A 413,662-nucleotide genomic window follows, 5' to 3' on the forward strand; every position below is an offset into this window, starting at 1 on the left:
ACTGTCTGTCCTTGCCATCAGCGGTTTACTGCCTCTGCTATCTGGCTGCGTACAGTGGCCAGATGAGGGGCAGGGCGGCATGGCTCATGAAGACACGCCGTGGGACAGCTACCTAATGTCACAGGCGTTTCTTGCTGAGCATCAAGCGCTGCGCCAACGGGTGGCGGAATCCCAGCAACAGATTGAACTGCTTCGCCTTCGTGGTGCCATCGCTTGTCTGCCTGAGCGCCACTATCAAGCTTCGATGTTACTGGATCAGGTTCGAGGTGAACTGGCTGAAGGTCTGTATGCCGATGCCAACGAGTGCCTGTTGCTGCTTGAAGAGCAGTTGTATCGTCTGGGTGTTCGTTTAAATCATCTGATCCAGCATCAGGCTTGTGGCGCCGTAAAGTACTGGTCGGTGGCGCAGCAAGCGCAGCCGAGTCAGCCTCAGGCCGACACCTTTCCATCACCATTGCTGCTGGAAGGGTTGCTGGAATCGGAGCAGTTTGCCACCGACAAGGCAGAGTTGCTGCCGGAGTTTCAGCATCGTTTGATGCGACTGGCCAAGGCGTTAGCAGATCAGCCTCAACTGCAGCTAACCATCATGGGTCATACCGACAGCCGCGGAAGCGATGCGTATAACCTGTCACTGGCACAAAGCCGAGCGGTGGCGGTAAAAACCGCTTTGATCGCATTTGGGGCGTCGCCGGAACAGCTGATAGTTAGCAGCCTTGGTGAAGCCATGCCTATTGGTGATAACGCCAGTGCCACTGGTCAACTGGCAAACCGACGGGTCAGCTTTAAGGTTGTGTCCATTGATGCCGGTTCCGAGACGACTGCTGCGGTAACGCCGTTGCCACAGCCCAGTCGCGAAGATACTCAGATGTTTCTTCCAGCACTGCCGCTGAAACAGTGGCCCAATGAGCTAAGGAGATAATCATGCCGGTTTTGTTGCTCCTCGTATCGCTATTGTTCTCTGGATTTGCTCTAGCTGAAGAGGAGCGTCGGCTGCAACCCGGTGACGCCATCACCATCGTTATGCCTGGTGAGCGCGCGTTTGATAAACCCTTTACCTTAGATACCGAGGGTAAGATCCGTTTGCCTGAATTGGGCCGAGTCAGTTTAAAAGGCAAAACTCTGCCCGAGGCCAAAACCGCACTGAAACTGGCGCTGTCTACGGTATATCTGTCGCTGGAGCAGTTCGACCTTGAACTGGCCGAGCGGCAGCTGCTGATTCGAGTGTTGGGCTACGTTAATGCGCCTGGGGAGGTGTTGCTGCCAGCCGATGCCAATGTGCAGATGGCCATTGAGGCTGCCGGAGGCTTGCGCCCTGGGGCTCAATTAGACCGGTTGCAGGTGCAGCGCCGTCAAGGGATAGAGTTTTTTGACTATAAGGCTTATCTGGACAGCGGTGATGAATCGAGCCTGCCGCGTTTGCAGAGTGAAGATCAGCTGTTTGTGCCGGCGTCTCCCTTGACAGGCAATGTCGAAGTGAATTTTGATGCCCGGTCTCTGATATCCGGAGGGGACGCTGGCGATGAAGAGCAGGCGATCACTCTGTTCGGTGAAGTGAGAAATCCCGGCAGCTTTAGCCTTAAAGAGCCGCTTTCGGTGGTAGATGCCCTCATGCGCGCCGATGGTGTAACCCGTTATGCGGATGTTAGCCACATTCGAGTGATCACCGATAATGTGCCTTACTTATTTGATCTCAAAGCCTATTTGGACAGCGGTGACACCAACACTTTACCTGCGGTAAAGGCGGGTACCCTTATCTATGTGCCGATTCAGGTAGAGGTGGTGTCGAAAACCAAGCGTACCGTTTACGTAATGGGTGAGGTTCAAGCGCCGGGAGCTTATGAAACCGGCGACCAAGTGACGTTCTTGGATCTGCTGGCCAACGCTGGCGGCCCAACTCGATTTGCGGAAACCCGTAATATTCGATTGCTACGTCAAGATCAGGAGGTGGTGGAGGTCAATCTAAGCGCCTACACCGAAAGTCAGAATGCGGCACCGTTGCCTGATATTTTGCCCGGCGATGTGATCTTCGTGCCGGAGAAAACCGACGTGAATGAGAAATCCTGGCTTAAGATCCCCAACGACCGGGCAGTTAAGATCATCGGTGCCATGAAAAAGCCGGGCCGTTATGAGTGGGATGATGGCATGTCATTTCTGGATCTGTTCGCTCACGCTGGTGGGCCAGAGCAGCATGCCAATTTGGCGGAGATTGAGATAGTCAAAGAGGACGGCAGCAAAACCGTTTTCGACCTCGATAAATTCATCAAACAGGGGGGCGCATTTGCTAGCCTGCCAGTGTTGGTAGCGGGTGATACCGTGGTGGTTAATGAGCTGCCTTGGGATCCTACGGACAACAAATCCTCTTGGGTTCGCCAAAGCCCTGAGAGTTCCATCTATATCTTTGGTCAGGTGGGCGCGCCGGGGCGCTATGCCTTTAACAATCAGTTGGGCTTCTTAGACATTCTCGCCGCGGCAGATGGCCCAACGGATAAAGCCGATCTGGGCCAGATCCGCATCACCCATCGTGATGGTGAGCAGGCCCGAGTGACTCAGCTTAATTTAGCCCGTTACTTTGAAACTGGCGATGAGAGCGTACTGCCTGTGGTGAAACCTGGCGATACCATCTTTCTGCCTCAGCGGGAGCGCCAATGGCTAGAAAAGCCGTCGAATCAGGTCGTTCGCATCATGGGCGCGGTACAAAAGCCGGGACGTTATAGCTTCGATGGCTCGATGAATCTGCTGGATCTGCTGGCGGAGGCGGGCGGGCCAACGGACAACGCCTACATTGAAAAGATCATTGTGGTTCAGCACAGCTGCTGCTCTGCTCAGGCGCGGGTGTTTGATCTGCAAGCGTTTGTCACTGACCCCAATTACGCCTCCATTCCTCTGGTTCGCCCAGGAGATACCGTATACCTGCCTAATGAAGATCAGTCTAACTGGCATGTGTTCATCAATGGCGTTCGCGACGCGCTGAGCATCGTCGCTCTGTTTGCCTTGGGAGCGGCCATATGAGTAAGCGTGGGTTGACCAAAACGGACGATAAAGTGTTAGCGGCCATCAGCCTTGCCATGGAGCAAAACCAATTGGCGCAAGTGGCGGTGGTTGCCTTGTCCGATGCTAAGGCGTCTTCCAATTTGTGCCGCCGACTGGCAAGCCGATTTCAGCGGGCTAACCGTGAAGCCTTATTGGTAGAAACCCTAGTGGACTGTCACGGAGGGCAGCAGTGGCACTTTGATGACATCTCTTGTCACCAAGCCATTGAGGAACATAGTAGTTTTGATCGTCTGCCCAGTTGCAGCCATCAGCAGCACCCCGTTACTCGTGAAGATCTGGAGCACGCATTGCTGCGGCTTCATCAAGAATACCCAGTTATTGTTGGGGATGTGGGCACCTTGCAATCGCCAGACGCAGAAGCCTTTATCGCTGGTTTTGGCGCCGTGGTACTGGTGGTTTCCGCAGGCGTCGATGAGGAGCACAGCGTTAATGAGGCGATGCAGATGTTCCGCTGTTTCGAGCTGCCGGTGTTGGCGGTGGTGATGGAGCACGGCAGCAACCCCCGTCTTGGAAAACAGTTGGCGGGCTCCCTTCGGCGTCGTAGCTGGGCAAAAAAATTGGCGGATTGGTGTGAAAATTGTAATTGGATGAATGGATTACGTAGCAGTCTTGGATAAATTTTCTATACTAGGGTAAGTGGAAAATTTTGGGGGAGACGCGCATGGATGCGAAAGCCACTCAGGTGCTTCTGGTTGAAGACACCGAATCGATCGCTCGGGTTTATCAGGGCTACCTAGCCAGCCAAGGACTTAATTTTACCCACGTTTCAACCCTTGCTGCGGCTCAAGAAGCGCTGCAGCGAAAGCTGCCTTCTCTTATTCTCCTTGATCTCAACTTACCGGATTCCAACGGTCTCGAGTTGCTCAGGCAGCTTCATGACAGCGGCTGCTCCGTGCCCGTAATCGTGATCACCGGCCATGGCTCTGTGGATACCGCCGTGGAAGCGATGCGCCTTGGCGCTTATGACTTTGTTTCTAAGCCCGTTGAAGCAAGACGATTACAGGTGTCGGTGGCCAATGCCCTTAAGTATTACGCGTTGAACCTTAGGGTCAACGCCATTGAGACTGAGCAAAACCGCAACCATTTTCATGGTTTTATTGGCGCATCGAGTGGCATGCAAGCGGTGTATCAGATGATTGAACGCAGTGCCGACAGTCGCGCCACGGTGTTTATTCTTGGGGAGAGTGGCACCGGTAAAGAGGTGTGTGCCGAAGCCCTTCATCGTGCCAGTAAGCGGGCGGAGCAGCCGTTTGTGCCGCTAAATTGCGCTGCCATTCCCAAAGAGCTGATTGAAAGCGAGCTGTTTGGCCACAAAAAAGGCGCGTTTACTGGTGCACAAAAAGATCGGACCGGCGCGGTGATGGCCGCCGATGGTGGTACGTTATTTTTGGATGAGATCTGTGAGATGGAGATCGATCTGCAGGCGAAATTACTGCGATTTTTGCAATCGGGAACCATTCAGCCTGTGGGCAGTGACCAACTGGTGGGTGTGAATGTTCGCGTGGTGTGCGCCAGTAATAAGGAGCCATGGAAGCAGGTGGAGGCGGGGCTACTCCGAGAAGATCTGTACTACCGATTACACGTGGTGCCCATTAATTTGCCACCCCTTCGTCAGCGAGGTAATGACGTCTTGCTGCTGGCGAAACGCTTCCTGCAAGAGTATGGCCTAGAGGAGGGCAAAGCCTTTGCGGGCTTTAGTCGTCAGTCGGAGTGGGCGTTAACCACCTACGCTTGGCCGGGAAATGTGCGTCAATTGCAAAACGTGATCCGCCAAATAGCGGTGATGCATCCAGGGGGAAAAGTGGCCTTGGAAGATCTGCCAGCTCCGGTCAATCAGGTAGCTGACGTGGCACAAAAAGAATCAGAAGACGGCGCACCAAAACAGTTTGATTGGAGCAAGGACACCATCGAAGTAGGCCAGGTGGCAACGATTGAGTCGCCCTCGCTGACCTCTCTGGCGGATATTGAGCGTCACGCCATTGAGCAGGCCATTGAGCAGTGTGATGGCAATATCACTCAAGCGGCAGGTATGTTGGAAGTGAGCCCCTCTACCATCTATAGAAAGATGCAGGCTTGGCAGCAGATAGACTGATCTGATAGGCCTGCTGGCATAGGGCAGTGGTTTCCTGCCCTAGCCAGTGGGTTTCGATTCGCGCCCGGGCGTTGTGTGACAGTTTAACTCGATGCTGATAAGGTTGAGCGCAGTAATGTGCTATTGCGCTGGCCAACAGATCCTCCTCTTGCTCATCAACCAGAGCCCCAACTTGGTCATCGATAAGTCGGCTAAGATCCCCCACATTAAATGCCACTACGGCAACACCGGCGGCCATCGCTTCTAAGGCGACCAGAGGCAGTCCCTCGTATCGGGAGGGAATAACTAAAAGATCCAGAGCGGCGAGGCGTTCACGTAAGTTGGTTACATGACCGTGATCGTTGATGTTACTGCCAGTCAGGCAGTGTTTGAGCTCACCATCACCAAAGCTGTGCCAGCGGTGCATGGGAAGCGTCGAGCTCAAGCGGCAGAAGCGGTCAAAGCCTTTGTCGTAACAATATCGCCCGGCAAAGCCTATGTGTAATTGGTTGCGATTGGGCGTGTTGTGAACTTGGGCCGGATTGACAAAGTTCTTGATGATACGGCAGCGCTGCTTCAGCCTCGCCGCAATGGGGCGCGATACCGCGAGGTTAATACTTAGGGGGCTTAACAGCGTATCGAGCTGATTGTATGCCCAAATTCGCCCCTTGCCGGTTTCGCCTGCATGATGGGTGCTGATGACGGGCTTGTGACCAAGGGCAGCCAGTCGGCACAATATTCCCGCTTTGTAGCCGTGGCTATGGAGCAGATGCGTTTGGTTTAGAGATTTTAGACGCTGCCATTTATGCAAAATGCTTCCAGAGAGTTCAAAAAAGGGAATTTTTTGCAACTTGAGTTGAATTTTGAAACTAGACTTGGGGTAACAGCCTAAAATCATGACAGAAACTTGCCAGCTTTCGGCGACGAGTTTGTGGTAAAGCTGGCAGATGTGAGCCTCAATGCCACCAAAGTCTTTGCCATCAACCACAAGTACTAGGGGGATTTTAGTCATGAAGCTTCTCCTATTGGCGACGTCGTCTCAAAGGGGGTTAGGCTGCGAACCCTATTTAGAAACAATGCAAACCAGATGCCAGATCAACGGATTTGAGAAGGAGTCGAGATGGCCGTAATACTGAACGAAACCTGTATCGATAATTTGGCTGCCGATGCGGGTGAAGATCTGTTGGGTGAACTGATCACCGTGTTCATCGATGAGATGGAGCATCGTCAAGAGCAGGTTCGAGAAGCGAATGTGATGGGGCAATATCAGGAATTGGCGCACAGCATCAAAGGCTCTGCGCTTACCTTTGGTGCCGATGCCTTAGCGGAAATTGCCAAAGAGATTGAGCATCGCTCTAAAGATCAGGATCAAGAGGTTACGGCCAAATTGCCGGAGCTGGAACTGTGCCTGAAACAGACTCGTGAGCAGTACCAAAATTATCTGAATAAACTTCCCTAGGCGGTCTAAAACCTCATCTCCTGGCGGCTCCACGGTGAGCCGCTTTTTGCGTTACCTACAATGACAATTATCCCAAATTGACCCGGGCCATGGCCTTATGGCGTTACATGCGCTTTCGATTGCTTAACCTTTGGGCAAACGGGTAAACTGGATTGGACATTACTTAATTAGATAGCTGATTAAATTCAAAAAATTCGCGAGCATCTTCAAATATCAAGGATAGATAAATGAGCTTGTTTAACCAAAGCGTTCCCAGTCGTTATGGCAACGTGGGGGTAGAGCACCTTGCTGGCCTAGTCAGGCGGCAATTGTGGATACAGATCTTGATTGCTCTGGTGCTTGGGGTCAGTTTTGGCAGCTGGCTGTCACCGGAGGGCGGTCAAGGGGTCAGCAGCGAGGTGGCCTACACCGTTGCTGAGTGGGTAAAGCTACCGGGCACGGTGTTTTTGAATATGATCCAGATGGTGGTGATTCCTTTGGTGATCAGCTCCATCATGTTGGGCGTGGGCGGCGGAGAGGATCGCACCAAAGTTCGCTCCATTGGATTGAGAATCGTTCCCTATTTTGTGTTGACCACCACCCTTGCGGTCAGCATTGGCATTGGTTTGGCACTGTTGGTACAGCCTGGCGGCTATGTGGATATCGACAGTCTGATGGCCCATTCTGATTTAGCTAAGCCGGTTACCGTTGCGGTGGCCAGCGACATCTCGATTCCTCAACAGATCTCAAGCCTCATCCCGACCAATGTGACCCGTGCCATATATGAACAGAGTATGTTGCAACTGGTGATCTTTTCTATTTTCATGGGGCTGGCGATGGCCAGTGTTGACGCCAAGCAGGTGGGAGCACTGCGCTCCATGGTTGAAGGGGTTCAAGAGATCTCCATGAAGGTGGTGGGCTGGGCGATGTTGTTGGCACCCTATGCGGTGTTTGGTCTGCTGACCGACATCAGCATTCGTGTCGGCCTTAAGGTGTTGCTGGGGATGTCTGTCTACGTGGGAACGGTGCTGTTGGGTTTATTCTGCCTTTATTTAACATACTTGGTTCTTGTTAGTCTGTTGGCGCGCCGACCGGTAGGACCGTTTGCCAAGGCCGCGCGCTCAGCGCAGCTACTGGCGTTTTCCACCTCAAGCTCGGCTGCGGTGATGCCGCTGTCACTGCAGACGGTGCAAAATGAGTTGAAGGTGGATGAGGAAACGGCCAAGTTTGTGATTCCCTTAGGTGCCACCGTGAATATGGATGGCACCGCTCTGTACCAAGTCATTGCTGCGCTGTTCTTAGCGCAGATCTTCGCCATTGATCTCAGCTTTACTCAGATTATCCTACTGGCCGTCACCACAGTCGGGGCTTCCATCGGTTCGCCATCCACTCCCGGTGTGGGCATTGTCATTCTGGCGACGGTATTAAATAGCGTCGGCATCCCCGCAGAGGGGATCGCATTGATTCTTGGGGTTGATAGAATTTTGGACATGTGTCGCACCTCAGTAAATGTCACCGGCGATCTGGTGGCCTGCACTGTGATGCAGAGATGGACCGCAGGCAGTGATAATTAAGTTCTTGTGACGTTGTTGGCCCAGTGAATAATGGTGCGACTTAAGTTATCCAAATGATGGTATGGGGTCTGTGGTTCGGTTAGAGGGGTGAGAATCTGAGAGCTTGAGATGCGCTCATGGTCGCCGTGAGCGAGCACGGTGGTGATGGTGACACCGGTTTGACTTTCGATGAACTGCTTTTGCTGCTCAAGTGTTAGGGCGCCAATTGGACTGGACTCCTTGGCAAGGTTAGCTATCCATAACACCGGAATTTTACATTCCACGATGGTACTGGCGATCTCTGGTACCAACAGCGATGGCATTACGCTGGTCATAATGCTTCCAGGACCAATCAGCACACAATCGGCCTCGCTGAGTTCCTTTAAGGCACTTTCGCAGGCGGGAACCTGCGGCGTCAGGCTAAGTTTTAATGGCAATTTTGGCGCGCTATCAATGGCGGTTTCTCCGGTGATGGTGTCACCGGAAGCATAATGAGCCTTTAGATGCACCGCTTGATCGGACATCGGCAGCAACGACTGTTCCACGCCAAGTAATCTAGACAATAGCTCAATGGCGTCACTTGGAGTGACACACAGGTTATCGAGTGCCAACAGCATGAGATTGCCAAGGTTGTGGCCGGCCATGGGGGAGTTCTCTTCAAATCGATAATCTAAAAGCAATTTCCCAAGATGATTGTCATCCACTAAGTGGCTTAAGCAGTTCCTGATGTCGCCAAATGCGATGCCGCCAAACTCCTGTCGTAGCTTTCCTGTCGAGCCACCGTTATCGGTGGTGGCAACAATGGCACTCACCTGTTGTGTGGATTCACTGAGAGAGGACAGAACTCGGCTTAATCCATGCCCGCCACCAATGGCAACGATCTTGTTATTCAAGTGTGCACTTCCTATGCGTAATTGGTTGAATAAAGCGTCGTTTTTGCTTTACTTCAAAATTATAGCCTCATATTAGCAAGCAGAGCTTGCTCAATCGAGTGTGGTTTGTTTTAATGCGCGGCGTCCCACAGCGTTGGACAACAATTTGAGGCGCCTTGGCAGAGTGGCTATGCAGCGGATTGCAAATCCGTGGACCTCGGTTCGACTCCGGGAGGCGCCTCCACTTTTTAGACAAAACCACCTTTTAGGGTGGTTTTGTTGTTTTTGCGTTCTGCATACAGAGATGGCTGGGCTTAAGGATTGCAAATCCGTGTCCACATCTTGGGGTCATCGACTTCGGGAGCGCCTCCACTTTTTAGAAAAAACCACCTTTTAGGGTGGTTTTGTTGTTTTTGTAGTCCGCATACAGAGATGGGGGGGCTTAAGGATAGTAAATCCGTGTTCACATCTCGGGGTCATCGACTCCGGGAGCGCCTCCACTTTTTAGACAAAACCACCTTTTAGGGTGGTTTTGTTGTTTTTGCGTTCTGCATACAAAGATGGGTGGGTTTAAGGATTGCAAATCCGTGTCCACATCTTGGGGTCATCGACTCCGGGAGCGCCTCCATTATTCTAAGTAAAACCAGCTTAACGGCGGGTTTTGTAGTTTCTACGGTCTGCATACAAAGATGGGTGGGCTTAAGGATCGCAAATCCGTGTCCACATCTCGGGGTCATCGACTTTGCGTTGCCAGCGAAGCCGTCTTTTGAGCCGGGTGGAAACGCCCCACCGAATGGCAAGGGCGTCAAAACTGGGTTAGTCAAATCGAATTTCAGGCTCCAGCTCCGTCAATCGAGCCAGAGACAGTAGGGGCAGGGACAGCTCCTCAGCAAACTGATGTCCCGCCTGAAACGCTTTTTCAATCACAATTCCCAGTCCCGCTAACTCCACATTGGCCTGTTGGCAAACGCGGTACATGCCTAAAAGGGCTTGTCCGTGAGCCAGAAAATCGTCAATGAACAACACTCGCTCCCCAGCATTCAAGTGCGACTTGTCGCAACTGAGGGTGTATTCGGTGTTCTTGGTGAAACTTTTCACCGACGTGGTGTAGAGTTCGCGGTTATCCAAAATGCTGGCGGCTTTTTTGCAGATTACCAACGGCTTATTCATTGCCAGCGCGGTAAGCGTGCCAATGGCGATGCCTCCAGCTTCAATGGTGATAATGCGGTCGATATTTGCCCCTTTGTAGTGCTCGCCGATGGTTTGAGCACACCAGTTCAGTAAGTCGACGTCCACTTGCTTGGTCAGAAATGCACTGGCATCAAGAGCCGCCGCGCTTTTTACCTGTCCTTGGGACAAAATTCGTTGTTGTAATGGATTCATGTGTGTCCCTTAAAGCATCAGTAGGTAAGCGATAAAAATGACGGATAACAGGTAGATAACCGGATGAACATCTCGGCCTTTTCCGGCCACCAATTTGGCAAAGGAGTAGGTGATAAAGCCCGCGGCCATGCCATTGGCCGGCGAAAAGCTCAGTACGGTAAAAATAATGGTAAAGAACGCAGCGATGCGACTGGCAATGTCATCCCAGTGAATTTCGCCTAGACGGCCAATCATGTAGATGCCAACTACGATCATTGCCGGTGCGACAATGGCGACGGAGAACATCGAGAAGATGGGATAAAGAAACAGCGACAGCAGAAACAGCAAGGCAACGGTTACCGCCGCCAGTCCGGTTTTGGCGCCTTGAGCACTGGCGATACCTGATTCAGAGAAACTGGTGATGGAAGTGGTACCCAGCACCGCACCGGCCATGGTGCCCCCCGCGTCGGCGACCAATGCCGAGCGCGCGTTGGGCACTTTGCCATCTTTGGTGATGATGCCCGCGTCGCGGCCAACACCAACGATGGTCGACATGCCATCAAAGAAATCGACGATGAAAAAGATCAGTACAATGAACAGCAGATCAAACAGTTTGCTGGAATCAAAAGCGCTGAAATTAAAGATCTGACCGAAGCTGGGCTCAAGACTCGGTGGTGCCGATAGCCACTGCTGGGGAAGTGGGGCAAATTGAGTGCCCAGCACCGCGTCACTGAGTAGGCTTAGCCCCATAGAGGTCATAAAGGCGATGAAGGTTGCCAGTTTGATATTGCGAACCATGCAGCCCAGCGCCACAAATAAGCTGATAAACGCGATGGCCACTTGGGGTTGGTGGATGTCCCCGAGACCGACTAGCACAAACGGGTTTGAGACTACGATGCCGGCATTTTTTAGCCCCAAAAAGGTGATAAACAGTCCAAGAGAGACGGTGATGGCCAGCTTTAAGTCTTCAGGAATGGCTTCAATTAACTGCTTTCTGAGGGAGGTTAGGGAGAACAGTAGATAAACTACGCCAGAAAGAAAGATGCCAAACAGCGCCTCGTGCCACAGCAGCGCAACGGAGCCGGAAAGTAGCATCCCCTTAAAAAAGCCATTCATGCTCATGCCCGGTGCCAGCATGACGGGATAGTTGCCAAATAGCCCCATGATTAAGGTGGCAAACGCCGCGGCGACGGCGGTTGCCGTAAAGACGGCGCCCTTGTCGATGCCGTCAATCCCGCCGAGTACCGCAGGATTTACCGCCAAGATGTAACACATGGCCAAAAAAGTAACGAATCCCGCGTAGAGTTCGGTGGTGACTGTGGTGCTTCGTTGGGTCAGTTTAAAGGTGTTGTCGAGCAGAGAACGCTCTCCCGCTCGATTCAAAAGTGTGGATAGTGCCAAGGTAATGCCTTTCGGTTAACTGTTTTCAGGGCAATTTAAAGGCGGTATCTCTAGGGTTTAGGACGGCAATCCCAAAGCTCAGAGTGTGGCGGTTGCTGCAAAATGCCTAGCAAGGTTATTGTCAATGCCAGTTAGCCACGGGATAGAAGGTGTCGACTGTAGTCACAAGATTGGGTCTTGTGGTAGAGACTTCCGGACCAGATTTCCAGAGATATACAGCGCCACTAAATTGTTGGCGCGCAGTGTACTTGGCTATTCCCATAACGCAATCCCTAGCGAGAAAAACGAGTACAAAATCACAGATTAAACAATGAATTCAGTGTTTTTATTTATGGACAGTCGTCCCGTCAATGTTCAGCGCTTCCAACAGATATTGCAGCTGAGGCAGCTGCTCAATGCCCGGAGGAAACACCACTGACAGATTTCGAACAATCGGGCTTGGCAGTGTGATGGCAGCCACTAAACCAGCGTCCAGTTGACGCAGGCAAGCCAGTTTCGACACTAAGGTAATGCCAAGACCTGCAATCACCGCGTTTATCACCGCTTCAATGGCACTGAGCTCTAAAACGATGTTGGAATGGGGCAGGTGGGGGGCCACAAAGTGATCAAATTGGTCACGACTGCCTGAGCCAGACTCCCGAAGTATCCATGGCAGCGAGGCCAATTGGTGCCAGTGAGCTTGTTGGCCTACTAAAGGGTGATCGGGGTGGGCAATGAGGATCATCTCATCTTGGCGCCAGATTCGGTGCAGCAACTCCGTGTGGATGCGATTGGTCTCCACAAAAGCCACATCCAGGTGGCGGTCATGCAGTTGCCGTTGAAGCTGCTCACTGTTTGCCAGAATCACTTCCGGTAAACTCCACGACTTTGGCCAAAGACTGGCAATGGTGCCTGGAAGCAGATAGTTACCAATGGTGGCGCTGGCACCGATACGCAGCTTGGTGTTGCCTTTGCCCTGATGAAATTGCTCCACCAGTGCCTGCTCTCGAGCCAACAGCTCTTCGGCGACAGGCAGTAACTGTCTTCCATGGCTGTTAAGCAGTAATCGCCCCTGATGTCGCTCAAACAGCGGGCGTCCCAAGTGCTGCTCGAGGTTTTTGATCCCCTGGGACAGTGCGCCCCGCGTCAACGACAGCCTGTCGGCACTGGTACCGAGATTTAGGGTGTGGGCGACGTCCATAAACATTCTGAGTTGGCGCAGTGATAATGGATTCATTTAGAAATTCTATATGCATTATTTAAAAACATTCGATTTTATTATATGGATGGTGACCCGATAATGTCGACATCAACAATAAATGCGCTTAAGTCGAGGAGCATCATCATGACGGTTTTTGCTGCCATTCAACGTATACCAACCCCCATTGCTGGTTTGGCATTGGGTATCGCTAGCTTAGGATTTTGTCTAGATGGCCGTTTTGGTTTCAGCGGCGCGCTGGCTCTAGTAACGGCGTTGATCTCGTCACTATTATTGCTTGGGCTGGTTGCTAAATTTTCCTCTAAACCCGCTTTGCTTAAAGAGGACTTAAGTCATGCGGTGGTTGGCAGTGTGTTGCCGACTTCAGCTATGGCGATGATGGTTATTGCTGCCAGTATTCACGGGCAGTGGCCTCTGGTGGCAAACGTGCTTTGGCCGGTTGCTGTGGCGCTGCACCTCATTTTTCTATCCGCCTTTGCGTACCATCGTAGCCAGCAGGCGCTGTGGATGCACATGGTGCCTAGCTGGTTTGTTCCTCCAGTTGGCATCATTGTGGCTGCGGTAACCTGTCCTGAGCCAATGTTTGCGCCAGTGGCGACTGCGCTGTTGTATTTGGGAATGGTTGCCTATGCGGTACTGCTGCCGATGATGCTGTATCGACTGATATTCCACCCAAACATCGTAGAGCCTGCTAAGCCTACCATTGCCATTATGGCCGCACCGGCAAGCCTATCTTTGGCAGGCTACCTCAACATGGTCTCTGACCCTTCCCCGCTGGTGGTGGTGGTGCTTCTTGGGATTGCGATATTGATGACTTCGGTGGTATACGTGGCGTTCTTTCATCTGCTTAAACTGCCCTTTAGCCCAGGCTATGCGGCATTCACCTTCCCAATGGTGATAGGGGCTACAGCGATGTATCAGTGTGCAGCTTTGGCTGAGCGCTGGGGGCTGGAACTGAGCAGCCAATTGCACCAGATTGGAGACATTGAATTGCTGGTAGCCACCCTGGTGGTGGGATACGTCGCCTTTCGATACGCTCACGCTTATCGCCCAAGGTTTAAAGCATCATTACAACAGGCATAATTGCCGAATGAATCAGCTCTTCTGAACTGAGCCAATAATGATGCGCAATGGTATAAAGCAGGACATCGCTTCAAACACCAACAAAAAGGCCTTGCATCTAGCAAGGCCTTAACGTTTAACTGCGAGGGACTAGAGGTGTACCTGCAGCACAGGATCTTTGCCACCAACCACCTCACCCTGATGTTTATCTAGGGCCTTCACATCTTCCATATTGGCGATAACCAGAGGGGTCAAAACGCTTTTGGCGTGCTGGCTTAAGTATTCGAGATCAAATTTAAGGATGGGATCTCCCGCAACCACTTTTTGGCCTTCTTGGGCGATGCGTTCAAAGCCATTACCCCGCAGTTCGACGGTATCGATACCAAAGTGAACAAACAGTTCAAGTCCTTGGGGAGATTCGATTGAGAAGGCGTGGTTTGAGTCGAAAATTTTACCGATGGTGCCGTCAATTGGCGCACAAATGGTGTCGCCGGTGGGATCGATGGCAACTCCGTCACCGATAATACGCTCCGAAAACACCACATCAGGGACAGTTGATAATTCAACTAATCTGCCTGAAATAGGGGACACAACCGTAACGCCTCCACTTGGCGGACTGTTTTTGATCATTCTTTGCATACGGCTAAAAAATCCCATGCTCACCTCATCTGTTCTGATTTTTGATTTGAGTGTGTCTGCAAAAATTCGCTAACTAAGTTATCCAGCTCTTGATTAGTATGGCACTTAAGTGCCTGTTCAAGCAGAGATCGACATTTGGATAGCTCAAACTTAGTAATGGCGTCGCAAATGTGCGGCAGTTGAGGAACCGGCATAGAAAGTCGGTTAATCCCTAACCCAAGCAAAATAGGTAAGGCTTTGATATCGCCTCCTAATTCGCCACATAATCCTATAGGGAGTTTATGCTGTTTTGCCACCGTTGTAATCTGTTTTAGCTGACTGAGTAAGCCTAGGTTCAGGGGCGGATAGAGTGTCATTAGCTGACTGTCCAACCGATCTGCACCGAAAAGGTATTGGTTCAAGTCGTTACTGCCAATGCTAATGAAATCGATCAGATCCGCCATATTGGCTAAGTTCCATGCGCAAGCTGGCGTTTCCACCATGATACCCAGTTGCGGTCGTGGCAGTTTGAACTGGGTTAACAATGGCTCAAGTAACTCCAGGAACCAGATCAACTCCTCCCGTTGATTCACCATGGGAAGCAGCAACTTGATGGGCGCGTTTTGGGCAACGTTTAGCAGGGCAGTTAACTGTTCTTGATACAGCTTGGGGTCACGCATGCCACTTCGAATACCACGCCAGCCCAAAGCGGGGTTAGCTTCTTCCGATTTACCCAGTTGTTTGTCACTGCCAAAATCAAACAGTCGATAGGTGATCGCTTCGGGGTGCATCGCCCGTGCGAAGGTTTGATAGGTGGTTTGCTGTCGAGCGGCATCTGGCAGAACCGACTGCCCAAGAAACAGCAGTTCGGTACGAAGCAGATCAATCTGATGCCAATGGATGTTGGACAGCGATTTGAGCTCCGCGGTGCTCGCAATATTGGCACCTAGATGAATGGCATGGCCGTCTTGGGTCAGAGCGGTCGGCGTTGGTGTGGGTAAGGCATCCGTCTTTATGCTTTCAAACAGCGCTAAATTTTCGTCGCCTGGGTTTACCACCAGCAGTTTTCGAGCGCCGCACACCAGTATAGGGCGGCCAGCTAATCCTTTAGGCTGCCAATTAGGCAGTCTTACCACAGGAATGCCAGCACCTCTAGCCAAAATGGCTAGGTGGTCTTGACTGCTGCCTTGGGCAATAACAAGCCCGGCAATGTTATCCATCGCCAGAAACTCCGAAGGCAAAACTTGCTCGGCAATGACGATGCTGTTTTCTGGAAGCGTTTCTGGGCAGCGGCTAGGGCGGTTTTGTGCCAGCGCGATGAGATTGCGACAAAGTCCTCGTAGCTCAGCGGCGCGTTTAGCCAAGTTGGGGTCATCGAGCTCTTCGATGTCGGCAACCATAGGTTCGAGGACGTTGCTGATGGCATGGGGTATCTTGCAGCGATGGCAGCGGATTTGATGTTCGAATTCTTCGATAAGATCCGGATCTTGAAGCAGCATGAGATCCGCTTCTATCAGCTCCTGACCCGTAGTATCGGCTTTCTCAAGTAGGCCTTGCCACTGTTGGCACTGGTTCTCTAACAGGGTATTGAGCTTAGAAACCTCTTGCTCGACCTGCTCTTGAGCCAGCTTACGTCGGTCCAGATACAGATGCTGAGGTGGCAAAAAGACCCCTGTACCAAGCGTCGAGCCTGGCGACAGCATCTCAATGGCATAGAGTTGTTCGGCGGATTGGTTGTTCATTGCCAGCTGGCGACCAGTTCACAGAGTTTGGCGATCGCTTGTTCAGCGCCGGGACCTTCAGCACTAAATTCGATGGTGCTGCCTTGGGTCAGATTCAAGGTTTGCAGGCGGTAGAGGCTTTTGGCACTGGCGCGTTTGCCACTGCAACTGACTAGAATGTCACCGCTGAACTCTTTGGCCTGTTTCACTAAAAGTGCCGCAGGGCGAGTGTGAATTCCGTGCTCAGCGTTGATTACAACGGATTGACGATACATGGGTTGGTACGTAGTTCAAAAAGTGAATTCAGCATAAGCGTCAACAGCAGAGCGGTCAACCTTATCCCTTGATGTGCAACAAAAACGCCGGTGATTGTGCATGCCATCTCGCAAAATCAATTGGCAAATTCGAAGCCGATTAGCCATTTGGCCTTAAAACCAAAAAGCCACCCGAAAGGGTGGCTTAATTGATATCGGTTTATCTGATTACTGCTGATTTTCAGAGTCGGTGAACACGCCTTGGAACAATACCGAGGACAGGTAACGCTCACCACTGGATGGCAGAATCACCACAATGGTTTTGTCTTTGAGCTCAGGCTGTGCTTCCAGCAGCTTGTTAACCGCTACCACTGCCGCACCAGAACTGATGCCCGCCAGAATGCCTTCCTCTTCCATCAGGCGACGTGCCATGGCAACCGCATCATCGTTGCTAACGCTAACCACTTGGTCAACCATCTCAAGGTCAAGGTTGCCTGGAATAAAGCCGGCACCGATACCTTGAATCTTGTGTGGACCAGGCTTTATCTCTTCGCCTGCTTTGGCTTGAGCGATAACGGGAGAGTCTTCTGGCTCTACGGCAACAGAGAGAATTTGCTTACCCTGTTTTAGCTTCAGGTAGCGGCTGGTACCCGTGATGGTACCACCGGTGCCAACGCCGGCAACCAATACGTCCACTTCACCATCGGTGTCTTCCCAGATCTCAGGACCTGTGGTCTGCTCGTGGATTGCTGGGTTGGCAGGGTTATCAAACTGTTGAAGCAAAACAAATTTTTCTGGATCGCTTGCTTGAATCTCTTCCGCTTTAGCCACCGCACCTTTCATGCCTTTGGCACCTTCGGTCAGCACCACTTTGGCACCAAGGGCTTTAAGCAGCTTACGACGCTCCAGACTCATGGTATCAGGCATGGTTAGGGTTAGTTGGTAACCGCGAGACGCGGCAACGAATGCCAGAGCGATACCGGTATTGCCTGAGGTGGGTTCAATGATCTCTTTGTCTTTGGTCAGGACGCCGCGCTTCTCGGCATCCCAAATCATGCTAGCGCCAATTCGGCACTTAACACTAAAGCTTGGGTTTCGGGCTTCTACCTTCGCGAGTACTTTGCCTTCGGTGACGCGATTGAGTTTGACCAGAGGGGTATTGCCAATGGTCAACGAGTTATCTTCATAAATTTTAGCCATTATCGCTGCTCCGTTGCGAGGGATTGAGGTCGGCAATTTGCCGAATCAGTGTAGACAGAATAATGGCTTAGCGCGAAGGGGGAAGGTTTTGATCGTTATCCCTTATATCCTAATGGAATAACGCCTGTGTATTTTACTTATATGGTGCCGAATGTGGTGGCAACGGTTTCATTTGTGTTAATTTTTGGGGATTATCTAAGCCTTATACTTTGCTGGTATTCGGCCCATAAGGTCACGTTATGTTAATGCGCGGAGCCTAGTACCTTTGAGCGCGACCAGATCCAAGAGATGGGCTTGTTTTACAGTTATAGCCATGTTGTCTTTACTCACGGAAGATTATGACTAATTCAACTCAACACCCTAATGCTCAGGATGCTTGCGCGCTGCAACCGGATCCCAGAAACATCATTACCCAAGATGCGTTTCAGGTATCAGAGCGCTTGCTTAACCGACCTTTGGCGTCGCCAACGCGTCGTGCATTAGCCCAATGCATCGATCTGCTCGTCGTGGTGATGTTGGTGGAACTGCCTGAATCGCTGCTATTTTCACTGGTCATTGGCTTAGCCTGGGTGCGGTTTACCAAACGAAAGCTGCGCAGCAAAATGACCAGCTTGTTGGTGGTTACGCTGTCGGTCTGGCTGGTATTGATGGCTCTGTCCGGGTTTGAAGATTACGATCAACATTCAAGCTTTCAACAGATTGAGGCTCCTGAGATTAAGGAAGCGCAGTGGGATGCTGAGCTGGAGACCCTTGAACCAATTCAGAAAGAATCCAGCCTTAAAGGCATTTGGCGTGAGTTTAGCTTTATCGGCTTGGCAAAGGGTCTGATGAGTGATCTGGGCCTTGGCCTTGGCTGGGCGTCTTTCTATTACACGGTGCTGCATGCGTGGTTTCATGGCCAAACATTGGGGAAGCGGGTAATGGGCATTCGGGTGGTGCAGTTGAGTGATGAGCCCCTATCACTTTGGGATGGGTTTGGTCGTTATGGTGGCTACAGCGCAGGCATTGCTACTGGATTGACTGGATTTTTACAGGTATTTTGGGATCCTAATCGTCAGGGGATTCATGACAAAATTGCGTCGACGGTTGTGGTTGACCTAAGAAGCCAAGCTCGAAAGCAGGCTCGACAAACAAGACGATCACTAGAGATAAGTGACGATAATAATAAGGAAATTAAGCATGATCCGAGTATTGGTCGTTGAAGACTCAAGTACCGTCACCAAAGTTCTCTCTCACCTGTTTGCCCAAGACTCATCCATTGAGGTGGACTTTGCTGCCAACTTTGCCGTTGCCAAAGCGCTGACGGAGCAGAATGAGTATTTTGCCGCGGTTTGCGATCGCTGTTTGCCCGATGCGCCTGATGGAGAGGTGATTGAGTGGACGCTCGCAAAAGGCTTGCCCACCATCGTACTGACGGCACGTATGGATGAAGAGGAGCGTTGCCGGCTCCAGGGCCTTGGGGTCGTAGACTACGTGTTTAAGGAGAACCGTTTTTCCTATCAATATGTGGTGCAGTTGGTGCAGCGGCTTCACCGAAACCAGAACTATCGCGTGCTGGTGGTGGATGATTCTCAGGTGGCCCGAAAGCAGGTCAAAGATCTGTTAGAGCGACACCTCTTTGAGGTGGTTGAGGCCGATGGTGCCGCGGCAGCCATGGTTCAGCTGGCAACCGGCGAGTTCACCCTGCTTATCACCGACTATGAGATGCCAGACACCAATGGCGTAGAGCTCATTTGTCAGGTTCGTGAGCAGCTAAAGAAAGAGACCTTGAGCATCGTTGGCCTCTCTGGCCAGGAGGAGGTGTCTGCCAAATTCATCAAATATGGTGCCAATGACTTCCTACGAAAACCCTTTTTTGCCGAGGAGTTTTACTGTCGCATCAACAGTTTGATTGAAGCCCAGGAGCTCAATCAAAAACTGTGGCAGCGCGCCAATTTGGATTACCTGACTGGGGTTGCCAATCGTCGTTATCTGATGAGCCAACTCGCAGACTTAGCCCTGCAAAGTAAAGGGCAAGGCGTTTGCCTCGCGATGCTGGACATCGACCACTTTAAATCAATCAACGATCGCTACGGTCATCAAGCGGGCGATCAGGTACTGCAAGAGGTGGCGAAAGAGCTAAAGCAGAGCCTGAAACGCTTCATTGTTGGCCGTGTTGGCGGCGAGGAGTTCGCCGTAGTGATGCCTGGATTGACCGGAGAGCAGGCGTGGCGATTGATTGAGGCGATTCGCCGAAAAATCAGCTCTATGGTGCTTAACTGTCAGGATCAGCAGATTCAAATCAGTTTCAGTGCTGGCATCTGCGAAGCCAACGATAACATTGAGATAGACGAGCTTTTTGCCAGAGCCGATGAGGTGATGTACCAAGCCAAAGAGGCGGGGCGTAACTTAGTGCTCTTAGAAGAGCCTGAAACCGCGTAGTGTTTGCAAACAGTAAGGCCCAGCAGTTGCTGGGCCCTTTTATTTCGGCTTATGGCAACTGTTTACAGCAACCAGGCGTAACTGAATTTGGCAAATACGCTACGGTTGGTTTGCGTCAGGCTATCGAGGTTGTCGTCGTCGAAACGGCCGTCGGCATAGCCTAAATAGAACACCGTTTGCGGGTTCAGTTTGTAGCCATAGAGAAGCTCTGCCTCTAAGCTCTGCTCGTCGGCATCATAACCGGGCCGAGTGTACAGGCTCAGATCCCGTTCAATGTCGGTGTAGATGGCGGTCAGTCTTAAGAAGCTGTACACGTCAAACTGCCAGCTTAGCCGCAGATCGGTGAGGTTGGCGGTAAATAGGGTGCCGCCGTCCACATCAAGCTGCTTCCACAGATGCTCGAGCTTCAGCTTTAGCTGGGAAACCGGGCGCCAATTAATGGCAGGATTGATCTCTATCGACTCGCCTAATTGATTGTTGGCAAAGTCAATTTCATCGCCTATGTCTAAGTCAACGTCGACATCTAAGTTACCGATTGGGGTGAACTCTAGAGTCAAACCGCCGTAGGTTTCATCGAACAGGGGCGCGTTGCCATCGATGGCCAGACTGTCGGCATTTTCCCGGCGTCCCCGACGCTCTCGGTCTCCCACATAAAGGTGGAAGTAGCTCTGCCACTTGCCGTTACCGGAGAAATAGATCTCCGCTTCCTGCTCGATTAGTTCACCAGCGTTGTTTTCCGTTCGGTCAACGTCACCGCTTACCCTCAGTTTGTTAAAAAAGTGGCCGGTTGGGTACCAGTTGTATCCGCCGCCAATAATGGCCTTGGCGGAGTCGACGGTATCGATAAAGCCCAGATCGGCACGAAAGTCGTCATCGGCGTGGCGATAACTGGCGAAGGCGTTCCAGTCTCGCTCTTCATGGTTTAGTCCCACCTCATAACTGATCCCTGATAGGTCATCTTTAGACTCTGCACGCAGGCGCGCTTCGCCGGAGAGACTAGCGGCGAGGTCGTCTGGATATTGAGTATCTGAGCCAATCAGCACAAAGGTGAGGTAATCCTGAGCGCTAAAATCGATGCGCCCGTCTGTGGCTAGGGTGTAGTTGTGGTAATCGCCACTGGTTCGCGCAGTGGCCAGCATGCCAATGGTGAGGTCATCGCTGTAGTTGTAACGGTAGCGGCCGGCAAAGTTCTGGCTGTCGTCGCCAAGACTGGCGAGGGAGGAGCCGAGGTTGCCGGGCATCAGGAAGTTGGTCTGCTCATCTTTGGTTTGCAGAATTCCGAAACTGTGCTTTTGACGACTGCCGCTCAGTTTAACTCCATACTCGGGCTCCGCCAGATTTCGCGTGTGGATCAACGACTCATAGGTATCAAACAGATCGGCGTTATCGAGGTAGAAAGGGCGTTTTTCTGGGAAAAACAGCGCGAACGTGGTGTTAACATCCAGTTGGCCTGAGTCCGCCTCAACCTGAGAAAAGTCTGGGTTTATGGTGGCGTTGAGTAGTGTATCCGGGGTGATGCCCCAGCGAATGTCCATGCCAACGTCGACCTCATCCTCTTTGCTCCAAGGTGACTTGTCGTTGCGGCGCTTTTCGTCTTGCCGCGCGGTGAGGGTTGGGGTGATCTGCAGCTGCTGGCTGGCTTTGAGATCCTTAAGTCCGGTTAGCGGCACCATCTGACACAAAGTACAGGCCAGGTTTCGATCCAATGGCGCAATGGAGAGGCGATGGGTTTCGCTGCGGGGATAAAAGCGCACCAGTTCGATGCCCCAAGTGGGGTTAGGATCTGTGTCATCGAAGTTCAGAATTCGCAGGGGCAGAGCCACTTCGACCTGAAAGCCACGCTCGGTAATTTTGGCGCCGGTCTGCCAGATGCCGTCCCAAGCATCACTTTCGTCTCCGGTTAGCTCGTTCTCAATGGAGTCTTCTTGCACGCCATAGGGGTTTACAAAGAACTGATAGGCCAATCTTCCTTGGCCAGAAGGGTCGAGTTTGATGCCAATCATGTCGTCGCCCCAGGCATTATCTCGGTCGGAGAGATTTGCACGAATGGCGGAAGCATCTGGGTCGCGGGCATCGAAGGCAAAATAGAGCGTATCGCCATCGGTCATGGCATAAGCAAAAGTTTTAACCGGTGCGGGGGTGTTCTCATTGGGGCTGGTTTCCACGATCAGCTCAATGGGCGTCGCCTTGGCCCACTGGGGTTCATCTAGGTTGCCATCGATGGTGAAGGCTTGATCGGTGTGGGTCAGTTGAACTTGTGGGAAAACAGGAAAGGCCAGCATTAAAGCAGGCAGCGTTGCCAAAGCAAGCTGAGAGCGGGTCATGTTGCATCCTTGTAAAAAATAACGCCGAAATTTAGGGAAACTCCGGCGTTAGATATTTGGTTATTTTAGTTTTAAGTTTTTGTTTATGAAGGGTCTATCTTACCAAGATGTTTATCAACCCACAACGCAGTGGCACCGCAGATCGCCACCGGCATCACGATTAAGTTAACAAAAGGTATCATAGCAAATGCCGCCGCAGAGGCACCAAACGCCATCGATTCCCCTTTGCGGCCGCCCAGGGCATCTCGCATGGTTCCAAAGGGAATTTTGTGGTTGTCGAAGGGGTAATCCAGATACTGAATCGCCATCATCCATGCACTGAACAAAAACCACAGCAGAGGGGCCAGAGTTTGGCCGATGCCAGGAATCATGAACAGAATCAGGAGCAATAGGGCGCGAGGAAGATAGTATTTTAGCTTTATCCATTCGCGGCCGAGAACCCGAGGTACGTCTTTGACCGTGTCCATGACGCTGTCGTCATTGCCTTTGCCGGTTAAGCGGCGCTCCACCTGATCGGCGAGCAAGCCATTAAAGGGGGCAGCAATCCAGTTCATTACCGAGCTAAAGATAAAGGAAAACACCACCAACACGCTGACCACCGCGAGAGGCCACAAAAACCAGTTAAGCCAATCTAGCCAACTGGGGATCGTTGCCATCAGCTCGTCCATCCACACGCCTAACTGGGTAAACAGCCAATAAAACGCAGCGCCAAACAGGATAAAGTTGACACTCAGAGGCAGCAAAACAAAGCGGCGCAGCCCCTTGGTTCGAATTAAATCGAAACCTTTCATAAAGTAACTGGCGCCACTGGCACCTTCAGGTAGAACGCGGCCTATCACAGACTTGCTCCAATAAAAGAGAAACTTAAGCCATTTTGCGGTGTGGATGCGGCCAGCGTCAACTTTTCGGTTGTTGCTGGCTGTTACAAAGTGGATTGGCTTTTGGTAAAGTGTCAGATTAACTAACCCTATTGAAATTGTTGAGAATTTAACCATCGGATGCGGCTAAAACAGATAAAACTTGCCGGTTTCAAATCCTTCGCCGATGCCACTAAAGTGCCATTTCCGTCGCAGATGACCGCCATTGTTGGCCCGAACGGCTGCGGAAAGTCCAACGTTATCGATGCCGTGCGTTGGGTATTAGGCGAAAGTAGCGCGAAAAACCTGCGCGGTGATGCGATGACCGATGTGATTTTCAACGGTTCTAATTCCCGGCCTGCCAGTTCGGTGGCCAGTGTTGAGCTGGTGTTTGACAACAGCAGTGGTCGCATCGCCAGTCAGTTTGCCAAGTTTAATGAGATCGCCATTAAGCGACAGGTGAGTCGAGATGGGGTGTCCAGCTATTTCCTCAATGGCAACAAATGCCGCCGTCGCGACATCACCGATATCTTTATGGGTACCGGATTGGGGCCGCGCAGTTACGCCATCATTGAGCAGGGGATGATCTCTCGCTTAATTGAATCTCGGCCGCAGGAGCTTCGCGTCTTTATTGAAGAGGCTGCGGGGATCTCCAAGTACAAAGAGCGGCGACGGGAAACAGAAAACCGCATCCGCCATACTCGAGAGAATTTGGAGCGTCTTGAAGATCTGCGTTTGGAGCTTGGCCAGCAGTTGCAACGTTTGCAGCGCCAAGCGGACGCCGCTCAGCGCTATCGAAAACACAAGGCCACGGAAGGGCAGCTTCAGAACCAACTGTTTGCACTGCGCTGGCGGCAACACAGCGACCGCATGACGCAGTTGGAGCAGCAGCTTGCGGAAAAGCAGGCTCAGCATCAACAGCATCAAGCGGCGCAGCAAGGGGATTTGACCGCCATCTTAAAGCTGGAACAACAGCAGGCGGATCTCAAAGCTGAGGTGGATGACCGGCAACAGCAGCTGTTTGGCATCAGTAACGAAGCGACTCGCATTGATCAGCAAATTCTGAACGCGAAGCAGCGCTATCAGCAGCTTCATGAGGAACTCATCAAAACTCGGCAGCAGCTCAGTGGTGATGGAGAGCGTCGGCAAACGCTGGAAGCGCAGCGAGCTCAATATCTTGAGCAGCGTGATCAGGCACTGCCTGAACTTGAGATGGCGCAAGAGGCGCTGTTTGAACTCGAACAACAGAGTGAATCCTTAACCCAGCGGCATATGGAGCAGCAGGGCGCTCATCAGCAACTGGCTGAACAGGCGCGCCGCTCCCGTACCGATTGCGAGCTACTTCAGGTGAAAAAGCAGGGGCTGGAGCGCGAGCTTGGCTCGGTGAAGGCTCGATTGGCTCAGTTGCAGTCGCAATTGGCTGAACATCAATTGAGTAATGACGATGAGCTTGCCCAGTTAGAGGAGCAGTTGCAGGTCACCAAGGAGCAGATTGCTGAGCTTGAGTTACTGCAGGAAACTGAGCAGGAGCAACAGCAACGGTTGCAACAGCAACTGGAGTCTCAGCAGCGACAGCTTAGCGCTGTTGACCATCAACAGAGTCAACTGACGGCGACCATCGCGGCCAATAATACCCTTTTGTCCGGCTTATCCCAGGTACTGCCCGAAGACGCCGCCACATTGCCTAAAGTGTGGCAGCAGCTTGAGGTTGTCCCCAAATGGCGACACGCGCTGGATTGGGTTCTGGGCGAGCGTTTGCAAGGGGTGATAAGTCAAGAGCCACTGCCCGGCGTGTGGCGATTTGATGATGAAATCTGCGACGAGCAAGTTCGATCATCGTCAGCAACCGCCATCAATGGTCTACCGACGCTCCAGAGTATGGTGACCACGTCGCTGAATCTGTCGCCATGGCTGCAGGGCATTCTGTGCGCTGATACTTTAGCGGAGGCTAAGGCTCTAGTTGGCAAATTAGAGGTGTGGCAATCGGTGGTAACGCTAGATGGCCATTGGCTTGGCGTGGGCTTTGCCTACCAAGTGAGTGAGCAGCAGGTTAGCGTATTATCGGTAGCGGATGAACTGGAGCGTCAACAGCAACAGCTCGCGGCATTGATGCCTCAAGGTGAACAGCTGCGTGAGGCCATTGTCGTCACCAAGAGCGCGCTTGAGCAGGTCGCGCGTCAGCTATCTCAAGGTAAAGATCAGTTAAAGCAGGCCAGCGGTCAACTGATGCAGCAACAGCTGGCCTACCAAAAGGCGGAGCAGCAGCGCTTACATCGCCAGCAAAATAAACAGCAGCTAGAGCTGCAGTACCAGGAGCTGGCAGATCAGCAGCAACTGCTGGCAGAGCAAGCGCTTGAGCTGGAACTGGAATTGGACAATGCGCTGGAGCACAGTGAAGGGCTAAGCCAGCAGGCCGAGCTCGCTCAGCAAACGCTGAGCGCGGCGGTGCAGCAGTCTGAAGCCAGCCGCCAACAGCATCAACAGCAGCAACAGCGTATTTCGCAGCTGCGAGTGGAGCTTGAACGCCTTAATGCCAACATCGAAGGCATTGAGGCGCAATTGGCGCAGCAGCAGCAAAATCTGAGCTTGTGGCAACAGCGGCTGGAGGAAGCTGAAGAGGCTCAAGCCCAGTTGACCGACCCTTTGGCCGAGTGGCAGGAGCAGCTACAGCAGCAATTGCAGATAAAATCGGACGTCGAGCAACAGGTGGCGCTGCTAAACCAGAAACTGGCGCAAGTGGAAGAACAGTTGGGGCAGATCAACGCTTCCAACCGCGGCCAAATTGCCCAGTTAAAGGCTTTAAGTGATGCCATCACCGAATTAAAGATGGAACACGAGGGCTTGCGTGTTCAAGCTCAGGGTCAACTGGATCTATTGGCGGAGAACGACGTTAACTTGCAGCAAATTCTGGCCACGCTGCCAGCGGATGCGGCACTGGCGAACTGTCAGGCTAAACTGGAGCAGGTTCGTCAGAAGATCAAACGTTTGGGTGCCATTAACCTGGCGGCCATTGAGGAGTATGAACAGCAATCCGAGCGTAAGCGCTATCTGGATGAACAGAATCACGATTTAACGGAGGCGCTGGAAACCTTAGAAGCGGCAATCCGGAAAATTGATCGCGAAACCAGACAGCGCTTTAAAGCCACCTTTGATGAGGTGAATGACGGGCTTGGGGAGCTATTCCCTAAAGTCTTTGGCGGTGGCAGCGCTTATCTGGCGCTGACGGACAACGATCTGCTGGAAACTGGGGTGACCATCATGGCTCGCCCACCAGGGAAAAAGAACGCCACCATTCATCTTCTGTCTGGTGGTGAGAAAGCATTAACGGCATTGTCACTGGTGTTTGCCATCTTCCGACTTAATCCAGCACCCTTCTGTATGTTGGATGAAGTTGATGCACCGCTGGACGATGCCAACGTTGGCCGATTCTGCCGATTGGTAAAAGAGATGTCGGAATCGGTTCAATTTATTTATATTAGTCACAATAAGGTCAGTATGGAGATGGCCGACCAACTGACAGGGGTAACGATGCACGAGCCAGGAGCGTCGCGCATTGTTGCCGTCAATGTAGAAGAAGCCGCAGCCATGGCTGAAAGTTAATTAAGGGTTCCAAGGTTCTATGGAAGATTTTCGTTATGTACTTATCGTAATTGGCGTGCTCGCCATTATTGGTTTGTTGTTGCATGGCATGTGGTCAATACGACGTCAACAACCGCGTAAAATGAAGGCCAAACCCCTTGCTGACGTTACCGTTAGCGGAGGTGGTGATTCATCAAACGTGGATAAGGACGGTTTTGATGCTGATGGCATCGGCTCAGTTCGCACCATTAAGGTGGAGCGCGAACATCATGAGCCTCAGCTTGGGGCGTCTTCAGTGCCTGCCGACGCTCAAGAGTCCAAGCAGGAGCCAAGCTTTGCGGAGCCGGTTATCTCCGAGCCACAGGTTGAGATAACACTGCGAGCAACTGAGCCGAGTCCTGAGCCAGCAGTAGCGGCTCAGGAGCCAAGTGAGTCGATGGAATCGCCTCAGATTGAGGAGACTCAGACTGTTGAAAATATTGAATCTTCGACTGCGCCAACACCTGAGCCAGTCGCCGAATCCAATGGCTCACCTGAGCCAGTTCAGCCTCAGGTCGAGACCGATCCGCTGTTTGCGCCTCGAGAGGAGCGCAGTGTCTTGGCAGAGCCTGCACCGGAAAACAAGGTGATCACCGAGCCGGTAGATGTGCTGGTACTGCACGTTGTGGCCAATGAGGGTGAGGTGCTTCATGGGGCGGAGCTGCTGCATAACTTCCTGACCCTAGGCATGAAGTTTGGCGAGATGAACATCTTCCATCGCCATCAAGATAGTGCAGGGCGCGGCCCAGTGATGTACTCGCTGGCCAACATGGTTCAGCCAGGCGTGTTTGAGCCAAATACCATGGAGCAATTTGAGACTGAGGGCGTGTCGCTGTTTATGACCTTGCCAAATCAGTGTGATGAAACCGTGGGCTTCTCCATGATGCTGGGGGCGGCGCAAGCGCTGGCTGACATGCATGGCGCTAAGCTGTTGGATGATGCCCATCAGCTCTGGAGCGAGCAGAGTAAAGACAGATACATGGGCCGAATTCAGGCATTTGAATCTTCACCAACCGCGTAACCACCGATTTTTACCCATTAAGAACCAATTAGAGAAAGGCCGCATTGTGCGGCCTCACTGTTTATGACTGAAGCCATTAAAAACCAAATCGCCGAATTAAGCCAAGCGCTTGAGCATCACAACCACCTCTATTACGTGTTAGACACGCCGTCGATTCCCGATGTGGAGTACGACCGTATGATGCGTGAGCTGCAGCAGTTGGAGCAGGCGCACCCAGAGTACCGCTCAGATAACTCACCGTCGGCCCGTGTGGGCGGCGCAGCGCTGGATAAGTTTAATCAAATCACCCACCGCGTGCCGATGTTGTCTTTGGATAATGCCATGAACGAAGAGGAGTTTATTGCCTTCTACGAACGCGTGACGACGTTGGCGGGAGACAATGAGCTGACGCTGTGTTGCGAGCCAAAGTTGGATGGATTGGCGGTAAGCCTAATGTACGAAAATGGTGAGCTGGTCAGCGCGGCCACCCGAGGTGACGGCGCCGTGGGTGAAGACATCACCCAAAATGTGCGCACCATTGCGGCCATTCCTCTGCGTCTGCAGGGGCAAGATTACCCAGACACATTGGAAGTGCGCGGAGAGGTGTTTATGCCTCTGGCGGGTTTTAACGCTTTTAACGAGCGCGCCGCGGCCAAAGGGGAGAAGACCTTTGCTAACCCCCGTAATGCGGCTGCCGGTAGCTTACGTCAGCTGGACTCAAAAATTACCGCCACTCGTCCTTTGAGTTTTTACGCTTACTCTTTAGGTGTGGTCGAAGGTGAGAAGCAGCCTCTTCCAGAAAGCCATTTTGAGCAGCTGTCACAACTAAAACTCTGGGGCCTACCGATGTCTCCCGAGGTGAAGCGCGTGACGGGACAGCAGCAGGCGATCGCCTACTTTAATGACATTCTTGCTCGTCGAAGCGAACTGCCTTATGAGATCGATGGCGTGGTGAACAAGGTGGATGCACTGCCGCTGCAACGTCAATTAGGGTTTGTGGCTCGTGCGCCGCGCTGGGCCATTGCCAGTAAGTTTCCCGCTCAAGAGGAGATTACCCTGCTTGAGGAGGTGGAGTTTCAGGTAGGTCGAACCGGTGCCATTACGCCGGTGGCACGCCTTAAACCGATATTTGTTGGTGGCGTGACGGTGTCTAATGCCACCTTGCACAACGCCGATGAGATCGCGCGCCTTGGCGTCATGGTAGGCGACAGCGTCATTATTCGCCGCGCCGGTGACGTGATTCCGCAGATCGTCTCCGTGGTCACAGAGCGTCGCCCTGATGACGCAAAATCCATCGAGTTTCCTGAGCGCTGCCCTGTGTGTGACAGTGAAATTGAACGCGTAGAAGGGGAGGCGGTTGCCCGCTGTGGTGGTGGTTTGGTGTGCCAGGCTCAGCGTAAAGAGGCCATTAAACACTTTGCATCGCGCAAAGCGCTGGATGTCGACGGCATGGGCGACAAAATTGTGGAGCAGTTGGTCGACAAAGAGCTGGTGGAAACCCCAGCAGATCTGTTTAGCCTGTCGGCATCCACTTTGACTATGTTGGAACGCATGGGCACCAAGTCAGCACAGAAATTGGTCGACGCTCTGCAAGCATCCAAAGCCACAACATTGCCAAAGTTCCTCTACTCACTGGGCATTCGCGAAGTGGGTGAAGCAACCGCCGCTAACCTAGCTCGTCACTTTACGACACTTGAGGCGGTGGCAAACGCCGACATTGACGCTCTGATCGAAGTGGATGATGTGGGGACCATTGTTGCTCAGCAGGTGCATCACTTTTTCCGACAGCCTCATAACCAGGAGGTGATTGCGGCGCTTGTGGATCCTGAGCGCGCCGGTATCCATTGGCCCGAGATCGAGGCTGTGAGCGAAGATGCCCAGCCACTGAAAGGTCAAACTTGGGTACTAACTGGAAGTTTGAGTCAGCTTAGCCGCAGTGAAGCCAAAGCGGGTCTTGAGTCTTTGGGTGCAAAGGTGAGTGGCAGTGTGTCTAAGAAAACTCACTGTGTGGTGGCTGGTGAGAAAGCGGGTTCAAAGTTGACTAAGGCGCAAGAGCTCGGCATTGAAGTCTGGGATGAAGGTAAGCTGGTGGAGTTATTAGGCCAAGACGACTAACTATCAGGTTGCTGTTGCTCGACAAATCGCACGTTTTGTTCCCCTTCAAAGACCCATGGCCCTCTAGCTGTGGGTCTTGTGCGTTTTAGTTACTACAGCACAGCGTTCGCCAAGGTTATCAATTGGTTTTGAATCTTCGGGATAAAAAAGACCGCAACCGGTTAGGGTTGCGGTTGGGAGACTCGCAGTCATCCTAGTTTGGATAGAAACTAATACATCGATGGCTGCTGCAATCCTCAGACTCGCTTCGAGGGAAGTTGTCACCTATTTGGGGAAAGTGACAGCGACCTCATTAATATACACCAATGGATAATGTATACAATCTAAAATGTGTCTTTTTTGTTAAAATCTCTACTCTTTTGTTGTTTTTGGTTTGGATTTACTGCTTGAATGGCATTTATGCAATCAACCGAAACGGCGTAAGCCACGGAGAAAACAATAATGAAAACCGTTGAGCAGTGGTTTGAGGAGTATGGTGCAAGCCATAAAAACCCGACCAATAAGAAAGTGCATTGGATCTGTGTCCCGCTCATCACCTTCAGTGTGGTGGGCATGTTATGGGCGCTCAGCCCGCTGTTGACCATGGGGCTAATGGTCGCTGCCATCCTGTTTTACCTGCGACTGTCGTTGCCGCTGGCCATTGGTATGGCACTTATTCTCACCCTAATGCTGTGGTTGGCATCGACCCTGGTGAATCCTTTTCTGGTCTCCATCGTGATATTTGTGGCGGCGTGGATAGGGCAGTTTTGGGGTCACAAAGTGGAAGGCAAAAAGCCAAGCTTTTTCAAAGATCTTCAGTTTTTGTTGATCGGACCAATTTGGCTGTTAGGCTTTGTGTTTCGAAAGCAAGGCTGGCGTTACTGATTGCGACACAGATAAGCAGTGCGCATAAAAATGGCCCAGTTGGCCATTTTTTGTTTTTGGCAGTTAGGAGTGACACATTGAGAAAAATTGCTTTGGTAGGCAGTGGTTGGTTAGGCTCAGCATTAGCAGAAAGTTGGCAGACTCAAGGGCGACCATTTTGGGTGAGCGCCCGCAGTCAAGATAAGCTGAATTTGTGGCAACAACGGGGCATCAAGGCGTGCCAGCTTAATTTAGATGGTGGCGAGATTGCTCCGGAGTGTTTTTCTGGGGTTGATACCATCGTGGTTACTGTGCCGCCGGGGCGTGGCTCAGAGGCTGGAGACTATTGCCAAAAACTCGAACCACTCGCTAAATCAGCCAAGGCGGCTGGGGTAACACGGGTGCTGTTTACTAGCGCCAGTAGCGTTTATGGCAGTGGCAAGGGAAGGGTGACAGAATCGAGTCAAGTCGACGATGGCCCAAGAGCCATGCGGTTGTTACAGATCGAGCAGATGTTCGCTCACTATTTTGGCGATGGATTTTGCTGTCTGCGACTGTCGGGGTTAGTTGGCGGCGAGCGCCATCCGGGCCGTTTTATGGCGGGGAAACTAGATGTTAATGGCGGCAGAGATCCTGTGAACCTGGTGCATCAGCGCGATGTGGTGTCCGCCATCAACGCGCTACTGGACGCCCAGCTCGAGTGTTGGAACAACGTCTATAACCTGTGCGCGCCTCACCACCCAACACGGCAACACTATTACCAATATACCGCGGAGCGATTGGCACTGGTTAAACCCGAGTTTGTTGATGCATTTGATAATCCCAGATGGGTCGATGGCAGTAAGATCACTCGCGTTTTACCGTGGCAATACCACTACAGCGACCTTTATCAACTGCCTGAGCTGATTCGATAAACGCAGCGCTGGCCACCTTCAATCAGATGCTGCTCTCTCATGACTTCATAAGGGGCGAGCAGCGCCTGAAACAGTGCCAGTTCGTTTTTACACAGTCCTTGGCACTTCATCGCCACACTGCAGATAGGGCAGTGATCTTCAATCAGCAACCAATGATCCGGCTGGATAGCTATTCGAGCCATATAACCTTCATCACTGCGAAGCTGGGCTAATTTGTGCAGCTTGGTTTCGATATTGTCGATATTGTCGAGCTTGTTAAGATAATCACTGAGCTGTAGTTGGTGTCGGTGAGCCAAAATGGCATCCAGTTGAGAGGTTCCGGCGATGGCTATGACCGACTCAATAACACTGATGGCCAACTCATTATGGCGGTCGCCGAAACTTTGATGGCCTTTGCCGGTCAAAAGCCAATGTCGGCTGGGCCGACCTTTTCCCTGTTTGATGTCGGTATGGCTAACTAGTTGTTGAGTTTCTAGCTTTTCAAGGTGTTGCCGTGCACCCATGGAGGTCATGGACAGGGCTTTGGCAAGAGGTGCAATGGGGCTTGGACCGCGCTGTTTTAGCAGTGATAACAGACGTTGTTGTGTTGAAGCCATTGCCTACCTCCAGAGTGATAATCCTATGGTAGGCTGGGAATTGTAATAGTCAAACGAATACTTTATTAACTGCCGGCTAATCCGGTGGATATGTCTTACGCCAATGGAATCTGTTTTATGAACTGGAAAACGTTGTATCTGACGGCCGTAGTACCTCTGGCTGTGGTGTGCTCTTGGACCGCCAATGCCGGTGAACGCTGGATTGAGGTGGTAGGGCAGTCTCAAGTGACCTTAAAAGCGGACCTGGTGCGAATTAGCGCGCAGGTGGATGAGATCGCGAAGCAGCCTGCTGATTCTAAGCGAGCGGTAGACGCTAAGATGGATCGGGTTCTAGCGGCGCTAAACGATAAAAATGTCGATGGCAGTACCATTGATGCAGGCTCTTTGCGTGTGATGCCGGAGTACAACTATGAGAGCCGTAACCGAGAGCTGGTTGGTTATCGAGCCAGTCGTGAGTTGTCGGTGATGGTCGCAGCCGATCAGGCCGGTGAGTGGATGGCGCGATTATTGGAGCTGGGCATCAACCAACTGGATGCGCCGGTTTACGTCGCTTCCGATTCGCAATTTCAACGAGAGCAACTGCTGACATTGGCATTTGATGATGCCATGGAGAAAGCCGAGCGTCTTGCGAAGGCCGCTGGCGATGGATTAGGTAAGGTGCTTCAGGTGGAGCCAATGTCCTACTCCTCTCCACGACCAATGATGGCCATGGAGAAGATGGCGGACTCTGGCAACTACCAGCCGAAAGGGCAACAGTTGCAGCAACAGCTTAGGCTGCGTATTGCTCTTAAGGATGATTAAATCAGCGCGGAACGAGCGTCGCTCAGCATTGATAGCAGACCGGCGCTATCCGACGAACCCATTGGGTTGGCGATCATCGATTGGCGACGGTTGTTGAGCTGATCCTGCACTTCGGCAATTTTATCTGCGGCGTCTTCTAGGTCGACACTGCCGCCATTGGCAATTTTACTCAGGCTGCCGGTGCCATTACTCTGCATTAGCTTTTGAGCGCCGTTAAGGAACTCTTTTGATTTTGCTTGGTTTAGTTCAACGAGTTGTTGCAATTCGCCATCAAATTCATTTTTATGGACGTCGGCTTTTGATTGAGCCTCCTCTTTCTTCTGTTGATAGTAGAGGTCGCTCTCTTTAGCGCGAAGTTCCAAATTGGCGGAAGCGTTGTTAATGTTCATCGGGAATCCTATGGTTCATCCTAATCAAAGATACGCAGCGTTATCTGTCCGTTGATACATTAGCAACTCTTGTGCCAGTATGAACTAGTGAAAAAAACAGTGTGCAGTAGCTTCTTCATTAGCTCTGGTTAACAGAACATTCACTTGTTTCCAGGTGCACTAACAAAACGGCAAGGGCGGACGGGCAACCGATTGCCGCCTTGAAAAATAAGAGGAATTATTGTGCTTGTTAGATTTATTACCCTGATCACTCTGCTGTTTACAGGCTTAGTTAACGGGGCTCAGTTTCAGGAAGGGGTTCACTACAAAGTGGTGAACGGTTTGAGTGAAAGCGCACCTAATGTGGTGAGAGAGTACTTCTCTTACAACTGCGGCCACTGTAAGAACTTTGACCCGGTTTTAAAGGTGATCATGGATGAAGTAGGCGATGCGGCAACTTTAGAACGTACGCCGGTTGGTTTTAACCGCACCAGTTGGCAGCTGTCCGCTAAAGGCTATTACCTATCAGAAATACTAGGCGTGACTGAGCAAACTCATGAAGCGTTTTTTCATCAGATCCATAATTTAGGTCAACCCTTTACCACGGATTCTCAGCTGCGCAACTTTTTCATAAACCACGGCATCAGCCCAATGCAATATGATGCCGCTGCCGCTGGCAGTGAACTTAAGATGGCAATCAGTAACGGCGACAGCCGCGCTAGCCTTGCGGGCCTGAAAGGGGTGCCTTCGGTTGTGGTTGGTGGAAAGTACCTGATTGTTAATCCGGGTAAGACCGTTAAAGATTACGTGGCGTTGGTAAAGTACCTGTCTACTTTGCCGTAGCGCAGACGATCACGGTGAGTAGCGGCAGTTAAGTTATAACCGTTGTCTCGATTGGTTTTATAATCCGGAATCGGCAAATGATTCCGGATTTTTTATGGGGGACTTTCTGGTAAAGGTGACCCTTTATTGTGATTTATGGAGATAAACTCCACAAAGCAACCAGCCGCATAGAAGTCTAAAAACCTGATGGCTAGCCAGCTCTATGTGCCTGACGCCGGATAGATGGTTATCACCAGATTGCCTCCAACTTGCGCTAGCTTGTTTAACTGAACGCTGTTGATGTTTGAGTGGAAATTGCTTGGTGTCGTCCCACTTTGGTAACCAAAATCAAAGTCTCTTTTGAGGGCGTTGTCCCAGATCTCTCTAGACCTACTGGATAGGACTTCAATTAACTTAACGTATTCTTCGATGATGGATTCTCTGTTGTTGACGTTAGTCTCGAAAGACCCGTAGTAAATGCCTTCAAGGTGTTCATTGCGAAGAACGCAAACTCGATTGCCCCATTTCTTGAGAATAGGCTCGATATTTACAGTGGACTCGATATCCAGATCAATATTTAGAAAACATGTTTCGTTCATAAAACCCTTTTAAAAGTAACACCAGCCATTCTCTATCTTATTTAAGGATAACGTTATTCACATGGTGTTTTAAAATCCACATGGTAATGCTCATCGTGTCGTACCCACGACCGATTTTTAGAAAATTCGATGTTATCCTTCAAATAATTCGCATACTTCGTTTTGTATAAGTTTGGTTGCAATTTAGGATCAAAAATCACTCGCCATAAATCCTGACCATGCTGTTTAGCTTGCTGGTGCAATGCGACTACATGTGCAGCCATTGCCTCGTAATCGATATACATCCCATCGTAGTGATCATTCGCATCAAACTCGACATTATAACCGAACTTGTTTAATGGGCTTGTTGGTAAATGGACCGACTTTCCGTTCTTATCTATAACAGGTGTAATGAAGTCTACCGATAGGCCATTTCTATGAGTTTTATGAGGCCTGAACCTTCCGCCATCCTCAAAACCGGTTTCTGCGTACTTATATACTTTGTCTGGCTGTTCCTTTTCTAAGTCTTTGTATGCGGATACGATGATGTCTTTGACCTCGGAATGAACGTAAGTTCGACCTGCAAGTCGGGCAATAGGCTATAACTGACAAAGTTCTTTCCTTCATATGGCAGGATAACTCCTCCCGATAGGCTGCCGTTTGACGTGGTTCCAAAGCAAGTGCTTGATTCTACCGACTCAACCGATGCTGACAACATAGCAATAGACAGAAAAAGTTGAACACTCATAAAATTGATAATATTTCCCTAAGCAAGCGGAGTGAAATACGTCGTTAATATTACTCTTTTAAAAGAACCTTCGCCAGCAAATCAGCAGTATTGGCGTTATGAACATAGGGTTTAGCGAGCCTAAATTTCATACAGATAACAACGATAAACTTATTGGGATCTATGACAAATATAATGTTTAATCGGCTTTAGTACATTCGGTATAACTGAAATGCAAATGACTTCTAATGCGGGTATTAGAGTTCGACTGTTATTAATTTCCAATTGTCTTGCACTGATAGTGGCGCATTTTAAATCGGTTTTTCAAGCGAATTCTCTTTTGAATCGACGTACCTTGGTTCGCACATTTTTCATTGGTGAGGAAGTATTAAACTGAATCATCCTGCCAAGCGTCCATTGCTTATACCAGTGAGTGCCGTAGAGTTCGTGGTTGTCTAAACTTGAAATGAGAGCCAGAATCTTATCTGTTGTCGATTCCAGCTCTGCGAGCAATTTGTCGTAACCCCAATCTTGATACTTGAGGTGAAAATGTTCAGCCAGTAAGCCAAGCTCATTCCAGTTATATCCGGTTTCAGGAAAGTCGACCTGTTGTCCTTGAGATTTTAGTGTGTGCCATTTGAGCACCAGCTGACCCCAACCGATTAAGTAAGCTGCGGTATCGCAAACGCTGATAACGGTGCCCTTGATGTTGCCCTCAAGACCTTTTTCACGACAAATGCTCTCTGGAATGTCGCGATAGTCGGCCATCAATTTTGAAAATGCCGTCTGAATGGCTAATTCGAGTTCGGTTTTGGTCTTCGGCACTGAGGACATGATTTTACCTATTTAGTTAACCTTACACTGAGCCTTAAATTCGTCCTGCTTATGAGTAACCAGTTTTAGTCTGCTAAGGACGTTAAACACCATAATTCCCGCCCCAACGAGAAACCAGTAAGATCAGGTAGATTTCCGCAGTGTTTCAATGAAAAATTAAGGTTTCAGCAATGGTTAAACCCTACCTAAAGCTTACAAATTTTCATTGAGGTAAATCACTGAATCCCTTCTATTTTTGGTTTGAAGTACGATGGTGAGGCTTTTGGTCACGTCGAGCTCGACATGTGCCAGTGCTAAGCCGTGTTAGGTTAGTAAACTGCGCTAATTTAAGACGCCGTTCCCGTTAGAAGCCGCGTTGTGGCGGTGCATCAATTACCTGAAATACTTCCTTTTACCAGAGCCTTGTGTCGTTGACGTTTCCTGATTTTTCTCAAGGGCGTTTACCGCCTGCGCTGGTCCGTTAGACCAAAGTATAACTTCTCGTCCCATTGCCCGTTAATATCGCGAATATCCTTATATAACAATAACCTAGTTGTGATGGAATTCCTTTGTGGCCTCCACCCTAGACTAAGGTCTACAGGGGTTTACGTTCGTAGCTTGCTAGTGTGAGGAACAGGCAAAATTGGCCTTGTGCCTGTCCGAGATGACAGCGCAACTAACGATAACAAGCGCAAATGGAAGGGGGAGAGCATTATGGCTTTCGATAGTAAGGAATCTGCCAACGCCTATTGGCGGGAGAACATCAGTTTGATGTTGCGCCTGCTGGCAGTGTGGTTCGTGGTGTCTTTTGGTTTTGGAATTGTGCTGGCTGAGCCGCTCAATGCCATCAAGTTCTTTGGCTTCAAGTTGGGCTTTTGGTTCGCTCAGCAGGGGTCAATCTACGTCTTTGTGGCGCTGATCTTCGTCTATGTGGTGAAGATGAATGCCCTGGATAAAAAATATCAAGTTCAGGAAGACTAGGAGCGGCCAATGGATCTGCAAACACTCACATTTATTATCGTAGGGGCAACGTTCGCTCTCTACATCGGCATCGCCATTTGGGCCAAGGCCGGTACCACCAATGACTTCTACGTTGCCGGTGGCGGTGTGCCGCCCATTGCCAATGGCATGGCAACCGCAGCGGATTGGATGTCGGCGGCCTCGTTTATCTCTATGGCTGGCCTCATCTCTTTTATGGGCTACGACGGTGGCGTGTACCTGATGGGCTGGACTGGCGGTTATGTGCTGTTGGCACTGTGTCTGGCGCCTTACTTACGTAAGTTCGGTAAGTTCACGGTGCCGGATTTCATCGGCGATCGGTACTATTCCAAGCTCGCTCGCATTGTGGCGGTTGTGTGTGCCATCTTTGTCTGTTTCACCTATGTGGCCGGGCAGATGCGCGGCGTTGGCGTGGTGTTCTCTCGCTTCTTAGAAGTGGACATTACCACTGGCGTTGTTATCGGCATGGCAATTGTATTTTTCTACGCGGTGCTTGGCGGCATGAAAGGGATCACCTACACCCAGGTGGCGCAGTTCTGCGTGCTGCTGATGGCCTACTTGGTGCCAGCGGTATTTATCTCCATCATGATGACTAACAACCCAATCCCTCAGCTAGGTTTTGGCTCAACGTTAAACGACGGTTCGGGGATGTACTTGCTCGATAAGCTCGATGGCTTATCGACGGAGCTCGGATTCAATCAATATACCGACGGCTCCAAGAGTACCATCGATGTGTTCTTCATTACTGCTGCTCTGATGGTGGGCACCGCGGGTCTGCCCCACGTAATTGTGCGCTTTTTTACCGTACCTAAGGTAAGTGACGCCCGTTTGTCTGCGGGTTGGGCACTGATTTTCATCGCGTTTGTGTACACAACCGCTCCGGCAATCGCATCCTTTGCTCGCGTGAACATGATCAACACCATCAATGGTGAGGATGGCCAAGGCATTGTGGCAGAACAAGCACCGCAATGGGTTGAAAACTGGAGTGAGACTGGCCTTATCAGCTGGGACGATAAAAACGGCGACGGCCGCATGTTTTACTCCGGTGATGAGCGCAACGAGATGAAGATCGACCGCGACATCATGGTGCTGGCCAACCCTGAGATTGCGCAGTTGCCAAACTGGGTGATCGCTTTGGTGGCAGCAGGTGGTGTGGCCGCGGCGCTGTCGACGTCGGCTGGCTTGCTGCTGGTGATCTCAACCTCGGTGAGTCACGATCTGATGAAACGCTCGCTCATGCCCAATATTACGGATAAGCAGGAGCTTAGATACGCCAGAGCCGCAGCGGCAGTGGCGGTGGTGATTGCCGGCTATCTGGGGATTAATCCGCCCGGCTTTGTGGCGCAGGTGGTCGCTTTTGCCTTCGGCTTAGCGGCGTCCTCATTCTTCCCTGCGATCATCATGGGGATCTTCTCCAAGCGGATGAACAAAGAGGGCGCCATTGCGGGCATGATTTCAGGCATCAGCTTTACCGCCGCGTACATCATCTACTTCAAGTTTGTTGACCCAACCGGCAACGTACCTGAAAACTGGTGGTTTGGTATCTCGCCTGAAGGCATTGGTACTTTGGGCATGTTGGTGAACTTCGGTGTGGCCTTCGCGGTCAGTAAGGTGACCAAAGCGGTGCCGGAAGAGGTGCAAGGTTTGGTTGAACAGATCCGATTCCCGAAAGGGGCGGGCGGTGCCCAAGCGCACTAATAAAAGAGGGAGCGCGTTTGCGCTCCCTTTATTGATTTAGCATAGGTTAAACCAAGTTGATGATTCGTAAAATCACTCCAACAAATAGCAGAACAATGCCAGCGCGATAGAGCTTGAATTCGGCGGGGGTGAAGTCTTTTAGTTGGCCTAGCCAAACGCGCCAGAACCCATGGTAGTTGCCTTGGCGGCGGCTGTACTGAATCAGGCTTATGATCACAAGGATCACTCCCGCACCAAGAATTGCGTTTTCAATTAGGGTGAACATGGGGTTCTCCTTTTACCAAATTGCCCTGTTGATGGCATTAAACGCAGTTTTACGGCGCTGTGCCATTGGACAAAAGGAGTACAGATGACAAGTGGATTGGAATCCATCGAGGCGATTTTGGCGGCCAGCCTGCCGTTTACGGACTTAAGTGCCGACGAACGTCGCTTTTGTGCTGGCCAGATACAGATTGTATACGTGAGTCGTCGCCAGCAGTGGTTTGATATGACTGCCCATGAGCCTGCGCTTTACCTTATTGCCACCGGTGCCATTGAGCTCATCTCACAAGAGCAAAAGCTGTTGGCGAGGTTAGAGGCGCAGCAGAGCTTTGGCTTTCAGCGATTGCTTACTGGGCAGGAGTCATCGGTGCGGGTCAAGGTCATTGAGGACTCACTGCTCTACCTCATTCCTCAAAGCGTGTTTGATCGACTGCGCCAATCCAGTCGTCAGTTTGATCAGTTCTACAACCAGCAGCTTAGTGAACGGGTTCGAGTGGGGGAGCGCAGCCAGCAAAAAAGCGCAGGCCTGAGTGCACGGCTGTCGAGTTTAATGTCGACGCCGGTGATCACCGCAGAAGATCAAATGAGCGTGCAAGCTGTGGCAACGTTGATGAGCGACAACCGCATCTCCGGCATGCCGGTGGTTGATGGCGGTGGCGAAATGGTGGGCATCATCACTGACCGAGATCTGAGGCGCCGCGTGGTTGCCGAGGGTCGATCCCTTCAAACGCCCCTGAATCAGGTGATGACGCGACAAGTACGTACCTTGCCTCCCCAAAGTGCGCGGCTTGAGGCTCAGCTTCTGATGACGGAGTGGGGCGTACACCATCTTCCGGTGGTTGAAGACCGTAAAGTGGTTGGCATGATCACCAGCAGCGATCTGCTCAGGCAGGTGCATTGGGACCCCGCGCACTTTATCAAATCCATCAATCGCAGCGACTCCCTCGAGGCCCTGCGTCAGCAGATGGACAGGTTGCCTAAGTTGATTCGCAATCTGGATCAGCCAGCAAGTGGCTTCACCAGCAGATTGATCACCGCGGTTTATGATGCGGTTACGCGCAGGCTGTTGATCTTAGCTCAGCAGCAATTTGGCCCCGCGCCTCTGCGCTGGTGCTGGCTAAGCTTTGGCTCCCAAGCGCGCAGGGAGATGGGGCTAAATTCTGATCAAGACAACGGCCTTGTGTTTGAGCGTGAGCCCAATGGGGCGGAAGCTGAATACTTTGAGCGACTCAGTACCTGGGTATGCGATGGGTTGGCCGTTTGTGGTCAGCGTCTGTGTGATGGGGAGATCATGGCCTCTAACTCAAAATGGCGCCTGTCTTTGAACCAGTGGCAGGGTCAGTTTGCCAACTGGCTGGAAAACCCAGAGCCCAAGGCGGTGATGCACTGCGCCATCTTCTTTGACATGCGACCCATAGAGGGAGAACTGCAACTGGCGTCCCAGCTACATCAGCAAGTGGTCGAACAGGCCAAAGTCAGTGAGCGGTTTTTGGCCCTATTGGCGCAGCAAGCGGCGTCTCGGCAACCGCCACTTGGCTTGTTTCGCCGCTGGGTATTGGACAGCGACGGTCAGCAGCATAAAGGCATCGACATCAAGCATCGGGCGCTGGCCATTGTAAATGACATCGCTCGCATCTACGCCCTAAGTGGAGGCTGTGAAGCCATTGAAACCGAGCTTAGGCTAAAAGCGGCCATGGAGCGAGGACAACTCACTCGGGTTGATGCCCTTAATCTGGCAGATTGCTTGTCGCTGCTTCGAAAGCTTAAATATGAGCATCACTGCCGTCAATTAGCCGAAGGCAGCGACTACACCAATTTGATAGAGCCAAAAGCCCTGTCGCAATTGTCGCGCCACCAGCTTAAGCAAGCCCTTAAGGTGTTGGCGGAGGCGCAAGATTCGGTGAAGTTTAAGTTTGCTAGGCAGTTTTAGCGCTTATGATTACGCCTTTGACTCTTGCCTATCGACGTTGGCAGTGCCGCCATCACCGCCACTGGTCATCCTGGCTAACAAAGCCCGTGTCCACGCTGCCGCTGATGGCGGTTGACCTCGAGCTTACCGGCCTTAGCACTCACGAAAATCACATTGTCAGCATCGGTTCGGTGTCGATGACTCACGGCGCCATATCGCTTGCGAGCGCCCGTCATCAATTGGTGGCCTCGCCGCAAGGTGTGGGCCAGTCAGCAACCATTCATGGCATTGTTGATGAGGCGTTAAACCGGGCGCCACACCTGTCTGAAGCATTGCCTCGCTGGTGGCCAGAGTTTGCAGCGTCGGTGCCGGTTTTTCACAATGCCGGTCTCGATCTTGGGTTTTTACGCCGCGCCGCAGCCAAGTTTGAGCTGACACCGCCAAGTCGTTTTGCCATCGATACCATGGCCATTGAACTTAATCGGCTTCGTCGGCAGGGGCGGGTAATAAGCAGTGACGATCTGCGTTTGGAACGCTGTCGTGCCCGCTACGGTTTGCCTAGCTACGTCGGCCACAATGCCTTGTCTGATGCCATTGCCACCGCAGAACTGTTGTTAGCACAGCTTGCCTATCTGGATGACGATCCGCCTTTGTACCAAATCTTGACCAGCTGTTGACCATCTGCCCCATGTTTTGCGTTCACCCGTATTTCAATCTGACCGGGTGGGTTGCCCTCAGAGGGTGGGCGATCTGATGAAACCGATAAATTTGGATACAGCTTTTCAGTTTACCCAAAGAGTGGCTCTGCTAATCTTTAGGAAAATGGGAGGGTTACTATGGCTTTGCCTTGGATTATCGCCGCCATTGGCGGCGGGCTGTTAGCGGCGGAGTACCGAAAGGAGCGTCAACGCCGTCAGCAAGATCGCTACCACCGCCATAATGATGAGCCTCAAATGGTGCTGCGCCCCAGTGAGTGGTTTGATCATGGCGTTAAGGTAACGCCTCGGCCCGGCTGTTTGGTGGCTTGCCACGTTTATGGCGCCATTGAACACGTTGGTTTGTGGGCCGATTGGGATCAGATCATTGAGCTTCACGGCAGTGGTTTGGTGAGAGTGGTCTCTGCGAGGCGTTTCCTAAAGGACAGAACCGGTCAACGCATGTTTGTTTGCGTGGATCGCCACCATCGTCCGATGCAAGCGGAAGGGGCCATAGAGCGCGCCGTGGGTACGTTGTATCAATACCGTAAGTACGATCTGTTCGAAGACAACTGCTATCGCTACATCTGGTATTGCGTTACCGGTGAGCATCGAACTTTTGACAGCTTTGGTAAGTTGAATGAGGCGCTGGCCAAAGAGTTTAACTGCGACTTGTATTGGGATGGCGCTAAGCTTAGTTAGCATTTATCAGAAAACACATTAAAAACGCCAGCATCCGTGACAACCACGGTGCTGGCGTGTTTGATGTTAGGACAAACTAAGGTTTAAGCGTTACTCGCCTTGATGGCGTTTCGCCAGCTCCAGGTAGGGCTGGACCAACTCTAGGGCACTTTGGTTGCATTCAGGCAACTTGGCATCGCTTTGAGCCAGTGGCGTAACGCGATCGCCCCATTTGATCACCGTGGCCGCTGAGGTCAGGCCGGCACCAAATGCACAGGAAAGTAGGGTGTCTCCAGGCTTGACTCGACCCTGCTCAATGGCGTCACACAGTGCGATCGGCACGGTTGCTGCCGAGGTATTACCGTATTTCTCGATGTTGACAAAGGCGCGGGATTTGTCGATGCCCAGCTTACCAATGAGGGTATCGATGATGCGCACATTGGCTTGGTGAGGCACCACAAGATCGACGGCACCCAGCTCAGTGCCACTCTCTTCAAGCACTTTCTGGCCTAAGCGAGACATGCCCGCGATGGCACGCTTGAAGATTTCACGACCTTCGAATTGGAACTCAAAGTTGAGCGCGTCTTCTGCCAGCTTGTCCATGCTGGTACCAAAACCCGGAACAGACAGAATGTCTCGGCCTGCAGGATCGTTATTCATGGCGTAGCTTAAAACGCCTTGAGGCTGATCTGATTCCACCGCTTCCAGAACCACGGCACCCGCGCCGTCACCAAAGAGTACGGCAGTGTCACGTTGGGTCCAGTTAAGCAGGAACGACAGGCGTTCGGCTCCCATAATCAGCACTTTTTTACACTGGCCACTTTTGATTTGAGCGGTGGCCAGGCCAAGCCCATACAAAAAGCCACTGCAGGCCGCGTTGATGTCAAATGCGGGGCAGGAGGCACCCACGTAGGATTGCACTGAAGACGCAATGTTTGGCACCAAGGTATCTGGGCTGCAGCTTGCCAGAATGATCATATCCAGTTCGCTGCCATCGATGCCAGCGGCCGCCAATGCTCTGGCGGCGGCAACGGAAGCCAGCTCGGAGGTTCCAACGTGGCTGATGTGGCGCTGACCGATGCCGGTACGAGTGCGAATCCATTCGTCGGAGGTGTCTAGGAAAGTGGCCAGATCGTCATTAGTCATGACGGCCTCAGGCACACATTTGCCCCAGCCGGTAATTTGAGCGTTCAGCATACGCTAACTCCAAAATGAAAGCGCCCAAAATCACGGGCGCTAAGAGTTGGTTGTTACAGTTTAGTTTTGATTGTTGACGTATTCTTCTACCAGTGTCTTTACGCCATCTTTGGCGTGCAAGATGTGGTTACGCAACAGTTCGGTGGCGGCTTCTACGTTACCGGCTTTACACAGGTTGAGAAGCTCACGGTGCTCGGTTTCGGCGCGTGGGATACCGCCGGTGAGCAGAAGTTGAAGGCGGATGTAGCGATCGGAGTTGGTGTTTAAGCTTTTAACCACTTCCATCGCCTGTGGACGGTTGGCACCGTAGTACAGGGAAGCGTGGTAAAGGGTGTTGAGTTCACTCCAGGTGTTAACCGCATTTTCAGAGCGGAATGCGGACTCCAGTTGAGACAAGACCTCTTCGGCGGCGTCAAGTTGCTTTTCGGTCAAGTTAGGAATGGACTTGGCCAGCAGATCCGGCTCAATCAGGGCGCGCAGTTCAAACAGTTCGCTGGCTTGTTCAACGGAAAGTTCAGTGGCCGTAGCCCCCTTATGGGCTTCGAATTTCACTAGTCCTTCGGCTTCGAGCTGCAACAGGGCTTCTCGAACCGGAATACGGCTCACATTGAGTTCGGAGGCCAGCGCACTTTGGCGCAATGGTTCCCCAGCTTTAATCTCTCCGGACAGAATTTTTTCACGGAGTACTTCTACCACGAGTTGGGTTCGAGTCTTATGGATTATCGGGCTGACCTGGCTCATATAATTTTTCTATTTGCTAATTCCGAACTTAGAGTAACCAAGTTGATCGGGGATGAAAAGCAAAAGGCTCGTAAATGAGCCTTTTTTGTATACAAATTACAACATTAGCCTACAAGTAGCGGCTTAAAAGCGGATTTGCGGGTGCTGACTGCCGTCGGTGAGCGCCTCGGGGAGCAGTGTTTTTGGCATATTTTGCCAAGCAATGGGACGAGTGAAGCGTTTTATGGCTTCGGCACCCACCGAGGTGGATTGACTGTGTGTTGACGCAGGCCATGGGCCGCCATGTTGCATGGCGTGGCACACTTCCACTCCCGTTGGCATCTGATTGGCGATCAATCGGCCGACTCGATAACTCAGCGCCTCAATTAATGGCAGATGTTCTGACCAATCGCTGTCTTCCCCATGGATGCTGGCGGTCAACTGACCGGGTAGGGCGTTGATGAGTTCCAGTAACTGATCATCATCATCGGCAACCACCACCAACATGGAGGGACCAAAGTTCTCCTCTAAGAGAGAAGGGTTAGCTAAGGCAACGGTGGCTGAGCACAAAAACGCGTGCGCCTGAGTTTGCGTGTCGCACTGAGGTGTTGCGCCAAGGGCTAGGGCCTCAATGAGTGGGTTTTGCTGCAGGGCGGCTGCGGTGGCGCTAAATTGTTGGGCAATGCCCTTGGTGAGCATGGTTCCCGGCGCTACCTTGCCGATTTCAGCTTTTACCGCTTCTAGGTATTCGGTTAGACCTTGGCCCTGTTTGACTAACACCACGCCGGGGCTAGTGCAGAACTGGCCTTGGCCCATCATCATAGATTGCACTTGGGCGGCGGCCATTGCCTGTGGGGCGTTAGCCAGTTTGCCCGCCAGCAGCAACTGTGGGTTGATTGAGCCAAGTTCGCCAAAAAAGGGAATGGGCTCGGGTCGCGCCGCCGCAACGTCGGCCAGAATCCGCCCCACTTTGAGGGAACCGGTAAAGCCAACGGCTTTGATTTGCGGCGCTTTGACTAACGAAGTGGAGAGCTCTGGGCTGTGGCCTTGAACCAGATTAACCAGACCTAGGGGCGCCCCTTGAGCCACCATGGCCGATTGCATCGCTCTGACCACCAACTCGGTGGTCGCTGGGTGAGCCGGATGGCCTTTTATTACTACCGGGCAGCCTGCAGCTAGGGCGGAGGCGGTATCGCCACCGGCGGCGGAAAACGCCAGCGGGAAGTTGGATGCGCCAAAGATGGCAACGGGCCCTAATGGCAACTGCGACAAGCGAATGTCAGGCTTGGGCAGAGGCGTACGCTCTGGCAGCGCGGTATCGATAATGACCGGCTGTTGAGGTTGGCGAAGGTCTTGAGCGAACAGGCGCAGTTGGCCACAGGTTCGGCCACGCTCTCCGGTTAGGCGAGCGTCAGGCAGAGCGGTTTCGCTGCTTGCCACTTCGGTTAGGGTATCGCCAAGGGCGTCAATGGCGTCCGCCATCGCGTCCAGTAACTGAGCTTTACGCTCGGCAGACCAGCGTCGATACTCGGTAAACGCACTATGAGCGGCGGCGGCGGCTTGCTCAGCCTCCACCTGTGTGCCGCTGGCAAACTGCCACGGGTTGTTGCTATCGGTTATTGGATTTTGGCTGGCAAAGCTGCCTTTAAGCTCTCCTTGCCACTCACCCTTAATAAAATGTAGGCCACTTAACGTAGTCATTAAAACGTCCTTATTTAACTTGAAAGCCGTATGCGTATGGATCGGCATCGTCAACGGTGATGCAGTTGCTACCGGTTACTCTGGCCCACCCTTGAATGGATGGAACAATGGCTGGATAGGGGCCCACTTCGGTTATCGCTTCGACTTTGCCTACAAATTGGCTGCCAATGATCGATTCATGAACAAAGGTTTCCCCTTCGCTGAGCAGGCCTTTGGCATGACGCTGGGCCATGCGAGCACTGGTTCCGGTGCCGCAGGGTGAGCGATCGATGGCGCGATCGCCATAAAATACGGCATTGGCACCGTTTGAGCCGTCGCTTATTACATCGCCAGTCCACAGCACGTGGGAGATGCCATTGACCGTGGCATCCATGGGATGGACGCAGCTAAGGGTCTTTCGGGCGGCTTCGCGCACAATGGGGCTCCAACGCAGCACCTCGTCGGCACGCCAGTGACGCAGGCCGGGAAAGTTTTCTTGGGGCTCAACGATGACGTAGTAGTTGCCTCCGTAGGCGACGTCAACGGTGAGTCTGCCAAGCCCTGGCACCTCCAAAGTCGCGTCTTTGTGGGCAAGGTAGCTGGGAATGTTGGTGATCTTCACCCAATCGACCTTTTGGCCGGTTTGTTGATACTCCACCTCAATCTGGCCAGCGGGTACGTCAAGAGTTAAACGGCCCGGGGTACGTGGGGTGATCAGTCCGGCTTCCAGACCAGCGGTAACCGTACCTATGGTGCCGTGACCGCACATGGGCAGGCAGCCTGAGGTTTCGATAAACAGAATCGAGGCGTCGGCGTTGTCACTGCAGGGGGGATACAAAAACGAGCCCGACATCATGTCGTGCCCGCGGGGTTCAAACATCAATGCTTGGCGAATCCAGTCGTGATGCGCCAAGAAATCTTGGCGCTTTTCACTCATGGTGGCCCCCTTGAGGTTAGGGTGACCACTGGTGACTAGGCGAACCGGATTGCCGCAGGTATGAGCATCAATACAGAAAAATGTACCTTTGTTCATGCGGCGCTCCTCACTTAGTCCAGATTGTATTTGCTAAGGTCGATGCGGGTGGCCATAGCGTGCTGGTAGACCTCAGTGACCCGCTCGCGCTCGGCTCCTGAGAGTGGCAGGCGAGGGGCGCGCACATTTTCGCTGCCTCGGCCCGCCAGCTGTTCGGCGAATTTAATGCACTGAACTAGGTGCGGCACAGTGTCTAATCTCAACAGTGGCAGGAACCAGCGCCAGATCTCTTTGGCTTCTTCATAACGGCCTGCGCGGGCCAGCTTCATGATGGCAACCGATTCTTGAGGGAACACGTTGGTTAGGCCGGAGATCCAACCGGTGGCACCGAGCATGATGCTTTCCAGTGCGATGTCGTCGACGCCACAGAATACGATGAAGCGATCGCCAAAGGCATTTTGCAGCTCGGTCAGGCGACGGGTATCGGTGGTGGACTCTTTGATGGCCACAATGTTGGCCTCTTCCGCCAGAAGTCGGGTCATCTCAATGTCGACATCTACGCCGTAGGTCACTGGGTTGTTGTAGATCATGATAGGAAGTGTGGTGGCGCGAGAGACCTGCTGGTAATGGTAGATGGTCTCTTCGCGGTTGGCTCGATACACCATACCTGGCAACAACATAATGCCATCCACACCCAGTGCTTCGGCATCTTTTACAAACTGCTTGGCGAAGTCGGTGGTGGTCTCCGCACAACCGCTAATGACGGGAATTCGGCCAGCCGCCACTTCAACGGTGTGACGCAAAAACTCGCGTTTCTCTTGCGCGCTCAAAGAGCAGTTTTCACCGACGGTGCCCAGTGCGATGATGCCGTCGATGCCCTCGGCAATCAATTGGTTGAGCATGCGAGCATTGGATTCAAAGTTGATGCTGCCGTCGTTGTTAAATTGGGTCGAGATCGCTGGATATACTCCGGTCCAGTTTACCGTCATGAGGCTTTCCTTATTATTTGAGCGGGTCTCTAGAGCTTGTTGATTTTGAGCTCTAAGCACCTTGGCTGTTCTGTATTTCCAATCGGTTATTGTTAGCTTGCATGTATATTGTATGCAATCAGAAAAAGTATGTTACTCTAAGGTTAACCGCATGACAACAACTTGGAAACTTGTTCTGCACAAAAAAGGCGTTTAAAAACGAAATCTATTGTGGCCTAGTTTCTATTGGTGTCGTGTAAAACGAGCAAAGAACAATAATGAAAGGGAGTTTTGTAGATGCAACTTCGCTTATCACCTCAGCTTGAGGCTCAAGCCATTGAGACCGTAGATGCCCACACTGAGGGGGAACCGCTGCGCATTATTACCGGAGGCTATCCGTCGGTGCCGGGCAAAACCATACTAGAGAAACGCCAGTACCTGACGGAGCATCTGGATCACTACCGAAAATTGCTCATGCACGAGCCTCGTGGCCATGCCGATATGTATGGCTGTTTGATTACCGAGCCGACCACCAAAGATGCTGAGTTTGGGGTGTTGTTTATGCATAACGAAGGTTACTCCAGTATGTGCGGTCATGGCATTCTGGCTGTAGTGCAGGTGGCGGCGAAATGTGGCGCGATTGCGGTTTCTAAGACACCTCGGCAAATTGGCATCGACAGCCCTGCCGGATTGATTCGAGCCAGTGTGTGGCGACAGGATGATGGCCAGGTGCAGGCCAGCTTCATCAATGTGGCCTCTTGGGCCGAGTCGATAGACTGTTCGGTGCAGGTGCCAGGCTTTGGTGAAGTGCAGTATGACCTTGGGTTTGGCGGCGCATACTATGCCTATGTGGATGCCGATAAGCTAGGAATCAAGTGTACACCGGACAATGCAGCTCAACTGATTGATGTTGGTCGGCGAATTAAACACGCAGTAATGGCCTCTCATTCCATAACTCACCCATTAGAGCAGGATTTAAGCTTTCTCTATGGCACCATTTTTACTTCCAACCATACGGATAACCCCGAGCATCACAGTCGACACGTGTGCATCTTTGCCGATGGCGAGGTGGACCGAAGTCCGACAGGAACCGGAGTCGCCGGACGAATTGCCTTACTGCATGCTGGTGGGGAAGTCGGCCTAAATCAACCCATTACCATTGAGAGCATTGTCGGTGGGCGCATGATTGTGGAGGCGCTAGAGCAGGTAGATTTTTATGGTAAAGCCAGTGTATTGCCTAAGGTCAGCGGCCGCTCATGGATTACTGGCCAACACCGATTTGTGTTAGAGCAAGATGATGCGTTCAGTGAAGGGTTTATTTTCCGATGAGTGACGCTAAAGGACATTTCTTGGTGGTGGGTGCTGGCATCATTGGCTTAAGTCACGCCTGGGGGCTGCAAAAGCTCGGTTACCAGATCACCTTGATAGACAGGAAACCGCCAGGAAACGGTGCCTCTAAAGGCAATGCGGGACACTTTGCGACGGAACAAGTGTTTCCTCTCGCCGATCCCTCTCTGCTGCCTCAGGTTCCGTCTATGTTGATGGATCCACTAGGCCCATTTCGGATCAAGATGGGTTATCTGCCTAAAATCGTTCCTTGGCTGGCGCGATTTGTTTGCAACATGTTGCCTGCGCGCCGAGTGCATAATCAAAAAGTGATTTCTGAGCTCAATCGCACTGCGCTTAAGGACTGGCAACTACTGCTTGATGAGATCGGCAGGCCAGATCTTATGACAATAAATGGCTCGTTGTCGGTGTTTGAGCAAACGCCGATAAGTACCCAGTATCGTTTGGCCAATCGTTTCTCTCGTGCTGGTGTGGCCTGCGAGCGGCTTAGTGCTGAGCAGGTGGCCGAACTGGAACCCGCACTTTCGAGCAATGTTACCGGCGCACTGTGGTTTCCACAGACTGGGCATACCTTTGATCCTCATCAGGTTTGCAAAGCTCTGTTTGATGCCCTGATGGAGAAAGGGGCGCGATTTGTGGAGTCCGAGGTGGAGACGGTATCGGGGCGGGCGGAAGTGAATTTGACCAACGGAACCTGGCTGAAAGGCGACAATCTGCTACTGGCTACAGGCGCGTGGTCGAAACCCTTTGCGGCACAACTGGGGCACAAGGTGCCTCTGGATACTGAGCGGGGGTATCATCTGATGTTGCCCCATGACAGCGGTCTAAGTCGGCCTGTTGCCTCCATGGAGAGAAAGTTCATTATTACGCCCATGGCTGGGGGCACACGATTAGCTGGCACCGTGGAGTTCGCAGGGCTGTCGGCACCCATGCAGCCCCGACGTGCAGACGTGTTGTTGCCCCATGGCAAAGCCCTGTTGCCGAATTTAGACAGCCGACTGGAGGATGGGGAGCGCTGGATGGGGTTTCGTCCTTCATTGCCGGATTCGCTGCCGGTTGTTGGACGCTCCGACTCCTATCCTCAATGCTATTTTGCTTTTGGTCATCAGCATCTTGGGCTGACTCAAGCGGCATCCAGTGCCCAGTTACTTCAGAAGATAGTGACGGGTTCTGTCGCCGGATTTTTGGAGCAGTCGGTATCAGCAAACCGCTTTTAGGGGCGTAAGACTCATTAATTTACTGCTAACTCCTTGTTTGTTCGACTGTTTCAGGACCATTGGGATCTGCAGTGTAAAAGTGGCGTCAAAAACTCAACACGGCGTCAAAACCACTGCTAATCTCTGTATTGGTGGTGTTTTTTGACAAGGAGTGTCAATGATCTCCGGCGGAGTTTTTGGTCGTGCTCTCTCACGTTGTCGGCACGCGGTGTGGATTGGTTGTGGTTTTAGCTTGTTCATTAGCGTGTCGCTGCTTGCTATCCCGCTCTATTCGCTACAGCTGTTCGAGCGCGTTGCTACCAGTGGCAGCGTAGCGACCTTGGTGGCGCTACTCAGTATTACGGCGTTTTTTGTACTGGTTCAGTCTGGATTGGATTTCGTTCGTAGCCAGGTGCTGCGGCACAGTGCGCTTCAATTAGATTATCAGTTGTCGCCAGCACTGCTGCTCGATGCCATCGATCATGCAGGGCAATCTCAGGCAAAATCTCAGGGACTAACCCATCTAAATCGCGTTTGTGGTTTTCTGTCAGGCAACATTGTCACATCAATGTTGGAGCTGCCTTGGACGCCACTGTTTCTCATTGTACTTGCCATGCTTCATCCCGCTTTGCTGCTGGTGGTCGCCGCCGGAATTGGGTTGATGGCGCTTTCCTCAAAGTTAGCCAGTGCCGCTCAAAGTAATGAAGGTAATGGCGATATCGCCAAAGGTTTGTCGGCTTATCTTAAGAAAAGCCACATTATCCTTTCCATGGGCATGGGGCCGGCTTTGAGCATGCGTTGGCGCGACCAAAATGCTGAGCGTCTGCGGGAGTTCAGTAAAAACACCGCAAAACAGCAGGGCGTTGCCGTACTGTTTCGCTTTATTAAACAGCTTACCCAAATGTTGGTGCTGGCGGCGGGGATCTACTTGGTGCTGCTTAACCAACTGTCCATGGGCGGGGTGATCGCCGCCTCGATGATCGCAAGTCGAGCGTTAATGCCGTTTGAACCTCTTTTTCAACGACTGCATACCTTGGGGCAGATTCGCAGCTCTTGGCTGCAGCTGATTCGATTGGGGCAACAGATTGACAGTCAGGATTCGAGACTGCCCTTGCCTCGGCCTCGAGGCGACTTGTTGATGAACAACGTCTCTTACATTCCTCCAGGTTCCAAGTTACCTCAACTCAAGCAGGTTGGATTTCGTCTGCATGCGGGACAAACACTGGCGATCATGGGGCCATCGGCTTCCGGGAAATCGACCTTGGTGTCTCTGCTACTTGGCGTAATTCGTCCCACCGCTGGGGAGATCCGCATTGATGGCGCGTCGCTGAATCAATGGACGCCAGAGACCTTGGGGCAGCATCTTGGGTATCTACCGCAAGACGTGGAGTTAATTGAAGGGACGGTGTCTGAAAATATTGGCCGGTTTGGTGAGGCCAATGAGCAACTGGTGCTAGAGGCCAGTCAAGCGGCTGGCGTACATGAGCTGATTACCGGCTTGCCCCAAGGTTATGAAACTCAAGTAGGAGAGGGGGGCTACCCGCTGTCCAGTGGCCAAAAGCAGCGAATTGCCCTGGCCAGAGCGATGTACGGCAGCCCCAGCATTTTGATTCTAGATGAGCCTATCTCAAACATCGATATGGAGGGGGAACAGGCTCTGTCTCGGGTTCTTGAGCGCTGCAAACGCCTGTGTACAACCGTTGTTATGGTGACCCACGCCCCTTCGCTCATTAATCAGTCTGATTGGATCATCTGTTTGCAGCAGGGAACGGTGGTGAAGGCGGGCAGCAGAGAGGAGGTGCTGGGCCAGATGCAGGTGGCTCGCGTCAAGAGCAAGGAGGAGGCGTTATGAATCCAGAGTTAGACGGTTCCTATCTAAAGCAGTGGACCAAATTGGGTTGGGCTATTGTCATTGTGGCCTTTGGCGGCTTTTTAGTGTGGGCCAGTTCCATCTCTTTGAGTTCGGCCAGTGTCAGCGGAGGTCAGTTGACGTTGGCGAAGCCAGATCAGCATGTCGCTCATCTGCAGGGCGGGTGGCTGAAGCAGGTCCACGTCAGCGAAGGCCAGCCAGTGGTTAAAGGCCAGTTATTGGCAGAGATCGAAGACTTTCAGTTATCCGGCGAGCTTGAACGCTTGAATCATCAATATTGGCAACTGTCTGCCCAGCAACAACGAGCTCGCCACGAGCTGGACGGGGCTGGTTCATTGAGCTTTGCCAGCGGGATGCCTGTCGCCATCAAGGATGCGCAAACAGCGCTTTACCAAAGTCGCCTCCAGGCCTTCCAACTTCAGCGTAAGCAGTTGCAACACCAGCAGTTGATGGAGTCGCAAAAACTGCAGGCCGCCACGTTAAAGCAGGGGCGTTTAGAGCAACGCGTGGCGCTGGCGAAGCAGGAGTTGGCCATCGCCGAAGAGCTGGCAGAGAAGGAGTACATGGCCAAAATGCAGCTACTTACCATGCAGGGAAGGTTGGCTCAACTGCAAGGGGAGTTGGAGATAAATCAAACCGCCATTGCCCAGAGTCAAATTGCGCTGTCTGATGCAAAAAATCAGATGTTGAGGTTAAGCCAACAGCGAAAAGTGGATGCGTTAGCGGAGCTGGCAAAGGTCGGCGAGCAGCTGGCGCAGGTAGAGGTTCAGTTGAAGATAAAACGCCAAGCCGAACTGCAGGGGCAGATGTTTGCTGAGCAGGACGGCGTGGTCTCTGCGCTGCAGTTACAAGCGGTGGCTCAACATTTGCTCGGAGCCGGAGAGGTGCTGATGCAGGTGGTTGCGAAAGACTCTGGCTGGCAGGTTGAAGGCGTTATCGCCCCAGATGACCGCGACAACGTAACTCCGGGTCAGCGGGTTCGGGTGCATCTGACAGGCTTTAATCTTCGCCGACACCCAGCACTGCTTGGTGAAGTGAGCTGGGTCGATTCCCAGCGGGTTAGCACTGATTCTGGGGAGGGCTATCGCTTTGGTGTGCGCCTAGAACAGACGAGTTTGTCTGACGAGATGGTCGAAAAATTGGCGCCGGGAATGCTGGCGCAGATCTTTATTGAACAACAACCCAGTACGCTTTTAGAGCAGCTGTGGCGGCCTCTTGGTGCCTCCATGCGTTATGCGTTAATTGAACATTAGACTCAGTCACAAGGAGAGTGGTTATGTCTGGAACCGATGGCGATGACATCCTAATTGGCACCGATGGCACAGATAATTTGGATGGTATGCAAGGTGATGACTACATCAGTGGTCAGGGAGATGACGATTATCTGCTGGGTCATGATGGTAATGACACCATTGATGGCGATGCGGGAGATGATGTAATCATCGGTGATGCTGGTGAAGACCAGCCCGCCGCGGACCCTAATGCGGACCCAAGCGATGAAACTTGGGCTGATGGTGAACAGGTGACGACGGTTCAACAGGGCGACAGCGGCGTAGCAGAGGATCAACAAGGCAATACGGAGATCAATACCAAAATTCAGTTGGATCCGAATACCTCGTCCTACAACGTGAAGTTAGAGACTGAGTCCGAAGGCGAAGCCACTATCGAAATGGAGATTACCGATAACGACGGTAACGTATTGGCAAATACCGGCTCTCTTGACGTTGGTGCGGATACCGATGCGACCAAAATAGAGGTGGATCCCAACCTTATCCCCGAAGATGGAGTCGTGAATCTAACGGTTAAAGTGACTGATGGTGAAGGCGTCGCCATCACTGGGCTAGATATGGCAGGTGAAGGCCAGTGGGACGACACCATTGACGCCGGAGAGGGAGATGATGTGGTGTTTGGTCAGCAAGGGGATGACACCATCTCCGGCGGCCAAGGTAATGATTTTCTTGATGGCGGTGGTAACGACGACAGTATCCAGGGGGGGGAGGGCCAGGATACCCTCCTGGGTGGCTATGGAGACGATGTCCTCGATGGAGGCTCAGATGACGACCAGCTTCTTGGCTCGGATGGTGATGACAAGCTCTATGGTGGAGATGGCGATGATCTTCTAATGGGGGAGTTAGGCGACGACACGATCCAAGGAGAGGCCGGAGACGACACCCTTATCGGTGATGACGGTCAGGATTCCCTTGATGGTGGTAGCGGCAACGATGCCATCTTCTCAGGAAAAGGCGACGACGTAGCCTCTGGTGGTCAAGGCGATGATCTGATGACCGGTGATGAAGGCGATGATCTGTTGTCCGGGGGCGCTGGTAAAGATGAGATCATTGGTGGTCAGGGGCAAGACACCATTGATGGCGGTGCCGACAACGATGCGCTTTATGGTCACAGTGGCGATGACTCTATTCGTGGGGGAGAAGGCGACGACCTGATTGATGGTAACGAGGGAGATGACCAGCTTAGCGCTGGGTCTGGTGATGATTTGGTGGTTGGTGCAAGTGGCGACGACTCTCTATCCGGAGACGATGGACATGACCAACTCTTTGGCGGTGAAGGTAACGATACCGTTATCGCTGGTGAAGGAGACGATTTACTAACCGGTGATGAAGGGGATGACCGACTAGAGGGCGGCGCCGGAGATGACAAGCTTTATGCCGGTGATGGAGATGATGAACTGCTAGGTGGGGAAGGTGATGACGAGTTGCACGCAAATGCTGGGGCGGATCTGATCATCGCCGGTGCGGGTGACGATCGGATTTTTGCTGCAGAAGGAGATGACACCATCCATGCCGATGAGGGCGATGACTTTGTGGTAACCGATGGTGGTGACGATGTGGTCGATTCCGGCGCGGGTAACGACCAAGTTTTTACTGGCGAGGGCTCGGACAGTGTCATTGCCGGAGAAGGCGACGATGAGATCCACACCAATGAGGGCGAGGATCACATTGTAGCTGGAACGGGGAATGACTCGGTATTCAGCGGCAGCGATAACGATCTGGTCGAATTGGGTGAAGGCGACAATTTAGCGTACTCCGGAGAGGGGGATGACATCCTAACCGCCGGCAGTGGCGACGATACGGTGTTTGCTGAGTCTGGCAATGACATTGTTGACGCCGGTGACGGCAACAATGCCATCTTTACTGGAGAGGGTGATGATCAAATCACCACTGGCGCGGGTGACGACTACGTTGAGTCCGGAGCTGGGGACGATACCTTAATCCTTGGCGATGGCAACAACACCGCGTTCACTGGCGAGGGCAACGACACCATTACCGCAGGCAGTGGCGATGACGCCCTGTTTGCCGAAGGGGGAGACGACGTTATTGATGCTGGTGACGGCAATAACTTTGTTGATGCGGGAGCAGGCGATGATCGAGTAATAGCGGGCTCTGGCAATGACGTATTGCTGGGCGGCGCTGGCGACGACCGCCTAGAAGGGGGAGCCGGTGAAGACATTCTCGTGGGAGGGGCTGGCGACGATCACCTCTCTGCGGGCGATGAGCGCAGTGAACTCTACGGCGATGGTGGTAATGACACGCTAATTGGCGGTGCCTCTGAAGACGTTCTTGGCGGCGGCAGTGGCGATGACGTGATTACAGCTGGCGCGGGCAATGACACCATTTATGGGGGGGACGGAACAGATGTGATCGATGCCGGAGACGGCGATGATCTGGTTTATGGCGAAGCTGGAACCAATCAGATCGAATTAGGCTCCGGTGATGACATCGCCTTCGGTGGCAGCGGCGAAGACACCATCATTGGTGGTGTAGGCAACGACCAGATGGCTGGCGGCCGAGGCGATGACCGTCTCGATGGTGGTGTTGGTAATGATGAGCTTGATGGCGGCGATGATCAAGATCAATTGATTGGAGGCCAAGGTCAAGATCGCCTTGCTGGCGGGGCTGGAGATGACGTCCTGGATGCCGGTGAAGGAGACGATGTTTTGCTTGGAGGCAGTGGCAACGACCAATTACTTGGTGGTGTCGGTGTTGACTTCCTTGATGGCGGCAGTGGCGATGATCATCTTGATGGCGGTGATGAAGGTGGCGAGATGCACGGTGGTGGTGGCCATGACAGCATCGTCGGCGGCGCCGGTTCCGATCTTATCAGTGGCGGCAGTGGTGATGATGTCATCACTGGGGGCGACTCGGACGACGAAATCTATGGGGGTGACGGCACCGATTCTATTGATGCGGGAAGCGGCAACGATACCGTTTATGGTGAAGCGGGTAGCAATACCATTGAACTGGGTACAGGTGACGATATCGCCTACGGCGGCTCCGGCGAAGACGTTGTTCGTGGCGCTGAGGGCGATGATCAAATTTATGGTGGCGATGGTAATGATCAGCTGTCCGGTGGCATCGGCAACGACCGCATCGAAGCTGGTGGCCATAACGATACGCTAGAGGGTGGGCTAGGTAACGACGTACTCGATGGTGGCAGTGGGGATGACGTTATTGAGGGGGGCGAAGGTGACGATGTGCTCATCGGCGCTTCCGGCAATGACACCTTAGTGGGGGGCCGCGGAACGGATCAGCTCTACGGCGGCAGCGGCAACGATACCTTAATCGATACCGATACTGCCGCCTTAATGTTTGGTGATGAAGGCAATGACACCCTAGTTTCTGGTGATTTTGATGACCAGTTGTTTGGTGGCAGTGGTAACGACACCATAAAGGCCTCCGGCGGAAATGACGAAGTGTTCGGTGGTGAGGGCAACGACAACATTGAAGGCGGCTTTGGCGATGACAAGCTGTTTGCAGATGGCGGTGACGATCTGGTTTCAGGTGGCGAAGGCAATGACGAAATCTACGCTTCTGATGGCACAAATACCCTTGCCGGTGATGGTGGTGATGACGCCATTTATGGCGGCGTTGGCAGCGATACGCTCGATGGCGGCAGCGGCGTCGACCAGCTATTTGGCGGCGGCGGCGACGATCACCTTAAAGGGGGCAGCGATGATGATCTGCTTATTGGCGGCGACGGCGACGACCGCTTAGAGGGTGGTTCTGGTGCGGATGTGCTTATTGGTGAAGCTGGCCACGATACCCTAGAGGGAGGAGAAGGTAATGACTACCTCCAAGGGGATGCGGGTAATGACACTCTGCGAGGCGATTCTGGCGACGACCATTTAAAAGCCGGTGAGGGCAATGACCGATTGGAAGGCGGAGATGGTGCCGATCTTCTGGAGGGTGAGGCGGGTAATGATCGCTTAATCGGAGGGCAGGGTGATGATCGCCTTGACGGCGGCAGTGGTGATGATTATCTCGAAGGTGGTGAAGGCAATGACATCATGAGCGCATCCTCTGGCAATAACCAGTTAGAGGGTGGACAAGGCGATGACCAACTAACCACAGGATCAGGCAATGACGAGCTCTCTGGCGGTGAGGGCAATGATACCCTCAGCAGTGGTTCGGGAGACGATACGCTTTTCGGTGGCGCTGGCAACGATACCTTGATTGCTGCAGCTGGTAACAACAAGCTCAGTGGTGAAGATGGTAACGATTCGCTCTCATCTGGAAGCGGTCAGGATCAACTGGACGGCGGTGCAGGTGATGACTGGTTACACGCTGGCGATGGCGATAATACGCTGGATGGTGGCATTGGTAATGATGCTCTCATTGCGGGCTCTGGGAATGACCAACTCACAGGTGGAGAAGGCAACGACGTCCTTGAGGGAGGGGATGGTGATAATCAGCTTTACGGCGGAGTCGGCAACGATTCCCTAAGCTCTGGAAGCGGCGTCGATTACCTAGAGGGCGGAGACGGGGACGATCGATTGGATGCCGGTGCTGGTAACGATCAGCTCTACGGCCAACAGGGGGATGATACCCTCATTGGCGGCGCAGGAGACGATCAATTGGTTGGCGATGTGGGGGATGACAAACTCTACGGCGGCAATGATCAAGATCTGCTAATTGGCGGTGATGGAGACGACTTGCTAAAAGGCGACTCTGGTGACGATCAATTGTTCGGTAATGAAGGGGATGATAGCCTTGAAGGCGGCAGCGGTAACGATCAGCTCTATGGAGAGCTCGGCGACGATACTCTCAAAGGCGGCGGTGGTAACGATGAGCTTCAAGGTGGGCTAGGAGACGATACCCTGTATGGTCAAAGCGGCAACGACGCTCTGTATGGAGCGCAGGGGGACGACATCCTTAAAGGTGGCTCTGGCGACGATCTCTTATCCGGTGGCCAGGGTGATGATCTGCTGGATGGGGGCAACAACAACGATACCCTGTTTGCGGGCGAGGGTGATGACCGGTTAAGCGGCGGCAGTGGTAATGACAGCCTGTATGGCGAGTCTGGTGACGATACCCTTAGCGGTGGAAGCGGCGCTGACCGATTCTTTGCAGGTTTAGGTGATGACCGAATTGATTTCGATGCCGCCGATCTCGCTGCCAGCTCAGGAGAGACGGTGATCTCTGGCGGTGAAGGTTTTGACATCCTTACCCCCTCTGATCAGCACAGCGTAATCGACATGACCGGTGGCCAGATCACCGGCGTAGAGGCGCTGATAATCGACGAGGGGGTTCCCAGCACCGACGTAAAGATCGCCCTATCAAAAGTGTTGTCTGAATCCGATGCAGATGCCGCTTCCGGCGCCTTGGACGATTGCTTCCTCTGCATAGGGGCGGAGCAGTTGAACATAGCCGGAGAGGAGTGGAGTTTGGATAACCAGCTTGATGCCTCACAGATGGACTCTGAGGCCGCGGCCAAGTATGAAGCGGAAGGGGTGGATACCTCATCACTAACCGGGTATCAGTTCACCAATGCCAATAATGAAGTAGTGACCATCTGGACCGATGCCACTCTGGATGACCTGAGCCTTAACAATGACAATCTAGGCGATGATGACGATGGCTTGATTGCCTAACGGTTTAGAGTTCAGTTATACACAGGGAGGCGATGGCCTCCCTTTTTTAATATCGAAAATCGCGCTTGCCAATTCTAATCGCAGTCTTTATTTTGTATACAATTATATTGGTAACTAGGATAACAACAATGACCATCGGTGTTGGCGGCTCAACCATTGACCAAGAGTTGGCTAAATTAACAGACATGACCCAGGGGATCTCTGCCATCGGCATCGAAGAGTATCGCCAACGTCAACAGAAAGCTTGCGCGCTGATGGCCGCCAATGGCATTCAGGGGATCTACCTAAACGCCGGTACAAATCTGTATTATTTTACTGGATTAAAGTGGTATGCCAGTGAGCGTTTAGTTGGCGCATTGCTGCTGGCAACTGGGGAGCTAATGTACGTGGCGCCCCACTTTGAGCAGGACTCTCTCACTGATTTTATGTTGATGGATGCCCCATTTCACGGCTGGCACGAGCATGAGAGCCCTTACGATTTGGTGGTGTCGTTGTTGGCACGACATGGCATTGAATCGGGTAAGGTTGCCATGGATGAATCCGCCGGTTTCTTCCTATTTGACGGATTGAGAAATGCCGCACCAGAGATTAACTGGGTTAATGGTAAGGTGATTAGCGCCGGCTGTCGCATGCGTAAAAGTCCTGCTGAAATTGCATTGATGCAGCGAGCCAAAGAGATGACCCTCGAGGTTCACAAGGCAACAGCACGTATCCTAAAGCCCGGCATCTCAACCACTGAGGTCACGGCGTTTATCAACGAAGCTCACAAACGGGTTGGCGCGCCGCAGGGCTCATCGTTCTGCATTGTGCTATTTGGCCTGGCCACCAGTTTCCCCCATGGGGTTAAAGACCCGCAAATTCTAAAAGAGAATGATTGGGTGCTGATCGATACCGGCTGTCTGCTCAATGGTTACAACTCAGACATCACTAGAACCTACTGTTATGGCACGCCAACGGCGCGTCAGCGCCAGATGTGGCAGGTGGAAAAAGCCGCTCAATTGGCCGCTTTTAATGCTGCGCAGTTAGGCAAGCTTTGCGAAGTTGCTGACTACGCGGCACGAGAAGTGTTAGAGGCCAATGGCTTAGGGCCAGACTATCAGCTGCCGGGTTTACCCCACCGCACCGGTCACGGTTGTGGTTTGGACATTCATGAATGGCCATATCTGGTTCGCGGTGATAAAACCCCACTGGATGTAGGCATGGTGTTCAGTAACGAGCCCATGTTAGTGCTGCCTGGGGAGTTTGGGGTGCGTTTGGAAGACCATTTTTACATGAGCGACACCGGCCCGAAATGGTTTACTCAGCCGTCCCATAGTGTTGATGATCCTTTTGGCTACCAAGCCTAACGTAAGGGCTGGTTTTAAATAGCGGTTAATATAGCGCCAACTCTGTACCAAGTTGTAACAAACTGGTTTTTGACCTGTGATACAGGTGTGGGTACTATCCTTGGGTGTAAATTTCAATTAGCTTAAAAAATCATAAGGATATGCTGATGAAACGTGTACTCTTGGGAAGTTTGTGCGCTTCCGCTCTGTTAATGGCCGGTTGTGCTGAAAACGTATCAACGCAACCGACTGCGACTGCGCAAGCCGTTCAACAGCAACTGGTTTCCGGTATTGAGCTGGCGAATTTCGACGCCAGCGTTCGTCCGCAAGACGATTTCTACTCCTGGGTTAACGGAACCTGGCAAAAGACCGCTCAGATCCCTGCGGATCGTACCAACGTTGGAGCGTTCTACGATCTTCGTGAAAAAGCCCGTGATGACGTTAAAGCGATCATCGAAGAGGTAGCTGCTAAGTCCAATAAGATGGGCAGTGACGAGCAAAAAGTGGCCGATCTGTATCGCTCCTATATGGACACCGATACCATCGAAGCGAAAGGCCTGAGCCCGCTTAAGGCTGAGTTTGAAAAGATCTCTGCCATCAAGAACAAAACCGATCTGATGGCGTACTTTGCTCACAGCCAAGTGATCGGCTCCGGTACGCCAATGGCTTTCTACGTTAACGTGGATGCTAAAGATTCTCAGCGTTACGCTACCCACATCTGGCAATCTGGCCTGAGCCTGCCGGATCGCGACTACTACTTTAACGATGGCGAACGCTTCGTTGAGCTTCGTGAAGGTCTGGCGGCCCACATCGATAAGATGTTCACCATGGCGAATCTAGGTGACGGTGCTGCAGCAGCCAAAACCGTGATGGATATCGAGACTCAACTGGCCGAAGGTCACTGGACTCGTGTTGAAAGCCGTAACAGCGAAAAGCGCTACAACAAGTATCAAGTTGCGGATCTGAATGCGCTGGCCAAGCTGGATTGGAGCGCCTACCTGAAAGTGTTGGGTGGCGACAAGCAAACCGACATCATCATCAATCAGCCAAGCTATATTGAAGCGCTGGGGAAAACCATCAACGAGACCTCCATTGAAGATTGGAAGACCTACCTGAATTGGCACCTGCTGACTAACTACGCCAGCCTGCTGCCTGCTAAATTTGATCAGGAAAACTTCGAATACTTCGCTAAGAGCCTCAATGGTCAGCAAGAGCAGAAAGATCGCTGGAAGCGCGGTGTGGCCATGGTCAACGGCAACCTAGGTGAAGTGGTTGGTAAAGTTTACGTTGAGCGTCACTTCCCTGCAGAAGCGAAAGCTCGTATGAAAGACTTGGTTGAGAACTTGCGCAAAGCGTACGCCAAGAGCATCGACGAACTGGATTGGATGAGCGCCGAAACTAAGGTTAAAGCCAAAGAGAAACTGGCTGCCTTTACCCCTAAGATCGGCTACCCAGATAAGTGGGAAGACTACTCAGCACTGGATATCAAGGCCGATGACTTGGTGGGTAACTCCATGCGCTCTGCGATGATTGGCCACCAGAAAGAGATCGAGAAGTTGGGTGGTCCAATTCGCACTTACGAGTGGCACATGACCCCGCAAACCGTGAATGCGTACTACAACCCTGTGATGAATGAGATCGTATTCCCAGCGGCAATTCTGCAGCCTCCATTCTTTAATATGGAAGCGGAAGATGCGGTGAACTACGGTGGCATCGGCGCGGTAATCGGTCACGAAATGGGCCATGGCTTTGATGATCAGGGTGCTAAGTACGACAAGACCGGCAGCCTGAACAATTGGTGGACTGAGGAAGATCTCAAGCAGTTCCATGCCCGTGGTGAAGCGCTAATTGCTCAGTACGATGGCTATCAGGTATTTGATGATCTAAACGTAAATGGCAAATTGACTCTGGGTGAGAACATTGGCGATCTGTCTGGTGCCACCATTGCGTACAAAGCCTATAAGATGTCACTGGAAGGCAAACCAGACATGGTTCTGGATGGCTACAACAACGACCAGCGCTTCTTTATCGGTTGGGGTCAGATCTGGCGTGGGAAGTACAGCGAGAAAGCACTACGTAACCGCGTAGCGACCGACCCGCACTCTCCAGCGCAGTTCCGTGCCAACGGTCCTCTATCTAACATGGATGAGTTCTACTCGAACTTTGAAGTGAAAGAGGGCGATGCCATGTATCTGCCAGAAGATAAGCGCGTTAAGATCTGGTAAGCCTCTAGCGAACCTATCGGATTTCGAAAAGCCTGAACATCGAATGTTCAGGCTTTTTTGTTTGCCTTGAAGTTAGAAAATTTAAAGTTTTATTTAAGTGCATCCTGTTGATTGCCGACCGATATAGAGACTGAATATTGTTTTTTGTAGTCAATAGGGCAGTTAGATGAAAACAAAATGGATATGGGTAGGCGGCGCAATGATGTTGGCGCCAGTGGCGATGGCAAACGTTGGTATTGACGCGAAAAGTGCCGGCGCGGCGAATAGTGGCATTGCCAGCGGCGATTTTACCCGCGCAACGCTTAATCCGGCGTTGTTGACTCGGTTTAACGATGCCGATGATGTCTATGTGCGCCTTGGCGCTCGGGCGCTGGTGAACGAATATAAAGATGCTCTGGATCAAGTCGATGACACTCAGGACGCCATTGATGCGTTTGAAGATAAAATTAACGCTATGGATCCGAACAATTTGCCAACTCAAGAGGATGCCGATGCGGTAATTGCCGAATTAAAGGCGCTTGACTCAACCTACCTTGAGGGCAGTGCCGGTGTCGATTTTGGTGTGTTCGTTCCAAGCAAACGGTTTGGTTTTGGGTTTGCCGCGTCGACCTATGTGGTGGCGAACGGCGATTTTGACTTCGCAGAGTCCGATGAGGCGTTGATCAATGAGGCGCTTAAAACTGGACGCTTTGATGAAAACGACCTGACCTCCTCTGGGGTTGCAAATGCAGTAGGAGTAACCGAATTCTCCGTATTGATGGCCACGGAATTGAAACTGGAGAGCGTGGGCGAATTTTCCATCGGCACTAGCCTTAAGTATCAACGTTTGGACAGCTACCTTTATCGAGCAACCATTGCCAACTACGATGATGGTGACTACTTCGACGATGAATACATGACTGACGACAGTGCGTTCAATGTGGACATTGGTCTCCATAAACAAGTGGGTGATTGGAGCTACGGTGTTGTCGCTCGAGATTTGATCTCACAATCCATCACCAATATAGAAGGCCAGAGTTTTGATCTTGAGCCTACTGTGTCTGCTGCGGTTGCATGGCATTACACGGATCTAACCACCTCGGTTGAGGTTGACCTAGTTAAGAATGAATCATTTGTGGCTCAAGAGGGCGCACCTGTGCTTTTGCTGCCGCGCCAATTCGCCAAACTTGGATTGGAATATCAAGCTACTCATGCCCAGATCCGTTTGGGTTATCAGCATGACTTTAAAGACAACTACAGCTCATTGGTCACCCTTGGATTGGGCGTCTCGCCTTGGGATGCATTTAGCCTAGATTTGGTTGGCCAGCTGGGTGAAGACGACGAGATCGGAGCGGCGCTGCAGTTGGGCATTAAGATCTAAAGTTTGATTATCTTAGCTGATGAGCGTTGCAGCCGGTTTATTGGCTTCGGCTGGGAGCCATTGCCAATCACCGACTGTCACATAGAAAAAGGGCCAGCAAATGCTGGCCCTCTTTGGTGAAACCTACCCAATCTCAGCCGGAGTGTGCTTGGTGCGAATCGGCGCTTTGAGCTTTTGTGCCACGTAGACGCCAATTAAGGTCAGGCCGCCGCCTAATACTTGCGCCAAGCTTAGGTGCTCCCCAAGTAGCAGCACCGCCAATAAGGTGCCAATCACCGGGTTTAAGTTCAAAAATGCGGTACATTTGCTGGCACCCAGCAGCTCGATTCCCCGTAGCCAACTGAAGGTAGCGAACAGTGACGCGATTAGGGCGGCAAACAGCACCAGCGGTAACGCTTCAGTTGAAATTGTTTTGTCCGCTTCGGTTAGGAACACCGGCAGCAGCCACAAAGCGCCCATTGCCATCTGCAGAAACAGTGACGGCCAGGTTGAAAATGGCAGATTCCAGCGCTTGATTAACACCCCATAGAGTCCGTAACTCAGGGCACCAATCAGCAGTAATAGATCGCCCTGTTTTAAAACGGTATCAAACAGCGCTAGTGGGTGGCCATTGGTTAGGAGCACCGCCAAACCTAAGAAGGACATCAGTGACCCTACCAGCATGCCTTGAGTTGGGGTCTCTCGCAGTAGGAATAGGCTCCACAGCATGGTCATCATAGGCACCACCGAGCCGATCAAGGCGATGTGCGTAGCGCTGGTGGTTTGGGCAGCTACATAGGTTAGGGTTTGCAATACCACCATGCCTAATCCACCCAGAATACTGAGTTTAAAGAAGTGTTTTTTGACCAAAGCACGCTGTCGCCAAAGCGTAGGCAGCACAAAAGGAGCCAACAAGGATGCGGCAATCAGCCAGCGATAAAACGCAATGGAACCCGGGGCGATCATATCAACGGAGATCTTACTGACGATTCCGTTGCCGGCCCAGGCAATAACAGTGGCTATAGGGAAGAGATAAGCCGATTTGGTCACAAACAACAACTCCAAAACATCACGACGAACAGCGCGGCCATTCTAAACCTGTCTTTATAAAATGATATAACGATAATCAGACAGTATGTTATGGTTTGCAGACACTCTGACAATTGAAGTGATTCCATGTTCTGCGAATCAAATTCTGTGATAAATGAACGTTATCCACTGCCGTTTGAGGCTTGCGCCAGTGAAATCTACCTTCATAGTGAGGATCTTGAACCCGATACCACATTTTTACCCCATAGACACAGCTGGGGCCAGTTAAATGTGGTGGAAGAAGGAGTTATTGAGATAAGTGTGGACGGCAAACCTTACCTGTCTCCGCCGCAATACGCCATCTGGATTCCCCCTTTGGTTGAGCACACCAGTTACAGCCGTCAGAGGGTGAGCTATCGAGCTCTCTACTTAAATCCGCGGCTGTCGGCGCTGCTTCCTGATGAGCCGTGCATGTTGAGACTGACTGGCGTGTTTAGCGCCATCGTGGCCGACTTTACCGACCGCGCAGTGCATTATGCCACCGCCCTTGAGGATCAACGTTTGGCGCAAGTGATGGTGGATCAATTGGTAAAGCAAGCGCCGATGAGAGCGTTTCTCCCTTTAAGTGATGACCCGCTGCTGAAACCAATTCTAACCGCACTGCAAAAAGATCCATCGAACCCGCGCACTCTCAGTCAATGGGCGCAGAAGGTTTACAGTACCGAACGTACCTTAAATCGTCGCTGTCACCAGCAACTGGGGATGAGCTTCAGTGATTGGAAACAGCGGCTTAAGTTTTTGTCGGCCATCTCTATGCTGCGTCAGGGAATGAAGGTAAACAAAGTCTCAATAGAGCTTGGGTATTCTACGCCGTCTGCATTTATTAATATGTTCAGTCGAATGTCTGGTAACACGCCTGAGAGTTATCGGCGAGAGCGGCGCAGAGTCAGCGGTAACGGGTAAACGTACGCCTCAACGGTAAGATCCTTAACCGTGGCGGGCGAAATAATTATGGCAACCTAATCGGATTAACATTGCTTTAATTCTTTTAGAAAATAATCACTTACTTATGCCTGTTTTCTCGCCATTTCCCCTTTTGCGCTACTGGTATTTCACCCACTGCCAAGTACAATGGGTGCGTCAGATCACAGAATTTAAGGAGATCCGGTGGCCGATTTTAGTGACATTCGAAGAGAGTATTTGAAAGGGGGGTTACGTCGTAAAGACCTTAAGTCCAATCCTTTCGAGCAGTTTACTTTGTGGATGGAGCAAGCCGCGAAGTCCGGATTGTCAGATCCAACGGCCATGAGTTTGGCCACTGTGGACGCCGATGGTCAGCCGTTTCAGCGCATCGTTTTGCTGAAACGTTTTGATGAAAATGGCTTGGTGTTTTTTACCAACCTTGGCAGCCGCAAGGCCGCTCACATGGAGACCAACCCTAAAGTCAGTTTGTTGATGCCTTGGCACGAGATTGAGCGCCAAGTCCACATTACAGGGCAGGTAGAGAAGCTGACTAAGTCTGAAGTCATTAGCTACTTTATGACTCGGCCCAAAGAGAGCCAGATCGGTGCTTGGGCCTCAAACCAAAGCAGCAGAATTTCGGCGCGTCAGGTACTGGAAGCCAAGTTTTTAGAGCTAAAACAGAAATACGCCAAAGGCGAGGTGCCGGTCCCCGATTTTTGGGGAGGCTATCGAGTTAAGGCAGACAGCTTTGAGTTTTGGCAAGGGGGCGACCGCCGACTGCATGATCGCTTCCTCTATTCCCATACTGATGATGACTGGCAGATTGAGCGCTTGGCACCGTAATAGGTCGTCCGTAGCTCAATTTGTCATAAGGTGCTGAGGTATCGATCTGTTTCGACCACTCAGCGTTAGAAACTGGATATAATGCCGCTGATAACCATAGCGATAATAGGAACTTTTTATGTCTGATTTAGACCACCTTTTTGCTGCCAACCGCGAATGGGCCGAACGAATTCAAAAAGAGAGCCCAGAGTTTTTTGGTCAATTGGCGCAGCAACAGGCCCCCGAATACTTATGGATTGGGTGCTCAGACAGTCGCGTTCCTGCTAACCAAATTATTGATCTGGCACCGGGTGAGGTGTTTGTTCATCGCAACATCGCCAATGTTGTGGTTCACAGCGATTTGAACTGCTTGTCGGTGATTGAGTTTGCGATTGATGTACTCAAAGTGAAGCACGTCATGGTCGTCGGTCATTATGGCTGTAGCGGCGTGAAAGCGTCTATGGAAGATGACTACCTTGGCTTGGCCAGTAACTGGCTTCGTCACGTTCGCGATACCTATAAAGAGCACCAGTTGCACCTTGATGCATTGCCAGAGGATGAGCGCAACGATCGACTGTGCGAACTAAATGCCATTACTCAAGCGGCAAACGTGTGCCAGACCACCATCGCCAAAGCCGCGTGGGATAGAGGTCAAGAATTGACGGTTCACTCACTGATCTACGGACTGAAAGACGGACGTCTTCGTGACCTAGGCCTAAGGGTTGATGGTCGAGGTCAGGTGTATCAGGCTCGCAAGCGTGCCATGGAGGCTCTGCTTTAATCACCTGTTCGCCCTTGCTTATTGTGCTATGTGACTCTATTTATTGTTATAGTTGTTGCAAATATGCCGAGAAGTGGGGGCGATGTGATCATTCGAGCCAAAAACAGCAAGTGCTTTAGCGCAGAGATCGCCCTTGGCTATCAAGTGGAGCAGGTAATGCCGCTCCTGTGCCCAGTGAAAGAACGAGACTGGGTACCTGGTTGGGAGCCGCTGATGCTGTGGAGTGACTGTGGCGCTATCGAAACTGGCTGCACCTATACCACAGTAGACCCCCTTGGGGTGGCCATTTGGCAGGTGCTTCATTACCGGCTTGAACTGGGGCAAATTGAGCTTATGAAGGTGGTGGCCGATCAGATGCTGACTCACATCCAGCTCGATGTGGTCAGTGCGCCGAAAGGCTGCAAACTTAAGCTTAATTATCGTTTTACGGCGGTGGGAGATCGTGGCATCAACTATCTGCGACGTTTTGATGACCTTAAATGGCAGCAGTTTGTGGAACGCTGGCAGCAGGGAATTGAGCGCTATCTCAATTCCCACTGTGAGAACGCGTCGGCTATTTAGTCCTGCCGTCTTTGGCGGCTGCCTCCCTTAATTTGTCTTTTTTACTCTTACGTTTGCCTTTGACCGGTTGCGGCCCTTTGGGTTTTGGCTGCGCGGCTTGCTGGCGGCTAAATCCGTCAAGTTGCTCACGAGTAACCTTTTGTCCCATCTTTTTCTCAATTAGCGCGAAATGAGCGTCATCGTCGGCACCGATAAAGGTGAGGGCGACGCCTTGATTTTGTTGGCGACCCGTGCGGCCAATACGGTGGACGTAATCTGCAGGAGAGCGGGGCAGATCGTAATTGACCACACAGGGCAGGGCATCTACATCCAATCCTCGCGCGGCCAAATCCGTGGCAATGAGGATGCGAAGCGTCCCGAGCTTAAAATCGCGTAGGGACGCTTGACGAGCCCCTTGGCTCATGTCTCCATGCAGGGTGTCGACGTCGTAGCCGGCGCGATGGAGTTTGGTGGCGAGGTTGTTGGCGCTGCGTTTACTCGCGGCAAAGATCAGCACCTGACGCCACTGATGGTGTTCAATCAGTTGTTGAAGCGCTTGATTGCGGTTCGCTGGGTCAATCTCGATGGCTCGCTGATGGATCTGCTCGCTGACGCTGGCTTCACTGGTCACTTCGAGCCACACTGGAGAACACAACCACTGCTGTGCCAGTTGCTCTGTATCTTTGGAAAAGGTGGCTGAGAACAACAAGGTTTGCCGCTTTTTCGGAAGCAGCGCTTTAATCGCCTCCAGTTCCTCTGAAAACCCTAAAGCCAGCATTTTGTCGGCCTCGTCCAACACCAATTGAGTGGTTTGGCTAAGGCTGATGGCATTTTGGTTAATCAGATCCAGAAGGCGGCCTGGGGTCGCGATCAGCAGATCGCAGCCACCTCGAAGTGCCAGCATCTGAGGGTTAATGCTGACGCCGCCATACACCGCCTTGATCTTTAGCGGTTCGGGCAACCCAAAGGCAAAGCTTTTCAGGCTCTCTGCAATTTGCGATGCCAATTCTCGAGTGGGCGCTAAGATAAGCGTTGGTGTGACGTTGGTGCGGCCACGGCTCGACTTAGGCTGCTGGGCACGTTGAAGCAGCGGTAGACCAAAAGCGGCAGTTTTCCCTGATCCGGTTTGAGCAATGCCGATGATGTCTTTGTTATCAAGAACATGAGGGATTGCTTGTTGCTGAATTAGCGTAGGGGTCTGATACCCTAATTGGGCAAGGTGCTGGCTTAGGGCGTCGGATAAACCGAGGGAAGGAAAGGGCATGGATAGCGCTCAGCTGTAAAAACCGGCGAGTATAGCAAAGGCGAGCGGTTGCAGGAACCACATTGCTAACCCTTGTGGCTTAGTCTTGAAGTTGAATTTGGTTGGGCGCCAGCCTAGGCTGGCGCGATGGCATTATTCAGCGGTGCTGTCTTCACAGCTCTTGGCAAACTGCGCTAATTCGTCGGCGAACACCTGGTGCAATTCCTCTTCGATGTCACGAAGGCGCTCCCTTAGCTCTGGAATGCTGTTCGCATTTCGGAAGTGGTCATGCAGCAAATCAGATAATTGTGTTGAGTTCGTTTCCATGAATGACCCTCCAGCACTTGATGTAATTCACGACCTAGGTTCACTGTAGTTTTATCAAAATTGACCAAGGTTAGCTAAGACTTGTTGGTCGCTGGTGCCAATTTTTCATCGGCACCAGCCCAAAACGCCTTTTGTTTAGCTCAAAGCCAGAGTTTGACCAGATTCTCATCGAATATCTCGAGCTGTGCGGTCGTTATAACCGCTGGCTCAAGAGTGATCTCCCCGGACATCAGCTCATCTCTGCGAAACCAATGGCAACAAAGCGTACTTCCTGGTTCGTAACGGCTCAGCTGTTTATCAAGATTAGCAGAAACCTGCAGACCGTCGATGGCAATTAAGCGATCGCCGGCGCTCATTCCGGCCTGATGAGCCGCGCCGCCTTGGCGGACACTGGCTAGGCGAACGCCAAAATCGTCCGCTTTGTAGAGCGCACCTAGCTCAACCTTTGCGCCTTTGCCGATGCCGCCTTTATCGCTATTGCTTGAGGCGCTGCGCATGGAGAGTTTTACGCCCACCTTTTCCAGTAGCTCTGCCAGTGGCAGATCGTCGGTCTTGGTGAGCCACGCGAACAGCTCTGTGGCGTCTCTGCCTAGCAGCGATTCCACAATCTGTTGATGGGTATTGTCCAAGGTGCCGATGCCTTTGCTGCCAAATTGCTCCCAAAGCACCGTCATCAATTGATCTAGATTGGCTTTGCCTTGGGTTTCCGTACGCAGGGTTAGGTCCAGCATCAGCGCGAACAGCGCCCCTTTGGTGTAGTAGCTGACAATGGCATCTTGAGCGTTCTCACCCTGCTGATAGAAGGTGGTCCAGGTGTTAAAAGAGGATTTTGCCAAACTTTGTTTAAAGCGGCCTTGACCACGAAGGACTCGGGTAAAGGTTTGGCTCAGTAGATCAAGGTAGCTGTCGCGATCGATGCAGCCGGAGCGGAAAGTAAGCAGATCATCATAGTAGGAGGTGATCCCCTCATAGGCCCACAGCTGCGTGGTGTAGCTCTCGGCTGACAACTCGTAAGGGATAAAGCGCTGTGGCTTAATGCGCTTTACGTTCCAGTTATGGAAATACTCGTGGGTGCACAGGGTCAAAAAGGTTCGATAGCCATCGGTGACGTCGGTTTCTGTTTTACTTGGCAGATCACCACGGCCACACATCAGTGCGGTGGAGTTGCGGTGCTCTAGGCCACCGAAGCCATCGCCCACCACCATGGTGAGGAACAGGTAGTAGTCGTATGGGGCTTGGCCGCCGAAAAAATCGATTTCGGTTTGGCAGATCTTTTTGAGATCCGCACAGATGCGGTCGGTATCCGCCATCTGTTTACCGGTCAGCACCAGATCGTGTTGAACGCCGCCCGCTTCAAAGCTGGCCAAGGTGAAATCACCCATCTCGACGGGATGATCAATGAGGGCATCGTAGTCCTCGGCTCCATAGTCACCAAATTGATATCGTTCGGTGCCATTGATCGGCGTCAGTCCTGTGGCCACTCGCCAGTGACTTAGCGAGCCTTCTGGGGCTTTGATGGCGAGGCTCACCGGTTCAGATTCACGCCCTTCCACCTTTAAGAACGTGCTAGTGCCGTTAAAAAAGCCATGGGTTTGGTCAAGGTGGGCGCTACGTACCGACAGATCCCAAGCGTAAACTTGGTAGCGAATCGAGAGCTGCTCACAGTCGCTATCAAGCTCCCAAGTCTGTTTGTCCAGTTGGGTAAGTGCTACAGGCTCGCCACTTTGCATGGCATGAACGTTAATTAGATTCTTACAGAAGTCTCGGACCATATAACTTCCAGGAATCCAACTAGGCAGGCTGAAGCGTTGACCTTTCGAAGCGTGGGCTAATTGGATTTCCACCTCAAACAGGTGAGCGGCGGCATCTGTGATGCCAATCTGATATTGAATCATATGAGGTCCTTCACGTCGGTCAGCGGAGTAATGTTTGATCCGCGTAATATAATAATTGGTGATTAGTGGTTAACATCGGCACCAGCGATTAACTGTGTTTTGAGTTGCTATGTTCGATGCCATGTCTACATTTTGTCGTATTGCGACGCCATTTCTTGTCAGCCTGTTGGTGTATCTGCTTGCGGTCGTTTTCACCTGGGTGACGGAGAAAAATCGACAAGTCTAAAGATAAGCTGTTGCTGTTAATCAATTTTCCTAAATTCACTTTGCTAAGTATACTGGCTAAATCAGATAAATGAGCCTGTTTGGAGGCAACCGTGGCCGAAGAAACCATCTTTTCTAAAATTATCCGTCGAGAGATCCCAGCGGAGATCCTATACCAAGACGATTTGGTTACTGCCTTTCGTGATATCAGCCCTCGAGCGCCGACTCACATCCTAATCATCCCCAATACCGTCATTCCGACGGTCGATGACGTCAAGTCAGCTGATGAAGCCGCGTTGGGTCGCATGGTCACCGTGGCTGCGAAGCTGGCGAAAGAGGCGGGCATCGATGAAGATGGTTATCGTTTGATAATGAACTGCAAGGAGCATGGGGGGCAGGAGGTTTACCACATCCACATGCACCTGCTGGGCGGTCGCCCTCTAGGGCCGATGCTGGCGCACTAAACGATGGCTAACGAGGGGATTGTCCATTAATTGGGCGTATCCTTTCTTTTACAGCTTAGACCGGTGTGCGCCGGTTTAAGTTGTTTGCTGTTATGACAATTGCACTAGGCCAATGGTACTATCTGCATCGCCTTGCGGTGCCGGTCATCGTTTAGGTGGTTATAAGGATAAAAAACTCTATAAGGAATTTAAGTCATGCCGTCTGTTGTCTCACCTTTGTGTGTCGACTGTCGCTTTGATTCCCAAGCGATGGGGGTGTAAATGCAGCCTCATAACTCGGAATACTTCCCGCAAACCGAACTCATTACACGCTTTGTTAACTCTCTGGCTCAGTGCCGAAAGCTGAAGGTAGAAACCTTAGAGGCCAGCGAACATCACGTTCTGCTTAAGTTGCCTTATCAGCAGGAGCTGATCGGCTACCCTGAAACTCAAGTTCTCCACGGTGGGGTGATCACCACCTTAATGGATACCGCATCTGGTGCAGCGGTGATTGCTGCCATTGAGTCTCAAGAAAATCAGATTGAACTGTGCCCAACGCTGGATCTTCGCGTGGATTACATGCGTTCCGCCGTTCCCGGCGAGCCGGTCTATGCCATGGTGGAGTGCTTTAAGCTCACCAGCTCCGTTGCCTTCACTCGAGGCGTTGCCTACCAAGATTCCATCGATAACCCCATTGCTCAGGTCGTGTGCTCCTTTATGCGCATCGGTCCGGAGTTGGTGACCGAGGAATTTAGACGTACGCTGCTGGGAGAGTAATGGTGGATATTAGAAATTTAGTTGAAGACGCCATCGCCAACCGGGATTACACCGAGCTTCTGGCTGTGGTGCCGTATGCCCAGCACCTGGGGATGGAGTGTGACCAACTGGGCGAGGAGTTGGTGTTTCGCCTGCCAAACAACCCAGAAAATATGGGTAACCCGATGTTGCCTGCACTCCATGGCGGCGTGATTGCCGGTTTTATGGAGATGGCGGCGATGGTACAGTTGATGGTGGTTTTGCATACCAGTCGTGTACCAAAAATTGTCGACTTCTCAATTGATTATTTACGTGCAGGATACGCCAGAGAGACCTATGCTGAATGCCGTATTACTCGTCAAGGTCGCCGAGTTGCCAATGTGTCAGTGTCTGCTTGGCAAACCAGTCGCAAACAGCCGATCGCAACGGCTAGGGCGCATTTTTTGATCGATTAAGTTCATAAAGCCGATAGGAGTGCCGATGAAACGCGTAATGGTTGTAGCCTTAGTGGCCGCATTGGTTGGGTGTTCGACCACCACCTCTGGTTTGGTTGTGCACTCCAGTTCCGCTGAAGATGTTCAGATTAATAACGGTGCCCTAGGGCGGGATCTTAGCCTAGTTTCCGTTAACAAGGGGCGCTTAAATGGCCGCCTTCAAGGACGGGTTAACTTAGAATCGAACAGCAGTAGCGATCTCTACCTGCAATATCGGTTCTCCTTTTTTGACGGGGAGGGGGTGTTGCAGGAGTCCGCTCATGACGGCTGGCACAGCCTGAACTTAGCTGGCGGCGAACGTAGGCAGGTATCTTCGTTATCCTTGAACAGTAAAGCGGAAGATTTTCGTTTTGAGATACGCCGAATCATCTCTGATTAAACTTATCTCTGGCTATCCCGTTAGCTTTGTTGCCGCTCTCGGTTGGCAAATGCTTCTTTAAAGTATTTCTTCCAAAGGAAACACCAAAACCGGCGCCTCGTGCGCCGGTTTTGGTTTGTTCGCTGTTTTTATAGCCGTTTGTTGTTACAAAACTGCCGTTTTTGTTGGTGGTTTCTGTTACCATCGGCGGTGAACCTCGGGGTGTGTTTTGACACTGAGATTTGAGCAGTTGCCGCTGGGCCTGCTTAAGAACCCGCGAACCTGATCCGGATGATACCGGCGTAGGAAAGGTCACTACTTCCCCTTATCGCCCTCATTCGGTCCTTTTTTACCTTGATTGTGAGAAGTCAAAAGGACATGCGTAAAACCCTTTTAGCGACCGCTGTAGCCCTAGGATTGGGCCAAACCTCTTTGTCTGCCTTTGCCGAAGAGATCGAACGTATTCAAGTTTTTGGGGACCTAAGACAGATAGAACTGAATCAGCTGCCAGGCTCTGCCACCGTGGTGGATACCCAGTTGATTGAAGATGAAGGTGGCGAGCACCTAGAACAGTTGCTCGACACCATCCCCAACTTAAATTGGTCCGGAGCAACCTCCCGCCCTCGTTACTTCCAGATTCGTGGCGTAGGTGAACAGGAAGATTATCAGGGCGCACCCAATAGCTCAGTAGGCTTTATCGTTGATGATATCGACCTGTCTGGCTTAGGCATGGCAGCCAGCTTGTATGATCTGCAGCAGGTAGAGGTACTTAGAGGCCCGCAGGGCACTCAGTATGGTGCCAATGCCTTAGCGGGCCTTATCTACGTTAAAAGTGAAGATCCGACCCAGGTGGCCGAGAGCGGCATCACCACCACCTTCGGCGAAGACAGCCAGTTTACCTATGGTGGCTATGCTTCCGGTGCGCTGACCGATACCTTATCTGGGCGCGTGGTGGTTCATCACAACCAACAAGATGGTTTTCGCGATAACGTCTATCTTGGCAAAACCGACACCAATGCGCGCGATGAACTTACCGTGCGTACCAAGTTGTTGTGGCAACCTAGCGATCGAATGTCAGCCAAGCTGACTTTCATGCACGCCGATCTTGATAACGGTTATGACGCCTGGACGCTGGATAATAATGGTTTTGACACCATCAGCGATAACCCTGGTGAGGATTCTCAGCGTACAAACGGTGCCTCTTTAAATCTGAGTTTTGGCTTGTCTGAGCAGGTTAATCTGGGGGCCATCACCAGTTGGACCAACACTCACGCCACTCATGCTTATGATGGTGATTGGGCCAATGATGAGTACTGGGGTGACCGTCAGTGCTATGGCGCGCCTTGCGTCTACGTGTACAACTGGGGTAAAGATCTTAAGCGCGATGCCTTATCCCAAGAGGTAAAACTGAGCTCCAGCGAAGCAGGGAAGATCTTTGGTGGAACCACCCATTGGTTGGTGGGCATCTATGCCAGCACGTTGGATGAAGATAACCACCTGCGCATTACCGAAGCCTACGACGCCAGTGGTAGCTATTTTTCTGAGTTAATCTCGGAGTACGGCTCGGATAACCAGGCACTATTTGGCCAGTTGGATACCGAACTTGGGGCGTGGACCTTCTCCCTTGGACTGCGCTTTGAACAGCGAGATGCCAGCTACAAAGACAGCAGTGGCGAAGATTTTAATACCGACGAGAACATGTGGGGGGGACACCTGTCCGCCAGCTATCAGTTAACTGACGATCATAATGCGTACGTTCGCGTGGCTCGAGGGTATAAAGCGGGCGGGTTTAATATGAATCTGCCTGAGTTTTTGGTGGATCAAACCGAATACGACACCGAGACTCTCTATAACTACGAGATTGGCCTTAAGAGTCAGTGGCTGGATGGCTCGTTAACCTCTGCCTTGGCGGTGTTCTACATGGATCGCAGCGATCAGCAGGTGGAGGCATCCGTTCAGGAGCCAGGTTCCGGTGACTTTGTGCTCTACACCAGTAACGCCGCGGATTCCAGTAACTATGGTGCTGAGCTTGAGCTTAACTACCAAGCCACCGAAAACCTGTCATTGCGGGCGGCGTTGGGTTGGCTTGAGACCGAGTATGGCGACTACGTTTTGCAGCTTAAGGAAGACAGCTTCCGCGATCTCAGTGGCCGAGAGTTAGCGCACGCCCCGAACTATCAATTTGCGGTTGGTGCTACCTATCGCCATGACTTAGGTTGGTTTGCCAATGTGAATTACAGCGGCAAGGACGAGTTTTATTACTCTGATAGCAATGACTCGACTTCTGAAGCGTATCAAGTGCTTGATGCCAAGCTGGGCTATGAGGCTCAGATGTGGTCGGTGTACCTGTGGGGTCGAAACCTGACCGATGAAAAGTACGGCGTTCGTGGCTTCTACTTTGGCAATGAGCCCGATCAAGACTGGGTCGACAAGCAGTACATTCGCTATGGTGACCCTCAGCAGTTTGGTATTACCTTTAATTACCAATTTTTATAAGGAGCAATGATGAAACTTGCCGTCGAAATAAGCCTTTACCCTCTGCAGGATAACTACCTGCTGCCCATTAAGTGGTTTATTGAGCGTCTGGATGCTTACCCTGAGATTCAGCGTAAGACCAACGCCATGAGCACTCAGTTACTGGGGGACTATGATCAGGTGATGTCTCTGTTGGCTGTCGAGATGAAGGCTGCCCATGAGAAGTGGGGTAAGGGCGTGTTCGTCTGCAAGTTCATCCCCGGCGGAGTTAACCTTGACCACTCTGAGTAATCTGTTTAACGACGCCTTTGCTCAGGCGACCGCCATGACCTACTGGGAGGGATTGGCGGTGGTATTGGCATTGGCCTACCTTTTGCTGGCAATGCGGGGCAGCATCTGGTGCTGGCCTGCGGCATTTGGTTCCACGCTCATTTATACGCTGCTGTTTTGGGAGGTGTCTCTGTTGATGGAGTCGCTGCTCAATGGCTATTACCTGCTGATGGCGGTATATGGGTTTTGGGTGTGGCGCTTTGGCGGAGATACCGGGGAGGGCACCCGTTATCGGCGTTTGCCTTTTAGCCAGCACACCTTGATCATCGCTGCCACGGCGGTTACCGCCCTTGGCATGGGATATGTGATGGACACCTATACACAGGCGGACATGGCGTACTTGGACTCGATGACTACTTGCTTTGCGGTAGTAACCACGGTGATGTTGGCTTACAAAGTGGTGGAGAACTGGATCTACTGGGTGGTGATCGATCTGGCTTCCATCTATCTCTATCTGAATAAATCGCTGATTCTCACTAGCGGCCTGTTTGTGCTCTATGTGGGTCTCGCGGCGGCGAGCTACTTTATGTGGCGCAGAGCCTATGAACACCAGCCTCGACTTAGCCAAGCAGTGGCTTAACCAGCAATCCGAGTTTAAAGGGACCAATTTGGTCCCTTTTGCTGCTGGTACAGCAAACACCCTCTACCAACTTGAAGGTCATGATCTGTTGCTTCGGCTCCACAATCAGCAGTTATCGATGACTGACGATTGCGCGCGGGAGTACGCAACCTTTGCCGAGTCAGCGCAACTGGGGCTTGCACCAAAACTGGTTCATCTCGATGAACATCACCGCTTTAGTATTATCGAGCGCTTTGGTCGCAGCGCTAGTGTACTGCCGATTGAGGCCGCAGAGACTCTGCTGAGGTTTCATCAACAGGTTACTGAATCCCTTGCTCCACGCTTTGGAGGCGCCACCTTTGATTACCCCTCTTTACTGTTGGATCCTGACAGGCAGCGAAAGGCAAAAATCTGGCAACAGCGGATGTTGCAAAGTCGGCTTCGCCCCTGTTGGTGTCACTATGATTTGGGTCCGGGTAATTGGCTGGTGCAGGCAAAGTCCTCGGGACTTACGCTTAGATTGATTGACTTTGAATACAGTAACTGGGGCCACCCTTGGTGGGATTTGGCCTGTTTGCTGTGTGAGTGGCCAATGAATGAGGCCGACGCCATCGTGAGCCGTTATCTGCAGCTTAATCAGTTGACCATGACTGATCGTGAGCAACAGGCTCGCGGGGCCGCAGTGTCACTCTATTTGGCGGTTTCTTTACAGTGGTGTGATGGGGCGTTGGCGCAGGCCAAATCAAAGACGCAACAACAACTGTTGCAGACGCGACGTCGCCATTATCAGAAGCTTTGGACGGGAAACGGCCTCGATCACTAAATACCACATAATTGATTATTAACCATTTTTTCTATTTGAATTTGTCTCATTTCGTTTTAGGTTAAGCTTGTTACTGAGGACAGAGAGCAGGAGCAAGGTGATGATACAGCGTTGGCTACTGGTGGCGGTAATGGCCTTCACCCTCACAGGTTGTAGCACTAAGTTTGTTTACAACTGGCTTGACTGGATCATCGAATGGGAGGTTGCTGATTACGTTGAGTTGGACCGAGCACAAGAACGTCAACTAGAACAGATGATCGATGAGCTATTGGAATGGCATCGTTATCAAGAACTGCCTAAATATCATGCTCAACTGACGCAACTTCGAAAGCAGCTCAATCATGGCCTTACCTCAGAACAAGTATTGGCCCACGCCACCGAACTTGAACAGCATTGGCGCCGCATTTTTGCCCATCTTCTTCCGCAGCTAGTTCCATTTATTCAATCGCTTAATGACGCACAGATCGCCTCATTGGTAGCAAAAATTGAGGAAGAGAATAAGAAGGATATCGAACGCTATCTCGAAAAACCTTATGACGAGCGTGTTACCCGCTCCAACCGTCGTATGGCTAAGAGTTTAAAGCGCTGGGTGGGAAAGCTGACTCCAATTCAGCAAAGTGCTGTCAATGAATTTAACCTAGAGCGGCATCAGTCAATGGATCTCTGGGTTGCCTACCGAGATGCGTGGCAACATCGTTTCATTGACGCACTGGAGCAGCGACAGCACACCCAGTCTCTTGAACAAAGCCTGTATATTTTGCTGGTTCAGCCTGAGTCGCTGCGTCCGGAAGCCTATAAGCAACAGTTAAGCGTCAACCAGCAAGAGTTCGCTGACTCCATTGTCAAAATTCAACAAACCTTGACGGGAAAACAGCGCAAACGCCTCAATCGTCAACTAGGCTCCTTATTGGACGATCTCGCCGACTTATCAGAAAGATAGCCATTTATTCAGTGCTGTTTTTGCTATAGCAACAAATGTTGTGGTTATTGTGAAATCGAGACTCGGCCACTCCGGTCTACTGAAACAGTGAATGGAAAAAGGATATCTTTATGAAGGCGTTGATCTCCCTATGGCAAAGTTTCTTTAAAGCAACCCAATATCTCGAAGGATTGGCGCCTTTGGCCATTCGGCTTTATTTGGCGCCCATCTTTATTCAGGCTGGATACAATAAGTTTAGCCACTTCCAAGACACTGCGGCCTGGTTTGGCAATCCGGATTGGGGGCTAGGTCTGCCTGCCCCAGAGCTGATGGCAGGTCTGGCTGCGGGTACAGAACTTATTGGCGGAGTGTTGTTAATCGTAGGGCTGTTTACTCGATTGATTAGTATTCCACTGATGGTAACTATGTTAGTTGCCGCCTTTGCTGTGCATTGGGAAAATGGCTGGCTGGCTATTGCCGACGCCAGCAGTTGGTTGGCAAACGAACAGGTATTGGCTGCGCCAGAGAAGCTAGACCGAGCCAAAGCGATTCTGCAGGAGCACGGTAATTACGAGTGGCTTACCTCATCGGGTAAGTTTGTCGTGCTTAATAACGGGATTGAATTTGCCATCACCTATTTCGTGATGTTGCTGGCTCTCTACTATTTAGGTGGTGGACGCTACACCAGCTTGGATTATTTCTTCAGCCACAAGAGTGAAAAGGTGAGAACTTAATTTAATTGAATGTGATCTCGATCACGAATTAAGTTTCCCGTGTCGATTGCCACAAGGATTTGGAAGGTGACCCTACCTGGCGGTAGGGTTTTCTTTTGCTGTGGCTACTTTAATTGAATCATCTGGTTTTACTAGCTTCCTATGGCGGAGGAATGCACTAATAAATCGAATTCGCTAGTGATTACACCATTTTTTGAAATTTCTGTTAATTCTATGTGAATTCACTGGTAGCCTGAACTTTCCCCCAAAGAGGGGCAGGTAGTAAAAATAAAAAGGACATACCAGTGAAAACACAATTAGCAATCGCAATTTCAAGTGCATTGGCACTTGGAACCGCTTCAGCAACGGCAGCATCATGGAGTGATGCTCCCCTGCAGCTGAAGAACATCTCCTCCTCAAAGCACTCCATAACAGGCATGCCGGATCAATATGACGACCAATTAGGGGCGTCATTCCAGTGGGCAAAAACCGATCAGTATCGTCCGGCGTTAGGCGCGCTAAAATCGGAAATCCGAACTCAGTCGTATGCGGGTCACTATTTAAGTTCTCACTATGGTCTTGGGGTCGATAAAGGTGATAACAGTGCCAGATTATTGAGCCTTTCCGATTATGGCCGTGGCGCCATTGTGGCCAAGTATGGTCAAACACTGCATGGAATTCCGGTGTTTAATCGTCATGTGAATGTGATGATGGACCAAGAGATGAACCTAGTGGCCAGCTCTGGTGGCTTTGCGGTGACGGCACCAGCGGTAACTCTTCACTATGGCTCTGAGCACGCCGCGCTGAACTATGCCACGTTGGATCTTGTTGGTGCGGAGTCTCTAGAAGGACAAGGGGCGCCACTTCCGGGTGGTTATACAGGTTGGCAGTCTCAACTTCGTTCAGAAGACTACCGTTTTTCCACTTTGCCTCGAACTAAGAAGGTGTGGTTTGAAGAGCAGGGAAAGCTTCGCGCCGCTTACTTTGTTGAAGTCGCGCTTACGTCAATCTCTAGCACCGAACGCCAGAATTACAGTTACGTTATTGACGCCACGACCGGCAAGGTACTGTTCAAACACGACCAGATAGCGCACAGCGGTGAGTTTGGTTACCGCGTCTATGCCCATGATAGTGGCATGCCTTGGGATGGACCTCATGGTAACGTCATTCCCGCTACCAGTGCGGATCAGCAAGACGCAGCGGCTTATCTTGATGCGCCACTAGTGACTCTTGCCCATGGGCCAATCAGCACTCAAGATCCTTGGTTGTCTGAAGACGCGTTGGTGACCAAAGGCAATAACGTCCATGCCTACGCGGATGTGGCTGCCCCTGATGGCTTTTCTGAAGGCGATGTCGAGGCGGAAGTAACGGCCACTCAGACTTTCGATTACGCCTATAATACCAATGAGCCGGAGCACAGTACCAACAACCGCAAAGCGGCGATTGTGAACCTGTTCTATCTCAACAACTACCTTCACGATGAGTTCTACGACCATGGTTTTGATGAGGCCAGCGGCAATGCCCAGCAATCTAACTATGGCCGTGGCGGCGTAGAGGGTGACCCGCTTCTTGTTGAGGTTCAAGACTACTCCGGTACCAACAACGCCAACATGTCGACACCGGCAGACGGCTATTCGCCAACCATGCAGATGTATCTATTCGACAGCAAAGACGCCTCGGTAGGCAAAGACTTTGGTGTGGTGGCGAGCGCGGACAGCGTTTCCGGATTGTTGAACTCATCACAGATGGCTGGATTTGGACCACAGTCCTTTGACCTTACTGGAAACGCCAAGATCATTAATGATGGCGTTGGTGAGGGACGCGATGGGTGTGAGGCGACTAGTCAAGACCTAACCGGTGTTATTGCCATTATTGATCGCGGTAGCTGCGCGTTTACGGATAAGGTGTTGTTTGCTCAAAACGCCGGTGCCATCGCGGCCATCGTGGTGAACAATCAGGACGACGGTACCCCGGCACCAATGGGTGGCACCGACGAGAATGTCACTATTCCTTCCATGGGGCTTTCATTTGCTGATGGCGCGAAACTCTACAGCGCCATTGATAACGGCGAATCCCTAAGCCTGCGCTTGTATGGCAGCCGTGCCATGAAAGGCAGTTCTTGGGATAATGGGATTGTGGCTCACGAATGGGGCCATTACATCACCAATCGATTGATTGGTAATGGATCTGGGTTAACAAACCAGCAGGGTCGCTCCATGGGCGAGGGTTGGGGTGATTTTCACGCGCTATTGATGCTGTCCGATGCAACCGATTCGGATCTACCCGGTAATGAGTTATTCCAGAAAGCTTACGCTGCCACCTCATATGTGGCGGGCTTCTATTCAGGTATTCGTAATTTCCCATACAGCAGCGATATGAAGGTTAACCCATTGACCTTTGCCAATGTCACCTTAGGTAACGGTACCCGAGCCGACCGCAATGGTGCCGCAGAGGTGCATGATGCCGGTGAACCTTGGGCAGCGATGCTTTGGGACAGCTATGTAGCGCTTATTAATGATGAGCGCTACGGATTCGACGAAGCCCGCAACCGTATGAAGAGCTATCTGGTTGCCAGTTATAAGATGACGCCAAACGCGCCAACCTATACTGAAGCTCGTGATGCTCTATTGGCAGCGGCCTATGCCAATGACCCTCAGGATTATCAGCTTATTTTGTCTGCGTTTGCGCGTCGTGGTATGGGGCTTGGTGCGGTATCTCCGGCGAGAGACAGCACCACTCATGAAGGGGTGGTGGAGTCCTATAAGACTCAATACTCCAGCGTTGAGGTGACATCGCACCAGATTGAGACCGACTTTGAGGGGCTTACTAACGGTTACTGCACCAAAGATGGCATCTTGGACAAAGGAGAGACTGGCACGGTGAAGTTCACCGTCAGAAACCGCGGAAGTGAAGCTTTTGATGAGCTGAAGGCTAAGGTCTCCGTGGTGGGCGATCAGCAGGTGAGTTTCTCTAACGGTGGTGAGGTGATCTTTAAAGATCTGGGAATTACCGGAACCGCAAACAGCTCTGTGCTTGAATTTACCCTAGATGAAGTTGGCATTGAAGACACCCTCACTTTCTCGTTGAGTTTTGATGGCCTAGCTGAAGAAACTGTGGCGGTGGATTATGAATACAACACCACCGTAAACATGGGGTATATTTCCAAACCTCTTGTGGGTGGTTCGGCACTCAGTGACATGGAAAACAGCACTGGGTTGGCAAATCTTCAACAACAAGTGTTAAGCGGTGGCGACAATGCGGCGAATACTGTGGTCTTGGATCGGACCTTTGCCGATCAATTGCCAGTTGGTGAGCAGTACCTGCTGATCAAGAATAACCCCTTTGCCAGTGATGTAGCGGCGCAAACCCAGCCTTTCACCGTTGGCAGTGAAGGTGACTTTACGGTTAGCTGGTTCCAATACTTCATTATTGAAGAGGGTTGGGATGGTGGTGTCGTGGAGATCTCCGTCAATGGAGGCGAATGGCAAGATGTTGTCGATGCTGGCGGCGTCTTTACCGGCAGCGGCTATGTTGGCGAGCTTAATGAACTGCTTCCTGAACGTCAGGTATTTACCGGCAATCAAGGGGGGGATGAAGGCGTTAACTTTGGAACCTCACTAAATGGTCAGCAAGTACAGCTTCGATTCCGCTTAGTCTCTGATGAATTTGCCGCGGGCTATGGCTGGATGATTGACGATCTGCAGATCAACAATGCGGCCACGCCAGTGTTCTTCGATCTGGTTAGCGGTGACACCATCGCTTGCGACAACCGCCTGCCTCATGTGGATGCGTTTGTGTCTTCAACTTCGGTGTCCTCCGGTGATGCCGTTGAATTAACCGCGTCGGCAGTGGATGCCAATGCTGGCGACACGCTAACTTACACTTGGCAGCAAACTGCCGGTACTCAGGTGGTTCTCTCGGGCGCTGACAGTGCCGAGGCCAGTTTTGTGGCACCAACCCTGTCTAGTGCAGAAACTTTAACCTTTAAGGTAACGGTTAATGACGGTACTGGAAGTGTTGAAAAAGAGGTGAGTGTGACAGTCGCGGCGACGGCGCCAGTGCAAGGCTCAGGTTCCAGCTCTTCGGGGGCCTTTGCAGCTTGGCTGATGGCGCTATTGCCATTTGCGATCTGGCGTCGTCGACGTCAGTAGCCCCAAATGAAAAGTCCCGGTGTTTACCGGGACTTTTTCGTTTAGTAACTGGCTTTATTCATCGGAGAGTCATACAGCACTTCCAGCTCCACCCAATCACATTGGCGCTTTAGCAGTGAGATCATCGGTGTCATATCCACATTGGCGTCATTGACTTGCCACTTAATATGACCAGTTTCGGCAGTCCAGCGCCACTGAGTGATGTCGTACTGGATTGAACTTAGATCGTCACAGCCGCTGAGCAATCTACCGGTGACTTCTCCTAGCTCTTGGGTATTGAGATTGGTGATACTGGCGTGTTTGTAAAATCCATCAGCAGCTAAAAATAGTTGGTTTCCGATTTGGATTTTAGTGACTTTCTGTGACTCGCTTATTGCAGTGATAATTTGCTGGTCGGGATCAGTCTTGGTGGATATGGGGTGCTCATCGTTGGCACATCCAGAGATGCCAATGGCTAACAGCAGTGGCAGGGGCATACAGATTGTTGGAGATAGAATGCGGAGCATCATCGGCGGTCCTTGCGCTTTGGGTATGGCGGTAACGATTCTCACTACCGCTTTGTTTTGATAAGGTACCACTATGACTGACTTACTTCGGAGTGGCAATGGACGCCATTACATTACTAACTGAGCGAGGCTCCTCACCTCAACTGACCTTCCCTGGGCCAACCGAAGCGCAGCTTTCGCAAATCGTCGAAGCTGGGCTGCGGGCACCGGATCACGGCGGGTTGACGCCTTGGGAATTTCTAATTTCCGAAGGTGAAGGCTTAAACCGCCTTGGTGACATCCTATTTGAAGCGGCTAAAGCCAACGGCGTTGAAGGCGAACAACTCGCCCGAGCCAGATTGCTGCCCACCCGCGCACCGATGGTGATTACCATCATCTCCAGAGTAAAAGACCATCCTAAGGTACCGCCGTTAGAGCAGCACTTAAGTGCAGGCTGCGCCGCCATGGCGATGCAGATGGCAGCCCAAGCTCAAGGCCTAGGTGGAATGTGGCGTACTGGCAGTTACGCGTTTGATGACCACGTACGTCAAGCCCTTGGTGTCCGTGGCGACGATCAGATCATTGGCTTTTTGTACCTTGGTACGCCTAAGCAAACGCCTAAGGCCAAGCGCAAACTCGACCCGTCTCAATTTCTGCGGCGATTGTGAGATTCCTCCCCTGTATCTGCCATCGGATACAGGGTATCCTTTCCCTTTCTGATGGCTTTAACATTCTGTTCTGATGCGAATAATTCATACCTCTGACTGGCACCTTGGTCAGCATTTCTATAATAAAAATCGCGGCCGGGAACACGCGGCGTTCTTTGATTGGTTATTGGCTCAGGTGGACAGCCATCAGGTAGATGCGGTGGTCGTTGCCGGCGATGTATTTGATACCGGAACGCCTCCTAGCTACGCTCGGGCGCTGCTTAACAGTCTGGTGGTGGCGATGCAGAAGCTGGGTTGCCAACTGGTGATCTTGGGGGGCAATCACGACTCAGTGGCAACGCTGAACGAAAGCGCCGAACTGATGCAGTGCCTTGGTGCGAGCGTCATAGGCGGTAGCGATACCCCCATTGACGCTCAACTTCTCGAGCTGAGGGAGCGCTCCGGTCAGATAGGCGCACTGCTGTGTGCGGTGCCATTTTTGCGCCCTCGAGACATTCAGCGCAGCCAAGCGGGGCAGAGCGAGGTGGAAAAGCGCCACGATCTGCGTCAAGGGATCTGCGATCACTACCAGAGCTTGTATCAGAAGGCGTGTGAGCGGCGACAGGAGTTGGGTCAGAGTTTGCCGATCATTGGCACCGGCCATCTGACCACCTTAGGTGCCAGTACTTCAGATTCCGTTCGTGACATCTATGTGGGTAATCTGGATGCTTTCGCGACGAATCTGTTTCCCGATTTTGACTATTTGGCACTGGGCCACATCCATCGGCCGCAGAAGGTTAACTCCACTGGAACGGCCCGCTATTGCGGCTCGCCAATCCCGCTGAGTTTTGATGAGCTTGGTAGCGACAAGCAGGTGCTGTTGGTTGAGTTCGAAAATGGTCATCTGTCCAATACCACGCCCCTGATGGTTCCCTGTTTCCAGCCGATGGCGATCATTCGCGGCGATCTGGCGGAAATTGAGCGGCAGCTTGAGGGATATCGAGGTAGCAGCTCAGTGCACTGGCTGTGCGTTGAGGTGCAATCGGACGACTACCTTAATGACCTACAAAGTCGCATCGAAACCCTGGTAAACGACCTGCCTGTGGAGGTGCTGCTACTGAAACGTCAGCGTCAGCAGCGGGCACAACTTGAGCAAGAACAGCGACAAACCCTATCGGAACTGACGGTTTCTGAGGTGTTTGACAAGCGATTACATAGCGAAGGGATCGATGCTGCTGAGGAGCCGCAACGTCATCAGCAGCTCACCACGTTATTCAATCAGGTGGTGGAACAGCTCCACAGCAACGATGAGGTTAACCAATGAAGATCTTAAGCCTCAGAGTACAAAATCTAAATTCCCTAAAAGGGGATTGGAAGATCGATTTCACCCAAGAACCCTTTGCATCAAATGGCCTGTTTGCCATTACCGGCGCAACCGGCGCCGGTAAGACCACCTTGCTCGATGGCATCTGTTTGGCGCTTTACCATCAAACGCCGAGACTATCGGTATCACCGACGCAAAATGAGCTGATGACTCGAGGCTGCGGCGAGTGTTTAGCGGAGGTGGAGTTTGAGGTTAAAGGCGTTGGCTACCGCGCGTTTTGGAGTCAGCGCCGGGCTAGGGGCAGCGCCGATGGTAAACTTCAGCCGCCTACGGTAGAGCTGGCCCGCATCGACAGCGGTGAGATTGTTTGCGACAAGATCAAAGACAAGCTCGACATGGTGGCAAAGCTGACCGGTTTGGATTTTGGCCGCTTTACTAAGTCGATGCTGCTGTCTCAAGGGCAGTTTGCGGCGTTTTTGAATGCCAGTGCCAACGATCGCGCCGAACTGCTTGAGGAGCTGACAGGCTCTGAAATCTACGGCCGCATTTCGCAGCAGGTGTTTGATAACCATAAACAGGCCAAAGTCGAATTGGAGCAGCTTCAGGCCCAGGCCAAAGGGGTTGAGTTATTAGGCGAGGAGGAGCGCGAGCAGCTTCAGGGGCAGCGAGGGAAATTGCAACTCAAAGAGCAGGAGCTTCAGCGCACTCAAACCGGACTTAACGAACTCAAACAGTGGCTGACGAAATCCAATGACTATCAGGCGCAAATTACGGCCGCTGAGCAGGTCCAGCGTGATGCCAAAACGCGTCAACAGCAGCATCAGCCTGAGCTAGAGCGGCTGCAGCGTTCCGAGCCAGCGGAGAGACTTCGTGGACCGTTAATGCAAAGCCAGCAGGCCCAGCTGCGTGTTCAGGAGGTCAGCGGCGAACTGGAAACGCTGGATCACCAAGCCTTGGAGCTCAACAAGTGGCTGCAAGATGCCGATGAGCGTCAAAATCTAGCTCAGCAGCAAAGCATGCAGACTGAAGCTGAGCTAAAGCAGGGGGAGTCGTTGTTTGCTCAGGTGGTGCCCCTGGACCTGAAACTAGAAACAATGGCGGAGCAGACTCAGGCCCACTCGCAAAATCAATCGAAAGCGGACTTGGCGCTAAAGCAAGGGCAACAGCGAGCTAAAGAGCTTGAAACACGCATCAATGACAAAGCTGAAGCACAGCAGCAAAACCACCAGTTTTTAGCGGATCACCAACAAGTCGAGGGCTGGTCAAAACAGGTTGGCCGTTGGCAGGCGCAGCTGACTCAGCGTTATGAACTTGAAAATAAGTCCACGCAGTTAAAGAATAAAATAAAGAATCTGTCTCATATTGATACAGGTGATTCAAAGCCCGATGTTCAAATTGACGCCCTAAAGCAGACTCTGTCTGCACACCAGAAACAGCAACAGCAGCTTCAGAGTGAACGAGACGCTCAACCCGTTGCAACGGATCAGCTTAAGAAAAAGCTCAAGCAGCTACAGGCCGGTCAGGAGGGCAGGCTCAAATTGAGTGCGCTTATGACCGATCACCAGAAATTGGTCGACAAGCTAACGCTTAGCGATGAGCAACTGAAATCCGATGGCGAGGCCATTACAGCGATGGAAACCGAGCTTGCTAACAAACGTGCCGCGTTCAAGCGCGCAGCCAAGGAGTTCAAAGACGTTGATACTCTGCTTGCGCAAGAGAAGACCATTCGCAGTTTAGAACAGGAGCGAGCCAAGCTTCAGCAAGGCGAAGCTTGTCCTTTGTGCGGTGCCACAGAGCACCCTGCCATTGAGCAGTATCAACAGCTTTCGGTGTCAGAAACCGAGCAGCGCCACCTGCGTCTTAGTGAAGAGGTTGAGACGTTAAAAGAGCAGGGCGTGAAACTGGGCGAGGCCCATCGTCACGCACAAGAGAATCTGCAGAAGTTGACCCAGAGCCAGCAGGAACTGAGGGATCAGCAGCAACAGCTTACGCAGCAGTGGCGAGAGCAGTGCCAGCAGCTTCATCTGCCCGATGATGCCGACATCACTGACAATGACCGACTTGATACCTACTTAAGCCGGTGTCAGGCTCAGTTGGCTGATTACACCGAACAGCTCGAGTTGCGAGAAAAACTTGAAGCGGAACTGGCAAAGGTGGCTGAGTCGGTAGCCAGCGTTACCGCCGAGATTCACCACAGCGAACGAGAGCAGCAGCAAAGGCAGTTGCAATTGGCTAAGCAGCAGGCCGAACTTGAAGAGGCGCAGAATGCCAATGTGGCGCTTTTGGCGCAATATCAGAGCCTTAATACGCAACTGCAAAAGGAGCTTGAGCAATCTGGATTGTCGCTCCCTGCTCAAGATGAGTTTGATAGCTGGCAAAACAAGTGCCGAAAGGCGATAGAGGAGTTTCAGCAGGCGCAACAGCGAGGCACTGAGTTGAACCAACAGATGGCTGCGCTGCAAGCGCAGATGGAGGCGGCCACCCAGCAAAACCAACAGCTAGAGCTGGCATACTCGGAAGCAACGCAGCAGCTTGAGCTGCATCAACAGCAAACCCAGCAGATTGCGGCCGAGCGGCAACAACTTTTTGGTGATAAGAAGGTTGATGAGGAGCGTAAGCGGTTAGGTGACAAGGTTGAGCAAGCTAGAGAGCAGCTTAACCAATTGGTCGAGGCCCATAATCTCGCTAAGCAGAAGCTTGGGCAGCATCAAGGTGAGCGAGATCAGTTACTGAAACAAAAATCCGACGCACAGGATCTGGCTAAAAAGTTAAAAAATGAACTGAATGCTCAACTGGCGGCATCAATATTTGGCAGTGTGCCTTTGTTGGAGCAGGCGCTACTCGATGACGATGAGCGTTTGAGCTTAACGAAGTTAAAACAGTCCTTGGATAAAGAGCTCTGGAGCGCTGATGCTGATCTTGATCAAGCGAAAACGCGCTTAACTGCCCATGAGCAAAGCAAACCGGCCAAATTGGAGTCCAGCGATACCCAAGAGTCCCTTGAACTGCAACTAAACCAAGGACTGGAAACCATCAAAGGGCTGCATTCTGAGATGGGTCAGCTCAAACAACAGCTTGATAGCGATCAAGCTCGCCGCGAAGGGTTATCGGATCTGTTGGCGAAGATCGACACTGCCCGTCAGAGCTTCGACGATTGGGCTCACCTCAACGGCCTGATCGGCTCAAAAGAGGGCGACAAATTCCGACGATTTGCTCAAGGACTGACCTTAGATCATTTGGTGTATCTGGCTAATAATCAGCTGAATCGCCTCCACGGCCGATATCAGCTTAAACGCAACTTAAGCAGTGAGCTGTCTCTGGACATTGTTGATACCTGGCAGGGCGATAGTGTACGCGATACTCGCACTCTATCTGGCGGTGAGAGCTTCTTAGTTAGCTTGGCGCTGGCGTTGGCGCTGTCGGATCTGGTCAGCCATAAGACCAGTATCGATTCTCTGTTCCTTGATGAGGGATTTGGTACCTTGGACGGAGAAACCCTAGACACGGCTTTAGATGCTCTGGATGCCCTGAACGCCAGCGGCAAAATGATTGGCGTAATCAGTCACATTGAAGCGATGAAAGAGCGCATTAATGTGCAGATTAAGGTCACGAAAGTGAATGGATTAGGCTACAGTCGTTTAGCAGAGTCCTACCGGTTTATCCCCAAACCGGAGCCTGTTACTGCTCAGGCTGATGCCTAACAAAAAAATGCCCGAAGGAGGAGCGATGGATACTGACGTAATCAGTCAAGAGCTGGCTCAGATGGAGAATGTGTACCGTTTGGTTACAGAATTTCTCGTTACTTACAGCTTTCAGTTACTTGGGGCCATCGTCATCTTCCTTATTGGCGTGTGGCTAGGGGGAAGAATCAGTCGCGCGGTGCTGGGACTGATGCTCAAACATGAGATTGACCAAACGCTGTCGGCCTTTGTGGCAAACATCGTTAAAGTTACCGTTATTGTGCTTATCGCCATCATCGCCCTAGGTAAGTTGGGGATAAGCGTAACCCCTTTAGTGGCCACCATAGGTGCCGCGTCCTTAGGTGCTGGTCTAGCGCTTCAAGGGATGCTGTCGAATTACGCCTCTGGTATCACCATCATCATCACTCGCCCATTTGTCATCGGTAACACCATTTCGGTGCAGGGGGTGAGTGGCGTGGTGACAGAGATTCGCTTGGGGCAGACTTTGCTAACGAATGAAGAGGGGCAGGAGATCAGTATTCCCAACAAACACATTGTTGGTGAGGTGCTGCACAACAGTTTTGAAACTACGCTGGTTGAAACCCAAATCGGTATTGATTACGCCAGCGACCCTGAGCAGGCCATCGCGACGTTGCTAGAGTGTTTATCCAATCAACCTCTCGTGGCCCAAGCCCAGCAATCTCAGGTCGGGGTGTTGGAGTTTGGTGACAGTGCCATCGTTTTAGGGGTCCGGTATTGGGTACCAAGTCGGCAGCTCTATCAAGCTCGATTTGATGTTAATTTGGCTCTATTTCAAGCCTTAAAACAGCAAGATATCGTGATTCCGTATCCTCGCCGTCAGGTGGAGATGCTAAAGAGTGATTAACCTCTGGGGTCGGCGCAGTAGCAAAGTCATACAAATTGAATTTATGCACTAGGGCGCCCTGACTATTTAAGGTATAGTCTCGCGCCAACTCCAGAGGAAAGACGAGAGGTAGCCCCATGAGTGATGCCATACCCCATAAAGAGATCGATGCCATGAACGCGGAGGAGCGCCTGCAATACCTGCTCAAAACCGCGGCACAAACTCGCAAGTTGTGGCTACTTATCGATGAGTACGGTTCGGTGATGTTCAATACCGATGACGAAGAAGGGGTACCGGTTTGGCCTCACGAAGAGCTGGCATTGGCCTGGGCCACCGATGAGTGGAAACATTGCCGAGCGGAAGCGATCTCAACCGCAAAGTGGCATAGCCGCTGGACCCGTGGTTTAGAGGATGATCAATTGGCCGTGATTGCGTTTCCACACGGACAGGAAGAGGGGGTGGTTTTATTCCCTGAAGAATTTGACTTTGAGCTGTCACGAAAGGAAAATAAAGCACGTTAAGTTATTAATTAACTGTTGTTTTTTAGGCAAGGATCGCCGTGAAAAATTTGGAACTCAAAATTCCCCCTGTGGCAGTGCTGCTTGCGACTGCCGCTGTCATGTTTTTAGTGTCAAAACTCCATTTGTGTGGTTTTGGTATCAACGCCATCATTCGTTTCGAGATAACCGGGTTGCTGGGCTTTATCGCCGTAGTCGTGCTTGGCTTATCAGTGGTGGCGTTTCGTGAATACCGCACCACAGTCAACCCCATGCATCCAGAAAACACCCGCCACCTGGTGACGGTAGGGATCTTCCGTTATAGCCGTAATCCGATGTATTTGGCGATGGTGATGCTGCTGTTGGCGTGGGCCTGCTACTTGAACGAGGTGTTAAACCTAGGCCTGGTGGCGCTGTTTATTATGTTCATTCAGCGGTTTCAGATTCTACCTGAGGAGCGGATGTTGGAAGGGCATTTTGGCGACGAGTTCGGCAACTACTTTCGCCGAACGCGCCGTTGGCTGTAACTCAGACTAGGAATCAGCCGCGATAATCGGGACGGTTAGCAACAACTTGAACCGTTCCGATCTGCCGCTCAAGAAACGCACCTTGGCAGTAATCAAAGTAGAACTGCCACATGCGGATAAAGTCTTCCCCGTATCCCAAACTTCTCACTTGAGTCAGGGCGTCGCAGAATCGTTGTTGCCAGGCTTTTAGGGTATGGGCGTAGTGCAATCCAATGTCTTCTAAGTGTTCCATCACCATGTCAGTATCCTTGGCGATGTGATGGCCTAGCCGTTCGATGGAGGGTAGGCAACCACCAGGGAAGATGTATCGCTGGATGAAGTCAACGCTGTTGACATAGCGGCTGTAGCGCTGATCGGCGATGGTGATCGCCTGAATTAGCATGCGACCTGAAGGTTTGAGCAATCGGGTGCACTGCTGGAAAAACTGAGAAAAGTATCTGTGGCCCACCGCCTCAATCATCTCGATGGAGACCAGCTTGTCGAACTGACCAGTCAGATCGCGATAGTCCTGCTTGAGAAGGGTGATCTGTTCCCCTAAGCCTTCCTCCTCAATCCGCTTTTTCGCGTAGTCATGCTGGGCATCAGAAATGGTCGTGGTGGTAACCTTAACCCCATAGTGTTTCGCCGCATAGACCGCGAGGGCGCCCCAGCCAGTGCCGATCTCCACTAAATGTTCACCGGGCTGTAGGCGAAGCTTATCGCAGATGAGTGCCATCTTGTGTAGCTGTGCCTGCTCTAAGCTGCTGTCCCAGTGAGGGAACACCGCGCTGGAATAGAGCATCTGTTTATCAAGAAAGGTTTCATAAAGCGGGTTACCCAGATCGTAGTGGGCGACAATATTGCGCTTAGAGCCTTTCTTGCTGTTGTGATTGATGCGATGTCCTATCCAAGATGGGATCTTGGTCAGCCAACTGATTTTGGACTCGAGTTTCTCAATCAAGCTTAAATTCTTACAAAACAACTGAATCAATGCCACGCGATTGGGGCTTGACCAGTGGCCTTTGATGAACGCCTCGCCGGCGCCGATGGAGCCTCCCATGACGATTTGACGATAGGCGCTAGGGTGGTGAATGGTTAAGGTGGCGTGAATCCCTTCAGGGGTGCCAAATGTCTGTTGACCACCGTCGACCAAGGTTAAACTGCCGTGTTTCAATTGACCAAGCAGTGCGGTAAGGGTGCGCTTGGCAACTGAGTCCAAGCCTTTTGTCGGTGTGGTAACAAGAGCATTATCCATGGCTGGACTCCGATTCCTTTTTAGGGTGAGTATGTAGCGGAACAGATTTAACGAAGAGCTTTAACGCTTGCCAATAGATCTTGGCAACTACGCCCCAAGTCATGGCTGGAAACTGGCGCAACGTACGTTTTAGCGTCTGTGAGGACATGGGCGTATGTTGCATGGTGATTCCTGCGGTAAAAATCCTGTTCTGATCTCGGTTTTCAATGGTCAATGTGAGTCCATCACAGGGCTCTGCAATGCGCCAGTGATAGCGCATTGCCAAAGACATGAACGGTGATACGTGAAAATCCTTGTTACAGACCACCTCTCTTTGACCATTTTTTTGGTAGCTCAGTAGGTAATAGTGTCTCTCGTTCCAGGGGGTGTTGCTGACTTCCGCCAACAGATAGATAAGATTGCCGCTACGATTGTAGCAGTAGTAGAGATTCAGAGGGCTAAAATAGAATCCGAGGCAGCGCCCTTGACCGACAAAGCGTACTTTGCCTTGGTCATCGCTCGACATCTCTCCGCCTAGGGCGTTGACCTTGTCCCAAACGGCTTTGGCGCGAAGTCCTTGTCCCTCTAGGTAATCTTGGTGCCTTAATTGAATCAGAGACCGGCGTTCAACCCTCAACCAAGGGCCGAAATCTGCGCTGTCCAATTGGTCAAGATCGATGGACAGCGCGTACATGGGATAAGCAAATTTGTGAATCTTGGGCTGATATCGGTGGTGATGAACCTTACCGATGTAGATCCCATGACCACTTATGGGCTGCGTGACACTCACAGAGTCACCCCAAAGCGTTTGCACACATCAAGGGCGCTGCGAACGCCATCTTCGTGAAAGCCGTTGTACCAATAGGCGCCACAAAAATGGGTATGGTTTTGACCGCAGATCTCATCCCGCTGTGCCTGTGCCTGCATGGCTGGCAGAGTGAATTGAGGATGGGCGTAGGTAAACCGTTCGATGACCTTACTGTCATCGATTCGATCGCTTTGATTCAGCGTAACAATGAAATCCGGTGCGTGATCAGCAAAACCCTGCAATATGTTCATGTTGTAGCTAACCTGCGCCGCTTTATCCTGCTCTTGGGTGAGGCGGTAGTTCCACGCCGCCCACGCTTTGCGGCGAGTGGGCATTAGGCTGGTATCGCGATGCAAGACCACGTCATTGTCTTTGTAGGTAATTTTCGACAGCAGCTCTTGCTCAAGTGGCTCCGCATCGGCAAGCAGTTTTAGCGCTTGATCGCTGTGACAGGCGAAGATCACTTCATCGAACTGCTGCTGGTTGCCGTTATCGTCGGTAATCAGCACCCCTTCCTTGTTACGGCTTACGGATTGGATCGGCGTCGCCAATCGAATTTTGTCTTTGAAGCTCTTGGTGAGGGGCTCGATGTACTGTTTCGATCCTCCTTCGATGACATACCACTGGGGCCGGTCTGTGATGTTAAGCAAGCCGTGGTGATTGAAAAACCGTATGAAGAACGCCACGGGAAACTCGTGCATCTCACTGATGCTGGCGGACCAGATGGCTGCACCCATGGGCAACAGATATTGTTCGCTGAACGATTGCTTAAAGCCATGTTCTGCGAGGAAGTGACCAAGAGTGAGCTGTGTGTCTAAGTCGTCCTTGTGGGCTAGACCTTTGCACAACTTGTTAAAGCGAACGATCTCAAATATCAGCTTCCAGAAGGAGGGCTTAATTAAGTTACTACGCTGAGCGAACAGGGTATCCAGATTATGGCCATTGTATTCCAGTCCAGAGTTTGGGCATTGGACAGAAAAGCTCATCTCTGTGGGTTTGCTAGGCACTTGAAGCTGAGCCATGAGGCGACGAAAGTTGGGGTAGGTGCGATCGTTAAATACAATAAACCCGGTATCCACCTGCCAGTGTTGATGTTTGTCCTGCACCTTGAACGTGTGAGTGTGTCCACCTAAGCGGTCTCTCGCTTCGAAAAGGGTGATGTCGTGCTTTTGATTCAGCAGGTGGCCGCAGGTCAGGCCGGAGATGCCACTTCCAATGATGGCGATTTTTTTTGTCATAACTTCATTCCTTTGAGCGCAATCGCGTTCCAAATCGAGCGAGGCAAGCAGGCAAGCGCGTACAAGCTGTAGCTAAAGAGCGATGGAAAGTGGATGTGATGCTTGCCCTTTGCCAATCCTTCAATGATGCAGCGACTGGCCTTTTCAACACTGACCAGCATCGGCATCGGGAAGGTATTCTTGTCGGTTAATGGTGTTTTTACAAAACCGGGAGAGATCAGTGATACCTGAATATTTTGGGGTTTGAGGGTGATGCTTAAAGTGTGGGCAAGGTAATCGATGGCCGCCTTACTGGCGCCGTAGGCCTCAGCTCTGGGTAGGGGCAGAGCGGTGGACATTGACCCCATGAGCGCCAGTTGGCCTCCAGAACTTAGGCTGGGCAACAGTGCCTGTAAGCAGTAGCCCACGGCAACCAAATTGGTTTGAATTACCCGCTCAAACAGAGCGCCATCAAACTGGCTGGCATCATTGATGTACTCGCATACGCCGGCATTCAGAATGACCAGATCCAGATTGGGAATCCCACTTAACTTGTCCGCGATGGCGTTGTTATCATTGATGTCCAGCTCACGGGTGTCCATGCCTAAGGAGTTTAGCTCCGCCAGCACTTGTGGATTGCGGCCACAGGCGATGATGTCGTGGCCTGCGGCGAGGTAATCCTTAGCCAGTTGAAGCCCAATTCCTGAGGTCGCGCCGGTGATGAGTACCTTCATTACTGACCAACCTTGCTGTTGATATAGCGGATGGCTGAACCCAGCATGGGCAGATGTTGGTAGAGCATCTGTCCACTGTCGAAATAATCCCGGTGGTAATGAATTTTATGGGCGAATCTTAAGTGAGTGTGCCCCGATACCTCAATGGGCTCGCCCCGGTTGAGCTTGGGGTGTTCCAGCAGCATGGTCCAATACAAAAACGCTTCGTTGCTAAGCTCTACTTGATGATGTATCTCAAACTGAATGCTCTTTACGTTGGCATAGAGATTTTCAAAATAGGTGGTCAGGGAGTTAAGGCCCGAGATGTGGTGTAGGGGATCGATAAACTCGACATCGTTATCATACAAACTCCCCAACTCGGTGATGTTTGATCGGTTTAGTCGAGCATAGAGATCAACAAACTGATTGCACAGGCTGGTTTGTGTGGCTGCGGTTAGGCTCATGGCTCACCCCTTCTTCAGCACGGAGAAAACATCAAGGGCGCGGGCTCTGCTTTCTTTTAGATCAACAATCGGAGCCGGATAGTCAGCAGGGCGACACTCGTCGCTAGGGTTATGAATCATTTTATCGTCCAGGTGGTTGAGTTCTGGAATAAATCTACGAATGAACCTGCCCAACGGATCGAAGTTTTTACTCTGAGTAACGGGGTTAAAAATTCGAAAATAGGGCTGGGCGTCGCACCCTGTGCTAGCACTCCATTGCCAACCACCATTGTTGGCTGCCAGATCCCAATCCACAAGGTGTTGCTGAAAGAATCGTTCCCCTAAGCGCCAGTCGATAAGCAGGTTTTTGGTTAGGAAACTGGCGGTAACCATCCGAAGCCGGTTGTGCATCCAGCCGGTTTCCGTCAACTGCCTCATGGCCGCATCCACTAGAGGGTATCCGGTTTTGCCCTGGCACCAGGCCTCGAACGCTGACTGGTCGTCGCGCCATTGGATACGGTCGCCAAGTTCATTGAAGTTGTGATGCATCGAAAGCTTGGGAAACAACACCAACAGATGGCGATAAAACTCTCGCCAAATAAGCTCATTGACCCAGGTGAATGGGCCGTTTTTCGCTGGTTCAAGTGCATTAGGGTAGCGCTGCAGGAGTTGGTGCAAACACTGTTTAGGGGAGATGACCCCAAGCGCTAGATAGGGAGACAAACCACTGGTGGCATTAAGATCCGGGCGATCCCGATCTTGGTGATAAGACTCGGCTTTGTTATGGATAAAGTGCTGCAGCAATTGGTGTGCCTTTCGTTCCGACGCCTGCCAACCTGGTAGGGCGCCTTGAGGGTAATCTATGCACCAGTTGCCAGCCTCTGCGACCAAGGCAGGACCTTGAGGTTTAGGATTGGGCAGAGGAATAAGTTGTTGGGCATCCACAAAGTCTAACCAGCGCCGCTTGAAAGGAGTGAAGACTCGATAAACTTGCTGCTGCTGGGTTCGCACCGTTCCCGGCTCTAAAATGCAATGGCCGCCGTAAAGCGTGAGTGGTAATCCTTGATTTTGAAGGTGCTGATCTCGCCGGCGTTCGTCTATCTCAGCTTCGCTGTGGGCGTGAATCTGTCTGATCTGATGGTCATTGCAGTACTGCGTTAGCCGGTGCTCAATATCACTGAATTGATGGCAATGGATGACTTCAAGTGGGATGCCTAGTTCGGCCAGTTGCTGGCCTAGACTGGTTACGGCCTGTTGAATAAAACTTGCTTGGTTCGCGCCAACACCGTGAGTTTGCCACTGGCCTGGAGTGGCAATGTACAGAGCCCGAACCGGGCCTTTACTACACGCGGCGCTTAGGGGCGCGTGGTCAGCCACGCGCAGATCTTTTCTAAACCAAACCAGCTGTTTACTGGATGCGGAGGAATCAGTGCTCATAACGCAGTTGCATCTCCTCAGGGTGAGGGTTCAGATACACCTGCTTTAGCAAATAGTCATTTGGATACAGAGTCAGGTAGTGTTTTAGTAGTGCAATGGGGGCTAGCAGAGGCAATTTACCGACCCGATAGCTGTCGATGCAGTTGGCCATAGACTGACGCTCGTCACTGGATAGCTGTTTTTTTAGGTAGCCTTGGATGTGCTGAAGAACGTTGGAGTGCGCTTTGCGTGTCGCATGCTGTTTCAGCGCGCCCATGAAACCGCTGATGTATTGCTCAGCGATCTGTTCGATGGGATCGGTAGAGCTGCCCAGCAGAGATCCCAATTCTCGGTAGCGTTGGGGACAGTGGGCCATCAACAGGTATTTGTGTTTTCCGTGATAGTTAAACAGCGCGTCTTTTGTTACCCCAGCTTCCATTAGCTGATGCCATTGATGGTAGGCAAATATCCGCGTTACGAAGTTCTCGCGCAGATTGTGATCGTTTAAGCGGCCATTCTCCTCGATGGGAAGATTAGGGTGCACCTCCATTAACCGTTGGGTGAACACACCGATTCCTTCGCGGGTGGCGTTGTTGGTGCCTGCTTTGTAGACGCTCACGCGCTCCATGCCGCAGGTTGGCGATTTTGCGCACACAATATAGCCACTCAAATGGCCCAGTTTTGGGGTGATTTGATTTGAGAATTCTCGCAACGCCTTCGTGTGGTCTTGCTTGTAATCTGAGGTTTGTACCTTAATCTCGCCGTCGTTAACTAGGCGAATGGTGGGGCGAGGAGTGCCTAATCCCACTGCCACTTCTGGGCAGATGGGGGTGTATTCAACGTACTTACTTAACTCGTCGGTACAGAAACGCTGCTGCTTGTGGCCGCCGTCAAAACGAACTTTCTCTCCCAGCAGGCACGCGCTGATACCAATACGTATGGATTTATCCTTGGCCATGGTCTCGCTCCAAAAAACATGTTTGACGATCCTTCTACGATCTCCGAGGCGAATCGGATCACATTGCTATTCATAATAGACCATTGTTTTTATTAGGTAAGTTGTTCTGGCGCAAAGGAATGCGAGGCCAACCAAGTTTTTTAAGCGGAGTTGACGACTATTTGTGCTTAACCACGCAATAAGCCGTATTCAGTCAGAGATTTAGTTCTAAAAGATGATGATGATCAAACAGTTATTAATAAGATTCAAATAGAGTAATTGCTCTGTTTTGTTCAGGTTTCGTATAATCTGGCGATGGATTTCCCAACCTACTAATGGACTGCTCTATGAATGTCATCCTATTGATACGTAATTGGTTTTGCCCATATTACCTTGACTTAGAGCCGCAAGTTCAGCGGCGCACCAATACTGCTTTGTTCTTTTTGATGTTGTCATTGGCCGCTGGTGCTTACTCTTTTTGTAAGTGGCAAGCTGCAGAGCACATCTATCTGATTGAAAGCTCGATGTTCTTGATGGTGATGGAGTTAACTGGCGCCTTGGTGCTTAAATTTACCCGCTCGATTCGGTGGGCATTAAACTTTGGCTTTGTCGGTATGATGGTGAACTGCTTTAACTTGATCTATCAGACTGGTGGGTTTGTGGTGTCGTCGCAAACCCTATGGATAGCGGTGCTGTTTATTTCGTTTTATCTCACCGCTACACTTTTGAGCGCGTTCATCTGGTCCGGTTTTACCTTAGCGTTAACCATATTGATGGCCTACGGGCACACCACTGGCTACCCCTATCCGAACCTACCTGATGTGGGAAATCAGGTGGTTGTCGAAGCTTATACCGGTGCCATTGTGCCATCGCTTATCATTTGCGCAGGCCTTTGGTTCCTCATCAACATGAGAGACGATGCCCTAAGCAGTGCCAGCAAAATGCAGCACGATGCTGAGCAGCATGCTCTAAGTGCCGAGCAAGGCGCTAAAACCCTCTCTGGTGTGTTAACTCAGGTGGAGCATGGAGCTTCGGAGCTGTCAGACGTATCTAATATCTTGTCGGCGCAATCTACCCAACTGGGTTCCAACGTAAATTTGTTGAATCAGAGCTGTGAAGGGCAGTCGTCTGCGTCAGAGCAGATCACTCAGCAGCTGCATCAATTTACCATGGAGATGGATACCGTTGCTCAAGCACTGAATCAATTGGCTGACGACAGTACGGTGATCGACAATAAAGCGCAAAGCAGCTCCGTGAGCTTGAGTGCTACCCATGAAGCGATTACTAAAATTGCTGAAACCAACAAACAGATCACCACAGTGGCGGCGATGATCACCTCTGTGGCAGAGCAAACCAACTTACTGGCACTGAATGCCGCTATAGAGGCTGCCCGAGCCGGTGAGCAGGGAAGAGGGTTTGCTGTGGTTGCGGAGCAGGTTCGGGAACTGTCTAAAAAGAGTAATGATGCCGCCGGAGAGATTCGAACCATCCTTCAGCAAAGTCATCAGGAGATCGTCAATGGCGAAGAGTTAATGGACAAAACTCACACGGAATTGACTGACATCATTAAACAGATTAATGACATTCAAGGGCAAACCGGTTCAATTAACCGAATTGTGGTGCGTCAGTCTGAAGTGATTCAAGAGTTGCATGCCGCCAGTGAAGAGTTCAGTGAGGGAACCAGTAATACGGCGGGGATCAGTCAGGAAGTGGCGCAACTTGGCGGTGAACTGACCGCACAAGCGACCAAGGTTAAAGAGATGGTCATGATGCTTGATAGTGCCCTTGAAGGCTCCAAAGCGTAGAAAATAATAATTTCATAATGGGATTATTAAGTTAATCAGACTATTCTCAGGGCAACGAGCGTTGTTGTGAGGCAGTCGATGACCCATTGGAAAAAACTGGTTAACTCAGTAGAGATTGAGACGGGAGTCTATCAAGGTAACCTAGATACTGGCTTACCTGTGGTGTTCGCCAAAACAGAACACGGTGAGTTGTGGATCAGCCTGTTTGGTGGTCAAGTGTTGAGCTATATACCCAAGGATGGGTTAGAGCGCTTTTGGTTAAGTCAAAATAGTAAATTGGATCAAATCGCCCCCATAAGAGGCGGGGTTCCCATCTGTTGGCCTTGGTTTGGTGCCAGAGAGGGGGGACCCAATCACGGCTTCGCCAGAACCGCTTCATGGAAGCTAGATCAAGTCAAAGTGGGTATCACCAGCACCAGAATCACGTTGGTGCTGTCCGATGAGGTTTTCCGCCCTAGTTATTGGCCTGAAGGTTATGAACTGCAGCTCGATGTAGAGTTGGGCCAGCAACTAACGCTAACCCTAACCTGTCACAACTGCGGCTTGAGCCCTTGGTCGTTCTCGGCGGCACTGCACAGTTACTTTAGAGTCGACAATACCACCGAGACCATGATTTGTGGTGCTGGAACCAGATACCACGATAAACTGATAGGGCAGACCAGTATCGGGCAAGCTCAGTTTGCTCCTGTTCCTCCCCTAGACCGAATCTATACTCACCCCGATGACACCATAGAGATTAAAGTGAACCAAGCTTGTTCTTGGAATCTAGAGCAACAGGGGCATGATGCGTCGGTGATTTGGCATCCTGGCCCAAAAATGCCTTCGGATATGAGCCAAATGGATGCCGATCAAATGCTGTGCGTTGAAACCGCGGCCTTGGGCGCGCAGCAGTCCGGAATCATCTTGGTTCCTGGCGAGGCCTACCAATTAATTCAGAGAATCAGATAAAAAAAACCACCCTGAACTAGGGTGGTTAATCTTACTCTGGGAAGGGTCGATTCAGTATCGACCCATTCACTACAGCACGCCTGACTAGAATATTCATTCTAAGTGAACAAATTTAGCGAGCCTAGTTGTCTTATTTAGTGGTGGCTGATGCTTTCGCAGATCTCAATCACCTCTTTAGCGAGGTTCTGATCACAGCCAAAATGTGTCCAGTCAACGGTCAGCAACTGCGTGTTATAACGTTCACAGATGTGCGGCAGGAAGGTGTCGTGACAATCCGAAATCAGCTTAATGTAGCTCTTAGGAGTGCCTGCTTCTGCATCACGGGCGCGGGACAGCATGCGTTGGTAGGAGATCTCTGGATCCGACTTTAGGTATACCACGGCGCTGACCTGAGGGTAGTCGGTCAGTTTGTCCTGAATGTCGTAGTAGTAATCCAAGTCTTTGCCATCTGGGCGACACGCTTCTGCCAAGTTGGCCTGGCAGAACACCAAGTCTGAAAACAGGGAGCGTTCGATGATGTAGTTATAACCCGGTTCCAAATCCTGACAGGTTTCAGCACGCTTATTGGTGATGTAGCGCTGGAAGTTGATGCGCTGAGATGGATCGTTGGTAAACGCCTTAAGTAAACGGCGGAACTCAGGGTCGGTATCCACCTCTTCGATGATCAAACGCCATGGCTTACTATCAAGATCGGTTAACTTGCTTGCCAGCTTAGGCAATAAGGTTGACTTACCAACGCCAATGTTTCCTTCGATGGCGATAAGTTTAAAATCTTGAGATTTGGTCACGGTGTTTGACTCCTGTGTTTTTGAGGGGGGCGATAATACCAAAATGTGGGCGTTTTAAAATGGTTGATATCGCATATATTGTGGTTTTTTTTAACTTAAGTAGTTGACAGGGTCTTAGTTGTTGAGAGAGCGATAAAATTTCATACAGCCCAAACTATGGTGTTTTGTGACTGGCTATCCGTTTGAAACTAGTGAATATTATTATTGTGTAATTTTTGAACGGTTGTTTGCTGCTGGCAGGAGATGACGCACTGAAACGAAGTTAAGGTGAGGTTTTGGGAGCTTCGAAGGGCTTGTCGTATCAAGCCCTTAAAAAGTGTTAAATATTCTACTTCATGATCTCTAAAAGGTGACTTACCGACGCCACCGCATGCAGGATTAAGAAGTAAACCAGCAAGCTGGCACAGTGGATATGAACAGCGCGCAATTCCATCGCCATTGAGGAGCCCATCGTTAACCACCACAGTAAGCCCGTCACTGATACCATAAGCATCAACACCAAACCGAGGCTCTCAATAAAGGTTAATAACCCAGGAGTTCCTGCTGCAGGGAGCTGTCTTTTACTCAGGCCAACGAGATCTCGCCAAACCGGTTTTAGTCCCTGTAACCATGGCGAGGCATACAGTCGCCACTGCCCCTGCTGGCAGCATCGATACACGAACATTAGGCATAACACGGCGGTTAATGTACCAAGAATGAGATGCTGATATTCCCAGAAGCCTGCCCGGCTAGAGATTCGATTAGCTAGAGTGAGTTTGTCGCCAGTTGCTACTAACCAAATTGTCAGTGCCGCGACTAACAGATGTAAACGCTCGAATAGGGTGGACATAGGGGTTCCTTAAAACTCACTCACTTTGACAGCAAAGCGCGAGACTTTATCCCAGTCGGTGTACTCGATACAGGCATCGGCGTTGGTAGGCCCTTTGGTGATGGTCATGATTAAGCGGATGATGTGTTTATCAAAGAAGTTGTAGCGTTTGTAATCAACCATGCCGCCAAATACTTCCGAAAACTGAGGAACCCATTTAATGCGCTTAAGAAATGCCTGAAAGTAAGGGTTGGTATCAGGGCTGTCTTTGCCTGGCTTACGGCCAACGAGGCTAACCGAAAAGAACCCTGAGGGTAGGGTTTCCAGCAATTGTTGATGTTGGCGGATAAACTTGAACACTTTATGGGAATGTTTGCCGTGCTTGATGCTTGCGCCAATGAGAATTTTGTCGCATGTAGGCAGTGTCGCCTTGGAGTCTGCGATGTTGTAGAGGGTGACCTGTTCTCCTTTCTCTTCTAGGATCTCTTGGATCCGCCGACAAATTTTAAGAGTTTGTCCTTTGTCGGTACTGTAAGCGATTAGGGTTTGAGTCATTCGTGCTCCAAAGCTATCTCATAATGAGGATGGCTCAATGATACCTAAACCACGCCAATGAAGACCATGAGGCGGATCACCCATTGTGTGTCTTACTGATTAAAGATACACCACTTGATCACCCCAAGCGTTAGTTTGCCTCATGACGCCATGATTTGTATAAAATTCGAACAGTCGGTGTGGTGCTCATGAAAATAAGGACGTTATCGCACTTGGCAAAGTTAAATCCTCGGAAAGAAACATGCGCTTATATAGGCTTTTGGATTTATATTGTGATCGTATCCTAAGACTGTGCTAGACTTCGGTTTGAATGTGCGTCCCATCGCGTGAAAATACTTCGGATTGAGATTGAAAATAAAAATACTCACGTGTTTGTAAATCTGAATCATTCATATATTTAATAGAAGTAAATATGAGAATTACATTAGAACAATTAAGTGAAGTTGAGCTGGATTTTCTCTATAAGCTTAGAAAAGCTAGAACCTTAGATACCCTTGAACTCATGACAGAGCGCCTAGAGCGAGAAGCAAAAACCAGCTCTGAAGAGGCCTCTATTTGCCGAGCATTCGATGTGCGTGAGTCTGAAATCGAAATGGGTAAATACGTATAAATAGGTAAAGAGTTTATTCTTCTACCGTATCGCTTTGAACAGATTTCTAAATGGGATTGCCCACAGGTAGTCCAATCATCGATTAAGGCACCTTCCTTGGTGCCTTAATGTTATCTTTATGGTACCAACCGTTTGAGTACCGGAATTTGGATCACTACCCGAGTAATGGACCACGCAACCATCATGACTAATAGAGATAGAGTCGGGATGGCAACCAAGTTTGAACCAAACCATTGATAATAGCCGTTGCTTAGCTCTCGAACGGGAATCAGCAACAAAGGATGGATCAAGTAGATTCCTAGGCTACACATGGCGATACTTGCGATAGGGCGCTGGAATCTGTGCAAGTAATGGCTGTAATCTTTCGCGATCAGGAATAGCGCGCAAGCGATAAGAGCGGTATTGAACGATTTATAGCCGAGAAAGAATACGCTGTATTTTTGCTTCATTTCTGAAAAATAAAGTGTACCGAATACATTGATGAGCAGCATTATGGTGGCTGTTAGCGCAATGGTCTTGGTGTATTTTCGGCAATCATTATTGTGCAGGTACCAACCCAAAATTAAGTATCCGGTATATAAAACAAGATTTTGTCTTAGCCAACTGTCTACTTTTAGCCAGTGCATCAGCGTTAGCACAAACCAAGAAATCACCAATAACTTTATGTGTTCCTTATCCATCTTATTTAGGATGATCGCTAGAAAAGGGACTACAAAATAGAGCGGAATAAAATCATAAAAGAACCAGAGGTGGTACCAGGCGGGTTCGTTGATGGCGTTTATCACCAATTGCACTAATGAAAAAGCAGAAAAATCTTGTTGTGAATACCAAGTGACCGTGGTGTAGATCAGGCTCCAGGCGATAAACGGAATAACCACTTTGGAAACCCGCTTATTCAGATAGGTTGAGCAATTAAATGGTTTTTTACTGGATAGCAGTAATGCGCCGGAGATCATCATAAACACCGGTACCGCCCAACGGGTGACGGCATTGTAACTGACGGCGAATTCCCACTGAAACCCTGGGGCGACGCCATAAAGGTGGCGCCAAGGGCCGAGAACGTGGATCATAACCACTGCAAAGGCAGCGACGGCTCGAAGCACATCGAGATAGTAGTAATTATTGGCTTTTGTGCTCATGGGCCACCTGTTTTAAAACCGTAATTTCAGTAGTATATCAGCTAAAGCAGCGAGCGTAGCTTCGCTTAAATAGAGTAATCATCAGTAGGGCAGTATGAAACATCAGTGGCGATTCGAATGGAATCAGCATCAAATTCGCATCGACTCAAACTGGGCCGCCGGCTCACACCTGTTTGTCGATAACGAGCTTAAAGACAGCAACCGTGCGTTGTTTGGCTTGCCTGCAAAACAGGTTCTCTGCTGGGACGCCCTCCGCGTGGAGATCGACTATAAGATGTTTTGGGCCGAAGTGATGGTGACCGCAGGGGATGAGGTAATCTTTCAAAAACGGCCCAGAGGTTGGTAGCCTTTAAAGTTAGGCCAACTCCGAAAGGCAGGATTTTACGATAGCGATATCGCCTCGATAGGGGGTTGGCATAGATTTATCACTCGAAAGGTATTGGTGCTGCTCTTCGCCTTTACCGCAAATCACCAGCAGGTCCCCAGATTTCATTTTCTTTATGGCTCGTTGTATAGCAAGTTCACGATCGGCTTGCTTATGACATAGAGCGTCTGGGTCAAGTTCGGCAAAGATGCGATTTACTGGCACTCCCAGTGGATTATCTGTCGTGAACGTCACCTCATCAGACAGCTCGCGCACAGTACTGCCTATCCCGGCTGCATCGGCGAGGCGGTCGCCGGTAACGCCGATGATGGTATGAAGCTTTCCATTTTTAATTTGCTGACACTGACGCAACAAACTGGCGACGCTGGCTTGGTTGTGAGCGTAATCCACAATGATCGCTTTTCCCTGATGCTGATAACACTCACTTCGACCTGGAACTCTTGGTAGGGTTTGCAGTTTATTTGCAACCTCGACCAATGGAATGCCCTCCATGAGTGCGGCACTTGCCATTGCTAAGGCGTTATCGACGTTATGTAGAAAGGGGAGGTTTAAAGTGCAATGCTGCTGTTGACCTTGGTAGTGAAATACCACCTCTGATCCCTGTGCGCTCAGATTAATGACTTCACCGAATAGATCCGCTTTTGGGTTTTGTCGACTGTAACTGAAGGTGTCAAAGCGGGCTCGACATCTGGCGTTAATGACAATGTGGCTATCGTCATCCAAGTTGTAAATCACTTTTCCAGAGGGTTTAAGCTTTTCAATTAGCCTTAATTTCGCTTGCTGGTAAGCATCTACGCTTAAGTGGTAGTCCAGATGATCTTCGGTAATGTTAGTAAATAGCGCCAAATCGTAGCGGATAGAGTCGACCCGATCTTGGGCCAGTGCATGGCTGCTGACCTCCATCACATGGTGAGTCAGACCTAAATCCTGATAGCGCTTAAAGCGGTTCAGTAGGGTGAGCGAGTCCGGCGTGGTATTGAGCTGTTGCGTCCAGTCGCCTTGGGTCAATGTACCTAAGGTGCCGCTGTAGCTGCTGGTGTTGTTGTCGTTCAGCAAGTGATGCAGTCCAAACGCCACCGTGGTTTTGCCATTGGTACCGGTAATGCCAATCTGCCGCAACGCATCCCCAGGGTGTTCCAAATATTGGTCGATGATGGCCACAGACGTAGTGAAATTTGGGGTGATGAGGCAGGGAACCGGCACCGGCAACGGTCGATTGGCAATGATGCCGATGGCACCTTGCTTTACTGCGCAATCAGCAAACTCATGGCTGTCTTGCAGTGTTCCTTGGCGACACACAAATACGTCACCTTCAGTAACCTGACGGCTATCGAGTTGAAACTGCTTCGGAGAGAGGGCGTGAAGGCGTAGTAGTAGATCGTGCATAGGGTTAAACGAGCCTTGGTTCAAGGCTCGTGGGCATTACCTAATTAGTTATCTAGACCAGCGCTGGCTTGGCTTTGTTGAATAAGCTCTACCATGTACCCGTCAGGATCACGAACGAAAGCGATGTGGGTATTGCCCCCTAATACAGGGCCTGGCTCACGGGTAATGGTGCCACCGGCCGCTCGAATTTTATCGCAAGCTTGGTAGATGTCATCGTAGCCAAGAGCCAGGTGGCCAAAGGCGTTGCCCATCTCATAGCTCTCTACGCCCCAGTTGTAGGTCAACTCGATAACGGCGCCGCCTTCACTTTCATCACCGTAACCAACAAAAGCCAAGGTGTATTTGTACTCTTCGTTGGTTGATTGGCGCAAAAGCGTCATGCCGAGTACTTCGGTGTAAAACTGAATTGAACGGTCTAGATCGCCAACGCGGATCATAGTGTGAAGTAGTTGAGGCATTGAAAATTCTCGTGTTCGCTTTGAGTTTGTAGTGCTGATTGTACTTCGAATGTCCAAAGTATTCGAGGGTTCAATCATGTCATTGGTGCTGTCTGGACGATGGTTAGCCATGTTTGGTCATAGGAGAAAAACCGGCTGCGAATATGGTCTGGATAACCCTATGAATTTTTGAGCTTATCTGAGTTAAGTGCAGGTTTTTGCGTAGGACAATGGCTTTTATTTGAGTGCGACAACGCAGTTCATCCGGTGCAAATGTTGCAAAAAACGCCACACGCGTCGGTGCCCCTAGGCTGTAGGAGATAACTGAATTCCTAGAAAATGTTAACAAATTTTAACACAATAAATCAGTAACTTGCATCGATGGCGAAGCTGGCTTATGGAGTTTGTTAATCAAATTTTCCCTCTTGATTAGGGCTTTAAAAGGGGTATCATCGATAGAGCACTGGACCCGAATATCAGAAAAACACTAATTTTGAAGGAGTGGGCGCTTGATCCATATCTATCTAGTCGATGACCATGCGCTTGTACGCACTGGCATCAGACGCATCCTAGATGATGAACGCGGCATTAAAGTCGTTGGCGAGGCCGAAGACGGGGAAGACGCCGTCAATTGGTGTCGCAAAAACGAAGTCGACGTCATCCTAATGGATATGAATATGCCTGGAATTGGCGGCTTGGAAGCGACACGAAAAATTCTACGCTTCAACCCAGATGCCAAAATTATCGTGCTGACCATTCATACTGAAGAGCCGTTCCCTTCAAAAGTGATGCAAGCTGGCGCCGCCGGTTATCTGACCAAAAACGCACCGCCTTCGGAGATGGTGCAGGCGATTCGTCAGGTGGCTTGTGGTCAACGTTATCTGTCGCCACAAATTGCTCAGCAGATGGCGCTTAACAAGTTCAAAACCGAAGACAATCCATTTGATGAGCTGTCTGAGCGTGAATTGCAGATCATGATGATGATCACCGCGGGACAAAAGGTCAGCGACATCTCTGAGAAACTGAACCTGAGCCCGAAAACGGTAAACAGTTATCGCTATCGCTTGTTCCAAAAGCTGAACATTGGTGGTGACGTTGAATTAACTCGCTTGGCGATTCGTTATGGTATGCTGGACGCAGAGAAGATCTGATTTCCAGTATGCATGACCCAGACAGCATTTGACGCCAAGGCGTTTCTAAAAACGGTGACCGAGCAACCCGGTGTGTATCGTATGTACGATCGCGAAGGGGGCTCGGTCATTTACGTAGGCAAGGCCAAAAATTTAAAAAAGCGCCTGAGCTCCTATTTCCGAACCAATCTCCCCGACGTAAAAACTCAAGCCTTGGTGTCCAATATTGCGCACATTGAGGTGACCGTCACCCATACGGAAACCGAAGCCCTGATTCTTGAGCATGACTACATCAAACTGTACATGCCTAGATATAACGTGCTGCTTCGGGACGATAAATCCTACCCCTATATTTTGCTGTCAGAGCATCGCCATCCAAGGCTTGCCTTTCATCGCGGTGCTAAGCGGGCCAAGGGAAAGTATTTTGGGCCTTTCCCGAATGGCGGTGCGGTACGCGACAGTTTGCACCTGATGCAAAAACTGTTTCCCATACGTCAATGTGAAGATGGCTTTTATAAAGCGCGCTCTCGCCCCTGCCTGCAGTTTCAGTTAAAACGCTGCAGCGCTCCGTGTACCGGTGAAATCAGTGATGCCGACTACACCGAGCAGGTCAAAATGGCGACGCTGTTTTTACAGGGCAAGAACCAGCAGGTGATGCAAACGCTGGTGGAGTGGATGGAACAGGCCAGTGACAAGCTGCAATTTGAAAAAGCGGCAATCTATCGCGATCAAATTCAAGCGATGCGGCGTGTGCAAGAACAGCAGGGCGTGCATGGCGATTTGGGCGAGATGGATATTCTTGGTATGTCGCTGCAGAACGGTGCGGCCTGTTGCCACCTGCTGTTTGTCCGTGAAGGCAAAATCTTGGGCAGCCGCAGCTATTTTCCCAAGTTGCCAGCCAACACCACAGAGCAGGAACTTTTGTCCTCCTTTTTAGTGCAGTTCTATCTTGGTGGCGGCGAAGAGCGCCAAATTCCCAAAGAGATCATTCTTCCTAGCGAGGTGGAAGATGCCGAGCTGCTGGAGCAGACTTTAGGTCAGCGCTGTGGCCACAAAGTGTCTTTAAAATCTTCCGTGCGTAGCGATCGAGCTCAGTTCCAGCGCTTGGCCAACACCAATGCGGCAACCGCGCTCTCCAGCCGTGTGGCCCACAAATCAACCATCGCCGAGCGATACCGTTTGCTGACCGAGCAGCTTGAGTTAAATGATGGCATTCGCCGCATGGAGTGTTTTGATATTAGCCACACCATGGGGGAGAAAACCGTTGCCAGTTGCGTGGTGTTCGATGGCGATGGTCCGGCCAAAAAAGAGTATCGGCGTTATAACATCAGTGGCATTACCCCTGGGGATGATTACGCAGCAATGTCTCAAGCCTTGACTCGTCGTTATGACAAAGTCACCGAGCAGCAAAACCTGCCCACCATTTTATTCATCGATGGTGGGCGAGGGCAGTTGACTCAGGCGGAAGAGATTATGGACAAAACGGTCATAGCCAAAGGACTAAACCCACCGCTGTTGATTGGTGTGGCCAAAGGAGAGGGACGCCGCCCGGGCTTGGAAACGCTGTTTGTTGGCTATACCCGCGAGGTGATCGATCTGCCTGCGGATTCACCGGCGCTGCATCTGGTTCAACATATTCGAGACGAGGCCCACCGATTTGCCATTGGCGGTCACCGCGCCGCTCGAGGGAAGGCCAGGCGAGTGTCCAGTTTAGAGCAGATTGCGGGCGTCGGCGCCAAAAGGCGGCAAACCCTGCTTAAGTACATGGGGGGCTTGCAGGAGATTAAGTCTGCAAGTGTTGATGAATTGAGCAAAGTGCCCGGAATTAGCGTGGCTTTGGCACAAAAAATCCATGATGCATTGCGTGGTTAGCCAGTTTTAGGGCATGATTATCAGCTGTTTGAAGAGCCGAGTTGGGCAATTGTTTTGACCTTTAATATTCCAAATATTCTCACATTAGTACGGCTCGTTTTGATTCCGGTTTTTTTGGTGCTCTATTATCTGCCTTGGCAGTACGCCTACATTACCGCCGCGGTGGTTTTTGTATTGGCAGCGATGACAGACGCTTTGGACGGTTATCTGGCGAGAAAATTAAACCAGAGTACCCCTTTTGGTGCATTCCTTGACCCTGTCGTCGACAAGCTGATGGTGGCCAGTGCACTGGTGGTTCTGGTTCAAAGCTATGAGGGCTCTATTTGGATGACCATCGCCGCCATTATTATGATTGGCCGTGAAATTGTGATTTCGGCGCTGCGCGAATGGATGGCCGAACTTGGAAAGCGTGGCAGCGTTGCGGTTTCTTGGATTGGAAAGGTTAAAACTGCCGCGCAGATGGCGGCCATTACTGGGCTTATTACTCATTATAATGAATGGGTTATCGACCTAAGTATGGTGATGCTGTACGTGGCTACCGTTCTGACACTGTGGTCGATGATGGTCTATATTAAGGCCGCGTGGAGCGACCTGATTGGCAACCACTGATGATTTTTGGGTTAGCTGCGCATAATTGCGACAGTTAACCTTAATTAACTCAATTGGTTATTGACCGTTAGTTCAGTTGCAGTATTATACATCTCGTCTTAACGACACTGGCGCCTTGGCAGAGTGGCTATGCAGCGGATTGCAAATCCGTGGACCTCGGTTCGACTCCGGGAGGCGCCTCCATATTGATATCCAAATGCGTAAGCGTTTGGTTTTGCCATAGAGCGATAGCTTGATGGCACGAAGGCAAATCCGTGGACACAAGTCAGTGAATTCACTCGACTCCGGGAGGCGCCTCCATATTTTGATTCAATGCGACTGCATTGAGTGACAGTTAAAGTAAAACGCAATAGCGGGTTACTGCCCTGGTGGTGAAATTGGTAGACACAAGGGATTTAAAATCCCTCGCTGGTAACAGCGTGCCGGTTCAAGTCCGGCCCGGGGCACCATATTTGCAAAAAGCTCAATTTTCGGATTGGGCTTTTTTTGTGCCCAGATGATTCGAAATAAAACGCTTTTATAGACCTTTGCTTTTTCTTTAAGGGTCACAATACCAATTGTCATTAACGCTTGTTTAAATTGCCTCACTCTTCGTAGCTGTATTTGATGTTAGAGCCACAAGCAACGGCATTGAGCGTCTAGATTAAGACAATTTACTCGATGCACTAAATTGAGCATTTCCTTAATTGGATCGGTATAACCGCTTAAAAATTAGAATTTCTGCATGTCGCCTAGAGATAGGTGGCGGTATACAGTGATGTACTCACTGGTTTTCTGATCACTTTTGAGTGCATTTTAGCCGCTCAAATGACTGTGAAATTCGTTTGGAGGAGAAATGAGCGGAAAACTGCTTAAATACAACCAAATGGTAAAATAGGGGCTTGTAACCCAGTTCAGTTCCAGTATTATACGACTCGTCTTAACGACACTGGCGCCTTGGCAGAGTGGCTATGCAGCGGATTGCAAATCCGTGGACCTCGGTTCGACTCCGGGAGGCGCCTCCATATTGACACCCAAATGCGTAAGCGTTTGGTTTTGCCAGAGAGCGAGAGCTTGATGGCATGAAGGTAAATCCGTGGACACAAGTCAGTGAATTCACTCGACTCCGGGAGGCGCCTCCACTTTTCGACTCGATGTGAACACATTGAGTCACAGTTAAAGTAAAACGCGATAGCGGGTTACTGCCCTGGTGGTGAAATTGGTAGACACAAGGGATTTAAAATCCCTCGCTGGTAACAGCGTGCCGGTTCAAGTCCGGCCCGGGGCACCATTTTTAGCGACAGTCGCTCAGTGTGGGCATGGAGAGAAGCGCAACCTTACTCCAATTACACAGTGATCAGTTGCATACAAAAGATTTAAGCGACACTAGCTCAGCTGGTAGAGCGCAACCTTGCCAAGGTTGAGGTCACGAGTTCGAACCTCGTGTGTCGCTCCAAATTGAAAAGCCACCCTAATCGGGTGGCTTTTTTCGTTTAGTCCCCCACATATTATTCGCTCAACGGGTGGCCAATCTCGATCTCACTCTGGCCCCTAGACCTGCACTTGGGCAGTAACGCTCTGTTTTGTATAAATATTGAATTTGATTTTCAATGCAGCGTTGCTAACTTTATACAGAATAAGGAGTGTTTATGATCGCGAAATGGATTCGATGTCATGTTCCCAAAGAACAGATGGCGGGCTTTGCTAAGGCGCAGCGCCATTGGCAGGAGTGCGAGCAACTAGAGGGTTTTTCAAGCCAACTTGGTGGCTGGAATCAAACTCAGCTAAGAATGGTTCAGGCTCATCTCTTTGCTCAATGGCAAAATCTGGCCGGTTTACAGCAGTTCATGGCTAGCCACCACGATTCCATCGCTGAGCGTTCACAGCAGATTTGTTACTATCATCAATGCGATGTGGCCTGCTTTAAGTGGCTAATGGCACTGCCAAGCTACTCCAGCAACAGCGAAACCGTTAAGTTTGATAATGAACCTGGTTTTATGCGAATCGCAGATTGCCAGTTACTGCCGAACCGGCGGCAGCAGTTTTTAACAATCCAGCGCTCCCTTTGGAATCCAGGGATGGCGGCGGTCAACGGCATGTTAGGCGGCGCGTGCTGGCAATCCTTAGACAATCCCAATCGCGTTTTGGTGACCAGTTATTGGCGCACCGAAAAGCACCATCGTCAGTATCAGCTGGATCACCTTCCTCAGTTATTGCAGCAAGCCAATGTCAGTGGCTATTTGGGCGGCATTGCTGGCTATGGCGTTGAGCTAGAGCCAAGTTGGCAGCTCAACGCGGTGGAAACCTCGTTGTGAAATCTTTACACCTTACCTAATTTGGCAAAGCGTGTTCTGGCGTTGAAATGCCACGGTTTTCGTGGTGAGCTGGAATCAGCAACGACCGCCAAGGAGAAGATAGGTGAGCCAAAACGTCGCCCAATTTGATGCATGGATACGTGATCAATTTAAAGCCTTAAATACCGAACTCGAATCGCTTTATGATCACTGTGAAAACCCGATGCAAATTGCTGATACTGGCAACGAACTCAAGCAGCAGTTAAAGCAGGAAGGGGAAAGCCATATTGAAAAGCTCTTGATCGAGGGCAATACCGATCAAGGCTTCGACCGTAACTTTGATCTGCTGGGAAACATCGGTATGTACATGGCCGCCTGTCGCCGCCATGAGCTTACTGAGCCCAGCCGCGAAACCCGCTCGCCATTAGAAAAAGCGTCGGCCCTGGCACTTCAAGTGGGTGCCAGCCTAGGGGTTACCCCGCGCTTTGCAACCAGCCATTTAACCACTCATTGCAAAGCCGTTGATGGCGAGCCTAAGCGTTTCACCTCCCTAAAGGATGAGGCGCTATTTATCGATTTTAATACTCTGGCCGTGCTTGCGTACAAACGTGCTGCCGACGCCTTGGTGCGCATACTGCCCATGGGCATTTCCCATCCAGTAGCGCCTTATCTGCTTATGGATGCCACCTCGGCGCTTAAGGACGTGGCACATTGGAACAAAAAGCTATTCGATGAGCTTGATGGCGATGCCTTCTTTAATCACGTGCGCCCCTATTACAAACCATTTAGGGTAGGGCAGCACGAATATCGAGGTGCCAATGCTGGGGATTTTGCAGGCATCAACGAGATTGATATGCTGCTTGGCCTTTGTCAGGCCAACCAATCCTTCTACTCTCAGTTGTTGGTGGATAAGTTCCTCTACATGATGCCGGAAGATCAAGCTCGCCTGCGGGATGTGATGCGCCGTCAGAGCCTGCTGGATCAAATTCTTGATGGTCTAAACAGCAACCCAGAGGCACCTTGGTTGAAAGAGGTGATTCAAGCCCTGGTTGAGGCCATCGATGCCCACGGCAATACCGCTCACCAGCACCATGAACAGCTGGTTAAGCGATTTATTGTTGCGCCTTCAATCAAACTTGAGGATAACGACAAAACCCACATTACCGCCAGTGGGCCGCCACTTGAGGTATTGCTGCGCTCCCTCAATCGACTGAAAGAGCTGCGTATGGCCGCCAACAACTCCCAGTTGCCGAGCCGATACCATGACGTTCAGCGCCTCAAATGTTGGTTGGAGTCCCACTAATGGTTACGCCATCCAGTATCTACTTGCTAAACCACTCTGTGGGCAAGCCCGTTGACACCGCTTTCAAGGCGATTAATACGCAGTTTGAACATTGGCAACACCAAGTTGAGCCTTGGCCGCTCTGGCTTGAGAGTGTCGATCACTTTCGATCTCAGTTAGCCCGCTTTATGGGAGGCGAGGCCAGCCAATGGTGTCCGCAAACCAACCTCTCCAGTGCACTGACGAAACTACTGTTTTCGATTCCAAGGCCCAGTGGCTGCAAAAATCGGCTGTTGCTCAGTGAGGATGATTTTCCATCGATGGTGTTTGTGGCAAAGCAGGCTGAATCCCTAGGGTATCAATTAACCTTCATCCCTAAAGGGCTCGATCTGTCTTTGTTTGCTAACTGGGAAGCGTGGATAAAGGAAGACATCGCGTTGGTGTTTATCTCTCATGTGCAGTCAAATACCGGCAGACAATTGCCAGTTAACGCCCTGTGTCAACGCTTTAAGGAAAATGGTACTTACACTATCGTCGACGTGGCTCAGTCAGCAGGCATCTTACCCATAGACGTCATGGGCTGGCAGGCAGATGCAGTGATTGGCTCCTGCGTGAAATGGTTAGGTGGTGGCCCAGGCGCTGGTTACCTGTGGCTAAATCCACAGACGACATCAGACTGGCTTCCGAAAGATGTGGGTTGGTTTTCCCATGACAATCCGTTTGAGTTTGACCCTCACCATTTTCAGTATCGAGACGATGCTTTGCGTTTCTGGGGCGGTACGCCGTCGGTGTGGCCCTATACGGTGGCTGCTGCGGCCATCGCCCATTGGCAGCAAGTTGGGGTAGAGCGTATCCGTGCTCATAATCTCGAACTGCTGGCTTTGCTTCGTAATGCCATGCCTGAGCAATGGTGGGTAAGCCCAGTGGACGCGGCGCGCTGTTCTGGCACTGCCATCATCCATGCTGGCGCAGTCATGGATGCTTTGGTGGAGGCGTTAGCTCAGGCAAACGTGGCTTTCGACCGCCGTGAATATGGCTTGAGGCTGTCGCCCCACTGGACCAACAGCAAACAGCAGATTGCCGATTTGGCACAGTGGATAGAGCAAGGCGTTGCAAAACTGGGCGAACAATCGAAATTTTGATCGCTTAATGGCGAATTGATCTAATTTTGTTCGAACAGCCAGTCGGGCTCTTGCGATTCTAGCTGGGTTCTCTACAATGCACTGCATCGGCGCCTTGGCAGAGTGGCTATGCAGCGGATTGCAAATCCGTGGACCTCGGTTCGACTCCGGGAGGCGCCTCCATATTGATACCCAAATGCGTAAGCGCTTGGTTTTGCCAGAGAGCGATAGCTTGATGGCATAAGGCAAATCCGTGGACACAAGTCAGTGAATTCACTCGACTCCGGGAGGCGCCTCCATATTCTTAAAAAAACCACCTTTACGGTGGTTTTTTTATGCCTGCTGTTTGCATATCGATGTTTGGGAATTGCCAATCCGTTTTGACACCTCTAGGCACTCGATTCATCGAAGCGCTTCGATATTCCTAAAGAATACTCGATACCAAAGACGGTTAAGTGCCCTTTGCGGTCATTCGTACCGAGCCCGAACAACGTCGTCCTCAGCTTGCCTGGGGACCCAGCGCCTTTGACCCTAAGAGTGAATCCACCGAGCAAAAACTGCATCTGTTTCTATATGTGACTTATCCGGCTAGAGAATTCTATGTTTCTGCCTAGGAACGTATGCATTTTGATTTAAGTCATTGTATTTATGAGGTATTGGTGTATGTTTGACGAATTTGTTGTGGGTTATGTGGCCGTAGACGGTCACCTTCTGGATTCGGGGTTTATTGCGAATTCGCAGTAATACACTGTTAGGCATACAGGGAAATTGAGTGCGCGATATCTTTGGTCATCATAAGCAAGATTTTAACGAAATTAGGCGTTTGTGCTTGATTTGTCATGGCTTAGATTTAACAACTAGCAGCCTTTCATTGCCGACATCTCGATTGGTTATGTCTGAAAGTGTCGAAGATACGTTACATAACTTAGTATCAAGCAACCTTCTAAGCCTAGTAATAGCTATAAGAGTTAACCTTTATCAAAACGTAATTGACCAACCGAATCTAGAGTTACCTGCTTCATCATGGCTATATTATGATGCAAAATTAATCGAGAAACCTGCAACACTAAAACAGGTATGCGATAAAATAATCCATGCGGATTCTTTTTCAAAAACAGTGCCTCCCAGCGGGTTATTTGATCCAGAATATAAGATTGCTGTTCAATTTAAAGGTGTTGAGTTTAAAAAACACTGGACTCTAAATGTCGTCATAGAGCGTTTTGTAGAGGATATTCTTTCCTTACTTGATAGTATTGAGCAAAGTATGCCTAACAAGAATTTAAAGCGGGACTGCTAACAGTTTGCTCGGTTTCGCTTCGCTACACATTTTAGCAAACAATTAGCAGCCCCTTAAATGGGCGTTATGTGATTAATCATCATCATGGAGAATGATTCCAGTGAAAGGAAAAGTTAAATGGTTCAGCCCTGAAAAAGGGTACGGTTTTATTACATCTGAACTCGGTGATGACCATTATTTTAACGTACAGGATATTATTGGGGCAGACCTTCCTGATAATGGTGACCAAGTGGACTTTGAATCAGCTAAATCGGCAAAAGGTTTTCGGGCTAAAAATACTAAAATAATATCGAAAACTCTAAAAGAAGAACGCAGAGACGATAGAATTGAATGTACTAGATGTTCTCGTAAAATTGTTCCTAGAATAATTACAGATAGAGGGAATTTAGATCATTCAGTATGTCCGTATTGCGGAGCTTGGATTGAAGACTTTTCTATATTGAGAAACCTTATTAGTGGCATTTTCAAATTGGCGGTTAAATATCCTATACCTGCGCTAGTCATAGTGGTAATTGGTTTAGTTGCTGGCAATTCATAAACACATAACAAGGGTCTTGACGTCGGACAAATTACAGTTGGCTTTTTGTTCGTTTCTCACTTATTTTAGCCAGATGAAATTTGTCGCTTAAAACGGCTTTATAACTACATGAGGTAAATTGATGTTCAGTGAGATAGAACAATTCAACAAAAGAACCAGTTCATTGAGAGGGTCTTCTGGTTCATGTGTTAAATCTGCACTATATCATGTAGAAATGGCTAAAAAGCTAGCCTGCTTAGACCCAGAAATGTCGATATTTAGGTTAATTACAGCTGAGGAAGAAGCGGCGACTGCCATCATATTGATGCTAAAAGAACATGGCTATGATGGATCAAAGAGATTAAGTAAAAACAATCACCTTCATAAACAGTGTCTGCATACTTATATTTGCTCAGTTTGGGACGCCATTAAAGGTGATTTGCATTTAATGATACCAGAAATGCCAGAAATGAGATGGACAGAGGTCGATGGGCAACACGCAATTAAGCTCATGTTTAAGATTAATATTGATGGTCAATCTTTTGTTGCTGAGCCAAGTTCTCCAATGAACTTTCAAGTGTCGAACAATGAAGAACCACATGATTTTAGTGGTGAAATATTTTCCTTCTTGGAGGAAAAAGGTTTTAGCGACACCGTGAAACACTTGAAGGAAAATGCCAATTTAAGAAATAAACTTCTATACTCTGACGGGAACAAAATCCCTAACTCTTTATCGGATACATCAAACGGTAAGTATGATAAGCTTGCTCGATATTTATTGAGTAAAACAAATGCACTTATTGCAATGTATTACATGACTGCACCATATAAAAAAGCAAATAAAGCGCATTTTCTACAGCAATCTCTTGATGGATATTTAAAAGTTTTGGACCACGTGAAAGGTAGAAAGTTATAACAAGTCAATCCAGCCAAACGCTGACGCTCCGGCTGATTGAAGCGTTACTCCAGTCCACCCAATGACCGCTATTGGCCGAAAGCCGCCCATGCTTTTGGCTTTAACATCACCATTTGGTAGCTCTTATCAGTTCAATAGCCAATCGGCTATTGAACTGTCGCTACTATGCCGATAAGTTCAGATAAACAGTGAGTTAGGCTCTAGGGATTGCGCCTTGCAGGTTGACTCACCCACTCTAAATAGCACAAACGCAGAAGGGATCACCATGTCACAGGAGTCGAGCAAGCCGTTAGACATCGTCGTTTTCGGTGCCACCAGTTTTGTGGGCAAGATTTTAAGTCGATATTTGGCCAGCGAATATGGTGTGGATGGGCCAGTGAAGTGGGCCATCGCCGGGCGCAGTCAAAGTAAGCTGCAAGCGCTGCGCTCAGAATTGGCTCCGGTTCTTGGGGAGAGGGTAGATACGCTTTTAACCATCGTTGCTGATGCGGGCAGAGAATCAGAGCTGAAAGCCATGGTGGCGCAAGCGAAGGTGGTGGTGTCCACCGTTGGTCCCTATGCGCTGTATGGCGAACCGTTGGTGAAAGTGTGCGTAGAGCAGGGCGTCGATTACTGCGATCTCACTGGGGAAGCGCAGTGGATCAAGCGTATGTTGGCGAACTATGAGGCGCAGGCAAAACAGACGGGCGCGCGAATCGTGCACTGCTGCGGTTTTGATTCGGTGCCGTCCGATATGGGCGTGTATTTCTTGCAGCAGCAGGCGCAGAAATCCTTTGGCAAGACGCTGCCTCGAGTCAAAATGCGGGTTAAAGCCGCTAAGGGTGGCATGTCTGGGGGCACGGTCGCCAGTATCATTAACCTCACCAAAGAGGCCATCGCCGATCCCAGCCTTCGAAAACAGCTGGCTAACCCGTTCTCTCTTTGTCCAAAAGAGGCCGGCTTTTCTCAGCGGCAACCCAATTTAAAAGGCGCCAAATTTGACGCCGACTTTGGCCGTTGGAGCGCGCCGTTTATCATGGCGGCCATCAATACTCGCATCGTACATCGCAGTAACGCCCTGCAACAGAACCGCTATGGCGATGGCTTTATTTATGATGAAACCATGTTGGTCGGCAAAGGACTTAAAGGTCGAATGACCGCCAGCACCATCGTCGCTGTGTTGGGTGGTTTTATGATGGGGGCGGCGGTGAAGCCAACGCGCTGGGCGCTGGAGCGTTTTGTGTTGCCCAAACCCGGTGAAGGCCCGTCTGAGCGTGAGCAGCGAGAGGGCTTTTACGACATCCGTTTTCTTGGCGAGGACGAATCAGGTCATTCAATGATGGTTAAGCTTACGGGCGATCAGGACCCAGGTTATGGCTCTACCGCGAAAATCCTCGGGCAAGCGGCTATCAGTCTTGCACATGATCATCATGAGCAGGATAAAAAGTGCGGCAGAGACGGGGGCTTTTGGACACCGGCTTCCATCTTCGATGAGCGTTACATCGCGCGGCTTGAACAACATGCTGGTCTGAGTTTTGAGGTGATTGATTAGGCCGTAGGTTATTTGGATTACGCTGCGTTACAGAGATCTCTCATTGGTCAGCATGATGGTTGTGGTCTAAGCTTTTAAGTTCCTCTAGGAGAACGTGCTAGCAAGGAGGCCGCATGAAAGCAACTCAGTTTATACGGATCTACTTTTGGTCGATGCTGACCTTGGTGTTGTTTGTCGCATTAATGCCGGGCCGGATCTGGTAATCAAAGATCCCAACCCCCTCAGTACGGACGCTCGCCCCTTAGCACTGCTAAGGGGCGTTTTTATTGGCGAGTTCAGTCGATGATGCGACAGCCGCAAACGGCGTTGGACGGCTGGAAGAATACCGCCGCAAAGCCTTTATTATCGTCTCGCTGCAGCAATCGCAGCGTTAAGTTGTGACTTCCCAGGTTGGTTAGATTGCTCTTGGCAAAGTTGCTCAGGTAGTTCATGTGCGCCACCTGCGCCTCTTTCGGGCGGTACATCTCGGTGTTGACGGAATCAACGGCAATTTCATAGATGTCCTGCTCAGTGGTGCCGCCGACAATCTCCCCAGACATGGAGATCATTGAGTGGGGTTCTCCAGAGCGAGTCAGGTAGCGGTAGCTGACGTTGGCGTAGGTGCCCTTGAGTACGAAGTTGGCTATCAGGTAGTGGCTTGATTTGCCCTCATCGGTGTTGTCGTACAGCTCGTTTCGGCAGCTCAGGGTGAGATTGGCATCCATCTCTTTGATGGTGTTGTGGCCAAACAACAACATTAGCAGCATCAGCAGTACGATGAGGTTTACGAACCGGAACAGTTGCTTATTCACAGATCTTTACCTCCTTTAACCAGTTGGCTGAGATGAACTCAGGGCGGGCCCGAAAATCACTGATCTTCATGTTTCGAATGCGTATCGGCGATGCCAATGAAAATAGGGTGATGTTCAGCATCTGCTGATCATGGGAAAGGGCTATTTTGACTCGCTGCCACTGGCTGTATTCACATTGGGTAATGTGCTGTGCCAAAACGTCTCCATAGCGTTTCATTTCAGCGATGTTGGCCTGCGAGGAGGTCACAAAATCCAGCGAGATTTTTTGGCCACTGTGATTGGTGATGGCAATAGACTCAGCGGTGATCGGCGGGCCTTCATAATTACTGACACTGGTTCGCCAGAAAAACAGCATCGAGACCACCACCACCGCCAGTAGCGATAATATCTGCATCCCCTTAACAAAGGTCCTCGGCAGACGTCTGGAGGTCGGCTCTAGCTCCGATGGATCCTCGATTTGGCTTGGTAGAAGCTGATAACCCTCTTTAGGAATGGTGTGCAAACAGTGGGCACCGGCATCCCCGAGGGTTTGTCGTAAGGTAAACACCGCCTTTACCACGGCGGACTCACTGATTTGAGCACTATCGGTCCCTGCGAAACTGAGCTCTTTTTTACTAAGGGTAATTCCAGGTTTTTCTGCAAGCTGGCCTAAAACGATCAGCTCACTTCTGGTTAGCGTAACGGTCGCACTTGATTCAAGGTGTTGCAGACACCCACGATCGGCAATAAACCGATATTCGCCAAGAATCATTAAATTGTCCTCATCATCATCTGTTTACATTGTAAAAAGAACCCAGATAAAAGACCGTGATCTGCACCTCCAGACTCAAATCCCTCGTGCATCTGTTCGGGCCAATCCCGACACATTGAGATCGCCGTGTAACAAATTTCAATTATTCCAACAGCGGTAATCTCTGTAATGGCGATTACGGCAGAGATATATCTTTCTTGGCGCGCCCCAGATTATAGAAAACACTAGACCTGTCCCTTGGTCAGATGAGGCTTCATTAATATTCACCAAATCTAATGTACAAAAATTATCGTGATCCCCGTCACTAAATAAAGGCCGCGGCCTTCCTAGCATGATTACCACGCCGCTGATGACGGCGATGAAAAACAACCTAATAAATTGAGGTAATGATGATGAGTATGGACCGTCGAAACGCACTGAAAAATATCATTGGCATGACTACTTGTGCAGCGGGCGCTGCGGTAGTGCCTAATATGGTTCTGGCAGCTGAGGAGTCTTGGCAGTTTGCACCTGAAGACGCCAACACTCTGGCTTGGACCAAGGTTGACCCAATGGAGGTGGCTAAAATTTCTTATCAGGAAGCCGTTCGTACCAAAGGTTGTATGTATCAGGTGTTCCATGCACTGGTCACCGCTCAAGCGCAGGCCGGTGGCCCAGATGCCGACAAGTTCGCGGCAATTCCAACCGCGCTGTCCATGTATGGCAGCGGTGGTATCTATGGCTTAGGTACCGTGTGCGGTAACAATAACGCTGCAGGTATGTTCTTTAAGTTGATCTCCATCAATGGCAACAAGCCAAGCTCCATGGAAAAGGTTTCCGCTTACTACCAGAACACCATGCTTCCCTATAACGACGCTGAATTCTTAACTGCGCTTGGCGTCTCTCAGGCTGACTTTGATGCCAATGTTGTGGTGCAAACCAAAGCGGAGAGTTTGCTGTGTCATGCCTCTTTGACTCGTTGGTGTGAAGCGTCTGGTAAAGCAGTGGCCACCAAGGGCATGCGCTGTCAGCTATTGTCGGCTTCCATTGCATACCACATCGCTGAAATTCTTAACCAAGAGCTGGAAACCGGAGATGTCTCTGATCTGCCTGGATACGAAAACGTGAGCCAGTGCGTGATGTGTCACACCAAAGCGGAAGACTCTATGGGCACCTCGGTGATGGCGGGTATGGAATGTGATACCTGTCACGGCAACTAATTTCGGCGAATAGAGGAGAGATTCCATGAAAAAAGCATTAATCGCCATGTTAGTCGCAAGCATGACCCTAGTGGGTTGTAGTGACGATGACGACAACAGCCCGGTAGACCCAGGTCCAACCGACCCGACTGATCCAACGGACCCAACTGATCCTACCGATCCGGTTGATCCTGAAACCATTGTCATTGGTGAAGCCACCAGCATCAACATCGAACAAACCAGCTTCGATGAGGTAACCGGCGAAGTTTTGGTGACCTTGACCACGGATGACGGCGTTGCCATTACCGGCCTAACCGACTTTGGACTGCGTTACATGGCCTTTGAGGCCGACCAGCCTTGGAAACACATGCAAGACATGATGGGGCTGTCCAGTCACGAAGCACTAATTGCTGACTGCAGCGCATCCGATTGTGACGTTACCATCACCGAGGGCGAAAACGGCTCCTACAGCTTAATGCCAAAGAGCTACGAGTGGCAGGGCACGCCGGAAAGCTACAAAGCTTGGCTACACATCAGCACAGAACTGGTGGCTAAGGATCCGCTTTGGATCGAGTAATCATCATTAGATGTTAGGTTATTTGGCTGGCGTTTTCGCCAGCCTTTTTTATCTGTGCTGTCCAACAAACTTGACCCAAACTTGCCTGTGAGGCGGGTTATAATCCTATTAGTACGCTATTGAAACTGCGCTCAGCATTTTGCATTATTCGTCGGTTATTAACTGATAGGTATCGATTATGGGCCAAGGCCGCATTCTCGTCGTGGACGACGATCAAACTACCCAGATTCGCCACTGTGGCTACTTTGAACAGGCGGGCTACGAGGTGGCGGTGGCAAAGGATGCTCAATCCATGCGCGATCAGCTAAAGAGTGCTCAGTTCGATATCATCTTATTGGACGTAAACCTTCCCGATGACGACGGCATGATGCTGACTCGTCAACTGCGCAGTGAGTCTGACGTTGGCATTATTTTAGTCACGGGCCGCTGCGACAGCGTCGATAAAATCGTTGGCCTTGAAATGGGCGCCGATGACTATGTGACCAAACCGGTTGAGATGCGTGAGCTGTTGGTTCGGGTGAAAAATCTGCTTTGGCGAATTCGACGGGCAGAGATAGAGCCGTCACCGAACTCGGATGTGGCCCCATCAAGCTTTGAGTTTTCTGGCTGGCAATTCGATCCTAACGGTCGTCAGCTTCATCGCGATGGCATTGAAGTGAAGTTAACCAAGGCGGAGTTTGAACTGCTTCACGGCTTTGTGCTGCACCCGCAACAGGTGCTGCCCCGTGAGCGGTTGCTGTCGATGATCTCCAATCGAGTCGATGGCCCTAACGATCGCACGGTAGATGTGTTGATTCGTAGGCTACGCGCCAAAATGGAGAAGCCCGAAGGTTACCCAACTCTGTTTGTTACCGTTCATGGGGAAGGGTATCTGTTTTCATCTACGGTATCGGGTCAGGGGACCTAGGCTTAACCTCATAGGTAGCCTGAAACCACGGATCGGAGAGGGACGTATCTGGCTCACCCAGGTTTGACGGCGTCAGCAGTGAAATCTGTGGCCCAACCTGCTGGGGAATCGACTCCCCCTTTAGGTATTTGACTGCGTAGTTCACCGCCATCTCTCCCTGCTGTCTCATGTTGTCGGTGATGGCCATTTTCACCTTATCTCGCATTAATCCGCGATATACACCGTGACTAAGGTAGGTACTGATGATGTCGGTGTGAGAATTTTGCACCTCATTGATGGCAATCTCGACCGAAACCGCACCGCCAATAATCAGATCCGGCGCTGGATGGGTTTTTAAGTAGGAGGTCAGCAGTCGCCGCTGGGCCGACGGACTGTTTTCACCGTAAAGTGTGGCCTGAATCTGAATCTGCTCGGGCAGAGCATCCAATAACCCTTTGCGCATAAACTGATTGCCGCCCCGGCCCCTCGGCCCCAGTAGCATTAAGGCACTTAGGGTGTTCTCTTTGGGGTAGTGCTCTGCCAATCCCTGCGCCAATGCCCGCCCCATCTGATACCAAGATACGCCAACTAAGGATTGCACGTAGTAGGGGTCGGTGGCGTTTACCACTGAGATAATTGGCGTGGTCTCGGCTGCCTGAGCTACGGCATTGGGTAACTCGTAGCTGACGCTGCCCAGTAAAATCAGATCCGCCTGCCACTGCAGACATTTGGAGATTTGAGCCACCTGAATCGCCTGATTTTGGTAGCCCCCGGCTTCCATCACCTTCAATTGAACCTGGTGAGCTTGCGCCGCTTCCACCATGCCTTGATTCACACTGAGCCAGTAAGAATCCTTAAGGTGAGGGTACAGGGCGCATAACTTCATCGCTGTGGCAGGTGATGAAGTTAACAATAATAGTAGGCTAGCTGCGATACTAAGGCGTGTTTGCACGTTTGGGCTGCTGGTTTTGATACACTTAGTTCATTGTACCAAAGCTTTCAAAAGTGCTGCTGATTTGTCTGCCATTTTTCCCAATAGATCACTGAAATCCAAACTACTGGCCGCGTTTGCGATCATGGCATCGCTGTCGTTGCTGGCGGTCATCTTTGGTGGTTTGGGGCTTACCCAACTTAAAGATCGTCATGACCAGTTGGCGCAGCGGGCGGTGCCACTGCTCAACCAAGCGCGTTCGGTATCAGAGATCACGGGCCGAATTGTTCTAAATGGCGAATACCTATCTCGGCTTCAAAACCTTGATCAACTGCAAGGCACCAAAGATAAGCTGGATGAAGATTTGGAAGCGCTGCAGCGACTCACGTCCCAAAGCATCGAGCTTGCGAATGTGTTCCCGGAAAAGCTTGATCAGCGGGTACAGCAGCAGATCACGCAGCTCGCCACCAAGGTCTCCGATCGCATTCAGATCTCAATGGAGTTTGAGCAGCAGTGGAACCGACTTAATACCCAAGTGCTGGATATGATTGAGCTGGTTGATTCCCAGTTGGCCAACGCTGAAACTGCTATGGTGTCCAGAAGCATTGGGTTATATCAAGGGCTGGCTAACGATCCCAGTTTTGTCGATCAACTGATCGAGGTGGACTTGAGGCAGCTACGGCGCATGAATGAGCTGAAATACAACTTGGTCAAGTTGCGACAACAGCTGTTGACCATGCGCCAAAGTGACACGTTTCGGGAATTAACCTGGGACAAGCGCCAATACCACGCCTCGTTGAGTTACCTGCCACTTCTGATTGAAACCGTACCGGATCCGGATCAGCGCCAAGAGATGGCGGGGCTTTATAAACAACTGGAGAGCGGTAAGTCTCTGTTTCAGCAACGCAGCCGGCTGCTGACGTTGGACTTTACCCTAGATCAGCAATCCCAGCGCTTAGACACGGTGTTTGTTGGTATCCGAGCCAATATGAATCGTGTGCTGACGTCGGCAAACCAAAAAGTGGAAACCACGGAGCAACAGGCGGACACGGTGTTTCGCATCGCGTTAACCTTAATGTTCATCGCCGGTGTTGTTGCCATTTTTGTGTCCATCACGGTGTTGAACCGAGTGGTGCTAAAGCAGGTGGTGACGCGAATTGAACGCTTTACTGAGGCGCTGCTTAAACTGGCTAGAGGGGATCTCAGTGTGTCAGTGGCCGCGGAGGGCAAAGATGAGCTAAGCCAACTGGCCGGTGCCATCGACTCCTTTAAGCAAACTGCCATCTTAAAACAACAGGCGGAATATGAGCTCAAACAGCAGCAAAAGGTACTCGAGCAGACGGTGGTCGAGCGCACCGAAGCGTTGTCTGCGACCAATGAGCAGCTGAATCATCAATTGGACGTTGCCGCCGAGGCGAGGGCGCAGGCGGAGCAGGCCAATCAAGCCAAATCTCGATTTTTGGCCAACATCAGCCACGAGATCCGCACTCCAATGAACGGCATCCTAGGCAGTGCTCAGCTGATGGAGGCGCATTCGCTGACCGCCAGCAACCGCCAATATCTGGAGGCGATCACTCAGTCAGGGGAGCACCTGCTTGAGGTGATCAACGACGTACTGGATTACTCCAAAATTGAAGCAGACAAGATGAGTCTGTCTAAGGGGCCGTGCAATTTCAACCAGGTCTTAGCTGAGGTTCGTGACACCATCAGCCCTAAGGCGCAGGAGAAGGGCTTAGATCTGGTGGTGGATTATCTTGATGACGCTCAAGCCAATCTGTGTCTTGATCGCGCCAAAGTAAAACAGATTTTACTTAACCTGCTGGGCAATGCAGTGAAGTTTACCGAGGAGGGTGAAGTCATACTGCAACCAGAGTGGCGCAGTGGCACCCTAACCTTGGACATAACCGATACCGGCGTGGGGTTGTCGCAAGCGGAACAGTCGCGACTGTTTACCCCATTTGAGCAGGGCGAGCACCACAGCGAAGGTACTGGATTGGGACTGGCGATCAGTCAGCGCATGGCCAAATTAATGCAAGGGCAAATTACGCTATTCAGTGAACTGGGGGAGGGCAGCACCTTTACCTTAGAGATTCCGGCTGAGTCAGTATCGTCTGTCTTGGTGAATCGTAATGAACCAGCAACCACGACAACCCTCCCACCACAAAAGCTGTTGGTGGTGGAAGATAATGCAACCAACCGCCTGGTCGTTGAAGGCTTTTTAACCAAGCTAAATCAGCAGTGGCAGATGGCCTGCGATGGCGCAGAGGCACAAGCGGCCATCGAACGTGGCCCCTTTGATTTGGCGCTGGTGGACATCAATTTGCCCGATACCAACGGCGTAGCGCTTCAAGCTCGGTTAAAGGAGTGGCACTTTAACAAGTTTGGTTTGCCGCTGCATACGGTGGCCATGTCGGCCCACGCCTTTAGCGAACAGGTTGAGGGCTTCTTAGCTCGAGGGTTTGATGCGTTTGTATCCAAACCGATGAAACTTGATGATCTTGCTGTGGCACTGAGTCAGCAACCGTCTTTAAGGGCTGCCGAGCCTGCCTGTTGCCAGCCGTCAGCGGCCCCCGGTTGGGTGACAAAGCCGCTCACTGGCATCGATGAGGCCAAATTGAAAGCGGACGTTGAGGTGCTGGGGCGCGAGCGCATGATTCAGATGTTAGAGGCGTTCAAACAGGACTGTGAAACCTATCTGTCGCTTATTGATACTCAAGATGGTTTGGGTCGCGGTTTACATCAGCTTGCGGGGGCGGCGGGCGCTTTGGCGATGACGGATCTGGAAGGCGCATGTCGGCAGTGGCAGGCTCAGAGTCAGTTGTCTCAGAATCAATATCAGCAACTGAGACAGCTCATTGAGCAAGCTCAGTCTCAAGTTGCTGAGGTGATAACCCATCGCCGCTATTGATACAGGGATAGGCTAACGGGGTTGAGTTCAAGGTCGGATTTCAACCCTGCTAACACCGAGGCAGTAAGTAGAGCGATGCCCTGATAGTAGCCACTGTCGGCGTGCTCTAACATCAAGGTTTCAAAACGGCCGCTCCAAGGCAACAGGTGCTGCTCTAGCAGGGCTTTGGCAACGCCCAAGTGTACGCCGTCTTTGTCTTGCATCTCCTTACCAAACAGTTGACCCACCATAGATAGCATCAATCCGATGTGGTCGATAGGCTCCTTGTTATCGGTTTTCACTGAGATCCCATAGTGGTTCATAAACGCCGCCAGCGCCTCGGTGGAGGGGCCACACAGCAGACGTTTTTCATGAAGGTATGGGGAGCCCCAAGGTAGGGCGGTTGGCATCTGTGGCCCAACAAACAATTGGGTAAAGTCGGGTTTTAATTGGGTCAACAGTGTGGCGTTATCTTGGCGTAAACACTCCTGAAGGCGTGCCAGCCCCTGAGCTCGCAGTTCTGGTTCCCCAGATTGCGGCCAGCTGTCCCACACCTCGATGTCGCGAAGTTGGTCTAGCAGGTAATCGCCAGGCTCAAAGTAGAGGGCATGGTAGAGGATGTTGGCTTGCGCTTGGTAGAAGGCCAGTAGGTCGTGATTTATCATGATTCAGATCCTAAAAAGGGGACTTTGTATCAGAAAGCCCCCTTTGTTCTGTTTAGACTGAGCTTACACTTCAGCCCAGTTTAGTACGTCACCCTCGTTGCTGCCGGTAGGACGAGACAGGCGGTTGGTGGTGATGATGAGGTTTGGATTGGTGATGCTGCTGCTTGGCAGTGGCGCCACTTCCGGCTGAGAAGCGTTTGGATACTTGGCCTTCAGCACGTCCATCTCATCAAAGTCCAGAGCACGCATTGGGCAGGACTCAACACACACAGGCTTTAAGCCTTTTTCAATGCGGTCCACGCAGCCATCACACTTGGTCATGTAACCTTTTTCGCGGTTGATCTGTGGCGCATCGTAAGGGCAGGCGCGGGCACAGCTTTCACAACCAACACACAGAGAGGTTTCTACGTGAACCAAGCCGTCTTTGGCACGCTTGTGCATGGCGCCAGTTGGGCAAGCTTTGGTACACACAGGCTCAGAGCAGTGGTTGCAGCTGATGGAGGTGTAGTAGGCGAAAACGCTCTGAGTGATGGTGCCATCACTGTTCTTGTTCCAGGCACCGCCACCGTACTCGTATACACGGCGGAAGTTAACGCCTACCGGAAGATCGGAGCGATCTTTACAGCTCACCTGGCAGGTTTTACAGCCGGTGCATTTGCTGGTGTCGACGTGAAAGCCGTATTGCTTGTTGTTTGACATGGTTCGCTCCTATTAGGCCTTGCGGATTTCGACGCGGTTAGTGTGTTGACCGTTACCTTTAGATACCGGCGTCGGGCGCTGTGAAGTCAGGGTGTTCAGACAGCCACCAACATCCACAGAGGCGTCTGAGTTAAACTTGAGCCAAGCACCTTGGCCAAGGGCGGTTACGCCAGTCATGATGCGTGGAGTCACTTTAACCGGCAGTTCGATTACGCCGCGGTCGTTAAATACCTGCACCATGTCGTCGCTGCTCAGGCCACGTTCGGCGGCATCCATTGGGTTCATCCAAACCGCATCTTGTACCGCTTCACGCAGCCAAGGCACGTTGTGGTAGGAAGAGTGGGCACGACCTTTGGTGTGGTAACCGTGCAGCTGCAGTGGGTACTTGTCGGCTTTCTCTTGCTCACCGTCGATGTTGTCGTTGACCTCGAAACCGTCCCAAGTTGGAACGTATTTTGGTAGAGCAGTGATCACGTCACCGGCAGCCAGCTCCCAGGTATCGGCCATCTTCTGCAGCTCGGAGGAGAAGATCTCGATCTTGCCTGATGGGGTACCCAGAGGGTTGCCCGTTGGGTTGTCACGGAAGTCTTTTAATACCACGTAAGAGCCATCAGGCAGGTACTGACGGTACACACCTTTGCTCATCATCTCTTGCTTGGATGGCAGCGGGTTGGCAAAACGCTGAGTGCCAGCTTGAGCGGACTCGTAGAATTCGGTACGCCATTGGTCTTTGGTTTTGCCTTCGGTGAATTGCCCCTCTACGCCCCAAGCGCGTGCCAGGCCCAGAGCGATGTCATAGGCATCACGACATTCCCACATTGGGCCAACGGAGGAGGAGATCTGAATCAGTGATGCTGTGTCGCCAGCGGCATAGGATTGGTTGATCAGATCGTCTTCTGCCTCTAACCAAGAGATGTCAGGCAGGATGATGTCGGCGTATTCAGCAGATGGGGTCATCCAGTTGTCGATAACCACAATCAGCTCACACTTGCTGTCATCACGCAGGATCTCACGGGTCTTGGAGGTGTCTGCGTGTTGGTTGATCAGCGCGTTACCGGCGTAGTTGATGATCGCTTTGATGTTGGTGCCCAGCTTGCCGTCACCGTTTTCATCCAGTTCGTCACCCGGCAGTACCACGCCGTCTTTCAGTACGGTCATGTTCTCGCCATCTTCGATGGCTTGAGTCCAGCTGAAGAAAGAGATCTTCTTGTTTACTTTGCTGAGGTTACCCAGAGTTGGCATCTTAGGGGAAGACAGAGAAGCACCGCTACACAGCGCGCCGTTGTTGGTTCCTGCGCGGCCAACCGCGCCCACCAGCAGTGGCAGCATGTAGCAAGCACGGGTGTTGTTTTCCCCAGCAGCCTGACGAGACAGAGAAGCGGCGATGTGAACAAATGGCGCGCTGGCTTCAGCAAACTCTTTCGCCAGAATGCGGATGGTGTCTGCTGGTACGCCACAGATAGGTGCTGCCCATTCAGGAGTCTTGGCAACGCCATCGGCCGCATCGCCTAGGATGTGAGCTTTGTAGGAGTGCTCGTAGCCATAACCCTCTGGCATGGTGTTCTCATCGAATCCTTGACAGTAGGTGTCTAGGAATCCTTGATCATGCCAGTTGTTGTTGATGATCTCATAGGCCAGCGCTTCCATCAGCGCCGCATCGGTGCCTGGGCGAACTGGAACCCACTGATCTTCTTTACCCAGAGCAGAGTCGGTGTAGCGAGGATCGATGATGACGGTTTTAAACTTGCCGCCGTTTTGAGCGCGATCCGCTTGCTTAGCCTGGATGATCTTCAGGTAGTCGTATGACTCACCTGAGCCTGACATACGAATTTCACTTGGGTTGTGACCCACTAACAGCACGAAATCAGAGTTAGTCATTTCGGAGTTGGAGGAGCCTTTCCAGCCGTAAGAAGCGGAGCCGTAGGTGTACTGAGCCGCTTTATACAGCTGTGCCCAGGAGTAGTCACCGTAGGTGCCCATGTAGCCGCCCATGATGTTCATCAGGCGGAACAGACATTGCTTACCGGTGAAGTGGTAGCCAGCACCAGAGTTGTAGGTGAAGTGAGTAGACTCAGGGCCGTACTGGCCACGCAGGCGAGACAGCTCGGAGGCCACGTGGGAGAACGCTTCATCCCAGCTGATGCGCTCGAATTTGCCTTCACCACGGGCGCCGATGCGCTTCATTGGGTACTTGAGGCGATCCGGGGCGTAAACGCGTTTACGCAGGGAGCGACCACGCAGACAGGCACGGATCTGGTGCTGGCCGTACTCGTCGTTGTCGTAGAAGTCGGTTTCGATGCGAGTGATCACACCGTCACGGCTGTATACGCGAACTGGGCAGTTGGAACCACAGTTCACCAAGCAGGCGCTCCAGTTCAGCTTCTCTTCCACTGGCAATACTTCAGGTGGTGGTGTCTGGGCGGATTCGGATCCACAGCCAGTAACCACGGCGGCTGCGCTCATGGTGGCGCTCATTTTTAGAAAGTCGCGGCGTTGCATAGGTTTTTACCTCTTATTTCGCAGGCGCGCCAAGGCGCCTGCGGGGTTTTCGCTCACAAAGAAAGGGAATAGGTCAACATCACCAGGTGGGCGTTGTAGTTGTGATCCAACTCGCCCAGGGTGGTTAGCCCGCCAATGGCATCGGTAGCCACGTTGGCGTAATCGGTGTCGTAGTAGCGTTCATAGCGGTAGTCCAGTTTCAATTGGCTACGCTCACTCAGCTGATAGGCACCGTACAGATTGAACGAGTGGCTGTAGCTGTAGTAATCGTCAAATTGACCGTTTTCTACGGCGCTGTTGTCCGCATCACTGCTGGAATCGGCGTACAGGTAGTCACCGCCAATCACCAACTTGTCTGCCATCAGGCCTCGGTATTCAAAACCGGCACCCAAGCTGATGAACTCGTCGTTGATCTCAGCAGTCCAGGTTGGGGTAGTGGAGTAGAGTGCTCCTGCCTGATTGGTGTCGATCCACTGCTGACCGGCAAACCCGTACAGGGTTAGGTTTTGGGAGGCTAGGTAGTTCAGAGTTAACTGATAACCGTAGTCCTCGGAGTCGGTCAGGCCGATTTCGGTGGCGCTGTAGTCGTCTTTGGCGTATTGGGCGCTCATGTCCACGGACAGGTTGTCCAGAGGGGTGTGAGTTGCTCGAACTTCAAATTCGGTGCGGTCACGATCTGCCAAGTAGTACTTGCGCATCAGCTCGTTCTCCTCGGAAGAGGAGTGCTTATTGGCTTGGTATTCGGAGCCATCACGTTGAGAGAATCCTGCCTTAAGATTCAGCTTCCAACCTTCAAACGCGCTGATTTTTAGGGCGGTCCAAAGGCCGTACTCATCGGTGGTCTCACGAGCCCCTAAACCATCACTCTGAGTGCGCTCGATGCTGTCATAGTCGAACCCAGCGTCAAGCCTGTAGCCTTTGGCGATACGATATTGGGCGCTTAAATTGGCTCTGTTTTGAGTGCTGTCTAGCAGCACGTTTTCTTCAGTGATGCCGCTTACGGCGTTGTAATCGAACTGATTAAACTGAAACACCGAACTGTTGTTATCACGGCTGTTGTGATTCAGCTTGGCACTGAGTCGCCATCCGTTACCCACCACTGTGGTGAAGCGGCCGGTGGCATCCAAGGTATCGACTTCGCCGTCCCAGCTGGTGATAGGGCTTTGCAGCGCGTTGACCACGCCGTCATCTTGAATCATTCGACCGGCACTGATGCGTCCGTCGAATTGACCCAAATCTGCAAGGTAGTTACCTGAAAGTGTGACCTGATGGCTTTGGTTGTCCGGTGCTTCGGCGTAGAGGCTTCCGAACGCCTGGTGGCTAATCTCAGTTTGGTTGTTGGAGAAATCACTGCCCTGATAAGCCAGTTGAGTTAGCCAGTTTTTTCCGGCAACCATGGCGCTGGCGCCAAAGCTTTGGGTGTCTTGATCCACACGCTGAGCGATATTAATTGGCGATGGCGTGGTGACATAGCCTGCCTTGGTTCCGGTTTTCTGCTCTTGGCCGAAATCCAGTGAAGTCGTTAGGGGCAGGCCAAACAGCACCATCTGATTCTCAAAGGCGAGATTAATGCGCTCGCGCTTTAGGCTCAGCTCAGGAGAGTACGCAGCATCGCTTTTTAACAGCTCATCCCCTTGCTGGTAGTAGTGGGTGTTGGTATTGCCACTGTTTACCTGATACAGCTGACGATAATCTAAGGTCGCTTTGTTACTGCCGTTTTTAACGACAACCTGAGCATCGCCATGCTCTTGGCCTAGATCGTGGGCCTTAAGCGCCAGCTGCCAGTTTTGACGGTTAAGGTTAATTTTGCCGCTTAAGGCTGCCACGGCACCGTCGTCGTCGGCGCCAAGGGCGTTTGCGGCGTGAATGTCGTCAACCAGAGCACTGCCAACACCCATACTGATGTTGCCGGAGACTGCTTGAGCCGTTGCGCATTTCTTACATTGCCACTTGTCGAACTTCACCTTATCGGTATTTGCTGCGCCAACGCCGAAATCAACCGCATAGGCTGGTGCACAGGCGGCTAAGATGGCAAGGGTGATCATATTCTTATGCATGTTGCCTCCAATTAGCGCTGCAGCGCTTTGCCCTGTGGGTGATTAGAGCCGTGGATCTGGCTGTGACAGTTCAAGCAGCTGCCGCCACCGGTGAAAGCGCTGTCGCCACTGTCGCCGTATGGGCGGCTGGCGTGAACATTGCCGCTGTGGCACTGCTGACACAGTAGAGGCGCTCGGGCTTTAAGTAGGTTGTCGTTTACAGAACCATGGGGAGTGTGGCAGTTACTGCAGTTGTCGATGACGGGCTGGTGCTCCCACAATTTAGGACCACGTTTGTCGGCGTGACAGCTGTAACAGGTCTGATTGACAGACACTTCATTTAGGGAAGACTCGGTCAATGAACCATGGGGGTTGTGACAGTCGCTGCACTGCATCTCGTCCCAGCGCATTGGGTGGCTAGAGCGTTGATGCATCTGCATCTTTTGTTCACTGTGACAGCTGGTGCAAGTGGCGTTTTGCTGCTGCTTGTCCAGAATTGGATCCTCAGCAACGTGAACCTGGTGACAGCTCACGCAGCTCACCTCTTCGAGGTTATGGGTGCTTGCATGCCAGCTCATGCGCTCGGCATCTTGGTGACAGCCCATGCAGACGGAGTTTTGCGCGTCGACACTGGTCAGCGCGTTTGCACCGAAGTCCAACATCGGCTCTTTACCGCCGCGGTTGTGTTTGCCTTGAGGACCGTGGCAGGCTTCACATTGAAGTCCAGCCATGGGGCTGTGACCGCTTTGACTGCCGTGAACGCCATCGAAAATCGCCATGACTTTGTCGTTTTTCTTATGGCACATAAGGCAGCCATCGGCGCCTTTCTTGGAGTAGAGGCCCTGCTCAAACTTGTGAGTCAGGGTATTCATTACCTGCTCTTGGGTTTGATCGCTCCATGGCTTGGCCTGAAGGCCGAAGCTGGCGCTGATGACTAGGGCAATCGCTAATGGACGTCTCATCCGCTTCACTCTCTAAGTTGCGTTGCTGTGGATTTGGGATGTGACTAGATTAGAAATTCGATATGAAAAAGGTGGGTAGGGTTATGAACAGGCGATGTGGAATTATGAAAGAATGTGAACAGATGGCCCGGGGTTGTGACGGTCATCTAATTATTTAGGGGTAGATACAAAAATGGGCGAAGGTGGAGGATCAAAACTGTGAACCACCTCAATCAAAAAAAACGCCGGATGGCGGAACTTTTCATAAATTCCTTCTGTGCCATCCGTTTAATGACAAATGAAGGGTGAGGAAACTACTCCTTCAGCTGGTCTTTTAGCTTGTACCAAGTCCAATAATAGGCAATTCGACCACTGCGATAGATCACCGCTCCCATGGCTGCAAAGATCAATACCACCAGAGGGGCCGTGTAGTTGTCGGCGGCGGCACCGGGTACGATCCAGATAAGCATCATCAGCACCACGCCGATGAGGCCCAGCGGAATCCATTGGTACAAGATAGCGAGGAAGGCGTACAGCCAAACGCGGCCGTAGCTGGGGTTGGGATTGGTGTGGACATACTGCTGCAACTCTTTTAGCAGTTTGGCGTTCATCTGCTTGCGGTCGGTTTGAGTAATGATCAGCATCGCTACCTCCTTCATCAGCTATAAGCATAGACTCAGATTTTCAGGTTAGGTAAATACGTTTGCTAACTTCAGCATACTCTTTAGTCTCTTAGAAATGAATGAGTTGAGAGCTTAAGCTGCCCTGAAAACCCCAAATCGCCTATATTAACCGCCAAAATTAGGGCCCCATTGGGGCCCTAGTCGCATCGGGGGATCACCGCGATGTGGGGTTTAGCTCAAGTGTTAATTGTTGCTGGTCTAAGGTTGCCAATTGGCTCTGATCTTTGAGTTCAATCAGAGCGATTCCAAAGGGCGCCGTCAGTCCGTGTTGGGTCAGCAAGTCGTTATCAACGGTCAGGTCGAACTGGTGATCTCCAGCTTCCAGCCAACGGGCTAAGTTCAGCTGCTGAGCGGGATGCTTTTGACCATCGGCAGCGGTCGCTTCCAACACCACACTCACCTGATACCGTCCCGCCTGAGAGACCGTTACAGGCAACACGATGCTGGCTAAGGCCTGCTGTTGCCATGTTGCATTAAGCTGTTCACCAAAACTTGCAGTCATCAGCTTGGGCTTTACCGCCGCTTTGATGTTGCGCTGAACGACTGTGCCATCGATGTTCGATTCGGTGCTAAGTACAATGGTGTGAGCCGGCGCTTGAGTCTTTAAACTATTGGGTAGGTCAAATATGTGTCCATTTTCGCTACGCACAACTGGTAGGTGAATCAGCTTGCCTTGCGGCAACTGTAATGTCGCCGATATTTCGCTACCTAGGGGTAATGCCTCGGCCCCTAGGGTGGTAGAAATGGCGAATTGCGATGAATTGGCGACGGGCGAGACTTTGGCGGTCAACGAATAGGGAGAGCCCTTCTCATTAACGTGTAGATAGTAGAGCCCGTTGGGATCCAGCCTGTCGCTAACGCTCAGTTGATAGTCCCCAGCAACCACCTGGTCGGAGATGGCAAAAACCGATTGATTGGCCAGCTGTGTTGACGCTCGGCCTTCAATGGCGATGGGACTCAGTAGGCTTGGCTGCGACTTAGCGGCACTGGATTGATTCAAGGCAACCTTGCCATCGGCAAGCAAGGTGACGGAGCCTGGTGCTATCTGTTCGGCTCGAATCAGTGTGCCGCTGCGATTATCCCAACCTGGGCTAAGGCGAATCAGGGAACTGCCTTGGGTTAAGGGAAGGGTTACCCCACGATTGAGCTCGGCGCCGGTTACGGTTTTCCAAAGCTCGGTACTGCTTTGCACGCTAAATTCCGGCTCGAGAAACTGACTCACGCTGGCGCCGCTGCCGTAGAGGTCGGCGGTGTAACGAACGCTTTGGGTTTCTGTGGTGGCAGATTGAAATTCAGATGGCGCCGACAGGGATTGTGGCGGGGCTAAGGGGTAGCTGGCACTTTCTGCGTTGGTGGTGCTATCGCTGCCACAGCCCACTAAGGTGCTAAGGAGCGTTATGGCGATGAGAGTACGTGTCATGACGAGCTCCTGTTAAATATGGTTGCGGATGATGGTGTCGAGATTGAAGCATTTGCGGCGGCTCTGCTGATGGCTCAGGGGCTCTCGACCTTTGGTTTTGCTCTTGTCTATAAACCACACTTGGCCGGCGGCTTGCTGGGAACGGCACTCAAGAAAGCCATCGGAGCAGTCATCAAGCCAGTTTTGGGTGGTTTCCAATGCAATCTGATTGGTATAGCCGCCACAGTAGCTGTCGCTGTCCCAGATGGCTGAGTCCACGTCAGAGCCAACCACGGTCTCAAACAGAGCGGGCAGCGCAGGTCGGCCGGAGGTGCCGTAGAGGTTGTTGGCATTGTAGTGAGCCATGTGACTGACTTGCTGCATCTCCACCGCATCGGAGTCATAACCTAATAGCCAACCAAGGGTGCTTTCAAATACGTTGCCGTTTTTAACGGCGTCCGCCAGCGGTGTACCGCCACTTGAAGGCGCGAGAGCGATAACGCGGTCGGTTTTGGCCACAATGTTAGGGTAACGACTGTCCCATGTTGGGTTAGAGAGAATCCAGCGCACCACATTGCCACCGTTTGAGTGGGTCAATAGGATCAGCTTAGAGAGGCCTTTCTGCGCGATAAAATCGTTTAACTGATTGGCTAGGCAGCCCGCTGCCGCTTCTGTCCACATGTATTGGTCAAAGTCACAGTTGATGACGGCGTAGTTGTTGGCGTTAGGCAGGCCCTGACGCACCGAATCCACAAATCCGGAAGTCCAGTAGTCATTGAGGGCATTGGTTTGTTTGCCGGTGCCATGGACAAACGCCAGCCCGGTATTGGCGCTGACCGTTGGGGCAATAAGCACAAACAGCAGCAAAAGTCGTATTGGTGTCATAACGCATCCTTGCTTGAAGAGAAATAAAGTGGTCAAACCACGAAGTCGAAGCTAAACGTGATTTTTGATGCTGAAAAGGGGGATAATCCCACCATTTGAAAGGGGATTTACTTAGAGTAAAAACACTCTTTTGAGTCGATTTCCCTTACAATCTCCTGCGAAGTGGCGCGTTATTTGGCATTTGCCGATGTCGGGCTTTTCGTGGGATCGGCAGTTTTGCCTGGAGCGGGGGACGATCGCTCAAACCGTTTTCGGAGAAGACCACCGAGATTTGGTTGTAAATTGCCCAAGTAGAGTGTTGTTTTTTCTGCACTGCAGGAAATATACAAGCTCAATGGCACAAAGGGTGTTGAAATAGGTCGTTGATTAGGATGTGTTGAGGAACTGCGTGAATCGGGTTTGTATTAAGCAGAGTGCCATTGACGGTGTTGGATTGATCGACGCCAACTACGGCAATTTTGCGTTTCGTCGCCATTACCATCTGGAGTACCACATTGGGCTGATTATGGGCGGCACCCAGCGTTATCACTGCAAAGGCAGCCAACATCACGCTTCCCCGGGCCAGTTGGTCATTATGCCCCCCGATCTGATTCACGATGGCCAAGGAGTCGACAATCAAGGTTATGCCACTAAGGTGTTTACCTTGAGTCACCAATGGCTAGCAAATTCCCTTGGGGAGATCACCGGCCAGAATGAGCTCGGTTTTACCCAGCACTTGGTGGATGATCCCCAACTGTATCGTGGGTTAAGTCACGCCCATCATCTGCTTACCGACGCAAAGCAGCCAGCACTTGCCCATGACTGTTTACCAATTGAGATGATAGAGCAATTGGTCAGCCGCCACGGTTCGATGACGCCGAAACGAACCGCAACCTTAGGCAAGCGGGATCTCAGTGAGATCCGCGATTATATGTTAGCTCACCTAGATCAACCGATCCGGCTGGCGGATCTCTGCCAGTTGTGCGAACTGACCGAGACCGCACTGACACGAACGTTTAAAGCCACAACCGGACTTCCACCCTACGCGTGGTTGACTCGGCTGAGGTTGGAAAAAGCGATGGAGTGGCTGCGAACAGGGCGCTGTGTAACCAGCGTCGCCCAGTTGGTCGGGTTTTATGATCAGGCCCATTTTTCAAGAATCTTTAAGCAGCAGTTTGGCCTAACTCCAGGCCAAGTGTGTGGCGCTCATAGTGGAATTAGACCCAGTGATTGCATCTGAAACCAGTTTACTTGTTACCCTGGCGACCGTTCACGCCATCGCCTTAGCCAGTCCAGGCCCCGACTTTGCGCTGGTAGTGCAAAACGCGGCGCGCTATGGCCGTCGTACCGGATTTTACATCGCCTTTGGGCTGTCTATTGGCATTTTACTGCACTCGTTGTTCAGCTTAACCGGAGTGAGCTTACTGATTCAGCAGCATCCAATGTGGTTTGTGGTGATCAAGCTCGCTGGCGGCAGCTATCTGCTGTGGTTGGGAATTAGCGCTCTTGGTTATGTGCTTGCGCATCGCGGTGAAAAGAGGGCCATGGCAAAGGTTGAGGTGACCAAAGGGCTTGAGTCGCCTCTGGCTGCGTTCAGTCGCGGCTTTATGACCAACATCTTAAATCCCAAAGCTCTGGTGTTCTTTGTGTCGCTGTTCTCCTCTTTGGTACCGGCGGATCTCTCCTTTGAAGGCAAGCTTGGGGCTCTGTTTATCCTATGGTCATTGGCGTTTGCTTGGTTTGCCATACTGGCACAACTGCTGACGTCCAAACGCCTGCAATCTAAGCTGCAGAGTGCCGCCTTAACACTGGATGGGATCTGTGGCGTGGTGTTCGTCTTGGTGGGTGGCGGGATTCTTTGGAGCACACTAATGAACGCGATGGGTTAATCGGTATTAGTCGAGAAAATCCCACAAAAAAGGGCAAAGCCGAAATTGGCTTTGCCCTTGATGACTGTGGTTAGCCGTTAGCTTTTGTAAAGCTTGGCCAACTCCATGGCGTCCATCTCTTCCCCTTCAAGGGAAAGTTGCCAGTCACAACCGATCAACACGCCATCTTGGTTGAGATCGTTCAGCCACTCTTCAAAGAACTCTTCCAGCTCAATTTTGGCAACTTGGTACGCTTCCCATTCGTCGATGCAGTGCTCTTTTGCGCCGGCCTCGGTTGACCACAGAGGCAGGACATCGGCATCTTCGAATTTGGCGGAATCGCAGATAACCCATTCATCGCCATTGGTTAAGGCGTAAAAACCGCGGCCGTCGAAGGTGGCGTCAACAAAGTGCTTAACCACATCGGAGGGCTTGTTCATGTTGATCATGGTCGCTTCCTTATGCAAATGGGGCGTTCAGTTGGCGTTTCAGCACTGGGTTGCGGCGTGCTGCTTTGATGTTCTTCAACATCAACTTGATGCCACGTGCCAGAACCGATTCGATGTGAGTCGCTTTTTGCTCCTCATCAATATCGGCTTCTTGAGTCATGCGCAGTGCTTCGGCGGTCGCACCTAACAGGTTGTAGGTGACCGAAGCGTGCAGGCGCTCAAAACTGCCCATCACGTTTTGAGCACTGGCTGGCAGGGCGTCAAAATCTTCACGAAGTGGCGCTTCGATGGCGTCAAAGATGGATTGCAGTCCTGGGTGGGCTTCTACTTCCAACTCATAGAAATCCGCAATCTGCTTTAGCTCTGGAGCCAGAGTAATGGTGTCAGTCATGATCTTTATCCTGTTGCCGTATTGGCGAATTTAAAACGCGGGCATTGTAGCAGCTTAGCCCGTGAATACGCAGGATTTCTCGGCCCTATGCAGGCTTTTATGATCTCAGACGCCTCAAAGGGGCAAGCGAAGGATTAAGGTATTGTCTTTAAGAAGTTTTCTTTTTAGCCTCAGAGGGTGTTTTGGTGATTGGAGTAACCCATGCAACATCAACAGTTAATGGAGCTTGCTGGTGAGCGAAGCTTTAAGCGCGGTTTAAAGTATTTTCAGCAGGGTAAGGTGACTGACATCCGCCACAGCCTAGACAACCAGTTTCAAGCGCTGGTAAACGGGCGAGAGTCCTACTCGGTGACCCTGAGTCTTGACGACGGCAACTGGCAAGGGGAGTGCTCTTGCCCAGCATCGGATCACAGTGACTTTTGCAAACACTGCGTCGCGCTGGCCTTGAGCATCGAAGCGGATGAACAGCTGGACTCGGCGATAAAAGCCAAACTCAATCGCCTGACTAAGGCCGAACTGATTGAACTGCTAGGGCGGGCGCTCTATGAAGCACCTGAGCAGTATCAGGTGCTTAAGTCGGAATTGCTGGGCTAGGGCGGGTGAGTTAAAGCTCGGGCTTAACCACCAACATCTGGGTATTCAGATCGAACTGTTGAATGGGCGAACTGATCTGAAGCGCCCGCAGCTGGTAGTTGAGTAATGCTTTGCGCGTGGTGATATGGAGTTCGGTTTCAAAGCCGTAATCTGCCGCCACGATTCTCTGCTGCTTGGGGTTAAACAGCGGATTAGGTACGGCGGTAAAGCTTACCTGCTCGTTCCAGTCAACATCCCCTTCTTTTAAATGTTCACTGGCATGAAGCCGTTTGGGGATACTCCTTATGCGGGTTAACACCAGATCCAGATAGGCTTTTTGAGTTTCGCAGTAGCCTCGGCAGTGCCAGCGAAAGCCATCGTGAACTAGGGTGTGGGGCACAAACACACGCTCGACCTCATTTCCACTTGCCAGAGAGGCATAATGCATCTTCACCCGGTGACCGCTTCGACAGGCGTTTAACAGCGGCCGTACCACCTTTGGGTCGACCGGGCGTTCGGCGAGGCTGACCAGACTGGTGAGCTGGGCGGTGGAGGAGATGACCTCAATGCCTCTTGCTGCGTCCCAAAACTCTAATTGCTGTAGGTGATGCAAATATTCATTGAGACTGCCGTTACTGTATTTGGCGTGGAAGCGGCCACTGGGTCGATAGCCTTTGAGCTTGGTGTCGTAATCTAAGTTACTGGGATGAAGCTTAAGGTAGTGATTAATGTCTCTCGAGGCTTGCTGCCGTCCAATACCAAATTGCTGGCACAGGTGGTTGGTGTTCAGTCGTCCCTCCCACAGGGCGATGATCTCCATGTGTCGAAAACGAATCTGCTGGTCCCACTTGATGTTGGCTTGGTTCATTGGTTGGCTCGATAACGGTTACATAGTGTGACTATAAACGCGACACATACTTGGTATCAAGCCTAACTTTCAATGATCTATAGGAGTTTTGGCTTAGCTTAAAGGGGTCGCCGCCGTGTCAGCTCGGTTAGCAGTGTTAGGCTGTCTGGATTATCGCCATGGACGCATAAGGTGTCACAAATAAGGGGTACTGTGTTTTTATCCAGTAATGTAATGGTGCCGTCAAATTGCAACTGTTCATATTGGGTAAGCGCTTGGGTATGAGTTAGCAGTGCCCCTGGCAAACTGCGCTGACACAGGGCGGTTGCCGATTGATAGCGGCGGTCAAGAAACGCTTCTTCCATCACTGGGTACCCAAGCGCTTTGGCGTTTGTTGCCCCTTTGGAGCCAGCCATAAGCATCAGAGCTGGTGCGTCTGATTCAGTAAATTGCTTTACTGCATCAACGAATGCATCGAAGACGCTAGGATGGGTAGAGAGGTCGTGATACAGGGCTCCGTGGGGTTTGATGTACTCGATGACCGCGCCGAACTTGCGGCACACCTTTTCCAACGCGCACAGTTGCTGCAGTAGGCTGTGGGTCAGTGTTTTAGGCTCTATCGATAACGACCTGCGGCCAAAGTGCTGTGGATCTGGATAGCTTGGGTGAGCGCCGATCATCACCTGATGTGTAAGACATTGGGATACCGCAAATTCCATCGACGTTTTGTCACCCACATGGCCGCCACAGGCGATGCTTGCGGCATCGAGCAGCGGGTAAAGTTTATCTTCAAAAGGGGAGCCTTCTCCAAGATCGGCATTGATTATTAGTGCGTTATTGCGGTTGCCAGTCAACATGGTTGGTACTCCAAAGGGCGTTAGCGGTGGCGGTCTCGATGGGGTGAAGTTCAATGACACTGCCGGGTAGCAGCTGACAAAGGGGATTGAGATCTCGCTCGATGACGTAACCGATCACGGGGTAACCGCCGCTGGTTTGGCAATCTCGCATCAGTATTACCGGGTTGCCATCCGGTGGCAGCTGTATGGCACCGGGAAAGATTGGAATGGACGCCGCGCGTCCCAGCATTTGTGAAAGCTGGCTGAGTTTTGTCTCCCGTTCCCCTTCATCAGCAGCCAAGGCGAGCCCAGACTGGTGTAGTTTAGACAGGCCAAGCTTTAACCCCATGCGACTGAGTTGAGGGAGAAGGGTTAATTGTCCCTTGGCCAGCAATGGCCATAACCTCGGCTCGTTAACTATCACTCTGCATCTAGATATAGGCTTGGGGCGATAATGGCGAGTCGCCCCTTGAGTGCACTCATCAAGGAGGTTGGTATGAGTTAGCGGAATCTGGTCGCCCGGCTTCAAGGTGCGTCCCTCAAATCCCCCAAAACCGTTTTGAATATCGGTGCAGTAACTGCCAAGTACCTTAGGCAGTGCGAATCTGCCTCTGACGCCAAGATAACCATAGAGGCTGCCTCCTTGGTAGCGAAGCTCCAGTGTGTCCCCTTGATCAAGTGTTATTCGTGATGATGGGATAAGCGTTTTAGAAGCCGAGGTGTTACTGCGCCGATGGATAAGCCGGTGACAGCTGCCTTGGTAGCTGAGGGTGACCGGTGCATTGACACTCAGCGTTAACGAACACGGCCCCAGCTCAATCGCGGCCCGGCTCAAGGGATTACCTAGGTTGTGGTTTAGGGTGGCGAACGCCGCTCTGTCCATGACGCCACATTGAGGCACACCCAAATGGCGGTAACCAAACCGCCCTCCATCTTGAATTGAGGCAAAGGATCCCGCTTCAATGATCGTAACAAGAGGTTCAGTCATCGTAGGCCTCGAATCGGATGGTATCGCCGACGTTTAATCGGTTTGGCGGGCTTTGGTGAGGATCAAATAGGCTAACGCTGCTGTGGCCGATGATGTGCCAACCTCCAGGGCTGGAAGTTGGATAGATGCAGCAGCGGTTTTGGGCGATGGCGACGCTGCCTTTCTCAACCTTTACTCTTGGGTTAGCACGTCGAGGCAGAGACAGAACGTCAGGTAAGCCGGTCAGATACACAAATCCTGGCAGAAATCCAAGACTGTCTACGGTGAATACCGCGCCTTGATGTTGGCTTACGATCTGCTGAGCCGTTAGCCCGGTTTCTGCTGCGATAAAGTCGAGATCGTCACCATCGTAGTGAACGGGAATGACGTGTAATTTCTCAGTTTGATTGGCTACGGCGTTGTGAACCGCAGACAAGGCGAGCTCAATTTGGCTTTTTAGGGCAGCGCCGCAAATGGGGGCGGCAAGGCTTAACCACAGCCCATCTGCCATTGCGATGGCGTCCAAACAGCTTTGTTGCTCGCGCATCTTATTCGCCACAGCCTGAAGACGTGGCCAATCTGCCTGGGGCAGGGTGATGTGGTAGCGACACTCGCTAATGGGGTGGATTGCAATGGCGTGGCGCAACGGGGACCTCCTATGTCCACTTCAATGCTTAAATCCACGCTATCAGAGAGCCAAGGTAGGATCCAGTTGCCTCCATTAGTCCTTATCGGTCAATAACTGATGCAACTCCCGTACAAATTCACTGGGCTGTTCAGAGTTTGCCACGACAAAGCACTGTCGCTTGGCCCGAGTTAAGGCCACATAAAACAGCCTTCGCTCTTCGGCATGGGCGTAGTGTTCTTGTTTAGGCAGCATCGCTTCCAGCGCAGGGTGGCTTGGTTTGGTTGACGGAAAGCCGTGATGGCCGTTACTCAGCCCTAAAACGATAACCCAATCCGCCTGTTTGCCTTTGCTGGCATGAACGGTATCAGAATTGATGCTTAGGGTTGGGTGCTGGGCGCGCAGCTGAGCCAACTGATCACCTTTTGGCAGCTGAAAGCCAAATCGTGCCAGCAGGTAGATGGACTCCCCGGGCTTGGCTCGAGATGCCACCGCGACCACGATCTTATCCAACGGCTGGCTGTCATCCACAAGCACCACCCCTGGATTATCCCCTTGGGAGAAGCTTTTTACTTGTTTTGGTAGCTGCGCTGGGTTTTTGCAGACAAATGCCGTGGAAATTTGGTTTAAGGCATCACCATAGCGGAAGGTGATGTCTAGGTTGGTTTGACTGGTCGGCCCAAAGAACTCACGAAACCCGGTGGTTAGGCTGATGTCACTGCCGGTAAAGCGGTAGATGGATTGCCAATCATCGCCGACGGCAAACAGCGCATCGGCGTGACGATTCAGTGCTCGAATAAGGTGAGCTCTAGGACGAGAGATATCTTGAAACTCATCCACCAGAAGGTGGGTCCAAGGAGAGACAAATTTACCGCTACGCACATAGCGATGAGCCTTGTCGATCATGTCGATAAAATCGATCTCATCTTGTTGTCGCAGATGACGGTTGTAGGCTTCTACCAAAGTCACCAGTATTGGCTTTAGATTCCGCAGTTCCTGATGCTGCATCGGCCCAAGAGCCAATCGGTACTGTTTAAATTCCGGCAGCAGTTCAACCAGCAACTTAGTGGTTTTCTTGATGGAGCCTTGCAGCTTAAAAAACTGGATTCGACCACCGCTGTCCAGCCCCAGCTGCTTCATCTTGCGGTATTGCTCCATCGCCTTTTTATTGGGCTGTAAGCTTGGGTCTTGTTCAATCAGGCGCAGCAGAGTTCGGCGATACTCTGGCTGTTTGAGGTGCTCGGTGAGGTGCTGGCCAACCCAAGCCGTTAGCGCTCTAGGCTTGGTGGCAAGATCGGATACCTTAGGTAACTTACCCTCGACCTTGGTGATGATCGCCATCCCCAATGAATGAAAGGTGCTGCAGTTTACCCCTTTGGCGTCGTTGCCCAGTTTGTTGTGCAATCGCTCGCCGATCTCGTTCGCCGCTTGTTTGCCAAAGGCCATGATCAGCATCTGCCCCGGGTGACATTGGCCACTTTTTAACAAGTATGCGGCGCGCCCAACCAAGGTGGAGGTTTTGCCGCTGCCGGCACCGGCCAACACCAGATTGGCGTCGTTACTGGTAACGCAGGCGATGCGCTGTTTCTTGGTCAGAGGGTGGTCTTCAATCTCATCGAAGAGGTCTTGGTATTGCGACAATTGGCCTTGCAGATAATGCTCGCGAATGCGAGTAAGGGTGTGCTCGTCCGCATTGGCCATCTGCTGTAGAAATTGAAACTGTTTTTGTGCCAAAGGGTTCAATTGCTGAGCATCAAAATCCTTAGGCCAGCCTTGATAGGATTGCTCCACCAACTCTTTGAGCACAAGCCAACGGCTTTGAGAGAGATAGCCCTGACTTAACAGCCCCTTTATCTGCTGAATCTGCTGCGGCAGGGCCTGTTGTTTGTCATCAAGCCAAAACTGATAACAGCGTTCAACAAAGGCTTTGGCATCGGCTTTGGCGTACCAACTTAGGCTTTGGGTTTTATCTGCGCTCGTGAGATTCACCGTGGAGAACAGCATGCCGTTGTCGAGCTGAATAGGACCGAATAGGGTATGCCAGGGAATGGGATCATCCCGATTGACCTGCAATCCAGATTCGGATGCAGTGACAGGAAGATTGGACAGTGCAAACAGGCGTCCCCAAAAACGGCGTTGTAGGATCGACATAACTCACGACATAAGAAAGCAAAACAGGATTACACCGGATTATTTTCCGCGGTGCAATCCTGCTTCGACGATTGAACTTCAACTGATTAGTCGCTAATCACAATTTCTTCCAGATCGTCAATTCAGAGACGCTGTGCTGGAATTTACGGCGGGTTTCTCGAATCACAAAGGGCAGGTCTTGTCGATGCAACAACTGATACTCTTGGCAAAGCAACTCGTTAATCGCCTCAAAGCTCGAGAGGGTTTCGCCGTCGATCTTTTTGGCACCTAGCCACTGCTCTTTAGGAGTAAATTCTTCAAGCCAGGTATAGGGTGAGAGCAGCACCAGCACGCCATCAGAGGTGAGACGCTCGCCAATTTGATTGAGGAACTGGGTTGGATTGGCCAATCGATCCAACAAGTTAGAGGCTAAGACTAGATCGTATTGGGTGAATTGGGGCTTAAGGTTACAGGCATCCCCTTGGGAGAAATGAATGTTATCGACCAGATCCTGCGCGTTCAGCGCTTCTAGTGACACGGACTTGTAGTCGACCAACTCACCTTCGGTGGCGATGGTATATCGCTTGTGTCCATGGTTAATCAGGTCCCAGCCCTGTTGAATGAAGCGAGCGGAGAAATCGATACCGTCCACGTGCGCAAAGTGCCGAGCCAACTCGATGCTGCTTCGCCCTACGGAACAGCCGATATCCAACGCACGAGCGCGACCACTTAAGTGTGGCACGATGACGTTCACGGCACTTTCGCAGAAGTTATCGACATTAAAGTAGCGATCCCCGTAGTGAAACTCGAGATACTGGGACACCATGGTATCGGTTTCGTAGACGTTGTTTTCCACCAGCGTTGGCGCTTGTTCGGAGCTAACGTACCGAAAACCACAGTGTTGGAAAAAATGCCGCCTGAAGGCGTAACGGGAGTAGGGAAGGGATTCATTACCGGTAGATATCCAAGACCCTCCCTTCATCAGGTTATGTTTACCATCAAAAGTAGGCGTGGAAAAGTCGTCATACAGGGGGTGGACTTCAAAGCCGTTAAAGCCATCTATGGTAGATTGCGTCCACTGCCAAACGTTACCAACAATGTCGTAGAGTGCGCCTTGTGGATTGGCGTCCACTGGCGTTGAACTGGCGTATTGAGCAAGATGGATGTTCCCGGGGAAGCTTTGCCATTGGGGGTTGTTCTCTGGAACCTGCTGTCTTAAAAGCTGCCATTCGGCTTCCGTAGGCAAGCGTACGTCCTCTTGGCTGGTGTCGGACTTCCATCGGCAGAATGCAGCAGCCTCAAGTTGATTGACTTCAACGGGCCAGTTTAGAGGTAAAGGGATCTCCTCGGTAAGGTTTCGCTGCAACCAGTTTTCTCCGTGTTTTACCCAAAAACGGGGGTGGTTTCGGTTCTGAAAGCTGAGCCAGTGTTTGCCCTCTTCATCCCAATACTGGGATTGCTGGTAACCACCTGCGGTGACAAATTCGAGAAATTCCTGATTGCTGACCAAAAATTGGCTGGCTTTAAAATCGGCAAGAGTCAGTGGCAGGTTGCCGTATTCGTTATCCCAGCCGTAGCCGTCGCTGTGTTGTGGACGGCCTAAGATCAAATTGCCGCCCTCTATATCGACCAGAGCGTTGCGAGGCGCGCTGGATGATTTCTCGCACGCTGACCAGTTTGAGTGAGGCTGTACGTCATCAAGGGGAAGCTGGCGGATGATCACCGACGAGGTTTCCAGGTGAATTCGTTCGTGTTCAATGCCCATCAGAATAAGCCATGCTGGACTATCCGGCGTGATTGGCAAAGACAGCTCCATGGTGTCAATAAATCGATTGACCAATACGCTAACCCGGTCACGATAGTCCCGGACCTCGCTTATTTGGGGCCAGTCATAGTTCTTTTCATCCAGATCATCCCAGCTCATCTCATCCACACCAACGGCAAACATGGATTCGAACTTAGGGTTGATGCGATGCTCGATTAACTTCGCCAGTTTGAGTTTGTTGATGAAGAAAGTGGCGGTGTGGCCAAAGTAGAATACCAGCGGGTGCCGAAGTGGTTCGGCTTTAAGGTAATAGCTTGCGTCTGCTTTTATCACCTCAAATAGGGATTCGTACAAGGTCCAGCTTTGGTTGAAGTAAGCCTTTATCTCAGCACGTTTCTGTTCAATATTGTCGCCATGCAGCGATGGTGTTTGTAGTAGCTGTTCCATTTTTATCTCACTTCCCTGAATACACAACTGTTTCAGTTTAGCCCCTGTATACGACAGTAAAATAAAAAAAGATCCTTGTTATAAGCAGCTTGCACTCATTTTTTGGAATCGTTGCTACGCTTTAGAGGGTGACTAGTGAACGTCAGGGAGAGACGACATGGATCCGGTAATCGTTAAATCGGTAAAAGGCGATGCATTCGCAATTGATGAGAAATCTAAGCAGCTGTATCCCTTAGCCGAAGGGGGCGTACTCACCCCTGGTGATAAGGTACTGGTTCCAGAAGGCAGTAAAGTTTTGCTTTATCAAGGGCAAGAGCAGGAGGTCGAAGTCAATGCCTGTGAATACTGCACTATCGGCGAAGTTATCCATCCTAAGCCGACACAAAGCAGCGAGGCTTGGATGTCTACGCTGTTTGATTCGCTTCAAAAAGCGCTTGCTGAGGGTAAAGATCCCACAGAGGTGTTAGAACCTGCAGAGTCCATCAGTGATGTGGGCTCTCATGAGCACGGAGAGGGAGCATTTATTTATGCCCAGCGCGAGCAAACCATCGCGAGCGCTGGCTACGATACCGCCTACGCCAATAGTGATGACCTCCAACAACCGTTTTTCGGCGATCTCTCCCAGGCCATTTTTGATGATTCACTAACGGGTTATATTATTGAAGGCCAAGCTATCTCAGGCAACGTAGCAACCCTGTTTAGTGATAATGGTTTTGGCTTTAATGCGCTTCATCGAATCAATGGCACCCCAATTGAGAGTTTGGAACAGCCGCAAAGCGGTGAGTATCAGGGGTGGTATCTTCTACCGACAGAGATCGGCAATCTCTACATCAAGCCTGACGGACAGTTCATATTGGACGCTCCAGATAATCAAGATCACAGTAGCCTTGAGACTCTGTTGCGCCAATTTGAGCTGCAAGCGACAGATTCCAGCGGTCAAGTACAAAGCTTAACGGTTACCCTTGGAGTGCAGGAGGGCTCTGACGCAACTGCAGCCCTTACTCAAGGGGTGACCAGTGATGACGGCCAAGGCGATACGGTCACCATTTTGATAGAGAGAGGCTCAGATGAGCTTGACCTTGGTAGCATCGCGTTCGACCTTCCAGCCATCTTAAGTCAGTTGAATGGCTTAGCACTATCACAAAACGGCGTGTTAATTCAGCCCAGCCTTGATTTGATGGACTCAACGTTAACGGTACGGGATCAAAATGGCGAGGCGCTGTTCCAGTTTGAGCTTGGAGTGCCGACTTTAGATGAGGGGGGCAATCTAAACCTTCCCCTGTCGATTCGTCAGCTACAGCCCCTGGATCATCAGCAACAGAGTGATCAATTTAGATTCTCGATATTTGTCACCGCTCAAGATAGTGATGGAGACTCAGTTCTCGCCGAAACTCAAATTTCGGTTATTGACGGCCAACCGTCGATTAGTGACGCCTCTGGCGCCGTTATTGAAACCGTAGGTGGGGCGACTTTAACGGGTAATCTACTTGAGAACTCAAGCTTTGGCGCCGATGCCAATGGCAAGCTGACGGAGATTCTAGGTGTCGAACTTTCAAGCCTCACTCCCATTGGTTCTGGGCCCCTTGCTGATTACGTTCAGATAGCAACTGAATTTGGCACTCTGTTTGTAAATCAAAGTGGTGATTTTCAGGTCTTGGTGAATGACAATCTTTTCCATCAATTACAGGACAGCGTATTGCAGTTTTCACTGCCATTTATTGCCGAAGATGGAGATGGCGATGCCGGCGAGGGAACATTTAGGTTAAGTGTTGAGGATGGTGCAGCGCCCACTGCTGACAGCATCACTTTTCAAAGCACCGATGGCGGCTCGCAGCAAACTTTGAACCTAACCATTGAGCGTGGTTCTGACGCCTTAGATATGGACGCCATCGGTTTTGACCTCGATAGAACGTTAACGGAGCTTGCTAAGCTTGATTTAACTTCCGGTGGAGAAGCGTTAGCACTGGAAAATGCTGAAATTCGAAATGGTGAGCTACTGCTCTTGGGGCAGTCTGGGCAACCGATTTTAGGGATTAAGCTCAATGACGCCATAGCAGTTGAAGGGGATGCGATTCTGCCCATTACTGTGACCCAATATGGGCCTTTAGATCACGTCAATAACAGCGACCTAATCTCAATTCCGTTCTTTATCAGCGCATCCGATAGCGATCATGATCAAATCAGTATTGGCGCATTGATCAATGTATCTGACTCAAAGCCAATTAACGTCGAGCAGACTCAATCCATAACGGAAAAGGAAGGGGGCGCCACACTATCTGGTCAGCTTTTTACTGATGGAGATTTAGGCGCTGATGGCGCTGGGGGGCTGGTAGAGATTCAAGGTGTTGATTTTGGATCGCTCCCCGTGGTCGACGAAGGCATTTATTCAGGTTTTTCGTTGATGGAGTTTGCTCAGGGCGATCTTTTTGTAGACAAACTGGGCAACTATCACTTGGAGGTCAGAGACAACCTTGATCATGGTGAGGTGGAGCAACTTATCGCCTTTGCCATCGATTTTCGATTTGAAGACGGAGATGGTGACAGCGCGCTTGGAACGCTGACGGTAAATATCCAAGATGGTGTGGGCCCTAGCGCAGAGTCTATTGAGCTTTTCACGTCAGACGAAGGGATCGGTGATTTCGCTCAAATCCGTATTGCGCGAGGTTCGGATCAGATTGACATCGACAGTATTGGGTTTGATGTCGATGCGATTATGTCGGCGATCGCGTCTGCTGGACTCAGTAGCACCGAAGCCGCCATTACTGTTGATGGCATCAGTGTGGTTGATGATGCTCTAGTTCTGTCTGATTCCCTTGGAAATGTGGTGTTTGAATTTACCCTCGGCCAAGCTGAGGAAACCGCAGAAGGCGACTGGATTCAGCCTATCTCAGTGTCGCAATTGATGGCCATGAAACATGATGAGGGTTTAGATCAGCTCGATTTTGATATTTTCATTTCGGCATCGGATACGGACAACGATCTTATTAGTATTCCTGCCACTATCCAGGTTACGGATTCGGGCCCTACCATTGTGGACAGCCAAAATCAGATTACTGAGCTGGCGGGCGGTGCGTTGGTTTCAGGCAATTTATTGGATAACTCCGACTTTGGCGCTGATGGTGCTGGCGGCGTAATTTCGGTAAATGGGGTGAATTTGACGGTAAGCTCAACCATTTCTGGAGGCCCCTTTGACGGAAAAGTTGAGATTGATGTTGAAAATGGCACTTTGTATGTAGACGGTCAGGGAAACTACGACTATGTCGCTGATGACAACTTGAACCATGGCGACCCGGAAGTGCCATTGTCAATTCAAGTGCCATTTACAGCCACAGATTCAGATGGTGACTCAGGTCAAGCTAGTTTGACCCTGACGGTCCTAGATGGCGCGCCCCCCGTTGCATCGACCTCAGAATTTGAAACCTTCGATGCCGGCGCTGTAGATAGCCAAATGATCACCATTGCTAGAGGCTCCGATCAATTGAATGCATCGAGCTTAGGGTTTGACATTTCGTCAATACAATCTGATCTGGCTTCCCTAAACCTCACTGCTGGCGGCGTGGCGCTGGATATTGATGCCATCAGCATTGATGGCAATGTGATGACAATTATTGACGCTGATAACTCGCCAATCTTGACCATTGCCTTGGGCGAGCCTTTAGATAACGGCGGCGATCTTAGCGTTCCGGTAGTAGTATCTCAGTATCAATCCCTTGATCACAATGTCGGCAGTGATCAACTGTTGATTCCGATTACGTTACATATCAGTGATACGGATAACGACACCATATTATTGCCGTTGGAGCTAACCATTACTGACGATGGCCCGACAGTCAATGATAGTAGCATTCAACTCACAGAGCAGGCGGGAGTCGCACTAGTTTCGGGGCAGCTCATTAATGACCCACAAAATGCGACACATTATGGTGCCGATGGTTCTGGGCAATTAACTGAGTTTAATGGCGTGGCGTTGGACACCTTGTCACCGGTAAGCGGCGGCAATTATGACGGTTACTACGAGTTTAACCTGCCAGAGGGCAGTCTCTATGTTGCTCGTGATGGTCAGTATCACTTTGAAGCGCTAGATAACCTAGACCACGGCGACCCGCAAGCGCCAATTGTGCTCAACCTGCCGTTCGTGATCACCGATTTTGATGGCGACAGCGATGGTGGCCAGTTGTCTATTACCATCCATGATGGTGACGGCGCGACAAGCTCTGCTGTCTCTTTAGAGACCTATGATGCCGATACTCAAGTTGGCGTTTCCAGCGCCAGTGCGACGCTGCAGATTCAGCGAGGCTCAGATGAGGTCGACCTGACCAGCTTCCAGTTTGATCTAATTTCCATTGCCAGTGAGCTTGCCGGAATGGGTTTAAGCTCCGCTGGCAATGCCATCGATGGCAGTAACCTAAGTTTGGTGGGCAGCACGCTAACTATTTTAGATAGCGACAGTAATCCGGTGTTTGAGTTAACTTTGGGTACTGCGGTTGCTGATGGCAGCGGCGATGCCAGCGTGCCCATTAGCATCAACCAACTGGCAGCGCTGGATCATATCGGCGCAAACTCGGATTCCATCACGATTCCAATCGCACTGAGTGGCAGCGATATCGACAACGACCCCATTGCGCTTACCGCCAACCTCACCGTTAATGATGATGGCCCAACCATCGAAGACAGCAGCAATCAGGTTACTGAAGCCGCAGGCGGATCTGTCGTGTCTGGCAACTTGCTGGATAATTCGAGCTTTGGCGGCGATGGCGCTGGGGAGGTTACCAAGGTTAATGGTGTAACCCTGTCTTTGCTTACGCCCATTGTTGGCGGTGCCTATGATGGCAAGGTCGAAATCGATATCGAAAATGGCACCCTGTATGTGGATGCCGATGGTAATTACGACTTTGTGGCGGATGACAACCTGAATCACGGCGATCCAGAAGTATCGCTGTCAGTTAACGTGCCCTTTGTAGCTCGAGACTCAGATTACGACTATGAAGGGGCCACCTTAACCTTAACCGTGACGGATGGCGCAGCGCCAACTGCGGTGACTACCGACTTTACCACCAGCGATGTCGGCAGCGTTGATAGTCAAACGGTAACCGTAAGTCGTGGCTCTGATGCCCTTGATCCGGCAAGCCTTGGTTTTGACCTTGAGACCATCAAGTCTGATTTGGCGGCACTTAACTTAAGCTCTGGCGGCATTCCTCTGGATCTCAACGCCATTGCGGTCAGTGGCAATACCTTGAGCATCGCCGATGCCAACAACAATCCGATATTGACCATCAAACTGGGCGCCGCCTCCGATAATGGCGGTAATCTGGACATTCCGGTTACCGTTACCCAGCAAGGGCCACTGGATCATGAGCTATCCAGCGATGCGCTGTCACTGCCCATCACCCTGCAGATAAGCGACAGCGATAATGACGTCATTGCACTGCCGCTCAATCTCACCATCACCGACAGTGGCCCCCAAGTTACCGACACCAATATCGAGCTCACGGAAGCCGAAGGCGGCAACAGTGACAGTGGCTATCTGTTTGATGTAGATGTGTTCGGGCCTGATGGTGCAGGGCAGTTAACTGAGTTTAACGGCGTGGCCTTGGACACCTTGTCACCGATTAGTGGTGGCAATTATGACGGTTACTACGAGTTTAACCTGCCAGAGGGCAGCCTCTACCTTGCCCTAGATGGTCAGTATCACTTTGAAGCGCTAGATAACCTAGACCACGGCGACCCGCAAGCGCCAATCGTGCTCAACCTGCCGTTCGTGATCGCCGATTTTGATGGCGACAGCGATGGCGGCCAGTTGTCTATCACCATCCATGATGGTGACGGCGCGACAAGCTCGGCAGTCTCCTTAGAGACCTATGATGCAGATACTCAGTCTGGAATTTCTAGCGACAGCGCGACGCTGCAGATTGAGCGAGGCTCAGATGAGGTCGACCTGACCAGCTTCCAATTTGATCTAATTTCCATTGCCAGTGAGCTTGCCGGAATGGGTTTAAGCTCCGCTGGCAATGCCATCGATGGCAGTAACCTAAGTTTGGTGGGCAGCACGCTAACTATTTTAGATAGCGACAGTAATCCGGTGTTTGAGTTAACTTTGGGTACTGCGGTTGCTGATGGCAGCGGCGATGCCAGCGTGCCCATTAGCATCAACCAACTGGCGCCGCTGGATCATATCGGCGCAAGCTCAGATTCCATTGCGATTCCAATTGCACTGAGTGGCAGCGATACCGACAACGATCCCATTACCCTTACCGCGAATCTCACTGTAAACGATGATGGCCCAAGCATTTCTGATAGCAGCAATCAGGTAAATGAAGTGGCAGGGGGCGTAGTGGTGTCCGGCAACTTGCTGGATAATTCGAACTTTGGTGGCGATGGCGCCGGAGAAGTCACCAAGGTTAATGGCTTAACCCTGTCTTTGCTTACCCCCATTGTTGGTGGCCTTTTTGATGGCAAGGTCGAAATCGATATCGAAAACGGCACCTTGTATGTGGACGCCGATGGCAATTACGACTTTGTAGCTGACGACAACTTGGATCATGGTAATCCGGAAACGCCCTTGTCAGTAATTGTGCCATTTGAAGCCAACGACTCCGACGGTGATATCGGCAATGGGAACTTAACCTTAACGGTGACGGATGGCTATGCACCGACTGCGTCGCAAACTTCTTTAGCTGTTGATGAAGCCGATACACAGTTTGACAGTCAATGGCTAACCATTTCTCGGGGCTCAGATGAGTTGTTGGCTGGCAGTTTAGAGTTCGATGAGGAAGCAACCAAGCAGTTATTAGGTCAGCTCAATGTCTCAAGTGGAGGAGAGGCAATTGATACTGAGGCAACGTTGGTTGTTGGCTCAATGATGACGTTGTTTACGGAATCCGGCGTTCCTATTGTCCAGATTCAAATCGGCGCACCTCAATCGCAACCCAATGGCGACCTTATTGCGTCCATTTCGACAACGTTGCTGGCTCCCCTCGACCATCAAAGTGGCGATATGCTTTCCCTTCCCATTCAATTGAGCGCTAGGGATACCGACAATGACAGTGTGAGCACCATTGCTTCTATTGTCATCACCGATGCGGGCGTAGTGGCTTCGCCGATAGATCTGGATTCAGTGGTAGAAGGTGAAACAACCCAGATCCACAACATCCTAAGTGACTCTGAGTTTAATATGGATGGTGGTCAGGTCTTCAGCGTCAATGGTCAAGAGCTTGATGCATCGAATTTAATTCTTGATAGCACCCATCCTGGATTTAACATGCACCGTATTTCGACCCAGTATGGTGAGGTGTGGGTCGATGCCGATGGAAACTACCAATATCAGGCCAACTCTGGGCTTGATCACGGTTTGCAGGAGCAGCTTCAGGAAGCGATAACCGTTGTGGTTAAAGATGGTGATGGTGACAGCAGTAGCATGCAGTTGCTACAGAATGTCACCGATGGTTCACCACCAATCTTTAACGCCAGTAGCAGTGGCCTTTTTGCTGGGCAGGTTGATGAGCAAAATGGCTTTGCTATCCAGTCACAAACCTTAGTCTTTGATCCAGGTAGCGATCCTATAACGCGAGTTGAGCTGTCAGCAGAGCAAACAATATTGGCGTTTCAACAGGCATTTGGAAATGCGCTACCCACGGCACAGGGATCGGCGATCGACCTAAACAATGTGCAATTAAGCCCATCAGGGCAGAGTCTCAAATTGTTCAATCAGGCCGGTGAGCTGGTTATTGAATATCAAATTAGCCAGTTCAGCCTGCAGCAAGATGGCTCAACGAGTGGTGAGCTCTCCGCTATCTCTCATCTGGGGCTTGACCATCTAAACTCCGATCTCATTAATCTTCCTGTCTCTGTCGTTGCCTTTGATCATGATAACGACAGCGTGGCGACCACGACCAGTGTGGTCGTCGTCGATGCTTCACCACAAGCTTTGGACAATTCGGATTCCGTTATCGAAGGGCAGGTCGTTACCGGAAACGTAATCGATAATGACAAATTAGGTACGGATACCGCCCAAATTGATGCAATACGAATAGCAGGTTTTGATCTTGTGCCTAGCCAATCAGGAACGGTGGAATATGCAATTAGTGCCGGTCAAACGCTCACTCTTGAAACGGTTCGGGGCAGCTTATCTATCTCCAGCGATGGCGGTTGGCAGCTAAACGCCGACGATAATCAGCTTCATCCTAATGATATTAGCCTGCCAATCTCGTTGGATTATCGTTTGTTAGATAGCGATGGTGATAACAGCAATTGGGCTGAATTAACCGTGAGCGTGAACGATGGTGAGGTGCGTCAGGGGGGCCAGAGTATCGATCATAGTATTCGAGAAAAGGATCTCGATAATAATGGCTCTAGCACTTACCCGGTAACAAAAACCAGTTCCAAAACCATCACCGACGTAGGAAGCGATGATCTCGACCTATCGACCTTATCCATAGTGCAGGACGCCACTGAGTTAAAAGCGGAGCTGGAGTCCAAACTTACCAGCCTTGGCAGGGCGATTGAAGCTGACATTACCGATACCTCGGTCACCCTTAAAATTGCTGGCACTAATGAGATCGTTGCGACTCTGGAGTACCAAGTTGTCTCAGGTGGCAATGGGCCTGCGGTATCCATGACCTCAACGCTACTTGCACCGCTAGATCACATCAAATCCGCAGACACTGCCGGCGGTGCAGTTAAAGAGCGCTGGGGCAACATTCAATTCAATCTGGATCTGCAGATTTTGGATATCGATGGAGACCCACTGCAGCAGCCCATTGCCGTGACCCATAACTTTAAAGACGGCAGTAAGGCGGGCTTTAGTCAGGGTGACATCGCAGAGCTGGATGAGGGTGGATTAGATACGTCCTCAGAAATTACTGCCAGCGGCACCTTTACCGTGAAGGTCAACTCTGATGAGGTTAATCCTGATTCGTTACGATTCTATGGTAGCGGCCACAGTGCCATCACCTCTGGGGGTGATGCGGTGGTGTTCAGTATTGACTGGAGCGCTGATCCAAGCGGGCGAATTCTAGTCGGTAAGGTCGACGGCCAATTGGCGTTAAAGCTGACCTTGGATACCTTGCCTGATGCGGGTGCTGGCAGCGAAGTGAGTTATTCAGTCACGCAATATCTTCCAATCGACCAAGACCAAGATCAACTAGAAGCGCAGTTTCGAATTCGATACTCCGATACCGACGGTGATGTCACCAGCAAGCACATTAAGGTAAATCTAATTGATGGTGCTGTGGATGAGCTGACCATTGGCGATACCAGCCACCAATTAACCGAGCCCAATCTTGGCGATAGCTCGGTAATCATTGATGATTCACAAGCCGGAGAACTTGGAAACCTTGCCAGCTTAACACTCACCACGGCCAGTGACGCCATTAGCAATATCGAGTTTGATTACACCTCAGGGCAGCAACTTACTGGCATTTCCCATGATGGTTCAGCGGTTCACATTTTTGAGGTTAACGGACAGTGGCAAGCATGGTCAGTAGAAGGGGGCAGTGAGTTTAACGATCGCCAAACTCTCATCTTCACACTGGAAAGCCCGAGTCAGTTAGATTCAAACTTAACCATTGCACCCAACTCTACGGCCTCGGTACCGTATCAAATCGAATGGCACAGCTTTATCGATCACAACGGCAGCGACTCCGTGGTTCTGGTATTACCTTTAAAGGCACAAGACAGCGATGGTGACAGCGTAACCGCTGCAATCAGCTTGTCGATACTGGATGGTCAAGACCCACAAGCATCCACTCAAAACCCCAGCGCACAGCAGGAAGTCAATAATGGAGCTCAAGCCGTTATTGCTGGAACGGTAGTGCTTACACAAGGCTCTGACTTTGTTCGTTATAGCATTGATACTGATGCCCTAGAGAGCAATTTAGCGGGCGTCAGCTCTGATGGTTATCCTTTAAGCGTAATTGAAAGTGGCGATGACTACCTCGTTCGCCGCCTTGAAGATGATGGTAGTTACTCTGAGGTGATGAAAGTAGCCTTTGACGGCGTTGGTGGCTATCAGATGATCTTGATGGATAACCTGGATCATACCGGTGGCGACATTCAGTTCCTTTTGCCTATTCTGGTTGCCGATTCGGATGGCGACTCAGTTACGCTGACTCCGCAGATCTCCATTACTGACACCGATATTCAGGCGGCTGATGATGATCTAGGAAGCCTGACCGAAGGGCAAACGGCAAGTTCGGTCACAGGTAAGAACCTGCTTGATAACGATCAACTGGGAGCCGATGCGGATCGCGCTGAAATCGTGCTGTTCCGTTTTGATGGCAATGCCTTCGGTGCAATGAGCAGTTTCAGTCAATCTCTAACCACCCCTCTTGGGGATTTGAGCGTGTTGAGTGACGGCAGCTGGCAATTCGTTGCGAACAACAATTTAGATCATCTAACAAGTGATGAGCTGACTTTGAGTTTTGATTACCTAGTTCAAGATGGCGACGGCGACCAAAGTTGGGCCAGTGTCACTCTGAACCTATTGGACAATGAGGTTAGCTTCAGCGTTGATCCGGCGCAGGGGAATGAAGACAACGGCGATATCGCCTTAAGCCTTGAGCTTAACCTTGGGGATCTCGACCAAAACGAAAGCCATCAAGACCTAATGATTCAACTGCCTCCTGCCGGCACGGGCCAATTATTATTAAATGGAGCCGTCTTAGTGCCGGAGATGGTCGATGGCACTGAGGTCGTCCGCATCTTGGCTTCGGACCTAACGCAAACCTTAGTTAACGGTGAAGCAATAGTCACCATTGATGGCCTGGTATTTCGTCCCGATGAGCACTATTCCGACTTCTCAGCCGATGGTCCGCTAAACCTTGCTGTGAGTATTGATACTACCGACGACTTAAATGGCACCGTCAGTCACAGTGGCAACTTAGCGATCTCCGTCGCCAGTGTGGCCGATGCGCCCAATTGGATTGATACCAGCATCGATACTATTGAAGACCCTGAAAATTTTGGTGCCAGCTTGTTTAATAGTTTCAGTAACAGCGACGGAATTTATGCTGAGTTGGTTGACCAAGATGGTTCGGAGCTGCTGAGTTATCGTTTCGATTCGATTCCAGATGGCATTACCCTTTATCTTGATGGGGCAGAGATTGTACAGGGGCAGGAGTTAAGCGCCGAAGACGCACAGCGAGTCACAGCACTTCCCGATGCCCACGATGCCGGGGTATATACCTTTGGCATTACTGCTATTGCCACTGAGCAGGGTAATCATGCTATCCATACTCATGTATCTCAAACCTCGGCGCAGGTAACCGTAAATGTGTACCCTGTTGTCGACGATGCCAGTACAGAGTTCACCCGCTCCGGGAGCAGTGAAACTGAACAACTCTACAAAGGGGATGAAGATGCCCTCATTGATATTGGCAATCAGATCTCCGCTTCAAGCCCCGATAGCGATGAACATCTCTTTATTCGAGTTCAGGAGGTTAATACCGATGGCGATAACGGTGAGATACTCTATTACTCCGAAGGGAATTGGTTATCGCTAACCTCTTTGCAGTCCGATAATCAACCTCTTCCTTCCGGCATAGAGGCCGAGGGAGACGGGTTTATAATCCCAGCTGAGCTGTTATCAAACCTTGCTTACCTTCCTGACGAAGACCGCAGTTCGGCAACCTTTGACGATGTTCAGATTGAGTTTCAAGCCATCGCTCGTGAACGTACTCAGGATGGACTGGATCCCGTTGCGGGGTTTGAAGAGTCCCGAGGAGAGGTGCTGACATTAACGGTTAATCTACGAGGTGAAATAGACCCAACGGTGCTAGCCGAAACCAATGGCTTTACCAATGAAGTCGATGCCCAAGGCCAACCAACCGGCCGCTTTCTGGCAACTTCAGATGAAGACATGCCTCTCACCTTTAACATCAGCCTGTCTAACGCCGACGATGATGGCTCGGAGTATGTAAACTTTTTAATCCGTCAGCTCGATCCCGCCTTTAAACTGGTTGATGCCAACGGCGATGAACCAGACATCTATGGCTTTGAGCCAATGACAATAGATGGACAAACGGTTCAAGTACCTGTGTATCAAATCACCCAAGCCGATATGGCCGCGGGCACCTATCAATTAACACCACCGAAAGATTTTGCTGGCGACATGGAGCTGATAATCACCTCAAGAGTGATTGAATCCGATGGCAGAAATGGCGCCTTCGACAATCCGTTAAAAGTCAGTTTCACTCCAGTGATTGATACCCAAGATGCCAGTTTTATCATCTCAGGTCAGGAAGCCGAGGTTGGAGATGGAGGTAATCTGGTTTCTGGCGGCGCATCTATCCGGATGACCAACGCCTGGCTTTCCGACAGAGACGGCAGTGAAACCGTACAGGATGCCTCGCTTCAGGCGCCCCAAGGTTTTGCGTTTTACTATCAAGACAACTTGATTACCGAAATAGCCTCTGTCGCTACGCTGCTGTCATTAACGGATGGCGATGAAGGCATCACTGCCTTTTTACAATCAGGCCAACTGATGTTGGTTCCGGTGATTGATAACGGTGGCACCTTGTCCATCGACCCAGACTCACCGTCGATGACCGACGGCCAAAGCAGCGTCCACATTCAGATCGAGATATCAGACCAACAAAATGGCTACCGAAACGATGCGTCTGAGCCTGTAGAGCTGGATATACAGGTTGCATGGCAGGGTGAGGTCGATGGTGAAAGTGTGGATGGAACCGGCTCCGATGCTGATGAAAATACCCGCCTAACTTCACCCACGACTTCGGCGGCATCAGCGCCATTTGGCGTTATCGAACTAAGCGAACATATCGAATTTACCTCTACAGACAGCGATGGCTCAGAGGTGGTAGAGAAATACCGCATCTCAGTCCCCGGCCAACAGGGGTGGACACTGGAGGATGAGCTGGGCAACCCTCTTGGCGTTCATGTTGGCAATGGCGTATGGCTGCTTGAACAAGGAGACCTAGCTGGTGTGCGATTAATTGCTTCCCAAGACGGAGTTTTTGATATTGAAGTGATGGCGGTGGTTAGCGACCTTGGCGATCAGGAAGTCAGAAGCGCAAACTTTAGCGTCGAAACGTCAGGTACCACACCTCTGGGCGGCAACGGCATAGTTGGCGGTTATACCGGCTCGGTGGTGACCAGCGTGGTTGATGGCTCGGAAGATGGGGTAAGAAGCGATGGCTCACCAGATCCGGCATCGTTATCTGGCCACATTAATGTGGAGGCCAGCGGTGATGCTGATGATGTGGTGGTGATTCGCATTGAAGCTGATGAACTGCCAGATGGCGCTTCATTGCTTGGGCCAGTAATCGAGGTGTGGAATGAGCAGCTTGAAATAGAGGCCTACATTATTCATCAGGAGGATCTTGGTGATGTAAGTGTGTCATTGGCAGAACATCAATCGGGGCGGGTGGAGATCGATCTAACGGTGATCATTACTGATCCAACAAGCGGGCGTACTCGCACCGAAGCCGGCGGTGAGTTGCCTCAAGATACTCTGGTCATCGAACTGCTTCCTGTTGCGGATAATCTGGCGACTTTTGCTATCAGCGGCACCGGCACAGAAAGCGAAAATGCACAAGACAATGACACCTTTGCCCTTGGCTTAAACCTAAATCTCAGCGACCAAGATGGGTCAGAGCAAATCACAACCGTCAGTTTAACCCCTCAAGCTGGAGTTACCCTGTTTGGGGATGGCCTAACGCTCAATAACGGTGTGTATCAACTGATTAAAGGTGATTCTGAAACCGACTCCGAGTTTGCCGCCAGAATCGATTCGCTCACCTTTAGGAGCGAGCCTGGTCTGCACGATAACCTCAATATTCGAGTTGAGGTTGCAGTGCTTGACTCCAATAATATCGGCAGTGACAGCTTGGTGAGTAGTAGAAATCTACAGATATGGGTAGACCCGATTAATAACGGGGCAATGCTCACCAGCCAAGATGCCTCCGGAACCGAGGATGGCACTATTACCTTATCTGGGCTCAGCGCCAAGCTAAATGATAGTGACGAGACTTTATCATTAGTGTTGGAAGGGCTGCCCGATGAGAGCTTTTTGAGCGCCGCCGGCACGCCGCTTAATTACAATGGCGACGGCATCTGGCAAATACCCTTAGATCTCCTCGATGCCGATGGCAATCTGCCCGATATCACGGTGTTACCACCGCCGGACTTAAGCGGTGAATTCGAGATTACGCTGAAAGCGGTAAGCAAAGAGCCAACGCTGAGCGAGTTTGCCACGGATTTGAGTCAATTCACCTTAACCATCGCCCCCCAGGCGGATGAGCTGATCATTGATGGCGATATTTCGGCCTCCGGTAATGAGGGAGAGCAGTTGTATATCGACCTAAACCTATCTTCATCGGATCGCTATTTTGATGAGTCAGACACCTCAGAAACCGCAAGACTCACCTTTAGTTTGGATCCCCAGAGCGATTCAACCTTGATTGCTCAAGATGGCGAAAAGCCTTTCGTAGTCTACAACGGCATCCAATACCCACTGAGTTTGGTTAATGGTGTGTGGCTGGTGGTGCTAGAAACTGAGGCCACAAACAGTCAAACAATTTTAGATGAGATCGGTTTTAACAGCGGCGATGGTTTTGGTCAGGGCAGTTTGCTAGTTACTGCTGTGGCGCTGGATAAGTCAGAGGGAGTGACCACGGCACAAGGGGCTGAGGTCACTCGGTCTATTGAGCTAGACATTGCTGCCCAAGCGGACATGCCAACCATTGATGTCGCCGGTGAGATCTCAGCATTAACCGGCGAACTGATTAAGCTGGACGTAGATGTTGACCTAGTTAATCCCGATCAGGATGAACTTAGCGTTCGAGTCAGTGGCCTTGAGTCTGGTCGTCTCACCGACAGTGAAGGCAATGACGTAGGTGACCAGCAGAACGATGGCAGTTACCTCATCGATCCAGATCTATTGGGAAGCCTGTACCTGTCGGACGCCGAAGCAGGGGAGCAAACGCTGGATTTCACGGCAATATCGAACATCAACAATACCGAAATCAGTGCTTTGGATTCGATAGATGTTGATATCGAACTGAGCTTTAACGATCTGCTTGAACCAGAGAACCAGAACGAGCTGGATCAGTTATTGGCAAGCGCAGCCATTGAGTTAGGTGAATTAGATGAAAATGGCTTAGGCAGTGTGACTTTGGTTCTACCTGAAGATAGAGACTCAGATGGCGATAATCGCGTCACCTTAGAGCAGGTTGATTATCAAAGTTGGGGCGTGGCAGCAGATGATCAAACCTCCTTGATGCAGCGATTCTTACAGGAATATCAGGCTGAGTTAGACTCATAACATAAAGGCCCCATGTAGGACTTACTCCAACATGGGGCTTTGTTTATGAGAGATAGCCTTACGGGTTAACGAAGCTATCAATCACGCTTAGGTTTTGAACGCGGCGGTCTTCTGCCATAGAAGTTTCCGCTGCGGTATATGGCTTAGTCTCATCAGGGAAATTCGCCATGAAGTACTCAGCTACCGCGTCTTGCTCACCCCCGGTGTAACTAAACTCAGACTGCATGCCAAAGTCGCAAGAACTTAACACTGGGAAGTCTGGGGTGCCATCACCATCTTCTGGATCACCGAAGCCAACGTTGGCGTAGATCTGTCTGCGATTGCTCGACTGCACGTCAAATGGGTAATCATCACCGCCGTTGGCGAGGAAGTTCAATGTCACCACCTGATAGGTATTGGCCGCCGCAGCTTGTGCAACGCCAGCGGTGTACAGCGCCGTATCTGGCACGTTGTCGGTGCCAGTATCAACCCAAAGGTCGGTCACACGAGCGCCAGCTGGTAGGCTAGGGTCAAAACCGAAGGAGATGCCGCCCACTTGAGGGAATTGCCCCGGGGTTGCACCATCAGCGGTGGCTGCCACGCCATGTTCAAGCAATGCTTTAAGCTGGGCACCGGTGACATCAACCACCACCAAGCCGTTATCAAAGCGCAAGGTGCCGCGCATATGACCTTCACTGACGTCTCCTGCCTCTGCATCCACACCATCGTTAAATGGAGGGAAGAACTCAGTTTCTACACCCGTAGTTACTGCGTTACCGATCTCAGCGCGAATGCCGCCGCCATTACGAAGGGCAAGTACATTAGTCAGCTCTGAGCAATTTTCGGCGTAGGCGATCATGGCATCGGAAGTTAGATTACCTAGGTTAGTTTCCTCGGTACGAACTTGACCTCGGCGGCCTTCCAGATAAACGTCGGTATGGCCAATGACGTTGTTAAACTGGTTGGAGATCACCGCTTGAACTGCATCGCGAGTGTCAATTACGCGTTGATTTTTAACCCCCTCTACGGCGGTGACGTTGGCGTCAGTAGAGGCATATGCACCGTTCACCGCTTCGTCTAGGCTGCCTGGAATTACATGTCCTTGCTCATCGAAGCCAACGACCAAGCGACCTAAGTACTTATAATCACCGTCTACGTTAACAACCAAAGTTGGATTGCCATCAGCATCTTGAGTTTGGAACGGGTAGGTTTCGGCGAACTCATTATCACCGGGGAAAAGCGTATCGTTACTATCACCCATGCGAGTATTAGAGCCACCGGCAACAATAATATCGACTCCGGAAAGCGCTTTAGCGAGCTCTTTCTCAATGCTGATCTGTTGCATGTGCGCTAGAACGACGATCTTATTCACGCCGGTCTCGGTTAATGCATCGATGGTTGGCTGAAGTGCTTCGGCCAGTTTAGAAATATCGTCGGTGCTTCCGGATAACACCAGATCACCGGTTGAGGTGATATTTGGCAGATCCGGCGTGGATGCACCAACAATACCAACCATCTCATTGCCGATACGTACAACGGCGCTACCGGCGACCTGACCGGCCATCTGGCGAGCGTCATCGCCATCCATGCCAATTCGCGGTGCAAAATCTTCATCACCACTAAAATCAACGTTTGCCGCAAGGATGGGGAATTGAGTTCCAGGGAAGGTGACGCCATTACGTGATTCGCTAGAGATGGCATCGGCCAATTCACCAGGCCCTTGGTCTAATTCGTGGTTACCCAGTGCGGTGGCGATAACCCCAAACTCGTTCATCCACAAGTGATCTACGTGGCCAGGTTCATTACTGCCGGTAATGGCGCGAACCGAACTGTCCTCCGCGGCAAACCAGCGCGGCCCTGCGATCACGTTATCGCCTGAGGAGACCATGAGGGTATCTTGGCCGTATTTGGCGTCGTTCTTAAATCCGTTTACTAGGGCTGAGAATTCGTCGACCGTATCCAGTGCCGTTGCCTCGTTGCCATCCACATCGGCAAAGTGGAGCAGTTGCAGCCAGAAGCCATCTTCACAAAGGTAGTTGGTGGCATCAATCTCATCAGCATCTAACACGTTGTTACGGTTATTGTCTAAACCGCTGTCCACTCGAATACCGCCGAATGTACACTGCGTGCCAGTGCCCAGTTCCGTTTGGGAGACCAACGAGTTGATGCCATCGCTGCCGTCGTCACCATCACAACCTGTTATTAGTAGGGCGGATGCGACAACTGCGGCCAATGGGCTCAATGGCCAGTCCTTAATATTCTTCATAGCGAACAATCCTTTATGGTGAAAGTTGGGTGGTAAATTATCAAACGGCCTATTTTGGGTAAATCATTTGATAACCAAGGTTGCACAAATTGATCAAAATTGTGATCCGGAGTGAAAATTAAACAAAAGGTTACTCCGTAACATTCAAAGTGATTGACTTTAGTCAAACTAGACCGGCCGTTGTTTACTGCAAAGAACAGCGTGTTTTGTTTGTGCGTTAACTATCTCGCCAAAAACACCCCAGAGATACTCGGGAACTGTGACAATTTTGTGATGGAGGAGGGAGCTGAGGGCGGTTTCACAGCAGGATGAGATTTTCGGAATCAAGCGTCTTTTTATCGTTAAACGCCAATCCGATTTTGCGTTTAAGTTTACAGATACTTGGTGTTGCCATTTGTCTTGACCGTTCAGCACAAGCCCTAAGGCATTTTTCCATTGCTTCATCTTATATTCCCGCAGTAAGCACTGCATCGCTGGATCATCTGACGCATCGCAGAATTTCCAACAAAGCGTAGAAGCTGTCTTCGGCTTGTCAAGAAACTGCAATAAATGCCTTTAAACTTATCAGCGGGACTTAAGAGCGTATTAACCTGGTACTGTGGCTTTCAATTTTCCTCCCCTTAACTCTTTCAATACTTGGGCTTTTGGACCATCAGCCACCAGACGGCCATGATCAACGATCAGGATCCGGTCTGCGACATCCAGCATCGAAATTTTGTGAGTAATGAGCACTAAGGTTTGGTGAGCGGGCAGGGATTGAAGCTGCTGCTTAATTTGCATTTCCGAGCGATTGTCCATGGCGCTGGTGGGCTCATCCATCAGCAAAATAGGGGGATCGGTCAATAGTGCTCTGGCGATGGCTATGGACTGCCGCTGACCACCAGATAACTGCTGTCCGCCTTCGCCCACTTGCCGGTCAAGCCCTGCAGGATCTGGATTGCTGAACTCAGTCACCCCCGCTCTGTTGGCAGCCTGCAAAATGGCTCGCTCTGAAGATTGAGGTCGGCCCAGTATGATGTTGTCCCGAATGCTGCCATAGAATAGGCCTGGGTCTTGTGGGACGCTGCCAATATTGCGACGAACGTCGTCAGGATGCAGTTGCCCAATATCGGTACCGCCGATTCGAATGGAGCCCTCGCTAGGCTGATAGAGTCCTAGCAGTAATCGCTCTAACGTGGTTTTGCCTGAACCTATACGACCCAAGATAGCAACCTTTTCACCGGGTTTAATGGCAAAACTAACCGATGTCAGCGCTCGAGTTTGACTCTCTGGGTATTGAAAGCTGACGTTGGCAAAATCGATACTGGCCGCCAATGCAGGCCGATGAAGGTACTGTTTGTCGCTGCTTTGCTCTTCTGGCATGGCCATAAGATTTTCTAGCATGGTATAAGCTGACTTAGCTTGGTTGTAGCGAGTACTTAACATGGCAAGCTGAAGCAGCGGGGATATCGCCTTGCCACTGATCATCGATGCGGCGATTAACCCGCCCATGGTGAGCTCACCGGCAGCGATTAGATAAACGCCCAGTATGATCATTGAAATTGACGCCACTTGCTGCGCACTGCCGGCACTCGATTGAACCCAATCCGTTAATCGTTTGGTTTTAACTGACCAGTGAGCCATGTGGCTTACGGCCTGTTCCCATCGGTATTGCATCTGACCTTGAGCACCAAACCGTTTCAAGGTCTCCAATCCACTTAGGCTCTCAATCAATGTCGCGTGTTTTTGGCTGCTTAGCTGTGCGCCTTGCTCAATGCTCTGCTTTAGCCGCTTTTGAATCAACAGGCTTTGGACAAGCAACACGGTCACCACCACGATGGGAATCCAAACCAGATTGCCTGCCATAAGGGCAATAACGCCAAGGAAAAGCAGCGCAAAGGGGACGTCAATCAACAGGGTGATGGTTGCTGAGGTCAGAAAGTCTCGAATCGACTCAAAATCTTGCATGTGCTTTGCAAATGCACCAACCGAAGCTGGACGGGAAGACATCTTAATTCCAAGGACTTTACTGAAGATTTTTGATGACAGTAATAGGTCGGAGCGCTTACCGGCCAGATCAATAAAGTGGCTTCGCAGCATTTTTATGACCAGATCAAACAGCACCACTAAGCCTGCGCCACTGGCCAGTACCCAAAGCGATTCGAAGGCCAAATTGGGCACGACTTTGTCATACACCACCCGCGTGAATAGTGGGATCGCCAGCGCAAATAGATTAATTAATAAAGACGCGAGTATGACGTCGCGATACAGAGAGCTAGACAGTTTCAGTGTGGACCAAAACCAGTGGGCCTTGGTGTCCACCAGTTCATCGCTGCGCTTGTCGGTCACAAACTTAGGCTTAAACAGGTAGATCTGCTCGGTGATCTGACTGTTTAGATCCTGCCAATCCTGCCAACAGGGAAGGGCGTGACCATCGGGCTCGACCACCAGCCACTGTTTTTGTTCATGGTTGGAATCGAGCACCACTAGGGCGCTGCCATCTTTTAGCGGAACCAACGCTGGCAGCACTTCAATGGGTAAGTCTTCAACTGAATAGTGGCTAGATTTAACCATTAGGCCAGCGCGATCGGCCGCTTGAGGCAGCAGGGATAACGTAAGTTTGCCATCGGCAAGGGGGAGGCCACTAATCAGTGCATCACCAGAGTTGGCCAAATTGTGGTGGCGAGCCAGATACAACAAGCACTCAAGAATGGGGTCATTCATAACGAGGCCACCTCCTGCCAAGTTTCAGAGACATGGCCTTGGACGCCATCGAGTTGCAGCTTAGTAAACAGTGCCAATTGTGCAGAATCTTCAACGTTAGTGGCAATGGCCGGGATCTCGATGTTGTGGACCGTTCTGCAAAGAGAGAGCAGCAGATCTTGCTGGCGTTTATCGTCAATGTTCTTGCTATAAAGCAGATCCAGCTTCACGTATTTAGCCTTAGGCAAGGCGTTCAGATAATCCAAGCGGTCAACGTGTCGACCTAACTGGTCGATGGCGTAACTAAATCCAAGCTCCTTGAGCATTTGGCAAAATAGCCATGCTGCGTCTGGGTGCTTAACGAACAACAGTTCAGGCAGTTCAATCACTAACTGATGTTTTATCAATTGATGAGCCGTCAGTTGGCGCTTTAGCCAACGACAAAATCCAGGGTCCATCACCGACGCCAAGCACAGGTTAATGGCGAGGGTATCGTCTCGATTTTGCAAGGCACTTAAACCGTAACTAATAACATACCGGTCAAAATCGGTGGTTTTACCTAGCCCTTCTAGCGCTGGCAAAAACTGATTGGCATAGATGGCATTGTTTTGGCTGCCTAGAGCGGTATAAAGCTCGTAGTGGAGCAGTTCGCCATCAAGGGTCATTGCAGCCTGCTCTCTGAAATTGAGTCGATTTGAGGTGAGCGCTTCGTTGACCAACTGAAGCCACTGCTGCTTACTGCGAGTCTTGGAATGTTCACCGCTTGCTTGTTTCACCACCTGTGATTGGCCACTTTGTTTGGCTGAAATAAGCATGGAATCGAGACAACTAAGGACATCCGCTGGCGCCGCTTCGCCATCTAGGGTCAATACCGCAATAGAAAACTGAGGGGCGCTAATACCAAGGGGGTCGATGGCCAAACTGGACACAGATTGGTTGAGCCAACTTAGGTAAGCCGTGCGTTGTTCGGTATCGACGTCTGCCACAAACAACATAAGCTCGGTGTTGTTCAGTCGAGCTAGCTCCAAATTGCACTCCAGAGGCGCTCCTTGAATCAGTTGAGACTTTAGGTTTTGAAGCTGGGCGCGATATTCGGATGGTCCTTGAGCCAGGCTCGATTGCAGTAGGGGGATATCCAGTAATGCAATAAAGCCGGTGTTTTTTTCCTGCTGCCAAAGGATCAGGCGTGCGTCCACCATGGTTCGATTGCCTAAACCGCTGCTCTCATCCAGATAGAGCTCTGTGCGAATGCGCTCTGTCTCCTGAGCCTGTTCTTGATACAAGCGTTGAAATTGTTCAGCCACCTTTAAAAACGCCGACTGAACCGAGGCGATCTCCTTGGTAAAGGCCGGTTTTAATGCATCCAACTTTGGTTGCCCTTGATGAGAAATAAGCTCGCCCAAATCACGAATCTCTTTAAGTGGCGCTAACAGTTTTCGGGTAATGGTGGCGATTCCTATCAGCAGCAAAATCCAGGCGATAACGGCACTCACCATCAGCTTTTGAATCCAAATCCACAGAGCCTGAGTCGCAATGCTGGGGTCAGTAATCAGCACCACTTTGGCCAAGGTTTGCCACTGCGTCTGTATTTGCGCCTCAACCCGAATCGGCGTAAACCAGCCTAAATTAGCGAACCAATCTGGTGCCAAGCCGGATGTCGGTGGCATCTGCTTTCGCCAAAGGGGCACATTGTCTTTATCAATCACTTCCACGGTTCGAAACTGCCCTGAGTCAAACAGAGGCACCAATGCGGCCTCAAGACCTGCGATATCGTTGAGTTGTATCCAAGGTTTGGCCATGGCACTAATTCCGGTTCGGGCGCCATCCAAATAGACTCGCTGCTGCTGATCCATGAAGCTCTGTTGATGGTGCAATTGCCCGTACAATAACGCCGATAACACTAAGGCACTGAACAGGGTGATGAGCAGCATTAATTGTTTAAAAAGTGTCATGTCGGGCCTCTATGACTTGATTGGGCTGTCTTGGTTTTCTGCGCTCTAACACCTGACGCCAGCGAGAAAAGCTGCTGATGTCTTGTTCTTGTGTGGGAGAAAATCGGTTTCGGTTTAGCCACAATTTAGCGGCGTTAAAACTGAATATCGGTTGCAGATCTGCCCGTTTATCTGCCGGTAGCAGTTCAGGATTTAAGTTATCTAAAATAAGCGGTGGTTTATCGTCACTGGGGTAATAAGCCAGCACCACATGGTAGGATGGGCGACTTGCAATCTTTACGTAGATCAGACGCATACGTTGTTGAGGCACACCTAGCTTTAATAGGCTATCGAATTTGGCAATGGCAAAGTCTTCACAATCACCAGCACCGGAACCGATGAACTCCGGTGCGCTGGCCCAATAGTCTTCCTCTGACCACATAATGCTGTCCTCAACCTCGTGAAATTGATTAAAGAATCGATTCACTTGCTGTAGTTGTGTCGCTCTATCTTGACCTTCAAGTGCCAGTAGGTGCTGCTTCCACTGGCTAAAACGGACGGAGGCAGGCTCACCATAAGCTTTGATAATCTGCTGCTCTAAATTGGTTCCAGCTCCCATCAACAGCAGCAGACTCACCCATCTAAGGGTTTTCCACACTGTAAATTGTCCATCTCATTAATGGCTGGTTTTGATGCTGGGTGAATTGAATCTCAACCCGTCGGTTTTTGGCATGGCTAACGTCATCATCGCCGGTAAATTTCAGTTGGCTTTCACCGACATAATCTGAGGACAAACTTGAATTTTGAACTCCAGTATCAACCAGCGCTTTTTTCACGTTTTCTACGCGCCGCTTGGAAAGAGCAAGGTTGTACTGCGCTGACGCTAAGGCGCTTGTATGGCCAACTAAAGTGGCGGTTGCACCATTCATTAGTCGGTCTGCAGCATCCTCTATGGCAGGCAGTTGATCTGAGCGAATAACGTCATCGTCATTATCAAAAAACACCACGCTTGGGGTTATCACAGTGCGATCAAACTCTGTTGCACAACCTCGGTTATTCACCAGTGCGCCAGACGTTGTTGCATCGCAACCATCACGGTGGTTGATAACGCCATCAAGATCCAGATCGGCCAAATCCGCCCGTTGTACGGCGAGGGGATAGTGATCCGCATCGTAACTACTGCAAGAGCAAATCAGTACTGCCGTTGCCAGTGGCGCTATCTGGCGTATCCACTTTGTCATCATCTGCGACTCTCCAACCAAGCTTGAGGACGTTCAACATTTAGGGCATCGAGCAGAACTCCGGTGGCATTGAGCACCCGGTATCTCGCTTCAATTTCGGCGTATTCTGCGTCTAGGTAAGCTTTTCTTGACTCAAACAGTTCGTTCTCAGTGTTCAAAAGATCCAGCAATGTCCGCTTGCCAATATCAAACTGTTTCCTGTAAGCAACCACGGTATCGTAAGACGCTTGAACATGGCCTTGTAGAAAGCCCAATTGCCGCTGTGTAAATTGCCACGCGTTCCATGACAGCCGAGTTCCTTCGTCAAGTTCTCGAAAGGTGTTGTCTCGAATGGATTTCGCCACGCCCACTTGATGCGCCAATCGGCGGACTTCGGCGCGATCGGCCATGCCATTGAATAGGTTAAACCTGAGTTTCAGCATCACGCTGAAATCATCGCGATGGCCTAAAGCCCCGTTATATTCCTCTTCCCAGCTCTGCTTAACGTCGATAAAGACCTCAGGATAGAAATCGCTTTTGGCGCCATCTCGCTGAGCGAGTGCGGCATCGATGTCTTGAGTGGCAACAAATATGGTCGGGTTGGTGGCCCTTGCCTGTCCCAGTGCCTGTTCTAGGGAGTCAGGAAGAAAGTTAGCGTCAACCTCTGGACGAATTAGCTGATTGGGTAGACGGCCAATGACTCGTTGATACTGTTCCTGGGCATCTCGCCAATCATTTTCTGAAGCAATCAGGTTACTGTTTGCTCGAGCCAAGCGGGCACTGATCTGAGACAGATCCGCAGTGGAACCCACCCCTTGGCGAGTCCGTTTCGCAATGTCATCGTAGATCGACTGGTGTTTATCACGATTGCGAACCGAAAGCAGGTACACCTGTTCAGTTCGAATTAGGGTTAAATAGAGTTGCGATACCGACAGGGCGATGTTTTCCGCATCCGACAGCAACTGAAATCGCTGAGCTTCCGCTTCCGCTTGAGTACGAGTGGTATTCTCTGAGGTATCAAAACCCTGGAAAAGGTACTGTCGTAGAGTCAAGGTAACGTTTGAGGGGTTAAACTCATCGTCGCCGGTGATGCGGGTGTTTCGGTTATCAATGGTTTGATAGCCCGCACCAGCCTCTAGGTCCAACGTTGGCAGATAACCTGCTTTTGCTTCATCGATGCCTTGAATCCGACTTTGCAGTTCTTGGTACTGGCGAATGATGTTGGGGTTTGTAGCCAACGTTTGCGCGACCTCCTGCTCCAAACTGATGGGCGCGGCATTGCCATGAGTGCTTAGCCATAAACCCAGTATGGCGCTTGTTATCCTTAACATGAGCGTTTCCTTATCTTTCCCTAAGAGCCGTTTGTGAAGCGACACGCATCGGTTTTGTTAAGTAATCCAAGATGCTGCGTTGACCACTGATGATGTCCACCGAGGCGGTCATACCTGGAATGATTGGTTGCGACTGAGCATCGCCGAGGTAATTGCGCTCGGTTCTAATGCGAACCAGATAAAAACTGTTGCCCTCTTCATCAACGGTGGTGTCAGCACTGATGTGCTCCAATTCACCAGACAGGCCGCCATAACGGGTGAAATCGTAAGCACTGAATTTCACGATGGACTTGAGCCCCGGCCTGAGAAAAGCGATATCTTGTGGAGCGATCTTGGTTTCGATCAGCAGATTGTCGTCGTTAGGCACAATGTCGATGAGATCGGCACCGGGCTGAACCACGCCTCCTAAGGTGTTGATGTGAAGCTTCTGGATGATGCCGGCAACCGGGGAGCGCACTTGGGTTCGACTGACTTTGTCCTGAAGGTCGACGCGGCGCTCACGCATCGCGGCTAATTCGCCCTCGGCTTCGTTAAGTTCGCTACGTCTGTCGGAAACAAACCGGATGGCAGCTTCACTGCGCTTATAGATAGACTCTTGTATCGCCGCCTCTATTCCAGGCTGCTGCAGCTCGGCGCTCTTCAGTTCTCTGAGATTGTCGTTGGTTTGACGTTCTAGCTTTAAGATCTCCACTTGGGAAACCACGCCTTCATCGGCCAAAGGTTTCGTTAAATCGTATTCACTTTTCGCAAGTCGATAACTCTGTCTTAAGTTGCCCACCCGTGCGTTTGCTTCAAGTAATTCCTGCTGTTTTTGAGAAACCTGCTGATTGAGTTGGCGAATTTGATTGGCAAGGCTATTGAGCTGTGAGTGGAATTGCGCTCGTTGGCGCTGCAGTAACAGCGGCTGTTGTTGGGCGAATTCGTCAGGGTAGGTGAGCTGTGCCTGCTCGAATAACGTTGGCAGAGGTTGATTTTGCTTTAGCTTATCGACTATGGGAGTCACGGCGTCTATTTCGGCTTTAAGGCGAATGGCCCTGGCCTCGAGCTCTCGCTGCTGCTGCTCTCGTTCACGATAGTCTGCTTGAAAGCGAGTGTCGTCAATCTCCATAAGCAATTGACCTGCGTTAACCGACTGTCCCTCTTTAACCAGTATCGATTTTATCAATCCCCCCTCTAGATTCTGCACCACTTGGCGTTGGCTGGATGGGATCACCTTGCCATCTCCGGTGGTTACCGTATCTAAATGGCTGAAATTTGCCCACAGTAGGGCGATGGGGATAAAACTGGCAATAGCCCACAGCAACCACCGGCTTGTGCTGGGGCTATTCATTAAGATGGCCACCTGTGGCGTGCCTAAGTAATCGGCGTCTTCCTGGCGCAGCGACGTTTTGTTTGGCATGGAAACCTCATCCCTGGGGTTTCCATCAAGTGTAGACCAGTTATAGAAAGACGTTACATTTCATAGTTATCAGAGTTGAAACTCGCCTTTCCAATAACAAATCGACAACAGTTTTGATCCTGATCAGTAACAGCCGTTGCTGACTCGATTAGGCTGAACTAAATCCGGTTCATAAAGGAAGATAATGATGGAGCTTTGGTTAGATTTGTTGTTTGGAAATGCCATTGGTCTGGCTTCGATGTTAGTGATCTTCAGTACCATCGGCATTGTTGGTTTTATTGCTTGGATGTTCATCAGCAAGTCGGCGAAACCAGGCACCTGAGATTATTCTCCCCATTAAAAAAGGCTCCTTAGGGAGCCTTTTTTGATTGCTATGAATTGTTACCGTACGCCGCGTAAGTTATCTCTGTGCTGCCATCGGCTGGGTAGTAGGTGAGGTGAGGCAAGTTAACGCCCAATTCATTATGTTCACCCACATAGATGTAGTAGCAATGATCTGAGCCATACCAATATTTGATCTGCACAGATTTGTCGCCGTCAAAGGTGCTGCCGGCGTGCGAGGTGATGGTCAGATCGGAATTAACCATTGCCTGCCACAATTTGCCGCACTCCTCGCCTTTAATCTGGCCAGAGCCGTCCGTGTTGATCGGATAACCAGCATCGTTACTGTCAACGGTGCCATCGCCAAAGCTCGCGAGATTTTCTACCGCTTGGCCGGTGCCTTCCGTCAACCAGCCATAATGGTAGAGTCGCACACTCTCTTTAAACTTAGAGAAGGTACTGTCGACAACCGCTTGATGGGCTTCAGAGCCGGAGGAGATAAACTTCGGCAGGGCAACCACTGCTAATACCCCAAGAATGATGATAACCACCACCAACTCTATTAGGGTGAAACCGCTATTTCGCTTCATTTGATTATCTCCCAAAACAGTGACTAAGTCTGACACCGTGAACCACGTTTTCTGATACGGAAATGCAAAAAGCCCGCTCAATAGAGCGGGCCAGTGCAATTTGGTACGACCGAGTGGACTCGAACCACCGACCCCCACCATGTCAAGGTGGTGCTCTAACCAGCTGAGCTACGGTCGTATTTCAAATTTTAAGCTGGTGCGTCTGAGTGGACTCGAACCACCGACTTCCACCATGTCAAGGTGACACTCTAACCAGCTGAGTTACAGACGCTTTGTCTTAACGACAGGGCAGATAGTAAGGGCATGACCGATTAAAGACAAGCCCTAAACTTAAGTTAAGCGTTTGTTTGCTTAAACATTACTCGCAGTGGCTTCATGTTCATCAGCGATGCGCTTTTGTCGCCAACGTAAGCGCAACTTCAACATGATGGCGGCGGAGGTTAACCCAGCGATAAAGCCGATCCAGAATCCGGAAGCGCCCATCGGGGCCACAATCCAATCGGTCAGACCAAGAATGAGACCGGTGGAGAGGCCGATTCCCCAGTAAGCAATCAACCCAATCCAGATCAATACCTGCGTATCCTTATAGCCTCTGAGGGCTGCAGCACTGACCACCTGCACCGAATCAGATAATTGATAGATGGCACAGAGGAACATCAGTTGAGTAGCCAGAGAGATAACCGCAGCATCATTGGTGTAAAGTTCAGCAATAGGCTCTCGAGCCAGCACGGTTATGGTGGCGGTAATCGCAGCGACTAATAGACCGAGCTGAATGCCTAAGCGAGCAACCATGGCGGCGGTTTTGGGTTCATTGCGGCCGAGGTAGTAACCAACGCGGATGGTCAAAGCAATACCAAGGGCTAAAGGCAGCATGAACACCATGCCGGAGAAGTTGGCTGCCACTTGATGACCGGCAACGGTAATGGGGCCCAAAGGTGCAATGGCCACCGCCACAATGGCAAACAGCGTCACTTCGAAGAACAGGGCTAGGGCGATAGGTAGCCCCAGTTTGCAAACCTGTTTTTGCTTCTCCATATTGACCTGGCACCAGCCTTTAAACAGTTCATAGGCTTTAAAGCGCTTGGACCAAGCAACGTAGATGGCCATGGAAAAGAACATGCCCCAAAATACCAATGCGGTTGCTACGCCACAGCCAGCGCCGCCCATGGCAGGCATGCCCAAGTGGCCGTAAATAAAGACGTAGTTTGCTGGTACGTTGATGGCCAGTCCAATGAAACCAATGATCATAGACGGCAATGTCCAGGAGAGGCCCTCGGTAAAGTTCCTTAACACTTGGAACAGCAGAAATGGCGGTGCGCCCCACAAAATTGCGTTAAGGTAATCACGACTTAGCTCAAACAACTGCGGATCCAGGTCCATCTGTGCTAAAACCCAACTGGCTTGGGTAAATAGCAGCATGCAGGCAATGCCGGAGACAATGGCCAAATAGATACCTTGCTGGATCAAAGGCTTAATTTTATGCTCTTCGCTGGCACCATGAAGATGAGCGACCATCGGCGTGAGGGCCATTAAGATCCCCGCAAAGAACAAAATCGTAGGTAACCAGATGCTGGTACCAATTGCCACGGCGGCCATATCAGTGGCGCTAACTTTACCGGCCATAACCGTATCGATAAAGCCCATGGTGGTTTGAGCGACCTGTGCGGCTAACACGGGTAACGCAAGAATAATGAGTTTTTTAGCCTGATAAAGGCGACTGTACATAGTAGTGTGGTCCAATACCGCAAGATGTAGGAATAAGTATGTTTACTGGAATTGTACAAACCAAAGCGACAGTGGTTGCGATTAAAGAGCAACATCAGCTGCGAACCTTCGAAGTGGAGATCCCAGAGGTCTATCGTCAAGGCCTGGAAGTTGGTGCGAGCGTTGCCAACAACGGAGTGTGCTTAACAGTGACGGAGTGCTCCGATGATAGTGCTTTTTTCGATGTGATGGAAGAAACTCTGCGGCTAACCAATCTCGCCGACATTAAGGTGGGCGACAAGGTGAATATAGAGCGGTCGTTAAGCTACGGTAAGGAAGTTGGCGGCCACATCATGTCTGGCCACATTCATACGAAAGCGATTATAAAACAGATAGATAAAACAGAAACCAACTGCACAATGACCCTGTCTGTTCCAAAGCAATGGATGAAGTACATCCTACATAAAGGTTTCATCGGCATTGATGGCTGCTCATTGACGGTAGGCAAACTGGAGGAGGGCGAATTTGCCCTTCACCTAATCCCTGAAACGCTTTCCATTACTACCTTGGGCGAGCGCAGCGTTGGCGATGAGTTAAACATCGAAATTGACAGTCAGACTCAAGCGATTGTTGATACCGTTGAGCGGGTATTGGCTGCGAAGAACTTGGCGTCATAACAACTGCTGATAAGTCTCCAATGCAGCACATCAGAATGGTGCGCTGCATTGGTTTGCGTTGCCCTCAATACAATTGCTCGTCATCACTGTCTACCCGTAGCTGCAGTGATTGGCGTTGCTGGTCAATGTGCAGCTGAAGATGGATAGGGTTACAGCAAGATTGGCAGTCCTCGAAATACTCCTGGTCGCCACCGCTGGCATCGATAGAAACAGACGTAGCCTGACCGCAATGGGGACACAACACCGTTTGGTAAAACGCATCGCCTCGCATGGCTTCCTCCAATTAGGATAATACCCACCCCAGAAGTTTAGCTAACCCTGCCTTTTTTCTCTTAAATTTGGGGAAATGGCGGCGATCTAGTCATTTAGGTTTGTAATGAAATTTTTAGATTCCTATACTACGCCTTCACCAGCAAAGCTTGAGGTGGATTTGGCTCTGTTAGCCCAGTAAGGCCGATACCCAAACTTGCCACCAAAAGCGGTTTTGCTGTCTTCTTTATATAGACAACATGTGATCTTTTGTGTGGATCACCACTGTGGAGAATACTATGCCTGTTATTACCCTGCCTGATGGTAGTCAACGTCAATTCGACAACCCTGTATCTGTAATGGATGTCGCCATGGACATCGGTCCTGGTTTGGCCAAAGCCTGTATTGCTGGCCGAATCAATGGCGAACGCGTTGATGCCTGTGAAGTGATGGAGTCCGATTGCGAACTGTCCATCATCACCGCCAAAGATGAAGATGGTCTTGAGATCATCCGTCACTCTTGTGCACACCTTCTTGGCCATGCCATTAAGCAGATGTACCCGGACGCCAAAATGGCGATCGGTCCGACCATCGACAACGGCTTCTACTACGACATCGATCTTGAGGAAAAATTGACTCAAGAAGATGTAGAAGCAATTGAAAAACGCATGATGCAACTTGCCAAGACTAACTACGACGTGATTAAAAAGCGCGTAAGTTGGCAAGAGGCCCGCGATACCTTCGAAGGTCGTGGTGAAACTTATAAGATGGAGATTCTGGACGAGAACGTCAGCCGTGACGACAAGCCAGGTCTGTACCATCACGAAGAATACATTGACATGTGCCGCGGCCCTCACGTGCCGAACATGAAGCACTGTCATCACTTTAAGCTGATGAACGTGGCTGGCGCCTACTGGCGTGGTAACAGCGACAACAAGATGCTGCAACGCATCTACGGCACCGCATGGGCCGATAAGAAGCAGCTTAAAGCTTACCTGCTACGTCTGGAAGAAGCGGCCAAGCGTGACCATCGTAAGATCGGTAAAGCGCAAGACCTGTTCCATTGGCAGGAAGAAGCACCAGGTATGGTGTTCTGGCACAACGATGGCTGGAGCGTGTACCTAGAGCTTGAAAAATTTGTCCGTACTAAATTGGCCGAATTTACCTACCAAGAGGTGAAAGGCCCGTTGATGATGGACCGCGTGTTGTGGGAAAAATCTGGTCACTGGGACAAGTACGCCGACAACATGTTTACCACTGAGTCAGAAAAGCGTGAGTACGCCATCAAGCCGATGAACTGCCCAGGCCACGTTCAGATCTTTAACCAAGGGTTAAAATCTTACCGTGATCTGCCGCTGCGTATGGCTGAATTTGGCTGCTGTCACCGTAATGAACCATCAGGTGCGCTGCACGGCCTGATGCGCGTTCGTGGTTTCACTCAAGATGATGCCCACATTTTCTGTACCGAAGAGCAGGTTCAAGCTGAAGTAACCGATTGCATTCGTATGGTATACAACACCTACGAAACCTTCGGTTTTAACAGCATTGCCGTGAAACTTTCCACTCGTCCTGAACAGCGTGTGGGCTCCGATGACATGTGGGATCGTGCCGAGCAAGGCTTGATTGATGCACTGAAAGCAAACGACATCGAGTTTGAGCTTCAGCCAGGCGAGGGCGCATTCTACGGTCCTAAGATCGAGTTTACGCTTCACGACTGCTTAGATCGTGCTTGGCAGTGCGGAACAATTCAGTTAGACTTCGCGCTTCCTGAGCGTTTAGGCGCGTCTTACGTTGCGGAAGATAACAGCCGTAAGACTCCGGTGATGATTCACCGCGCGATCCTAGGCTCACTAGAACGATTCATCGGCATCCTGATTGAAGAATACGCCGGTCGCTTCCCGACCTGGCTAGCTCCAACTCAGGCTGTTGTTATGAACATTACCGATAAACAAGCGGATTATGTTCATAAAATCGCGGACCAACTCAAAAATGCTGGAATTAGAGTGAAGGCAGACTTGAGAAACGAGAAGATTGGCTTTAAAATCCGCGAACATACTTTAAAGCGTGCTCCATATTTGTTGGTTGTTGGCGACAAAGAGGTCGAAAACAATGAAGTGGCAGTACGTACACGCGATGGCGCTGATTTGGGTAAGTTTAAAGTGGAAGATATTATTTCCCGTATCCAAACAGAGATCAGCGACCGTAGTCTGAAATTGCTGGAGGAATAAGCTATAAAAGGCGCTAAAAAGCAAGGTCCGGGCAAGGACCAAACTCGAATCAACGGTGAAATTCGCTTACGTGAGGTTCGCCTGATTGGAGCGGATGGTGAGCAAGCTGGTATTGTTTCTGGACGTGAAGCATTAGAGCTAGCACAGGAAGCTGGTTTGGATCTGGTTGAGATCAGCCCAAATGCAGAGCCACCTGTTTGCCGGATCATGGACTACGGTAAGTTCCTTTACGAACAGGCTAAAAACCAAAAGGAACAGCGTAAAAAGACCAAGCGGATTCAGGTTAAGGAAGTTAAATTCCGTCCTGGAACCGACGAAGGCGACTATCAGGTAAAACTACGCAACCTGACTCGCTTCTTGGAAGACGGAGACAAAGCGAAAGTTACGCTGCGTTTCCGAGGTCGCGAAATGGCGCACCAAGACCTAGGAATCAAGCTGCTGAATCGTATTAAAGACGATCTAGCAGAATTGGCCCAGGTTGAAGCTTTCCCGAAAGTGGAAGGTCGCCAAGCCGTTATGGTTCTCGCACCTAAGAAGAAACAGTAAGGCTTCCAAGTAATAAATTCAGCTCAGTCGCTGACTGGGCTGTTTTTGTTCGCCTTGCAGTTCTATTTATTTACTTAACAATGCGGAGTTTCAGATGCCTAAGCTGAAAACCAATAAAGGTGCTGCTAAGCGCTTCAAGAAGACTGCCTCTGGCGGCTTCAAGCGTAAGCAATCACACCTGCGTCACATCCTGACCAAGAAATCTACTAAGCGTAAGCGTCACTTGCGCTCAAAACAGATGGTTGCTAAGTCTGACGTTGCTCAGATCCGCACCATGCTGCCATACGCTTAATTGGGAAGGAGTATAAAACATGGCTCGTGTTAAACGCGGTGTGACCGCTCGTGCTCGTCACAAGAAAGTACTTAAGCAGGCTAAAGGTTACTACGGTGCCCGTAGCCGTATCTATCGTGTAGCTGTTCAAGCCGTTACCAAGGCTGGTCAATACGCTTATCGTGACCGTCGCCAGAAAAAGCGTCAGTTCCGTCAGCTGTGGATCGCCCGTATCAACGCTGCTGCTCGCCAGAACGGTATGTCTTACAGCCGCTTCATCAATGGTCTAAAGAAAGCATCTGTAGAGATCGATCGTAAGATCTTGGCTGACATCGCTGTATTCGACAAAGTAGTATTTACTGCTTTGGTAGAAAAAGCGAAAGAAGCTCTGGCTAAGTAAGTTTTTACTTAATCAGGAAAAGGGAGCCAGTTGGCTCCCTTTTTTGTTATCTGAAAATCGCAGTTACAGTCCGAGGCTTATATCATACTGATGAATTCGGTGTTATTTACGGGCACCAATTAGGGCAGGGTGGTTTATATTTAGGGCGGCAGGTGGTTCGAAGGTGGTAATAAAAAAGCCAGCTATCATAGCTGGCTTTTTTATTTATAGACTGTAAATTAGCGCTGGCCGCGAGGCAGGGTGCTGCCGCTATTTGCTGCTAATTTTTGGGCCCATAATTCTTTGGCGCTTAAGCCGCCATTGCTTGATTTTTTAGCTGGCTTGGCTTTTTTAGGAGCTGCCTTTTTCGGTGCTTCTTTCTTAGTTTCAGCTTTTGGAGCTGGAGCAGCTTCGCTATCGCCAGACTTCAATTCTTCAACTAAATCAGCTAGATCTGCTAAGCGAAGAGATTTTCCGCCATCCACTTTGAACCAGCTGCCTTTCTGCTCGATGCTTGGGGCTTTGCCATGTTTTGCAAGGTATGCATCATTCAGTTGCTGCAGTACCTCATCCTTGTTTAGTTTGGACATGTGTAATTAAACCTTTGTCATTAAGCCTTATAGGGCCGGTATTTCAGTTTGTCTTTATACCTATTTTGTACTGATTTGTCTAATTTTCGCCGAAATTAACCACTCAAACTGAGAGCCGTTGCCAAGTTAATACAATCTTGTGCTCTAAGGACTCAAAATCGTATTAGTAAAATGACCATAGGAATAGGTTTTTTGCCTAATAAAATTCTTTATTGGAAGCTTGCCTCAAGGCAAGTAAACTGAGCTGGTAAGAATAATTGGAGCGCACCATGATCTCTCGAGAACAGTTACTTAACTACCTAACCGACACCCTACAGCCACATCGAATAAAAGATTACGCCCCCAATGGCTTACAGGTTGAAGGCACTGAGGAAATAACCAAAATCGTCACCGCGGTTACTGCCTCTCAAAGTGTTATTGATGCCGCCATCGAACTCGGTGCTGATGCGGTGCTGGTACACCATGGTTACTTTTGGAAAGGGGAAGCCCCAGAATTAGTGGGAATGAAGCAGAAGCGAATTAAAGCGCTGCTTGAGCATGATATAAACCTAATGGCGTACCATCTGCCGCTGGACATCCATCCTGAGTTTGGCAACAACGCAATGTTGGCAAAAGAGTTGGGGTTAACCATTACTGGCCCGATGGAGCTAGGTAATGAGCTTTCTGTTGCCGTTTGTGCTGAGTTTGCAGAGCCACAGCCGGCATCGGAATTTGTTAAAACCATCGAGCGGTGTCTAGGCCGCAAGCCTCTGCATATTGGCGATGACTGCCAACTAATCAAATCTGTAGGGCTTTGCAGTGGCGGGGCTCAAGATTACATCGATTTGGCCGCCAACCGAGGGATGGATGCATTCCTATCCGGTGAGGTATCTGAACGAACCTATTACAGCGCGGTAGAGCAGGGAATTCATTACTTTGCCGCGGGACACCATGCCACCGAAAGAAGCGGCATACGGGAATTGGGTAAACGAATCGCCGCAGAGTTTGGCGTTGAGGTCGTCTTTGTCGACGCTCCCAATCCGGTTTAGTCCACATGTAAAAAAGGCGCCAATTGGCGCCTTGTTACTGCATAAGTTTAATCTGGCTGGTAGACGTTTACTACGTCAATGCGAGTTGCCTTATCCAGATCAATATGACCACTGTTGTCTGGCTCAAAGAAATCAAAGGCGGGCAAGTCTGCTTCGGCGACCTCACCGCTTGGCTCGGCGTTAGGATCCGCTTTTAACTCATTAAAATTAAACAGCTCACGGTCGATCAACTGCGACGGCGCAATGTTCTGCATCGACGTAAAGATGGTTTCAATGCGCCCAGGGAACTGCTTATCCCAACCCACTAGCATCTCTTTAATCATTTTACGCTTTAGGTTTTCCTGAGAGCCGCATAGGTTACAGGGGATAATTGGGAACTGTTTTAGGTCGGCGTACTCAGCAATGTCTTTTTCGCGGCTGTAGGCCAGAGGGCGAATAACGACATTAGCGCCATCATCAGAGCGAAGCTTCGGTGGCATCGATTTGAGCTTACCGCCGTAGAACATATTCAGGAACAGGGTTTCAACCATATCGTCACGGTGATGACCAAGCGCAATTTTGGTGGCGCCTATGCGCTGAGCAAAACCGTATAAGGTACCGCGGCGCAAACGAGAGCACAGGGAGCAGGTAGTCTTGCCTTCTGGAATCTTATCTTTAACGATGGAGTAGGTATCTTTTTCAAGGATATGATACGCCACCCCTAAGCTATCCAGATAGGCTGGCAAAATGTCTTCAGGGAAGCCAGGCTGCTTTTGGTCTAGGTTGACGGCAACCAGTTTGAAGTCAATCGGTGCTCGATGTTGAAGATTCAGCAGAATGTCCAACATAGTGTAGCTGTCCTTACCGCCGGACAAACACACCATCACAATGTCGCCGTCTTCGATCATCGAGAAGTCCTCGATGGCTGTGCCCATTTCTCGGCGCAAGCGCTTTTGCAATTTATTTAGACGGGTCTTTTGCTTCTGACTTAATTCCACTGGTTACCTCGGATCCACAAATCGGGCTGGCATTATTCCAGCTCGCCGATTGTCGGTAAAGAGCTGGCACAAAAAAACGCGGCAAACGCCGCGTTAGTAAAGTGTCGTCACAGTCTATTTAGCCAGTGGGCACTCAAAGTCTTTTGGCTTAAAGGCAACCAGATCGCAGTCCAGACTGTCGATCACATGCTCAGCGGTATTGCCGATAAGCGCCGCGGAGATGCCGCTGCGACCGACGGTTCCCAGCATAACCAGTTCCGCGCTAAGCTCCGCAGCCAGTTCAGGAATTACATCTTCCGCGAGGCCCTCTTTGACGTGGCATTGGGTTTCTGGAATCTCAAACTGCTTGGCTAACTGCTCAATGCGAATTTGGTGATGCTCTTTGATTGACTGGTTGTAGGCGTGGGCGTCGAAATCCGGTAACTCAATGGCGATATTAACCGGTGTTCCGGGATAGCCATTGACCAGGTGGACGTTGGCGTTGATCACCTTGGCTAACTTAACGGCATTTTCAACGATACGTTGATTAAGCTCTTGATGCTGCTCATCTTCAGCGGCTACGTTTACCGCAGCAATGATGTTGCCTTGTGCCGGCCAGTCATTCTCTTTAACCAGCAGTACAGGCACTGGAGCTTTGCGTAATAGATGCCAATCGGTTGGGGTAAAGATGACCGACTTCACCTTATCATGAGCGTGGGTGCTCTTGATGATGTAGTCGATGGGGTTCTCCAGAGTGTAATCGATGATGCTCTCATAAGGGCGGTTATGCCACACCACTTTAATGGCCACATTTATGCCTTCGTCAATGAGGGGCGCAGCCAATTGCTCTAACCACTGCTGCCGCTGAGCCAATACGCCATTGCGCATCGCTTCACGCTCATCTTGAGAAAGCATGGCGGTCATCTCATAGGAGAAATCAAAAATACTGAGAAACAGAGTTAACGGAATGCCTGTGCAGCGGGCAAGGTGGGCGGCCCGTTCTAATGCCGGTTGGTCGTCACGGCTGGGATCGATTACCACCAAGAAACTGTTGTTGCTCATAATGCTCTCCTTGTTTTCCTTCTCCTTCATCAAAGCACGGATTGAAGGAAGTTTCCTTTGTTCTGGATCAAATGGGTAAACGAAAACGCCCAGCGAAAGCTGGGCGTTTGAAATTAGCGGGCGATACGGGTGTTTCCCGCAAGCTCGGTGAGGCGCTCGAGATCGATGATGGTGATGTACTTACCTTTAACCTCAATCAATCCGGCCTTTTGGAAGCGGCCCAATAAACGACTGATGGTTTCCACCGTGAGGCCGAGGTAGTTACCGATGTCTCCTCGGGTCATGGTCAGTCGGAATTCGCGACTGGAGAAGCCTCGATTACCAAAGCGCTTAGCCAGATTGCTAACAAAAGCGGCAAGTCGCTCTTCGGCATTTTTCTTAGACAGCAGCAAAATCATCTCTTGGTCGCTCATGATCTCGTTACTCATCAATCGCATGATCTGTTGACGAAGGCGAGGCATGATGCCACTGAGCTGGTCTAGGGTTTCGTAAGGGATTTCGCAAACCATGGCCGTCTCGAGAGCCTGGGCGAAGCTTTGGTGGTGTTCAGTATTGATGCCATCAAAGCCGATGACGTCGCCAGCAAGATGGAAGCCGGTGATCTGTTCGTCGCCATTTTCGGTGATGGTGTAAGACTTGATGGTGCCGGAGCGAATCGCAAACAGGCTCCGTAATGGCTCCCCTGATTGGATAAGAATTTCACCCTTTTGGATAGGCTTTTTACGCTCAATGATGGCGTCGAGCTTATCCAGCTCGTTGGCATTCAAAGTGAAGGGGATGCAAAGCTCTGACATGCTGCAATCATGACAATGAATTGCGCATCCACCTAGTGCCGTCCGTTTTACTCTTGTGTTATCCAAAATCCGTACACCCAGTTGGTCTGTAACCTTTGTATGTTAAACCATATTTAGCGCAATAAGCTAGGTTAATAGTCCGATTGACACATAAATAATACTAAAGCCGTAAGTTACTATTATTACAGAACTTATCAACCTAAAGCCCCGGTGATTTAACCAGCGTTTTAAACCGTTTGCCGCAGCACCGACCACCATCAGTGCCGGCAAGGTCCCGATTCCAAAGGCCAACATTGCGAGTACGGCGGTGGTACCATCGCCAATTGACGCGGTCCAGATTAGGGTTGAATAGACCAAGCCACAGGGCAGCCACCCCCAGATGGCACCGGCCACCACCGCTTTGGTTAAGGTATCGATTGGCATCACTTTTTGTGCAATGGGAGAAAGGCGTTTCCAAACGGGTTGGCCAATTTTTTCCAGTACCAGCAATTTTCGGCTTAAGCCGCCGATATAAAGCCCAGTAGCCACCAGCACCACGCCCGCAAATAGCCGGATAAATTCAAAATGGTGTTTTAAAGCCAAAAAGTCAGTGGTCTGGCTGACCACGAAGGCAACCGCCGCCGCTGCAAAGCAGTAGCTCAGTAGACGGCCAAGGTTGTAGCCAAGAATCAAGGCGATGCGTTTGCCAAAATTAAGCTGAATGTGGCTGGGTAGGCCATGACTCAGGGCCGCCATCACGCCGCCACACATTCCTAAGCAGTGGCCAGCACCCAGCAGGCCGATGCCAAAGCCCATGGCGATGGCACTAAAATCTACGGCCATGTTCTATTGCTCATTCGGACACCCGTCTATTGATTTTTTGGGTCATCACGACGTTCGTCATCGAATAAGATGTTTGACCCTTGTCGGTCCAGATCTTCAAACTGGTCGCTTCTCACGGCCCAGAAAAAGATGGCGGCCGCGATCAACACAAACAGGATAGCGACGGGAATTAAGGTATAGATGATGCTCATAGTTTTAATAATCTCACGCTGTTCGCAACCACAATGAGCGAACTTAACGACATGCCAATGGCCGCGAGGTAAGGGGGAACCCACCCCGCGATAGCCAGAGGCAGAATCAAAATATTGTAACCCAGTGCCCAAGCCAAATTTTGTTTGATGACGCCTACGGTCTTGTTGGCCACATCAAGTCCAGCGCTGATGGTCCCAAGCTGTTCGCCTAACAGAATAAGATCCGCACTGTTTTTGGCTATGTCCGATCCCGAACCCATGGCGACGGACAAGTTTGCTCCTGCCAATACCGGCGCATCGTTAACGCCGTCACCGAACATCGCAACCACTTTGCCTTGGCTCTGCAGTGTGGTCAGGCGCTGGTGTTTGGCCGCTGGGGTCGCCCCGTGAACACATTGCGATAAACCGAGCTCATCGGCAATGATTTTGGCTTTCGGGCTCGGATCACCGGACAGCATCTGACAATCGATTCCCTTGGACGTAAGCAGTTCGATGGTTTGCTTGGCATCCGCTCTAAGCTCATCTTTAAGTTCAAAGCTGGCGACCACGGTGCCATTAACACTGAGGTATAGATTTTGATCAAACTGCTGTCGCCCAATGAATTTACCGTTTCCAAGGGCGACCAGTTTATGGTTGATGACGCCTCGCAGTCCACCATGCTGATGCTCGATATTGTCTGCATAGACAGAGGTATCCTCAAAGGGCTTAAACGCCTCGGCAATCGGGTGTGAGCTAGAACGCTCTAGTGCTGCGGCAAATCTTAGGCACTCCTGCTCGCTCATCAGATCCATGGGGATGCACTGAGTCAGTCGCCAATTGCCCTTGGTTAACGTCCCGGTTTTATCGAACAACATGGTGTCGACACGGGGCAGGGTTTCAAACACCTTCGCACTGCGAACCAACAAGCCTTTTTCTCGTAGCGCACTGGCGCCGCAGGTCAGTGCTGCCGGAGTTGCCAATGACAGTGCACAGGGGCAGGTGGCCACCAACACCGACAGGGTGATCCAAAACGCATCTTCCGGCTTAACAAAGTGCCAGCCCAAGTAGGTTAGGGTGGCAATCAAAAGCAGGCCTGGGACAAAATAGCGGGCGAGCTTATCCGCAAGGTGAGCAATCTGCGGTTTGCTATCACTGGCTTCCTCTTGCAAGCGAATGATGGTGTTCAGCAGTTGCTGCTGGCCGATTTTGGTCACTTTGACGTTGATGTTTTGGTCAAAGTTAATGCTGCCAGCAAACACCGAATCGCCGATGCTTTTGGGGACGTGGTGGTGCTCGCCGGTCAGCATGGACTCGTCCACTGAGGTTTGGCCAAACACTATGTCGCCATCGGCAGCAATGGTATCGCCAGGCTTTACCAAAATCGTGTCGCCGACTTTTAGCGACTTGGCAGCCACTTGCTCCGGTTCGCCCTGTTTTAGTTTCCAAGCGGTAAGGGGAATAAGGCGCTGCAAGTTGGAACTGGACTCAGCCGCTTTTCGGCGAGCCCGCTGCTCTAGGAATCGGCCGAGCAACAGGAAGAAGGTGAACATCGATACTGACTCAAAGTACACCTCACCCTGTTCGGTTACCGTGGCAATGCAACTGGCGATAAAGGCGCCGAAAATGGCGATGGAAACTGGCACATCCATATTGACCCGCAGCTGCACCAAGGCGCGCAGGGCACTGAAAAAGAATGGCTGGGCCGAGTAGAGCACCACTGGGGTGGCGAAGATCATCGAAATCCAGCGGAAGTAGTTTCGAAACTCATCTTCCAGATCGGTAAAGTATCCGGTGTACAGGGCAACTGCCAACATCATCACCTGCATGGTGGCAAGGCCAGCGATGCCGAGGCGATATAGGAACTGCTTGGTGTTCTGTGCGTGATTAAGTTCGTTAGAGTCCACCTGAAATGGGGTGGAGGGGTAACCGATGCTGGACAATTCACCCAGCAGTGCAGACAGCTTCATCTGGCTGTCATCCCAATGGATGGTGGCACGGTTGGTGGTGGTGTTTACGTGAATACGACTGATGGCGCTAAAACGCTTGAGGTGGCGCTCAATAAGCCAAGCACAGGCGGCACAGCTTATCCCTTGAACCGACAGAATAATGGATTTGTGTTTACCTTGAGAAGCGACAAAATCCTGTTGAACCTCTTCCAGATCAAAGGCATCAAGCTGAGCCATGATGGTATCGAGATTCTGCTTTTTGCCCTTTTCGGTGCGGTATTGATAGTAGTCGTCAAGGCCGGCATCAAAGATGGCGGTTGCTACCGCCGCACAGCCTGGACAACACATGGGATGGAGTACGCCTTTTACTTCAATGGCGTACTCATCACTGGCCGGTACTTCTTGGCCACAGTGGAAACATCCTTCTGACACGCCGCCTCCTTATCTGAACCAAACACTTTCAGTCAGAGGCAGAGTTAATTTTTGTTGAAGGCGCCAGCGGCCATCGAAGCTGTCGATCATCACCTGCCACTTACCTTCAACCACTTTATCAGTGGCCATCTGGTAGTTGCCGTCGCCGTTTTGAGTCAACATCATCTGTTGGTCGTGCTTGGCGAGCGTGGTGTGGTGGAACTCCACTTTAATGGCTTCACCATTACCCTGACCACCATGCTGGATAAACACCAGTTGATCGCCTTGCTGTTTGATCTCAAATACGATGCCCAAATTGCGGGCGAGGGTGATGCGGGAAAGGTCTTGGTTAATCGCCTTTCCCTCTTTGTAATAGTCTTCGGCGACCAGAGAAACTGGGTTATCGGTGGCAATCTTAATGGTTACCATCGAGGCGATCACCACAGAGCCTGGAAGAATAATCAAAAACCACGGCCAAAACTGCTTGTACCAAGGGGCTGACTTCATGACCTAAACCTATCTTTTTTATTATGACGATATTGTACTGAAAACAAAGAGTTGGGCAATTTGAAACTGCCGCAATATTGAATATAAAAAGAAAAAATGCCCCGCACTGAGTGCGGGGCAGTGTATTAGTCTTGGTTCAGACTGTATACGTAGGCGGTGATAAGATGAATCTTATCTTCGCCCAGTAGGTCTTTCCAAGCCGGCATAACACCGGTACGACCGTTGGTAATGGTTTCTGCAATCACCTTGCGGCTACCACCGTACAACCACGCGTCGTCTTTCAGGTTAGGCGCACCCAACATCGGGTTGCCGGAGCCGTCCATACCATGACAGGCAAAACAGCCCTTCATGTAACCCGCTTGACCTTTCGCAGCCAGTTCAGTGTCGTGCTCACGGCCATTTAGACCAAACACGTACTCTGCAATAGCTGGAATCTCTTCGTCAGTGATTGGCAGACCGCCCTTCGGCATCATCATACCGCGACGACCGTTCATCAGCGTCAGTTTGATGGTGGCTGGATCGCCGCCATACAACCAAGCGTCATCGGTCAGGTTAGGGAAGCCCTTACCGCCTTTTGCGTCACTGCCATGACATTGAGAACAGTTTTGCAGGAACAAACGCTGGCCAATTTTCAGGGCTTCGGCGTTCTCTTCCATGCTCACCAAATCCTCAACAGACTGGCTGGTGTACTTACGCAGAGCTTCGCCGTAACGGGCATCTGCGGCCACAACCTCTTGGTCGTACTGAACGTACTTGTGAGCTTGGTTAGCACGCGCCTCTGCAGCAGCTTCTTTTGATTCCTCAAGAGAAAGCACGCTTTGGTTAGAGGAGGTCCAACCCAGCAGGCCAGGCCATTTACCCAGACCAGGGTAGGCGGCCAAGTAACCCAAACCAAATACGATGGTGAACACGAACATGTAGCTCCACCACTTTGGCAGTGGGTTGTTCACCTCTTCGATGCCGTCAAAGGTGTGGCCCATGCCTTCACCCTCTTCAACACCCATCTTATCCTTGATACACCAGATCAAAATGGCCAGACAGCCAAAGATCACAAATAGGGTGATCACGGTGATGAAAATACTCCAGAAATCACTCATTGTTGATTACTCCTTTAATCTCTGGGCCTTTGGCTCATCGTCGAACACCAAGTTGGCGGCTTCGTCGAATCGTGACTTTTGGCGAGAACTGTACGCCCAAGCCACAATGGCCAAGAAAATTAGCATTAAAACAAGGGTTACGATTCCTTGAAAGGTTCCATAATCCATCTGAATCTCCTTACTTTAATGCGGTACCCAGGGACTGCAGGTAAGCGATCAACGCGTCCATTTCAGTCTTACCTTTAATGGATTCAACGTCTTTGGCCAAAGCCTCGTCGTCACCATAAGGTACGCCAAATTGGTCGCGGAAGATCTGTAATTTCTTCAGAGTTGATTTGCCATCCAGTTCGTTCTCTTCCAACCATGGGAAACCAGGCATGTTGGACTCAGGTACAACAATGCGTGGATCCAACAGGTGGATACGATGCCAGTCGTCAGAGTAACGACCGCCCACACGAGCCAGATCTGGACCGGTACGCTTAGAGCCCCATAGGAATGGGTGTTCCCAAACGCTTTCACCGGCTACGGAGTAGTGACCATAACGCTCAGTTTCACTGCGGAAAGGACGGATCATCTGGCTGTGACAAGAGTTACATCCTTCACGGATGTAGACATCACGGCCTTCCATCTGCAGTGCTGTGTACGGCTTAAGGCCAGTTACCGGCGTGGTGGTCTCGTTTTGGAACAGCAGCGGCGTAATCTGAACCAGACCACCAAAGCTGATGGCGATGATGGTAAAGATTGCCAGCAGACCGACGTTCTTTTCGATAATTTCGTGTTTGAATTTCATCTCATCATCTCCTTAAGCGGCTTGAGGCTGTGGTTCGGCCTCAGCTTGTAGCGAGCCGTTGGGAGCTTTGATGGTGCGATACACGTTGTACGCCATCAGCAGCATACCCGCTACGAAGAACACGCCGCCCAAGAAACGAACGAAGTAGAACGGGTAAGAGGCTTCCAGAGATTCAACGAAGCTGTAGGTCAGGGTGCCGTCGCTGTTAACCGCACGCCACATCAGACCCTGCATTACACCGGAGATCCACATGGATACGATGTAAAGAACGGTACCGATGGTCGCCAGCCAGAAGTGAACGTTAACCAGTTTGTTCGAGTACATGCGACCCTGAGCAAACAGGTTAGGGATTAGGTGGTAGATGGAACCAATGGATACCATGGCAACCCAACCCAACGCGCCGGAGTGTACGTGACCTACGGTCCAGTCAGTGTAGTGAGACAGTGCGTTTACGGTCTTAATGGACATCATTGGGCCTTCGAAGGTAGACATACCGTAGAAAGACAGTGATACCACTAGGAAACGAAGTACTGGATCAGTACGCAGCTTATGCCAAGCACCAGACAGGGTCATGATACCGTTGATCATGCCACCCCAAGATGGTGCGAACAGGATCAGAGACATCACCATACCCAGAGACTGAGTCCAGTCCGGCAGGGCGGTGTAGTGCAAGTGGTGAGGACCTGCCCAGATGTACAGGGAGATCAGCGCCCAGAAGTGAACGATGGACAAGCGGTAGGAGTAAACTGGACGGCCAGCCTGCTTAGGTACGAAGTAGTACATCATACCCAAGAAGCCTGCGGTCAGTAGGAAACCTACGGCGTTGTGTCCGTACCACCACTGAACCATGGCATCCACAGCACCGGCGTAGATGGAGTAGGACTTCATGGTCCACAAACCTTGCTCCATATCGACAACAGGCACAGCCAGTGAGTTGACGATGTGCAGCACGGCTACGGTAATGATGAAGGCACCAAAGAACCAGTTCGCCACGTAGATGTGTTGAACTTTTCGCTTAACCAGAGTTCCAAAGAACACAATGGCATAAGAGACCCACACTACAGCAATAGCGATGTCAATTGGCCATTCCAGCTCGGCGTACTCTTTTGCAGTGCTAAAACCCAGAGGCAGGGTAATTGCAGCTGCTAAGATGATCGCCTGCCAACCCCAGAAGGTGAATGCAGCCAATTTAGGTGCAAACAGACGGGTTTGACAGGTACGCTGTACGACATAATAGGAGGTCGCGAACAACGCGCTCGTTCCAAACGCGAAGATCACAGCATTGGTGTGTAAAGGACGAAGACGGCTGTAAGTCAGCCAAGGAGTATCAAAGTTGAGGGCAGGCCAGATCAGCTGGGCGGCAATGAATACCCCCACTAGCATACCGACGATTCCCCAAATGACGGTAACTACAGCAAACTGACGAACTACGGTGTAGTTATAGTCGTTGCTGGTATTGGTCAAGTTCATATTTTTAGCTTCCACTGCAATTGCATGTTAACTTCCACAAATAGAAGTGACATTTTCAATTAACTCACAGATTTAGGTGATACTGCGCATTAATCGAACACTTCCTCTGTGATATGCATCAAGGCAAGGCCATGATACTTGAGGTGGGTCAAAAAACCTAGCACAATCACCCATACTCCTTTTGATCTGGATCAAAGATGTGTGGTTAATAAAATGTTGATTACACCAGCGAATTCAAGGACATAATCGATGAGCCGTAATCTAGCTGTATTGGCTTTATTCTCTGTGGTTGGCTTAACGGCCTGTAACGCCGACAACACTGAAAAACAAACAAACTTGTGCGATTTCAGTCAGGGCAGTTGTCAGCAAAAAATCATGGGGGAGTCGGTATCTCTATCGCTATTCCCCAAAAACGCGCCCGCAGAGACGCCCCTGAATTTGTCCCTCGCGTTTCCTGACGACTGGACGCTCAATTCCGCCCAGGTCAGTGGCCGAGATATGTTCATGGGCATTATCCCAGTAAAATTTTCTACGGATGGCAAGGCAGAGCTGATCTACGGCAGTTGTGCCAGCGATTATATGGTGTGGCGTTTGGATCTGCGCTTTGAAGATGCCAGCGGCAAAATGCACATTGTGGATTTTGATTGGCTAGCCGATCATTAAGTTCTGCTTGTCTCTAAGCTCTAATTGTCGCCGGCGTTCTAACCGGCGACAATAAATCGTCGTTAATCTAAAACTCACAACGGCAATGCCGTTTCTACTCGTCGTAACTTCATTTAGGTCGCAGCGCCTTCTCTCCTTACGCTACACCTAGAGCATAAGCTCTGTTTTTCATTTTGGTTTAGTAAAAATTTTCATTCTTCAACAGGGTGATTGACGCCAACAGCACTGATTTATAAAAGTTACTTTTGAAAATAACTATTTTCATAAGTAATGGCGATCCGGTATGATCGCCAACCGATCTTGTCCCATAACTGCCTAAGGATCCGCCAGCGTGACCACTGAGCTGATTGCCACCAACATTCAGTACCCAAGCCTTGAAACCAGTGAGTATCAGCTTGATCTTAATCCTGCGACGCTCTATCTACAGGAACTCGGTTCGGATCTAAGCCGGCAGAAGATGATCAGTTACCTGAATCTGATGGCCAAATTGATGGGAGCCGAACATTATCGGCAGATCGATTGGGGGAAAGTGCGCAAGCCACAGGTGTTGTATCTGTTGGATCGTCTTCGACAGGGAGCCTTATTAAAACGCCGGCCTGAAAAAGGACGAAGCCCAAATACGCTTAACTTATATTTGGCACTGCTAAAAGGAGTCGCCCGCCGAGCCTACGAACTGGGGCTTTATGAGCATCGTGATTACAGCCAGATACAGTCTATCAAGCGTTTTCGTGGCACTCGTATCAAGCAGGGCAGTGAGGTAGAGCCCCAAAGAATCAACCAGCTTTTAACTCACTGCAAAAAAGATAACAATCCAAAAGGAGAGCGTGATTTCGCTCTATTAACCCTGCTGTTTAATACTGGGCTTCGCCGGGCTGAAATTGTGGCGCTGCAGATGCAGGACCTGGATCTGAACAACCGCCAAATTACCGTAATTGGTAAGGGAAATCGTCAGCGAATGGTGTATCTCAATGGCGATTGTATGGACGCCATTACACGATACCTAGACCATCTGCGCGGGCATCATAGCGGCGCACTGTTTCAGCCAATGACCAAGTTGGGGGATCTCAAGCCCAACAGCATGACGCCTCAAGCGGTGAAATTCATCATCGATAGCCGCAGTAAGGCCGCTCAAGTTGAGAGTTTTAACCCGCACGACAGTCGCCGTACTTTCGCCACTCAACTTTTGCGCCGTGGAATCGATCTGCATACGGTGCAAAAGTTGATGGGCCACGCCAGCATCGACACCACGCGCCACTACGACATGCGTGACGATCAAGTGATGCGCGATGCCGTGGATGGCTTGAATTGGCAGGAGCCACCCACGGCATCACCCAAACCAAGCCCTTAACCAAAGCCCACGAAAAAATGCTAACTCAGCGTTAATTGACGCAGTGCGATTTGTGTTTGCTCTGCGGAAAAGGCGTTTAGCTTCCAATGGCCAGGCTTCCATCCGGTTAGGAAGCGCTCAAAGTCTGCCCAACACAACGGCAGCAGTTGTCGCCACTGCGCTTCTATGGCGCTGGCATCCATTCCAGACAAGGTATTACCAAGGTGCTGCGCCAATTGCGAAAAATAGTAATCGATCAGGGTTGAGTAATGCCGTTGCAGTTGATCGTTGTCTAATGCACTGCCAATGAGGTAGACCACATCTTGAACGCCAACGCCTGAACCAACGTATTGGAAATCGACTGCGGCGGCGTTGTCATTCGGATCGCAAAGAAAATTCGCCACCTTGGCATCACCATGAATAAGAGTTTGAAACTCAGCTTGTTTCAACGTTTGGTCAATGCTGTGGGCTCCTGCTTTTAAGGGGCTTTCTGGCATGCGATGCCACTCTTGCAAGCGAGTATCAAGGTGCCAATAGCTACCTTGGGGCCACAATCCTTCCTTGGGAACCTTAAATCCAACGCTGTGAAATTGGGCTAACCAGTCTAGCATCCCGTTGAGCTGAGACAGCGTTGGCTCAAAGTCCACTGGCGCATAGGCGTTGCAGCCCAAATCCTCCATCAACAAAATCGTAATGTCATCGACCTTAATCAGATCGATAAGCTTGGCCATGGCCACTGAATTGGGGTAATTAGATTGGGTGTGTTGATACCAATGGCATTCAATTTGATAGGAACGGCATTTGCGCAGGTGTCCGACGTCGTTGGCCTCTTTGGCAGTGAGCACCGAATTGTGGATCACCTTAGCGATTAGGGACGAATGGCAACCAAGTTCGTTCAATTCGACCCGATACAAGCCACCATAATCAGCCCAAAGAGGCTGGATGAGAGTGCAGGACGTCAAGGTGCTCGGTGCGATGGCTGCGGCAATGTGCTTCGAATGATCCATATTTAGGGGGAACTTAGCGGCAATAATGCGTTTATGATATCAGAGAGGTTGATTATGCACTGCGCATTTCCTCAACCAGTCGACCACGCATTGAGCGAATAAGCGCAATTTACTGGATCCAACTCTCAGCTTTGGCAATGTTAACTGATCCCCGAACATCAATTTGTTAGCGTAGCGCACTTCAAAAAACAGGCCGCCATTTCTGGGCGGAGCGCACTTCTAACATCGCGCTGCATCTTCGGTGCCCATCTGCAGAGCGGCCACATCTTTGGCCAACTTACCTTTGCTCTGCCTTTTCATAGGAGTATTCAATGACAACCTGGTCGTTTTTGACTGACTTTGCCATTGCCGGTGGCTTATTGCTGGCCGGAAAGCTACTGCGCGTCTATTTGCCTATTCTGCAGCGTTTGTATCTGCCAGCGGCGGTACTCGCCGGCTTGCTGGGACTCACATTGGGCCCATATGGTGTTAATGTTTTACCTTGGAGCGAGGTCTATGGCGGCAATGCCAGCATGCTAACCGCCATGCTGTTCAGTGCTTTGGGATTGGCCACGCCGTTGCCTTCACCTCAGATGGTGGCCCGCAGGGCCGGTTCATTGTGGGCGTTTAACCAAATTGCTACCGTGTCCCAATGGTTGTTTGCTGCGGCAGTGGGATTGGCCCTGTCTCACTTTATCTGGCCTGAACTCAGTCATGGCTTTGGCCTAGTCATGTCCGCCGGTTTTATGGGCGGCCATGGAACGTCAGTGGTCGTCGGTGACATTTTTGCTGGCCTGGGTTGGCAAGACGCCTTGACCCTAAGCTTGTCGTTTGCCACTGCGGGGATCTTTATCTCCATTATTGTGGGCATGATCATCCTACAAGTGGCTCTAAAAAAGGGTTGGGTAACCGAGTTTACTCAGTTTGAACAGATGACTAGGACCGAACAACGGGGTTTGATAGCGCCGCCTGAGCAGAAGCCAATCATGAACAACACCATGTCATCACTGTCGGTAGACAGTTTTGCGATTCATGGTGCGCTAATTTTGGCTGTCACCGCCAGCGCGTATCATCTGGCGACTTACCTATCGTCGTTTCACGATAAAGTGCAGCTGCCGACGTTTGTGGTTGGATTCCTTTTGGGCATGATTGCCCGCGTTGTTGCTAAACGCAGCGGTGCCCAAGCCTATCTGTGCGACAACGTATTCAGCCATGCAGGTGGCGTTACCACTGATTTTCTGATCGTTTTCGGGGTCTCTGCCATTAAAATTACGGTACTGCTGAACTACTTAGCTCCCATGGCAATATTGCTGGTTTGTGGGGTCTGTTTTACCTTGTTTCTGGTGTTTTGGGTGGCCCCGCGAATGCTTGGAGAGCAGTGGTTTGAAAAGGCGATCTTCTCCTGGGGCTGGTTGACCGGCACCGTCGCAATGGGGATTGCGCTGCTGCGAATCATCGACCCAAAGATGCGCGGCAAAGTGCTGGATGATTTTGCCATCGCCTACGTACCTGGCTCTATCGTCGACATCATTGTTATCTCTTTGATGCCCATCGCCATGGTCAGTGGTTTATACCTAGAAGCCTTTGGGATTGGGTTAGGTTACATGGCATTGGTACTGCTGCTGTGGCGGACCGTCTTATCTAAACAGTAAACCGCTCGCGCGTTAACGGGGTTGGTTAACGCGCAGCTTTACCTAGAACAGTTCCACCTCACCTTCATCCACAGAGGCTTGGGTAGCCCGCAAATTCACCTGCTGATGCTGTTCAAGCAGCGCCAAAATCGCCGTTTCCATCTGCGGTTCACTAATAGCGTCATCCACTAACAGATCAGTCAGTTGATTCATTTTGGCGAGACTCTCTTGGGCCTGCTCGTTTTGCTGATAAACGATGTCTGAGAACTGCATGCACATGATGGCGTGTTTTACTTCGTTCTCCACCCCTTGGCTGTCACCGGTTATCTGATGTAATTGCTCCCCTAATTGGCCATTTAACGTGGACAGGCGAGCCAGAAGATCATCAATTTTCTGCCGTGAAGCCACCGCATCCTCTATGTCTAAAGCCGCCATGGAATCGAGCGTTTCCTTAACACTGTGGATACTGGATTGGGAACGATGAACACGTTGTTGCATCTCATCGTTTAGGGTGTTGGTCTCCTGACTGAGGCCCTTAACGGCTTCCGCCACCACCGCAAAACCTCGGCCGGCATCTCCGGCGCGAGCCGCTTCGATAGAGGCATTTAATGCCAGTAGGTTTGTTTGGTCGGAGATCTTCTTGACGCCCGTTATCATCTCAAATACCGAATCCATCTGTTCAGACATCGTGGCGATCACCCGCACCGACGCCTGACTTTTTTCACTGATCTCTTCAAACAACAACACAAACTGCGAAACGGTGTCACTGGTTAACGGGGCCACCTTGTTTAGGTTTACCTCGCCACTGGCAAACTCGCCTTGGCCTAGTAGCTTGTCAATCACCAGTTGAAGCTCAAGTTGTTGCTGCTTAACCTGAGTCACGAGCGTGGCAAAACTGGCATTAAGTTTGTCAGCCGCATCAGCCAATGTCTGTTGCTGAGCCTTTAAAGAGCAATCGATGGACTCAGTAAGAGACAGCAACAGTTTTTGTATTGAATAACGATAACTCATCTGGGCAGGGTTAGTGGTCGCCTCAGCCATCGTTAACGTATCGGTGGGCCGGTTTCGCTTTAATAACATAAAAGCCGAACCAATAATGATCACCGCACTCAGGCTCCATAGCCAAACCTGATCAAACACCATGTTGGCCACAACCATCGCGCAGGACCCAAGCAAAAATAGCCACTCTCGATTCATCACACTGCCTCCTTGCTGGGTTTTAGCTTTCTCATGACCAGCCCATTCAAAATGGCCTTAGGCAGATCTTTCAGCGCGTGCTCGGAGCAGACGGCGCCGAGTTCCACCGCGGCCCGCGGCATGCCCCAAATGACGCAACTCTCTTGATTTTGAGATAAGGTTAGCCCGCCTCGGTCCTTGAGTCGTTTCATCCCTTCGGCGCCATCTCTTCCCATCCCAGTTAGCATCACTGCCACAGATTCATTGCCGACCCATTGATTGACTGAGTCAAACAACACCTCCACCGAGGGACGATGACGATTCACTTCGGCGTCACTGCTGGCAACACCAAAAAGCTGGCCCCGTTTTTCAAGCACTTTGATATGCTGACCTCCGGGCGCTAAATAGACATGGCTACCAAGCAAAGGCCGAGGCACCTCATCCACCTCTTGCACCGTAAAGTTGGTGCAGCCATCGAGCCGGTTAGCAAAAGAGGTACTGAACAGAGGTCGAATGTGTTGAGCAATGACAATGGGCGGAATGTCACTGGGCAGACCCACTAGCAACTCTTTGATGGCTTCCGTGCCGCCGGTTGAGGCACCAATGGCAATAATGCGTTTGTTCACCCGAGTTTTGGGTGCCACCAGCGTGGCGGGACGAGAGCGTGTTGGGGAGGTCGCGTTTAGATTGGCTTTGGCAGCAGTCAGTACCTTCTCGGTCAGCATATTGCCGTAGAGATCGGTACTCAGGGCATCGATATTTTGAGGTTTTGCAACATAATCAATGGCACCAAGCTCTAAAGCTTGCAAAGTAATGTCTGCACCATGCTGAGTTAGGGTACTGACCATCACCACTGGCGTTGGCCTAAGTCGCATTAGGTTTGATAAGAACTCTAGACCATTCATTTTTGGCATCTCAATGTCCAGGGTTAACACATCTGGATTGAGCTGCTTAATCTTTTCTCGGGCGTCATAGGGATCAACGGCGGTGCCGACCACTTTAATATTGGGGTGCTTATCTAAAATGCTGGTTAATAGGGTGCGTATGGTGATGGAATCATCGATAACTAGTACTTTAGTCTGCATTTTAGAATAGCTCCACGTTACTGTGATCCAGTTCGCTGTCTACGTCATCAAGGTAGCGGCGTTCTCTGCGGCTCAATTGGTTAGACTGAGTAGTTGGCAGTGACTTCACCCAAGCTTTTCCAGAGTATGGGTTGAATTTAACTTGCCGTGGCTGCTGACCACCAAGATCTTCGCCAACCAGTTGCAGGCGCTCATTGGCGATATATTGGCGAATAAAATTGATATTGCTGCTTGATACCGACGGACCGAATCCAGATATTTGCGCGGCGCCAAAACACTTAAGTTGTAAACGACGCTTACTGGACCCAAGGTGGATAAGCCCGTTAATCAGCATTTCCATGGCGTAAGCACCATATCTGGGACCGTCTTGTTGATGACTGGAGGAGCAGGGCAGCATAAAGTGATTTAACCCACCTATCTGCAGCGCGGGATCCCAACAAATCACCGCTATGCAGGAACCAAGCGTGGTGGTGATCATTTCAGGCTGGGTGCCTATGTGCATCTCGCCCGGCATCACCTTAAAGGTTGGCAGATCGTGTTGACTAAGTGTTAGCCTAGTTTTTGCCCGAATCGGGGTTGGCATCATCGCTTGCAAAATATGGTTTTCCCAAGTGATCGATAGTCGATTTCACACTGGCCGAGAGTCTCTGAATGGCCAAGGATTAAGGTGCCGTCGTTTTTCAGTTGTTTGTGAAATCTCTGCAGCAGCCGCTGTTGTGTTGGCCCATCAAAATAGATCATCACATTACGGCAAAAGATGAGATCGAACTGATGTGTAAATTTCCACAGGCTGTTTAAGTTCATCTGCTGAAACTGCACTAAGCGTCGGACCTCGTCCTGAACCCGCACCTTATTGTGGTTATCGCCAATGCCACGCAAAAAGCCATTTTTAAGCTGGTTACAGCCAAGCTCAGACACCGAGTCCAGCTCATAGACTGCGGTTTGCGCCGTATCCAATACTTGGGTATCGAGATCCGTGGCCAATATCCGGATTTCAGGTCCTTTCCTGCCTATTTGTTGTCGATAGGCTTTAATCACCATGGCGATGGTATATGGCTCTTGGCCCGTCGAGCAGGCCGAAGACCAGATTGTCACCGGCCGGCTGGAGGCAAACCACTGAGGTAACAGCCGTTGTTGCAGGTAGTGAAAGTGATGTGGCTCCCGGTAAAATGAGGTTTTATTGGTGGTGAGCGCATTAATAAACTCCGTAAATTCATCGGGATATTGAGCACTGCAAAGCAGATCACGATATTGCTCGAAAGTCTGTAAATTGAGACAACGAAGCCGCCTTGATAACCGGCCTTGAACCATCTGCTTTTTCTTTTGGCTTAAAGAAATTCCCGCTTTGTCATAGATGGTCTTTTGTACCCAAAGAAACATCTCATCGGACAAGGGGTAGGGGCTAAGCGTGACAAGCTCAGCCTCATAATTCTTAGAAGTTAGGCTTCTCACTGGCTTCTCTAAAATTCTTGCCACTGTTCACCACCACTGGCTAAAGGACGAGGCACGGCGCGCTGGCGAGACTTGGAAGCTTTGGGAGAAGGGGCGCTCTCGGCCGCAATGGGGCTGACGATGTCCCGGCTTCCCCCATGATCATCGGAAAAGAACTCGATTTGTTGCATCAGTTTGCTTGCTTCATCTGCCAAGGCTTCGCTGGAGGCTGCCGCTTGCTCAACCAACGCCGAGTTTTGCTGCGTCATCTCATCCATCTGTGCAACGGCGCGACTGATTTCGCTAATCCCAGTGGACTGCTCTTGGCTAGCGACGTCGATTTCAGCCACCAAATCAGAGACCTTTTCCACTGAATTCACAATATTGACTAAGGTTTCACCGGATTCATCCACCAATCGCGACCCTTCACTGACTTTGTCAACGCTGTCGTTAATCAGCCCTTTAATCTCTTTTGCAGCACCGGCACTGCGCTGTGCTAGGCTTCGAACCTCACCGGCGACCACCGCAAACCCTCGACCTTGTTCACCGGCCCGGGCAGCCTCAACCGCAGCATTTAATGCCAGCAGATTGGTTTGGAAGGCGATCTCATCAATCACGCCAATAATGTCGGCAATCTTCTTGCTAGCTTGGTTGATCTCTTCCATGGCAGAGACCGCACTGGTCACCACGTCACCGCCCTGTTTGGCTTTTACCTGAGCGTCCTGGGAAAGCTGGTTAGCACGCTTGGCATTATCTGCATTCTGTTTCACGGTGGAGGTTAGCTGTTCCATACTCGCGGCAGTCTCTTCTAGGCTGGATGCTTGCTCTTCCGTTCGCTGGCTCAGATCATTGTTGCCTTCAGATATTTCAGAGGAAGAGCTGGTCACCCGCGTGGCCGATTCGATGATCTCTTGAACCATGCTTCTCAGATTCCCCGTGGATGTGTTCACCGCGTCCGCCAAGGCACCAAACTCACCACTGTAGTTGGTTGGCATGCTGCTCGATAGGTCACCTTTCGCCACATCAGACATCACGTCGATACAGTTTCTTATGGGCTCAACCACGGAGTCGAGTAGGGAGTTCACCGAGGTGCCCAGAGAAGCCATGAACCCACTGTAAACACTGGTGTCGATGCGATTGGTGAGCTCCCCTTGCGCCGCCGCACTGATGAGCTTTTCAATTTGGCGCTGACCGTCCTTTTGTTCGGTAATGTCCTCCCACTGCAAGGCGGCACCAATCTGTTCGCCATTGGCGTCTTTCATGGCGATGCAGGTCAATCGAAAATCCAATGGACCCACAGTCACCTCTGCGTTATGAGGCAGTGAATCGGGCCGCTCAATGAGACTTTGTTGATGGGCGGGATTTTTGTGAAACAGGCTCATGTTGGTGCCAACAAGGTTATCAACGCTAAAGCGGCTAAACACTTTTTGAAGCTCCGACTCTCGTCGACGCAGTAGTGTTTTGAGTGCTGGATTTAGATACAAAATGGTGCCGTCGTTATCGGCCATCATCATATTGGTGGTCATGCCTTCAACTGCGGAAACTAGGCGACTCACCTTGTTCTCTTGCTCTCTAAGTTTGGTAACGTCCTGCCATTCCAGGGTGTTACCAACGTAGTTGCCTTGAGCATCTCTAATGGCGGCGACATTCAGTTCAATTTTCACATCACCAATGGTGATGTCGGTCTTAAAGGGCAGGTTTGCAGGATTTGCCAGTAACTTGCGCTGATGCTCTGGGTGGCGATGAAACTGGTCGATACATTGACCATTTAACCACTCTTTCGTCGGCGTAAACTGAGGCCAAACGCTGCGAAAGGTATCTTTATGGGATTCGAACAGTTTAACGGTTTGTTGGTTTACGTAGGTGATGTTTAGATCACGATCGATCATCACCATGGCCGTCTGCGCTTGATCGATGGCCGCATTTAACTGGGCAATTTCGTTCTCTTTTCGGCGCTGAACAGTGACATCTTCCCACTCTAAGGAATTGCCAACATAGTCTCCGTTTGCGTCTCGAATGGCGGTAACGTGAAGCGATAACACGACATCATCAATTTCGATGTCGGTCTTGTAGGGAAGGTTGGCGGGGTTATTTAACAACTGACGTTGATGGCTGGGATCTTTGTGAAAAATATCGATGCAGTTCTCCAGCATATACTCTTTTGATGCGGTAAAGCCGGGCCAGTGCTTTTTAAACAACGGCTCGTGCTCTTTCAATAACTCAACGCTCTTATCATTTAAAAAAGTCACTTTGAGATCACGGTCAACGGTCATCAGTGCGGTTTGCGCGCTGGTAAGGGCTGCAATCAACTGAGCCTGCTTATTGTCTGCAGAATGTGCCTTTATGGGCGAAAATAACTTACTTAAAAAGGATGACCTAACCATGTTCCGCTTCCTTACGAATAATCGAATGTTCAATCCACTTAGGGTTTTGAATTGGGTCAATAAACGCTTCTAAATCCAATAGCACAATCAAATTTGAAGCCACTTTTGCCATCGCTAAAATGCAGCTGGTTTGCGAGTTATCTTTAAGATCCGGCGCCTGTCTGAGGTGAGCCTCTTCAAGCAAATGCACATCCGACACCGAGTCCACCGTCAACCCAAATGGGCAGCGGTCGGGCAGTTTAATAATAATGGTGACGCAACTGGACGGCTTAGGATGTGCTTGCAGTGACAGACGCGCACGCATATCGAAAATAGGAATCACCTGTTTTCTTAACTCTAATGCCCCTTGTACAAAGGCGGGTGCGTCTGGAATTGGGCGAGGCTTCTCCCATCCCCGAATCTCCTGAACAGACAAAATGTTGATGGCATACTCTTGCTCTTCAATCTCAAATGCCAAGTATTCACCACACAGATGATTCATGATGCCTCCTGCAATGAATTGCAGCGTTCTATCTCCATTAACTTGGCGCTTTCAATTAAGGAGATGACATTACTGTTGTGGGTCGCAATCTGTTTAACGAAGTGCTGAACCCCATTTTCCGCCATAGGCTGATAATCCTGAATCTGCTCTTCGCTAAAATTTGCGACTTCACAAACCGAATCGACGATGATCCCCATCAATTTAGACGCTCCAGAATCGATGTTTGGCTTGATAATGATGACCACCGTCGATGGGTGATAATTAGCTTCAGGCATGAGGAAACGACATCGCAGATCCATTATCGGAATGATCATCCCTCTTAGATTGATCACCCCTTTTATAAAGTCAGGGCTATAAGGCATTGGGGTAGGTTGCTGCCAAACGCAAATCTCTTCGATATCTAAGATATCTAGGCCATACCATTCATTGGCAAGCTGAAAGGTTAGACACTCACGACAGGCGATAACCTCAGTCCCGTCGTCGTTCTGGCCTACGGTGGATTCGGTATTCATGTTCCTCTCCTTAAGCCGCCACAGAGCTATCTTTTACTGCCGCTGTTGTTAGCACGTTGTCAGACAAGCCAGGCACATCGATGATCAGTGATACGCTGCCATCACCCAAAATCGTGGCGCCGGAGATTCCCGGTACCGATTGATAATTGGACTCTAAACTCTTGATGACCACCTGTTGCTGGGCGAGAAGTTCATCTACCAAAATACCTACTTTTTGGTCTGCCGCTTCCACCACACAAAGCAGTCCTAACTCTTTATAAGGAGAAGTCTGAATGCCAAATTCGGTGCCTAAGCGAATGATAGGGATATTTTCCTCTCGCAGACGGTAAAGCTCAGTGCCACCACCCACCGTTGTCAGCATTTCAGGATCGATTTGAGTGGATTCAATGATCGCCACAAGAGGGATTACGAAGATCTGATCACCAACTCGCACCAATTGACCATCAACAATGGCTAACGTCAGTGGCAGGTTGATGCGGATTTGCGTGCCATTGCCTGGTTCAGACGACAGCGAAATTTGGCCGCCCAGCTGGCTAATGTTGCGCTTAACCACATCCATTCCAACACCACGACCAGAGAGGTCGCTCACCTGGGCAGCGGTAGAGAAACCTGGAGCGAATATTAGATCGTACAGCTCTTGCTCAGACAGATGAGCAGCGGACTCTTCAGTAATGATGCCTTTTTGAACTGCACTGATTTTGAGCTTATCCGCATTGAGTCCAGCACCATCATCTCGAATCTCAATAATGATGTTTTCTCCCTGCTGATAAGCATCGAGAAAGACGTTCCCAGCTTGATCTTTGCCTTTGTTAACGCGTACATCTGGGGTTTCTATTCCATGATCAACGGCATTACGAATGAGGTGAATAAGAGGGTCAACAATCTGCTCCATAACGGTTTTATCCAGCTCTGTTTGTTCGCCACTGATGTGTAGGTTGACCTTTTTATCCAGTTGTTTGGCGATATCTCGAACCAACCGTGGAACTCGGTTAAATGCATTGCTGATTGGCAACATGCGAATCTCCAAAACGCTTTGCTGAAGCGCTTTGGTATTGTGCAGTAGCTGATCCAGACCAGACTTTAAACGCTCGATATTGTCGGGGGAGAAGTTGTTGCCCAGTTCGTTAAGCATCGATTGAGTGATAACCAACTCGCCCACCAGATTGATGAGCGCATCCACTTTATTGATTTCCACTCGAATGGAGCCGCTGGTTTTGGCACTGCTAGACACGTTTTTCGGTGCGCTGTCATCGACTGTGGTTTGCTCGGCACTCTCCGTTACTGCATCCGGTTTTAGTCTTTCAATCACCAGCTCACATTGATCCTCAACCCAGTCAAAGCAGCCGCTGATTTTCTCTCGTTCGATGGCTGGTTCGCATCGCATTTCCCATCTGAGATAGAGCTTTTCTGGATCCAGCTGAGCAAAGTCGGGTAGGTTTTCAGTAATGCAGTTGGCGTCAACCTCGCCGAGGGAATGAAGCTCGGTCAATATTCGAACGGGATCGTTACCACTAAACAGGATGTCATCATCTGGCGAAAATAGAACTCGCCAATCGGAATCGGTTTGCTCTTGCTCAGAGCTAGACAGCTCAGCAGGGGAGTCGCCATTGCACTTGGTAGCGAGGTAATGATTGAATCGCTCCTTTAGCTCAGACAGCGTTTTGTCATTAGAACCGGTGACAAAATCTGGCGCGACCATGAGCCGAATTTGATCGCCACTTTGCAACAGCAGATCGGCAAATTCCCCTTGGTATTGACGCACGCCGGCACGAATTTCATCCAACAGGGTTTCAAGTAGGTGGGTAAACTCACTGATCTGGGTAAAGCCAAAGGTAGCACCGCCTCCTTTAATGGAGTGAGCGGCTCGAAAAATAGTATTGATCTCTTCGCTATCAGGCGAGCGCTCCCCTAACTTCAACAGCTCCTGTTCGATGACATCCAGGTTTTCATTGCACTCATCAACAAAAACTTGCCTCAACTGCTCCATGTCTAGGCTCATCGCTATCCCCTAGATTACCTTGTTGATGGTGGCCAATAATGTATCGGGGTTGAATGGTTTTACCAGCCAACCTGTAGCCCCGCAGCGTTTGCCTTCACTTTTTTTCTCGCCACTGCTCTCAGTGGTTAAGATCAGAATCGGCGTAAATCGGTAGGGGCCAAGTTGTCTCAGCGCTTTCACCAGCCCAATGCCGTCGAGACGTGGCATATTGATGTCAGAAACGACAAGGTCAAAGGTTTGAGACTTGGCGATTCCGAGCGCCTCTTCTCCATCGTTTGCGGTGATGACTTGATGGCCTGCATCAGAGAGGGCTTGACTCACCATTTGGCGAATGGACGACGAGTCGTCAGCAGTCAAAATTCTTGCCATGGGGCGCTCCTAAGGTTGATTACTTAACTGGGAAAGGGCTATTCCGCAATACCGACACGATTGCGCTAGACAGTCAGAGATAGGTTCTATCTGCAGCGACCGCTGCTCTTGATGACATTGGTTAGCAAAGCTCAGCAACAATTGCAGACCCGCAGCGTCAATGCGCTCGATCTTGTCGCTTTGCAGATAAATAGAGGAGGGGGCTCTTGCGAGAATTTCGCTCAAAGCCTGTTTTACTTGGCTTACTTGAGCCACAGTCAAAGTCGCACCAAAAGAGTACTCGGCGCAAGACGCATCCATGTCTTCCATCGTTAACAATCCCTGTTAATCCACACCAGATTTCATCAGCCACAACATTCTTGTTTTAGAACATTTTTCCCTTGGTGTGGTTGAAGCGTAGAAGACTAAATTGTCACCATCAAGTAGAGAATAATTCTCATCTTCTAAAAGAAAGACACAAAAAAACCCAGCGATTGCTGGGCTTTTACAAAACTAAACTAACTGAATTAGTTCATGTTTTCTGCGTTGTGATAGACCTGCTGAACGTCATCGCAGTCTTCCAACATCGCCATAAATTTCTCAAATACCGCTACGTCATCACCTTCAATGTTAACGTAGGTTTGAGGAATAAAAGTGATCTCTTCAGCGCTAAACTTAATGCCTTCATAGGCTTCAGTCAGGGCAGTTTTTACCTTGAAGAATTCAGTGTGAGGTGCAAAAACAGTAATTACGCCGTCTTCAAGCTCAACATCGGTAACATCGATGTCAGCCATCATTAGCACTTCCAACACCGCGTCATCATCTTCGCCTTCAAAAGCGAATACCGCTTGATGGTCGAACATGTGAGCAACAGCGCCTGGTGCACCCAGCTTAGAGTCTGTCTTTACAAAGCTCTGACGAACTTCGGTGAAGGTGCGATTACCGTTATCGGTCAAGCAATCAACGATAACCATGCAGCCACCGGGGCCAAAGCCTTCATAGCGCGCAGGGGAGTAATCCTCACCGGCTCCGCCAGTCGCCTTATCAATGGCTTTTTCGATTACGTGTGCTGGAACCTGATCTTTCTTTGCTTTATCGATCAGTCGACGTAAAGACAAGTTTGAGTCTGGATCCGGGCTGCCGTTCTTAGCACAAACGTAGATCTCTTTACCGTACTTAGAGTACACCTTGGTCTTTGCCGCAGCCGTTTTGGCCATAGATAATTTGCGGACTTCGAAACTTCTTCCCATGAGGATCAGCTCTGTTTATCAGTCAATAGAAATGGATAACCGCTGATTCTAACAGCTTACAGAGCGGACTCAAATGTCGATTCCGGTTTTTGCGCATCCAAACAGCAATCAATTGATTTAATGCTTAAAAAGCAGGCGTGATGGTTTAGAACCGGCTCTTTCGTTAGCCCGCTGAGTGGCAACTTAGCAAAAGGAGTTCAACTGATGTTGGTGGAGGCTAAAGTTCAGCCATTCGCCCTTGACGTGTAAATTATAGCATACAGCCCAATTCGCGGACGTCACAAAAACCACGCTCACCGCTGAATTTTATGGAATTTTAGAAAGACAGGGTGGAATCATATTGTGACAAGCGTATAGTCAACGATACAAAATGAAAAAACACCTAATTTGTTCTAGGAGTATCACCAAATGACTGACTTTGCCCCTATGCCAGACACCAATGGATTTTTCGGCCAATATGGGGGCCAGTTGGTCCCACCAGAGCTCAAACAGGTGATGCATGAAATTGACTTGGCGTATGAAGAGATCCGTAATACTGAGAAGTTTCAAAATGAGCTGATGAAACTGTTTCAAGATTATGTCGGCCGTCCAAGCCCAATCTACCACGCACAGCGTTTAAGTGAGCAGTTAGGCGGAGCTCAGATCTACCTAAAACGAGAGGACTTAAACCATACCGGTGCCCACAAGATTAATCACTGCCTAGGTGAAGCGCTGCTTGCTAAATTCATGGGCAAGAAAAAAGTGATTGCCGAAACCGGGGCAGGACAACATGGCGTTGCGTTGGCAACCGCGTGTGCCTTAGTTGGGATTCCTTGTGAAATACACATGGGACAAGTGGACATTGAAAAAGAGCATCCAAATGTCACCAAGATGAAGATTTTGGGCTGCAAGCTTGTTCCGGTCACGCGGGGAACGGCAACCCTAAAAGATGCGGTAGACAGTGCATTTGAGGAGTACCTAAAAGATCCACAAAACACCATCTATGCCATTGGCTCTGTGGTTGGGCCCCATCCTTTTCCTAAAATGGTTCGAGACTTTCAAAGCATTATTGGCCGAGAAGCAAGACAGCAGTTCCAAGATAAGTATCAGTGCCTTCCTCACTATATTACCGCGTGTGTTGGCGGCGGCTCTAACGCCATGGGCCTGTTCACTGCATTCTTAAATGATGACGGGGTTAACATCGTTGGTGTGGAGCCAGCAGGGAAGGGCCTTGATACGGATATGCACTCAGCCACTCTGACCTTAGGTACCCCAGGTGAACTTCATGGCTTTAAGTGCTACGTGCTGCAAGATAGTGAAGGGCAGCCTCTTCCGGTTCACTCCATCGCTTCCGGTTTAGATTATCCGGGAGTTGGACCTCAGCACTGCTATCTGAAAGATATTGAAAGAGTGAATTATGAGTCGGTGACAGATGAGGAATGTTTGGAGGCCTTTATGACCTTATCCCGCGTTGAAGGGATCATTCCAGCACTGGAAAGCGCCCACGCTGTCGCTTGGGCGATGAAGAAAGCCAAGACATTGCCGCCTGAGCAACACATATTGGTGAACCTATCGGGCCGAGGCGACAAAGACGCCGATTACGTGGCTGAAAAACTGAATCTTTGATAACTGATTAAGCACTGTACCTACCTCCTATTCAATGACGATAGGGGGTAGGGAAGTGGCGTATCTTATCGAGCGTAATCTAGTAATTTTTGCTCCAGTTCCCCTGTCGCCATACAAACAACCCCATCACCATTGCTCTCTTCATACGCCGATTTTGTTGAAAAATCGAATACAAAGCTGTCTCTTTGAACTAGCTGATTTCCATTATTGCGGTATTCAATATCCGCCTTAAGTAGGTATTTGGTGTTTACACTGACCACGGTGTTTTCGCCTTCGGGTGCGAGATAGATATTGGTTCGGCCTTCAAGGTAGGTCTTTCTGTTGGCGTTAAACAGCACGCCAAAGTCATTGGTAAACGGAAATTGAGTCGATTGGGCAGGATCATAAACAAAGGATTGAGTGCCATAGGCGTTCTTAAACTGTCGTGTGGACAGGCCACAACTGACAAATTCCATTGGCCTTGAAGTCGAAAAAGAGACGTTAATAATCCGAGAGTTTTTCTCAATGTTATTGATAACAAAAAAGTCGGCAGCCAAATTGCGAACAAGGCGATCCCAGACCTGGTCAAAGTCTTGATTAAGAATGATCTGATTGTTTACGTGTTTAGAGTCTGGTTTGGCATATTGCAAACTCGATGACGCACAGCCAGACAATGTCAGCACAGAGACGGCCGCAAGGTAATGCAGTTTCATATTGGATAGCTCAAAACGGGTTTTAGATACAATGCATGTAAGCAATTCGAAGATGGGGCTCACCAATGAGTGAAGCGAGTGAATTCTTGCAAATTCATCAACGGAGAAACACCGAAAATCGCTGGGGCTCGGATTAAGTCTGCTCATAAAATAGTGCTAAGCTCTAAATCAATTATCAATAACACAAGGAGCAGATGAGTCATGGAAGTAGAGTTATCGAAGCGCGCTCTTACCAAGAGACATATCATTTACCATAATATACATTGTACGCATATAGGAATTTTGAGAATCGTATAGAACAGCCGTGGTTAGCAAGATGCCGATAAATAGCGTTATCGGCATTATTGCTTAGTCGTGGAACGACTAGGTTTCAGTTTGGCTTAGCTGATCAATGGGTTTATTTGATGCTGACTGATGTCGTTCAACTCGACTGGTGTACAGATATCTTGATGTGGTGTCGATGCTATCGTGGCGCGCGTCTGCCTGTACGTGGGACAACGGCCTACCATGGAGATTGATATCATGGCTAATGCCACTGTGGCGCAAACTGTGGCTGGACAGCATCCGCATCTCGTTAGCGTCCATCAGCAATCCATCAGCCGCCGCATTGTCTGCCGCCATTTGGATGACGTTATCCACCAACTCTCGCACTTGGCGGATGCCAAGGTTGGCTGCTTTAATGCCCGCATCACGTCCGTGACCCGAGGCTTTGTGCCGAACAAACAGCGGCGTTTGTTCATCTGGACTTGGCAAATCGCTTAATCCTAAAAATCGACGATATTGAATTAGCGCTGCCAACAATTCATTGGATACGGCGACGGTTCCGGACTTACCAGATTTACTCACGGGAACGAAAAATCCCCATACGCCGGTCTTTTTATCACGGCGAAACTGTCCCATGATCGGCGAAAACCCGGGTCTGGCAGACACCTCTGAGATCCGCAGATAACAGCTGTACATCAGAATAATCAGAAATCGGCTGCGCTCATGAACTTTAGGCTCTGTTTGCGCCATCTGGTTCACGGTACTGATTACGTAAGACCATTGAAGCTCACTGAAGCTTTTCAATTGCTCGTTATCTTCCCGCGATGTCTCGTGTTGATCTCGCCGTTTATAGCGTCCGGCGCGAAGTAAAATGGCCGCGGGATTTCTCTCAACGTAATCCAGATCGATGAGATACGAGAAAAAAGCCGATAACAGAGCCAGCTTGGTGCGAATGGCAGAGTGAGATAACTGATAACCAAGCGCTTCGCCCAAGGCTTTTTTACCTAAAAAGGGCCGCCAGTTTGAGTTAACTGCCCTACTTCCTTTATCTGTCTTAAATTGCGGCACATTGCAGTACCCGATCAACTCAATCGGGGGCTGTTGGCAAAAATCGAGGTATCGGGATAAGCGTCGGCGGTCCACATCGAGTATGGATGCCTGTTCAACGCGCCACAGCCAATTTAAAAAAATGGTTAACTCACTACGGTGACTTTTGAAGTTATTTTCTACGCTTTTTTGTTCCGTCAACCAATCAAAGCTGTACTCATAGGTCAATCCTGCATCTTCAACCTGACCTAGGATGATAGACGCCAAATCGGCGTTAACCTGTTCATTAGGCGTATCAAAAAATCTTAAGGTATCGAAAAGTGGCCTAAATGGATTCGGTGCCATGTCGTCCCCAAAAAATCAAAACTGTATATTTATACAGTATAGAGTAAAACTGCCACCAATCCATCCTGTTTGCGCTCTAATGTGGTATATTTCTCCTCTTTTTACTCAGTCGGAGAACGGCCAGTTGGTCAATCGCCAAACCTATAGACTTCACGAGTCACTACTGCAGCTTCAGATCCCAAGCACAACCTCATTCGCTGAGCCCAAAACGCAGTCTCCACTGCTGTTTGGCCAGCCTCGAGTCATCGAAGCTTGGCAAGGCCTGCTGTCCAATGGACACAATCACCTGTTCTTGGCCGGTATGCCAGGTCTATCGCCAATGGCCGTAGTACGCGCCCTACTCTCTGAGTTCCCCCAAGCACACTTCGGTGTTGATCGCGACACCTCGGTCTATTTTATGGATCGGATCATTAGTCGCATCGCGTTGATTGGTGATGAAAATCAGCCTGGTCTGCTGTTTCAAAAATCTCTACTGATCATCCCAGTTGAATATATCCTGGAACGTCCCGCCGCGTATTGGCCGCTAAAACAGGTGCTGGAGTGCGGCGGCGCACAGTTGGGTGACAACTGGCACGAACTGAAAAGTCAGGTGGTGATTCTGGGCAGCGCCGGCGATTACGACAACCTAAACGGCTTTGATGCCGGATTTAGTGACCGCTTTTCACTGTACGCCGAGTGCCAACCTGAGTGGGACATCGAAGACAACACTCAGATTGACTCTTGGTTAACCGCGGTAAACCAAGTGTGCCAACTCACTTGTGGACGCTCGCTTTCCATCGACGCAGCAAAAATGATGGCCCAGTACGCCAGCCGCTTAGTCGAACATCAGCATAAGTTGTCTTTATGCTGGGAGGAGTTGGCCAAGCTGTTTCGTTTGGCATCTCCAAGCGATGCCCCGTTGACCCGACAGGAGATTTTGGAACTTCAGTTGCGTCAACAGAATATGCACAACGCCTTAGAAAAAAGCTCCCACGAGGCCATTTTAGAGCAAACGGTGTTGGTACAAACCGAAGGGGAAGCGGTCGGCCAAATTAATGGCCTAACGGTGGTGGATTATTGTGGTCACAGCTATGGCGAACCAGCACGTATCACCACTACCGTGCATTACGGTGATGGCGAAGTTGCCGACGTTGAACGTAAATCTGAGCTTGGGGGTAACATCCATGCTAAAGGTATGATGATTCTGTCGGCGTGTCTGTACCGTCTGTTTGGCCGAGATGCGCCACTGCACCTCAACGCTAATATTGTGTTTGAGCAATCCTATCAAACCATCGACGGCGACAGCGCTTCTCTCGCGGAGTATTGCGGCTTGATCTCTGCCATTGCCGACGCCCCAATCTCTCAAGAGCTGGCGATGACCGGCGCAGTGGACCAATTTGGTAACGTGCAGGCAATTGGTGGTATCAATCAAAAAATTGAAGGCTTCTTCCGAGTTTGTGCCAGTCGCGGGCTAACCGGAAAACAAGGAGTCATCCTACCAAAAGCTAACGTGCGTCAGCTTAACCTAACGCAAGAGGTCGTTGACGCGGTAGCGAATGGACGCTTCCACCTGTATCAAGTAACAAAAGTAGAACACGCACTGGAGCTGGCAACCTCCATCCCAATGGCCGACGCCGACGAGGATAATCAGTACCCTAAAGACAGTTTGTACGGTTTGGTTCAGCGCCGTCTATTGCAGCTGATTGGGGATGACGACATGTCATTAACATTGTGGCAACGAGTTAAACACAGGTTTGGCCTTAGCTGATCGGAGTTGTTTAGCTTACATGTGTTCGCTAATCTGGCATCAGATTTTTTAAGGATGTCAGATTATGCCAGCTACCGCGACACAACTAGTGGCCACCGAAGAACAATGTGACCAGTTTTCTAAAGAGCAACTGATCGCCAGTGGCCACGGTGCCCTATTTACTCAAGAATCCCCTCGCCTACCTAAAGACAACATGTTGATGCTGGACCGTATTGCCCGCATCAGCGATCAAGGCGGTCGATTTGATAAAGGGGAAATCATTGCCGAGCTGGACATCGATCCGAGCCTTTGGTTTTTCGATTGTCACTTCGAGACCGACCCTGTTATGCCTGGGTGTTTGGGTTTGGATGCCATGTGGCAGTTGGTGGGTTTCTTCCTTGCATGGCAAGGCGCCAAAGGAAAAGGTCGCGCACTGGGCGTTGGTGAAGTGAAGTTTACCGGTCAAGTGTTGCCTACGGCGAAAAAAGTCACTTACCACATTCACCTAAAACGTGTTATCAACCGTAAGTTGGTGATGGGCATGGCCGATGCGGATCTCTTTGTTGATGGCCGCTTGATCTACCAAGCGACCGATCTAAAAGTGGGCGTCTTCCAAGACACCAGCCACTTTTAAAGTAGCTTTTTAATGTCATCGACAATCTGTTCAGGCTTGGTTGTAGGCGCATAGCGCTTTACAACCTGGCCTTGTTTGTCGACCAGGAACTTAGTGAAGTTCCACTTAATGTTCCTTCCCAAAATACCTGGCTTTTGCTGCTTAAGCCACGCGTACAACGGGTGCTCTTCCCGACCATTCACATCAATTTTCGCAAACAGAGGAAAGCTGATGTTGAAGTTCAAATCGCAAAAGCCTTTGATCTCCTCATCACTGCCCGATTCCTGCTTGCCAAACTGATTGCACGGAAATGCCAATACGGTAAAACCCTGTTCACCGAACTGCTGCTGCAGTTTCTCCAAACCTTGATATTGCGGGGTGAAACCACACGCACTGGCGGTGTTGACCACCAACAGCACTTTGCCGCTAAATTCCTCAAACGACGTCTCTTGTTGGTTATTTGCTACGGCCGAGAATTGATAGATGTTTTGCGAAGACATGGCATCTCCTTGCCTATGGGACTGAGTATAAACTCGAGTATACCTATTAGCCGGATAATCTCACCATAAAAGTGTTGAAAGTTAACGTATTAGTATTGCCAGTCGGCTTATAGAAAAGAGAAACCTAATCTGGTACTAGGCCCATGCACAGTCGATGCGGCCTAACAATGGAGAGATGATGATTGGTGCCTATAAGGCGCAAATGTATTTTAAAACTAGTGAGCCCCCTAGCGGAGGCTCATCCTGATTACTTGTTAAAAAGTCCGGTTACTCTGCCATCGATGGCGTCACGCCATCCTCCTAGCCAGCGCATTTTGGCGTCGACAGACTGATAGGGACAATGTTCCTTTGAACGACCCGATAAACCTGCTTGAAATCCTCGCGATTGTGCCCTTTCTAAACGATCTCGCTTTTGTCTTTTCATGTAACGCTCATCCTTCTTTTTTCGTGTGTACAGGTTGAGGAAGCAACGGCTTCACCCTCACTATTGGCGATTTTTCGATCGCATTCAAGGGGCAATTAAGACATTCCGATGGAAAATTTATTAAATTATTGAGAAAGCAGAAACTATTTTGGATAAAAAAAGGGAGCCTAAGCTCCCTTCATGTTTAAAACTGTCACTTACTTACGACGGCGGCGTAACCAAGCGACTGGTAACAGAGCCATCAGCCACAATGGCAAAGACGCGCCGCTACGTTCATTCGGCTCCTGAGTGCTGGTGTCGTTATCAAGTGGAATCTGACAACTCTGGCCATCGCTGCTTGGGCGAAGCACAACGGGTCGCGGCAGCTGATCCGTAATTGGCTTGCCGGTGGCGTCCGTTTCAATAACCACTTTAGTGACTGTTTCACCGGTATTTGGATCCGTCACCTCTTCGGTCACCACTTTACCGCTACTGTCGACCAACACACGAGGAAGCTCAACCAACGCCGTTCCCACGATTTCGCCATTGTCATTGATGCTGTTGGCTTCTACCACCACGAAATCCGCTTCGTAAGTGATAGGCTGGGCAAAGGTATCGTTGTCGGTGATCTTAAACTTAGACCACTTCTGGCCATTACTATCAAACCCGCCATTGTCGTCTTGCTGATAGCCACGAGACTCACAGGTCAACAACTCGTTTAGGTTAGTAAAGGCGCCCGTGTCCCCGGCTTTGTCAGCACTGTAGTCATACACAAAGGCGTTACGACGACGGGGTAATTGCTTCTGGACATCAACTTCAATATTACCGACCACTAAACCAGCATCGTTAATGTCTTTTGCGATACTGGCAAGATCGGTTTCGTTGCCAGCATTGAAGTCACGAGGCTCGGTGAAGTACTTCTCACCACTGTTTACGTCGTAGGTCCAGAACTTAGTACGCTGATAGCCACCAATGTAGCGAGCAACACTGCCCACGGCGATGCCGTTATCATTGATAGCGGTCGCGGTAGAGCCACGAAGACCATCAAAATCTAAATCGGTAGGGCTGATGATGGTGCCATCAGGCATCCAAACTTGAGCCCATGTATAGGACATCAAGTTGTTGTCGTTATTACGCTGGTTCGACTCACCAATTACGACGCCTTGGCTGTTGATGCCCAAGCCCAACGCCGAATAGATATTGCTGTCATCATCGTCAGGGGTAAAAGGAAGTGCTAGCGTCTTATCCAAGGTGGCGGTGCTGGATGTGGTATCCACCGTCCATACCGCAGGACGAAGCTGATAATTGATGGAGCTGCCGTTTTGAAGGTTTTGAATACAGACTTCAATGGGGTCTGGAGTTTCCGCATCGTTGAAGCTATTCCAGCAGCTATCGATGTTGTCTTTACTGTTTTTAGACAGTTCCGTGCTGACATAGCCAACCACTCGTTCGCTACCATTGTCTGAACTGGTAGCAATTGCCGATGCCACGGAGAATCCACCCACTTCAACCTGAGTTGCCCCTTCAACCTCTGAGGTGTAGAACGCGGTATCATCAGAAGGCGCTAATAAAAACTCGTCGTTACTTCCGGCTTTAACAAAACCGCGAGCTTCAAAATCGCGGTAGTAGAAGTTTGGATCGTCATCATCTTCCGATGGGGTTGGATCGGCAACCTTAGTTTGCGTACCCGAAACGCGGCCAACTCGGATGTCTTTGTCTGCATGAAGGCCAAAGTAAAACACATCTTTGGTAGCAGAGGCATCTTCATCATTAGGCGCAACTTGGCCGGCGATCGCATTATGAATAGCCTTCCACGCATCAGATTCTTCTAGCTCAAAACCAAAGTTGTTGCCTTGGAACGGACGGGTCACATTTGGAGTCAGTGCCGTGACTTCAGGAAAAATGGCATCGTCTACTTCACCAATCAGGCCACTGTTGTCGTCGTCATCACTGGTGTTGGTATTGTTTCGACCTTGGGCGATGCCAATGACCGCTTCTTGATTGTTGATGTCGCCACCGTAGCCATTTCGAGTCAATGGCAGTTGGCTGTTGGCAACGGAATACATGTCGTCGATGTTAACGATCTCATAAGCTGTCCATTGCTTTTCCGCCGCTTGACCATGAAACGCCGCTAACAGCGCCAGAGCCATGGTGGATTTTTTGTAATTAAACATCTTGTGGCTCATTCGTTCCCCTTAGCCTGAATTTTGCATTGTTTCTAACTCTTCCCAGCGATCAAAACACTGTTCCAAATCGGCTTCGCATTGCGCAAGTTGTGCCAGTATTGCGTTGCTCTTATTTGGATCCTGATCAAAAAAACTGGGTTCCGCTATCTGCTCTTGGAAAGCGGCGATTTGTGTCTCTAAAGACTCCATCTTAGCAGGAAGTTCATCGAGTTCACGTTGTAATTTGTAGGACAGCTTTTTTGGTTTAGCTGCCGACTTTTTCGATTCATTGTCACTCTTTGGCTTGGGAGCTTGTTCAACCTCATTCTCTGTTTTGAGCTGAGATTCTGAGAAGAACTTGGCCCCCAGATGCTGAGCATCGGTATAGCCGCCGACATACTCATGCCACAGACCCTTACCGCCGAACCACCAAGTACTGGTCACGGTGTTGTCGATAAACTCACGGTCGTGAGAAACCAGCAACAAGGTGCCTTGGTATTCGGCCAATTTGGCCTCAAGCAGTTCGAGGGTTTCGACATCCAGATCGTTGGTAGGTTCATCCATAACCAACAAATTTGCCGGTTTTAGGAAGAGTTTGGCCAAAAGCAGTCGATTTCGTTCACCTCCGGAAAGTGAACTTACTGGGCTTCGAGCCCGTGCTGGGGCAAACAGGAAGTCTTGCAGGTAACCAAGAACGTGTCGATCACGGCCGTTGACCATGACCGTCTGCTTACCATCGGCCACGTTATCCTGAACCGATTTCGTCAGGTCTAGATCGCTGCGGTGCTGATCAAAATACGCCACCTCAAGCTTAGTGCCCCGCTTTACTTCACCCTGTTGAGGCTCAATATCCCCAAGCAGAAGCTTAATCAGAGTCGACTTACCACAGCCGTTGGGCCCAATGAGAGCGATGCGATCGCCGCGAGCAACCAAGCGCTCCATATCAGAGACAATCGGCTTATCTTTCCAAGAAAAGGCCAGGTTCTTAATGTCGAAGACCAACTTGCCGGAACGTTCACCCTGCTCCATCGACATATTGGCATTACCCTGACGAGACAGGCGCTCTTTACGTTGTTGACGCATCGCTTTTAATGCGCGAACCCGCCCTTCATTACGGGTTCGACGAGCCTTGATCCCCTGACGAATCCAGGTCTCTTCTATGGCCAGTTTGCGGTCAAACTCTGCCGCCTGCTCCTCTTCAACCCGAAGCATCTCCTCTTTGGCCACCAGATAGTTGGCGTAGTCTCCAGGGAAACTCGCTAGCTGTCCCCGATCAAGATCCACGATGCGGGTGGCGGTGCGGCGAATAAAACCACGGTCATGACTGACAAACACAATGCTGCCGGCGAAGCCTTTTAGCATCTCCTCAAGCCATTCAATGGCATCGATGTCGAGATGGTTAGTAGGCTCATCAAGCAGCAATACGTCAGGGAGACGAACTAAGGCTCTGGCCAAAGCCGCTCGGCGCTGCCAACCTCCAGAGAGAGAAGCCATTGGCGTGTCGCCATTGAGCTGCAACCGGCTCAAGGTGTGGGTGATGGTCTGCTCTGCGCTCCACGCTCCCTGCTGTTCCATCTGTTCCTGCACTCGGTGCAGTTGGTTAAGCAGTGACTCGGAGGGGGTTTCCGCCACTTGAATACTCAAGCTTTGATAACGCTCAAGCAGCTCTCCCACTTCCGCAAGGCCCTTGGCCACGTAGTGATAGACGCTGCCCTCTTGCGCCCGAGGCGGATCTTGGGGCAGATAGGCGATCTTGATGCCAGAATCGATGGTCATGGTGCCATCGTCCATATCCTGCATCGACGCTAACACTTTCAATAAACTGGATTTACCGGCGCCGTTGCGCCCAACCAAACACACACGTTCGTTTTTTTCTAAGATAAAGTCGGCCTTATCCAGTAACGGTGTGTGCCCAAAGGCCAACTGGCCCTGATTAATTCGAATTAAGCTCATAACTTACGCATTTATAAATTGTTGTAGCGATTCGGCATCAAATGGCCAACCTAACTCTTCACCATCGGCACGTTGAATCACTGGAATCCGGACGCCATAGGCATCAATTAACCGCTGTGATTCAACGATGTCCATCAAGGTAACTTGGATACCAAGTTGTTGTGTGAGCTCAAAGGCTTGCTCACACAGATGACAACCTGAGGTGTGATACAGAGTTAAATTAGGCATGCTCAACCAACCAGGCATTGTGGATCTGCTTGTTTCTTGCAAAGTCCATAGACATGGTTTTGTCGCTGATGTTTTTCGCTTTCAATCCCAGTTGTGTGAGCCCGTCAATGTCCATCTTGAAGTTACGTTTATTGTTAGAAAACAAGATTGTACCACCCGGACGAAGAATTCGCTTGAGGTCTTCCATCAAGGATAAATGATCGCGCTGAATATCGAACGTGGTGTGCATTCGTTTCGAGTTTGAGAACGTCGGCGGATCGATAAAGATAAAGTCGTACTGACGATTACAACGCTCTAACCACTGCAAGCAATCCGCTTGAATAAACTGGTGCTGACGACCCTTAATGCCGTTTAGCTCAAAGTTATGTTCGGCCCAATTTAGATAGGTGTTGGACATATCAACGGTGGTGGTTGAACGAGCCCCGCCAACGGCGGCGTGCACAGAAGCGGAACCGGTGTAGGCAAACAGATTTAGAAAATCTTTACCTTGAGTGGACGCTTGAATCTGTTTTCGAGCCAAGCGGTGATCCAGGAATAAGCCGGTATCTAAGTACTCAGTGAGGTTAACCAGGAAACGCGCACCATATTCATTCACTTCCAGCTCAATCGCGCGCTTGCGCTGTTTTTGGTACTGGGCTTTGCCCTTCTGACGCTGGCGCGTCTTTAGCACAATTTTGTCGGAGTGAACGTCTAGAACTTGAGGAATCTGCCACATGATGTCCACCAAACGCTGTTTGGCCTTGGCTTCATCGATGGTTTTCGGTGGCGCATACTCGTGAACCACGACCCAATCTTGATAGCAATCCACCGCGACGTTGTATTCCGGCAGATCGGCATCATAAAGGCGATAGCAGTCGATATCTTGGCTTTTCAGCCATTTTTTACGAACCTTGAGATTCTTCTTGAGGCGATTTCCAAAATCTTCGCCGCCACGAGGGCCTTGCTGCTGCTCTTGAGCTTCAAGATCCGCCTCACTGCGAGCGCGAATGGCGTAATTGGCCAGTTTCACTTCCAAGTTGGAGTTAAACAGCTTGTACTCTTTACTTGGGCGCATCTTAAGCGCGCTGAACAGCATCGCTTCGCTGCACAGTAAGCTCAGTTGCCAATCGCCGAAGTGGCGACGGAAATGCTGCCCCAGATCCGAATACAAACCAATAAGGCCCGATAAGTTACCAATACGCTCACCATAAGGCGGGTTGGTTACAATAAATCCTGGTTGTTCGGTTTTGGGAGTCACATCAAGGGCGTTAGAATGAGACAGGGTGACCAGATCGCCAATGCCGGCGCGCTGGGCATTTTGTTTTGCGATGCCCACTACTTTTTGATCCAGATCCGAACCGAAGAATTGGGTTTGGCACGCCTTTACGCCGCGGCTGCCACGCAGGGAAGCCTCGTTTTTGGCTTCGTCCCACATCGCTTCGTTGTGACCCTTCCAGCCATAAAAGCCCCAATGCTCTCGTAGCAGCCCTGGCGCTCGGTCGGCAGCCATCATGGCCGCTTCCACAATCAACGTGCCTGAGCCGCAGAATGGGTCCATCAGTGGCTTGTCCATCTGCTTGACCCAGCCGCTACGAATCAGCATGGCGGCAGCTAAGTTTTCACGGACCGGCGCTTGGCCATGGTCGGTTCGATAGCCCCGCTGGTGCAAAGGCGCACCGGAGAAATTCAAGCCCAAAGACAGCTTGCCACCTTTTAATACCGCATCAATCTTAATGTCCGGATCGACCTTGGTAATGCCTGGGCGCTGACCGGTATCTTCCATGAAACAATCCACCACGGCGTCTTTCAGCTTTAGCGCACCAAACTGACTGTTGCGGATGGCGCGGTTGGTGCCATGAAAGTCGACCATGAAACCACGTATGCTGGAGAAGATACTTGGCCAATGGATCTCTTTGACGTTGTCGTACATCTGCTCAGCGGATTCCGCTTCCACCTCGTCAATCACCATCACCACGCGGCTGGCCAATCGAGACCACAGACAAATACGGTAAGCGGTGGCGAGATCCGCGTGGAAATGGACCACGGCGAGCCCCTCGTGTACCTGTTCGGCACCGAGTTGGTTGAGTTCATCCACGAGAAGGTATTCAAGGCCCTTAGGGACGGCGGCGTAAAAGCGCTTCATGGCATTCCGATCAATAGACTAAAACGCCTATTATACCGCGCTTTGGTTACCTAAGCCTTGGCAATTGTGAGACGAGTGGTGGAATTAACAGCAGTTAAGCGGCAGAAATGCGATGTGACGCAGCCGCTGGCAATGGAGACAGGCGATCGTTCATCACCTTAATGGTCTGAAAGCACTCAAGTTGTTTATATTCCGATAGCGCCAAATTTTGCGACAGCAGCATCACCACCGAAGCATCCTGATCGGCTTCCACCACCAACACGAGGCCCGATTCGCCTTGATTGTTAACCAACTGGCACAATTTGCCTTTACGGCTAAAGACGATGGATTGGCTCACTTGAAAATGCCAACTCTTTGGCATGGTAGGCAAGGTAAAAAACGCTTTGGCCGTGGCGTTCAATGCAACCTGAACCATTTGTGGCTCGGTCAGATTGAGATTGGCGGATAATTCACGAATCACGTCATTGTAAAAATCAGCGTGGCAGGTGCCAAACTGCATGGTTTGCAATGCGTCAGGAATTAAGCAGTCTTCACCGTAGGGGGTTAGAAACATCATCTCTCCCAAGTCTATTGCTAGACGGGAGTGTTGCGGTTCAAAAAACCAACGCCAATTTGAGCAAGGCATAAGCAACATGATTGATACTCTAACAAGGAGGATGAAAATTATACTAATCTATTTAAATAAAAAAGTGCAAGTTTTTATCTTACTATTTTTTAAACATCATTTAAATTCGGATCGATCATATTTTGATCAGAGAAACGATCGCCGATCGCTTTTTTATAATTTATGATCAAAAAACAGGCTGTTTTTGGCAGCCTGTTTTTATCCGTTAAATAAAACGATCTTATTTTCGTTTTAGATAATCTTCAGTAATGTCTTTGATCAATTGTGGGCCGTTATAGATAAACCCGGTATAGATCTGAACCAGTTTTGCACCAGCATCGATCTTATCCATGCCATCTTTGCCGCTATCAATACCGCCCACACCGATGATTGGCAATTTACCATCAAGGTATTCTGCGGTGAGCTTAATCACTTCGGTCGCGCGCTGTGTCAGGGGTGCGCCGCTAAGACCGCCAGCTTCAACGTGCTCAGGCAGATGCTTAACCGCGTCTCGCTCCAGCGTTGTGTTGGTTGCAATTACGCCATCAAATTGATGAGTAATAAGAGCATCACAGATCTGTTTTAATTCCTCATTGGAAAGATCCGGTGCGATCTTTAATGCAATGGGAACATAACGGCCCTGCTCTTTTGCCAGTTGCCCTTGACGCTCTTTCAAACTGCTTAAGAGATCATCAAGCATTTCTCCATATTGCAGGCTTCGCAATCCTGGGGTATTTGGAGAAGAGATATTCACAGCAATATAATCGGCAACCTCATAAACTTTATCCATACAGAAAAGGTAGTCGTTCTTACCCTCTTCTAATGGCGTGGTTTTGTTTTTACCAATATTGACCCCAATAATGGCATTGCCACGATTACTGGCCTTAATATTACGAACCATGGCATCCACGCCGCCATTATTAAATCCCATACGATTAATAATGGCACGCGCAGGTTTCAGGCGAAATGCTCTCGGCTTGTCGTTACCAGGCTGCGCCTTTGGCGTTACGGTGCCTACTTCAATATGGCCAAAGCCCATGGCGACGAAGGCATCGATGCTTTCGGCATCTTTATCCATACCGGCGGCAAGGCCGACCGGATTCGGAAAGGTTAACCCCATGCATTCGATGGGTGCCGCTGGCACATTCTGGCTATACAGGCAGGAAAACGGCGTATTGGCCGTATAGCGGAATGAGGTCATGGCAAAGTTGTGGGCGAACTCAGGACTGGTTTGGAATAGGAATTTTTGGGCGATTTTGTAGAACAAGGGTAAGCTCCTATCTTAAAAAAGCCCCGTCTGAAACGGGGCTTTATTTGTAATTATTATCCTTAGCTGTCGCAGCGCATTATCAGCAGGTTCAACTCTCGAAGCGCCACTGAGAACTTAGCGAACTCGTGGTTCTTGGAGCTGTGGAACTCCGCCATCATGTGCAGCCAACGGTCTAGGGTTTGTTGGTTCTCTTCTACCCAGGTATTGATGATGCTGTCCGCATCGCAACTACCTACGCAGTTTTTCAGCACAACGGATGTCAGTAAGCGTTGCTGCCAATCCAGATCTTCACGGAAGGCAGCTCGCGCCAATGCTTGCCAGTGGTTTAACACCGGCTGCTGACCAATTTGGTCTAGGAACCAGTGCAGCTCTATGCCGGCACCCAGTTTAAAGTAGGTTTCGGCAACCAGTGACACTGGCTTCTCCTCGGCCTTGGCGATCTCAGCAATGTCCAATGCGGAGAACAAGGTGCTCAGATGGGACATTCTGCGAGCGATTGTCGGTGAAACCTGTTGTTCTTGCAAGCTTTCCGCCACTTTAGCCAAGGCGACAATTTCGTCCTCAACCAGAAGCTGATCGATGTTCGCGTCCAGCTCTTTGACCACATCTTTGTAGAATGCGGTGGTTTGCTCAATGGACAAGGAACGGTTGCGGTGGCGCAGGAACCAACGGGTTACCCGGCGTAGCGAACGGCGCAGTTGCGACAACAGGTCACTTTGCACCGCGGCGCTGGCGCTCAACTGAGTGATCTCTTTGCTTAACGCTTTTGAATCAAACACCTGACAGGCAACAGTGTAACAGATAGCCACCTCTTCAACTGCGGCACCGGTCTCATCTTGCATACGCTGGATGAAGTTAAGGCCCATGTCGTTGATGATGTCATTCGCCAGATCGGTGGCGATGATCTCGCCCCGCAGTGGGTGAGCAGACATCTGAGTGGCGTAACGCTTCTGCAGCTCCTGTGGGAAGTAGTTCGTCAGGCGTTTGGCCAAGAACTCATTCTCAGTGATCTCCGGTGACACCAGCTGCTCTTTAAGCACCATCTTGGCGTACGCAACCAACACCGACAGCTCAGGGCGAGTAAGCCCAACGCCAGCGGCCAAACGCTCATTGAGTTCATCTTCGTTAGGCAGAAACTCAAGGGCGCGGTCAAGCTTATCGATCTTCTCTAGGTGCTGAATGAAGCGGATCTGCTCTTTTAGCTGCGATGCCCCTTCAATCTGAGTCACGGAGATGCTCTGAGCCTGATCGCGACAATCCTGGAGCACAATCTCCGCCACTTCGTCGGTCATCTCTTCTAGCAGCAAGTTACGCTGCTTCACCGTCAGATCGCCCTCAGCCACCAATTGGTTGAGCAAAATCTTAATGTTCACTTCGTTATCAGAGCAATCAACGCCACCGACGTTGTCGACAAAGTCGGTGTTGATGCGTCCGCCCTGCTTGGCGTATTCGATTCGGCCAAGCTGCGTCAGGCCCAAGTTACCGCCCTCGCCAACCACTTTGGCGCGAAGTTCATGGCCATCGATGCGCAGTACGTCGTTAGCACGATCGCCGACATCAAGGTTGGTTTCGCTGCTGGCTTTCACATAGGTGCCGATGCCGCCGTTCCAAACCAGATCCACTTCCATCTTAAGCAGGTAGCGAATCAGCTCATTGGGAGCCATCTGGTTTTTGTTGCTGCCGATCATCTTTTTGATCTGCGGCGTCAACTTAATGGACTTAGCGCTGCGGTTAAATACGCCACCGCCTGCTGAGATCAATTTGGCATCATAATCTTCCCAACTTGAACGCGGCAAGGCGAACAGACGCTCACGCTCTTGGTAGCTGCGAGCAGAATCTGGATCCGGGTCGATAAAGATGTGCATGTGGTTAAAGGCAGCTTGCAAACGAATGTGTTTAGACAGCAGCATGCCGTTACCAAATACGTCCCCAGCCATGTCGCCAATGCCCAAACAGGTAAAGTCGGTGGTCTGGCAGTCGGTGCCTAGTTCATGGAAGTGACGTTTCACCGACTCCCACGCACCGCGAGCGGTAATGCCCATCTTCTTATGGTCGTAGCCGTATTGTCCGCCTGATGCGAAAGCATCGCCTAACCAGAACTGATAGTCCTCAGAGATGGCGTTGGCAATATCGGAGAACGTGGCGGTGCCTTTGTCCGCCGCAACCACAAGGTATGGGTCATCTTCATCGTGACGAACCACCTGCTGTGGCGGGGTCAATGTTCCGGCAACGATGTTGTCGGTGATGTCCAGCAGCGCGCTGATGAAAATTTGGTAACAGGCTTTGCCTTCCGCCAGCATCCCTTCACGATCTGCAGGAAGGTTCTTACACACGAAGCCGCCCTTGGCACCGGATGGCACAATTACGGTGTTCTTCACCTGCTGAGCTTTTACTAGGCCCAGCACTTCGGTACGAAAATCCTCGCGTCGGTCTGACCAGCGCAGCCCGCCGCGCGCAACTTTAGCACCGCGAAGGTGAACCCCTTCTACGCGAGGTGAGTAGACGAAAATCTCAAACTTCGGCAGCGGCAGCGGCATCTCTGGGATGTCTGCAGGGGAGAACTTAAAGGACACGTAGCTCTTGTCCTGTCCCTCATTGTCCAGCTGGTAGAAGTTGGTACGACAGGTGGCCTGCATCAACTCGATGTAGCGACGGATGATACGATCGTCATCCAGGTTACTCACCTCTTCCAATAGATCATTGGCTTGCTCGATGAGCTTAGTGAGGTCGCGCTTGGCTTTAGAACTTGGGTTGAACTTCTTATCGAACATCTTCACCAACAAGGTGGCGATGTGAGGATAGTTACCCAGGGTCTCTTCGACGTAGCTTTGAGAGAAGGTTCCGTCGATTTGGCGCATGTACTTGGCGTAGGAGCGCAGGATGCTGGCTTCACGGCCGGTCAGGCCAGCGCTTAAGATTAAGCGGTTAAAGCCATCGTCTTCCAACTCGCCCTGCCAAACTTTGGCAAAGGCATCTTGGAATCGACCTTGGGAGGCGTTGATGTCCAGTTCCGAGGCAGTGGCCAGCGTCATATGGAAATCCAGCACCCAGTAGGTTTGACCATCGGTGGTGGTGATGCGATATGGACGCTCACCAATCACGCGCAGACCAAAGTTTTCCAACATGGGCAACACGTCAGACAGATGAATTGGCTCATCTTTGTGGAACAGTTTCAGGCGAACCTGATTGGAGTCCAGCGCCACCTCTTGGGGCTGATAGAACAGCATGTCCAGCAGTTTGCTGTCTGACAGTTTTGCCAGCTTCTCAACGTCAACTACCGCCGCCGATGGCAACACGTCCTCTTTGTAACTGCGCGGGAACCCTGGCAGGTAATTGTTGGCAATTGACTTGCCCTTGGCCTGACCAAAGGTTTTACGCAGGGCGTAATCCACCTTGTCTTCCCAGGAGCGAGCCAACTCCACCAAATTGTTTTCCAATTCGGTTACGTCAATGTCCATATTATTGTTATCTACCTTCACCAGATAATGGGTACGCGCCAGAGTCGATTCAGAGAAGTAGGTGGTGAATTCCACGTCGATCTGGGTATTGAAATAGTTGGCCAACAGCTTCTGGGTATTGATGCGAAGCTGGGTGTTATATCGGTCTTTCGACACATACACCATGGCTGAAATAAAGCGACCAAACAGGTCCTTACGTAGGAATAAACGTACTTTATCTCGATCTTGCATCTGCAAGATGCCCTGACCAATCTCCAGAAGCTCCGCTTCGGTGGCTTGAATCAGCTCATCCCGAGGGTAAGTCTCCAGTACGTTCATCAGGGCTTTGTAATCATGGGAGCGTGGCGCCAGCTTGGACTGCTCCATGATGCGGTCAAGCTTACCAGCCAGCAGCGGAATCTCTTTCGGGCTGCGGTTATACACGTTGGAGGCGTACAAACCGATAAAGCGGTCTTCGCCAATCACCTTGCCTTTGGCGTCAAAGCGCTTCACGCCGACGTAGTCGATGTATGCTGGGCGGTGAACTCGGCTTTTGGTATTGGTTTTGGTCAACACCAATGGGTAGCCATTAAGGGCTTCTTTGCGAGCGGCTTCCGGCAGTTCGGACAGCATCAGGTGTTTGGCATCAGAGTTGGAACGCATCATCCCTAAACTGGTGTCCATTTGAGGAACCAGTTCGATGTCGCCAGCGACGGTTTTCAGGTCGTAGCGGCGATAACCAAGCAAGGTGAAGTGGTGGTCCAGCAGATAATCGACAAATTCGGTGGCTTCCTTTTGCAAACCGGACTTGTGCTTTTTACGCATGGAAGCAACGGTGTCCGCCAATTTGTCGCGCATTGGCTCCCAGTCATCCACAGACGCCTTTACGTCTTCAACGACCGAGGCGATCTCGGATTCAATCTGGCCAATCTCGTCGTTACTGGTGAGGTTGTCTACCTCCATATAGAACACGGCGATACGCTCATCGTCGGCTTTGGCGTCTGACAGCGAGCGAAGCTCAACCACTCTGCCCTGCTCATCACGACGAATGCCCAGAGGCACGTGAATCAGCAGGTGCGAGGTGACGCCAAGTCGGTTAAACGCCATGGTGATGGAGTCCACCAAAAACGGCATGTCGGGTTGAACCATCTCAACCACGGTGTGGATGGATTGCCAACCATGGGTACTTTGTACCGGATTAAACACTCGACTGAAGGACGCATTGGCCTGATTGCGGTTCAGGCTATTCCATAAGCTGATGATGGCGCCGTAAAGATCGCTGTCGGTGCGGGCGTTTAAATCATCTCTTGAGAGTGTACCGTAAAGTGTGTGGGCAAACCGTTCGACGAGGATGGCTTCCTCTTTTGCTAGGTTACTGTGGATGAGACCAACCACGTTTTCTAAAAGGACGGAAGGGACAGTATCTTTGTTAGCCATGTTGCTTATTCCCTCTGCTGCTATGGCACCAGTTTTTTATAATTGTGATTCAATCAGTTGACGATCACTGTTCACCGCTCAACTGCAGCGAAGTGTATCACCAAATTTTCCAAACTGTGAGCACAATCCCCTTTCGCCAGCGGCTTTACTTGGCAAAGGTCACAGCCCTTTTGCGCAATCTGCCACATTTGTCCCCTTTCTATGCAACAAAGGCCGCATATTGCGGCCTTTTTATTCATTAACTGATTTTTCGATTGCGTTAGCGTAATTTTCATAATTGACGAACTGGAGCAATCACTCGATGAAAATATCTCCAATCCGCCAATTAGAACCGTTTACGCCTTCGCCGGCGTTTGCTCATTGGTCATCGCCGGACGCTTGAACCACAGCAGTTTCACCAGTGCTGGCAACAAGATGATTGCCGCCAACATGTTCACTAGGAACATAAAGGTCAGCATGATGCCCATGTCCATCTGGAACTTAAGATCCGAGAACACCCAGGTACTCACGCCAACGGCCAGTGTAATCCCGGTGAACACCACCGCAGAACCACGATCGCACAGCGACTTCAGGTAGGCTTCTCGAACCCCTAAACCTTCCCTTAACGAGATGGTCATACTGGACAAGATGTAGATACCGTAATCAACACCAATTCCCACCCCTAGGGCAATCACCGGCAGGGTGCTCACCGTCAAACCGATCTCAAGCAAACTCATCAACGCCTGTGCCAGAGTCGACACTAAGTAGAGGGGCAAGATCACCGCGATGGTGGCACGCACACTTCTAAAGCTTACTAGGCAAAGGATGAATACGGCACCGTATACGTACATCATCATCGGCGTTTGTGCCGCTGCCACCGCTTCGTTGGTCGCCGCCATTACCCCAACCGGACCGGAAGCAAGCTTAAACTGCATATCGTCGGTGTTAAACTGCGCCGACTTGGCCTTTACCGCCGCCACAACCGTATCGATGGTTTCCGCCTTGTGATCTTTTAAGAACAGATACACCGGCATCACGCTACAGTCGTTGTTCAAAAGCCCGCTTGAGGTCGGAACCTGAGCAACCGACTGAACCAAAGTGGCCGTGGTGCGCGGCAATACCCGCCATTTCGGGTTACCTTCGTTAAAGCCACCATTAACCACCTTGGTCACTGAGGCCAAACTGGCAGCCGACTCGACGCCAGCAACGTTTTCCATCTGCCACTGGAACCGATCGATGCGCTCTAGAGCATTGTGGTAAGTACAAGCCTCAGGATAAGCCTCAACGATCACCGTCAATACGTCCGTGGTGATGGTGTAATTATCGGTGATGTAAGCGGTATCGAGGTTATAGACACTGTCCGATTTCAGCGCTGGCGCGCCGTCATGGAGGTCGCCAATTTTCATCTCTTTTGCTTGATTAAAGCCAACGGCATACAGCACCACAGCCACCGCAAGGATTGCCAATGCCCAAGGCGTTGATGCGCACTTAGACATGGTTTTCCACACCGGAGAGACCTCGCCATGGGAGGCTTTGACCTGCTCCAGATAGCCTTTGCCAAAGGTGACAAAGGACAACAGCACAGGCAACAGCACCAAGTTCGTTAAGATGATCACCGCGACCCCAAGGGATGCGGTAATGGCCAACTCACGGATGATGCCAATGTCGATGGAAAGCAGGGTCAAAAATCCGATGGTGTCTGACAGCAGTGCCACCCCGCCAGGAACCAGCAAGGAGCGAAACGCCAACTGCGCCGCCGCCTTAGCGGACTGGCCTTCGGCAACCTTGTGGCCCACCGCATTGATCATCTGCACCCCATGGCTTACGCCAATGGCAAACACCAAAAACGGCACCAAAATCGACATGGGATCAAGACCAAAGCCCAGAACCGTCAAACCACCAAGTTGCCAAACCACCGCGATCAACGAACACAGCAGTGGCAGCACCGTCAGTTTAATGCTGCGGCAGAAGTACCACACCATCAGTGCGGTAATGGCGATGGCAATCATAAAGAACACCACCACGCCTGCAGCGCCATCGGCAACATCGCCGGCCATCTTGGCAAAGCCGATGATGTGAACCTTAATTTGATCGTCTTGATACTTCTGGCGAAGCTGAGTTTCTAGGGTCTCAGCTAAGGCCAACACGTCCAGAGGTTTGGTCATGTCGGTCTTGCCTTCGGCAACCGCTTGAACCCGCTCCTCTTCGGTAAGGGGCACGCGCTCCATCAACTGAGCGCTGACCATCGCAGCACTGTAATCGTTGGCGATCATGCGCCCGACTAAGCCCGCTTTTTCAATGTTACCGCGAACCGTTGCCAGGCCAGCAGCATCTGGCTTAAAGTCCGCAGGAATGACCGGCCCCCCCTGGAAGCCATCCTCCACCACTTCGGTAAACCGAGTGGATGGCGAGTAGAGGGATTTCACTAGGCTTCGATTGACACCGGGAATAAAGAACAGCTGGTCATGTACTTCACGAAGTACCGAGAAAAACTTTGGATTAAAGATGTTGCCGCTGCTGTCCTCAACGGCCACCATGATACTGTTGGCGCCGCCGAACGAATCCCGGTGTTTGACGTAGGTGGCCATATAGGGATGATTTAGCGGAATATTTTTGGTAAATGCCGCGTCCATTTTTAACTTTGATGCACTGTAGCCTAAGCCGACAGTTATCAGTGCAAACAGCAGTATAACGGCGATTCTGTGCCGAAATAGAAACTGCTCAATCCAATTCACCATTTTGGTCATACTCAGTCTCCTTACTGCTCAATGGTGACGGGAGCCAGTCCCTTACTACCCGCGACCCAAAGCGTGCCTGAAGCGTCCGCCTTAAGATCGACAATGTCTTGGCCACCGGCGATGCTGTCGATGCGAACGCTCTGAGGCGTCAGACGAACCAAGGCACCGCCATTACCAAACAGCATCACTTCTTTGCCATTTACTAAGTGTCCGTTAAAGGTGGATTGGGTATCCAGATCCAGTGACTGCCAGTTTTGGCCCTTATCCTCACTGACAAACGCATTGCCCCGTAGCCCGGCCACTAACCACTGTTCGCCCATTTCAACCATGGTCATCAGCGAACCAAAATAGATCTCTGGCAATCGCTGCCAGCTGTGGCCATCATCCTCGGAGCGTGCCATCAGCCCCATTTCTCCAACGATAAACAAACTGCCATCACTCAGTTTCACCAGATCGTTGACGTGGGGAAGAATGGCGGCGCGCTCAGCTAGGTAATCTTCCTCACTGTCCATACGAATCTCATTGAGGTAGTCGAGATCATCAGGAATCAGTAAGGATTCTAAAAACTCAAATTGCCAACTTTGACCGCCATCCATACTGCGAAACAGTTGGCCGTAGGCGCCCATGGCAATAAGGTGATCGTTAGATAGCGCTTGTAGATCCAACAGCGGCGTTTCAAGATCGGGTCGATATTGACGCAACTCCCAGCTCTTTCCTCCGTCCACCGTACCTAAAATGACCGCATCATGGCCTAGGGCGAAGCCGATGTTGTCATCGAGCATCACCACCTTGGTCAATAACGTATCAGAAGGGACAGGCGCTTGTTGCCATCCATCACTCTCACCGAATTTAGTGAGAATTTGGCCTCGGTCTCCCACAGCAATCAAACCGTTGACGGTTGACGCTAAACTGGTCATTGGACTCGAGGTGGCATTTATCGCTTGATAGGCCGAAACCGGCTCTGGAGGGGGGGTCTGTGCGAAGGCACATGCTCCAACTAATGCAAGCGGAATAAACATTGATAACCGCATAGTTGTATTCCATTACTCGGGTCTGAGACCCTATTTGAATTAGAGGTGCGTCACGTCGCTGTCACGCATTACTTTTTCTTTTTGTGTCTAGGTTGATTGCATTGATTAAAGCGCATGACCAACCATGCGCCATAAGATAAGCAGAGGCCAAGGCCCCTGCTCCGCCATTAACGTCGACCGCTACGACGCAAGGAGTTGGTGGTGAACTCTTTCTGAACACTGAACTCCTCTTCGAAGCTGGCTACGCCATCTTCGTTGTCCAGACCCATCGCAAGATAGCGACCGGAGCTGAGATCGTAGAAGACTTCCAGAGTGGTCCAAACCGTTGGTAGATCATAGTAGTTGACCGCGTGCGCCATACCTACTCGATATAGCTCATCACGCTTATCATACAGATCCACCAAAGAGACCTGCCAGCTGTCTTCATCAAGGTAGAAGGTACGAGTCTTGTACAGGTGGCTGATGCCATCTTTCAAGGTCGCTTCCACTTCCCAAACTCGGTGCTTCTCCCAGCGAACCAGATCCATGTTGATGTGGCCAGGCTTTAAGATGTCATCATACTTTACATCTTCCCCGTGAAGCTTGTAGTCGTTGTAAGGGATGAGGATCTCTTTCTTACCTTTCAGCTCCCAGTTGTAGCGCGAAGGAGAACCGTTGTACATATCGAAGTCGTCGGTGGTACGTAGGCCATCAGACGCGGTTCCCGGAGTATCAAATGCAACGTTTGGTGCTCGGCGAACGCGGCGCTGTCCGGTGTTGTAGGTCCAAGCGTTACGCGGCTCTTTCTCCTGATCCATGGTTTCATGAACCAAAAGTGCAGTACCGGCCAAACGCGCTGGCGAGGTTACCACCTGCTTGAAGTAAAACAGCAGGTTATCTTTTTCGAGATCCGCGGCGTTGGCATCTGGACGACTGTAAAGGAACTTAATCTTTTCGTCGGTCTTAACCAAGGTGTAACTGCCGCTGGCGGTTGGCGCTGCTTGACCTCGTAGAATATGAGCATCGGAACCACGATAGCGAAGGATGTGGTTCCAAATCGCCTCTAGGCCATTTTGTGGAATTGGGAATGGCACGCCAATGGCGGCATTTTTCAGTCCGTTACCGCCGGACACCAACTCCGCGGTGGTGGCATTCGCCACCGAAGCGTCGTAGATAAACTGCGGATATGAAGCGCTGCGCTTTGTGGGATAGACGTTGATTTTGAAGCTGTCTGGATACAGCTCAAACATCTTTTTAACCCCAGGGGTCAACAAGGCATCGTACTTAGCCACGTCTTTCGCTGTGACGGTATACAGCATTTTGTCGTCGCCATAAGGGTTAGTGTGAAACTTTCCCTCTTGATAGTTAGCTGGTGCCTTAGTGATGCCGCCATTCCAAGCTGGAATTGAGCCATCCGCATTGCCTGCCATCTCTGCGCCAACCGGAGTCAGGGTATCGCCCAGAGCTTTTGCCTGCTCTGGAGATACTTTTGCTTGAGCTGTGAAGCCAAAGCTTGCCATTACTGCAATGGCCAATAGGTTGTTTTTGTTCATTTTAGCCTTCCCGATTAGATAGAGAACTTAAGGTTAAAAGAGACAAAATCTTTGTCTTCCATAGCGTTTGTCGATCCTTTGCCATCCCAGAAGGCGTTGTAGCTCAGGTCAGCAGACCAGCGGCTCTGATAGTCAAAGCTAAATGTGGCTGACGCAGACTTACGGTCTTCGGTAAACAGGAACAGTGGATCTGGGGTTGTGCCATTCACATCGTGGCTAAATACCACTCGAGGTGACACGTTCCAGCCCCAAAGAACGTTGGTGTAGTCCCACTTAGCAACTAAGCGGTAACCCCAAGCGTGATCCGTTGGGAACGCATCTTCCTCTGGTCCGTTGTGGAGGATATCCAGCACCGCCAGATTGTCTTCACGACCGCCACTGCCAGCACGTTCAGTGCCTGGACCATTCATGCGAAGCACGTCAGGATCTGGCATATCATGCAGCCATACGCCACCCACTTCGGCCAACATCAAGAAGTTATCGGCGCCCATGGTTGGGCCAAAAATGTGGGTCAGAGTCATCTGCACCTGAGTGCTGTCAGTCAGAACAAAACCCGGAGCCACTTCGCCAGAGCCCACTTTGCTGCCATCAGGCAGAGTGTACTGAGACAGATCTTTAAAGATGGCGTAGGTGGTTGGATCGGAGTTGTATAACTGCTCAGGCATCGCCGCAAACAGCAGCTCTACGTCGTCAATCTGCAAAGGCTCATCTTGGCGATAGGCAACTTCACCAGCAACGGAGGTTTCGCCAAGGGTGGTGTTGAACGAGAAACCGTAGAGTTTAATGTCTTCGGTGTACCCAAGCTGCGCCTTGGAGAAGGTGCTCAGGTCCAGAAGATCCTGACGGCTCACGTCACCATTGAGTTCGGCAAGTGCAGCCAGATCACTGGTAACGGCAGCCGTACTGAAGTCGGCAGTCTGACCGCTGATCAGAGGTCGGCGACTGTGGTAGTTGATGAAGTAGAAGCCAAATTCGGTATCGTTAAGCTCCGGCGCGAAATAACCGATCTTAATACCGTATTGACCTTGGTCGTCCGGTGACGATTCATGATCAATCAGGGTGGACTTAGTGGCGTACAGCGGCACCAGCTGCGCCAATCCAGCGTAAGCGGCCATGTCGCCAGCAGCCAAAGATTGTGACGCTGCGGTGCTCAATTTCGAGTATTCAGACAGCAACCAGTCCAAAGTGATATCTGGGTTGGCGGTAAAGCCAAGCTGAGCGTTATTGGCATAACCACCAGCACCCGCGAAGTCATTACTTGAGAAGTAAGTACCGGTAACCGGAAGGCGAGTTTGCTCCCACTCATACTGATAGTAGGCTTCGACGTTCAAGTTTTCGGTAATGCCCAAAGAGGCCCACAACATCCCAACCGGAATGAAGGCTTCTTTTAGCTCAGAGCCTGGCGCCTGCAGTCGGGCCAGATCCACAGGGTTGATGCTGTTGATGCCGTGAGAGATTAGAGTGCTCTCACCCCAGCTCACGACCTGTTGACCTAAACGCACAGACAGTGGCGTGTCGCCAATGTCCCAGTCTGCGAATAGATACGCATCCAGAAGACGAATGTCGGAGCAGGCGTATTCTGATGCTAGGTCATCAGCACACACGTCGTACTCACCGCCCGATACTGGATTGTGATAATCAAAATCGGAGTCTTCTAGGCGTTTGTCATAGAAGTACATTCCACGGGCAAACAGACCGATGTTGTTGTACACCAGCTCTAACTCATGGACACCCTTGAAGATCTCAGAGTAAGTGTCACCCTGAGAATACAACTGGTTTGCAAGATCGCCATTTGAGGAGTAGGACCCCACAGGCAACGCAAATAACTGGTCTCCGCCATAGACTTCATTGAAGCCTGCGCCGCCAAAATCAAACCCGTAACCTGACCAATTCAACCCAGGCTGGTTAGAACGGCCGATGTTATCGTAGTTTCGGTCTTCAACTCGCCAGGCCGCGCCAACGGTCCACGTAGAGTCAAAACTGCCCTCGATCTCTCCCCAATTGAAGGTGACGGCTTGTGTCGGCAGCGCTAATGCCAAACCAATGCTGGCGGCTAACGCTGACTGACGGAACCTGAATACGCCTCGTCTCATTATCACGGTTCTCCCTTCCCTTAATTTGTTGTTTTTTCACGCACCAAACAACAATGCGTTAACGCCATTGTTACAGCATCATCCTGCGACTAGCAAGCGTTTTAACAAATAGGAAGGGGTTGATTTTCAACAAGATAGCTCTTGCTTGGCGATCCCTAGCGCACCGACATTTGAACATTACCGTGATCACGCTCACGCGCAAGAGCTAAGCGATTGAATTTATGTCAATTTGCGACACCGCATTTGGCACAATCCAATATAGGCATCCGTTTGAAGTGTTTACTCTATGTTAAACAAGTTCATATCGGCAGTAATTGGTGGAATTGCCCTTGATCGGTCAGTTGGAGCTCGAATCGTCCCTGTACACCAGAAAGATTAACAAAGGGGCGGATATAACGTACGTGCAGACGGATCACTTTGCCGCAGTCGCTATTAACCACAAGGGTTTGCGCTGAACCTTGGTAGTACTTCTGCAACTCACCAGTACTAATACGAAGAAAAAATCGGTATCGGATCATAATAAAACTGGGGCTAATCTCGAGAGAAAAGCCCCCTTTTAACTCTTATTTCAAGCTTTTTGAGACTTTTTCAAACAGATCTTTAGAAAGATCATCCATCGCCAACAATTGCTCTAGCTGAGCACGCATTAAAGATTGACGCTCGTCGCTATGTCGCTTAAAGCCAATCAATGGAGTAATGATACGAGCGGCGCACTGGGGGTTAATGCCGTTCAACTGCATTAGCTGTTCCCCTAAAAAGGCATAGCCGAGGCCACTGTCATCATGGAATGCCATTGGGTTCGCTTCTGCAAATGCGCCCACCAAGGCTCGTACCCGGTTTGGGTTGCTGATGGCAAACTGCTCATGCTCCATGGCCTGGTTGATTTTAGCAAGCACCGTTTCAACCGATTCAGGAGTAATCGCCAACTGGGTAAACCACTTATCCATCACTAGAGGGTCATGACGCCACTTCGCCTCAAAGGCGGACATCATCGACTCGCGACAGGAGAGCAGGCCTTGGTTAGCCGCGGTCAAAGCCGCTAAGGTGTCGGTCATGTTCGTCGCGTTATCGAACTGTGCCTGAACCTTAGCTTCGTCACCGGCTAGGCCGTACCACAGAAGCAATGCCCCTTTGGCTGCTCGGTTGGCCGCATCTTGAACATTAACACGCTGCCACGCGACATCGCACTCAGTGCTCAGTGCGTGCTTGAGTTTACGCTGTACCTGTTGGCGAGCTTGGAACAATTTAGTGATATCACGTCCCGGCTTAGCGTCCAGTAAGGAGGAGACCGACGGTAAGGTGATTAGCTCCGCCATTAGCGCAGGGTCGAGTTGCTCATCCAGCAATACTTTAGCGAATGCGCTAACCAGCTCAGGCGACAATTCAGCGGCGGCATCATCAAACTCCGCTTCAATGGCCGCCATTAATAGTGACTGAGCGGCATCCCAGCGGGCCACCGCGTTGCTGGCGTTAGCCATTACCAAACACAGCTCTGCCGTTGGCTGTGCAAAGTGCAGTTTCACCGGCGCAGAGAACTCTTGCAGCAACGAGGCAACCGGCTTTTCCTTAAGTCCGGTAAAGACCAGCTCTGCTTCTGCTGCCGTTAAGCTGAATAAGCCGTCAAAATCGCCCGCTTTGGTTTTGGCGTCCAGTAGCTTACCTTGAGCGTCGAGGAGCTCCATCTTAATAGGCAGATGCAAAGGCTGCTTCTCGGTTTGATCTGCGGTGGCTGCGGTTTGTTGGCTAAATTGCAAACGGTACTCGCCACTGGCAACATCAAAGGATTCGGAAACCGACAGCTCTGGGGTACCAGACTGGCTGTACCACAGGCGGAACTGAGTCAGATCCACACCACTGGCGTCTTCCATCGCTTGGACAAAATCATCACAGGTTGCCGCTTGACCATCATGACGGGACACATAACAGGCCATGCCCTTCTGGAAGCCCTCTTCGCCCAGTAACGTGTGCATCATGCGAATAACTTCCGACCCTTTGTCATACACGGTCACGGTGTAGAAGTTATTCATCTCAATCACCTGCTCTGGGCGAATGGGATGGGCCATCGGGCCTGCATCTTCCGCAAACTGAACACCACGAATGGTCTTAACCGCGTCAATACGGTTAACCGCTCGGCTGCCCAGATCTGAGGAGAACTCTTGATCACGGAAAACGGTTAAGCCCTCTTTAAGGGACAACTGGAACCAATCTCGGCAGGTGATGCGGTTACCGGTCCAGTTGTGGAAATACTCATGACCAATGATCGACTCGATTCGGTGAAACTCTTTGTCGGTGGCGCTGTCTTCATCAGCCAATACGCACTTAGAGTTGAAGATATTTAAGCCTTTATTCTCCATGGCGCCCATGTTGAAGAAGTCGACGGCGACCACCATGTAGATGTTGAGATCGTATTCCAGGTTGAATCGCTCTTCATCCCAACGCATGGCACGCTTTAAGCTCTCCATGGCGTGAACGCCTCGGCTAGCCTGGCCTGGGTCAACAAACAGTTCCAACGCCACTTTGCGGCCACTTTTGGTTACGAACTCATCTTCAAGCAGATCAAACTGACCCGCGACCAACGCAAACAGATAACTTGGCTTAGGGTACGGATCATGCCAGGTGGCGAAGTGCCAACCGTCGTCCAACTCGCCGCTGTCGATCTTGTTACCATTGGCCAGCAAGAACGGATAATCCGCTTTTGGCGCTTCGATTCGGGTGGTATAAACCGCCAATACGTCTGGCCGGTCGAGGAAATAGGTGATTCGGCGGAAACCCTCGGCTTCACACTGGGTACAAAATGTCCCTTCAGAGCGATAAAGCCCTTCCAGAGCGGTGTTATTTTCCGGATCGATTTCGGTTTCGATGTACAGCTCAAACTGATCTTTATCAACCGTCAGTTCCAGAGCATTTTCGGAAACGCTGTAGTGAGTTTCGGCCAGCGGTTGGCCATCAATTAAGATGCGAATGAGCTTTTGGGACTCACCATCTAAGGTCAAGGTGGTTGCTCCGGCGACCACTCGAGTGACTTGGCTGTTCGCGCCCACTCGGGTTTTGGTTGGTTCTAAACGAAAGTTCAGTGACAACTCGGAAATAGTAAAAGGACTAGGGGTGTAGTCAAGGCGGTGTTTAGCCTGAGGGCCAGTCATTGGCAAGCTCCTTTTTCACGACTGAATGCCGTTGTATCTTTGCGGGTATAGCTGCCAAGTATATCAATTTCAGAAGCGGATGTGAGATAAGAAAAAGGCTCTGATTTCAGAGCCTTTGATTCATCGTTGGCGAGTACCGCTACAAAACGCCAATAAGATTAAAGAACACCGCAAGGATGGCAATCGGTGCGATGAACTTCAGCATGATGCGCCACAACTGATACACCGTAGGATGGGTATCGATGGTGGCTTGACTGATTTTGGGATCCACGATCCAGCCGGCAAATACCGCGATAATCAATCCTCCCAACGGCAGCATGATGTTGGCGGTAGTGTAATCAATGACATCAAAAATGGTGGTCTGTACATCCCCAAACAAAGTGAGTTTGGTCCAAGGGGCGCCGGTCAACGAGAACACCGTCAGCAGACTCACCGCCCAGATGATGAAACCGGCCCCAACCGCCGCTTGCCAGCGCTTAAAGCCTCGGTTTTCCACCAGCCACGCCACGCTGGCCTCAATCAGCGCAATGGAGGAGGTAAATGCGGCCACCACCACCATCAGGAAAAAACCGCCGCCGAACCACTGCCCTAAGGGCATCTGACCAAAGGCGATAGGCAAGCTCTGGAAAATCAGACCAGGTCCGGCTCCCGCAGGCAACCCATTGGCGAACACAATCGGGAATATCGCCATGCCCGCCATCAACGCAACCAAGGTATCCATGATGGCGATGTAGACCGAGGTCTTAACCAAGGAGGTATTTTCAGGCAGGTAGGCACCGTACATGGTCATGATCCCGGAGGCCAGAGACAAGGTAAAGAAACTGTGGCCCAGCGCGATAAGTACCCCATTCCAACTTAGCTTGAAAAAATCCGCAGCAAACATGAACTCAAACGCTTGGTTAAAGTCTCCAGTAGAGGCCGCATAACCCACCATGATGGCCAGCAATACGAACAGGATTGGCATCATGGTATTTACCGCTTTTTCTAGCCCTTTTTGCACCCCTTTGGCGACCACAATCACGGTGCCGACGATAATGAACGCACTCCATCCCATTAATGGATAGGGACTGGCATTAAGATCAGAGAACAGTTTCCCGATCTGCTGCGGCGATTGATCGTTAAAGGCGCCACTGAAACCAAACCAAGCGTAGGCCACAGCCCAGCCAGCGATCACCACATAGAAAGAGAGAATCAAAAAGCCCGCGACCACCCCGCTCCAACCGGTCACTTTCCATTTGGTTGAATGGCCGGAGTCTTGCGCCAATTTCGCAGCGGATTTTGACGGTGTGAGACGGCCATGCTTACCAATCATCACCTCGGCCATCATGATCGGTATACCAATGGCTAAAATGCACAACAGATAGACCAGTACAAAGGCACCACCGCCGTTTTCCCCCATGATGTAGGGGAACTTCCAAATGTTGCCCAAGCCCACTGCTGCGCCGGTAGCGGCCAGCATATAACTAAATCGATTGGTCCAGCGTCCGTGTTGAGCCATAACTTCCCCTTGCTACGATAGCGCTTAAATTTTTTGTTATTTATGTGTTACATCTTTGATCTTTATCATAGAAAGGCGGCGTTTTCTAACTTTCAAACGGATGAGATTTGGCAGAAAAAACTTAAGCTTGGGTAGGAAACCGTCGAAGCTGTAGGCAGTTATTCGGTTCAGATACAAAAAAAGCCACCCTAAGGTGGCTTTTCGAAAGGTTAATCCGTTATTGCTGTTTGGCTAAACGATTCCAATCAACCATGTCAAATGTGATGCTGGCGGCTTCGGAAAGCAGGAAGTCGTTGTCTTCCTCTTCACTATCAGACGCTTCGCCATCTGCTTGTGAATCGGCAACCTCGGTCGCGATCTCCTCTTCCTCATCTAAGCTCGCCAATGGCTTTTCGCCTTTCAAGGCGCGGCGCTCATTGGTTCGCTTCAGCTCAAGTGCATCGTCTTCATCACGCTCTGCGATGCGTTCGGACTCAACCAGAGAGACGTAGCCTTTGTCTTTCTCAACACGGTATTCAGCGATGTCTTCCAATAGGTAGTTAAACTCATCGTTCGACTTAATGCGATCTTGGTAACGCTTGGTCAGCGAGGTCACCATGTTCGCCGGCACCTGACCAAATTGCTCATACTGGGTCTTTGGCACCGTATCCCAAGGCAACGCATTTTCTTCCTGCGATTCCCCATACTCACCCGCTTCCACAAAACTTGGGAAGTTGATGTCGGGCATGACGCCTTTGATCTGAGTGCTGCCACCGTTGATTCGATAGAAACGGGCAATGGTGTATTGCACGTGGCCCATCGGCTTCTCGAACAAGTCATAGGCTTTCTGAAGGCTGCGATGCTGCTGCACCGTACCTTTACCGAACGTCTGCTCACCCAACACAATGGCACGGCCATAGTCTTGAAGAGCTGCCGCAAAGATCTCCGACGCCGAGGCGCTGTAGCGATTGACGATCACTGACAACGGCCCGGAATAGGTTACCTGGCCATCGCTGTCACGATTGACGTTGATGCTGCCTCGTTGGTCGCGAATCTGAACCACTGGTCCTTGGGGAATGAACAAGCCCGTTAGCAGCGTGGCTTCAGTCAGTGAGCCTCCGCCGTTGTTGCGCAGATCGATGGTGACCGCTTCTACATTTTGCTCTTCTAGGGCTGCCAACTCTTTGGCAACGTCTTGACTTAAGTTCATGTAGAAACTTGGGATTTCGATAACACCAAGGCGACGACCTTTGTAAGGACCCGTTTCCGGCTCAACCACTTTGGATTTAGCCGCGCGATCCTCAAGTTTCACTTTGTCGCGAACAATCTTGATCTGCTTCGGTTTGGCATTACTGCCACCCTTTTTAGGCAAGATTTCCAGAGTAACCACGGTACCTTTCGGACCTTTAATCAGCTCGACGACGTCATCCAAACGCCAGCCAATGACATCCACAACTTTGTCTTCATCTTGGCCTACGCCAATGATGCGATCTTCTGGCTTGAGGCCACCGTTGTTATCCGCTGGACCGCCAGGTACCAAAGACCGGATGGTGGTGTAGTCATCTTCAATCATCAACACGGCACCAATACCCTCAAGAGACAGATTCATCTCTTGCTGGAATCGATCCGCATTGCGAGGTGATAGGTAGCTGGTATGGGGCTCAATGGTATAAGCATAAGCCCCCATGATGCTTTGGAATACGTCTTCGCTGTGGGTCTGACTCAGACGTTTAAGAGCATTGTTGTAGCGTTTGCCAAGTACCTCTTTGATCTCGTCATTGCTTTTACCGGTCAGCTTGAGGTTCAGTGCATCGTGCTTGATGCGCTGACGCCACAGCTCGTCCAGTTGGGCCTCCGACGTTGCCCATTGGGCATCTTCTCGATCAAAATAGTACTTGTCGCCCGCTTTCTCGAAATCGAACGGTTTCTCGAGCAAATCCAGTGCATAGGTAAAGCGGTCATAACGCTTATCCATGGCTTGCTCGTAGATCTCGTAGGCTTTGGTCATGTCGCCTTTACGAATCATGTCGGCGAAGTGATCCCTAAGCTCACTGAACTTATCGACTTCTTCTTGAATAAACAGCGATTTGTTAAAGTCCAACTGCTTTAAGTAGCGATCAAAGATCTGCTGAGACAGTTCGACGTCCATGCTGAATTTTCGGTAGTGAGATCGAGTAAACAAGTTGGTGACTCGCTTACTGGCAACCTTGTGTTGGGCCTCTTGAGAGAGCGTCGGCAATTCCTCTTTGGAGATTACCGGGCTTAGTGCCAATGCTTGCGCGCTAAACAGCGCACCAGCGATCCAGATGGCCAGTTTTGTGCGAGCGTTACTCGTTCTTACCATACAATACTCCTGCCTTGAGTCGTCCGCGATGGTTACACGCGGATGTGTTCGGCTTTAACCTTAATGGTCATTCCGGAGTCCAAGCGAACTTGAACGTCGTCCTTGTTGATATCAACAATGGTTCCTTTAGCTGGCGCGCGGCCAAGCTGAACCATAACTGGCATATCAACTTTCATGGCATCAACTGCAACGGTCTTCAGCTCAGGACGAGGCTTTTCATTACGCTTGGCATCCTGTTTCGGTTTAGCTCGACCTGCTTGATCAGGTCTACCTTTCAGCTTAGACCGTTTCTTTGCTGCAGAGTTTTCCTTATTTTTCTTGGCATGCTCCTGTTTACGAGCTTTCGCCTGCTCTTGGCTCTCTTTTAGAGTCAATTGCGCGTGCTCCACATGCTGAGCATCGATCTCACCACAGGCCTCACCCTGAAGGTCAACACGCTGAGCGCCCTCTTTGATGCTGCGCAGGTAACGCCAGCTGTTGGTGTAGCGACGCATCGCTTGACGCAACTGGGTTTTGCTGACGCTGTCATCATCAGCTAATGCTTCTGCTACGTCTTGGAACAGACCAATTTTCAGTGGCTTTGCGTCACCTTCCAAGCTGAAGCAATTAGGAAACTTTTCACACAGAAAGGCGATTACCGCCTTGGTGTCGGAAAGCTTGTTTGGGTTTTCAGTAGTCATTAAATTCTTCCTGCCCGGATTGATTGGTAAAATGCTCATAGAGGGAGTCGACAACTCCCTGTATTAAATCGTCATCCAACTCAACCAACTCGGGGTTGTGTTGCCAGTGCGACCAGATGCTTTCCAACATTGTCTCCAATAGTGAAGGATCAACGTCAACATCAGCCGCGTCGTAAACAGCGTGGTAAATGCGGTTGAGGTTATCAGCAGCGATCTCCTCTTCCCCTTCCCAATCGCCAATGCCATCGGCGTCAACCAAATAGCTGTGTATGGTAACTAGTTCTTTCATCTGCGGCTCAGCTAATCGCGCGTTCCAAGACTTCCACTAAAGCCTCAAACTCTCGCTGGTCAGCATCATCAAAACGATTCAACTCCGGGCTATCAATATCGAGTACGCCGATAATCTGGCCTTGTTTGCGAATCGGCAGCACGATTTCAGAGTTACTAGCAGCATCGCAAGCGATGTGCCCTTCAAACTGATGTACGTCCTCGATTCGCTGAACCTCACCGGTGGATACTGCGGTACCACACACGCCTCGTCCTACAGGAATGCGCGTGCAAGCCACTTGGCCCTGAAACGGTCCAAGTACCAGCATCTGCGGGGATTCAAGCAGGTAAAATCCAGCCCAGTTTAATCGTTCCACGTTATTGAAGATCAAAGCAGACAGGTTCGCGAGATTAGCGATGAGATTGGTTTCACCCTCAAGCAACGCTTGAGCTTGTTTTACTAGTGTTGTTTCGTTACTGATAGTAGCGCTAGACATTGTATTCGTGGTTAGTTCACATAAGGTTGCCATTAACCCAATTTCCAAGCGACCAGTCAAGTCTACAGCGACCCTTTGGCCCAGTTTCTTTAGTTGTTGGTCAAAAATTGGCGAATTTTTTCCGGTTTTAGCTATCATAGGGACAAATCTAGAAATCAGTGGTTTATCTCGTTGCCAGATTGTCACCTACTCTGCCCTCATTGCGATCAAGTCATTAGACGCCGAGCGATTCCTCGTGGACGAAAGCTCCTTTGCCCAGTCTGCCGCACCGTTGTGGCTGACAGTCCCTATTGCGACCTGAATGTGCTAACGGCACTGACGCTCACCGCTCTGGTTCTTTACGTTCCCGCCAACCTACTGCCAATTTTGGAAGTGAACCTGCTGGGGAGCATCCGAACGGCCACCATTGCTCACGGGGCCTGGATTACCATCAACCAAGGGTTCTGGCTGGTCGGTAGTGCCATCTTTCTGGCGGCCGTAGTCGCGCCGCTGTTGATGCTGCTATCAATTTTGATGCAACTCATCCTCGTCTCCCTCGAGGTTGGACAACGGCCACTGCGCTGGCTGCTTCGGTGGCACCCTACCTTGGATCAGTTCACCATGCTCGAGGTCTATCTGATCAGTTTCTTTGTGGCGGCCTTCAAATTGGGAGACTTTGCCGACCTGCATTTTGGCATTGGTACGATCAGCTTTTTGTTACTGTTTTTAATCAGCTTTTACGTGCAATATGAGTACAATCACCAACTCATGTGGGAACGGTATGACCGAGCTTTTAAACGGTAACCGAGGCCAACAGCGGGATTGGATTCTCTGCGGCCACTGTCACAAAGTGGTGGCACAGATGGATCACTGTCCCCGTTGCTTCGCGAAAATTAACTACCGCAAACCCCAAAGCGAGCAGAAGGCATGGGCGTTGTGGCTAACCGCATTAATTATGCTGTTTCCAGCCAACTTCTACCCCATTACCCAGTTGACCAACAAAGGCATAACCGGCTACGACACCATTTTTAGCGGCATTGTGTCACTGGTGGACTCGGAGATGTATGGCATTGCTGTCATCGTATTTGTCGCCAGTATCATGGTGCCCATCATGAAACTCGTTGGTCTGGCTCTGGTGCTTTGCTGCATCCGTTTTCAGTGGCCATTAAGCCGGCGCACCCTGATGTGGTGCTACCGCATTATTGAATTCATCGGCCGCTGGTCGATGCTGGATCTGTTTGTGATTGGGCTGGTTGCCAGCCTAATCAACATGGGACAACTGCTCGACGCCAAGCCGGCACTTGCTGCGACTTTTTTTGCCTTGGTAATTATCTTTACTCAATTAGCTGCCAAGGCGATCGACACACGATTATTATGGGATCTAAGACAACACCATGAGTGAGCTCGAATCTGCCCGCATTAAAAGAAAAAAGCTGATCTCCCCCATCTGGATTTTGCCGTTTTTAGCGGCTGTCCTAGGTGCGTGGTTACTCGTCAGCTACGTCAAACAGCAGGGAACCGACATCACCATTCACTTCCCTGACGCCAATGGCATCGAGGCCAATAAGACGCTGGTTCGATATCAAGGGGTCAATGTGGGCACCGTCCACGATGTATCGCTAAACGATACAGATGATGGCGTTGTGGTCTCGGTGAAAATGGAACACACGGTGTCTCACCTTCTGAATCGAGATACCCAATTTTGGCTGGTCAGCCCCAAGGCCTCGTTAGCCGGTGTGGAGGGGCTTGATACGCTGTTTTCAGGCAACTACATCGCCATGAAGCCTGGCCAAGGGGAGCCCAGACTGGAATTTACTGCCGATACCATGGCCCCGACCTCAGAAGACGGCGCCACTATTTTTCAGCTGACCACCATGGCCTCCAATCACCTTAACGCGGGTTCAGGGGTCTACTTTCAACAGGTTAAAGTTGGCAGCATTTTGCAAACCAAGCTAGACCCCACCACTCAATCCGTGCGCATTACCGCTCAGGTTGACGAGGAGTACCGCTCCCTTCTCAAGCAGCAGAGCCGTTTTTGGAGTGTCAGTGGCGTTCAAGCAAAAGCCTCTCTCGATGGCATTAGTATTGAAATGGAAAGTTTGGCTGCACTGCTGACTGGTGGCGTTGCATTTGATTCACCGACAAATAGTGAGGTTGCCACCAGTGGCAGCCAATTCCCCCTATTTGAGAACCGGGGCCAAGCTTACGGCGGCGTTGGATTCACCCTAAGCGCCCCCAGTGCTACTGGGCTTAAAGTGGGCAGCGACATCCGCTGGCAAGGGGTGAATGTTGGTGAAATTGATGGAATCAGCGCCAAATCCGATGGCGTGACGTTAGAAGCGACGCTGTTCGATGGTTATCAGCACCTGCTCAAGCAAGGCAGTCAGTTCTGGCAAGTGAAGGCGCAAATTGGCTTAACCAAAGTGAAAGCGCCCGCCAATCTGCTATTTGGCGATCACATCGACATGCTTGCAGGCAATGGCGACGACAACTACCAGTTTGAGCTCGCCCAGCAGCCACCTCGCCCAGGCATTCTGATTACCGCCACTCATCCAACCGCCAAAGGCTTAACCTCGGGTAGCCTCATCTACTATCGCGGTTTAGTCGCCGGTGAAGTGAAATCGGTCTCCTTGGGAAAGGAGGATGTCCGATTTACCCTGCTTATCGATGATGAGTTTTCGCCGCTGATTGGCGCCAATTCAAAGTTCTGGATTCAATCTGGCGCGGCCATTAAGGCGGATCTGTCCAAAATCAGCATAGAAACGGCACCCGTATCTCAGCTCATCGCCCCAAGCATCACCTTTTCCGCGTCGGAAGTAGCCCAAAAACCCACTCAGGCCGTTACCCTGTTTGATAACGAAAAGCACGCCACTGACGCAGAGCCACTGTGGCTCAAACTGACCGCAGACAGCGCCGACAACCTCAGTGTCGGCTCACCAGTGTACTTCAAACAGCTGGAGGTGGGCCAAATACGCTCACTTCGCGCCGATAAGGACCAAGTTACGGTGCGCATTAGCATCGACGATGGCTATCGCCATTTGTATCAGCCGCAGTCTCGCTTCTGGAAATACAGCGGTGTGAGAATCGAAGGTTCATTAAACAACTTTAGCGTCGATACCCCTCCGATTATGGGATTGATGCGAGGAGGCCTGTCTTTTGCCAACCTTGACGACAGCAGTGCGCGCACCAACAAGTGGGTTTTTGATAGCCAGTCAGAAGCCTTGGCAGACGTAAGCCGCTTTACCATCGTATTTCCTGCCAGTGCCGAGATCGCTAAGGGCGCGCCAGTGAAATTCCATCAGCAGCCACTGGGCAGCGTTGAACGCATTCGCTTCTCCGACGATCTGTCCCAGCTAATAGCGACGGTGGCCATTGATCAGCGCTGGGCAAGCCACTTTCAGGTTGAAGGGGCCAAATATTACGTGGCTAAGGCAGAACTCGGCCTCACCAATACCAAAAACTTAAGTAACCTGGTGTTTGGTAACTTCATTGCCGCCCTGCCCAGTACCGGAAATCTCAAGTCGCAGTTTCATGCCATCGATACGGTCACCGACGCCATCGGCCGAACCGGCAGCCGCCGCGTGACCTTAACCAAGTCGACTTTAGGATCGATCAAAATCGGTTCTCCGATTCTGTATCGCCAGCTTCAAGTGGGTCAGGTAATCGGGCATCGACTGGCGCCCCAAGCGGATAAGGTTGAGATACAGATAGAGGTTTGGTCCAACTACGAGCACCTACTCAATGGCAGCAGTCGCTTCTGGAACGCCAGCGGTTTGTCGGTAAAACTGGGCCTGTTCAGCGGCGCTGAAATTCATACCGAATCCTTAGACACCCTACTGATGGGCGGCATCGCCTTCGCCACCAAAGATGCCACCAACGATGACAACCAAATTCAACCAGGGCAACAGTTTCGGCTGCATCAAAAATCAAAGCCAGAATGGCTAAAGTGGGATTCACCATTGTAAAGTAGCAAAGACTAAAAAGCCCGGCAGAATGCACTTCTGCCGGGCTTTTTCACGTCAAGGGCCGGCTAGCCAAAAAAGTAATACGCCGCCGCAATCGCTGCGGTAATGCCCGCCGCATCGGCGGCAAGGCCACAAACAATGGCGTGACGGCCATTTCGAATGCCGACGGAGCCAAAATAGACCGCCAACACATAAAAGGTGGTCTCCGTCGAGCCCTGAATCATTGACGCCAATCGACCTGCAAAGGAATCTGCACCATAGGTGTTCATGGTTTCTACCATCATCGCTCGGGCCCCTGAGCCACTCAACGGTTTCATTAATGCCGTGGGTAGCGCCTCCACAAAACGCGCGTCCCAGCCTAACCAAACGCAGAGCGTACGCACGCCATCTAGCAGAACCTCCAGCGCCCCTGAGGCTCTTAGCCAACCGATGGCAACCAACATGGCCAGCAGATAAGGAATGAGGGTGACAACTACCTTAACGCCCCCTTTGGCTCCCTCGATAAAATCATCATAGACGTTGGTGCCCTGCTTGGTGCCATAGAGCGCAAACCCAAGCAACAACCCACAGATCACCAATCCGGAACTTAAGGTGGAAAATTGTTCCAAGCCTGACGCCGTTAACGTGGAAAGGTAACCAATAAACGCCAACAACAGTGCAAACAGTCCGGCAAACAGTGGCAGGGTTTGTCGACGCAGCAGATTAATTTTTTGCGCATACGCCACACAAAGTAGTCCCACCAAGGTGGAGGCTAAGGTGGCCAATAAAATTGGAATAAAGACGTCGGTGGGATTGGCTGCCCCTTGCTGGGCTCGATAAACGAACACGGTTATGGGCAGTAAGGTTACCGAGGAGGTGTTGAGAACCAAAAACAGGATCTGCGCATCGGTTGCCGTCTCCTTATTGGGATTGAGTGATTGCAAGTCCTGCATCGCTTTTAGCCCCATGGGCGTCGCAGCATTGTCCATGCCTAGGGCGTTGGCGGTTAGGTTCATGGTCACCGACGCCAACGCCGGATGCCCAGCTGGCACATCCGGCATTAGGGTTTGAAACACCGGGGTCAATCGCTTAGCCAGTGAGTCCAAAAGCCCTGCCTTCTCGGCAATGTTCATGATCCCCATCCAAAGTGCCAGTACCCCAAGCAGGCCGATGGCGATCTCCACGCTAAGCTTGGCCATGGCAAATAACGACTGCGCCATCTCATTAAAGACCTGCCAGTGCTCTAAATACAGCGCTTGATAACCTGCTGAGATGGCACCAAGCACCAACAGCAACAACCAAAGTCGATTGATCACCCTAAATCCTCATTGATAACGGCCTATGGTATAGTGACCGCCTTTTTTCGTTTTGCCCATTGTGACATGTCGCCACTAAAACCTGAATTTATCAAAGTCATCAGTGAGATCCTTCCTTCGCACCTATCGATGGAGGATGTGATTCACTACAGCCAACAGCCCCTCAGACCTTCGATTCGAGTCAATACCCTCAAGATTGATTGTGAGGCGTTTATCAACCGCATGACCCCATTGGGTTGGCACTTTGAAGCGGTGCCTTGGTGTGACAATGGGTTTTGGCTCACCCGAGACGATAATCGCGTTCAGCTTGGCAACACCGTCGAGCATCAAATGGGGCTATTTTACATTCAGGAGGCATCATCAATGATGCCGCCGGCGGCACTGGCTTACCTTTGTGATTCACCCGAGATGGTGTTGGATGTGGCCTCAGCGCCGGGGTCAAAGACCACGCAAATTGCCGCCTGGATGGGCAACCAAGGGTTGTTGATGGCCAATGAGTACTCCGCATCGCGAATCAAAAGCCTGCACGCTAACCTCAGTCGCCTTGGAATCAGCAACGTAAACCTGACTCATTTTGATGGCCGAGTGTTCGGCGCTACCCTTCCAGAGCAGTTTGACGCCATCTTGTTGGATGCGCCCTGCTCCGGTGAAGGCACGTTACGAAAGGATCCAGAATCCCTGTCAAATTGGAGCTGGGATTCCGTGCTGGAAATTGCCAGTACGCAGCAAGATCTCATCGATTCGGCATTTAAGGCGCTTAAACCCGGCGGCACTCTGGTTTATTCCACTTGTACCCTAAATACTGAAGAGAACCAGAAGGTCTGTCATTGGCTTAAAAACAAGTACGGCGATGCCGTAAGCTGGTGTTCCTTAGAGTCGTTGTTCGACGGCGCTCATGCCAGTGTGACCGACGAAGGCTTTCTGCACGTCTGGCCTCAGGTCTACGACTCTGAGGGCTTCTTCGTGGCAGCAATTCAGAAAAATCAAAGCATTGACAGCGAATACCGAAAACCGCCTCTAGGCAAGTTTCCCTTTAAGCACGCTTCTCGTAAAGTGACCAGTGAGCTGCAAGATCACCTTGAGAGCGCATTTGGCCTTAATTTGCCTAACGGACAACTAATGAGCCGAGACGATGAGCTGTGGCTATTCCCAGAGCGCAGCGATGAACTCATTGGTAAGATTCGCATGCAGCGACTCGGCATTAAGTTGGCGCAGCAACACAAGCATGGCCTCAAACTTACCCATGAGCTGATCGTACTTTGTGGCGCTGATACCGATAATCGAGTCGATGTTAATCGAGACCAAGCGGTCAGCTATCTACAGGGACGAGACATCCCCTTCGATAACCCACAAAAACGCAAAGGCGAAGTGGTGATCTGTTTTGATGATTATCCATTAGGATTGGCGAAATGGGTGGGGCAAAAGTTGAAAAACTCGCTACCTCGGGAACTGGTTAGAGATAAGATCAACGTAAACGCTTAAAAGGCAGTGAGATCTTCGAAGGAAAATAAAATTCAAAAAATTTACTCGATTTTTGGATTTTGCTTTCTTTTAGGCTACCTTTAGGTAAGTTCAGGTGCGACAACGCCGACAGTTCCCCTAAGCCTGTGACAACTTGGAGTGGTTATGGGCTTTTTTTCTTCATGATCAAAGAAGCGGCCAATTGGCCGCTTTTTTGTTGTTTATCCCTAAACCACCTACTTCAGTAGGTGGTTATCATAAAAATAGGCTTTGCCTGTAGAACTACTCATGCTACGTGACCTTTGATTTTCCAAAGTCAAAAGGACTCAATAGCATGAGTAGTTATAAACAAGCATCTCACGTGTTTTGGCGGTGTCAATACCACATAGTATGGACACCAAAGTACAGGTATCGAATCTTAAAGAACAAGGTTGGGCGAGACGTTTACAGAAGCATCAATGTGTACTGCGAACAGTTGGGCTGCGAGGTTTTAGAGCTGAGCGTTCAGTTAGATCATGTTCACTTAGTAGTGATGGTGCCGCCAAAACTATCGATATCGAAGTTGATGGGGGCGCTGAAAGCGCAAGATAGCGTTAAAGCTCTTCAATAAGTATCTGTATTTGAGGAAAAAGAAGTTGTGGGGTAACCATTTTTGGCAAAGAGGTTACTTCGTAGATACCGTCGGGGTAAATGAGCAGATAATTAGGAGATACGTTCGCCATCAAGAGAAGGAGGAGCGTTCTCAAGAGCAGGCGGAATTGCAGCTGGATTAGCAAAACAACGCCCCCTTCTAGGGGGCTAATTGAAAGCCACCTTCTTTAGAAGGTGGTTATTTACTTCCGTTAATACGTTAGAGCTTAAACAGCGTATGAAAGTTCGCGGCAGTTTGCTCACACAGAGCCTCGTAGCGAACCCCTTTCAGATCCGCCACGTACTGCGCCACCTCTTTCACATAAGCGGGCTGATTTTGTTTTCCTCGATATGGAATAGGCGCCAAGTATGGCGCATCGGTTTCAACCATTAGACGATCCATTGGCAGCTTACGCACCACGTCCCGCAATGATTCCGCATTCTTAAAGGTCACGATGCCAGAGATGGAGATATACAACCCGATATCCAGAGCCGCTTTGGCCATCTCCCAAGACTCTGTAAAACAGTGCAGTACGCCGTTAACGCCCTGTCCCTGTTTTAAGATCTCGATGGTGTCCTCTCTGGCATCACGGGTATGGACGATCACCGGCTTGCTCAGTGCATTGGCCACGTCGATGTGTTCAGCGAACGCTTGTTGCTGAGCCTCAATGGCATCTTTGCTGTAGTAGTAGTCCAGTCCGGTTTCGCCAATGGCCACCACCCGAGGGTCTTTAGCTTGCTCTAACAGCCAATCCTTATCAAAGCCATCAGCAATATCCAGCGGGTGGACCCCACAGGAGAGCACCACCTCGTCAAAAGGCGTCACCATCTGTTTCATCTGCTGATAGCCATCTTGACTCACGGAGACACATAACATGCGTTTTACGCCAGCCGCTCTTGCACGCTCAATGACAGGCGACAAAGCTTCAGCAGTCTTCTCTTCCGCGAGGCGGTCAAGATGGCAGTGGGAATCGATCAGCACGTTATTTTCTCCAATAGTCAGTGCAGTAGTCATTACGAGGGGGAGAGCTTAGGGGTTTACAAAGTTGAGGTCAATTTTGATGTGGCCAAACGATCCGCAAGTAACTGCTCAATCGGCGGCTTAAAAGCCGAATCGCCAAACGCCACCCCGACGCCTTTGTCAGCGTGACTTGTTGTTTGTGGATTTACCCACACCACTCGACCAACGTATTCGTGCCAGTTGGCTTGTTGCGGCAGGCGAAAACGGCACAGAAGCTCGGTGCCCAAAGGCCAAAGCGTCTGGCTAGGAAAATAGAGTCCACCGGATTGCACTCGGCCCATGTAAGCCTGGTACAACTGTTCCAGTGTAGTGATGTCCAGTTCGACACAGTCCATGTTAAAAGGTTACGCGATCAGCTCTTGAAATAGCGGGATATGATTAAGACCAGATTGATTGGCAAAACGCTGATACAGCTCGGCGGTTTTTACGCTCAAACCATGCCAACGTTCCGTCTCATGAATCTGGTGTCGCTGCCACTGGGCTAATTCAATATAGAGCACTTTTAACGCCAGCGGTGCCTTATCGCTGTCAAGAGACATCAGAACGGGCGCCAACACGCCGAGCTTAAGGCTCTGCTTCCAGCCATCTCGACATTGCGCCGCTAACTCGGCGTCGCCAGATTCGATGGCCTGTTTTAGAGACAAAGGGCCTCCAAAAACCCGCAATTGCTGACTTAGAAGCGCATCAGGCACACTCTGGCCCAACAGGGCTTGACTCTGCGCAAGGCTGGGGGAAGGCAATAGCAAAGACTGACAACGGCTATGAATGGTTGGCAACAAACGTTTCGGGTTGGCACTGACTAAGATCAGGTACACCCCGGCCATCGGCTCCTCTAGGGTTTTCAAGAGTGCATTGGCGGCCGCTTGGTTCATGGTGTCCGCCTGCTGCAGAATCACGACGCGAGCACCGCCTTGGTTAGCCGTCTGCGACAGCTGGGTGATCAGTGCTCGGATCGACTCCACTTTAATCTGCTTACCATCAGGAGCAATCTCGAACCGATCAGGGTGGTTGCCGGCCTTGAGCAGCAGACAGCTGCGACATTGACCGCAACCAGAGTGACGTTCACACAACAAACTTTGGGTCATCGAGTCAGCAAAACTTGCCTTGCCGATGCCCTCAGCCCCTGCCAGCAACCAAGCATGGGCCACTGTGCCGCGAGATAAAATCTGCTGCCACTTACGCCACGACGACGCCAGCCACGGCAACTGCGCTACGTCCATGGTTGGGAGTTGGGTGGTGTCACTCACTTACAACAACACCTTAGCCAGTGCCGATTCAATATCTTGATGTACCTTCTCCATCGTTTGACTGGCGTCGATGGTCAAAATGGTGCCATCGCGCTTGGCGTGGTCAAGGTAGGCGCCGCGAGCTCGCTCGAAAAAGTCCAAGCTTTCGAGTTCGATGCGATCCAGTTCACCGCGACCTCGAGCACGCTCAAGGCCAAGCTTAGGATCGATATCCAGATACAGCGTTAAATCCGGTTTAAATTCGCCCAAGGTGATGGCGGATAGCCCAGCCACTTCGCTTTCCAGTCCTCGCCCTGCCCCTTGATAGGCAATGGAAGACAAGTTGTGACGATCGCCAATCACCAACTTTCCCTCTGCCAGCGCTGGCTTAATCACCGATTCCACCAATTGAGCTCGACAGGCGTACACCATCAACAGCTCGGTCATCGGTGCCATCGGCTCTTCCCGAGGGCGCTTCCAGATCTCCCGAATCTCTTCCGCGAGCGGGGTTCCCCCCGGCTCACGGGTATTCACCCGCTCCAGATCAGCAAAGTGTGTCTCAAACCAACGGTTAACCAGATCAATGGCGGAGCTTTTTCCGGCCCCTTCCAGGCCTTCGATGACGATGTATTTACTCATTACTTGTTTCTTATGTATTGGTTTACCGCGCGGTTGTGTTCCGCAAGGGTCTGTGAAAATTGATGGCTACCATCGCCTTTGGCAACAAAGTAGTACATGTTTGAATCCAACGGGCGAGCGGCGGCCTCAAGGGCTTCTCGTCCCACTAGTGCGATGGGCGTTGGTGGCAAGCCATTAATGCGATAGGTGTTGTAGGGCGTTTTTTCTCGAAGGTCTTGGCGACGAATGTCGCCGTCGAAACGCTCCCCCATGCCGTAGATCACCGTGGGGTCAGTCTGCAGTCGCATCCCTTTGCGTAGTCGATTCACAAACACCGAGGCGATAAGTGGCCGCTCGGCGGCTACGCCGGTCTCTTTTTCAATGATCGAGGCCAAAATCACCATCTCGTAACTGGACTTTAGCGGCAGCTGATTTGCGCGCTGCTTCCATACCGCGTCGATTTCAGTGCGCATACGTTTGGCGGCACGGGTTAATAGCGCTGAATCCGTTTCTCCTAGATGAAACTGATAGGTGTCTGGGAACAGCATCCCCTCTGGGTTAGCGCCATCGAAATCGATGAGTTTTGCCAGCGATTCTGGGGTGTGAGTCAGCGTTAATTTAGGGTGTGCCTTGATTCGAGCCAGTGCTTGCTTGACGGTTTCCCCTTCCACCAACGTCAGATAAAACGCTTTTTGCTCACCGCGGATAATCTTCTCAAGCTGCTGGCGAACGCTAACACCAGGAGTCAGCTCATAGGTGCCCGCTTTGATCTTTGTAAGGCTTGAGTCCAAGCGCACCGCGACCTTTATCCAGAATGAGGTCTCTATCCAACCTTGCTTCGACCACTGATTGGCTAAGCCGATGGTACTGGCACCTTTATTCAGGGTCCATTCGGTGGGCTGGCTAATGGACAGTGGCCGCTGAAGCTCTTGGCCGGTGCGATGCACCACGTAAGCCGCCGCCATGGCCAGCAATAAGATGAAGGTCAAACACAATGCCAGCAGTCGGCGAAAAAACGTAATCATAAGAGCGAATGTTGTAACTGTCTGAACAGATCACTAATGGCTAAAGTACGATGCTCCAGTTTGACAACTGGAACCAGCTTCATCAAGCCATTACAGACAAAAGCACCATCAAATTGGTGGAGTTGAAAGGTTGAGATGGAACGTACCTGCACATCAATGCCAAGCTGCGCGGCCGTGCCCAATACCCGTTGGCGCATGACGCCGCTGACGCCACTTCGGCAAAGTGCTGGAGTGACGAGGGTATCGCCCTGCCAAAAAAACAGATTCGCCGCACAGGCTTCAATGATTTCGCCATCGGTGTTGCAGACAATCAAATCATCTGCGGCGCTGGCATCCAGTTCAAATCTAAGGAGCACCTGCTCGGTTCTGGCTAACGACTTAATGCCGAAACCGCACCCAAGGGTGGCGATGGGCGTAGTGGCAAGCTCAAGGGCGATCCCCTGTTGTTGCCACGCTAGATAATGGTTGGGGTAAAGGTGAACCGAAACCAGTACCTCTGGTTGGGCGAGATACTCTCCACCGTAGCCTCGTCCCTGCCCCCCTCGGGTGAGGACGACTTTAATCACGCCAAGGCCTTGGGCATCACAGCGTGTCAGTGCCTGCTGCAAGGTGTGCCAAAGTGAGTCCCAACAGGGCTCAGCCATCTTTAATAGGTGGCACCCCCGCCTTAACCGCTGCTGGTGCAACGGCCAACTGGCGATTTGACCTTGCTCAACTAACATGGTGGTAAAGTGACCATCGGCAAAATTCAGGCCCCGGTTGGTCACCGAGACCGATTCTGTCGGCTCACTATTTACCCAAGCAGCAATCATTAGCTGTCCTGAGTGATGCGACTGGCCACGGCACCCTGCTGATCCCGATACTTCGCATTTTCACGCTTATTGTATGGACGAGCGCAGGCCATGCGCAGCTCCTCAAAGTTAAGCGCACCAATGGTCATGCCAGGGCGCAGCGCCAATGGCAACTTACCACTGTTATAGAACTCAAGTACGATCTGCCCTGACCAGCCTGGGTCAATTCGATGGGCGGTCACGTGAACCATCAGGCCAAGTCTCGCTAACGATGAACGGCCATCTAGCCAACCAACGATGTTGGCGGGCAACGTCAAAGACTCGAACGTGGCGCCGAGAGCAAGCTCCCCAGGATGCAGGTAAAAAGCTTCGCCGTCACCAATGGCAATTTCGTCACTCATGACACTATTAAGGGCTTTTTGAACCTCTTCACGGGGGCCAGAAAGATCGATGGAGGCGGCGGTATGATCGCGAAATACTCGGAACTTATCTCCTAAGGTCACGTCCACGCTGACGCCACTGATGCGGTCACTGGCAGGACGCGGTTCAATGGCGATGTTGCCACTGTCCAAATACTGTTCAATTTCGATGTCGGTCAAACGCATGATGTTCTATCCCTAAAACCTAATATGGGTACGTATTATTATTTTCAATTAGCTGGCTAATTGACGGATTTTGGCTTTCAAAAAGTCAATGGCGATGCGGTTCTTGCCACCGCGAGGTACGATGATGTCCGCATGTTGTTTCGACGGTTCAATGAACTGCATGAACATAGGACGCACGGTTTGCTGATACTGCTCCAGTACCGACTCCATGGTACGGCCTCGCTCCTCTACGTCGCGGCGCACGCGGCGCAGTAGGCAGATGTCCAGCGGCGTGTCCATGAAGATGGACGCGTGCATCTGTTCACGCAGCTTTGGGTCAGTCAGAAGCAGAATGCCTTCAAGGATGATCACCTTTTTAGGGGTGACCTTGGTGGTCTCTTCCATTCTGGTGTGCTCAGAATAGCTGTAGCTTGGCACTTCAACCGATTGGCCACTGCGCAGCGCCGCGAGGTGCTCAACCAACAACTCATGATCCAATGCATTTGGGTGATCATAGTTGGTCTTAACCCGCTCCTCCATCGACAGATGGCCCTGATCCTTGTAATAACAATCTTCCGTGATCATCGCAATATCATCTGTGCCCATATCCTGGCGAAGATCTTCACAGATGGTTCTGGCAATTAGACTTTTACCAGAAGCAGAGGCACCGGCGATACCGATGATGACACATTGTTGTTGAACCATAATATGTACTTCAGTTTAAAGGTGAATAAATACAGTTTGAACCATTGGCAGACACTCTGCCTAATCGTCGCTAATCTCGATCTCAAGTTCCAAGGGCTTAGACAGTCGCACCATGGCCGCCGCCGTTTCCCGTGCGATGGCAATGTACTGTTTGCTGATGTCGTCCTCTGGATTGGCGGCCACAGAAGGCTTGCCTTGATCCACCGCTTCGCGTACCGCGACATTAAGCGGCAACTCGCCCAGTAACTCGACGCCATATCGCTCGGCAGTGGCCTGGCCGCCGCCCTGACCGAATGGGTGCTCTTTGCTGCCACATTGGCTGCAAAGGTGATAGCTCATGTTTTCAACAATGCCCAACACTGGAATGTTGACCTTGTTAAACATGCTGATCCCTTTACGTGCATCTAAGGTGGCAACCTCTTGCGGGGTGGTCACTACCACGGCGCCAACCACGGGCACTTTTTGCGACAGAGTCAACTGGATGTCACCGGTACCCGGTGGCATGTCGATCACCAAGTAGTCCAGATCGGGCCAGTTGGTTTCATTCATCATCTGAATCAGTGCACCAGCCGCCATCGGGCCGCGCCATACCGTGGCTTGCTCTTCGCCTACCATAAAGCCGATGGAGTTGGCCGCGATGCCGTGAGCCACAGCAGGCTCCATGGTCTTGCCATCTACGCTCACCGGTTGGAAATCGGAAACCCCTAACATCAGCGGGATGGATGGACCGTAGATGTCTGCATCCAAAATGCCCACGCGCGCCCCTTCGTAGGCCAGCGCTAAGGCAAGGTTCACCGCGGTGGTGGATTTGCCCACGCCACCTTTTCCTGAGGACACCGCCACCACGTTCTTAACGCCAGCAATGGCGTCTCCCACGGCGGTCTCAATCACAGGAACAGCAAGGTCAACGCTACACTCAACCTCTTCAATGCCATCGATGCCGGCCACGGCTTGGGTGATCTCCTGCACCTTTTCAGGGTACTGAGAGCGGCATGGATAGGGGTAAACCAGATTCAGCGCCAAGCACTCGCCGTCCATCTGCATGCGGCGGACGATGCCAGCATCCAAAATGGATTGATTCAACAGAGGGTCGTGTACTTTAGCCAATGCCGATAAAACAGACTGACTTAATTGAGGGGATAAACGGTTATCTAGCGGATTTTCCGAATTTTCGGTCACGATTTTGACTCCGGGACTCATAAGTGATGCAAGTCTACCAGAAGTTGGCGTTAATACGTGTGTAATATCCCACCAACAAGTTCACCAATGGATGAAAAATCATTAGCCATCAGTTAAACTTGGCCTCTTTCGTAATTCACTGCATGTAAGAGATAAAATGGCATCTCCACAAAGAAAGATTCTGGTTACCAGCGCCCTCCCATACGCCAACGGTTCGATTCACCTCGGACACATGCTTGAGCATATCCAAACTGACATTTGGGCACGCTTCCAAAACTTGCGTGGCAATCAGTGTATCGCCGTCTGTGCCGACGATACTCACGGCACCCCGGTGATGCTGAAAGCGCAAAAAATGGGCATTACCCCAGAGGAGATGATCGCCAACGTTTCTCAAGAACATCAGGCGGATTTTGCCGATTTCTTAGTGAACTACGACAACTACCATTCGACGCACTCCGAAGAGAACCGTAAGTGGTCTGCCGAGATCTACAACCGCTTAAACCAAAGTGGCTTCATTAAGACTCGCGTGATTGAGCAACTGTTTGATCCGGAAAAAGAGATGTTCCTGCCAGATCGCTTTGTAAAAGGTACCTGCCCGAAATGTAAGGCGGAAGATCAAAACGGCGATAACTGCGAAGTGTGCAGTGCGACCTACAGCCCAACGGATCTGATCAACCCTAAATCCGTGGTGTCCGGCGCCACTCCGGTAATGAAAGACTCTGAGCACTACTTCTTCGACCTACCACAGTTTGAAACGGTACTGAAAGAGTGGACCACCTCTGGTGCTCTGCAGACCGAGATCGCCAACAAGTTGAACGAATGGTTCGAATCCGGCCTGCAGCAGTGGGACATCTCCCGTGATGCCCCCTACTTCGGTTTTGAGATCCCAGGCACCGACGGTAAGAAGTTCTTCTATGTGTGGCTGGATGCACCAATTGGCTACATGGGCTCTTTCGACAACCTGTGCCAAAAGCGTGACGACCTGAACTTCGATGAGTTCTGGGCCAAAGATTCGACTACCGAGCTGTACCACTTCATCGGTAAAGATATCGTTTACTTCCACAGCCTATTCTGGCCAGCCATGTTGCACGGTGCCGAGCTGCGTAAACCGACCAACGTGTTTACCCACGGCTATGTCACTGTGAATGGCGCCAAGATGTCTAAGTCTCGTGGCACCTTTATTAAGGCGCGTACCTACCTGGATCACCTGCACCCAGAGTACCTGCGTTACTACTACGCCGCCAAACTGAACGATCGTATCGACGACATCGACTTGAACCTGGAAGATTTCGCCCAGCGCGTAAACTCCGACATGGTTGGTAAATTGGTGAACATCGCCTCTCGTACCGCAGGTTTTATCGCCAAGCGTTTCGACGGCAAACTGGCAGGTGGTATCGACAACCCAGAACTGCTGGCGGAGTTCCAAAACGCCCAAACGACCATTGCCGAAATGTTCGAAGGTCGTGAGTACGGTAAAGCGATTCGTGAAGTGATGGCGCTGGCCGACAAAGCCAATGCTTATATCGCCGACAAAGCCCCGTGGGCGATGGCGAAGCAGGAAGGTTTAGAGAAGCAGACTCACGAAGTGTGCTCCATGGGCATCCACCTGTTTAAGATTCTGATGACCTACCTCAAGCCAGTACTGCCTGAGATGGCGGCCAATGTGGAAGCCTTCCTAAACGCAGAGCTGCGCTGGGACAACATCAACACCACGCTGACTGGCCATGAGATCAACAAGTTTAAGGCGCTTATTCAGCGTATTGAGCCTGCGAAGATCGAAGCGATGATGGACGCCACCAAGGCGGATCTGGAAGCGGAAGCGGCCCTTAATGCTGCGGCTGAGCCAAAAGCAAACGCCGCTGATGACAGCGACAACGATGAGCTGGAAAAAGAGCCTCTGGCAGACACCATCAACTTCGATGATTTCATGAAGGTGGATCTGCGTGTGGCTCGCATCGCTAAAGCCGAGCACGTAGAAAAAGCCAAAAAGCTGATTCGTCTGCAACTGGACTTAGGCGGCGGCGTGACCAAGCAGGTGTTCGCTGGCATCAAGTCTGCTTACACCCCAGAAGAGCTTGAAGGTCGCCTCACCGTAATGGTGGCAAACCTTGCCCCTCGCGAAATGAAGTTTGGTACCTCTGAAGGCATGGTGGTCGCAGCCGGTCCGGGTAAGGATGAGATCTACATCCTGTCACCGGATTCTGGTGCCAAACCAGGCATGCGCATCAGCTAACTTAGCGTAACTTTTTAGCAGAACTCACAAAGCCCGGCATAACATGCTGGGCTTTTTGGTTTCGGCAAGCCGAGTTTTGGACAGCGAGGTTAGCGAAACCCCAACAACAAACTGCAGCCCCGATTGTGGTGAGGGTAAAAGGTCGAGCAAAGATAGCCGGCATCTGACATCAACGAAATTAATTGTTGGCAACGTTGCTCGTAGGTGCTCAATGACAAACTAACATCCGCCAGATAGATACCGCCAACACAGATGGTTGATGTATTGGAGCGCAGATAAGCCAATGCCTCCGACATATCATCAAAGGCGATTAGCTTAGCCGCTTGAAAGATTAAATTTCGAATGTCGGCCACGCCGAGATTATTAGGCATGGTTCGAGAACTTAGCTTCCCCAATAGATGCTCGGCAACATTAACGGCGGCCTGACTATCGGCGGTGGGCGTTTCAATGTTTGCCACGCACACCCCCTGCAACTCCGTTAACTCCGCAAGTTTCTGATGCTGCCTCTGTGACAGTCCACAGGCAAGGATCAGATCCCAACAAGAGTCACTTTCTATAGCTCGCCAGTTAGCACTACTGCCATCACTTAAACGCACCGCCGTCGCGGTTACCAGCGCTAGCTTGGGCTGGCACCGCTGTAACTCTGTGGGTTCAAACATCCGTAAATCTCACCGAGATTGACATCACCGCTCTCTTAATCAAGGGTTATTGAGGAAGCCCATTGTGTCAGCAAACCGCCAACAATCACAACGCCTGCATCAGCTGGATGAAATTGCCACAGGTGTCATCCAGCACCGCAATTTGTACATTCCCCGCTTCGGTTGGGGGTATGGAAAACTGCACGCCGAGCTCGGTTAATCGTTGATATTCATGGACCAGATCATCCACTGAAAATGAGGTCCAAGGGATACCGGCTTGCTTAAGCGCCTGCTGATACTCCAAAGCGGGAGCAAATGCCATGGGCTCCAGCAAGAGTTCAACCCCAGCTTGAGCTTTTGGCGACACCACAGTCAACCACCGATGTTCACCTAAAGGCAGATCCGTCTTTTTTATAAATCCAAGTATCTGCGTGTAAAACTGCAGCGCCTTCTCTTGGTCACTCACCGGCACGCTCGTTACGCAAATTTCAATCATCATTTACCTCTTCTATCAGCAATGTAGATAAGGCCAATCTTAACGCCTCGTTAATAGAGGCGCTTATTCAGGATTGCTTTTTATGATTTGTCGAAAGGACGTTGGCGTCTGCCCAATGCATTTTTTGAAGATCGAAGAGAAGGTTGTAACGCTTTGATATCCAACCTCAAAACAAACATCGGTCACCGGCATTCCTTTGGTCAACAGCGCCTTGGCCTTGCGCATACGCAGATCGCGAAGATAAGTACGAGGAGTCACACCATAAATGCGCTGGAACATGCGAACGTAATGAAACTTGGACATGAAGGCGGATTTAGCCAGATCGGTTAACTGCAATTGCGACCCATATTCTTGAAGCATTAACGCCCTTGAACGGCGAACCTGAGCATAGTGTTCAGGGCGAAGCGGCAAAGCGTCATACAAACGCTCCATCTCCACTTGATAAAAGCTCTTAGGGGACGAGGACAACGCAATAAACCTCGGACAAAATTCGATAAGGCAATGGTAACACAGCAAAGCGTGCCATTATTTCTGAGAGCAACCATACTCACTTAGAGTGATGTTACCCTTTCTCCCCGAAACTCAAAGGGCGTGACCCCACACCATCGCTTAAATGCGCGGCAAAAATTACCGCTGTTGGCAAAGCCAAGCCGATAACTTATCTCCCCTAAACTCAGTCGATTTTGTCGCAACATCTCCTTCGCGCTAAAAGCGCGAACTTCGTTAAGCAGTTCCGTGTAACTGGTGCCCGCTTGCTGCAGTTGTCGTTGCAGTTGTCGAACGCTTAGTCCAAGTGTCAATGCCAACTGATACTGATCCAGATTGGCCTGTTGGATTTGGGATACCATGCCCGCCCTGACCCTTGAAACCACGCTAGTGACCCCTTGCTTTACTAGATACTCCTGAGCAACCTCAGCATTCCACTGTGCAAGAGCGGGGTTTGATCCGGGAAGCGGCATTATCAACTGCGAACGAGAAAACGCCATCACAGCCCTTCTATCACCAGGTTGAATCGGGCAACCAAATAACTGCAGGTAGCCTGCTCCTGATGCCATCTGCGCATCGGGCAGTCTCAGCTCACAAGGGGAGAACTGAACGCCGGCACAGAGGCGCAAAATGTGAAGCACCATAATAACGTAGAGCATCAATTGCGTATTTCGCACGGGGCAGCGGTCGTATCCAGGGGTATCGATGACCAGATAACCAAAGTCACTGTCTTGTTCAAAGCGCACGACAGTAAGGTCATCCACCACCTTTTGAAATTGCACCAAGTATTGAATGGACCTCTTTGGCGTGGGCGCGGCAAACATGGCATATCCCACCCCATGTAGGCTGGTTAAATGCAGCAAATTACCCATCTTGCTAATGGCCTCGTAGATTGCGGGGTTATCACAGATAAAATGGATAATTCGGCGCCACTTCCGATAGCTGGTTCTCGATTCAGGAAGTTGATAATCGTCGGCATTAAGGGTGAAACGAGCCACCAACTGATCTCGATTCCAGCCCAGATCCGCCAGCAACGCAAGTATGGCTTTGGTGCAGCTGCCAATGACACTGCCAGCCTCTGCCTCGCCGCTGTATTCTTGGTTTTCATAAGCCGGATCCATTCGCGCTAAGCATCCTTCAATATTAGGCGCGTAGTGCCGCTGCAATCCGGAATCGATATTTCGCTGTGCCATCCATGACCAAAGGCTGTGAATACGATAACTGGAAGCTACCAAGCGAGCGCTTGTTTTACAAACCACATAGGAATGAAAAGCGCTATTTATCAAAGAAAAAGGCCGCATAATGCGGCCTGAGACACTGCTCCGATCAGTTAACCCTTCGAGAGTGCCCCTCCCAGTAAGGCGCCCTGAGATCGGCTTTTCTCAATTTTCCCGCACCGGTAATCGGAAACGGCTCGTGGCGCACTTCCACCGAACGGGGACATTTATAACCCGCTATCAATTCATGGCAGTGGGCGATCAACTGCTCTTGGGTCAAGCTCTTGCCCTCTTGTAAGCGCACGATGGCATGAACCTGTTCCCCCCAGGTGTCACTGGGGATGCCGATCACCACCACTTCGCTGACCGCCTCATGTTGAGAGACGGCACTTTCCACTTCGGCGGAATAGACGTTTTCGCCACCAGAGACGATCATGTCTTTAACCCGGTCTACCAAGAACAGAAAACCGTCCTCATCCAAGTAGCCCGCATCGCCGGTGTGGATCCAACCGTTAACCATCACTGAGGCCGACTCTTCCGGTTTGTTCCAATACCCCATCATGGCGTTTCCACCACGAACTCGAACCTCGCCAACCTGCCCCACGGGGCACGCGTTACCAACGGGATCCATCACCTCCACTTCAACACAGTAACCCGCGCGCCCCGCCGAGCGTATCTTGGACTTAGGCCCGCTAAGCTGATGAAACTCTGAAGGCAAAATGGTAGCAATTGGCGCTAACTCGGTTTGACCGTAGGCCTGAATGAACTTAACGTGACTCATCTGCTCCATCGCTTGGCGTAGCGTGCCCTCTGGCATCGGTGAAGCACCGTAGATGATGCGCTGCAAACTGGAGATGTCTGCATCCGTTAGCACCCCACTTCCCAGCAACATGTTGATCATCGTTGGCACAAGCAGCGTGTGGGTTACCTGATGCTCAGCAATCACCTCCACCAGAGACTGGCAGGCAAAGGAGGGAATAAATACCTGAGTGGCGCCGATGATGGTACTGGAGTAGGACGCGGCAATATCTGCAGCGTGGAACATGGGTGCAGCATGCAGATAACGGGTGTGCTCCCCTTCGTATTCAAGGCCTAGTGCCGCGGAGATACTTGAGGTCCACAAATTGGAATGGGACAGCATCACCCCTTTGGGAAAACCGGTTGTTCCTCCGGTATAGTAGATACCCGCAAGCTCCGAGCCCCCGTTACAAAGATCGTCTATCCCTTCGGCTTGTGCTAAGCCGCGCTCAGAGCAGATCATCCCCGGCGGTGTTGCTTTATCGCCAACGTAGATGACGTTTTTGACCACCTCAGACTGCTGCATGATCGCCGCTGCCGCTTGAGCGAAGGTATCGTCAACAACCAAGGTGGTGGCACCGGAATCCTCAAGGGAGTAGAGGTTCTCTTTCACCGACCAACGGATATTAAGGGGCACCATCACCGCCCCCGCCCAAGGCACCGCAAAAAAGTACTCGTAGTAGCGGTCACTGTTGAGAGACAACACGGCAACACGGTCCCCTTTCTTTACCCCATTGGCTTGCAGCAGCCCAGCAATCTTAGCGATGCGACTGCGCAGTTGATTCCAGCTCTGTTGACGGTCGCCGCAGATGGTGGCGATCTTCTCCCCCTGAACCTGAGCATTGCGTTTGATCATTTGAGTGAGTTGCATAATACGTCCTTTTATCATCACTTGAGCCAGATGACGCCTCCCTGAGCGTCACCCCTATTATTAACCATCCGGCGAATTAAGCTGGATTCGATTGCGTGGCTAACCGAGCCTCTTGTCCCAGATTTCGATTCAGTAACCAGGTCAGCGCCGGCAAAAACACTAAGGCACCAACCATGTTCCAAAGGAACATAAAGGTCAGAAGCACCCCCATATCCGCTTGGAACTTGATGGGTGACAGCACCCAGGTGCCAACGCCAATGGCCAAGGTGATGCCGGTGAAGGCCACCGCCTTACCTGTGGTCTTTAACGCGGAAAAATAGGCGTCACTGAGTGCCATTCCCTGCTTCATGCAGGCGGTCAATTTGGCGTAAATATAGATGCCATAATCCACTCCGATGCCAACCCCCAAGGCGATCACCGGAAGCGTCGCCACCTTAATGCCGATCCCAACCCAGGCCATTAACGCCTGACACAGCAGAGACGTTAGCGCCAAGGGCAGAATGATGCACACGACGGTACGTAACGACCGAAAAGTGATGAAACAGAGAAGACTCACCACACCATAAACCCAGGCCAACATCTGATACTGCGCTTTTTCAATGACGATGTTGGTTGCCGCCTCAATGCCAGCGTTACCAGCAGCTAACTCAAACGCCACTCGTTCGTTGTTGTTGTCAGCGGCAAACTGCTGCGCCGCATCCACCACTCGCGTCAACGTCTGCGCTTTATGATCATCAAGGTAGACAATGACCGGCACCAAGGAGCAGGCACCGTTGATCATGCCCGGTGGCACCGCCTTGGAGCTGGTGGCTTGATTGAGTACATACTGATTTCGGCTTAACGCCATCCACTTTAATGACCCTTCATTCAGCGCCGAAATGGAATACTTTGCGATCTTCGAGATGGAGATGACCGACTGCACCCCAGGGACGTTTTCCATATGCCATTGAAATCGATCAATGAGGTTTAAGGTCTCATAGCTGACGCAGTAATCGTCCGCGGTTTCCACCATCACCACAAAACGGTCGGTGCTGGCAGAATAGTTGGCCACCATAAAGGCGTTGTCTTGGTTATAGCGAGAGTCAGCCCTGAGTTCAGGAGCACCGGCGTCCAGATCGCCCATGATAAGCCCCTGTTTACCAACCCATGCGACCGCAAATAACAGCACCATGATCCCAAGGGATACCAGCGCCATGGGCCTACGACTAAACTGAGCGATACCACGCCAAAACGATTGCGAGCTCTCCTCCTGACGCTGCAGACGGTCGACGGCGCGATGAGACACGCCAAGGTAAGAGATCAGCAGCGGCAACAGTACCAGATTGGTAAGAATGATCGCTGCCACCCCAATACTGGCCGCAACCGCCAAATCTTGAATCACCTGGATATCAATCACCATCAGAGTAATAAAGCCGATGCCATCGCTAACCAAGGCGGTGAGTCCCGCGACATAAAGGGACACAAACGCCGCTTTGGCGGCATCAAAACGGTGCTTGCCTGACATCACTTCATGAACAATGGCGTTGACCAGTTGCACGCCGTGGCTGACGCCGATGGCGAACACCAAAAATGGCACCAGCATGGAATAGGGATCGAGGCCATAACCGAGCAAATTTAATATGCCCAACTGCCAGATCACGGCAACAAGAGAACACAACAACGCCACCACTGAGCTCTTAATGCAGCGACAATACAAGTAAAGCAGCACTAGGGTTATGATCACGGCGGCCGCAAAGAACATCGCTACCTGCCCTGCCCCATTGATCAGCTCACCAACCACAATGGCAAAACCGGTAACGTGAATCTTGATGGTCGGGCTTTGGTATTTGTCGCGAATCAGCTGTTCAACCTTACTGGAGAACTGCTGATAATTAAGCTTCTCGCCGGTATTGGGATCCACATCAGACAAAGGGGCATAGATAATGGCTGACTTGAAGTTGTTGGCTACCAAGGCACCAACCTGGCCACTTTTCAACACGTTTTGCTTTAACCTGTCCAAACTGGCTTGGCTTCCATCGTAGCCGTCAGGGATAACGGTGCCACCGGCCAGCCCTTGCTCAGTGACCTCGTTCCAACGCACATTCGGCGTCCAAATTGATTTAAGGCCACTGCGGTCAACGCCAGGTAGGAAAAATACATCGTCATTGACCTGCTGCAGCACCCCCATAAATTCGGCGCTAAAAATGTCCTCTTCGGTGGTTTCCACCGCCACACGAATGGCATTGCCTAATCCGGAAAGATCGTCTCGATGCTGCAAAAACTTCGCAATGTAGGGATGAGATGTCGGCACCATCTTATCGAAGCTGGCATCCGGTACCACTTGAGTCATCCGGTGACCTAAAAACAACGTTAATAGGGCAAAAAGCATCAATAAAAGAGGTCTAGCACTAAAAATCCAGCGAGCCAACATCGGCTCAGTCGTCACAGTTGAATTCATCGCTGCACTCCTCGGCTGTGGTGATCACTGGCCATCCACAACATGGAGGCTGGGTGTGGTGACAAGCGCTGAGCGCCGCCAACGCCAACAGCAACCGCCTCGTTGTCATTGAGGTAACTCACTGCGGAATAGGGTTTTCGATCCGCCTGTTGACTCAATCGATAGTGTTGCCCACCATCGGAGCTGGTTAACACCACCCCTTCGGAGCCAACAACCATGATCTCTTCGCCTTTATTCACGATGGCGGCCAAGGTTGACTGAGTTTGGGTCGCTCGCTGCAGCCAGCTCACGCCCTGATCGCTGGAGAAAAAAAGGTGACCTCGCAGCCCGACTACAGTCACTCCCCTTTCGGTGGCGAGCACATCAAACAGAGAACCCTCATAAGGAAACTGAAGCCGCTTCCAACTTTTCCCACGATCCTGTGAGCGAAATACCGAGCCTGCCTCCCCGACCAGATACAAAGTGCCGTTGGGCGCTTGGGTCATGGCGTTGAGATGAAATCCATCGGGGTTATCCAGTCGATGCAATATCGGCAGCCACTGCTTGCCGCCATCGCCAGTCTGCAGCAGCAGCCCATAAGCCCCCATGGCAAATCCCAGCTTTTCATCAATAAAGTGGATGTTAAGTAATGGCTTAGTTGGGCCATCCTCCTGTCCCACCAACGCGTCATCCAGAGCAAATTCAGCATTTTCGATTTGCCACTGAAGCTGCTCTGACTCCTCTGCCCCTTCTGAAACGCCTCGCAGTTCACTCAAGCGCTGCTCAGCCGACGCCACCAACATCTGATTCAGGGCTATGCCGTCGAGCTGCTTATGCCAACGCGTGCCGCCATCCTGACTGTGTAGAATCACGCCATCATGGCCAACCGCCCAGCCCTCAGTCTCAGAGATGAAATCCACCGCCGTCAGATTGACGGCCACTGGCACGGCTCCTTGTTGCCAATGGTTGCCGTTGTCTTCGCTATAAAGAATGTGGCCGCGCTCGCCAACGGTCACGATGCGGTTGCCGGCGCGGTCGATGTCCAGCATCAACGAGTTCGCAGCGCGCCCCGATATGGTGGCGCTTAGCTCTAGGTTATCTGGCACCCCTTCTGCAAGCACTGCATTTGAAAGCAGCAGTGCTGCCACGGCTCCTCCCACATGCACTCGGTTATTCATGGCAACGTCCTCTGTTTTTGTTTTATGCAAAAAGCCGGGCCCGAAGGCCCGGAAAGGTGCTAATCGGGAAGAGATTAGCGTTTGCCTTTGCGGCGCAGGGCTGAAGTGGTGAAATCTCGTCGACTGGCTAAAAAGTCAAAATCCAGTCCCACCTTCTCCTCGTTGGTTAGCCCCAATGCCATGTAACGGCCATTAGTCAGATCATGCAGTACTTCTGCGGCCATCCAGGGTACCGTGACGTTGTAGTACTGCAGCTCATGGGCCTCTTGCACGCGCCACAACTCTCCACGGGCATCGTAATGATCGATCACTGCCGCTTGCCAGCTGTCCTCATCCACATAGATGGTTCGTTTAGCGTACACGTGGCGCTCATCATCCTTGACCGTACCTTCAACCACCCATACTCGGTGTAGTTCATAACGCAGGTGTTCGGGGTTCAGATGCCCTGGCAATAAAATATCGTCATAACTCAACTCTTTGTTTGCCAGACGGAAGGCGTTATAGGGGATATAGAGCTCCTGTTTGCCCTTAAGCTCCCAGTTGTACTTATCTGGCGCTCCGTTATACATATCGAGCTGATCGGAGGTACGCTGGCCATCGGCGGCGAATCCTGGCCCGTCATAAGCAACCTGCGGCGCGCGGCGAACCCGTCGTTGACCGGCGTTGTAAACCCAGGCTCGCCGAGCTTCTTTCACCTGATCCATGGTTTCGTGGACCAGCAACACATTGCCAGTCAAGCGAGAGGGCTCCAACACTTCTAAGGTGTAGTAAAACAACACGTTATCGTCTTTCTTGTCGTCCTTGGGCTCCTTCATGCTGGTTGGCCATACGAAGCGGTCAATTGCCTTGATTGGGGTGTAGTCGCCATTGCGAAGCACCGGTGCTTGTACGGAGGTGCGCTCTACGGAGCCCCCCCGATAGCGGGTGATGTGATTCCAGACGATCTCCACCGCATTATTAGGGATGGGAAACGGCACGTAATCCTTCACCCCAGCGATGCCATTGCCACCGGAAACCAACTGGGCTTTGGTGGCATTCTCTTTGGCGTAGTCATAGATAAACTGCGGCAGCGCCACGGTGCGGTGGGTCTGATACACTGGGAAGGATAAGGTGTCCGGATACTTTTTCAGTAACGCCACCTGCCCAGGGGTTAGCTTGTCCTGATACTGATCCACATTAGCGGCGCTGATGGTGAACAGAGGTTTTTCATCCGCAAAGGGATCCGTAAGTGCGGTTCCTCCCTGATAACTGGCCGGAACTTGGGTCAGTCCTCCGGTCCATGGGGGAATAGTACCATCGGCATTGCCGGCCATCTCAGCCCCGAGAGGGGTTAAACTCTTGCCTAGCTCAGCGGCCTTTTCCGGTGAAACCGCTGCGACAACCCCAAAGCTAAGCGTCGAAATCGCCAATAGAGAACTGGCTAACAGTGAGTAATGTTTGTTCATATTCTTGTCCCTAAATTAAAACGACATTCCTAGGCTCAGTGACACGTAGTCACGATCAGACAGTGAGTTGTAGTCGCCGCCAATGCTGTTGGTGTAGGAGATACTGCCGTTGTATCGGCTCAGGTAATCTGCCGCCAATGACACACCAAAGGAGCGCCGGTCTTCGAGAAAGTTGGAGTTTGGTGACGTGCCATCCACATCGTGGTTCCAGGCAATGGTTGGTTTTAAGTTGATGCCAGCAAAGGCGTCGGAGTAATCCCAAACCAAACGCGCTCGATAGCCCCACGAGGTGTCGGTAACAAAGCCGCCACAATTGATGTCCCCGTCGGGGTTTGGATTGCCCATGCCGATCTGATCGGCGACCGTCGAACACTTTCCATACAAGGTTGAGCGTCCAAATCGTGCCTCGGAAATATCAGGCAGGTCGTTGACGATGTTCATTGCCGCTTCAGCAACCAAAGTTAGGCGAGATGCCCCCATCACCTGATCGAAAAACTTCACCGTGGTGAACTGAATCTGATGCACATCAAGCTCTTGATAGCCATCAAACTTCTCCCCCAATACCGTAAGGTCACCGGCACCTAGGCGAGCAATGGCTTCATTTACTGGCTGATATGGACCGACGGGCATGGTTGGCGTAAACAAAGCGGCCAGCATCTCTGACGGGTTAAACTGCACTGCGGAATCGGGTCGAAAGCTCCACTCTCCAGAGAGAGACCAATCACTGATGGTGGTGGAGAAGCTGGCGGCAATGATCTGCTGATCTGGAACAAATTCCGCAATGTATTGAGGACCGCCAGTTGGAATCGGCGCCGTTCCCGGAACCTGTTTCCAAAACACCGGCGACAGGATCGGCGTGCGGCTGGTGATGTTCATGTAGTAGAGACCAAAATCGGTATCGATGCCCTCAGCGAAATAGCGTAACGCCGCGCCCCACTGACCGCTGTCGTCACCGTCGCTTTCCAGATTTAATGCCCGAGTGGCGTAGGCGCCGGTGGCAACGTCAGTCTGGTCGCCATTAACGTTCAAAGTCAGAATGGTGCAGCCATCTCCACCAATCACATCCGCACCACTGAAAAAGGTGCCACACCCGTCAATTTTAAAATCGTCCCACTCCCAGTTGTAGAACGCTTCCACACTGAGGTAATCGGTTAATCCGAGATTGGCGTAGACCATACCCACGGGTAGCAGCGCCTCTTTAACCTCGGAGCCTGGCCGGCGTAGCGCCGTGACATCGATAGGATTGACCGAGTTGATGGAGTTAAAAATAAAGGTATTTTCCCCCCAACTGAGTACCTGACGCCCTACTCGAAGATCTAGTGGCATGTCACCCAATTCAAACTCGCCATAGATAAATGCGTCGAGCAGCTCAATGCCGCTGGCTTGGCCATAGTCACTAAACGCGTCGTCATTCAAGGGGGCGTTTGGTTGATAGTTGTTGGGTCCGTGTCCATGGGGGACATCATTTTCGGCCAGCGCGTAGTCATACCAGTATTTAAGGCGGACAAACGCGCCAAATTGGTTTTTGGTCACGCCAATGTCATGTATGCCTTTAAAGACTTGAGAGACGGCATCACCACTTTGGTAATTCAAGTTGCCATCGTCAGGCGTAGTGGACGCTCCTTGCCCGCCGTTGGAGCTTCCGATGTTGCCTTGATCCGCGTCGCCAACTCGCCAAGTGGACCCGACAGAAAGATTGGAATCAACGGTAAATTCGAAGTCCCCGGCCTCGAAACTAACCCCGAAGGCGGCGGGAGACAGCATGGCTGAAACCAGCACCGCCAGAGGCATCCGTGCAAAACGTCTGTTTTCATTTGTTATCAACATAGCTTCACCTATTGTGATTATTATTGAAGCACTCGTACCTCCTTAACTGCATAAACCAAGCGCTTGCTACAATCGAACCTATGGCAAATAGACAAGCAATGTAAGACCACCTAGCGCTGAAAATGGCAATGGGCGCTTGGGGATAATGCTTTGGCGTCGAGGGTAAAAACTCAGCGCTAAAATGGAAAAAGCAGATCACAACGCCATTGGTGCAGTTAAGACAACGGTCGTGCAAATTGCGACACGCCCTTGAAGAAAGCGGTTATCCAACCGACAGTGGCGCCAGTCATCCCTGTAGATTAGGTAGGATATTCCAAAGAACATGATTAAGAGATCACTCGACCTCTCTGACGGTTGGCGTCAACGGTCAACCTGACTTTGGGTAAATGCGGCAAGGATGAGAAGAAAAGCTTCCCCCAAGGACAAGTCCTATTTGCTGAACTCGCGCAAGGGGTGACCTGAATGGTTATGCATAGAATGCGCAACTTAATGGCTAAAGACGACTGAGTGAACATAGGAGGGTGAGGACGGCGCCTCACCCCGGCCAAAATGCCTAAAGGTAAAGTGCCCTCGCCTGTTCAGGGGTTGCGACCTCCCGACCACTTTGACGCGCTAACTGCACCATGGCATCAATCAAATCCCCATTGCCTCGGGCTCGCTCCCCCGATGGCAGATAAAAGGTGTCCTCCAGACCAGTGCGCAGATGCCCCCCTAGCTCCGCCGTCAATTGATGTACCGGCCAGATCTCTTGGCGGCCAATCAAGGTCGACTGCCACAGAGCGCCGGATTTCATATACCGAACAATGTGAGGCAACAGTTCACTATCCACCGGCATGCCTGATGCCACCCCCTGAACTAGGTTGTAATTGGCTTTGTCTACCAAACCGACGTCCTCGAACATACCAACGGAACGCACGATGCCCAGATCAAAACACTCAAATTCCGGTCGAACTTGATAGTCTCGACACACTGCCAGCAACTCTTCCACTTTCTCTACTGGATTTTGAAACAGCATTGGTTTCCATGCCCAGGAGCCGTCTCGACGCGTCTTAAGGTAGTTAAGACTTCCGGCATTACAGGCCGCAATCTCAGGTTTTCCCGCTTTAATGCACTCCAGTGCCCCTTGCTGATCGCGTCCAATGGTACCGGTGGTAAAGTTGAGGATAACGCCGGGACAGGCGTCTCGAATTGAGGCGGCAATGTCACAAGCCACCTCTGGCTGCCAGCTTGGGAGATGCCCTTTACCGGGCTGCTGCTGCCTAAAATGAATGTGCATGACGCTGGCTCCGGAATCAAAGGCTTGCTTTGCTTGGGCCGCCATTTCAGCGGCGGTTACCGGTACCGGATGATCTTTAGGATCCGTTAGTACACCTGTTAACGCACAGGTGATCACCACCTTATCTGACATAATACTCTCCTTAGTTTCCCAAGAAGATACCAAGCAAGCGCTTGGTGGATCAAGCGATTATGAAAACCGGAGTATTTGACGGCGATATTGGTTGGGCGAGATCCCCTGCCACCGCTTAAACGCGCGATTGAACGCACTTTGACTGGAAAAGCCCAGCGCATCCGGAAAATTCGTCAAAGGCACATCAGGTTGATGCAAAAGCTCAAACGAACGCTCTTGGCGCGCTTTGGTTAATAGATCAGAAAAGTTCGTGCCCGCTTGAAGCAGGTAGCGCTGCAACGAGCGCACACTCATAAACAGTTCGTCGGCGATGTGTTGTGGTGTCGGCTCTACGCTTCCTAATGCCGCTTTCAATTTTCGCGACACCGCAAGCTCAATGTCCTCAGCCTCAAGTTGTGCCATGAGCCGATCCATTAACGTCTCATTATGAAGTGCCAAATCGGAATTTGCGCCCGGCTGGCTATGCTCAGACTCAGCTCGATCATAGATCAAGCAGTTCATGGTGGAGTTGAAAAACACTGGGCATCGAAACAGATCCTGATAGCGCTGCTCATGCAGCGGCCGTGCTCGCATAAAGTGCACCTCTTTTGGGCCAACGCGATTTTGAGACACGTGCCAGCCCACATGGGCAATCACTGAAAAGCAGGAATCAACCGCAGAATCATGAGCCCATGCCTGCCCCTTTGAATCCATTCGATTTTGCCAAAACAGGGTGTGACTGTGAGCGGTCTTACCTAAAATCATGGCAGACGCGGTGCTAACAAAAGGGCTGTAGCGACAGATGCGATCCAATACGTCGGCGACGTTGTTACTGGCCCACAGGGCAAAGCCTAAAGCATGCATATGAGTAGGTTGAATCTCCCGCCCCATCTCCAGCCCAATGGGGAGATTGCCTGCCAGCGTAGTGGCTCTGTCCCACACCTCTCGCATCGTCGTCGCAGGCAAACGAGAGTCGTTGTCGCTGGTCAAGATGGACCTAGCTTCGCCAACGAAAATCTCATTCAAACACAGGTTGTGGTTCTCGAACACCCGCTGCGCACAGTTCACCCAGCCTCGATAATAGGTTTCCATCGCCTGGTTATCGCTCCTTGATTTGGCAAACGAATCTCCAAAGCTAACACAAAAAAAGGAACCTGAAAGGTTCCTTATCGTTAGTGAGAGCGCAGCGTCTTTTCTAGGCGATGCTGCTATTTATCGCTTTCAGTGTCTCTAAAGGCGATGTTGACTGAGTAATTGGGCGGCCAATAACCAGGTAATCACTGCCATCTTTCATCGCTTTGGCAGGGGTTACTACCCGCTTTTGATCGCCCTTAGCGCTGCCCTCGGGGCGAATGCCTGGTGTCACCAACAAAAACTCTTTGCCCAAAGCGTCTTTAAGCAGCTTAGATTCTTGTGCTGAGCACACCACACCGTCAAGTCCACACTCCTGGGTTAGGGTGGCCAATGCGAGCACCTGCTCCTCAGGCTTACGTTCAATGCCGAGCTCGGGCATCTCATGGGCTTCCATACTGGTAAGTACCGTCACGCCAATGAGGAGAGGCGCCTTATCGCCATATGGCACCAGAGCGGCCTTAGCTGCAGTCATCATTTCACGGCCACCACTGGCATGAACATTCACCATCCATACGCCAAGCTCTGCTGCCGCGGCTACCGCTTTGGCAACGGTATTTGGGATATCGTGAAACTTAAGGTCGAGAAATACATCAAAGCCAGCAGCAACCAGTTTGCGAACAAACTCTGGACCAAGCAACGTAAACAGCTCCTTGCCCACTTTCAGGCGGCATTGACTGGGATCCACACTGTCTACAAATGCCATCGCATCGGCTTGGTTATTAAAATCTAAAGCAACTAGAACTTTAGGATCCATGGTCATGTTTTTCTCCTCGGTAGGGTTGTCTCAGTTTATTCCCCATCTAAACCGCGAATGCGCTTTCCTTGGCCCCAACTTTTGCAAGATGGACAGTGCCAGTACAAGCTGTGAGACGGGAAGCCACATTGGCCACAGCGGTAAACAGGTCTGAGTTTTATTTGTTTTTCAACGAGATCTGACAACAGCTTGATCCGATCTGCGCCGGTACCAAGCTGGTGTGGTTGCATGGTCATCAGGTGATGGAAACCACGCATAGTGGGTTGTCGTTTCAGATGGCTAAGCAGCAGACTCTGCGCTTGCTCTTCGCCGGCACTGTCACTGACCGATTTCACCAACGCCAATAAACAGGAGACGTTGCCGTCACGCTCAACAATGCCCCTTAAGAAACTCTGAAACTCCTCCTGAAGCCCTTCACCCGCGTACAATTGCTCGATCTCCTCTAGGCTTTCAGGCACCATTTCGGGTGCCGCTGAAGAGAGTTGCCTCACTAACTTGAACGCGTAGTCGGTATCAGAATCTTTTAATAATTTTATCAGCGCAATCATCGCGCGAACGCAAAGCTTGTCCACAGAGAGCGCTTTTTGGTAAAGCTTGAGTTGATCTTTGCCCGGCGCCTCGAGTACTGCCAATTCGCAGTAGTAGTGAGCCACAATCGGTTTTAAGTCTTTTCGACTCACGCGACCAAACTTTCTGGCCACCTTGATCGCTTTCCACCACTCTTTGGTTGCCTCGTAGATAGACAACAGATGACGCTCAGCTTCCTCGGTATGATCAGGTTGTTTAACCAGCTTCAGAAAGATGTCTTCGGCGCGATCATACAAGCCCGATGCCAAGTAGTCTCGACCTAACGCCATCATGGCGTCATTACGCTGTTCTGGTAACAGGTGTGGTCGAGCAATGAGGTTTTGATGAATGCGGATTGAGCGGTCCACCTCTCCCCGCTTGCGGAACAGGTTTCCTAAAGAGAGGTGAGTATCGAAGGTCTCTTCGTCCACCTGAAGCAACTCGATAAAGCGATCCACCGCTTTATCAGGCTGGTCAGAAAGAAGAAAATTCAGGCCTTCGTAATAGTTCTTGGAGTAATTTTTTGCTTGTTGTCGCTGGGACTGACCAGCGCTGCGCTGCCCCATGTACCAACCGTACGCCGCTGCAATGGGCAACAGCAGAAATACCAACTCAAGCATTATTGTCGAGGGCGTCTAAGTCATTGAGACGTTTTTCTAGCTGCTGAATCTTAAACCGGGCTCGATTCAACTTGAAACGCTGCTGAATCATCAAGGTCATGGTGATCAGCCAGCTAATCACAAATCCTCCAAAGAATACCGCCGCCAGAACCATAGGCAACGCAAACTCACCCTGCGCGATAAAATAGTTGATGTTCACCATGACGTCATTACGTGCCCCAAACGCCATTACGATGAGAAAACAGCAGACAACAACGATGGTGATAAGCAGTGCTTTCACTAAGGCTCCATAAGAACAGCCAACAATTAGTTAGATTATCCAATAAAAAGAATTAGATGACCAGTGGGATTATGGCCAAGGAGTCAGGTGTAGCACCCCCCCATAAAGAAAAAGCCCTCGCAATTGCGAGGGCTTAGCTATCAACCGAGGCTGCTGTTTACGCGTTCGCGTAACTCCTTGCCCGGCTTAAAGTGTGGTACATACTTACCAGTCAGCTCAACCGAATCCCCAGTTTTAGGGTTGCGGCCAGTCCGAGGAGCTCGATAATGGAGCGAAAAGCTGCCAAAACCACGGATCTCAATACGATCTCCCTGCTCTAGCGTTGTTGCCATTTGCTCCAGCATCTCTTTAATTGCACCTTCCACTTCTTTACCGGATAGGTGCGACTGTTTACTGGCCAATCTTTCGATAAGTTCGGATTTCGTCATCCTCGCTCTCCTAAAAGCCAATTACAGTCGCCTAGCGGGAAGCCGAAGCTTCCCTGACCATAGGCGATTATTGTTTAGCAGCTTTGAACGCTTCAGCCATAGCGCTTGAGAAGGTAGCTTCTTCACGCTGGTTCAGAGTATCAATCGCTTCCTTCTCGTCAGCTTCGTCTTTCGCGCGGATAGACAGGCTGATGTTACGGTTCTTGCGATCAACGCCCATGAACTTGGCTTCTACTTCTTCACCGGCGTTCAGCACGGTAGAAGCGTCTTCGATGCGGTCACGAGAGATGTCAGCTACACGGATGTAACCTTCAACGCTCTCTGCCAGCTCTACGGTTGCGCCTTTAGCGTCAACTGCAGTGATGGTACCAGTAACAATAGCACCTTTCTTGTTGTCAGACAGGTACTTGTTGAATGGATCTTCTTCGATCTGCTTAACGCCCAGGCTGATGCGCTCACGCTCAGGGTCAACAGACAGAACAACTGCAGAGATCTCTTCGCCTTTCTTGTAGTCGCGAACAGCTTCTTCGCCAGCTACGTTCCAGGAGATGTCAGACAGGTGAACCAGGCCGTCGATGCCGCCGTCTAGGCCGATGAAGATACCGAAGTCAGTGATAGACTTGATCTTACCGGATACTTTGTCGCCCTTGTTGAAGTTAGCGGCAAACTCATCCCATGGATTCGCTTTACACTGCTTCAGACCCAAGGAGATACGACGACGCTCTTCGTCGATGTCCAGAACCATCACTTCCACGTTGTCACCCAGGCTTACAACCTTAGATGGGTGGATGTTCTTGTTGGTCCAATCCATTTCAGATACGTGTACCAGACCTTCAACGCCTTCTTCGATTTCAACGAAGCAGCCGTAGTCAGTCAGGTTGGTAACGCGACCAGTCAGCTTAGTGCCTTCTGGGTAACGACCAGCGATAGCTACCCATGGATCTTCGCCAAGTTGCTTCAGACCCAGAGATACGCGAGTACGCTCACGATCGAACTTCAGAACCTTAACGTTGATTTCGTCACCTACGTTTACGATCTCAGAAGGATGCTTAACGCGCTTCCAAGCCATGTCGGTGATGTGCAGCAGGCCGTCAACACCGCCCAGATCTACGAATGCACCGTAGTCGGTCAGGTTCTTAACGATACCCTTAACTTCTTGACCTTCTTGCAGGTTCTCAAGAAGCTGCTCACGCTCAACGCTGTTTTCAGATTCGATAACCGCACGGCGAGAAACAACAACGTTGTTGCGCTTCTGGTCCAGCTTGATTACCTTGAATTCCAGCTCTTTGCCTTCCAGGTGAGTGGTGTCACGTACTGGACGTACGTCAACCAGAGAACCTGGTAGGAACGCGCGGATGCCTTCAAGTTCAACAGTGAAGCCACCTTTAACTTTACCGTTGATGATACCGGTAACAGTTTCTTCTTCTTCGTACGCCTTCTCAAGACGCAGCCAAGCTTCGTGGCGCTTAGCTTTTTCACGAGACAGCTGAGTCTCACCGAAGCCATCTTCGATAGCGTCCAGTGCAACGTCAACAGAATCGCCTACGTTGATTTCCAGCTCGCCTTTGGCGTTCTTGAACTGCTCGGCTGGGATAGCGGACTCTGATTTCAGGCCAGCGTCAACCAGAACGATGCCGTTCTCGATCGCAACAACGGTACCTTTAACTATGGCACCAGGGCGAGTTTCGATTTCCTGTAGGGATTCTTCAAACAGTTGAGCAAAAGATTCAGTCATGTTTCTCTTAATTTCATTTAGTCATCCACGGCCATCCTGGACGCGGGGTAGTTGTCTATAGCCTGTCTCATCCTTGAAACTGGCACGTTTTAACCCACTATGGGTTAAGCTTTTGAGCTACAAAGTTTAAAGCAGATTCAACCACTTGGTCGATGCTCATCTCCGTAGTATCAATTAAAAATGCGTCTTCGGCAGGCTTCAAAGGTGCAACCTTACGGTTTGCATCGCGATGGTCTCGCTCTTGAATCTCCGCCAAAAGGCGGTCAATGCTACCATCAAAGCCCTTGTCCTTCAACTGCAAGTAACGACGTCGTGCGCGCTCTTCGGCGCTCGCCGTCATATAAATTTTAGCTTGTGCATCAGGGAATACCACGGTGCCCATATCACGGCCATCGGCGATTAGCCCTGGCTCGGCACGAAACGCTCGTTGGCGACGCAGTAACGCTTCTCGAACTCGAGGAAATGCTGCCACTTTTGACGCGGCGTTGGCGCACTCTTGAGTTCGGATCTCTTGAGTCACGACCTCGCCTTCTAGCACTACCTTTACGCCCATTTCACCAGGGATGAAGCTAACATCTAGGTGGGTGGCCATTTGGGCCAGCGCCTCTTCATGCGCCAGATCGATATCGTGATGCAGCGCAGCTAGAGCCAACACTCGATAGATCGCACCGGAGTCAAGCAAGGTCCACCCCAGCTTATCCGCCAACAATTGACACAGAGTGCCTTTGCCAACGCCGCTTGGGCCATCAATGGTAATTACAGGAGCCTGCTCAGGCATGATTGTCTCCAAATTTTTGATTTTTAGTGCGTAAAGGCGCGCCTATTATACAGATTCCCCTACTAAAGTAAGTCCGCACTGAAGAAATTCGAGGGAATAATGCTTCGACTGGCCAGCAAATACGCAATTTTGTTATCAGCAGACCAAGGAGTGTAGCAGTCGCTACGCTCCTTGGTTGCAAAACTCAAAAATCAGATTGTTCAGAGCGAGTTAGACGCTAACTTCAGCCAAACGCTCGAAGAAATCGGGAAAGGTTTTGGCAGTACAGCCTGGGTCTAAAATGGTGACCTCTTGACCACCAACTGCCAACATGGCGAAGCACATGGCGATGCGATGATCGTTGTAGGTTTCAATTTCAGCGTGACGCAGGTCCATCACCGGCTCTACGCGGATGAAATCTTCCCCCTCTTCCACGACGGCGCCCACTTTCTTAAGTTCGGTGGCCATAGCCGAAAGTCTATCGGTCTCTTTCACGCGCCAGTTGTAGATATTACGAATGGTGGTAGGCCCCTTAGCGAACAGTGCAGTCGTGGCGATGGTCATGGCCGCATCAGGGATAGCGTTCATGTCCATGTCGACCCCTTTCAGATCGCCTTTACTACAGCGGATGAAATCATCACCCCACTCGACCTTAGCACCCATGGCCTCGAGCACATCGGCGAAGTGTTTATCCCCTTGCAAACTGGCTCGGCCAACACCGCGAACTTCAATCTCGCCGCCTATGGCTGCCGCGGCTAGGAAATAGGAGGCCGAGCTGGCATCACCTTCAACTAGGTATCTGCCTGGGCTTCGGTACTGTTGCCCCGCTTTAATGGTGAAGGATTGATAATTTTGATTGTCCACTTCAATGCCAAAGCGCGCCATCATGCCCAGAGTGATGTCGATATAGGGCTTGGACACCAGCTCTCCTTTCATCTTGATGGTTAAGGTTTCGGTCAGTAGCGGAGCGGCCATCAACAGCGCGGTCAAAAACTGAGATGAGATTGAGCCATCTATCTCAACGGTGCCACCATTGAGATCCTGAGCCTGAATCTTAAGCGGCGGGTAACCTTCGGCTTCCAGATAGTCGATTTTAGCGCCGAGAGGCGCCAGTGCATCAATCAGGTGGCCAATGGGGCGCTCCTTCATGCGCGGCTCGCCGGTCAATAGGAACTCACCGGTGCCAATGGCCAACGCGGCGGCCAAAGGACGCATGGCGGTGCCGGCATTGCCGAGATACAGCTCAAGATTCTGGCCTTGGGACAGACGTCCCCCTAACCCGGTCACTTCGATGGTGGCATTAGACTGATCATAGTCATAGCTAACGCCAAGCTTGTCCAACGCGGTCAACATGTGGTTGATGTCATCGGAGTGCAGCAAGTTAGTGAGTGTGGTGGTGCCCTCTGCCAACGCCGCCAGTAGCAGCGCGCGATTGGAAATACTCTTAGAGCCAGGCAAGGCGATAACGCCAGAGATGGCATTGATCGGTGAAAGGTGTAGTCGCTCCATGTGGGTACTCCAAACTAAAAAAGGGGCCAAATGGCCCCTTAATCGATAAAACGTGATTACTCGGCCAAAATCTCATCAAAAGCTTGCATAAATCGGCTGTTTTCAGACTCCAAGCCGATGCTAACGCGCAGATGAGAAGGCATACCATAACCTGCAATGGGTCTGACTATCACGCCTTTTTTCAGCAGTTTCTGGTAAAAATCGCCCGCCTGACCCACTTCAATGGTAATAAAGTTCGCCACACTGGGAATGTAGGGTATGTTACGCTCGCCAAAATAGGCTTCAAAACGCGCCATTTCGCGATTGTTCAGCTCTATCCCTTTGGCCAGATACTCCTCATCAGAGAGCACTGCTTCTGCTCCGGCCAGTGCCAATGAATTGCAGTTAAAAGGCTCTCGCACACGATTGAGCAGATCGGTAATCTCAGTGCTCGCCACTAAATACCCAACCCGCAGACCCGCAAGGCCATACGCTTTTGAGAAGGTACGGCTTACGCACAGGTTCGGGTACTGCTTAAGCCAAGCAACCCCACGGGAGCGCTGCTCAGCGCTTAGATATTCATCATAGGCTTCATCCAGCACCACCAAGATATGGCTCGGCACTTTGTCGATGAAGGCCTTTAAGCTCTCCCCGTCAATGAAAGTGCCGGTTGGGTTATTGGGGTTGGCGATGCAGATAAGCTTGGTTTTGTCAGTAATGGCCGCCAACATGGCGTCCAGATCATGGCCCCAATCTGTCGATGGCGTTTTTACAGCAGTGGCGCCGCAAGACTGAGTCAGCAATTGATAAACAATAAAGGCGTGGGCATCAAAGATCACCTCGCCCCCTTCGCCAACGAAGGTGCGGAACAATATCTCCAGCACTTCGTTGGAGCCATTGCCTAGCGTCAACTGATTGTCATCACAGCCCAATTTTTCCGACAGCTTCTGCTTTAGGTAAAACCCATTGGCATCTGGGTAACGGGTGAGCTCGCTGCAGGCGTTCTCAATCGCTTGTGCCGCTTTCGGGCTTAACCCCAGTGGATTTTCATTGGAAGCCAGCTTAACGATGTCGCTGATCCCCAGCTCACGCTCTAACTCTTCCACAGGTTTTCCGGGCTGATACGGCATCAGCTCCGCCACGCCAGCGTTCGCGTGTTTTATCCAGTTATTAGACACCTTGTTATCCTTTAAGTATTCCGGTTTTCGAACCGTTTCATAAATTCCACTAACGCCTTCACGCCCTCTATGGGCATGGCGTTGTAGATGCTGGCTCGCATACCGCCCACACTACGATGCCCTTTTAGTGCCATTAAGCCGCCCTGCTCCGCTTCCAATAGAAATTGGGCATCCAGTTCGGCATTGGCTAATTGGAAAGGTACATTCATCTCGCTGCGATGGCTTGGGTCAACCCCATTTCGATAGAAGTCACTGCTGTCAATAAAATCATACAGTAGTGCTGCCTTCTCTCGGTTCATGGCCTCCATGGCTGCCACGCCACCTTGGGCTTTAAGCCACTTAAACACCTCACCGGCTAAGTACCAAGCAAACGTTGGTGGGGTGTTGTACATCGACTCTTTGGCATCGAGAACTTGGTAATCCAATATCGATGGCGTCTGTGGCTGAGCCCCGCAAAGCAGATCGCGGCGAACGATCACCACCGCCAGGCCTGATGGACCGATGTTCTTTTGCGCCCCCGCGTAGATAAGACCATAACGGTTGATGTCGATATTACGACCTAATATGCAGGATGAGTAATCGGCAACCAGCGGCTGGGTGGTGTTAGGCTCATCAAAGATGGCAATACCATCGATGGTTTCGTTAGGACAGTAATGCAGATAGCGCCCCTGCCCTTGAGACAATGCTTTTAGCTTTTCTAAGTTCCCTTGAACGTCGATGGCATTAACCTGACAATATTTCTTCGCCTCTTTCGCCGCCCCTTCAGACCACTGGCCGGACACCAGATAGTCCGCACAGTCTGCTGCTGCCAATAGATTTTGCGGAATGGCAGAGAAATGGGCTCTGGCGCCACCATGGGTAAACAGCACCGCATAGTCATCACCGATGGACATCAGATCCCTTAAGTTGGACTCAGCCGTCTCGGCCACCGCCAAAAACGATTTCGAACGATGGCTCAACTCCATTACCGACACCCCTAAGCCGTCAAAATTGATCAGCTCAGATTGGGCCTTAGCCATGACCGGGGCGGGTAACATCGCCGGGCCAGCACAGAAGTTGTACACGCTCATTGTTTTAGTCCTTAACTGCATTAGTTTAACGGTTCATTAAACACCAAATATCGGTTTTTAAAAACAAAAAACGGACGCCGAAGCGTCCGTTTTAGTTTATGCAGTGATAACCGCTTGAGGTTTGCCGTTACTCGGCGTCACCTTCAGTTGGTGCACTGTCTGCGGCGTCGTTTGCCTGCTCGGCACTCACTTCGCCTTCCGCACCTTCCGCACCTTCTGGCAACTCGGACTCTTCCTCTTCGATTTCGTCGATGCGCTGTAGGCCAACCACTTGCTCACCCTCTTGAGTACGGATGATGGTCACGCCCTGGGTGTTACGGCCCACCTCAGACACTTCGTGAACTCGAGTACGAACCAGCGTGCCACCGTCGGTGATCAGCATGATTTCATCATTCGGATCCACCTGAACTGCGCCAACAACAGGACCATTACGTTCACTCACCTTGATGGAGATCACGCCCTTAGTGGCTCGGCTCTTCGTTGGGTACTCTTCCTGGGCGGTACGCTTACCATAACCGTTTTCGGTTACGGTCAGGATAGCACCGTCTCCGCGAGGAACGATCATCGATACCACGCGATCCACGTCATCCAGTGAGATACCGCGAACACCGGTAGCGGTACGGCCCATTGAGCGCACATTGGACTCGTCAAAACGAACCACTTTACCGGCGTCGGAGAACAGCATCACTTCGTTGCTGCCGTCGGTGATGTCAACGCTGATCAGCTCATCGCCGTCATTCAGGTTGATGGCACGAATACCGGAAGACAGTGGACGACTGTATGCATCCAGCGCCGTCTTCTTAACGGTACCCTTGGCAGTCGCAAACATGATGTACTTGCTAGGATCGTATTCGCGAACTGGCAAGATGGCCTGAATCACTTCCCCTTCGCCTAGAGGCAGCAGGTTCACAATTGGCTTACCACGGGCGGTACGAGAGGCCAGCGGCAGCTGGAATACGCGCATCCAGTACACCTTACCGGCGTTGGAGAAGCACAAAATGGTGTCGTGGGTGTTGGCCACCAGCAGACGTTCGATGAAGTCTTCATCCTTCATCTTCGCCGCCGCTTTGCCCTTACCACCACGGCGCTGCGCTTCGTAATCAGACAGAGGCTGATACTTAACGTAACCGGCGTGAGACAGGGTAACCACCACGTCTTCCTCGGTGATCAGGTCTTCTAGGTTGATGTCGGCAGAGGCGGCGCTGATTTCAGTGCGGCGCTCATCACCATACTCTTCCTGAACCGCAACCAACTCTTCGCGAATCACTTCCATCAAGCGCTCAGGGCTTGCCAAGATGTGCATCAGTTCAGCGATCTCTTCAACCAGCTGACGGTACTCATCTAGGATGTTCTCGTGCTCAAGGCCGGTCAGTTTCTGCAGACGCAGATCCAAAATGGCTTTGGCTTGAGTTTCCGTTAGATAGTAAAGGCCATCGCGGATACCAAACTCTGGCGTCAGCCAATCCGGACGACAGGCGTCATCACCGGCTTTTTCCAGCATGGCCGCTACGTTGCCCAACTCCCAACCACGGGACAGCAACGCTTCACGAGCTTCTGCTGGGGTTGGCGAGTTACGAATCAGCTCAATCACTGGATCGATGTTCGCCAGTGAGATGGCCAAACCTTCCAAGATGTGAGCGCGTTCGCGGGCTTTACGCAGTTCAAATACGGTACGGCGAGTCACCACTTCACGGCGGTGAGTCACGAATGCAGAGATGGTCTCTTTCAGGTTGAACAGGCGCGGCTGGTTATTACCCAGAGCCACCATGTTGATGCCGAAGACCGTCTGCATCTGAGTTTGAGCGTACAGGTTGTTCAGTACCACCTCTGGCACTTCACCACGCTTAAGCTCAATCACCACGCGCATGCCGTCTTTATCGGACTCATCACGCAGGCCTGAGATGCCTTCAATCTTCTTATCTTTAACCAGCTCGGCGATCTTTTCGATCAGGCGAGCTTTGTTTACCTGATACGGCAGTTCATCAACAATGATCGACTCTTTACCGGTGCTGGAGGTTTCTACGCGAGTCTTGGCTCGTACGTAGATCTTACCGCGGCCAGTCTTGTAGGCATCGATGATCCCTTTACGGCCATTGATGATACCGCCAGTCGGGAAATCCGGACCAGGGATCAGTTCAAACAACTCTTCGAAGGTCACATCTTTGTTGTCGATGTAGGCCAAACAGCCGTTAATCACTTCGGTTAAGTTATGTGGTGGAATGTTGGTTGCCATACCAACCGCAATACCGCTGGCACCGTTAACCAAAAGGTTAGGCACTCGAGTCGGCATCACTTCTGGAATCTGTTCGGTACCGTCGTAGTTCGGAACGTAGTCAACGGTCTCTTTTTCCAGATCCGCAAGCAGTTCGTGGGAGATCTTCTCCATACGAACTTCGGTGTAACGCATTGCCGCAGCGGAGTCGCCATCAACGGAACCAAAGTTACCTTGGCCGTCAACTAGGCAATAGCGCATCGAGAAGGGTTGCGCCAGACGAACAATGGTGTCGTATACAGCGCTGTCGCCATGGGGGTGGTATTTACCGATGACGTCACCCACAACACGGGCGGATTTTTTGTATGGTTTGTTCCAGTCGTTGCTTAAGCCGTTCATCGCAAACAAAGTACGACGGTGTACAGGCTTAAGGCCATCCCGGACGTCGGGCAATGCACGCCCAACAATCACGCTCATGGCATAATCGAGATACGAGCTTTTTAGCTCCTCTTCGATATTAATCGGCGTAATTTCGTTAGCCAGATCAGTCATAGACAGATTGTGTCCCCAAATAGCGCCCGCGCCATCAATGCACGGTCGCCCCGGCGAGGCCGGTAAAAACGGTGATTGAGCATATTAACACAGTGAAAGCTATTGGAAAGTAGCGGATAACCCGATTAAGAGACTCAGTGGATGAACTGCTTAAATTGACGCCATTTAGGGTAAGAAATCCTTCCTTTATTGGCATTTGCGGCGCTGATGGTTCCCATCTTCATTTTGCAGCGTATACTGCCAATCAATAGGCGCATGCCGCTAACACTGCGAAGAAGGACGAAAGATGCAGTCACACAATGTTGATCCTGTCGAAGTTGGTAAATTTGAGAAACTTGCCTCCACGTGGTGGGACCCCGAAGGTCACTCTAAGCCTTTGCATCAACTCAACCCCCTACGCTGCAGCTACATCGAACGCCACAGCGATGGTCTGTTCGGAAAACCGGTACTGGATGTTGGCTGCGGCGGCGGCTTACTTACCGAAGCCATGGCCCGCTGCGGCGCTAAAGCTCGCGGTTTGGACATGGGCGAAGAACCGGTGGAAGTGGCCCGCCTACACGCCCTCGAAAGTCAGTTGGACATCGATTATCAGCTCTGTACTGCCGAGGCGCACGCCAGCAATCACCAAAACCACTATGACGTGGTTACTTGCATGGAGATGCTTGAGCATGTGCCAGACCCTCAGTCGGTCATCAATGCCTGCGCTCAGATGGTCAAACCCGGCGGTCAACTGTTCCTGTCCACCATCAACAAAACCCCGCTGGCGTATCTCACAACAATCGTTGGTGCCGAACAGATAGTAAAAGTGCTGCCCAAGGGCACCCACGATTACGACAAATTCCTGCGCCCTTCTCAGTTGATCCGCTGGTGTGAACAAGCGGGTCTGCGAGTACAGCATGCCGATGGGGTGCTCTATAACCCATTAACTGAGACATTCCGGCTAAGCAAACGTATGGACATTAACTATATGATTCATGCGGTAAAGCCCAATGACTAATCCACTGTGTAATGGTGTGCTGTTCGACTTGGACGGCACCCTATTGGATACGGCGCTGGATCTCGGCGCCGCCGCCAACCATGCTCTGACCCAATTTGGTTATCCACCGATTACCGATGAGCAAGCCAGCCTTTACGCCAGTCACGGCAGCCGCGGCTTGCTCAAAGCTGGCCTAGGGGACAATTTTGAGCACACCGACATTGCTCCCATGAAAGCGGCATTGTTGGCTCAATACGATAACGAGATCAGTGTGTTCACCCAGCCCTACCCTGGGGTTTCGTCGCTACTGGAGAACCTCAAACGCTGGCAGATTCCTTGGGGTATTGTGACCAATAAACCCTTCGCGCTGGCGGAAAAGCTGCTTAAACATCAACCGGCATTATCCGATTGCCAATGCCTAATTGGCGGTGACACCTTAGCGGTTGCCAAGCCTCACCCACAGCCGCTTCAACTCGGCGCTACGCAGATCCAACGATCCTGTGAGTCGATCTTTTACATTGGTGATGCGGAGCGTGACGTAGTTGCCGCCAACAACGCCGCAATGACCAGTGTTGCTGCCCTTTGGGGTTACATCAGTGAGGCTGACAATGAACAAAGTTGGCCCGCACATTTTCGGTGCAAGGATCTCAAGGATCTAGAGCAATTGATCGACAGCCACCGTCGCTCTTGAATAAAAAATCGGCGTTTAAAATTTTTTTATTCGCCGAAAAATTTGCAAAATTCCCCTTGCATTTTCGTTAACGCAATCACCATCGGCACTCCCGCCCAACTGGGATTTCTAAGTGCCAACTAAGGCAAAAGTTAAGCCAGATTTAACCCCTTGCGCCTGCAAGAAAATGCCCTTATCTTGTTTATCACCCCATAGCGACTACACTAGATGTAGTACTTACCTATAATAAAAAACACAAGAGCTAGGGGCGCAGTCGGAAACTGGTGATAAACCTTACATCTACTACAAGGAAAAGCTTTTTGCACTTTTTTGGTGCAGAAGGTCGTTAGCGCATGAATAAAAATCTAATGATTACCAAACGCAGTGGACTCCAAGAACCACTGGAACTCGATAAGATCCACCGAGTCATCTATTGGGCGGCCCAAGACCTTAACAACGTCTCCGTTTCACAGGTTGAGCTGGCTAGCCACATCCACTTCTTTGACGGCATGACCACCGAAGCGATCCATGAAACGATCATTAAGGCGGCGGCGGATCTGATCAGTGAAGAGACTCCAGATTACCAATATCTAGCTGCTCGTTTGGCGGTCTTTCATCTGCGCAAAAAAGCCTATGGCCGTTTCGAGCCCCCTCACCTGTATGATCATGTGGTCAACATGGTGGAGCAAGGCCGTTACGACCAACACATCTTGGCCGATTACAGCCGCGACGAGATTGATGAACTGAATAAGCACATCGATCACTGGCGCGACATGAAGTTCTCCTATGCGGCGGTAAAACAGCTGGAAGGCAAGTATCTGGTGCAAAACCGAGTCACCGGCCAAGTCTATGAGAGTGCTCAGTTCCTCTACATGCTGGTGTCGGCCTGCCTGTTTGCGAACTACCCTAAAGCCACTCGCTTAGATTACGTTAAGCGCTTCTACGATGCCGCTTCCACCTTTAAGATCTCTCTGCCAACGCCGATTATGGCGGGGGTACGTACGCCGACACGCCAGTTTAGCTCCTGTGTCTTGATTGAGTGCGGTGACAGCCTTGACTCCATCAATGCCACCTCAGCGGCGATCGTCAACTACGTCAGCCAGCGTGCTGGTATTGGCATCAATGCTGGTCGAATTCGCGCACTCGGTAGCCCAATTCGTGGCGGCGAAGCCTTCCACACCGGTTGTTTGCCGTTCTATAAGCATTTCCAGACCGCGGTCAAATCTTGCTCCCAAGGGGGGGTTCGCGGCGGCGCTGCTACCCTCTTCTACCCATTGTGGCACCTAGAAGCGGAAGCGCTGTTGGTACTGAAAAACAACCGCGGCACCGAAGCCAACCGCATTCGTCACCTGGACTACGGCGTGCAGATCAACCGCACCCTGTACCAGCGCCTCATTGATGGCCGTGACATCAGCCTGTTCTCTCCTTCTGACGTTCCAGGTCTGTACGATGCCTTCTTTGCGGATCAAGAGGAGTTTGAGCGTCTATACAACCAGTATGAAGCCGACGAATCGATTCGCCGCAAAACCATCAAAGCGGTGGATCTGTTCCGCTTGTTGATGCAAGAGCGTGCTTCAACTGGGCGCATCTACATTCAGCACGTGGATCACTGCAACACTCACAGCCCATTCGACCCGAAAGTGGCACCGATTAAGCAGTCCAACCTGTGCTTGGAGATCGCCCTGCCAACCAAACCGCTGACACATCTTGGCGACACCGAAGGCGAAATTGCCCTGTGTACTCTGTCGGCCTTTAACTTGGGTGCCATCGACGACTTGTCTGAGCTGGAAGAGCTGGCCGAGCTAACCGTTCGCGCGCTGGACAGCCTGCTGGATTATCAAGACTATCCCGTTCCTGCGGCAGAGCTTGGCTCCATGAAGCGACGCACCCTGGGTATCGGCGTAATTAACTTTGCCTACTATCTGGCGAAAAACGGTGCTCGTTACTCAGATGGTAGTGGCAACAACTTGACCCACAAAACCTTTGAAGCGATTCAGTACTACTTGCTCAAAGCCTCCAACGAATTGGCCAAAGAGCAAGGAGCCTGCTCCGGTTTTGATGAAACCACTTACGCTCAAGGCATTTTGCCAATCGATACCTACAAAAAAGCCGTGGATGAGTTCTGTGACGAGCCTTTGCATCTGGACTGGGAAACCCTTCGCCACAGCATCAAAGAGCATGGCCTGCGCAACTCCACCTTGTCGGCATTAATGCCGTCAGAGACCAGCTCTCAAATCAGCAACGCCACCAATGGCATTGAGCCACCTCGGGGTCTGGTTAGCGTGAAAGCCTCAAAAGATGGCGTCATGAAGCAGGTAGTACCCGGCATCGACACCCTGAAAGGCCAGTATGAGCTGCTGTGGAACATTCCAAGCAACCAAGGCTATCTGCAGCTGGTGGGGATCATGCAAAAGTTCGTGGATCAGGCGATCTCCGCCAACACCAACTACGACCCAGGGCGTTTTGAAGACAACAAGATGCCGATGAACGTGCTGCTTAAAGATCTGATGCTGGCCTACAAGTACGGACTTAAAACCCTGTACTACCAAAACACTCGTGATGGCCAATCGGATAGCCAAAACGACAGCAACGATGATTGCGCCGGCGGCGCTTGCAAGATTTAGCGCTTAGCAATATTGAATCCAGGCCGCTAACCGCGGCCTTCTAAGGACAGCCTCATGAGCCACAGATACAGTACCTTCTCAAAAGAAGCCAACAACCCGCTTAAAGAGCCAATGTTTTTGGGTAACCCCGTTAACGTTGCTCGCTACGATCAGCAAAAACACCCAATTTTTGAAGATCTCATTGAAAAGCAGCTCTCCTTTTTCTGGCGTCCGGAAGAGGTAGACGTTGCCCAGGATCGCATTGACTTCAATGCCCTCCCTGAGCACGAAAAACACATCTTCCTGTCGAACCTGAAATATCAAACGCTGCTGGACTCGATTCAGGGCCGCAGCCCCAATGTGGCGCTGTTGCCTTTGGTATCGCTGCCTGAGTTGGAGACTTGGATTGAGACCTGGTCATTCTATGAGACCATCCACTCGCGCTCCTACACCCACATCATTCGAAACATCGTCAATAACCCAGGTGACGTATTCGATGACATCGTTGCCAACGAGGAGATCCAAAAGCGCGCCAGCGACATCTCCCGTTATTACGATGAGCTGATTGATTACACCCAGCGCTATCAACAGTTTGGTGCTGGCACCCATCAGTTGGCTGGCGAGAGCATCACCCTGAGCAAGCGCGAACTGAAGAAGAAGCTATTCCTATGTCTGGTGTCCATTAACGTACTGGAAGCGATTCGCTTCTACGTCAGTTTTGCCTGCTCCTTCGCCTTTGCGGAGCGCGAAGTGATGGAGGGTAACGCCAAGATCATCCGCTTCATCGCCCGTGATGAACAGCTGCACCTTGTGGGCACTCAGCACATCCTCAACTTAATGGCGAGCAATCAAGACGATAACGAGATGGCCGAGATCGCCATCGAGTGCTTCCAAGAGACCGTAGATATCTTCCGCAATGCCGCAGAGCAGGAGAAACAGTGGGCGGCCTATCTGTTTAAAGATGGCTCCATGCTGGGGTTAAACCAACGCATCATCGAAGACTACGTTGAGTTTATTACCAACCAACGTATGACCGCCCTAGGCTTGCCAGAGCTGTTTGAAAAACGCAGTAACCCTCTGCCATGGATGAGTAAGTGGCTAGAGAGTGACGCTGTGCAGGTCGCACCCCAAGAGGTGGAAGTGTCCAGTTATCTGACCAATCAGATCAAGAATGAAGTGCAGCACGAGGAGCTGTCTCAGTTTGAGCTGTAAACCGGTTATCACCTTGGCCTGCGGCACCACGCTGCAGGCCGATGGCCCCACCCTACTTCATAGCCTTAGCCCTATAGGCCACTACAGCGAATGCCGTAATGGCTATTGCGGTGCCTGCAAAACCACCAAACTCTCTGGCGACGTCAAATATCTAAAAACGCCCATGGCGTTCCTCAAACCCGGTGAGATCCTGCCCTGCTGCTGCCAGGCAACAACCAACATCAAGCTAGACCTTCACCTTTCGGGCTCAGCCTCCTCCGCTGCCACCTCGGGCGAAATAATAGACGAGCCAAGCTGACTCCTTTGCGCCTGCTCCATATCGATGCCCGCATACTGATTCGGTGGTGAACTGGTTGGTCGCCACTCAGACAACCGTTGTTGACCTTCATCCATCATTTCGCTGCCCTGAGTGACTCCATCTTGCGCCAACGCCTTAGTCTCGTCCCACACCACCTCAAAAGTGGCCTGAGTGCTATCCAGTAACATCGCTATCGCAGTGGCAGCGTCGTCCTTTGCCTCCGTCAACTTGTCCCTGTTTTCAGCACTGCAACCGCAAATGACACCCACCAACAATCCAACCATGGCGAGCTGCTTTGCCGTTGTCATACGCCTAGCCTCGTTTGCTACAAAAAACGGTAGTGAAACCCTAAAATCAGTTTAGGTGACAACTTGCGCCTCATCACAAAAAGCGCTTTTTTAGTGAGCCAAATTCCCCATTTGCCGTGGTGTATTCACAGGCCTTTGTTTACACTTGCCTGACCGAAATCAAATTCATATCAAAGCCATGACTGAAACCACTCGCATTCCACCCGAAGGGGCCTCCGCCGAACTCTTCACCGGTGAAACCAACCGCGTACTGATCGCCATACCTGCACCAAGCCAACCCGAGGTTGAACAGGTGTTGGGTCGCAGCAATCAGCCGATCAAAGCGGGCGTTGTCTACCGCGCTCCGGCACTGCTGCTCTCCTTCGACTTTGGTAACGGCTTGGTAATGGATTGCCCATTTGAAGCCAAAAGCCTCGGCGACAAGTTCACCCAGCCTGAACTGGTTGATGGCGCACTGCCGCTGGCACTTCAAGTGTACGATGCAGAAAACGGCAACCTTATTGAGGAAACTCAGGTCAATCTGCACGCCGACAACACCGCAACACTTCTGCAAGCCATTGACGATCAGCGAAACAGCGAGTGGCAGCACCAAGAGTTCATCGGCCAGCTGTCGGAGCTGTATAAGATCGAGATGCAGGAGTTTCTGCAACTGGTTGACCAGCGTCCTCTGCTGCACAGCTAACGCCGAATCAGATGCAAAACAGGAGCCTTGATGGCTCCTGTTTTATATGTTCCCTTGTTTTCTCGACTGTCCTGGCGTTTTCCCCATTAGACTTCGATACGCCTTACGAAAAGCTACTTCCGACTGATAACCGCAGGCTTGGGCGATGTCCATGGTAGAGCGTTGTGTGGTTTCCAATAACCGTTTTGCACTCTGCATGCGCCACTGAGTTAGGTACTTGATGGGAGAGATGCCAACAAGAAGGTGAAACTGCTGTGAAAAGCGGGTACGGCCCATGGCCGCCAATTTGGCGAGAGAGTCCAATGTCCATTGGCGCTCAGGATATTGGTGTATGGCACTTAATGCGGCACTGATGCGGCGATCAAACAGTGCTGCCAACAGCCCAGTGTCCAACCCTTTGGCGATTTGTAGCCGCAGAAGCTGCACAAATAGCAGATGGCAAAGCTGATTGACCACCACATAACTGCCTGGCTGAGCCAGCTCCAGTTCAGACACCATCAACTCAACCAAGGTTCGAATGGCAGAATGTTGCCCCTGCTCTCCTAACTCCAACACGATAACCCCAGGCAGCTCATCCAGTAGCGTCGAAGTTCCAAGATTATCAAAATCAAAAAAGCCGCAGAGTAAATTGGTAGCAACGCCGTCCTCTTGCTGCCCAGGGTCGTTCAAACGTACCTTGGCCTTAACATCAGACTGGCTGGAAACAAGGTGCTTGGCATCGTGGGGAAACAGCACCAGATCGCCCGCTTTCAACCTCAGAGGCTCTTGCCCTTCTAGGTGCAGCCAACCTTGACCTGAGCCGAGCATATGAAAAGGGATACGTCGCTGTCCTGAGGTATCCACCGCCCAATGGCCACAAAAATCCGCATGGACGTACACCTCGGCGCGAAGCTGCAAATTACTTAAGAGTTCACTGAGGGGATCTTGATTCATTAACATCAATCTGTACTCTCGACTATATTTTGCGAACTAATAGGCATTATTAATACACCAGATTGCCACTATAGTCTCTCTCGAACGGAAACAAACCGAAATTGAATCCCAACAACGAGGAGAGAACGATGACAGTAACCAACCTAATTAAACGCGCAACAGCCATCTTTACGCTCAGTATTGCCATGATTGCTGGCGTGCAAGCAGACACCCCAACGACCCGCGCCGATGGCGTGACCGTTATCCATCTGGATGAATACAGCGGTTATTTCTCAGCTAAGGAAACCGTTGCGGGACTAAAAGCAGGCGAGTATGAATTTGTCGTCACCAACAAAGCAGACAAATTGGTGGGCTTTCAGATTCAAAGCATCGATAACAGAGAGACTCTGGATATGTTTCCCTTAGAGCCAGGAGAAACTCGCATCAGCAAGGTGACCATTGGTGAGGACGGAGTCCGATTCCGCTGCCCGATTAACCCAACACCTTGGTACGATCTGGACGTCATCAAAGCCCGTTAAAAACTGCTCGAAACCCCTTCCATCGCCCTCCCTTTCGCAGCTCTGTGACAATGGCAGAGCTGCTTTTTGGGTGTTGGCTCAGGTTGCCAGCGCTGATGCTCTGCTGTTACTGCGGCTCCAAAGCACCACAGCAAACACCACTTCAATAACGCCACCGGCAAAAGCTCCGGTAGCAAAGGCAGCATCAGCAAACAGCAATAACGCTCCGCTCCCCATCAGCACCGCACCAAATACCCAATAGGTTTTCAGGCCATATAGGGTTTGAAACACCAAATATCTGGCGCCGATAACCAGTAGCATTACAGGGAAAAACAGCGCCACCTGCTGCTGAGATACGATAAAGGCGATCAGTAACCCCGCAAATAGAAACCCGATGTTTTCAATCGCCAGATGACGCAGGGGGTTGTCGGTTCGATGTGCTCCAGAGCGTTTAAGCAACTTTGAAAACAACATCGACAATGGAAAAATCAACATCCCTCCGAAAAAGAGCGTCAACATGCCAGCGAGATTCGATAGCCAAAGCCCGCTACAACCGGCGGCGATCCACACTAAACCCGATGCCATCGCGCCCGTGGCGCCGCCATAATAGGCTTGATCCATATCCCTTTGTGATTCGTGAAGCTGCATTACCTATCCCTATATCTACTAGCTCAAAAGTGTCATCCAAACACCCACGGATGAAACTAACCTAACGGATTGGGGTACAATTACAAATCTAACTTTTAAGGGACTGAACTTTGTTACCTGATTTTGCACTGGAGATTTGCCGCTCTGACTTCATATTGTGGTGCAGCTGTCATATCTATAACAAATCAAGGCAATTAAGCAATTAAAGGCCTAAAACCAAAATTCATCATCGCAGATGAATATCACTGGCTACGAAGATCAAAAGAGGGGTTACTAAAGGAGATAAGAGATCGTCAGCCCTCGACGACATCAAGCGCTGACAATATAGAAACGACAAAGGCCAATCAACAGCCCGTAGTGATCACCCTTGTCACAGGTGCTTCAGGAACTAACAGATAACTGTCGTAGGAGAGATAGCAGTTGGTTGCAATAATCTCAGCAACAGTGGCACCATCACCAATCACGTCTCTTAAGGTAATGAGGGTGAATCCTTGGTTTTTCGATTGGGAAGTCAACATTCGCGCGTCTCTATTCCTTTGGTGTGTTACTGCCTAGTGTATCGCGGCGACGGTCACGAAATATAATAGAATTTTCAGCAACAAACCAAACTCACTTGGGCATTTATTGCATTTAATCTGAAACCTGAGCCCAAAATCGTCGACGACGACGCTTGGATCATAAAAGCGCTGCAACGAAAACCGTCACAGCGCTTGTATTGATAGCTCGAAATGAGGACTAAAGCTTAACCCAAGGGGCGATTCGCTCAACTGAGGTTGCGCCTTGGCCTACGCCAATTAGCCACTGCATGTTTATCGATTCCAACTGAGGCATCACCTTAAACAAACCAAGCTCAACCTGTTCAACCTGCCCATCACACTGAAACTGGTATGTGATGGTCAGATTACTGTGCTCGCCACTGTGTTCATGACCTTCATGATCATGGCCTTCGTGCTCATGACCTTCGTGCTCATGACCTTCGTGCTCATGACCTTCGTGCTCATGACCTTCGTGCTCATGACCTTCGTGCTCAAGGCCTTCGTGTTCATGACCTTCGTGCTCGTGACCTTCGTGCTCATGATCTTCGTGCTCGTGACCTTCGTGGTCATCAACACTCAAAGACTCAGGCTCAAAAGGCAATTCGATGCTTCGGCTGTTAAGATCGCAGCTTTCCCCTCGAAAGGCAAAGTGAGACGCCTGCTTTAATCGCGAAACCGCCTCTAGATACACCTTAACTTGCTTGCCCTCAGGCGCATGCTCAAAACCCACTAAATTTGCCAAAGGCGAGCTAAATTCAATCTCAATCTGCTGGCCTTCTTGAATGTAGTTAAGCTCGGCAATGCCGTGTTGATGAGCATCAAAAGCAGCAACGCTGGTCGCGCTCAGGCCAAGTAGCCCCATGGCAAATATACTGTTGGGCAATAGCCTAGAAATTGGTGCTGTTGTCATTGTTTTTCCTACTGCGATTTAGACAATCATAATTAGCTTGATGATTATCCTGACTTTTTATTCTCTTCAGGGGTAATCACTCGGATCAGAATGAACGCGGATTTCGAGCTGGACTGACCTTTGTGATTGCCTGATAACTTACCCCGCAGCACGTATTGACCCGCTTTACTCGGTTTGATCTTGAGGGAAAACTCCTTCCCCAACCCCGACTCAATCGGCAAGTCAACATCGCCGCTAAGGCCCAATACCTCGCCTGACTTCCACTGAACCTTGGCGTTATCAAAATTCGCTGGCACCAATACCGTAAATGGAACGGTTTGCTGCTCACCGAGGCTCACGGTGTAATTGGCTTTAGCCTCTAACGCCATACCGGTGTCACTCGGCCCATTAAATCTCGGGGCGCCCACGCCCATTCCCATGCCGACGCCATGATAGCCATAACTACCAAAACCGTGATTGGCACACGCCAAAGCCGCAGTGGATGTCATCAGAGTCGCCACTGCGATCAGCATTCCTGCTGTTGGAGATTTAAGGTGAGATTTCATGATCTACTCCGTATATGGATAGACGTTATCGACGGCCAGTTCATAGGCCGCCGTGCCCATGTCGCTTTCCGTGGTTTTGATGGTCAACTTTCCCTCCAACCAGAACGCATCCTGATAGGAATTAAGCTCAATCCCTTTAGCATAAGACACGTACACAATTTGGTTTGGCGGCGGTGGCGGCTGGTGCAAACACGCGCCAAAAAAAGGCACCAATAGAAATTCCGTCACCGTGGTGCCCTCTTTCATCTCCAGCGGCACAACAAAACCCGGAATTTTGATTTTGGTATTGTCAAATTCGCTGACCACTCGGGTTGACGCTAAGGCTTCAAAATAGCGCTGCTCATCGATGCCCTCTGACTCCCCAAGGCTATCTAGGGTGTCTTCGCTGCTGCCATCTTGGATATCAAAGATGCTCTCCGGTGGATTGAGTAGCGCATCAAGATCATCTGCGGGCATTAACTCCACCCAAGCCACTTCTCGATATTGGGCCGCATTGACACTGGCACAGGAAAACACCAACGTCAGTGACGCCAGCACTATACTCATGATTGCGTTTCGCAATCGACATTCAGTCATTTGATAACACTCCAAAGGGTTTCGGGTCTTGATGGTTTTGTTATAACATAACTGACACTTATCAGAAAAATAATGCTCTCTAGCTGAAACAGGTGGTAACACTTTGCAAGCCTCCCAAATCGGTTCTAAGCCACAAGCCATCGAACTGTCACAACTCACTTTTGCCTACCCTGGTCGCAACACTAACCTGGTGCTCGACATACCCAAATGGACATTAAACGCAGGTGAGCGCTGTTTCCTATTTGGCGCTTCAGGTGCAGGCAAAAGCACGCTTTTGAACCTCATCTCCGGCGTACTGCCAACAACGTCAGGAAAACTCAAGGTTCTCGGACAGGAGTTAACGCAGATGTCGTCCCGTAAGCGGGATCAGTTTCGCGCCAGACACATTGGCGTGGTTTTTCAGCAGTTCAATCTAATTCCATACCTGAGCGTCAATGACAACATCCAGTTAGCCCTGCATTTTGCTGACGATAACGCCGATGACCATCAGGACACCATAGTCTCGAGGATCGAAAGGCTATTTGACGCCCTACAATTGGACATTGCCCTGCTGCAGCGGCAAAGCCGAGAACTGAGCGTGGGTCAACAGCAGCGGGTAGCCATCGCCCGCGCCCTTATCAACAATCCTGAGCTGTTAATTGTAGACGAACCCACTTCTGCTCTGGATACCTACGCCCGAGACAACTTTATGACGCTGTTGATGGACTCCTGCGCCATTAACCAAAGCTCATTGTTGTTTGTCAGTCACGACCTCACGCTTCAGTCCTACTTCGATCTCCACACCGATTTGTGCAAGCTCAACCGAGTTTCAGGAGCACAGTCATGATTCTCAAACTGGCCCTAAAAAGCCTAATGAACCGCAAAACCTCGGTACTGCTGACCCTATTCTCCATTGTGGTCAGCTTGTCACTGCTGATTACGGTTGAGCACGTGCGATCCGAGGCCAAGTCCAGTTTCAACCGCACCGTGTCCAGCGTCGATCTCATTGTTGGTGCCAGAACCGGTCAGTTGAACCTGCTGCTCTACTCCATCTTTCGAATAGGCAATGCCACCAACAACGTCTCTTGGCAAAGCTACCAAACCATCGCCAAACACCGAGACGTCACCTGGTCGATACCTTTGTCGTTAGGCGATTCCCATAAGGGCTACCGAGTGCTTGGAACCAATCAGGATTACTTCGAGTTTTATCGTTATGGTGACAAGCGTCAGTTGGCGTTTTCCGATGGCCGCGCCTTTGCATCGCCATTTGGCGCGGTGATTGGTGCTGAAGTGGCCAAGGCACTCAACTACAAGGTGGGCAAGCGCATCACCCTCTCTCACGGCGTGGGTCAGGTGAGTTTCAGCGAACACGACAATGCGCCATTTGAGGTGGTCGGCATTTTAAAGCCTACGGGGACCCCCGTTGACCAAACCATCCACGTCACACTTGAGGGAATCGAGGCAGTGCATATGCCGCCAAGTCGCCTCAAACAGCTGCAACAAGCCGTCGCACAGGGCAAACCGGTGACGGTTGAGCCCGCTTCCATCACGGCATTTATGTTGGGATTAAAGTCCAAGATGTCGGTCTTTAAGGTTCAGCGCGGCATTAATCAGTACAAAAAGGAGCCTTTGATGGCCGTACTGCCCGGTGTCGCTCTGATCGATCTGTGGTCAATGATAAGCTCGGTTGAGAACATCCTACGCATCATCTCCCTGTGCGTTTTCGTCTCCGCCATTTTAGGACTGACGACCATGCTGCTTGCCTCCATGCAGGAGCGCCAACGAGAGATTGCGGTGCTGCGTGCCATTGGTGCAGGCCCTTGGGTTCTATTTGGTCTTATTCAGCTAGAAGCGATATTGGTCACCCTAACCGCCATCGGCCTTTCTCTGGCCTTGGTTACCGGCTTATTCGCCGCGGCCAGTGACGTTTTAGCCGCACACTATGGGGTATTCATCTCCAGTAACGTCCTTAGTCCAACTCAGTTTATTCAGTTGGCAGCCGCACTTGCCGTGACCATATTGGTTGCATTAATCCCCTCGATAAACGCTTACCGTAAAGCGCTGCACGTCAGTCTTAGCGGCCGCTGATTCATCGGGCGGCGAGCCAATATGGCTCGCCCGCCCAGCTAACCATACTGGTTAATTTGAAATGCGGCTTTTGGCAGACTCAAGGCTGGCCGCTACCGCTTGGTTAAGCTGCTCAGGAACACTGCCTGGCCCCACCGCCAGCAGTTTAGTTCCAGTTTCTGGCTCACCGTTGTATGGCCGGATATACACCTCGCCATCGGGACAACGTTCAAAATAGAGATAGCCCTCTCGGTTCCCCACCACTGTACAGCCTTTGATTCTGAGAACCGACGGTCCAATGGCATCGCAAATCTCCTGAATGCAGAGATAGTCCGGTAATGGTGGCAGATCCACTGAGCAGGAGGACCAGTGAGCTTTATGGTGTGCCATCGGCAAAGCCTGATTTGAACTGGGCTGAAGCTGAGGCAACGTGCGGTGGTCAAATGCCTCCATGGGCATCACTGTCGCCAACGGATTCAGTGTGCTCAGCTCATCCACCACCTGTTTATGGCGACTGTCGGATATCTGGTCTAATCGAGTCAGCAGAATCACCGTTGATACCTGAATCTGATTGGCCTCAAGTTCGTTATGCTCACCCCGCCGTTGCCAATTTTTGGCATCCACTACCGAGATCTGCACCGGCGGTAAAAAGCGCTCGTGAAGCCCAACGCCCAAGAACCCCATCAGTTTGGCTGCATCGGAAGTGCCGTTCGCCTCAATAAGGGTAATGCCCCGCTTCCGCTCTGGAATTCGATTCACCTCCCCTCTGAGCTCTTGAATGCCGCTGCAACAGATACAACTGCCATTTAAGGCTTTCAACCAATTGGGCGCCACAAGCTCGGTTAACTGCTGAGCGTCCAAATAGGCATTTTCATAGTCGTTCAAAATCACAAAGGGTGACCAGCCGCTGCTGGCGTACGCTTGGGTCAAACGCTTAAGCAGTGTGGTTTTGCCCGCGCCCAGAAACCCCACCAGAGCCACAATGGCCTCTTTGGGTTGTTGCCCATCTTGTTCAATCGGTTCCAATACGCTATTCCACTCTAAAAATGTTATGCAATAACATAAGCCAGCCCAGCAACCAAAAGCAACTCATCAAGCTCGAGCGGACGCAGTAGAAAAGTCGCTGACACACCGCAAGCAATGCATCATCACTGTCTCGAGACAATGATTATCTTCAACCTCCAAATAGAGTGATCACTCTAGCAAAATCGAGACTCGGTCAAACAATAAACCGCCGACTTTGATCCACATCAGGTTCCTGCCACGACGTAAGCGCACCATCAATGTGACCCATGACTGATTTTTGCCATTTGTGGGATCCAAATCTGAGAGATATACCGACAGCTTTTACAGTGAAGAAGGTGTAGTTCTATGTTTTTATTTGAAACCATATCGTTTGAAGCCGCCCTCGCCTGGCTGGCCATCTTAACCGCCTTGGTCGTTGTCAACGAGATAACCCGTTACAACAAACAGATGGGTATTCTGTTTTTCATTGTCATCCCCATCGTTCTAACCATTTTCGTCTGGCCCATTACCTCGGGCGCCGACAGTGGCGCCCAGACCGCCAACTGGTTTGCTTGGGTGAAAACCTATTCCGCCCTGATCGGCTGCTATATCGGTTTGGGCCTGAGGTTCTCAAAACGACTGCAAGCCAAACGCTGGTGCCTATTGCTCGCCCCTGGCATCTTAGCGATCAATATTCTGGAGGCGGTGATCAGAGAAGTCGAAGTGGTTGGCATGCAAGGCATCACCGAGGGGATGTTCTACATGGGCGGCCCTTGGAACTATCTCAATGCCACCGCGGGCATCATCAACATTCTTTGCATTAGTGGCTGGTTTGGCATATTGATTTCAAAAGACAAACACCACGATCTGGTGTGGCCCGATATGCTGTGGTTCTGGATCATCGCCTATGATTTGTGGAACTTTGCCTATGTTTACAACTGCTTGACCGACCGCGCATTTTTCAGTGCTGCACTGCTCATCTCCTGCACCATTCCGGCTTTTACCACCAAACGCGGCGCCTGGGCCCAACACCGAGTTCATACCCTCGCCCTCTACATGATGGCGATGATGACCTTCCCCAGCTTCTTTATCGAAAGCAGCGTCGCAGTACCTTCGACCCACGACCCCATCGCCTATTGGACTGTCAGTATTGTGTCGCTGCTGTTTAATCTTGGGGTATTGGCCTATCAAGTTCGCACTATCATCGTGCGGCGGAAAAATCCGCTCACCGAGGATATCTACGATCATTTCAAAGAGCATCAGGCTATCGTCAAAGCCAACCGCTAATGTTCAGCACAGCTCAAGCGCGTTAACCACAAAAAAAGCCGCCTCATCGGAGACGGCTTCACAATCGGTGGCATCTGCCAGCGAGTCTAGGGATTAGAACTTCGCAGTCAGTGATACACTGACGTGACGGCTAGGGCTAAGCTCCTGATTGCCGGTTCCACGGTCTGCACTGACGATGTACTCTTCGTCCAGCAGGTTCTCAACGTTAGCAAAGATGCCGAAGTTATCCCACTCATAACCAAGGCGCATATTCACTACTGTGCGAGCGTCATTTTTAGGGTTGTAGCGAGGGTCATCCATTGGCAAGCCGCTACGATGTGGGGTCAGAGTTTCGTAAGCGCTACTGGCATAGTTGGCATTCACGTTACCAAACCAACCCTCATTACGATAAGTCGCAGCCACGTTAGCGGTCCACTCAGGCGCTCTGGCGAACGCTTTACCGGAAAGATCGACGTCGCCATCTTTAAACTCTTTGAATTCGCTCTTCGCCTGACCAACACCGGCAGTAAAGCTCCAGTTGTCTGTCGGGTTATAGAACATCTCCAGTTCAAAACCCTTCACTTCTGCTTTACCGGCGTTACGGGTCTCTTTATCAAATGAGTTATTGGACAACTGAACTTCGACCTGCATGTCACTCCAGTCAAGGTAGAAAGCGTTGGCGTTCACCACTAGCTCGCCATCCAACCACACAGAGCGGTAGGTCAGTTCATAGTTATCGGTAAACTCCGAGTCGTAGGTAAAGGTCGAGTTTTGAGCCAGGTTGGTGCCCACACCGCCAGACCGATAACCGCGCTGGTAGGTAAAGTGGGTCGACATGTCGTCAGTAATAAAGTAGCTCACGCCCAATTTTGGCAGCCAGGCATCGAAATCGGTCTTGGTTTCCGGAGCGATGCCGGTCGCATTGCTGGCCTGCTGCATCAAAAAGCCATTTAAGCCAGTAATGAGCTGACTCAATCCAGGAACCGGTGGTAGCGCGTTTGGATCCGGCAGCAAGTTCGCATTTTCAATGGTCACGATACTGGCAGAGGAGTTAGCCTGCTCTTCGCGATCGTATCGCAAACCGCCATACACGGCCCAGCTGTCGTTGATCTCGTAGTTAAAGTCGGTGTAGATCGCCATGGATTCAATATCTTGGGTCAAACCGCCAGTGCTGCCAAGAATCACAGGGTCGATAGGCGCATATAGGCTCATCACCATCGCCGTTGTCGCCGGATCCAAGCCAAAACCACCCTGTGCCGGTGGCGCAGACAGAATCTGTTCTAGACCCAGCTCACGCAGATACATACCACGGCCGCCATAGTAGTTATCTTCTACGTCTAGGTTGGAGTAGTAACCGCCAATGGCCGCCGACAGTTGCTCACCTTCATAGATAAAGCGCACTTCCTGAGACAGGGTTTTGTCGGTACGGTTATCGAAAATGGTGCTAACTGGATCTGGGCCAGCATCGCCATCCCAAGCGTAGCCATAGTCAGAATCGGTGTAGGTGGTAATCGCAACTAAAGACCAGTCCGGGGACAGCTCATAATCGATCTCTAAGTTCCAGATGTCGTTTTCGGTAAACTCAAAGGTGGCGTCATTGAAATCAACAATGCGATTATCAAATGGGTTTTCCAAACCACCATTGATCCAAGGCACACCGATTTCACTGTCGTTATAGGTGTAGCTTAGAACCGCACTGAATCCCTCGAGGGCTTTTGGTTCAATCAGCAACTTCAAACGATAGGTTTGATCTTCACTGAAGTTGGAGTCCTCTTTGCGAGTGATGTTGTAGTTCTCACCATCGGCCTCACGCTTCTCACCGGAGAGACGAAATGCCACTTGATCCTCAACTAACTCGCCGCCAACGGCTGCGGCCAATTGCTGATCACCGTCTTCACCAATGGTCAGGCGAGCCTTACCGCCCCACTCGTATTCAGGTTGTGCGGTACGCATTACAATGGCACCGGCCAGAGCATTTCGTCCCTGGAGGGTTGATTGCGGGCCACGGAGCACTTCCACCTGCTCCACATCCCACACGGAAAACGCCCCTTGACGGATCATTCGATATGGCAGTGCCGCGCCATCCACATAGACCGAAGTCAAAAAGCTGTTACCACCACCAGAAACGTTAAAAGCATCAATACCACGAATGTTGAAGCCATCGCCTAGGTTACCGGAGACGTTTGGGATCTGCTGCAGTACATCGTACATGTCGACCAGCTTTTGCTCCTCGATCTGCGCTCGGGTTACCACCGCCACACTGGTGGGGGTTTCCTGCAGTTCACGGTCAATTTTCTGGCCAGTTACAATGATACGCTCGATCTCTTGTTCGTCAGCTACCGCGTGGGCCCCCACTAAGACGGAACCAAAAAGCACGCCTTTAATGACGCTTGCTAAAAATCCATATTTCACAATCAACCCTTAAAATAGTAATGCAAATTGTTTTCATCATCATTCGGGGCGCGAGACTACCACTGCCAAGGTTGCATTTCCAACCCCTTTGTTAAAACTTTTAGTTATAAAATAATGAAGTCTATACAGTCGGTTACAACAAAGATGTTGAATAAAAAAAGCCGAAAGCCCGCCGCACCAGTCATTGTGCCGCTGGCGACTTAATTACAGATAAGAGGGGAAACAGAAGTGAAGCTGACGTTTTTGCTCTAATGACAAAACCAAAATCGTGACACACATCACGCAAAGGCCTGCACCATCAAAAAGTAGGGGTTAGTTAACTCAATGCGATGATCTGTTCGGCCTGTTCGACACACCCAGCTAGGTAGACCCTACCAAACAGATTGAGGTGATTTAGCTGATGATACAGCTGATAAATTGGCAAACGCTGTTTATGGCCTATTTCCAGTGGCGCTTCAGACTCATAGCCAAGATAAAACTCATCGCCAAAGCCACCAAACAGATGGGTCATTGCCAGATCGGTCTCTCGATCGCCATAGTAGCTGGCGGGATCAAAGAACACGCCCTGCCCTTGACTAAAACCGGCATTGCCTCGCCACAGATCCCCATGCAATAAGCTGGCTTTAGGTTGGTGGTCATCAAGCTGTGCTCGGGTAGATTGAATCAAAGCCGCCTCGATGGGTAACAGGCTCTCCCCAAAGCCATTGTGCTTAGCCAACGACAATTGAGGCAACAAACGCTGACTGATGTAGAAATCACACCAACGTGTGTGCCAGCGATTTTGCTGTGGCGTCAAACCGATGAAGTTGTCCTGATGCCAACCATAGCGGCCTTGGGGTTCGGTGAGCTGGTGCAACTGAGCCAGACGTTGGCCAAGGGCAAACTGATCCCCATCACTTTTCAGATCCAAATAGGGCAACACCAAAAACGCATGGTGTTTAAAGCTGCCCACCAGCATCGCGTTGGCAGCAAAGGGCGATAACCTCTCAAGGGACTCGGCTTCGGTTTCCAGCATCGGCAGCGCTGTCAGCTCCCCCAGCTTAATGAAGTAACGTCGATGGCCACATTGCAACACAAAGCTCTGGAGGGTATCACCGCCACTGACCGGCTCAAGCCCATGAGCTTCGCAGTCACAGCTGGCCTGACTGGACAACTGAGTGCAGATGTGGCGCCACAACGGCGAGTGCAACGACTCCACCTTAGCTACTCTTTTTGCACTGAGACGGTAAAGACGGGAGTCGGCACTAACAGGGTTTGCACCACCTTATGCAGTCTGGCCAGCTCCTGCTTGACCGTACTTTGCTCAGCGCCAAAAAAGCTCAGCTCAAGTTGCATCTCTGGGGCGACGTATTGACAGGACATCACGTTAGAATCAGAGATGGCCGAATCCATGTATTGCTCCAGTAGACGCTCCATCGGTGGCACGTCAGCAGGTTTAAGCGCAAATGAGACCGACAAACGGATCAGACTGAACTCCGTCGTTTCGTTTCCTTCAAAACCAGGAATAACCATGAAATACCTAACTAAATCATGACGCCCTCTCAGTTGATAGGGCGTCCTAAACACGCATTAGTTAAGAGTGTACCCACTTTCCAAAAATGCGAACAGTACCCAGAAGCGGATTACCCCATCAAACTTCTACCTAACCGACAGATTTGAGGTAACACTGAAAAGTGTTGTGCAGTAAATAGGCGATGGTCATGGGCCCAACTCCCCCGGGAACAGGGGTGACTGCAGCGGCGACCTGAGTTACCGAGTCAAAATCAACGTCCCCAAGCAATTTAGAGCCAGTTGGTTGTTGAACTCGGTTGATCCCCACGTCGATCACCACGGCGCCGGGTTTCACCCAGCTTTCATCAACCAAGTGAGCACGGCCGGCGGCCACCACCAGAATATCCGCTTGAGCGGCTAACTGCTGTGGCGACTCGGTTTTTGAATGCAGCATCTGCACCGTACAGTTTTCGGCCAAAAACAGCGCCGCTGCTGGCTTACCTACAATATTGGAACGGCCAACAATGGCCACACGCTTACCGCTAAGATCTGGCCCCAATACCGACTTGGCTAGAGTCACGCAGCCCTGAGGCGTACAGGGTGCAATGGCATCGGCCTCACCTAACGACAAGCGGCCTACATTGACCGGGTGAAATCCATCCACGTCTTTATCGGGTCTGATGGCATTGAGTACCCGTTTCTCATCGATGTGAGTCGGTAACGGCATCTGCACCAAGATACCATCTATCTGCTCGTCGTTATTCAGGGAGGTAATGATGCCAAGTAGGTCCGATTGCTGAGTGGTTTCAGGCAGACGATGTTCGATACTGCGCACGCCCAGTTGCTCACAGCGGCGAATCTTATTGCGCACGTAGATCTCACTGGCGGCATCACTGCCAACCAACACCACCGCTAACGCTGGCGCTCGGTGATCGCTCTTTAAAGATTCTATACGAACCGCTAACTCATTCATCATGGCATCCGCTATCGCTTTGCCATCAATCACCTTTGCCATACAAAACACTCCATCTACCGCAAAAGCTCAGTAGTTTATGATGTTTACGTAGGCAGCGGCTATGGAGATTGGTTCAACTGAAGAGTTTTTAAGCGCTTGAGTTAAAATAATTTATCAATATAAAACGACTGATTATTCACTCAGAGATCAACGCCCCATGGGTGCAATTCGATTACAAATTGAGCCAAATGCATAATTTGCTTCGATTTTGCGGCAAACAGTAAGCAAAATGTCACATTTGCAGGTTGAATACACTAGGGATTGTTTATCTTACAATTCAAATATTTATATTGAACTGGTCAGTCCAACTCATTATGTTAGAGATATCCTAGACAGCGTAATCATCTCAAGACCTTAGGGTCTTGGCATCAAGGAAGGAGCATAAGGATGAGCTACCTGATCACTGGTGCAACAGGCTTGGTCGGTCAGCAGTTGTTAACGCGGCTGCTGAAACGGCGTAAGAGCCTCTATTGCCTTGTAAAAGATGACGATAACCGCCAGCGCCTTCTCGATATGGCGGCAAAGTTAAATCAGCAAAGGCTCATCATCCCGATCATGGGAAACCTTCGCGATCCCCTGTTGGGCCTAAGCGAAACCGACCTTGAACACCTTAAAGGCAACGTCACCGACGTGGTCCACCTGGCCTGCGACCGAGACTTTGGCAACATCACCAATGAACGAGTGAAGCGCCACATCTACGGTACCGAGCAGGTGATCGCCTGCGGCCACGCAATTGGTGCTAAGCGGCTGCACCATTTAAGCTCCATTGCCGCCGCAGGCCTGTATCGCGGCTGTTTCGATGAAACCATGTTTTCCCAAGCAGAGCAGCTGACACACCCCTATTTTTTGTCCCACCATCTATGCGAAAAGGTGGTACGCCAGCAGTCCGATTTGGCGTTTCGGATCTACCGGCCTGGGTTCATTGTTGGTGACAGCCAAACCGGCCAAGCCAATCGAGTTCAGGGACCCTACTATTTCTTCAAATTGATGCAGCGCCTTGGGGATATGGTGCCCAAATGGATGCCTTTGGCGGGCTTTGAAGGGGGCTGCATCAACATCGTGCCGGCGGATTATGTGGCCGATGCACTGGATTGCCTCATTCATACGCCCGACCTCGATGGCCAGTGCTTCCACCTTACCGACAATAAACCCTATCTTGCCGGTGAAGTGCTAAACCTCATCTCCAAAGCCAATCGCGGGCCAACATTAACCCTAAAATTCAACATGAATCTTGGCGGCCTGTTACCCCAGCCTTGGCTGCAACTGGCCAGTCAATATCCACCCATTGCCAAGTTGGGCCAACGAGTACTGGCGGATCTGGGGATTCCTCAGGATCTGTGGTCGATGCTGAACTACCCCACCCGCTTCGATAATCACAACGCCAAACGCATTCTGGATGCCGCCGGAATTCACTGCCCTGATCTAGCCAGCTACATCAATCCAGTTTGGGATTACTGGGAGCGAAACCTAGATCCCGAGCTGTTTATCGAGCAAGCCATCTGCGCCAAGTTGGCCAACAAAGTGGTCATGATCACCGGTGCCGGTTCTGGCATCGGCCGAGCCTGCGCGCAGCGCCTAGCCACTACCGGTGCCAAGCTGATTCTGGTGGGGCGCCGTCAAGACAAGCTCGAGGAAACCTTAGCGCTTATCGAAGCCAAAGGGGGCAAAGGCCTCGCCTGCCCCTGTGATTTAACCCAAGACGACGCGGTTAAGCAGCTCATTAGCGAACGGCTGTCTCAAGAGGGCAATGTGGACGTGCTGATCAACTGCGCCGGGCGCTCCATTCGCCGCTCAGTGCAGCACTCCACCGAGCGGATGCACGATTATGAACGCACCATGGCCATCAACTATTTTGCTAGGGTTCGACTGATTCTTGGCCTTATTGAAACCATGGCCAGTCAGGGTCGAGGCCACATCATCAATGTGTCTAGCATCGGTGTGCTCACCAACGCCCCTCGCTTTAGCGCCTATGTGGCCTCGAATTCGGCGCTGGAGGCATTTTGCCGCTGCGCTGGCGCAGAATATGCCGATAGAAACGTCAGTTTTACCACCATCAACATGCCCTTAGTCGACACCCCAATGAGTGCGCCCACGGAGTTGTATCAAGCCATACCGACCTTGAGTGCAGCCCAAGCGGCGGATCTCATCGCCAAAGCGGTGGTTAAACGGCCGAAACGCATCGCAACTCGATTGGGGATCGTTGGCGCCACACTGCACGCACTGTCGCCCACCATCGCAGAGTCATGCATGAACATGTTGTATCGCCTATTCCCTGAATCCGGAGAGATTCAGCCCAATGACAAGCACTATCACAATCAGCAGCAGATCATCGGGCTGGCAGCCATGTTAAGAGGAATCCATTTTTAAAAGCCAAAACCAAGAGCGATAAGCCAAGACTTATCAAGTTGCGATAACAAGAAGGATGCGCGGTATTGCGCCAATTTAGGAGTCGTTATGAAACTGGAACTAACTCATACCTATCAATGTGCAACGGAAGCGCTGTTTGAGTTTTTTAGCCAACCGGACCGAATCGAGGAGAAGTACAGCGCCATCGGCTGCACCAAAGTACGGATTCTCGAATGTAAGCAGGATCTGGACGCCCTGCAGTTAACCGGCAAGCGTGATGTTCAAAGCAACGTTCCTTCGGTTCTCAAACGCCTACTCGGAAGCGAGAACACCATCAAACAGCAGGAGCGCTGGAGCAGCAATGGCGAAGGCCAGTTCAAGTGCGACATGAACGTCGAGCTCATCGGCGTCCCCATTAAAATTCGGGGCACCATGACCTTGGTTCCCACCGAGCAAGGATGTGAAAATCGCATCGAATTCCAACTGAAAAGCGCCCTGCCTTTTATTGGAAATAAGCTATCACGCTTCGCCTGCGAAGAGATTGGCCGCATGGCGGAGGCTGAGTATCAGTATCTTCAGGGGCAACTGGATGAGGTTCTGGTGGAATGAGTACCAAGACTCGGATACTCGAAACCAGCTTGGCCATGTTCAACCAGCTGGGCTCAGGCAACATCACCAGCTTGGACATCGCCGCCGAGCTGGAGATAAGCCCCGGTAACCTCTATTACCACTTCAAAGGCAAAGAGGAGATCATCGCTCGTCTGTCCAAGGAGTGTGAGCTGGCCATCGGCAAACTGCTGGGCCGGCTCGATATGGAGCTCATCAGCGAGCGCGAGTACTGGGTGTTCTTAAAATCGCTGCTGACGGTGTGCCTTCACTATCGCTTCCTGTTTATGGACTTTCAGTCCTTTGAAGCGGGAGGCGTGGGGCAAAAAGGCAGTCAGCGGCTACTCAACCAGCTACGGCGTTTTACCGACGGCAGTCTAACGGCGCTGATGGACAAAGGGTTGTTGGAGATTAAGGGCAACGCCAAGAGTGAACTGTCAGAGAACCTGTTTCTGCTGGGACTGTCCTGGCTCTGCTTTGAAGCCAATCAGGCACAGGTTCAAGATGAACAAGAGCTGGTTGAAAAAGGGGCCCATCGCTTGATCTCGCTGGTGGAGCCACACCTCAGTCGTCGCTTGCAGCTTGCTGACAACGACTGACAAACTCGCCGCACCGAGCCAAGGCTTCCTTGGCCTCGGGCAGCTGATAAAACAGCGGAAACACATGGGGCAAACCGGGCCAGATCATCAGATCCGCCTCACCACCGTGATGACGAATGCGATTGGCCAGACGAACCGAATCGTCCAATAAGATCTCAATGCTACCCACCTGCACCAACACCGGTGCCAAATCATGAAGCTCAGCCGCCAAAGGCGATGCGTAGGGATCGCAGGGCGTATGACCATTGAGGTAGCTATTGCGCAGCAACATCAAACTGCCTAAGTCAAAAAACGGGTCTTGATTGCGCATCACAAAGCCAGAATTGGTGTTCAGCGTCAAATCCACCGCCGGCGAAAACAGCAGCGCCGCCAACGGCTGAGAGATGCCCTTCTCCCTCGCCTTCAACAAGGTGGTCATGGTGAGGTTGCCCCCAGCGGAGTCGCCGGCAATGATGATGTCATCCGGGGCGATGCCTTGAGCCAGCAACGCTTTATAGGCGGTAAAACAATCTCGAACCGCAGCGGGAAAGGGAAATTCAGGTGCTAACCGATACTGCACCATCACCGCCCGAGCGCCCACCTCCTGAGACAGGTGGTGCACCATGGCATTGTGAACTTTAGGGGTACGAAAGCAAAAGCCGCCGCCGTGGAAATAGAGCAGCACTTTATCCCCCGCAGGACGGCCTTTTACCAGCCACTGACAGGGAATGCCATCAAGGGTATCGTTGATCACTTCAAGGCCGGATGGGCTGCTGATAAAGCCATTGAGGCTGTCCAGCCCCGCGACCACACCTCGCATCGACAAGATGTCTTCACAGGCCTCAAAACGCGAGCGAATCACGCGATACAGTAATTTGTTTAACCCTTTCGCCCGCCAGCTGGACATGCACTCTCCCTCAACCTGCTATTGCTGAAAGCAAGCTATCATAGGCTGATTTTTCAAGCTGTTCCAGACATTCTGGCAAGTACAACGCGAAGGAATCAAATCCCGGCAACGACTGACGACAACACACTAAGCCGATATGAACCTGCTCATGGTAATCCAGTAAAGTCATGTTCAGGGTTTGCCCCGGTAACAACAATGACAGTGGGAAGGTCTGCTTCAGTTTTGCCCCCATCAACGACAAAGGTTCGGTTCCTGCATCGACCTGGCTCATCAACATATTGGCCGCCGGCGGCAAAATCTGCTGGCTGTCATAACGTGCCGCCAAAAGCGACACAATATTGACCAAGGCTGAATAGCGGTTGTATTCCATCACCTGCTCATCACTGGACTGCGTTCGTAGCTTTCCGTAAGTTTGGCTGATCTTTTTCAGCCGCTGCATTGGCGACGCAGCAGGACGGCCCAGTTCCACCAACCCCACTGAGATCATGTGCATCCGTTCACCACTTTGAGGGTGATACAAAGGCACCATGGCCACCAGAGGATCCCTATCTTGCCAATTGTGCTGCTGCAAATACTGATGCAGCGCCATGTCACATAGGGTCAACATCAGCTCCAGCTCACCAACTCCAGTCAACATCGACAATTTGCGAATGCGAGCTTTGGGTAGCGTCGCCAGTGAGATCTTTTTGGCTCGGCTGCCTTGGTAGCTGTTAAATGGGGTTCTCGGGGCACTGAATGGCAGTTTGATGGGGCTTTTCAACAGGTGCAGTCGACTGGCGCAGGCTTTGGCGAACAGCTTGCTGGCGCCAACGCTGAGATCCAGTTGCTGATACCAGAAGCGAGGACTGGTCAGTTTGCTCAAGGAGATGATAGAACTGTCACGATGGCCGATGGATTGCCCTAACTGCCAAAACGGAATGAAGCGTTTGCGACTGTCACTTAAGCGAAAGCTCTGCTCCAGCATACTGGCAACGCCTTTGCCATCAGCCAGCGCATGGTGAAACTTCACCAATAGGCCGATCTCTTGAGACTCAAGGCCATAGAGGATCCACATCTCCCACAACGGACGGTCCCGCTCGAGGCGAGCACTGTGGATTCTGCCAGCCAATTCACGCAGCTGCTGGCGATCCCCAGGAGTCGGCAACTTAGCAATACGAACGTGCTGGGCGAGATCCACATGCTCACAGCGACGCCACTGGGGTAATCCGAACTGAGACTCGTCGATCACTAAATCGAATGGCTCAGCAACCGGAGTAGCCTTTAACGCAGCCTCCAGCAGCTCTCCAGCAAATTCTGCGGCATCTTTGGGTGGCTCCAGTACCATTAAGCACGAAACGTGCAGAGGGTTGTTGTCGCTCTCAAAAAGCAAAAACACCAACTCGGAAAGAGAAACCGGTGTCATCCTGCCCTCCTTATTTGGTCTCGAACTAAAAAGGGCTGAGGCGTCCATTACCGCGGAGACGCTCAGCCCTCTCTGCTTAGCTTACTTAGCTAATTTTTCAATCGCTTCGGCAAGCTTATCAACCTTGGCATTCAGGTCGTCAATCTGACGAGGATGGATACCGCTTAGGCGATAGAACAGGTTGTGCACGCGAGCTTCAACCTCTTCGTTTGCACGGTCCAAATTGTTCTCGACCTTTGCCTTAGTGTTGGACTCAATTTCACGTCCACGCTCAACCAAGCGCTCGAACAGATCGGACGATTTTCCTTCCAGATCTTTCGCTTCTTCAACGCTGCGGCTGTAAACGCCCAGACCAGCTAACCAGATGTTACGTGCTAACTGCTCGTTATCTACGCCTTCAACGCCAGCAATGGTTTTGATGTCATTAGTCATAATGGTGCTCCTTCACACTGTTGGGTTATGCGGATTTAGGAGTCGCGCGGCGAGTGGTTTTTGCTGCCGGCTTGGCCGCAGGCTTAGCTGCTGGCTTGGTGGCCGGTTTCGCTGCTGCTTTTGGAGCGGCCTTCACCGGTGCGGCGGCAGCGGCTTTCTCTTCGGTCATCTTATCAACCAGAGCGGTAAGGCGGTCGATCTTCGCTTCCAGCTCTTCGAGCTGATCCGCTTCCAGACCGGTTACCTTTTGTACCTGACTGTGCAGCTGTGACTCAAAGGCCTCTTTAGTTTGCGTGGAGGCTTCTGACACCTTCTCAACCGTAGAAGATTCCAGCTGCTTACCGCGCTCAAGTAGCTCGTCAAACAAGCCCAAGCCGCGGTCAGAGATCTGGCTTAACTCTTCACTGCCTTTAGAGTAAGCACCCAAACCCGCTAACCAAATCTTACGGTATAGCGCTTCTTGACTGGCAACGTCGTTGCCGCCTTTACCAAATAACTTCTTGAACATATGTGCCTCCATGACGGTAATTTCTGCTTTCATGTTTAACGTAAGGCACTTTTCTAGAACGGACATTCTAAAAGGCGGTAATTATTAAATTTTCCCCGATTTCTTTGACTTTATCGGCTTGGATTTGACCCAGATCAACTCCGCCCCGTGTCGGTAAGCGCCGTTCTGAATCCGTTGGCATCTTTTACACTTGCTGGCGTGCTAGCAAGGCATCCAGTTGCGATTCAATCTCAATTTCGATCACCTTGGCCATCGGCATCAACACCAAGCCTAATTTCATCTGCACCGTAATCAGCTCGGTTTCCGGCAGCAACAGTCCGCTGGCACCGGCGCGTTTAAATCGCAGTTCATTACCCTGCCAACGCCACCGGATTTGGTAGCGATGTGCCAACTCACTGGCCACGCGTTCGCTCAAATCACGAATGCCTTGATGGCCCATTTGGTGGTTTCTTTGGATGTGGATAGAGGTCATATTTGGTCGATTATTTATTGTTGTTGTTGACTTAACTTTCAAGGTAACAAAGCCGTTCACAAATGCCAACGATTAGCCCTTGGTGACCATAGGAGTGTGCAAAGCTCATCTCTTTTCGCATCAATTAAATTAATGAAATATGGAGACTAACTCGATCAGCTGGATGAGCGTTTCCTGTTTGAGCTTTGAACACAGCCCAAAAGTCATGCGCTATTTCAGCCAAGGTTCGATGAGCGTTGAACGCAAATTCATCCAGACCTTTTACCAAGTACCACATCGACAAATTTGCGAACCTATCCACGGTGACACTTCCTCGCTTATCAAAAATCAGTTGAGATATTCACCTTACTAATTGGGAGACGCACTAAAAGGGAAGGGTCATCCATAAGGTTGAATATTTGACACCGGAAAGATTAACTCACTCACAAACCAAGTAAAATAGGCGCAGGTTACAAAAGAGATTACATCACGTAAAAACGGTAAAAACACAAGTCGAGGTAAAACCTGCCACATCGCGCCAACAGCGTTCAGATCATATGTAGCATTTTGCTCCATATATTTAGCGCCTGTTTTAGTGTTTCTATTTGCGTTTGGCTAAGCTGCCCTACACTGCTCTTTTGTGGCAGTTCTAATGGGTACTCCTCCTGCTGACACAACCATTCAAACAGCGCTTGCTCCACTCTGGGGCTGGTAAGACTCATCAAATCCTTATCATTAGAACAGGTCTTTCGGATAAAATTTCTTGGGGATGATGCCGACATCACCCGATTGGGATCTGACGGTGACGGAAACACCCATACGCTGTCGAGAGAAGTGGTTTGCCACTGCTTCAAGCGCTGAGCGTTGACGGTGGAAAGAGGTAGCCAGCCCTGCTCAAATTGCACCCGCTGCTGTGGCCAATCAACCTGCTCCCACTTCAGTTGGCGCCAAAACGAAGAGCTTCCCAAGTTGGTCAGTTGCAACTGCAACAGCAGCGACTCACCACAGCGGTGCTGACGAAGAAATGTGTCGTAATGAGCCAGCTGCTTCATCGTTGGCAATGGCAGCGGCTTGCTACGCGACAGTTCAACGCCTTCGAATGGATTGGCCAAGTTTTCCGGTAACCACAACGCCTGCCCGAGGTCGGGAATGCCTCTGCCATAATCGAAAAACTGCTTAAACAGTGCCAAACGTTCCCCTGCACCGCGGGTGATCCCCTCCATCACCAGTAACGCTTGCTGACGCCCAAACTGCTCTGGAGCCAGCTGCGCAAACGGCTCTAGGTGACGCAGCAACAGCTCTTGGTCTCTTCGAGGGTTGGCACGATGGTGACGGGCGTATTCATCCATGAAATCGGCAATGGCATCACCAAGGGTAAAGCTAGGCTGAGCCTGGCCCAACTCCACTCGGCAGCGCTCCCAAGCTTGGATCGCCTCATTGCGACTCATCTGCGGGTAGTGTCCAAGGGTCTGCTGTTTTGTCGATCTGGCTCCTGACGGTGTATAGCGATACAACCAGCGTTTTTTATGGCGGCCCACCTTGAAGATAAGCCCCGGATAATCCGGCTCATTGATGTCGGACTCCGCTTGATCATAACCGCCGACATCATCACTACGACCGTCGATGTCGGCGATGGCCTGCTTGATGATCCCCTGTACACGACCACGAACGCCGGTTTCTAAACACTGTTCCAACAGGGCCAACACCTGCTTTTTCGGTGATAATTTGCTCGACATGCCCTTCCCTAACCGGCAAAACAACGCTGATAACATTCTGTAACAGCATTATCCCAAGATAACTCAACCTAAATCACACTCTTTCCACTGCTCTATGGTCGATGAAAAGTGCAGCGTGCTAGTCTGGCGACGCTAAAAAACCATAATGATAAACAGGGATTAGAATGTTAAAGAAGTCGTTACTTTGCCTTGCTTTATTGGCTGGCACCAGCCCTTTGGCGTACGCCGCTGAAAACAATCAACAAAACTGGGATCTGACCCCGTTGTACTCAAGCTGGCAACAGTGGGATCAGCAGAAAGCCAAATTGGAAGCAGATCTTAGCCAGTTGGACAAACGCAAAGGCACTCTGGGGCGCTCGCCTCAAGATCTGGCGGATACCATTAGCCTGTATTACCAGCTATCAAAGCGCCTCAGCCAGCTCTATGTCTATGCCAACTTAAGTGCCGACACCGACCTGCGGGATTCCGATAATGGCGCCAAGCGTCAAAGTATCGCCATGCTGGCCAATCGCCTGAGCCAAAGCTCAGCCTTCATCAATCCAGAGCTGATTGCCCTAGGCGAAGCAAAAGTGATGGCCATGGTGGATGCCGAGCCGGCACTCAAGCCGTACCGATTCCCCATTGAAAATATTCTGCGGGGCAAGGCCCATACCTTGTCTTCGGAAGCTGAGCAGATTATGGCCGCCACCGGCACTCTAACCAGTGCGCCCTACTCCAGTTATGCCACCTTCACCAACGCTGAACTGCCTTGGCCCGAGGTTGAGCTAGACGGTGAACTGGTCACTCTGAATCAGGCAACCTACGCTAAGTACCGAAGCCATCAGGACAGAGACGTACGTAAAAAGGCGTTTGATAACTTCTTTGGTACCTTGAGCCAATATCGACGCACCATCGCCTCCATGTTGGATGCCAACGTCAAAGCCGACGTATTTAACGCCCAAAGCCGTCACTATGACAGTGCCTTGGAGTCTGCGCTGGCGGAAGATAACATCCCCGTATCGGTCTACGATGCCTTGGTGGATACCACCAACGCCAACCTAGATACACTGCACCGTTACCTGAAACTGCGCGCTCGCATGCTCGAGCTTGACGATCAGAGCTACTTTGACATCTACCCAGCGGTCGTCAGTGCCACTAAGACCTACCCCATTGATACCGGTATCGACATGATGTTGGCCTCACTCGCGCCCATGGGTGACAGCTACGTCAGCAAAATCGAGCAAGGCTTAAAGCAGCGCTGGATGGACACCTATCCAAAGCTGGGCAAACGCTCTGGCGCCTACATGAGCGGCAGCGCCTATGACGTTCATCCTTATGTATTGATGAACTACAACGGCAACTACACCGACGTCTCTACCCTCACCCATGAATGGGGTCATGCTACCCACTCGGTCTATGCCAATGAGGCTCAGCCATACGCTACCGCCGCGTATGCCACCTTCACCGCAGAGATCGCCTCAACCTTCCAAGAGCACCTGCTGACCGATTACGCACTCAAACAAGCGGAAACCGACGAAGAGCGCCTCTACTATTTGGGACAAACTCTGGAGAAGTTCCGCCAAACCTTCTTCCGCCAAACCATGTTTGCTGAATTTGAACGCAGCATCCATGAGGCGGTAGAGAAAGGCCAGCCCCTAAGCGACACCCTCGCCAGCGAACTGTTCCTGGATCTGCAGCGACGCTATCACGGTCACGACCAAGGGGTGATGACAATCGATGAAGCCTACGGCATCGAGTGGGCATATGTACCGCACTTCTACTACAACTTCTACGTCTACCAATACGCCACCTCAATCGCGGCTTCTGCCGCCTTTGCCGATGAGGTGTTAGGCGGTGGGCAGGCGGAGTACGACCGCTATCTGAACTTATTGAAAGCCGGTGGCAGCGACTACCCATATCAACTGGTTAAGAAAGCCGGCGTTGATCTGGCGACCGCCGCTCCCTATGAAGCGATTTTCAAACGCATGAATCGTCTGATGGACGAGATGGAAGCGATCTTAAACAAGATGGAGAAATAACCCTCTCCGGCCTCAAGATCTAAGCGAGTAAAAAGGGAGCAAACGCTCCCTTTTTTGATGATCATCAAACCCCATTTACGATCTAAATGATCACAGATTTTTAACCACAGGGGTAAATCCAGCCCGCTCAAGGGCGAACGCAGTTTTCCACAACTTACTCTAATAACTGCTCCAAATTTGAGGTATTTAGGAAGGCTAAAGTCAATCAAAATCTTTGTCCGGAAACACTGTTCTTCGAGCGTTCCGTCACCAACACAAGCTTGACACGAACACAACCACAACATGAATTTTACAAGCCAAAAACCAGAGATCGCGCAAGATTTCACATGAGATCAACTTAACCACAAAGTCAGCCCGCAACTTTTGTGATCTCGATCATTTCACCTCCGCAAAATTTAGCGCTTAATATGCGTCGCCGCCCTACATATGGGTTCAAAAAAACACCAACCAACTAGATATAGTGGTTGTCAAGACCAAGCCCACACATTAAGGAAAAAATTCATGCCAGTTGTGATCAAGCGAGATGGTTGTCAGGTACCTTTCAATAGCGCACGTATTCGTGAAGCTATTGGCCGCGCTGCCCTTGCCGTCGACGTCAAGGATGACTCATACGTTCTTGATCTAGCCACTCAAATTGAGTCTGAGCTTACCGACAGCAAAGAAGTTCATATCGATGAAATTCAGCGACTGGTTGAAAATAAGTTAATGGCTGGTGCCTACAAAGGCGTAGCCCGTGCTTACATCGAGTATCGTCATGATCGTGATGTTGCCCGGGAAACCAACAGCCGCCTTAACAAAGAGATCCGAGGCTTGGTGGATCAAAGTAATGCCTCCTTGTTGCACGAGAATGCCAACAAAGATTCCAAAGTGATCCCCACTCAGCGAGACCTGCTGGCAGGCATCGTGGCTAAACACTACGCTACCCGTCACATTCTGCCCCGTGACGTGGTTGCCGCCCACGAAGCCGGTGAGATCCACTACCACGATCTGGATTACGCGCCGTTCTTCCCAATGTTCAACTGCATGTTGATCGATCTTGATGGCATGCTGACCGGCGGCTTTAAGATGGGTAACGCCGAAATCGACGTGCCAAAATCGATCTCCACTGCCACCGCCGTGACCGCGCAGATCATTGCCCAAGTTGCCAGTCACATCTATGGTGGCACCACCATCAACCGCATCGATGAAGTGCTGGCTCCTTACGTTACCAAGAGCTACGAGAAGCATCTCGAGGTTGCCAACGAGTGGCAAATTGGCGATGTGGAAGCCTACGCCAAGGCACGTGTAGAGAAAGAGTGTTACGACGCCTTCCAGAGCTTGGAATACGAAGTGAACACCCTACACACCGCCAATGGCCAAACCCCATTTGTCACCTTTGGCTTTGGTTTGGGCACCACCTGGCAGAGCCGCCTGATTCAGCAATCGATCCTAAAAGTACGTATGGTTGGTCTGGGTAAAAACCACAAGACTCCGGTGTTCCCGAAACTGGTATTCGCCATCAAAGATGGCCTAAACCACAAGAGCGACGACCCGAACTACGACATCAAAAAGTTGGCTCTGGAGTGCGCCAGCAAACGCATGTACCCAGACATCCTCAACTACGACAAAGTGGTTGAAGTTACTGGCTCGTTTAAGACCCCAATGGGTTGCCGCAGCTTCTTAAGCGCCTATGAACAAGAGGGCCAACTGATCCATGAAGGCCGTAACAACCTCGGTGTGGTAAGCCTGAACCTGCCGCGCATCGCCATCGAAGCCCAGCAGGACGAAGGCCGCTTCTTTGAGCTGCTGGATGAACGCCTAAAACTGGCTAAGAAAGCCCTGATGACCCGCATCCAACGTCTCGAAGGCGTAAAAGCGCGGGTTGCCCCTATCCTATATATGGAAGGCGCTTGTGGGGTTCGCCTGAATGCCGACGATGACATCAGCGAAATCTTCAAAAATGGCCGTGCGTCCATCTCATTGGGTTACATCGGTCTGCACGAAACCATCAACGCCCTGTATGGCAACGATGAGCACGTGTTTGATTCCGACACTCTACGTCAAAAAGCGCTAGCGATTGTTGAGCGGCTGCGCGCGGCCACCGACGCTTGGAAAGCCAAGACCGGATACGGCTTTAGCCTCTACAGCACGCCAAGTGAAAACCTATGCACCCGCTTCTGCAAAATTGACCAACGCCAATTCGGAGTGGTGGATGGCGTAAACGATAAAGGGTACTACACCAACAGCTTCCACTTAGACGTCGAGAAGGCGGTTAATCCTTACGATAAGATCGATTTCGAGAAGCCCTACCCGGCCATCGCCAATGGCGGTTTCATCTGCTACGGCGAGTACCCAAACATGCAGCACAACATCGAAGCCCTGGAAGATGTGTGGGACTACTCCTACCAACACGTGCCCTACTACGGCACCAATACCCCCATCGATGAGTGCTACGAGTGCGGATTTACCGGCGAATTCGAGTGCACCTCAAAAGGCTTCACCTGCCCTAAGTGTGGCAACCACGATCCTGCCAAAGTATCGGTAACTCGCCGCGTCTGTGGTTATCTTGGCAGCCCGGATGCCCGTCCATTCAATGAGGGCAAACAGGAAGAGGTACAGCGCCGAGTAAAACACCTGTAACTCGCGCCCCTTGTCTCGCATAGCACCGATGTCCTATCGGTGCTTTGCCGTTTCGCCTTACCCTCTGCCGGAGCTTTGATGAACTATCACAAGTACTACCCCATCGACGTGGTGAATGGCCCAGGAACTCGAGCGACGCTGTTTGTGTCTGGCTGTGAACACGCCTGTCGCGGCTGTTACAACCAAAGCACTTGGAAGTTGGATTCTGGCCACCTATTTGATGATGCGATGGCCCAGCGCATCATCGACGATCTAAACGACACTCGCATTAAACGCCGTGGGCTGACTCTCTCTGGAGGCGACCCGCTGCACCCACAAAATGTGGATGCCATATTGGCCCTAGTGACCAGAGTAAGAGAAGCCTGCCCCGGCAAAGATATCTGGTGCTGGACCGGTTACACCCTAGAGACCCTTAGCGACGAGCAACTACAGGTTGTTGAGCTTATCGACGTGCTTATTGATGGCAAGTTTGAGCAAGACTTGGCAGACCCCAGCTTACTCTGGCGTGGCAGCAGTAATCAGCGGGTTCATCACTTCAATGAAAAAGCCACCTCATAAGAGGTGGCTAGCTTACCTTATTGGCAAATCCTGTTAGGCTTCGGCTGGCTTTTTCTCTTTCGTCGCTTTCTGCAACGAATCGGCTGCTGAGCGGTTGTCCTGCTCACAAATCGACACAAAGGCGCCTTCAACCTCGTGCCACTTGCCATCATGCAGATAGGAGAAATTGGCACGCCCAGACTGCCAATCCTCCGTTAGCGACATCCGCAAGGTGGCATTTTTATACTCGGTTGGGTGGCCACCAATCAGCAGCGGGCTAATATCAAACCCTTCTGCAACCACCAAAATGTGGCAATCTTTCATGGTGCACATGTAGGACCATTCACCGGTAAACTGAGACACCACATTCACCGGCGGATTCACCGCCTGAGTGGTTAGCCCGACGCCGCTAACGGTTTTGCGTACGGTATCCACCACCAGGTCAACCGACATAGTCGGAGCCCCAATAGTTGGCATTTTAGAGATTACATAGGAAACACGAAACAATCCGGTCGAGTTTTCAGCTTTATTACTCATTGTTCATTCCTTCCTTTGAAAAGAGATAGCCAACGCCACTGCGAAAGCCCCAAAACCCTAGAAGCTGCCATCAAGCTTCGCCAGCTCCCCCTTTATTTTCAGCCAATGCCACCATCGTAAATAAGTCTAATTCTCACATACGCAGCAGAAATCTCTGCCTCAGGTTTGCTCACCGTATCTTTCACCAGCGACTAACGTCGAAACAGAAAAGATGCTTATGAAATGCCCATTGAGCCACACCCCAAGATTGACCACAAAAAAGGAAAGGTTTTTTCACTTTTTCGCCAAATTTCTGAGCTACTGTCTATCTCCAATTGAATACCCCTTAGGGGGTATGGAGAGAGTTACCCCGAAAGACCAACATCGAAGTCATTCAAAGTTAACGAGGCAAACACAGTGTCCCAACCCACCCACATCAGCGGACTGGTGATCAGTTGTCACATTGAGGCAACGGCCGACGTTGCCAATGCCGTTTCTGCTTTCGATGGCTGCGAAATAGTCAGCCAAACCGAAACAGGAAAGTTAGTGGCGACCTTGGAGTGTGCCGATCAAAAGGCAACCCAAGAAACCATTAACCAAATTAACGATTTAGATGGGGTGGTGAACACCGCCCTTGCCTATCACCGTGTAGAACAACTCTAGAACGCCAAGAGGATATTATGAGCTTGAACCGACGCGAGTTTATCAAGGCCAATGCGGCCGTCGCCGCAGCCACCGCCGCCGGTGCGGTGCTGCCCAGTGCCACCGTTGCAGCTGCCCAAGGACAGGACGATCTTAAATGGGGCAAAGCCCCCTGCCGCTTCTGCGGTGTAGGTTGCTCTATCATGGTGGGCACAAAGGACAACAAAATTGTTGCCACCCGCGGTAATCCAGACAGCCCAGTAAACAAGGGCATGGCCTGCGCCAAAGGCTACTACCTGTCTAAGATCCTGTACGGAAAGGATCGCCTCTCTACGCCACTGCTGCGCATGAAAAATGGCCAGTACGCCAAAGATGGTGAACTGACTCCGGTAAGCTGGGACACCGCTTACGAAACCATGGCCGCCAAATGGAAAAAGACACTGAAAGAGAAGGGTCCATCTGCGGTAGGCATGTTTGGCTCTGGTCAATGGACCGTATGGGAAGGCTATGCCGCCGTTAAATTGATGAAGGCAGGTTTCCGTTCCAACAACATCGATCCCAACGCTCGCCACTGTATGGCCTCTGCCGTTGTGGGCTTTTTGCGCGCCTTTGGTATCGATGAGCCCATGGGCTGTTACGATGACATCGAGCACGCAGACGATTTCGTGCTGTGGGGCTCAAACGCCGCCGAAGCGCACCCTGTGCTGTGGAACCGTGTTACCGATCGCCGTTTGGGCCACCCAGGAGCCCAAGTTCACGCCATCTCTACCTATCGTAACCGCTGCTTCGACATCGCTGACAACGGCATTATCTTCAAGCCGCAAACCGACTTGATTCTACTGAACTTCATCGCCAACTACATCATCGAAAACGATGCGGTAAACAAAGAGTTCGTCAACAAGCACACCAAGTTTGCCATGGCCACCACCGACATCGGCTATGGCCTGCGCCCAGACGCTCCTCAAGAGAAGAAAGCGAAGAACCAAAAATCGGCCAAGAAGATGACGCCGATGACCTTCAACGAGTACGCGAAATTCCTGAGCACCTATACCTTGGATTACACCGTCGAGAAAACCGGTGTGGACCGCGAGCAGTTGCTAAACATCGCCAAGTGCTACGCCGATCCTAAGCGTAAAGTGATGAGCCTGTGGTGCATGGGTGCCAACCAGCACGTGCGCGGTGTATGGGTGAACAACTCCATCTACAACATCCACCTACTGACCGGTAAGATCTCCGAGCCTGGTAACAGCCCGTTCTCCCTAACTGGCCAGCCATCAGCCTGTGGTACCGCCCGTGAAGTGGGCACCTTCGCTCACCGTCTGCCAGCAGACATGGTCGTGATGAAAAAGCCACACCGTGACATCACCGAGAAGCGCTGGCAGGTACCACAAGGCACCATCCCAGCCAAGCCTGGCTACCATGCGGTTCTGCAAAGCCGCATGCTCAAAGATGGCAAGCTGAACTGTTACTGGACTCAGGTTACCAACAACCTGCAGGCTGGCCCTAACATCAACGAAGAGACCCTGCCTGGGTTTATGAACCCAGACAACTTCATCGTGGTGTCTGACTCCTACATGACCGTGACTGCGTCCATGGCGGATCTGGTGCTTCCTACTGCCATGTGGGTTGAAAAAGAGGGTGCCTACGGCAACGCCGAACGTCGTGGTCAATACTGGCACCAGCTAGTGAAGCCACACCCAGGTGCACGCTCTGACGTACTGCAAGTCGTTGAGTTCTCGAAATACTTTAAGATGGAAGACGTTTGGCCTGAAGAGCTGCTGGCACAAAAGCCAGAGTACCGTGGCAAGACCCTGTTCGACGTCCTTTACGGTAACGGCGTGGTGGATAAGTTCCCAGCCTCCGAATGCAAAGGCGAATTCAACAACGAAGCCGACGCACTGGGCTTCTACCTGCAAAAAGGTCTGTTTGAAGAGTACGCTGGCTTTACCCGCGGTCACCAGCACGATCTGGGTGAGTTCGACGACTACTTCGGTGAAGGCATGCGCTGGCCGGTCATTGACGGCAAAGAGACTCTGTGGCGCTTTAAAGAGGGGCTAGACCCTTACGTGAAACCAGGCTCCGGCTTCCAGTTCTACGGTAAGCCCGATGGCAAAGCGATGATCATCGCCAACCCATACGAAGGCCCAGCGGAAGAGCTAACCGACACCTACAACCTGTGGCTGTGCACCGGTCGTGTTCTTGAACACTGGCACACCGGCACCATGACTGGCCGCGTGCCAGAGCTGAACAAAGCGTGCCCGAATGCCAAGATCTACATGAACGATGCCGATGCTAAGGCTCGTGGTCTGGTTCGCGGCGACGAGGTGATTGTCAGCAGCCCACGCGGCTCAGTGCGCACTCGCATCGAAACTGGCGGTCGCTATGACATGCCTGAAGGGGTGACCTTCATGCCGTTCTTCGATGCCAAAGCGTTGGTGAACAAACTGCTGCTGGATGCCACGGATCCGATGTCGAAAGAGACCGACTTCAAGAAGTGCCCAGTGAAGATCACCAAAGCCTAAATCAGTTTGAGACGGCGCCGATGAGTCGGCGCCAAGGAGACAATCATGAAAAAGACATTAATCATGGCCGCTGCCGCTCTGCTGATTGCTGGCTGCCAAATGAGTAATAACAGCCCTGCGGTGAACGACACTGAATCCCGCCGTGGTGATACCGCCGTTAACCAAGAGGTTGCGGCAGCGCCCATCGCCAACTACCCGAAGAAGAATCAGGTAGCCGAGGTGTATCAAGGTCAGCCGCCTCTGATTCCACACAAGGCGGATTACAAAATCACCACCAAACGCAACAACTGCCTAAGCTGCCATAAGCCGAAGAAGCAGACACTGCCGATGACCCACGTGGAAGAAGGCAAGGTGAAAGGCCAGTTGTATCAGTGCCGTATCTGCCACCTTCCTCAGGCGGATAATCTAGTCCAATAACGGTCTAGCACACTGTTAATCGCTCCCTGCCGAGCTCAAGCGGCGCCCCCATCATCGGCGCCGCTTTTTTTATGCTTAAAAAACTCAGCGAACCACCTCAATACGAACCGGTGTCTCTCCATTTTTGGCGCTGGCAATCTCACCATAGGCTTTTAAGGACATCATGATCACCTGACCGCCATCAAAGGGGCCCCGATCGTTGATTCGTACGATAACACTGGTTCCACTATCGAGATTGGTCACCTTTACCAAGGTGCCAAAAGGTAAGGTTTTGTGAGCGGCGGTCAGGCTACCCTGATTGAAGATTTCGCCATTGGCGGTTTCCCAGCTCTGCCACAGATTATCATAAGCCAACGCCTGCCCCTGTTGGCTGTAGCCTATGGGAGCTTGATGGCTGCACCCCAGTAGCAACAGGGCCCAAACCCAGCTCAACTCGATTAACTTCATCACCTTACTCCTGCCGATGAACATCAACTGAGTATGGTCAATTGAAATTTGATGCAGCGGCCGTTATCAGAGTAATTTGCTTTAAATGTATAACCCTTCGCGCTAACCAATCCCTATGAGCGCCGGTACATTGCACTAGAGCCGCACCTCTAGCGCCTCCCTGATGAGATTGGCTTTACTGATGTTGTCAAAGCTCACCTTAGCCAACCAGCCTTCTGGGCCAAGCAGACGCGCGCCAATCTCCGTCAATTCCAGCCCTTGCTGATTGAGCGCCTGGGCGTCACCACACAGCGTCTTAAGGTTATCAAGCTTGTCTGCTAGGGCCTGATGCCCCTGCTCGACAATGCCTCGATGGGGGCAAAACACGGTATCGAACTCCAACCTCAATACTCGAGCAATGCTGTCCATTAGCTGCCCGAGATTCTCATCGGCGCGCAGGTATTTAATGGACTTTGAGATATAGAGATCGCCGCTAAAAAATAGGCCGCGCTCTTGCCAATACAAGCAGGTCAAATCTTTAGCGTGACCCGGTGTGTGTATCGCCTCGAGGGTAGCGCCACCGCTTATCTCTAGCGTTTCCGGCAAAGGCTGGGTTTCAACGGGGTCAGCACGGCCCCAAATGAATTTTTGAATTGGGGGAATTCGATAACCCTTGCTGAGTTTGGCTCGCCCAAGCTCCGGGGCATAAGGCAACATGCCATAGGCCTTAGCGATTCGCGCCGCGTTGCCCGCATGATCTTCGTGATGGTGAGTAATCAGCAATTGTTGTGGTGGGCGCTCCGCCACGAACCGTTTCACCGCAGACCATTGATTGGTTGGCCCCGTATCAATCAAGGTATCGCCGATGCGATACACAATAAAGGTGGTATTCAACCCCCAATTAACCCGGCCAACTCGGGCTCCTTCCACCCCATGGCTTTGATAGCGCTGTCGAATTGGCATGCTTGTCCAACCTGTATTTGGGAACACCCGTTGAAATTAGCAAATGCCCATAGCAACCCCAAGCACAGCTTTTATCACCAACGCTGGCTTTTTTTGTCATCCGAGTCATTGGATGACACAACAAAAAAGGGCTGCCAACGCAGCCCTTTAACCTTGTTCATTCAATCAGTTAACCAAATCGATTAGCGATTGGCCAAGCTCAATATTGTCATGATAGCCAACAAACTTATCGGACATCGGCCCAATGGCGCCCACGGGCACGTCGATGGCGTCATGGCCCTTCGTGGTCCACCCGGTATGGCTGCGACGGCTGACGAACTCCACCAACAACCAATAACGGCTGTCACTGTGGTTTTTCAAGCTTTCTAGAGCGAATCGTTCGTTGTCACTAAACTCGAACGCGATATTTTTCGCCAGAGCCTTTGTCAGGGCATCACCGGATAGCCCTTCGATGGACTCGTTGATCACCATCAAAGACGCATCAACCTGTTTTACCACCTTGGCGTCCCAGCGGTAATTGCCTTTGTTACCCAAAGTCAGGCCACCGGTGGAGTGATCGGCGGTGTAGACCACCAAGGTATCTCCATGGCGTTTGGCATAGGCTTCGGCTAACTCCAGCGCCGCCGCAAAGTCGGTCATCTCGGCCATGGCACACGCGATGTCATTACCGTGGCCACACCAATCGATCTGACTGCCCTCTACCATCAAAAAGAAGGGGTCGGATTTGTTCTCAAACAGACGCAATGCCGTGTCCAGCATCTTACTCAACCTAAGGGGCTGCTCGGCATCAATGGCGTAGTCTAGGCCTACGTCAGCAAACAATCCCATGGCTGGGGTTTGAGTCAATTCCGGCAGAGCATCGAAACTTCGAACGTATTGGTAGCCCCAATCCACCATTTTGCTGCCCAGCCCCTGCTCCTCAAGGGAGAAATACTTCTGTCCACCGCCGAGAATCACATCAACCAGAGGTTTACCGTCGATTCGGCGGCTGTAAAATTGCTCAGCGATCTCTTGATAGTCTTTACGGGATTGCGCATGGGCAACAAAACTGGCCGGCGTGGCGTGGTTGACCTGAGAGGTGGAGATGACCCCGGTCTGCCAGCCGGCCTGTTTCGCTTTAACCAGCACACTGTCCAAAGGGCCTTTGTCTGCATCAACGCCGATGGCGCCATTATAACTTTTTACGCCGGTTGCCAGGGCGGTAGCCGAGGCGGCTGAATCGGTAACGACGGTATCGTCATGGGGAAAGGTGCTGGCACTGCCCGCGAGCAAACGGTCAAATACCGTCGGCGTCACGCGATCAACGTCACTGTCAGCAACATAGTAACGGTAAGCACTGGTGTAGGCAGGCCCCATGCCATCACCAATGAAAAAGATGATGTTTTTAGGCGCGTCAGCCATCGCACTCATCGAAGCTAACGCACAGGTTAGCCCTAGGGCTCGTAACATAATTTCGTCTCTTAAGATAAACACCTGCTACGAATAATGCCCTGATATCTTGAGCCTTTCCAGTTTAGCTCTGCGCCCATGTGGCATTTAAGCGTGATGAGGAGGCCGATTTTGCGCCCAAACTAGCGCACACAGATGCCCCTCTTCATAGCGAGCCTTAAGCTTCCAGCCTGCCTTAATCCCTGAGACTATCTGGGCTACCACATCACAACAGGGGGCGTCGGTACACACTTGCACTAGCAGTCCTTGGGTCACCATCAACTCAGCCAAACAGGCCATGGATTTAGTGAGCTCATTTGCTTTATCAAAGGGCTGGGGCATCAACACCAACTCGTAGGGCGCGCTGCGACTCAATTGTGCCCACTCTATTTCCGAAATGGGCCAGCTTAGCATATCAACCTCATGGCCCATTTCTGCCAGCCCCACTCCAAGGTGTTGCCCAGAGCCGAGCACTAAGACTCGACTGCCGGATTTTAGCCAGTGGCGCCAACTCAACTGCAAGCAACGCCAGGTTTCACATTGTTCAATGACTGCAGGTTGCGATTTCGACCTATTGATATGAAGCATCTGTCCTCTCCTTTGGACGCTCTTTGGCAATCCTAGAAGCTTTAGTACAGATTTCTTTGATTTATTCACTCACTGCGGAGCAAACTTCAAAATAATTAACATTTTTTTGATTTAAGCCAATTTTTCGCCCTAAAAACAGCAATAAACAGCCGTGAGTTCAACGCCTTAGCTATTTTGTCATAAGCTTTTCAGATAACTCGGATAATAATTGATCTACATCCTATAGATGTTTGCTATTTATCAGTATGTTGAATAAAAAAGGAGCAATAAATATGGAAAATTTAACTCAAGCTTTTGAACAAGCCCAACAAGACGTGAAAACCCTAACTTCCCGGCCCAGCAACGATGATCTGTTAAGCCTTTACGCCCTGTTTAAGCAGGCCACCGCGGGGAATGCTCCAGCCAAAGGCCCCTCCCCTTTTAACTTCTCAGCCTTTGCCAAACACCAGGCGTGGAGCCAACTTGCAGACTCCGAGGCCGATAACTGCATGCAGCAATACATCGATAAGGTGGCACAACTGCTCGGCCGCTAACCTCACTCCTTCGAGGCTTCTTCCAGCCATAGAAGCCTCCTTTGCCTTCCCAACAGTACGCCCGTTAGCCAAAGTTTCATTGATCGATTCCCATCAAGGCTCGTAAAGTAGAGTAAGGATTTTGACAGGAGCTCAAGGGTGCTAGATCGTTCTCAACTAACCCCAATCAACAACATATCACCGGACGAGTGGTACAAATTTGAAGGCCTCGCCCATGCATGGCGAGACGATAATGGCCCTTTTCGCCGGGTGCTGGCCTTCAATCGCTGCCGCGCAGCCTGCATTAACGATCTCATCGACCACCACCAAGGCGATGCGCACCTAGAAATATTGGACATTGGCTGTGGCGCCGGCATCTTGACCGAGGCCGTCGCTGGCGCCAACAGGCAGGTGACCGGCATCGACGTCAGCGGTCACAACATCGAGGTGGCGCGGTTTCACGCTCAGCAGCGTAATCATAACTTGCACTATCGCCACTGTTTGGCCCATACCCTACTCGAGGAACCAACCCGTTTTGATGTGGTGCTCAATACCGAGGTGGTGGAGCACGTGCCCGACCCAGCGCAGTTGATTCGACAATCTGCACAACTGGTAAAGCCGGGTGGGCTGCTTATCATCGCCACCTTAAACCGAACATGGCTCAGTTATCTTGTGGCGATCATCGGTGCTGAGTATCTATTAAAAGCGCTGCCGAAAGGCACCCATGATTGGCACCATTTCGTTACTCCAGAAGAGGTCGCCGTTGCCGCGAGCAGCGTTGGTTGCACGCCGATAACCGCTTTGGGCATGGCGATGAACCCGATGAATGGCAAATGGCGCATCACCAACAGCACCGCCGTTAACTACCTGAGTGTGTTTAGAAAAAACGGCGACTAGTTGTTCTCAGATTGAAGTCGCTGAATGCGAAGTGCTTCCTGCTGGATCATCTCTTGCAACACATGAGCGTTTTCACGAACGCGCTGCTCCCCGAGCGCGGCGCCCTGAGCCGTGAGGGTTGGCATCAGCTTTAAGGTTTTCTCACCAATGGGCGTACGATAAAACTCCACCAAGGTATTGAGCTCCTCTTCAGTGAACGCCTCCTCATACATGTCTGCAAAATCTTCGCGCAGACTTGCGCCACTCAAGTATCTTGAAAAGAAACGTTTCATCACCCCTTCGTATGGCTGTAACGAAGGGTTTTGTCGCATCTGCACCACCAACATACTGTCGATGGTGTCTGACATCAGTTGATCTAACTTCATCACATCCAACAGCTGATACGCCGCATCACGATGGCCGTTGGCAAAGCTGGAAGAGGAGAATGCTAAACAAGCAGCAAGTAGTAACCCCTTATAAGTTGTCATCTGAGCTCACCTTTAAATTCTTTTTAAACAGTACGTTACATTATCATCAAGAGCACGGTGTTACCTAACTGTCTTACCATTCCCCTCAAGCATACTCGACTTATTCATTGAATTTCGCTTCAGTCATTAACCTTCGATTAACTGTGATTGAATGCTCGCCGGATTGAAACTAAAGGATGACTGTTCCAGTTGTTCGAAAATGCTCACTAAACACAAAATGCTCCCAGTTTCAGGAGCACTATCTGTTACACCTGCGGTTTACATTCAGTTACTTCTCTAAAACAGCGAACACCCCCATTAAACGCTGCTAAGCCTCAATCCATCCTAGAGCCAACCAAGGGTATCGCCATCAAACATGCATTTTAAATTCAATTAAATCAGAGCTATAAGATTATTCTAATAAAAAGTCTACAAATTTCGCATCCGAAAATAAAAACCATCTTAAAGGTCACAAAATGTAAAGAAATGTAAATAAAATTAAATTCACAATTGACTTCATCCTTAAGAATGAGAATGATCGCGAATGAAAACCATTATCAATAACATAATTACTCTAATCTCAAGGAAACATCCCATGCGCAGACTCTCAGTCTTGCCTTTACTACTGACTCTACCCCTACACGCCGCAGAAACCGATACCGATAAAAAGTGCGATCCAAAGCAGTCCATTTGCGACGACGTCATTACCTTTTCCACGGTGACCGTCGAAGCCAACCGCAGCGCTACTGACTTAGCCAAATACGCGGGTTCCGTCGGCGTCATTGAGGAGGAGGATCTCAAACAAAGCAACCAGTTGGTTGATGCCCTCTCCGACGTTACCGGAGTTGAAACTGGGGGCGATAACGGCAGAACCATTGGCTCTCAATTCACCATTCGGGGATTCGGCTATCAATCGGAGCAGCGGGTTATCATCCAGCAAGATGGCGTGCCTCAATCCCCTAGCCTCTTTTCAAATCACATCTCCAGTTTTAGAACCGATACCGATATTCTAAAACGAGTAGAAGTGGTAAAAGGCGCCTCATCCATCCTTCACGGCAGCGGCGCCATCGGCGGCATCGTCTCCATGCAAACTAAGGGCGCGAAAGACTATCTTGACGACGATCAGCAGTTAGGATTTCTCCTTGGCCAGCGTTATGAGTCCAACAACATGCACAGCACTCGCGCCGGTTTGATGGCTCAAGGGAAAACCCTTCCTGTAGATCTATTCCTCTACGGTAAAACCGCCCAATACGATGAGATGGAGCTGGCTGATGGCGGTACCGAAAACTACAGTGAAGTCCCAAATGATGAGCGCATCAATACGGCATTAATGAAGCTCGGCTGGGACATCAGCACCAATCAGCGCCTGTCAGTCTCAGTATTCGATTTCGATGAAGAGCTCACCACGGTGTGGCAAACTCTCTATCACACCGAATCGTCAATCCCCATTGTTGGCGATTTGAAACAGACTGATTATGTACTCGATTATGAAGCCCTTTACGGCAACGCTTCTTGGCTAAACTTGACCGCCAAGCTCTACAGCACCGAAGCCGAGTACGATCGCGGCTACAAAACGGAAACCCGAGACCTTCGCTACGCCAATAAAGATGAACGTTGGGGCATCAAGCTTAAAAATGTCGCCTATTTCAACGCCATCGGTGCAGAGCATCAGTTCGTGCTGGGACTGGACTACGCCAATCGTCAGGAGTCGGCACTGTACTTGCTCAATGACGAATACACCGATTTTGGCTCCATGCCGAACGAGTACAACGATCTCGGCATCTATTTCCAAGATCTCGCCCGCTGGGGTAATGTTGAGCTGACGTTGGGGGGACGCTTCGACAACTTTGAGCGCAGCGTCGACAATAAGCCCAACGCCGACTATGACGACTCACGCTTCTCTCCTCGCGTTGCCGTGGCCTATGAAGCCCTGCCAGGTTTTAACCTGTTACTGGGCTATTCCGAAAGCTTCCGAGCGCCGACTCCTCACGAAACCTCCTCGGAAGGACCATTAAACCCTCACTATTACTATCTACCTAATCCCGATCTTAAAGCGGAAACCGCAGAAGAGATTGAAGGAGGCTTCTCCTACCAAGGCCAAAACCTGTTTAGTACGCAGGATCAGCTGTCCATCAAAGCCACCTACTTCCATGGCGACATCAAGGATATGATCACCTTGAAAAAGCTGCCGGAAGCGGGCACTCCCCCTGAATCCACCATGTATGCGCAATACCAAAATGTCGATAACGCTCGACGAAAAGGTTATGAAGTGCAAGCAAATTACGGGCTGGGTCCGGTACTGGCAGGGCTAAGCTTCGAACATTTAGAGCTGTACGATAAGCAGACCAAAGAGAATGTCAATCAAGCCTTTGCCGACAAACTTCATGGGGATTTCACCTGGTTCTTCGACAGCCTGGATCTGCGATTAGGTGCTGAAGTGAACCATTGGTTTGAGCCGGATCAAAACCCGAAAACCATCACTTCCCGTGGCAAAACCTACACCTACGTCGATCAGTCCTTTACTCAAGTTAACTTGAAAGGCGCTTGGACGCCGCAATTTAGTGGCGTGAATTGGCTTGATGACAAAATGCGTCTTAACTTTGGGGTCAATAACCTGTTCGACAAAAAGTACATTAATGCCTCAAACGTCAACTCGACCTCCCGAGTTGGCACCGGCACCAACATCTACATCGATCTGGAGTTTGAGATCTAACCTCTGACGAGAACCCTTGATAACATGACGGCCAGTGACCCGAGGTTACTGGCCTTTTTTTCCATACTTTCGACACTCAGCTATCCATAAGCTAACTTCTCTAGGTGGAACTCAACTGATTAAGGAGCACATGGATGTCCTGTTCACACACTCATTCTCACCCAGAACATACCCACGGCCCCAATTGCCAACATACCGCCATCAAGCATGGTGATCACATTGATTACCTAGTGGATGGCATCTTGCACCACCCTCATGGCGATCACTGCGATGAACACCGTCTTGAGGTTTCAGACATCAATCCTGATGGCTGCCAACCAGTGCACAGCTGTAAGGATCATGTTCATGGTCCAGGCTGCGGCCATCAAGCCATTCAGCACGGTGATCACGTGGATTACATCGTGAATGGTCGCCTTCATCATCAACATGGGGATCATTGCGACGATCACGGCCCCGTTGAAGTGGTTTCGTAATCGACCTGCCGATGACCGTGTCATCGGCAACCCATCTTTGCCAGTCATTGCGCTGGAAATCTAACCAACAACCTCGGCGATTCCCCTTCCTCCCTTGCGACGTCCTGTGGCCGATGTCACAATCCAATGAACAGTTTGGATCAACAAGGAGAGCAGCAATGATCCTGTACGGCATCAAGAATTGCGATAGCGTCAAAAAAGCAAAAAAACACCTAGAACAAGCCGATATCGGATACCAATTCCATGATTTTCGCCAAGATGGGTTAAGCGAAGCCAAGGTAGACGCTTGGCTTCAACAGGTTGAATGGAAAACCCTACTAAACACCCGCTCCACCAGTTGGCGTCAACTGGATGATGCCATCAAAGCGGATCTGGATGCTGCAAAGGCAAAAGCGCTGATTCTGGACAACCCCACCTTAGTAAAACGCCCAGTGTTGGAGTTTGGTGAAGGCCAAGTGGAAGTGGGCTTTAAAGCGGCTCGGTACGACGAACTGTTCGCGAGTCAAACATGAGCCAATTATCTGAAGTTACCCAACTGGCAATGGACTTAATTGCCAGAGAGTCGGTCACCCCCGAAGATGCGGGCTGCCAGCAGATGATGGCCGAATACCTTGGCCAACTGGGCTTTGACATCGAACCGATGGTGTTTGAAGACACCACCAACCTATGGGCTCGGCGCAATCAATCTGGCCCTCTGTTCTGCTTTGCGGGCCACACTGATGTGGTTCCTGCGGGGAACCTAAGCCACTGGCACACCCCTCCATTTGAGCCCACCATCATCGACGGCGTGCTTCATGGCCGCGGCGCCGCCGACATGAAAGGCAGCCTAGCCGCCATGCTGGTGGCCACAAAGCGCTTCGTCAACAAACACCCGGAACACAAAGGCAGCATCGCCTATCTCATCACCTCCGATGAAGAGGGCCCGTTCATTAACGGGACCACCCGAGTCATCGACACCTTGGAGGCACGTAATGAGAAGATCACTTGGTGCGTGGTGGGTGAGCCTTCTAGCACCGCCAAATTGGGCGACATCATCAAAAATGGCCGTCGCGGCAGCCTAACCGGCGATCTGCACGTACATGGTGTTCAGGGCCACGTGGCCTACCCGCACCTTGCGGAAAATCCCGTCCACAGCGCAGCCCCAGCCTTGGCAGAACTGTCGCAGATGCATTGGGACAACGGCAACGAGTTCTTTCCACCCACCAGCTTCCAAATCGCCAATATCGAAGCGGGCACCGGTGCCCCCAATGTGATTCCTGGAGAGCTTCATGTGCAGTTTAACTTCCGCTACTGCACCGAAACCCACGCCGAGGATCTTAAGCAGCGGGTACACAACCTGTTTGATAAATATGGTCTGAACTACGACATCAGCTGGGTGCACAACGGCTCGCCGTTTTTAACCGACCACGGTGAACTGCTCAGTGCGACCTGCTCCGCCATCGAAGCGGTCACCGGCTATGCCACCGACCCACAAACCAGTGGCGGCACCTCCGACGGCCGTTTCATCGCCCCCACCGGAGCCGAGGTGATTGAATTGGGGCCAATCAATGCCACAATTCATAAAGTAAACGAATGCGTATCAGTGGCTGATCTCGATACCCTAGCTGACTGCTACGAGCAGATCATGGAGCGCTTATTGTGCTAACCCAACTCCAGTTATTGGGACAAAACGGCGACCATCTGGTCGCCATCGATCACTGCCAATTGGAGAGCCGTTGTGCGCTGGCACTCAGGCAACTCCAAGATGCGGCCGCGTTAGCAGGGTTTAACCTTCAGGTTGCCTCAGGATGGCGCAGTTTCGAGCGTCAATTGCTGATCTTTAACCGTAAAGCCCGAGGCGAGCGGCCGCTTCTGGACAGCCAGGGCAAGCAACTGAGCGCTGACCGCCTCAATGACCAACAAAAGCTAGAGGCCATTTTGCAGTGGTCGGCGCTACCGGGCATGTCCCGTCACCACTGGGGCACCGATCTGGATATCTATGATGCCAACGCCATCTCCAGTGAGTCCCTAAAACTGGAACCTTGGGAGTATGATAAAGCAGGACCAAACGGCCCATTAAGCCAATGGCTCAGCACTCACATGCACACCTTTGGCTTCTATCGCCCCTATCAGCAGCAACTAGGGGGCGTGCAACCTGAGCCCTGGCACCTGAGCTTTGCCCCCGTCAGTGCTCCCGCCCTTCAAGCCTTTGAGGTCGATGCACTGGCAACACTGCTTGAACACACTGACATCGAACTAAAATCGGCAATTCTCGACGACCTTGAGATGATCGCGTCCCGTTATCTGCACAAGATAAGCCCAGTACCTGAAAACCTCTCCCACGCCCTTTAAACCATATCCGAAGAGCCCATCACTTGGGCTCTTTGCGACCCATTTTTGTCTTACTTGAACCAGCCATTTTCAGCGAACAGCTGTCCATAAAACGTTGTATTTTGACTCCAAACGCTTGTATTAAAATTGTAAATGCGTTATCTCATTGTTAACAAAGTCATAAATGGAATTTTCGGCACATGGAACCGGTTTGGAATGGATGGGGAAGCCCAGATTTTAAAAAGCCTCTGCCTAAACAAGCAGACAGCGTACTTACAGAGAGACTGGGCACCAGCCTCGCCCTGCCTGAGATCGAGTTAGAAGCACTGGCGGCCTCCGTTAGCCCAAGCCGCCTTAACGACAGCGAGCTGCTAACAACCGAGGCCAAGACCCGCATTAAATACAGCCGAGGTCAAAGCCTTCCTGATTGGCTGGCCCTTAAATACGGCGAACTAGAGCGGGTTACCGATGCCGTGGCCTTTCCCAAGGATGAACTCCAGCTACAGAGCCTACTTGAGTTAGCCTACCAACTCGATGCCGTGCTAATTCCTTATGGTGGCGGCACTAGCGTGGTGGGCCACATTAATCCCGGTAACGATCCTCGCCCTACCATCACGGTGTCGATGGAAAAGATGAACCAGCTATTGAGCATCGACCCCCTCAGTCAGTTGGCTCGATTTCAGGCCGGCGTACGCGGCCCAGATCTTGAAAAACAGCTTAATGAGCAAGGCTATACTCTCGGACACTTCCCGCAGTCATTCGAGTGGTCAACCCTAGGAGGCTGGATCGCCAGCCGAAGCTCTGGGCAACAGTCACTGAAATATGGCCGCATTGAACAGCTGTTTGCTGGAGGAACCTTGCTGACACCAGGGGGGAAGTTGGTGGTCGATAGCTACCCAGCCAGCTCTGCTGGGCCAGATTGGCGGGAACTGATCCTTGGCAGTGAAGGCCGTCTTGGCATCATCAGCGAAGCAGAAGTGCGCGTTCAGCCACTGCCAGAGAAGGAGCAGTTTTACGCCAGCTTCTTCCCCTCTTGGCAGGCCGGCCTGGCCGCCGTGCGCCAAATGGCCCAGCAAGACATCCATGCCTCCATGTTCCGATTAAGTCACCCAACGGAAACCCTAACCCAGTTGCAGTTGGCGCTGGAGCCGAAAAAGCTCAAGCGATTACAGCAACTGTTTGGCTTACTTGGTCTTGGGGATCAACCGGCCATGTTGACCTGGGGCGTCACCGGCAACAAGAAACACTGCCGCCAGCAAAAACGCGCCATCCGAAAACAGATAGGGCAACACGGAGGCCGACTGGCACTTAAACGCCTTGGTGATCACTGGCAGCACAATCGTTTTGGCGCCCCTTACTTGCGCCAAAGCCTGTGGGAAAAAGGCTATCTGGTTGATACCTTTGAAACCGCCGCCAACTGGAATCGCATCGAAGAGTTACAGCAAGAGATGGAGCGAAGCCTCGCCAAAGCATGCCCACAAACGCCGATGATGTGTTACACCCATCTCAGCCACGTTTACGCTCAGGGCTGCAGCCTGTACACCACCTACCTGTACCCCAACAAAGGCAGCTACGAGGAAAACCTTGAGCGTTGGCAAGCCTTTAAGAAAGCCGCCAGTCAAGCGGTAATCGATGGCGGCGGTACCATCAGCCATCAACACGGTGTCGGTGAGGATCATCGCCCCTACTTTGAGCAGGAGAAGTCGAAGCTACAGCAAAGCGGTCTGACGGCCACTTTAGCCCATTACGATCCCGACAAACGCATGAATCCAGGCAAACTTATTAATGGCTGCGCCCCTAAGGAGACCTCATGAGTCTGACTCAGGGGTGGCAGAAGGCCCAAAGCCAATGGCAGCGAGGAGAAACCGACTACGACGTCATTATTATCGGCGGCGGCATTAATGGTGCCGCCGTAGCCTGGCTCAGCGCCAATCAAGGGTTAAACACCCTGCTGCTAGAAGCGCAGGACTTTGCCTCGGGCACGTCCAGCCGCTCCTCTAAAATGATTCACGGCGGCCTGCGGTATCTTGCCAAAGGTGACTGGCGGCTGACCCGAGAGGCCGCCAAAGCCCGCGATCGCCTATTGAGCCAAGCTGAAAACGTCGTCAAACCACTGCCCTTTTGGTACCTGCACCGACCTAACGAAAGCCCAAGACCCTGGATGATGAAAGTGGCCCTTGGGATCTACCGCGCATTCGCCTCGGGTGCCAAGCCAAGCTTTATCTCAGCCGAAGAGCTCACTCAGCGCCTGCCCAGTTATCAACTAGGGCCTCAAGATGGCGCCAGCAGTTACTTTGATGCCATCAGTGACGATTGCACTCTAGTGAACTGGCTACTGGGTCAGGCTTGTGACAAAGGCCTTGCACTTAAGGGCTATCAGCCGGTACAGCGACTTATTAGCGATAATAACGGGGTGTCCGGCGTTGAAATTAGCACCGATACCGGAGCCCTTACGCTAACCAGTAAGGTGGTGGTCAATTGCGCGGGGGCCTGGTGTGGAGAGCTAACCGCCCTGCCCTTAGGGCAAAAGATGCGGCCGCTTCGAGGCAGTCACCTGGTGTTGCCAATGAGCAAATACCCCGCTCCGGCCGCCATCACCTTTGGTCATCCCCAAGATGGCAGGCCGGTTTACCTCTACCCGTGGCTTGGTACCGCGGTGATGGGAACCACGGATCTGGATCACGAGACCAAGCTCACCCAAGAGGTGGCCATGAGTGAAGAGGAGTACCGTTACCTGTTGACGGCACTCAAATGCTTAGATCCCAACGCCAATGAGCAAGACATCATCAGCAGCTGGTCTGGCGTCAGACCGGTTATCGAAGCTGAATCAAGCAGTAAAGATCCCTCTAGTGCCAGTCGCGAGCATCTAATTTGGTCCCGCCCTGGGTTGGTCAATCTCACCGGCGGCAAGCTGACGACCTTCTTAGAAACGGGACAGGAGATCATGGAGCAGGTGGCCAAACAGCTGGCGATCACCTTAGGATCACCCCAATTACCGCCGCCATCGCCTCGTCACCCCCTCAGTGAGCGCTGCGATCCTAGCGCTGGTAGTGGCTCTATCATCGACACGGTCCATTTTTGGAATGAGATCACCGAGCACCTTATTCATGGCGCCATCACCAATCTGGATGATCTGCTGCTTCGGCGAACCCGAATTGGCCTGTTGGTTGGCAAGCCCCTAGAACGAATAAAAGACCAACTGGCTCCCCTTTGCCAGCAGCACCTAGGTTGGGAGTTAGCACAGTTTGAACAGCAGTGGCTCCGCTACTGGAAGATTTGGCACCGTTACTACAGCCCGGCCCCATTTAAATCATGATTTTAGCCATAGACAACGGCACTCAGAGTCTACGCGCACTGCTCTTTGATGCCACCGGAAACCTAATTGATAAGGCCCAGTTTCATTTCGAACCCGCCTATGAGACCCCACAAACTGGGTTTGCCGAGATGGCGCCAGACAACTACTGGCAGGCACTGGTTGAGTGTGTAACCCAGTTAGGGAAGCAGGGAAATGACCTATCCCAGGTGGCCGGCATGACCATTACCGCCCAGCGCACCTCACTGGTGTTTGTGGACAGCAGCGGCAAGCCGCTTCGCCCAGCGATACTGTGGACCGATCAGCGCCAATGCGAAATCCTGCCACCTCTGCCCGTCTACCTTAGACCCCTGACCTGGTTGCCGGTGGTGGGCAGCGCCATCAATCAGTTTCGACGCCGCGCTTTTAGCAATTGGGTCGCCAGTCACCAGCCGGATCTGTGGCAGCGATGCCATAAAGTGCTTCAAGTCGCCGGTTACCTCGGCTTTAAGCTTACCGGTGAATATCGAGACAGTCAGGCAGGTCAAGTGGGTTACCTGCCCTTTAACTACAAGACTCAGCAATGGGCGAAAAAAGGCGATTGGCGCTGGCCAGCCTTAAGCCTCAACCCATCGCAAATGCCTGAGCTGGTGGCACCGGGTCAGCGCATTGGCGCGCTCTCTGATGAGGTCGCCAAACGCTTGGGACTTCCTCAAAATCTACCGCTGTTTGCTGCCGGTGGCGATAAAGCCTGCGAGATTCTTGGCAGCGGCGGCCATCAACCTGGCGTCGCCAGTTTAAGCTTTGGCACCACCGCTACCGTCAATCTGGTCAGTGATAAGTATCGAGAGCTGATCCCCATGATGCCCGCCTACCCTGCCGCCATTCAGGGCAAGTACCTGTGCGAAATCATGCTATTTCGAGGCTTTTGGATGGTGAGCTGGTTTAAAACCCAGTTTGGTCAACTGGAACAGATTCTGGCGGAGAAACAGGGCACCGTCCCTGAAGCGCTATTTGATGACCTGATCGCAAGCGTTCCTCCGGGAAGCGAAGGGTTGGTGTTATTGCCCTATTGGGGGGCTGGGGTACGTCAACCTGGGCCGGAAGCTCGGGGTGCCATCATCGGTTTTGGGGATCAACATACCCGAGCTCACCTCTACCGCGCCATGATCGAAGGGCTAGGTTACGGCCTGAGAGAGGGGTTAGAGCTTGCCTGCAAACGGGGGGGATTCAAGGTCACCCAACTTCGAATCTCCGGTGGCGGTGCCCAAAGCCAAGCCATTTTACAACTCAGCGCGGATCTGTTTGGCCTGCCCGTAGAAACCGCCCACACCACCGAGACCTCCGGCCTTGGGGCCGCCATCTGTGCCGCCATTGGCCTTGGTTGGTACCCTGATGCCAAGCGTGCCACAGAAGCGATGATCCGCCCCGGTCAGCGCTACGAGCCCGATCTCAACCATCACCAGATGTACGAGTCCCTCTATCGCGAGGTCTACTCAAAACTCTATGGTCGCCTACGGCGTCTCTATCTTAAGCTCTACCAAATTACCTCATCGGCTCAATAATCCCCAGTCGCCCGAGCTTCGTCTCGGGCTTGTTTCATTCGATACAGCTTAGGTTAAGCGATTTAGTACATCTCAACTCTTAAACTTAGCCAGCTTAAATTTCATCAGATTCATTCAGATACGGTTCAAGGTTGGCAGCGTAACCTGTGGTCATTCACCTAATGAATGTTGAGGAAAATAAGATGAAAAAGATCATAACTACTGCGGTTGCTGGTTTGCTACTTTCTACCGCCGCTCACGCTGCTGAGCCACAGTTTTTCATCGGTGCCGGCGTTGCTTGGCAAGAAGATCAAATTGATGGTGGCGTAAACAAAGACAGCCAAAGTGAAGCTTGGCAGGGCCGCTTCGGTGTGATTTTGAATGACAACCACAGATTCAGCGGCACCTACAGCTACAAAGAAGACGATTTCAGCGCCGCTGGTGACGACTTCAAGCTGTATCAGAACCTGTTTCTAGCCTCATACGATTACATGCACGCCATTGATGATGCAGGTAAGTTCAACCTGTTTGCGGGTCTGTCCGCCGGCGTGGTTAACAACAAATTTGATGGCAATGCCAACTCCGACTTCGTATGGGGTGGCCAAGTTGGCGCAGAGTACCGCATCACCCAGAAATGGAGCACCGAGCTGGGCTACCGTTACCTAGATCAAGACTACGATGAGCCAGGACATCGCATTGGCGGTCAGTACCAGTTGGATACCAGCCACCAATTTTACCTGTCGGTAGACTACCGCTTCTAAGCGCCCACCTTAAGCGCGCCAACGATTGTGTCTGTAAATGGCAATTATTATCCACACTAATAGTCCGCCATATTACCAATCAAATTAAGTAGATGGTCTATCTATTGCAACGGCGAAATCGGTTCAATTAGGACGCGAGACGCCATTGTTAGTGGCCCTAACTATCAGTCTCGCAGCGAAGAGTGAGACGATTTAAACAAGCAATAGTGATCAGATATCTATTCTGGTTGGTATCAAATCAAGGGACAGCCTAGGCTGTCCCTTTTTTACTATGGGTTTGGTGGGGCTCACCCACAACTTCATCCTGATGAGCTAAGCGTCTCCCGAGCTCACCAGCGTTAGGGGGGCCGCCGCCTGCTTTACCCGCTCGGCTTCCTCGGCCCGCACTCGGTGTCGATGCCCTTGCAGTTCCAACTGCATCTCGGACGCGTGTCGAATCACCCTATTGAGATTGGCGGCCATCTGATCCAGCTCGTCACCATCTTTAGTGGGTAAGCTGACAAGGTAATTACGCTGCGCTTCTAGGGCTCGCACTGCTCGATGTAATCCGGAAATTCGACCATAGAGGTCCTGATACAACATAAAGCTTAAGCGCGCCGTCGCCATCAATAGCAACATCGAAAACACCAAGTACTGCCAGAACGACTCTAAGGTTTGGCGCCACAGGTGCGTCAGCTCCCACTCAAACCAGGTTTTCTGCAGGCTCAGGTGTTGGCTGGAAAACTGCAATCTCTGCCTCATCATATTGGCATCCGCCAGCTGCGTGGCAGTAAGGGGGGCCAGCGCCCGAATGGGCCTATCGGATCCGACGCCCACGGACTTGGGGGTTAACCGGCTCTTATACTGATCAAGATAGAGGTTAAATTCCGCCAGCAATCGCTGTTTGATCTGTGAATGTGAGGCGATGGCCAATTGGGACAAACGCTCGTGAGCTTGGCTGATGGCGACCAGCGCACTGCCACGATTGACCACGGCGTTGGCATCGACCCCACTTTGCAGGCGACCAATGAGAGCGATTAACGACGCAATGGTGCTTTGATAATGACCCAGCAACTGCGGTTGATTGACACGTTCTAGCGCCCACGCTTGCGTTAACCAAGGCAACTGCTCCAGCTTTTGGTAGAGCTCCACCAAAGGGCGATGCTGCAACTGCTGCTCGCGGGTTTGCCCACGCTCTAACGGCCCCAACCACTGGTAGAGCGCCTGATGCCACTGCTCGATACCTCGCTCGGTGGCCAACTGCTGACTTTTGCGCTCAACCGAGCTACTCTCTCCCACAATGAGCAAGGCTCGATACTTTTGCAGACTTTGCATCAACGCCACCGATTGGCTGATCAACTGCCGAAGCTCAGGGGCTTGATGACGCTCGATAACGCTCTGGGTACGCTCGGCAAAGCCGGTCGCCACGACCAGCAGCAGTGCTGCCAGCGGCCCCCAAACCATCCAGGTAAATTTAGACTTTAATGACAACGATTCTAGCCAATTCATGCGATGCCTTATCCATAGAATTCAGAGACTTTCCCTATGCACAAAAATACAACGGTGCAATCAAAAGCGTAGACTCAAGGAAGAAATTAGCCAGCAAAAATGGCAGCAGAGGCAAGCTTAGCCATCGGCGTTATCCCCATGGCAACCGGGGCAGCAGTCAATGACGGTGGGCGCAGCCGTATAGGAACAGGCGGATATTTTGTCGATAGAGGTTTTCCAGATAGGCCTCCGTGGCTTCGGTGTCGCTTCCCTCTGGAAGGAAAAAGAACGGCATCATCACCAGCGCATTAAAACTGTCTTTAAGCAGTACTGGGTCTAAATTAGGATCGATAAAACCTTTAGATTGAAGCGCGGTAAATATCTTAATGTGGAAGGCGTCGGTCTGTCTTAATATAGATTTATCAATGTAACTGCGTTTGGGGCCATCGTTCAGCACCAAGGTTCGATAGATAATTCCCAGTAATTGAGGGTGCTGAATATCGAGCCGAAATATGATCATAAACAGCTCTTCAACGGTATTTCGCGTCAATGAGGCTTTCGACAGTTGATTAAGCTTGTCAAAAAACGGCGCGTAGATATCTTCAAACACCGCCGTATATAAACCGGCTTTATTATTGAAATAGTAGCTAATAAGCGCCACGTCCACGCCGGCCTCTTCCGCGATGCGACGGGTGGTTACCTCTGAATAAGCATGCTTTAAAAACAATTCTTTAGCTACATCAAGCAAGCGCTGCTGACAGCCTAAACTCGCGGCGTGTTGCCCCGCTTGCGACTGTTTCGGTCGACCACGATTTTGCACCATCAGCGTGAACCACTTTTATTTCCTCTCATGGCTCATAGATATCATGTTCCCCAGTAGTGTGCAGAGCTTTATCCAGTTTTATTAATTTAGATCAGAGTTTTTCCATACCCAGTTCAAAAGTTCGATTCATTCCACGAAGTTTCAGCAGAACGGCTTTTTTGTTGAATAATAAAGCGGGCAAAGCGAGATCCCGATCAACCCAATTCATTCACAGACCTCCATAAAATGATTTCGAACCAAAGGCTTTACCCCGATTCAGGCAAAGCGTTTCGTACCTCTTTCAGCATCGGCCTGTTGCAAGCGGTAGCAGTTCCTAGTCCATCCAAGGCGTTACTTAGGATAAGCAACACCAGATAGACCACAGCGTAACCCCAAGGACAGTGGGAGCGATTGGCGCTTAGCCATTCACAAATAATAAAAGGATTCGAGATGAACGCACCACAAACGGATACTCGTGCCGACAAGCCAACTCAGAGCTCACCGTTTTCGCAAACACTGGAGCGCCTGTTCAAACTGTCCGAACACAACACCACGGTTTCTACCGAGATCATAGCCGGTATTACCACCTTTATGACCATGGTGTACATCGTGTTTGTTAATCCACAGATTCTCTCAGCTGCCGGCATGGACGCCAGCGGCGTCTTCGTGGTCACCTGCCTCATTAGTGCCTTTGGCTGTCTCGCCATGGGACTCATCGCCAACCTGCCCATCGCCCTTGCCCCCGCCATGGGGCTGAATGCGTTTTTCGCGTTCTCTGTGGTTGTCGGCATGGGCGTCAGCTGGCAGGTGGGCATGGGCACCATCTTTTGGGGGGCGATTATCTTCACCATCATGTCCGCCCTTGGCATTCGTCACTGGATCTTGACCAACATCCCCAACTGTTTGCGTATTGGTATCCCAACTGGGATCGGCCTGCTTATCGCCTTAGTTGGACTGACCAACGCCGGCATCATCGTCGGCGACCCAGCCACCAAGGTGACCGTGGGCGACCTTGCTTCTCTTGAATGTGCTCTGGGCGCACTGAGCTTCTTTATCATCGTTATTCTGGCGTCAAAAGGGGTGCACTCTGCTGTGCTGGTCTCCATTGTGGTGGTCACCACCATCGCCGCCCTACTCGGGGACGTCACCTTTACCGGCGTGGTCTCCATGCCACCGAGCATCGAGTCGACCTTTGGCCAGTTAGACATCTGGGGCTCTTTGGATCTGGCACTGGCTGGCATCATCTTCTCCTTTGCCCTTGTCAGCCTGTTCGACAGCTCCGGTACCCTGATAGGTGTCACCCAAAAGTGTGGCATTACCGATGATCGCGGCCGCTTCCCCGGCATGAAGAAAGCGTTAATGGTGGACTCAGTAACCTCCACCGCCGGTGCGTTCATGGGCACCTCCACCGTCACCGCCTACATTGAAAGCTCCTCTGGCGTTGCCGTTGGCGGCCGCACTGGCCTGACAGCGATTGTGACTGGGCTGCTGTTTATCGCGGTGATCTTTTTCTCCCCCCTTGCCGCCATGGTGCCCAACTACGCCGTTGCTGGCGCACTTATCTATGTGGGCATTCTGATGGCGTCTGGGCTGGCCAAAGTCAATTGGGAAGATCTCACTGAAGCGGCACCGGCCTTCATTACCGCAGTAATGATGCCGTTCAGTTTCTCCATTACCGAAGGGATAGCCACCGGTTTTATCACCTACTGCGTGATGAAAGCCGGCACCGGCAAATGGCGGGAAATCCACCCCGGCGTTGCCATTGTGGCGCTGCTGTTCCTTATTAAGTTCATTTTTGTAGACGGACACTAATCGTCAGGAAGTATCAGATGTCTAATCTCATGCACAAACACACCCAGCAGTTGAGCCAACCACAGCTGGCTCGAATTCTGGCCATCTTGCGCCAGCAGATCGCCGCTGAGCTCAAGCTCACCAATCTGTCACTGCTGGATCTGGTCAACGGTGAATTGATTCAAGGGGCCATTGTTATCGAAGGTGGCACCATCGTCGCCGCTGGGCCAGAAGCCGAGCAATTGGATGCCCACCGCTGCGTGGACTGTCAGGGGCAGATTGCCGTGCCCGGCTTTATCGACGGTCACATGCACGTGGAAACCTCCACCATGACGCCGTTTGAATTCGAGCGCACTACCTTACCTTTGGGCACCACCTCCATCATCGCCGATCCTCACGAATTGGTGAATGTGGTTGGCAAACAGGGGCTGGAGTGGTTCCTACGCTGCAGTGAAAAGATGCATCAGAACATGTTTGTGCAGGTGAGCTCCTGTGTGCCCGCCGTTGCCGATCTGGACATCAATGGCAGTGAATTTACCCTAGAGGAGATGACCGCCTACATCGAACACCCACAAGTGCTAGGGTTGGCAGAGGTAATGGACTACCCTGCCGTTCTCAATTTTGACCCCATCATGCACGGCAAACTCAGTGCCTTTTCAGGGCTCAATATCGACGGTCATTGTCCGCTGTTAAGCGGGCTGGAGCTTTCCGGTTATGTGGCCAGTGGCATACAGAATTGCCACGAAACCACCAACTATGATGAAGGCAAAGAAAAGCTCGCCAAAGGGATGGCGGTGATCATGCGGGAGGGCTCGGTGGCCAAAAACCTCGATGCCTTGGCACCGCTCATTACCGATAAATCCGCGCCGTTATGCTTGCTGTGTACCGACGATCGCAATCCCCATGAGATTGCCAAAGAGGGTCACATCAACTTCATGGTGAAACGCCTTATCCATAAACACCAAATTGATCCGGTGCTGGCGTATCGGGTTGCCTCACTGTCGGCGGCTCAGCACTTTGGTCTTAAACGCCTAGGCCTTATCGCTCCGGGCTACAAAGCCGACATCAACCTAGTTGGCGATCTGGCCAGCGTCGACATTCAGCGCACCCTAATTGGAGGCAAATTTGTCGATGAGCTCAATCTCGCCGCTCAGGTTTCAGACAAGCTAACGGCGTCAAAACCGCCGCTGCAGCCAACTCTGTGTCACGATAAGGTCAGTGCTGAACAGCTGACCGTTCCCCTTGATAAGGGCCGCTATCACGTCATGGAGATTGTCAAAGATGAGCTTCTCACCAACCACCTTATCGTCAATCACGATGGTCGTCAGTTTGAGCAGCAAGGCATCAACCTGCTGGCGGTTGTCGAGCGATATGGTAACCAGCTGCCACCGGCTCCAGGCTTAGTCAAAGGGTTTGAAATCACCCAGGGTGCCATCGCCAGCAGCGTCGGCCATGACTCCCACAACATCGTGGTCATCGGTGCCGATGCTGACAGCATGGCCTTGGCCGTGAACCATCTGCTGGATTGTGGCGGTGGCTACTGTGTGGTCCAAGACGGTAAGATCACCGCTGATCTGATGTTGCCTCTGGGCGGGATCATGAGCTGTGAGTCATCGGAGGTGATCACAGCGCAGATTCAGTCTCTTAAGCAGGCCGCCAAAGCCATTGGCGTGACCGTCAATGAGCCTTTTGTGCAGATGAGCTTCCTGGCATTGCCAGTGATTCCCTCCCTTAAGATCACCGTAAAAGGCTTGGTGGATGTGGAGCAGTTTAAGGTGATAGACCTTAAACTGGCCGAGCCGAGCTAACAACTCACCACAGCGTAAAAACAAAGGCTGCCACATTGGCAGCCTTTTATTTAATCCCGCTACTAGTCAGCAGCTTAGTCTCGTTGCAGCGCGATTATCGGGTCCAGCGCAGCGGCTTTACGAGCCGGATACCAGCCAAAACCGACGCCGATGACCATGCACACTCCCACGGACAGCAGCAGTGACATGGGAGACCAGGCCACCTGCCAATCGGCATAGCCGCCAATGATCAATGACAGCGCGATGCCAGCCACAATGCCAATCAAACCACCACAGGCGGCGATCACTAACGACTCGGTCACAAACTGACGTGCGATGTCGCTTTTGGTGGCGCCTAGTGCCCGTAGCAGGCCGATTTCCCCCGTGCGCTCCAGCACCGTTGCCAACATGATGTTCATGATGCCAATGCCGCCCACCAGCAGCGAGATGCCTGCCACACAGGCCATGACGATGTTGAAGATTCGCTGAGTTTGCTGATACTGAGCCAACAGATCCGCTGGCACTACCACTTTATAGTCGAGCTCGCCACCGTGGCGACGATTAAACAAGTGATCGATGGACGCCGCGGCTAGGGGCGCTTCCACGGTGTCATCCAGCTCCAACTTAATAAAATCCAGCTCATCTTCTAAAGGCGCAAACGCCATCTTTTTCAGGGCCGTTTTAAGGGGAATGAACACCTTGTTGCGCTCGCCTCCCAGCTTAACGCCATCGATTTTAGATTTGACCTGCTCACCATGAGACAACACCCCAACCACTTGATACCAAAGGTGGTTGACTTTAACTCGCTTGCCGATGGCATCGCCATTCGGAAACAGCGACGCCGCCGCTTCCCCTCCCAGCACCGCCAGTTGGCGATAATGGCGCTGATCATCTTCGGTAAAAAACCGCCCTTCGGCCAAACTAAAGTTGCTCAAGGAAAAATGATTCGGAGTCACCCCGGACACTTCTCCGTCGCTGCGGCCAAACTCACTGAACAGCGCATGCACCTTGACGCGTTTGGCTGCACTCCAATCGGTCACAAACGGCAACGTCTGCTCGGCGGCACGCACGTCTCCCAAACTTAAACCAACACTGTGCTCTCGTATCGCTTTAAGGGCTTCCCCATCGGCACTGCGGGCCTCAACGACCACGTTTCTAAGCCCCATAGACTCAATCATTTTCAGCGCTTCCCGTTCGGCGCCTTCACCAATGGACAGCATGGCGATCACCGCGCCAACACCAAACACCATTCCCAGCAGCGTTAAGCCGGTTCTAAGTTTGTGGTGCCACATCTCTCCAAGGGCTTGTTTCACATCATTAACGGCACTCATGACTGGGCTCCTTGGCCTGACGATTGCGATTTCGGCTCGGTTAATGCCACCACATCCCCCGGTTTCACGCCTTGGGTGATCACGGTGCGATTTAGGCTGCGCTCTCCAGATTCAACCCGCTGTTTTTCAAAGCGGCCGCCCCGTTTCACAAACAACCAACTTTCCCCCTCTTTTTGATACAGAGCCTGATTTGGTACCGAGATCGCTTGGTCGATCTGATTCACAATAACCTGTCCCTGAACCTCCCGCCCCGGCATCATGTAAGAGGTATCGGTGTGAGCAAGAGTGACCGTAAATCCAAAGTAATTCACGGGTGAGTCCTTGTCTTTGGGTACCGCCAACGCATCCACCTGAGAGACCTCGCCTTGAATAAGACGATCGGGATAGGCATCCAGACGAACCTCTACGGGCAAGCCCACTTTTAAGCCCGCGGCTTCAGATTCCAATACATGAAATTTTGCCTTCATCTGAGTCAAATTTGGGATCTGGCCAATGGGCATGCCCGCCCAAACCATGTCGCCGGCGGCCATTGGCGCGCCGGAGTTCCAGCCTCTGCCAACAATAAATAGCCCATCCGAGGGCGCGATCACCTCCATCGCCGTTAAGTTGGCGCTGGCCACGTCCAAGTTGTTTTGATGGCCTTGCTGTTTTAACGCGATCAACTGCTGCTCCGCTTTGGAGCGGCTGCTTTGCTCAGACTCATCCCAGTTCAGATAATCGTACTTTGCGCCCAGATACTCCTGATTGCGCATGTTATCGATCACCTCAATTCGAGAATAAACTCTGGGATCGTCACTGAAGAATCGCTGCGCCAACTCAGACTCAGTTAAAGTAAGCGATTTATCTTGCTGCAGCTGCTGCACCACATTGCCATCTTTTTGCTGCTGCAATTGGATGTCGATGGCCAACTTGTCGACCTCAAATCGAGCTAGGTCCGCGTCCATCTGCTGACGCTGAGGATCAAGCCGAGCGATCACCTGCCCCTGCTTAACCAAGCTGTAATTATCCGCAACCCACAACAACGACTGGGGACCGCGCAGGGAGCTTGGCACCGACACCGTGGTGGCATCCACCGCTTCCAACTCCCCTTTGGCATAGATTCGATGCTCAAAAGGCTGCTGCTCTAGAGCAACGCTCAGCACTTGTTGGTCTGGCGCCTCACTGCATCCGGCTAATGTGGTGCAGGCCAAAAGGCTTATCATTAAGCGATTCATAGGGCGAACTCCACTTTGGTTGTCATCCCTGGGCGCATAAGCTCAGGATCCGGCTGGGCAATCTGTGCCACGGCATCAAACACCACCACCGGGACATCCTGATTTTTGCGGCGGAAAATGGGGCTTATTTCGGTAATGGTCGCCACAAACTCTCGGTCCGGACTGGCGTCTAAGCGCACCACCAGTTGCTGTCCTAATGACACTCGCTTGGCCTCCACTTCCGGAATGCTCAAGCGAACCTCCATCTGATCCAGATTTGGCAGCCTAACCAAAGGCTCCCCCACGTACGCCGTGGCTCCCTCTTTCAGCTTGGTGCCATCCATGCCGGTACCGCGAACCACCATGCCCGCGCGAGGCGCGGTGATGGTCATCTTGGCGATGTCCCGCTGGATCTGATCCACCTGCAGTTGCCAACGCTGACGATCGCCCTCAAGCATCGCCAAACGCTGAGCTGAGCCGGTATGCTCTAGCTCAATTTTTTTGGTGATAAGCTCTACCCGAGCTTGGGCAATCACCGCATCCCGCTGGTATTTCTCCCGTTCCAGCGCCGCCACACTGTCGTCCTGAATTTCATACTTACGCTTGGCTTTATCCAGTTCCATCTTGGCTTCGGCCAACTGCAGTTTCAGATCTTCCGCCTGCTTCTCGTTACGCAGCTTGGTGGTCTTGATGTCCTGCTCTACCGACGCCAGATCCGATTGACGCTGGGTCAATCGCTGCTGCAGCTCTGAGCTGTCCAACACCACCAGCCGCTCTCCAGGCGCCACTGTTTTGCCCTCGGGTGCCAGATACTTGACCTGATACTGCCACTGCCAGCGCACCGCCGGTGGCGACATGCTGAACGAGTCCGATGACTCTAGCGTGCCGCTTACCATCAGCGGCGTTATTTTGGCTTTAGGAGCAACGGCTACCTGCTCTTGGGGGCTACCGCACCCCGACAACAGCATGGCGCAGATCAACAAGTTTGGGGTTAATGAAACGGACAGCCGTGGGTGTTTACTCATGATTTGACCTCCAGTTCCACGCGCACACTCATGCCAGGCATCAGCTCGACTTGCTTACTGTCCCCTAGGGTCACGCCCACCTGAAACCAGTTGGAGTTGCCCCAACCCGGTTTACGAATGCCTTTTTGCGCAACCTGTTTCACCTTACCCTCAAGAACCACTTGGGTATCGGCATCGAGAAACACCGTCACCGACATGCCGGGCTTGATGGCATCAATCTCCACCTCGTTAGCCCAGGCCTGAATGGCCAGTTCATCAAACTTGGGAATGGACGCCACCGGGGTGCCAATTTGCACAGTGCTGCCGACCTCGGTTTTCTCCCCAGTCCAAGGGTGACGCGCATAGATGATGGGGCCATCGTATTTCGCCACCAGCTCCAGGTTTTTCATTAGCTCTTGTGAATTACTCAGTTCCAACTCGGCTTTCTCTTGATCCAGCTCCAGCTTGGCGATCTCTTCGACTGCCGCCTGTTTCGCCTCCATTAATGCCCGCTGCGCTTTTTCTAGCTCTCCATCGGCTTTCATCAGTTCAAACTGCTTGTCGGCATACTCTTTGGGGCTTTGGAAATCCGGTGGCACATCTGCATCCAACTTGGCTTTTTCCTGCTGCAGTTGTCGCTGCTTAAAATCAAATTCCGCCTGTAAGCGCCGCTGCTCAAGCTCGACTAACTTAGCTTGACGGGCAGCTTTAACTTGAATCAGCTGGGCCTGATTTTGATCCACTTGGCTGGTGATGGTGCCCTTATCAAAGATCACCACCGGATCACCGGCTTTGACCATGCTGCCCTCTTCCGCCATCCATTGAATTTGGTAGCGCCACGCTCGTCCTGCGCGAGGCACCGTCAGCGACTGGGCTTCCAGCGCGGCCACCTCACCGGTCAATAACATGGTTTCCCCATGACTGGGCAGGGTTGTCAGCGCAGATAAAGCCATCAGTAACAGGGGCAAGCGTCTAATTGAGTTATGCGGCATAACTGGCCCCCGCTTCGATTCGGTCAATTTGGCCGTCACGCATCCAGATCACTCGTTTGGCGTGGCGAGCCACCTCCTCTTCGTGGGTCACCAAGACGATGGTTTGACCGGCAGCATTGAGTTCTTTAAACAGCGCCAAGATCTCCTCGGAGGTCTTACTGTCGAGCGCTCCCGTCGGCTCATCGGCAAGCAGCACCTCAGGGCGATTGATCAACGCTCTGGCAATGGCCACGCGCTGACGCTGGCCACCGGAGAGTTGATTGGGACGGTGGTGAGCACGGGTAAGCAGCCCCACCCGCTCGAGCAGTGTTTCGGCATAGTGAATGTCATCCGCGTCTACGGCTTTGGTACGGCGGTAACGCAGTGGCAGAAGCACATTGTCTTTCGCAGACAATCGAGGCAGCAAGTGAAAGCTTTGAAACACAAAGCCGATGTGCTGATTTCGTAAACTCGAAAGCAGGTCATCATCTAACGAGGCCACTTCCTGTTCGGCCATGAAATAGGTACCGGATGTGGGCTTATCCAAACAGCCAATCACATTCATTAAGGTGGACTTACCCGAGCCTGAGGGGCCCATTATCGCCACAAACTCACCGGTTTCGATGGTCAAGTCCACCGATTTAAGCGCATCTACCTGAGCATCGCCCATCATGTAGTGCTTACTCAGCCCCTGAATTTGAATCATAGTTTGTCTCTTTTTTCTCCTAACTTGGCCATCTTTCTGTGAAGCTTGCGAGGTTATCGTGCGTCCTTGCCACTGTGTGCCGTCGCTGGCCGAGTTGGTTTGTGTTGCGTTCCAATAGGACTTAGAGCCTAAGATAACCAGATCAATTCCCAAGATCTGTAATCTTTTTCTGTGAATTGTCACATTCAATGACATAACGTGCAGCTCTGTGCCACTCAATGGTGACAGTGAGCTCCCCGTGATCCATCTCACACCTTTCGTACAATTGGCCACAAATGCGTTTTTACGTGCAGTGAATTCAGATTTTTCCCCATAAAGTCGCTAACATTAGTTACAACCTAATATGACAATAAAGCAAGGCCAGAAATTAACCAGTTAAAACAATCTGGTATTGGCTTTCAGGGAGACACTTCAATGATATTGGGAAAATTTAAGCTGGACCAACAATTTAATCTTTTGATTTTGCCTTTAACTGTCCTAGGATTTGCGATCATCAGTTTTGTGATTACCTCCACGGGACTAGACAATCTGTCAGATAGAACTGAGTCTGCTATTCGGGGAAATGGTGAATTGGTTCGCAAGAACATCTCCCAATGGGTACAAAATCAAGATAAAACGCTGCACTCTCTCTCTGAAAGCCCTTTGGTTAAAGGCGCACAAACCCCATCACAGCAACAACTGCTATCTACCCACCTTGTTGGACTTAAACAGGCTTTTGATTACCGCAATGTGGCCCTGCTGGATAAACACGGCATCGCCCTTGCGGCCAGCAACTCAGGACGCATCGGCCAGAACTATGGCCAGATGGATTACTTTAATCAGGCTCAATCCACACGGGGTTTGGTGATCTCAGAGCCACGTCCCAGCCGAGTGGATGGCACCCTACTGGTGAGCATGGCCATCAAAACCCCCAATGCTGAGGTTTTGTTCTTAAGCCAATCTTTGGCGGATTTCTACCAGCGCTACGTGGACATCTCCACACTGGATAGCAACGCCTACTCCTTTATTCTCTCCAGTCAGTGCCAGCCCCTTGCCCACCCACGACTTGGCAGTGGCAGCATCAGCGACGAAAGCTTTGCCGATCTTTGCGGCGTAGAGGGTTCAATCACCTTTGAAGAGAACGGCAATCACTACCAAGGCTGGAGTCAATTTGAGCCGATAACCGGCTGGCAGATCATTAGCGCCACCAACTTGGCGCCCATCGAAGCCAGTGAACAGCAGATGATCGAGTACGCCATCGTTGCAGCGGTGATCATCTCAATCATCATCGGCCTCACCATCTGGCTGCTGGTACGTTCCATCACCAGTGGCCTGTCCACCATGGTGACCGCCGCCGACGATCTGAGTGCCGGTGACATCGCCCTAAGTCACTTAGATGGCGCCCATTGGACACGACTGCTTGGTCGCAAAGATGAGATAGGCCAGATGGCGAGCGCCATGAACACCCTCATTGAGCACCAGCAGAGTCAAGTTCAAGGCGCCGATGCCATCGCCAAGGGCGATCTCACCCACACCATCAGCGCCACAAGCAGCCGTGACAGTCTGGGGAACGCCCTGAGCGACATGCAGCAGCATCTACAGCAGCTGGTGGATGCGGTGAAACACACGGCAACCCGAGTTGGCGGAACCACCTCTCGGCTCAACACCGATTCACTGACGCTGTCGCAAAGCGCCACCGAGCAGTTTACCTCCATCTCCACCATCAGCGCGGCGCTTCAAGAGATAGACAGCCAGGTGAAACTCACCGCCGACTCCAGTGAAGAGATCAGTGGTCAGGCTCAACACACTCTAAAACAGGCGGAGTTGGGAACCGAGCAGATGGGCGCACTGATTGGTGCCATGTCTGAAATTCAGGAATCTGGAGAACAGATCAGCAAGATCATGGAGGAGATCACCGCCATCACAGAGCAAACCAACCTGATTGCGCTAAATGCCGCCATCGAAGCGGCCCGTGCTGGCGAGCATGGTCGCGGCTTCTCGGTGGTGGCTGACGAGGTGCGCCATCTGGCCCAGCGCAGTGCAACGGCAGCGCAAAAAACCAATCAACTGGTGGGGCAAAACCAGATCAAAATGAACCAAGGCAGTGCCATCGTGACCCAAACGGAAAAGGTGTTCAGTGAGATTGTGGCTCACATCAATCACAGTGCCGATCAGCTAAGCTCCATCGCCCAGGCCTGTCGAGAGCAGTCCAGTGCCACCGATGAGCTCACCGAAGGCTTAAGCCAAATTGACGCCGCGGGCCACAGTGTTTCCGAGGTGGCCGAAGCGGTCGCGGCCCAGTGTAATGAGCTGCAAGCGCTGGCCAACTCACTGCGCCAAGACACAGACAAGTTTAAGACTCATTAACGCTGCCCTCTCTCAAGCCTTTGTGCCACCTTGCCTAACTAGATAAGGTGACACAGAGGTTTCGCAATCGCTCTAAAACCGGTAACGCGATTATATTTGCCCAAGTCGCAGCCTAGACCTGTGGCTTTCGAAGACGTTGACCAAGACCTGAAGATCGGAAAGTTCGCCGCTTAATCATGGTGTTAACCAGAGAGGGCCTTGGCATCAGCAGCGTAAACCAATGCCTGGCTCGAGTAATGCCGGTGTAGAGCAGTTCCCGAGTGAGGACAGGGTTGTCCGCTGGCGGCAGCACCATGGCCGTGTGGGCAAACTCCGAGCCTTGAGACTTGTGAACCGTCATGGCAAACACCGTTTCTACGTCACTCAATCGAGAGGGCATCACCAGTTTGATGCCGCCGTCGATGGTTAAAAACGCCACCTTCAAACGGCGCTCTCCCTGCTCATCAAATACCGGCAGACAGATCCCCACGTCGCCATTCATCAGCTTCAGCCCGTAGTCGTTACGAGTAACAATCACCGGCCGGCCTGAATACCAACCTTGAGTCTGCTCAATCAGCCCTTGCGATCTGAGGGCTTCGGCCACCCGTCGATTTAGCCCCTGAACGCCATACTCACCTTCTCGAACCGCACACAGCAACTGAAACTGGGCAAACGCGGTGTGAAGCTTATGAATTAGCTGGTCTTGTTGCTCGAGTAGCGACTGCCAACCAGTGGCGGAATCGCCAATGGACTGAGCTTGCTCCGCCAGCTTAGCCAAGCCTTGATGCATTTGGCTTAGGTAGTTGCCATAACCTTGGGGTAGCCCCTGTTTTTGTGACCGGACATCATTATCGTCACCAACGACGCAAAGACGCTCAAGATTTCGGTCCTGTTCATCGATGAGCACCCGCGTCCCCAGATCGGCGCTGGGCTGACTTAGATGCTGTTTTACCGCCGCGATATTGCCGTCGTTAACCGCTTTGGCGAGCCGTCCAATGCCGCTATTGGCATCGAAGCGGTGGCTGTGGCGAAGCACCACCACCTGCTGATCCAGCTCGGTGCCCTCACCGGCATAGTCCCGCAGATCAATGCCCGTTTGTTGTTGGACATAAGCCAGCGTCTGAGGATTGTAATTGCCACCATCGGCGTACTGGCACAGATCGCCCAAAACCGCCCCCGCCTCCACCGACGCCAGCTGATCTTTATCTCCCAGCAGTATCAGTCGCCCATGCTCTGGCAGCGCCGATAACAGCTGCGCCATCATCTCCAGATCCACCATGGAAGCTTCATCCACCACCAGCAGATCCAGGTGCAAAGGGTTACCACTGTGGTGTTTGAAGCGGCGACTGTTGTGCCGAGTTCCCAATAGGCGATGCAGGGTACTCACCTCCGTAGGAATGGTGTCGATAAGCTCTGGAGGAAGCTGATCCCGCGCTCCGGCGAGAGATTCCGATAACCGCGCTGCCGCTTTGCCCGTGGGCGCCGCCAACTTAATTCGTAATCGGCCACCGCCATCGGAATTGATCGCTTGGTTTTGCAGCAATGCCAGCAGACGCACCACCGTGGTGGTTTTGCCAGTACCCGGTCCACCGGAGATCACCGTAAAACCGCTACGACTGGCCAGCGCCGCTGCCACCGATTGCCAATGCACCTGTTCACCACTGCGCTCCGCATCGGACTTAAGGCTGGCGAAGAGTGCATCCAGACTCTGCCGTTGCTGCTGCGGTGGCGTGACGGTGGTATTCAGGCGCTGATGAATCAATGCGGACACCTGGCACTCATAATCAAAATAGCGCCGCAAATAGAGCCGGCCTTGACTTAACACCAGCGGAGCATTGCGTCGCTGCGAATTGGGGTCGTTAAACGCATCGACGCCATCATTTTCCTCAACCTCGACCAGTGGCGAGGCCTTAAGGCGCGCCAACAGAGTTGGCAGTTGCCACTGAGGCCGACTCGCGGGCATCAACTGCGATGGCAAAGGTAAATCATCGTGACGCCGCCCTTCCGGCGGCAAGGCCAGCAGCTGTTCTGGGGATTCCAGCAACATGGCAAGATCTAAGCACAGGTGTCCACGGCCCAATTGATGACTGCCCCACACCGCCATCAGCAGCACACTGCCACAAGTATTTGGGTAGTGCTGTTGTAAAAACTTGGCAAAAGCCAGATCCAATGGACGCAACCAGCCTTGGGTTTCATAGGCCTTGAGCACCTCTGACAACGGCGCTTTGTGGCTTACTGATTTAAGCCCTTCGTCGGTGATAGAAATGGATTGGCTCATGCGCCCTCCCCTAAAAACAGCTTATCCATGGCGAGGATCAGTGCCTCATCGGGCAATAACGCGATGACGCCGTTGCCTTCGTGGCTCATGACGCCATCTTCATTTTCTTCATGAAAACTCTCACCCATCCCCCTTAAAAACAGATAGACGCCACCGCCGACATGTTGCTGATAGCAATAGTTGTCAATGCGGCTTTTAAGCAGGCGGTGCAGAGCTAAAGTGTACAGCGCTAGCTGCAGTTCATAACGGTGAGACAGCATCGCTTCCTGCATCGCGGCTAAGGTATAACTGCTGGCATCTGGACCTAAGTAATTGGACTTATAATCGGCGACAAAGTACTGCCCCTCATACTCAAACGTTAGATCAATGAAGCCTTTGATCATGCCATTGAGCTGTTGGGGGTTGAGCTTAGGCCTAGGCATATTAGGCCAGATCCCTTGAGTCACCAGGCGATCAAGCTCCGCCGCCTGCATCTTATTGGACGCAAACCAAAACTCCATCTCCGCCACCACGGTAGACAGCTCGTGTAAACTGACCGTTTTGTAACCTGCTGGCAGTTTCATAGGCTGCTTTAACGCCTTAAGGGTCCAATCGCACAGCACCGATTCCCAGCCCTCAAATCCACGCTGCTGACAGCGAAGGGTTACCTCCTCCAGCAGCCCATCGACAGTTTCACCGCACACGCTGCCAAAGCCGCCGGGTTGCTCCGCCACCCACTCCAGTAGATCGTGCAAGAACGTACCGGGCACCGCGCCCTTAGGAAAACCATGAATCGTATTGGCATCGGGCTCGATTTCGACTTCAGCGGCGTGCTCTTGCATCAACTCGGCGATACGGCTTTGGCTGGCATCACCACTGGTGTCACCATCATCATGATGATGACTCATGCCATGAAGCAGCGCCGAATAGGAGCCCACACGCCAACCTTGAGGCACCCGATGCGCGCAGGCACGAGCCCGCAGCATTTGATGATTGAGCTCAGGCTCACTCCAGCTTTCATCGGTGGCCTCAGGCAACGTGCTCAGCTCGGTTTGCAAAGCAGACTCCGAAACCAAGGCTTGCAGTGCCGGCCTGACTTCACTGACCCCAAGAGCAGTGCCACCACTTAACAGATGCCCAAGACCACTTAAGTGCAGATCCGGTTCGCCTCGCTTGCCGGTTTTGGCCAGTTTCACCGCAGCAAGACCAAGGTAACAGGCAAACACCGGCCGAGTAATGGCCACGTACAACAGGCGCAGATCCTCCGCCAAACGCTCAAATTCCGCTTGGTCTAACACCTCTTGGCTTGGGTTAAAGGCCACCGCACTGTTGCCTTCGGCATCTCGATAGCTGATTAACCCATCCCGGGCGCTGGCCTGACGAAAACCTAAGATGAAAGGTAAAAACACCAGCGGATACTCCAAACCTTTGGATTTGTGGATGGTCACCACCTGTACCAGTTCGGCATCGCTCTCAAGGCGCAAAATTTGGTCATCATCGCCACTGCCGGTCTCGATCATCTCGGTTAACAGTCGCAGCAGTGCCAGTTCCCCCTCTAAGGTAGCCGAAGCCCCTTGAAGCAGCTCGGCTAGGTGCAGCAGATTGGTCAATGAGCGCTCCTGCCCCTGAGCCATAAATCGCCTCGGTACCTGGTAGTCGCTCAGCAGTTGGCGCAGCATCGGCATCACCCCTTGACGCTGCCACAGATTCAAATATTCGCGAAAAGCCTCCACACAGGCGTCCCAGCGCTGCTCATCCTGATTTAACCCATCCAGAGTTGCCCAGCTTACCCCCAATGTATGGGTTGCCAACGCCGCGCGAATGGCCCGCTCGTCACCGGGCATGGCCACGGCAGTCAAAATCAAGCGAAGATCCTCGGCTTCGCCGCTGGCGTACACCGAGTCTTTGTCAGACAGATAGACGCTTCGAATCCCCCGCTCACTCATGGCGGTGCGAATGGCGTTGGCCTCATTAAAGTCTCGCACCAAGATGGCGATGTCTGCCGCTTTCAGTGGTGTTAAGCTGCCCGCATCGTCACCCGTTTGCGTCTCAAACCCGGCCTTGCCGTTATCGCTTAAATTCAGCAAACGACTGATCTCACTGGCGGCGGCCTCGGCTTGGCGGGCTAAGTAGTTGCCTTTGTTGATCACCTCGTCGGTGTCGTCAAACCACAAATTGAGCGCGGGCACGGTGTTACCATCACAGACAAAGGCCTGTTTGCGGCCATTGGCATCCACACTGACAAAGGGGATCTCGTCGCCGAACAGGAACGGGCCTTGGTCGTTGCCCGCAGCCAGCTCAAACACCGAGTTCGCCGCTGCCACCATCTCGGTGGTGGAACGGTAGTTCTTCGTCAGGGTGTAGTGGCGACCCGCGGTGTCTCGTCTGGCTTGCAGATAGGTGTGAATGTCCGCCCCGCGAAAGGCGTAGATCGCCTGTTTGGGATCGCCAATCATCAACAGCGACGCCTGTGGCTGGTTCAGATACAGTCTTTGAAACAGTCGATACTGCACCGGATCGGTATCCTGAAACTCATCGATGAGGGCCACCGGAAACTGAGCGCGAATGCGCTCCGCCAGCACTTCGCCAGCGTGGCTTTGACCGGTTAACGCCGCTTGGGAATTCTCTTTGTCGTCATAAGACGGCTCAGCGCCGTTCTCTAGGGCCGAATCTAGGTGGCGCATCAGATCATCAAAGCCCAATATCGCCAGCTTACGTTTTTCCGACTCCATCCGCTCACTGACCCAGTTGGCGGCGTGGCTGAGTAGATTCTTTTTCAGATCGAGCTTGTTAAGCCCATCCACCAGACGGGTCATGGCAGCAAACGCGGGATTGTCGTCTACGGATTTGCCCTTGTTACAGGCCGACACAATGCCGTCGTGGGTAAAGTATTTGCAGGCGTTTGAGGGCTTACCGGCGCCGTTAACGGGCAGCGGCTGATGTTCGTTGTCGAGCCAGCGCTGCATCTCTTCAAGCAGCACCGGTTTGATCTTGGCCTTTGACACCACTTTATTGGCGATGGCGCTGAGGATAAGCTCCTGTACCCTCTCCCACTCCATGCGCCAAGTGGATTTCACCTCCTCCACCAAAATCTGCTGTTTGCGCAGCAGTTCAGCCGGTTCGATGGCGTCAAGGCGACGACCAATCAGAGGCCGAATGGCCCCAGACAGCACTTCAGGGTTTGCATACAGAGCCACAATGGGACGCAACATGGCGCTGGAGAGCGGGTAGAACTGGCTGCGCCAATAATCGCGCACCGCCTCCTGCCTCACCTCGGACAGATCGGTCTCCAGCTGCAGGTTAAACAGCGAACCCGAATCAAAGGCGTGCTCTCGCAGCATCCGCTGGCACCAACTGTGGATGGTGTGAATGGCACTGAGATCCATCATCTGCGCCGCCAGTTCCAGCTTAAGGGCACAGCTGCCGTGTTGATCGTCGCGATAACTTTTCCTCAAGCTCTCAAGGAAAGGATCGCCACTTGAGTTTTCACCACGAAAATAGCGAGCGCCCTCCACCAATCGGGCTCGAATGCGATCCCGAAGCTCTTCGGTGGCGGCATTGGTGAAGGTCACCACCAGAATCTCCGGCGGCATCAATCCCCCTTTCGGGTGGCTGGCCTCGCCGCCATGGCCGAGCACCAAACGCAGGTAGAGTGCGGCAATGGTGTAGGTCTTACCGGTACCGGCACTGGCTTCAATGAGGCGAGTTCCTGACAGTGGAAAGGTGATCGGGTTCAGCTGAATAACGGCGCGGCTCTCTTCAGGGCCTTGGTCATGGCTTTGGTCGATGCTTGGATCTTTAACGGTCATGGCTTAGGCTTCCACCGATTCAAACTGGGTTAACAGCGGTAAGTAAAGGGCTTGAGCTAGGGCGACAAAACGGCTCGGCTCCATAAGCTCAAACTGAGGGAATTGGCGCGCGAGATAGGGGCTGTATCCCAGATCGCCACCGCCAAAAAAGCTGGGTTCATACGCGGCTTTGGCTTTGCTGAACGCCGCTTCATCAACGTCACTCCCCCCTTCGGACTTCTCATCAGCCGAGTCTTCTGCCGCCTGTTTGAGATAGGCAAAGGCAGCCCGAGGCGCCACCGACAATGGCGCCGCCATGCCCTGCTGATAGATAAGCAGCAGCGCCGTTAATCGAGCCTGCGCTTCAGATGGCGACATCGGCAATAACTGCCACACGCCGTCGCTAGCAATAAGAAAACTGGTGAACTGATGACCCATGGCACTGGCCGCAAGGTGCGATAGGTAGAGCTTGGCGCCATGGAGCGGGTTCTTTAAGCCACTGCCCTCGGCCACCTTGCCGGGACGGGCCTGAAACTGCACCCAATTGCCGGCCTTGTCTTGATAAAGCTGGCCCAGCCAATCTTCAAACTGAACCTCGCCACTGCTGAATTTGAGCTCCAGTGAACCAGCCACCGGCGTCAACTCGCCAAGCAGCGACTGCTGATTTTCAAACAGGCTTTTCACGGTCGCCGACAGCTCCTCGCTGCTGAGCTCAGCAAAGCCCTTCATCGGCAACTGACCACGGCCAATCTGCTTGTGACGCTGCGCACTTAACAGGTTGTCGACGTCGGTGCTGTTGGCCGTGTTTAGGGTTTCAAACAGCTCATGCTGTAGCCCAAAGCGCTCCAACGCCGACAGGCCGAAGGGCTCCACATCGACGCTGGCCTCAATTTCGTGACCAAACCAGACACCAAGACGCTGAGTCATGAAACAGCGAACCGGATCCCGCAGCAGATCATTAAGCTCAGCCAGCCCTAACGGGCTTTGGGGTTGCCATTGAGGCAGCGAGGTATCGTTATCCATTTCCATTGGCGCAGTTGGTCCGTGGACTTGACACCACTCACCACTGTAGGAGAACAGCTTGCTGTCACTGCCGTCGAAATAGCGGTGAGAAAACGGCTGCAGCGGGTGCACCGTGGTGATGGCGTCAAGCAGTGAGCTGGCCCCATCCTTAGTGGATTCAATGCTAAATCCAGATTCGATGTAATCTCGAAGCTGCCCCACCAACACCGACGGCGTACGCTCACTGTTGTCGCGCACGTTGCGACCCACGTAACTAATGTACAGTTGCTGCTGGGCGGCCAGCAGCGCCTCCAAAAACAGGTAACGATCGTCCTCGCGGCGACTGCGATCTCCGGGTCGATATTGACCGGACAGTGACATCAGATCGAAATCCAGCGGCGGCCGGCTTCGAGGGTAATCACCATCGTTCATCCCCAGTAGACAGACCTGCTCAAAGGGAATTGCCCGCATCGGCATCAAGGTACAGAAGTTAACCTTACCGGCCAAAAAGCGCTGAGACACCCCTTCTTCACCGAAAGGAGCCAAAGCCACTTCCCGCACCACCGTAATTGGCAGCGGCTCGTCCACGCCCGCCTGCTCGCAATCTTGCTGCCATTTGGCCATCTCGTCCCCAAGACGCTGCAGCAGCATGGTGTCATTCTCATCTTGAGGCAGGAATAGGTTCTCCACCAGTTGCCGCAGCAAGGCCAGCCACTGAGTTGGCGGGTGGGAGGCCGACAACTGATGCCAGAAATGATCCAGCTCATCGATAAGTAGGCACAGCTTGCCCACCAATGCCGCATCCAATCCGCCCACTTCATCAAGGGGCTCGATGCCCTGCCAAGCCTCACCTTGGCCGACGGCGTACCCCAGCAGCATCCGTTTTAGGCCAAAGCGCCAGGTGTTTTGGTCAAGCTCTCCTGGCAATGCCAGGCTTTCTCGTTGATTTGCGTCAAGGCCCCAGCGAATGCCGGCTTGCTCGACCCAAACGGCCAGCAGCTCCAACTGAGTGTCATCGATGCCAAATTTGGCGCGCAATGCGGGTACCGCCAACAGTTCCAGTAGCTCCGATACCCCAAATCGCCACTGAGGCAGGTGCATCAGTTTCTCAAGCGCCAACACCAACACCTGATGGCCACGCTCTGGCCGATCGGCAATGGTAAAGGGGATATGGCGAGGGTCTTGACGATCCAACTGACCAAATACCGCCTCAATATGGGGCGCATAGAGGTCCACATCCGGCATCATCACCAGCACATCCGATGGAGTGAGCTCTGGGTTGGCCTCAAATCTCGCCAGCAGTTGGTCGAACAACACCTCCACTTCCCGTTGGCGGCTGTGGGCCAGATGAAACACCACGGATTCATCCGCCGCCACCGTTTTGGGTGTGTTGGCCACAGGTTCTAAATCAAAGATCCCCTGCTGAATCTGCTGCAATAAGCTTGGCTCACCACGCTCAGGCAGCGGGCTGTCCCAGATGTCGATGCTAGTAAAGTAATCACGATATTGATCCGGCTCATCGATGCCATAGAGCATGCCGATGTAATCCCGCCCCTGTTTGCCCCACGAGGCCAACAACGGGTTGGCATGCTGATGCATCGCTTCCAAGGACAACACCTCAGGGGCGCCCGGCTTACGCTGATGACGAGAGCGGGCGAGCTCTCGGCGCAGCAGCTCCCGGTCTTCGACAATGTCGGCCCAGAAATGCTGACAGGGGTTTTGCACGCACAGCAAAATTTGGCAGTGCTTCGCCAGTGCCTTTAACGCCTCCACCGCTTGCTGCGGCAAGGCGCTGATACCAAATACCAAGATGCGTCTGGGCAGGCCGGCTGGTCTGGACTCCGCCTGCTCCAAATGCACCAGAAAATCTTGATGCAATTTCGCCCTGCTGGTGCCCTGCCACTGCGGCGGCATGTCAGCGATGATGGCCCGCCACAACTCGCTTTGCCACAACTGATCTTCACCCAGAGGCACCAGTTCACCCTTGCCATTGATGATGTCGTCTTTGCCACGTGCCCAGCGGTCTAGCCACTCGGCGCGGTACACCTGGTATTGATCCAGCAGATCCGCCAGCGTTTCCGCCAGTTGATCCCGTTTTCGTAGATCGTCGTCATCCTGTAAAAACCGCTTCAACGACACGAATCGAGGCTGTGCGAGCAGAGTGGGCAACAACTTTAGCAGTCGCCAACGTAGCTTGGGTTTGTCAAAAGGGGAGTCTTTCGGCACCGCCTGCTCACCGAGCACGGTTCGATAGGCGTTCCACATAAATCGTGACGGCAACTGCATCTGCTGCGCGGCTGCAATGCCGATTCCAGAGTTCGGTCGTTTCCCTTCATCCTCAGCAAATGCCAGCTTTAGCCACTGAGCCATGCCGTTACTCTGTACCAGGAACATCTCCTGCTCCAGCGGATTTAAGGGGTTTTGCTTTACCCAGGCCACCAAAAGCTCCCGCAGGGGGGCCATCTTGTTGGCGTGAATGATCGATAAACCTGGGGTTAGCGGCGTTGACATAACCAGCTCCAAAATCGTTGACTGGGTTCATGATAACCACAAAGCATTCAAGGGGCTATGGCATAAAACATGGTTGGATATTAAGGCAGCACTTAACGCGCTTATGCTGAAAAGCTGGTAAGGTTACGGCAATAGGATGACGGTGCGGTTGCGCCACCAACGACGTTTTAAAGGAATAAACCATGTCTTTGCCCATACTCTACAGTTTTCGCCGCTGCCCCTATGCCATGCGAGCGCGCTGGGCCTTGGCTTACTGTCACCTTGACTACGAACTTCGAGAGGTAGTGCTCAAAGACAAACCCCAAGAGATGCTGGACCTATCCCCAAAAGGTACGGTGCCTGTGATGGTAGAGGATGGCCATGTGATTGAAGAGAGCCTTGAGATCATGCTGTGGGCTACCGATAACACTGACACCAACTGGCTTACACCCGCGCAGCGTCATGAACATTTGGCATTGATCGAACATAATGATCGCCACTTTAAGCCCTGGTTAGACAAGTACAAATACGCCGATCGCCACCCAGAACACAGCGAGCTCTATTATCGTCAACAGGGTGAGCACTGGTTATTGCAGCTGGAAGCGCGTCTTCAGCAGCAGCCATTTTTAGCTGGCGATCAGTTCGGCTTTTTGGATGCCGCCATCGCGCCATTTATTCGCCAGTTCGCCCATGTGGACAAAGCTTGGTTTGACGATGCCCCCTACCCTAATCTGAGAGCGTGGCTGAACGCTCGGCTTAACTCCGAACTGTTTAAGGGCATTATGAGCAAATACCCCGCCTATCAGCGGGGTCAAGATGTGGTGCAAGTGGTTAACGCCACACAAACGCATTGCACTTTTTAAGGGTGCCAAGATCGTTACTTGCCCACTTTTTGTGTTGGTTAACCGCCGCATTAAACATTGCTGGTTGTTTGCGCCAATCGCGACGGATGTCATCAGCTAGGTTATCCATGCGTTTGGCCTTCAGAGGCTTATTGCCAATCTTATAGATCCCCTCACAGCGCTCAGCAGCGGCAACAACACGGGCGTCACGGTTCATATCGCCTTGGTGAGCAAAAGCAGCACAGGAAGCGGTAATAAGCAGAGCCACCAAAGTGACGTTTAAGGTGTACATCATGTTTCTATTCTCGAATCAGGAAGTTGAACCGATACTCCCGCACCTTAGAATTTAGTGCAATGAAATCACCACTTTAATGGCACTAAATAAGAGGCAACTATCATATTGATACTATTGAACAACATATTCCAACTAAGCGCACAAATTTCCATTTTTGTGGTTATTTTAGTTAACAGCATTAACAAAGCTGGGTACACTGAGCGCCCACAAATCCTTTATTAAGCAGCTATTGAACCTGCTTGGGAGCAAACAATGAACAAACGCCTCGCCAGCGCCATTTTCGGTGCTCTAATGGTGCTGCCTGTCAGCGCTCAAACCTTTACTTTCACCGCCATTCCCGATCAAGACGAAAGCAAACTGCGTACCCGCTTCGAGCAGGTTGCGACGCATCTGTCAGATCAGTTGGGAGTTGATGTCAAATTTGTCCCAGTAAAATCCTACGCCGCGGCCATTACCGCGTTTCGTAACGACGAGGTTCAACTGGCTTGGTTTGGTGGCCTTTCCGGAGTGCAGGCTCGAGCTCGAGTTCCAGGCAGTGTGGCCATCGCTCAAGGCTATGAAGATCAGTTCTTTAAGTCTTACTTTATTGCTCACCAAAGCACTGGCCTCACCTCTGGTGACAGCCTCAGTGACGCACTGAAAGGAAAAACCTTCACCTTCGGCTCAAAAGGTTCCACGTCTGGTCGCCTAATGCCAGAGTTTTACCTACGAGAGCAGTTCCAGCAAGCGCCAAACAAAACCTTTAAAAAGGTGGGATTCTCCGGTGACCACAGCCGCACCATCGCTTTGGTGCAGGCGGGCAGCTACCAAGTTGGTGCCGTAAACTACAAGGTATGGGAATCGGAACTGGCGGCGGGCAAAATTGATACCGACAAGGTCAGCGTAATTTGGGAAACCCCAACGTACCCAGATTACCACTGGACCATTCGCGGCGACGTTGACCAGCGCTTCGGCGACGGCTTTACCCAGAAAGTGACCGACACGCTGCTGAACATGAAACAGCCACAACTGCTGAATGCGTTTCCCCGTAGCAGCTTTGTACCGGCTTCCAATGATGACTATGGCCCAATCAAAGCCACGGCCAAATCCATTGGTCTGATGGACTAAGCCAATCATGCTGGCAAAAACCATGGCGTTATCTTTGGATAACGCCAGCTTGCGTGTTGGCGATAAGTGGTTGATTGAGCCGTTATCACTCACCATCAATCACGGCGAACGAGTGGCGCTCATCGGCGAAAGTGGCGCTGGCAAGTCGTCTCTGCTGTCGCTACTTCGGCAAGCCCACGAATCTCAGGTGGCTTGGTGTCCTCAAGCGCCAGCATTGGTACCCATGCTGAGTCTGTATAACAACGTGTATATGGGTCAGCTTCACCAACGCCCATTGTGGAAAAACCTGGTGAACCTGTTCAAACCTGCCGCCAACGACTGGCAACAGGTGCTTAAGCTTGCCACCGACTTGGGGTTAACTCAGCCGGACAATCATCGCTTAACCCAATCGGCTGAGCGCTTCTCCGGTGGCGAGCAGCAGCGCATCGGCATTGCCCGAGCCCTATTTCAAAAACGGCCTATTTTCTTAGGAGACGAGCCTGTTTCCGCTGTGGATGAAAAGCACGCCAAGCAGTTACTGAGCCAGATCGCCTTGGCTCATGACACCGTGGTGGTGGCGCTGCACGACGTTGAACTTGCCACCCAGTGCTGCGATCGCATCATCGGCTTAAAACAGGGCAAAGTGGTGCTCGATTGCCCGAGTACCGAACTCAGCGCCCAACAGTTGTATAGCCTTTACCCTAGCCATCAACACCGCTCAGACAGCCCTATATTCGAGTCCGTACAATGAACAACCGAGCCGGCCAATTTCGGCAGGTTAGCCTCTTAATCGCCCTAGTCGCACTTCTCTGTATTCCGTTTGCGGATCTGAGTATCACCCAGCTGTCGCCACAGCAGGAGCTGCTGGAGTTAGCCAAAGGGGCAATCACGCCGGACTTTTTTGCTACTGAGTTTCTCATAGAGGCAATACTCACCACCGTGGCCTTTGCCTTTGAAGGCATAGGTTTGGCGGTCATTACCGGCTTTGCCATGGCACTGCTGTATCAATGGCGCAGTGTGCGTATGGTGGCCGCACTGCTCCGTTCAGTGCACGAACTGTTTTGGGCCCTGCTGTTTATGCAGGTACTGGGGCTATCGAGCCTAACTGGGGTGCTTGCCTTGTGGCTTCCCTACACCGGCATCTTTGCCAAGGTGTTTGGAGAAATTCTTGAACAAGTGGACCCTGCCACAACGGCGGCCTTGCCACGCCAAGCCGGTTTTTCCCATAAGATCAGTCAATTGATCTATGCTCGCTTGCCTCAAGCTTGGCCACATATCACCAGTTACACCCGCTATCGATTAGAGTGCGCAATGCGCTCCTCCATTGTGCTGGGATTTGTGGGGCTGCCGACGCTGGGCTATCACCTCGAAACGGCATTTCGTCAGGGAAACTACAGTGAAGCGGCGGCGCTGCTTTATCTGTTCTACCTGCTGATTGTAACCCTGCCGCTGTGGTTTAAGCAGCGCGCTTTCCCACTCTACGTAATTGGGGCGATGGTCTATCTGCCTCCGGTTGCCAACATCAACACCACGTTGTTCATTAATTTCTTCACGGTGGATCTCATTCCAGGACCTATGCGTCAACCGGATTGGTCCATGATGGATTTAGGCAACTGGCTGGGAATGCTATGGCAGCAGCAGATTGGCCCCGGGCTATGGGATACCTTGGTGTTAAGCCAAATCGCACTGCTGCTGACCGCGGTACTGGCACTGATATGGTTTCCCCTTCGAACCCCAGCGCTGCTGCCAAAGGGGTTAACCCGAGTTGGCAATCTGTTTTTGGTGGTGGGCCGCTCGACTCCAGAGTTTGTGCTGGCGTTCGTGGGTCTGTTGGTGTTTGGGCCAAGTATGTTGCCGGCCATTTTGGCTCTGGGGATTCACAATGGTGCCATCATCGGTCATCTGGTTGGCGGCTATGTGCAATCTCTGCCCCTTAGGGAAGATGACCAACCAAACGGCTTCAGTAAGTTGGCATTGTATCTCTATCAATTGCTGCCACGCGCTTACCCGCAGTTTATCAGTTGGCTGCTGTACCGCTGGGAGATCATTCAGCGTGAAACCGCCATCTTGGGCATTCTGGGGATCTCAACGCTTGGGTTTTACATCGACTCAGCATTTGAGGAGCTCAGGTTTGACCGAGCGATGGTGTTGATTGCTGCCACTGCCCTACTGAACCTTGTGGTGGACGCGACTGCCAGAGCCTTGAGGCGGCGGCTTAATCCACAAACCACTTAAAACACAATCGCCTCCTGGTTATGACTAACCAGGAGGCGATTTTTGCATTGTTGATGAGGAACGCGACTAATTTCCGCAATCGATTGCCGCGCCTGATTGCCAAAGCCGAATAACACCAGTGCAATTGATAACCAGCGTTCAAAGAAACTCAACCACTCTCGGTCATGAGGTATCAGCCACCAAACTCGGTTTCGTTGCCCAACTGCACATGGTCATAATCCGATATCGCCTGTTTTAACTTCGAAATGTCGGAACCACACAGGTGGCGCTTCACCGCGTTAAATTTATCCTGAGGCCAATCGTAAATGTGCAGTTTCAACAGCTCGTCAATAATCTCAGGTTCAAATCGATGTTTAATCACCGTCGCGGGTGAGCCCGCAACAACCGCATACGGTGGCACATCTTTGGTCACTACGCTATTGGCAGCGATAATGGCGCCCTCGCCAATGGACACTCCGGGCATGATCATCGCCCTCATTCCCAACCACGCGCCATCGCCAATATGAGTGTCGCCTTTCCCCACATAGGCCTCGTCGATGTATTCCATAAAAGGGTACAAACAAAACCAATCGGCCCTGTGAGTATGATTTCCTCCCATTAGAATCACCACTTCAGCGCCGATGCAGACATAATCACCAATATAGAGTTTGTCGATATCCCAACGGGGTTGCCAATCTCGACTTATTTTGTCCCCATGTAGATAACGAACAACCGACTCTTCAAACCCGCCATCCCAGCAATCACTGTAATAGCTATGTTGCCCTTTAATGATAATATTGCTGTTGGTAACAACTTCATGCAACAGCTGATATTTTGACCAGTGCTTTTCATTCATGCGATAGCAAAGCCAACGGCTTTATTCCTTTCCGAACTCAGTGGCATCCATCAATACAGAAAAGCATCAACAACTGCAATATAGGTGAGTCATTGACATCATTAACTGATATAAACCGTGCATTTGAAACCAGAAAATCTGTCACGGTCATTCGTTGGCGGAATTCCGTCTCCCCCAGCGACATCGGGTCAATAACCTAATTATTTTCACCAATTTCGGTAATCACCTTAGTGTTAACAGAATTAGCAATAAAGCAGTGCTCATGGGCCAAGTGATGCATCTTTTCCAGCTGATCCCGAGATGGAATTCGTTCCCCAATAAACTGAGTATTAGGACGAAGTATCACTTTAGTCACCGCGATTCGACCCTGCGTGTTTTTACCTAACGTGCCGATGGCATTGTCAGTATATCGGTCCACCAAGTAGTTTTTCTTTGCCGCAATAGAGAGAAAAACCAGCATATGACAACTGGATAAAGAGGCAATAAAGGCTTCTTCCGGATCAACAAATTGTTCGACTGAGAGCGGTACTGGGACAACCAATGGCGATGGTGAGGCGGCAACCTCGGTGCCACCATCAAATTTCCACAGGTGAGCACGACTGTATTGATGATCGACAAACGCCTCTCCCTGATTTCGCAGCCATTCAACCGTGACTCCGTGTTCTGACATTCCAGCTCCAAAATCTGCCTTTACGAACCAGTAAGTTAGCATCTAATCAGGCTAACACGTCAACACACCAACCAAGATTACAATCCCCATGTAATCATGAAGGCATTAGTTTAAGGAAAATGACCGCACATGAGTGTTGCCCTTGCAACCGCACAGAATTGACGCCAGGTCATCACGACCAGCTGTATTAGATCGCTAAGGCTCAATCTGCATACCTTGTCATCCCCTTCTGCGGTAAGTAACAAGGCGTCAACTTAAACTGCTTAATGACAGTGGACACCAAAGCGTTTATCTATTGTCCCGAAGACACGACAATTTATAATGCCAACCACTCAGAAACGGCCACAAACAGCAATGAACTGAAGCAGATCAAACTGACCGCACTGTTTGCTTGGCTCACTTTGGTTGAGAACGCGTTAAGCTCAGGATCCTGGCGTTTAGACAGTTCACCGTCTCGAATATCTGCGACGAGGTCATCAATAGAACATAGACGCTCAGTTTTTCCACCAACAACACAACTTAATCTGAGCCAGTCGCTTTCATAATTCGCCTGGATATAGGACTTAATCGAGGACGTTAGTCGCATTCGATACGCCGCCACAATGATCACTCCAACCATGCCGACCACGGCAACCAGTACTTGAACGCTCATACACACCTTCCTAGCGTAGGCCTATCCATCTATCGGTAATACGCGGTTCTTTTTCAGATTACAATGATTACCAACAATGTGTGGTATTTCTCACAGCGACTCGCCATCCTCTTAACAATCTATATTGCGATTACGCGCTCCTTTGAGAATCAAAACTCAACAGCACTACAACACGCTGGAAGCTTGGCAACGAGTTGGGCAACCGAGCGCTTATTATGGGTCAATTTGTCGATTTACTGACCTATCAGGTAAAAATGTCGTTTGGCTAGTTCTTACGTTGAAATCCATGCACGACATAAGTAATCGGAACTCGCTGAGCATTATAGGAAGAAGGCGTGTACTTGAGAGATGGCATCTTATTGTCCAACTCCTGTGTCATGAAACCTTCAGGCACTGAATTAATGAGCTTCCTTGTTGTCATTACCCCGTTCGAATCAATCACCATCAAAATCGACCACTTCCCCAACTGGAACCCATTCAGGCTTACCAGAATACCGACGGGGCAAATTTTTAGTATTGACCCAATAATTAGGCAAATCATCAACACTAATCTCTATGACCTCACTAGAAAAATACGGCCCAGTACTGTCAGGCCGGCCACTACAACCCACTAACACTAACGTGAAAATCATTATATAAAGTAAATTTTTTATGATATTTCCCTATATTTAAATTTGAAATCCATTATACAAACTAAAAACCAATGAGAACACTAACAGCTTATTTTCTCAAACAGGGTGATTTTTTCGGACTCAATAAACAACTCTACCGACACTTAACGCCATATCGGATTGGACTTAGAGCAATATTTTTTAATCTTTAAAATAGCTGGTAACAATAGAACACTTAATGACATTATTAAAGCCGCTGACTTGGCATTCGCTACTCCAGCAAAAACCAAATAACAACAAAACACAAGACCAATAAAAGCAGTTGTCATCAGGAAAAAGCTAATAACAAGCCAAAACCCTCTTTTAAATATCGGCCTATTGTTTACACTCCCATAAATACCTGATGAAACTACCATCATCACAACGAGAGGTAAATACCGACTTGCAAAACCGCCACTGTCTACGACTATTCTCTCTATCATTCTGCCCATACCGCAACTCAGCAGTATAAAAATGTAAATAAACCAAACCGTCTTCATAGCTAGAGCTCCTGGTCAATATCACTTTATACCCATAATAAAACGGCCTAACTAAACCCTACTTACGCTACGCCATAGCCTTCCTATCTGGCAAAATGTGCCTTAATAAGTAGACCTTGACGAAGAATCTCTATGGTTATAAACATCTGTTCTGATTGACTTCCATCAACTAAGCCTTGAACCCTAGCAGTTTTAATGAAGCCCGCGTTTTCCAGCTCTTCAATCATAGGCATTACATCTCTCATCACAAAGTGAGTCTCTGCTATAGCGCTAGTCTCCCTCATGTTCAATAGGTACCCGAGCGCAGGGACTGATACACCTAATGACGTTGACGAGATTCGATGCATTTCATCAAGTGCCTCCTCAAAGTCGTCATTCGCCAAAGATAAATTACTGAAAAGTAGTATAAAAACCAGAAATCGATACATGTTTCTCTCCTTGAAACATAATACTCGGCTCAGAAGTGGCAGAGTAAATGGCCAAAAATTTTAAGATAAGGTTGGTTCGGGTATACTTAAAATAGTGCGCTGTGATTTATTGTCTATTGCTGGCGACTTTAGATGTAAGGATATGGTCCTCCCATTTTCCAGCAATTTTTAAATATCGCTTCGCATAACCTTCTTTTTCGAAGCCTAGCTTTTCAAGCACTCCGGCACTCGCATGATTGTGTGGCATATAATTAGCCATAATCCGGTTAAACCCAAGAACTTCAAGAATATAATCATTAGTCACTTCTAAGATTTCCGTCATATAACCTTTATTCTCAAAAGCCTTAGATATTGAGTAGCCTAAAAAACAGGCTTGAAATGCTCCTTTAGCTAACCCAGTATAATTAATTACCCCAATAATTTCGTTTCTTTCAAAGTCTAAAGCCACGAAGCGGTATTCTTTGCCATATTTAAAGCTTTGTTCGCTAAGCTCACACATCGATACCCAGTGCTCTATGGTTAGGTATTCATCTAACGGTTCAGGTTGCCATGGTCGGAGATGAACTTCATTATCAACATGATAATCTAACAGCAACTGAGCGTGCTTTACTGACTGAATCTCAATCTTAGCTCTATTAGTAATAAACATATACCCTCGAGAGTACAACACGATCTACTAAAAAGTGGTAGTTCAGATGGTAATTAGAAACAACTGCCGTCAACTAAGTTACTGTGTGTTTCATCCAATAATCTAAAACCGGATTTATTTATGCATTACTCAATCTTCTTATTGCTGTTTTAAGAATGATTGGCTCTACTTTTTTGCCTTCCATTATCTTTTTATAAGCGCGCTTGTCTGAGTCAGTAACTTTATCTTCGTTCTCATCAAATAACTTTACGAAATCCTTTTCTAAATCAAAGCTTTCTCGAATAGGAGCAACCTCTTCCTCGACTACACCATCAAAGGTGTTTTCAGCAATTTGAATAAGTGTGTAGGATATTCCAAACCCAAGCACCTTAAGAACCCAAAAAGCACCAGCAAAAATTATTACTGGTATGCCAGAAATAATATTCTGCGTTTGAATCATAGCAATTAGACCCACCACTGCAATTAATCCAATCAAGATATTTGTAGCCAGATCGATTGATGATAATACTTTTTTAAACTGGATTACTTTTTTTCAAAATCATTCCTTAATTTAATATGACATTACTTAAAAAACTTAATGCACCACACTAAGAGAACTGACAGCCTAGTCGGTATCTGCTAGACACAACAGCGGCACATTAGCTGAAATCGAACTAAATTATGTGGCGAGTGCTTTACGTGCTGACAGGCGTAAGCCGAACACTACGCCCGTAAAAGAGGACAGTAACGAAAGTGGAAAGTCGAATACCCAAGAACCTTCAATATATATCTCACCCTTCAGAAGCGACAAAATCACTGTACCTAATAACCAACTTCCTACAGTAGCAAAAATAGAGTTTATAAACGCGCTGCGGTTTTCCCGGTAAGCCATGATAGTAAAAACAGCTATAGAAATAAGCGTAGACGGTAAGTACCAGTAAAAACCAAGTTGCAAAAAACTTCTATTTTCCAAATTTGGAACACCATAGCTCAATGTTGCCACTGTACTAGCAACGGTCAAAAGAAAGAATAATGCGATTATATATTTCGACTCATATAATTCTCCCTGACCAGATCATAACGCTACTTCAAGGTGTAATTAACTCAACTGAGAAAGTCAATCACACCAAATGCAACGCACGGTAAAGATCACTCTTAAGTGGGTTTCTATGTACAGTGTTTAGTACCTTGCACTGAACCTAGAGGCTTCACTAACTTGGCTTCATCTTGATAACGGTCTCTGCTATCCCACAGATTAACTGCGTGTTGGATATTAAGCCAAAACTCCGGAGTATTACCCAATGCAGCAGCAAGCTTAATTGCAAATGGAACTGTGAGCGCTCCCCCATTAATCAAGTTACTGATCGTGTTACGGTGAACCCCCATTGCCTCAGCGAGAGTCTTAGATGTGATTTTCATTGGTTCTAAGAACTCAAGCTTCAGAATTTCACCTACGCTAGCCGGTCGCCGCCTAGTTCTAATCATTACCCTCTACCTCAATACTTATTAGTGCCTAACTGACGTTCTTTGCGCAACTGTCAAACTTCTTTCAAACAAAACACAATCGTCTCTACTCACAGTTTTCATCGGCCTCTCAAGTTTTTTTCTCAAGATGCTCAGGCCGTTTGATCTTACAGGGCCTAGGCTACATTTTGCAGCGCCTTGGGCTTCAAGCGAGCAAAACAAGGTATTTTCGATAACTTTAGCAAGTAAGCGATAGCGCTTGTCCTTTTCATACACCGCTTCTAGGCACTGTTCGTGGGAATCTGCAGCCCTGTTTATGCACAGTGGCAGTGTGCGCGATTGAAACAACAATACCGCACAATGAGCATGTGCACAAGATGAATAAAATGCAGAAGGCACATAATGCTTCACTTGGCGAAAATAGACTGGCCGGCTAGCCTTTGCGAGGTACTAGGGGAGCGAGCTAGGCTGAAATCCATCCACTAGGCGTAAGATCACTGCTCAGAATGGCTGACACGGCGTCCCTTGGTGATAACACATTTGCCAGCTACCGGAATTCATCACCCAAATTGAACAACGCCTTGAGTATGAAGGATCAGTGTCTCCTCTTTTTTTAAGTGTTGCTTGGTAGAGTAACTGAACGCATTCGTCGCTCAATCTTCTAACCTCGTAGTTGTCTGCCGTAATTTCAGGAGCATCTTCACTAGGGAGGCGAGATAACACCTCAGATTTGCCAAATCGGTTTCCAGCCGCACCGACTTCAATAAAGTCATCTGCAATCAGTTTCTGAAGCTCAGCTGCCGAAGCCCGAGTACTAGAACGAAACAAATATTCTTCTAAAGTGATAATTACGGACCCTAATTCTTGCATCGATTCCTCTGTGCTTTCTAACGCTTTGCTTAGCGGGAGCAGACTGCCCAGCTAAACTTTGCGAGTTACAGGCGGAGCCAGGCTGGCTGGAACTCGCCTGCACCGCATTGTTAAGTTTCACCTTCTTCACATCGAACTAACTCTTCGCCAAAATGATAAGTATTATTTACCACCACATATGAACCCGACAGAATACCCGTGACTGATACCGTAATTGGTGACATAAGAAAGCTACTAATACTAAAATATGAGTTAGTTTCTTTTACCACATCAACAACAGCTAACTCCTTGCGTTTAGAGAAGGTCTCGCACTTGTCTAAGTAACCATAATCTTCGACAGGGACAGCAACGCACCCCGACAAAAGTGCTATCGAAATTGATGTTGCTAGAAACATCCTCATGGCAACTCCTTTGCTCAGAGACTCTATAGAAACTTAACGCTCCACTTAGCGGGAACAGGCTGGCCGGCTAATCTTTGCGAGGTACGAGCGGAGCCGGCCTGTCTGGAATCCGCCTATAGTGTTTTGTTAGCTAACGCTTGTTACTCACGGTTTCCATAATTTTTTGATTCTTCTGTATCTAAATACCCATCAAAATTTGGGCTGAAGATTAGATATATGATGAAAAACACCCAAAAGAAAGATGGAATTACAACTACCACAGTAATAAACCTAGTTAGAATCTCAACATTGGTTCCTTCGGCACCTCTAAAAAGCGCACTTACAAAAATAATTACAAATATGGAAATTGACACCCTAATAGTTAAAGCTAGGGCTCTTTTTGGAATTGACTTATCCCACATACACACTTGAACCTTAAAGGTAGCTAACGCGCCTGTTTAGCGGCGCAATTGGGCTTGCTAAAATCTTGTGAGGGACGAACAACAGCAAGCCTTGTATTGCGTCCGGCTACAACGTCTTGTATGGATAATAACGACTCAATTCGGGTAAGGTGAGGCCCAGACTTTAGCTGCAACTAAAGTTCTCTAATCGGCAGTTCGATACAGCGATGGCTCCTCTATTGAGAGACCGATAACAAGTAAGAACGCCGATTAGAACTCCAAGCATTACACTCGAATAGTCTTCTGGGCCTCGAGCCCGCATTTGCAAGCAAGAGTCAGCTTATTATGAAAAACAAAGCACTTCAAAATATTAATGTTGGCGTCGATACCGGCAAACATCTGCTTGATATCTACATTCGCCCTCTCGACATCTACTTTACCGTTCCAAACACAGAAAAAGACATCAAAGAAGCCGTTCAAACCATGGAGAAAAACCGGCTGCAAATTCTCCCTAAATCACTTCAATCATCGATAAAGCCCATTCTCACCGCTCTGAAAAATCAGATTGATAAGATTGAATCCAAAATCAGCAAGCTCATTAATGAGTGCCCAGAATATCGAGCTAAAAATGACCTTCTAAAAACGATGCCTGGCATCGGAAATATTGCCGCTGCGTCAATCATTAGCAATGTCCCTGAACTGGGTTACATCACCAATAAACAAGCCGCCTCTTTGATAGGAGTCGCCCCCATCACCCGAGAAAGTGGTCGCTTTAAAGGGAAACGCACCATTCAAGGCGGCAGAGCACAAGTGCGAACGGTACTCTATATGGCCATGATGTCAGCCATACAATGCAACCCGGTTTTTAAGGCCACTTATCAACGATTACTTGAAGCAGGAAAACCCAAAAAAGTCGCCATCATTGCGTGCATACGAAAGATGGTAGTCATCCTGAACTCCATGCTCAGGGACGGCGTAGAATGGGACTCCAACAACAGCAAAATTTAGCTATTGACGCCATAGTCTCTTGTTATGGCTGGTTGACGCCAGCTGAACCTGCCTGGCAGCAAACCTCGGTGTCGATACAAATAATGCGGCTTGCTGACTTAATAAAACCGCCATTAGTTGACTGCGATTATCCAGCGCTGCGGCAGTTCAAGCGTTGCCACTTGCCAAGGCTACAACAACAGAAACTCAGGTCAGCACTCAGATTCCAAACCACCCTACTTTCCAATGCCGTTTGGAACCGTCAACACGGCACATAACGCTCCACTCAGCGGGAGCAACTTGGTTGGCTATAATCCGCGAGGCACGAGCGCAGCCAACCTGGTTGAAATCCGCCTGCAGTGCATTGTTAGATGCCCTGTTCCACTATTTTACGCTTTGAATAAACAGAGATACTTCCATTGTTTTCAACTTTAGCGCTAATCGTTAGCTCAACTATCGCCTCAACATTCGGCTCAAAAGCAGAGTACGTGATGTAAACCGAATAACCATCACTTCTATGGTCAACAACACGAGCTCTATCAAATCTCCAATCCACTTTAAGCGGCTGTGCCCCTTCATTTTCCAAGTACTTTTGAATTGCAGTAGTCGCTTCAGGCCACTCACACCATAGGTTGTCTAGCGAATCATACTTGGATTTCATGCTATCTCTCCTCGGGCATCTAACGCTCCACTTAGCGGGAACAGGCTGGCCGGTTAATCTTTGCGAGGTACGAGCGGAGCCGGCCTGGCTGGAATCCGTCTATAGTGCATTGTTATATGCCGAAACAGTAGATAGTCAATCAGCAATCTAGCTGCTGCCAACCACCTCCCAATAACTAGGCTATTTCTAGTTCAACACACAACAAAAAGTATTAAACAAAGATATAAGCTACAACGCCGACAACAGTACCCGCTACAAACAAATAGAAGCCAGTTAATGACTCATTATTTAATCCATTGTCAGACATAATCATTCCTTTGATTCAATAAAATGTTCGGGAACATAAGGATTTCACCTAATTTCCCTAGGCATATAACGCCCCTGTTTAGCGGCGCAATTGGGCTTGCTAAAATTTTGTGAGGCACGAACAACAGCAAGCCCTGTATTGCGTCCGGCTATAACGTCTTGTTATGGCTGGTTGACGCCAGCTGAACCAGCCTGGCAGCAAACCTCGGTGTCGATACAAATAATGCGGCTTGCTGAATTAATAAAACCGCCATTGGTTGACCGCGATTATCCAGCGCTCCGGCAGTTCAAGCGTTGCCACTTACCAAAGCTTCAATCACAGAACCTCTGGTCGCTATTCAGATTCCAAACCACCCTATTTCCAATGCCGTTTGGAACCGTCAACACGGCACATAACGCTCCGTTCAGCGGGAAAAACTGATTGGCTAAAGTCCACGAGGAACGAGTGATAGCCAACCAGTTTTAAATCCGTCTGCAACGGCTTGTTATTGATCGCCTCAACCTATTTATTAAGCACTTTTAGTGAGGGGTGACTGGCAATGTTTGCAAATTTTCGCCTCAGACTTTACCAATTCCGCACAACTTGGACATTTAATCACTGACCCAGAAGACAAAGCCTCCTTTTCGACGACCGCAGTATTGGGCCCGATAACTATAGCGATAATAAGACCAATCAACGGCGACAATATCAATGAAATAATAAAGAAGAGGAAACCAGGCCTTCCTTTACCACTCGCATACCAGCCAACGAAACCCGCAAGAGCTAGCCAAATAACAATCATGAACATACCATTCTCCTTTTGATTATAACTACCTTGTAAAACTCACTAAACCTAAGCTAACGCGATCAATATGAAAGAGCAATAACGCGCCTGTTTAGCGGCGCAATTGGGCTTGCTAAAATCTTGTGAGGCACGAACAACAGCAAGCCTGTATTGCGTCCGGCTACAACGTCTTGTTATGGCTGGTTGACGCCACCTGAACCTGCTTGGCAGCAAACCTCGGTGACGATACAAATAATGCGGCTTACTGACTCAATCAAACCACCGAGAGTTGACCGCTATTATCCAGCGCTGCGGCAGTTCAAGCGTTGCCACTTGCCAAAGCTTCAATCACTGAAACTCAGGTCAGCATTCAGATTCCAAACAGCCCTACTTCCTATTGTCTTGTGGAACCGTCAACACGGCACATAACGCCGCATTAAGGTGTGAGCAACGCTACCACGAAACTCAACCAAGCCACCGTAAACACTGAGCCCAACGATGGAATGAAAAATGCCATGCGTTGGGAATCACTCTTAAATGCTTTGTTAGGTGTTGTTGCGAATATTTATGTTATTACCAAAAGCATCCTTTCCGTAACAATTAACCAAAGCTTTCGCCACGAATGGCTCTTCACTTTTTGTAACAGATAGAGGCATATGCTCTAGAAATGCGTACCGTTTAATTAGTAGGTAATACTTATAAAATGGGTCGTCTTCATCCGCACAATAACAATTTACTGCAAGCAGTATAATTAGCTTTGAGTCTAATGTTGTTCGTACAATGTTAGAGTACATTTTTTCGGTTTCAGAGCATTTGGTTGATTGTAAATTTTCAATCGTAAAGTCTCCATCCAACGTCGACTCGGGACATTTATTAGCGATAAGTTTTAGCAGTTGGTACAAAGTTCTAAAATAACGATTGATGTTACCACCTTTCGGATAAATATATTCTTTAGATAATCTCAACACATTCTCAGGTAGGTATGTTGTTGGATAGTTTTTCTTCATGACATTGTCATAAACAAAATCAGTAAGTTTTGGGTCTTGTGCTGCATTTAATTGATTGAGCAATGAAAAGAAAGTGTCGTCAAAGCGTTGCATTTTTGCTTGATGGACTTGTAACTGCTGTGTTTGTACTGAATTAGCTAGTTCTTTTCTACTAAGTGCTAATTCCTCACTGTTGTTTTCGAGTGCTTTTTGGTTTTGATATAGAGTGTACACAAGTAATATAAGACTTAAAAAAGCGAAAAAGGGATTAAGAATCCCACCGAAAAAATCTCCAGTGGCTCCCCAATCAGATACCTCATCCCAATATCCAATACCAAAATGATCTACAAACAAGTAGATACTTACCCCTGCAACTATAAAGGCGAGAAGGACTAAAAACATTACTTTCTTCAACTGATACTCTCTTTTGATTAATTCAACAAGTACTGATAAACATCTAACGCGCCGGTTTAGCGGCGCAATTGGGCTTGCTAAAATTTTGTGAGGGACGAGCAACAGCAAGCCATGTATTGCGTCCGGCTACAACGTATTGTTATATTACGATTCCGAAGTATGACAACATACGCACTTTGTGGGGACTAAAATATTCCCCATAAAATCCATTCCAACACCGTAAGGTTTATGGCAATGTGGGCAAGCTATATTACTTACGCTGGAATAAATATAGATACTCGCACCAATGTAGCATACAAATAATAAAAAAATACCTACAGGAAAGAAATATATGCTCGCTAAGAAAGAAATAAATAGTAATAAGATACCTTTTCCTATAATCTTTCTTGCCTCGTTGCGTAAATGCATAGTGCGATAAACCTTTAGTAATATAACGCGCCTGTTTAGCGGCGCAATTGGGCTTGCTAATATCTTGTGAGGCACGAACAACAGCAAGCCCTGTATTGCGTCCGGCTACAACGTCTTGCTATATGCCAATTAACTTGACGCAATTGACCTGAAAAAGATCATAAACCCGACGCCCGCAACCAACGAGCTTGCCATCGTGACACCTATGGGTATCAAGATCGCTTGCCACCATTTCAAGGTCAAAAACCGATTAACTATTAATACGAACAGACCAATGCTTATTAAAGGAACGACGTTGTCAGCAAGCTCCAAAACTGCTGCCACAGTCGCGCCAATAAGCTGAGTAATCAACAAAGTCAGCGACAGAATGAATGAACGCTTTACTCGCTCATTCTCTACATGCAGCCATTTAAGCACTATGTAGAAAAACAGCGCATAGAGAGGAATTAACAACGGGAGATACAACATAATTCTTCCTTTGGCATATAACGCGCCTGTTTAGCGGCGCAATTGGGCTTGCTAAAATCTTGTGAGGCACGAACAACAGCAAGCCCTGTATTGCGTCCGGCTACAACGTATTGTTATATTACGATTCCGAAGTATGACAACATACGCACTTTGTGGGAACTAAAATATTCCCCGTAAAATCCATTCCAACACCGTAAGGTTTATGGCAATGTGGGCAAGCTATATTACTTACGCTGGAATAAATATAGATACTCGCACCAATGTAGCATACAAATAACAAAAATATACCTACAGGAAATAAATATGTGCTCGCTAAGAAAGAAATAAAAAGTAATAAGATACCTTTTCCTATAATCTTTCTTGCCTCGTTGCGTAAATGCATAGTGCGATAAACCTTTAGTAATATAACGCGCCTGTTTAGCGGCGCAATGGGCTTGCTAAAATCTTGTGAGGCACGAACAACAGCAAGCCCTGTATTGCGTCCGGCTACAACGTCTTGTTATAGCTCTTGTGCTCTAGCTAAAGCATCCCGAATTTGCGCATACTAGCTTCGATTAATGGCCTTACTTCATTCGGGCATTCATATTTACGTTCATTTTCTGAAATTCGGTTATTTGCCTTCCGTAGAGGCAACCCATTTAACTCTTTTACATGGGCTATCCAGCAAGTTTTTACCGTTATATTGTGTGAAGCTTTCACATCTTCTTGGATATTCTTATAAGTTACCATTTAGTGCTTCCGAACATTGATTTTCAAGTGACAAACTATAGAGAGCTATAACGCTCCACTTAGCGGGAACAGGCTGGCCGGCTAATCTTTGCGAGGTACGAGCGGAGCCGGCCTGTCTGGGATCCGCCTATAGTGCATTGTTATGTTTACTTTTCTCTCATGCCACAAGCTAAACCAAGAACCACACCAATAGCGCCTTCTCAGCCAATTTCATCCCGCAACGTCTGAGCATTGGAAGTGGTCGTGCCTAATGCACGTGCGATCCCCGGAGATGCTTTACCGTTTATAAACGCAGTGATATTAGAAGACGTCGTCCCAATACTGCCACTTAAGCGCGGAGACTCTTCACCTCTTCGAAGTAACTTTTCAATATTAGTTGAAGTAGTTCCGGCTTGGCCTGCAATCCCGATATAGCTCATATAATTCCCTTGTAAACATAACGCGCCTGTTTAGCGGCGCAATTGGGCTTGCTAAAATCTTGTGAGGCACGAACAACAGCAAGCCCTGTATTGCGTCCGGCTATAACGTCTTGTTATGTGTGGAATTGCAAAGAAAGTGTGCCACCGACAATCTTCAAGACACCGAACTCGCCCGACATAATGTAGCCAAACTTCGTGGTCGCCAAAGTATCAACACAACCATAGTCTTTTGACATATCTGGATCGCTCGTTGGCTTTACGTCTTCAACAGGCTTCAACCCATCAACGCTTTCAATCTGGTCAAAGATTAATGACATTCTCCGATAGCATGTGTATTCATTGGCCAATGGAGTCTTATAAGCCGGAGATTCAGGCCAAATGCTTGCCTCTAACTCAAACACTAGGCATGTTTTATCCAGTGACCACGAAATGACAAACGAATCATTAAGGTCGATACCAGTAAATACTTGAAGCTCACGCCAATCCATAACTTCCACACATAACGCTCCACTTAGCGGGAGCAGACTGCCCGGCTATACTCCGCGAGGCACGAGCGCAGCCGGGCTGGCTGAAATCCGCCTACAGTGCCTGGTTATGTGGCGGATACCTTAGAATCTGACAAGTACAACCCCAGAGCAGCCCCCAGAATTGAAGATATTATCGAAACTGGAAACTCGAACGCCCAAACATCTTCTAAATACAACCCGCCGGTTAACGCCGATAGAATAATAGTGCCTAAAGCCCAACTACCAACTGTGGCCAAAATAGAGTTTATAAAAGCGCGATCTTTTTCTCTGTACGCCATTACAGCAAAGATGGCGATTGAAATTGATGTTGAGGGTATATACCAATATGCAACGAGTTCAAAAAAGCTTCTACTTTCTAGACCTGAAGCGCCAAAGACTAGAGTTGCCAGAGTACTTGCAACAGTTAAAAGAACAAAAAGCGCTATCGTATACCTGATAATCCTAACCATGTGATGGCCTCTGCCCGACACATAACGCTCCACTCAGCGGGAGCAATCTGGCTGGCTACAATCTGCGAGGCTCGAGCAAGAGCCAGCCTGGTTGAAATCCGCCTGCAGTGCCTTGTTATATAACCCTTCAACTGACTCTCTCACAGAGCAGCAAGAGGTATTCAGTACGCTTGCATGCAAACCGTTATCTGCGTCGAACAATGACACCTCTTCGGCATCTAAACGTTCTAAATCTGGCGCTCCTCGGTAGACTGCTGGCCTCAAATTCGGTCGAACGTTGCAGATTAGTGTACGCTCTGGTGGTGAATAGAATGACTCAACCGAAGACTCGGCTCTCGCTAACCAAATCTGATTAATTTCCTCTCCTGAGAGTATTGGTTCACCGATGCCTACAAGACTAGACATAAAAGCAATAATCAAACCTGTAGCGATCACTGCTAATCCTACTGCAATGAGAATCATATAATGCCCTCACAGGTTATATAACGCCCCACTCAGCGGGAGCAACTTGGTTGGCTAAAATCCGCGAGGCACGAGCGCAGCCAACCTGGTTGAAATCCGCCTGCAGTGCATTGTTATATCCCCTTCGTACTTTCAATAAATTGGTGATACGTCGACCAGTCTTCATCTACTTCCATTTCTAACTCTATTGGAAATACATCATGCGCTGATAGAAGAGAGTTGAATTGGTCAAGCCATGATTCAACATCATTGACATACCAAATCCACTCTTTTCTACCATTCCCTGTCACCACTAGCATTAAATGAGAAATTCCCGCTGCATCGAGCGATGAAGTTGTATTCTCAAACAAGGCTAGTTGGTCATTAATATCAGGACTTGGCATCCCACTATCATTTGAGTCAAAGGGCCAATAGATATTTATTAAAGTCGGGTATGTAGATTCCAATGTCCCAGAAGGAACACTTTGAGGAGCCCTATAAACAACTACATTTCCATCCTCGAGACCCTCAGCAACAAAGTAACGACTTTCCTCACTAATTGTTGGCATAGTTATTATCCAGATTATAAAAAATGTAATGATCCTCATGATACATTGATCTCTCCAGAGGGATATAACGCCTTGCTAAGGTGCGGCTAACACCACTGAATCCAAGCAAAGTCACCGTAATCACTAAACTCAACCGAACCAAAAGTGCCAAAGGTTAGCCGTCACTCTTAAGCAATTTGTTAGGCGACATTTGTGCTACCAACGATTTTCTTAATCGCTGGGTCGAAAACTTGGCTTACATATTCATCCATATCAGCATCGGTAATCTTCGTCATTTTTTTCTTTTTATTGGCGATCCGCTCCTTAACTTCACACTCCTGTTTTTTCCCCAGTAACCGGGATAACTTAAGAAGATCCTTCTCGAACTCAAGCATTGACTCCTTATATGCAAAACTTGAAAAACTATCCAAAAAGACGCCTGACTTTTCATCAGACTCTTCTTTTAAGGAGAATTCATGCAATGTCTTGAGGTAATCAATCAAAAACTTGTTGTTTGATAACTGAAAAGCTAATAGAGGATCGATTTCTGCCAATGACTCAACTGATGCATGATACTTGTTATACAACTCATGTTGGTCAACCACAGGAAACATCCCACGTAAACCTTTAGCCAGTTCATCCGTAAAGTTGTCTGGCATTCTTTCATTTGGAAACTTTCGCTTTAGCGCATTAACAAGAGCATCCTTGAGCAAATCTGAGTGTATTGTACTATTGACTACAATACTGGCCCACACGGACAACAGATTAAATAGTGATTTATTCAACCGTTCTCTACAACTCTTCCGCTCTTTATATTGGAATGAAATAAAGCTAATCACAGCACCTAGTAAGATACCAATTACTACAGATATGATTGGAATAACTGTTACCATTTAACCTCCTGTCGCCTAACAGCTTATTATGCGGAAAAAATCCGCCTTTCAAATTCTTATAAATCCGCTTTGCTCGAATTTCCGCTTTTTGACGCTTCGGCTAACTGCCAGAAAACCCACCACAAATTGCTCTCAAATTTTTCATGATTCCGCATTCTATAGTAAAAGCGGCATTTGACTTGCGGAAAGGCGGATTACGCTTAAACTGTATATCCATACAGTTGTTTTGGGTTGGGAGGTTTTGATGTCTTCACCGTTCTTGGACTATGTCGAGGAGCAGATGCTCCTACGTCGATATCGACCCAATACCGTCAAAACCTATCAACACTGGATTAAGTACTACATCGTCTTTAACAATAAACGTCACCCAAAGCAGCTGGGTGATGATGACGTAGAGCGCTTTTTGACCTACTTGAGTGTAGAAAAAGGCGTGGCTCCCCGAACTCAAGCGCTGGTACTCAACGCCCTTTCGTTCCTTTACAAAGAGATTCTGGATAAACCGCTGGGGCTACAACTGCAATTTCAACAATCAAAAGCCAATCGCAAACTGCCTACGGTTTTATTGCCAAACGAAATACTGGATTTACTGAGTTGCCTCAAACCGCCCTATCTCACCATGGCGCAGCTGATGTACGGCAGCGGCCTAAGAAAAAGTGAGGTCATTAGGCTACGAGTAAAGGACATAGATTTTGACTACGCAGGCATCGAAGTGTGGGATGCCAAAGGCGGCAAACACCGCAGAGTCACTCTGGCTAGAGAGCTGTTTCCAATACTGGAAAACCACATCAACTTCAGTATTGAGTTATTAAAGCAAGACTTAAACAACTCAGAGTTTCGCGGTGTCTCCATGCCTTTTGGATTATCGAAAAAATACCCTAGGGCACCAACCGATCCCAACTGGCAATATCTGTTTCCATCGTCGCGCCTTAGTTTCGATAAAGTCGCTAAAGAACTAAAACGCCACCACATACACCCTTCGGCATTACGAAAAGCGATAACCACTGCAAGGCACTGCGCACAGATAGAGAAAAGCGTCACCTGCCATACCCTACGTCATTCGTTTGCGACACACTTATTACAACGAGGAGCCGACATACGCACAATCCAAGCTCAATTGGGCCACACCGACGTCAGAACGACCCAAATCTATACGCATGTTCTGCAAATGGGAGCAGATGGTGTAACCAGCCCACTGTCTCTACTTAGCGGCCAGCCAGATAAACATTAGTGACTGCTATCGCTGTAACGCCCTAATTTTGGGCTGTTTCATTTCAAAATGAAAATCGGCAGATATAGCTCCGCCCATCACTTTGGCTGTGCTTGGCAAAATCTTAAAAAATTGACGATATATCAGTAGATTATCAAGAACATATCTCGCCAATTCAACATCCGAAGGCCCGGCTTTACGTAAGAGATCTCGCACAAAAATCCCGCCACTTAGGCGGGATTTCAATCAAAATTCTATCAATGACTCTACTCGGCTTTAGACAGGCCAAAGTGAAGGTAGGTTTTATCTGTCGCCACGCGGCCGCGATGGGTACGCTGAATAAACCCTTGTTGAATCAAGAAGGGTTCAATCACATCTTCGATGGTTTCCTTCTCTTCGCCGATGGCTGCCGCTAAGTTATCCAAGCCAACTGGACCACCGCCAAACTTGTCGATGATTGACATCAGCAGCTTTCTATCAAGAAAATCAAAGCCTTCACTGTCGACATCCAATACCCCTAAGGCTTCCTCCGCGACCTTAGCGTTGATCTCCCCTTCATATTTCACTTCGGCAAAATCACGGACGCGGCGCAGCAGTCGATTGGCAATACGGGGCGTGCCGCGGCTACGACGAGCCACTTCAACGGCTCCTTGCTCATCAATGTTCAAGTTCAATACGGCGGCACTGCGAGTCACGATGGTGGTCAAGTCGGCCACATTGTAGAACTCCAGTCGCAGCGGAATGCCAAAACGGGCACGCAGGGGCGAAGTCAGTGCGCCAGCGCGGGTGGTGGCACCAATGAGGGTAAAAGGAGGCAGATCCAACTTAATGGAACGCGCCGCCGGGCCTTCACCAATCATGATGTCCAACTGGTAATCCTCCATTGCGGAATAGAGGATCTCTTCAACTGCGGGGCTCAGTCGATGGATCTCATCGATGAATAACACATCATTGGCTTCAAGGTTAGTAAGCATCGCCGCCAAATCGCCCGCTTTTTCGAGCACAGGGCCAGAGGTAGACTTAATACTGGCATCCATCTCGTTGGCGATGATGTTGGCGAGGGTGGTTTTTCCAAGTCCCGGCGGGCCAAAAATCAGCGTATGATCCAGCGCCTCGCCACGATTGCGCGCCGCTGCGATGAAGATCTCTAACTGGCCGCGAGCCTCTTTCTGGCCGGTATAGTCCGTGAGCATTTTCGGGCGCATGGCACGGTCAATAACCGACTCTTGGCTATCTTGCTCTTGTGGGGCAATGAGGCGATCCGCTTCAATCATGGTGTCTCTTCTTACTCTCTGTTCGATCTATTTGCCTTGGCACGTGCCATTTAGGGTCATCAGCATCAACTTACATCATCGCTTTCAGGGCGTCTTTAATCAGCTGCTCGGAGGTGGCACCGGCTGAGTGTACTTTATCAACGGTCTTTTTAGCCACGGTGGCTTTGTAGCCCAGTGCTTCAAGGGCGGCAATGGCATCCTCTTTGGCGTCCGGAGCGGTGATGTAGGTATTCTCCACAGGATTACCCAAGGCAAAGGCATCGGCACTCGGCGTCGCTAAGGTTGCGGCAAACTTGTTCATGCGATCGCGCATTTCAACCACCAAGCGTTCGGCGGTCTTTTTGCCCACTCCTGGCACTTTGGTAATGCTGGTGATGTCATCGCGTTGTACCGCCTGTACAAACTGCTCCGCTGACATGCCTGAGAGAATGGCCAGCGCCATTTTGGGACCGATGCCGTTGGTTTTAATCAGCTCTCGAAACAGCGCCCGCTCCTGTTTACTGGCAAAGCCATACAGCAGCTGCGCATCTTCACGAACCACGAAGTGAATAGACAAGGTGCAAGGCTCGCCTTCTGCTGGCAGCTGATAAAAGCTGGTCATCGGTAGCTGCACTTCATAACCTACGCCGCCGCAGTCGATCAGCACTTCCGGTGCCTGCTTTTCAATAAGGGTTCCGCTTAAACGTCCAATCACCTTGTGTACCTTTTTGCTCTGTTTTTGGTTGTCGTTCTAATTTTGTATGTGATGCATCATGTTAACGCAGCCTACCGCGAATTCGCGCGGTGGCTTTGCCCGCCATGGCAACCATGGCTTCACGAGTATGACTATGACATAGGGCAATGGCCAGTGCATCGGCGGCATCCGCTTGGGGCACCGCAGGCAGCTTCAATATGTGCTTAACCATGTGTTGCACCTGACTTTTGTCGGCACCACCGGTACCCACTACCGCTTTTTTGATTTCCGTCGGGCTGTACTCGCACACAGGCAGCTCGGCATTGGTGGCGGCCACAATGGCCACGCCCCTCGCCTGGCCCAGCTTTAATGCGGAGTCAGCATTTTTGGCCATGAAAACCCGTTCAATGGCAAACTCGTCCGGCTGAAACTGCCGAATCAGTTCACTTACGCCGTCATAGACGCACTTAAGCCGAGGCGGCAGATCGCCATCTGGGGTACGAATGCAGCCGCTGCCAAGGTAGGTGTGGGTGCGCCCCACTTTTTTGATCACCCCGTATCCGGTTACCCGCGAGCCAGGGTCGATCCCTAAAATAATGGTCATATCAATCCAGCTGGGCCATCACGTCGTCGCTAATGTCGGCGTTGTGATACACCTCTTGCACGTCGTCGTGATCTTCCAAAACGTCTACCAGACGCAGGAACTTAGGTGCGGTGGCAACATCGAGCTCCGCCTTGGTTGACGGCACTTGAGTGACTTCAGCGTTCAAGGAGGTCAAGCCGGCTGCATCCAAGGCATCTTTGACTGCGCCAAACTCTTCTGGTGTGGTGTACACGTCGATGCTGCCATCGTCGTGAGTTTCCACATCATCGGCACCGGCTTCCAGCGCCGCGTCCATCACCAGCTCTTCATCAGTGCCTTCGCCGTAAGAGATCACGCCTTTTTTCTCAAACAGGTAGGAGACCGAACCGTCGGTGCCTAAGTTGCCACCAGATTTGGTAAAAGCGCTGCGAACCCCAGACACGGTGCGGTTGCGGTTATCGGTCATGGTTTCCACCATTACGGCGGTGCCGCCTGGCCCGTAACCTTCATAGATGATGGTTTCTAGCACCTGGCCATCGAGCTCGCCACTGCCGCGTTTAACGGCACGATCGATGGTGTCGCGAGTCATGTTATTAGACAGCGACTTATCGATGGCGGCGCGCAGCCGTGGGTTGGAATCAGGATCGGAACCGCCCTCTCGAGAGGCTACGGTGAGCTCGCGGATCAGTTTGGTAAAAATCTTGCCTCGTTTGGCATCCTGAGCGGCCTTGCGATGCTTAATGTTGGACCATTTACTGTGACCGGCCATAACTAGGTTCTCCTCTCTCCTTTAAACAACAAAGCTGCCCGTAGGCAGCTTTGGTTGCAAGCGTTTGGCTTATTCGCCGTCGTTGCTGCTTTCCTGCTTCGCCAGGTCGATGGCCAGTTCTGCCAGTACCTCTGGATTTGCTGGGCTTGGTGCGTCAGTCAACGGGCAAGCGGCGGTGGTGGTCTTAGGGAAGGCCATCACGTCACGAATCGAGCTGGCACCGGTCATCAGCATCACCAAACGGTCCAAACCGAAGGCCAAGCCCGCGTGCGGTGGCGCACCGTAGCGCAATGCTTCCAGCAGGAAGCCGAACTTCAGCTGCGCTTCTTCATCGCTGATGCCCAAAATGCGGAACGCCGTGGCTTGCATCTCTTGATCGTGGATACGCACAGAACCACCGCCCAGCTCTACGCCGTTCAGTACCATGTCGTATGCATCGGAGATGGCAGTGCCTGGGTTGGCTTCCAGCTCAGCAGGCGTCATGTTGCGCGGTGCGGTAAATGGGTGGTGCAATGCGTGGAAACGGCCGTCGGCCTTTTCGAACATTGGGAAGTCGACTACCCACAGTGGCTTCCACTCATCGACGGTCAAACCAAAGTCTTCACCGGCCTTCAGACGCAGTGCGCCCATGGCATCGGTTACCACGTTGTAGCTATCAGCGCCAAACAGGATGATGTCACCGGCTTCGGCGCCATTGCGCTCAACAATGGCGTTGATGATGTCGTCGCTCAGGAACTTAGCCACTGGCGATTGAACGCCTTCAATGCCCTTACCGGCTTCGTTTACTTTAACCCACGCCAGACCTTTGGCACCGTAGATGCCGACGAACTTGGTGTAGTCGTCAATCTGCTTACGAGACAGTGACGCACCGCCTGGAATGCGCAGAGTCGCAACACGGCCTTCTGGATCATTTGCAGGGCCATTGAATACTTTGAATTCAACGTCTTTTAAGATGTCTGCAACGTCAACCAGCTCCAGCGGGTTACGCAGATCCGGCTTATCAGAACCAAATCGACGCATGGCATCGGCGTAGGTCATGTGTGGGAATTCTGGCAAGTCCACGTCCAGCATCTTCTTGAACAGAGTGCGGATCATCGACTCGGTGGTCGCCATCACCTGCTCAGCAGACATAAAGGAGGTTTCAATATCAATCTGGGTGAACTCAGGCTGACGGTCGGCGCGCAGGTCTTCGTCACGGAAGCACTTTACGATCTGGTAGTACTTATCCATTCCAGACATCATCAGCAACTGCTTAAAGATCTGCGGTGACTGTGGCAGTGCGAAAAACTCACCTTTGTGAGTACGGCTTGGTACCAAGTAGTCACGGGCGCCTTCTGGGGTGGCCTTGGTCAGAATTGGGGTTTCCACATCGAGGAAACCGGCGTCATCCATAAAGCGGCGAACTTCAGAGGTCACCTTAGAGCGGAACAACATGCGCTCAGTCATCTCAGGACGGCGCAGATCCAAGTAGCGGTATTTCAGGCGCTGCTCTTCGCTAACATCGGTGTTGAAATCGATTGGCAGTGGCGCAGCCTTATTCAGGATGGTCAACTCTTTACCCAGAACCTCAATGCCACCAGTGGTCATGTTCTTGTTCACCTGGCTATCAGGACGAGCACGAACCAAACCTTTTACCTGTACGCAAAACTCGTTACGCAGGCTGGAAGCCACTTCGAACACTTCTGGCAGGTCAGGATCGTAAACCACCTGAACGATGCCTTCGCGGTCACGAAGATCCAAAAATACTACGCCGCCTAAATCGCGGCGACGGTTAACCCAACCCACTAGGGTAACTTCTTGGCCCACCTGGGCTTCAGTAACGAGTCCACTGTAATGGCTGCGCATTGACTGATCCTATCTAAAGTTGCTGAGGTACGAACGCCATGTCGCCAAGTTGAGGCTGGGCATCCATACTGAAATAATTTGGCAAAGGCCAGAGTATAAAGAAAAGTTACCGCTATAAGAAGCGATGCCACGCCCATATCTGAGGTAGATGCTCAGTTATGCGCCGCTTGGCGACAATTTGACCACAAAGTGCCTGAAATTCTATAGATAGTTGGCCTCGACTTGCTGAGGCAAGAGACGATCACTACAATCGCCGGTTCATGCGAAGAGATCCTGTTACCATGCCGAATCAAGACAAAATTTTTGCGACACCTCAGCAAGATATTCAAGACTTTAGCTTCAATGAGCAAGTGGTGTCGGTCTTCCCAGATATGATCAGCCGCTCCATTCCTGGCTATGGTGCCATCGTCGATGGCATTGGCAACATCTGCCAGCGAGTGGCCAAGCCCAACACCCAGCTGTATGACTTAGGCTGTTCACTGGGCGCCGCGACGTTATCGATGCGCCGCCACTTAAGCGATCAAGGTTGCCGCATCATCGCCGTGGATAACTCACAAGCGATGATCAAGCGCGCCCAAGAGCACCTGAACGCCTTTGTCAGCCCAACTCCAGTTGAGTTGGTGTGTGGCGACATTCGCGATGTTGAGATCAACAACGCCTCAATGGTGGTGCTTAACTTTACGTTACAATTTCTTCCACCAGAAGATCGTGCGTCTTTAATCGCTAAGATTTATAAAGGCTTAGTTCTAGGTGGGGTGCTCATCGTCTCCGAAAAACTTCGCTTTGAAGGCGACAAACTGCACAAGCTCATCGACGACATGCATCTGGACTTTAAACGGGCCAACGGCTACAGCGAACTGGAGATCAGCCAGAAGCGCACCGCCCTTGAGAACGTGATGAAACCAGACAGCAAGCAGCAGCATTATCAGCGCTTTGCCCAAGCGGGCTTCACCGAATACTCCAGCTGGTTCCAAAGCCTCAACTTTACCTCTTTGATGGCCATCAAATGATCGATTTCAAACAGTTCTATCAGCGCATCGCCGATAGCAAACTCAGCCACTGGCTTGAAACCTGCCCAAGCCAGTTAGCCCAGTGGCGCAAACTGCACACCCACGGTGACTTCCCCAAATGGGAACGGGTCATCGCCAAACTGCCAAAGGTGGAGGCCAACGTCATCGACCTGAAAACACAGGTGATGATTGGTGACGGTAGCCAAGAATTTAATGGCGGCGCCCAAAAACTTGAAAACCTGTTGAAGTGTTTACACCCGTGGCGCAAAGGCCCATTTCATCTGCATGGCGTCCACATCGATACCGAGTGGCGCAGCGATTGGAAATGGGATCGCTTGTTGCCACACATCAGCCCCTTAAAAGGTCGAACCGTATTGGATGTGGGCTGTGGCAGCGGCTACCACATGTGGCGCATGCTCGGTGAAGAGGCCGAGTTGGTGATTGGCGTTGATCCATCGGCGCTGTTCCTAACCCAATTTAATGCGGTTAAGCATCTAGCTGGCAATCCGGATAGTATCCACCTGTTACCCTTGGGGATTCAGGAGCTGCCGCCACTTCGCGCCTTTGATACCGTGTTTTCCATGGGTGTGCTCTACCACCGCACCTCCCCTATCGACCACTTGATGCAGCTAAAAGATCAGCTGAATAAAGGCGGCGAATTGGTTCTGGAAACCCTTGTGGTGGAAGGTGACGAGCAAACGGTGTTGGTTCCAGAGGGGCGCTATCAACAGATGAATAATTGCTGGTTCCTGCCATCGGCTAAAGCCCTAAAGCTGTGGCTTGAAAAATGCGACTTCAAGGACGTGCGCATTGTCGATGAAGCCAATACCGAATTGGGGGAGCAGCGTTCCACCGAATGGATGACCTGGCATTCCCTAAAAGACTATCTAGATCCGCAAGATCCGAGCAAAACTGTTGAGGGACATCCGGCCCCAAGACGTGCCATACTGGTAGCCACTAAATAGATGCGATTCACACGAACCAAACTCAAGGGTAAACGATTGATGTCTTTACGCCATTTTGTACTTGCCAGCGCGCTAATTAGTTTGAGCGGCTGCGCCCTCACCCAGCAACCGCAAACGCCTGCGCCAACCCAAGAGCCCGCCTTGAGCTCACTCTTGGCCAAGCAACACCAACAGGCCATCAGCGCCATCAATAGCGTTGGAGAAAGCGCCGCGTTGACCGCCGAGCGCCAACAGCTCCAGGCAGACAAGCTGGATAAACTCAACGAAGACGTCGCTGCGCTCAGCCGACAGGTGATTGTGCTGTCGGAAGCGAAAGACCTGCCGGTGATTCAATGCCCAGAGGTAGAGCAAAGCTGCCCACTGCATGACAAACTGGTGTTTGGCGAAGTGGAAAAAGTCACCATTGAAGAGGTTGGCTTTGAGTTTGACACTCGGGTAGATACCGGTGCCGCGTCCTCCTCGCTGGATGCGGGTAACATCATTTTGTTTGAGCGCGATGGCAATCAGTGGGCTCGCTTTGAAGTGATGGATCGCAATCAGCCGGATCTTGGCCCTCGCACCGTTGAGGCGCCAGTGGTGCGCTTTGTGCAGATTAAGAAAGGCACCAGTGGCGAACCTCAGCGCCGTCCAGTGATCAAAGTGCGCCTGTCTATTGGCGATTATCACGCCGACACGGAACTCAACCTTAATGATCGCAGTCACTTAGAGTACCCACTGCTGCTGGGTCGTAAATTTATCAAAGACATTGCCGTGGTTGACGTAAGCCAGCAATACGTCCAAAGCGCGACCAACGGCCAAAACGGAGCCAAGTAGATGGCATCGAGAAAACCCTTTCTATTTGTAATTTTTGTGCTGCTGACCGTCGGGTTTGGCAGCTCGATTTATCGCCACTTGGTTGACGGCATTCCTCTGCTGCCTGGAGATCAAACCACCAACTGGACCGTCGAAGCCAAGGTGACCTTTACCGCCATCGGTGAGCCAGTGGAGGCGTCTTTAACCCTACCGGAAGACCCCAACTTTGAGCTGCTGTCTGAAAATGCGGCCTCACCGGGTTATGGCCTTGAAGTAAACCAGCAAGCCAACGCCCGTCGCGCCGTTTGGACCAAACGGGATGTGTTGGGTAAACAAGAGCTGTACTACACCGCAAACCTTGTGGCCGGAGATTCTGCGGCGTTGATGGACGACCGCGTTCCCACGCTGCCACCGGAAGAGACTTGGCCTGAAGGGGCAGAAACCGCCGCCTCAGCGATCATCGATACCGCCTGGGATCGCAGTGCCACCAACCTCTCCTATGCTCAGCAGATCGCCTCCATGATCAGCGATTCTGAGCAAGCGCAAAACATCGCCCTGCTGCTCAGCCACTACCCCAAAAGCGAGTTGATGGTGCGCCTGATGCATGCGGCTAAGATCCCTGCCCGCGTCAGCCATGTGCTGAAATTGGAAGACGGTCGCCGTCGTCAGGCGCTGTTTGATGTGGTTGAAGTGTACGACCAAGGCCAATGGCATCTGTTTGATCCACAAACCGGCAATGCAGGCCGTCAAGCCAATTGGTTAATCTGGCAGCGCACCAGCACCTCGGTGCTGGACATCACCGGTGCCACGAACTCTCAAGTAAGTTTCTCCATTATCGAAGACACCCGCCCTGCTCTGGCCACCGCGCTGGACATGATGGCCACCAAAGGTGCCAGTTCGTTCTCGCTGTACTCCCTGCCATTGGAAGAGCAGAGCCTGATTCGCGGTTTGATGCTGGTTCCCGTTGGCGTTTTGGTGGTGGTGTTCCTTCGAGTGCTGATCGGCCTGAAAACCTCAGGGACCTTCATGCCGGTTCTGATCGCTCTGGCCTTTATTCAAACCACGCTATTAACTGGCCTGGTTGGCTTCCTGCTGATTGTGTCGGTGGGCCTGTACATTCGAGGTTACCTGTCTAACCTCAACCTATTGCTGATATCGCGAATATCCGCGGTGGTGATCGTAGTGCTCGGCATCATCGCAGGCTTTACCGTATTGGCATACAACCTAGGCTTAACCGAAGGTCTCACCATCACCTTCTTCCCGATGATCATCTTGGCTTGGACCATTGAGCGGATGTCAATTTTGTGGGAGGAGGAAGGCCCGAAAGAGGTGGCGGTTCAAGGTGGCGGCAGTCTATTGGTTGCTACTATCACCTACCTATTTATGGTGTCACCTCTGATCCAGCACTGGGTATTTAACTTCCTAGGCATTCACTTGGTGATTCTGGCCATGGTGCTGATGATGGGCCAATACACCGGCTATCGTCTTTTGGAATTGCGCCGCTTTAAGCCATTGGCGGGAGACGACTGATGGAGTTTTGTCGCCCGTCTCAACTGGCCGCCAAAGGCGTAATGGGGATGAACAAGCGAAACATCTCCTACATCGGCCGTTATAACCCTCGCCGACTGTACAAATTGGTGGATGACAAACTGCGCACCAAGCAGATCGCCCTTAAAGGGGGAATTGATACCCCAAGTTTGGTGTCGGTGATCGGCGAGCAGCACGAGCTCAAAGACCTACCCAATCGCATCCGTGGCTTGAGCGGCTTTTGCATTAAGCCTGCTCAAGGCTCTGGTGGCAAAGGCATCTTGGTGATCACCAAAGTCAGTGACGGTCGCTACTTTAAGCCCTCTGGAGAGGAGGTCACCCTACTGGAGATGGAACGCCATGTCTCCAACGTGCTGGCAGGCCTATTCAGCCTCGGCGGCAAAAACGACGTCGCGGTGATTGAAGCACTGATCCAGTTCGATCCGGTGTTTGACGGCTTCTCCTATGAAGGGGTGCCGGACATTCGCCTGATCGTGTTCAAGGGCTACCCGGTAATGGGTATGTTGCGCCTGTCTACGGCAGCGTCTGATGGCAAGGCCAACTTGCACCAAGGCGCTGTGGGCGTTGGTATCGACATCGCCACCGGCAAGGCGCTGCACGCGGTGCAATTTGACCGGCCAGTGACCCACCATCCGGACACCAACAAAGAGCTTAAGCTAATGAAGGTACCCCACTGGGATCGGCTACTGACATTGGCGGCGGGTTGCTACGAGATGTCTGGACTCGGTTATCTGGGTACCGACATGGTGCTGGATACCGAACGAGGGCCTCTGCTGCTTGAGCTTAATGCTCGGCCAGGGCTGGCGATTCAGATTGCCAACGGCGAGGGGTTATTGCCTCGCCTGCAGAAGATCGAGTCTCTGCCAGAGCATCCGGTCGACGTAGAGACCCGTGTTCAACGGTCGAAAGAGTGGTTCCAGCGTGACAGCCAATTGGCTTAATGGCAGTTTACTGCTGGCGCTAGTCTTCAGTTTCAGTGCCAAGGCCGGTATTGGCCTTGAGCACTGCTTGGCCCAAGTTCCTCCCCCCGTGATCAGCAAAAAACTTGATGATCGCCGCCGCTCGATATTATTAGCCCTTCAAGACCACCTCAGTAGTAACCCACAGCTTGATATCGATTCCAGTCAATGCCTCATTTGGGTCAAACAGCAGCTGCACCCAACTACGCCGCTGCCTGATCCCAAATTGCTGGCCGACAACACCAGCTATCTGGCGCTGGTGAATCGGCCAAGAAAAATTCGCTTGGCTCCCCACTGCCAAACGTCGGCGCAGCTAAACAGCGACATCCTGTCTCTGTCCCGTTCCGACGTGGGTCGCTACCTCTACCGTGGCCAGCAGACACAGTGCCGGCAAAGTGTGTGGCTGGCGTGGCAAAACCGAGGCGGAAACGATGCCAGCGATGCGGCGCTGTTGGTATTAAAGCAAAATCAAAATCACGCGCAGTCTAACGGTTTCGCCAGTGTCGCTGATGAAGAGTTGCAGAGCGCCTATCTTAATTCACCGGCCAAAGTCAGCCAATTTTTAGGGCGACTTGATCCCCTTGAACGGCGCCTACCTTGGGGAGACCATCACCATGGCGACTATTTTGATGTCGCCCCCATGACCTTGGCAAAACAGAGCTTAACTCTGTTATCTGACTGGTTTGGGTTGTCGGTCAAATCGGTCGATAAACACACGTGGCAGATCTGGGACGACAAGCGTTTTCTGGGTTACGTACACCTGTATACCGAGCCGCGCCACCGACTCACCGTGGCCACCCACAATCGGGTAAGCTACTACTTTGGCGACATCACCATTGGCGTCAGGGAGCGCGTCAATTGGCGCCACCGCCATGTTCAAGAGCTATTTGGCAACCTAAGCCAAGGGTTGTGGACACTGGCCGGTCACGGAGTGGAAGAGACGGAGATCGAACCGGATCTTATTGGTTTGCCCAAATCCATAGGTCAAATGCTGGCGTTCGAGGCAAGCTGGATGCGATCATTAAAGCTCATCTCCCCTCCCCCTTATCAAGTCAGCGCCTATAAGGTGTTCCAGGCTGAATTGGCGCTGGCCATGTGGTCAACCCCATTTGCCAACGAAGCTCAGTTGCTGGAGCTGCAAAGCCAGTTGTTTGCAGATAATCTCAATGTTGATGCGCCCTCCCCTTGGTTCAGCTGGCGTGGCGACAGCCGTTGGCTGACTTCTGGGGTACTGTCCTATCGCTCACTACTCCAGCAGCAGTTAGCAAAGCAGTTAATTGAAAGGCACAAACGCAGCGGACAGCGAATCTGGCAGCGACTATACGTTGACGGCCACAGCCATAAGCTAAGCCGCCAACTTGCCGAGTTGGGCGTAGAGCCGGACTCACTGATGCATTGAGTCCGACGGGAGAGTGGGAATTAGTTAAAACGAGCGCGAAGGGCCTCTTTGGCGGCTTGAACTCCAGAGTCGTCTTTGGCCACTCCCGGTGCACTAACCACCTCAACGTCGGTAATGCCGACAAAACCCAAAACCGTACGCAGGTAGGGATCGTTGAAGTTTAGGTGCGCCATCGGCGAACCTTCGCCATAACTACCACCACTGGCGGTAATGATGGTGGCTTTACGGCCGCCCAATGCGCCTTCAGGCCCCTTCTCGGTATAGTTAAAAGTGCGCCCCACACGACAGATCTGATCGACCCAAGACTTCATCCCCACGGTCACGGAAAAGTTGTGCATCGGTGAGCCCAATACGATCTCATCGGCTTCAATCAGTTCATCTACCAAGGTATCTGACAAGCTAACCGCCTGCTGCTGGGTATCACTGCGCTGCTCTAGGGGCGTGTAGAACGCACCAATGGTGTTGCCATCCAATTGGGCGATATGATCCGCGGACACATCTCGATGGATAACCTTGCCATCTGGGTTGGCCGCCAGCCAAAAATCTTCAAAAGCGGCCGTCAGGGCGCGAGTGTGGGATTGCTGGGTGTTGGGGCTGGCATTCACGACTAATAGGGTTTTCATCTCGGCATTCCTTCTAACAAATTAGGTTGACGAGAATCAGTTTACATGCAGCAATTAGGATAAAAAGCGCATAAAATGACTTATAGCATTCTAATTTATAGAACGGTAAAGCGATGTTTCGGCCCTTAACCACCGCAGAGCAGTGGCGTATTTTGCAAGCCGTTGTCGATTGTGGCGGCTATGCAAAAGCCGCGGCGGCCCTCAACCGCAGCCAAAGTGCCCTGAACCACGCGGTCAGTAAATTGCAGCAGCAGCTCGGGGTTCAACTGCTCGAAGTGCAAGGCAGAAAAGCGGTATTAACCCCTTCCGGCAAGATATTGCTGCACCGCTCCCGTGAGCTCACTCGAGGTTTAGAACAGCTGGAACAGCTGGCCACCAACCTAGAGCAAGGGTGGGAGCACGAGATCTTAATCTCCAGAGAGAGCATCTACCCCTCAGAGCTGCTGTTTGCGGCGCTATCGCATTTCTACCCTGAAAGCCGAGGCACCCGAGTAACGGTTATCGACAACATCATCAGCGGCAGCCGGGAGGCCATCGAACAGCGTCAGGTGGATTTGGCCATTACTGGGCTGGTTCCCAAAGGCTACATGGGAATGCCACTGACCACGGTGCGGCTGATATTGGTGTGTCACCCTAGCCACCCTCTGGCTCGGGAGGATGCCATCGATTCCCATCGTCTGTCTCAGGAGCTGCAAATTGTAATTCGAGATACCGGCTCTGCTGCTGGCGATGTGGATCAAGACGTGGGCTGGTTAAAATCGAAAGAGCGCTGGACCGTAAGTCATTTCAGCGATGCCATCGGCATTTTAAAACAGGGAGTCGGCTTCTGTTGGGTGCCAGAACACATGGTCAGTGATGCACTGAAGCACCGAGAGCTAGTAAAGCTGGATACCAAGATGGGAGGCAACCTAATTCCCCTCAGCTTGGTGATTCCGGCACCAGATAGCTTAGGGCCTGCTGCCAATCGCTTTGCTGAGATCTTAACCCAAACGGCGCCGCTTTCAGACAAAACGGCACCATACAGGGACTAGGCTACTTGAATTAGGTATTTCTGGGTTTTGCCGCCCGCTTGGAGCTGAGTCAGGGCATCAGCCAGCTCCTCAAAGGCCATCAGTTTATGGGGCACCTGCTCAAGTTGTTGTTGACCAATTTTCTCAAGCAATCGCTCCCCCGCTTGGGTGAGTTCGGCAAACTTGGTATCAGAGCCAAATTGGTAGATGGCCCCTAAGGCGATCTCATGCAGCGAGACGCATTTAGCAAAAGCATCCCCAAGGGGCTCAACCCGACCTAGCACCGACACGAGATGACTGCCGTAGTTAAGCAGATCAAACAGTGCGGCGGCGTTGTCGGCGCTCACCAGATCAATAGCACCATCGAACTGTCCGTCTTCCACGGAGTTTGCCAACTGCGGTTTCCAGTCAGCCGCTTTATAATCAACGCATTGAGATACGCCCCACTCCAACAACATGGCGTGGTTAGCTTTGGATGCCGTGGTAGACACCTTCGCGCCTTTCGCCAACAACAGCTGCACCGCAATTCGACCTACGGCGCTGCCGCCGCCACAAACCAAAATTCGCTTGCCTTTAAGGGAGGGAAATTTCGCCACCGCCTGCCAAGCGGTTAGTCCAGGGCAAGGAAACGCCGCCGCTCGAGCGTCGGTCACGCCGTCAGCGATGGCCATTAACGCTTTGACATCCACTAAGGTGTACTCAGCGAAACTGCCGTGTCGAGTTAGATCTGCATGATAACTAACCCGTTGACCAAGCCAACTGGTGTCAACGCCATCACCGACTGCCACGACCTCTCCAGCACCATCCACACCGGGAATGTGACCGGGCTGCCACGCACCATGACCATACTGAATCAGTTTCCAATCCACCGGATTAAGCCCAATCACTCTATTGGCCACTAAAACCTGATGAGCTTGAGGGGTTGGTATCGCAACCGGCGCCATGACCAGCGATTGCCCTGCCCCTTGATACTGCCAACTTGTTTGGGTACCCATACCAAATTTCACCTTAATAAAGCGTTATTTATCTTTAATCTGCTGCCAAAGCGCTTTCGCCATCGCTTCGGAGGACATCGGGTTTTGACCGGTAATTAGCCGCCCATCCACCACCACGTAAGGGGTAAAGTCCGCTCCTTGTGAATAGTCGGCGCCATCGGCCACCAAGGCGTCTTCCAAAGAGTATGGCACTACCTGCGTAAGCTGAATGGCTTGCTCTTCGCTGTTTGAAAAGCCGGTCAACTTTTTACCATCAAGCAGAGGGGAGCCATCAATCTGCACATCAACCAAACCGGCAACGCCATGACAAACTGCGGCGACACTGCCCCCTTGTTGCCATAGCGCACTGACACGTTGAGACAGCGCCGAGTTACCACGAAAATCCCACATGGTGCCGTGACCACCAACCAAAATAATGGCGTCATAACCATCGGTGCTGATGGACGCCAATGACTGGGTATTAAGCAGCGCCTGTCGCTGTGAAGCCAAAAACGCTTTGGATGCGTCGTCTTGATTTTCAAGGCTACCTGGATCGATAGGCGTTTGACCGCCCTTAATCGACGCCAACGTCACTTGGGCACCCTGCTCCGTCAGGTATTGATAAGGGTGTGCCGCTTCAGAGAGCCAGAACCCGGTGGCTTTGCCGGTGTCCCCAAGCTCAGACTGGCTGGTCAACACCATCAACACCTCCGGCGCGGCGTAGGCGGAGCTTAGAGGCAATAACAAAGATGCTAATACAAACGCCGTTTTTTTCATTGTGTCTCCAAATACTTAAGCGATTTGGATTCGAGTCTACGCCTGGACTAGCCCCTTATTAAATTATCAGTAGTAATAAAAATAATAACAGGCTGTTATAAAAAGAAGTTATTCACAAGCAAGCTGACAACACCAGACCAAAAATCTTATAAATCAATAAGTTAAAATATGACAAAAACATTGCCATCTAAATGAAGCTGTTTTCTTGGATTAAGACACTAAAACAATCTGATTTAGCAAAACTAAAAAATTAAGTCTGAAATTTTTGCTAGCTTAAAAGTCTACCCTTGCCAAATTCCATTTTGTTACAAGTTATTTACAAATAAAATATACAGTGTTAATAAAATGATGCGGCAGTCATCGCCGCTGGAATATAAAAACAAGGATGGATAATGAATAACAAAAATCTGAGAGTTCACTCTAAGCGCACACTCGCGGCTATTGCAGTGTCGACGCTACTGGCAACAACACCTGTGCAAGCCAGTTCGACGTCTGGTTCAATTTACGGCCAAGCAGAAGCTGGCAGCGCCGTGTCATTTACTAACAAAGATACCGGCTTAAATCGAACCGTCACCGCTGGCGATAATGGCCGCTTTAATTTCAAGGAAGTTCCGCCTGGCCGATACGTCGTCACATCAGCCAATGGCGAAAAGCATGAGGTTGTTGTAAAGATCGGCACCGGTTCATCAGTAATATTCGGCAGCAACGATGTCGAAGTGATCACCGTACAAGGTGGAAGAATTTCTGCGATTGATACCACCTCAACCGAATCCACAGTGGTTTTTACACAAGATCAAATTGAACTCTTGCCCGTTTCCCGTGATGTCACCAGTGTGGCTCTACTGACGCCAGGAACCCAAAAAGGGGTTGCTGAGTTTGGTAATCTGGCGTCATTTGGTGGCTCATCCGTTGCCGAAAATGGTTACTACATTGATGGCATGGACGTAACCAACCTGAAGAACTTTTTATCCTTTGCCAGCCTCCCATTTGATGCGATTGAGCAAACGCAAGTTAAGACCGGTGGTTATGGCGTTGAATATGGCCGCGCATTAGGTGGCATTACCAATGTAATCACCAAAAGTGGTACCAACGAATGGGAATTTAGCGCTGCCGCGTATTACATACCCGAAAGTCTGTATGAAGACGAAAAGGACGTTGTAGATCGCGCCCACGATGACGGCACACTTCTAAAGTATGACTCCGACAACACCTACAACTCACTCGCAATGAACGTAGGCGTCGGCGGACCATTGATTAAAGATACCCTGTTTCTCTACGCAAACTTGGAAGGTCAATATGTCGAGCGTGATTGGTATTACCGCAGCACCAGCACTAACCAAGAGATAACCAACCCTAACTATTTGGTCAAACTTGATTACTATCTAAACGACAATCACCTGTTCAAACTCACCTACATCAATAACGAATCTGATCGTGAGCAGAAGCGTTATGAAAATGCCGCAGGGGAGTATTACACCGGCAGCCATGGCACCAAAACCACAGACGTCACTTATGAAAATGGCGGCGATATCTTAATTGCCAACTACTCGGGTCAGATTACCGACGATCTTAGTGTGTCTCTGATGTACGGTACATTGGATCAAAAAGATGAGAACCGCTCTCCACGTAATCTGCCTGGCGGCGAATGCGTCGTTGCCATTGATACCTCAGGGGACAAAACCTGGTCTACTCGAGAAAACATTGGCTGTTGGAATCCGGCTAACTCCAGCTCTTTAGACCCAGAGTCCCCGTCAGAGCACGATGAACGAGATAGCTACAAGTTCGATTTTGACTGGACCATCGGCGATCACACTATTCGTGGTGGTTACAACAAAGAGGAATACACCTCCTACGCCATCGGCTCTCAATACTCAGGCGGCCTGTACTACCGTTATATGGATGGCAATACGCTAAATGAAGGGATACTAAACGGGGTTGATATCGGCGTTGGAACCAAAGCCGTGCGTATTCGTACATCCGACATTTTATCTGGCGCCTATGGCGTAGAAAACGAAGCCTTCTATCTCGAGGACAACTGGCAGATTACAGATAATATCTTGGTTTACGCCGGTATTCGTAATGAAACCTTCACCAACCTCGATGCCAAAGGGGACGTATTTGTAGAAGCCGATGATCTTTGGGCGCCTCGCTTTGGTTTCTCTTGGGACATCAATGGCGACTCTACGCAAAAACTCTATGCCACAGCAGGCCGTTACTACATCCCAATTGCATCAAACACCAACATTCGTTCAACCCGAACAGAGAGCTTTACGGAGAAGTTCTATTTTGTGGATGGATTCAATCCAGAAGATGGCACCCCGATTAACTTAGGTGAGCAATTTGGCCGTGAGATCATCGACAATCAAACTCCAGACCCACGAAATATTGCAGTTTCCGATTTAGACCCAATGTATCAGGACGAGTTTATTCTGGGCTACCAACATGCACTGGATGAAGACTGGACCGTGGGCATTAAGGGTATGTACCGCGAAGTTAAAGACGGTATGGACGATTTTTGTGCCCATGACGGCTTTATTAAGTGGGCCGAAGACAACGGTTACGACAATTTCGACTATCACACCATGTCAGGCTGTTTAATCGTTAATCCAGGTAAAGACCTATCCCTGTATATGGATCTGGAAAACGACGGCAACATGACCCACGTTACCGTACCCAACAGTTATTTCGAGCTGCCTGAATACGAACGCACCTATAAAGGCATAGAACTGACGCTTGAGCGTGCTTTCAATGACGATTGGTATATGAATGCGTCTTACGTTTGGTCTAAAAGTGAAGGTAACGTTGAGGGCTATGTAAACTCCACCCTTGGGCAAGAAGATGCCGGGGCGACCCAGGACTTTGACCACAAACTGTTCCAAGATGGCAGCGATGGCTATTTGCCAAACGATCGCCGTCACCAGTTCAAGATCTATGGTTTGTATCAAGTTACCGATGAGATCGCCATTACTGCTAATATCTCTGCGGCCTCAGGCACTCCTTTAAGTTGTAATGGATATATCCCTCTGGATGGCATGACCGAAGCCGATCAAAACTCGTTTAGTCGTTACAGTGCCTCAAGCTTCTATTGTGTAAACGATCAAGGCGAACCAGAGCTCACCAATCGCGGTGATTATGGTGAAACCGATTGGACCTACAACGTAGACATGGGCATTAACTATGTCCCAGCGTGGGCCGATGATCGACTGACGTTGAAGATGGACGTATTCAACCTATTTAACTTTGATGAAGCCATCGAATACAACCAACAAAAGGATCTTGAGCGAGGGAGCCCAGTTCAAAACCCGAACTTCTTGGCACCTACTGAGTTCCAATCACCACGATACTTCCGCTTTACCGCTCGTTACGTATTCTAACTGCGTTTAGCAAAACAAAGCCGGAGCCTAAGCTCCGGCTTTACTTCCTTCCCGTTATCCAAACGCCCTATCCCAATCTTTCCACACCGGGGTTAATCCCGAGGTTGATATCGCCGATGCCACCTGGGCAGGGCTTCTCAGATCGTCGATACTAAACTGCGCCAGATCGTCCGACGGCTCGGCATATCCACCAGGGCGAGTGCTGGAGCCTGCGCTCATGGTTGTAGGCGCTAGGGTCATCACGTTGTCGCGAAAATGGGCCGATTCTCGGGTCGAGAGCGACAACTCAAGCTCAGGACAGTAAAGCCGAAACGCACACATCAACTGCAGCAGTTCCCGCTCCCCCATTGGACTCACCGGCTCTACCCCACCGGTACAGGGACGAAGCCGAGGGAAAGAGATGGAGTAACGACTGCGCCAATAACGCTTTTGCAGATAACGGTGATGGCGTACCACCATCGCCGCTTCGCTGCGCCAATCCGCCAAGCCAAACAGTGCCCCTAGGCCAATTTTGTCCACCCCCGCTTGTCCCAATCTATCTGGGGTATCCAAGCGATATTCAAAATTGGTTTTGCTGCCTCGAAGATGGTGCTTCAGATAAGTGGGTTTGTGATAGCTCTCCTGATACACCATCACCGCATCCAGCCCAAGGGCGCGTAGCTCTGCGTATTCCGTGGTCTTAAGCGGCTGCACCTCCATCATCAGATAGCTAAAGTGGCGCTTAATTTGCGGCAGTACCTCGCGAAAATAGTCCATGCCCACCTTAGACTGGTGCTCACCGGTGACCAGCAAGATGGCATCAAAGCCCATGTTTTTGATGGCCGTTAGCTCACGTTCTAACTCATCGGGCGATAAGGTGTGACGCTTGATGCGATTACTCATGCTAAAACCACAATAATCGCAGTCGTTAGCGCACAGGTTTGACAGATACAGGGGCAGATACAACCCCATGGTATTACCAAACCGCTGCCGCGTCAGGCGCTGAGACAGCTGGCCCATCTGCTCAAGGTAAGGAGCTGCAGCTGGAGAGATAAGTGCCTCAAACTCGCGGGCACTGAGCCCCTGCCCCCGCGAGGCATTCGCCAGCGCCTGCTCAACCTCACCGGTAGAATGCCCGTTGACGCTGAGCCTTAGGTGGTCCCAATCAAGCTGCTGCCACTGACTGACAAAGCTCATGATAAAAACCCGGTTAATGGGCTAGACGCACAGGCTTCGGTTTGCGCCTGACCTAACCCAGCTTCAAAGGCGGCGCGGCCAGCCTCAACCCCCTGTTTGAAGGCTCTGGCCATGGCCACTGGGTTAGCAGACACGGCAATGGCGGTATTAACCAACACCGCATCCGCGCCCAGCTCAAGCGCCGCCGCCCCATGACTAGGCGCACCGATGCCCGCATCCACCACCACGGGCACCTGAGCTTGCTCAATGATAATCTTTAAAAACGCCTGAGTCTGCAGCCCCTGATTGGAGCCAATGGGTGCCCCTAAAGGCATCACCGCGGCACAGCCCACCTCCTCCAACCGTTTGCACAGCACTGGGTCGGCATGGCAATAGGGAAGCACCACAAACCCCTCTTTGCACAGGACTTCGGCAGCTTTTAGGGTTTCGATGGGATCGGGCAGCAGATAGCGAGGATCCGGATGGATCTCCAGCTTTAGCCAGTTGGTGCCTAAAGCCTCACGAGCCAAATGCGCCGCGTAGATCGCTTCCTCGGCGGTTTTGGCGCCAGAGGTGTTGGGCAACAGATCCACGCCCAACTCGCGAATCGGTCCATAGATGTCACCCTGAGCACCGCTTAAGTCCACGCGCTTTAACGCCAGTGTCACCAATTGTGAGCCGCTGGCCTTTAGCGAATCGATCATGAGCTGATCTGAGGCAAACTTGCCAGTACCGGTAAAAAGCCGAGACTCAAAGGTTTTATCTGCAATGGTCAACGAATGGTTCACGATTAGCCTCCTGCAATAACGCTGAACAGATCGATCTTATCCCCATCAGAAACCGTTCTGTGGGACCACTGTGTTTTTGGCACCACGGTGCCATTTATCGCCAACGCCAACGCCTGAGAATTGGGGGACAACTGGGCCACAAGATCGGTGACCTTATGGCAATCAAGTTGGCGCGATTCGCCATTAATGATGAGATTCATGGTTACCTCCGCACACCGTGCAGTCAGGATTCGCGCCAAGCTCAAACTGTTGCCAACTCAAGGTGTGGCCATCAAAGCGGCGCAGGTGAAAGTCTAAAGGTTGGTTAAGCAGCACTTTTAGGGCCATCAAGGCCTGCAGATGACCGATGGCAGAGACCACAGGGGGCACCACACCGGCCTCGCGGCAATTGGCCGGCTCACCGCCTTGCTGTTGTGGACACAGACAGGCAAAACAGGGGCCAGAGGGCGCGATATACTGAAGCTGCCCCTGCCAGCCGATGGCCGCGCCACTGATAAGTGGCCTGCGGTACTCACAGCAACCACGATTGATCAAATGACGGCTGCCCAAGTTGTCGGTACAGTCGAGCACCAGATCCACCTCTGGCAGCAGGGTGTGCAGCGTTAGCTCATCCACCATCTGCTCATAGGCATCAACATGAACGTCAGGGTTCAGTTGGTTCGCCCAACGGGTTGCGGCATGAACTTTGGCCATGCCGACCTGCTCTGGCTGGTAGATCCACTGTCGGTGCAGATTCGATAAGGAGACTTTATCGCCGTCCACCAGCACCAACTTTCCCACACCACAGCCAGCTAGGCTGGCCAGTACAGATACCCCCAAGCCGCCCAAGCCGATGACCAGCACTTTGGCGTTAGCAATGGCCTGTTGGCCACCCTCTCCCCAATCAGGGAGCAAAAGCTGCCGGCCATACCTCAGATAATCGTTATCATCTAGCATAACTGGCCTCCCGCGCGTCTTGCCCTGACTCATAGGCGAGCCACAGGGCTTCCAATGCCCGGCGCAGATCCGCCGCTTCGGTCACCGCTCGAACCACGGCAATGCTGCCCACGCCAGTGGCGGCGACTTTCGGTGCCCGTTCGGCATTGATGCCGCCAATGGCAACCGTTGGCCAGCGCCCCGCCAGCAGCCCATGGTATTGAGAAAGCCGAGCCAGCCCTTGTGGGGCCGATGGCATCTCTTTGGTGGTGGTGGGAAAGATATGACCTAGGGCGATGTAGCTTGGATTTAACGACGCCGCGCGCATGATCTCAAAGTAGCCGTGGGTGGAGATCCCAAGGCAAATTCCGGCTTCTGCGATGGCATTAAGATCCGCCACAGCCATGTCTTCTTGACCAAGATGCACCCCATAAGCACCATACTTAATGGCCAACTGCCAGTAATCGTTGATGAACAATCTGGCGCCGCAGCGGCGTCCCATGGCAATGGCTTCTGCCACCATGGGTTCAGCTTGTTCCTGAGTTAAGTCTTTGGCTCTAAGCTGCAGGGTTTTGACTCCTTGAGCCAGCAAGCGCTCTAACCACTTTAACGAGTCCACCACAGGATAAAGCCCAAGCTCATAAGTATCACAGCGGGGAAACGGCGCCAAATTAGCCAAAGAGCTAGGCGCAAAACCAAACTCGGACTCCATCCGACTTCCGGTTAGTGCCACTTTTGGAAACTGCTCAAACTGAGCGGGCCAAGCGGCTGCAGGAGACCGGTGAGCCCCATACTCATCCCCCTCGAACGCAGAACCTTGGTTGAGCCCGTTCACATAGGCGCGAGCTACCACAAGTGCGTCATCAAAATCATACCCTTGGGCCCATATTGCCGACAAACCGGCAGTCAGCTCGCCAACGTCAGCAAGGGGGTGACCAGCAGCGGCTTTAGGCAACCGGTTTTCCAACAAGTAATGTTCCTGTTTCAAAACCAGATCGACGCCATGAGCGCAAAGCTTGCCCTCATCCGCATTGCTCACCACTAAGGTGCTAACCCCAAGCCGCTGCCGTAATCCAGCTGCCAACTCGGCCACCTGATTTGCCTCAAAGGACGACTCTGGGGATACCTCTGACCGTTGCAACAACGATTTTACTGAGGTGAGCACCGCCAGTTCAGCGCCAGCCCTAGCCAATGATTGGCAAACAAGCGCGATAGCCTCAATCTTGCCATCGATACCATCGAGATTGACAACAAATCGGACCGATGCCAATGCATCCTGATTGTCAGCCAGCCAGCGCTTGAGTTCCGATCCCAACTTGGCGTCAGGCAGAGTTTGAAGCTCAATCACCTGAGGCGGTAATTCAGCGAGCAAGGCATCGAGCTCCGCCGACAACGACCGTGAAGCGCTGTCGGTTAGCACACTACATCCATGGCAACCTAAGGCAGTTTGGGTGCGCAGGCTGGCCTGCACACCGTGTCGTCCAGTGGAATCAAAACGGCCTAGGCTCCAGACGACAGGAAGCGTCATGCCTGGGGCTCCTTAGCGGGCTCACCGCTCACTTCGTGATACAGCTCACCGCCTTGTTCACGAAACGCTTTTGATTTCTCCGCCATGGCGGCCTGAATGTCGTCTTGCACCTCGACAACCTGAGTATCAATCAGGGTATGAGGATTCGCCGCAGCATAATCCCGTACCTCTTGGGTGATCTTCATCGAGCAGAATTTAGGGCCGCACATGGAGCAGAAGTGGGCCACCTTCGCGCTTTCCTGTGGCAATGAGGCGTCGTGATAGGCTCGGGCAGTATCTGGGTCCAGCGCCAGATTAAATTGGTCTTCCCAGCGAAACTCAAATCGTGCCAACGACAAGGCGTTGTCTCGAATCTGGGCGCCCGGGTGCCCCTTGGCGATGTCCGCCGCATGAGCTGCAATTTTATAGGCGATAAGCCCCTGTTTAACGTCTTCTTTTTCAGGCAGCCCTAGATGCTCTTTAGGCGTCACGTAGCACAGCATGGCGCAGCCATACCAGCCGATCATCGCCGCGCCAATGCCTGAAGTGAAATGGTCGTATCCCGGAGCAATGTCGGTTACTTGCGGCCCTAAAGTGTAAAACGGCGCTTCAAAACACTCCTCAAGCTGCTTCTCCATGTTGACTTTCACCAGCTGCATCGGTACGTGTCCAGGACCTTCGATGATGGTCTGAACATCATGCTTCCAAGCCGTTTTGGTCAGCTCACCCAATACTGCCAGTTCAGCAAATTGCGCCTGATCATTGGCATCGGCCACCGCACCAGGGCGCATGCCATCACCTAAGGACAGGGCCACGTCGTATTGAGCACAGATCTGACAAATCTCATCGAAGTGGGTGTAAAGGAAGTTCTCTTGGTGATGACTCAAGCACCATTTGGCCATGATGGAGCCACCACGGCTAACGATGCCAGTCATGCGCTTGGCGGTCATGGGCACAAAACGCAGCAGCACACCGGCGTGAATGGTGAAGTAATCCACCCCTTGCTCCGCCTGTTCGATCAGAGTGTCGCGGAACACCGGCCAACTGAGGTCTTCAGCGATGCCGTTTACCTTCTCAAGGGCCTGATAGATTGGCACGGTACCGATAGGAACTGGGCTATTTCGAATGATCCACTCGCGGGTTTCGTGAATGTGACGGCCGGTGGAGAGATCCATCACGGTGTCAGCTCCCCAGCGGCAGCTCCACACCAGTTTTTCAACCTCCTCTTCGATGGATGACGTCACGGAGGAGTTACCAATGTTGGCGTTCACCTTCACCAAGAAATTGCGACCGATGATCATCGGCTCCGCTTCTGGGTGGTTGATGTTCGAAGGGATGATGGCGCGGCCGGCGGCCACTTCGCTACGGACAAACTCAGGGGTAATACGCTCTGGCAAATTGGCCCCGAAGCTCTGACCTGGGTGAGCGGCGGTGAGCATCTCGCTACGAATCCGTTCTCGGCCTAAATTTTCGCGAATGGCCACGTACTCCATCTCTGGGGTAATGATGCCCTTACGGGCGTAGTGAAGCTGGCTAACGTTGCTGCCCGCTTTGGCACGGCGAGGTTTTGGCAGATGCTCAAAACGAAGGTGATCAAAACCTTGGTCTGCCAAGCGTTGTTGAGTGAAATCTGAACTGGCCACTTCTAGCATTTCGGTATCTTGGCGCTGCTCAATCCACTGCTTGCGCAGTGGCGCAAGACCTTTGCGTACATCCAGTTCAATCTCGGGGTCGCTGTATGGGCCAGAGGTGTCATACACCGGAATCGACTCATTGTCTCGAGTGATGGGGTTCTCTTTATCGCCGCCAACGATGGATGGCGTTAGATGCACTTCTCGCATGCCGACACGAATGTCGCTACTTGAGCCCTGAAGGTACAGCTTATTGGAATTAGGGAAAGGGTGGCCTTTGAGGCTATCTAGGTACTGCTGCGCCTGCTGGCGCGACTGGCGTCTGTTCGACATAACAATCTCCAAAGAAAAAGGGAAATTGCTTGTCGGACGTGATTCCTGAGATCAACGTTGCAACATGTCGCCCCAGGGAGCTGGGGCTGGCAAATTGTAGCTTGTTTTCCTACGCAGGTTCTAACCTGTTCAGGTTCCACGGATTCCGCTTTGCGGTCTCAGCCCAAGGTGATAAATCACACTGAGGCACTCCGACAAGACCAGCGCAGTATAGGAATTCCAAATCCTTAACACAAGAGCACAATTTTGATTTTATCTTAACGACTTGCCGTTACGAGCTCATGGCCGCCAACAGTTCGCCCATCTTCTGGTGTACCAGATTCACCGCTTTAAGGGGCCTTAACATCACCTTAAACTCACTGATCTGACCATTGTCGTTAAAGCTAATAATATCAATGCCATTGATGGTAATGCCGTCAATAACTGTCTGGAATTCCAGCGCCAGCTGGTCGCCGCCGTCGATCTTCTTCAGATAGCGAAACTCATCGTTCAGCAGCAGATGAAACGCCGCGGTCAAGTAGGCTTTGGTGACCGCTTTGCCCTGTTGAGGGGTATGAACCACAGGCGAGTGAAAGGTGGCGTCGTCCGCCAATAAACGGTCCAGCTGAGCGACGTCGCGATTGGTTAGCAATGTGGTCCATGCTTGCAGATTACTCATAGTGACTCCTGTCATAGAGAATTAAAAAAGGTTCATCGCGGATCTCCGGGGAATGCTGATTTTATCTTCAAGAAAAAGTACTCAGTGTCCCGGTAGCCGTAAGCCATGCGCTTAATCAATTTGATTTTGTTGTTCATCCCCTCGAGCCGGCAGGTA

General features: G+C 51.0%; 352 protein-coding genes, 9 tRNA genes, 2 pseudogenes and 3 riboswitches (1 of these 366 running past the window's edge). Of the genes and pseudogenes, 146 read left to right on the forward strand and 217 right to left on the reverse strand.

All coding sequences use genetic code 11. The features are described 5' to 3' along the window. The 4 genes in view from FCL42_RS03195 to FCL42_RS03210 are tightly spaced (at most 44 nt apart) and all read left to right on the forward strand, a layout consistent with a single transcriptional unit that may run on beyond the window. Nucleotides 1-919, forward strand: partial view of an OmpA family protein gene (locus FCL42_RS03195; RefSeq protein WP_136861944.1) — the 3' portion only. 5 nt of this gene lie to the left of the window's left edge; only the last 919 of its 924 coding nucleotides appear in the window; the start codon falls outside the window, past its left edge; the stop codon is at nt 917-919. A 2-nt stretch (nt 920-921) separates the two neighbouring features. Beyond that, a complete protein-coding gene (locus FCL42_RS03200; protein WP_136861945.1) occupies nt 922-3,009 on the forward strand; it encodes an SLBB domain-containing protein in 2,088 nt (695 codons plus the stop codon). Continuing rightward, nucleotides 3,006-3,668 carry a hypothetical protein gene (locus tag FCL42_RS03205; RefSeq protein ID WP_136861946.1) on the forward strand — a complete coding sequence of 221 codons (663 nt, stop codon included), beginning with the start codon at nt 3,006-3,008 and terminating at the stop codon, nt 3,666-3,668. The genes FCL42_RS03200 and FCL42_RS03205 overlap by 4 nt, the downstream gene beginning before the upstream one ends. Before the next feature lie 44 nt (nt 3,669-3,712). Continuing rightward, nucleotides 3,713-5,143, forward strand: coding sequence for a sigma-54-dependent transcriptional regulator (locus tag FCL42_RS03210; RefSeq protein ID WP_136861947.1), 1,431 nt, complete (start codon nt 3,713-3,715; stop codon nt 5,141-5,143). Here FCL42_RS03210 and FCL42_RS03215 read toward each other — a convergent pair. Then, nucleotides 5,100-6,134 (reverse strand): glycosyltransferase family 4 protein, encoded by a 1,035-nt coding sequence (locus FCL42_RS03215; RefSeq protein ID WP_136861948.1) that lies wholly within the window; start codon nt 6,132-6,134, stop codon nt 5,100-5,102. The two genes, FCL42_RS03210 and FCL42_RS03215, sit on opposite strands and share 44 nt — an antisense overlap. A 108-nt stretch (nt 6,135-6,242) precedes the next feature. On the opposite strand from FCL42_RS03215, the gene FCL42_RS03220 reads away from it, so the two are divergent. Further along, nucleotides 6,243-6,581, forward strand: coding sequence for an Hpt domain-containing protein (locus tag FCL42_RS03220; RefSeq protein WP_136861949.1), 339 nt, complete (start codon nt 6,243-6,245; stop codon nt 6,579-6,581). 227 nt (nt 6,582-6,808) lie between these two features. Further along, nucleotides 6,809-8,134 carry a dicarboxylate/amino acid:cation symporter gene (locus FCL42_RS03225; protein WP_136861950.1) on the forward strand — a complete coding sequence of 442 codons (1,326 nt, stop codon included), beginning with the start codon at nt 6,809-6,811 and terminating at the stop codon, nt 8,132-8,134. Here FCL42_RS03225 and FCL42_RS03230 read toward each other — a convergent pair. Then, nucleotides 8,131-9,006: a gluconeogenesis factor YvcK family protein gene (locus tag FCL42_RS03230; RefSeq protein WP_169308272.1), complete on the reverse strand. Its 876-nt coding sequence runs from the start codon at nt 9,004-9,006 to the stop codon at nt 8,131-8,133. The genes FCL42_RS03225 and FCL42_RS03230 overlap by 4 nt on opposite strands. Before the next feature lie 149 nt (nt 9,007-9,155). On the opposite strand from FCL42_RS03230, the gene FCL42_RS03235 reads away from it, so the two are divergent. After that, a tRNA-Cys gene (locus FCL42_RS03235) sits at nt 9,156-9,229 on the forward strand. Between the two features lie 572 nt (nt 9,230-9,801). Here the strand turns inward: FCL42_RS03235 and FCL42_RS03240 are convergent. The 3 genes from FCL42_RS03240 to FCL42_RS03250 form a co-directional block, all read right to left on the reverse strand. Next, nucleotides 9,802-10,368, reverse strand: coding sequence for a xanthine phosphoribosyltransferase (locus tag FCL42_RS03240; protein WP_136861952.1), 567 nt, complete (start codon nt 10,366-10,368; stop codon nt 9,802-9,804). Between the two features lie 9 nt (nt 10,369-10,377). After that, nucleotides 10,378-11,748, reverse strand: coding sequence for an NCS2 family permease (locus FCL42_RS03245; protein WP_136861953.1), 1,371 nt, complete (start codon nt 11,746-11,748; stop codon nt 10,378-10,380). 139 nt (nt 11,749-11,887) lie between these two features. Further along, nucleotides 11,888-11,987, reverse strand: a riboswitch (purine riboswitch). Nucleotides 11,988-12,073: 86 nt separating this feature from the next. Continuing rightward, nucleotides 12,074-12,964 (reverse strand): LysR substrate-binding domain-containing protein, encoded by an 891-nt coding sequence (locus FCL42_RS03250; RefSeq protein ID WP_136861954.1) that lies wholly within the window; start codon nt 12,962-12,964, stop codon nt 12,074-12,076. A gap of 108 nt (nt 12,965-13,072) precedes the next feature. Between FCL42_RS03250 and FCL42_RS03255 the strand changes: the two genes are divergently transcribed. Beyond that, nucleotides 13,073-14,029, forward strand: coding sequence for a TDT family transporter (locus tag FCL42_RS03255; protein ID WP_136861955.1), 957 nt, complete (start codon nt 13,073-13,075; stop codon nt 14,027-14,029). Between the two features lie 129 nt (nt 14,030-14,158). Here the strand turns inward: FCL42_RS03255 and crr are convergent, their stop codons facing one another. The 4 genes from crr to cysK all read right to left on the reverse strand — a co-directional run bounded on the left by crr (nt 14,159) and on the right by cysK (nt 17,801). After that, the gene (crr, locus tag FCL42_RS03260) at nt 14,159-14,665 is read right to left on the reverse strand and encodes a PTS glucose transporter subunit IIA (RefSeq protein ID WP_136861956.1); all 507 of its coding nucleotides are present in this window, start codon (nt 14,663-14,665) and stop codon (nt 14,159-14,161) included. Between the two features lie 2 nt (nt 14,666-14,667). After that, complete coding sequence (locus tag FCL42_RS03265) at nt 14,668-16,368, reverse strand: putative PEP-binding protein (protein WP_136861957.1); 1,701 nt, start codon at nt 16,366-16,368, stop codon at nt 14,668-14,670. Further along, nucleotides 16,365-16,622 carry an HPr family phosphocarrier protein gene (locus tag FCL42_RS03270; RefSeq protein WP_136861958.1) on the reverse strand — a complete coding sequence of 86 codons (258 nt, stop codon included), beginning with the start codon at nt 16,620-16,622 and terminating at the stop codon, nt 16,365-16,367. Before FCL42_RS03270 ends, FCL42_RS03265 begins: the two co-directional genes overlap by 4 nt. A 207-nt stretch (nt 16,623-16,829) precedes the next feature. Further along, complete coding sequence (cysK, locus tag FCL42_RS03275) at nt 16,830-17,801, reverse strand: cysteine synthase A (RefSeq protein ID WP_136861959.1); 972 nt, start codon at nt 17,799-17,801, stop codon at nt 16,830-16,832. A 338-nt stretch (nt 17,802-18,139) separates the two neighbouring features. On the opposite strand from cysK, the gene FCL42_RS22075 reads away from it, so the two are divergent. Together FCL42_RS22075 and FCL42_RS03285 are read left to right on the forward strand one after the other, a co-directional pair. Then, complete coding sequence (locus FCL42_RS22075) at nt 18,140-19,003, forward strand: RDD family protein (RefSeq protein ID WP_136861960.1); 864 nt, start codon at nt 18,140-18,142, stop codon at nt 19,001-19,003. Further along, a complete protein-coding gene (locus FCL42_RS03285) occupies nt 18,981-20,222 on the forward strand; it encodes a diguanylate cyclase (RefSeq protein WP_229359766.1) in 1,242 nt (413 codons plus the stop codon). The genes FCL42_RS22075 and FCL42_RS03285 overlap by 23 nt, the downstream gene beginning before the upstream one ends. Nucleotides 20,223-20,284: 62 nt before the next feature. Here FCL42_RS03285 and FCL42_RS03290 read toward each other — a convergent pair whose 3' ends face one another. Beyond that, a complete protein-coding gene (locus tag FCL42_RS03290) occupies nt 20,285-22,546 on the reverse strand; it encodes a carbohydrate binding family 9 domain-containing protein (protein ID WP_136861961.1) in 2,262 nt (753 codons plus the stop codon). An 83-nt stretch (nt 22,547-22,629) separates the two neighbouring features. Beyond that, nucleotides 22,630-23,337 (reverse strand): sulfate transporter CysZ, encoded by a 708-nt coding sequence (cysZ, locus tag FCL42_RS03295; RefSeq protein WP_229359778.1) that lies wholly within the window; start codon nt 23,335-23,337, stop codon nt 22,630-22,632. A 207-nt stretch (nt 23,338-23,544) separates the two neighbouring features. On the opposite strand from cysZ, the gene smc reads away from it, so the two are divergent. From smc to FCL42_RS03320, 5 genes are all read left to right on the forward strand, one after another. Continuing rightward, complete coding sequence (smc, locus tag FCL42_RS03300; RefSeq protein WP_136861963.1) at nt 23,545-27,003, forward strand: chromosome segregation protein SMC; 3,459 nt, start codon at nt 23,545-23,547, stop codon at nt 27,001-27,003. 19 nt (nt 27,004-27,022) lie between these two features. Next, nucleotides 27,023-28,042 carry a cell division protein ZipA gene (zipA, locus tag FCL42_RS03305; protein WP_136861964.1) on the forward strand — a complete coding sequence of 340 codons (1,020 nt, stop codon included), beginning with the start codon at nt 27,023-27,025 and terminating at the stop codon, nt 28,040-28,042. A gap of 63 nt (nt 28,043-28,105) precedes the next feature. Further along, on the forward strand, nt 28,106-30,136 hold the full coding sequence (ligA, locus tag FCL42_RS03310; RefSeq protein ID WP_136861965.1) for an NAD-dependent DNA ligase LigA: 2,031 nt from the start codon (nt 28,106-28,108) through the stop codon (nt 30,134-30,136). A gap of 441 nt (nt 30,137-30,577) precedes the next feature. Then, nucleotides 30,578-31,000, forward strand: coding sequence for an Mpo1 family 2-hydroxy fatty acid dioxygenase (locus FCL42_RS03315; RefSeq protein WP_136861966.1), 423 nt, complete (start codon nt 30,578-30,580; stop codon nt 30,998-31,000). A 77-nt stretch (nt 31,001-31,077) separates the two neighbouring features. Then, complete coding sequence (locus FCL42_RS03320) at nt 31,078-31,893, forward strand: NAD-dependent epimerase/dehydratase family protein (protein ID WP_169308273.1); 816 nt, start codon at nt 31,078-31,080, stop codon at nt 31,891-31,893. On the opposite strand, the gene FCL42_RS03325 is transcribed toward FCL42_RS03320, so the two are convergent. Continuing rightward, the gene (locus FCL42_RS03325) at nt 31,869-32,489 is read right to left on the reverse strand and encodes a helix-turn-helix transcriptional regulator (RefSeq protein WP_136861968.1); all 621 of its coding nucleotides are present in this window, start codon (nt 32,487-32,489) and stop codon (nt 31,869-31,871) included. The two genes, FCL42_RS03320 and FCL42_RS03325, sit on opposite strands and share 25 nt — an antisense overlap. A 117-nt stretch (nt 32,490-32,606) precedes the next feature. Between FCL42_RS03325 and FCL42_RS03330 the strand changes: the two genes are divergently transcribed. Continuing rightward, a complete protein-coding gene (locus FCL42_RS03330) occupies nt 32,607-33,290 on the forward strand; it encodes an SIMPL domain-containing protein (protein WP_169308274.1) in 684 nt (227 codons plus the stop codon). Here the strand turns inward: FCL42_RS03330 and FCL42_RS03335 are convergent. Then, nucleotides 33,287-33,679, reverse strand: coding sequence for a hypothetical protein (locus FCL42_RS03335; protein WP_136861970.1), 393 nt, complete (start codon nt 33,677-33,679; stop codon nt 33,287-33,289). The two genes, FCL42_RS03330 and FCL42_RS03335, sit on opposite strands and share 4 nt — an antisense overlap. Before the next feature lie 222 nt (nt 33,680-33,901). Between FCL42_RS03335 and FCL42_RS03340 the strand changes: the two genes are divergently transcribed. Then, complete coding sequence (locus FCL42_RS03340) at nt 33,902-34,501, forward strand: thiol:disulfide interchange protein DsbA/DsbL (protein ID WP_169308275.1); 600 nt, start codon at nt 33,902-33,904, stop codon at nt 34,499-34,501. A gap of 631 nt (nt 34,502-35,132) precedes the next feature. On the opposite strand, the gene FCL42_RS03345 is transcribed toward FCL42_RS03340, so the two are convergent. Then, nucleotides 35,133-35,654: a penicillin-insensitive murein endopeptidase gene (locus FCL42_RS03345; protein ID WP_324612857.1), complete on the reverse strand. Its 522-nt coding sequence runs from the start codon at nt 35,652-35,654 to the stop codon at nt 35,133-35,135. Between the two features lie 455 nt (nt 35,655-36,109). After that, a complete protein-coding gene (locus FCL42_RS03350) occupies nt 36,110-36,619 on the reverse strand; it encodes a ClbS/DfsB family four-helix bundle protein (protein WP_136861972.1) in 510 nt (169 codons plus the stop codon). Between the two features lie 693 nt (nt 36,620-37,312). Here FCL42_RS03350 and FCL42_RS03355 point away from each other — a divergent pair. Further along, entirely contained in the window at nt 37,313-37,579 is a 267-nt protein-coding gene (locus FCL42_RS03355) for a DUF4212 domain-containing protein (protein WP_136861973.1), read from the forward strand. A 9-nt stretch (nt 37,580-37,588) separates the two neighbouring features. Then, complete coding sequence (locus FCL42_RS03360) at nt 37,589-39,295, forward strand: sodium:solute symporter family protein (RefSeq protein ID WP_136861974.1); 1,707 nt, start codon at nt 37,589-37,591, stop codon at nt 39,293-39,295. A gap of 46 nt (nt 39,296-39,341) precedes the next feature. On the opposite strand, the gene FCL42_RS03365 is transcribed toward FCL42_RS03360, so the two are convergent. Next, nucleotides 39,342-39,560, reverse strand: coding sequence for a hypothetical protein (locus tag FCL42_RS03365; protein WP_136861975.1), 219 nt, complete (start codon nt 39,558-39,560; stop codon nt 39,342-39,344). Nucleotides 39,561-39,644: 84 nt separating this feature from the next. Here FCL42_RS03365 and FCL42_RS03370 point away from each other — a divergent pair, with 84 nt between their 5' ends. The 3 genes from FCL42_RS03370 (at nt 39,645) to FCL42_RS03380 (ending at nt 42,862) form a co-directional block, all read left to right on the forward strand. Further along, nucleotides 39,645-41,486: a DUF294 nucleotidyltransferase-like domain-containing protein gene (locus FCL42_RS03370; RefSeq protein ID WP_136861976.1), complete on the forward strand. Its 1,842-nt coding sequence runs from the start codon at nt 39,645-39,647 to the stop codon at nt 41,484-41,486. Nucleotides 41,487-41,590: 104 nt separating this feature from the next. Beyond that, the gene (locus tag FCL42_RS03375; protein ID WP_169308276.1) at nt 41,591-42,142 is read left to right on the forward strand and encodes an exonuclease domain-containing protein; all 552 of its coding nucleotides are present in this window, start codon (nt 41,591-41,593) and stop codon (nt 42,140-42,142) included. A gap of 159 nt (nt 42,143-42,301) precedes the next feature. Then, nucleotides 42,302-42,862, forward strand: a complete 561-nt coding sequence (locus tag FCL42_RS03380; RefSeq protein ID WP_136861978.1) for a hypothetical protein — start codon at nt 42,302-42,304, stop codon at nt 42,860-42,862. A 90-nt stretch (nt 42,863-42,952) separates the two neighbouring features. On the opposite strand, the gene FCL42_RS03385 is transcribed toward FCL42_RS03380, so the two are convergent. From FCL42_RS03385 to FCL42_RS03405, 5 genes are all read right to left on the reverse strand, one after another. After that, nucleotides 42,953-44,038 carry a ketoacyl-ACP synthase III gene (locus FCL42_RS03385; RefSeq protein WP_136861979.1) on the reverse strand — a complete coding sequence of 362 codons (1,086 nt, stop codon included), beginning with the start codon at nt 44,036-44,038 and terminating at the stop codon, nt 42,953-42,955. A 60-nt stretch (nt 44,039-44,098) separates the two neighbouring features. Next, entirely contained in the window at nt 44,099-44,779 is a 681-nt protein-coding gene (locus FCL42_RS03390; protein WP_136861980.1) for a GntR family transcriptional regulator, read from the reverse strand. A 123-nt stretch (nt 44,780-44,902) separates the two neighbouring features. Next, nucleotides 44,903-46,459, reverse strand: a complete 1,557-nt coding sequence (locus FCL42_RS03395; RefSeq protein WP_136861981.1) for an aldehyde dehydrogenase (NADP(+)) — start codon at nt 46,457-46,459, stop codon at nt 44,903-44,905. A gap of 10 nt (nt 46,460-46,469) precedes the next feature. Further along, nucleotides 46,470-47,471, reverse strand: a complete 1,002-nt coding sequence (locus FCL42_RS03400; RefSeq protein WP_136861982.1) for a 4-hydroxyproline epimerase — start codon at nt 47,469-47,471, stop codon at nt 46,470-46,472. A gap of 14 nt (nt 47,472-47,485) precedes the next feature. Then, nucleotides 47,486-48,400: a dihydrodipicolinate synthase family protein gene (locus FCL42_RS03405; RefSeq protein WP_136861983.1), complete on the reverse strand. Its 915-nt coding sequence runs from the start codon at nt 48,398-48,400 to the stop codon at nt 47,486-47,488. 276 nt (nt 48,401-48,676) lie between these two features. Between FCL42_RS03405 and FCL42_RS03410 the strand changes: the two genes are divergently transcribed. From FCL42_RS03410 to traF, 8 genes are all read left to right on the forward strand, one after another. Further along, the gene (locus tag FCL42_RS03410; RefSeq protein WP_136861984.1) at nt 48,677-49,708 is read left to right on the forward strand and encodes a proline racemase family protein; all 1,032 of its coding nucleotides are present in this window, start codon (nt 48,677-48,679) and stop codon (nt 49,706-49,708) included. Next, entirely contained in the window at nt 49,705-50,943 is a 1,239-nt protein-coding gene (locus tag FCL42_RS03415) for an NAD(P)/FAD-dependent oxidoreductase (RefSeq protein ID WP_136861985.1), read from the forward strand. The genes FCL42_RS03410 and FCL42_RS03415 overlap by 4 nt, the downstream gene beginning before the upstream one ends. A 157-nt stretch (nt 50,944-51,100) precedes the next feature. Then, nucleotides 51,101-52,774, forward strand: coding sequence for a type I secretion system permease/ATPase (locus tag FCL42_RS03420; RefSeq protein ID WP_136861986.1), 1,674 nt, complete (start codon nt 51,101-51,103; stop codon nt 52,772-52,774). After that, nucleotides 52,771-54,045, forward strand: coding sequence for an HlyD family type I secretion periplasmic adaptor subunit (locus tag FCL42_RS03425; RefSeq protein ID WP_136861987.1), 1,275 nt, complete (start codon nt 52,771-52,773; stop codon nt 54,043-54,045). Before FCL42_RS03420 ends, FCL42_RS03425 begins: the two co-directional genes overlap by 4 nt. Before the next feature lie 23 nt (nt 54,046-54,068). Further along, nucleotides 54,069-59,681, forward strand: coding sequence for a calcium-binding protein (locus FCL42_RS22030; RefSeq protein WP_136861988.1), 5,613 nt, complete (start codon nt 54,069-54,071; stop codon nt 59,679-59,681). Nucleotides 59,682-59,809: 128 nt separating this feature from the next. Beyond that, nucleotides 59,810-61,027: a M24 family metallopeptidase gene (locus tag FCL42_RS03435; protein ID WP_136861989.1), complete on the forward strand. Its 1,218-nt coding sequence runs from the start codon at nt 59,810-59,812 to the stop codon at nt 61,025-61,027. Between the two features lie 146 nt (nt 61,028-61,173). Then, nucleotides 61,174-63,231, forward strand: a complete 2,058-nt coding sequence (locus FCL42_RS03440; RefSeq protein ID WP_136861990.1) for a M13 family metallopeptidase — start codon at nt 61,174-61,176, stop codon at nt 63,229-63,231. 166 nt (nt 63,232-63,397) lie between these two features. Further along, complete coding sequence (traF, locus tag FCL42_RS03445; RefSeq protein WP_136861991.1) at nt 63,398-64,591, forward strand: conjugal transfer protein TraF; 1,194 nt, start codon at nt 63,398-63,400, stop codon at nt 64,589-64,591. A gap of 123 nt (nt 64,592-64,714) precedes the next feature. On the opposite strand, the gene FCL42_RS03450 is transcribed toward traF, so the two are convergent. Next, nucleotides 64,715-65,620, reverse strand: coding sequence for a DMT family transporter (locus tag FCL42_RS03450; protein ID WP_136861992.1), 906 nt, complete (start codon nt 65,618-65,620; stop codon nt 64,715-64,717). Between the two features lie 147 nt (nt 65,621-65,767). On the opposite strand from FCL42_RS03450, the gene FCL42_RS03455 reads away from it, so the two are divergent. From FCL42_RS03455 to FCL42_RS03470, 4 genes are all read left to right on the forward strand, one after another. Next, nucleotides 65,768-66,562: an AraC family transcriptional regulator gene (locus FCL42_RS03455; protein ID WP_229359767.1), complete on the forward strand. Its 795-nt coding sequence runs from the start codon at nt 65,768-65,770 to the stop codon at nt 66,560-66,562. A 204-nt stretch (nt 66,563-66,766) separates the two neighbouring features. Continuing rightward, nucleotides 66,767-67,405 (forward strand): pyridoxamine 5'-phosphate oxidase, encoded by a 639-nt coding sequence (pdxH, locus tag FCL42_RS03460; RefSeq protein ID WP_136861994.1) that lies wholly within the window; start codon nt 66,767-66,769, stop codon nt 67,403-67,405. Between the two features lie 118 nt (nt 67,406-67,523). Continuing rightward, a complete protein-coding gene (can, locus tag FCL42_RS03465; protein WP_136861995.1) occupies nt 67,524-68,165 on the forward strand; it encodes a carbonate dehydratase in 642 nt (213 codons plus the stop codon). A 63-nt stretch (nt 68,166-68,228) separates the two neighbouring features. Further along, the gene (locus FCL42_RS03470) at nt 68,229-68,726 is read left to right on the forward strand and encodes a hypothetical protein (RefSeq protein WP_136861996.1); all 498 of its coding nucleotides are present in this window, start codon (nt 68,229-68,231) and stop codon (nt 68,724-68,726) included. Here FCL42_RS03470 and FCL42_RS03475 read toward each other — a convergent pair. The 3 genes from FCL42_RS03475 to FCL42_RS03480 all read right to left on the reverse strand — a co-directional run bounded on the left by FCL42_RS03475 (nt 68,719) and on the right by FCL42_RS03480 (nt 72,170). Then, nucleotides 68,719-69,969, reverse strand: a complete 1,251-nt coding sequence (locus FCL42_RS03475) for a DEAD/DEAH box helicase (protein ID WP_136861997.1) — start codon at nt 69,967-69,969, stop codon at nt 68,719-68,721. The two genes, FCL42_RS03470 and FCL42_RS03475, sit on opposite strands and share 8 nt — an antisense overlap. Nucleotides 69,970-70,101: 132 nt before the next feature. Further along, a complete protein-coding gene (locus FCL42_RS21665) occupies nt 70,102-70,275 on the reverse strand; it encodes a hypothetical protein (protein ID WP_169308277.1) in 174 nt (57 codons plus the stop codon). Nucleotides 70,276-70,415: 140 nt separating this feature from the next. Further along, complete coding sequence (locus tag FCL42_RS03480; protein WP_136861998.1) at nt 70,416-72,170, reverse strand: M61 family metallopeptidase; 1,755 nt, start codon at nt 72,168-72,170, stop codon at nt 70,416-70,418. 317 nt (nt 72,171-72,487) lie between these two features. Between FCL42_RS03480 and hinT the strand changes: the two genes are divergently transcribed. From hinT to FCL42_RS03500, 4 genes are all read left to right on the forward strand, one after another. After that, entirely contained in the window at nt 72,488-72,838 is a 351-nt protein-coding gene (gene hinT, locus FCL42_RS03485) for a purine nucleoside phosphoramidase (RefSeq protein ID WP_136861999.1), read from the forward strand. Nucleotides 72,839-73,099: 261 nt separating this feature from the next. Beyond that, nucleotides 73,100-73,594, forward strand: a complete 495-nt coding sequence (locus FCL42_RS03490) for a PaaI family thioesterase (RefSeq protein WP_136862000.1) — start codon at nt 73,100-73,102, stop codon at nt 73,592-73,594. Further along, nucleotides 73,594-74,028, forward strand: coding sequence for a PaaI family thioesterase (locus tag FCL42_RS03495; protein ID WP_136862001.1), 435 nt, complete (start codon nt 73,594-73,596; stop codon nt 74,026-74,028). The genes FCL42_RS03490 and FCL42_RS03495 overlap by 1 nt, the downstream gene beginning before the upstream one ends. 25 nt (nt 74,029-74,053) lie before the next feature. Next, nucleotides 74,054-74,446 (forward strand): DUF1425 domain-containing protein, encoded by a 393-nt coding sequence (locus tag FCL42_RS03500; RefSeq protein WP_136862002.1) that lies wholly within the window; start codon nt 74,054-74,056, stop codon nt 74,444-74,446. On the opposite strand, the gene FCL42_RS03505 is transcribed toward FCL42_RS03500, so the two are convergent. Continuing rightward, nucleotides 74,433-74,630 carry a hypothetical protein gene (locus tag FCL42_RS03505; protein ID WP_136862003.1) on the reverse strand — a complete coding sequence of 66 codons (198 nt, stop codon included), beginning with the start codon at nt 74,628-74,630 and terminating at the stop codon, nt 74,433-74,435. The genes FCL42_RS03500 and FCL42_RS03505 overlap by 14 nt on opposite strands. A 3-nt stretch (nt 74,631-74,633) precedes the next feature. Beyond that, a riboswitch (TPP riboswitch) is annotated at nt 74,634-74,751 on the forward strand. Between the two features lie 52 nt (nt 74,752-74,803). On the opposite strand from FCL42_RS03505, the gene FCL42_RS03510 reads away from it, so the two are divergent. The 7 genes from FCL42_RS03510 to FCL42_RS03540 all read left to right on the forward strand — a co-directional run bounded on the left by FCL42_RS03510 (nt 74,804) and on the right by FCL42_RS03540 (nt 84,395). Beyond that, entirely contained in the window at nt 74,804-76,921 is a 2,118-nt protein-coding gene (locus FCL42_RS03510) for a TonB-dependent receptor (RefSeq protein ID WP_136862004.1), read from the forward strand. Between the two features lie 9 nt (nt 76,922-76,930). Next, on the forward strand, nt 76,931-77,191 hold the full coding sequence (locus FCL42_RS03515; protein WP_136862005.1) for a YkoF family thiamine/hydroxymethylpyrimidine-binding protein: 261 nt from the start codon (nt 76,931-76,933) through the stop codon (nt 77,189-77,191). Nucleotides 77,192-77,225: 34 nt separating this feature from the next. Next, a complete protein-coding gene (gene pnuC / locus FCL42_RS03520; protein ID WP_229359780.1) occupies nt 77,226-77,810 on the forward strand; it encodes a nicotinamide riboside transporter PnuC in 585 nt (194 codons plus the stop codon). Then, entirely contained in the window at nt 77,773-78,612 is an 840-nt protein-coding gene (locus FCL42_RS03525; RefSeq protein ID WP_169308278.1) for a phosphotransferase, read from the forward strand. Before pnuC ends, FCL42_RS03525 begins: the two co-directional genes overlap by 38 nt. 100 nt (nt 78,613-78,712) lie before the next feature. Further along, the gene (locus FCL42_RS03530; protein ID WP_169308279.1) at nt 78,713-79,552 is read left to right on the forward strand and encodes a DUF6279 family lipoprotein; all 840 of its coding nucleotides are present in this window, start codon (nt 78,713-78,715) and stop codon (nt 79,550-79,552) included. Between the two features lie 110 nt (nt 79,553-79,662). Next, nucleotides 79,663-80,265: an HvfX family Cu-binding RiPP maturation protein gene (locus FCL42_RS03535; protein ID WP_136862009.1), complete on the forward strand. Its 603-nt coding sequence runs from the start codon at nt 79,663-79,665 to the stop codon at nt 80,263-80,265. 284 nt (nt 80,266-80,549) lie between these two features. Then, the gene (locus tag FCL42_RS03540; RefSeq protein WP_136862010.1) at nt 80,550-84,395 is read left to right on the forward strand and encodes a rhombosortase-dependent M36 family metallopeptidase; all 3,846 of its coding nucleotides are present in this window, start codon (nt 80,550-80,552) and stop codon (nt 84,393-84,395) included. A 41-nt stretch (nt 84,396-84,436) separates the two neighbouring features. On the opposite strand, the gene FCL42_RS03545 is transcribed toward FCL42_RS03540, so the two are convergent. Then, nucleotides 84,437-84,904 (reverse strand): hypothetical protein, encoded by a 468-nt coding sequence (locus tag FCL42_RS03545; RefSeq protein ID WP_136862011.1) that lies wholly within the window; start codon nt 84,902-84,904, stop codon nt 84,437-84,439. A 95-nt stretch (nt 84,905-84,999) separates the two neighbouring features. Between FCL42_RS03545 and FCL42_RS03550 the strand changes: the two genes are divergently transcribed. The 6 genes from FCL42_RS03550 (at nt 85,000) to FCL42_RS03575 (ending at nt 92,420) form a co-directional block, all read left to right on the forward strand. Continuing rightward, nucleotides 85,000-85,548, forward strand: coding sequence for an NAD(P)H nitroreductase (locus FCL42_RS03550; RefSeq protein WP_136862012.1), 549 nt, complete (start codon nt 85,000-85,002; stop codon nt 85,546-85,548). Nucleotides 85,549-85,621: 73 nt separating this feature from the next. Next, nucleotides 85,622-86,851, forward strand: coding sequence for an exonuclease subunit SbcD (gene sbcD, locus FCL42_RS03555; RefSeq protein ID WP_136862013.1), 1,230 nt, complete (start codon nt 85,622-85,624; stop codon nt 86,849-86,851). Beyond that, the gene (locus FCL42_RS03560; protein ID WP_136862014.1) at nt 86,848-90,552 is read left to right on the forward strand and encodes an AAA family ATPase; all 3,705 of its coding nucleotides are present in this window, start codon (nt 86,848-86,850) and stop codon (nt 90,550-90,552) included. The genes sbcD and FCL42_RS03560 overlap by 4 nt, the downstream gene beginning before the upstream one ends. Before the next feature lie 25 nt (nt 90,553-90,577). Further along, entirely contained in the window at nt 90,578-91,417 is an 840-nt protein-coding gene (locus tag FCL42_RS03565) for a mechanosensitive ion channel family protein (RefSeq protein ID WP_136862015.1), read from the forward strand. Between the two features lie 116 nt (nt 91,418-91,533). Then, a complete protein-coding gene (locus FCL42_RS03570; RefSeq protein ID WP_136862016.1) occupies nt 91,534-91,917 on the forward strand; it encodes a DUF2750 domain-containing protein in 384 nt (127 codons plus the stop codon). 38 nt (nt 91,918-91,955) lie between these two features. Continuing rightward, the gene (locus tag FCL42_RS03575; protein ID WP_136862017.1) at nt 91,956-92,420 is read left to right on the forward strand and encodes a methyltransferase family protein; all 465 of its coding nucleotides are present in this window, start codon (nt 91,956-91,958) and stop codon (nt 92,418-92,420) included. Nucleotides 92,421-92,433: 13 nt separating this feature from the next. Here the strand turns inward: FCL42_RS03575 and FCL42_RS03580 are convergent, their stop codons facing one another. Genes FCL42_RS03580 through FCL42_RS03610 form a run of 7 tightly spaced genes read right to left on the reverse strand, consistent with a single transcriptional unit; the run spans nt 92,434 to nt 99,188 of the window. Further along, complete coding sequence (locus tag FCL42_RS03580; RefSeq protein WP_136862018.1) at nt 92,434-93,654, reverse strand: SAM-dependent methyltransferase; 1,221 nt, start codon at nt 93,652-93,654, stop codon at nt 92,434-92,436. Further along, a complete protein-coding gene (locus FCL42_RS03585) occupies nt 93,647-94,423 on the reverse strand; it encodes a DUF1365 domain-containing protein (protein ID WP_205729217.1) in 777 nt (258 codons plus the stop codon). Before FCL42_RS03585 ends, FCL42_RS03580 begins: the two co-directional genes overlap by 8 nt. Continuing rightward, on the reverse strand, nt 94,420-95,679 hold the full coding sequence (locus FCL42_RS03590; protein WP_136862019.1) for an NAD(P)/FAD-dependent oxidoreductase: 1,260 nt from the start codon (nt 95,677-95,679) through the stop codon (nt 94,420-94,422). The genes FCL42_RS03585 and FCL42_RS03590 overlap by 4 nt, the downstream gene beginning before the upstream one ends. Beyond that, nucleotides 95,676-96,392, reverse strand: coding sequence for an SDR family NAD(P)-dependent oxidoreductase (locus tag FCL42_RS03595; RefSeq protein ID WP_136862020.1), 717 nt, complete (start codon nt 96,390-96,392; stop codon nt 95,676-95,678). Before FCL42_RS03595 ends, FCL42_RS03590 begins: the two co-directional genes overlap by 4 nt. Beyond that, on the reverse strand, nt 96,392-96,835 hold the full coding sequence (locus FCL42_RS03600; protein WP_136862021.1) for a nuclear transport factor 2 family protein: 444 nt from the start codon (nt 96,833-96,835) through the stop codon (nt 96,392-96,394). The genes FCL42_RS03595 and FCL42_RS03600 overlap by 1 nt, the downstream gene beginning before the upstream one ends. Before the next feature lie 3 nt (nt 96,836-96,838). Beyond that, nucleotides 96,839-98,251, reverse strand: coding sequence for a deoxyribodipyrimidine photo-lyase (gene phrB / locus FCL42_RS03605; protein WP_136862022.1), 1,413 nt, complete (start codon nt 98,249-98,251; stop codon nt 96,839-96,841). Then, a complete protein-coding gene (locus FCL42_RS03610; RefSeq protein WP_136862023.1) occupies nt 98,241-99,188 on the reverse strand; it encodes a YbgA family protein in 948 nt (315 codons plus the stop codon). The genes phrB and FCL42_RS03610 overlap by 11 nt, the downstream gene beginning before the upstream one ends. 326 nt (nt 99,189-99,514) lie before the next feature. On the opposite strand from FCL42_RS03610, the gene FCL42_RS03615 reads away from it, so the two are divergent. Then, nucleotides 99,515-100,972, forward strand: a complete 1,458-nt coding sequence (locus tag FCL42_RS03615) for a methyl-accepting chemotaxis protein (protein ID WP_169308280.1) — start codon at nt 99,515-99,517, stop codon at nt 100,970-100,972. 78 nt (nt 100,973-101,050) lie between these two features. Then, a complete protein-coding gene (locus FCL42_RS03620; protein ID WP_136862025.1) occupies nt 101,051-101,920 on the forward strand; it encodes a D-hexose-6-phosphate mutarotase in 870 nt (289 codons plus the stop codon). 134 nt (nt 101,921-102,054) lie between these two features. On the opposite strand, the gene FCL42_RS03625 is transcribed toward FCL42_RS03620, so the two are convergent. The 3 genes from FCL42_RS03625 to hemG form a co-directional block, all read right to left on the reverse strand. Beyond that, on the reverse strand, nt 102,055-102,708 hold the full coding sequence (locus FCL42_RS03625; RefSeq protein ID WP_136862026.1) for a deoxynucleoside kinase: 654 nt from the start codon (nt 102,706-102,708) through the stop codon (nt 102,055-102,057). A 328-nt stretch (nt 102,709-103,036) separates the two neighbouring features. After that, entirely contained in the window at nt 103,037-103,537 is a 501-nt protein-coding gene (locus tag FCL42_RS03630; protein ID WP_136862027.1) for a cytochrome b/b6 domain-containing protein, read from the reverse strand. 9 nt (nt 103,538-103,546) lie between these two features. Beyond that, on the reverse strand, nt 103,547-104,071 hold the full coding sequence (gene hemG / locus FCL42_RS03635; RefSeq protein ID WP_136862028.1) for a menaquinone-dependent protoporphyrinogen IX dehydrogenase: 525 nt from the start codon (nt 104,069-104,071) through the stop codon (nt 103,547-103,549). Between the two features lie 412 nt (nt 104,072-104,483). Between hemG and FCL42_RS03640 the strand changes: the two genes are divergently transcribed. Then, entirely contained in the window at nt 104,484-104,681 is a 198-nt protein-coding gene (locus FCL42_RS03640; RefSeq protein WP_136862029.1) for a hypothetical protein, read from the forward strand. A gap of 116 nt (nt 104,682-104,797) precedes the next feature. Here the strand turns inward: FCL42_RS03640 and FCL42_RS03645 are convergent, their stop codons facing one another. Beyond that, complete coding sequence (locus FCL42_RS03645) at nt 104,798-105,820, reverse strand: acyltransferase (protein WP_136862030.1); 1,023 nt, start codon at nt 105,818-105,820, stop codon at nt 104,798-104,800. Between the two features lie 94 nt (nt 105,821-105,914). Between FCL42_RS03645 and FCL42_RS03650 the strand changes: the two genes are divergently transcribed. Continuing rightward, nucleotides 105,915-106,166: a hypothetical protein gene (locus tag FCL42_RS03650; RefSeq protein ID WP_136862031.1), complete on the forward strand. Its 252-nt coding sequence runs from the start codon at nt 105,915-105,917 to the stop codon at nt 106,164-106,166. Nucleotides 106,167-106,175: 9 nt separating this feature from the next. Here FCL42_RS03650 and FCL42_RS03655 read toward each other — a convergent pair whose 3' ends face one another. Beyond that, entirely contained in the window at nt 106,176-107,591 is a 1,416-nt protein-coding gene (locus tag FCL42_RS03655) for a Mur ligase family protein (protein ID WP_136862032.1), read from the reverse strand. A 44-nt stretch (nt 107,592-107,635) separates the two neighbouring features. Beyond that, nucleotides 107,636-108,049 (reverse strand): lactoylglutathione lyase, encoded by a 414-nt coding sequence (gene gloA, locus FCL42_RS03660; RefSeq protein ID WP_136862033.1) that lies wholly within the window; start codon nt 108,047-108,049, stop codon nt 107,636-107,638. 488 nt (nt 108,050-108,537) lie between these two features. Here gloA and uvrY point away from each other — a divergent pair, with 488 nt between their 5' ends. From uvrY to FCL42_RS03740, 16 genes are all read left to right on the forward strand, one after another. Next, complete coding sequence (gene uvrY, locus FCL42_RS03665) at nt 108,538-109,179, forward strand: UvrY/SirA/GacA family response regulator transcription factor (protein WP_136862034.1); 642 nt, start codon at nt 108,538-108,540, stop codon at nt 109,177-109,179. 12 nt (nt 109,180-109,191) lie between these two features. Further along, on the forward strand, nt 109,192-111,030 hold the full coding sequence (gene uvrC / locus FCL42_RS03670; protein ID WP_136862035.1) for an excinuclease ABC subunit UvrC: 1,839 nt from the start codon (nt 109,192-109,194) through the stop codon (nt 111,028-111,030). A gap of 54 nt (nt 111,031-111,084) precedes the next feature. Further along, nucleotides 111,085-111,639, forward strand: a complete 555-nt coding sequence (gene pgsA, locus FCL42_RS03675) for a CDP-diacylglycerol--glycerol-3-phosphate 3-phosphatidyltransferase (RefSeq protein WP_136862036.1) — start codon at nt 111,085-111,087, stop codon at nt 111,637-111,639. 109 nt (nt 111,640-111,748) lie between these two features. Then, nucleotides 111,749-111,822: transfer RNA gene (locus FCL42_RS03680), tRNA-Cys, on the forward strand. Between the two features lie 179 nt (nt 111,823-112,001). Further along, nucleotides 112,002-112,088 (forward strand) — tRNA-Leu (locus FCL42_RS03685). A 481-nt stretch (nt 112,089-112,569) separates the two neighbouring features. After that, a tRNA-Cys gene (locus tag FCL42_RS03690) sits at nt 112,570-112,643 on the forward strand. 179 nt (nt 112,644-112,822) lie between these two features. Beyond that, a tRNA-Leu gene (locus FCL42_RS03695) sits at nt 112,823-112,909 on the forward strand. Between the two features lie 89 nt (nt 112,910-112,998). Further along, nucleotides 112,999-113,074 (forward strand) — tRNA-Gly (locus FCL42_RS03700). Between the two features lie 193 nt (nt 113,075-113,267). Then, a complete protein-coding gene (locus FCL42_RS03705) occupies nt 113,268-113,933 on the forward strand; it encodes a DUF4937 domain-containing protein (RefSeq protein WP_136862037.1) in 666 nt (221 codons plus the stop codon). Nucleotides 113,934-114,036: 103 nt separating this feature from the next. Beyond that, nucleotides 114,037-115,215 carry a PrnB family protein gene (locus FCL42_RS03710; protein WP_136862038.1) on the forward strand — a complete coding sequence of 393 codons (1,179 nt, stop codon included), beginning with the start codon at nt 114,037-114,039 and terminating at the stop codon, nt 115,213-115,215. Further along, nucleotides 115,215-116,336 (forward strand): aminotransferase class V-fold PLP-dependent enzyme, encoded by a 1,122-nt coding sequence (locus tag FCL42_RS03715; RefSeq protein ID WP_229359768.1) that lies wholly within the window; start codon nt 115,215-115,217, stop codon nt 116,334-116,336. The genes FCL42_RS03710 and FCL42_RS03715 overlap by 1 nt, the downstream gene beginning before the upstream one ends. A gap of 88 nt (nt 116,337-116,424) precedes the next feature. Continuing rightward, nucleotides 116,425-116,498: transfer RNA gene (locus FCL42_RS03720), tRNA-Cys, on the forward strand. A 589-nt stretch (nt 116,499-117,087) separates the two neighbouring features. Continuing rightward, on the forward strand, nt 117,088-117,612 hold the full coding sequence (locus tag FCL42_RS03725) for a hypothetical protein (RefSeq protein WP_136862040.1): 525 nt from the start codon (nt 117,088-117,090) through the stop codon (nt 117,610-117,612). 100 nt (nt 117,613-117,712) lie between these two features. After that, nucleotides 117,713-118,150, forward strand: coding sequence for a cold shock domain-containing protein (locus FCL42_RS03730; RefSeq protein WP_169308281.1), 438 nt, complete (start codon nt 117,713-117,715; stop codon nt 118,148-118,150). Nucleotides 118,151-118,271: 121 nt separating this feature from the next. After that, complete coding sequence (locus FCL42_RS03735) at nt 118,272-119,045, forward strand: hypothetical protein (protein WP_136862042.1); 774 nt, start codon at nt 118,272-118,274, stop codon at nt 119,043-119,045. A gap of 265 nt (nt 119,046-119,310) precedes the next feature. Next, a complete protein-coding gene (locus tag FCL42_RS03740; RefSeq protein ID WP_136862043.1) occupies nt 119,311-120,576 on the forward strand; it encodes a saccharopine dehydrogenase family protein in 1,266 nt (421 codons plus the stop codon). A gap of 275 nt (nt 120,577-120,851) precedes the next feature. On the opposite strand, the gene FCL42_RS03745 is transcribed toward FCL42_RS03740, so the two are convergent. Both FCL42_RS03745 and FCL42_RS03750 read right to left on the reverse strand, forming a co-directional pair. After that, the gene (locus FCL42_RS03745) at nt 120,852-121,367 is read right to left on the reverse strand and encodes a hypothetical protein (RefSeq protein ID WP_136862044.1); all 516 of its coding nucleotides are present in this window, start codon (nt 121,365-121,367) and stop codon (nt 120,852-120,854) included. Further along, on the reverse strand, nt 121,360-122,118 hold the full coding sequence (locus tag FCL42_RS03750; protein ID WP_136862045.1) for a winged helix-turn-helix domain-containing protein: 759 nt from the start codon (nt 122,116-122,118) through the stop codon (nt 121,360-121,362). Before FCL42_RS03750 ends, FCL42_RS03745 begins: the two co-directional genes overlap by 8 nt. A 398-nt stretch (nt 122,119-122,516) precedes the next feature. Between FCL42_RS03750 and FCL42_RS03755 the strand changes: the two genes are divergently transcribed. The 3 genes from FCL42_RS03755 to torR all read left to right on the forward strand — a co-directional run bounded on the left by FCL42_RS03755 (nt 122,517) and on the right by torR (nt 124,780). Further along, complete coding sequence (locus FCL42_RS03755; RefSeq protein ID WP_136862046.1) at nt 122,517-123,317, forward strand: cytochrome C; 801 nt, start codon at nt 122,517-122,519, stop codon at nt 123,315-123,317. 25 nt (nt 123,318-123,342) lie between these two features. Further along, on the forward strand, nt 123,343-123,873 hold the full coding sequence (locus FCL42_RS03760; RefSeq protein ID WP_136862047.1) for a hypothetical protein: 531 nt from the start codon (nt 123,343-123,345) through the stop codon (nt 123,871-123,873). Between the two features lie 178 nt (nt 123,874-124,051). Beyond that, complete coding sequence (torR, locus tag FCL42_RS03765; RefSeq protein WP_136862048.1) at nt 124,052-124,780, forward strand: two-component system response regulator TorR; 729 nt, start codon at nt 124,052-124,054, stop codon at nt 124,778-124,780. Here the strand turns inward: torR and torT are convergent. Continuing rightward, nucleotides 124,755-125,645: a TMAO reductase system periplasmic protein TorT gene (torT, locus tag FCL42_RS03770; protein WP_136862049.1), complete on the reverse strand. Its 891-nt coding sequence runs from the start codon at nt 125,643-125,645 to the stop codon at nt 124,755-124,757. The two genes, torR and torT, sit on opposite strands and share 26 nt — an antisense overlap. A gap of 130 nt (nt 125,646-125,775) precedes the next feature. Between torT and FCL42_RS03775 the strand changes: the two genes are divergently transcribed. Further along, nucleotides 125,776-128,598 carry an ATP-binding protein gene (locus tag FCL42_RS03775; RefSeq protein WP_136862050.1) on the forward strand — a complete coding sequence of 941 codons (2,823 nt, stop codon included), beginning with the start codon at nt 125,776-125,778 and terminating at the stop codon, nt 128,596-128,598. On the opposite strand, the gene FCL42_RS03780 is transcribed toward FCL42_RS03775, so the two are convergent. From FCL42_RS03780 to FCL42_RS03815, 8 genes are all read right to left on the reverse strand, one after another. After that, nucleotides 128,592-129,242 carry a TorD/DmsD family molecular chaperone gene (locus FCL42_RS03780; RefSeq protein WP_136862051.1) on the reverse strand — a complete coding sequence of 217 codons (651 nt, stop codon included), beginning with the start codon at nt 129,240-129,242 and terminating at the stop codon, nt 128,592-128,594. The two genes, FCL42_RS03775 and FCL42_RS03780, sit on opposite strands and share 7 nt — an antisense overlap. Nucleotides 129,243-129,305: 63 nt before the next feature. Further along, the gene (locus FCL42_RS03785; RefSeq protein ID WP_136862052.1) at nt 129,306-129,941 is read right to left on the reverse strand and encodes a DMSO/selenate family reductase complex B subunit; all 636 of its coding nucleotides are present in this window, start codon (nt 129,939-129,941) and stop codon (nt 129,306-129,308) included. 12 nt (nt 129,942-129,953) lie between these two features. Further along, nucleotides 129,954-132,440 (reverse strand): DMSO/selenate family reductase complex A subunit, encoded by a 2,487-nt coding sequence (locus tag FCL42_RS03790; RefSeq protein ID WP_136862053.1) that lies wholly within the window; start codon nt 132,438-132,440, stop codon nt 129,954-129,956. Between the two features lie 53 nt (nt 132,441-132,493). After that, the gene (locus FCL42_RS03795) at nt 132,494-134,497 is read right to left on the reverse strand and encodes an MtrB/PioB family decaheme-associated outer membrane protein (protein ID WP_136862054.1); all 2,004 of its coding nucleotides are present in this window, start codon (nt 134,495-134,497) and stop codon (nt 132,494-132,496) included. 11 nt (nt 134,498-134,508) lie between these two features. Then, nucleotides 134,509-135,438 (reverse strand): DmsE family decaheme c-type cytochrome, encoded by a 930-nt coding sequence (locus tag FCL42_RS03800; RefSeq protein WP_136862055.1) that lies wholly within the window; start codon nt 135,436-135,438, stop codon nt 134,509-134,511. Between the two features lie 293 nt (nt 135,439-135,731). Continuing rightward, on the reverse strand, nt 135,732-136,061 hold the full coding sequence (locus FCL42_RS03805) for a hypothetical protein (RefSeq protein ID WP_136862056.1): 330 nt from the start codon (nt 136,059-136,061) through the stop codon (nt 135,732-135,734). Nucleotides 136,062-136,254: 193 nt separating this feature from the next. Further along, entirely contained in the window at nt 136,255-137,520 is a 1,266-nt protein-coding gene (locus FCL42_RS03810) for a DUF4785 domain-containing protein (RefSeq protein WP_136862057.1), read from the reverse strand. 12 nt (nt 137,521-137,532) lie between these two features. Next, entirely contained in the window at nt 137,533-138,384 is an 852-nt protein-coding gene (locus tag FCL42_RS03815) for an esterase/lipase family protein (protein WP_136862058.1), read from the reverse strand. A gap of 388 nt (nt 138,385-138,772) precedes the next feature. Between FCL42_RS03815 and FCL42_RS03820 the strand changes: the two genes are divergently transcribed. Both FCL42_RS03820 and FCL42_RS03825 read left to right on the forward strand, forming a co-directional pair. Continuing rightward, nucleotides 138,773-139,603, forward strand: a complete 831-nt coding sequence (locus tag FCL42_RS03820) for a helix-turn-helix transcriptional regulator (protein WP_169308282.1) — start codon at nt 138,773-138,775, stop codon at nt 139,601-139,603. Further along, the gene (locus FCL42_RS03825) at nt 139,590-140,252 is read left to right on the forward strand and encodes a LysE family translocator (protein WP_229359769.1); all 663 of its coding nucleotides are present in this window, start codon (nt 139,590-139,592) and stop codon (nt 140,250-140,252) included. The genes FCL42_RS03820 and FCL42_RS03825 overlap by 14 nt, the downstream gene beginning before the upstream one ends. Nucleotides 140,253-140,329: 77 nt before the next feature. On the opposite strand, the gene FCL42_RS03830 is transcribed toward FCL42_RS03825, so the two are convergent. Both FCL42_RS03830 and FCL42_RS03835 read right to left on the reverse strand, forming a co-directional pair. Then, entirely contained in the window at nt 140,330-140,680 is a 351-nt protein-coding gene (locus FCL42_RS03830; RefSeq protein WP_229359770.1) for a DUF2750 domain-containing protein, read from the reverse strand. Between the two features lie 10 nt (nt 140,681-140,690). Beyond that, a complete protein-coding gene (locus FCL42_RS03835) occupies nt 140,691-141,071 on the reverse strand; it encodes a DUF3069 domain-containing protein (protein WP_136862060.1) in 381 nt (126 codons plus the stop codon). A gap of 201 nt (nt 141,072-141,272) precedes the next feature. On the opposite strand from FCL42_RS03835, the gene FCL42_RS03840 reads away from it, so the two are divergent. Continuing rightward, nucleotides 141,273-141,665: an SWIM zinc finger family protein gene (locus tag FCL42_RS03840; RefSeq protein ID WP_136862061.1), complete on the forward strand. Its 393-nt coding sequence runs from the start codon at nt 141,273-141,275 to the stop codon at nt 141,663-141,665. Between the two features lie 10 nt (nt 141,666-141,675). Here FCL42_RS03840 and FCL42_RS03845 read toward each other — a convergent pair whose 3' ends face one another. The 6 genes from FCL42_RS03845 to ovoA all read right to left on the reverse strand — a co-directional run bounded on the left by FCL42_RS03845 (nt 141,676) and on the right by ovoA (nt 149,261). Beyond that, complete coding sequence (locus tag FCL42_RS03845; protein WP_136862062.1) at nt 141,676-142,512, reverse strand: WYL domain-containing protein; 837 nt, start codon at nt 142,510-142,512, stop codon at nt 141,676-141,678. 98 nt (nt 142,513-142,610) lie between these two features. Then, the gene (gene pxpA, locus FCL42_RS03850; protein ID WP_136862063.1) at nt 142,611-143,348 is read right to left on the reverse strand and encodes a 5-oxoprolinase subunit PxpA; all 738 of its coding nucleotides are present in this window, start codon (nt 143,346-143,348) and stop codon (nt 142,611-142,613) included. After that, nucleotides 143,326-144,315 (reverse strand): 5-oxoprolinase subunit C family protein, encoded by a 990-nt coding sequence (locus tag FCL42_RS03855; RefSeq protein WP_136862064.1) that lies wholly within the window; start codon nt 144,313-144,315, stop codon nt 143,326-143,328. The genes pxpA and FCL42_RS03855 overlap by 23 nt, the downstream gene beginning before the upstream one ends. Further along, nucleotides 144,308-144,940, reverse strand: coding sequence for a 5-oxoprolinase subunit B family protein (locus FCL42_RS03860; RefSeq protein ID WP_136862065.1), 633 nt, complete (start codon nt 144,938-144,940; stop codon nt 144,308-144,310). The genes FCL42_RS03855 and FCL42_RS03860 overlap by 8 nt, the downstream gene beginning before the upstream one ends. Nucleotides 144,941-145,015: 75 nt before the next feature. Further along, nucleotides 145,016-147,070 carry a UvrD-helicase domain-containing protein gene (locus FCL42_RS03865; RefSeq protein WP_136862066.1) on the reverse strand — a complete coding sequence of 685 codons (2,055 nt, stop codon included), beginning with the start codon at nt 147,068-147,070 and terminating at the stop codon, nt 145,016-145,018. Nucleotides 147,071-147,167: 97 nt separating this feature from the next. Beyond that, nucleotides 147,168-149,261, reverse strand: coding sequence for a 5-histidylcysteine sulfoxide synthase (gene ovoA / locus FCL42_RS03870; protein WP_136862067.1), 2,094 nt, complete (start codon nt 149,259-149,261; stop codon nt 147,168-147,170). Between the two features lie 157 nt (nt 149,262-149,418). Between ovoA and FCL42_RS03875 the strand changes: the two genes are divergently transcribed. Further along, entirely contained in the window at nt 149,419-164,541 is a 15,123-nt protein-coding gene (locus FCL42_RS03875; RefSeq protein ID WP_136862068.1) for a retention module-containing protein, read from the forward strand. Between the two features lie 58 nt (nt 164,542-164,599). Here FCL42_RS03875 and FCL42_RS03880 read toward each other — a convergent pair whose 3' ends face one another. From FCL42_RS03880 to FCL42_RS03915, 8 genes are all read right to left on the reverse strand, one after another. Next, nucleotides 164,600-166,786: a bifunctional metallophosphatase/5'-nucleotidase gene (locus FCL42_RS03880; RefSeq protein WP_136862069.1), complete on the reverse strand. Its 2,187-nt coding sequence runs from the start codon at nt 166,784-166,786 to the stop codon at nt 164,600-164,602. Nucleotides 166,787-166,954: 168 nt separating this feature from the next. Next, the gene (locus FCL42_RS03885) at nt 166,955-167,230 is read right to left on the reverse strand and encodes a hypothetical protein (RefSeq protein WP_136862070.1); all 276 of its coding nucleotides are present in this window, start codon (nt 167,228-167,230) and stop codon (nt 166,955-166,957) included. A 141-nt stretch (nt 167,231-167,371) separates the two neighbouring features. Next, nucleotides 167,372-169,489: a type I secretion system permease/ATPase gene (locus FCL42_RS03890; RefSeq protein WP_136862071.1), complete on the reverse strand. Its 2,118-nt coding sequence runs from the start codon at nt 169,487-169,489 to the stop codon at nt 167,372-167,374. Further along, nucleotides 169,486-171,420, reverse strand: coding sequence for a bifunctional diguanylate cyclase/phosphodiesterase (locus FCL42_RS03895; RefSeq protein WP_136862072.1), 1,935 nt, complete (start codon nt 171,418-171,420; stop codon nt 169,486-169,488). Before FCL42_RS03895 ends, FCL42_RS03890 begins: the two co-directional genes overlap by 4 nt. Next, complete coding sequence (locus FCL42_RS03900) at nt 171,407-172,057, reverse strand: transglutaminase-like cysteine peptidase (protein ID WP_136862073.1); 651 nt, start codon at nt 172,055-172,057, stop codon at nt 171,407-171,409. The genes FCL42_RS03895 and FCL42_RS03900 overlap by 14 nt, the downstream gene beginning before the upstream one ends. Next, nucleotides 172,041-172,643, reverse strand: coding sequence for an OmpA family protein (locus FCL42_RS03905; RefSeq protein WP_136862074.1), 603 nt, complete (start codon nt 172,641-172,643; stop codon nt 172,041-172,043). The genes FCL42_RS03900 and FCL42_RS03905 overlap by 17 nt, the downstream gene beginning before the upstream one ends. Beyond that, nucleotides 172,640-173,950, reverse strand: coding sequence for a TolC family outer membrane protein (locus tag FCL42_RS03910; protein ID WP_136862075.1), 1,311 nt, complete (start codon nt 173,948-173,950; stop codon nt 172,640-172,642). Before FCL42_RS03910 ends, FCL42_RS03905 begins: the two co-directional genes overlap by 4 nt. A 10-nt stretch (nt 173,951-173,960) precedes the next feature. Continuing rightward, a complete protein-coding gene (locus FCL42_RS03915) occupies nt 173,961-175,349 on the reverse strand; it encodes an HlyD family type I secretion periplasmic adaptor subunit (protein ID WP_136862076.1) in 1,389 nt (462 codons plus the stop codon). 187 nt (nt 175,350-175,536) lie between these two features. On the opposite strand from FCL42_RS03915, the gene FCL42_RS03920 reads away from it, so the two are divergent. Beyond that, nucleotides 175,537-175,671 (forward strand): DUF3149 domain-containing protein, encoded by a 135-nt coding sequence (locus tag FCL42_RS03920; RefSeq protein ID WP_136862077.1) that lies wholly within the window; start codon nt 175,537-175,539, stop codon nt 175,669-175,671. A gap of 49 nt (nt 175,672-175,720) precedes the next feature. Here the strand turns inward: FCL42_RS03920 and FCL42_RS21985 are convergent, their stop codons facing one another. The 4 genes from FCL42_RS21985 to FCL42_RS03940 all read right to left on the reverse strand — a co-directional run bounded on the left by FCL42_RS21985 (nt 175,721) and on the right by FCL42_RS03940 (nt 177,985). Continuing rightward, entirely contained in the window at nt 175,721-176,260 is a 540-nt protein-coding gene (locus FCL42_RS21985; protein ID WP_169308283.1) for a type II secretion system protein, read from the reverse strand. 101 nt (nt 176,261-176,361) lie between these two features. Further along, nucleotides 176,362-176,438: transfer RNA gene (locus FCL42_RS03930), tRNA-Val, on the reverse strand. Between the two features lie 16 nt (nt 176,439-176,454). Next, a tRNA-Val gene (locus tag FCL42_RS03935) sits at nt 176,455-176,531 on the reverse strand. An 80-nt stretch (nt 176,532-176,611) separates the two neighbouring features. Beyond that, nucleotides 176,612-177,985 (reverse strand): MATE family efflux transporter, encoded by a 1,374-nt coding sequence (locus FCL42_RS03940; protein WP_136862078.1) that lies wholly within the window; start codon nt 177,983-177,985, stop codon nt 176,612-176,614. Between the two features lie 38 nt (nt 177,986-178,023). Here FCL42_RS03940 and FCL42_RS03945 point away from each other — a divergent pair, with 38 nt between their 5' ends. Beyond that, entirely contained in the window at nt 178,024-178,641 is a 618-nt protein-coding gene (locus FCL42_RS03945; RefSeq protein ID WP_136862079.1) for a riboflavin synthase subunit alpha, read from the forward strand. A 64-nt stretch (nt 178,642-178,705) separates the two neighbouring features. On the opposite strand, the gene FCL42_RS03950 is transcribed toward FCL42_RS03945, so the two are convergent. Beyond that, nucleotides 178,706-178,912, reverse strand: coding sequence for a CPXCG motif-containing cysteine-rich protein (locus tag FCL42_RS03950; protein ID WP_136862080.1), 207 nt, complete (start codon nt 178,910-178,912; stop codon nt 178,706-178,708). Nucleotides 178,913-179,189: 277 nt separating this feature from the next. Here FCL42_RS03950 and thrS point away from each other — a divergent pair, with 277 nt between their 5' ends. From thrS to rplT, 4 genes are all read left to right on the forward strand, one after another. Then, nucleotides 179,190-181,118, forward strand: coding sequence for a threonine--tRNA ligase (gene thrS / locus FCL42_RS03955; RefSeq protein ID WP_136862081.1), 1,929 nt, complete (start codon nt 179,190-179,192; stop codon nt 181,116-181,118). Nucleotides 181,119-181,121: 3 nt separating this feature from the next. Continuing rightward, entirely contained in the window at nt 181,122-181,664 is a 543-nt protein-coding gene (infC, locus tag FCL42_RS03960) for a translation initiation factor IF-3 (protein ID WP_136862082.1), read from the forward strand. 94 nt (nt 181,665-181,758) lie between these two features. Next, entirely contained in the window at nt 181,759-181,956 is a 198-nt protein-coding gene (rpmI, locus tag FCL42_RS03965; RefSeq protein WP_028108505.1) for a 50S ribosomal protein L35, read from the forward strand. A 19-nt stretch (nt 181,957-181,975) separates the two neighbouring features. After that, a complete protein-coding gene (gene rplT / locus FCL42_RS03970) occupies nt 181,976-182,335 on the forward strand; it encodes a 50S ribosomal protein L20 (RefSeq protein ID WP_136862083.1) in 360 nt (119 codons plus the stop codon). A 218-nt stretch (nt 182,336-182,553) separates the two neighbouring features. Here rplT and FCL42_RS03975 read toward each other — a convergent pair whose 3' ends face one another. Then, the gene (locus FCL42_RS03975) at nt 182,554-182,904 is read right to left on the reverse strand and encodes a hypothetical protein (protein WP_136862084.1); all 351 of its coding nucleotides are present in this window, start codon (nt 182,902-182,904) and stop codon (nt 182,554-182,556) included. A 272-nt stretch (nt 182,905-183,176) separates the two neighbouring features. Here FCL42_RS03975 and FCL42_RS03980 point away from each other — a divergent pair, with 272 nt between their 5' ends. Then, nucleotides 183,177-183,932, forward strand: coding sequence for a Nif3-like dinuclear metal center hexameric protein (locus tag FCL42_RS03980; RefSeq protein WP_324612858.1), 756 nt, complete (start codon nt 183,177-183,179; stop codon nt 183,930-183,932). Nucleotides 183,933-183,979: 47 nt separating this feature from the next. Here FCL42_RS03980 and ttcA read toward each other — a convergent pair whose 3' ends face one another. The 11 genes from ttcA to ccoN all read right to left on the reverse strand — a co-directional run bounded on the left by ttcA (nt 183,980) and on the right by ccoN (nt 193,957). Then, nucleotides 183,980-184,909, reverse strand: coding sequence for a tRNA 2-thiocytidine(32) synthetase TtcA (ttcA, locus tag FCL42_RS03985; protein WP_136862086.1), 930 nt, complete (start codon nt 184,907-184,909; stop codon nt 183,980-183,982). Between the two features lie 114 nt (nt 184,910-185,023). Beyond that, entirely contained in the window at nt 185,024-185,953 is a 930-nt protein-coding gene (uspE, locus tag FCL42_RS03990; protein WP_407644363.1) for a universal stress protein UspE, read from the reverse strand. A gap of 110 nt (nt 185,954-186,063) precedes the next feature. Next, nucleotides 186,064-186,813, reverse strand: a complete 750-nt coding sequence (gene etrA, locus FCL42_RS03995; protein ID WP_136862088.1) for an electron transport transcriptional regulator EtrA — start codon at nt 186,811-186,813, stop codon at nt 186,064-186,066. Between the two features lie 57 nt (nt 186,814-186,870). Beyond that, entirely contained in the window at nt 186,871-187,566 is a 696-nt protein-coding gene (locus FCL42_RS04000; protein WP_136862089.1) for a sulfite exporter TauE/SafE family protein, read from the reverse strand. A 26-nt stretch (nt 187,567-187,592) separates the two neighbouring features. Beyond that, entirely contained in the window at nt 187,593-187,757 is a 165-nt protein-coding gene (gene ccoS / locus FCL42_RS04005; protein ID WP_136862090.1) for a cbb3-type cytochrome oxidase assembly protein CcoS, read from the reverse strand. Next, the gene (locus tag FCL42_RS04010) at nt 187,754-190,114 is read right to left on the reverse strand and encodes a heavy metal translocating P-type ATPase (protein WP_229359771.1); all 2,361 of its coding nucleotides are present in this window, start codon (nt 190,112-190,114) and stop codon (nt 187,754-187,756) included. The genes ccoS and FCL42_RS04010 overlap by 4 nt, the downstream gene beginning before the upstream one ends. A gap of 9 nt (nt 190,115-190,123) precedes the next feature. Beyond that, nucleotides 190,124-190,600 carry a FixH family protein gene (locus tag FCL42_RS04015; protein ID WP_136862091.1) on the reverse strand — a complete coding sequence of 159 codons (477 nt, stop codon included), beginning with the start codon at nt 190,598-190,600 and terminating at the stop codon, nt 190,124-190,126. Nucleotides 190,601-190,725: 125 nt separating this feature from the next. Then, nucleotides 190,726-191,697, reverse strand: coding sequence for a cytochrome-c oxidase, cbb3-type subunit III (ccoP, locus tag FCL42_RS04020; protein WP_136862092.1), 972 nt, complete (start codon nt 191,695-191,697; stop codon nt 190,726-190,728). Nucleotides 191,698-191,703: 6 nt separating this feature from the next. Further along, entirely contained in the window at nt 191,704-191,865 is a 162-nt protein-coding gene (locus FCL42_RS04025; RefSeq protein WP_136862093.1) for a cbb3-type cytochrome oxidase subunit 3, read from the reverse strand. 10 nt (nt 191,866-191,875) lie between these two features. Then, the gene (ccoO, locus tag FCL42_RS04030; RefSeq protein ID WP_136862094.1) at nt 191,876-192,487 is read right to left on the reverse strand and encodes a cytochrome-c oxidase, cbb3-type subunit II; all 612 of its coding nucleotides are present in this window, start codon (nt 192,485-192,487) and stop codon (nt 191,876-191,878) included. A gap of 12 nt (nt 192,488-192,499) precedes the next feature. Beyond that, nucleotides 192,500-193,957: a cytochrome-c oxidase, cbb3-type subunit I gene (gene ccoN, locus FCL42_RS04035; RefSeq protein WP_136862095.1), complete on the reverse strand. Its 1,458-nt coding sequence runs from the start codon at nt 193,955-193,957 to the stop codon at nt 192,500-192,502. Nucleotides 193,958-194,206: 249 nt separating this feature from the next. On the opposite strand from ccoN, the gene FCL42_RS04040 reads away from it, so the two are divergent. Together FCL42_RS04040 and FCL42_RS04045 are read left to right on the forward strand one after the other, a co-directional pair. Then, a complete protein-coding gene (locus tag FCL42_RS04040) occupies nt 194,207-194,620 on the forward strand; it encodes a hypothetical protein (protein WP_136862096.1) in 414 nt (137 codons plus the stop codon). 331 nt (nt 194,621-194,951) lie between these two features. Next, nucleotides 194,952-195,968, forward strand: coding sequence for a tyrosine-type recombinase/integrase (locus FCL42_RS04045; RefSeq protein WP_136862097.1), 1,017 nt, complete (start codon nt 194,952-194,954; stop codon nt 195,966-195,968). Nucleotides 195,969-195,988: 20 nt separating this feature from the next. Here FCL42_RS04045 and FCL42_RS04050 read toward each other — a convergent pair whose 3' ends face one another. After that, nucleotides 195,989-196,954: a phosphotransferase gene (locus tag FCL42_RS04050; protein WP_136862098.1), complete on the reverse strand. Its 966-nt coding sequence runs from the start codon at nt 196,952-196,954 to the stop codon at nt 195,989-195,991. A gap of 311 nt (nt 196,955-197,265) precedes the next feature. On the opposite strand from FCL42_RS04050, the gene FCL42_RS04055 reads away from it, so the two are divergent. Next, nucleotides 197,266-198,585, forward strand: coding sequence for a sodium/glutamate symporter (locus FCL42_RS04055; RefSeq protein ID WP_136862099.1), 1,320 nt, complete (start codon nt 197,266-197,268; stop codon nt 198,583-198,585). 42 nt (nt 198,586-198,627) lie between these two features. Here the strand turns inward: FCL42_RS04055 and FCL42_RS04060 are convergent, their stop codons facing one another. From FCL42_RS04060 to FCL42_RS04110, 11 genes are all read right to left on the reverse strand, one after another. Continuing rightward, on the reverse strand, nt 198,628-199,761 hold the full coding sequence (locus FCL42_RS04060; RefSeq protein ID WP_136862100.1) for a methyl-accepting chemotaxis protein: 1,134 nt from the start codon (nt 199,759-199,761) through the stop codon (nt 198,628-198,630). Continuing rightward, nucleotides 199,761-200,825, reverse strand: a complete 1,065-nt coding sequence (locus tag FCL42_RS04065; protein ID WP_136862101.1) for a protein-glutamate methylesterase/protein-glutamine glutaminase — start codon at nt 200,823-200,825, stop codon at nt 199,761-199,763. The genes FCL42_RS04060 and FCL42_RS04065 overlap by 1 nt, the downstream gene beginning before the upstream one ends. Nucleotide 200,826: 1 nt before the next feature. After that, on the reverse strand, nt 200,827-201,411 hold the full coding sequence (locus tag FCL42_RS04070; protein WP_229359781.1) for a chemotaxis protein CheD: 585 nt from the start codon (nt 201,409-201,411) through the stop codon (nt 200,827-200,829). Next, a complete protein-coding gene (locus FCL42_RS04075; RefSeq protein WP_136862103.1) occupies nt 201,408-202,277 on the reverse strand; it encodes a CheR family methyltransferase in 870 nt (289 codons plus the stop codon). The genes FCL42_RS04070 and FCL42_RS04075 overlap by 4 nt, the downstream gene beginning before the upstream one ends. Nucleotides 202,278-202,285: 8 nt before the next feature. Beyond that, the gene (gene aer2, locus FCL42_RS04080; RefSeq protein ID WP_136862104.1) at nt 202,286-204,640 is read right to left on the reverse strand and encodes an aerotaxis transducer Aer2; all 2,355 of its coding nucleotides are present in this window, start codon (nt 204,638-204,640) and stop codon (nt 202,286-202,288) included. Then, nucleotides 204,633-205,121 carry a chemotaxis protein CheW gene (locus FCL42_RS04085; protein ID WP_136862105.1) on the reverse strand — a complete coding sequence of 163 codons (489 nt, stop codon included), beginning with the start codon at nt 205,119-205,121 and terminating at the stop codon, nt 204,633-204,635. The genes aer2 and FCL42_RS04085 overlap by 8 nt, the downstream gene beginning before the upstream one ends. Beyond that, nucleotides 205,118-205,633, reverse strand: a complete 516-nt coding sequence (locus FCL42_RS04090; RefSeq protein WP_136862106.1) for a chemotaxis protein CheW — start codon at nt 205,631-205,633, stop codon at nt 205,118-205,120. The genes FCL42_RS04085 and FCL42_RS04090 overlap by 4 nt, the downstream gene beginning before the upstream one ends. Before the next feature lie 10 nt (nt 205,634-205,643). Further along, nucleotides 205,644-207,632: a chemotaxis protein CheA gene (locus FCL42_RS04095; RefSeq protein ID WP_136862107.1), complete on the reverse strand. Its 1,989-nt coding sequence runs from the start codon at nt 207,630-207,632 to the stop codon at nt 205,644-205,646. Nucleotides 207,633-207,641: 9 nt separating this feature from the next. Then, nucleotides 207,642-208,001: a response regulator gene (locus FCL42_RS04100; protein ID WP_136862108.1), complete on the reverse strand. Its 360-nt coding sequence runs from the start codon at nt 207,999-208,001 to the stop codon at nt 207,642-207,644. A gap of 9 nt (nt 208,002-208,010) precedes the next feature. Further along, entirely contained in the window at nt 208,011-208,310 is a 300-nt protein-coding gene (locus FCL42_RS04105; protein WP_136862109.1) for an STAS domain-containing protein, read from the reverse strand. A 197-nt stretch (nt 208,311-208,507) separates the two neighbouring features. Next, nucleotides 208,508-209,230 carry a YebC/PmpR family DNA-binding transcriptional regulator gene (locus FCL42_RS04110; RefSeq protein ID WP_136862110.1) on the reverse strand — a complete coding sequence of 241 codons (723 nt, stop codon included), beginning with the start codon at nt 209,228-209,230 and terminating at the stop codon, nt 208,508-208,510. Nucleotides 209,231-209,638: 408 nt separating this feature from the next. Here FCL42_RS04110 and trpB point away from each other — a divergent pair, with 408 nt between their 5' ends. After that, nucleotides 209,639-210,835, forward strand: coding sequence for a tryptophan synthase subunit beta (trpB, locus tag FCL42_RS04115; RefSeq protein ID WP_136862111.1), 1,197 nt, complete (start codon nt 209,639-209,641; stop codon nt 210,833-210,835). 65 nt (nt 210,836-210,900) lie between these two features. Here trpB and FCL42_RS04120 read toward each other — a convergent pair whose 3' ends face one another. After that, nucleotides 210,901-211,527: a hypothetical protein gene (locus tag FCL42_RS04120; RefSeq protein WP_136862112.1), complete on the reverse strand. Its 627-nt coding sequence runs from the start codon at nt 211,525-211,527 to the stop codon at nt 210,901-210,903. 363 nt (nt 211,528-211,890) lie between these two features. Then, nucleotides 211,891-213,183, reverse strand: a complete 1,293-nt coding sequence (locus FCL42_RS04125; RefSeq protein ID WP_136862113.1) for a tyrosine-type recombinase/integrase — start codon at nt 213,181-213,183, stop codon at nt 211,891-211,893. A gap of 79 nt (nt 213,184-213,262) precedes the next feature. Between FCL42_RS04125 and FCL42_RS04130 the strand changes: the two genes are divergently transcribed. Then, complete coding sequence (locus tag FCL42_RS04130; RefSeq protein ID WP_136862114.1) at nt 213,263-214,930, forward strand: S16 family serine protease; 1,668 nt, start codon at nt 213,263-213,265, stop codon at nt 214,928-214,930. 64 nt (nt 214,931-214,994) lie between these two features. Next, on the forward strand, nt 214,995-215,543 hold the full coding sequence (fabA, locus tag FCL42_RS04135) for a bifunctional 3-hydroxydecanoyl-ACP dehydratase/trans-2-decenoyl-ACP isomerase (protein ID WP_136862115.1): 549 nt from the start codon (nt 214,995-214,997) through the stop codon (nt 215,541-215,543). Here the strand turns inward: fabA and FCL42_RS04140 are convergent. The 20 genes from FCL42_RS04140 to FCL42_RS04235 form a co-directional block, all read right to left on the reverse strand. After that, the gene (locus FCL42_RS04140; protein WP_136862116.1) at nt 215,540-216,022 is read right to left on the reverse strand and encodes a glutathione peroxidase; all 483 of its coding nucleotides are present in this window, start codon (nt 216,020-216,022) and stop codon (nt 215,540-215,542) included. The two genes, fabA and FCL42_RS04140, sit on opposite strands and share 4 nt — an antisense overlap. Before the next feature lie 247 nt (nt 216,023-216,269). After that, nucleotides 216,270-216,446, reverse strand: coding sequence for a ribosome modulation factor (gene rmf, locus FCL42_RS04145; protein WP_136862117.1), 177 nt, complete (start codon nt 216,444-216,446; stop codon nt 216,270-216,272). A gap of 197 nt (nt 216,447-216,643) precedes the next feature. Then, the gene (locus tag FCL42_RS04150; RefSeq protein ID WP_169308285.1) at nt 216,644-218,599 is read right to left on the reverse strand and encodes a DUF3466 family protein; all 1,956 of its coding nucleotides are present in this window, start codon (nt 218,597-218,599) and stop codon (nt 216,644-216,646) included. Between the two features lie 21 nt (nt 218,600-218,620). Further along, nucleotides 218,621-220,543, reverse strand: a complete 1,923-nt coding sequence (gene uup / locus FCL42_RS04155; RefSeq protein ID WP_136862119.1) for an ATP-binding cassette ATPase Uup — start codon at nt 220,541-220,543, stop codon at nt 218,621-218,623. A gap of 3 nt (nt 220,544-220,546) precedes the next feature. Beyond that, complete coding sequence (locus FCL42_RS04160) at nt 220,547-220,771, reverse strand: glutaredoxin family protein (protein WP_136862120.1); 225 nt, start codon at nt 220,769-220,771, stop codon at nt 220,547-220,549. Beyond that, nucleotides 220,764-222,893 (reverse strand): bifunctional 23S rRNA (guanine(2069)-N(7))-methyltransferase RlmK/23S rRNA (guanine(2445)-N(2))-methyltransferase RlmL, encoded by a 2,130-nt coding sequence (gene rlmKL, locus FCL42_RS04165; protein WP_136862121.1) that lies wholly within the window; start codon nt 222,891-222,893, stop codon nt 220,764-220,766. Before rlmKL ends, FCL42_RS04160 begins: the two co-directional genes overlap by 8 nt. Nucleotides 222,894-222,987: 94 nt before the next feature. After that, the gene (locus FCL42_RS04170) at nt 222,988-223,527 is read right to left on the reverse strand and encodes a cell division protein ZapC domain-containing protein (RefSeq protein WP_136862122.1); all 540 of its coding nucleotides are present in this window, start codon (nt 223,525-223,527) and stop codon (nt 222,988-222,990) included. Nucleotides 223,528-223,738: 211 nt separating this feature from the next. Continuing rightward, on the reverse strand, nt 223,739-224,764 hold the full coding sequence (gene pyrD / locus FCL42_RS04175; RefSeq protein ID WP_136862123.1) for a quinone-dependent dihydroorotate dehydrogenase: 1,026 nt from the start codon (nt 224,762-224,764) through the stop codon (nt 223,739-223,741). A gap of 62 nt (nt 224,765-224,826) precedes the next feature. After that, nucleotides 224,827-229,641, reverse strand: coding sequence for an NAD-glutamate dehydrogenase (locus FCL42_RS04180; protein ID WP_136862124.1), 4,815 nt, complete (start codon nt 229,639-229,641; stop codon nt 224,827-224,829). A gap of 335 nt (nt 229,642-229,976) precedes the next feature. Further along, on the reverse strand, nt 229,977-232,367 hold the full coding sequence (locus FCL42_RS04185; protein ID WP_136862125.1) for an efflux RND transporter permease subunit: 2,391 nt from the start codon (nt 232,365-232,367) through the stop codon (nt 229,977-229,979). Nucleotides 232,368-232,378: 11 nt separating this feature from the next. Continuing rightward, the gene (locus FCL42_RS04190) at nt 232,379-233,275 is read right to left on the reverse strand and encodes a WD40/YVTN/BNR-like repeat-containing protein (protein ID WP_136862126.1); all 897 of its coding nucleotides are present in this window, start codon (nt 233,273-233,275) and stop codon (nt 232,379-232,381) included. A gap of 281 nt (nt 233,276-233,556) precedes the next feature. Continuing rightward, nucleotides 233,557-234,921, reverse strand: a complete 1,365-nt coding sequence (locus FCL42_RS04195) for a DUF1329 domain-containing protein (protein WP_136862127.1) — start codon at nt 234,919-234,921, stop codon at nt 233,557-233,559. 14 nt (nt 234,922-234,935) lie between these two features. After that, entirely contained in the window at nt 234,936-237,014 is a 2,079-nt protein-coding gene (locus FCL42_RS04200; protein WP_136862128.1) for a DUF1302 domain-containing protein, read from the reverse strand. A gap of 299 nt (nt 237,015-237,313) precedes the next feature. Continuing rightward, nucleotides 237,314-237,532 carry a DUF2835 family protein gene (locus tag FCL42_RS22080; protein WP_136862129.1) on the reverse strand — a complete coding sequence of 73 codons (219 nt, stop codon included), beginning with the start codon at nt 237,530-237,532 and terminating at the stop codon, nt 237,314-237,316. 45 nt (nt 237,533-237,577) lie between these two features. Next, the gene (pepN, locus tag FCL42_RS04210) at nt 237,578-240,157 is read right to left on the reverse strand and encodes an aminopeptidase N (RefSeq protein WP_136862130.1); all 2,580 of its coding nucleotides are present in this window, start codon (nt 240,155-240,157) and stop codon (nt 237,578-237,580) included. 139 nt (nt 240,158-240,296) lie between these two features. Next, a complete protein-coding gene (locus tag FCL42_RS04215; protein ID WP_136862131.1) occupies nt 240,297-241,655 on the reverse strand; it encodes a sodium-dependent transporter in 1,359 nt (452 codons plus the stop codon). 217 nt (nt 241,656-241,872) lie between these two features. Then, nucleotides 241,873-243,978: a carboxy terminal-processing peptidase gene (prc, locus tag FCL42_RS04220; RefSeq protein ID WP_136862132.1), complete on the reverse strand. Its 2,106-nt coding sequence runs from the start codon at nt 243,976-243,978 to the stop codon at nt 241,873-241,875. Nucleotides 243,979-244,010: 32 nt separating this feature from the next. Beyond that, nucleotides 244,011-244,658: an RNA chaperone ProQ gene (gene proQ, locus FCL42_RS04225; protein ID WP_136862133.1), complete on the reverse strand. Its 648-nt coding sequence runs from the start codon at nt 244,656-244,658 to the stop codon at nt 244,011-244,013. Continuing rightward, nucleotides 244,648-244,947 carry a hypothetical protein gene (locus tag FCL42_RS04230; RefSeq protein WP_136862134.1) on the reverse strand — a complete coding sequence of 100 codons (300 nt, stop codon included), beginning with the start codon at nt 244,945-244,947 and terminating at the stop codon, nt 244,648-244,650. Before FCL42_RS04230 ends, proQ begins: the two co-directional genes overlap by 11 nt. Nucleotides 244,948-244,954: 7 nt before the next feature. Then, nucleotides 244,955-245,422: a GAF domain-containing protein gene (locus FCL42_RS04235; protein WP_136862291.1), complete on the reverse strand. Its 468-nt coding sequence runs from the start codon at nt 245,420-245,422 to the stop codon at nt 244,955-244,957. A 273-nt stretch (nt 245,423-245,695) separates the two neighbouring features. Here FCL42_RS04235 and FCL42_RS04240 point away from each other — a divergent pair, with 273 nt between their 5' ends. Genes FCL42_RS04240 through FCL42_RS04250 form a run of 3 tightly spaced genes read left to right on the forward strand, consistent with a single transcriptional unit; the run spans nt 245,696 to nt 249,366 of the window. Continuing rightward, nucleotides 245,696-246,205, forward strand: coding sequence for a paraquat-inducible protein A (locus FCL42_RS04240; RefSeq protein WP_229359772.1), 510 nt, complete (start codon nt 245,696-245,698; stop codon nt 246,203-246,205). Further along, on the forward strand, nt 246,183-246,803 hold the full coding sequence (locus FCL42_RS04245) for a paraquat-inducible protein A (RefSeq protein ID WP_136862136.1): 621 nt from the start codon (nt 246,183-246,185) through the stop codon (nt 246,801-246,803). The genes FCL42_RS04240 and FCL42_RS04245 overlap by 23 nt, the downstream gene beginning before the upstream one ends. Next, the gene (locus FCL42_RS04250; protein ID WP_136862137.1) at nt 246,796-249,366 is read left to right on the forward strand and encodes an MlaD family protein; all 2,571 of its coding nucleotides are present in this window, start codon (nt 246,796-246,798) and stop codon (nt 249,364-249,366) included. Before FCL42_RS04245 ends, FCL42_RS04250 begins: the two co-directional genes overlap by 8 nt. A 65-nt stretch (nt 249,367-249,431) precedes the next feature. Here FCL42_RS04250 and FCL42_RS04255 read toward each other — a convergent pair whose 3' ends face one another. Beyond that, nucleotides 249,432-250,661 (reverse strand): nucleoside recognition domain-containing protein, encoded by a 1,230-nt coding sequence (locus FCL42_RS04255; protein WP_136862138.1) that lies wholly within the window; start codon nt 250,659-250,661, stop codon nt 249,432-249,434. Between the two features lie 66 nt (nt 250,662-250,727). Here FCL42_RS04255 and rsmF point away from each other — a divergent pair, with 66 nt between their 5' ends. Together rsmF and tnpA are read left to right on the forward strand one after the other, a co-directional pair. Further along, nucleotides 250,728-252,143, forward strand: coding sequence for a 16S rRNA (cytosine(1407)-C(5))-methyltransferase RsmF (gene rsmF, locus FCL42_RS04260; RefSeq protein WP_136862292.1), 1,416 nt, complete (start codon nt 250,728-250,730; stop codon nt 252,141-252,143). A gap of 313 nt (nt 252,144-252,456) precedes the next feature. After that, a pseudogene (gene tnpA / locus FCL42_RS04265) lies at nt 252,457-252,895 on the forward strand (IS200/IS605 family transposase). 77 nt (nt 252,896-252,972) lie between these two features. Here the strand turns inward: tnpA and FCL42_RS04270 are convergent. The 9 genes from FCL42_RS04270 to apbC are packed head-to-tail and all read right to left on the reverse strand — an operon-like array spanning nt 252,973 to nt 259,901. Beyond that, nucleotides 252,973-253,734 carry a TatD family hydrolase gene (locus FCL42_RS04270; RefSeq protein ID WP_136862139.1) on the reverse strand — a complete coding sequence of 254 codons (762 nt, stop codon included), beginning with the start codon at nt 253,732-253,734 and terminating at the stop codon, nt 252,973-252,975. A gap of 56 nt (nt 253,735-253,790) precedes the next feature. Next, entirely contained in the window at nt 253,791-254,108 is a 318-nt protein-coding gene (locus tag FCL42_RS04275) for a PilZ domain-containing protein (RefSeq protein WP_136862140.1), read from the reverse strand. A gap of 9 nt (nt 254,109-254,117) precedes the next feature. Further along, nucleotides 254,118-255,020: a DNA polymerase III subunit delta' gene (gene holB, locus FCL42_RS04280; protein ID WP_136862141.1), complete on the reverse strand. Its 903-nt coding sequence runs from the start codon at nt 255,018-255,020 to the stop codon at nt 254,118-254,120. Next, complete coding sequence (gene tmk, locus FCL42_RS04285) at nt 255,021-255,638, reverse strand: dTMP kinase (protein ID WP_136862142.1); 618 nt, start codon at nt 255,636-255,638, stop codon at nt 255,021-255,023. Beyond that, complete coding sequence (gene mltG, locus FCL42_RS04290) at nt 255,638-256,642, reverse strand: endolytic transglycosylase MltG (RefSeq protein WP_229359773.1); 1,005 nt, start codon at nt 256,640-256,642, stop codon at nt 255,638-255,640. The genes tmk and mltG overlap by 1 nt, the downstream gene beginning before the upstream one ends. Next, complete coding sequence (pabC, locus tag FCL42_RS04295) at nt 256,639-257,454, reverse strand: aminodeoxychorismate lyase (RefSeq protein ID WP_136862143.1); 816 nt, start codon at nt 257,452-257,454, stop codon at nt 256,639-256,641. Before pabC ends, mltG begins: the two co-directional genes overlap by 4 nt. Next, nucleotides 257,454-258,038, reverse strand: a complete 585-nt coding sequence (gene dcd, locus FCL42_RS04300; protein WP_136862144.1) for a dCTP deaminase — start codon at nt 258,036-258,038, stop codon at nt 257,454-257,456. The genes pabC and dcd overlap by 1 nt, the downstream gene beginning before the upstream one ends. A gap of 48 nt (nt 258,039-258,086) precedes the next feature. Continuing rightward, the gene (gene udk, locus FCL42_RS04305) at nt 258,087-258,722 is read right to left on the reverse strand and encodes a uridine kinase (RefSeq protein WP_136862145.1); all 636 of its coding nucleotides are present in this window, start codon (nt 258,720-258,722) and stop codon (nt 258,087-258,089) included. 60 nt (nt 258,723-258,782) lie between these two features. Next, nucleotides 258,783-259,901 carry an iron-sulfur cluster carrier protein ApbC gene (apbC, locus tag FCL42_RS04310; protein WP_267873228.1) on the reverse strand — a complete coding sequence of 373 codons (1,119 nt, stop codon included), beginning with the start codon at nt 259,899-259,901 and terminating at the stop codon, nt 258,783-258,785. Nucleotides 259,902-260,058: 157 nt separating this feature from the next. On the opposite strand from apbC, the gene metG reads away from it, so the two are divergent. Next, complete coding sequence (gene metG / locus FCL42_RS04315) at nt 260,059-262,134, forward strand: methionine--tRNA ligase (RefSeq protein ID WP_136862147.1); 2,076 nt, start codon at nt 260,059-260,061, stop codon at nt 262,132-262,134. Nucleotides 262,135-262,223: 89 nt separating this feature from the next. Here the strand turns inward: metG and FCL42_RS04320 are convergent, their stop codons facing one another. The 21 genes from FCL42_RS04320 to gyrA form a co-directional block, all read right to left on the reverse strand. Then, nucleotides 262,224-262,793 (reverse strand): hypothetical protein, encoded by a 570-nt coding sequence (locus FCL42_RS04320; protein WP_136862148.1) that lies wholly within the window; start codon nt 262,791-262,793, stop codon nt 262,224-262,226. Nucleotides 262,794-262,878: 85 nt separating this feature from the next. After that, on the reverse strand, nt 262,879-263,271 hold the full coding sequence (locus FCL42_RS04325) for a VOC family protein (protein ID WP_229359774.1): 393 nt from the start codon (nt 263,269-263,271) through the stop codon (nt 262,879-262,881). Nucleotides 263,272-263,331: 60 nt separating this feature from the next. After that, entirely contained in the window at nt 263,332-263,700 is a 369-nt protein-coding gene (locus tag FCL42_RS04330; protein WP_229359784.1) for a helix-turn-helix transcriptional regulator, read from the reverse strand. A gap of 119 nt (nt 263,701-263,819) precedes the next feature. After that, the gene (locus FCL42_RS04335; protein WP_169308287.1) at nt 263,820-264,947 is read right to left on the reverse strand and encodes an AraC family transcriptional regulator; all 1,128 of its coding nucleotides are present in this window, start codon (nt 264,945-264,947) and stop codon (nt 263,820-263,822) included. A gap of 133 nt (nt 264,948-265,080) precedes the next feature. Continuing rightward, nucleotides 265,081-266,640, reverse strand: a complete 1,560-nt coding sequence (locus FCL42_RS04340) for an acyl-CoA synthetase (RefSeq protein WP_136862151.1) — start codon at nt 266,638-266,640, stop codon at nt 265,081-265,083. A gap of 76 nt (nt 266,641-266,716) precedes the next feature. After that, entirely contained in the window at nt 266,717-269,077 is a 2,361-nt protein-coding gene (locus tag FCL42_RS04345) for an efflux RND transporter permease subunit (RefSeq protein WP_136862152.1), read from the reverse strand. After that, nucleotides 269,074-270,234 (reverse strand): WD40/YVTN/BNR-like repeat-containing protein, encoded by a 1,161-nt coding sequence (locus FCL42_RS04350; protein WP_136862153.1) that lies wholly within the window; start codon nt 270,232-270,234, stop codon nt 269,074-269,076. The genes FCL42_RS04345 and FCL42_RS04350 overlap by 4 nt, the downstream gene beginning before the upstream one ends. 74 nt (nt 270,235-270,308) lie before the next feature. After that, nucleotides 270,309-271,679 carry a DUF1329 domain-containing protein gene (locus FCL42_RS04355; protein ID WP_136862154.1) on the reverse strand — a complete coding sequence of 457 codons (1,371 nt, stop codon included), beginning with the start codon at nt 271,677-271,679 and terminating at the stop codon, nt 270,309-270,311. Nucleotides 271,680-271,694: 15 nt separating this feature from the next. Beyond that, entirely contained in the window at nt 271,695-273,506 is a 1,812-nt protein-coding gene (locus FCL42_RS04360) for a DUF1302 domain-containing protein (protein WP_136862155.1), read from the reverse strand. 553 nt (nt 273,507-274,059) lie between these two features. Next, complete coding sequence (locus tag FCL42_RS04365; RefSeq protein WP_136862156.1) at nt 274,060-274,914, reverse strand: BKACE family enzyme; 855 nt, start codon at nt 274,912-274,914, stop codon at nt 274,060-274,062. A gap of 57 nt (nt 274,915-274,971) precedes the next feature. Continuing rightward, a complete protein-coding gene (locus FCL42_RS04370) occupies nt 274,972-275,985 on the reverse strand; it encodes an AraC family transcriptional regulator (protein WP_136862157.1) in 1,014 nt (337 codons plus the stop codon). Between the two features lie 103 nt (nt 275,986-276,088). Then, nucleotides 276,089-276,787, reverse strand: coding sequence for an orotidine-5'-phosphate decarboxylase (pyrF, locus tag FCL42_RS04375; RefSeq protein ID WP_136862158.1), 699 nt, complete (start codon nt 276,785-276,787; stop codon nt 276,089-276,091). A 29-nt stretch (nt 276,788-276,816) separates the two neighbouring features. Further along, complete coding sequence (gene lapB, locus FCL42_RS04380; protein ID WP_136862159.1) at nt 276,817-277,968, reverse strand: lipopolysaccharide assembly protein LapB; 1,152 nt, start codon at nt 277,966-277,968, stop codon at nt 276,817-276,819. Continuing rightward, nucleotides 277,961-278,248, reverse strand: a complete 288-nt coding sequence (locus tag FCL42_RS04385; RefSeq protein WP_136862160.1) for a LapA family protein — start codon at nt 278,246-278,248, stop codon at nt 277,961-277,963. The genes lapB and FCL42_RS04385 overlap by 8 nt, the downstream gene beginning before the upstream one ends. Nucleotides 278,249-278,388: 140 nt before the next feature. Next, nucleotides 278,389-278,676, reverse strand: a complete 288-nt coding sequence (gene ihfB, locus FCL42_RS04390) for an integration host factor subunit beta (RefSeq protein ID WP_136862161.1) — start codon at nt 278,674-278,676, stop codon at nt 278,389-278,391. Nucleotides 278,677-278,743: 67 nt separating this feature from the next. Next, nucleotides 278,744-280,411 (reverse strand): 30S ribosomal protein S1, encoded by a 1,668-nt coding sequence (rpsA, locus tag FCL42_RS04395; protein WP_136862162.1) that lies wholly within the window; start codon nt 280,409-280,411, stop codon nt 278,744-278,746. 97 nt (nt 280,412-280,508) lie between these two features. After that, complete coding sequence (gene cmk / locus FCL42_RS04400; RefSeq protein ID WP_136862163.1) at nt 280,509-281,189, reverse strand: (d)CMP kinase; 681 nt, start codon at nt 281,187-281,189, stop codon at nt 280,509-280,511. 210 nt (nt 281,190-281,399) lie between these two features. Beyond that, nucleotides 281,400-282,677, reverse strand: coding sequence for a 3-phosphoshikimate 1-carboxyvinyltransferase (aroA, locus tag FCL42_RS04405; RefSeq protein ID WP_136862164.1), 1,278 nt, complete (start codon nt 282,675-282,677; stop codon nt 281,400-281,402). Between the two features lie 56 nt (nt 282,678-282,733). Then, complete coding sequence (gene hisC / locus FCL42_RS04410) at nt 282,734-283,834, reverse strand: histidinol-phosphate transaminase (RefSeq protein WP_136862165.1); 1,101 nt, start codon at nt 283,832-283,834, stop codon at nt 282,734-282,736. An 11-nt stretch (nt 283,835-283,845) separates the two neighbouring features. Then, the gene (gene serC, locus FCL42_RS04415; RefSeq protein WP_136862166.1) at nt 283,846-284,904 is read right to left on the reverse strand and encodes a 3-phosphoserine/phosphohydroxythreonine transaminase; all 1,059 of its coding nucleotides are present in this window, start codon (nt 284,902-284,904) and stop codon (nt 283,846-283,848) included. A 127-nt stretch (nt 284,905-285,031) separates the two neighbouring features. Then, entirely contained in the window at nt 285,032-287,668 is a 2,637-nt protein-coding gene (gene gyrA / locus FCL42_RS04420) for a DNA gyrase subunit A (protein ID WP_136862167.1), read from the reverse strand. A 286-nt stretch (nt 287,669-287,954) separates the two neighbouring features. Between gyrA and ubiG (FCL42_RS04425) the strand changes: the two genes are divergently transcribed. From ubiG (FCL42_RS04425) to FCL42_RS04445, 5 genes are all read left to right on the forward strand, one after another. Further along, nucleotides 287,955-288,665, forward strand: coding sequence for a bifunctional 2-polyprenyl-6-hydroxyphenol methylase/3-demethylubiquinol 3-O-methyltransferase UbiG (gene ubiG / locus FCL42_RS04425; RefSeq protein WP_136862168.1), 711 nt, complete (start codon nt 287,955-287,957; stop codon nt 288,663-288,665). Beyond that, entirely contained in the window at nt 288,658-289,335 is a 678-nt protein-coding gene (locus FCL42_RS04430) for an HAD family hydrolase (protein ID WP_136862169.1), read from the forward strand. The genes ubiG (FCL42_RS04425) and FCL42_RS04430 overlap by 8 nt, the downstream gene beginning before the upstream one ends. Nucleotides 289,336-289,667: 332 nt before the next feature. Next, nucleotides 289,668-291,938: a class 1a ribonucleoside-diphosphate reductase subunit alpha gene (gene nrdA, locus FCL42_RS04435; RefSeq protein WP_136862170.1), complete on the forward strand. Its 2,271-nt coding sequence runs from the start codon at nt 289,668-289,670 to the stop codon at nt 291,936-291,938. A gap of 54 nt (nt 291,939-291,992) precedes the next feature. Continuing rightward, nucleotides 291,993-293,129, forward strand: a complete 1,137-nt coding sequence (gene nrdB, locus FCL42_RS04440; RefSeq protein ID WP_136862171.1) for a class Ia ribonucleoside-diphosphate reductase subunit beta — start codon at nt 291,993-291,995, stop codon at nt 293,127-293,129. Then, complete coding sequence (locus FCL42_RS04445; RefSeq protein WP_136862172.1) at nt 293,089-293,427, forward strand: 2Fe-2S iron-sulfur cluster-binding protein; 339 nt, start codon at nt 293,089-293,091, stop codon at nt 293,425-293,427. Before nrdB ends, FCL42_RS04445 begins: the two co-directional genes overlap by 41 nt. On the opposite strand, the gene FCL42_RS04450 is transcribed toward FCL42_RS04445, so the two are convergent. Beyond that, complete coding sequence (locus FCL42_RS04450; RefSeq protein WP_136862173.1) at nt 293,364-293,735, reverse strand: hypothetical protein; 372 nt, start codon at nt 293,733-293,735, stop codon at nt 293,364-293,366. The two genes, FCL42_RS04445 and FCL42_RS04450, sit on opposite strands and share 64 nt — an antisense overlap. A 178-nt stretch (nt 293,736-293,913) precedes the next feature. Here FCL42_RS04450 and FCL42_RS04455 point away from each other — a divergent pair, with 178 nt between their 5' ends. Then, a complete protein-coding gene (locus FCL42_RS04455) occupies nt 293,914-294,417 on the forward strand; it encodes a hypothetical protein (RefSeq protein WP_136862174.1) in 504 nt (167 codons plus the stop codon). 42 nt (nt 294,418-294,459) lie between these two features. On the opposite strand, the gene FCL42_RS04460 is transcribed toward FCL42_RS04455, so the two are convergent. Then, complete coding sequence (locus FCL42_RS04460; RefSeq protein WP_169308288.1) at nt 294,460-295,350, reverse strand: AraC family transcriptional regulator; 891 nt, start codon at nt 295,348-295,350, stop codon at nt 294,460-294,462. 128 nt (nt 295,351-295,478) lie between these two features. On the opposite strand from FCL42_RS04460, the gene FCL42_RS04465 reads away from it, so the two are divergent. Continuing rightward, the gene (locus FCL42_RS04465) at nt 295,479-295,868 is read left to right on the forward strand and encodes a hypothetical protein (RefSeq protein WP_136862176.1); all 390 of its coding nucleotides are present in this window, start codon (nt 295,479-295,481) and stop codon (nt 295,866-295,868) included. Nucleotides 295,869-295,946: 78 nt separating this feature from the next. On the opposite strand, the gene FCL42_RS04470 is transcribed toward FCL42_RS04465, so the two are convergent. The 5 genes from FCL42_RS04470 to FCL42_RS04485 form a co-directional block, all read right to left on the reverse strand. Next, complete coding sequence (locus FCL42_RS04470; RefSeq protein ID WP_136862177.1) at nt 295,947-296,495, reverse strand: DUF7010 family protein; 549 nt, start codon at nt 296,493-296,495, stop codon at nt 295,947-295,949. Between the two features lie 344 nt (nt 296,496-296,839). After that, on the reverse strand, nt 296,840-297,013 hold the full coding sequence (locus FCL42_RS21670) for a hypothetical protein (protein WP_169308289.1): 174 nt from the start codon (nt 297,011-297,013) through the stop codon (nt 296,840-296,842). Nucleotides 297,014-297,230: 217 nt separating this feature from the next. Next, nucleotides 297,231-297,941 (reverse strand): ZrgA family zinc uptake protein, encoded by a 711-nt coding sequence (locus tag FCL42_RS04475; protein WP_136862178.1) that lies wholly within the window; start codon nt 297,939-297,941, stop codon nt 297,231-297,233. Between the two features lie 44 nt (nt 297,942-297,985). Next, entirely contained in the window at nt 297,986-298,486 is a 501-nt protein-coding gene (locus FCL42_RS04480) for a hypothetical protein (protein ID WP_136862179.1), read from the reverse strand. Nucleotides 298,487-298,489: 3 nt separating this feature from the next. Beyond that, nucleotides 298,490-299,032, reverse strand: a complete 543-nt coding sequence (locus tag FCL42_RS04485; RefSeq protein WP_136862180.1) for a DUF3299 domain-containing protein — start codon at nt 299,030-299,032, stop codon at nt 298,490-298,492. 133 nt (nt 299,033-299,165) lie between these two features. Between FCL42_RS04485 and FCL42_RS04490 the strand changes: the two genes are divergently transcribed. Together FCL42_RS04490 and FCL42_RS04495 are read left to right on the forward strand one after the other, a co-directional pair. Further along, nucleotides 299,166-299,888 (forward strand): ABC transporter ATP-binding protein, encoded by a 723-nt coding sequence (locus FCL42_RS04490; RefSeq protein WP_136862181.1) that lies wholly within the window; start codon nt 299,166-299,168, stop codon nt 299,886-299,888. Next, entirely contained in the window at nt 299,885-301,129 is a 1,245-nt protein-coding gene (locus FCL42_RS04495; RefSeq protein ID WP_136862182.1) for an ABC transporter permease, read from the forward strand. The genes FCL42_RS04490 and FCL42_RS04495 overlap by 4 nt, the downstream gene beginning before the upstream one ends. Nucleotides 301,130-301,180: 51 nt before the next feature. On the opposite strand, the gene FCL42_RS04500 is transcribed toward FCL42_RS04495, so the two are convergent. Beyond that, nucleotides 301,181-302,134 (reverse strand): GTP-binding protein, encoded by a 954-nt coding sequence (locus tag FCL42_RS04500; protein WP_229359775.1) that lies wholly within the window; start codon nt 302,132-302,134, stop codon nt 301,181-301,183. Nucleotides 302,135-302,479: 345 nt separating this feature from the next. Between FCL42_RS04500 and FCL42_RS04505 the strand changes: the two genes are divergently transcribed. Then, a complete protein-coding gene (locus FCL42_RS04505; protein WP_136862183.1) occupies nt 302,480-303,400 on the forward strand; it encodes a DUF5692 family protein in 921 nt (306 codons plus the stop codon). 93 nt (nt 303,401-303,493) lie between these two features. Here the strand turns inward: FCL42_RS04505 and FCL42_RS04510 are convergent, their stop codons facing one another. The 4 genes from FCL42_RS04510 to FCL42_RS04525 form a co-directional block, all read right to left on the reverse strand. Further along, a complete protein-coding gene (locus FCL42_RS04510) occupies nt 303,494-305,791 on the reverse strand; it encodes a TonB-dependent receptor (RefSeq protein ID WP_169308290.1) in 2,298 nt (765 codons plus the stop codon). A 316-nt stretch (nt 305,792-306,107) separates the two neighbouring features. Continuing rightward, complete coding sequence (locus FCL42_RS04515) at nt 306,108-306,989, reverse strand: fructosamine kinase family protein (protein WP_136862185.1); 882 nt, start codon at nt 306,987-306,989, stop codon at nt 306,108-306,110. 5 nt (nt 306,990-306,994) lie between these two features. Next, on the reverse strand, nt 306,995-307,303 hold the full coding sequence (locus FCL42_RS04520; protein WP_136862186.1) for a hypothetical protein: 309 nt from the start codon (nt 307,301-307,303) through the stop codon (nt 306,995-306,997). Between the two features lie 130 nt (nt 307,304-307,433). Next, nucleotides 307,434-308,297, reverse strand: coding sequence for a bifunctional 5,10-methylenetetrahydrofolate dehydrogenase/5,10-methenyltetrahydrofolate cyclohydrolase (locus tag FCL42_RS04525; protein ID WP_136862187.1), 864 nt, complete (start codon nt 308,295-308,297; stop codon nt 307,434-307,436). Between the two features lie 387 nt (nt 308,298-308,684). Between FCL42_RS04525 and FCL42_RS04530 the strand changes: the two genes are divergently transcribed. The 3 genes from FCL42_RS04530 to FCL42_RS04540 all read left to right on the forward strand — a co-directional run bounded on the left by FCL42_RS04530 (nt 308,685) and on the right by FCL42_RS04540 (nt 311,848). Continuing rightward, nucleotides 308,685-310,664, forward strand: a complete 1,980-nt coding sequence (locus tag FCL42_RS04530; protein WP_136862188.1) for an SDR family oxidoreductase — start codon at nt 308,685-308,687, stop codon at nt 310,662-310,664. Nucleotides 310,665-310,751: 87 nt separating this feature from the next. Further along, nucleotides 310,752-311,252: a DUF2505 domain-containing protein gene (locus FCL42_RS04535; RefSeq protein ID WP_136862189.1), complete on the forward strand. Its 501-nt coding sequence runs from the start codon at nt 310,752-310,754 to the stop codon at nt 311,250-311,252. Continuing rightward, a complete protein-coding gene (locus FCL42_RS04540; protein WP_136862190.1) occupies nt 311,249-311,848 on the forward strand; it encodes a TetR/AcrR family transcriptional regulator in 600 nt (199 codons plus the stop codon). The genes FCL42_RS04535 and FCL42_RS04540 overlap by 4 nt, the downstream gene beginning before the upstream one ends. Here the strand turns inward: FCL42_RS04540 and FCL42_RS04545 are convergent. The 6 genes from FCL42_RS04545 to FCL42_RS04570 form a co-directional block, all read right to left on the reverse strand. Then, nucleotides 311,814-312,734: an alpha/beta hydrolase gene (locus FCL42_RS04545; protein WP_136862191.1), complete on the reverse strand. Its 921-nt coding sequence runs from the start codon at nt 312,732-312,734 to the stop codon at nt 311,814-311,816. The genes FCL42_RS04540 and FCL42_RS04545 overlap by 35 nt on opposite strands. A 10-nt stretch (nt 312,735-312,744) precedes the next feature. Then, nucleotides 312,745-314,136 carry a wax ester/triacylglycerol synthase domain-containing protein gene (locus tag FCL42_RS04550; RefSeq protein ID WP_169308291.1) on the reverse strand — a complete coding sequence of 464 codons (1,392 nt, stop codon included), beginning with the start codon at nt 314,134-314,136 and terminating at the stop codon, nt 312,745-312,747. Nucleotides 314,137-314,217: 81 nt separating this feature from the next. Next, entirely contained in the window at nt 314,218-314,568 is a 351-nt protein-coding gene (locus FCL42_RS04555) for a phasin family protein (RefSeq protein WP_136862193.1), read from the reverse strand. 25 nt (nt 314,569-314,593) lie between these two features. Continuing rightward, complete coding sequence (locus FCL42_RS04560) at nt 314,594-315,076, reverse strand: phasin family protein (RefSeq protein ID WP_169308292.1); 483 nt, start codon at nt 315,074-315,076, stop codon at nt 314,594-314,596. A gap of 184 nt (nt 315,077-315,260) precedes the next feature. Beyond that, entirely contained in the window at nt 315,261-315,548 is a 288-nt protein-coding gene (locus FCL42_RS04565; RefSeq protein WP_136862195.1) for a polyhydroxyalkanoic acid system family protein, read from the reverse strand. Nucleotides 315,549-316,075: 527 nt separating this feature from the next. Beyond that, nucleotides 316,076-317,263 (reverse strand): Arm DNA-binding domain-containing protein, encoded by a 1,188-nt coding sequence (locus FCL42_RS04570; RefSeq protein ID WP_136862196.1) that lies wholly within the window; start codon nt 317,261-317,263, stop codon nt 316,076-316,078. Between the two features lie 164 nt (nt 317,264-317,427). On the opposite strand from FCL42_RS04570, the gene pepF reads away from it, so the two are divergent. The 3 genes from pepF to nrdG all read left to right on the forward strand — a co-directional run bounded on the left by pepF (nt 317,428) and on the right by nrdG (nt 322,458). After that, on the forward strand, nt 317,428-319,281 hold the full coding sequence (pepF, locus tag FCL42_RS04575) for an oligoendopeptidase F (RefSeq protein WP_136862197.1): 1,854 nt from the start codon (nt 317,428-317,430) through the stop codon (nt 319,279-319,281). A gap of 501 nt (nt 319,282-319,782) precedes the next feature. After that, nucleotides 319,783-321,900 (forward strand): anaerobic ribonucleoside-triphosphate reductase, encoded by a 2,118-nt coding sequence (gene nrdD / locus FCL42_RS04580; protein WP_136862198.1) that lies wholly within the window; start codon nt 319,783-319,785, stop codon nt 321,898-321,900. Nucleotides 321,901-321,978: 78 nt separating this feature from the next. Next, on the forward strand, nt 321,979-322,458 hold the full coding sequence (gene nrdG, locus FCL42_RS04585) for an anaerobic ribonucleoside-triphosphate reductase-activating protein (protein ID WP_136862199.1): 480 nt from the start codon (nt 321,979-321,981) through the stop codon (nt 322,456-322,458). Nucleotides 322,459-322,491: 33 nt separating this feature from the next. Here the strand turns inward: nrdG and FCL42_RS04590 are convergent, their stop codons facing one another. Further along, on the reverse strand, nt 322,492-322,974 hold the full coding sequence (locus FCL42_RS04590) for a DUF1842 domain-containing protein (RefSeq protein WP_136862200.1): 483 nt from the start codon (nt 322,972-322,974) through the stop codon (nt 322,492-322,494). 396 nt (nt 322,975-323,370) lie between these two features. Between FCL42_RS04590 and FCL42_RS04595 the strand changes: the two genes are divergently transcribed. Genes FCL42_RS04595 through FCL42_RS04605 form a run of 3 tightly spaced genes read left to right on the forward strand, consistent with a single transcriptional unit; the run spans nt 323,371 to nt 326,534 of the window. Continuing rightward, nucleotides 323,371-323,616, forward strand: coding sequence for a chaperone NapD (locus FCL42_RS04595; protein ID WP_169308293.1), 246 nt, complete (start codon nt 323,371-323,373; stop codon nt 323,614-323,616). A gap of 17 nt (nt 323,617-323,633) precedes the next feature. Then, the gene (gene napA / locus FCL42_RS04600) at nt 323,634-326,117 is read left to right on the forward strand and encodes a nitrate reductase catalytic subunit NapA (protein ID WP_136862202.1); all 2,484 of its coding nucleotides are present in this window, start codon (nt 323,634-323,636) and stop codon (nt 326,115-326,117) included. A gap of 45 nt (nt 326,118-326,162) precedes the next feature. Next, nucleotides 326,163-326,534, forward strand: coding sequence for a nitrate reductase cytochrome c-type subunit (locus tag FCL42_RS04605; RefSeq protein WP_136862203.1), 372 nt, complete (start codon nt 326,163-326,165; stop codon nt 326,532-326,534). 84 nt (nt 326,535-326,618) lie between these two features. Here FCL42_RS04605 and FCL42_RS04610 read toward each other — a convergent pair whose 3' ends face one another. The 4 genes from FCL42_RS04610 to FCL42_RS04625 form a co-directional block, all read right to left on the reverse strand. Beyond that, on the reverse strand, nt 326,619-326,981 hold the full coding sequence (locus FCL42_RS04610) for a septal ring lytic transglycosylase RlpA family protein (RefSeq protein ID WP_205729220.1): 363 nt from the start codon (nt 326,979-326,981) through the stop codon (nt 326,619-326,621). Nucleotides 326,982-327,116: 135 nt separating this feature from the next. Continuing rightward, nucleotides 327,117-327,923 (reverse strand): MBL fold metallo-hydrolase, encoded by an 807-nt coding sequence (locus tag FCL42_RS04615; RefSeq protein WP_136862205.1) that lies wholly within the window; start codon nt 327,921-327,923, stop codon nt 327,117-327,119. Nucleotides 327,924-328,088: 165 nt separating this feature from the next. Further along, nucleotides 328,089-329,372, reverse strand: coding sequence for an alkaline phosphatase (locus FCL42_RS04620; RefSeq protein WP_136862206.1), 1,284 nt, complete (start codon nt 329,370-329,372; stop codon nt 328,089-328,091). Between the two features lie 87 nt (nt 329,373-329,459). Beyond that, nucleotides 329,460-329,939 (reverse strand): hypothetical protein, encoded by a 480-nt coding sequence (locus FCL42_RS04625; RefSeq protein ID WP_136862207.1) that lies wholly within the window; start codon nt 329,937-329,939, stop codon nt 329,460-329,462. Between the two features lie 272 nt (nt 329,940-330,211). Between FCL42_RS04625 and FCL42_RS04630 the strand changes: the two genes are divergently transcribed. Beyond that, nucleotides 330,212-330,472, forward strand: a complete 261-nt coding sequence (locus FCL42_RS04630; RefSeq protein ID WP_205729221.1) for an acyl-CoA-binding protein — start codon at nt 330,212-330,214, stop codon at nt 330,470-330,472. A gap of 138 nt (nt 330,473-330,610) precedes the next feature. Continuing rightward, a complete protein-coding gene (gene ubiG / locus FCL42_RS04635) occupies nt 330,611-331,348 on the forward strand; it encodes a bifunctional 2-polyprenyl-6-hydroxyphenol methylase/3-demethylubiquinol 3-O-methyltransferase UbiG (protein WP_136862208.1) in 738 nt (245 codons plus the stop codon). Here ubiG (FCL42_RS04635) and FCL42_RS04640 read toward each other — a convergent pair. Beyond that, entirely contained in the window at nt 331,345-331,815 is a 471-nt protein-coding gene (locus FCL42_RS04640; RefSeq protein WP_136862209.1) for a DUF2059 domain-containing protein, read from the reverse strand. The two genes, ubiG (FCL42_RS04635) and FCL42_RS04640, sit on opposite strands and share 4 nt — an antisense overlap. A 574-nt stretch (nt 331,816-332,389) precedes the next feature. Between FCL42_RS04640 and FCL42_RS04645 the strand changes: the two genes are divergently transcribed. The 9 genes from FCL42_RS04645 to FCL42_RS04685 all read left to right on the forward strand — a co-directional run bounded on the left by FCL42_RS04645 (nt 332,390) and on the right by FCL42_RS04685 (nt 342,887). Continuing rightward, on the forward strand, nt 332,390-334,507 hold the full coding sequence (locus FCL42_RS04645; protein WP_136862210.1) for a TonB-dependent receptor domain-containing protein: 2,118 nt from the start codon (nt 332,390-332,392) through the stop codon (nt 334,505-334,507). 134 nt (nt 334,508-334,641) lie between these two features. Further along, the gene (locus FCL42_RS04650; RefSeq protein WP_136862211.1) at nt 334,642-334,980 is read left to right on the forward strand and encodes a hypothetical protein; all 339 of its coding nucleotides are present in this window, start codon (nt 334,642-334,644) and stop codon (nt 334,978-334,980) included. Nucleotides 334,981-335,138: 158 nt separating this feature from the next. Next, on the forward strand, nt 335,139-335,492 hold the full coding sequence (locus tag FCL42_RS04655; protein WP_136862212.1) for an ArsC family reductase: 354 nt from the start codon (nt 335,139-335,141) through the stop codon (nt 335,490-335,492). Then, nucleotides 335,489-336,625 carry a succinyl-diaminopimelate desuccinylase gene (gene dapE / locus FCL42_RS04660; protein WP_136862213.1) on the forward strand — a complete coding sequence of 379 codons (1,137 nt, stop codon included), beginning with the start codon at nt 335,489-335,491 and terminating at the stop codon, nt 336,623-336,625. Before FCL42_RS04655 ends, dapE begins: the two co-directional genes overlap by 4 nt. Next, complete coding sequence (locus FCL42_RS04665) at nt 336,619-337,311, forward strand: M15 family metallopeptidase (protein WP_136862214.1); 693 nt, start codon at nt 336,619-336,621, stop codon at nt 337,309-337,311. The genes dapE and FCL42_RS04665 overlap by 7 nt, the downstream gene beginning before the upstream one ends. 179 nt (nt 337,312-337,490) lie before the next feature. Next, entirely contained in the window at nt 337,491-339,104 is a 1,614-nt protein-coding gene (locus tag FCL42_RS04670) for an FAD-binding oxidoreductase (RefSeq protein ID WP_136862215.1), read from the forward strand. Further along, the gene (locus FCL42_RS04675; RefSeq protein WP_136862216.1) at nt 339,101-340,606 is read left to right on the forward strand and encodes a glycerol-3-phosphate dehydrogenase/oxidase; all 1,506 of its coding nucleotides are present in this window, start codon (nt 339,101-339,103) and stop codon (nt 340,604-340,606) included. Before FCL42_RS04670 ends, FCL42_RS04675 begins: the two co-directional genes overlap by 4 nt. Then, entirely contained in the window at nt 340,603-342,147 is a 1,545-nt protein-coding gene (locus FCL42_RS04680; RefSeq protein WP_136862217.1) for an FGGY-family carbohydrate kinase, read from the forward strand. The genes FCL42_RS04675 and FCL42_RS04680 overlap by 4 nt, the downstream gene beginning before the upstream one ends. A 182-nt stretch (nt 342,148-342,329) precedes the next feature. Then, on the forward strand, nt 342,330-342,887 hold the full coding sequence (locus FCL42_RS04685) for a porin family protein (RefSeq protein WP_136862218.1): 558 nt from the start codon (nt 342,330-342,332) through the stop codon (nt 342,885-342,887). A gap of 312 nt (nt 342,888-343,199) precedes the next feature. Here the strand turns inward: FCL42_RS04685 and FCL42_RS04690 are convergent, their stop codons facing one another. Next, entirely contained in the window at nt 343,200-344,375 is a 1,176-nt protein-coding gene (locus tag FCL42_RS04690; protein WP_136862219.1) for a nitrate- and nitrite sensing domain-containing protein, read from the reverse strand. A gap of 157 nt (nt 344,376-344,532) precedes the next feature. Next, nucleotides 344,533-345,177 carry a TetR/AcrR family transcriptional regulator gene (locus FCL42_RS04695; protein WP_136862220.1) on the reverse strand — a complete coding sequence of 215 codons (645 nt, stop codon included), beginning with the start codon at nt 345,175-345,177 and terminating at the stop codon, nt 344,533-344,535. A 429-nt stretch (nt 345,178-345,606) separates the two neighbouring features. Between FCL42_RS04695 and FCL42_RS04700 the strand changes: the two genes are divergently transcribed. Both FCL42_RS04700 and adeD read left to right on the forward strand, forming a co-directional pair. Then, a complete protein-coding gene (locus FCL42_RS04700; RefSeq protein ID WP_136862221.1) occupies nt 345,607-346,968 on the forward strand; it encodes an NCS2 family permease in 1,362 nt (453 codons plus the stop codon). 17 nt (nt 346,969-346,985) lie between these two features. Then, entirely contained in the window at nt 346,986-348,755 is a 1,770-nt protein-coding gene (adeD, locus tag FCL42_RS04705; RefSeq protein ID WP_136862222.1) for an adenine deaminase, read from the forward strand. Between the two features lie 74 nt (nt 348,756-348,829). Here the strand turns inward: adeD and FCL42_RS04710 are convergent, their stop codons facing one another. From FCL42_RS04710 to FCL42_RS04730, 5 genes are read right to left on the reverse strand one after another with little or no spacing between them, the layout of a single operon-like run. Next, complete coding sequence (locus FCL42_RS04710) at nt 348,830-350,065, reverse strand: ABC transporter permease (RefSeq protein WP_136862223.1); 1,236 nt, start codon at nt 350,063-350,065, stop codon at nt 348,830-348,832. Next, entirely contained in the window at nt 350,062-351,279 is a 1,218-nt protein-coding gene (locus FCL42_RS04715; RefSeq protein WP_136862224.1) for an efflux RND transporter periplasmic adaptor subunit, read from the reverse strand. Before FCL42_RS04715 ends, FCL42_RS04710 begins: the two co-directional genes overlap by 4 nt. After that, nucleotides 351,276-352,283, reverse strand: coding sequence for an HlyD family secretion protein (locus tag FCL42_RS04720; RefSeq protein ID WP_136862225.1), 1,008 nt, complete (start codon nt 352,281-352,283; stop codon nt 351,276-351,278). The genes FCL42_RS04715 and FCL42_RS04720 overlap by 4 nt, the downstream gene beginning before the upstream one ends. Next, nucleotides 352,280-353,254: an HlyD family secretion protein gene (locus FCL42_RS04725; protein WP_136862226.1), complete on the reverse strand. Its 975-nt coding sequence runs from the start codon at nt 353,252-353,254 to the stop codon at nt 352,280-352,282. The genes FCL42_RS04720 and FCL42_RS04725 overlap by 4 nt, the downstream gene beginning before the upstream one ends. After that, entirely contained in the window at nt 353,244-353,939 is a 696-nt protein-coding gene (locus tag FCL42_RS04730) for an ABC transporter ATP-binding protein (protein ID WP_136862227.1), read from the reverse strand. The genes FCL42_RS04725 and FCL42_RS04730 overlap by 11 nt, the downstream gene beginning before the upstream one ends. Nucleotides 353,940-354,353: 414 nt before the next feature. On the opposite strand from FCL42_RS04730, the gene FCL42_RS04735 reads away from it, so the two are divergent. Beyond that, the gene (locus FCL42_RS04735; protein WP_136862228.1) at nt 354,354-356,285 is read left to right on the forward strand and encodes a methyl-accepting chemotaxis protein; all 1,932 of its coding nucleotides are present in this window, start codon (nt 354,354-354,356) and stop codon (nt 356,283-356,285) included. Between the two features lie 112 nt (nt 356,286-356,397). On the opposite strand, the gene recD is transcribed toward FCL42_RS04735, so the two are convergent. The 3 genes from recD to recC are packed head-to-tail and all read right to left on the reverse strand — an operon-like array spanning nt 356,398 to nt 365,822. Next, nucleotides 356,398-358,542 carry an exodeoxyribonuclease V subunit alpha gene (gene recD / locus FCL42_RS04740; RefSeq protein WP_136862229.1) on the reverse strand — a complete coding sequence of 715 codons (2,145 nt, stop codon included), beginning with the start codon at nt 358,540-358,542 and terminating at the stop codon, nt 356,398-356,400. Continuing rightward, nucleotides 358,539-362,330, reverse strand: a complete 3,792-nt coding sequence (recB, locus tag FCL42_RS04745) for an exodeoxyribonuclease V subunit beta (RefSeq protein WP_136862230.1) — start codon at nt 362,328-362,330, stop codon at nt 358,539-358,541. The genes recD and recB overlap by 4 nt, the downstream gene beginning before the upstream one ends. A gap of 3 nt (nt 362,331-362,333) precedes the next feature. Then, the gene (gene recC, locus FCL42_RS04750) at nt 362,334-365,822 is read right to left on the reverse strand and encodes an exodeoxyribonuclease V subunit gamma (protein WP_136862231.1); all 3,489 of its coding nucleotides are present in this window, start codon (nt 365,820-365,822) and stop codon (nt 362,334-362,336) included. Nucleotides 365,823-366,004: 182 nt separating this feature from the next. Between recC and FCL42_RS04755 the strand changes: the two genes are divergently transcribed. Continuing rightward, entirely contained in the window at nt 366,005-366,664 is a 660-nt protein-coding gene (locus FCL42_RS04755) for a glutathione S-transferase (protein ID WP_136862232.1), read from the forward strand. On the opposite strand, the gene FCL42_RS04760 is transcribed toward FCL42_RS04755, so the two are convergent. After that, entirely contained in the window at nt 366,633-366,938 is a 306-nt protein-coding gene (locus FCL42_RS04760) for a hypothetical protein (RefSeq protein ID WP_136862233.1), read from the reverse strand. The two genes, FCL42_RS04755 and FCL42_RS04760, sit on opposite strands and share 32 nt — an antisense overlap. 252 nt (nt 366,939-367,190) lie before the next feature. Here FCL42_RS04760 and FCL42_RS04765 point away from each other — a divergent pair, with 252 nt between their 5' ends. From FCL42_RS04765 to FCL42_RS04775, 3 genes are read left to right on the forward strand one after another with little or no spacing between them, the layout of a single operon-like run. Then, a complete protein-coding gene (locus FCL42_RS04765; protein ID WP_136862234.1) occupies nt 367,191-368,045 on the forward strand; it encodes a putative selenate ABC transporter substrate-binding protein in 855 nt (284 codons plus the stop codon). Nucleotides 368,046-368,052: 7 nt separating this feature from the next. After that, nucleotides 368,053-368,775 carry an ATP-binding cassette domain-containing protein gene (locus FCL42_RS04770; protein ID WP_205729222.1) on the forward strand — a complete coding sequence of 241 codons (723 nt, stop codon included), beginning with the start codon at nt 368,053-368,055 and terminating at the stop codon, nt 368,773-368,775. Continuing rightward, nucleotides 368,772-370,259, forward strand: a complete 1,488-nt coding sequence (locus FCL42_RS04775; protein WP_136862235.1) for a PhnE/PtxC family ABC transporter permease — start codon at nt 368,772-368,774, stop codon at nt 370,257-370,259. The genes FCL42_RS04770 and FCL42_RS04775 overlap by 4 nt, the downstream gene beginning before the upstream one ends. Nucleotides 370,260-370,431: 172 nt before the next feature. Here FCL42_RS04775 and FCL42_RS04780 read toward each other — a convergent pair whose 3' ends face one another. The 10 genes from FCL42_RS04780 to FCL42_RS04825 form a co-directional block, all read right to left on the reverse strand. Beyond that, on the reverse strand, nt 370,432-371,094 hold the full coding sequence (locus tag FCL42_RS04780; protein WP_136862236.1) for a CatB-related O-acetyltransferase: 663 nt from the start codon (nt 371,092-371,094) through the stop codon (nt 370,432-370,434). A 196-nt stretch (nt 371,095-371,290) separates the two neighbouring features. Further along, complete coding sequence (locus tag FCL42_RS04785) at nt 371,291-371,764, reverse strand: OsmC family protein (RefSeq protein WP_136862237.1); 474 nt, start codon at nt 371,762-371,764, stop codon at nt 371,291-371,293. A 316-nt stretch (nt 371,765-372,080) separates the two neighbouring features. Then, a complete protein-coding gene (locus FCL42_RS04790) occupies nt 372,081-372,416 on the reverse strand; it encodes a hypothetical protein (protein WP_136862238.1) in 336 nt (111 codons plus the stop codon). Between the two features lie 775 nt (nt 372,417-373,191). After that, the gene (locus FCL42_RS04795) at nt 373,192-373,566 is read right to left on the reverse strand and encodes a hypothetical protein (protein WP_136862239.1); all 375 of its coding nucleotides are present in this window, start codon (nt 373,564-373,566) and stop codon (nt 373,192-373,194) included. 83 nt (nt 373,567-373,649) lie between these two features. Beyond that, nucleotides 373,650-373,994 carry a hypothetical protein gene (locus tag FCL42_RS04800; protein ID WP_136862240.1) on the reverse strand — a complete coding sequence of 115 codons (345 nt, stop codon included), beginning with the start codon at nt 373,992-373,994 and terminating at the stop codon, nt 373,650-373,652. 106 nt (nt 373,995-374,100) lie between these two features. Beyond that, complete coding sequence (locus FCL42_RS04805; RefSeq protein WP_136862241.1) at nt 374,101-374,643, reverse strand: GNAT family N-acetyltransferase; 543 nt, start codon at nt 374,641-374,643, stop codon at nt 374,101-374,103. 118 nt (nt 374,644-374,761) lie between these two features. Continuing rightward, nucleotides 374,762-375,082 carry a hypothetical protein gene (locus FCL42_RS04810; RefSeq protein WP_136862242.1) on the reverse strand — a complete coding sequence of 107 codons (321 nt, stop codon included), beginning with the start codon at nt 375,080-375,082 and terminating at the stop codon, nt 374,762-374,764. A 707-nt stretch (nt 375,083-375,789) separates the two neighbouring features. Then, nucleotides 375,790-376,107, reverse strand: a complete 318-nt coding sequence (locus FCL42_RS04815; protein ID WP_136862243.1) for a HigA family addiction module antitoxin — start codon at nt 376,105-376,107, stop codon at nt 375,790-375,792. A 480-nt stretch (nt 376,108-376,587) separates the two neighbouring features. After that, nucleotides 376,588-376,956, reverse strand: a complete 369-nt coding sequence (locus FCL42_RS04820; protein WP_136862244.1) for a nuclear transport factor 2 family protein — start codon at nt 376,954-376,956, stop codon at nt 376,588-376,590. 110 nt (nt 376,957-377,066) lie between these two features. Then, on the reverse strand, nt 377,067-377,357 hold the full coding sequence (locus FCL42_RS04825; protein ID WP_136862245.1) for a hypothetical protein: 291 nt from the start codon (nt 377,355-377,357) through the stop codon (nt 377,067-377,069). Nucleotides 377,358-378,082: 725 nt separating this feature from the next. Between FCL42_RS04825 and FCL42_RS04830 the strand changes: the two genes are divergently transcribed. Further along, nucleotides 378,083-378,745 (forward strand): transposase, encoded by a 663-nt coding sequence (locus tag FCL42_RS04830; protein WP_136862246.1) that lies wholly within the window; start codon nt 378,083-378,085, stop codon nt 378,743-378,745. Nucleotides 378,746-379,091: 346 nt separating this feature from the next. On the opposite strand, the gene FCL42_RS04835 is transcribed toward FCL42_RS04830, so the two are convergent. From FCL42_RS04835 to FCL42_RS04860, 5 genes and pseudogenes are all read right to left on the reverse strand, one after another. After that, entirely contained in the window at nt 379,092-379,385 is a 294-nt protein-coding gene (locus FCL42_RS04835) for a hypothetical protein (RefSeq protein WP_136862247.1), read from the reverse strand. A gap of 815 nt (nt 379,386-380,200) precedes the next feature. Next, a pseudogene (locus tag FCL42_RS04840) lies at nt 380,201-380,488 on the reverse strand (zinc ribbon domain-containing protein); the annotation flags it as partial. 512 nt (nt 380,489-381,000) lie between these two features. After that, nucleotides 381,001-381,855, reverse strand: a complete 855-nt coding sequence (locus tag FCL42_RS04845; RefSeq protein ID WP_136862249.1) for a putative phage abortive infection protein — start codon at nt 381,853-381,855, stop codon at nt 381,001-381,003. A 537-nt stretch (nt 381,856-382,392) separates the two neighbouring features. Further along, nucleotides 382,393-382,731, reverse strand: coding sequence for a hypothetical protein (locus FCL42_RS04850; RefSeq protein WP_136862250.1), 339 nt, complete (start codon nt 382,729-382,731; stop codon nt 382,393-382,395). Between the two features lie 1,261 nt (nt 382,732-383,992). Next, complete coding sequence (locus FCL42_RS04860; RefSeq protein WP_136862252.1) at nt 383,993-384,376, reverse strand: hypothetical protein; 384 nt, start codon at nt 384,374-384,376, stop codon at nt 383,993-383,995. A 99-nt stretch (nt 384,377-384,475) separates the two neighbouring features. Between FCL42_RS04860 and FCL42_RS04865 the strand changes: the two genes are divergently transcribed. Further along, nucleotides 384,476-384,859, forward strand: a complete 384-nt coding sequence (locus tag FCL42_RS04865; RefSeq protein WP_136862253.1) for a hypothetical protein — start codon at nt 384,476-384,478, stop codon at nt 384,857-384,859. A gap of 571 nt (nt 384,860-385,430) precedes the next feature. Here the strand turns inward: FCL42_RS04865 and FCL42_RS04870 are convergent. Beyond that, nucleotides 385,431-385,865 (reverse strand): DUF695 domain-containing protein, encoded by a 435-nt coding sequence (locus FCL42_RS04870; RefSeq protein ID WP_169308294.1) that lies wholly within the window; start codon nt 385,863-385,865, stop codon nt 385,431-385,433. 179 nt (nt 385,866-386,044) lie between these two features. Then, on the reverse strand, nt 386,045-386,737 hold the full coding sequence (locus tag FCL42_RS04875) for a hypothetical protein (RefSeq protein WP_136862255.1): 693 nt from the start codon (nt 386,735-386,737) through the stop codon (nt 386,045-386,047). A 244-nt stretch (nt 386,738-386,981) separates the two neighbouring features. Here FCL42_RS04875 and FCL42_RS04880 point away from each other — a divergent pair, with 244 nt between their 5' ends. Continuing rightward, nucleotides 386,982-387,965, forward strand: a complete 984-nt coding sequence (locus tag FCL42_RS04880) for an integron integrase (protein WP_169308295.1) — start codon at nt 386,982-386,984, stop codon at nt 387,963-387,965. 245 nt (nt 387,966-388,210) lie between these two features. Here the strand turns inward: FCL42_RS04880 and ruvB are convergent, their stop codons facing one another. The 5 genes from ruvB to aspS all read right to left on the reverse strand — a co-directional run bounded on the left by ruvB (nt 388,211) and on the right by aspS (nt 393,088). Then, nucleotides 388,211-389,218 (reverse strand): Holliday junction branch migration DNA helicase RuvB, encoded by a 1,008-nt coding sequence (ruvB, locus tag FCL42_RS04885; RefSeq protein ID WP_136862257.1) that lies wholly within the window; start codon nt 389,216-389,218, stop codon nt 388,211-388,213. 70 nt (nt 389,219-389,288) lie between these two features. After that, nucleotides 389,289-389,912, reverse strand: a complete 624-nt coding sequence (ruvA, locus tag FCL42_RS04890; protein WP_136862258.1) for a Holliday junction branch migration protein RuvA — start codon at nt 389,910-389,912, stop codon at nt 389,289-389,291. A gap of 61 nt (nt 389,913-389,973) precedes the next feature. Next, a complete protein-coding gene (ruvC, locus tag FCL42_RS04895; RefSeq protein ID WP_136862259.1) occupies nt 389,974-390,495 on the reverse strand; it encodes a crossover junction endodeoxyribonuclease RuvC in 522 nt (173 codons plus the stop codon). Nucleotide 390,496: 1 nt separating this feature from the next. After that, entirely contained in the window at nt 390,497-391,243 is a 747-nt protein-coding gene (locus tag FCL42_RS04900; RefSeq protein ID WP_136862260.1) for a YebC/PmpR family DNA-binding transcriptional regulator, read from the reverse strand. Nucleotides 391,244-391,312: 69 nt separating this feature from the next. Beyond that, nucleotides 391,313-393,088: an aspartate--tRNA ligase gene (aspS, locus tag FCL42_RS04905; protein ID WP_136862261.1), complete on the reverse strand. Its 1,776-nt coding sequence runs from the start codon at nt 393,086-393,088 to the stop codon at nt 391,313-391,315. 281 nt (nt 393,089-393,369) lie between these two features. On the opposite strand from aspS, the gene cmoA reads away from it, so the two are divergent. Genes cmoA through FCL42_RS04935 form a run of 6 tightly spaced genes read left to right on the forward strand, consistent with a single transcriptional unit; the run spans nt 393,370 to nt 399,761 of the window. Next, nucleotides 393,370-394,098 (forward strand): carboxy-S-adenosyl-L-methionine synthase CmoA, encoded by a 729-nt coding sequence (gene cmoA / locus FCL42_RS04910; protein ID WP_205729223.1) that lies wholly within the window; start codon nt 393,370-393,372, stop codon nt 394,096-394,098. Continuing rightward, on the forward strand, nt 394,095-395,063 hold the full coding sequence (gene cmoB, locus FCL42_RS04915; RefSeq protein WP_136862263.1) for a tRNA 5-methoxyuridine(34)/uridine 5-oxyacetic acid(34) synthase CmoB: 969 nt from the start codon (nt 394,095-394,097) through the stop codon (nt 395,061-395,063). Before cmoA ends, cmoB begins: the two co-directional genes overlap by 4 nt. 39 nt (nt 395,064-395,102) lie before the next feature. Then, complete coding sequence (locus FCL42_RS04920) at nt 395,103-395,876, forward strand: ATP-dependent zinc protease family protein (protein ID WP_136862264.1); 774 nt, start codon at nt 395,103-395,105, stop codon at nt 395,874-395,876. Continuing rightward, entirely contained in the window at nt 395,877-397,385 is a 1,509-nt protein-coding gene (locus FCL42_RS04925) for an inactive transglutaminase family protein (RefSeq protein WP_136862265.1), read from the forward strand. Next, entirely contained in the window at nt 397,385-398,344 is a 960-nt protein-coding gene (locus FCL42_RS04930) for an alpha-L-glutamate ligase-like protein (protein ID WP_136862266.1), read from the forward strand. Before FCL42_RS04925 ends, FCL42_RS04930 begins: the two co-directional genes overlap by 1 nt. Next, on the forward strand, nt 398,325-399,761 hold the full coding sequence (locus FCL42_RS04935; RefSeq protein WP_136862267.1) for a hypothetical protein: 1,437 nt from the start codon (nt 398,325-398,327) through the stop codon (nt 399,759-399,761). Before FCL42_RS04930 ends, FCL42_RS04935 begins: the two co-directional genes overlap by 20 nt. A 20-nt stretch (nt 399,762-399,781) precedes the next feature. On the opposite strand, the gene FCL42_RS04940 is transcribed toward FCL42_RS04935, so the two are convergent. Beyond that, nucleotides 399,782-400,384, reverse strand: coding sequence for an FMN-dependent NADH-azoreductase (locus FCL42_RS04940; RefSeq protein WP_136862268.1), 603 nt, complete (start codon nt 400,382-400,384; stop codon nt 399,782-399,784). A 113-nt stretch (nt 400,385-400,497) separates the two neighbouring features. Here FCL42_RS04940 and FCL42_RS04945 point away from each other — a divergent pair, with 113 nt between their 5' ends. Beyond that, the gene (locus FCL42_RS04945) at nt 400,498-401,415 is read left to right on the forward strand and encodes a LysR family transcriptional regulator (RefSeq protein WP_136862269.1); all 918 of its coding nucleotides are present in this window, start codon (nt 400,498-400,500) and stop codon (nt 401,413-401,415) included. Here FCL42_RS04945 and FCL42_RS04950 read toward each other — a convergent pair. Both FCL42_RS04950 and FCL42_RS04955 read right to left on the reverse strand, forming a co-directional pair. Continuing rightward, nucleotides 401,412-402,389, reverse strand: a complete 978-nt coding sequence (locus tag FCL42_RS04950) for an alcohol dehydrogenase catalytic domain-containing protein (RefSeq protein WP_136862270.1) — start codon at nt 402,387-402,389, stop codon at nt 401,412-401,414. The two genes, FCL42_RS04945 and FCL42_RS04950, sit on opposite strands and share 4 nt — an antisense overlap. A gap of 24 nt (nt 402,390-402,413) precedes the next feature. Beyond that, nucleotides 402,414-403,145: a type 1 glutamine amidotransferase domain-containing protein gene (locus FCL42_RS04955; protein ID WP_136862271.1), complete on the reverse strand. Its 732-nt coding sequence runs from the start codon at nt 403,143-403,145 to the stop codon at nt 402,414-402,416. A gap of 392 nt (nt 403,146-403,537) precedes the next feature. On the opposite strand from FCL42_RS04955, the gene FCL42_RS04960 reads away from it, so the two are divergent. Beyond that, nucleotides 403,538-406,519, forward strand: coding sequence for a TonB-dependent receptor (locus FCL42_RS04960; RefSeq protein ID WP_136862272.1), 2,982 nt, complete (start codon nt 403,538-403,540; stop codon nt 406,517-406,519). 54 nt (nt 406,520-406,573) lie between these two features. On the opposite strand, the gene thiH is transcribed toward FCL42_RS04960, so the two are convergent. The 8 genes from thiH to FCL42_RS05000 form a co-directional block, all read right to left on the reverse strand. Further along, nucleotides 406,574-407,695, reverse strand: a complete 1,122-nt coding sequence (gene thiH / locus FCL42_RS04965) for a 2-iminoacetate synthase ThiH (RefSeq protein WP_136862273.1) — start codon at nt 407,693-407,695, stop codon at nt 406,574-406,576. Then, the gene (locus FCL42_RS04970) at nt 407,692-408,450 is read right to left on the reverse strand and encodes a thiazole synthase (RefSeq protein WP_205729228.1); all 759 of its coding nucleotides are present in this window, start codon (nt 408,448-408,450) and stop codon (nt 407,692-407,694) included. The genes thiH and FCL42_RS04970 overlap by 4 nt, the downstream gene beginning before the upstream one ends. Nucleotides 408,451-408,464: 14 nt before the next feature. Then, nucleotides 408,465-408,662 carry a sulfur carrier protein ThiS gene (gene thiS, locus FCL42_RS04975; RefSeq protein ID WP_136862275.1) on the reverse strand — a complete coding sequence of 66 codons (198 nt, stop codon included), beginning with the start codon at nt 408,660-408,662 and terminating at the stop codon, nt 408,465-408,467. Further along, complete coding sequence (locus FCL42_RS04980; RefSeq protein ID WP_169308296.1) at nt 408,646-409,398, reverse strand: HesA/MoeB/ThiF family protein; 753 nt, start codon at nt 409,396-409,398, stop codon at nt 408,646-408,648. The genes thiS and FCL42_RS04980 overlap by 17 nt, the downstream gene beginning before the upstream one ends. Further along, a complete protein-coding gene (gene thiE, locus FCL42_RS04985; RefSeq protein WP_136862277.1) occupies nt 409,388-410,905 on the reverse strand; it encodes a thiamine phosphate synthase in 1,518 nt (505 codons plus the stop codon). Before thiE ends, FCL42_RS04980 begins: the two co-directional genes overlap by 11 nt. Continuing rightward, nucleotides 410,902-412,848 carry a phosphomethylpyrimidine synthase ThiC gene (thiC, locus tag FCL42_RS04990; protein WP_136862278.1) on the reverse strand — a complete coding sequence of 649 codons (1,947 nt, stop codon included), beginning with the start codon at nt 412,846-412,848 and terminating at the stop codon, nt 410,902-410,904. Before thiC ends, thiE begins: the two co-directional genes overlap by 4 nt. An 88-nt stretch (nt 412,849-412,936) precedes the next feature. After that, a riboswitch (TPP riboswitch) is annotated at nt 412,937-413,052 on the reverse strand. A gap of 67 nt (nt 413,053-413,119) precedes the next feature. Further along, a complete protein-coding gene (locus FCL42_RS04995; RefSeq protein WP_136862279.1) occupies nt 413,120-413,506 on the reverse strand; it encodes a nuclear transport factor 2 family protein in 387 nt (128 codons plus the stop codon). A 32-nt stretch (nt 413,507-413,538) separates the two neighbouring features. Beyond that, on the reverse strand, nt 413,539-413,662 hold a 124-nt coding region (locus FCL42_RS05000), incomplete at its 5' end, for a transposase (RefSeq protein WP_136862280.1).

Source organism: Ferrimonas aestuarii (assembly GCF_005116665.1).
Lineage (GTDB): Bacteria > Pseudomonadota > Gammaproteobacteria > Enterobacterales > Shewanellaceae > Ferrimonas > Ferrimonas aestuarii.

Excerpts from the sequence above, each read along its gene's own strand:
- recD (WP_136862229.1), bottom strand. The coding sequence starts at position 358,542 with ATGAGCCAATCCATTTCTATCACCGACGAAGGGCTTAAATCAGTAAGC.
- FCL42_RS04625 (WP_136862207.1), bottom strand. The coding sequence starts at position 329,939 with ATGCTTCATATCAATAGGTCGAAATCGCAACCTGCAGTCATTGAACAA.
- FCL42_RS04250 (WP_136862137.1), top strand. The coding sequence starts at position 246,796 with ATGAGTGAGCTCGAATCTGCCCGCATTAAAAGAAAAAAGCTGATCTCC.
- FCL42_RS03855 (WP_136862064.1), bottom strand. The coding sequence starts at position 144,315 with ATGACTGAACCTCTTGTTACGATCATTGAAGCGGGATCCTTTGCCTCA.
- FCL42_RS04795 (WP_136862239.1), bottom strand. The coding sequence starts at position 373,566 with ATGAAGACGGTTTGGTTTATTTACATTTTTATACTGCTGAGTTGCGGT.
- FCL42_RS03440 (WP_136861990.1), top strand. The coding sequence starts at position 61,174 with ATGAAACGTGTACTCTTGGGAAGTTTGTGCGCTTCCGCTCTGTTAATG.
- ruvC (WP_136862259.1), bottom strand. The coding sequence starts at position 390,495 with ATGACCATTATTTTAGGGATCGACCCTGGCTCGCGGGTAACCGGATAC.
- FCL42_RS04950 (WP_136862270.1), bottom strand. The coding sequence starts at position 402,389 with ATGGGTACCCAAACAAGTTGGCAGTATCAAGGGGCAGGGCAATCGCTG.
- FCL42_RS04445 (WP_136862172.1), top strand. The coding sequence starts at position 293,089 with ATGAAGTGCAGCACGAGGAGCTGTCTCAGTTTGAGCTGTAAACCGGTT.
- FCL42_RS03835 (WP_136862060.1), bottom strand. The coding sequence starts at position 141,071 with ATGACTGACACCATTACTCTGGCTCCAGAGCTAAAGCAGATTGCGGAT.
- FCL42_RS21665 (WP_169308277.1), bottom strand. The coding sequence starts at position 70,275 with ATGGAAACGAACTCAACACAATTATCTGATTTGCTGCATGACCACTTC.
- FCL42_RS04775 (WP_136862235.1), top strand. The coding sequence starts at position 368,772 with ATGAACAACCGAGCCGGCCAATTTCGGCAGGTTAGCCTCTTAATCGCC.
- FCL42_RS04140 (WP_136862116.1), bottom strand. The coding sequence starts at position 216,022 with ATGTCTTCGCAAAACATCTATCAATTCTCGGCCGTAGCAAATAACCAA.
- FCL42_RS04275 (WP_136862140.1), bottom strand. The coding sequence starts at position 254,108 with ATGGACTGTGTCGAACTGGACATCACTACACTGGAACAGTTGTACCAG.
- FCL42_RS03330 (WP_169308274.1), top strand. The coding sequence starts at position 32,607 with ATGAACTGGAAAACGTTGTATCTGACGGCCGTAGTACCTCTGGCTGTG.
- FCL42_RS04955 (WP_136862271.1), bottom strand. The coding sequence starts at position 403,145 with ATGAAAAAAACGGCGTTTGTATTAGCATCTTTGTTATTGCCTCTAAGC.
- ihfB (WP_136862161.1), bottom strand. The coding sequence starts at position 278,676 with ATGACGAAATCCGAACTTATCGAAAGATTGGCCAGTAAACAGTCGCAC.
- FCL42_RS03335 (WP_136861970.1), bottom strand. The coding sequence starts at position 33,679 with ATGAACATTAACAACGCTTCCGCCAATTTGGAACTTCGCGCTAAAGAG.
- FCL42_RS04530 (WP_136862188.1), top strand. The coding sequence starts at position 308,685 with ATGAGCTACCTGATCACTGGTGCAACAGGCTTGGTCGGTCAGCAGTTG.
- smc (WP_136861963.1), top strand. The coding sequence starts at position 23,545 with ATGCGGCTAAAACAGATAAAACTTGCCGGTTTCAAATCCTTCGCCGAT.
- FCL42_RS03975 (WP_136862084.1), bottom strand. The coding sequence starts at position 182,904 with ATGTCCAAACTAAACAAGGATGAGGTACTGCAGCAACTGAATGATGCA.
- adeD (WP_136862222.1), top strand. The coding sequence starts at position 346,986 with ATGTCTAATCTCATGCACAAACACACCCAGCAGTTGAGCCAACCACAG.
- FCL42_RS03475 (WP_136861997.1), bottom strand. The coding sequence starts at position 69,969 with ATGCCCTTTCCTTCCCTCGGTTTATCCGACGCCCTAAGCCAGCACCTT.
- FCL42_RS04335 (WP_169308287.1), bottom strand. The coding sequence starts at position 264,947 with ATGGCACAGCGAAATATCGATTCCGGATTGCAGCGGCACTACGCGCCT.
- ccoO (WP_136862094.1), bottom strand. The coding sequence starts at position 192,487 with ATGAAATTCAAACACGAAATTATCGAAAAGAACGTCGGTCTGCTGGCA.
- thiH (WP_136862273.1), bottom strand. The coding sequence starts at position 407,695 with ATGAGCTTTGTCAGTCAGTGGCAGCAGCTTGATTGGGACCACCTAAGG.
- FCL42_RS03400 (WP_136861982.1), bottom strand. The coding sequence starts at position 47,471 with ATGAACAAAGGTACATTTTTCTGTATTGATGCTCATACCTGCGGCAAT.
- FCL42_RS04710 (WP_136862223.1), bottom strand. The coding sequence starts at position 350,065 with ATGAGTGCCGTTAATGATGTGAAACAAGCCCTTGGAGAGATGTGGCAC.
- FCL42_RS03470 (WP_136861996.1), top strand. The coding sequence starts at position 68,229 with ATGCCGAGAAGTGGGGGCGATGTGATCATTCGAGCCAAAAACAGCAAG.
- FCL42_RS04875 (WP_136862255.1), bottom strand. The coding sequence starts at position 386,737 with ATGGTAACAGTTATTCCAATCATATCTGTAGTAATTGGTATCTTACTA.
- serC (WP_136862166.1), bottom strand. The coding sequence starts at position 284,904 with ATGAGCGTGTACAACTTCTGTGCTGGCCCGGCGATGTTACCCGCCCCG.
- FCL42_RS04980 (WP_169308296.1), bottom strand. The coding sequence starts at position 409,398 with ATGCTAGATGATAACGATTATCTGAGGTATGGCCGGCAGCTTTTGCTC.
- FCL42_RS03705 (WP_136862037.1), top strand. The coding sequence starts at position 113,268 with ATGATCGCGAAATGGATTCGATGTCATGTTCCCAAAGAACAGATGGCG.
- FCL42_RS03480 (WP_136861998.1), bottom strand. The coding sequence starts at position 72,170 with ATGATTCAATATCAGATTGGCATCACAGATGCCGCCGCTCACCTGTTT.
- FCL42_RS03715 (WP_229359768.1), top strand. The coding sequence starts at position 115,215 with ATGGTTACGCCATCCAGTATCTACTTGCTAAACCACTCTGTGGGCAAG.
- FCL42_RS03390 (WP_136861980.1), bottom strand. The coding sequence starts at position 44,779 with ATGAGCCAGGTCAGCCCGATAATCCATAAGACTCGAACCCAACTCGTG.
- FCL42_RS03760 (WP_136862047.1), top strand. The coding sequence starts at position 123,343 with ATGAAAAAAGCATTAATCGCCATGTTAGTCGCAAGCATGACCCTAGTG.
- crr (WP_136861956.1), bottom strand. The coding sequence starts at position 14,665 with ATGGGATTTTTTAGCCGTATGCAAAGAATGATCAAAAACAGTCCGCCA.
- FCL42_RS03630 (WP_136862027.1), bottom strand. The coding sequence starts at position 103,537 with ATGTCCACCCTATTCGAGCGTTTACATCTGTTAGTCGCGGCACTGACA.
- FCL42_RS04535 (WP_136862189.1), top strand. The coding sequence starts at position 310,752 with ATGAAACTGGAACTAACTCATACCTATCAATGTGCAACGGAAGCGCTG.
- FCL42_RS03360 (WP_136861974.1), top strand. The coding sequence starts at position 37,589 with ATGGATCTGCAAACACTCACATTTATTATCGTAGGGGCAACGTTCGCT.
- FCL42_RS04235 (WP_136862291.1), bottom strand. The coding sequence starts at position 245,422 with ATGTCTAGCGCTACTATCAGTAACGAAACAACACTAGTAAAACAAGCT.
- FCL42_RS04520 (WP_136862186.1), bottom strand. The coding sequence starts at position 307,303 with ATGGTTATTCCTGGTTTTGAAGGAAACGAAACGACGGAGTTCAGTCTG.
- thiC (WP_136862278.1), bottom strand. The coding sequence starts at position 412,848 with ATGTCGAACAGACGCCAGTCGCGCCAGCAGGCGCAGCAGTACCTAGAT.
- FCL42_RS03530 (WP_169308279.1), top strand. The coding sequence starts at position 78,713 with ATGATACAGCGTTGGCTACTGGTGGCGGTAATGGCCTTCACCCTCACA.
- FCL42_RS04090 (WP_136862106.1), bottom strand. The coding sequence starts at position 205,633 with ATGAATACCGAATCCACCGTAGGCCAGAACGACGACGGGACTGAGGTT.
- rplT (WP_136862083.1), top strand. The coding sequence starts at position 181,976 with ATGGCTCGTGTTAAACGCGGTGTGACCGCTCGTGCTCGTCACAAGAAA.
- FCL42_RS03920 (WP_136862077.1), top strand. The coding sequence starts at position 175,537 with ATGGAGCTTTGGTTAGATTTGTTGTTTGGAAATGCCATTGGTCTGGCT.
- proQ (WP_136862133.1), bottom strand. The coding sequence starts at position 244,658 with ATGACTACTGAAAACCCAAACAAGCTTTCCGACACCAAGGCGGTAATC.
- FCL42_RS04830 (WP_136862246.1), top strand. The coding sequence starts at position 378,083 with ATGAAAAACAAAGCACTTCAAAATATTAATGTTGGCGTCGATACCGGC.
- FCL42_RS04925 (WP_136862265.1), top strand. The coding sequence starts at position 395,877 with ATGGCATCGAGAAAACCCTTTCTATTTGTAATTTTTGTGCTGCTGACC.
- FCL42_RS03255 (WP_136861955.1), top strand. The coding sequence starts at position 13,073 with ATGACGGTTTTTGCTGCCATTCAACGTATACCAACCCCCATTGCTGGT.
- FCL42_RS04945 (WP_136862269.1), top strand. The coding sequence starts at position 400,498 with ATGTTTCGGCCCTTAACCACCGCAGAGCAGTGGCGTATTTTGCAAGCC.
- FCL42_RS03490 (WP_136862000.1), top strand. The coding sequence starts at position 73,100 with ATGCAGCCTCATAACTCGGAATACTTCCCGCAAACCGAACTCATTACA.
- pepF (WP_136862197.1), top strand. The coding sequence starts at position 317,428 with ATGTTAAAGAAGTCGTTACTTTGCCTTGCTTTATTGGCTGGCACCAGC.
- FCL42_RS04465 (WP_136862176.1), top strand. The coding sequence starts at position 295,479 with ATGACAGTAACCAACCTAATTAAACGCGCAACAGCCATCTTTACGCTC.
- aspS (WP_136862261.1), bottom strand. The coding sequence starts at position 393,088 with ATGCGCAGCCATTACAGTGGACTCGTTACTGAAGCCCAGGTGGGCCAA.
- FCL42_RS04040 (WP_136862096.1), top strand. The coding sequence starts at position 194,207 with ATGAGCCGTAATCTAGCTGTATTGGCTTTATTCTCTGTGGTTGGCTTA.
- FCL42_RS03380 (WP_136861978.1), top strand. The coding sequence starts at position 42,302 with ATGGCTTTGCCTTGGATTATCGCCGCCATTGGCGGCGGGCTGTTAGCG.
- FCL42_RS04345 (WP_136862152.1), bottom strand. The coding sequence starts at position 269,077 with ATGAATTCAACTGTGACGACTGAGCCGATGTTGGCTCGCTGGATTTTT.
- FCL42_RS03395 (WP_136861981.1), bottom strand. The coding sequence starts at position 46,459 with ATGACTACGTTAAGTGGCCTACATTTTATTAAGGGTGAGTGGCAAGGA.
- FCL42_RS04700 (WP_136862221.1), top strand. The coding sequence starts at position 345,607 with ATGAACGCACCACAAACGGATACTCGTGCCGACAAGCCAACTCAGAGC.
- FCL42_RS03500 (WP_136862002.1), top strand. The coding sequence starts at position 74,054 with ATGAAACGCGTAATGGTTGTAGCCTTAGTGGCCGCATTGGTTGGGTGT.
- FCL42_RS03620 (WP_136862025.1), top strand. The coding sequence starts at position 101,051 with ATGACCCATTGGAAAAAACTGGTTAACTCAGTAGAGATTGAGACGGGA.
- FCL42_RS03570 (WP_136862016.1), top strand. The coding sequence starts at position 91,534 with ATGAGTGATGCCATACCCCATAAAGAGATCGATGCCATGAACGCGGAG.
- FCL42_RS04230 (WP_136862134.1), bottom strand. The coding sequence starts at position 244,947 with ATGAAAGAACTAGTTACCATACACAGCTATTTGGTTGACGCCGATGGC.
- FCL42_RS04095 (WP_136862107.1), bottom strand. The coding sequence starts at position 207,632 with ATGAGCCTAGACATGGAGCAGTTGAGGCAAGTTTTTGTTGATGAGTGC.
- torR (WP_136862048.1), top strand. The coding sequence starts at position 124,052 with ATGGGCCAAGGCCGCATTCTCGTCGTGGACGACGATCAAACTACCCAG.
- FCL42_RS04645 (WP_136862210.1), top strand. The coding sequence starts at position 332,390 with ATGCGCAGACTCTCAGTCTTGCCTTTACTACTGACTCTACCCCTACAC.
- fabA (WP_136862115.1), top strand. The coding sequence starts at position 214,995 with ATGCCAGCTACCGCGACACAACTAGTGGCCACCGAAGAACAATGTGAC.
- FCL42_RS04060 (WP_136862100.1), bottom strand. The coding sequence starts at position 199,761 with ATGAATCGAGAGTGGCTATTTTTGCTTGGGTCCTGCGCGATGGTTGTG.
- phrB (WP_136862022.1), bottom strand. The coding sequence starts at position 98,251 with ATGAGCACTGATTCCTCCGCATCCAGTAAACAGCTGGTTTGGTTTAGA.
- thiE (WP_136862277.1), bottom strand. The coding sequence starts at position 410,905 with ATGACGCTTCCTGTCGTCTGGAGCCTAGGCCGTTTTGATTCCACTGGA.
- FCL42_RS04160 (WP_136862120.1), bottom strand. The coding sequence starts at position 220,771 with ATGCCTAATTTAACTCTGTATCACACCTCAGGTTGTCATCTGTGTGAG.
- FCL42_RS04485 (WP_136862180.1), bottom strand. The coding sequence starts at position 299,032 with ATGAGTATAGTGCTGGCGTCACTGACGTTGGTGTTTTCCTGTGCCAGT.
- FCL42_RS04570 (WP_136862196.1), bottom strand. The coding sequence starts at position 317,263 with ATGTCGAGCAAATTATCACCGAAAAAGCAGGTGTTGGCCCTGTTGGAA.
- dcd (WP_136862144.1), bottom strand. The coding sequence starts at position 258,038 with ATGCGTTTGACCGACATCGAAATTGAACAGTATTTGGACAGTGGCAAC.
- FCL42_RS03370 (WP_136861976.1), top strand. The coding sequence starts at position 39,645 with ATGACAAGTGGATTGGAATCCATCGAGGCGATTTTGGCGGCCAGCCTG.
- FCL42_RS03735 (WP_136862042.1), top strand. The coding sequence starts at position 118,272 with ATGTTCAGTGAGATAGAACAATTCAACAAAAGAACCAGTTCATTGAGA.
- FCL42_RS04200 (WP_136862128.1), bottom strand. The coding sequence starts at position 237,014 with ATGAGACGAGGCGTATTCAGGTTCCGTCAGTCAGCGTTAGCCGCCAGC.
- FCL42_RS03805 (WP_136862056.1), bottom strand. The coding sequence starts at position 136,061 with ATGCTGATCATTACTCAAACCGACCGCAAGCAGATGAACGCCAAACTG.
- FCL42_RS04690 (WP_136862219.1), bottom strand. The coding sequence starts at position 344,375 with ATGAATTGGCTAGAATCGTTGTCATTAAAGTCTAAATTTACCTGGATG.
- FCL42_RS04015 (WP_136862091.1), bottom strand. The coding sequence starts at position 190,600 with ATGAAGTCAGCCCCTTGGTACAAGCAGTTTTGGCCGTGGTTTTTGATT.
- rlmKL (WP_136862121.1), bottom strand. The coding sequence starts at position 222,893 with ATGAAGCGCTTTTACGCCGCCGTCCCTAAGGGCCTTGAATACCTTCTC.
- cmk (WP_136862163.1), bottom strand. The coding sequence starts at position 281,189 with ATGCCTGAGCAGGCTCCTGTAATTACCATTGATGGCCCAAGCGGCGTT.
- FCL42_RS03600 (WP_136862021.1), bottom strand. The coding sequence starts at position 96,835 with ATGAGCCTAACCGCAGCCACACAAACCAGCCTGTGCAATCAGTTTGTT.
- FCL42_RS03945 (WP_136862079.1), top strand. The coding sequence starts at position 178,024 with ATGTTTACTGGAATTGTACAAACCAAAGCGACAGTGGTTGCGATTAAA.
- ccoP (WP_136862092.1), bottom strand. The coding sequence starts at position 191,697 with ATGAGTGATTTCTGGAGTATTTTCATCACCGTGATCACCCTATTTGTG.
- FCL42_RS04555 (WP_136862193.1), bottom strand. The coding sequence starts at position 314,568 with ATGACTAATGACATCAAAACCATTGCTGGCGTTGAAGGCGTAGATAAC.
- FCL42_RS04610 (WP_205729220.1), bottom strand. The coding sequence starts at position 326,981 with ATGAAGTTAATCGAGTTGAGCTGGGTTTGGGCCCTGTTGCTACTGGGG.
- FCL42_RS03595 (WP_136862020.1), bottom strand. The coding sequence starts at position 96,392 with ATGAAGGTACTCATCACCGGCGCGACCTCAGGAATTGGGCTTCAACTG.
- FCL42_RS03290 (WP_136861961.1), bottom strand. The coding sequence starts at position 22,546 with ATGACCCGCTCTCAGCTTGCTTTGGCAACGCTGCCTGCTTTAATGCTG.
- pepN (WP_136862130.1), bottom strand. The coding sequence starts at position 240,157 with ATGACTGGCCCTCAGGCTAAACACCGCCTTGACTACACCCCTAGTCCT.
- FCL42_RS04370 (WP_136862157.1), bottom strand. The coding sequence starts at position 275,985 with ATGGAAACCTATTATCGAGGCTGGGTGAACTGTGCGCAGCGGGTGTTC.
- FCL42_RS03510 (WP_136862004.1), top strand. The coding sequence starts at position 74,804 with ATGCGTAAAACCCTTTTAGCGACCGCTGTAGCCCTAGGATTGGGCCAA.
- FCL42_RS04355 (WP_136862154.1), bottom strand. The coding sequence starts at position 271,679 with ATGAACAAACATTACTCACTGTTAGCCAGTTCTCTATTGGCGATTTCG.
- FCL42_RS22080 (WP_136862129.1), bottom strand. The coding sequence starts at position 237,532 with ATGATCCGATACCGATTTTTTCTTCGTATTAGTACTGGTGAGTTGCAG.
- FCL42_RS04055 (WP_136862099.1), top strand. The coding sequence starts at position 197,266 with ATGACAACCTGGTCGTTTTTGACTGACTTTGCCATTGCCGGTGGCTTA.
- FCL42_RS03495 (WP_136862001.1), top strand. The coding sequence starts at position 73,594 with ATGGTGGATATTAGAAATTTAGTTGAAGACGCCATCGCCAACCGGGAT.
- FCL42_RS04900 (WP_136862260.1), bottom strand. The coding sequence starts at position 391,243 with ATGGCCGGTCACAGTAAATGGTCCAACATTAAGCATCGCAAGGCCGCT.
- FCL42_RS04725 (WP_136862226.1), bottom strand. The coding sequence starts at position 353,254 with ATGCCGCATAACTCAATTAGACGCTTGCCCCTGTTACTGATGGCTTTA.
- cmoA (WP_205729223.1), top strand. The coding sequence starts at position 393,370 with ATGCCGAATCAAGACAAAATTTTTGCGACACCTCAGCAAGATATTCAA.
- FCL42_RS04650 (WP_136862211.1), top strand. The coding sequence starts at position 334,642 with ATGTCCTGTTCACACACTCATTCTCACCCAGAACATACCCACGGCCCC.
- FCL42_RS22030 (WP_136861988.1), top strand. The coding sequence starts at position 54,069 with ATGTCTGGAACCGATGGCGATGACATCCTAATTGGCACCGATGGCACA.
- FCL42_RS04815 (WP_136862243.1), bottom strand. The coding sequence starts at position 376,107 with ATGATTAGAACTAGGCGGCGACCGGCTAGCGTAGGTGAAATTCTGAAG.
- FCL42_RS04930 (WP_136862266.1), top strand. The coding sequence starts at position 397,385 with ATGGAGTTTTGTCGCCCGTCTCAACTGGCCGCCAAAGGCGTAATGGGG.
- FCL42_RS04170 (WP_136862122.1), bottom strand. The coding sequence starts at position 223,527 with ATGTTGCTTATGCCTTGCTCAAATTGGCGTTGGTTTTTTGAACCGCAA.
- FCL42_RS03785 (WP_136862052.1), bottom strand. The coding sequence starts at position 129,941 with ATGTCAAACAACAAGCAATACGGCTTTCACGTCGACACCAGCAAATGC.
- FCL42_RS03875 (WP_136862068.1), top strand. The coding sequence starts at position 149,419 with ATGGATCCGGTAATCGTTAAATCGGTAAAAGGCGATGCATTCGCAATT.
- mltG (WP_229359773.1), bottom strand. The coding sequence starts at position 256,642 with ATGATTACGTTTTTTCGCCGACTGCTGGCATTGTGTTTGACCTTCATC.
- FCL42_RS04245 (WP_136862136.1), top strand. The coding sequence starts at position 246,183 with ATGACCGAGCTTTTAAACGGTAACCGAGGCCAACAGCGGGATTGGATT.
- FCL42_RS04720 (WP_136862225.1), bottom strand. The coding sequence starts at position 352,283 with ATGAGTAAACACCCACGGCTGTCCGTTTCATTAACCCCAAACTTGTTG.
- FCL42_RS03560 (WP_136862014.1), top strand. The coding sequence starts at position 86,848 with ATGAAGATCTTAAGCCTCAGAGTACAAAATCTAAATTCCCTAAAAGGG.
- FCL42_RS04560 (WP_169308292.1), bottom strand. The coding sequence starts at position 315,076 with ATGTTCAAGAAGTTATTTGGTAAAGGCGGCAACGACGTTGCCAGTCAA.
- FCL42_RS04850 (WP_136862250.1), bottom strand. The coding sequence starts at position 382,731 with ATGTTGTATCTCCCGTTGTTAATTCCTCTCTATGCGCTGTTTTTCTAC.
- FCL42_RS04195 (WP_136862127.1), bottom strand. The coding sequence starts at position 234,921 with ATGAACAAAAACAACCTATTGGCCATTGCAGTAATGGCAAGCTTTGGC.
- FCL42_RS03210 (WP_136861947.1), top strand. The coding sequence starts at position 3,713 with ATGGATGCGAAAGCCACTCAGGTGCTTCTGGTTGAAGACACCGAATCG.
- FCL42_RS03435 (WP_136861989.1), top strand. The coding sequence starts at position 59,810 with ATGACCATCGGTGTTGGCGGCTCAACCATTGACCAAGAGTTGGCTAAA.
- FCL42_RS03415 (WP_136861985.1), top strand. The coding sequence starts at position 49,705 with ATGAGTGACGCTAAAGGACATTTCTTGGTGGTGGGTGCTGGCATCATT.
- trpB (WP_136862111.1), top strand. The coding sequence starts at position 209,639 with ATGACTGACTTTGCCCCTATGCCAGACACCAATGGATTTTTCGGCCAA.
- tmk (WP_136862142.1), bottom strand. The coding sequence starts at position 255,638 with ATGAGTAAATACATCGTCATCGAAGGCCTGGAAGGGGCCGGAAAAAGC.
- FCL42_RS04820 (WP_136862244.1), bottom strand. The coding sequence starts at position 376,956 with ATGCAAGAATTAGGGTCCGTAATTATCACTTTAGAAGAATATTTGTTT.
- pyrF (WP_136862158.1), bottom strand. The coding sequence starts at position 276,787 with ATGACCATGGATCCTAAAGTTCTAGTTGCTTTAGATTTTAATAACCAA.
- ruvB (WP_136862257.1), bottom strand. The coding sequence starts at position 389,218 with ATGATTGAAGCGGATCGCCTCATTGCCCCACAAGAGCAAGATAGCCAA.
- FCL42_RS04320 (WP_136862148.1), bottom strand. The coding sequence starts at position 262,793 with ATGTTTGAACCCACAGAGTTACAGCGGTGCCAGCCCAAGCTAGCGCTG.
- FCL42_RS04605 (WP_136862203.1), top strand. The coding sequence starts at position 326,163 with ATGAAAAAGACATTAATCATGGCCGCTGCCGCTCTGCTGATTGCTGGC.
- FCL42_RS04100 (WP_136862108.1), bottom strand. The coding sequence starts at position 208,001 with ATGGCAAGAATTTTGACTGCTGACGACTCGTCGTCCATTCGCCAAATG.
- FCL42_RS04695 (WP_136862220.1), bottom strand. The coding sequence starts at position 345,177 with ATGGTGCAAAATCGTGGTCGACCGAAACAGTCGCAAGCGGGGCAACAC.
- FCL42_RS04525 (WP_136862187.1), bottom strand. The coding sequence starts at position 308,297 with ATGGCAAAGGTGATTGATGGCAAAGCGATAGCGGATGCCATGATGAAT.
- rsmF (WP_136862292.1), top strand. The coding sequence starts at position 250,728 with ATGTCGCCACTAAAACCTGAATTTATCAAAGTCATCAGTGAGATCCTT.
- FCL42_RS04065 (WP_136862101.1), bottom strand. The coding sequence starts at position 200,825 with ATGCAGACTAAAGTACTAGTTATCGATGATTCCATCACCATACGCACC.
- FCL42_RS04620 (WP_136862206.1), bottom strand. The coding sequence starts at position 329,372 with ATGTTACGAGCCCTAGGGCTAACCTGTGCGTTAGCTTCGATGAGTGCG.
- FCL42_RS03410 (WP_136861984.1), top strand. The coding sequence starts at position 48,677 with ATGCAACTTCGCTTATCACCTCAGCTTGAGGCTCAAGCCATTGAGACC.
- FCL42_RS04475 (WP_136862178.1), bottom strand. The coding sequence starts at position 297,941 with ATGACAACAGCACCAATTTCTAGGCTATTGCCCAACAGTATATTTGCC.
- FCL42_RS04325 (WP_229359774.1), bottom strand. The coding sequence starts at position 263,271 with ATGATGATTGAAATTTGCGTAACGAGCGTGCCGGTGAGTGACCAAGAG.
- pabC (WP_136862143.1), bottom strand. The coding sequence starts at position 257,454 with ATGATTGCTGCTTGGGTAAATAGTGAGCCGACAGAATCGGTCTCGGTG.
- FCL42_RS03655 (WP_136862032.1), bottom strand. The coding sequence starts at position 107,591 with ATGCACGATCTACTACTACGCCTTCACGCCCTCTCTCCGAAGCAGTTT.
- cysZ (WP_229359778.1), bottom strand. The coding sequence starts at position 23,337 with ATGAAAGGTTTCGATTTAATTCGAACCAAGGGGCTGCGCCGCTTTGTT.
- prc (WP_136862132.1), bottom strand. The coding sequence starts at position 243,978 with ATGGTAAGAACGAGTAACGCTCGCACAAAACTGGCCATCTGGATCGCT.
- FCL42_RS04130 (WP_136862114.1), top strand. The coding sequence starts at position 213,263 with ATGTGGTATATTTCTCCTCTTTTTACTCAGTCGGAGAACGGCCAGTTG.
- FCL42_RS04675 (WP_136862216.1), top strand. The coding sequence starts at position 339,101 with ATGAGTCTGACTCAGGGGTGGCAGAAGGCCCAAAGCCAATGGCAGCGA.
- FCL42_RS03890 (WP_136862071.1), bottom strand. The coding sequence starts at position 169,489 with ATGAATGACCCCATTCTTGAGTGCTTGTTGTATCTGGCTCGCCACCAC.
- FCL42_RS04730 (WP_136862227.1), bottom strand. The coding sequence starts at position 353,939 with ATGATTCAAATTCAGGGGCTGAGTAAGCACTACATGATGGGCGATGCT.
- FCL42_RS04800 (WP_136862240.1), bottom strand. The coding sequence starts at position 373,994 with ATGTATCGATTTCTGGTTTTTATACTACTTTTCAGTAATTTATCTTTG.
- FCL42_RS03810 (WP_136862057.1), bottom strand. The coding sequence starts at position 137,520 with ATGACACGTACTCTCATCGCCATAACGCTCCTTAGCACCTTAGTGGGC.
- FCL42_RS04505 (WP_136862183.1), top strand. The coding sequence starts at position 302,480 with ATGTTTTTATTTGAAACCATATCGTTTGAAGCCGCCCTCGCCTGGCTG.
- FCL42_RS04120 (WP_136862112.1), bottom strand. The coding sequence starts at position 211,527 with ATGAAACTGCATTACCTTGCGGCCGTCTCTGTGCTGACATTGTCTGGC.
- FCL42_RS03880 (WP_136862069.1), bottom strand. The coding sequence starts at position 166,786 with ATGAAGAATATTAAGGACTGGCCATTGAGCCCATTGGCCGCAGTTGTC.
- FCL42_RS04050 (WP_136862098.1), bottom strand. The coding sequence starts at position 196,954 with ATGGATCATTCGAAGCACATTGCCGCAGCCATCGCACCGAGCACCTTG.
- FCL42_RS03240 (WP_136861952.1), bottom strand. The coding sequence starts at position 10,368 with ATGAATCCATTACAACAACGAATTTTGTCCCAAGGACAGGTAAAAAGC.
- FCL42_RS03615 (WP_169308280.1), top strand. The coding sequence starts at position 99,515 with ATGAATGTCATCCTATTGATACGTAATTGGTTTTGCCCATATTACCTT.
- FCL42_RS04455 (WP_136862174.1), top strand. The coding sequence starts at position 293,914 with ATGACTGAAACCACTCGCATTCCACCCGAAGGGGCCTCCGCCGAACTC.
- FCL42_RS03220 (WP_136861949.1), top strand. The coding sequence starts at position 6,243 with ATGGCCGTAATACTGAACGAAACCTGTATCGATAATTTGGCTGCCGAT.
- FCL42_RS04735 (WP_136862228.1), top strand. The coding sequence starts at position 354,354 with ATGATATTGGGAAAATTTAAGCTGGACCAACAATTTAATCTTTTGATT.
- rmf (WP_136862117.1), bottom strand. The coding sequence starts at position 216,446 with ATGAAAAGACAAAAGCGAGATCGTTTAGAAAGGGCACAATCGCGAGGA.
- recB (WP_136862230.1), bottom strand. The coding sequence starts at position 362,330 with ATGACCGTTAAAGATCCAAGCATCGACCAAAGCCATGACCAAGGCCCT.
- ligA (WP_136861965.1), top strand. The coding sequence starts at position 28,106 with ATGACTGAAGCCATTAAAAACCAAATCGCCGAATTAAGCCAAGCGCTT.
- FCL42_RS03755 (WP_136862046.1), top strand. The coding sequence starts at position 122,517 with ATGGACCGTCGAAACGCACTGAAAAATATCATTGGCATGACTACTTGT.
- FCL42_RS03365 (WP_136861975.1), bottom strand. The coding sequence starts at position 39,560 with ATGTTCACCCTAATTGAAAACGCAATTCTTGGTGCGGGAGTGATCCTT.
- FCL42_RS03800 (WP_136862055.1), bottom strand. The coding sequence starts at position 135,438 with ATGAGACGTCCATTAGCGATTGCCCTAGTCATCAGCGCCAGCTTCGGC.
- FCL42_RS04670 (WP_136862215.1), top strand. The coding sequence starts at position 337,491 with ATGGAACCGGTTTGGAATGGATGGGGAAGCCCAGATTTTAAAAAGCCT.
- FCL42_RS22075 (WP_136861960.1), top strand. The coding sequence starts at position 18,140 with ATGACTAATTCAACTCAACACCCTAATGCTCAGGATGCTTGCGCGCTG.
- ccoN (WP_136862095.1), bottom strand. The coding sequence starts at position 193,957 with ATGAACTTGACCAATACCAGCAACGACTATAACTACACCGTAGTTCGT.
- thrS (WP_136862081.1), top strand. The coding sequence starts at position 179,190 with ATGCCTGTTATTACCCTGCCTGATGGTAGTCAACGTCAATTCGACAAC.
- pnuC (WP_229359780.1), top strand. The coding sequence starts at position 77,226 with ATGACCTACTGGGAGGGATTGGCGGTGGTATTGGCATTGGCCTACCTT.
- FCL42_RS04565 (WP_136862195.1), bottom strand. The coding sequence starts at position 315,548 with ATGACCTCTATCCACATCCAAAGAAACCACCAAATGGGCCATCAAGGC.
- FCL42_RS03205 (WP_136861946.1), top strand. The coding sequence starts at position 3,006 with ATGAGTAAGCGTGGGTTGACCAAAACGGACGATAAAGTGTTAGCGGCC.
- FCL42_RS03565 (WP_136862015.1), top strand. The coding sequence starts at position 90,578 with ATGGATACTGACGTAATCAGTCAAGAGCTGGCTCAGATGGAGAATGTG.
- FCL42_RS04460 (WP_169308288.1), bottom strand. The coding sequence starts at position 295,350 with ATGAATCAAGATCCCCTCAGTGAACTCTTAAGTAATTTGCAGCTTCGC.
- FCL42_RS03265 (WP_136861957.1), bottom strand. The coding sequence starts at position 16,368 with ATGAACAACCAATCCGCCGAACAACTCTATGCCATTGAGATGCTGTCG.
- FCL42_RS04190 (WP_136862126.1), bottom strand. The coding sequence starts at position 233,275 with ATGACCAGTTTAGCGTCAACCGTCAACGGTTTGATTGCTGTGGGAGAC.
- FCL42_RS04805 (WP_136862241.1), bottom strand. The coding sequence starts at position 374,643 with ATGTTTATTACTAATAGAGCTAAGATTGAGATTCAGTCAGTAAAGCAC.
- FCL42_RS03865 (WP_136862066.1), bottom strand. The coding sequence starts at position 147,070 with ATGTCGATCCTACAACGCCGTTTTTGGGGACGCCTGTTTGCACTGTCC.
- FCL42_RS04350 (WP_136862153.1), bottom strand. The coding sequence starts at position 270,234 with ATGAATAACCGAGTGCATGTGGGAGGAGCCGTGGCAGCACTGCTGCTT.
- nrdD (WP_136862198.1), top strand. The coding sequence starts at position 319,783 with ATGCCAGTTGTGATCAAGCGAGATGGTTGTCAGGTACCTTTCAATAGC.
- nrdG (WP_136862199.1), top strand. The coding sequence starts at position 321,979 with ATGAACTATCACAAGTACTACCCCATCGACGTGGTGAATGGCCCAGGA.
- cmoB (WP_136862263.1), top strand. The coding sequence starts at position 394,095 with ATGATCGATTTCAAACAGTTCTATCAGCGCATCGCCGATAGCAAACTC.
- FCL42_RS03610 (WP_136862023.1), bottom strand. The coding sequence starts at position 99,188 with ATGGCCAAGGATAAATCCATACGTATTGGTATCAGCGCGTGCCTGCTG.
- hemG (WP_136862028.1), bottom strand. The coding sequence starts at position 104,071 with ATGACTCAAACCCTAATCGCTTACAGTACCGACAAAGGACAAACTCTT.
- FCL42_RS03350 (WP_136861972.1), bottom strand. The coding sequence starts at position 36,619 with ATGTCCTCAGTGCCGAAGACCAAAACCGAACTCGAATTAGCCATTCAG.
- FCL42_RS04125 (WP_136862113.1), bottom strand. The coding sequence starts at position 213,183 with ATGGCACCGAATCCATTTAGGCCACTTTTCGATACCTTAAGATTTTTT.
- FCL42_RS03525 (WP_169308278.1), top strand. The coding sequence starts at position 77,773 with ATGAACACCAGCCTCGACTTAGCCAAGCAGTGGCTTAACCAGCAATCC.
- cysK (WP_136861959.1), bottom strand. The coding sequence starts at position 17,801 with ATGGCTAAAATTTATGAAGATAACTCGTTGACCATTGGCAATACCCCT.
- FCL42_RS04450 (WP_136862173.1), bottom strand. The coding sequence starts at position 293,735 with ATGACAACGGCAAAGCAGCTCGCCATGGTTGGATTGTTGGTGGGTGTC.
- dapE (WP_136862213.1), top strand. The coding sequence starts at position 335,489 with ATGAGCCAATTATCTGAAGTTACCCAACTGGCAATGGACTTAATTGCC.
- FCL42_RS04785 (WP_136862237.1), bottom strand. The coding sequence starts at position 371,764 with ATGTCAGAACACGGAGTCACGGTTGAATGGCTGCGAAATCAGGGAGAG.
- FCL42_RS03550 (WP_136862012.1), top strand. The coding sequence starts at position 85,000 with ATGGACGCCATTACATTACTAACTGAGCGAGGCTCCTCACCTCAACTG.
- uup (WP_136862119.1), bottom strand. The coding sequence starts at position 220,543 with ATGAGCTTAATTCGAATTAATCAGGGCCAGTTGGCCTTTGGGCACACA.
- FCL42_RS04590 (WP_136862200.1), bottom strand. The coding sequence starts at position 322,974 with ATGAGTAATAAAGCTGAAAACTCGACCGGATTGTTTCGTGTTTCCTAT.
- FCL42_RS03285 (WP_229359766.1), top strand. The coding sequence starts at position 18,981 with ATGATCCGAGTATTGGTCGTTGAAGACTCAAGTACCGTCACCAAAGTT.
- FCL42_RS03645 (WP_136862030.1), bottom strand. The coding sequence starts at position 105,820 with ATGAGCACAAAAGCCAATAATTACTACTATCTCGATGTGCTTCGAGCC.
- FCL42_RS04790 (WP_136862238.1), bottom strand. The coding sequence starts at position 372,416 with ATGAGCGTTCAAGTACTGGTTGCCGTGGTCGGCATGGTTGGAGTGATC.
- FCL42_RS03375 (WP_169308276.1), top strand. The coding sequence starts at position 41,591 with ATGGCGGTTGACCTCGAGCTTACCGGCCTTAGCACTCACGAAAATCAC.
- FCL42_RS04150 (WP_169308285.1), bottom strand. The coding sequence starts at position 218,599 with ATGTTTAATTACAAAAAATCCACCATGGCTCTGGCGCTGTTAGCGGCG.
- FCL42_RS04480 (WP_136862179.1), bottom strand. The coding sequence starts at position 298,486 with ATGAAATCTCACCTTAAATCTCCAACAGCAGGAATGCTGATCGCAGTG.
- FCL42_RS04085 (WP_136862105.1), bottom strand. The coding sequence starts at position 205,121 with ATGAATCATCTGTGTGGTGAATACTTGGCATTTGAGATTGAAGAGCAA.
- FCL42_RS03590 (WP_136862019.1), bottom strand. The coding sequence starts at position 95,679 with ATGACAAAAAAAATCGCCATCATTGGAAGTGGCATCTCCGGCCTGACC.
- FCL42_RS04430 (WP_136862169.1), top strand. The coding sequence starts at position 288,658 with ATGACTAATCCACTGTGTAATGGTGTGCTGTTCGACTTGGACGGCACC.
- FCL42_RS04685 (WP_136862218.1), top strand. The coding sequence starts at position 342,330 with ATGAAAAAGATCATAACTACTGCGGTTGCTGGTTTGCTACTTTCTACC.
- FCL42_RS03885 (WP_136862070.1), bottom strand. The coding sequence starts at position 167,230 with ATGAAGCAATGGAAAAATGCCTTAGGGCTTGTGCTGAACGGTCAAGAC.
- FCL42_RS04960 (WP_136862272.1), top strand. The coding sequence starts at position 403,538 with ATGAATAACAAAAATCTGAGAGTTCACTCTAAGCGCACACTCGCGGCT.
- rpsA (WP_136862162.1), bottom strand. The coding sequence starts at position 280,411 with ATGACTGAATCTTTTGCTCAACTGTTTGAAGAATCCCTACAGGAAATC.
- FCL42_RS03250 (WP_136861954.1), bottom strand. The coding sequence starts at position 12,964 with ATGAATCCATTATCACTGCGCCAACTCAGAATGTTTATGGACGTCGCC.
- pxpA (WP_136862063.1), bottom strand. The coding sequence starts at position 143,348 with ATGTTGACTGGCAACCGCAATAACGCACTAATAATCAATGCCGATCTT.
- FCL42_RS21985 (WP_169308283.1), bottom strand. The coding sequence starts at position 176,260 with ATGAAGCGAAATAGCGGTTTCACCCTAATAGAGTTGGTGGTGGTTATC.
- FCL42_RS04360 (WP_136862155.1), bottom strand. The coding sequence starts at position 273,506 with ATGTTGATAACAAATGAAAACAGACGTTTTGCACGGATGCCTCTGGCG.
- FCL42_RS03905 (WP_136862074.1), bottom strand. The coding sequence starts at position 172,643 with ATGATGACAAAGTGGATACGCCAGATAGCGCCACTGGCAACGGCAGTA.
- sbcD (WP_136862013.1), top strand. The coding sequence starts at position 85,622 with ATGCGAATAATTCATACCTCTGACTGGCACCTTGGTCAGCATTTCTAT.
- FCL42_RS04540 (WP_136862190.1), top strand. The coding sequence starts at position 311,249 with ATGAGTACCAAGACTCGGATACTCGAAACCAGCTTGGCCATGTTCAAC.
- FCL42_RS04340 (WP_136862151.1), bottom strand. The coding sequence starts at position 266,640 with ATGCAACTCACTCAAATGATCAAACGCAATGCTCAGGTTCAGGGGGAG.
- FCL42_RS04780 (WP_136862236.1), bottom strand. The coding sequence starts at position 371,094 with ATGAATGAAAAGCACTGGTCAAAATATCAGCTGTTGCATGAAGTTGTT.
- FCL42_RS03650 (WP_136862031.1), top strand. The coding sequence starts at position 105,915 with ATGAAACATCAGTGGCGATTCGAATGGAATCAGCATCAAATTCGCATC.
- FCL42_RS03355 (WP_136861973.1), top strand. The coding sequence starts at position 37,313 with ATGGCTTTCGATAGTAAGGAATCTGCCAACGCCTATTGGCGGGAGAAC.
- FCL42_RS03895 (WP_136862072.1), bottom strand. The coding sequence starts at position 171,420 with ATGACACTTTTTAAACAATTAATGCTGCTCATCACCCTGTTCAGTGCC.
- aer2 (WP_136862104.1), bottom strand. The coding sequence starts at position 204,640 with ATGGTTAGGTCATCCTTTTTAAGTAAGTTATTTTCGCCCATAAAGGCA.
- udk (WP_136862145.1), bottom strand. The coding sequence starts at position 258,722 with ATGGTTCAACAACAATGTGTCATCATCGGTATCGCCGGTGCCTCTGCT.
- metG (WP_136862147.1), top strand. The coding sequence starts at position 260,059 with ATGGCATCTCCACAAAGAAAGATTCTGGTTACCAGCGCCCTCCCATAC.
- FCL42_RS03385 (WP_136861979.1), bottom strand. The coding sequence starts at position 44,038 with ATGCTGAACGCTCAAATTACCGGCTGGGGCAAATGTGTGCCTGAGGCC.
- FCL42_RS03910 (WP_136862075.1), bottom strand. The coding sequence starts at position 173,950 with ATGTTAAGGATAACAAGCGCCATACTGGGTTTATGGCTAAGCACTCAT.
- FCL42_RS03515 (WP_136862005.1), top strand. The coding sequence starts at position 76,931 with ATGAAACTTGCCGTCGAAATAAGCCTTTACCCTCTGCAGGATAACTAC.
- FCL42_RS04870 (WP_169308294.1), bottom strand. The coding sequence starts at position 385,865 with ATGCCAACAATTAGTGAGGAAAGTCGTTACTTTGTTGCTGAGGGTCTC.
- FCL42_RS03200 (WP_136861945.1), top strand. The coding sequence starts at position 922 with ATGCCGGTTTTGTTGCTCCTCGTATCGCTATTGTTCTCTGGATTTGCT.
- FCL42_RS04920 (WP_136862264.1), top strand. The coding sequence starts at position 395,103 with ATGTCTTTACGCCATTTTGTACTTGCCAGCGCGCTAATTAGTTTGAGC.
- FCL42_RS03950 (WP_136862080.1), bottom strand. The coding sequence starts at position 178,912 with ATGCGAGGCGATGCGTTTTACCAAACGGTGTTGTGTCCCCATTGCGGT.
- FCL42_RS03940 (WP_136862078.1), bottom strand. The coding sequence starts at position 177,985 with ATGTACAGTCGCCTTTATCAGGCTAAAAAACTCATTATTCTTGCGTTA.
- traF (WP_136861991.1), top strand. The coding sequence starts at position 63,398 with ATGAAAACAAAATGGATATGGGTAGGCGGCGCAATGATGTTGGCGCCA.
- rpmI (WP_028108505.1), top strand. The coding sequence starts at position 181,759 with ATGCCTAAGCTGAAAACCAATAAAGGTGCTGCTAAGCGCTTCAAGAAG.
- FCL42_RS03845 (WP_136862062.1), bottom strand. The coding sequence starts at position 142,512 with ATGAACCAAGCCAACATCAAGTGGGACCAGCAGATTCGTTTTCGACAC.
- gyrA (WP_136862167.1), bottom strand. The coding sequence starts at position 287,668 with ATGACTGATCTGGCTAACGAAATTACGCCGATTAATATCGAAGAGGAG.
- recC (WP_136862231.1), bottom strand. The coding sequence starts at position 365,822 with ATGTCAACGCCGCTAACCCCAGGTTTATCGATCATTCACGCCAACAAG.
- FCL42_RS04715 (WP_136862224.1), bottom strand. The coding sequence starts at position 351,279 with ATGAATCGCTTAATGATAAGCCTTTTGGCCTGCACCACATTAGCCGGA.
- FCL42_RS04180 (WP_136862124.1), bottom strand. The coding sequence starts at position 229,641 with ATGGCTAACAAAGATACTGTCCCTTCCGTCCTTTTAGAAAACGTGGTT.
- FCL42_RS03535 (WP_136862009.1), top strand. The coding sequence starts at position 79,663 with ATGAAGGCGTTGATCTCCCTATGGCAAAGTTTCTTTAAAGCAACCCAA.
- FCL42_RS04630 (WP_205729221.1), top strand. The coding sequence starts at position 330,212 with ATGGAAAATTTAACTCAAGCTTTTGAACAAGCCCAACAAGACGTGAAA.
- FCL42_RS04110 (WP_136862110.1), bottom strand. The coding sequence starts at position 209,230 with ATGGGAAGAAGTTTCGAAGTCCGCAAATTATCTATGGCCAAAACGGCT.
- FCL42_RS04550 (WP_169308291.1), bottom strand. The coding sequence starts at position 314,136 with ATGACACCGGTTTCTCTTTCCGAGTTGGTGTTTTTGCTTTTTGAGAGC.
- FCL42_RS04185 (WP_136862125.1), bottom strand. The coding sequence starts at position 232,367 with ATGACCAAAATGGTGAATTGGATTGAGCAGTTTCTATTTCGGCACAGA.
- FCL42_RS04825 (WP_136862245.1), bottom strand. The coding sequence starts at position 377,357 with ATGAGGATGTTTCTAGCAACATCAATTTCGATAGCACTTTTGTCGGGG.
- FCL42_RS04640 (WP_136862209.1), bottom strand. The coding sequence starts at position 331,815 with ATGACAACTTATAAGGGGTTACTACTTGCTGCTTGTTTAGCATTCTCC.
- thiS (WP_136862275.1), bottom strand. The coding sequence starts at position 408,662 with ATGAATCTCATCATTAATGGCGAATCGCGCCAACTTGATTGCCATAAG.
- lapB (WP_136862159.1), bottom strand. The coding sequence starts at position 277,968 with ATGCTTGAGTTGGTATTTCTGCTGTTGCCCATTGCAGCGGCGTACGGT.
- FCL42_RS04880 (WP_169308295.1), top strand. The coding sequence starts at position 386,982 with ATGTCTTCACCGTTCTTGGACTATGTCGAGGAGCAGATGCTCCTACGT.
- FCL42_RS03580 (WP_136862018.1), bottom strand. The coding sequence starts at position 93,654 with ATGGATAATGCTCTTGTTACCACACCGACAAAAGGCTTGGACTCAGTT.
- can (WP_136861995.1), top strand. The coding sequence starts at position 67,524 with ATGTCTGATTTAGACCACCTTTTTGCTGCCAACCGCGAATGGGCCGAA.
- FCL42_RS03425 (WP_136861987.1), top strand. The coding sequence starts at position 52,771 with ATGAATCCAGAGTTAGACGGTTCCTATCTAAAGCAGTGGACCAAATTG.
- FCL42_RS03505 (WP_136862003.1), bottom strand. The coding sequence starts at position 74,630 with ATGGTAACAGAAACCACCAACAAAAACGGCAGTTTTGTAACAACAAAC.
- nrdA (WP_136862170.1), top strand. The coding sequence starts at position 289,668 with ATGAATAAAAATCTAATGATTACCAAACGCAGTGGACTCCAAGAACCA.
- FCL42_RS04835 (WP_136862247.1), bottom strand. The coding sequence starts at position 379,385 with ATGAAATCCAAGTATGATTCGCTAGACAACCTATGGTGTGAGTGGCCT.
- nrdB (WP_136862171.1), top strand. The coding sequence starts at position 291,993 with ATGAGCCACAGATACAGTACCTTCTCAAAAGAAGCCAACAACCCGCTT.
- FCL42_RS04365 (WP_136862156.1), bottom strand. The coding sequence starts at position 274,914 with ATGTCAGATAAGGTGGTGATCACCTGTGCGTTAACAGGTGTACTAACG.
- uvrC (WP_136862035.1), top strand. The coding sequence starts at position 109,192 with ATGACCCAGACAGCATTTGACGCCAAGGCGTTTCTAAAAACGGTGACC.
- FCL42_RS04545 (WP_136862191.1), bottom strand. The coding sequence starts at position 312,734 with ATGTCCAGCTGGCGGGCGAAAGGGTTAAACAAATTACTGTATCGCGTG.
- FCL42_RS04680 (WP_136862217.1), top strand. The coding sequence starts at position 340,603 with ATGATTTTAGCCATAGACAACGGCACTCAGAGTCTACGCGCACTGCTC.
- FCL42_RS03840 (WP_136862061.1), top strand. The coding sequence starts at position 141,273 with ATGCAACATCAACAGTTAATGGAGCTTGCTGGTGAGCGAAGCTTTAAG.
- FCL42_RS04330 (WP_229359784.1), bottom strand. The coding sequence starts at position 263,700 with ATGGAGCGTTTGTATGACGCTTTGCCGCTTCGCCCTGAACACTATGCT.
- FCL42_RS04215 (WP_136862131.1), bottom strand. The coding sequence starts at position 241,655 with ATGGCTCAACACGGACGCTGGACCAATCGATTTAGTTATATGCTGGCC.
- torT (WP_136862049.1), bottom strand. The coding sequence starts at position 125,645 with ATGAAGTTATGCGCCCTGTACCCTCACCTTAAGGATTCTTACTGGCTC.
- FCL42_RS04655 (WP_136862212.1), top strand. The coding sequence starts at position 335,139 with ATGATCCTGTACGGCATCAAGAATTGCGATAGCGTCAAAAAAGCAAAA.
- aroA (WP_136862164.1), bottom strand. The coding sequence starts at position 282,677 with ATGGAGCGACTACACCTTTCACCGATCAATGCCATCTCTGGCGTTATC.
- FCL42_RS04760 (WP_136862233.1), bottom strand. The coding sequence starts at position 366,938 with ATGATGTACACCTTAAACGTCACTTTGGTGGCTCTGCTTATTACCGCT.
- FCL42_RS04765 (WP_136862234.1), top strand. The coding sequence starts at position 367,191 with ATGAACAAACGCCTCGCCAGCGCCATTTTCGGTGCTCTAATGGTGCTG.
- FCL42_RS03915 (WP_136862076.1), bottom strand. The coding sequence starts at position 175,349 with ATGCCAAACAAAACGTCGCTGCGCCAGGAAGACGCCGATTACTTAGGC.
- napA (WP_136862202.1), top strand. The coding sequence starts at position 323,634 with ATGAGCTTGAACCGACGCGAGTTTATCAAGGCCAATGCGGCCGTCGCC.
- FCL42_RS03640 (WP_136862029.1), top strand. The coding sequence starts at position 104,484 with ATGAGAATTACATTAGAACAATTAAGTGAAGTTGAGCTGGATTTTCTC.
- FCL42_RS03815 (WP_136862058.1), bottom strand. The coding sequence starts at position 138,384 with ATGACACCAATACGACTTTTGCTGCTGTTTGTGCTTATTGCCCCAACG.
- FCL42_RS03215 (WP_136861948.1), bottom strand. The coding sequence starts at position 6,134 with ATGACTAAAATCCCCCTAGTACTTGTGGTTGATGGCAAAGACTTTGGT.
- FCL42_RS03315 (WP_136861966.1), top strand. The coding sequence starts at position 30,578 with ATGAAAACCGTTGAGCAGTGGTTTGAGGAGTATGGTGCAAGCCATAAA.
- FCL42_RS04615 (WP_136862205.1), bottom strand. The coding sequence starts at position 327,923 with ATGCCAATTCGACAGCGCTATCAAAGCCATGGGGTGGAAGGAGCCCGA.
- FCL42_RS03545 (WP_136862011.1), bottom strand. The coding sequence starts at position 84,904 with ATGATGCTCCGCATTCTATCTCCAACAATCTGTATGCCCCTGCCACTG.
- FCL42_RS04470 (WP_136862177.1), bottom strand. The coding sequence starts at position 296,495 with ATGCAGCTTCACGAATCACAAAGGGATATGGATCAAGCCTATTATGGC.
- FCL42_RS04070 (WP_229359781.1), bottom strand. The coding sequence starts at position 201,411 with ATGATGCCAACCCCGATTCGGGCAAAAACTAGGCTAACACTTAGTCAA.
- FCL42_RS03420 (WP_136861986.1), top strand. The coding sequence starts at position 51,101 with ATGATCTCCGGCGGAGTTTTTGGTCGTGCTCTCTCACGTTGTCGGCAC.
- FCL42_RS04000 (WP_136862089.1), bottom strand. The coding sequence starts at position 187,566 with ATGGCCGTAGATTTTAGTGCCATCGCCATGGGCTTTGGCATCGGCCTG.
- ccoS (WP_136862090.1), bottom strand. The coding sequence starts at position 187,757 with ATGAGCATCATCTATACCTTAATTCCCGTCGCTATCCTGTTTGTGTTG.
- FCL42_RS04940 (WP_136862268.1), bottom strand. The coding sequence starts at position 400,384 with ATGAAAACCCTATTAGTCGTGAATGCCAGCCCCAACACCCAGCAATCC.
- FCL42_RS03795 (WP_136862054.1), bottom strand. The coding sequence starts at position 134,497 with ATGCATAAGAATATGATCACCCTTGCCATCTTAGCCGCCTGTGCACCA.
- FCL42_RS04770 (WP_205729222.1), top strand. The coding sequence starts at position 368,053 with ATGCTGGCAAAAACCATGGCGTTATCTTTGGATAACGCCAGCTTGCGT.
- ubiG (WP_136862168.1), top strand. The coding sequence starts at position 287,955 with ATGCAGTCACACAATGTTGATCCTGTCGAAGTTGGTAAATTTGAGAAA.
- FCL42_RS03270 (WP_136861958.1), bottom strand. The coding sequence starts at position 16,622 with ATGTATCGTCAATCCGTTGTAATCAACGCTGAGCACGGAATTCACACT.
- zipA (WP_136861964.1), top strand. The coding sequence starts at position 27,023 with ATGGAAGATTTTCGTTATGTACTTATCGTAATTGGCGTGCTCGCCATT.
- FCL42_RS04105 (WP_136862109.1), bottom strand. The coding sequence starts at position 208,310 with ATGGAAGACATGGATGCGTCTTGCGCCGAGTACTCTTTTGGTGCGACT.
- FCL42_RS03740 (WP_136862043.1), top strand. The coding sequence starts at position 119,311 with ATGTCACAGGAGTCGAGCAAGCCGTTAGACATCGTCGTTTTCGGTGCC.
- FCL42_RS03780 (WP_136862051.1), bottom strand. The coding sequence starts at position 129,242 with ATGATAAATCACGACCTACTGGCCTTCTACCAAGCGCAAGCCAACATC.
- FCL42_RS04025 (WP_136862093.1), bottom strand. The coding sequence starts at position 191,865 with ATGGATTATGGAACCTTTCAAGGAATCGTAACCCTTGTTTTAATGCTA.
- gloA (WP_136862033.1), bottom strand. The coding sequence starts at position 108,049 with ATGCCTCAACTACTTCACACTATGATCCGCGTTGGCGATCTAGACCGT.
- FCL42_RS03750 (WP_136862045.1), bottom strand. The coding sequence starts at position 122,118 with ATGATTCTTGGCGAATATCGGTTTATTGCCGATCGTGGGTGTCTGCAA.
- FCL42_RS03225 (WP_136861950.1), top strand. The coding sequence starts at position 6,809 with ATGAGCTTGTTTAACCAAAGCGTTCCCAGTCGTTATGGCAACGTGGGG.
- FCL42_RS21670 (WP_169308289.1), bottom strand. The coding sequence starts at position 297,013 with ATGTTGACTTCCCAATCGAAAAACCAAGGATTCACCCTCATTACCTTA.
- FCL42_RS04810 (WP_136862242.1), bottom strand. The coding sequence starts at position 375,082 with ATGATTCAAACGCAGAATATTATTTCTGGCATACCAGTAATAATTTTT.
- FCL42_RS03830 (WP_229359770.1), bottom strand. The coding sequence starts at position 140,680 with ATGATCAACATGAACAAGCCCTCCGATGTGGTTAAGCACTTTGTTGAC.
- FCL42_RS03405 (WP_136861983.1), bottom strand. The coding sequence starts at position 48,400 with ATGACGGTAAACTGGACCGGAGTATATCCAGCGATCTCGACCCAATTT.
- FCL42_RS04495 (WP_136862182.1), top strand. The coding sequence starts at position 299,885 with ATGATTCTCAAACTGGCCCTAAAAAGCCTAATGAACCGCAAAACCTCG.
- ovoA (WP_136862067.1), bottom strand. The coding sequence starts at position 149,261 with ATGGAACAGCTACTACAAACACCATCGCTGCATGGCGACAATATTGAA.
- FCL42_RS04995 (WP_136862279.1), bottom strand. The coding sequence starts at position 413,506 with ATGAGTAATCTGCAAGCATGGACCACATTGCTAACCAATCGCGACGTC.
- FCL42_RS04755 (WP_136862232.1), top strand. The coding sequence starts at position 366,005 with ATGTCTTTGCCCATACTCTACAGTTTTCGCCGCTGCCCCTATGCCATG.
- FCL42_RS03790 (WP_136862053.1), bottom strand. The coding sequence starts at position 132,440 with ATGCAACGCCGCGACTTTCTAAAAATGAGCGCCACCATGAGCGCAGCC.
- FCL42_RS03325 (WP_136861968.1), bottom strand. The coding sequence starts at position 32,489 with ATGGCTTCAACACAACAACGTCTGTTATCACTGCTAAAACAGCGCGGT.